The following is a 458607-nucleotide window of genomic DNA, read 5'->3' as shown; positions in this document are numbered from 1 at the left end:
CTGATGCGGTTCGGGGTGATCTCCCGCGAGGGCCCCTGCGGTCCGGTGCCTGCACGCCCCGGGACCTCGTCGCCGCGTCCGTCATCCGGAGTCGGTGCCCGCGCCGAGTCCGACGCCGCGGCCGGGGCCGACTCCGGGGCCGCGGCCGACTGTTCGGGCGTCGGCCCGGTCCGCAGCCACGGGGGGACGGTCACCTCGGAGGGCGTCGCCTCGTCGTCGTCGCCCCGTCTCGGTTGGTCGGCCACGCCGGCCACACCCCCTCCGCCACACGTCCGGCCGGCGACCCGGTGGTCGCCCGAGGGGATACTAGAGGCCTCCGGGCCCGGTCGGGGGCCGGTGCCGGGTCAGCGCAGGGTGACCTGACGTGCCCGGAGGCCGTCACGCGACGCGCGCTCGTCGGAGGTGAGCGGACCGTCCTTCGCCAGCGCCTCGTCCAGTCGTGCGTCGAGCTCCAGCAGTCCCGGTGCCCACTCCTGGTGGTGCATCTCCGGGTCCAGGTCGAACACCGGCACGAGCAGCCCGTGGGTACGGAAGGACCCGGCGAACCGGGACCCGTCGCCCAGATGGAGGCCGCCGGCGGAGTGCACGCGCGCGAGGGCCTCGAACAGCGCGTCCTCGTCCTCCGGGCGCACCCAGCGGACGTGGGCCTTCTCGCCCGCGTCGACCCACCAGGCCGCTTCGATGCCGTCGGCCGCGACCCGGGCAGAGGGCATCATGACCTCGTTGGCGTTCTTGATGGCCTGGGCGATCTCCGGCCTGACCTGGGCGCCCTCGGCGAGCCACCAGGAGAAGTCGCCGTGCACCGCGATCTCGAGCGGGGCGTCGGCGACCACGACGTCCTCCAACGCCGGGGTGGACTCGTCCGGGTGGGAGGACGTCAGGGTCTCCCCTCCCCCGGCACGCGAGGCCCAGTCCACCGCGTAGGCGAGGTCGGCCGCCGGGTCGGGTCCGTGGACCTGCACCTGGAGGCCCACCATGGCCTCACCGCCCAGCTCGTCGTCGCGCACGAGGCCGGCGATGGCCCCGGGCAGGACAGTGGCCAGGGTGATCTCGCGCCTCTCGGCGGTGGTGGTGAGTCGCGCGGTCGCCGACGGCACGAACTCGCGCATCGCGACCATGTCGCACTCACCGGCGAACCCGGCGAACGGCCGGGGTTCCGTGCTCAGTTCCTCACGCTCGGCCGCGCGAGCGGCGATCTTGGCCTGGCGGTTGCCGCCGGACTTGGGCTCATTATGGCGCTGACGTCTACCCACGGGCACCACGATACGGTGCGCCCGCGCGGCCCGTCCGCCGGACATCGGACTCGGGCCCCGTCGTCACACGGGAGCGCCGGATCGGGCCGGGCGCGGCCGGGTCAGCTGTGACGCGTGGGCCCGTCCAGGACGCCCCGCGCCCGTGACGGGACATTGGTGGCCACCCACTCCACGCCCAGGTCGCGGCACAGCAGCATGTCCGCCGGGTCGTCGACGGTCCAGCAGTAGGTGCCCATCCCCCTGGACCTCCAGTACTCGACCAACCACGGCCGCGCCCGGAGCGCGCCGATGCTCGGACCCATCAACTGGGCGCCGAATCCCTCGGCCGGCCACGACTTGAGGACGTTGCCGCGCTCGCGGAGTTGCACGGTCGGCACCTGCGGTGCCAGCTGCCTGAACCGTCGCACCGCCATCACGGAGAAACTCATCATGAGCGCGCGGGACTCGGCGTGCGAGGCGGGCCGGTCCAGTCCGAAGTACCTCAGCTCGTCCCTGAGCGCGACCTCGACGCGGCCGCCGGTCGGCACCGGGTGCTTGGTCTCCAGGAACAACTTCACGTGCGGGTACGCCTCGGCCATCACCAGGAGACTGCGCAGCGTGAGAAGCGGTTCGGGCCGGCGGTGCACCGGATGCCAGGTGCCCAGGTCGAGCGCGGACAGCTCGTCCAGGGTGCTGGAGTGGACCCAGACGTCGCGGTCCGCCACGCGCGCGGTCCGGGGATCGTGCAGGAGCACCGGGACACCGTCGGAGGTGAGCCGTACATCCACCTCGAGCGCCTCTGCGCCCTGCTCGAGGGCCTTCTCGTAGGCGACGAGCGTGAGTTCGGGGAACTCGGCCGAGGCCCCTCGATGGGCGACGACCCCGCTCCCGGTGGACACCGTGGACCGCAGATGTGTGGTCGCGGGGACCGTCACGTCTCACTCCTCTCGAGCCGGGGACGTGTTCACGATCCCCTGTGGGAGAAGCCGCCGGGTGAACCGCGGGGAAGGCTCATCGAAACTCCGCATGACGGTCCGGGTCTCACGCGCCGCCCACACCGCGGCGGCCGCCGCCAGTGCGGTGAGGAGAACCGTGTCCGCCGCCGCCTGCGAACCCTCACCCGTGCCCCGCCACAGCGCGAGCGCGACCATGATCCCGTTCACGGCGACGGCCACCCACCACCGGAGGAGCTCGGACCTGGAGGGGGCGCGGGGCGAGGCCAGCCGGAGTTCGGCGAGGTACACGGGGATCCGGAACCAGTTGACGACGGGGAGGAGGCATCCCGCCCAGAGACCCGCCCGTCTCCGCGGGTCCGGGGCGGGCGAGTAGACGGCGCGACGGGTCTCGACGAGCCACGCGGTCGCCGCGACCGCCGCAGCCACCCCGACGGCGATCGCGACCACTCCCGCCACCCACACCAACGCGGTGGTGGTGGCCTCCACCCACCACGGGGCGAGGCGCTCGACGTACCAGGCGAGCACCGCGTATCGCAGTCCGTGGACCACGGCGGTCGCCGCGAACCACGTCCCCGCCACCCCGACGATCCCGGGTGCGGCCGCCGCCAGCCGTGGGCGCGACGGCGGCTCGTGGTACTCGAGCCGACGAGGGATCGCGACCAGCGGGAGTCCCCACCTCGGGGTCGCGGGGTAGGCCGGGGTCCGGTCCCCCCACGCCGGTCCCGAGCGGTACCTGGGTGCCGGAGGCCTCGTCCCCTCCACGGGCGGACGCCACGGCGGATGCGCGACCCAGCGCCACTGGCCGGTCCGCCGCGGTGAGGTCATGCCGACCATGCTGGCACAGCACGTGTGGCTCGCGACCGCAGTGGCGGTCGCGGCCTGGCGTGGCGGTGGGGTGGGGTGGCGTGGCGTGGCGTGGCGGTGGTGGCGGAGTTCAGTCCCAACTGTCGACGTGGCGCATCAACGGCAACGCCTTGCGCTGGATCCGGCCCATCCGCGAGTGGATCGCGTCGAGGGTCTCGATCGCCTCCGCCACGTAGGGCCCCTTGTTGAGCATCACGCACTCGGACCGCTGCGCCGAGCCCGCGTCGGAGATCTCCGCGCGCGACGGCATGCCGGTCTTCGCGAGCGACTCCAGCACCTGCGTCGCCAGCACGACCGGAACCCGGGCCGCCTGGCACATCAGCGTGATGTTGCGCGGGATCTCCGAGAGCGACTCGAAACCCATCTCGACGGCGAGGTCACCGCGCGCGATCATCACCCCGATCCGGTCGTGTCGCATCGCCTCCAGCACCAGGTCCGGCAGCGCGCGGTAGGCCTGCCTGGTCTCGACCTTGAGCAGCAACCCCAGTTCCCGCCCCGATTCCCTGACCTCCGCCCGTAGCGCCTCCACCGCGTCGGTGACGTCTCCCCTCGTCCGCACGAAGGACAGCGCCACGATGTCCGCGTGCCGGGACGCGAAGCGCAGGCACTGCCGGTCCTCGTCGGTCAGTGCGGGGGTGTCCACCTCAAGCCCGGGGACGTTGATGCCCTTCTCCGACCCCAGCCATCGACCGCCCTCGCGGCAGCGCACCACCTCCAGCCGGGCCCAGGGCCCGCCCTCCTGACCCGGGATCGAGGTCGCGACGACCTCCGCGGAGATGACCCCGTCGTCGAACAGGACGCGGTCCCCCACCGACAGGGCCTCCACGACCGCGGGGAGCGCACACCCCAGTCGGATCTCCTCGCCGGATCGCGGCGGCTCCACCGGTTCCATGTCCACGGTGAGCAGGATCGGGTCTCCGCGGTGGACGCGGATCCGGCGCGGCACAGCGGGGATGCCGCGGACCCGGGTGTGCTCGAAGTCGCAGTCGATCAGCGTCCCGTCGCGCACCCACGCGTTGCGGTCACCCTCCGCCAGCACGCCGTCCGCCCCCGCGGACACCACGGTGAACCGCCGCCTGAGCCGTCGCGCGTCGGGGACCTCGATCACGTCCCCCGGGGATCGCGCGGCGAGCCACCGAGGGTCCACCCGGACGCACAGCGGGGGGTGTCCACGCGTCGGGGGCGGCGACGGCGTGTCGTCCGGATCGGGACCCTGGCGGGTGAACCAGATCCGGGCCGGGTCGACCACCCCGCCTCCCGGGTCCCGGGTGACCCGCGCCCTGCCCACCGGCGCACCGAGGGTCACCGGCCCCGTCCGCAGTTTCGGTCCCGCCAGGTCCATGGAGACCGGGATCCTCCTGCCGACGGCCCGCTCCGCCGCGCGGACCCCGTCGATCATCGCCTCCCACCGTGCCGGGTCGTCGTGAGCACAGTTGATCCGCGCCAGCCCCATGCCCCGCGCGGCAAGGTCCAGGACCAGGCGGGGGTCGTCGGCGGCCGACGACGGCAACGTCACCATCACCCGGCCCGACCGGCCGGGGCGGGGAGTTCCCAGCAGGGCGTCCGCGTGGGCCGCCAACGCCGCGTCGCCGGCAGCACGCGCGGCTGCCGTGGTGTGACGGTCCGCGAAGTGCGTCGGGTCCTGCCCCTCGAGCGCGGCCAGCGCGGCGCGGGCGGCCCGGAGAGCCGCCTCCACGTCGTCCTCACAGCCGACGAGCGGGGACACGCCGGCGTCGAGAAGTCGGTCCTGCAGGTCCCGGAGGTCGTGCCGGCGCAGGGTCGCGTAGTCGACGAGGTTCAGGGCGCCCCCACGGTGGGTCGGGTCCACCCCCTCCATGTCCCGCGCCCGCCCGGCGCGGCCGGGGCCGAGGTCTCCCAGGATGGAGTCGAGTTCGCGGGTCAGGTCGGAGTACACCCGCCCAGTCTCACCGCACCCGGCCCGTCCGGGCGGCCGGGCACCGAGGTGGAACAGCGAATTCACCTGCCGGACACCCCGTGGGGGTGACGGACTGGCTCTGAGACTGTAGGGTTCTGCTCAGTAGTTGAAAACGTACGTTGTATTTCTGTAGATCCACCGTTCTTGAGAGAGAACGATGCGGCACCGCAGGGAAACACACAGCACGCTCTCTGCTGCATCATCTGGTACTCCGACAAGCGGAGTGCCGACTCTCGAAAGGACGCCAATATGGCTACCGGCACCGTGAAGTGGTTCAACGCTGACAAGGGCTTCGGCTTCATCGCCCCCGACGACGGCTCCGCCGACGTCTTCGCGCACTTCTCCGCCATCCAGGGCTCGGGCTACCGCTCGCTCGAGGAGAACCAGCAGGTCTCCTTCGACGTCGCGCAGGGCGCCAAGGGCCTGCAGGCGGAGAACATCACCCCGATGTGATCTGACGTCAGAGCGATCTGACGCCGCATCGACGTGAAGGGCCCGGCCAGGGAGTGATCCCGGCCGGGCCCTTCCGCATGTCCGGGGCAGCCGCCGATGGAGGGCCGGGGGAGCGGACTCCCCCGGGACCTCAGATCGGGCAGGCCACACCACTGCGCACGTGGCAGTCGTACCCGCCGGGGTTCTTCACCAGGTACTGCTGGTGGTAGTCCTCGGCGTAGGCGAACTCACCGGACCGGACCTCCCCGAGCAACCCGAACTCGGTGGTCAGGGGCCCGCGACCGGCCGCGTCCAGTTCCTTCTCATAGGCGGCCCCCAGTCGACGGGCCGTCTCGAGTTGCGCGGTCGTGGTGGCGAACACCGCGGACCTGTACTGCGTCCCCATGTCGTTGCCCTGCCTCATGCCCTGGGTCGGGTCGTGCCACTCGAAGAACGTGGCGAGCAGCCGCTCGACAGGCAGCACCTCGGGGTCGAACACCACCAGGACGGCCTCGGTGTGGCCCGTCGCACCCGTACAGGTCTCCTCGTAGGTGGGGTTGGGAGTCCATCCGCCCGCGTAGCCGACGGCCGTGGTCCACACCCCCTCGAGCTGCCAGAGGATCTTCTCAGCACCCCAGAAACAGCCCATCCCCAGCACGATCGTCTCGTACCCCTCGGGGAACGGCGGCACCATCGGGTTGCCGGTGACGATGTTGGTCGGCGCCACGGCGACCGGTTGGGACCTGCCCGGCAGAGCCGAGTCTGCGTCGATCACCTCGGTCGCGGTGCGCATCGTCGATTGTCTGATCGCGTCCTGTAGCCAGCCCATGCAGCCAGGGTAACCCCGCGGCGGCGGCGTGATCCGGACGTGATGTGACGAACACCATAGTTCGCGATAGGGTGAGCCGCAGATCGACCAGTGGGGAGCTCGACGTGACCGCTTCAAAGCCCGCCGCGCAGCAGCTGCGCGACATTCTCGACCGCGGCTCGTCCCAGCCCTTCGAGGGGTCGGGGTGCAGTGACCACGTCAGTCACCGGAACCTCGCCGTCAGCGTCCTCACCGCCGCCCTGCTGCTCCTCGCACTGATCGCGGTCCTCGCCGTCTGATCGGCGCCCGCCCCGTCACGCCAAGCTCTCACGAGCCACCCTGACCAGTAGGGGGGCCCACGGCGCGCACTCGCCTTCCGGGAGTTCCGCGACGCTGCGGACCTCGGTGGGCGTCAGCCAGCGGGCCTCGGCGATCTCCGCCCGGGGTTCCATGGCCTGCTCCGTCTCCGCGGCGAACACCTCGGAGACCAGCCTGAACCCGGGCTCGTTCGCCGTCGCGGTGTCGAACCGCCCGAGGGGGGTCAGCTTTTCCGGGGCGATCGTCACCCCGAGTTCCTCCCCGAGTTCGCGCACCGCGCAGGCCAGCGGGGACTCCCCCGGCTCCCACTTGCCTCCGGGGAGCATGAAGCGGTCCGTGCCCGCCTTGCGCACGGTCACCACGGCCCCGTCCGGTCGGCTCAGGACCACCGCGGAGACGGAGATGACGCGGACAGGGGTCGAATCGGAGAGATCCACGCCTCCGATCATGGCAGGTCGGACGGGTACCCGGAGAGCCGCTGTTCCGGTGGCCGACACCGCCGGTGTGCGATCACTATGGTGGGAACCGGACGTCGTGACGGGCGCCATGGGCAGGACCCACGCGCAGCCCGTCACCCAACAGAGAGGACTCACCACTATGGCCGAGTACGTTCTTCCCGACCTCGCCTACGACTACGGCGCGCTGGAGCCGCACATCTCCGCCGAGATCATGGAGCTCCACCACTCCAAGCACCACGCCACCTACGTCAAGGGCGCCAACGACGCGCTCGAGCAGCTCGCCGCGGCGCGCGAGGACGGCAGCATCTCCACCAAGGCCCCGCTGCTCAGCAAGAACCTGGCCTTCCACCTCGGTGGCCACACCAACCACTCGGTGTTCTGGCAGAACATGTCGCCCGACGGTGGCGACAAGCCCGAGGGCGAGCTGGCCTCCGCGATCGACGCCGAGTTCGGTTCGTTCGACAAGTTCCAGGCCCACTTCAACGCCGCCGCCACGACCCTGCAGGGGTCCGGCTGGGCGGTTCTGGGTTGGGACCACATCGGGCAGCGTCTGATCATCCAGCAGCTGACCGACCAGCAGGGCAACATCTGGATCAACATGACCCCGCTGCTCATGCTGGACATGTGGGAGCACGCCTTCTACCTCCAGTACAAGAACGTCAAGCCGGACTACGTCAAGGCCTGGTGGAACGTCGTGAACTGGGCGGACGTCGCCGAGCGCTACACCGCCGCCAAGGGCTGAACACCCCCAGCCGACGAACGGGCCCCCGCGCAGCTGCGCGGGGGCCCGTCCTCGTCCACCCGGGGGCCTCCCCGGTCAAGCGTCCAGTTGGGTACTCTGTCGTCCCATGAGGTGACCAAGGTCACCGGCCGCCGCGCACTCTGGGAGCCCTATGCCGATGTCTCACCACGTCACCGACCGCCACGGAGCCGGTCGTCGCGGCATCCGGCGCCGCACCGTCCTGGGCGGGGCCGCCGCCCTCGGCGGTGTGGTCGCGCTGCACTCCGTCTTGCCCGCGGTCGCGCCGGCGCAGGCCACCCGGATGTATGTGGGGCGGGGCATCGGCGACATGACCGGGGAGTCCCTCGGGGCCGGGATGAACGGGTATGCCGACACCGAACAGCACTCCGTGGGTCTGCATCTGCGGCAGCGGGCCCGGGCGTTCGTCTTCGCCGACTCGCCGTCGTCACCCAGGTTCGTCCACGTGACCGCCGAGATCGGGCTGGTCTTCCAGTCCATCCAGCAGGAGGTCCTGCGACGCCTGGCCGCGGAGTTCGGCGAGACCTATCACGAGGGAAACGTGGTCATCACGGCCACGCACACCCACGCCGCACCCGGCGGGACGTCCGGTCACCCGATGGTCGACCTCTCGATGCTCGGGTTCCGGCCCGTCACCTTCGACGCCAACTGCGCCGGGATCGTCGACGCCGTCCGGATGGCGCACCACGACCTCGCGCCGTCGAGCGTCGGGGTCACCATGGGCCACCTGTACGACGCCGGGGTCAACCGCTCCCGCGGTTCGTTCGACCGGGACTCCGCCGACGAACGCGCGCACTTCCCCACCGGCATCGACCCCCGGTCACAGTCCCTGCAGATCACGAGGGGTGAACGGCTGGTCGGCGTGATCAACTGGTTCGCCTCGCACGCCACGTCCATGACCGCCGCCAACGCACTGTCCTCCTCGGACAACAAGGGGTACGCCGCCTGGTACTGGGAGCGCGAGGCCGCCGGCCAGGACTACCTGGCCGGCGGGACCCCGGCGCTGGTGACCGCCTTCGCGCAGACCAACCCCGGTGACGTCAGCCCCAATCTCGACCTCGAACCCGGGCAGGGGCCGACGCCGGACGAGTGGCTCAACACCCGTATCAACGGCGAGCGGCAGTTCGCCGCAGCCCGCGACCAGGTCGGCCGGAACGTCCGCCCGCTCGGCGGCGGGATCGACGTCCGCCACCGCTGGGTCGACATGTCGGCGGTCGACGTGCGGCCGGAGTTCACCGGCGACGGCCGCACGCACCGGACCGCGGTGGCGGCCCTCGGCGCGGCGTTCGCCGCCGGCAGCCAGGAGGACGGCGGGGGCGCCGAGGAGCTGCCCTTCAACGAGGGCGACAGGGGCGGGAACCCCGAGGTCAGAGCCATCTCCGAGGTCGTGATCCCCGCCTGGCTGCGAGAGGCCCACGGCGCCAAGGACGTCCTGCTGCCCGTCGGTCTGGTGCCGCACGCCATCCAACGGGTGTATCCGTTCCACCTCGTCCGGCTCGGCGGGCACTACCTGTTCAGCCTGGGTTTCGAGCCGACCGTCGTGGCGGGACTGCGCCTGCGCCGCACTCTGGCGGCCGAACTCTCCGTCCCCGAGGACCACATCACGGTGCAGGGGTACTCCAACGCCTACGGGCACTACGTCACGACCCCGGAGGAGTACTCGGCCCAGAACTACGAGGGCGGAGCCACCGCGTTCGGGCCCTGGACACTACCCGCCATCCAACAGGTGGCCGCCGACCTGGCGCGCTCGATGCGGTCGGGCACCCCCCTGGACCCGGGGACCTCCGAACGGGACCTCACCGGGCAGATCCCGGTCTCCCCCCTGGGCAACCCGCTCGTGGACACCCCGGCGCCGCTGCGGAACTTCGGCGACGTCCTGGACCCGCCGCTGCCCGGGTACCGGGTGGGCCAGCGGGTCGCGGTCCGGTTCTGCGGCACCAACCCCAATTCCGACCTGCGGCGGGGTGACACCTACCTCGCAGTGGAGCGCCGGGACGCCGGCCGGTGGGTCCGGGTCCACGACGACGGCGACTGGTCCACGATGATCGTGTTCGAGGGACTGCTCACGGTGACCAACGCCCTCATCACCTGGGACATCCCCCCGGGGACACCGGCCGGCGAGTACCGGGTGGTGTACACCGCCTCCGGGCGGGGTATCGACGGCCGACTGTTCCCCGTGCGGGGGGAGAGCCCGGCCTTCGACGTGCGCTGAACACGGTTCTGGAACACTGGGCCGGTAAGTGCTTGCACGTCCTAGTGCTCGCCTCCTAGAGAGAAAGGACATCGCCCGTGGACATCAAGGGTGCTTCCGTCATCGTCACCGGCGCCGCCTCCGGTCTGGGCAACGCCACCGCGCGCTCGTTCGCAGAGAAGGGCGCGATCGTCTTCGGCCTCGACCTCCAGCAGTCCATCGACAAGGCCGTCGAGCAGGGCATCGACGAGGGGATCACCCTCCTCCCCGCCGATGTGACCAGCGAGGACGACGTAAAGGCCGCCATCGCCAAGGCGACCGAGGCCGCCCCGCTGCGCGTCGTGGTCAACTGCGCGGGCATCGCCCCGGCCGCCCGCATCGTCTCCAAGAAGGGCGTGCACGCCCTGGACCTGTTCCAGACCTGCATCTCGGTCAACCTGGTCGGCACGTTCAACGTGCTGCGGCTCGCCGCCGAGGCCATGTCCACCCAGGACACCGTCGACTCCGACGGCCAGCGCGGCGTCATCATCAACACCGCCTCCGTGGCCGCCTACGAGGGCCAGGTCGGCCAGATCGCCTACGCCGCCTCCAAGGGCGGCGTGTACTCGATGGGCATCTGCGCCGCGCGCGACCTCGCGCAGTTCGGGATCCGGGTCAACACCATCGCCCCGGGCACCATCGAGACGCCGATGCTCAAGGGCCTGACCGAGGAGTTCCAGAAGTCGCTGGAGGCCGCGATCCCGTTCCCGTCGCGCCTCGGCCGCCCGTCCGACTACGCGCAGCTGGCAAACGCCATCGTCGAGCAGGACTACCTCAACGGCGAGAGCTTCCGCATGGACGGCGCCCTCCGCATGGCCCCGCGCTGATCTGAGCAGACGCGCGGAAGGCCCGCCCCCGGCGGGGGCGGGCCTTCTGCGTGCAGCTACGCGTGGTGAACGCGCGAGGCTCAGCCGCGACCGTTCGGGGTGTCCGGGCCCGGAGCCTGCGGAGCCGGAGCGGGAGCCGGAGCGGGCTGCTGAGCCGGCATGCCCGGGAGCGGCGGCAGCATGATGCCGGCGTCCATGAGTCCCTGCTGGATCTGCGGCCAGAAGTAGATCCCGGCGCCGATGGCCGCGGCGGACCCGCCCACCAGGACCAGCGGGCCGAGCGAACCCGCACCCGGCAGGGAACCCGCGTCCGAACCGAGGACCAGGGTGGCGCCGTCGCCGACCCCGAGCGAGCCGGCGACCGATGCCGCGGCCGGCTCGACCGAACCGACGAGCGACTCGTCCAGGAGGGAGCCGCTGGCGTCGACGGAGCCGGTACCCGGTGCCGGGTCGGTCAGGGTGATGGACCCGGCGGCGTCGACGACGGAACCCGCGAGGGGCGCCAGCGAGCCGGTGGACGGCTCACCGAAGATGGCGGAGCCCGAGGTGTCGAGGGACCCCTCGCCGGTGGCGTTGGCCTCGAGGATGAGCGAGCCGAGGTCCTGCGGGAGCGAGCCCTCCCCTGCCGAGTCGCTGCTCAGCGCGCCCAGGCTGTCGGCTCCGAGACTGTCGGCGGACAGGCTTCCGGTGCCGCCATCCTGGGCGGAGGCGACGGCGGTCGCCCCGGAGATGGCGAGGGCGGTGGCGGCTGCGACGGCAGCGGCCCTACGGATCGAGAACGTCATGGGTTCGTCTCCTTGTATGGCGCGGCATCCGACGTGGGTTCGCGACGGGACACTCGAGGGGCTGGTCTATAGCTTTCGGGTTCCGGCCGCGACGATCGGGTAGCGTCGTAAACTTTCGCCCTTATCCCCACCATATCCCTGAATTTAAGGGAAGCAACAGCTCTCTCTCAGTGAGAACTCAATTAGAAAGCGCGTGAAATCCACTCCCGCACAGCCCGGGTCGCGCGGACGTCGTCCTCGTTGTACGCGAGGATGCGCTCCCTGCCCGAATCCCGCTCGACCCCCCTCGAGGCCTGCGCATCGCGGTACCACCCGATCGACTGCTCGCCCCCGGCGTCCGGGTCGCGCCAGCGGAATCCGGCCACCGGCGCCACCACCTTGAGCCCGAGCCCGGAGGTGGAGACGAACTGGGTGGCCACCGCTTCGTGGACGTCGACCCACCGCGGCGAGGAGATGAATTCTCGCACCTCGGATACCGAGGGGACGCCCCTGACCACGGCCACCGTGCCCTCCGGCCCGAACCTGGTGGCGGTCGAGAGCATCCAGCCGTTCTCCGCGGACCTCGAGTAGCAGTACGCGCGGAAGGTGCGCCCCTGTCCCTCGGCCCTGTCCCGGATGCCGGTGAGCCAGCGCCAGAACTCGGCGAACGAGCGACCCTCGCCCGGGTCCGGCAACCGTGCCCAGGTGGCGAACGGCCGGTAACCCTCGGTCTCGAGGCGACGCCCGTCCCGCAGGGTGAGCAGGGTCCCCCACAGGTAGGCGCCGTCGTCCAGGTGACTCTCCAGGTCCACGTCCACCTCGACGTCCGCGCGCGGGATGGCGGGGCGGGCCACCTTGGGGACGACGACATCGCCGTCCCGGTGCGCACGGGCCCTCAGCACGGCGTCGGAGAACGGTTCGCCGTTCCAGTCCGGCGGGCGCTCGGGCCCCGCCTCGGCGAGGTCCGCCACCGTGCGGATGCCCGCCGCACGCACGGGCCCCACCTGTCCGCCGCCCACCACGAGGCTCACGTCGTCGGCGATGACCAGGCGGTCGCGGCACCCGGTCACAGGTGTCCCCCGGTCGTCCCAGCCCTCCCACCACGGGCAGGTGCGGCACTCGCCCACCCGGCTGGGCACCGTGTCGAGCTCGCCGCGGAGTACCGCCAGCCGCGTGGCGTGGTTCCGGTCGGCCGCGGCCAGGACCGGCTCGAGCTCGTGGACCACCGCGCGCGCGGACCCCAGTCCCAGCACCGCCCCGACCGGGTGCGGGGCCGCGTACCCCAGCACGTCGAGGAGATGCCACGCGTGGACGAGGCGGTCCAGGTCCGCGGGATGACGACGGAGCCGCAGCGTCGGATCGGGGGCCGGCTCCCAGTCGAGCAGACGTGTCACCAGCGCCCCCGCCGACCGCCGGCTCCGCCGCGGGTCCACGACCTTGTGGTTCACCACCAGTACAGGGGCGTAACCGCCCTCCGGCACCGCGGCGAGCGTGCAGCGCAGACCCGCCCTTCCGGTGTCGGGGTCGGCGGGCAGGGCGGCGCCCCACACCAGGGTCGCCCCCTCGGACAGGGCCCGACGGGTCACCGCGTCGTCGTCGTCGCCCGGGACGTCACCCGGCAGATCCGTCCAGTGGTCCCCCACCACGTCCACCACCAGCGCATCGGGCCGTGCGCTGCGCAGCGCGCGCTCACGGAGGCCGGCGCGGCGATCGGCCGCGGCCATCGCCCGCAGCCGCACCCCCTCGTCGAGCGGAGCCGTCCGCCACCACGTGGGACCGGCGTCCCGTTCCCGGGCCACGCGGTGTAGACACCTGGACCCCGACGCCGGTCCCGCCACCGCACCGCCGGGGTCCCCACTCGATCCGTTCCGGGCACCGTCCATCGACGTCCATCATGGCGCACACCGCGCCCGGACACCGGTCCGGTGCTCACCGGCGGACTGTTCGCCTAGGCTGGGACCCTGATGTTCGCGACGAGAGAAGGATCGACGCCCATGGGCAAGCTGACGACCTACCGCGACAAGCGCGCCGAACTCCGCGCCCACGCCTCCGCGCTCAAGGCCACGGCGATGACCGAGGCCAAGCTCGCCGCCAAGGAGACCCGGCACAAGGCCAAGGAGGCGCATCGCGTCGAACTGGCCGAGGCCAGGAAGCGCGCGAAACTGGAGGGAAAGAACGCCGACCGGAAGGCCAAGCGGGAGGCCAAGCGCGCCAAGCGGCAGGACGCTCTGGCCCAGAAGGCGTCCAGGCGGGACCGCAAGGCCGAGAAGACGATGTCCAAGCAGGAACGCGCCACTCTCAAGCGAGAGGCCAAGTTCATGGCGAAGGACCGTAAGGCGGCCGAGAAGATCGAGGCGGCGGGCCGGAAGCACGAGTACCAGCTCGCCGAGATGGAGCTGAAGAAGCTCGAGGGCACCAAACTCGGCAAGGAGGACGTGCAGCGGTGGCTGAGCCTGGCCAAGGTCGCCACCCCGGTCCTGCTGCCGATGGTCTACAAGCTCGTGTCCAACGCGCAGGGTTCCGCCGACAAGTCCGCCGGGGCCGGAGCCGTGGATCTCAAGGCCGCGGGCATCGACGCCACCGGCCCGGGCGCGGCCCTGGGTGCCCGCATCGTCCGGCTGGAACAGACCCTCGACCAGCTCGAGGTCGGGCGCCGTGGGGATCGCCAGGTCGAGGACTTCATCGCGTCCACGCGGTCCCGCCTCAAGGATCTGCGCACGGCCGTCGAGACCGCCGAGACCACCCCGACCTCCCAGCGCCGCGAGGTGCACTCCGCCATCTCCGGGGAACTCGACCGGGTCAACAAGGACGTGCTCGCCCGCCTCGGCGTCACCCCGTGACCGCGGTCCGGGCCCGGCTGGCCTCCACCGCGCTCGCCGTCACCATGATCGTGGGGGCGGCGGCGCCGGCCACCGTCCTCGCCCCGGTCGCCGCGGCGCACTCGGTCCTCGTCTCGGTGGAACCGCAGGACGGGGCGACCCTCGAGACCTCGCCCGACCGGGTCTCACTGACATTCAACGAGGAGATCAACCAGAACTTCGCCTCGGTGGCCGTCACCACCGGCGACGACCGCACCAATCTCGTCGTCGGAGAGCCGACGGTGGAGGGCGAGACGGTCACCGTGACGGTCGACGACCTCGCGGACGGCGCGTACACCGTCGGCTACCGGGTGACCTCGGCCGACGGGCACGTCGTGAGCGGATCCTCGGTCTTCACCGTGCAGTCCGCGGCCGGCGCCACCGGCGTCCCGGCCGAGGACCCCGTGGGCGACCGGTCGGACCCGGCCGAGAACCAGGTCGCCGACGAGACCTCGGGGGAGGCGTCCTCCGGCGTCGACCCGGCACTGTGGGTGGTGGGTGGCCTGGCCGTCCTGCTGATCGGCGGCGCGTTCGTGCTGCTGCGCCGCGGCAACTGACGGCGGCCGGCACCCGACACTGCGGTCAGCGGCGGCGCCCCGGACCCCGGGACGCCGCCGCTCGCCGTGAGGCGCGACCGACCTAGCGGCCGGGCAGGAAACGCATCGCGTCCGTCGCGGGCGCGAGCATCTTGTGCCACCGCGTGCGGGGCAGGAACGACGGCCCACCCAGGTGCATGACGCGCTGCGTGGCGATGGTCTGCGCCTCGGTGTACTTGAGCAGGCCCTCGTCGCCGTGCCGGCGGCCGACGCCGGAGGCGCCCATACCGCCCATCGGGCCCGCGACCGATCCCCAGCCGGCCACGTAGCCCTCCCCGACGTTGACGGTGCCGGTCCGCAGCCGCGCGGCGATCTCCTCACCCTCCGAGTCCGACGCGGCGAACACCGAGGAGTTGAGCCCGTACTCGGTGTCGTTGGCCTTGGCCACGGCCTCGTCCACCGAGTCGACCGGGTAGATCGACACGACCGGGCCGAACGTCTCCTCGCCGAAGCAGGTGGCGTCCTCCGGGACGTCGGCCAGCAGTGTCGGCTCGTAGAACAGGGGGCCGAGGTCCGGGCGGGGGCGCCCGCCGGCCAGGACGCGGGCACCCTTGGCCACGGCGTCGTCGACGTGCGCGGTCACGGTGTCCAGTTGGTCCCGGGAGATCAGGCTGCCCATCTCCGCCTCGAAGTCGTAGCCCGGGCCCACGCTCATGGACCGGACGCGGGCGGTGAGCTTCTCGATGAGCTGAGGAGCCACCGACCTCTCCACGTACACGCGCTCCACCGAGATGCAGAGCTGGCCGGAGTTGGAGAAGAACGCGCGTGTGGCCACCTCGGCGACCTCGTCGAGGTCGGCGCCCGCCGCGACGATCATGGCGTTCTTGCCGCCGAGCTCGGCGGAGAACCCGATGAGCCGCTCGCCGCACTGGCGACCGAGCGTGCGGCCGGTGGCAGTGGAACCGGTGAACATGAGGTAGTCCACGTTCTCCACGATCGCCCCGCCGACGGTCCGGCCGGAACCGGGGACCACCTGGAACAGGTCGCGGGGCAGCCCCGCGCGGTACAGCATGTCGGCTGCGGCGAGGGCGCAGAACGGCGTGATGGAGGCGGGCTTGATCACCACGGCGTTACCGGCGGCCAGGGCTGCCAGCGCGTCCGTGGCGGCGAGGTTGAGCGGGTAGTTCCACGGCGCGATCACGCCCACGACACCCTTGGGATGGCGTCGGACCACGGCCTTGGTCAGCCCCGGGAGCATGCCCTGGACCCGCTTGGGGGCGAGCAACCCCGGGGCCGTCTTGGCGTAGTGACGTGCGGTGATCAGGCAGTCCAGGACCTCTTCCTGGGCCGAGGCCCGGCTCTTGCCGGTCTCCGCCTGGACGATGTCCATGAGCTGCTCGCGATTGCGCATGACCAGGGATGCGAACCGCTTGAGCACGGCGACGCGGTCCGCGGGCTCGCGGTCGGCCCACGCGACCTGGGCGGCGCGGGCCCGCTCGACGGCCGCCACCGCGTCGTCGGCGGTGCCCACGGGGATCTCGGCGAGCGGATGGCCGGTGAAGACCTCTTCGATGACGGCTGACTCCCGACTCGAGGGATCGGAGCGGAATTCGGGGATCGCGACGAGGTCGCGGAGTCGGTCGTAGACACGGGGTGTGGGTCGGCTCATACCCCGATGTTACCGACGGGTAAGCCGACGCGGTACCGACTCGCCCTTGACCCTGACGTCGCGTCAGGGCCCAGGGTGGTCGATGTGAGAGATGCTGGAGGAATGACGAGGAGTGACGGGCTCACCGTGGGCGCGGTCGCCGACCTCGTCGGCGTCAGCGTCCGGACCCTGCACCACTGGGACCGGATCGGGCTGGCGCCGGCGAGCGGGCGGACGTGGTCGGACTACCGGGTGTACGACGACGACGACGTCGCGCGCATCCACCGGATCCTGGTCTACCGCGAGCTGGGCCTTCCGCTGGCGCAGATCGGTGTGCTGCTCGACGACCCCGACGTCGACGAGGGCGCCCACCTGTCCCGGCAGCGCGAGCTGCTCCTCGACCGCATCTCACACCTGCAGGAGATGGTCTCCGCAGTAGACCGCCTGAAGGAGGCGATCGCCGTGAACACACCACTGACGCCCGAGGACCGCGCCGAGATCTTCGGCACCGACTGGAACGAGGACTGGCAGGCAGAGGCGCAGCAGCAGTGGGGCGACACCCCGCAGTGGGAGCAGTCGCAGCAGCGCACGAGGGACATGTCCAAGGAGGACTGGCGCCGGGTCAAGGCCGAGACGGATTCGCTCAACACCGACCTGGCCGCCGCCAAGCGGGCCGGGGTGGACCCCGCCTCGGCCCGTGCCACCGAGCTGGTCGAGCGGCATCGTGAGTCGATCTCGACGTTCTACGACTGCACGCGCTCGATGCAGGTACTGCTGGCGCGCATGTACCGGCAGGACCCTCGTTTCAGCGAGACGTACGACTCGCTCGAGCCGGGACTGACCGGGTGGATCGAGGCCGCTGTCGAGGCCGACGCCCGCGCGCACGGCGTGGACCCCGACACCGCCACCTGGGACTGATCCCGGTGGTCCCTCCCCGATCCGCTCCGGGTTGCGCTGCATGTTCGTCCGGATCGCGGCCGGTCGTGCGTACCCTGGACGCATGACCAGTCGATGGACCACAGCCGACATCCCCGACCAGACGGGCCGGACCTTCATCGTCACCGGCGCCAACGCCGGCCTCGGACTCGAGTCCACCCGGGCGCTCACCGCGGCGGGCGCCCGGGTTCTGATGGCGTGCCGGGACACCACCCGCGCCGAGGCGGCCCGGGCCGGCCTGGCGCATCCGGAGCGGGCCGAGGTCGTGGAACTGGATCTGGCCGATCTGGACTCGGTCCGCTCCGCCGGCCGGGTGCTGGCCGACCAGCGACCCGATGTGCTGATCAACAACGCTGGACTGATGAACATCCCGCAGTCGCGCACGGCCCAGGGCCACGAGATGCAGTTCGGGGTGAACGTGCTCGGCCACTTCGCGCTCACCGAGCAGCTCGTCCCCGTGCTCACCGACCGGGTGGTGTGGCTCGGCTCGATGATGCACAAGAGGGGCACCGTCGACCCGGACAATCTCGACTGGACGCGCCGCAAGTACTCGCCGATGGGAGTCTACGCGGCCACCAAGCTCGCCTGCGTGATGCTGGCCTACGAGCAGCAGCGTCGGTTCGACGCGGCGGGGTCACCTCTGAAGGCCGTGGCCGCGCACCCCGGGTACTCGGCCACCAATCTCCAGTACCGCAGCGGCAGCCGGGTCCAGGACCTGATGATGCGGGTCGCGGAGAAGATCCCGTTCCTCGTCCAGCCGGCCGAGCGCGGGGCCCTGCCCCAGCTCTACGCCGCCACCGTCGACTCCGTCCCCGGCGGCGCGTACGTAGGCCCCGACGGGTTCGGTGAGCTCAGCGGGTACCCGACGATCGTGGATTCCACCCGCGCCTCTCACGACCGCGAGGTCGCGGCGGCCCTGTGGGAGCGGTGCGCGGAGATGACAGGGAGTCGATGACGACGGGCTGAGCCCCGCCCGCGGCTCAGCCGCGGCGCCTGGACCCCGCGAGCAACAGGGCCCCCACCAGCAGGCTCACCGTGGCCAGACCGGCGATCGCGGTGGTCTCCACGCCGGTGGCGGCCAGGGTCGCGGGGCCCGATGCCTGGGCCTGCGCACCCGTGGCCTGGTCGCCCCGAACCGGGGCGGCCTGCACCGCCTGGACCTGCACCGGCTGCACCTGCACCGCGGGCGAATCCGTGCCCGCGGCGTCCGTCAGCATGGGCATCTCGTCGCGCGACTCGTCGCCGGCACCGTCGGCGCCCTCGGCACCGACCGCGTCATCGGTCCCGTCGGTCTCGGCCCCCGCTTCGCCCGCGGCCTCCGCCTCAGCCGCGGCCTCCGCGACGGCCCTGCGGCGCTCGTTCTCCTCGAACGGGTCCTGCAGCGCGGAACGCTGCACCGCGTCGATGCTCCCGGCCAGTGCGCCGGGGAGCTCGGTGCCGGCCTCGGCGGCGGCGTCCTCGAGGAACCCGCCGGCCTCGGCCGAGCCCACCACCACGTCGTTCCAGAACGTCAGCTCGTGCGGGTAGAGCTCCCCGGCCTCCTGGCGTTCGGCCAGGGCGGCGAAGAACCCGCCGGCGAACTGCACGCTGAGGACCGGGAAGATGTACTCGGGGATCGAGAGCGAGCCGAGTCCGATGGTGCCCGACCCGATCGAACCGGTCGGGTTGACGTAGACGGACCCGGGCAGGCTGCCGGAGGAGGCCACGGAGGCCACCGCGGATCCACCCGCCGACCCCAGCGCCTCGAGCGGCGCCACCGAGCCGAGGACCTGACCGACGGACAGCGCGGCGTCCGGCACCACTCCGCTACCGATGTCCCGCAACCCCTCGGATCCCGCGCCGAAGCCGGGGTTGCCGACCACGATCTCCTCGGGGATCAGTCCGGTCAGGCCGTCGACGCTGGTGTTGCCGGTCTGGGTGGGCACCGAGGAGTCGGAGCCCGAGGTCTCCTGGCCGTGCGCCACGGCCGGGGTCGCGACCGCCGCGAGGGCGGTCGCGGCGACGACGGCGCCGATGCGCCTGGTCCGGAGTCCGGAACCACGGTTCTGGGGCATCTGTACTGGCCTCTCGTCATGAGCAGGGCCCTGCCGACCCGCGCACGCAAAGCGTACTACTACAGGGCCGATCCGGACTGCCGGGCCGGGTCCCGCCGCAGGGCCGTCCCCTACTGGAGTGCCGAACTCAGCCGCGCGACGTTGTCGACGTACCGCCCCGGCCACGGACGGCGCTGCCAGGTCCCCAGACCGAGAGACGTGCTCTCCTCGAGGTAGGCGTCCACCGCGTCGTTCATCTCGGTCAGCGCCTCCCCACCGAGGACCAGCAGGCTGATCTCGAAGTTCAGGTTGAAGGACCGCTGGTCCATGTTGCTCGACCCCACCACCCCGCCGTAGTCGTCGATCAACATCATCTTGGTGTGCAGTACCGCCGGCGAGCGGAACCTGTTGATCCGCACCCCGGCCTCGAGGAGTGCACGGTAGTAGGACCGCTGGGCGTGGTGGACCATGAACTGGTCCGCGTGTTCGGGGACGAACAACTCCACGTCGACACCCCTGTAGGACGCGGAGGTGATCGAGTGGAGCAAGGCCTCGTCCGGGACGAAGTACGGGCTGACGATCCTGATCCGGTGCTCGGCCTGGCCGATGAGCTGGGTGAACATGCGCAGGTTCGGCTGCGTGCGGTATCCGGGCCCCGACGGGACGAGCTGGAAGGCGCTGACCGGGTCGCCGGCGGTGGGGTCGCCTCCCGCGCCTCCGGCGCTGACCGACGTGCCGCGGGAGAGTTCCTCGAAGGTCTCGATGACCTCACCGCTCTCGGAGTACCAGTCCACCGCGAACACCCCGTTCATCGCCTGGACGATCTCGCCCCGGACCTCCATCATGAGGTCCACCCACTCCCGGCCGAGCCGCGTGTTCCGGGGGCTGCCGTAGTTCCGGGCGATGAGGTTCTGCGAGCCGATGAACCCGTGGTCGCCGTCGACGATGAGCATCTTGCGGTGGTTGCGCAGGTCGGGCCGGCGGAACCGACCGACGAACGGGTTGATCGGCAGCATGAGGTGCAGTTCGACCGGCGAGTGGCGCAACCGTCGTCGTAGCACCTTGAAGCCCCGGTACCGCAGGGACCCGAGGTGGTCGACCAGCACCCGGACCGTCACTCCCCTCTCCGCCGCCTCGACCGCGGCGGTGAAGAACTCGTCGGTCTCGTCGTCCCAGGACTGGGCGTAGAACTCGATGTGCACGTGGTCCCGGGCGGACCTCACCGCGTCCGTCATCGTGGCGAGAGAGGCCGCATAGTCCGAGTAGAGCCCCACGAACTCACCGGACATGCACGGGATCGCGGTGAGGTTTCGGTTCATCTCGAGAACCGTGCGCACCCCGGGCGGGATCCGCACGCCGTCGGGGACCGTGGGCCACTTCTCCAGCGCCTCCTCGTAGAGCCGGTTGGCCTCGGCCTGGATGACGTGCCGTCGGCCGGTGATGTACGGGTTTCCCAGCAGCAGGAACAGCGGCACCCCGACGATGGGGATGAACAGGATCGCCAGCAACCAGGCCTGAGAGGAGGAGGGCTGCCGATTCTCCGGCACCATGCCCAGGGCGAGGATCTTGATGGCGTACTCGGTGATGAGCAGGGCCGAGGTCACGCCCGCCGGAAAGGGGAGGAACGCCAGTCGGTCGACGGCGGGGTTCATGTGGCGGAGCGGGACAGGACGGCACCCCGGGGGAGGGAGCGGGGATCGACGAACCGGCCGTCGGTCATGGTCCAGCGGACCACTCCCGCCAGGGCCCTCTGCGCGTACACCGAATCGGCGGAACCGAGCTCCCGGGCACCGGGGAGGACGACGAACGCCTCGTCGTCGGCGACGGCGGTGAAGTCGGCCCTCAGGCCCGTCCGGATCTCCCCCCGGTCCTCGAGACCGACGATCGCGGCCGTCGTCCCGGACATCCACCTGGCCACGTCCGAGAGGTTACATCCCCTCCGGCGCGCCTCCGTCCACACCACCGAGAGACCGAGTCGGGCGGAGGCGATCGCGTCGATGGTGCCGTCGCGGAGGGCGTCCCAGAGGAGTTCGCGCGTGGCGGCGTCCCGGATCGGGGGATCCAGGTCGGCGGCGGCCGCGCCCCCGTGCGTGACCTCCGAGACCAGGGCGAGCAGGTGAGGGTTGGTGGAGGCGGTCACGCGCAGTCCCTCGGCCTTGGCCCCGCGCAGCAAGGGCAACTCCTCGGCGTCGGCGACCGCCCGCAGGTGCAGCCGACCACCGGTCCGGCGGCAGACGTCCAGCAGTATCGGGAGGTCCTCGACGCCGGCGTCCGCGGCGAAGAGCCCGCCGCGGCCGGCGACCTCCTCCGCCGCCGCCGCCAGGTCACCGCTGTTCAGGGTGGGGGTTCCCGCGACGCCCTTCCCGTCCGCCACGGCGGAGACGCCGAACACGCCCCGGTCCAGCAACGCGCCGAGCCGTCCGGGGTTGCCCGGCACCGCGGCGCCCCACAGGCCCACGTCGACGAAGGACTCGCCGGTCACGCCTTCACGCCATCGGTCGACCTGCTCCGGGTCGGTGGCCGACGGGTCGCCGTTCGTCCCGTAGTCGACCACGGTGGTGATCCCCCCGAGGGCGGCAGAACGGGTGCCCACCGCGACGTCCTCGGTGCTCACGTGCGGATCCACCAGACCGGGCATCAGAACGACGTCGTCACCCAGATCGATCGTGTGGTCACCTGCCAACCCGATGTCCCGCGCCTCGGACCCGGTACGCACGGAGGAGATCACACCGCCGTCCACCGCCACCGCGGCCTGCTGGATACGACCGTCGACCACGGCGCGGCGGGCGTGGATCAGGAGCTCGTACCTGGCCACGGATCGGTCCTCCTACGTCTAGACGGATTTCGGTGACACCCTCGGACGTCATTGTCCCCCACGGCCGAGGTCTTCCGGGGCAGCGTCGCCGGATAGCGTGGAGGGAGACCGAACTCAGACCAGGAGGGCCCGCCATGACCGACACCCCCACCGGATTCGTCCCCACCGCTGACCTCGTCGACGAGATCGGCGAGGGCGTCCGGAGTTGCGACACCCAGTTCCGCGACCTCGGCGGCCGCCCCGAGTTCTTCGGCCCGATCTCCACGGTCCGGTGCTTTCAGGACAACGCGCTGCTCAAGAGCGTCCTGGGTGAGCCCGGAGAGGGCCGGGTCCTGGTGATCGACGGGGACGCGAGCGTGCACACGGCGCTCGTCGGCGACCTCATCGCGGAACTCGGTCGATCCAACGGCTGGGCCGGCGTGGTGGTCCACGGCGCGATCCGCGACTCCGCGGTGATCGGCACGATGGACTTCGGATGCAAGGCCCTCGGGACCAACCCCCGCAAGTCGTCCAAGACGGGCGCCGGGGAGCGGGATGTCACCGTGAGTTTCGGCGGGGTCGACTTCGTCCCCGGCGACATGCTCTACGCGGACTCCGACGGGATCGTGGTGCGCTGACCCTGGCGCCCGCAACACCCCCGGGTGTGACGGCCGACGGGGTCGCCGAGCGGTCAGCTGATCAGGACGCGCCCGCGAAAGTGCCGACCGAGCCGACCGACAGCTCGCCGATCGAGGCCTCCGGCCCGTAGCTGCCCAGCGACCCGGGCGCGTACGACCCGGTCGAATTGGGCACGTCGACGGAGAGGACGACGGAACCGGTGTTGATGAGCGTCGTCAGCAGGTTCATCAGCGAGCCGGTGCCGAGGGAGCCGTAGCCGAGACTGCCGAGCGCGTCGATGGTCGCGGGATCAACCGACATGCAGCGGGCGCCGTTCATCGTCTGGATCCACACGCAGAACGGGTCCGTCGGCTCCTCGGGCGCCGCCGACGCCGAACCGGCCCCGACCAGCAGGGCGGTGGCCATCAGAGCGGTCGACGCCGCGGCGAGCATGGTGGTGCGCATGTCAGGGAACCTCCGGGTAGGCACCCCACCCGGGCGTGGGGCAGTCCACACGAAGTGTAACGGGTATCACACCCTCCGCGACCGGCGCCCCGGCCGGATCATGCCTCGCGTCTGATCCACCGCAGGAGGGGACCGAGGGACACCCTGTCGGTGAGATCCAGCCCGCCCAGTTCGAGCATCGACTCCTCCTCCGGGGTGAGGTCCGGCTTCCGGCGCAGAGCCGCCAGCGCGGTCTTGATGCCCAGCCGCTGCCGGAACCCGAGTTGGTCGGGGGTCACCACGCCGCGCAACTGGAAAAGCTTGAGGTCCCGGAGCTGGTCGGCGGAGAACTCGCTCGACATCAGGTCGATCCGGGCGTCGTCGGTGACCGGGGTGGGGCCCACCATGACGACGGCGACCCGGCGACCGGCCTCCACGAGCGCCTCCCAGTTGTCCTTGATGAACCCCGAGCCACCCAGACCGCCTCCCGGACGCATGCCCGTCACCAGGACCACCGTCCCGGCCACCACGAGTTCGGCGGGATCCACGGAGTCGTGGTGGGAGCTGCGGGTGTCGAACTCCTCCGCCAACCACTCCGCGTAGCGGCGGGCCCCCGGGTCGTCGTCGTGCAGCACCACCGGGGCCTGCACGGAGCCGGACGTCATCTCGTTCATTCAGGCCTCCCCTGCCCGTCACGGGCGACCACTCGGGCCGCGCGGCCACCGAACGCCACCACGTCTCCGTCGGCCAGTCCGCGACCACGCCGCACGTCGACCTCCCCGTTGACGCTGACCGAGCCCGCCGCGACGGCGTCTTTGGCCTCCGCCCCGGAGTCGAGCAACGAGGACAGCTTGAGGAACTGGCCGAGTGTCAGCTTGCTGCCCAGATCACATTCGACGTCGTCCACTGGTGGACCGGCCGGCGGTGTCACCCGCGCGACCCGTCCGCGTCCTGCGATATGGCGGCTCATACCTCCGAGCCTATCGGCCCCGCCGTCAGGGGGCGGGACCAGAGGGTGGGGCCTGCTCCTCCGGTAGCGCCGCACGGCCGCGCCTCGTGACCAGGGCCAGGCCCATCCCGCCGGCGACGAGGACCGCGGCGGCCAGACCGAGAGCGACGGTCTGCACCCCGGAGATCCCCAGCGAGGACGAGTCCGCCCCGTCCCCCTCCTCCGGCGAGTCCCCCTCCACCGGGAGCGGGGGGAGTTCGCTGAGCACGGGGAGATCGGTCACCTCGACCCTCGCCCCGGAACCGGTCTGCTGGGCTGAGGCGGCGGGCCCGCCGATCATCGCGATCGACAGGCACAGCGCGACCACGAGTGCGGCGACAAGTCCGACGAACACGGCACCGGACACGGCGGCAGGGCGACGGCGGACCATGTATGCCTTCCGTGACGGCGGCCGGGGTGGCCTGGATCGAATTGCCTCACATCTTAGGTTCTATTAAGGCGAAACGATACCCCGCCGTGCTCCCCCGACCGCGCGTCGCCTGGTCAGCGCTGTGCGACGTCCGTGGGTCGAACGGGCGACGGGAGGGCCGTCTCCCCCATCAGGAAGCGGTCGACCGAGGCCGCGGCCGCGCGTCCCTCGGCGATAGCCCACACGATCAGGGACTGGCCACGTCCCATGTCCCCGGCGACGAACACACCGTCGACGTTGGTGGAGTAGGTGTCGTCCCGGTCCACGTTGCCCCGGTCGCTGAAGTCCACGCCCAGGTCGGAACACAATCCGGACTTCTGCGCGCCCGTGAACCCCATGGCCAGCAGGACCAGGTCCGCCGGATACTCGAAGTCGGTGCCGGGCACCGCTTCGAAGCGACCGTCGACCATCTTGACCTCGGAACCCTTGAGCGCGGTCACGTGGCCGCCCTCGCCGAGGAACTCGGCGGTGGAGACGCTGTAGACCCGCTCGCCGTTCTCCTCGTGCGCCGACGCCGTACGGAACATCAGCGGGTACACGGGCCACGGGGTCGAGGCGGCACGGGTGGCCGGCGGCCTGGGCATGATCTCGAAGCTCTTGACGGACTTCGCACCCTGGCGGGTGGCCGTCCCAAGGCAGTCGGCGCCGGTGTCACCGCCGCCGATGATGATCACGTGCTTATCCCGTGCGTGGATCTCGGGCAGTCCGTCGGAGTCCACCACCGGATCACCGACCGCGGCCTTGTTGGCCAGCGGCAGGTAGTCCATCGCCTGGTGGATCCCGTCGAGCTCGCGACCCGGGACCGGGAGATCCCGTCGCATGGTCGCGCCGCCACAGAGGACGACCGCATCGAACTCGCCGCGCAGCTGCGAGGCGGTGATGTCCTTGCCCACGTTGACGCCGGTACGGAACACCGTGCCCTCCGCCTCCATCTGGGCGAGGCGCCGGTCGATGATCTCCTTCTCCATCTTGAACTCGGGGATGCCGTAGCGCATCAGACCACCGATACGGTCATCGCGCTCGAAGACCGTCACCGAGTGCCCGGCACGCGTGAGCTGCTGCGCGGCAGCCAGCCCGGCGGGACCGGAACCCACGATCGCCACAGACTGGCCGGTGCGGAACGAGGGGATCACCGGATCCATGGGACCGTCCTCCCATGCCTTCTCGGCGATCTCCACCTCGATCTGCTTGATCGTCACCGCGGGCTGGTTGATGCCCAGGACGCAGGAGCCCTCACACGGAGCCGGGCAGAGACGTCCCGTGAACTCGGGGAAGTTGTTGGTGGCGTGCAGACGATCCACCGCCGCGTCCCACCGCCCGCGGTGCACGAGGTCGTTCCACTCCGGGATGATGTTGCCGAGCGGGCAACCCTGGTGACAGAACGGGATGCCGCAGCCCATGCAGCGACTGGCCTGGGTCTTGAGGTGATCCTCCGGGAGGGTCGTCGACTCGTAGACCTCCTTCCAGTCCATGATCCGCAGATCCACCGGACGACGCTCGGGGAGCTCCCGGTCGGTGTGCTTGAGAAAGCCCTTCGGGTCAGCCATTTGCGGCCTCCATGATCGCCTCGTCCACGTTGCGTCCGTCCTTCTCCGCCTGCTCGATGGCGAGCAGCACGCGCTTGTAGTCGCGCGGCATGATCTTGGCGAAGTGATTCACGTTCTGCGCCCAACCGGACAGGATCTCCCGGGCCCTCGCCGAATCGGTCTCGGCGGCGTGCCGCTCGACGATCCGGTGCAGGAACTCGACGTCCTCCGTCAACAGTTCCTCGATCTCGACGAGCTCGTCGTTGAGATTCACGGGCAACTGCCCGTCCGGGTCGTAGAAGTACGCGACACCGCCCGACATGCCGGCTGCCACGTTGCGCCCGGTCGACCCGAGCACCACGACCTGGCCACCCGTCATGTACTCGCACGCGTGGTCACCCACGCCCTCGACCACCGCGGTGACGCCGGAGTTGCGGACGCAGAAGCGCTCGCCCACGATTCCCCGCAGATAGATCTCACCGCTGGTCGCGCCGTAACAGATCACGTTCCCGGCGATGATGTTGTCCTCCGCCACGAAGTCCGGGGCCGCGTCCAGGGCGGGCCGGACCACGATCCGACCACCCGACAGTCCCTTGCCCACGTAGTCGTTGGCGTCACCGAAGACACGCTGGGTCACGCCGGAGGCGAGGAACGCCCCGAACGAGTTGCCCGCCGAACCGGTGAAGGTCAGGTCGATGGACCCGTCCGGCAGGCCGGCGGCCCCGTACGCCTTGGAGATCTCGTGGCTGAGCATGGTGCCAACCGAGCGGTTGACGTTGCAGATCGGGTACCGACCGATGCCCGGGCCGGACGACGGGTCGACGACCACCGAGCGGAAGTCCTCGATGAGCGTGCGGTCGAGCACGCCCTCCAACTTGTGGTCCTGCTGCTTGGTGCAGCGAAGGTCCTGGTGCATGAAGGGGGAGTCCGCCTGCGCGAAGACGGGCTCGAGGTCCAGCTTGGCCGCCCGCTTGTTGTGGGCGAACGCACGGGACTTGTCAAGGCACTCGGAGTGCCCGATCGCCTCGTCGAGGGATCGGAAGCCCAGCTCGGCGAGGTACTCGCGGACCTCCTCCGCGACGAACTCCATGAAGTTCACCACGTACTCGGCCTTGCCGTTGAACCGCTCGCGCAGCACCGGGTTCTGGGTGGCCACACCCACCGGGCACGTGTCGAGGTGGCAGACGCGCATCATGACGCAGCCGGCCACGACGAGCGGCGCGGTGGCGAACCCGAACTCCTCGCCACCGAGCAGCGCAGCCACGATCACGTCGCGCCCCGTCTTGAGCTGACCGTCGACCTGGACGACGATGCGGTCGCGGAGCCCGTTGACCAGCAGAGTCTGCTGGGTCTCGGCCAGGCCCAGCTCCCACGGGCCACCGGCGTGCTTGAGCGAGGTCAGCGGCGAGGCGCCCGTGCCACCGTCGTGGCCCGAGATCAGCACCACGTCGGCGTGCGTCTTGGACACACCCGTCGCGACGGTCCCCACGCCCTGCTCGGCGACGAGCTTGACGTGGATCCGCGCCTCGGGATTGGCGTTCTTCAGGTCGTAGATGAGCTGCGCCAGGTCCTCGATCGAGTAGATGTCGTGGTGCGGCGGGGGCGAGATCAACCCGACGCCCGGCGTGGAGCCACGGACCTCGGCCACCCAGGGGTACACCTTGCCCGGCGGCAGCTGGCCGCCCTCGCCCGGCTTGGCGCCCTGGGCCATCTTGATCTGGATGTCGGTGCAGTTGGCCAGGTAGTTGCTGGTCACGCCGAACCGTCCGGAGGCGACCTGCTTGATGGCCGACCGGCGCCAGTCCCCATTGGGGTCGGGGCTGAACCTGGCGATCGACTCGCCGCCCTCACCCGAGTTGGACCGGGCGTGCAGGCGGTTCATCGCGATCGCGAGGGTCTCGTGCGCCTCCGCGGAGATGGAACCGTAGCTCATCGCGCCGGTGGAGAACCGCTTGACGATCTCCGACACCGGCTCGACCTCGTCGATCGACACCGGCGGGCGGGTGCTCTTGAGCTCGAACAGGCCGCGGAGCGTGGCCAGACGCTCCGACTGGTCGTCGACGAGCCGCGAGTACTCCTTGAAGATCTCGTATCGGCCGGAGCGCGTGGAGTGCTGGAGCTTGAACACCGTGTCCGGGTTGAACAGGTGGTACTCGCCCTCGCGCCGCCACTGGTACTCGCCACCGATCTCGAGCTCGCGGTGGGCGGCCTCCTCGGGACGCGGCAGGAAGGCGAAGCGGTGCCGACTGGCCACGTCCTCGGCGATCTCGTCGAGGCCGATCCCGTCGATCGGGCTGACCGAGCCGGTGAAGTACTCGTCGCACAGTTCCTGCGACAGCCCGGTGATGTCGAACAGCTGGGCGCCCGTGTAGGAGGCGAGCGTGGAGATACCCATCTTGGACATCACCTTGAGCACGCCCTTGGCGGCCGCCTTGCGGTAGTTGGCGCAGGCCTCGACCGTGTCGATCCCGGTGAGATCGCCCGTCTTGACGAGCTCGTCGATCGACTCGAAGGCCATGTAGGGGTTGATGGCGTTGGCGCCGTAGCCGAACAGCACCGCCATGTGGTGCACCTCGCGGGCGTCGCCCGACTCCACCACCAGGCTGACCCGGGTGCGGGTCTTCTCGCGGACGAGGTGGTGATGCACGGCGGAGGTCAACAGCAGGGACGGGATGGGGGCGTTGCGCTCGTCGGACTCACGGTCCGAGAGCACGATGACGGCGGCACCGTCCTCGATCGCGTCCGAGACCTCGCGGCGGATGCGGTCCAGCGCGATGCGCAGGCCCCGCCCGCCGTGGGCGACGTTGTACAGACCACGGACGGTCACCGCGCGGAGCGCCGGGCGGGAGTCCCCCGCCGCCCGCAGCGTGGCGAGCTCGGAGTTGCCCAGGATCGGGTTGTCGAGCTTGATCTGCCGACAGGAGTCCGGGCCGGGGTTGATGAGGTCACCCTCGGGCCCGAGCGTCACCCCGTAGCTGGTGACGAGTTCTTCGCGGATGGCGTCGAGCGGCGGGTTGGTGACCTGCGCGAACCGCTGGGCGAAGTAGTCGAACAGCATCCGGGCCCGCTGGGACAGCACGGGAAGCGGGGTGTCGGTGCCCATCGACCCGGTCGCCTCTGCCCCGATGCCGGCCATCGGGGAGACCAGGATGCGGAGCTCCTCCTCGGTGTAGCCGAACACCCGCTGCCGCAGTACCACGCGCTCGTGGCTCATGATCTCCTGGCTGACCTGGGGCAGGTCACCGAGACGGACCATGCCCTCGTCGAGCCATTGCTGATACGGGTGTTCGGCGGCGAGCTGCTCCTTGATCTCCTGGTCGTCGATGATCCGCCCCGCGGCGGTGTCGACCAGGAACATGCGGCCGGGCCGCAGGCGCGTCTTGGTGACCACCTTGTCCTGCGGGATGTCCAGGACACCGACCTCGGAGGCCATGACGACGAGACCGTCGTCGGTGACCCAGATCCGGGAGGGGCGCAGGCCGTTGCGGTCGAGGACGGCTCCGATCACGGTGCCGTCGGTGAAGGTGATCGACGCCGGACCGTCCCAGGCCTCCATGAGCGAGGCGTGGTACTCGTAGAACGCCCGCTTGGCGGGATCCATGGTCTCGTGGCGCTCCCACGCCTCGGGCACCATCATGAGCACGGCGTGCGGAAGGGTCCGCCCGGCCAGGGTCAGCAACTCGAGCGCCTCGTCGAACCGCGCGGTGTCCGATCCACCGGGTGTGCAGATGGGCAGGGCCGCCGACAGATCCTCGATGTGCTCGCTCGACATGAGCGACTCACGGGCGCGCATCCAGTTCTCGTTACCGCGGGCGGTGTTGATCTCACCGTTGTGCGCGACGTAGCGGAACGGATGCGCGAGCGGCCAGGCCGGGAAGGTGTTGGTGGAGAAGCGGGAGTGGACGATGCCCAGGGCGGACTCGACGCGCTCGTCCTGCAGGTCGAGATAGAACTCGGGGAGCTGCTTCTCCGTGAGCATGCCCTTGTAGACGAATGTCCGGGGGCTCAGGGACGGGAAGTACACGGTCTCCGAGCCCAGGTCGCCCTTGCCGGGCCCCTTGGATCCGAGCTCGTGCTCGCACCGCTTGCGGACCACGAAGCACTTGCGCTCGAGTGCGAGCTCGGTGAGCAGGGCACCGTCGGCACCCGCGGCCTTGACGAAGATCTGGTGGATGGTGGGCTGGGCGTCGCGGGAGATCGCGCCGACCGTCGAGTCGTCGACCGGGACCTCACGCCATCCGATGACCGTGACGCCCTGCTCGGCGGCGATCCTCTCCACGAGGCGCTTGGCGTCCATCGCGAGCATCCGTGACTGGGGGAGAAAACAGAGGCCGGTCGCGTACGCACCGGCCTCGGGCAGTTCCAGGTCCTGCTCCTCGCGCATCACCTCGCGGAAGAACCGGTCCGGTACCTGGATCATCAGGCCCGTGCCGTCACCGGTGTTGTGCTCGGCGCCGACAGCGCCCCGGTGCTCGAGGTTGACGAGCGCGGCGATCGCCTTCTCGACGATGTCCCGGGACTGACGTCCGTACATGTCCACGACGAACGCGACACCGCAGGAATCGTGTTCATATTCAGGGCGGTACAGGCCTCTGGGGCCGGGAGTCGTCATCATCTGCTCGCCTTCGTTTGTCGACGGGCGGACTCCGTGGTGGCTGGAGCACCCGCACTCAGATCACCGTGGTGCTCTGGCCCGCAAATAATATGGGGAAAAGGGGGTAGCCGCACAATTGGGTTTCGTCAATCGACGCGGACTGACATGGGACACGGATTCCACCCTGTGAGATTTCTCTCAGGTCACGGGCCCTCTCGGTCCCGAAATGGCAACCGCCCCGCTCCGAGTGGACCACTCGGAGCGGGGCGGTTGGGGTGTCAGATCACCGGATGAAGGGCAACGGGGGCAGGGTGACGCCGTCCGGCAGCCCCACCTCGTAGTCGCCGAGCGAACCCGTGGTGACGATGGCCGCGTTGGCGGCGACCGCGACCCCACCCTGGGCGCCCGGCTCACCACCGCGACCGTTGGGCGTGACCGGACCCGGAGCAGGCGGAGCCTCGGGGACAGCCACCGGCGCGGGCGGCATCATCCCGGGCAGCGGCGGCAGGGCCAGTCCGAGATCCATGACGGACTGCCCGATCATCGGGGCGGCGGCGATCGAACCGCCGATGAGGACCACCGGGAGCAGGATGGGCAGCGAACCGACCGCTGAACCGACCGTCGAGCCCAGCGGGGCGAGTGACGCCGTCAGGGAACCGATCGGTGCGAGGGAGCCCTCCACCGAACCCGGCTCCAGGGAGCCCATCGGGAGCGACCCCTCCAACGACCCCTCGTCGAGGGAACCGGGCTCCAGCGAACCCTCCAGGGAGCCGTCCAACGACCCGGCCTCGGACCCCGCTGAAAGCGGAGCGAGCGACCCGGCGACCGACGCGAGGGGAAGGGCCAGTGAGCCCTCGAGGGAGCCCTCATCCGACCCGGCGTCCGAGCCCGCGGACAGCGGCTCCAACGACCCGGGCTCCAGCGAGCCCTCCAACGAACCCTCCTCCAGCGAACCGGGCTCCAGCGAGCCCTCCAGGGAGCCCTCATCCGACCCGGCGTCCGAGCCCGCGGACAGCGGCGCGAGCGAACCGGGCTCGAGCGAGCCCTCACCCGCCTCGGACCCCGCCGAGCCGACCTCCAACAGCAGGGTGAGCGCGGCGAGCGAGCCGCCCTCCCCGGAACCCGCGGACAGCGGCTCCAGCGAACCGGGCTCGAGTGAACCGGGCTCGAGCGAGCCCTCCAACGAACCCTCGTCCAGTGAACCGGGCTCGAGGGAGCCCTCCAGCGAGCCCTCGTCGGACCCGGCATCCGACCCCGCCGACAGCGGGGCGAGCGAACCGGGATTCAGCGAACCCTCCGCCGAACCCTCGTCCAGTGAACCGGGATCCAGCGAACCGGGCTCCAATGATCCGGGCTCCAACGAACCGGGATTCAGGGACCCGGGATCCAATGAGCCGTCCGCTGACCCGCCCTCTCCGGAGCCCGCGGAGCCGAGCAGCAGTTCGAGATTCAACCCGAGCCCGGCCTCGAGAGAACCGTCCTGGGCGTGGGCGACCGCCGGAGCGCCGGCCGCGGTGAGAAGAGCCGCGCCGGCAACGGCCGCAGCACGGATGTGTAGTGCTCGTTTCGATGTCATGTTCGGTCCTCAATCTGGTGGGTGTCGCCACACGGGATCGCTAGCACCGATCCCCCTGCCTGGTATGCACATCGTGAAATCTCAGGATAGTGTTACTTCCATCACAGATCCACCGGTGTGGCTGTTTTCTCTCGTCGACGTCGTCGCATGTTCGCCATGGCCACCTAGGCTCGCCGGGTGACCACCGCTCCAGACGCCCCGTCGCCCCTGAACGGGCCGCTCCGAAGCCGGCCGCTCCGCCGGATGGCGGACGGGACGGTCAAGCAGATCAACCCCTTCACCGGAACCGAGGTCTGGACGGTCCCGGGCCGCAGCCACCGCCCGGTCGACCACTCCCCCGGCGAGGTCCGCCCGGTGGACCCGGCCGAACCGGAGGCGCACTGCGCGTTCTGCGTGTCCCGCCTGCGCGAGACCACTCCGGAGAAATCACGGCTGGTGCGCGCCGGCGACTCGTGGAAGACGCTCGACCGGGTGGCCGCGCACGAGCTCGACCTCACGACGCCCGAGTTCCGGCTCTTCGGCAACCTCTTCGAGATCGTCTCGCTGGATTACTGGAGAACGGTCCACGGGTACCGGATCACGTCCCGGGCCGCCGCGCACCAGACCGCCTATCTCGGAACCGAGGAGGGCGCCGACCACGTCCGCGCTCTGGTCCGCACCAGGATCGCCGCCGCGCAGGGGGATCCGGCGGACGTCGAGGCCATGACGCCCGCGGAGCTGGCCGCCCACTCCGAGAGCTTCTTCGGCGGCTGCCACGACGTCGTGGTGGCCCGCCGCCACCTCACCGAGGGCGCCACCACCACGGACCGCCACGCCTCCTCCGGTTGCCTCGACCCGGACGAGCACCGGCAGTTCATCGCCTTCACCGTCCGCGCCATGCGGAACCTGTACAGCGACAACCCCCATGCCCGCTACGTGTCGGTGTTCCAGAACTGGCTGCAGCCCGCGGGCGCGTCGTTCGCACACCTGCACAAGCAGCTCGTGGCGATCGACGAGGTCCCGGCGAAGACCGGTCGCGAGGTGGCCGCCCTCGCCTCGGAGCCGGACCTCTACAACACCTTCGGGGTCGACCACGCGGCCTCGGAGGGGCTGGTACTGGCGGCCAACGAGCACGCGGTGGCCGTGGTCGGGGTGGGGCACCGCTATCCCGCCCTCGTCATCTATTCGCGCTCCGCCGCGAGCGAGCCCTGGGAGCACTCCCCGGACGAGCTCCGCGGGGTCGCCGATCTTCTGCACGCCTGCCACGCGGCAACGGGCCCACTCGTGCCCACCAACGAGGAATGGCACACCCGGCCGCCGGGGGTCGTCGCGGCGATGCCGTGGCGCATCGTGCTCAAGTGGCGGATCTCGACCCCCGCCGGGTTCGAGGGGGCGACCGGGATCTACGTCAACACGATCGACCCGTGGGCCCTGCGCGATCGGGTCGCGCCGCGGTTGGTCGAACTGCGTGACTCGGGTCGCATCGCCGACATCGCGCTCGGGCCGGAGTGCGGGGACCTGCGGGGGTCGCTGCGCTACCGGTGAGGCCGGGCGGGGAACGGGACCGGATCGACGACGACGAGGTGGTGACGACGAGGTGGTGACGACAAGGTGGTCAGGCGAGCACCGGGGGCGCCCAGCCTAGATCGCGCGTCGCGCCCGACCCCGGGGGAGTCTGGCGGCGGTGGCCTCACGGATGCCCGGTACGGAGGCGGGGATCACGACGGGCCCGGAGAGCGACGGATCGAGCAGCATAGCCGTGGGGGTCTCCTCCGAGCCCATGTTGATGCGGCGGCAGAGCTCGTAGGCGTCCTCGTCCCGCCAGATGTTGACCCAGTGCACCTCGAGCCCCTCACGGGCGGCCCGCCGCCGCAGCGCGGAGGAGTACGGGCACCCGGGACGCCACAGCACCACCACGGCGTGCTCCACGCAGGAGCTGCGTACCGACTGCAGGGGCTCGTGACCGGTGACCCTGAGCGGCGAGTTCCACAGGGCCACCACCGCGGTCACCGCCAACACCAGCAGCGCCGGTGCCGCGCCATGACCGAACCCCACGAGGGTCCAGGCGAGCGCGCACCCCACGGCCACGACGGCCGCAGGGCCGAACCAGTGGCCGGGGACGATCTCGCGCCCCGCCCGGGCGAAGGGGTGTGTCACGCGGACGACCATACGCGTCCGGGATCCCGGTCCGCCCATGCATTGACCGAATTGTGATGCGTCCACGATCAGCTCTCCGCCTGTCGTCCGTGGCGGTAGCGTCGGAGCGATGACGGACTCGCGCCCGCCGACCCCGGCCCCGCCGACCAGCACCCGGAAGATCCGCGACCTCACGGGACCAGGGATCACCACCGCGTTCGGCATGGAGGGGACCGATCTGGGAATCACCGCCAGGACGCCCTCCGGACGCCTGCTGGCCGTGTTCGGCGACACCTTCGCGGGTGCGGGGATGGGCGCCCCCCATGTGGGGCGTCCCCACCCAGGGATCGCCGAGTGCTCCCCCACCACCGACGAGCGGCCGGGGCCGGGCAACCCCGACTGGCGGTCCCCCGTCGGCCTGTTCGCCGACGACGCCGACCCGGGCGGGGGCCTGGTGTGGACCGGTGCGGCCGGTCCCGGCCCCCCGGACTACGCGGGGCAACTCATCGACTACGTCCACGGCCGGGGCTGTTCCACCGTTCTCCCCGGCGACGTCCTGACTCTCGGCGACACGATGTATCTCCACGTCATGGTCAACGAGGGGCTGGGGACGGTCACCCGGACGGAGATCCACCGCTCGGTCGACGACGGGAGCACCTGGGAGCCGACCGGTGTCACGTTCTCCCCCCGGCTCGAGGGCGGTCACCGCCAGCTGTGGACGTGGGAGACCGGCGGGGACGGATTCGTCGACGTCATGTCGACCGGGTTCCAGCGGGACAAGGGGGTCATCCTCATGCGGGTCCGCGAGGAGCACCTGGCGGACCCGGGCGTCAACGGGTGGCAGACGTGGGGTTACCGCGAGGGCGCCTGGGACTGGGGCAACCCCACGACCATCGTGCTGCCGGGCCGCATCGGCGAGATGTACCTGCGGCGGTGCGAGGACTTCTGGACCCTCACCTACTTCGACGCCGAGCACTATCGGATCGACTGCCTCACCTTCCCGCACATCGGCGCCGACCTGCTGGACAGGTCGGTGACCACCCACACCACTCTCCTGCACGGCTGCGCCTGGGGCGACGAGTCCGACGGTTCCGATCCGGCCGCGGGCCCGGCACGCGTCGCCCAGCTCTACTGCGGCTGCCCGGTACCGGGGTCCACCCCCGAGGAGTGGCACGTCGTCGTGAGCCAGTGGAACACCCACGACTCGGCCGCGGGCCCCGCCGGATGGCCGTACCGCTCCATGCAGTTCGTGGGTTCCATCCCGCGCCCGCCGGGGACACGGGCCCGGGACCGACCCGCCGGGGGCGCGTAGGTCTCCGTTCGCTCAGGCCCAGGGCAGTGGCCCGAGGTTCCGTTCCGCCCAGCCCCGCACGGCGTCGGCGGAGCGGGGATCCAGTTCTGTGGTGTCCACCTCGATCGCGTCGGGCCAGGGCGCCAGATCCGCGAGTTGACTCCCGAGGACCTCCACGGTCGCCTCCGACGGGTCCGCGCCGGTGCGACCCCGCGCCTCGATCCGCCGGACCAGTTCCCCGTGGGGAGCCGTGCACGAGACCTCCACGAGCTCGGCGTGGGCGTCGGCGGCAACGGTCTCGGCCTCGGCGCGGCGGCGAGGGACCAGCCAGGTGGCGTCCAGGACCACACTGCGCCCGAGCGCGAGCAGTTCCCCGGCCCGGTCCAGCATCCGGGCATAGACGGCGGAGACCGCCTCCTCCGAGTACCGTCCGACCGGGCCCGCGCTGGCGTCGGAGAGGAGCACATCGGAGCGGAGCACATCGGAGCGGAGCAACTCGGCCCCCAGTGACTCGGCCAGCGGCGCGGCCAGCGTCGACTTGCCCGACCCCGACACCCCTCCCACCAGGACCAACCGGACGCGGGCGCGCAGGAGGGCGTCGACGGCCCGGTCCGCCAGCTCCAGGGCGTGCCGCGCGTCCGCCCCACCGCTCCCGGACTGCTCGGCGCGGATCGCGGTGACCTTGGACCGGACCAGCGCGCGGTACCCGATGTAGTGGTGCACGAGAGACGACGGTGCGTCATCCCCCGAGAAGCTCCGATACGCCCCGAGGAAGGCCTCGGCGAGGTCCCGCGCCCCCACCCTGTCGAGATCCATGGCCAGGAACCCGGCGTCGAGCATGGCGTCCCCGAACCTGAGCCGGTCGTCGAACTCGAGGCAGTCGATGACCCGGGGTCCGTCGTCCTCCAGGTAGATGTCGGCCGCGAGCAGGTCCCCGTGGCCGTCGACCACCCGGCCCGCATCGACGCGTGCCCGCAGGAGTCGCTCCCTCCCGCGGAGGTACTCCCCCGCGAGCCATTCCACGTCGTCGACGATCTCCGGTGCGTCCTCGCCCACGCTGAGACGCCGCAGGTGTCCGATCGACTCCCGCCACAACCCGGCCACGGCGTCCGCGGTGCCCACCGCGTCGATCTCCTTCGAGCGGGGACTCGCGGCGTGGAGGTGATCGAGCTGCCGGGCCACCTCCCGCACGCCCGCCAGGAGGTCGGGATCGTCGGGGCGGCCGGTCCCCGAGGCCCGCGACCGCACCAGCGAGTCCAGGCTCCGTCCGGCGGGGAGTCGGCGCATCCGGACCACGTGGTCGATCACCTCGCCGTCGGGACCACGCACCTCGAGGACACCGTCGTACACGTCCGGCGCCAGGCGACTGTTGAGCTCGACCTCCCGCCGGCTCTGTTCGGCGCGGGCCCCGACCGTCGAGTTGTCGAGGAACCCCAGATCGATGTGCTTGCGCACTTTGTGAGCCTCGTCACCATAAAGCACGATGAGAGCGCTGTGCGTCTCGACGACGGCCGGCCCTCCGTCCGTCACCGGGTCGGCATCCGCGGGGGTGTCCATAACCCCAGCCTAGGCAGGCACGACAGTGTTCGCGGCCGTCCCGCGGAGTCGGCCGGATACGCCCCCCTCGCGTCCGGTGACCGGAGTGTTACCTCAAGGAACACTAAGCTTTTCGCCCCCCTGACAGCGCCGGAGTTCGCTTGTAGGGTCGCCGACGCACCTCGCTCCGATCGAGGTGTCCGCGATGAGAGACATCGGGGTCAATGAAGATGGGAGCTGTTCAGAACATGACGAACACCCACCGGAAGACCACCAACCGCACCTCCGCCAAGATTGCCGCCGTCGGCGCGTTCGGCATCGGTGCCGCCATCGCGTTCCCCGGCCTCGCCGCCGCCCAGGAGGCCCCCAGCGGCAGCCTCGAGGGCCTCGCGGGTGACACGGGCAGCCTCACGGAGATCGCGGGCGAGGACGGCAGCCTGGCCGACCTCGACCTCGGCACCGACCTCGCCGTCGACCTGGGCAGCCTCGCCTTCAACCTGAACCTCGGCGCCGAGGCGTCCAACCCGGGCTCGGTCGAGCTCGGTAGCCTCGGCGTCTCGCCGAACACCGGCAGCGACATCCTCGACAGCGGCTCGGCCGGGGCGACCGATGCCGGCACCGGCTCGCTGGACACCGGCTCGCTCGGCGGGGACACCGACACCGGCTCCGTCTCCGGCTCCGCCGACGAGGGCACCGACACCGGCTCCGTCTCCGGCTCCGCCGACGAGGGCACCGACACCGGCTCGCTGAGCGGCTCGCTCGCCGGGCTGAGCTCCGGCGCCGAGGCCGGGGCGGAGGTCGGCGTCGACGCGGGCCTGTTCGCCGGTTCGCTGGGCTGACACGCCCGCATCCCCTCACCCCGGATGCACTTCCACGGCCCGGGGTCGTGACTCCACAGGAGCCACGACCCCGGGCCGTCGTGTGTCCGCCGACACGATGGGGAATGATGCAGGGGTGACGATCGTCGTGGCATGCGGGGCCTTCAAGGGCTCTCTCACCGCTATCGAGGCATGCCATCACGCTGCCGAAGGGGCTCGCCGTGCCCACCCGGACACCGATGTGGTGGTCAGGCCGGTCGCTGACGGGGGCGGCGGCAGCCTCGAGGTGATGGTGGCCGGTGGCGCCCGCGAGGTCCGCGTGACCGCTTCCGGCCCCACCGGCGAGGCGGTCGAGACCTCGTTCGCCGCCATCGACCCGGACACCGCCTTCGTGGAGATGGCGGACGCCTGCGGGCTGCTCCGACTCCCCGGGGGCCGGATGCGGCCCCTCGAGTCCTCGAGCCGCGGCGTGGGCGAGGTCCTCCTGGCCGCGCTCCGTTCGGGTCGCGGCAACATCCACCTCGGCATCGGGGGCAGCGCCTCCACCGACGGCGGAACGGGGATGCTCTCCGCGTTGGGCGCCCGTTTCCTCGACTCCTCCGGAACAGAACTCCCCGACGGTGGCGGCGCGCTGGTCAACCTCGACCGCGTCGACCTGGACGGGATCGACCCCGCGGTCCGCGCCTCACGCATCCTCGTCGCCTGCGACGTCGACAACCCCCTGCTCGGGCCGCTGGGAGCGGCACGCGTATACGGCCCGCAGAAGGGGGCCTCCGCCGATCAGATCGAGGCCCTCGAGGCGGGACTGGCCCGCTTGGTCGAGGTATTGCGCGGCCAGGGACTCCAGGTGGATCCCGATGCACCGGGCTCCGGGGCGGCAGGGGGCGTGGGCTTCGCGGCCCGCGAACTGCTCGACGCGTCCCTGGATCCGGGATTCGAGGTCCTGGGCACCCTCACCGGCCTCGAGGACGTGGTGTCCGCCGCCGACCTGGTGGTGACCGGTGAGGGCCGGCTCGACGACCAGACCATGCACGGCAAGACCCCCATGGGAGTGGCGGCACTGTGTCGCTCACACGCAGTGCCCGTGGTGGCCGTGTGCGGACGTCTGGACCTGGGGGCCGACCGCGTGGCGGAGGCCGGGTTCGCGGCCGCGGCCGCTCTCACCGAGCGGGAGCCGGACCTCGCCAGGTCGATGGCCAACGCGGGCGCGCTGTTGGAGGACGTCGCCGCGGAGGTCGTCTCGCGCATCCTGCCCTGACGATGGTCCGCTCGCCTAGCGCTCCTACCGGGTGTCCGGCTGACCCGTGACGGTCACCGTGGCCGCGACGCGGTCGTCCACCGTCATCCACATCTGCAACCGGTGTCCGGACCGCCGACGCCGGATCGTCATCGTCGAACCCGGGACCACGGGGTGCGAGTACTCGATCACGACGCGGTGGCGCTGCCCCAGCAGGTCCGGGTGATCCATGAGTTCGTCCTCGACGGCGTCGAGGTAGGCGGCGTTGTTGACATGTTGGAGAAGGTCGAAATCCGTGCTGCGGAGGATGTGGGGTCGGTCCTCCGGCAGAGCCGGCCCGGGGATCCGGCGGGCGGGGGCGTGGTCATGGCGGCCCACCGCAGGCGGTGGGTCTCCGTGGTCGCCGAGAGGGTGGCGAAGCCCTCGTCACTGATGCGGGCGGGCACGCCGTGGGAGTTGACGTTGATCCAGAACGCCTCGGTCTCCACCAGTCCGCCGGGTCGCGGCCCGTCGTCGTCCGGGCCGGCCCGGTGCTCCGCCGTCAGGCGCACCCGCATGTTCGCCCACCGCGTGGACAGTCCGGAGCACCAGCGCTGGAGGTGAACGGTGGCCGGCCAGGAGATCGGCTCGATCACGTCGATCACGGTCCGCCGGACGATCCAGTACGGGTCGGTCCGCGCGTGACCGGTGGCCTCGAGATCGTCGCCCGCGACATCCTGGAGGTACCGGGCGATGCTGTCCAACCTCAGCCGGCGCAGGGGATCGACCTCGCCCGTGCGCACCGTACGGGAGGTGGAGTAGCCCGATTCGGCCGAGGGCGGAGGGGGAAGCGGCTGAAGGCCGTCATCCTGTACTGGGTCGTTCATGGGTGTGGTCCTCTCGCGTGTCCGGTCCGGGTGGGCGCGTCGCGCCCTTCCTGCGTCCCGCGACGGCTCGGCCACTGTAGACGTACTCCCACTGCGCCGCGGTCCCGGGCACGCCAGGCGGCGGGTGGTCCATGATGGGGACACCGACAGACCCCGGAGGTCGACATGCGCAAGTGGCTCCTCGGCGCCCCCGTCGCCGCCCTGGCCGCCGTCGCGGCCTCGGACCTGCGACAGACCAGGTACCCGATCCTGCGGAACTTCCCCGTCCTCGGGCACGCGCGGATGGCCCTGAGCTCCATCGGTCCCGAACTGCGCCAGTACATCGTGGCGGGCAACAACGAGGAGCGGCCGTTCACCCGGGATCAACGTGCCTGGATCCACGAGTCGGCGGAGGGACGGGCCACCACGTTCGGGTTCGGCACGGACAACAACGTCGAGTTCCTCGCGGGTTACCCGATCGTCAAACCGCGCACGTTCGCCGGGGTGACGGTGTCCGCCCACGCGCACTCCGCCGAGCAACTGCAACTCCCACCGGCCAAGGTCCTCGGCGTGGCCCGCGGACGGGCCCGCGCGTTCCGCCCCGAGTCCCTGGTGTCGATCTCCGGGATGAGCTACGGCGCGCTGTCAGCACCCGCTGTCGAGGCCCTCAACCGCGGCGCCGCTCTCGCGGGCGCTCTGCACAACACGGGCGAGGGTGGGCTGAGCCCGTACCACCAGAAGGGCGGCGACCTGGTCTTCCAGATCGGCACCGCCTATTTCGGGGTCCGCGACGCCGAAGGCCGACTCGACGTCGGCGCGCTCGTCGCCCTCACCGAGAAGCACCCGATCAGGGCGATCGAGATCAAGCTCAGCCAGGGCGCCAAACCCGGACTGGGCGGTCTGCTGCCCGCGGCCAAGGTCACGGCGGAGATCGGGCGGATCCGCGGCATCCCCACCGACCGCGAGTGTGCGAGCCCCTCCCGGCACACCGCCTTCCACGACGTGGACTCCATGCTCGACCTGGTGGAGGAGATCGCCGAGCGCACCGGCCTGCCGGTGGGCATCAAATCCGCCGTCGGCGAGCTGGACTTCTGGGAACAGCTGGCCTCCGCGATGGTCTCGCGGGAGCGCGGCGTCGACTTCATCACCATCGACGGTGGCGAGGGTGGCACCGGCGCCGCTCCACTCGTCTTCACCGACGCGGTGGCGCTGCCGTTCCGGTTGGGCTTCTCCCGCGTCTACCGGGTCTTCGCCGAGGCCGGACTCACCGACGACGTGGTGTTCGTGGGCTCGGGCAAGCTGGGCATCCCCGAGAACGCGGCGGTCGCGTTCGCGCTCGGTGTGGACATGATCGCCGTCGGCCGCGAGGCCATGCTCTCCATCGGCTGCATCCAGGCCCAGAAGTGCCACACCGACCGCTGCCCCACCGGGGTGGCCACGCAGAACCCGTGGCTGGTCCGCGGAGTCGACCCCACGAACAAGGCCGTGCGGTGCGCGGCCTACATCCGGTCGCTGCGGCGCGACCTCGTCAAGATCTCCGGTGCTGTCGGCGTGCCCCATCCGTCACTGATCGGCCCCGAGGACGTGGAGCTGGCCAACGGCACCCGGGACTCGACGACGCTCGCGGAGGTCTACGGATACCGCCCGGGGTGGGGACTGCCCGGCCCCGCCGACATCCGCCGGGTCACCGACCTCATGACCGCGAGCGGCGCCGCCGAGCACACCGCCGCCTATACGCCCCCCGGGCTCTGACCCACCCTTCCCCGCCCCTGCCCGCCATCGAAAAGAGCGTTCCGCGCAAATCTACTCGGCCGATGTGTGCGGAACGCTCTTCCCGACGGCTGCGGGCGGGGGCCCGGCGACTACGCCGACGGCTGCGGGCGCGGCCCGGCGACTACGCCGACGCGCCGGCCCTGAGCAGGCCGAGTTCGCGGTTGAGGTTGGCGTGCGCCTGCTTCTCCCAGGCGTCGCGGCCGGCCCGCGTCAGGAAGACCGATCTCCGCTCGAGCAGCGCCTCCAGGGAGGCGATCCGCCCGGCCACGAACCGCTCGCCCGGCACGTGCGCGAACTCGTGGCGGACGTCCTGCGTGTAGGTGTCGTACGTCTCCGGGTCGGCCCCCAGTACCGCGAGATCGGCATCGGAGAGCACCGCGCCGTTGAGGTCCCCGGCCTCGACCCGGTGCCCGCCCATGAGCCGCACGAGGCGCGCCACCTCGTCGACGGGGGCGGCCGGGTCGAGCGCCTTCTCGGTGAACGCCGCCGACTTGTCGTTGTTCTCCGACTCCGTGGGGTCGAACACCGCGGTGTGGAACCACGCGGCCAGCCGGACGGCGGTCCCGTCGAACGCCTCGCCGTCCGACTCCAGAGCGTCGACCGCACGCAGCACCGCGCGCAGGTGCGTCTCGTTGTGGTAGCGGCGCCGCGGTTCATTCCACCGCTCGAGCAGATCCGAGCGCAGCCCGGGTGTGAGGAACTCGACCTCGGCGTCGAGGGGATCAACGGCTGCCGGACGGTCGGTATCCATGTCCCGATGCTACCGCCGGACCCCGTCTCATCTGCGCGAATCACCAACTGCGGCACCACGACCGGCCCCCGCCGCGCCTACTCCTCCAGGTCCGCACCCGTGCGCGGCGGGAACGCCGCCAACGCCTCCTGCTCGGCCGCGTCGAACATCCGGGCGCGCGACAGGAACCGCTTGCCGGTCGGGTTCTCGAGACTGAACCCCGAGCCCCGGCCCGGGATGGCGTCCAACACCAACTGCGTGTGCTTCCAGGTCTCGAACTGTGTGCCGGAGATCCACACGCGCACCTGTGTCGCGCCGAGGTCGACCTCCCCGACGAGCACGTCGCGCTGTCCCACCCGGAACTCACCGTCGGGGTAACACATGGGTGCCGACCCGTCGCAGCACCCGCCCGACTGGTGGAACATCACCGGGCCGTGCCGGCCGACGAGCTCACGGATGAGTTCGGCGGCCGGCTCGGTGACCACGACGCGCGGCGGGAGACCGGGCGGCGCCCCCTCCGGCGGGAGGGCCCGCGCCGCGATGGGCACGCTCCCGCCGGAGGGGAGTCCGCAGACGTCGTCCATGGCCGGTCCTTCCTCCACTGATCCGTCGCGGCTCAGAAGAAGCCCTGCGGCTTGCCCGAGTAGCTCACCAGCAGGCACTTGGTCTGCTGGTAGTGGTCGAGCATCATGCGGTGGTTCTCGCGCCCGATGCCGGACTGCTTGTAACCGCCGAACGCCGCGTGAGCCGGGTACTGGTGGTAGGTGTTGGTCCACACCCGGCCGGCCTGGATGGTGCGCCCCGCCCGGTAGGCGGTGGTGCCGTTGCGCGACCACACGCCGGCGCCCAGGCCGTAGAGCGTGTCGTTGGCGATCATCATGGCGTCGTCGAAGTCGGTGAAGGAGCTCAGGGAGAGCACCGGCCCGAAGATCTCCTCCTGGAACAGCCGCATCTTGTTGTGGCCGCGGAACACGGTCGGCTGCACGTAGAAGCCGCCCGCGAGGTCGCCCTCGAGCTCCGCCCGCCCGCCGCCGGTGAGGACGTCCGCGCCCTCCTGCTTGCCGATGTCGATGTAGGACAGGATCTTCTCCAACTGGTCGTTGGACGCCTGCGCACCGAGCATCGTGTCGGTGTCGAGCGGATTGCCCTGCGTGATCTTGTTGGTCCGCTCGATCGCGAGCTCGCTGAACTCGTCGAAGACCGACCTCTGCACGAGCGCGCGCGAGGGGCACGTGCACACCTCGCCCTGGTTGAGGCCGAACATCGCGAAGCCCTCCAGCGCGGCCTGCCGGAAGTCGTCGTCGGCGTCCATGACGTCCTCGAAGAAGATGTTGGGGCTCTTGCCGCCCAGCTCGAGGGTCACCGGGATGAGGTTCTCCGACGCGTACTGCATGATCAGGCGCCCGGTGGTGGTCTCACCGGTGAAGGCGACCTTGCGGATCCGGGGGTTGGAGGCCAGCGGCTTGCCGGCCTCGGTGCCGAATCCGTTGACCACGTTCACGACGCCCGGCGGGAGCAGGTCGCCGATCACGGACATGAGGAACAGGATCGACGCCGGGGTCTGCTCGGCGGGCTTGAGCACCACGCAGTTGCCCGCGGCCAGGGCCGGGGCGAGCTTCCACACCGCCATGAGGACCGGGAAGTTCCACGGGATGATCTGGCCGACCACGCCGAGCGGCTCGTGGAAGTGGTACGCCACGGTGTCCTCGTCGATCTGCGAGATCCCGCCCTCCTGGGCGCGGATGCATCCGGCGAAGTAGCGGAAGTGATCGATCGCCAGCGGGATGTCGGCGGCCAGGCACTCACGGATCGGCTTGCCGTTGTCCCACGACTCGGCCAGCGCGATGGCCTCGAGGTTCTCCTCCATCCGGTCGGCGATCCGGAGCAGGACCAGCGACCGCTCGGCGGCGGAGGTGGCGTTCCAGCCGGGGGCCGCGGCCCACGCGGCGTCCAGGGCCGCCTCGATGTCCTCGGAGGTGCCGCGGCCGACCTCGCAGAAGACCTGGCCGGTGATCGGGGTGAGGTTCTCGAAGTACTCGCCCTTGACGGGTGCCACCCACTCGCCGCCGATGAAGTGCTCGTAGCGGCTCTCGTAGGACATCACCGAACCATCGGCGCCGGGCTGTGCGAAAACGGGCATCGTGCCCCTCCTTCTCCTCCGCGCGACCCCCGTGGTCGTCGCTGTGATGCAGAACACTATGCGCGGCGGGGTTGCAGCAACGTTGCACGACGAGCGGCGCCGGCCGATCGCGTGCGGCCACTACCCGACCGGGCAGGGTCCCGCCCGTTCGACCTGCCGGAATCCACCGGATCCTCTCGCCGCGGACCTCCTGCCCGCCCTACCGTCTGCCCCCATGGAGACCACAGCGACACGAGGGACGAGCCGGGCGATCTCGGCGATCCGGGGCGGGTCGGGCCGGCGCTTCGGGGCGTTCACCGTGATCGCCGACGACCGTCGGGTGCGGATCGGTCACGACCTCGACGACGACGAGGTCAGCGAGGCTCTGATCCCGGCCATGTCCCGCGATCTGCTCGCAACCAGGGTCCTGCACACCGTCGACGAGTTCCACCGGGCCGTGACCGCGCTCGTGACCTGCCGGGACGCGACCTGGGAGGAGTGCTGGTCCGCCTACTACCGGTCATCGATCGCGGCGCTGGCCGGCGGAGACTGCCCGTTCTCCCCCGTCCACGACCGGGCGGTGGCGGAGATGGTCGGCGACTCCGCGGTGGAGATCGGGTGTTGCTTCGGGTTCCTGTCCCTGCGGCTCGCCCGCGAGGGTGCCAGGACCATCGCCGTGGACCTCGACCCCGCCGTCCTCGGGTTGCTCCGGACCTGCGCACCCGTCGGCGCCGCCCTGCCCACGACCGTCTGCCTCGACGCCCGGACGACCCCCCTGGCCCCGGACGCCGCGGACACCGTCTACCTCGTCCACGTCCTCGAGCACCTGGACGAGGACGCCGGCTGGGACATGGTCCGCGACGCGCTCCGTCTGGCGCGGCGACGCCTGGTGATCGCCGTGCCCTTCGAGGCCGTCGCCGTGGCGCAGTACGGCCATGTCCGGACCTTCGACGTCCCCACGCTGACGGCACTCGCCGCCCGGATCGAGGCTGTCGGAGACGGCTGGGCTTCCGGTGTGCGGACCCGGGTCGACCAGCACCACGGCGGGTGGCTCGTGGTCGACAAGTGACGCGCCGACGTCGCCCCGTCGCCCCGTCGCCCCGTCGCCAAGAGCGTTCCGCACACGTTTGCCGAGAATAGGGTGCGCGGAACGCTCTTCTCGTTGGGCTGCCCGGTCCGTGGCGGGCCGCCGGGTTGGCGACTGGCGGAGCGGGGCGCCGACGACGGGCGGAGCGGGGGCGGTCAGAGCAGGCCCTGCCTACTGGCCACGTACACCGCCTCAGCGCGCCGTGAGACCTTGAGCTTGCGCAGGATGTTGCTGATGTGGAATTTGGCGGTGGTGGCCGAGATGAACAGCGCCTGACCGATCTCCTTGTTGGACATCCCCTCCGCCAGCAGTTTCAGGACCTCGATCTCCCGGGCCGACAGGGCCTCGGACGCCGAGCCCACGCCCTTGAGCGCGTCGAGCACCATGGACGCGGTCCGGGCGTCGAATGCGCTCTGCCCCGCCGAGACCGACCGGACGGTGGTCACCAGCTCGGTCACGTCCACGTTCTTGACCACGTATCCCCGGGCCCCCGCCCGGACCGCCCGCACGACGATCGCCTTGTCGAGGAACGTCGTGAGCACCAGGGGGGCCACGTCGGGGAACAGGTCGCGGACCGCCGCACAGACCCGCAACCCGTCGAGCTCGGAACCGCTGCCGAGTTTGAGGTCGATCACCGCGACGTCCGGACGGGTGGAGCGGATGACCTCCAGCGCCGCGTCCGCGGTCGACGCCTCACCGACCACCTCGAGGTCGGGCTCCCGCTCCAGCATCAACCGCAGGCCCTCACGCAGGACGGCGTGGTCGTCCACCAGGACCGTGCGGATCGTCGCCGGTGGGGTCGTGGGGCCGGTCGCCGGCGGGGTCATCGGGCGAGGGGTCATCGGGCCGGCCGCAGGTCGAGGCCGTTGACGCGGGGCGCCACCACCGTGATCGCCACCCCGCCCAGGTCGGACTCCGCGATGCCCAGTTCTCCTCCCACCAGCTCCGCCCTCTCCCTCATGTTGACCAGTCCCTGGCGCTCCGCGGGGGAACCGGTCCGCTCGCGCTCGAGCATGGCCCGCAGGTCCTCCGGCCGTCCCCCGCCGTCGTCCTCCACGGTCAGCACCACGGCTTCGTCACCGAAGTCCAGGGTCACCACCACGCCGTGCCCCCTCGAATGCCGCGCGGCGTTCGCGAGCGCCTCGCCGGCGATCCGGAGCAGTTCGTGCTCGATCCCGGGGGTCGTCGGGACCTCGCTGCCGAGCACCCGGACCTCGGTGGTCATGCTCGACGGGACGTGGAGGCGGCACAGGTCCTCGATCAGGCGGCTCAGCCGCCCGTCCCCGTCATCGATGGTGCGCAGGGCGTAAATAACGGACCGGAGCTGGTCGACGGCCTGGTCGGTCAGGTGCACCGCCTTCTCCAGCAGCGGTCGCTGCTGGTCGGCCCGCCCCACCGCGTCGAGTCCGAGTTGCAGGTGCATCCCCGCGCCGAGGACGAGCTGCGAGACGCTGTCGTGGAGTTCCCGGGCCATCCGCGACCGTTCCACGTCGAGGATCCGCTGGCGGTGCGCGGCGTCGAGTTCCCGGTGCGCCAATTCCAGTTCGGAGTTCCGCCGGGACAGCTCCACCACGTGCCCCCGGGCCTCCTCGTACGCCTCCTCCGCCCGCGCGAGCAACGTCTCCTGGTCCCGGAACAGGACGGAGTTGTGCAGTGCCACGGCCGCCTGCGCGGCGAGGATCCGCAGGACCACCGTGTCGATGTCGTCGGCCGGGCGGCCGGGGTGGCGCCAGGACGCCAGTCCCCCGATCACCCCGCCGTGCAGGATCAGCGGCACGGTCACCGCGTCGGGACCCCCGGCCTCCGCGACCTCGGTGGACCGGCCGCCGCGGAGGACCGCGAGCAGCACGTTGACCACACCCTTGGGCAGCCCCTCCGGCACCGGCGCCAGATCCCGCCCCTCGAACGCGACGAACCGCCCCTCGGGATCCACGATGACGTGCCGAGGCTCCACGGACGGGAGCTGACCGTCCCGGAGTGCGACCAGCGCCCACTCGGCGTCGAGCTGGTCGTAGGCGACCCTGAGGACGGACAGCATCAGCTCCTCGGGCCCCTCGGCGGTGCGCACCAGCGCGCCGGAGACCCGATCGAGCGCGTGCATGGAGCGGCGCAACCGCGACTCCGCCGCCCGGTACTGGTCGAAGAAGCTCCTCTTGACCGACCGCAGGCCCAGGAGGGAGTCCAGGTCAGTGGGTCCCTCGGTCATGACGCCTCCCGGTAGAGTCGCTCGACGTCCTCGAGGGTGACGGGACGCGGATTCGTGGCCATGCACAGATCGTCGAGCGCGTGCGCGGCCAACGTGGGGATGTCCTCGGCACGGACCCCCAGCTGCGCGAGCCCCGCCGGTATCCCGACCGCCTCCGCGAGGTCCCGGAAGCGATCCGCGACCCGGTCCGTGATCTGGCCGCCCCGGGACCCGACGACGACCCCGGCGGCGCGCGCCAGGTCCGCAATGCGGTCCGCGGGCATGACCATCCCGTTGTGCCGGACGACGTGGGACAGCAGGACCCCGTTGATCTGACCGTGGGAGGAGTCGTACCGGCCGCCCACCGGATGGCTCATCGCATGGACCGCCCCCAGGACGGCGTTGCTGAACGCCATCCCCGCCTCGAGCGACGCGAGCGCCATGTCCTCCAACTGCCCGTCGCCGTGCCTCTCGCCGCCCCCGAGCCTGTCGAGCGACCGCGCGCACAGCTCGACGGACCGCAGGGCGTGTGAGTCCGTCAACGGACCCGCCGCGCGCGAGAAGTACGCCTCCACCCCGTGCGAGAGCACGTCGATCGCCGTGGCCGCCCGCACGTCCTCGGGGACGGTGGCGTGGGTGGCGGGGTCGATGACCGTCACGTCCGGCACCAGCGAGCGACTGACGATGGTCACCTTGGTCCGTCGGTCCGAGTCGTTGACCACGCAGAACTGGGAGACGTCGGCACCGCTGCCGGCCGTCGTCGGCACGGCCACCACCGGGGGCAGCGGCAGCCGGACCCGGTCGACCCCCTCGTACTCGAGGACGTGCCCCCCGTTCGAGACGACCAGAGCCACCCCTTTGGCGGCGTCGATCACCGAGCCGCCGCCCACAGCCACGATGACGTCGCACCCCGAGGAGTGATAGGTCTGCGCGCCCTCGAGGATCTGGGACGCCCGCGGGTTCGGCCGGACGTCGGACCACACGACCGGCTCGGCACCCCGCGCCCTCAGCGCGTCGACGACCGTGCCCGGCCACGGGGTGAGTTCGAGCCACGGATCGGTGACGACGAGGGGACGCCGTGCGCCCAACCCCATGGCGGCGGTCGCGGCCTCGGGCAGGGCACCGAAGCCGAAGAGGATCTCCGGCGCGTGGAACTTGGCCACCCGGCCTTCCGACGACATGCCCACACGATAGGCCCGGGTCATGTCAGGCGAGCGAGCTTCCCAGCAGACCTGCCCGTTCGGACAGTTCCGCGGGATCGCGCGCGGTCACCACCCCGTCCAGGTGCCGGGCGTACTCGCTCAACCCACACGTGGGCCGGTTCCAGTACCTCCGGGCCTCCGGGGTGATCCACGCCATCCGGTGGGCCCGCCTGCTGATCCGTCCGACCAGGTCCTCCCGCGGATCCAGGCCGTTGCTCCGCCCGTCACCCACGACGAGGACCGAGGTCCGTGCGTCGATCAGGTCGCCGTGTCGGTCCAGCAGCTCGGCGAACATCCTCCCGTAGTCACTACTGGCCTCGAGGTCCAGACCGGGTGCGGCCAGCACGGTCGCCAACGCGTCCGGACCCGACGACGACAGGAGGTGGTCGGTCACGTCGACGGGTCGGTCGACGAAGGCGACCACGGAACACCTGTTGACCTTGCGGTGCAGGCTCTGGGCCAGGCGCAGCACGAATCCGGTGACGGGACGGACCGAGAGCGACACGTCGACGAGGATCAGGAGCTTGAGCGGCCCGGGGACCCGGGTCCGGTTCATGATGGTGAACGCCTCACCGTCCGTCGCCCAGGCCCGTCGCAGGGTGGAGCGCGAATCGAGCAGCCCGCGGGCGAACGGCCGGGAGCGCCGCCGGGGGGCGCCCCGGATCCGGCGCATCACCTCGTGTGACGCGCGCTCGAGGTCCCCGCCGTCGGACGCCTCCGGGCCCCCGTGGACCTCGTCGTCGTCGACACGACCGTCGGTGACGTCCTCCGCGAGGTTCCTCAGGAACTCCACGACCGCGTCGACGAACATCCCCACCTGCTCGCCCGCCGGGGCCCCGCCGTCGTCGGCGTGCCCCGCGTACACCTGTCGGGCGTCGTACCCGTCGAGGGTCCGCAGGACGTCGAGCGCGTCCGCCCAGTCCAACGACTCACCACTGGAGACCGAGATGGCGGAGGACCCCATCTCCCCCACCCGGTCCGACGACGCGCGGTCCACCTCGATCTCGTAGGTGACCGAGGACTGCCACCGCTCCGCCTCCTCCTCGACCGCGAACTCCTCCTCGCCCGTCGCGGTGGAGAAGTCGGAGTCGTCGTAGTGGATGTCCTCGTCGCGGCGGGCCGTCTCGTCGCCCTCGACCAGATCACCGATCTCGGCCGGGTCCAGGTCCGACGGGGTGAACGGCGAGGACCCGTCCGAGTCCAGTTCCAGCTCGTCGGGCAGTGCCCCCACCTGCGGGGCGTCGCCCCGGGCACCTCCGGAGTCCTCGGCCCGGGCCGCCAGCACACCGAGGAAGAAGCGGTCGAAGACCGCGTCGAAGCCCCGGTTCTCCCGCTGGTATTTGACCGTCACCGCACGGAGCGCCGGCCGCAGGACCTCGGGCCGGGAGGTCCCCACCAGTGCGAGGACCGTCCGCAGTTCGACCACCTCGGCCGGGGAGACCGCCACCCCTCGTTCTCTGAGCAGCCGCCCGAACGCCACGGAGACGATGTCGAGCACCTGCGGGGGCGAGACGTGGGACCTGTTCCCGGCCGTCATCGTCGTCCGGTCCCGCGCCCGGCCACGCCGCGGGCCCGGCCGGCCCCGAACGCGGCGGCGGTGGACGCCCCGGTCGCGTCGGCGGCCGCCCGCATGTCCCGACCGCCCCCCGCCGACTCCTCGCCCGGGGCCGCCCCACCGCCGAGCACGCCGCGCGCGACATCGTCGTCGGACCGGTACTTCAGGAGAGCGGCGGACAGGACCCAGCCCAGCTCCGGGCCGTCTCCACCCCACACCGACGCCGCGCGCGCCGCGTCCACCACCTCGGAGATCGACGGGGCCTTGCGCAGGGGCAGCTCGCGCAGTCGGCGGGCCCTTTCCACCACGTCGGCCGCCACCGACTCCGGCACCTCCGGTGCGCGGGACCGGACGATCTCCGTCTCCCGCGAGGCGTCCGGGAAGTCCACGTGGAAGTGCAGGCACCGGCGCTTGAGCGCACTGGACAGCTCCCGGGTGTCGTTCGAGGTGAGGACCACCCAGGGCGTCGTGCGTGCGCGGTAGGTGCCGAGCTCCGGGATCGTCACCTGCTTCTCCGCGAGCACCTCGAGCAGCATCGCCTCGAGCGACTCCTCCGTGCGGTCGATCTCGTCGATGAGCAGGACCACCGGGTCCTCGGACGTGATCGCCTCGAGCAACGGCCTGGCCACCAGGAAGTCCTCGCCGTGGATCCCCACCTCCATCTCCGCCAGCGCGGCCGAGGCGGCAGCGAGATCCTCGTGCACCTGCAGTTCCGCCGTGATCCGGTCCCGGAGCATCTGGACGTGGAGCAACTGCTTGGCGTAGTCCCACTCGTACAGCGCCCGGGCGTCGTCGAGCCCCTCGTAACACTGCAGACGGACCAACCGACGGCCGAACGCGGAGGCGAGCGACTTGGCCAGCTCGGTCTTCCCCACGCCGGCCGGCCCCTCCAGCAGCAGCGGCCTGTCGAGGACCGTCGCGAGGTGCACGACCGTCGCCAGCTCCCGGTCCACGATGTACCCCGTCCCGCGGAGGGCCTCCTGCAGGAGGTCGACGTCGATCACCGCGTCCGCGGGACCCACCTCGTCGGGGTGCTCCTCGATGACATCCATGGTCGGGCCCTTTCCTCACTGGGGATGGTGGTGTCCCCCGGGGGCGGGCGGGACGGATCCGCTCACCCGCCCCCGGGGACGTCCTGGTGGTGTGTCCCGCCGACCGGTCAGTACGACCCGGTCATGGCGTGCTCGACCATCGGGATCAGCGACTCGACCGTGGACTCACGCGGGTTGCCCGGGGTGCACGCGTCCCCCATCATGTGCTCGGCGATCCTGCGGACGTTCTCCGGCGAGGTGTCGATCCTGTCGCCCTTGCCCTTGTACTTGCCCGTGTCCATCTGGTTCTTCTCGTACAACCCGGGCGTGATCTGGCTGAAGTTGTCCGGGATACCGACGTCCTTCGACAACCGGATGGCGGCCTCCACCGCCGCGTCGGCGGCCTGGACGGTCGTCATGTTGCGGGTGTCCACGCCCATCTGCGGCGCGAGCTCGGCGTAGCGCTGGTAGCGGGACGGCAGGTTGTACTCCCACACCCGGGGCAGCGCGATGGCGTTGTTCAGACCGTGGTGCGTGTCGTAGTACGCGCTGATCGCGTGGGACATCGAGTGGATCATGCCCAGGCCTCCCGAGTTGAACGCCTGCGTCGCGATGTACTGCGCGTTCATCATGCCGGTCCGGGCCTCGAGGTTGCGGGGGTCGTACACGGCCGTCGTGAGGTTGTCCGCCACGAGCTTGGTCGCGTACAACGCGTTGCCCAGCGAGGGGGCGAAGTCGAGCCGGGACACGTACGGCTCCGAACAGTGCGCGAGGACGTCGAAGCCGCAGTACGCGGTGAAGTGCTGGGGGCAGGAGTAGTAGAGGAGCGGGTCGTCCATCGCCAGCGAGACCAGGCTGGCGTCGTCGAAGGCGACCCATTTGTGCGGGTGGTCCATGTCCGAGGTGTCCGTGATCACGTACGCCCACGAGGTCTCCGCGCCGGTGCCCGCCGTGGTGGACACCGCGATGTGCGGCGGGTTCTCGAAGTTGGTGGACTTGGAGAAGCCCTGGAACTCGTTGATGTCGCGGCCGTCGTGGGCGATGACCACGCGGGCGCCCTTGGCGGCGTCGTGGCTGGAGCCGCCGCCCACCGAGATGATGCCGTCGCACTTCTCCGAGTTGTAGAGCGCCGCGGCGTCCATGACGTTGTAGTCCTTGGGGTTCGACTCGACCTTGTCGAAGACCACGACGTCGAGTCCCTGGTACTCGATCTTGCCCTTGAGCTCCTCGATGATGCCCGAGCCGCGCAGTCCGGTGGTCATGATGAGGACCCGGGTCATCCCCAGCTTCTTGGCCTCCACACCGAGGATGTCGTGCGCACCCACCCCCAGCAGTGCCTTGGGGAGAGGGTGGAACTCCTTGATCGGCATGTCCCAGATCTGATTCAGTTCGATCGCCATCGTGCGCCTCCTGCTCGAGCGACCCCCACCATCGGCGGGGCGGTGAATGTGACACCGATCACTCTTGCCCGGCGGCCGCCCCGTCCGGAACAGCTACCGCGGGGTTCTGCCCACCCGGCGCACCGGGGACAGTCCGGATGGCACCGACCCACCTACCCGAGCGGACGGGTGGGGCCCGGTTCGGCGCCGACTGTCGCCTCCGCGCCCCTCACGCCCCGAAGCGCTGATCGAGGACACGACACCGCGCCTCCGCCGCCGCCACCGTGGAGGCGTCCGCGTACCGCGACCGGGCCAGGCTCCGCCACGCGGCGAGATCCTCACGCCCGGCGCCGCCGACCCAGGCCCTGAGCACGGGGAGACGGTCGGCGGACAGCACCGCGGCCCGCACCATCGAATGGACCTCGAGCCGCAGATCGGCCACCCCGGGCGCGTCCGACGCCGGCAGGAGCGGTCCCGGGTAGGAGGCGACCGCCCTCATGACGTCGCCGGCCCCGAGCGCGTCCGTGACCTCGCGGACGTCGGTGACCAGTGCACCCGGGGCCAGACGGTAGGGCCTCGACGCCACCACGTCCGGCCCGAACACGCGCCGGAGACGGGAGACCTCGGCGCGGACGCTGACCTCGTCCAGGCGGTCGTCGGCGAGGAGCTCGGCGAGCGCGCCGCCCGTCAGCCCCTCCGGATGCGCGTCGAGCAGCACGCAGATCTCCGCGTGCCTGCCGGTCAGGACCCGCCCGCCGACCCCGGAGCCCTCTCCGTCGATCACGCCGGCCCCCGCACCGAGAACGCGCAGCCTGAACCGCCCGCCCCCGGACCGGTCGACCCCGCCGCGACGGGGTACGACCAGGCCTGCGGCTGTGCGCAACTCCCCCTCCGCGAGCATCACCGTCGCCCGGATCAGCGCGAGCATCTGATCCGAGGCGGCACTGCTCGGGCCGGTCACGTCGATGAGCCCGATCAGCTCACCCGTCCCGGGGTCGTGGACCGGTGCCGCCGCGCAACTCCACTCGTGGGCCATCTCGAGATAGTGCTCGGACCCGCGGACCCGCACCTCCGTGTCGTGCCTGAGCGCGAGTCCCGGCGCGTTGGCCCCGACCGCCTCGTCCGTCCAGACCGCACCGGGGATGAACGCCATCGACTCCGCGCGGGACCTCACGCCCCGGTCACCGATCACCCGCAGCAACCGTCCCCGCTCGTCCGCGACGGCGACGATGTGCCCGCTGGAGACCACGCCCGGGACGAGGACCGACTCGACCACCGGGAGGACCGACGCCATCCGGTGCTCCGCCACGTGGCGGGAGAGGTCCGGGCCCTCCAACTCGACCGACGGCGCGACCACGGTGGGGTCGATACCCCGATGCCTGCTGCGCTCCCACGACTCGGCCACCAGCAGGCTCGCCGCGGGTCCCGTGCCCCCGAACATGACGCCAGTGTAACCCGTATCACAGTAACCGGGATCACGAACCTGACGGGGCCCTCATAAACGGATCTAAATAGACCGTGCTGAACACGGACGGCGGCCGACCCTCTACACTTGCCAGTGATACAGGCCACACATGACCTAAGGATCGCAATGACGACCGAGTTCGCCACCCCTCCCGTAACCAAGCCCTTCCCTGTCGAGAACCTCGGCCGGCTCGTGTTCAAGAACGCGGAGGAGGCCCCGAACGACGTCGCGGTACTGCGGCTCGTCGGGACCGACTGGAAAGAGGTCACCTGCGCCCAGTACCTCGAGGAGGTCAAGGGCGTGGCCAAGGGCCTCATCGCCCGGGGCGTCAAGCCCGGCGACCGCCTGGCCATCATGAGCCACACCCGCTACGAGTGGTCGCTCATCGCGTGGGCCTCCTGGGCCGTCGGCGCCGTCACCGTGCCGATCTACGAGACCTCCTCGTCGGGCCAGTGCGACTGGATCCTCACCGACTCCGGCGCGACCTTCGCCGTGGTCGAGAACCTCGAACTCCGCGAGGTGCTGACGTCCGGCACCGAGTGGAACGGCGACATCATGGTCATCGACAACGACCTGGTCGCCCAGCTCACCGCCGCGGGAGCGGACGTCACCGACGAGCAGCTCGAGCAGGCCTCGATGGCGACGGGCCACGAGGACCGGTGCGCCATCATCTACACCTCCGGCACCACGGGCAACCCCAAGGGCTGCGAGATCCTCCACGGCGGATTCGCCGGCGTCGTGATGTCGGTCGAAGAGCAGCTCAAGGACGCGTTCGTCCCCAACAGCCGCACCCTGATCTTCCTGCCGCTGGCCCACGTGCTGGCCCGCATCCTCGAGGTGGCCTGCTTCTACAAGCGCGTCGCCGTGGCCCACGAGCCCGACACGACCAAGGTCGTCGAGCGACTCGCGGAGATCCACCCGACCTTCCTCGTGTCGGTCCCGCGCGTGCTCGAGAAGGTCTACAACTCCGCCGCCGGCAAGGCCGAGGCCGCCGGTGGCGCCAAGGCCAAGATCTTCAAGGCCGCGGTGCAGACCGCGATCGACTACTCCACGGCCCTCGAGGGCGGCGGGAAGCCGTCCACGGGCCTGGCGCTCAAGCAGAAGCTGTTCTCCAAGCTCGTCTACTCGAAGCTGCACGACGCCCTGGGCGGCGAGTGCAACCGCATCATCTCCGGCGGCGGCCCCCTGGGCGCCCGTCTCGGCCACTTCTACCGTGGCGCGGGCTTCGACCTCCTCGAGGGCTACGGTCTCACCGAGTCCTCGGGAGTGCTCACCGTCAACCCGATCGGCCAGGCCAAGATCGGCACCGTCGGTCGTCCGATCCCGGGCGTGACCATCCAGATCGCCGACGACGGCGAGATCCTGGCCAAGGCCAAGACCCTGTTCAAGGGCTACTGGCAGAACCCGAAGGCCAACGAGGAGTCCTGGACCGGCGAGTGGTACCACACCGGCGACATCGGCGAGCTCGACTCGGACGGCTACCTCTCGATCACCGGCCGCAAGAAGGACCTCATCGTCACCGCGGGCGGCAAGAACGTCTCGCCGTCCCAGATGGAGGACCTCCTCTCGGCCGATCCCCTGATCAGCCAGGCAGTCGTAGTGGGCGACAACCGCAACTACATCGCCGCGCTGATCACCGTCGACCAGGAGACCTTCCCGGCGTGGCGGGACAAGCACGGCAAGACCGGAGAGGTGTCGGACCTGCTCCAGGACGGCGACCTGGTCGGCGCCATCCAGGACGCGGTGGACCAGGCCAACAAGTCCGTCTCCCGCGCCGAGTCCATCCGCAAGTTCAAGATCCTCGCGGCGGAGTTCTCGGTGGAGAGCGGTGAGCTCACCCCGACGCTCAAGCTCAAGCGCAACGTCGTGCACGACCGCTTCGGCAGCGAGATCGAGGCGCTCTACAGCGACAACTGAGCCCTCGACCGGGAGCGCCCGGGCCCCACGGGGTCCGGGCGCTCCCGTGTCCGCCCGATTCGGACGTTGCCCGATCCGGACGCAGCCCGGCCAGTCCGTGGCCGACGGGGCGGAACCCGATCAGGCGTACATACCCTCGATCTGCCCCGCGTAGTGCTCTGCGATCACGTGCCGCTTGACCTTGAGGGTCGCGGTCAGCTCACCCGAGTCCTCGGTGAAGTCGCGGGGCAGGACGACGAACTTCTTGACGCCCTCGGCGTGCGAGACCTGCCGATTGGCCTCGTCCACGGCGGCCTGGATCTCGGCGCGCAGCGCGGGGTCGGTGACCAGGTCCCCGGTCGGCCTGCCACCGTGTCCGTTCTCCGCCGCCCAGTTCTCGAGCTCGACCTCGTCCACGGTGACCAACGCGGAGACGAACCTCCGGGCCTCCCCGATGAGGACCGCGTGGCCGACGAGGCGATGCGCCCGGATCGCGTCCTCGACCTGCCCCGGCGAGACGTTCTTTCCGCCGGCGGTGACGATGATCTCCTTGGCGCGACCGGTGATCGTCAGGTAGCCGTCCGGGTCGAGCGAGCCGATGTCACCGGTGGCGAACCAGCCGTCGCGGATGGCCTCGGCGGTGGCCTCCTCGTTGTTCCAGTAGCGGTCGAAGACCAGCTCGCCGGCCAGCTCCACCTCACCGCTGTCCGCGATCCGGACGCTTGTCCCGGCCACGGGCCGGCCGACGGTGCCGATGCGCTGGCAGCCGGGGCCGTTCACGGTGGCGGCGGCGGTGCTCTCGGTGAGACCGTATCCCTCGTAGAGGGGCACGCCGACTCCGCGGAAGAAGTGCGAGATCCGGTCGGGCAGAGCGCCGCCGCCGGAGATGGCGTACTCGCAGCGGCCGCCGAGCGCCTCGCGTATGGCCTTGTAGACGACCAGGTCGAGAGCTTTGTACTGGACGGTGTGCAGGAGCGAGGGTCGGCGGGCGTCGTCCAGCCCGTCATCGCCGCGCAGCCGGCTGTGCTCGATCGCGATCGCCTCGGCGCGCTCGAAGATCCCGCTCTGCACCGCGCCCTTGGCGGCGGCCTTCGTGGCGATCCCGTCGCGTACCTTCTCGAAGACGCGTGGGACCCCGAGGATCATGTGCGGCCGGAAATCGGCGAAGCGCGGGAGGATGGTGGAGGTGTCGTCCCAGAAGCCGACGGTCGCATCACCCAGGTAGACGGTGTAGGTCACGGCGCGGGCGAGCACGTGGGCCAGGGGCAGGAACATGAGGACCTTCTTGCCCTGCTGCGCCATCGACCCGATGGGGTGGTCGAGCAGCCCGTGGCACTCCGACAGGAGGTTGCGGTGGGTGATCACGCAGCCCTTGGGCCGTCCGGTGGTGCCGGAGGTGTAGATGATCGAGGCGGGGGTGTCGGGTTCGACCGTGGCCACCGCCGCGTCGAGGGTCTCGGCCTCGACGGCCTCGCCGTCGGCCTCGAGGGCCTCGAGGGCGCCGTCGTCGAGGTAGAGGATCCGGGTGCAGGTGTCGGGGACGTCGGTCTCTCCGACGACGACGACGTGCTCGTCGTTCTCCGCCACGAGGACCTTCGCAGCGGAGTCGGCGAGGATCCATTCGAGCTGCCCCGCCGAGGATGACGGGTAGATCGGCACGGTGATGGCTCCGGCGGTCCACACGGCGAGGTCGACCAGCACCCATTCGACGCGGGTTCCGGCCATGAGCGCCACCCGGTCTCCGGGCTCGACGCCGGCCGCGATGAGTCCGGCCGCGATCGCGTCCACGCGCGCGACGAGCTCAGCGTTGGAGACGGAACGCCACCGGCCGTCGCCGTGGTGTTCGAAGGGGACCGCCCGCGGCTCCGAGGTGGCACGCCGTCGCGCCACCACCGGTATCAGGTCGGAACGGGTGAAAGTCCGCTGGGTGGGGACGGTGATCTCGCGCATGCAGGATGCGACCTTTCGGACGACGATGAAAATGGAGCGCGGTCCATTGTCGGCCCGTCGGACGGCTGCGGCAATCGGGGGACCGTTCCCTTGCGCACCCTCGTGCCGTGTCGCCCCATCACGTACACTCGCGGATAGACAGACCTGTTCATTCTTCAGAACGGAACCCACAAATGGCGAAGATCTACTCCGACATCACCGAGACCATCGGCCACACGCCCCTGGTCCGCCTCAACTCCCTCACCGACGGCCTCCAGGCCACCGTGCTCGCCAAGCTGGAGTCCGCCAACCCGGCCGCCAGCGTCAAGGACCGTATCGGCGCCGCGATCATCGACGACGCGGTCGCCTCCGGCGCCCTCAAGCCCGGCGGCACCATCGTGGAGGGCACGTCCGGCAACACCGGCATCGCGCTCGCCATGGTCGCGTCCGCGCGCGGGTTCAAGTCCGTCCTGGTCATGCCCGACACCATGTCGGTCGAGCGCCGCGCGGTCATGCGGGCCTACGGTGCCGAGCTCATCCTCACCCCGGGCTCCGAGGGCATGAAGGGCGCCGTGGCCAAGGCCGAGGAGGTCGCCTCCACCCGCGAGAACGCGGTCCTCGCCCGGCAGTTCGCCAACCCGGCCAACCCCGACGTCCATCGCCGGACCAGCGGCCCCGAGGTCTGGGAGGACACCGACGGCGAGGTCGACATCTTCATCGCCGGCATCGGCACCGGCGGCACTATCACCGGCGCCGGAGGCTACCTGCGCGAGCAGAAGTCGGACATCCAGATCGTTGCCGTGGAGCCCAAGGACTCGCCGCTGCTCACCGAGGGCAAAGCCGGACCGCACAAGATCCAGGGGCTGGGCGCCAACTTCGTCCCCGAGATCCTCAACCGGGACATATACGACGAGGTCATCGACGTCACCCTCGACGACTCGCTGCGGATCGCCAAGCGTCTCGGCACCGAGGAGGGCATCCTCGCCGGCATCTCCTCCGGCGCCAACGTGTGGGCCGCGCTCGAGGTGGCCAAGCGCCCCGAGAACGCCGGCAAGACCATCGTGGTGATCGTGTGCGACTACGGCGAGCGCTACGTGTCCACCATGCTGTTCGAGGACTACCGCGACTGATGAGCGACCCGACTCCGTCGACCGCGGACGCGCCCGCGGCGGGGATCCTGCGCACCCTGCGTGAGGATCTCGCCGCGGCGCGCGCCCACGACCCGGCGGCCCGGGGAGATGTCGAGAACGCGATCGTCTACTCCGGCCTGCACGCGATCTGGTCCCACCGGCTCTCCCACCGACTGTGGGTGGCCGGCGGGGCCGGCCGGTTCGCGGCCCGCGTCCTGAGCCAGTTCACCCGGTTCCTCACTGGGATCGAGATCCACCCCGGCGCCACCATCGGTCGACGGTTCTTCATCGACCACGGCATGGGCGTGGTCATCGGGGAGACCGCGGAGATCGGTGACGACTGCATGCTGTACCACGGGGTCACCCTGGGCGGCGTCTCGCTCAAGCACGTCAAGCGACACCCCACCCTGGGCGACCGCGTGACCGTCGGCGCCGGTGCCAAGATCCTGGGCCCCGTCGAGATCGGTTCGGACTCCTCGGTCGGCGCCAACGCCGTGGTGGTCAAAGACGCCCCCGCCAACTCGATCGTCGTGGGCATCCCGGGCGTCGCCAAGCCCGCCAAGGAGTCGAAGGAGGAGCTGCGCGACGCGCAGTTCTACATCGACCCCGCCATCTACATCTGAGCCCTCGCGGTCCGGGCCTGGCCCGGGCCGCGCGGCCGGGGATAGGATCGCCGATACCGCACCGCGGGATCGAGGTGACCTTGACCATGACGACGACGATGCGAGCGTGGGTGGTCCGCGAACCGGGACCACTCGCACAGGCGCCACTGGACCTGGTCGAGCTCCCCGTGCCCGAGCCCGGGCCGGGGGAGGTCCTGCTCCGCGTCCTCACGTGCGGGGTCTGCCGGACCGACCTGCACGTCGCCACCGGTGATCTCCCGGTCCGCCGACCGCGGGTGGTCCCCGGCCACGAGATCGTCGGAGAGGTCGTGGGTTCGGGGCCCGGATGCGTCCGCTTCGTCACCGGTGACCGGGTGGGCGTCCCCTGGCTGCGGGGCACCTGCGGGAGGTGCGGCGCCTGCCGGTCCGGACGGGAGAACCTGTGCGCCCGGTCCAGCTACACCGGATGGGATGCCGACGGCGGCTACGCGGAGTTCACCACCGTCCCCGAGGCCTTCGCATACGCCCTGCCCGACGGGATCGACGACGTCTCGGCCGCGCCGCTGCTGTGCGCGGGCATCATCGGCTACCGCGCTCTGAAGCGGGCGGCGCTCCCGCCGGGCGGCAGGCTGGGCGTCTACGGCTTCGGCGGTTCGGCCCATCTCACCGCGCAACTCGCCCTCGCGCAGGGGGCGGAGGTCCACGTGCTCACCCGGGGCGAGGGCGCGCGCCGGTTGGCGCTCGACCTCGGCGCGGCCTCGGCCGGGGACGCCCGCGAGCACCCCCGGTCCCGCTCGACGCCGCGATCCTCTTCGCTCCGGCGGGGGAGATCGTGCCGGCGGCCCTGGCGGCACTCGCCCCCGGCGCGACCCTGGCCGTGGCCGGCATCCACCTCTCCGACATCCCCCGGCTCGATTACCAGCGGCACCTGTTCCACGAGCGGACCGTGACCAGTGTGGAGAGCAACACCCGTTCCGACGGCGAGGAGTTCCTCGCCCTCGCCGAGCGCCTCGCCCTCCTCCCCACCACCCACGAGTACCGCCTCGACGAGGCCGACGACGCGCTGGCCTACCTGGACGCCGGGGACGTCCGCGGTGCCGGCGTCCTGCGCGTGGCCCACCGATCCACCGAACGGGGCGGCCTCCGGACTGCCGGGCCTACGGCTGACCGCGGCGGCGGCTGAACCCGGCACCGGCTAGCCTCTGCACCATGGGACGACGGACGAGTCGTCACCCCGCGCGGAGGATCATCGCCGGCAGTGACGTCAGACGTGAGGTGGCGACCCTCGCGGTGGAGGAGCCGCTGGAGGTCCGGCTCGGCGGGCGCCCCTACCTCGTCACGATGCGCACCCCGGGCGATGACATGGACCTGGCCGCCGGGTACCTGGTGTCGGAGGGGGCGATCTGGCACCGCGATCACCTCCCGGAGATCTGCTACTGCACCACGGTGAGCGGCCGCACCGAGCAGGACTACAACACCCTCACCGTGACCCTGTCCCCCGATGTCCCGGAGCCCCGATCCGTCCGTGCGACCGCCATGACCAGCTCCTGCGGGGTGTGCGGGGTCGACTCGGTCGCGGAGGTGCGCAAGGCGACCCACTTCCCCGCCGAGCCGGCCACCCCCCTGGTCGGGGCTGCGGTCCTGCTCTCCCTCCCCGACCGACTCCGCGAGGGCCAGATCGTCTTCGGCCGCACCGGCGGGGTCCACGCGGCGGCACTGTTCTCCCCCGACGGGGACCTGCTCTGTCTGCGCGAGGACGTCGGTCGGCACAACGCGGTGGACAAGGTGGTGGGCTGGGCACTGCGCGAGGGCCGGCTCCCGCTGCGCGAGACGATCCTGCAGGTCTCCGGGCGTGCCTCGTTCGAACTCGTACAGAAGACGTCGATGGCGGGGATACCGGTGATCTCCGCGGTCAGCGCCCCCTCGTCGTTGGCGGTGGACCTGGCCGCCGAGACCGGGGTGACGCTGGTCGGGTTCAGCAGGGGCGATCGCGCGACCGTCTACTCCCATCCGGAGCGCATCGGCAACTGATCCAGCACCGCGCGAACTCCCGGGCCGCGGCTGCGGAGCGCTGTGTTCGGGCGCACAATGGGGCGATGAGCCTTGTCCCTCGCATCCGGCGGTCCGCGCCCGTCGCCGACATCGACGAGACACGGATCCGGGTCGGCGAACCCGAGACCAGCGCGGCGGGCCTCAAGGCCGTCTCGGTGGCGCTCGAGCGGGGGATCTCGCAGGCCGGTGTGACCCGGACGGCGCGGGCGTTGGCCCGCCTCAACCACCGCGGTGGCACGGACTGCCCCGGGTGCGCCTGGCCGGAGTCCATCACCGGGCCGCGCAAGCCGGCGGAGTTCTGCGAGAACGGCGCCAAGGCCGTGGCCGAGGAGTCCACCACCCGGACCGTGACCCCCGAGTGGTGGGCCGCCCACCCGATCCGCGAGCTCCGCGACAAGACCGAGTACTGGCTGGGCAACCAGGGCCGGATCACCGAGCCGGTGGTGCTCAGGCCCGGCGATGAGCATTACTCGCCGATCGGGTGGCGGGAGGCGTTCGCCCTCATGGCAGAGCACGTCACCGCCACCTCGCCGGACCGCTGCGTGTTCTACACCTCCGGCCGGACGGCCAACGAGACCGCGTTCATGTACCAACTGCTCGCGCGGTCCATCGGCACCAACAACCTGCCCGACTGCTCCAACATGTGCCACGAGTCCTCCGGGTCGGCCATGACGCCCACGATCGGCATCGGCAAGGGGACGGTCTCGCTCGAGGACTTCGATCACGCGGACGTCATCCTCGTCGTCGGACAGAATCCCGGCACCAACCACCCCCGGATGCTCTCCACCCTCACCGACGCCCGGCGACGCGGGGCCCACGTGGTGGCGGTCAACCCGTTGCCCGAGGCCGGCCTGCTCGGGTTCGCCGACCCCCAGTCGCCCACCGGAATCGCCAAGAGCCTGGTCGAGGGCGGAGGCGAGACCGTCTCGGATGACTTCCTCCAGATCAAGGTGGGCGGCGACCTCGCGCTGTTCCAGGCCCTGGGGCACCTGCTGCTCCGGGCCGAGGAGGCCGCGCCCGGCACGGTGGTGGACCGCGACTTCATCGACACGTGCACCGAGGGCTTCCGGGACTACGCCGCCGCGCGTGCCGAGCTGGACTGGGAGACCACCGAGCGGGCCACGGGACTGCGCCGCGACCAGATCGAACGCCTGGCCACCCTGCTCGTCCACTCGCGGGGCACGATCATCTGCTGGGCACTGGGCCTCACGCAGCAGCCACACTCGGTGGACACCCTGCGCGAGATCGTCAACGTGCTGCTGCTGCAGGGCAACTTCGGCAAGCCCGGCGCCGGCGCCTGCCCGGTCCGCGGCCACTCCAACGTCCAGGGCGACCGGACCATGGGGATCTGGGAGAAGCCGGGCGCGATGTTGCTGGACGGGCTCGACGACGAGTTCGGCATCACCTCGCCGCGTGAGCACGGCTACGACTCGACGGAGACGCTCGAGGCGTTCGAGCGCGGTGACGTGGACGTGTTCGTCTCCATGGGCGGCAACTTCGCCAAGGCGTGCTCGGACACCGACGTCCTCGAGAAGGGGATGCAGCGCACCGGGCTGACCGTCCACGTGTCGACCAAACCCAATCGCTCCCACGTGGTCCACGGGCAGACGTCGCTCATCCTCCCGACGCTCGGACGCACGGACCGCGACGACCGCCATCCCGGGGGCGCGCAGTTCGTCTCGGTGGAGGACTCGATGTCGGTGATCCGCTCGTCCCAGGGGCGGCTGGAGCCGGTGTCGGAGCAGTTGCTCAGCGAACCGCAGATCGTCGCGGGCATGGCGGAGGCGATCCTCGGTCACGACCACCCGGTGGGGTGGCGCGCGATGGCGGAGGACTACGACGTGATCCGGGACCACATCGAGCGGGTGATCCCCGGGTTCACCGACTACAACCGGCGGGTGCGGCAGAAGTCCGGGTTCGTGCTGCCCAATCCGCCGCGCGACACCCGGTCCTTCGCCACCCCGTCCGGGCGCGCGCACTTCACGGTGTCACCGCTCGAGTGGCTGGAGGCGCCGGACGGGCACCTGATCCTGCAGACCATGCGGTCCCACGACCAGTACAACACCACCTTCTACGGTCTCGACGACCGCTACCGGGGCATCTCCGAGGGGCGTCGGGTGATCCTCGTGAACCCCGACGACCTGACCGCCCTGGGGCTCGAGGATCGCCAGCTGGTGGACGTGGTGAGCGTGTTCACCGGCTCGGACGGCGTGACCACCGAGCGCCGGGCGGAGAGGTTCCGCCTGGTGTCCTACCCGACGGCCCGCGGCTGCTGCGCGGCCTACTTCCCCGAGGCCAACAACCTGGTCCACCGTCAGAACGTGGCGCGGGAGTCCAACACTCCCGGTTTCAAGGCGGTGACCGTCCGGTTCGAGCCGCTCAGCGAGCGCTAGCGAGCGTAGCGGCGAGCAACCGGCGCAGAGGCGGAGCCCGGTTCGAGCCGCAGCGGCGCGCGCCGGTCCTCGGTCACCGTGCTGGCCGGAGTACGCCGTGCGGATCGTAGGCGGATCTGATCGCCGCCAACCGTGCTCGTTCGTCGTCGGGCCACAGCTGGTTTCGTTGCGCGGCGCCAAGCCGTCCGGCGAAATTGAGGAGCGCGCCGTCGGACCAGGGCGCGACCGCGTCCACCACCGCGGAGGTGTGGACCGCGGCGAGTTCGCCCAGCGGTCCGGCGCACACGCCGGCGGTGAACACGTTGAACGCGCTACCGCGACCGATGACAGAGTCGCTCGGGCCCTGCGGACAATCGAGCCTGCCACCCAGAAGGCGGATCTCGACAGTGGCCAGGGGACTGTCGACTTCCGGTCCCGCGACAGCGAGCACGGCGTCGACGGCGTCGGCCGGGAGCGATTCGGTGGTGGCGGAGGCGTCCAGAACCGCCATCGGCCCGACCGGATCCATGTGCACCCCATCGAGGGCGGGAATCGGCGTCCTTCCGACGGTATCCAGCAGGGTCGGCCCGGCGGCGCGCATGGGTGCCAGCAACGCGTCGCCGGTGGAGTCGTCGCCGAGGAAGGTGAAGCGCAGATGCACCACCGTCCTGCCCTGGAGCACCGGGGGCAGGTGAGGGTCCGGAGGGAGTCGCAGCAGTGCGATGGACGTTCCGGCGTCGTCGGGAAGGGTCGGAGCCCACTGTCTCCACAGGTGCAGGACGACGTGGGCGAGCGCACTGTCGAAGAACATCCCTCCACCGTGGAAGCTGCCGATGTCGAACAGGTCGAACTCCATCGAGGTCACGATCCCCAGACCGTCGCGTCCGCCACGCAGTGCCCAGAACAGGTCCGGTTCGTCAAGGCGGTCGACGCGTCTGAGCAGACCGTCAGCCGTCACCACATCGAGCGACCGGACGTGATCGGCGGCGTAACCCACCGTGCGACCGAACGGGCTGAGCCCCCCGCCGAGGGTGTACCCGACGACGCCGACGGCAGACGACGAGCCCACGGCACCGGTCAGTCCGTGCGGCGCGGTCGCAGCCAGCACGTCCCGCCACCGTGCCCCGGCCTCGACACGGGCGCGGCGACGGGCCGGGTCGACGTCGACTCGCGTCATCCGGTGCGTGGTGACGGTGAGGTACTGGTCGTCTCCCCCGCTGGGGCCGTGGCCGGTCGCGCGGACACCGACGCGGAGCTCGGCGTTCTGCGCGTGGCGGATCGCCGTGGCCACGTCGCCCGACGAACTCGCTCCGACGACGGCGACCGGTGCCGGTGCGACCGTCAGGTTGAACCCGGCGACCTCGTCGACGAAACCGGCGTCGGCAGGGGTGAGGACTGGACCGGCGAGGGCCCGCGCGAGCTCGGGTATCCCGAGGCGGGCTGACACGCGTGGTGGGGGTGGGGCGGTCGACATGGGGACTCCATGGTGAGTCATGACGGCTGGTGGGGTGTGGGTGCGAACAGTTCGTTGACCTTGGTCTGGTCGTAGAAGCCGATTACTTCGGTGATCCGGTCGTTCTCCACGTGCACGATCCAGCAGTAGTCGAGGGTGTAATCGGATCCGTTGACACCGAGTCCACCGACCCCGCGGAATTGCACTGTCGCCCAGTCGCCGTCGCCGAGGATTCGGACAACCTCCGCTCGTGGCCATCGTGCGAGGTGCTGATCGAGCGGCGTCCAGACGTTGTCGATGTACTGCTGTCTGCCGTGGAACGTCCCCGACACCGGGGACTGGCCCGTGGCCGTCCACACGAGGTCGTCGGCCAGTGCGTCGAGGAAGACCGAACCGTCGAAGCCTGACGCGGAGAGCCGATCGAACCAGTCGGCGAGGAAGTGTCGTGCGAGATTCATGTGCGCCACCACTTTCGGGTCAGCTGCCCCAACGCGAGGCCAGTGCATCGCGCTCGAGTCGGGTTTGAACGGGCGGGTCGCCGCGCTCGCGGAGCAGTTCGCCCGGGAGGGTGAACCGTGGAGCGTTGGCGGGGTCCCGGGCAGCCTGTCGACAGATCGCCTCAACCAGAGAGCTCGCCATGTCGAACCGCGGGTAGGCGCCGTGGATGACTCGAGCCTGCTCGTCGGACACTGCGGTGGGTGCCAGGCCCGGCCCGATGGCTCCGCCGAAGTCGGCGCTGACGCCTTCGCGGACGAGCACACACAGGGGACCTCTGCGCTCGGAGATCTGTGCGGAGGAATGGAGCGCTATTGCTTCCCACACGGCGTCCACCTCGGCCGCCGGCCAGCACTGCCCGGTGAGAAACTCGGCGGCGCGGTCGGCGCCGACGACCTCGAAACGTCCGGTGCGCTCGTCGTTTGAGGCGAGCCCGAGGTCGTGCAGGACACAGGCCATGAACAGCAGCCGGTCGTCATAGTCCGAGCCCTCGATGACGCCGAGATGCGCGGCGGCGATGCGCGCGAACAGGTAGGTCCGCACACTGTGGTTGGCGATCGATCTCGATTCGAGCCTGCTCATCAGGTCCAGGGCAGCGCGGAACTGCGGGATGTCCGCGATGGCGACGACATCCTCCGCGGTGCCGGCAGCGTACGGGGCGCGGTGCTCGGTCATCGTTCGAGAGTGGCGTAGTAATCGGCGATGCCGGCCTCGTCGCCCAGCGCGAGAACAGCACCGATGTAACCGTCGGGCCGGCAGAGGACATGGCCGCCGGAGGTCAGGCCCAGGCGCCGACCGACGGAATGGTGCGGATCGGCGACGACGGCGTCATATCCATCGACCGGCGAGGCGCCGTCCGCAACGAGGACGTGTCTGCGTCCGCCGACCGGGGGCGCAGGTGCTGCTGCGACACCGGCGACCGTCAACATCGTGTGTCCGGCAGCGTCCGCGAACAGGCTCCGGGTGATGTCCTGATTGACGTAGGGGAAGCGGTGACCGGCGGTGACGACGGCGCCGCGCGGGGCCTGGCGCCTGATGATCGGGCTGTGCGGGTATGCGACCGTCAGTTCTGCGAGGGTGTCGGCGAACCTCTCGGTGAGGAAGTGTGACCGCCCAACTACCGCGGCCGCAGTATTGCGGACCTTCCGCACCGGGCCGCGCAGGGTGCCGGCCCTGGTCAGTGCGCTGGTGAAGGAGATGACCTTCTTCGCGATCGGGTGGCGTTCGGTGTGGTAGCTGTCGAGTAGTGACTGCCCGCCGTCGCCGGAGACGGCGGCCGCCAACTTCCAGGAGAGGTTCGCCGCGTCCTGCATCCCGGTGTTCATGCCCTGTCCTCCGACGGGACTGTGGATGTGGGCGGCGTCGCCGGCCAGAAAGACCCGGCCGTGGCGGTACCGGGGGACCTGACCGTGCTTGACCTCGAAACCCGTCAGCCAGTGCGACCGGGTGATGATCACTCCCCCGATGCGGCGGTCGAGTATCTCCTGCAGTTCGGCACGCTCCGGCACGGCGCCGGGCGGGGTCACAGGTGCGTTGTGCAGTTGGGCGACGAGCCGCAGCCGGCCTCCCACCATCGGCAGGGCGATCACCGGCCCATCGGGGTGCAGGAAGGTGTGCATGTGCACGTCGCCGAGGTGATGGTGGGCGTCGACGTCGCCGAGCAGGAAGTGGTGTCCGTGGAAATCACCATCGGCGAGCTTGGTTCCCAGAAAGTGCCTGGTCGCGCTGCGGGCCCCGTCGGCGGCGACCACCCATCCGGCGTCGACGGTCTCCGTGTCGCCGCTGTCGGTGCGCACGGTCACCTGGACGCGGTCGGCGTCCTGTGTGAGGTCGACAACCTCCCGGCCACGTTCGACGCTCGCCCCCAGAGCCTCCAACCGGGTGGTGAGTACGCGCTCGGTTTCGGTCTGGGCGGTGATGAGGGTGAACGGGTAGACGCTGTCGATGCTGTCGAGCGGGACGGTGACCAGAGTCGATCCTCCGCTGACGATCTTCATCCCGGCGGACGTCACGCCGGTGGCGATGAGTTCCTCCGCGACGCCGAGTCGGTCGAGCATCTCGAGGCTCGCGGCGTGGACGGCGACTGCTCGTGACTGGTTGGTCGGTGCCATCAGTTTGTCGACGACGCGCACGGTGACCCCGCGCCTGGCGAGTTCGCACGCGGCCACCAGGCCGACCGGCCCGGCGCCGACCACGAGGACGGAGTCAGGGGTCGGGGGCGAGACACTCATGACGTGGTTCCATCAGGCTTGTCCGGCAGGGAATACATGACTCTCACGACGGTCCTTGATCGATGGCGCCCCGCCGAAGCCCGTGGTGTGGGGTACGGCGAGCTGTGTCGGTTGGGACAAGTCTGCGACCGAAAGGAGGCGCGATCATCGGTGCGGTGACGTACCTTTTCGTGCCACGCCTGATGGCATACGTGAGACAGGCGCGCGGGAGACAGGCGTGAGGGAGCTGTCTGATCAGCGCCCCGGGAGGGAGGTGCGTCCGCCGGCAACGTAGGCAGCCAGTTCGACACGGGTACGCAGGTTCAGCTTGGTGAGGGCACGCGAGATGTGGGTCTGCACGGTACGGGTGGAGATGAACAGGCGATCCGCGATCTCAGGGCCCGACAACCCAGATGCCACCAGCTCGACCACGGTGACCTCGGTTCGGGTGAGAGAACCCCACCCTTCCCGGGGCCGCTCGCGGACGGTGGCGGGATCCAGCCGCACCCCGTGGGGTCGCAGCCGGGAGATCACACGGGCACTGAGGGCGGGCGCGTGCATCACCTGATAGATCAGGAGCGCCGACCTCGCGTACCGACGAGCCGAGGCCCTGTCGCCCAGTGCGCCTGCTGCGCAAGCGGCCTCCTCCCAACCCGACGCCTCGGTGACGGCGTCTCCGCGGGTGCGGGCATCGGTGGCGCAGTGTGTCGCCGCGGCGACCACCTCCCCGCCGTCGCCGTTCTGACACATCACCGCGGCGAGGGCTACCTTCCCAGCACCCGCCTCGGGCACGTCGAAAGGCATCACGCCGAGAACCTCGACCACGTCGCGGGCGAGGTCAGCGTTTCCCGCACGCGCAGCGATCCGAGCGCAGTCCACCGCGAAGGTGGGGAGCCAGCCGTAGCATCCGCGTTCCGCCGATCGGTCCCAGCACCGGTGGGCGGCTTCCGAGGCAGGCCGCAGTTTCCGCCGCGCCTCGAGCAGCAGTGCGTGCGTCCGTGCGATCTCGGGCAGGCCCAGGAGGTCGGGGCGGCCACTGGCGGCGAACACTTCCAGTCGCAGGGCCGCCGAGGCGAAGTCGGAGCGATACACGTCGATGAGGGCACGTGTCCCTTCCCCGAGGGAGGTCCACCGTAGCTGTGAGGCCAGTGCCGGCTCGAGGGCGCTGTCCAACGTCGCGGCCGCGTCGTCGAGGCGTCCGCGAGCCAACTCGATCGAGCCTCTGACGAACTCGAGATACGAGGAGAGCCAGGGGATGTCTCGGTCGGATCGCTGTTGTAGCGCCCGGGTCAACAGTGCTTCCGCGGCGGACGGCCCGTGAAGGTACAGCTCGATCATCGGTGGCCATACCTCCACCGCCCTGTTCAGCTCGACGTCCGCGTCGACGTCTCCACCGAGTCGCGACGCTGTGAGCGCGGTATCGAGTGCCCCGGAGATGTCACCGGACACGAACCTACGCAGGGCCTCGGCCTCCATACCGATGGCGGATCCGCCGGCTCCCGACCTCTGCCGCGCCGGGACGGTCTCGACCCCCTCCATGAGATCGACGTAGAACCCGATGTCGTGCATCTGCGCGCGCGTCGCTTCGTCGACGGGGAGCTGAAGGGTCCGCTCGATCAGCTCGTGAACCGCAGCGGCGTCGGCGCGGTTGATCAACGTGAAGATCAAGATGCTGTGGAGCTTCTCCGCGGTCGCCGAGTCCACCGCCTCGCGGAGGCCCTCGGCCGCGACCTGCGCCGCCCGGTCCAGTTGCCCGGAACGAGCCAGTGCCGTCGCCAGCTGCAAAGCGATTGGTCTGGCGGAGGAATCGGCCGTGGACAGGCGTGAGGCGGTGTTGAGCAGATCGGCGGCCACCGCCGGGGCGTGCGCGAGTTCTCCGGTGGCGGCGTCGACAGCGGCGACCATCTCCGGGCCACGGGCCCCGGCCGCCATGTGGTGGTGCGCCGCCAGTTGACGGTCTCCGGCTGCGGTGTGATACCCCGCGATCGCCGAGTGGAGCACCGCCCGCAACGGCCGCGCCAGCTCGGAATACGCGACGTCGGCGTACATGTCATGGGTGAACGAGAGGGCACCGGTCACCGCCAGATCGACGACGCCCGCGTCGACAGCGGTGCGCACGGCCCCCACCAGTTCCGCTGGCGACTCCTCGCCTAGTGCGGCAAGGTCGCTCACCAAGGCAGTACCACCCCACACCGCCAACCTGTCCACCAGATCCCGGGACTTCTGGTCGAGCAGGGCCAGTTGGCTGCGAACGGACCGGTGAAGTGATGTATCCACCGTCGCCGTCTCGCCGAGCCCTCCACAGGGGTCGTGTTCCAGGTGGCCCCTGATTAGGGCGAGCGCGTGCATGGGATTTCCCGCCGAACGATCGGCGATCGCTCGTCGCAACCGGTCATCCCCGATCTCGCCCAGCTCCGCTCGGATGAGGTCGTCCATCTCTGCCGCATCCATTCGGGGCAACACCCATTCCCTGACCAGAGGTTGGACCGTCAACCTCCGGAGCAGCTCCCGCTCCGGCAGATGCCGTCGTGCGACGAGAATCGTCAACGGGAGGTCCCGTGCCGCCGCCGCGGCGCGGGCCAAAACCTCTAGACTGGCGGAATCGGCGTTGTGCGCGTCGTCCACGACCAGCAGCTGCGGTGCGTCCGCACACAGCGCATCGACCGCCGCGAACACACGATCGCCGAAGTCCGCCGGAGCGGGTGTGGGTGCGGCCATTTCCACCAGATCCGAGATGACCGAATACGGCTGACGCCACGACAACTCGTCAGCGGTGGACCAGCGGCCGGTGGTGTGCGCTTCCGCCACCAGCTCCCTCAGAGTGTGCGACTTTCCGCTGCCGGGACCCGCGGTCAGCACCAGGGTGCGGGGGCCCGTGCCGGTGGCGGCAGACCTCAGCGCGGCGCCCACCTCGTCGACCACCAGGCGGCGCGCCCCCGGCCGGCGCGACTGCATGGGCACGACAATAGGTCACGGGACCGGGCTGTCCGCCGCGATTAACACGAGTGACCGGGAACCGACGACCACGCGCCGTGCGGTTCGGGGCCTCGGACCCGGCACCCCTGGTTCAGCGGATGATGTGGTGTGGGACCAGGTCGCCGATGTTCAACGGGGGCAGGACCCGGACGCCGACCATGATCACGTCGCACAGCAACGCGGTGGGGGCGGCGGTGGTGCACACGTAGTTGTCCAGCTTGTCCCAGTTGTCGCAGTACCCTTCGAAGCACCAGGTCAAGCCGTCAGCAGACGGGCTCCACGGCGGGCCGGTCGGCTTGGGGTTGTTCACCGGGTCTGCGGATGCCATCCCGGTGGCGCCCAGTACCGTTCCCACGGCGAGTGCGGTGGCGGCCATCGTGCGCAGTGCGATCGTGTTCATGCTCGGACTCCGTTCCGACGGGCGAAGCGCTTCGGCTTCCGTAACTGAAACGATCCTTCGGCATCCATCGCGACACATCGTCGGTCACCAGACGTAGATATCCCTGCCATCCGGTCACGGGCGGTCGGGGCGGCGATCCGCCGGGCGCATGGTCAGAGCCGGTTTCGAGCATCACACGGGGGTAACCGCACACAGTTCAGGCGGGCATCAGCGCGTGCGCGCGCCGTCGCGCCCGCCATCCGCCCATGTGCCTGAACACCGGCGTGCACCGCCGCGCACGCGTGAGTTCAGGTTGAGGGGCGGGTTCTCCCGGGGCTGGCATCTACTGGAGCGCCTGCCGTCGAGGCGGGTTCGGGACCGGAGACGACCTCAGTATCCTCCGCAACAGCAGCAGCCGCAGCAGCAGCCGCAGCAGCAGCCGCATCGGCGGTCTCCGACTCACCGTGCGGGACGTAGCCCCGCCCGGGCGCCACGAACAGCAGCACCACCGCAGCGCCGGCCGCGACCAGCCCCAGCGCGAACAGTGCGTCGGAGATCCCGGTCACGAAGACGTCGGCGGCGGCATCGACTATCCCCTGGAGTGCCGGGCCGGCCACGGCGACGAACTCCACCGCTCCGGCGAAGGAGCTCTCGACCGCCTGCCGCCCGGACTCGGGCACGCCGGGCAGGACGTCGACGATCCCGGTGGCGTAGCGGCCGGCCAGGATGCTGCCCGAGAGCGCGATGCCGATAGCGGCGCCCACCTCGCGCATCGCGTCGTTGACGGCGGCGGCCACACCCTGTTCGTCGACGGAGATGTCGGAGACGATCGCCGAGGTCGCCGGCGCCGTCGATAGCCCCAGGCCCACGCCCGCCGCGAGCATCGGCCACATGATGTCCCAGTACGTGGAGTCGACGCCCAGCCGGGAGAGCAGGATCATCCCGGCCGCGATCGCGCCGACGCCCACCACGGAGACGACCCGCAGTCCGACCACGGCGGTGATTCGGGGCGAGATCAGCGAGAAGAGTAGAACCGGCAGGGCCATCGGGGCCAACGCCAGGGAGGCCGCGATCGGGTCGTACCCCTTGACCAACTGCAGGTACTGCACGATCAGCAGGAAGAACCCGAAGATCGTCAGGAACTGCATCCCGACGGAGATGGACCCCGTGGCGAAGCCCCGCCGGCGGAAGTACCGCACGTCGAGGAGGGGGTCGGTGGCACGGAGTTCGACCAGGACGAAGGCCAGCAGGCTCACCGCGGCCACGATGAGGGTGGCGACGACGAGGGGGTCGGAGAAGCTCGTGTGCGCGCCCTCGATGAGCCCGAAGACGACGCCACCGACCGCCAGCGCCGAGAACACGGACCCCAGCACATCCGGCCGACCGTGCCTGGAGGCCACCGATTCACCGATCGTGAGGGCGGCCAGGAGAACCAGCAGACCGATGCCGGAGTAGACCACGAAGATCGCCTTCCATGACCACACCTCCAGCATGACCCCCGAGCTGAGCAGGCCGACGATCCCGCCGATGCCCGCGAACCCGGCCCACATGCCCACCGCGGAGCCGCGACGCTCGGAGGGGAAACTGGCGGTGAGCAGCGAGAGAGTGGAGGGCATGACGAACGCCGCGCCCACTCCGGCCACCGCACGCAGGACGATCACCCACAGCGGCGAGTCCAGCCAGATGGGCAGGGCCGAGGACACGGTGAACAGGGCCAGCCCCACGATGAGGGTGGCCCGGCGGCCGAAGCGGTCGCCCAGCGCGCCTGCGGTGAGCACGAGCGCGGCGAGGGCCAGCGTGTAGGAGTCGACGATCCAGGTGAGCTGGGCCTGGGTGGCCCCGGTGGCCACGGCGATGTCCGGCAGGGAGGTGTACAGCGCGGACATCGTGGCGACGACCAGCGACACCGCCACGATGTTGACGAACAGGAGCCAGCGGCGCCGTCCGGTGGTCAGTTCCAGCACTTCGGCTCCCTGGGGTCGGAGGTGGCGACATCTCGAGAAACGATACCGCCGGTATCGGTCGGGTCACCACACCGTATCCCACCCGGGGCCGTCACAATGGACCCATGCAGTCTCCGACCGATCCGCGCCGCGCCCGCTCGCGGGGAAAACTCCTGGACGCCGCGGTGGACCTGCTCCTGTCAGGTGGCGCCGCGGCGGTGACGGTGGACGCGGTCACCCGCGTGTCCGGCGTCGCCCGGACCACGCTGTACCGCAACTTCCCCTCCACCGACTCACTGATCGCCGCGGCTTTCCGACGCCTGCTGCCGGCACCGGAGCCGCCTCCGAGCGACGCCCCGGTGCGCGACCAACTCCTCCAGTTGTGCACGTCCATGACGCGCCTGATCCAGGACGCTCCGCTGCAGCAGTCGATGTGGGGATGGCTGGCCATGGGCAGAGGGGCCGGGAACGACGACGAGGTGGGCGAGCTGCGCCGCGGCATAGTGGACTCCTACGCCGCCCCACTGCACGCGGTCCTGTCCGCCGCCGAGTCCGCCGGAACCCTGATCCCCGGGGACCGCGACCTGGCGGTGGCCCAGCTCGCCGGGCCGGTGGTCCTCGCGCGCATGATCGGGTTGCGACCGTTCAGCGCCACGGACATCGAGATGCTCGTCGATGACTTCCTGCGCAGCCGCCTGGCAGGAGAGGCGGCCCGGCACCGCACGGTGGCCGACTCGTGACCGACGCCGTCGGCGCGATCGTCCTGACCGGAGGCCGCGGAAGCCGCCTCGGCGGCGCCGACAAGGCGGGGATCGCGGTGGCGGGCCGACCGATGCTCCAGGCCGTGGTGGACGCCGCCGCGGCGGTGGCGGGCCCGGTCGTCACAGTCGGCCCCGGAGGTGACACCTGCGAGGAGCCGCCCTATTCCGGTCCCGTCGCCGGGATCGCGGCGGGGCTGGCGGCGCTCCCGGAGCGGGTGGACCTCGTCGTCGTCGTCGCCTGTGACCTCCCGGACCTCGACGCCGTCACCCTCAGCGTCCTCGTCGCCGCGCTGGGGCGGCCCGCCGCCGCGTCTACCCGGCGGCCCGCCGCCGCCCTCGCCGTGGACGCGGGGGGTCGTGACCAGTACCTGCTCGCCGTGTGGCACCGCCCCGCCCTCGCCGCTCGGCTGGACGCCCTTCGGCGGTCCGGCGGCCTCGGCGGGCGACCGGTCCGGGCCCTGTACGACGGCGAGGTGCTCACCCGCGTGGGAGTCGGCGCGCCCGCGCGGGACGTCGACACCTGGGCCGAGGTGGTCGCCTCCGGGCCGATCACACTGGCTCACGTGGGGGCCGTCCTGCGGGCGGGGCTCGCGCCGCTGCCGCCGACCGCCCTCCCTCCCCTCGGCGCGATCGGGGGCGTCCTCGCCGCACCGCTGGTCGCGGCCGACCCGATGCCGCGCCAACCGGTCTCGGCTATGGACGGGTACGCCCTCGCCGGTCCGGGCCCGTGGCGCTTGACGGGGCCCGCGCTCCGGGCCGGGACGAGTACGCCCGGCGGGCTGATCTCCGGCACCGCCGCGCCCATCGCGACCGGCGCGCTCGTCCCGGCCGGCGGTGACAGGGTGCTCCGCCACGAGCTCGTCGAGGTGACGCGGGACGGATCCGGGCCCGCGGTCGTGACGGCCCTGCCCGAGGCCACCGGCCAGGATGACCTGCGGCCGGCCGGCGAGGACTGGACCGCCGGCCACGAGCTCACGGAGGCGGGAGTCACGCTGGACCCGGCGCTCGCCTCGGCGGCCCTGTCGGCGGGCCTGACCTCGGTGACGGTCCGCGGGCCGGTGCGCGCGACCGTGGTGACGACGGGCGACGAGGTCATGCCCGCCGACAGCCCGTCGCCGTTGCCGCCGGGCCGGATCCGCGACACCGTGGGCCCGCTGCTCGTCGGGGCGCTCGGACGGGCGGGGTTCGCTGGCACCGGGCCGCCCGGTCACTGCCCGGACACCGCGGATGCCATGGACTCGGTGCTCTTCGGCGGGGCCGGGCAGCCTGCCGTGCACGTCGTCGTCCTGGTCGGCGCGACCGGCCGCGGGGTGGCCGACCACCTCCGCCCCGCCCTCGAGCGAGCGGGCGCGACCATCGTGCTCGACGGGGTCCGCGTCCGACCCGGGGGGTCGCAACTGGTGGCGGCGCTGCCCGACGGCCGCGTACTGCTGGGACTTCCCGGCAACCCCCTGGCGGCGGTGAGCGCGGCCGCCACCACGGGCCGCGCGCTGGTCGACGCACTCACCGGCAGGACGCGACCTGCGGTCCTGGCCCGGGTGACCGGTCTCGACCGGCTCTCCGCCCCGGGCCGTGCGCGGATCCTGCCGGCCCGCCCCGACGGGGCCGGCGGATGGACGCTCTCCAGCCGGGTACGCACCGCCCACCTGGCCGACCTCGCGGGCGCTCCCGCGCTCGCTGTGATCCCGGAGGGAGCCGGGGCCGACGACCTCGTGGAGATCGTCGACTGGATCTGAAGGCCGCGGTCGAACCGGCCCTCCACCGCATCCGACCCTGAGGAGCGTTAAGTCCCTATACGGCAGCCACTGTGAGAACAAGAAGGAGCAGGCGGTCGCCGCGGTCGCCGCGTTCATCATCAGTTACATCCGGTGACCCGGGCTGAGGAGGGATGAGGTGGGATACACGATCATCGCCACGGCGTTCGGCCTCGCCGCGGCCGCCTCGGCGCTCGCCGCATACACCGGACACCGCGGGTGGGTTGCCGATCCCCGCAAGGGCTACCGCGTACCCGCGCGGGTACGCAGCGATCCCGAGCTGACCCACAGGGCGAACCAGCTCGTGGGAACGTGGTGCCTGCTCGCCGCCGGCCTGGCGCTGGCGCCTGTGGTCGCGGTGATCCCCGCAGTGATGTCCGAGTTCCGACTGGACGCCTCGACCGGGCTTCTCGCGGCCACCGCCGCTTACGCCCTGCTCGTCGGGGCGGTCGCGCGGTACCCCTTCGCACGGATACAGCGGCTGTAGGCTCGCACGGCGGGAAACGCCCAGGCGGGCTGGCGTGTCCGGTTGTGTTAACGTCTGATCGCCAGCATGACCCCGGAGGGGTCGCGGGAACCCGGTGTGAGTCCGGGACTGACGCGCAGCGGTATGGGTGATGGCGGGGCACGATGCCACTGGATCGCAGGATCTGGGAAGGCGCCCCGTCCAGAGGATCCCGAGTCCGAATACCGGCTGGCCCTCGCGGTCCCCACCGCCTGGTCATGATCGGGCTTCGCGTTCCAGGCCCGCGACCTCGGAGTACACCCATGCGTAAGTCAGGCCTGCTCGCCCTCGTCGGCGCCGCCGCCCTCGTCCTCACCTCCTGCGCAGCCGATGACCCGGCTGCCACCGCCGGCCCGGCGGTCGGCCCGATAGAGAACTGCGGTCAGGAGGTGACCGTCGACTCGATCCCCGAGCGGATCGTCTCGCTCAACCAGGGCTCGACGGAGATCCTGCTCGCTCTGGGCCTCGCCGACCGGATGGTCGGTACCGCCACCTGGACCGACCCCGTGCTCGAGGAGTTCGCCGAGGCGAACGCCGCCATCCCGCGGTTGGCCGACAACGCGCCGTCGATGGAGGCGGTCCTCGACGTGGAGCCGGACTTCGTCACGGCCTCCTTCGGCGGCACCCTCGGGGACGGCGGAGTCGCGACCCGCGAGCAGTTCCACGAGTTGGGTGTGGGCACTTACCTCTCCCCCGCCGACTGCGTGGGCAAGATCTCCGACTCCGGTGACGGAGAGCGCGAGACGCCGTTCACCACGGACCTGCTCTACCGGGAGATCACCGAGCTCGCGCAGATCTTCCAGGTGGAGCAGGCCGGCGAGGAGCTGGTCACGGACCTGCAGCTCAGGCTCGACAGGGCGCAGGAGACCGTGGACGCGACCGGGGTGTCGGCGATGTTCTGGTTCGCCAACTCGGAGTCCCCGTACCTGGCCGGCTGCTGTGGCGCCCCGGGGCTCATCTCGCGCACCCTCGGCGTGGAGAACGTCTTCGACGACACCACGCAGGAATGGCCGCAGATCAACTGGGAGGTCGTGGCCGAGCGCGACCCCGATGTCATCGTCCTCGGCGACCTGACCCGCCGGAGCCAGACGGCCGAGACCGGAGCGGCCAAGATCGCCTACCTGGAGTCGAACCCGGTGACCAGGGAGATGTCGGCGGTCCGCGGGAAGCGGTTCATCGAGCTCACCGGCGCCGAGATGAACCCCTCCCTGCGCACTGTCTACGGGGTGGAGACCGTCGCGGCGGGACTCAAGGAACTCGGGCTGGCCGGTGAGCCGAATCCGACGAACTGATCTGATGCCCGGTGCTCGACCACGGTCTGGGCCGGCACACACCCGCCCTCGTCAGGACGACGCCGGCCACACCGTCATCGTGGGCAGGCCGGACCCGGCGGACCGGCAGGCACCGCTGCGGCGGCCAGTCGCCCTGGCCGTTCTGTGGCTCGCCGGACTGGGCGTGCTCGGCGTGTCGATCGCACTCGTACTGACGATCGGCCCCTCGGGCCTGACGGCAGGGGACGTGGCGCAGTCGGCCCTGGCGCGACTCGCCGGTACCGAGTCGGGGTTGACGCGCATCCAGGAGGGGATCATCTGGAACCTGCGCCTGCCCAGGACGATGATGGCGGCTCTGGCCGGCGCCGGGCTCGCCCTGTGCGGGGTGATCCTGCAGTCGCTGCTCCGCAACCCCCTGGCCGACCCGTACATCCTCGGCATCTCCTCCGGCGCATCCACGGGCGCGGTGCTCGTCGTGGTCCTGGGCGTCGGAGCGGGGGCGGTCGGACTCACCACGGGCGCTTTCGTCGGGGCGCTGACCGCCTTCGGGTTCGTCCTGCTACTGGCCTTCGCCTCCGGCGGAACGACCGACCGGGTGGTGCTCGCCGGTGTCGCCGCCACCCAGCTGTTCTCGGCCGTGACCTCGTTCGTCGTCTTCATCGCGGCCGACGCCGAACAGACCCGGGGTGTGTTGTTCTGGCTGCTCGGCTCGTTGGCTTCCGTCCGGTGGTCGGACGTGGCGGTGTGCGGCGTCGTCGTGCTCGTCGGGCTGCTGGTGTGCCTGCTGCACACCTCCAGCCTGGACGCCTTCACCTTCGGTCAGGACGCGGCGGCCGCCCTCGGTGTGAACGTGGCCCGCACCCGGCTCGTGCTCATGGTGGTCACCGCACTCATCACCGCCGTCATCGTCAGCACCTGTGGCGCGATCGGGTTCGTCGGACTGGTGTTGCCGCACGCCGCCCGGGCCGTCGTCGGCATGCGTCATCGGGTCCTGGTACCCACTGCGGCGCTGCTGGGGGCGATCTTCGTGGTCTGGATCGACGCCGCCGCCCGGACGGTCATCGCGCCGCAGGACCTGCCGATCGGTGTGGCCACGGCGCTCATCGGCGTGCCGGCGTTCGTGGTCCTGCTGCTCCGCAGAGGGAGACACAGATGACGGGAGAACCACCGACGGGGCGGATTCCGTCGACACTCGAGGCGAGGGACGTGTCGTGGTCCGTCCGTGGTCGGCCGATCATCACCGATCTCTCCCTGGCTCCGGAGCCCGGGTCGATGGTGGGGGTCCTGGGCCCCAACGGCTCGGGCAAGTCCACTCTGCTGCGCGTCATGACGGGCCTGCTGCGGCCCTCGACCGGCCGCGTCCTGCTCGACGGCACCGATATCCGGGTGTTGCCACGCAGGCAGTTCTCACGGCGCGTGGCCCTTGTCGAGCAGGAGGTGTCCACCGACCAGAACCCGACGGTGCGGGACGTGATCGAGCTCGGACGCATCCCCCACCGCGCCGCGTGGTCCGGCCCACGCGCAGCGGACGATGCGGCCGTACTCCGCGCCGCCGCCACCACCGCGCTCACCGACCGTCTAGACCAGCGGTATTCCACCCTGTCCGGCGGCGAGCGGCAGCGGACGCAGATCGCGCGGGCCCTGGCCCAGGAACCGGACGTGCTCGTGCTAGACGAGCCGACCAACCACCTGGACATCCGCCATCAACTCGACCTGCTGACGCTGGTGCGGGGAACCGGGGCGACGGTGGTGGCGGCTCTGCACGACCTCACTCTCGCGGCCACGTTCTGCGACCGGCTCGAGGTCCTGTCCTGGGGGCGCCTCGTCGCCGGGGGCCGCCCGTCCGAGGTCCTCACGCCGGAACTGATACAGGACGTGTACGGCGTCCGGGCCGAGGTCACCCACGATGGACGAGGGGTACACGTGCGGTATCTCGCACGCTGATCACCGGCGCCGGAGACCCCGGCCGTCAACGCCGGCGGTCAGCGCCGGCGGTCAGCGCCGGCGGTTGCGCAGCTTGTCCGCGAACTCGCGGGCCTTACGCTGGTTCTCCGGCTTGGACGCCTCACGCTTGACCACCTCGGCGGCCTTGAGCGCGACTCCGGTCCGCAGGGCATTTCTCAGGAAAGCCATCGTGCACCTCTGTTCTCGGGGGAGCGCCAGTGTAGGCACAGCATCAGCCCGCCGCGACCGGGCGGCGCAGCAGGTACACGTCCATCACCCAGCCGTGCTCTGCGCGAAGCCGCTCACGGAGGTCCCGCAGCTCCGGCAGAACATCGCCGACCCTGCCCGAGACCAGGCATTCCCCCTGGTCGCCGAGGTTGCCGCCCCACCAAATGTGCCAGTCGTGCAGGTCCTCCAGCGGCAGGTCCGCGTTGAGCATCACCACCACGTTGTCCGCGCCGCCGGCGACGACCTCCGCCAGACGCCGGCCGGTGGTCACGGTGACCGTCCCGCCGATCTCATGTAGGACCAGCCGGTGACGCGCCGCCAACACCTGTAGAGCGGAGATGCCGGGGATCACCTCGACGGCGAAGTCGAGCCGGCCACGGGCGAGGATCCGGTCGACGATCCGCAGCGTGGAGTCGTAGAAGGCGGGGTCGCCCCACACGGGCACCGCCACGTCGCCAGGGCGGTCCGTCAGCACTCGCTCCCACGCCAGGGACCGGGCCTCGTGCCAGTCCAGGACCACACCGCGGTACCCGAGGTGGGAGGAGGTCGACGACGACGAGCGGTCCCGCTCCGGATCAACGACTCCCACCAACTCGACGCCCGGCGCGTGCCGGGCGAGCAGCTGCCTACGGAGGTCGACCAGCGGGTCTGAGGCCCCCTTGACCGCGGCCAGAGCGTAGGCGGACTCCCGCAGGGCCGTGATCGCCTCCACCGTGATCTGGTCCGGTCCCCCGGAGCCGATCCCCACCACCCGCACCCGGCGGCGCGGCGTGCCTCCCGCCTCCCCGGTCGGGAGGCGGGACACGCGGTCAGTCACCGTGGGTGTCCTCGAGGTCGCCCTCGACGTCCAGGTATACCTGCCGCATCCGGTCCATGATCTCGGCGTCCGGCTCGGCCCACAGCCCGCGGTCGGCGGCCTCGGAGAGCCGCTCGATCATCCCGCGCAGGGCCCACGGGTTGGAGCGACGTAGGAACTCCTGGTTGGTCTGATCCAGCACGTACTCCCTGGCCAACGTGTCGTACATCCAGTCGTGCACGACCCCGGCGGTGGCATCGAAGCCGAAGAGGTAGTCCACCGTCGCAGCCAGCTCGAAGGCCCCCTTGTAGCCGTGCCGCTGCATGGCCGCGATCCACCGGGGGTTGACCACGCGCGCCCGGAAGACCCGGACCGTCTCCTCCGCGAGCGACCGGGTGCGGATGGCGTCCGGCGTGGTGGAATCCCCCACGTAGGCGCGGGGTTCGGCGCCGGTCAGCGCGCGCACGGTCGCGATCATCCCGCCGTGGTACTGGAAGTAGTCGTCCGAGTCTGCGATGTCGTGCTCGCGGGTGTCGATGTTCTTGGCGGCCACCGCGATGCGCCGGTAGTTGGTGCGCATGTCGTCCGCGGCCGGGACGCCGTCCAGGTCGCGGCCGTAGGCGAAGCCTCCCCACCGGGTGTAGACCTCGGCCAGGTCGCGGTCGTCCCGCCAGTTGCCGGCCTCGATGGTCTGCAGGATCCCGGCGCCGTACGACCCCGGCGCGGAGCCGAAGATGCGGGTGGTCGCGCGCCGGTGGTCTGAGTGCTCGGCCAGGTCCGCGCGGGTGTGAGCGGCGACGTAGTTGTGCTCGGCCGGCTCGTCGAGGTCCGCCACCATCCGGACGGCGTCGTCGAGCATGGTGATGACGTGCGGGAAGGCGTCCCGGAAGAACCCCGAGATGCGCACGGTCACGTCGACGCGCGGGCGTCCGAGCTCGGCGGCCGGGACCACCTCGAGCCCGTTGACCCGGCGGGAGGCCTCGTCCCATTCCGGACGGACGCCGAGCAGGGCCAGGACCTCAGCCACGTCGTCACCCGAGGTCCGCATGGCCGAGGTGCCCCAGATCGACAATCCCACCGAGCTCGGGTACTCGCCGGTCTCCGCCACATGGCGGTCCAGCAGAGAGTCGGCCATCGCCTGGCCCGTGTCCCAGGCCAGCCGGGACGGAATGGCGCGCGGGTCCACGGTGTAGAAGTTGCGGCCGGTCGGCAGCACGTTGACCAGGCCGCGCAGGGGCGAGCCCGACGGACCGGCCGGCACGAATCCGCCGTCCAGGGCGTGCATCACCGCGTCGAGCTCATCGACGGTGGCGGCCAGGCGCGGAACCACCTCGCGGGCGGCGAACTCCAGCACGCGGCCGACCTCGTCGTCGTCTATCTTGACCTCGTCGATCCCGACCTCGTCGATCCCGACCTCGTCGCCCGCGGACTCACCGCCGGTTCCGGTCCCACCGGACCCGAGCCCCGCGGCGGCCAGGACCTCCGGCACCGCCGCGAGGTCCCACCCCCGGGCGTCCATGTCCTCGACCAGCGCCCGGGCCAGGGCCTCCACGCGGTCGACCTCCGGGGTCGGGGCGTCCTCCCCCAGCCCGAGCGCGCGGCGCAGACCGGGGACCGCGCCGAACTCACCACCCCACACCTGGGAGGCCCGCAGGATCGCCAGCACCAGGTTCACCCGGGCCTCGCCGTCCGGCGCCTGACCCAGCACGTGCAGGCCGTCGCGGATCTGGACGTCCTTGATCTCGCACAGCCAGCCGTCGACGTGGAGCAGGAAGTCGTCGAACTCCTCGTCCCCCGGCTGCTGCTCCAGGCCCAGGTCCTCGTGCATGTGTGCCGACCGCATGAGGGTCCAGATCTGCGCGCGGATGGCCGGCAGCTTGGCCGGGTCCATGGAGGCGATGTTGCCGTACTCGTCCAGCAGCTGCTCGAGGCGGGCGATGTCACCGTAGGACTCGGCGCGGGCCATCGGCGGCACCAGGTGGTCGACGATCGTGGCGTGGGCGCGACGCTTGGCCTGGGCCCCCTCCCCCGGGTCGTTGACCAGGAACGGGTAGATCAACGGCATGTCCGCGATCGCCGCGTCGGTCGCGCACGACGCCGACAGCGCGGCGTTCTTGCCCGGCAGCCACTCCAGCGAACCGTGCTTGCCGATGTGGACCAGCGCGTGGGCGCCGAAACCCCGCGCCAGCCACCGGTAGGCGGCCAGGTAGTGGTGGGAGGGCGCCAACTCGGGATCGTGGTAGATCGCGACCGGGTTCTCGCCGAACCCGCGGGGCGGCTGGATCAACAGGACGACATTGCCGGCCTGGATGGTGGCCAGGACGATCTCGCCGGCGTCGTTGACGAACAGCTGACCGGGCGCCTGCCCCCAGGCCTCGACCATCTCGGAGCGCAGCGACTCGGGCAGGTCCGCCGTCCACGCGAGGTAGTCGTCGGTCGAGATCCGCACGTGACTGTCGGTGAGCTGGGCGTTCGTGAGCCACTCCTCGTCCTGACCGCCCGCGGCGATCAGGGCGTGGATCAGCGCGTCTCCGGCGGCGGTGTCGTCGGCGTAGTCCCCCGCGGTGTCGAGGAACCGGGCGACCGGCCCGTCCGCCGGCCCCAGGTCGTACCCCTCGTCGCGCATGCGGCGCAGGAGTCGGATGGTCGACACCGGGGTGTCCAGACCGACCGCGTTTCCGATCCGCGAGTGCTTGGTCGGGTAGGCCGAGAGCACCAGCGCGACGCGTCGCTCGGCCGCGGGCACGTGACGCAGCCGCGCGTGCGAGACCGCGATCCCCGCGACGCGGGCGCAGCGTTCGGGGTCGGCCACGTACCGGGGCAACCCGTCGGCGTCGATCTCCTTGAACGAGAACGGCGCGGTGATGATTCGGCCGTCGAACTCGGGGATCGCGATCTGGTTGGCCGAGTCCAGCGGGTTGACGCCGTCGTCGGAGGCCTCCCAGTCCTCCCGACTCCACGTCAGGCACAGCCCCTGCAGCACCGGGATGTCGAGCGTCGCGATCCGTTCGACGTCCCACGTCTCGTCCTCGCCGCCCGCGCTCACCGCGCCTGGCGTGGTGCCGCCGGCGGCCAGGACCGTGACGATCAGCGCGTCGAGCGTCCCGAGCGCCTCGAACAGCTCGTCGGGGGCCGAGCGGAGCGACCCGGCGAACACGGGGACGCCCACGGCCTGCCCGGTGGCGTCGATGGCATCGGCGAGCGCATGCGCGAACTCCGAGTTCCCGCTGACCTCGTGCGCCCGGTAGTAGAGCACTCCCACGCGGGGGACGCCCCGCGACTGGTCGGTTCCGATCGGGGAGGCCACAGACTCCGGCCGCGGTGGCATCCCCCACACCGGGACGCTCTCCGGGGGTGCGAATCCGGTGCCGGTGAGCAGCACGGTGTCCGAGAGGAAGGCGTGGAGCTGGGCGAGGTTCCGCTCTCCCCCCTCGGCGAGGTAGCGGTGTGCCTCGGCCGCGATACCGATCGGGACGGTGGACAACTCCATCAGGTCGGCGTCCGGGGCCTGCTCGCCGCCCAGGACGACCACCGGCCGGCCGGAGGCCATGACCGCGGCGAACCCGGGCTCCCACGACCGGCGGGACCCGAGGATCCGGACCACGACCAGGTCGGCGCCGGCGAGCAGGCCGGGCAGGTCCGAGTCCACGTCGACCCGGGACGGGTTGCCGAGCGTCCACTGCGCGCGAGAGGCCCGCGCGGAGAGCAGATCCGTGTCCGAGGTGGACAGCAGGGTGATGCGTGGTGGCTGGCCCGAGCGCCGTGGTGATGCCGTGTCAGTCGATGGTGCGGTGTCGTCCGATGGTGCGGTGTCGTCCGATGGTGCCGAGGCGTCCTCAGGGGACGCCGAACGCCGGTCATGGCGCATGTTCTTCTCCAAACCCTCGTGGAACATGACGCCGTGGCCGGTCTCCTGGCTTTCGCATCGACGCCGCGCGACCGACCTTCCCGGGCCTGGGCCCAGTGGTCTCCGCCCCACTCGGGGACGGACGAGGGTGCGCGACTCCGCGACTACAGTGGCGAGGGCCGCGCCGGCTTTTCCTCCGGCTTCCCGAGCACCACGGCACCGGCGAGCCTATCCGGCGCCGCTCCCCAACGGGTGTCCGGCCGCCGGCTACCCGCTCGCCGCGCCACACCCCCGGGTGCCACACTGAGCCCCGTGAGCGTTTCCGGACCGACCCGCCGCACCCGCACCGACATGTGCCCCGGCGTCCTGCGCCCGTGGCCCGCCGAGGACGGCGCCCTTGTCCGGCTCCGCGTCCCGGGCGGACGGGTGTCGCCGGAGTCCCTCGCCGCGCTGCATAGGGTCGCAGCGAAATACGGCGACGACGACGTGCACGTGACCACACGAGCCAACCTGCAGTTGCGGGCCCTGCCGATGAGCCGCGACGGACGGCTCGCGGACGAGGTCGTGGCGGCCCTCGCCGCGACCGGGCTGCTGCCCGCCCCGTCGCACGAGCTCGTCCGCAACGTGCTCGTCTCCCCGCTCACCGGCCTGGTCGGCGGGAGGGCCGACCTCCGCCGCGTGACCGACCGGCTCGACGCCGGTCTCCGGGCGGATCCCGGGCTGGCCGGGTTGTCCGGGCGGTTCCTGTTCGTCCTCGACGACGGCCGCGGCGACCTGGTGGACCGCCCCGGGGACCTGGGGCTGGCGGCCCTCGACGCCGACACCGTGCAGCTGCGGGCGGGTGCGGACTGGTCGGCGGTGGTGCCCCTCGAGGAGGCGGCCGATCGCCTGCTCGACCTGGCCCGCGATTTCGCCGCCGCCCGCGGTACCGGCCCCGACGCGCCCTGGCACGTGCGTGAACTCCCGGTGCCGCTGACCGCCGCCTGCCCGGGCGACGGTCGTCTCCCCACCCCGGCCCCCGCGCTGCCGTACGGCCCGGTCCCGGGCTCCTCGGGACGGATCGAGCACGTCGGGGCCCCGGACGGCGTCCTCACCCGTGCCGTGATCGATCGCCTCACCGGCGAGGACGTCACCGAGCTCATCGTCACCCCGTGGCGCGGCGTGCTCACCGTGCGCACGTAGACTCGCCGCTGTCCCACGGCGAGGAACCCGGTGCGAGTCCGGGGCGGTTCCGCCACTGTGAGGCCCGGTCGACGGGCCGCCAAGCCAGATACTGGCCGAGGGATCGACGCGCTTCCTGGCGCGTCGCCTGAGACTTCTGACCGGGGCGAGAACCCCGAGGAGGACCCATGCCTGCTGTCCCCAGGCCGCCACGCCGCTACGATTATGTCGACGACGGGCCTGCGATCTACGTCGACTCGTTCGCCACCATCCGGCGGGAGACCGATCTGTCGCGCGTCCCCCAGGACGCCGAGCGGCTCGCCGTCCGGATGGTGCACGGCACCGGGCAGACCGACCTCGTCGATGACCTGCAGGTCCATCCGGGACTGGTGGGGTCCGCGCGATCCGCGCTCGAGGCCGGGGCGCCGATCCTCTGCGACGCCCACATGGTGGCCTCCGGGATCACCAGGTCCCGGCTCCCCCGGAACAACGACGTGGTGTGCCTGTTGTCCGATCCCCGCGTGCCCGAGCTGGCCCGGCAGATGGGCACCACCCGCTCCGCCGCCGCCCTCTCGCTGTGGGGCGAGCGGCTCGACGGTGCCGTGGTGGCGATCGGCAACGCCCCCACCGCGCTGTTCCACCTGCTGGAGTTGCTGTTGGACGGCGCCCCCCATCCGGCGGCGATCGTCGGGTGCCCCGTGGGCTTCATCGGCGCCGCCGAGTCCAAGGCCGCGCTGGCCTGCCTGGCGGACGACCACGGTATCGACATCCCCTTCGTCACCGTCCACGGGCGACGCGGCGGGTCCGCGATGACGGTCTCCGCCGTCAACGCCCTCGCGCAGGTGGCCGAGTGAGCGCCGGTCAGGCGGGCGAGGCGGGGCGCCTGTACGGGGTCGGCGTGGGCCCCGGGGACCCCGAGCTGATCACCCTCAAGGCCGCCCGATTGATCGGTGCCGCCGACGTGGTGGCCTACCACGCCGGCCGCGGCAAGGAGTCCAACGCCAGGCGCATCGCCGCAGGTCTCATCCCCGCCGGTGCCATCGAGGAGGTACTGGAGTACCCGGTGACCACGGGCGCCACCGACCACCCCGGCGGGTACGCGGGGGCTATCGCGGACTTCTACGACCGCAGTGCGCAGCGCCTGGCCGACCATCTCGCGGCCCGGCGGGACGTGGTCCTGCTGGCCGAGGGGGACCCGCTGTTCTACGGGTCGTTCATGTACATGCACGACAAACTCTCGAGCCGGTTCGTCACCGAGATCGTGCCCGGCATCCCGGCGTTCGCCGCCGCGACCGCCGCCGCGGCCACCCCCCTGGTCCGGCAGACGGACGTGCTCACCGTGTTGCCCGGAACCCTCCCCGAGCCCGAGCTCGCCCGCCGCCTCGCGGACACCGACGGGGCGATCATCATGAAGCTCGGGCGGAACTTCCCGGCGGTGCGTCGTGCGCTGGAGGCCGCCGGACGGCTCGAGGGCGCGGTGTACGTCGAACGCGCCTCGACCGCGGCCGAGGTGCACCACCCGGTGCGGGACGTCGATCCGGCGACCGTGCCGTACTTCTCCCTCATCGTTGTCCCCGGCGACGCCCAGCACGTCGACCCGTTCGGGAGGCGCCCCTCGCCACTGGGTGAGGGGACCGTGCGCGACGCCGCCCCGGACGGGGAGCTGCACGTGGTCGGACTGGGACCGGGCCCGGACCATTGGCTCACCGCCGAGGCCCAGCGCGTGTTGGCCGAGGTCGACCACGTGGTCGGGTACGCGCCCTACGTCGACCGCGTCCCCCAGCGCGCCGGGCTCACCCGTCACTGCTCGGGCAACACCGTCGAGGTGGACAGGGCCAGGCTCGCCCTGGACCTCGCGCGCTCCGGCGAACGCGTGGCGGTGGTCTCCGGGGGCGACGCGGGCGTCTTCGGCATGGCCGCCGCGGTCTTCGAGGCCGCCGAGGACCCGATCTACTCCCGCATCGACGTGCGGGTCGCACCCGGGGTGTCCGCCGTGCAGGCGGTCGCCGCACGGGCCGGGGCACCGATCGGCGCGGACTTCGCCGTGATGAGCCTGTCCGACCGGCTCAAACCCTGGGAGGTGATCTCCCGGCGCCTCGACGCGATCGCCGCAGTGGACCTGGTCCTGGCTGTCTACAACCCCGCCTCGCGTTCGCGGACCCGCCAGGTCGCCGACGCCCGCGACGTCCTCCTCCGGCACCGGGACCCGGCCACCCCGGTGGTGGTGGGACGCGACGTGGGCCGGGCCGAGGAATCTCTGACGATCACCACTCTCGCCGAGCTCGACTGCGACTCGGTGGACATGAAGTGCCTGCTCATCGTGGGCGCGTCCGGGACCCGCGTCACCGAGTCGGGGCGGGTGTGGAGTCCGCGGTTCGTGCGGACATGAGCGCGGCTCCCGACCGCGACGCGCTGTGGCGGATCCTCGCCACCCGCCGCGACCACCGCCACTTCCATCCCACCCCGGTGCCGCGCGAGACCGTCGAGCGGCTCCTCGAGGTCTTCGCCGTGGCCCCGAGTGTCGGGCTGAGCCAACCCTGGCACGTGACCGTGATCGAGGACCGCGGCGTGCGCGAGGCCGTCCACGAGGGATTCCGAACCGTGCGCCGCGCCGAATCCGAGCGCTTCGACGGCCAGAGACGCGAACTCTACGACTCCCTGCGCCTCGAGGGCATCCTCCAGGCGCCGGTCGGGCTGATCGTCAGCCACAGGCCGCCCGCCGGCCCGGTCCTGGGCACCACCAGCGTGCCCGCTGCCTCCGAGTACAGCGTCGTGGCCGCCATCACCCTGCTGTGGCTGGCGGTGACGGCCGAGGGCCTGGGCATGGGCTGGGTGAGCCTCGTCGACCCCGACCACCTCTCCGAGGCAGTGCCTGTTCCGGAGGGGGCCCGGCCCCTGGCCTATCTGTGCCTGGGTCATCCCCAGTTGGAGCTCGAGGAGCCGCTCCTCCAGACCGTCGGCTGGGGACATCGGTCGCCACTGTCGGTCGACTGGGTGTAGGTCCCGAACCAGGCCCGGTCCGTTCCGAGTCGCTCAGAATCCGTACCTGACCGCCCATGCCGCCGTCTGCGCCCGACTCCTGGTCCCGGTCTTTCGCATCAGATGATCGACGTGCGTGGCCACGGTTCGCCGCGAGATGTACAGGCGCTCCGCGATCTCTGGGTTGCTCAGCCCGTCCCGCAGAAGGGCGAGGATCTCGCGTTCGCGGTCGGTGAGTCCCGACGTCATCCGTACGTGAACCGCCCAGGCCGTGTGCGCCAACCGGTCCACCGTTTCCCGGAACATCTCCTGCGTACGACTGTCGAAACTCGGTTGAGCGATATTCGTGTGGATAAATCCGAAGATTGATCCATCCTTCGCGGTGAGCGGCCGGGTGATTCCGTTCCTATATCCCGCAGGCTTCAGGGTGTCGTTGACATATTCGGTGTCAATGAATTCCGAACGTTCCCACGGATAAATTCCACCCGGATCACTCACGTGCCGGGAAATTCTGCGCCGGGTCGCGCCAAACCATTCTTTCTCGTAAACACCCGCGACTCCCGGTTCATAACCGATATTCGTCACCAGATGAGGTGTCCTGTCCGAGGACGACAGGATCGTCAGCGCGATGGCATCGACCTTGAGGACATACTGTGACAACTGCAGTGCGCCCTCCACGCGGCGCACGGGGTGCTGGTCCGTGGCATCGGCGATGGACTGCGCCATTGCCTCGATCGTCGCCTTCATCATGCTCACCACCCTGTGCCTACTCGACTCCGTCGACTCGGACCACGCGGAGGTCCCCTCACCGGACCACGCGTGCGTGATCCCATTATGAGCGCCATTGTTTCGGGCTTGTGAACCGTGCGGGTTATCCGCGTAAAGTCTCCAAGTTCTATCTCACAATATCCGTCAGCTGACGGATGGCCCACCGGCCTTTTCTCTCCATATTCTGGTGGGGCGACTTCTACACGAGAAGCTCACGACCGCACTCATTTATTCTGGGAGAATCAGTGTTCAGATCACGCACGCTCACACGAATGGCCCTCATTTCCACAGCGTCGATCGGACTGTTGTCTCTCACTGCCTGCGGTGGGAACAGCGGCAGCGGGACGGCCGTCTCCGAGGACTGCGAGGAAGTCCGGACGATCGGCTTCAGTCATCCGATCGGTGAGGTCGACTTCGTCAACACCCTCAAGAACTACGCCGCCGAATACGGCGCGACCTCCGAGTGCGTCGAGGTCCTTCTGGACAGCACCATCGAGTCCAACCTCGAGTCCCAACGGGAGACGGTGGAGAGCTGGGTCAACCAGCAGATCGACGCGATCGTCATCTGGCCGACCGACCCCGGCGCCTTCGCTGGGCTCCAGCAACAGGCCCAGGCCAACGGGACGGCCTGGCTCACGTACTCCTCACACATGGACGGCCAGGACGGCAGCGTCGGTTTCGACAACGAGTACTCCGGCAACATGGTCGCCGAGCACCTCGACGGCTGGCTCGACGAGAACTACCCGGACGGTACCGACGGCATCACCGCGGCGATCACGGAGATCCCCTCGCTCCCACCACTCGCCGGCCGCTGGCAGCCGGTGGCCGCGATGCTCGAGGAGCGTGGCATCGAGATTGTCTCACTCCAGGACTGCGGTGACACCACCTGTGGTCGCCAGGTCGCCGACGACGCGATCGCGGAGAACGACGACCTCCGGATCTTCATCGGCACCAACGACGACGCCGCGCTCGGCGCCCTGGGCGCGTTCCTCGCGTCGGACATCCCGCCGGAGGAGACCTACATCGTCGGGAACGACGGTCTGCCGGAGGCGTTCGAGGCGATCGAGAACGGCACCCACTACAAGGCCAGCGCCGCCATTGATATCCAGCACCTCGCCCGCTCGATCGTCGACAACTCGCTCGCGGCGATCACCGGAGAGGGCGATCCGAATAACGAATCGCCGTACCACATGGTCACGCTCTCCGATCCCGAGCTCCTCGCCGAGATGAAGGCGCAATTCCAATGAGCGGCCCCTCCCAGACCACGGAACGACCCCCGGGCGCCGATCTCGGGACGCGGAGCGACGGCGATCCCCGCGGGTCCGGACCGGTGACCCCTCCGGAGCGGAGCACGGGACCCGGACTCGACGTCCGCAACCTCACCAAGCGCTTCGGATCGACCACCGTCCTCAAGGGTGTCGATCTGGAATTCCGCACCGGCGAGGTCCACGCGTTCCTCGGTGCGAACGGCGCCGGGAAGTCGACGCTGCTGAGCTGCCTGAGCGGTGCGCACCGCCCGAGCAGCGGCGAGATCGTGGTGGGTGGGACGTCGTACGACGGCTTCACCCCCACCTCCGCCTTCGACGCCGGAATCGCGGTGATCTACCAGCACTTCCAGCTGGCCGGGTCGCTCACGGTCGCGGACAACGTCTTCCTCGGCGACGAGCTCACGAGGACCGGCGTACTCAGCCGACAGAAGCAGGAACAGATCACCCGTGAACTGCTCGACAGCCTGGGCGTGGACATCGACCCGCGAACGCCGGTGGAGAAGCTCTCGATCGGCCAGCAACAGATCGTCGAGATCACCCGCGCTCTGCGGCGCGACCCCTCGGTCCTCATCCTGGATGAGCCCACGGCAGCCCTCGGCCGGGCCGAGGCGGCGTCGCTGCTGCGGACCATCCGCAGACTCGCCTACGAGCGGCGCATCGCCGTCGTTTTTGTGACCCACCTACTGGGTGAGGTCATGGCCGTCGCCGACCGGGTCTCGGTCCTGCGGGACGGCCGCGTGTTGTGGACCCGGGACAGGGGGGACGTGACCATGGACGCGCTGGTCAGCGGCATCTCCCCCTCGGTCACCGCCACGGACGAGCGCACCGAGCGGGCCACCGGACCGACTTTCGTCGAGTTCTCGGGGTTCCGGACCTCGTACTGCGGCCCACTCGACCTCGAGATCGGCGAGGGGGAAATCGTCGGCCTGTACGCGATGATGGGCGGCGGCCGCACGAATCTCCTCGAGACCATCGCGGGCGCTCGACGCGCACGCGGTGGGACGCTCACCGTCGACGGTGCCGACGCCACCGCCGGCTCACCACGCCAGGCGTCCCGCAAGGGCATCGCCCTGGTGGCGTCCGACCGCCCGGCGCAGTCCCTGTTCGGCGATCTCTCCGCACTGGACAACCTGTTGATGCCCCACTTCCGCGGTTCACGGCTCGGGTTTCGGTTCCCCCGCCGCGAGAAGCCGGTCTTCGACCGGGTCGCGGAAAGAGTGCAGCTGCTGCCGCCTGACGCGGAGGCGACCGGCGGTTCGTTCTCCGGGGGCAACGCGCAGAAGATCATGGTCGGGCGCTGGCTGGCTGACCTCGGCGACTGCCGATTCCTGCTCCTCGACGAGCCGACGCAGGGCGTCGACATCGGATCCCGCGAGCAGATCTATCGGCTGGTCCGCGAGTTCGCGTCCCGGCCCGGTCGCTCGGTGATGTTCACGACTTCAGATCCCGAGGAGGCCGTGGCACTGGCGGATCGGATCGTGGTGCTCCACGAGGGCCGGATCAGTCAGGTATTCGGCCCCGACGTCGGGGAGGACACACTCCTGTCCCACGCACAGTCGGCGGCCGTCGAGTCACAAGAGGGAGTAACCGCATCATGACCGTTGCCACAATGACGGCCCCGCCCGACGGGGGTCCGGAGACCAACCGACGGGACCCGAGCCCTGTCATCACCCGAGACCTTCTACTCAAGGCGATCGGCGCTGTGATGCCGATCGCCGTGGTCCTGCTGATGGTGTACTTCTCCGTCAACACGACCGCGTTTCTCACGGTCAACAACCTGCTCACCGTCATCACCCAGAACGCCCCCCTGATCATCATCAGCATGGCCTTCGCGATGCTGCTGATGTCCGGGTACGTCGACCTCTCCGTGGGCTCCACGATGGCGGTCTCCGGCGTGGCGGGCGCCCTGGCCTTCGGTCCGCTCGGCTTCCTCGGCGGAGCCGCCGTGGCGGTCGGCGTCGGCGCGCTGGTCGGTGCCGTCAACGGCGGACTCATCGGGTACCTGGCGATCTCACCGATCGTCGTCACCCTGGGGATGCTGGCGGTGGGGCGCGGCGCCGCCATGACCCTGTCACCCGACCCCCTCTACGGTTTCAACGACACCGTCCGCGCCTTCGGCACCGGAAGTGCCCTCGGCATCTCCTACATCGCCTGGGTCGCCATCGCGGTGGCGGCGATCTGCATCCTCGTCATGAGCTTCACCGCCCTGGGCAAACACATCATGGCGATCGGCGTGAACACCCGCGCCGCGTTCCTCACCGGGATCAAGGTGAGGACCACGATCTTCTCGCTGTACGTCGCCGTCGGCGCAGCAGCCGGTGTCGCCGGCCTCGTCCTGGTCTCCCGCCTCGACTCCGCCCCGGCGGGGACGCTGGGGGCCGGGTTCGAGGTCACCGTCCTGTCCGCGGTGCTCCTCGGTGGAATCCCGTTCACCGGAGGCCGCGGGAGCCTGTGGCGAGTCCTGCTGGGCGTCTGGTTCATCTCCGTACTGCGCAACGGCCTCACGCTGATGAACGTCGGTTCCGAGATGGTCAACATCGTGTCGGGGATCGTGCTGATCATCGCCGCCGGTCTCGAGGCGCTCCGCATGTATCTGCGACGCAAGCTCTAACCCCACCCATCCAGACCCAGGAAGGAATCCGGTCATGGCCACACTTCAGGCCGCACCTCCGGGACCGCTGCAGTCCGACACGACGCTCGCCGGTCCCCCACCGACGATGGCCAGCCCGAACTGGTGGGGAGCGGACTCGTTCCGCTTCCGCGCGACCAGCCCCTCGGGCCACCCGGTGTTCGTCAAGACTCACACGCCCTCCGCCCGGAGCTTCATCGACGTGCCGTCGGCTGTCCGGGCCACCCGAGCCGCCGGTGACGCCGGGCTGGGCCCGGTACTCCTCGGTTTCGACCCCGACAGCGGGCAACTGGCACTCGAGGATCTCACCGACTCCCACAAGACGGCGACCCTCGCCGATCTCCAGGACCCGGGGCGGCGCGCCGACTACTTCGAGACCCGCAGCCGGTTCCGGGCGATCGACGACCCCGGACTCCGTCAGGCCACCGTCTTCGACGACATCCGGGCCCTCCACGACCGGATCGCACCCCTGGATGCCGTGCTCCCGGGCGACATCGGGTGGATGCACGCTCTGATCGTGGAGATCGGAGACCGGGTGTCGGCGCTCGGGTTCGACGCAGTACCCGTCCACGGCGACGCCAACTGTTCGAACGTCGCACTCGGATCGGACGGTCAGCCCACCCTGCTCCTTGACTTCGACTGGGCCGCGCTCACCGACCCGCTCCAGGACATCGGCTCCGTCCTCCTCGAGTTCTCGTACTCCGAGTACGACGGCCGGGAGCTCTTCGAGGAGGCCTGGGGAACATTCGACGAGGGCCTCTACGCTCGGGCCCGTCTCTACAGCGTGGCCGAGGCCTACCGCGCGGCCCTCGTGGGCGTACTGGCCGACAGCCTCGACCCGGGCACCCAGGAGTACTCCAAGTTCTCGGACTGGATGTTCCTGCGCGCCCGCGCCGCACTGACCTCCCGCACGACCGACGACCACGTGAGGATGGCGCGATGACCACGACGACCCTCGGAGACGCCAGTACGCCCGCCGAGCACGAAGCGGAGAGGCACATCCGCCACGTGGCCGAGTGGACGGGCCGCGACGTCTCTTACGAACCGGTGGTGGGCGGCCTGCAGAACAGCAACTGGCTGGTCCACGTCGGAGGTGACGACGTCCGGTACTTCCTCAAAGTGCCCGGCGACGGCACCGACGCCTTCATCGACCGGCAGGTCGCGAACGTCGCCGCCGAGCGGGCCGGCGCGATGGGCATCAGCCCCCGGGTGGCGCATTTCGACAGCGGCACCGGAACCGAGATCTCGGAGTTCCTCGATGGCTACCGGGCCTGCACGAACGGTGACATGAAGAGCTGGGACACCACCAGGGACGTCCTGGGGCTCTACGACAGGTTCCACACCATCCCGGCACTGCCGTTGACCAAGACGATGTTCGACCTCGTCGACGAGCACCTCGAGCAGGCCCGGAGCCTGCAGGTGCGGCTTCCCGACTTCGCCCACACACTCGTCCGCGAGTACACGCGTGCCAGGGCCGCTCTCCACGCGTCCGGGTTGGACATCGTCCCCTGCCACAACGATCCGATGCCCGGCAACTTTCTCGTCGCCGAGGGCGGGCCGATGAAGCTCGTCGACTTCGAGTTCGCCTCGAACAACGACCGTGCCTACGACCTCGCGCTGATCCTCGCCGAGTTCTTCTACGACGAGCCGACGTCACTGAGGTGCATCGAGGAGGCCTACGGGCACACCGGGTGGAGCACGGTCGCGCGCGTACAGGTGTGCCGGTTCATCGCGGACCTCAAGTGGGGACTCTGGGGCTGCGTCAATCACCAGCTGAACAGCACCTGGGATTTCGACTACCACAAATACGGGGTACTGAAGCTGTTCCGGGCGCGGGGCCAGATGAACGATCCCCGGTGGTCCCAGTGGCTCGGGGCACTGTGATGGCGTCGGACCGCGGCGCCACGGCAGGGGGCGCGATCGCCGCGCGGAGTGTCCCGGCGACACGATTCCTCGACCCCCGGGGATTCCTCGCCGACTTCCACGCGAGCACCGCCTTCGGCGCGACCCCCGGCGGGGGGCTCGATCGCCAGGCCGGTACACCCGATCACGGTCGGGTCCGCGACTGGTTCCAGGAGCTCGCCGAGAGCGCCGGATTCACCGTCCGCACCGACCGCATCGGCAACATCTTCGCTTTGCTCGAGCTGGTGCCGGGCGCCCCCTTCGTGCTCGTCGGATCGCACACCGACAGCCAACCCCGAGGGGGCCGGTTCGACGGTCCGTACGGGGTCGTCGCCGCTCTCCACGCCGCGAGCGCGGTGAGGTCCGCCGTGGATCGCGGCGAACTCCACCCCGCCTTCAACCTCGCGGTAGTGGACTGGTTCAACGAGGAGGGGTCACGGTTCGGTCCGTCGATCATGGGCTCGTCGGTATTCACCGGAGCGATCGACGTCCACACGGCCCTGTCAACGACCGATCAGGACGGAGTCAGCGTCGCCGACGCACTCGAGGCCACCGGACGCCTCGGCGAGGCCCTGGACCTGGACGTCGCGGCCTACGGTGAGATCCACATCGAGCAGGGCCGTCGCCTCGAGGAGTCCGGGATCGACATCGGTGTGGTCCGCGGCAACTGGACAGCCCAGAAGCTGCGCATCCGGGTGATCGGCGAACAGTCCCACGCCGGCACGCTGCTGGCCTATCGCAAGGACGCACTGCTGCCGGCCGCGAAGATCGTCTCCCTGGTCAACGACCTCGCGGGGGACTACGCGGCCTCGGACTTCCTCTCGTCGGTCGCGCAATTCGACGTGACCCCCAACACCCCGAGCGTCATAGCCAGTCGAGTGGATCTGATCCTCGACATCCGCGGCAGACACCACTCCGACGTCGCGAACGCGCGAGCGGAGATCACCCGCCGGCTCACCGAGCTCGCGGCCGAGCATGCCGCCGACATCGAGATCGACGAGTTCGTGCTCCGTCCGCGCAGGGAGTTCTCGGCCGCGGGTGTCCGGTTGGCGCGGGAAGCAGCCGAATCCGAGGGCCTCAGCGTGTTGCTCATGGACACCCTCATCGGCCATGACTCGGTCGCGATGAACCAGCGGCATCCCACGGTCATGCTGTTCCTCCCCTCCAAGGACGGCGCCTCGCACTGCGAACGGGAGTTCTCCAGCGACGCCGACATGGTCAAGGGCCTGCGCGCGTTGACCGCTGTCCTCTCCCGGCTCGTCCGGCACGACCTCCGCTGAGCCCACCCCGCAGGCGGCGGACCCACTCGAAGACAGGACCTACCCGATGTCGCACGAAGTGCTCATGCACGAGAAATCGCTGACCACACGAACATCCGCCGAACTACGACGGGGATTCATGGACGGCGCGATCACTCCACTGGATGTCCTGGAGCACACCCTGGAGAGGATTGCCGAGGTCAACGGAAGCATCAACGGAATCGCCCATCTGAACGGAGCGGAGGCCGAGAGGCAGGCCGCGGCCTCCGGCGAGCGCTGGCGAGCGGGACGACCGCTGAGCCTGATCGACGGGCTCCCCGTCTCGATCAAGGACAGCATCAACGCGGTCGGCACCCCGTGGCGGCACGGATCGCGCGGGCACGTCGACGTCCCGGTCGCGACCACCGACTCCCCGCCGGCAGCGCGGCTCAAGGAGAGCGGCGCGGTGGTCTTCGCCAAGACGACAATGCCCGATTTCGGTATGTCCGCCTCGGGTGTGAGCTCCCTGTACGGGATCGTCCGGAACCCCTGGAACCTCTCGACCAGCCCCGGGGGTTCCAGCTCGGGGGCCGGGGCCACACTCGCCGCCGGCATAGGAGTGGCCGGGATCGGCACCGACATCGCCGGGTCCGTGAGAATCCCCGCCAGTCACTGCGGCCTGTTCGCACTGAAACCGACTCAGGGACGGATCGCCCACCTCGCCCCGAGTACGGTGCGCTCTCCCGGTCCGATGGCCCGCTCGGCGAAAGAGGGAGCGGAGCTGTACACCGTGATCGCCAGACCGGATCCGCGCGACAGCTCGAGTCTTCCCGGGTCGCCCGTCGGCGTGCCTCCCCTACCGGGCGATACCGATCTGCGTGATCTGCGGGTCGGTCTCCTGCTCGACCTCGGTTACGGAGAGGCCCTCCATCCGGACGTCGCGGCGGTAGTGCTGGACGCCGCCGCGGCCCTCCGCGACGCCGGGGCAGTCGTGACCGAGGTCCCGCCGGTGTTCGACGAGGATCCGTACGCGCCACTGGACAGGATCTTCCAGGTCCGCGCCCGCACGGAATGGGAGGGGATCCCGGGGCATCTGCGCGAGGCGGTGCTCCCCGCGATCGCCGACTGGTGTGCCGATGCCGGTTCCCTGGGCGCGACGCAATACGCCCGGGACCTCCACCACGTCCAGGCCAGCGCGACCCGGGTGTACGACCGTCTCTCCGATTTCGACATCGTCGTCTCGCCCACGCTTCCCGGAGTGGGCTACAGCGCGGAGATGGTCGGTCTCGACGAGGGCCGTCCGCTCGCCCACTGCTCGTGGACCTGTTGGGGAAACCAGACCGGACAACCGTGTGCCACCGTGGCGTTCGGGGCCGCCGACGGCCATCCGATAGGCGTGCAGATCTGGGGTCGCCGGTTCGACGACGAGCGGGTGCTCGCCCTGGCGCAGTGGCTCGAGGCCCGCCGGCCGATGGAGATGCGCTGGCCGACCTTCCCGTTTCCCGACAGACCACTCGACACCGGCTACTACCGGGGACGTCGATCGGCCGGGGTCTCCGGAGCAGCCGCCCCCCGTACAGGCGGGATCGCCTCATGAGCATGAGTCACGCAGTACGCGCCGTCGTCTTTGACCTCGACGGGACGTTGATCGACTCCGAACCGTACTACCACGACGCGTGTCGGAACATCGCCCGGGAGGCCGGTCGACACTGGACCGAGGCCGAGGACACGGCGTCGGTGGGAATGTCCCTCACCGATCAGGCGGCGCTGTTACAGCGGCTCGGTGTCGGGGTACCGGCGCACACGCTCACCGCCCGGATCGCAGCAGAGGTGACCGCACGACTCGGATCCGATGTGCCATGGCTCCCGGGGGCGGTGGAGTTCATCTCGTCGTTGCGGGCTGCTGACTACCGTATCGGGCTCGCCACGATGGCCTTCCGCGAGTCCGTGGAGCAACTCCGCGCGACGCCCGGGGCGCCGGTTTTCGACGCCACCGTGTGCGGCGACGAGGTGGCCGCCGGCAAACCGGCGCCCGACGTCTATCTGGAGGCCTGCCGTCTGCTGGGGGTCGACCCGTCCGACGCCGTGGGTGTCGAGGACTCGCGGCGGGGCCTGACTGCCGCCCGGTCCGCGGGACTCCGGACCATCGGGGTCCGGTGCCACGAGCAGATCAGCCCCGACCTGACCGACGAGAGCTGGAGTTCGCTCGACGGCAAGACGGCCCATGACATCGCGCCACCGTCGATCTCAGGACCGTCACCAGCGAGAATCCGTCAGTTGGCGGATAGAGAACGCTGAGTGGCCCTGCAACCATCACACACGACATCCCCACTCGAGATGAGGCACTCGCAATGGCAGCACGATCGACGATCATGGACGCCAACTCGTTCCGCTCGGAACACGCCGATCGGCTCGATATGGACACCCGCAAACTGACCGATCGACGCGATGAGTTGCTGGGAGGGTCCTATCGACTCTTCTACCGCAACCCCGTCCACCTGGTCCGGGGCGAGGGCCAGTACCTCTGGGACGCCAACGGCACGAAGTACCTGGACATGTACAACAACGTGGCCAGCATCGGTCACGCACACCCCGCGGTGGTGGAGGCCGTCCACACCCAGATGAAGCAGCTCAACACGCACACTCGGTACATCCATGAGCGGATCCTCGATTACACCGACAGCTTCCGGAACACGCTTCCGGACTACATGGATCCGATGGCGTACAAGGCGATGTACGTGTGCACGGGGTCGGAGGCCAATGACCTCGCGCTGAGGGTCGCCAAGTCGTTCTCCGGTGGGACCGGGTTGATCGCCACCACCGAGGCCTACCACGGCAATTCCGAGCTCTCCTCCGGTGTCTCCCCCGCACTCGGCGCAGGCCAGCCGGTCGGCAGCGACGTATGGCTCATCGAGGCACCGGACGCGTACCGCACGGGGGAAGCCGATATCGGGGCGTGGTTCGCGCGTCGAATCCGCGAGACCATCGCCGACATGACCGAGGCCGGGGTCACGTTCGCCGGGTTCATCGCGGACTCCATCTTCTCGTCCGACGGGGTGCTGCCCGGCGACTACCTGGCCGAGGCCATCGATGTGGTCCACGGTGCCGGCGGGATCTTCATCGCCGACGAGGTCCAACCGGGGTTCGCGCGGACCGGCGACCACTTCTGGGGATTCGCCAACCACGGGGTCACCCCGGACATCATCACCACGGGCAAACCGATGGGCAACGGGATCCCGGTGGCCGGTGTCCTCGCGAGGTCCGAGGTGCTCGAGGCGTTCAGCGGATCGCTGCCGTACTTCAACACGTTCGGAGGGAACCCGGTCTCCATGGCCGCCGCGCAGGCCGTCCTCGACGTCATCGAGCGCGAGGGGCTGCAGGAGCACGCCAGGACTGTCGGCGCCGAGGCGCTCGACGCCTTCCGGCAGGTCGGCGAGCGTCACCACCAGGTCGGCGACGTCCGCGGCGCAGGCCTGTTCATCGGTTTCGAACTGGTCATTGACCCCGCCACGCGCGAGCCGGACCACGCCCTGGCACTTGACATGCTTGAGGAACTCAAGGCCCGCGGGGTCCTGACCTCGGTCGCGGGCCCCTACGGCAACGTGCTCAAATTACGCCCGCCGTTGCCTTTCACCCGCTCTGACATTCCGTGGGCCGCGGACGCGCTCGACGAGTCCCTCCACGTCCTCACGGCGAGGAGGTGAACCCCTGAACCTCGACCGGTGTCGTCCTGGTGGTGGTCGATCCGTCTCCCAGTTGCCCGAGGTCGTTGTACCCCCAGCATCGGACCGCGGTGTTCTCCACCGCGGCGCACGTGAAGTTGGATCGCGTGCTGATACCGGTCGCACCCGCCAGACCGACAACACTCACCGGAACCGGGCTGTCGTTGGTCGTGCCGTCGCCCAGGTGCCCCAGGAAGTTTGCACCCCAGCACCGGGCCGTACCGCCCTTCAGGACAGCGCACGAGTGACTCGAACCACCGGTCACCTCGACCGCGTCGGTCAGCCCTGCGACGATCACGGGCACCCTGCCGTCGGTGAAGCTCCCGTCACCCAGCTGTCCGTTCCAGTTGTATCCCCAGCACCGGGCGGTGCCGTCCGTCAGCACCGCGCACGTGTGATTGACCCCGGCGCCGATCGTGGCCACATCACTCAGACCGACCACGGGCACCGGACTGAACCGGTTCTCGTTCGTCCCGTCGCCCAGCTGTCTCTCCCCGTTGCGACCCCAGCAGCTGACGGTCCCGCTCTCCATGCGCGCGCAGGTGTGGAGGGCGCCGGAGCTGAGGGCTGTGACATCGCGCAGCCCCTCCACGGGCACCGGACCGAGCCGGTTCACGGTGGTGCCGTCGCCCAGCTGACCCTGGTTGTTCACGCCCCAGCACGAGACGGTCCGACTGGCCAGGAGAGCGCAGCTGTGGCCGTGGCCCGTACTGATCGCGGTCACCCTCCCCAACCCCTGCACGGGAACGGGACTCACCCGGGTGTCAGTGGTGCCGTCGCCGAGTTGACCGTGGAAGTTGGCGCCCCAGCACGTGACGCCACCCGCCCGCGTCAACGCGCACGTGAAGTCCGTGCCCGCACTGACGGCAGTCACGTCCGTGAGCCCGTCCACCTGCACGGAGGTGCCGGGGGGGACGTTGTATCCGCCCCCGAGTAGCCCGTATGAATTCTTCCCCCAGCACCTCACGGTGTCATCGGGCGTCACCGCGCACGCGTGGGAGTCTCCCGCGCTCACCCTCAACGGGGTCACCTCGTCCGGGGCGCCCGGGGACGACCCGCTCCCGGCGGACGCGCTCGACCCCAGGCTCCCCGTGACGCTCTGCGCCTCGGCCGAGCCCGCGGTGTACGCCGCGATGGAGAACACGACGGCGAGTACAGCGACGAGAGCTCCCAGTGCCCTCCCGATGTGGAACCCCTGTGCTGACATTCCTGATTCCGCTCTCTGAGGGTGTGGCCCCGGGGCCGATGATGAAAGAAAGTTAGCACCCGGTCGCCGTGCTGCGGTGATCAATGCCCTCAGTCGCCGGCGGCGTCATATCCGGGGTCCACCTGGCCGGATCCGAGGCCACGGCTGACCCCACGGCTGAGCCACGGCCCAGTCACTTGTCGAAGGCCTCCCGTAGCGCATCGCACTGCGCCCGGAAGAAGTCCTTACTGACCCCGGCGCGGGTGACGACCAGGTCGAAACCGTGGAACGCGCCCGGAACCGGGAGGAACTCGCAGGGCACTCCCGCTCGCTCGAGTCGATCCGCGTACACCTTGTCCTCCTCGAAGAACAGATCCACCGTGCCGACGCCGATCCACGCCGGAGCAACCCCGGTCAGATCAGGGTGGCGGGCCGGAGAGGCCGTGGACGGGTCGGCCCCGCCCAGGTAGCTCGTCCAGCCGAACCGGTTCGATCGTGCGTCCCACAGTCGGTGTCGCCGGTCGCGGGTGTCGGTCCGGTCGTCCAACATCGGGTACGCGAGCAGTTGCAGTACCGGGACGACGGGGCCCTCATCCCGGGCCCGGATCGCCAGCGCGGCTGCGAGCCCACCGCCGGCGCTCGCGCCGCCGACGGCGATCCGGCGTGTGTCGATACCGGGTTGAGCGGCAAGCCATCCGAGTGCCGCGTGACAGTCGTCGAGCGCCGCCGGGAATGGGTGTTGCGGCGCCAATCGATAGTCGACCGACACGACGGTCGCACCGGTTCTCCGCGCGAAAGCCCGGCAGAGCACGTCATCCTGCGCCGCAGAGCCGACGAGGTATCCACCGCCGTGGATCCATACAAGGCCTGCCGAGGATGACGACTGGCCACCTGTGGGACGGAAGACCCGCACCGTCGCGCCCGAGTCGAGTTCGTGGATCTCCGTTCCCCGCAGTCCTGGGAGCAGTGTCCCGATCCTCTGCACCGCCGGCAGGGTCCGCGGTCCCACGAGGCGCGGGGGCAGCACCACTGAGGCGAGGCGGAGATCGGGGTGATACCGGCGGCGATCGCGGATGCGACCGAGAATCGGGATGCGCATGGTCGTCCTCTGTGGCGGAGAGATCGCCGTGGGGTTGTGGAAGTCGGATCGGCGGTCGGGCGCAGTGCACCACGAGCCATCAGCGATCGTAGCCACTACCAGTGTCGAGGGCGGATCAACTCCGGCCTCAGGTCAGCGCGAACTGATCAGCCGTGCCGTCTCGTTCTCCACTAGCAGCGCCTGATCGTCGTTCACCAGAGTCAGCGGGTAGGTGCTCCCGTAGGTCTCCACGAGCCGCGCGATGAGCTCGGGCGGGTAGGGCGGGAGCGCGCCGTCCGCGTGGGGTATCACCACGGTGTCGACCAGACCGAGGCCGCCGTGGTCGGTGAGCTCGGGCGCGGCGGAGGGGTCGTCCATCAGGCTGACCGGTTCGATGCTGGGTCCGGTGATGACCGATCCGGCGCTCGACCCGATGTAGGGCAGTCCCGCCCGTACCCGCTCGACGAGGACCGCATCCGCACCGTGACGACGCAGTGCCGCCAGGAGGACGAAAGTGTTGCCGCCAGCGACGTACAACGCGTCGACACCGTCGAGGAGGCCGGTGAACTCGCCCGCATCGTCGATCCCTGCAACGGTGATGTCGGTCAGCACGTAACCCAGACTCGAGAGCTGATCGCGCTCTGCCGCCACGAACCCGGCTCCCGCGTAGGGGCTGGCGGCGTCGTTCAGGTAACCGATGCGCACCGCGGGTGCGGGCCGGTTGACGTGCTCGGCGATGAAGTCGGGGACGGCGCCCACGCCGAGGGACAGCAGGAGCAGGTTCATGGCGTCACCATACGGGGGCCCGGGTGCCCCACGCGGCGTGTCGACGACGGCTGCCCCGACACGTCCCCCACCGCCACGGCTCGGCCAATTTCTCAGCCTTTGACGCCCACGTAACAGCGTCGCAACGCAACGCCGTTTGACTAATTCCGATCGAATGATCGATTTGAAGGAGTCATATGGAACCCGCACTGCGCCCCGCTCCTGCGGCCTACCGGCGTCGCCTGTTCCACTCCCGCGACGCCGCCCCCGACCAGTGCTCCGACGTCGTCTGGATCCAGGGGAACCGGCTGTTCTGCGATGCCAGGTTCTCCACCGAGGCCTCGGGCGCGAAGCACTTCCATATGGGTTTCGCCGGCCAGCTCGACTGCACGGACGCCGCCACCGGTGAGTTCGAGTGGGTCCACGCCATCGCCGCAGGGGAGGCCTTCGGGTCCGCCGATATCGGCCGACTCTTCGACGTGCCGGGGTGGGGCCTGCTCGAGGCGGGTCGGGATCTCGACTACGTCGAACTCTGGCAGCGGTGCCCCGACGAGCCCGGCCCGGTGTGGGAGGCCAGGGGGGTCGACGCGCAGGGCACCGAGGCGCTCGTCGTCTGCGTCGGCGACCGCTTCGGGCTCGCGCTCGGCGCCGACGCGGCGGGGGGCCGGCCGTCGTCGGTGCACATCGGGTCACGGACCGCTCAGGGCTGGCTCGCGCGGTACTCGTCGTGGTCGGGGCCCGAGCCTCCTCTCTTCTCTCTCTCGCCCGAATCGGACGGCCGCTTCGTCCTCTCCTGGCGGGCCGGCGAGCACTCCGGTCCACCCACGAACTTCGACCCCGTCCACCCGACCCGCGCGTCCCGCCCGACCCACCCAGGAGCAGAGAATGACTGACCCCCACCGTCCCACGACCGACTTCGAGTCGATCCCGGTCATCGATGTGTCCACGCTCGCCGATCCCGGCGGGCCCTCAGCGGAGTGCGTCGACCGACTCGGCGAGGCCGCCCGAGGCGTCGGCTTCCTCCTCATCGTCAACCACGGCGTGGCCGACGAGACGTTCGGTGCCATGCACGAGGCCGCGCAGCGCTTCTTCGCCCAGCCCGACCCCGTCAAGCACGAGGTGTACATCGGCAATTCCACCAACCACCGCGGGTACGTCCCGGTCGGGGAGGAGGTCTTCGCCGGCGCCACCCCCGACCTCAAGGAGGCCTTCGACCTGTCCATCGATCTGCCGGCCGACCACCCGGAGTATGTGGCCGGAAACCCGCTGCTCGGACCGAACCAGTGGCCCGACCTGCCGGGGTTCAGAGAGGCGGTGACGACCTACTACGACGAGGTGTTCACCCTCGGGTCGCGGCTCCTCGCGGCATTCGCCCGGTACCTCGACCTCGACCCCGACACGTTCCTGGGGTCGGTGACCCAGCCGCCCTCGCAGTTGCGGCTGATCCACTACCCGTACAACCCCGACGCCGAGGACCGCCCCGGGATCGGAGCGCACACCGACTACGAGGCGTTGACCCTGCTCAAGCCCACCGCTCCCGGGTTGGAGGTGATGAACGGCCGGGGAGAGTGGATCGAGGTCCCCTACCGCGAGGACGCGATCGTCGTGAACATCGGGGACCTGCTGGAGGTCTGGACCAATGGCGCGTTCGTCGCCACGTCCCACCGGGTCAGGAAGGTCTCGCGGGAGCGGTACTCGTACCCGCTGTTCTTCACCGTCGACTACGACACCGTGGTCGCTCCCCTGGCTTTCCCCGGTTCGGACGACTCCGCATACGAGCCGATGCACTCCGGCGAGCACCTGTTCGCCCAGACCGCGCAGAGCTTCGCCTACCTGCGGAGGCGGATCGCGGACGGTGAGGTCGCCCTCCCCGAGGGTGCCCGCCCCCTGTACTCCCTCGGTCGCGAGCGCGCACTGGTGGGTGAGTCACGATGATCAATCTCGCCATCGGCGGCACCGTCGCCCTCCTCGTCGTCCTCGGTCTGTTGTCCTCGACGAGGGTGCGGGGTGAGAACCGCAACTTCGCCGTCGCGGGGCGCACACTGACCGTTCCCCTCGTCGCAGTTCTCCTGATGTCCCAGGTGGTCGATTCCAACGCGACCGTCGGCGCGGCCGATCTCGCGGGCGGCTTCGGATTCTGGGCCGGCGCCGCATTGCCGTTGGGCCTCGCCGCCTCGTTCCTGCTGATGGGGCTCTTCGTGGCCGAGAAGGTCCGGGAGCGCGAGCTGTACTCCCTGCCCGAGTATTTCCGACAGACCTTCGGACGCACCGGTGAGATCCTGACGGCGGTCCTGACGGTCACGAGCTTCGGCATCCTCATGGCGGGCAATCTCGTCGCCCTGGGGCACATGATGGACCACTTCATCGGGGTGCCCTACTGGGCCGCGATCGTGTTCGTCACCGTGGCGATCCTCGCCTACACCATGGTCGGCGGGATGTTCGCGTCCGTCTACACGGGCCTGTTCCTCATGGGCGTCATGACCGTCGGGTTCGTGGGGCTGACACTCTGGCTGTTCCTCGGCCCGGGTTACGCGGCGCCGGAGGGGCTCGGCATCTCGGATCTCGAGCAACTGACCGCCCCGGCGGCGGGCGCGGCGATCAACTGGGCGACGCTCTTCGCCCTGGGCTTCGGCAATCTGGTGGCCATCGACCTCATCCAGCGGGTGTCCTCGGCGCGGACCGCCCGGGGCGCCAGGCGCGCGAGCCTGATCGCTGCCGGCGGAACAGTGGTCCTCTGTGTCCCCCTGGCCGCGGTCGCCGTGGCCGGGGCGGGCCTGCTCGGGGACAGCGCCAGCGAGTCGCCGATCCTGTTCCAGCTCCTCACCGAACTGGTACCGACCCCGATCGCGATGCTCGTCATCGCGGCCCTGTTGGCGGCCTCGCTCACCACGGTGAGTGGAATTCTCCTCGCGACCTCGTCCATCGTGGTCGGTACCGTGATCGACACGCGCAAGCTCCGCCTGACCGCGCTCCAGGCCTCACGGTGGGCGATGGTCCCCGTCGCCGCCATCGGGGTCGTGGTCGCACTCCGGGTCAACCACACCGGGATCCTCCTCACCCTGACCTTCGATCTCCTGTGCGCGAGCATCGTGGTGCCGTTCCTGCTCTCCCTGTGGACCCGGCTGGTCAGCACGAGGGCGCTGGTGATCTCGGCGGCGCTGGGACTGGGCGTGCGGCTCGTGTTCTTCGTCCTCACCCCGACGATCTACGGCGTGGACAACACTCTGCTGTACATCCCGAACGACATGGTCAGCACGAGTGTCGACGGCTGGACCACGTTCCTCGCCGCGGCCGTGTCACTGGTGGTCTACGTGGCGGTGGCCGCCACCGACACCCGGGCCACCACCCGCAAGGACATGTCGTCGCCCGCGGTCGACGAACCGGCAGCTGACCGGGAAGTCGAGGTACCCGCCAGGGCATGACCCCGCCCGGGGGCGTCCGTCGCCGGCGGCGTCAGTCGTCAGACCCCGGGCCCGGGGAATCGAGAGCAGCGAGAATCTCGATTCCCCGGGCCCGCGTCTCGTCGGTGAGGAGGTCGGGGACCCGTGCCAGCGTGAGCGCCGCATCAGCGACGCGGGCCGGGGTGTCGTCCGGGATCGGCGACCGGGTCCGGCGCCGGTAGGTGATGACGTTCTCCACCAGCCCGACGAGCATCGCCACGTCGACGTCGGTGGCGGCCTCCCCTGTCGTGCGCTCCAGCAGGACCCGGTAGGCCTCGTGCAGTGAGTCCCTGACCTCGTGGAACTCGCTGAACTGGTCGCCGTCGAGCTCCGGATCGAAGTACAGGACCCCCAGGTTCTGCGGATCCTCGTGCAGCAACCCCGCATCGGCGTACGCCAGCGCCCACAACAGGACGTGCCCCGGGGCGTCGCTGGCCAACAGCCGGTCGGCGATCCGGTGGGACGGGATGACCGTGCCGAGCACCAGCCGCAGAAGAATGTCGTCCTTGGACCCGAACCAGTGATAGACGCTCGCCTGCTGCAACCCCGCGCCCTCCGCGATGGCCCGGGTGCTGGTCCGGCCGAAGCCTCTGGTGACGAACAGCTCTCCCGCGGCGTGGAGGATGTCCTGCTCACTGCCGAGTCCGGTAGGCGACCCGGGGTTGCGCCGCGGCCGTCCACGAGTCCTGGTCACCTCGCAGAGGCTATCAATGACCGGTTCGGTCGCGGTCAGCCCGAGACCTGCCGACGCCTGAACCCCACCAGCGGGTCCCCGCCCACTGGCGACGACGCCGTACGCAAGCAGCGAACTGGGAACTACCCGCGGGCGGCCACTGCGTGCTTGGCAGCCTCGACCAGGTGCTCCGCCGCGCGGCTCATCTTCTTCAGCTCTGCGGCGTTCAGGTCCTGATGCGTATAGGCAACCTTGTTCTTCAAGTTGAGCAGGGTGTTCAGATGTCGCTCGGATCCGCTGTCCGCCCGCTTCAGTAAGGCGACGGCCTCACTGTGGTTGCCGGTGTTGGAATGCACGCCCAGCCGCACGCAGCACATGACATCCGAGGCGGCAATGCCCGCGTCAACGTACAGGTCCCCGGCGGCGTTGGGCATCTCCTCCCCGAGATGATCCGCGGCGTCGAGAAACTCGGATGCCTTGGACATGCGCCCCGCGGTGACCACCGCATCGCAGTTCCGCTGCCCCGCCATCACGATCTCCTTGCCGAGCGCAGCTGCGAGATGAGCCAGGCCCGTGTCCCCGCGACGGTCAGGCCCTGCTGTTTTACGTCATCGAGCAGGGGCTCACCCGCGTCGACCGCAGCGCGGAACTCGTCCTCGGCGAACTCGACGATTCGGCCTTCGTTGCCGGTCCACGCGGTAACCAGCCGGGCGAGTTCAGTCACCCGCTGCTCCCAGACGTCGTTCTCGTAGTCGGTGGCGCGCACCAGGAACAGGTCGATGTCGCTACCCAGCGTCATGCGCCCCGTCGCCGCCGATCCGAACACCGCGCCGTACCGCAGTGCCGTCCCCCACTCGCCCAGGTGCTGTTCGAGGCGGCTGAGGAACGTGGAGTTCAGCCGTGACAGCTCCATAATCGGCCCGGTCGCGAGGTGCTCGGTGTTGAGGCGGTAGGTGTGGGTCCGGCCCACTTCGTCGTGGAGCACCACGCCCTGAGCAGTGAGGCGGTTGAGGACCTTGCGGATGCCCTCCCCTGACGCGGTGGAGAGGATCCGCTGGACCTGGCTGACCGTGAACGTGACGTCCGCGCTCGCCAGGACCGCCAGCACGTCGCCGTCCAGGGTCGGCGTCACCGTGGCGAACGGCTTGTTCAGCTGCATGGTCCACACCCCTCCTCTAACTAAAGTTAGAGTATCACAACTATAGTTGGAGAAATCCGGACGGCATCAGCGGCGGCGCGCCCTCGGGCCTCGCTGGCGTCATGGGGATGCGTGCTGTCGAACCCGATCGGGGAACTCAGTGTTCGTCACGGACACCCCTACCGCTCTGCGCCGTGCACTCAGCCCGAGACCTGCCGACGCCTGAACCCCACCAGTCCCGCGGCAACGAGCGCGCCGGCCATCACGAGGACCAGCACGAACGGCGACGGGGCGAACTCCTCCACCGGGACGGCGGCGAGATGGTGCAGGGGCGAGAGCGACCGCAGCCACTCGGGGAAGTCCAGCAGCTCCGCGAAGTTACTCACCAGGAACATCAGCGCGACCACCGCCCAGCCGACGGGCGCCGTCAACCGGGGCGCCCACCCGTAGAGCACCGCGCAGACCCCCAGCACCAGCAGGACCGCCGGGGTGGCACCGAGGTGCGCGCCGATGACCCCACCGACGAGCGAGGTGTCCCCGGTGACGACGGCGGCGGCGAGCGCCGTGCAGCCCCCGGTGGCCGCCAGGATGAGCACCGCACCGCAGGCCACCACGGTGAGGTGGGCGCCCACCCACGAGATCCGGCTGACGGGCGTGGCCAGGATCAGGTCGGCGCGACCCCTGCCCTCCTCGTCCCGGAGGGACTGCGTCGCGTAGACCGCGTAGGCGGCGGTGAGGACGGCGACGAACGTCCCGAGGAAGGCCACGTACCCGTCGACCAGGCCCCGGGCACCGAACATGTCCTGCATCGCCTGCGGCATGTCCCCGCTCGCACCGAGCATGGCGTCGGTGAACGCGCCGTTGACCGTTCCCAGGATGACGATGGCCGCGCCCCACCCGAGCAGGGCGCCGCGCTGGAGCCGCGCGGCCAGGCCCAGCGGCCGTCCGAGGAACCGGCCGGCATGGGCGGGACCGGGACGGGGGGCGAGGAGGCTCGCCCCGAAGTCGCGGCGTGACTGCAGGACGTAGGCGGCAGCAGAACCGGCCACGGCGACGACGACGAGGGGGAGCAGCGGCCACCAGCGGTCGTACACGTAGGGGGCCGTCTGGGCCGCCCACCCGAGGGGCGAGGCCCAGGACAGGGCGGTCCCCCCGACGGCCGCCATGTCGCCGAGGGCCCGGAGGATGAAGGAGACCCCGAGCACCAGCCCGGCCAGTCCCGCCGCCGCCCGCGAGTAGGCGCTGAGCTGCGCGGTCACCGCCGCGATCCCGGCGAACGCCATCCCCGTGAGCGCGGTGCCCAGCCCGATGAGCACCGAGCCGAGGGGGGCGAACCCTCCTGCGATCGCCAGTCCCGCGACCACCACGCACGCGAGGGCGTTGGTGATCGCGGCGACGATCAGCGTGGCGGTGAGGGCGGAGTGCCGGCCGGTGACGCTCGCGCGGATCAGCTCGGCGCGGCCGGTCTGCTCCTCGACGCGGGTGTGCCGGGTGACCAGCATGATGTTCATGAGCGCGGCGAGCAGGAACAGGTACGGGGCGTAGCCGGCGGCGAAGAACCGCTCGAAGGTGGGGGCGTCCATGCCGAAGGCCGGGCCGGTGAACATCCGGCCCACCGGCTGGGTGAACAGGGGCACCACCGCGGCCAGGTCGTCCTCCGTCGGCGCCAGCTGCGGGAGGGCCGCGCCGATGTAGACCACGAACAGCCCCAGGCCGCCGACCCAGGCCGGGAGCTTGATCCGGTCCCGCCTCAGGGAGAACCGGACGAGGGTACCGGTGCCGGCCAGCGGGGAACCGGACCCCGGGTTCGGGGGCTCGCGGGTGGCGGTGGCCGTTGTGGTCATCGCGCTGCCGGTCATCGGGCGGTCCCCCGCGCCGCGGGCCGGGTCTCCACTGTCTCGGCCTCCCTCGTTCCGGCCCCAGCACCGTCGCCGTAGTGGCGCATGAGCAGCTGCTCGAGGGTCGGCGGATGGGCGACCAGCGAGCGGACGCCCAGTGGGGCGAGTACACGGACGGCCTCGTCGACACTGTCCCCGTCGACCCGGAAGCGGACCTCGTCGTCGTCGATCTCCACATCGTGGACACCCTCGACCCGCCGCAGATCGTCCGCCGGTCGGTCCGTGCGGGCGTCCATCGTGGTGCGGGTCATGTGGCGCAACTCCTCCAGGCTCCCGGTCTCGACGGTGCGGCCCTGCCGCACGATGGAGATGCGGTCCGCCAGCGCCTCGACCTGCGCGAGGATGTGACTGGAGAGCAGGACCGTGCGGCCGGCGGCCTTGACCTCACCGATCGCCTCCTGGAACACGACCTCCATGAGGGGGTCCAGGCCCGCGGTGGGCTCGTCGAGCAGGAGCAGGTCCACCTCGGAGGTCAGGGCGGAGATCAGCGCCACCTTCTGCCGATTGCCCTTGGAGTAGGTGCGGGCCTTCTTGGTGGGGTCCAGGTCGAAGCGCTCGCACAGCGCGTCGCGACGGCGCCGGTCGAGCGGACCGCGCAGCCGGGCGAGCAGATCGATCGCCTCGCCGCCGGTGAGGGTGGGCCACAGTTCCACGTCCCCGGGCACGTACGCGAGTCTGCGGTGGAGCTCGACGGCGTCGGTCCACGGGTCGCCGCCGAGCAGCCTGACCGTGCCGCCGTCGGCCCGGAGCAGGCCCAGCAGGACGCGCATCGTGGTGGACTTGCCGGCGCCGTTGGGGCCGAGGAAGCCGTGCACCTCCCCCCGGGCCACCTCGAGGTCCAGACCGTCGAGGGCGCGCGTGGTGCCGAAGGTCTTGACCAGTCCTCTCGCCGAGATCACGACGTCGTCCATGGTGCTCACTGCTCCTTCCGGGGGTCGTCAGAGGTGTCGAAGGCGTCGGCGAACCGGTCGATGGTGCCGGGCTCGAACAGGCCCTGGGTGAACAGCTCCACGACCGGGAGCATGTAGGGGGCGAGATTCTCCGGCGGAGCCTCTGTGTCGAGGAAGTCCACGCCGAGCAGTCGGTTCATGTGCTCGTGCAGGACCAGCGACCCCAGTGACCAGAGCGTCAACACGACGACTCGTTCGCGCGGATGGGCGCTGGGCTTGATGAGACCGGCCTCGACGGCGGCCCCGGTGTAGGCCTCTGCGTCGGCGACCATCTCGTCGATGAGGTGAGCGATGTGATCGCCGCCCTCCGAGAGGGTGCGGGCCAGGTAGCGCAGCAGCGGGCGGCTGTCCTCGATCTGCCGCAGCGACTGGAGCGGGTCCAGCTGCGGGTCCTGACCCATCGCGGACTCCTTGCCCTGCCGCACCAGCCGCACCACGTGCTCGTCGCAGGCCCGGTGCAGTCGGTCCTTGCTCCCGAAGTGGTGGAGGATCAGTGCCTGCGACACCCCAGCCTCGGCGGCGATGGTCTTGAGGCTCGTCCCCGTGACGCCGTGCGCGCCGAACCTGGAGATCGCCGCGTCGAGGATGCGGTCGACTCCGCTTCGCTCGGTTCCACCCTGCTCGGTCCTGCCTTGATCGGCCCCACTACGGGCCGGGTCCTCGTGGGGCATGGCGGCCGCCTCCTGTGGCTGACTGAATGTTCAGTCAGCGTACGTCGACAGACGCGGCCGGTCAACGATCGACGAGCCGCACACGGCGCGGGTGCACGTCGCGGCGGTGACGGACGCTCCCCCGCCGACGAACTACCGGGGAGGCCGGACCCGGTCCCAGCCCGCCGTCTCCTCCGCCGCGCGATGGGTCTCCTCGAGGAACCTCAGGACCAGGGCGTCGGGATCCGGCGCCTGTCGCACGAGGTGGTACGGCAGCACGTATTCGCCCAACTCGGCGTCCCAGTACGCGGGGCCCTCGACCGCCGGATGGGTGTCGTACCCCACCGGGTGGGGATAGGCGTACGCGTAGAAGATGCCCTCCTCCGCGCCACCCGGCCAATACCCTGCGCTCGACACCTCGTCGCTGTAGGCCTCGTGCATGACCCGGTCAGGGCAGTTCGGGACGCCGCCGGGATGCTCGGGGGCGGAGCGTCCGGAGAACCGGGTGACGGCCAGATCGAACGCACCCCAGAAGAAGTGGACGGGCGAGCACTTCCCACGGAACCCACCGCGGAACGTCGAGAAGACTCCGTGCGCGCTGACCAGGGACCTCCAGAAGCGGGTCACGGCGTCGGCGTCGTACGACGCGTGCGTGGTGTCCTCGGCGAACGGGATCACCTCGGGCAGTTCGACCGGGGTCCCGACGATCGGCACGTCGAACCCGAGGGCACCGAGGTGGCCGGTGTACTCGGCGTAGAAATCGGCGACGGTCCGCGGTTCGAGCGCCATCCGGCGGGTGCTGCCGTCGGTGACGAGGATCAGCAGTTCGTGGTTGACGAAGTCGAAGCGGATCTCCAGGCCGCGGTGCCCGGCGACCATCAAAGACGTGGTGAGCCCCCGCGCGTCCACATACAGCGGGATGCCCCACCAGTGGTTGATCTCCGGCCCGAGGGCCATGCGTGTCTTCCCGACGATCTGGGTCCACAGGTGGAGGGTGTCCCTGGTGTCGATCCACGACTCCAGGGGCAGGGCCGGCCAGGGCTCGTCTCGCGTCTCCATCGACACATGATCCCCGATCTCGGGGCCGTCCGACACCCCCCGCGTCACCCGCGACGACGGCCGGGGGCCCGGTGCCGCTGGACGGCGTCGTGGTTACCGCACCGAGCGCTGCAGTAGCGCCGCCCGCCGTTCCGGCTGGTGTCGACGAACACCTCGGGACACCCCGCGCGGAGACAGGCCCCCAGACGGCCGCCCTCCGACTCGACGGCGAAGATCGCCAGACCGCCTGCGGTGATGGCCCTGACGCGCTCGACCACGTCGTCGCCGTCGGCCGCGAAGTGCAGGTGGGGCTTGTGCCCGTCGTGCGTGCTCAGGGACGGCCTCGACGCGGCCGATTCCAGCAGCTCGTTGATCGCGCCGCACGTGGAGTCCACGTCCGGCGCCGAGAACGGTGCCCTCAGCCGCGACGCCCACTCCCGTAGGCGCTTCGACTCCGCCTCGTCGAGATCGGGCCTGCGGACGCCGTGGGCGCGGAGCACGCCGACGGCCACATCGGCGTCCCACGACCGCGCGGCGAGCGAGGCCAACTCCGCCGCGAGGGTCGGGCCGACCATATTGCCATGGTTGAACTGCACTGACCCATTGCACCACAGTCAGCGCATGACCACATCAGCCTGTTCACCCACCGACCTCCACCGCGATCACGGCGTCCCCATTCCGCAGCCTGCGGACCCGGGCCGGCATCAGCACGACTGGCGTCGCCGCTCGTCCCACCCGACCAGCGAGGGCACCGTGGCCTACGAGTCCTGCCACTGCGGGGCGCATCGCATCCTGCGCGCCGGCGTGCCCGTCGCCCGGGTGTAGAACGGTCGGCGCTCAGGCGGTGGTCGAGATCGAGCGCTCCTTGACCTTGAACCAGATCGAGAAGTCCTCGGCGGCCCGACGGACGACGTCGTAGCTCGACCCGCCGGTGAGGTCGTTGAAGCTGTCCCGCACGCCGTCGACCCCGCTCGACCGCGTCTCCTTGGGGATGCCGAAGCCCATCTTCCAGTCGGCGAAGCTGCGTTCGGCCGCAGGTTCCGTCAGCAGGACCCGGACACGACTGTGCCTGTCATCAGCGGCGATGCGCGTCATCAACTCGTCGATCGCGGCCGGGGGGCCTTCGAGGAACTGGATGAAGCAGTTGTTCCTGAACAGGAGGACACCGGTGATCCCGGCGGCACGATTGCGTTCCCTGGAGGTGAAAAGAATGGACTCCAGGTCGCCCGGCAGCATCTTCCGCACAGGCACGCTCGTGTACACGAGATACTTCAGCTGTCCGGCACCGGGCGACGTGGGGGACTCAGCGTCCAGCGACATTCGGCTCTCCCTCGCTCGCATCGGAGAAGTACAGATCATTCAGGCTGGAGATCGCCTCGTCCAGCGAACCGGACTCGCCGTGCGGTCTCGACATCCTGTCGTAGCAGGTGAAACTGCCGTCAGAATTCTGGTCGATGTACCCCACGAAGTTCCCGCGGAAACTACCGACGAAGAAGCTGTCTTCCACCTGGGACCATCGTATTTCCTCGTATCCTTCGATTGCCGAAGTCACTCCCACCCCTTATTCCTCTCCAAGGTGTCTCACCCACTGCCGTACACGTCGAGAAGAACGTGGCCCGAGCCACGTCACCGGGAGACGCTGCCGCCGCGCGGCCGAACAAGGGAGGGATGCGCATCGACGTGTCACCCGACCCCGCACTACTCTTCGTTTCTGAGAACTCACATCCTGCTGACGCTGTCCGCCATAGCGGCACACGGTGCCATCATGGTGTGCGCCCGGGTCCTGCGCCACCGCTGGCACCGGCCACATCCGGAAGGCGGGCGAGTGCCCTGCTGGTCGCGGACGCGATCAGACCTCTCCCGGCCGCACCACAGTCCGGCCCAGCCGGCGTGACACGGCGGCCCCCCACGGAGTGGTGAGCCGGGCCGCGGCGAGGAGCCCCTCGTCCTGCAGCACGCCGTGGACGGGGCCGCGGGTCAGCGCTCCGCCCGAGAGCACCACCGCGTCGTCCGCCCAGGCCCAGGCGAGATCGACATCGTGCGTGGCCATGAGGATCGCGGCCCCCGCGGCGCGAAGTGACTCCAGCGCCGCCAGCAACTCCTCACAGGAGAGCGCGTCGAGCCCGGCCGTCGGCTCGTCGAGGAGCAGGACGCGGGGCCGCATCGCCAGCGCTCCCGCCAGGGCCACCCTCTTGCGCTGCCCGAAGGACAGGTGGTGGGGGACGCGGTCGGCGAGCTCGGTGATCGCCAGCGCCGACAAGGCCTCGTCGACCCGGCGGGCCACCTCGGCGCGATCCACTCCGAGGTTCACCGGGCCGAAGGAGACGTCGGCCCGCACGGTCGTGGCGAAGATCTGGTCGTCGGGTTCCTGGAGCACCATCTGCACCGACTGCCGCAGGCGGGTGCGGTCGGCGCGGCGGTCCCGGATCCGCTCGCCGTCGAGCTCCAGCTCCCCCGCCTCGAGGCGGTTCAGGCCCACGAGCAGCCGCATCAGCGTGGTCTTGCCACTGCCGTTACCGCCGAGGAGCGCCAGCTTCGCCCCGGCGGGGATCGTCAGGTCGGCGCCGTCGAGCACGGTGTGGGTGTGGCCGCCGTGGGCGTCGAGTCGCCGGTAGGAGAACCGGGCACCGCGCAGCGCGAGGACGGTCACGTGAGGACCCCCAGTATCGAGACGGACACGAGAACCAGACAGATGACGAGCAGGCGGGCCGCCGAGACCGGGGCCGCCTCGGCGAGCACCGCGGTCTGGCCGCGCTCGGCGCGCATGGACATGGCGTCGTCGATCGCCCGTGCCCGCCTGACGGACAGGACGAAGACCGAGGCGAACTGCGTCCCGACAGAGGTGATCGCGGCCCGGGCGGTGCGGTGTCCGAGCCTGAGGTCGTGGGAATGCCGCAGCGTACGGGCGGAGTCGATGAGCAGGCCGATGAGCCGGTAGGTGGTGTCCACGACGTGAGCCAGCGGGGCGGGCAGCCCGGCCCGCCGGCCGGCGGCCAGGAGGTCGGCGACGGGCGTGGTGCACGCCAAGGTGATGGTGGCGGCCGTCGCGGCGATCGCCCTGCTCACCGTCCGCCACGCGGTGTCGACCCCGCCCGGATCCACCACGAGTCGCCAGTCCACCAGGTCCAGGACGAGGGGTCCGGTTCCCAGGACCAGAAACGCGACGGGGGCGAGCAACGCCGCGAGGTAGATCCTGGCGGGGACGCGGGCCAGCGCAAGTGCGCAGTAGCAGCAGACGGCCAGGATCGCCACGTGGCCCCCCGGTGGCGGCACGAGCAGTGCCGCCACCAGCAGACCGCCGAAGAGCAGCAGCTTCTCGGCCACCGGGAGGTCCGACCAGCGGTTGTGGGAGGCCGCGAGTTCGAGTGGGTTCACCTGGTGCTCGGTCGGTCAGTGCCCGGTCGGACCCGTGGCCGCCGCCGACGTGGTCGCCGCACCCGCCGCGCTCTCCCGGCGCTGTCTGCTGCGCGTCCGTAGGACGCCGAGTCCGTATCCCACGATCCCGCCGCCGATCCCGGCCTGGAGGGCGAACACTCCTGATTCGACCTCCCCCGGCAGCTCGGGCAGGAGCGGCTCGAACCACGGCTCGTAGTCGGGAGAGACCTCGCTGATGGTCCCCTCGGCCTGACCGTCCGCACCCTCGAACTCGCCGCCCGCCCCGGCGCCGTAGACCAGGGAGAACACCGCGATCGCGAACGCCACGGCGACCAGTCCCACGAGCACCCATACGCTGACGTGCTTCCTCCCGTTCATCGCACCGGCTCCGTGGCCTCGACCCGATCGGTACGGTCCCCGGGATCCGCGAAGGTTCCCGCTCCGGCGAGTCGCGCCCTCCGGAAGAAGCCCACCAGGTCGAGCTCGCGGGAGGCGATACGCAGGAGCACGCTGACGATCACCACGACGATCAGGGCCTCGACGATCGCCAGCGGGATCTGGGTGATCGCGAAGACGGCGAGGAACTCGGCCATCGAGTGCCACAGGCCGTGCTCGGCGCTCGGGAACGCCAGTGCGAGCTGGGCGCTGGTGACGAGATACGTCACCAGGTCGGCGAGGAACGCGGCGACGAAGACCGCGCCGAGCAGCGGCACCGCGACCCGTCGACACAGGACGAACGCGCCGTAGGCGACCCACGGCCCGGCGACCCCCATGGAGAACACGTTCGCGCCGAGCGTGGTGAGGCCCCCGTGCGCGAGTAGCAACGCCTGGAAGATCAACACCACGGTGGCGACGAAGGCCATGACGGGGGGCCGGAAGATGATCGTCCCCAGGCCGGTCCCGGTGGGGTGCGAGCTGGAGCCCGTCACCGACGGGAGCTTGACGGCCGACATGACGAACGTGAACGCCCCGGCCACGCCGAGCAGGACGCCCGCCTCCGGTGTCCGCTGGACCGTCCTGATGACCTCGCGCGCGCCGTGGATCACGAACGGCGCCGCGACGACCGTCCATGCCACAGCGTGCACCGAGGGGAGGAAACCCTCTGCGATATGCATGTGCCTGAGACCTTTCTGCCCATCACCTCGCGGGCACTCGTGGTGGCAGCCACGGCCGGTCTCCTGGCTCACGGGTTCCCCCGGCCCACCCCGGAGGGATGGGCCGGATCGCCGCCGGTCCGCCTTCCCACCCACACAACGCGTGCGAGCAGTGGCACAGAGGACTGGCGACATCATCCGTTCACAGTGGCGAGGGCCGCCCCGGTCTCACACCGGGTTCCCGAACACCGCAGCTGAGCAGATCCTATCCCCCTCCCGGCTGCCGGCCCCGCGGTACCGACCCGGTGCGGCTCCGGCGCCGGCTCAGTACCGCACCGACTGGGCGTCCGAGACCAGACACATGCCACCGACTGACTGCAGAAGGGGTCGCAGTGACTGGAGGACCTCGTCGATCCTGTCGGGGTCGACCGCGACGAGCACGAAGGTGTTGTCGAACGTGGAGAAGGGGTCCCCGCCGCGCTCACCGTGCTGGCCCCGCCCGTAGATACCGGGGATCACGGTGCGGTGGGTCAGGCCCAGCGAGTCCAGCGCGCCGAGGAACCTCCCGGCGACCCCGGACTCCACCACCAGTTCGATCCTCTTGACGTCTCTCATGGGATCTCCTCGCCTCAGGCGCCCAGGTACTGGGCGACGGTGTAGTAGAGCGGAATGCCGACGACGATGTTGAACGGGAATGTCACGGCAAGGGCCATTGTGAAGTACCGGGACGGCCGCGCCTCGGGGATCGCGTAGCGCACGACGGCCGGCACGACGATGTAGGACCCGCTCGCCGCCAGCACGGCGAGCATGGTCAGGTCGCCGACCGGCAACCCGGCCAGGGCACCCAGGGACAGTGCCATCGATGCTCCGACCAGCGGCATCACGATGCCGAACCCGATGAGGAACGGCCCGACGTCACGGACCTCGCGCAGCTGACGAGCGACGAGCAGTCCCATCTCGAGCAGGAAGAAGGCCAGCAGGCCCTTGAACATGTCGTTGACGAACGGGGACATGGCCTCGCCGGCGTCGGCCCCCACCACGGTGCCGATCACGAGCGACCCGATCAGCAGCAGGTGCGCGCCGTCGGTGAACGCCTCGTGGAGGATCGCCCGCATCGACAGGGGTGCGCCCGACGCGGGACCGGAGGCTCCGGCCCCCGTCTCGCCCGCCATCTGGGCTGAGCGTTGACGTGACCGTGCCCAGGTGGCGAGAAGCACCGCCATGATGATCGCGGGCGATTCCATGAGCACCAGGGCGACCGTCATGTACCCGCCGGGCTCCTCCCCACGGGCGGTCACGAACTGCGTCGCGGCGATGAAGGTCACCGCGCTGACCGACCCGTAGGTCGCGGCGATGGCGGCCGCGTCGAACTCGTTCACCCTGCGCCGCAGGACCAGGAAGCCCAGTGCAGGGATCACCAGGGCCAGGAGGAGGGCGATGCCGACCACCGCCGCGGCACGACCGGTCAGGCCGGTCTCGCGCAGAGCCTGGCCACCCTTGAACCCGATCGCCATGAGCAGGTAGAGCGACAGGAACTTGGTGACGGGGGCCGGGATCTCCAGGTTGGAGCGCACCGCGGCGACGAACAGCCCCAGGAAGAAGAACAGGATCGGCGGGTCCGTGAGGCTGCCGAGAATGCTGAGGTCCATCGAGTCTCCCCTGATCTGACCGGAGTCCGTGCGCCGCCGAGTGGGACGAGCGGATCCCCGTGGTGGCGTGCGATCCGCCTGTTCCGAGCGAGTAACAGGAAGGACAATACACGATTCGCAAGACATGTTTTATAACAGGCTAAATTTGTGTCGTGCATTGCGGCGTGGCGGACGGAGCGGGGCCGCGGAAGGCCGGGGTCCGAGGACGCCCACATGCGTACCGTGATTCACGTCAGGCAAAATGGCACTCGGAAGTCGTCTGTGATGGGGTGATGTGGTGGCGGAGTGGACGTTTCTCACCAATCACGCGCACGTCCTGTTGTGCATCGCGCAGGACTCCGAGACGCGACTGCGCGACATCGCCGACGCGGTCGGGATCACCGAGCGCGCCACCCAGCGGATCGTGGCCGAGCTGGAGGAGGCCGGGTACCTCCAGCGGATCCGGGACGGGCGCCGCAACCGCTACAGCCTCAACCGGGACCTGCCCCTGCGTCACCCACTCGAGCGGGACCACATGGTCGGGGAGATCCTCAGCGTGCTGGGGGCACCGCGGAAGGGCGCTCGCGACCAGAGCGTGTGACCGCCGTGCCCCCAGGCCTGACACCGCAGGGGTCAGGTCCACCGCAGCCGCCCAGGAGTCCTAGCCGGTGGCCGTCTCCAACAGTTGCTGACCGATATAGGTCTGCCCGTCCCGCAAGCCTGGGGGAATCGCGAACACCGAGTTGGTCAGGTGCTGCAGGTACTCGGTGAGCAGGTCGAACTGCATGCGGGCGAGGAGCGGTGTGAAGTGTCGGCGCGGGTCGCGGACGAAGGCGATGAAGAACAGGCCGGCGTCCAGCCGTCCCAGTTCGTCCGAGCCGTCGGTGTAGTTGTAGCCGCGCCGGAGCATGTGCACCCCGGCGTTCCGGGTGGGGTGCATCAGCGCCAGGTGGCTGGCCTCGGGGATGGCGGGTGAGCCGCCCGTCGAGCGCGCGGTGAAGTCGGGGGCGCTGAACTCGTCGCCACCCGACAAAGGTGCGCCGGAGATCTTGTCCCGCCCGACCGCGTTCTCCTGATCTCGCAGTGGGAGTTCGTCCCACACCTCCATGGTCATCCGGATCTTGCGGGCGCAGAGGTAGGTCCCGCCGGCCATCCAGTCGGCGGCGTCGTCTCCGTCGCCCACCCAGACGAAGTCCCGGAGCAACTCGTCCTGGTCCCCGCGCAGCGACGCGGTCCCGTCTCGGAAGCCGAAGAGGTTTCGCGGGGTGGCCTGGCCGGGACCGGTGGACGAGGTCCGCCCGTAGCCGAGCTGGGTCCACCTGACGGTGGCCCAGCCGAAGGCGATCCGGGTGAGGTTGTGGATCGCGTGCAGCGCCACGAGCGGATCCTCGGCGCAGGCCTGGACCACGAGGTCTCCGCCGCTCCGGGCGGCGTCGATCTTCTCCGCCGCCATGCGCGGGATGTCCTCGGCCAGAGGGGCGGGCAGCCGGTCGGCGAGACCGAAGCGGTCGAGCCCTTGCGAATCCCGGAACAGGGTCTTGCCGAAGCCGATGGTGATGGTCAATCCGGAGGCACCCAGGTCGAACGCCTCGCCGGTGTCGTCGGGGGGCGCCGACTTGGACACCCGCATCGAGTCGACCGGCAGCCCGGCGGTGAGATTCTCGGCCGCGCGGGTCCACGCGGTGAGCAGGTCGATCAGGGAGCTCCGGTCGCGGGCCGTCACATCGAACGCCGTGAGGTGCATCTGTTGTTGGGCGGGGGTGGTGACACCCTGCTGGTGGTCGCCACGGAAGGGGTATGCCAGTCCGCCGGTCGCAGCTGCTCCGACGCCCTGGACTTCGCCACCCACCGTCGCCCGCCCGCCCACGAACCCGGCCGCCGCTCCCACACCCCCCGCGAGGCCGCCGGCCAGCACCGCGCGCCGGGTGAACCCGCGCGTCGCGGTGGCCCCCGTGGCGTGGTCGCCGTCGGGGGCGCGGTGGCCGGCGGCCTTCTCCTCTGCCCGCTCGCCCATGTCAGCCGACAACTACCTCGGTGAGCGTGGCCAGTGGTCGACGCAGGGCGTTGACGGCATCCGAGAGCTGCTTGCGCTCGGCGGCGTCGAGCTCGGTGAACGGCACGAACCCGTCCTCCCCGCTGCGATAGCCGTCGAGCGTGGAGGCGAGGGAGTCGATGCGCGAGTCGATCTCGGCGACCAGTTCGGCATCCTTCTGTTCGGCGAGCTCGCGGACGGTGCCGAAGGCCACCGCGGCTCCCTCGAGGTTGGCCTGGATGTCGTAGAGGTCCGTGTGCGAGAAGATCTCCTCCTCGCCCGTGATCTTGGTGGTCGCCACCTCCTCGAGCAACGCGATGGCTCCGTTGGAGATCTCGTCGAGGCTGATCGTGAAGTCGTCGGCGTGCACCAGGTCGTAGAGCATCCGGGTGTCGCGGTTCAGAGCATCCGCCATCTCCCGGCCCTGGTCCGGGGTGAGCGCCGGCTGGCCGGCGGGCAGCCACAGATCCTTCTCGATCACGTGCCACCCGGTCCACGCTCCGCCCGACTCCTGCGAGTCCGCCTCACGCAGGTCGAGTGCCGGGTCGATGTCGCCGAACGCCTCGGCAGTGGGCTCGATGCGCTCGTAGTGCATGCGCACCCGGGGATACAGGTAGCGCGCCCGGTCGACATCCCCGGTCGTGTACGCCGTCGTGAACTCCTCGGTCCGCGTGAGCAGGGCCCCCACCTGATCCCTGACGTAGGCGGTGTAACTCACCACTGCGTCATCGCGCAGTGCCTGCTCGTCCTCGGAGACCGCGATCTCCTCACCTGAGTCCGTCACGGTGAACTCGGCGACCCCCGTGACCTCGCCGACCATGTTGGGCTTGCAGGCGGTGTAGTAGGTGCCGGGCTCGAGCACGATGGTGAAATCGGTGGTCGTGCCGGGGCCGAGGTTCTCCCGCTCCCCCACGATCCGCAGTTTGTCGGCGGCGAGGATCTCGAACTCGTTGGGCTCGTCTCCCGCGTTGACCAGCGTGAATCGGGCCGTCCCCGACGGGGCCTCCGCGGCCGAGACCTGGCACTGCGCACCGTTGATCGTCACCTCGAGCGGCTCCGCACTTCCCGGCCCGGAGGGGTCTGTGTTGGCGACGCACCCGGAGAGTACAGCCATGGCGGCGCCGACACCCAGTGGGAGCGCGAGGATGGGATTGCGGAAAGCGGATCGGTTCACCGTGTGATGACTTCCTTGTCGGCGGGAACGGTGTGGTCTGCGTCGGGATCCGAGGGGTGGGCGGAACCTGTGGCGCCGCCCGCGGCCGGGCGCGGGCGGTGCCGCGAGGCACGGAGGAACAAGGGCAGGACGACGACGAGGTAGGCCACCCACCCGAGGACCTGGAGCCAGGTGGGCATGAGGTTGACGTTCACGATCGCCACCGCGAGCGTGTACGGCAGGAGGCCGATTCCGGAGGTGGGCGCCAGGTGCGAGAGGTCGTAGGCCCAGTTGCCCCACCCGGGCAGAACGGAGGCCTCCTGGAGGTCGCCGAGACCGTAGGAGACGATGCCTGCGGCCACGATGATGAGGAAGATCCCGCTCCACCGGAAGAAGGCACCGATGTCGATCCGCACGGCCCCGGCATAGATGGCCACCCCGAGCACAGCGGCGGTGGCGAGGCCGCACAGCACCGCGACGGCGGGGACCGCCGCCGAGGTCGCCATGGTCGAGCGGGCGGTGGCCCAGACGAACATCGCGGTCTCGAGTGACTCCCGGCCGACCGCGATCAGGGCGATCCACACGATGCCGCGGCCACTCCGGTCCACTGCGCGGGCGATCGACGACTCCAGACCGGCCTTCTGATCGGCGGCGTGCCTGCCCATCCAGAGGATCATCCAGGTGATCAACGCCACCGCGAGGAGGCTGAGGATGCCGCCGAGGACCTCCTGGGCGGCGAAGGTCAAGGTGTACGGGCCCCAGGTCATGAACGCGCCCGCCGCCAGAGGGACGAGGGCCGCCACTGCGACGCCCGCCCACAGCCGGGGAAGGAGGTCCCGGCGGCCGACCTTGACGAGATAGGCGACGAGGACGCCCACCACGAGGGCGGCCTCCAGCCCTTCGCGGAGGGCGATGAGGAAGTTGGCGAGGAACACGACTGACCTGGGTTCTGTGCGGGGTCCCCGGGTCGCACGGCGCGGTCCGGCTGCGAGGTCGATTCAGCAGCTTAGGAGAGGCTTACCTGTTCTTCCTGCGAGAGCAGTTCTACTCCTCGATCCGGCCCGGCGCAATAGGACTCCGCGGCCACCGAGCTGGGGCACACTGGCCCGCATGTTACTGACGATCACCGCCCGCCGTTCGGAGGCGCTCACCACGCCAGGTGATCTGGGATTCCTCCTGCACAAGCATCCCGACAAGGTGCAGTCCTTCGGGGTGTACGCGGGCACGGCGCACGTGTTCTACCCCGAGGTCAGCACAGAGTCATGCACTGCCGCGGTGCTTCTTGAAGTGGATGCGGTCGCTCTGGTCCGGGGACGCTCCGGGCGCAGTGACGCCTTCGCGCTGGGGCACTACGTCAACGACCGCCCGTACGTCGCATCCTCACTGCTGGCGGTGGCGATGGGAAAGGTGTTCAGGTCGGCGCTCAACGGTCAGTGTGTCGGCTACGAGGACCTGGTCGAGGCTCCCCTGGATCTGACGATCTCGCTGCCGGCGGTGCCCGGTGAGCCCGGCCTCGTACGCCGGTTGTTCGCGCCTCTGGGATGGGACGTCCAGGCCGAGCCGATCGCGTTCGATTCCACCAGGCCCCAGTGGGGCGCAGCGCCACTGGTGAGACTGACGTTGACCGGGTCGGTGCGCCTGACGGACGCGCTCAGTCACCTGTACGTCCTGCTCCCCGTCCTCGATGAGGCCAAGCATTATTGGGTGGGCCGGGACGAGGTCGACAAGTTGCTGCGTGCCGGTGACCAGTGGTTGCCCTGGCACCCCGAACGGGATCTGGTGGCACACCGCTACCTGGCCGGCCAACGAGCTCTGCGCGAGGATGCCCTGTCTCGTCTCGCCGAAGTCGATGACCGCATCGCGGAGAACGTCCGTGACGAGGCGGCCGGAACGGACGATGCCGCCACCCCTCGTCCCCTGGTCAGGCTGCGCCACGAGGCCGTTCTGGAGGTGGTCCGCGACCTGGCGCCGAGCACGATCGCCGATGTGGGCTGCGGCTCAGGCGCCCTGCTGGGCGGCCTGCTCAAGGTCCGGGGCGTGGCACGCGTGATCGGCACGGAGGTCTCGGACGTCGCCTTGTCCAAGGCTGCCACGCGATTGCACGTGGACTCGATGACCGAACGCCAGGCTGACCGCCTGTCGCTTCTGCGCTCCTCATTGATGTACGAGGACGAACGGTTGGCCGATCTCGACATGGCGATCCTCATGGAGGTGATCGAGCACGTCGACCCCGACCGGCTGCCGGCTGTGGTGCGCAACGTGTTCGGCGCGATGCATCCCCGGCACGTGGTGATCACCACGCCCAACGTCGAGTACAACGTGCACTACCCGGCGCTGGCCGCAGGAGGCTTCCGGCATCCTGACCATCGGTTCGAGTGGACGCGGGAGCAGTTCCAGTCCTGGGCCCGCTCCGTGGGCAGCGCCCACGGCTATCAGGTGGAATTCCGTCCCGTGGGCGAGCCCGACGGGCAGGTCGGGCCGCCGACGCAGATGGCCGTGTTCAGTCAGTCCGCCCCGGTGGAGGTGTCCGCATGAGTGAACTGTCCATCCCCGAGTTGTCCCTGGTCCTGCTCATCGGTGTGAGCGGTTCCGGCAAGTCGACCTTCGCGGCGACACACTTCGCCCCGACAGAGGTGATCTCCAGCGACGACTGCCGGGCGATGGTCTGCGATGACCCCAATGCCCAGGACGCCACCGCAGATGCGTTCGCGGTGTTGGAGTTCATCGCCGGCAAGCGCCTGGCACGCGGACTGCTGACCGTGATCGACGCGACCAATGTGCAGCCGGCGGCCCGCAAGTCCCTGCTTGCCCTGGCCAAGGAGCACGACGTGTTGGCCGCCGCCATCGTGCTCGACCTGCCCACCGCGGTGGCCGTGGAGCGCAACGAAGCCCGCGCGGATCGCGACTTCGGCGCCCGGGTGATCAAGCGCCAGCAGGGCCAACTGCGCCGCTCGCTGCGCGGGCTCAAGAAGGAGGGGTTTCGCTCCGTCCACGTGCTGGATTCGGAGCAGGCGGTGGCCGAGACCTCGATCGTCCGGACCCGGTTGTTCAACGACCGCCGCGACGATCACGGGCCGTTCGACGTGATCGGCGATGTCCACGGGTGCCGCGCCGAGCTGGAGGAGCTGCTCGGGACGCTCTCTCCGGGAGTCCTGAGGTTGGCGATGGGCATGGTCGAGTCCGGTAACGCCCTGTGCGTGTCGGGAAATCTTGAGGCAAAGCTCGCCAAGGCACTGGGGCGGGGGTCCGTCAAGGCCACCCATGGTCTGCAGCAGACCCTCGACCAGTTGGCGACAGAGGACGGCTCGTTCGTCGCCAGGACACGTGCGTTCTGTGACGGGCTCGTGGCGCACTACGTCCTGGACGACGGCAACCTGGTCGTGGCACACGCCGGTCTGAAGGAGAAGTACCACGGTCGCGCATCCGGGCGGGTACGCGCGTTTGCCCTGTACGGAGACACCAGCGGCGAGACAGATGAGTTCGGCCTACCCGTCCGATATCCGTGGGCCGAGGACTACCGCGGATCAGCGACGGTGCTGTACGGGCACACCCCGGTCACCGAGACCGAGTGGGTCAACAACACGCTGTGCCTGGACACCGGGTGCGTGTTCGGCGGGTCCCTGACCGCACTTCGCTACCCGGAACGCCAGATCGTCTCGGTGCCCGCCCAGGACACCTACTACGAGCCGATCCGGCCCCCGGCGCCGCCCGAACGGGATCCCGCGACGCTGAAGCTGACCGATGTACTCGGGCCCCGGGTGATCGAGACCCAGTACATGGGACGGGTGTCGATGCGCGACGACAACGCGGCCGGGGCGCTGGAGGTGATGAGCCGCTTCGCCGTCGACCCGGAGCAGCTCTTCTACCTCCCTCCGACGATGTCCCCGGTGGACAGCTCCCCACGCGAGAACCTCCTCGAACACCCTGATCAGGCGTTCGACTACTTCGCCGCGCACGGAGTCGATCGGGTGATCTGCCAGGAGAAGCACATGGGTTCCCGCGCCGTCGTGCGCGTGACCGACCAGGGCAGCGGGGTGATTCACACCCGCACCGGTCGCGCGTTCCTTCCGGACGATCAGCAGTCGGTCGTCCTGCAGCGGATCGCTCGAGCGGCCACAGTCGCCGGGGTGTGGGAGGACCTGGGTGCCACCTGGTTGCTTCTCGACACCGAGATCCTGCCGTGGACGCTCAAGGCCGAGCCGATGATCCGAGGCCAGTACGCCGCAGTGGGCGCCGCCGCTACCACCTCCCTCGCCTCCGCCCTCGACGTGCTCGACGCCGCCGCCGAACGCGGCATCGACGTCGAGGACGTGCTCTCCCGAACCCGCACTCGAGCGGGCAATGCCGTGAGGTTCGTCGAGGCCTACCGTCGCTATATCCAGCCGGTCGACAACGAGCTAGGCCTGCAGATCGCTCCGTTCCAGGTCGTGGCCAGCGACGCCGGCACCTACGAGAACCGCGACCATCACTGGCACCTGGACCTGGCGGACCGACTCGTCGTCGCCGACCCGGAACTGTTCCGCACCACCCGCCGCCTCGACGTCGATGTCGCCGACAACGACTCCCGCGCGGCGGGAGTGCGCTGGTGGGACGATCTCACCTCAGCTGGTGGTGAGGGCATGGTCGTCAAGCCGCTGTCCAACCTCACCCGAGGGAAGAAGGGCCTGGTCCAACCCGGACTCAAGGTCCGCGGACGTGAGTACCTGCGCATCATCTACGGCGCCGACTACACCACCCCGGGGACACTGGCCGGCCTCAAGAATCGCTCGCTCGGACAGAAGCGCTCCATGGCGCTACGGGAGTACGCGCTCGGACTCGAGGGCGCGCGCCGGGCCGCAACGGGCGAGCCGACCTGGCGGATCCACCAGTGCGTCTTCGGCGTCCTGGCCATGGAGTCCGAACCGGTCGATCCTCGGCTGTGACGGACTGCTCGGGGACCCCGGACAGGGATGCCGCTGCACGGTCTGCCTCGTCACGCCCGTCGTCGTCGCGCCGTCGACGGGTGCCCGCAGGTGTGCTGCTGGTGGCACTCGGCACGATCTGGGCAGCACTCGCCGTTCATGCGGCGTCCCAGCCGGCCAGCCTGGGAATGGAGGACGTCATCGGGGGGTTCCTGCTCGTGTTCCTCGCCGCGGCATGGCTCACGCGCAGTGCCCAGGTGTGGCTACGGCGTCAGGAGGTCGCGGGCGGATGGTGGCCGCTGGCAGTGGTCCCGGTCGTCGTTCTGGCAGGTGTGGTCCTGGCTGAAACCTCGATTCCGTTCGATGTGAGGTGGTCGGCCTCGCACGACGACTTCTCGGACGCGGTCACCGAGATCGAGAACGGCCGCCATCTCGAGTCCTTCGCTGACACCCGGCTCGGTCGCTACCGCGTCGTCTTTGTCGACCGCAGCCACGACGGCCACCTGCGCTTCATCACGCACACGAACTGGGTGACCTACGCCGGGTTCACGCACGCGACGTCGGTTCCCGACGAATCCCGCGGGTACTTCTCGTACCAGCCACTCGCCGATACGTCCTGGTATCGGATGAGCGGCAGCTAGTGAGTCATCCACTGTCGGGGACCGTCTACCTCCGCGGAGCGGTCCCGCAGCACGAGTCACAGGCGGAGCTCATCGAGGTGTGCCGTATCGGGAGCGGGAGCAGCGGACGGCACACACCATGAGGGCGGCGACCGCAATGCCGAGTAGTACACGTCGGTCTGCCAGCCACGTCAACGGCCACTCGGCGAGCGTGAGTGCGCGCGATCCAAGGGTTGCCTCGGGCGCGCTGGGAGGACCGTGGAACTCCGTGACGAGCTCACCTAGACTCGCTGACTCTCCGTCGAGAGATGCAGTATTGCGCACGCATCCCTCCGCCTCAGTCGCGCGGATGATGCCGTCCTGGCCTGTCCCCACGAACAGGTAAGTAGTTCCGCGAGGCGGAGTTCCCGGGCCGCAGCTCGTCTTATTGGCCGTCACAAGGACTCGTTGCGACACTTCGCCGCTGTAGACCTCGTCCACTGCGTAGACGACGGCTCCGGGGAGTGTTCGCACGACTGTGCCTTCAAGTACAACGTCGTATCTGGAGATCAGATCGGACGCTGCTTGCCGAGTCTCGGGTGGCACGCATGAGCAGGCCGAGGCGACGCCTGCCCCGACGATGACCGCAATCAGCACGACCGCCCACACCACGGGCGTAGGCATCGCGCAGCGCGTCGATGTCATGCCCACCGAGGTTGGAGATCGCGCCGATCAGCGCCTGATCGTCGAGGTGGCCGATGGTCTCGTTAATTGCCTCGGCTTCGGGTCCCGTACCGGGGATCCGGTCTCGGATCTCCTGCGCGGAACACCGCAGCAGCCTCTGGTATTCGGGTTTGGACATGTCACGAATGCGCCGTTGCAGTGCCTGGCCACCGGGACGGGCGAACAGTCCTTCCAGCGTTCGACCGAACGGGACGGTGAGGACCTGCCAGCCCGCGGCGGCGAACATCTTCTCCAGCCTGCGCGCGGCGATGTTCGGTACGACGCGGTCGAGCGACTGCCGGTTCATGTCGACGACCCACACCACCTCGCCGAGGTCGGCCACCGGGAGTCGAGCACCGCCTCCCACACCGCGCCCTCGTCGAGCTCGGCCTCGCCGACCAGCGAATATTGGCGACCGGGGCCGGTGGGGCCGAAGGTGGTGTCCACATAGCGCCGGGCCATCGCCCCCCACAGCGGTGCGGTCGCCCCGATCCCCACCGAGCCCGTGGAGTAGTCCACGCGATCCGGGTCCTTCGACCGACTGGGATAGGGCTGGAGCCCGCCGTACTCGCGCAGCGTCGTCATATAACGCTCGTCGAGGTCGCCGAGGAGATAGTTGATCGAGTGCAGCACCGGCGAGGCGTGGGGTTTGACTGACACGCGGTCGCCGGGACGCAGTTGCCCGAACCACAGCGACGTCATGATGTGCACCATGGACGCGCACGATGCCTGGTGCCCTCCGACCTTCAGACCGCTCGGATTGGGACGGACCCGGTTCGCGTGGTGAATCATCGCGGTGGAGGTCCACAGCACGCGCCGGGCGATCGAATCCAGTATCGCGCTGTCGGCCTCCGGGGCGGCGGCCTGCTGTGCGGTGTCGGCCTCCGGGGCGGCGGCCTGCTGTGCGGTGTCGGTCATAGCAGGGACTCCTTCTGACGGGGCGACGAGGCCGTCGACGCGCTGAAAACCGGCGCCCACCGCGCCTTGAGGAACGAGACGAGGGAGCCCGCGGACGACGCCGCCGAGGTCTCGGTGTTCCAGATGATGTGCCCGTCGCAGCGGACCGCGACCGCTCCACCTGCCTCGAGCCCCAGAAGACTCTCGGCGCGCGCGGGTTCGACGGACCGCTGGCGGACGTCGACCACGTCGATCGCCACCGGACCGGTTCCCTCGCCGTCGAGGTGGTAAAGCCACGCCCGGGGATCGGCGGTGATGAGCGTGACCGTCTGTGGCGAACGGTTGACCAGTTCCAGGATGGACCGCCGGCCATCCGCGATATCGACCAGCGACACATGTGGCAACCGCCCGCCCGGCACGACGGACGGTACGTAGTCCACGACCTCGTCCGGTGCGCTGGACTCACGCTCCCGACCGCCGCCGGCCACCAACGGGCTGTCGTAGCAGTATCCGAACTCGAGGCCGGTCGAGACGAAGTGCGGCAGTTGGAGCGGGATCGCGGCGGCGGCTCGCTCGCGGGCACGCAGCGCACGGGGGGATTCCCTGAGGAGCACGGCCGTCCGCGCGAGGCCGCCCCGCACCAGGTGCTCGGACAGCCACGCCGCCACCCCCGCCGGCAACCACGTCAGTGGCGCCCGACCCATCAGACGGGTCACCCGATACAACGCACGATTGGTCGCGCCGAAGTGTCGTGTGACCGCGTCGAGGTGGAAATGGTTGGCCACGCTGTGCTCGGCGAACCGCTCGACCACCGGCCGGCGTTCCAGCTCGAAGGTGTCGAGCAGGCTCTCCTCGGCACCGTGGTTGAGCACCGCGTCGAGTTTCCACGCGAGGTTGTGCGCGTCCTGGACCCCGCTGTTGAGTCCGTACCCCCCGGTGTGCGGGAAACGATGCGCTGCGTCGCCGACCAGGATGACCCTGCCCCGGCGGAATGTCGACGCGGTCTGAGAGGTCATCGTCCAGGCGCCGGTCGACTCGATGTCGTAGGTGACGCCCTCACCGAGCACCGCGGGGAGCGTCTCACGCCAGTACCGAATCGGATCGGCGGCGATCGGCTGACCGGGATGCAGGTAGGTCCCCATCAGGACGTAGTGGCGGTCGGCGTGCGCGATGAGCACGCCGGCGAACTCGGGGCGGTAGATCCAGGTGAGCAGTGGCCTCTCGCCCGGATGCAGGTCCGGGGAGCGGAAGAACGCACTGGCCATACGAGCCAGTACCGGGCCCCTCAGACTGATCCCGAGGCCCTCCCGGATCGGACTGTTGGCCCCGTCCGCCCCGATCACGAACGGCGTGGTGAACTCCCCGTCGTCCGTGCGCACCACCATGTGGTCCCCCACCTCGGAGACCTCGTACACGGTCACCCCTCGGCGGAACTCGACCAGCGGCTCGTCGTCGAGCCACTGCCAGAGCACGGGCATCAACAGGTGCTGTCCGACGTGCGAGATGAGGAAGTCGCTGAGGGAGCGGACGTGGTCCAGTTGCTCCGGGTCCGAGAGCAGATCGATCTCGCCCAGTGGGGGCGCGGTGGTCGAGGAGATCCACCGGATGAGGTTGATCTCGGATATCGGCGGCGACAGGGCCGCGATCTGGCCGGCGAGGTCGGGGTGGATCTCTCGCAAGATCTCGAGCGAACGGGCGTTGATGACGTGCGCGGCGGGGTGGGTCAGCGGATCGCGCCGTCGGTCCAGGACCAGAGAGGCGATCCCCCGCGATGCCAGCAGCAGGGCGAGGGTCGCCCCGGAGCTGCCCGCGCCGGAGATCACGACCGGGTCACGAGTCTCCGGGTTCATAGCGTGCGAAAGGTGATGGCGCGCTTGTTGGCCCGTGCCCTCGTGCCCGGACGAACGCCCGCCTGCCGGCTGGCGAGCGCGGACGTCGGCTCCCCGTTGCGGAGACGTTCGAGGAGGTACGACGGGTCGATCATGACACCGATGGGGTTGGCCGCGAACTCCTCGCTGTCGAAGTACGCGGCGGTCTCCTCGGGGGTCGGGAAATTCTCGACCTGGAACTCGAGACGGATACCGTCCGGGTCCTCGTAATACAACGAGGTGGTGGGCCCGTGGTTGATCGACCACACGGGCTCTATGCCGTGCGCGGCGAGGCGCTCGTGATTGAGCAACAACCGTTCGAGCGAGCCGTAGGTGAACGCCAGGTGGTCGACGCCGAGGACTTTGCGGCGGAGTCTGGCCAGCGGGAAGAGGTAGCGCATCACCCCGGGGATCTTGACGAGGGCCAACCGGTGGCTCTCCTCGTCCCAGGTGAGAAAAGCGATCTGCTTGTCCTCGTGGACGACCTTGGCGCCCAGGACTGTCCTGTACCACTCGATCATCTCCGACGCGCGCGGCGTCTTGACCACGTAGTGGGCGAGGATCTCTGGAGCCAGTGGGCTGTCAACCGGGTCCGCGGGTGTCATCGTGTCTCTCCGTTCGGTGTGTCTGCGGCGATGATGGGGGTGCGTTGCTTGCCCAGGTCGAGAGATCCGTCCCCGGAGCGGATGGAGGCGGTGACGAGGTCGCCCGGCCGCAGGAACGGGCCGTCCTCGTTGCGACGGATGAACAACCGCCACATCACGTGCTCGGGGAGCAGCGCGGTGGCCAGGCGTCGGATGAGCGGATGGGGCGACTTCGCGGCGGTGCCGTGCGGCGTACCGGTGAGGACCACGTCTCCGGGCGACAGATTGCAGAACGTGCTCAGTTCGCTCAGCGACTCGGCGGGGCGGTACAGCATGGTCGACGTCGAATCGGTCTGACGGACCTCGTCGTTGACCCGCAGCTCCAGGGTCAGGTCGTCGAGCAGCGGGTAGTCGGCCTCATCGAGTACGAGGAGCTCGGGGCCGAGTGGACAGAACCCGCGGTAGCTCTTGCCCTTGAAGTACTGCCCCTGCGGCAACTGGACGTCCCGGGCCGAGAGGTCGTTGCCGATCGTGATCGCGGCGACGTACCGGGGAAGCTGGTCGTCGGTGATGGTGACCGGCCCGTCGATGGTCGCTCCGATCACCAGGCCCAGCTCGATCTCGTAGTCGAGCAGACGGACGTGGCCGGGGCGCGTGACCGGATCGTAGGGCCCGGTCACCGAGGCGTCGGTCTTGTCGAAGAAGAGGTTGAACGCGCGGTTGTCTGGATCCATGCCCGATTCGATGGCGTGCTGGCGGTAGTTCGCGCCCTGGCAGACCACCCGGCACGGGACGGTCACCGGGGATACCACGGTCACGGCGGACAACCGATGAGTCGGCGGCCGGTCGACAGCGGCGCGCCACTCCTCCGCCCCGTGTTCCAGCACCTCACCGGTGGTCGGATAGTCGCCCTCCAGAGCAGTGACCTCGTCACCGTTGACGGTCCCCCAGTGCGTCGTCCCGTCGGCGACGAACCGGACCAGCCTGGTGGCCATGATGGCTCCTTCGTGTCGAACTCGATGCCGCGGACACTACCGACTTCATTGACTGCCAGTCAATGACTATCGGTCAACGATCTCAGAGAGCAGGCCCCTCTCGTACACTCGGGGGCGTGAAGAGGGATGCCAGTCCGCGCCCCGAGGACAGCTCCGACGCCACCAGCGCCCTGACGTCACGAGCCGAGCGCAAGGTCGCGACGCGCGGTCGCGTCCTCGATGCGGCCGCCGAGACATTCGCCGAACGCGAGTACAGCGCGGTCACGGTCTCGGAGATCGCGCGACGAGCCGGCGTGGCACACGGCCTCGTCTTCCACCATTTCGGTTCGAAGCAGGGGTTGTACCGGGCGGTCCTGGACAGATTCGTGGAGGACATGGACTCGGCTTTCGCCGCGGGCGTCGGCGACGACCCTGGTGACGCGATCCGGGCCGGCCTTCGTGCCCACCTGTGCCACGTCGCCGATCACCCCGCCCTCGCCCAGCGGCTGATCGCCGGCGGGCGATCGCCGGACTCGGATGTGCGGGAAGCGTCGCAGGCAGGACGCGACAGGGCACTCGAGATGATGGCCGAGTTGGTCGGGGTCGACGTCGATGACGCCACCGTCCAGTTCGTCGGGCGAACCCTCATCGCGGCCGCGGACGAGGCCTCGTTGAACTGGGTGCGCACCGGGTGCCGAGTGCCCGTCGACCACCTCGTGGAGTGGCTTGTCGAGGTGGGCTCCGCGGCCATCAGGGGCGCAGCAGTTCTGGACCCGGACCTCGACGTCGATACCGCCCTCGCGGTCGTGCACACCGGCCGGCGGCCGGAGACCGGCAGCACTGTGGTGTGAGGGGCAATCCCGGCAGGAACCTACGGCGCCACCCGCCGCCGCTTCGCCTCCCGCTCCGGGCTCGACGCGTACAACCACGACTCGGCCTCCCCCGGCCGGACCAACGCACGGCCCACCAGGATCACCGCAGCCTGCCGCAGGCCGGCCGACTCGACCGCGTCGGCGATGTCGCCGAGGGTGCCCCGCAGCTCGACGCGGTGCGGGCGGCTGGCGTTGGCCACCACCGCGACCGGACACTCCGCGCCGTGCGTGGGCACCAGCCGTTCGGCGAGCTCGCGGATCCGGGTGATCGCCAGGTGCAGGACCAGCGTCGCCCCGGTGGCGGCGAAGTTCTCGAGCGACTCCGTCGACGGCATCGCCGTCGACCGGGCCTGGACGCGGGTCAGCACGACCGACTGCACCACCTCGGGCACGGTGAGCTCCACCCCCAGCTCGGCGGCGGCGGCAGCGTAGGCCGGGACGCCGGGCACCACGTCCCAGGGCACGCCCGCTGCATCGAGGCGACGGGTCTGCTCGGCGAGCGCGGAGTACAGCGACGGGTCGCCCGAGCACAACCGCACCACCTCGAGCCCTTCGGCATGCGCTGCCGCGATCTCCCCGATGATCCCGTCCAGGTTTAGGTGCTGGGTGTCCACCAGCCGCGCGTCCGTTCGGCAGTGGTCGAGCACGCCGTCGTCCAGATAGGTGCCCGCGTACAGACAGACGTCGGCCGCTGCCAGCGCGGCGGCCGCGCGCAGCGTGAGCAGGTCGGCGGCGCCGGGTCCGGCCCCCACGAAGTGAACGGTCACGGCATCTCCTCGGTCGCTGACGAACGCGGCTTGACGGCGCACCACTGGACCACGGCCCGCGCCGGTGCCCAGCCGGTGAACGAGCCGATCGAGTCGGCGTGTTCCACGTGGAACCGTACGAGCTCGCCGCCGAACTCCGCGCGGGAATCGATCAGCACCCGCTCCGTCTCGATCGTCACCGCGTGCGCGACCAGCCTGCCGCCGGGACGCAGCGCCTCCCAGCACTGCCGCAGCAGCCCGGTCGCGGTGCCACCGCCGCCCACGAACACCGCGTCGGGGCGAGGGAGCCCCTCGAGGGCCTGCGGCGCGCGCCCATGAACAACCGCCAATGTCGGCACGCCCAACCGCGCGGCGTTCCGTTCCACCCGCGCCGCCCGCTCGGGATCGGCCTCTACAGACACAGTGCGGCACGACGGGTGCGCTCGCATCCACTCGATGCCCACCGATCCGGCGCCGGCGCCCACGTCCCACAACAGTCCTCCGGCCGACGGAGCGAGCCGCGAGAGGGCCGAGGCGCGCAGATCGCGGCGGGTGAGCTGGCCGTCGTTCTCGAAGGCGTCGTCGGGCAGACCCGGCGCCAGGCCGAGCGGGCGGGCGGAGGCGTCGGCCACGCACTCCACGGCCAGCACGTGCAGCTGGGGCGCCTCGCGTCCCGGGTCCCAGTCGCGCGCCACGCAACTCTGACGCGCCTCGTCCGGGCTGCCCAAGTCGGAGAGGACTGTCATCGTGCTCTCCCCGAAACCGGCACCAGCCAACACCCCCGCGACGCGAGACGGCGTGTGGCGATCCTCCGAGAGCACCAGCACCCGCCGCCCCGGCGCCACCTCGCGCACGAGGGTCCGGTGATCGCGCAGCACCGCCACCGACTCGGCGGGCCACCGCATCCGGGCGCGCGCCAGCGCAACCGACGACACCGCCGGCAGCACCTCCACCGACTTCGGGCCGAGCAGGTCGATCAACGTCGTGGCCACCCCGGCCACCAGCGGGTCGCCCGAGGCCAGGGCCACGATCGACCGGCCGTCGTAGCGCTCCAGCAGATCGGGCAGTCCCGAGCGCAGCGGCCGCGGCCATGCCACGCGCTCGCCCACCACCTCGCCCGGCATCATCGCCAGGTGCCGCTCCCCGCCCAGCAGGACGTCGGCGCCCAGGACGGCACGGCGACGGGACTCGTCGAGGCCGGCCCAACCGTCACCGCCGATGCCGACCACCACGACCACCCGTACGTTCATGACGCGGAACCCTACCGTCGAGCGCGGCCACCCGGCCCGACCGCCCGGAGCCCGAGGACGCTGGGTAGCCTCGGCCGGGAGAGACAACTACACCCCAACAGCACGAGGTGCCCCACGACCCGCCCCGGGCGGTGCGGAGGGGAGAATCAGGGAAGCCGGTGAGAATCCGGCACAGGGCCCGCTACGGTAACCCGGCCTCTCAGGCGATCGCGTCCAGCGCGAACGCCCGAGATGAGCCGGGAAGTCCGGAGACCGGCCTCGCGCTGACCAGTCTGGCAGACGAGAGCGGGAGCCCCCATGCCACTGCACTACCCCTTCAGCGCCGTCGTCGGTTCCGACGACATGGCGCTCGCCCTCCTACTGAACGCGGTCTCGCCGTCGGCCGGCGGCGTGTTGATCCGCGGCGAGAAGGGCACCGCCAAGTCCACGATGGTGCGCGCGCTGGCCGGGATCCTGCCGCAGATCGAGGTGGTGGCCGGTGACAGGTTCTCCAGCGCCCCGACCGACCGCGGCACCGAGACCCCCGACGGCCCGATCCCCCACGACGCGCCCACCGAGCACCGGCCGGTCCGTCTGGTGGAGCTGCCGATCGGTGCGACCGAGGACCGCATCGCCGGGTCGCTGCACCTGGAGAAGGCCCTGAGCGAGGGCGTCACCGCGTTCGAGCCCGGCCTGCTGGCCCGCGCGCACCGCGGACTGCTCTATGTGGACGAGGTCAACCTGCTCCACGACCACGTGGTGGACCAGCTCCTCGACGCCGCCGCCATGGGCCGGGTGACCGTCGAGCGGGACGGGGTGTCGGTGGAGCACGCCGCCCGCTTCGTCCTGATCGGCACCATGAACCCCGAGGAGGGCGAGCTTCGGCCCCAGCTGCTCGACCGCTTCGGCCTCACCGTCGAGGTGTCCGCACCGCGCGAGGCGGCGCTGCGGGCCGAGGTCATCCGCCGCCGGGTCGCCTTCGACTCCGACCCGGAGGGATTCTCCGCCACCTTCGCGGCGGACGAACTAACCCTGCGCGAGCGGATCGCCGCCGCCCGGGAGCGCGTGGGCGGCATCGAGCTCACCGACTGGGCGCTCACCACGATCGCGACCGTCTGCGCCGGATTCGACGTGGACGGTATGCGCGCCGACATCGTCACCGCGCGCACGGCCGCCGCCCACGCCGCCTGGGAGGGCCGGACCCGCATCACCCGCGCCGACATCCGCGTGGCCGCGCGCATGGCGCTCCCCCACCGCCGTCGCCGCGCACCGTTCGACGCCCCGGGGCTCGACGAGGACCTCCTCGACCGCCTCCTGGGGGACGACGACGAGCCCGATCCGCGAGACGACGGCCCGGACACGGACGGCCCGGGAGACGACACGAAGAACGACGACGACAACGCGGGCGACGCCACGACCGGTCAGCAGGATCCTGGGGCGAGCGCATCAGCCGAGGACACCGGCCACGCCGGACACGCGGAGTCGGATGCGGGCGACACCGAAGGCACCGAGTCGGGTGCGGCTGAGGACGGGCCGACGTCGGAGTCGAACGGCGGCGCCGACTCCGAGACCGACGCTGATGCTGACGCCAGCGACGAGACCGGTGCCCCGCAGCAGGGGGATCGCGACGCCGGTGAGAACGGCCGACCGGGCGCCGCGGCGGCCGAGCCGGGGACGGTCACGGCGGCCTCGGACCCGTATCGCACGCGGCTGCTGACCGTCGCTGGCACGGGCCACGGCGTCTCCGGCCGCCGGTCCCGCGCGATCACCTCCACCGGCCGGCGCACGGGCTCGGCCGGGTTCACCGGCTCCGACGTGCACCTGCCCGCCACCATCCGCGCCGCCGCGTCCCATCAGGCGGCGCGGGGCCGCGAGTCGGGAGCCGATGGCGGGCGACTGCTCCTGTCCGCCCGCGACCTGCGCTCGGCGGTCCGCGAGGGGCGGGAGGCCAACCTGGTGCTGTTCTGTGTGGACGCCTCCGGATCGATGGCCGCGCGCACCCGCATGGAGCAGGTCAAGACCGCCATTCTCTCCCTGCTCCTCGACGCCTATCGGCGACGCGACAAGGTGGGGCTGGTGACCTTCCGCGGGTCCGGCGCGCAGGTCGCGCTGCCGCCCACCTCCTCGGTGGACGTGGCCGCCGCCCGCCTGGCCGAACTGCCCGCCGGGGGCCGGACCCCACTGGCGGAGGGTCTGCTCACCGCCGCCCAGCTCCTCCGCGTCGAGGGGGTCCGCGATCCGCAGCGGCGACCCCTCGTCGTCGTCGTCACCGACGGCCGCGCCACCCACGGCCCGGACGCCCTCGCCCGGTCCCGCGCCGCGGCGGCCGGGCTGGCCTCCCACGGCGTGGCGTCGGTGGTGGTGGACTGCGAGAGCGGCCGGTTCCGCATGGGTCTGGCCTCCGAGCTCGCCACCCACCTGGGCGCCGAGCACATCCCGCTGGGGGAGGTGACGGCCGAGGGACTGACCCGCACCGTCCGCACCCACACCGCACCCACCCACACCGCACCCGCCCGCACCGCGGCCGGCGGCCCGGCACGACCCAGCCCCGCCCACCCCGAGGGAGAGGTGGCCTGATGCCGCAGGGACAACCGGCCCGGGTGCCCGACGACGGTCTGAGCACCCGGCAACGCCGCAACAAGCCCCTGATCATGGTCCACACCGGGCCCGGCAAGGGGAAGTCGACCGCAGCGTTCGGCCTGGCCATGCGCGCCTGGAACCAGGGGTGGGACATCGGGGTGTTCCAGTTCGTCAAGTCCGCCAAGTGGCGCATCGGCGAGCAGACGGTGATGGAACGGCTCGCGCGCCTGCACGCCGACACCGGTGAAGGCGGGCCGGTCGAGTGGCACAAGATGGGCTCCGGCTGGTCGTGGTCACGCAAGGACGGCACCGAGGAGGACCACGCCGCGGACGCCGCCGAGGGCTGGGCGGAGATCAAGCGCCGGCTCGCCGACGAGCGGCACGACCTCTACCTGCTCGACGAGTTCACCTACCCGATGAAGTGGGGCTGGGTGGACGTCGAGGACGTGGTCGAGACGCTGACCTCGCGGCCCGGTCGGCAGCACGTGGTGATCACCGGCCGCGACGCCGACCCCCGTCTGGTCGCCGCAGCCGACCTGGTGACCGAGATGACCAAGGTCAAACACCCCATGGACGCGGGTCAGAAGGGTCAGAGGGGGATCGAATGGTGACCGGATCGCCCACCGACCTGCCCCGGCTCGTGGTGGCCGCGCCGGCGTCGGGTCACGGCAAGACCACCGTCGCCACGGGGCTCATGGCGGCCCTGCGGCGCAGGGGCCTGACGGTCTCGGGCCACAAGGTGGGCCCCGACTACATCGACCCGGGTTACCACGAGCTCGCGACCGGGCGGCCGGGCCGCAACCTCGACCCGCACCTGGTCGGCGAGGACAGGATCGTCCCCCTGCTGCTGCACGGTGCGCAGGCCGCGCCGCGCCCGGCCGACGTCGCGGTGATCGAGGGAGTGATGGGCCTGTACGACGGCCAGATCGGGGGCGACGGCTTCTCCTCCACCGCCCACGTCGCCGGCCTCACCGGCACCCCGGTCCTGCTGGTGGTGGACATCTCGCACGCCTCGCGCAGCATCGCGGCCGTGGTGCTGGGGATGGCGACGTTCGATCCGTCGGTCCGGATCGGCGGGGTGATCCTCAACAAGGCCGGGTCCGTGCGGCACTCGGACGAGGTGCGCCGCGCCCTCGAGCCACTGGGGATCCCCGTGCTCGGGGTGCTGAGCCGGGACGACGAGGTCACCGCCCCGTCCCGCCACCTCGGCCTGGTCCCCGCGGCTGAGCGACCGGGGGCGGCCGGCAGCCTCGACCACCTCGCCGATCGCCTCGCCGCCTCGGTGGACCTGGACGCGGTGATGCGCCTGGCCCACACGGCGCCGCCGCTGTCGGGTCCGGCCTGGTCCGCGGAGGAGGCGCTGGTGGGGGGCCTGCCCGACTCGGGACCGCCCGCACTGGCGCTCTCCGGGCCCCGGCGTCCGGTCGTCGCCGTGGCGGGGGGCCGCGCCTTCACCTTCCGCTACGCCGAGACGGTCGAGTTGCTCGACGCCGCGGGGTGCGACGTGGCCGTCTTCGACCCCCTCGCCGACTCCGCTCTGCCCGAGGGCACCTCCGGCGTCTACCTCGGGGGCGGATTCCCGGAGGTGCACGCGGCGGGGCTGGCCGCCAACCGGCCGATGCTCACGGCGCTGCGGACCGCCCTCGGCGCCGGCGTACCCACCGTGGCCGAGTGCGCGGGACTGCTCTACCTCTGTCGCACCCTCGACGGCGCCCCGATGATCGGGGCGGTGCCGGCGGACGCGGCCATGTCCCCGCGCCTCACGCTGGGTTACCGTCGCGTCACCGCGGGGTCGACGAACCTCCTCACGGCGGCGGGCACCGAGGTCACCGGCCACGAGTTCCACCGCACCACGGTCACCCCGGGTTCCGGGGCGTCCGGGCCTGGCGCGGCGGGCGCGGCTGCGGCATGGACGTGGGGCGATCGCGTCGAGGGCTTCGCGACCCCCACCCTGCACGCCTCGTACCTCCACACCCACTGGGCCGGGCACCCCGCGCTGGCGGCGAGGTTCTCCGCCGAGGTCGCCCGCGCACACAGCAGGCCGCCCGCCGACAGTGGTCGACGGGCGGCCCGCATCAGTTGATCAGGACGCGCCGGGTCACATCAGGTAGCACGCCTCGGTGAACTCGAAGTCGGCCGCGGTCGGCCCCTCGTACCACTCCTCCTCCAGGACGAGTCCCGTCGGGCTGTCCGCCTCGATCCGGTTGAAAATGGTCGAGCGGGAGGCGTGCTCGTTGACGTCTCCCGAGTAGTCGCCGGCGCCCTCGGCGAACATCCCGTCGGTGTCCAGCCCGGTCAGGGAGTCGGCGGTCTCGAAGACCCCGGCGCGGGTGAGCTCATCGTTCTCGATCGCCTGCTGGAGCAGGCCGCGGATGACGGTCTGGGCCGCCCATCCCAGCGTGAACCAGTCGTTGGGCTCGGCCCCGATGGACTCGGCGAACTCGCGCATCTCGTTGTGGCCCTCGGAGTCGTAACCCCAGGGGGCGACGGTGGCGGCGCCCCGGTATCGGGCTTCGAGTGCCGGGGCGGCCTGGCTTCCCATCAGCCCCGCGCTCCAGGTGGGGGTGGCGCCGATGAACTGGCCCTCGTACCCCTGCGCGACGGTGGCGCCCACGATGGCGCCGGTCTCGATCGCGCTGGTCGCGAGCAGGACGACGTCCGGCCGGTCCGCCAGGATCCGCTGGATCACCGCGGTCTGCTCGTCGGTCCCGCCGGGGGCGGTGGTGTACCGGGTGAACTCGACGTCGCGCTCCTCGGCGGCGATCTCCGCGCCGTTCGCGGCGTCGTCACCGTAGTCACCGGGGAAGTGCACCATGCCGACGCTCGTGGCATCGAGCTCGTCGACCGCGTAGTCCACCATGTTCATGGCCTCCGCGCAGTAGCTGGTACCGAACTCCAGCACGCCGTCCTCGAACAGCCAGTTGGACCCCAGCGAGGCGGGGACGGCGAGGATGTTCTGTTGCCGCGTGTCGTCGAGGATGCCGTTGGTGTGGGCGGTGCCCAGCGAGTGCGCCAGCACCAGGATCTGGTCCCGGATCTCCCGGTACTCCTGGGAGTGGGTGGTCTCGTTGTACCCGCTGTCGCGCACGTGGGTCACCATGTCGACCTCGTAGCCGTCGATGCCACCGTTCTCGTTGACGTTCTGCCAGTAGGCCTGCGCACCCTCGATCATCGGCGCGCCGACCGGGGAGAACGGGCCCGTCAGGTCGGTGATCGCGCCGAGGTAGATGCAGCCGTTCGACTCGTCGACGGCGTTGGGACACGGTTCCTCGGTGATCCCGGCGACCTCGGTGTCGGAGGTGTCGTCGCGGCCACAGCCCGACAGGACCAGGGCGACGGCCGCCAGACCGGCCACCCCGCTGCGTAGTGTCTTCGACTTCATGGTGTTCTCCTCAGGTGTTCCAGTGGGTGAGATCAGTAGGTGAAGGGGAAGCTCTTCCAATACATCCGCATCCGCAGCCATATGCCGTACAGGCCCCGGGGCTCGAACAACAGGAAGGCCACGATGAGCCCGCCGTAGAGGATCGCCTCGACCTCGTAGATGTTCGGGCTGACGTTGGGTGCCGTGGAGATGAAGGGGATGAAGTGGGTCATCTCGGAGGAGATCCGGGGCAGCGACGCGATGAGCAGGGCGCCCATGATGGTCCCGGAGATGGTCGCGGCCCCGCCGATGAAGACGATGGCGACGAACTGGATCGACATGATCAACCCGAACTGTTCCGGACCGAAGTGCCGGTTCGCGACGAACAGCAGCGACCCGCACACGCCCGCGTAGAAGGACGAGACCGTGAACGCGATGAGCTTGTAGCGCGCCAGGTCGACGCCCATGACGCCGGCCGCGATGTCGCGGTCGCGGATCGCCCCGAAGGCGCGGCCGACCCGGGAGCGGGCGATGTTGCGGGCCGCGAGCGCGCCGATCAGCAGGAGCGCGAGGAAGAACCAGTACAACTTCTGGTCGGAGGTGAACGCGCTGTCGAGGGTGAGGTCGTCGCCGAACAGCACCGGGCGGGGCGCCTCACGTCCGACACCCTGACCACCGGTGACACTGCTCCACTCGGTGAAGATGTAGGTCCCGAGGAACACGAGACCCAGCGTCACCACCGCGAGGTACAGGCCCCGCAACCTGGTCGCGAGCGGCGCCACGATCACCCCGCAGAGCGCCGCCATCGCGCCGGCGGCGAGGATCCACGCCGGGATGAAGGTGATCCCCAGGCCCAGCGCGCGCCCCTCCGGGTCACCGGCCACCACCGACGCGGTGTACGCACCGACCCCCACGAAGAAGGCGTGCCCCAGGGAGATCTGACCCGCGTACCCGGTGATCAGGTTGAGCCCGATGCCACCGATGGCCAGGACGAGTCCTAGTCCCAGGATCCGCAGCAGGTCGTCGCTGACGTTGAACGGCAGCAGGATGGCGATGAGGACCAGCAACCCGGCGCCGAGTGCCTTGGCCCGCGTGTTGAACAGCGCCTGTTCCTGCCGGTAGCTGGAGTACAGCTCCGGTCGGCCGCGGGGCCGCCCGAAGAAGCCGGTCCGTTGTCCGGTCGGGCCGCTCGACGTCCCGGACGGCTCCGCCGTTGATACGAGTTGGCTCATACCCGTTCCACCTCCTTGGTGCCGAACAGTCCGTGGGGTCTGACCAGGAGTACGGCCAGCATGATGATCCAGGGCATCAGCGGCCCCAGGTTAGTGGTGAGGTCGGGAAACCACTGGTTGTGATAGGTCGACACGACGGCCTGGGCGATGCCGATGGTCAGGCCGCCGATGATCGCGCCGCCGATCGAGTCGAACCCACCGATCACGATCGCGGGTAGCGCGATGAGCGCCACCAGCCACAGGGTGTTACCGATCGGGCCGCCGGTCGCCGCGAAGATCCCCGCGATCGCCGCCAGTGCGCCGGCCATCGCCCAGGAGAGCGCGAAGATGGCGCTGGCGCTGACCCCCTGGGCCATCGCCGCCTCCTGGTCCGACGCGACCGCCCGCATTGCCAGGCCGACCGAGGAGTACCGGAAGAACAGCAGCAGCGCGATCACGATCACGGCGGCGGTGACGAACGCCGCCACGTGCCGGTGTTGGATGACGACCCCGCCGATCACCGAGACGTCGGTTCCCCACGGGTCCCCGACCGAACGCGGCTGGGTCCCGAGGAACATTCCTGCGATGGTGCGGATGACGATGTCCAACCCCACGGTGATGATCGCGACGATGAACACCGCCTTGCCGACCATCGGTCGGATCGCCGCACGCTCGACGAGCAGGGCCACGACGCCGATGGCGATCACCCCGAGGATCGCCCCGACGTAGAACCCCATCACCGGCGCGAGGAAGCTGACGATGATCGCACCGGACATGAGGAACGCGGGCTGCGCGAAGCTGATGACGCCGGTGGCCTTGAAGATCATCACGAAGCCGATCGCGACGAGTGCGTAGATGGCACCCGAACCCAGACCGACGCTCAGGGCACTGAGGAACTGGGTCATCGTGCCCCCTCGTAGAGCTCGTCGACGAGGTCCGCGAACATCCCCGTCACCGCGGAGCGCTTGACCTTCTGGGTGGCGGTGAGCTCACCCTCGTCGTGATCGAGTTCCTTGGGCAGCAGCGCGAACGCCTTGACCTGCTCCACGGCGTTGAACCTCTCGTTGGCGGTATCGACGACCCCCTGCACCAGCTCGCGGACCTCGGGTTTCTCCGTGAGGTCCCGGTAGGTGGTGTAGGCGATCCGTTTGCGCGTGGCCCAGTCACCGACTGTGTCGAGCTCGATCCCGATGAGCGCGGTGAGGTACCTGCGGCCGTCGCCGATCACCAGGGCCTCCTTGATGTAGGGGGACACCTTCAGGGCGTTCTCGACCTCCGACGGCGACACGTTCTTGCCGCCGGCGGTGATGATGATGTCCTTCATGCGGTCGGTGATCTTGACGTGGGTCCCGTCGACCCACTCGCCCACGTCCCCGGTGTGGAGCCACCCCTCGGCGTCGATGGTCTCGGCCGTCTTCTCGGGGTTTCGCCAGTACCCGGCGAACACCGCCGGGCTGCGGACCAGGATCTCGCCCGTCCTCTCGTCGATCTTGAGTTCGGTTCCCTCGTGGGGTTCACCGACGGTCCCGAGCTTGACCCGTCCGGGCTTGTTGGTCGTGGCGATCGCCGAGTTCTCCGTCATCCCGTAGAGCTCGTGCATCGGTACGCCGATCCCCATGAAGAACTTGAGCACCTCCGGGGCGATCGGCGCCGCTCCGGAGACCGCGTGGCGGGCGTACCGCAGGCCCGTCCGGACCCGCAGCGCCCGATACATGCAGATCCACCCCAGCACGTACCAGGCGCGGCTGGCCGGGGTGTGGCGTCCGCCGTTCGAGACCAGGGCATCGCCGATCCGCTCGGCGCGCGCCAGCCAGAACCCCGACCACTTCCGCTTGAGCCACGTGGCGTCCTCCAGACGGATCTGGGCCGAGGCCAGGAGCTTCTCCCAGATCCGCGGCACACCCATCACCAGGGTGGGCTGCACCTCCTGGAGGTTCTGCGGCACGGTGTCGATGGATTCGGCGAAGGTCACCTGAAGTCGGCTCGCGCAGCTCATCCACGTGGTGAAGAAGCGCTCGGCGACGTGCGACAGCGGGAGGTAGGTGAGCACGTAGTCGGAGGGTCCCGGGGGCGGATCGGAGGTCCCCCCGCGGGTCATGACGGTGTCGATCGCGAACTCGACGTTGGACGTGGTGAGCATGGCCCCCTTGGGCGGCCCCGTCGATCCCGAGGTGTAGACGAGGGTGATCAGGTCGTCGGGTCGGGCCTGCTCCATCCGCCGGTCCACCGCCCCGTCGTCCTTCTGTCGGTGTTCGCGACCGAGTGCCAGGAAGTCGTCCCAGTGGATGAGGCGCCCGTCGTCGTAGTGCCCCCGGATCCCGCGCGGCTCCAGGTACACGATGTGGGTGAGGTCGGGGCACTGGTCGGAGACCGCCAGTGCCTTGTCCACCTGCTCCTGGTCCTCGGCCACCAGCAGCTTCACCTGGCTGTTCTCCAGCAGGTACCCGACCTCGGCGGCCGGGTTGGTCGGATAGACACCCACACTGACGCCCCGGACGGCCACGGTCGCGATATCGCAGATCAGCCACTCGGGCCGGTTCTCGCTGTGGATGGCGACGCGGTCCTGGGTGTCGATCCCCAGCGCGATCAGCGCGTGCGCGACGTCCTGGATCTGGTCCCAGTACTGCGCCCAGGTCGTCGGCTGCCAGACACCCCGGGACTTCCGCCGCAGTGCCACGTCGCCGGGGTGGGCGGCGGCGTTGTCCCGGACCCGGGTGGCCAGAGTCGTGGTGCTCATCAGCTCCCCCCTCCGTCCGCGGGCACCGCGGCCTGGCCGCCCAGATAGGCCTCCACCACCGCCGGGTGGCTCTGTACCTCCGCCGGGGTGCCGAGGGCCAGCGGGGCGCCGAAGTCGATGGCCAGCACGCGGTCCGCGATGTCCATCACCAGGCTCATGTCGTGCTCGACGAGGATCATGGGGGTCTTGAACTCCTGTCGGATCGAGAGCAGGAAGCGCGCGGTGTCCTCGGTCTCCTCGAGGTTCATCCCGGCCACGGGTTCGTCCAGCAGGAGGATCTCGGGCTCCATGGCCAGTGCCCGCCCGAGCTCGATGCGCTTCTGGATGCCGTAGGGCAGCAGGCCCACCGGGAGCTTGCGCCACGCCTGGAGTTCCAGCAGGTCGATGATCTCCTCGACCGCGGCGCGGTTCAGTTCCTCCTGGCGCCTGGCCGGCCCCACCCAGGCGATCGCGGCCAGGGTGCCGTAGCGGAACTTCACGTGCCGGCCCAGCATGAGGTTGTCGACCAACGTCAGGTTGGCGAACAACTCGACGTTCTGGAACGTCCGGGCGACCCCCAGGCGGGCGATCCTGTGCGGGCGCATCCCCAGGAGCTGTTGTCCCTTGAGCTTCACCGACCCCTGCTGCGGCCGGTACACGCCCGAGAGGACGTTGAAGATGCTGGTCTTGCCGGCGCCGTTGGGGCCGATGATCGCGAACAGCTCGTCCGGGTTGACGGTGAAGTCGACGCCGTCGATCGCCTTGAGGTTCCCGAAGGACAGGCTCACCTGCGAGAATTCGACGACAGGGGTGGATGTGGACGGTGCAGTCATGACGCCCACCTCTTGCGTCGCCGGTACTGTTTGACGTTGCGATAGGACTTCGTCTCCTCGGAGTCCGAGCGCGCGCCCAGGTAGAACTCACGGATGTCGTCGTTGTCGAGCAGGTCCGCCGCGGGACCGTCCATGACCACGCGGCCGGTCTCCACCACGTACCCGTGTCGGGCGATCGACAGCGCCATCGCCGCGTTCTGCTCGACCAACAGCACCCCGGTCCCCTGCGAGTTGATCTCCACGATGATGTCGCGGATCTGCTCCACCATCTTGGGCGCGAGCCCGAGGCTCGGCTCGTCCAGCAGGAGGTATCGCGGTGCGGACATGAGCGCCCGGCCGATCGCCAGCATCTGCTGCTCGCCGCCGGACAGGTAGCCGGCGACTCGCGACCGGCGCTCGTGGAGCACCGGGAAGAGCCCGTAGACGCGCTCGAGTCCCTCACGGAGGTGCCGGCGCTTGACGTGCGCGCCGATGCGCAGATTCTCCTCGACTGAGAACTCCTTGAAGATGCGCCGGCCCTCGAGGACGTGCTTGACGCCGTGGCGCGCGATCGCGGGTGCGCTCAGCGAGCCCATGTCCTCCCCGTCGAGGGTCACCGAGCCCTTGGTGATGGCCCCGTTGTGAACATCGAGCAACCCGGAGAGGCTGCGCAACAGCGTCGATTTGCCGGCTCCGTTGGCGCCCAGCAGCGCGACGATGTGGCCGTCCGGCACGTCGAAACTCGCACCTCTGATGACGAGCATCGCGTCGTCGTAGACGACTTCGAGATTACGAACTGATAACACTCGACCTCCTGGTGTGATGGAGACCACACTATTCTCAGAGGCCTGAACTTGTCTGGCTTTGGGCCGATTTCTCTGATCATGTTCTCCGCACGGGCGGGCCGTCCAAAGTCCCTGCGGGTGGCGACGACGTCGTGGTAGGCGGAGCGCGCCCACGGTCGTCAACCGGTTTGACCTGCGTCGATACCGCCTGGAGCGAGATCACGTCCGGCATGGACGGACACGGCCACGCGAGGCGTCGACCGTCTCTACACGTGTGTTAACGCCGTGAGCAGGCCCTGAACCGGTGCCCCGAGTGGAGCGACCGGAGCGCCTTCAGGCCAGCGTCCTGACCCGGTCGACGGCGGCCACCGCGTCGGCCACCACCTCTACGCCCGGAGCGGCACCGGGGCGGCGCACCACGACCACCGGCACCCCGAGTTCGGTGGCCACCGCCATCTTCGGCCAGGTGTGTGAGCCGCCCGAGTCCTTGGTCACGAGCACGTCCGCCCGGTGCTCGGTGAACAGCGCCCGCTCGCCATCGGCCGAATAGGGGCCCCGGTCGAGCAGGAGGCGCCATCGGGCGGGGATCGGCCCCTCGGGCGGGTCGACCACCCTCACCAGCGCCTCGCGTGTGGCGAGCGGTCCGACGAACCGGGCCAGTGACTGCCGGCCGACGGTGAGGAACGGGCGGCCTCCGAGGTCCGCGGCGGTCGACGCCGCCTCGTCGTGCCCCGGTACCCAGTGCCACCGGTCGGCGCCGGGGGCCGCCGACCAGCCCGGGCGCTCGAGCCGGAGCAGGGGGACGCCGGCCTCCGAGCACGCGGCGGCGGCATTGGCGGAGATCCCCGCGGCGAACGGGTGCGTGGCGTCCACGACCACGCGGACATGGTGGGCCCACAGGTGGTCGCGGAGCCCCTCGACCCCGCCGAAGCCGCCGATTCGGACCCCGCCCACGGGCAGCCGTGGGCGCGCCACCCGCCCCGCCAGGGACGAGCAGAACTCGTGACCCGCGTCCTGCAGCAGTCTCGCCAGCTCCCGCGCCTCGGCGGTCCCACCCAGGACGAGGATCACCGCTCCGCCCCCGGCTGCAGGAACGGCATCTCCGGCGCGCCCTCGCGGGCCAGCTCCACCAGGGCGTCCAGATCGAGGTGCTCCTCCGCCAGATCGCCCAGCAGGTCCAGTCGCCTCTCCCGTGCGGCGGCGAAGTCCACCCCGGAGGGTTCGCGGATCCGGCCGACGCGGGCCGCGACCTCCGCCAGGTACGCCTGACGGAACCCGTCCGATTCCAGGCTGCCGTGCCACATGGTTCCCGCCACACCGTCGCGCCTCGCACCCCCGAGGAACTCGTCGTCCGCACCGAGGCCGATCCGGCCGTGGTGGATCTCGTAGCCTGCTGCCGCCTGACCGAGTGCAGACCCCACCGGCAGCCGGAGGACCTTCTCCGAATCGAACCGGGTCTCCACGTCCAGCAGCCCGAGCCCCTCGACCTCCGCCCCCTCGGGCCCCTCCACCCCCTCCGGGTCCAGGACGAGGCGGCCGAGCATCTGGAAGCCACCGCAGATCCCGAACACCGACCCCCCGGCGCGGGCGTGGTCGATCACCGCGCGGTCCAGACCGCGGGAGCGGAGCCAGGCCAGGTCGTCGATCGTCGCCCGCGTGCCGGGCAGGACCACCAGGTCCGCGCCCCGGACGGTCCGGGGGTCGGTGACGAACTCCACGTCGACGTCCGGTTCGAGCCCCAGGGCGTCGACATCGGTGAAGTTGCTGATCCGGGGCAGCCGGATCACGGCGACCCGCAACGGCCGGTCGGCGCCGGCGCGGCGACCGCCGATGTCGAGGGCGTCCTCGGAGTCCAACCACACATCGGGGCTCCAGGGCAGCACGCCGTGGACCCGCCGGCCGGTGAGCGCCTCGAGACGGTCCAGCCCCGGTCCCAGTAGCGAGGGGTCACCGCGGAACTTGTTGACGACGAAGCCTGCGACGAGCCGCTGGTCAGCCGGCTCCAGGAGTGCCACCGTGCCGTACATCGCAGCGAAGACCCCGCCGCGGTCGATGTCGCCCACCACGACCACCGGCATGTCGGCGTGACGGGCCAGGCCCATGTTGACGTAGTCGCCGGCACGGAGGTTGATCTCGGCGGGGCTCCCCGCGCCCTCGCACAACACCAGGTCGACCCGGTCGGCCAGGTCGTCGTATGCAGCATGGGCGGCGGTGGCCAGATGCGCGCGACCGTCGACGAAGTCTCGGGACGAGACCGTGCCGCCGGGGCGGCCCATCACCACCACGTGGCTGCGCCGGTCGCCGCCCGGCTTGAGCAGCACCGGGTTCATCGCCACCTCGGGCTCGGCGCGTGCCGCGAGGGCCTGGATCCACTGCGCGCGCCCGATCTCCCCGAAGCCCGCCGGGCCCCTGACGACCATCGAGTTGTTGGACATGTTCTGCGCCTTGAACGGCGCGACCCTGATGCCCCGCCGGGCGAACGCCCGGCACAGCGCCGTCACCACCACGCTCTTGCCGGCATCAGACGTGGTGCCGGCGACGAGGAGGGAGGCTGCCATGGGGATCGATCCTAGCCGCGTCCTCCCCCACCCCCACCGAGGTGCTCCGCCGAGGGGGCGACCGTCCGCGACGCCTCGATCACTCCGGCAGCGCGTCCAATCCGGTGCTCTCGAGCGCCCTGCGGCCACGGTCGGAGGTCACCAACTCGCGGAACCGGTCGGCCGCGACCCGTTCCACCTCGCCACCGGGACCGCTCTCCCCGCCGGGCACCCGGGCCAGGACGTATCGAGTCGTGCCGGCGGCCTGCATCAGGTCCCGTTCGCGGCCCTCCACCTCGACGGGCGCCACCCACCCGTTCGAACTCGCCACGTCTGTGCGGTAGATGATTCCCACGTCCATCTCACCGTCCGCGAGTCGGGCCGCGAGAGCGCGGGACCCGGCTTCCCACGTGACATCAGCAGGCTCCACCGACCAGGCTCCGAGCACCTTCTCGGTCGCCTTGCCGCACGGGGTGTCCGACGCGCACAGTCCCACCCGCAGCTCCGGACGGACCAGGTCACCCATGCCTCTGACGCCGCCGGGGTTTCCGGACGGGACCGCCACGACCACGTGGTTTCGGGCGAAGACCTGCGGCTCCACGGCCGTGCCCTGCTCCACGGCGATCTCCATCACCTCCTCACTGGCGGAGGCGAAGACGTTGAGGTCGGTGCGGTCGGGCAACCCCTCGGCGATCTCGTCCGACCGTCCCAGTTCGAGATGGACCCGGACCCCGGGGTTGTCCTCCTCGAACATCCGGATGATGTCGACGAACGCCTCGGACAACGACGGAGCGGCCGCGACCCCGAGCGAGACGACCGTGGTGGCCTCGGGCTCCTCGGTCGCGCACGCGAACCCGGAACACACCAGGGCGACGCCCAGCACCGCGATCCCCCGACGCCGCCCCACCGGTCACCCTCCGGCGAAGGGGGGCAGGACGTCGACCTCGGAGATCCCGTCGATCGACGCGAGGGGGTCGCGGGTGGTCTCCTCGCCGATGAGGAACGACGAGACCGTGACGATGCTGGCCAGTGGCTCACCGTGCCGCTCACAGACCTCGCGGGCCAGTTCACCGATGGTCGTGGCGTCCGTGTGGAGGCGCTCGCGGGCGGTGCCGGCCGCATCCTCGGCCGCCGCGTAGTACCCCACGGTGATCATTCTCGATGTCCTGCTCACGGTGTCGACTCTAACCGCTACCTGCGACGAGCAACCGTTCACTCGATGACAAGTTAGCCACCAATGTCACCCATCGGGGGAACCCGGGTCATCCGCCGATCGCACCCATCGACCTGCGCGGCCGATGGAACGCCGTCCCGCCGATCCCGTGACCGGCCTGCTTGCCCCACATCGCCCCGCGCCATACCTCGGCGACCTCCGCGTCCCCGGCACCCGAGCGCAGGACTCCCAGGACGTCGGTCTCGTCGTCGCTGAACAGGCACGACCGCACGGTCCCCTCGGCGGTCAGCCGCGTCCGGTCACAGGCCGCGCAGAAGTTCCGGGTGACGGTGGCGATCACCCCGACGTGGGCCGCGGACCCCGCCACCGATCGTCCGGCCACCTCCCACAGCTCGGCCGGGGCGGACGGGTCCTCGCGACCGGCGGGGACCAGGTCGAAGCGCGCGCCCAGCACGTCGAGCAGCTCCTGCGCCGTGACCATCTCGACCCTGGACCAGGTGTTGTCGGCGTCGAGCGGCATCTCCTCGATGAACCGCAGCTGCACGCCCTCCTCCAGTGCCCAGTCCAGCAGGTCGGGAGCCCCCGGCAGGGTGGCCCGCATCGGCACGGCGTTGACCTTGACCGGGGCGAGTCCCGCCTCGACCGCGGCCCGTACCCCGCGGAGCACCGACGGCAGCCGGTCGCGACGGGTGAGCTCGGCGAACTCGAGTCGGTTGACCGTGTCCAGGGAGATGTTGATCCGGTCGAGCCCGGCCTCGACCAGTGCGCCCACCCGGTGCTCGAGGCCCACCCCGTTGGTGGTCAGGGCGATCGGCAGGTCAGGGCACGCCGCCCGGGTCCCCGCGACGATCCTCTCGAGGTCCTGCCGCATCAGCGGTTCGCCGCCGGTGAAGCGCACCTCGCGGACCCCGAGGTCGTGATGCGCCAACGTGACCAGCCGGATCACCTCGTCGGTGGTCATGCGCGCGGCGTCCGGGATGGGCGGCAACCCCTCCTCCGGCATGCAGTACGTGCAGCGCAGAGAGCACTTCTCCGTCAGCGACACGCGCAGGTCTCGTCCGGTGCGACCGAAGGTGTCGATGAGCAACGGGGAGGCCGGCCGCGTGCCATCGGTGCGCGGCCGAGGGCTCGGGGTGTCGGGCGTGGTCACGCGCACCTCCGATCTGCCGGCCGTTCGGGTCGAGTGTAGGCGTGTGCGCGCCACCCTGCCGCCTACCGTTCCGGGACCTCCACCTCAGGGTTCGGTCCGAGCAAGGTGAGTTCGTGGATCTCGTCGCGCTCGGCCTGTGCCCTCAACTGCGGCGCGATCACCCGGGCGAGGTGGTACCCCAGCACCACCACGAGGGTGCCGAGCGCGATCCCGCCGAGCTGGAAGTCATCCGTCACGGTCAGGGTCGTGTCGCCCACGGCGATCACCACGCCCGCCGCCACCGGGACCAGGTTGAGCGGGTTGCCGAAGTCGACCCGGTTCTCCTTCCAGATCTTGGCGCCGAGCAGCCCGATCATCCCGTAGAGGACCACGGTGATCCCGCCCAGCACGCCACCGGGCGTCGCCGAGATGACGGCGCCGAGTTTGGGCGAGCAGCCCAGGAGGATCGCGGTCAGCGCCGCCACCACGTACGCGGCGGTGGAGTAGACCTTGGTCGCGGCCATCACCCCGATGTTCTCGGCGTACGTCGTCGTCGCCGATCCGCCGAACGAGGTGGCCAGGACGGTGCCGGCACCGTCGGCGGCCAGGGCGCGGCCCATCAGGCCGTCGGTCTCGGTGCGCGTGATCTCACCGATCGCCTTGACGTGGCCGGCGTTCTCGGCGATCAGGGCGATGATCCCGGGGACGATCAGCAGGACGAACGCCAGGGAGAAGTCCGGCGCGTGGATGCCCACCACGCCCGCGGCCTCGTCGGTCATGGGCGGCAACCCGAGCCACGGCGCGTCCCCGACGCCCGACCAGTCCACCCGCAGGTGCTCGGTCACCTCGCCGGCGGTGGCGCTGAACGAGGTGATGGGGCCGGTCACCAGGTCGAGCACCCAGGACAGGACGTAGCCGAAGATCAGTGCGAGGAAGATCGCGATGCGGCCGGCGAAGCCCTTCAGGCCCACCGTCATGAGGACCAGCGCGATCATCACCGTCAGCGCCACCCACTGGTCCTGCGGCCAGTAGGTCTCGGCCACCACGGGCGCCAGGTTGAAGCCCAGCAGCATCACCACGGCCCCGGTGACGACCGGGGGCAGCACGGCGGTGACCACGCGCCCGCCCACCACGTGCACGATGATGCCGACGACGGCGAGCACGGCGCCGGCCACCAGCATCGCCCCGGTGACCTCCGCACTCGTGCCACCCTGCGCGCGGATCGCCGCGACCGCCCCGACAAAGGCCACCGAGGTACCCAGGTAGCTGGGGACCTGCCCCTTGACGATCGCCAGGAACAGCAGCGTGCACACGCCGGAGAAGAGGATCGCGAGCTGGGGGTTGAGCCCCATGATGATCGGGAAGACGAACGTCGCGCCGAACATCGAGACCACGTGCTGGGCGCCGATGCCGATCGTCCGGGGCCAGCTCAGGCGCTCCATCGGGGCCACGACCTCGCCGGGCCTGATGTTCTTGCCGTCGCCGTGCACAGACCACAGCTTCCTCGAACCCCGCGCCCCGTCCGCCACCGTGTCCCCTTTGATTCGCCGCCTGCGCCCCGCGCGCGGACCGTAGGCACAGTACAACGCGATTACCGTGGGGACATGGCCTCCCACCCCGACCCCCCGACCCACCCCGCCTCCCGGCCGTCTCCCGCCGAGTACCGCGGGCTACTGCGCACCCATCTCGCACCGGTTCTGGAGCGGGCCGCGCAGAGCACGCGGTTGCCGGTCGTGGCGTGCGCGGACTCGGTGCTCGCGCAGGATCTGCTCGCGTCGGTGGACCTCCCCCTGTTCGTGAACTCCCAGATGGACGGCTACGCGGTGCGGTCGGCCGACATCGCCGGGGCCGGTGTGGACTCGCCGGTGCGGCTCCGGGTGGTGGGGACGACCCACGCCGGTGACGGACCGGGGCCGGAGGTCGACGACGACGAGGCCTGCAAGGTGATGACCGGAGCTCCCCTGCCCGGTGGTGCCGATTGTGTCGTCCCCGTGGAGGACACCTCCGTCGAGGGCTCCGCCGGCCCTGCCTCCGACTCTGCCGACGCACCGGGGTGGGTCCTGGTCCACGCCCCCCGGGCCGCCGGGGAGTTCATCCGGCGTCCCGGAGACGACGTCCGCGCGGGCGACCTCGTGCTCCCCGCCGGGGTCCGGCTCGAGGCCCGGCATCTCGCGGCGGCGGCCTCGCTCGGGGAATCCGGCCTCGACGTGCATCCACGCCCGCGGGTCGGGGTGGTGGCCACGGGCGCAGAGCTCGTCGCACCCGGGCGTCCCCTGGAGCCCGGCCAGATCTGGGAGTCCAACTCCATCACGCTCGCCGCGGCGCTCAAGGCCTGCGGGTGCGAGGTCACCGCGACCGTGATCAGCAGTGACGACCGCGACGACTTCACCGCGGCGCTCGACATCGCCGCCGGGGACGCAGACCTCGTGGTGACCGTCGGGGCCGTGTCGATGGGCGACGCCGAGGTGGTGCGTCAGGTCCTGGCGGACCGCGAGGGGTCCCGCTTCGCCCCGGTCGCCATGCAGCCCGGAGGTCCGCAGGGGCTGGCGACGTGGCGTGATGTTCCGGTGGTCTGCCTGCCGGGTAACCCCGTCAGCGCGCTGGTGTCGTTCGTGGTGTTGCTCCGCCCGGTCATCCTCGAGGCCGTGGGGCGGGCGCCGATCGGAACCCTCCGGGCCGTCCTCTCACGGGACCTCGACTCCCCCGCCGGGAAGACGCAGTATCTGCGGGGCGCGCTGGTATCCGAGCCGCCCGCCGCGCCCTCCGGCGGGGACCTGCCCGGCATCCCCACGGTCGACCCGGTCTCCGGCCCGGGATCACATCTCGTGGCGTCCATGGCCCGGGCCGACGTGCTCATCGAGGTCCCCACCGACGTGACCTCCCTGGCCGCGGGGGACGAGGTGGCCGTCATCCCGCTGTAGTGGGCCTTCAACGACAAGAGCGTCCCGCACTCTCATCACTCGCGCGATGTGTGCGGAACGCTCTTGTCGACGGGCCGGGACCCGGGGTCAGAACCAGTGTTTACGACCACCGACCGCGCGGCCGGCTGCGCCGAGGATGAAGAGGATCACGCCGATCGCCACGAGCACGAGACCGATCGTCCAGAGGATGGGGATGTCCAAGAGGAATCCGAGGATCAACAGAATTGCGCCAAGAATGATCATTGGGTCGTCCTTTCACTAGTCCGGTTCTGGAGTGGCCTGAGCGTACAACGGTTCAACATTCGCCACGACCGCTGTCAGGCGTTCCGCCGCCGAACGGGCCGGCGACTTCGCCTCACCTCGGCGAGATCGGCCCTCGGGCCCCACTCCCAGCGCTACCCTGAGAGAACTCTCATCATTGCGGGCGGGACGAGCCGCCCAGCTGTCGCGGCAATGCCGCGATCCGACACATCCGGCACCACCCCGATCGACCCCCGGAACCGCCCTCCCCGATCTCCGACGCGGTTCCCCGGTCGGCTCGGCCAGGTCAACCAGGGGTCCACCATGTCGCAATCGCCCACCTCGTCGTCGTCCCGTTCCCTCCCCACCGGTCCGCCCGCCGCGTCGATCCCCCGCCGCGCCTTCCTCGGTGGCACCGGGCTGCTCTTCGCCGCGGGTGCCGCGGGCGCCACGTTCGGCTCCTCCGCGATCCCGGGCACCACTCCCGCCGCCGGGGCCGCGGTCGGGGAGGGCCGGATCCGGAGGCGCCCCAACATCGTCATCATCATGACCGATCAGGAACGGCGGCCCATGTTCTGGCCGGAGGGATGGGCCGCGCAGAACCTGCCGCAGCGCCAGCGGTTGATCGACACCGGCCTGTCGTTCAACTACAACGCCTGCAACTCCACGATGTGCTCACCCAGCCGCAGCACCATGTTCACCGGCGTCTACCCCGCCCAGCACGGCGTCTACCGCACCCTCACCTCGGGCGGGAGCCTGTCGGACGCCGAACCCCAGTTGTCCCCGACCACGCCCAACATGGCCGGCCTGCTCGCCTCCGCCGGGTACGACGTCCACTATCGCGGGAAGTGGCACATGAGCAAGGGCGCCGACGGCCTGGACCCCACTCCCGCCGACGTCGAGAGCTTCGGCTTCCACGGGTGGAGCCCCCCGGAGGCCGGGCAGGACATCAAGCCGGAGAACTTCGGAGGCGGAACCGCGAACAACGACCAGCGCTACGCAGACGAGGCCGTGGCGTTCCTGAACTCGGTGCCGAACGACCCGGATCGGCCGTTCGCACTGGTCGCCAGCTTCGCGAACCCTCACGACATCCTGGCCTACCCCCAGACCTGGGACCTGGAGATGCCCGACGGTGGCACCAACTACCTCGATGCGGCGCCGGGCTGCTTCCAGATGGGCATCGAGCTGCCGCCCACGTTCACCGAGGTGCTGGCACTCAACCACAAGCCACGCGCCCAGACCCAGATCAACCTGGCCTCCCAGTTGGGGCTCGGCCCCCTGGTGGGCGAGGAGAAGGCCCGCAACTACGCCAACCTCTACGCCTACATGCAACAGGTCGTGGACCGACACATCGGCGCCGTCATCGACGCGGTGGAGAGCAACGACCTGCGGCAGGACACGATCATCATCCGGGTCTCCGACCACGGCGAGATGGCCATGTCCCACGGCGGGATGCGCCAGAAGGTGTTCAACGCCTACGAGGAGACGATGCTGGTGCCGCTGGTCATCAGCAACCCCGGACTGTTCCCGACCGGGGTGACGACCGATGCCCTGTCGACTCTCGTGGACCTCATGCCCACCCTCGCGACGATCGCCGAGGTGGCGCCCGAGGTGCGAGCGGGTTTCGACTTCCGCGGGACCGACCTGTCGCCGATCATCGCCGACGCCGTCGAGAACCCGGGGGCCCCGACCCGAGAGGTGCAGGACGTCATCCACTACGTCTTCGACGACGACAACATCGGCCAACCCGACGGGCAGACCTCGGTCACCCAGCCGAACCATCTGCGCACGGTCCGGGACCGCACCCGCAAGTTCACGATGTATTTCGACCCCCAGTGGGTAGAGCCCCCGGTCTTCGAGATGTACGACCTCGCAGCGGACCCCCTGGAGCTGCGCAATCTCGCGGACCCCTTCGCCCCACTGCAGTTCCGGGCCGACATGTTCGCCGAGATGCTGCCGGTCCTCCTGGCACAGATGGCGGAGAAGGGGACCACTCCCGTCGGGATGCCGGTCGACCTGCCGCTTCCGACGGGCCCGATGGGATCGCTCGGGTCGGTGGGGTCCTGAGGGGCCGTCAGCGCGTGGTCACTCCGTCCAGCGCCTGCTGCCAGAAGTCAGCCTCCAACCGGGTGGCCGTGCGGAACACCTCGGAGAGCTCGTCCAGGCGGCGGTCGGTCAGCCCTCCCTCGGACAGCACCTCGAGCTGCGCGATCGCGGCGCGGGACGCGGCGGTGAACTCCGCACCCGAGTACTCGGCGATCCACTCGCCGTACGGGTGCCCGACCCGCCCGCCTTCCGCTGTGTCGTCCTCCCCCGTGCCACCGTGCTCCGCGAGCCGAGGCTGCAGGTGTGCCCCGATCTCCGCGTAGCCGATGGTGCACGGCGCCAACGCCACGTGCAGGTCGAGCAGATCGCCCACCATGCCGCAGTCGAGCACGTAGCGCGTGTAGGCGACGGTGGCCTGCTTCTCGGCGGCGGCCTCGAGTTCGGTGCGTGGGATGCCCCAGCGCTCGGTCAGCCGCAGGTGCAGCTCGGTCTCCGCCAGGATCGCCCCCGTGGCATGGTGGGCCGCGGTGATCTCGGCCAGCGTGCGGCTCTTGAACGCGGCCAACGCGTTGGCGCGCGCGAACTGCACCAGGAAGTGGAAGTCCTGGATCAGGTAGTCGCGGAAGGCCTCGAGAGGCAACGTCCCGCGCCCGAGTTCCTCGACGAACTCGTGCCGGGTGTAGGCCTCCCACTCGGGACGGCAGCGGTTCTTGAGGGTCTCGAACAGGGTCAACTCAGGTCTCCTCGGTGATGGGATCGGACACGGCTGGGCGGAACGCCCTCCCACCGGGTGAACGTACGGGTGAAGGTGGCGGTCTCGGAATACCCGAGTTCGCGCGCCACCTCCGACACCGGGACACGCAGCGCCAGTAGTTCCAGAGCGCGGTGATGCCTCACCTCGTCGAGCACCCGCCGGAACGAGGTCCCCTCCGCGGCCAGGCGGCGACGCAGGGTGCGGACGTCGACGTGCAGCTCACCGGCCACCTCCGCCATCGCCGGCCAGCTCCCGCGTTCGTGCTGCAGCCGACTGCGGACCTGCCCCGCCACGCCCACCCGCGCCACCCGGTCGTCGAGCAGTTCGCGGCACTGCCTCTCGAACAGCTTCGCCGTGTTCTCGTCGCCCTGCGGCAGCCGCGTGTCCAGCCGCTCACGGGTGATCGCCAGACGGTTCCGCTCGGCATGCGGCCGGACCGCGCCGGCGGTCAGCCCCCATGCCTCACCCACCATCACGGCGCTCTCCGGGCCGAGGGTCGTCTCGAGGCCTGTGACGCCCACATCGATGTGGGCTCCACGGAGGGCCGCCGCCAACCCCGCCAGGTCGCGTTCCACCACGAAGGCGCGGACATCCGCGGGGATCTCGTCGTCCGCGGCGATCAGGAAGGCCGCCCCTGGGTCGGTCTCGGAAGCGGCATCCTCCTCGAGCGAGAACCGCAGGTGCGTGGGCGAGAGCGCGAGGTACGGGATGGCCCTGTCGAGCGCCGCCCGCACGGTGGGCCCCGCGAGCATCATGAAGCCGATGACGCCGGTCCGCCCGAGGGTCGAATGTGCCCCGATGCCGGCCCCCAGTCCCGGCCGGTCCCCGAGTCGGCCCAGCAGATTGCGGATCACCACGAACTCCTGGTGCGCCCAGATCTGCGCGATCTCGTCGTCGAGATCCAGGGGGTCGAGCCCGGTCCCGGCCAGGCACTCCCTCGTCGTCATCCCGCGTGCGACGCCACCGTCAACCATGATGCGGATCCCCTCGGTGCCGCGAGGCACCGCCCACACCGGCGAGGACGAGCCCGGACTCGACGGCGAGGTCATCGCCCGACCGTATCAACGCACACCGCGTCGTGACCGAAAATGCCAACTATGCGACCGCCGGTGCCCTATCCCCGCTCCCCGCCAGTGGCTACCGTCACATCCATGACTCTCGCCAGCGACACGACCACCGGTACCGAACCGGCAGGACCGACCGGGCTGGCCGAGGCGATCGGGCAGCTCTACGCACGGGCCAAGGCAGAGGTGGGCCAGGAGGACCTGGACCACATCCGCCACGTCACCGCCTACGGGCAGGCCATCGACGCCCGCCGCCGCGAGTTGTTGCGCGAGGGGGGTCCGCGCGCGATCCGCCGGGCCACCGCGCTGGAGATGATGTACCGGCTCATGCAGTTCTCCGAGCTGGGCCACAACATCGTCCACGGCAGTTACGACCACCTGCCGGGCAACGGCGACTACCACTCGGATCGCTACGACTGGGACTTCAACGTCGACGTCGACCACTGGAAGACGATGCACCACGCGGGCCACCACCCCAACACCAACATCGTGGGCAAGGACCACGACCTCGGCTACAGCGTCTTCCGCGGCAGCGCGGGCCAGGACTGGTACGGCCACCACCTCGGCCAGGTGGCGTTCATCTCCGCGCTCGCCGCCATGGCCCCGGTCGCGGCGCCGTTCTTCCTGGCCAACATCGCGCGCAAGGTCGAGGGCCGCCCGTTCTTCAGCTCGTACGCCCTGCGCTCACCCGCAAGGATCGCCCGGCGGGACGCGCGCCGCCGCTTCGTGGACGAGCCCTTCCGTTCCGGATGGAAGCCGCTGCCGACCCTGGTGGCCAACTACCTCGGCGGGGTCACCGGGTACATGTCCGTGTTGTTCCTGGTGCTCATCGAACACCACGCGGGTGAGCTGGAACTGTTCACCGATCCCGGCCCCGACGAGACCCCCGACCAGTACTACGAGCGGCAGATCCGGGCGACCCGCAACTTCCTGCCGAGCCCGCAGATGGACGAGGCGCTGACCCGCATCCTGGAGGAGGAGGTCCCGTTCGACGATCGCCCCGACCTGCGGATCTTCTACGGCGGCCTGGACACGCACGTCGAGCACCACCTGTTCCCCGACCTGCCCCCGTCCATGCAGCGCAAGATCGCGCCGGAGGTGCGCGCCATCGCCGCCCGGTACGGACTGCCCTATCACGAGACCCCGCTGCTGGAGACGGTGCCGCTCATCGCCAAGACGCTCACGGGCCTGTCCGTGCCGTTCGGCGAGCGGGAGTTCGGGCGGCCGGCCGAGTTGCTGCGGGACCCCCTCGCGCTCGGGCGCCGCGTGGTCTCGGGCTTCACGTATCGACCCCTGCCCGAGTCCCCGTACCTGGACAAACCGCGCTTCCACAACGTCCCGGCGAAGGTCCTGTCGGCCACGCCTGTCGCCGGCGGTGACGCGCTCTCCGTGCGCCTGGCCAGGCCGCGTGGCTGGGAGGACGTGGAGTGGGACGCCGGGGCGTACGTGTCGGTGCGGGTGGAGGTCGACGACGACGACCACGGCACCGGCACCAGCACCGCCAGCGGCCCCGTCGAGCTGGTCCGCCAGTACAGCCTCGTCCGCGACAGCACCGACTCGCGCCTCGACGGATCGGACGCCCTGGAGATCTGCGTCAAGCGAGTCGCAGGGGGTCGGGTCTCCGCCCGGCTGAACGACACGCTCAAGGCGGGGCGATACGTCACGCTGGTCGGCGTGCCGCAGTCGTCGGGCGACTTCGCGATGGAGTCCCCGGCCGCCCCGTCACTGCTCATCGCCGGCGGGGTGGGCATCACGCCGATCATCAGCCTGCTGCGCCGCATCGCCCGCGACGCCGGGGCCGGGGCCGGCACAGGGGCCGACGCGATCGTGCTCTACTTCAACCGCGACGAGCGCTCCGTGATCTACGAGGCCGAGCTCCGCCGGCTGGCCCGCGACTCGGGCATCACGCTGCACCTGTTCACCGACGCCCCGTCCGAGCGCGACGGCCTGACCACCGGCCGACCGGATCCCGAGCTACTGCGGCGCCTCGTTCCGGACGCCGCCGACCGCGAGACCTACGTGTGCGCGCCGGCAGCCGTGATCGATCTGGCCCGCGGCTGGCTGCGGGATCTCGGACAGCCGGCCGAGCGCTTCCACGCCGAGTCGTTCACCGCCCCCGAGCTCGAGCGTCCGGCGGACGACGGCAGTCGCTACACCGTGCGCTTCCGTCGCAGCGGGACGTCGGTCGAGATCGACGGGGCCACGACCCTCCTCGAGGCGGCGGGCCGGGCGGGCATCGCCGTCCCGACCGGATGTGAACGCGGACTGTGCAAGGCATGCGTGACCGGCAAGCTCAGCGGCACCACGAGCGCGGAGGCCCGCGCGGCCGCAGGTGCGACCGACGCCGTCGTCCAGGAGCGGATCACCGTGTGCACGTCCATGGCCAGCTCGGACATCGAGCTGGACCTCTAGCCCCCGCCCTGTCCGGTCCCGAGTTCCCTGGTGGGCCCGTCGCGTTCCGCGGTGGATCCATCGAGAAGGACGTTCCGCGCATTTCTACTCGGCGGATGTGCGTGGAACGCTCTTCCGGACTCTGGCGTCGGGTCTCTGGCGTCGGGGCTCTGGAGGTCGGGGCTCTGGAGGTCGGGGCTCACCACTTGCCGCGCGTGTACTGCGGCGGGTACGGCGCATCGCGCCAGTTCACACCGAGCTCGGCGGCCGCGCGCTGGGGCCAGGCGGGCTCGCGCAGTCCGGCGCGGCCCAGGAAGACGACGTCCGCACGCCCGTCCACCAGCACCTGCTCGGCGAACACCGGGTCGCTGATGAGACCCACCGCTCCGGCCAACACCGCGCCGGACGCCCGGACCTCCTCCGCCAGCGGGACCTGGTATCCCTGCTCGAGTGGCACCGGTGGAACCGCGGGGGTGTTGGCGGCGGACGAGACGTCCACGAGGTCGACGCCGTGCTCGGCGAGGTGGCCCGCCAGCCAGCGCGAATCCTCCGGGGACCAGCCGCCGGTCACCCAGTCCGTCGCCGAGATGCGGACGAACAACGGCTTGCCCTCGGGCCAGAACTGACGGACCGCATCGCAGATCTCCACCAGGAGTCGGGCGCGGTTCTCGCGGGAGCCGCCGTACTCGTCCGTCCGCTCGTTGGACAGGGGTGAGAGGAACTCGTGGACGAGGTACCCGTGCGCCGCATGGATCTCGACCACGTCGAACCCGGCCTGATCCGCGCGTCGGGCGGCGTCGGCGAAGGCGGTCACGACGTCCCGGATCCCCTCGAGGTCCAGCGCGACGGGGGTGGCCATGTCGCCGAACGGGATCGCCGAGGGGGCCACGGTGCTCCATCCACCCTCCTCCACCGGCAGCGACCCGGTGGGCTCTCCCGGAAAGGCCCTGTAGGTCGACGCCTTGCGACCGGCGTGCGCCAGCTGGATCCCGATCGCCGCGCCCTGCGAGTGCACGAAGTCCACGATCGGTGCCCACGCGTCCCGCTGCGCGTCGTTCCACAACCCGGCGTCGTGGGCGCTGATGCGACCCTCCGGTACCACCGCGGACGCCTCCGCGAGGATCAGCCCGAACCCGCCCTGCGCCCGCGCGCCGAGGTGCACCAGATGCCACGGGGTGGGGACACCGTCACGGGCGTCGCACGAGTACTGGCACATCGGCGACAGCCACGCGCGGTTCCGGATCTCGAGATCGCGGATGCGGATGGGGTCGAAGAGCAGTGGCATGCCACCGATTAAACCCGCGCCGGCCGGGTCCGGGTCGCCGGGGACCACCCCCGGGCGGGCACTCACGCACCCCGCCGCCGCCGACTAGCGTGGGCGCCATGACCGACGCCCAGACCGGACCGGGTTCCTCCTCGGAGCCGACGCCGACCCAGCCGCAGCTGACCCATCTCGACGCCGAGGGCCGGGTCCGGATGGTCGACGTGGGCGACAAGGCCGTCACCACCCGCACCGCCACCGCCGAGGGGGTCTTCCGCACCCGGCCGGAGGTGGTGACCATGGTCGCGGGCGACGACCTGGGCAAGGCCGACGTGCTGGCCACCGCCCGGTTGGCCGGGATCGGCGCCGCCAAGAAGACCTCCGAGCTGATCCCCCTGTGCCACCAGATCCCCCTGAACTCGGTCAAGGTCCGCTTCGACCTCGACGCGCCGGCCGGCGAGATCCGGGTGTCGGCCACCGCAAAGACGACCGGCCGCACGGGGGTGGAGATGGAGGTGCTCACCGCCGTATCGGTGGCCGGTCTGACGCTGCACGACATGGTCAAGGCCGTCGACCCCCTGGCCACCATGGACGGGGTCAGGCTGGCCGCCAAGACCGGCGGCAAGCGGGGCGACTGGACCAGGGAGTCCGACGACGAGTCGGCTCACGCGTCCACCGGGCGGGCCGCGGTGGAGACGGGCCGGAGCGCCGTCGTCGTCGTCTCCTCCACCGCCGCCGCGCACGGGCGACGGGAGGACACCACCGGCCCCGCCATCGAGGGCTGGCTCCTCGAGCGCGGTTTCTCCCCGGTCGAGGTCCACGTGGTCCCCGACGCCGAGATCGCCGCGGTGGTGACCGAACAGGTCCGCCGCTCCCCGGCCGTCCTGCTGACCACCGGCGGCACCGGGGTCGCCCCTGATGACCGCACCCCCGAGGCCACTGCGCCCCACCTGGAGCTCGAGCTGCCCGGCGTCGCCGAGGCGATGCGCGCCCGCGGCCTGGCCTCGACCCCCACCGCCGCCATGAGCCGCGGCCTGGCGGGCTTCGCCGGACGTACCCTGGTGGCGAACCTCCCGGGCTCTTCGGGCGGGGTACGCGACGGACTGGCGGTACTCGACGGACTGCTGGACCACCTGCTCGCCGTCCACGCCCACGGCGGTGGACACTGACCGTCCCCGCCCGCAGCCGCCCGGGACCGAATCGCGAGGAGGAACCGACCATGACCGTCCGCAGTCCACTCGTGCAGATCACCGAGACCACGATCGACCCCCGTGAGGTCGAGAAGGCCGTCTGGAGTACCGCCGACGGGGCCATGGTCACGTTCTCCGGTGTGGTACGCGACCACGATCACGGTCGCGACGTCCTCGACATCGAGTACTCGGCCCACCCCACGGCGCAGGACGTCCTGGAACGGCTCTGCGACGAGGTGGCGACCGAACACACCTCTCCCGACCTCGAGAAGGGCGGGCCGCTCGACCCGCGGCGCTCCGTCCGAATCGGTGCGGTGCACCGGGTGGGGGTGCTGTCGGTGGGCGAGGTCGCCGTGGTGGTGGTGGCCGTGGCGCCGCACCGGGCCGAGGCCTTCGCCGCCTGCTCGGAGCTGATCGAACGGCTCAAGCGGACAGTGCCCATCTGGAAGCGGCAGCGCTTCAGCGACGGGGTCTCCGAATGGGTGGGCGTCGGCGACTGCTGAGTCGGTCAGGCCGGCCGTCTGCGGGATCCGTGCCTGCCGCGACGAGGAGGGTTGACCAGCGTGCCGTCGTCGGCGATGGTGCGATCCGCGTAGGCGTTCCACTCGCGTTCCCGGATGGCGTCACGAGCACGGGCCAGGGGGCCCTTGGGTCTGGTGCGGTGTTCGTGTCCGGTGTCGGTGATGATGACGAGCTCACCCAACGGCCCGGACCGGTAGGCGTTGGTCCCGAACGTCTTCTCGCGGTGGTGTTTCCGACACAGGCAGACGAGGTTCCACTCGGTGGTCGGCCCGCCGAGTTGAGGGTCCTTCTTGTTGAACGCGAGCACATGATCCACATCGCAGTTCTTCGCGGGAACCGAGCACCCCGGGTGCCGGCAGGTGCCGTCGCGCAGACGGATGCGTTCGGCCATCGCCGGGGTGATCACGTAGCGCAGGGCGTGTTCCGGGGAGTCGAGCACGCCCGGGGCAGGGTCGATGAGCTCGAACCGCACGCTCGCGTCGTCGCCCTCGAGCAGCTCCGTGCAGAGCCACTCGAAGCTGCTGTACGTGCCGTGGACGAACTCGACACGGTTGGGCAGGCCCCGGGCCGCGGAGGCGATCACGCTGATGCGGATCGGCTGACCGGCCCGCGCGGCATTGCCCAGTGTGGGCCGGGGAAGGTCCGCCCCGACCCTGACGTCGCCGAGTTCGATGCCGTCGTGCTCGATGCCGTCGTGCACGGACTCGGGAGCAGCGGCGGAGCCGGTGTCAGCCGCGGACCGGCCGTCATCAGACGGGTAGACGGCGAGCGCGGCGAGGGCGTCGGCGCGGAGCTGGTCCATGGGACGATCCAGCCCGTCCGCCGATGCGGCCGACGCGTCGGTGTCGATGCGACGCCGAAGCAGTTCGGCATCGGCAGCGCTGAGCCTGGCCCACATCGTGGCCATGCCGTTGCGGGCGCCGAGGAATCGGACGGAGCGGGTAGCGGCCGCAGCGGCGGCGGCGTCCTCCGCGGCAGCCGGGTCGTGTCTCTCCACGGCATCATCGATCAGGGAGTCCACCGCGACGCGGCTCGGCCGGTCACCACCGTCGAGGTCCTCCATGACGCGCGCGACCACCTCGTCCTCCACGTCCGACACGATCGCGTCGGGCACCTCGGCCAGGCGGCACGCGATGTCGATCGCCAACTGTTCGGGCGTCAGCCCGCGGTCGACCGTGGACCGCAGACGAGGCAGTCGCCGGTGGATCTGCGTTCCGGCCGTCACCAACCGGGCAGCATGCCAACACGTGAGCTGACACGCCGCCACGAGGTGATCGCGGGCCCGCGCCTGCGGATCCAACCGCGCGTACGCGGGCCGGCGCGAACCGTCGGCTTCCTCGTCGGCCCGTGCCCGTTCGGACCGAGCGAACTGTTCGACAAGGACATGTGCCGCTGCCAGCCTCGTGGCCCCGGCGCGGTTCTGCGCCAGCGTCGCGGCACGGGCCGCCTCGCTGACGGCTTCCGCGTCGACCATGCCGAGGGGCTCGGGCACGGCGAACAACTCCCTCGTCGTCACCACGCTCCCACCTCCCGTCGTCGAACCTACATTCGATACTACCCAAGGGGGGCAAATAGCACAAGCGTTCGACCACTCACCCCAGCCGGGTGCCCACCCACTCGGCCAGCACCCGTGCGCAGGCGTCCACGCTCTCGACCCACGTGGCCCCTGCGGACTCGTCGGCCGGGTCGGACACGTACTTGACCAGACGCGTGGGAACGCCCAACATCGCCCCGGCCGCGGCGACCGCGTACCCCTCCATGTCCACCAGGTCCGCGATCGACGCGAGGTGATCGCGCAGCGGTCCGCCGGCTACGAAGCGGTCGCCGGACGCGAGCACCGGCGCGGCGCTCCCGCCGGGAGTGGACGGCACCGCGTGGGCCGGCTCCGGAGTCACCGCGAGCTCGGCCGAGAGGGCCAGGGGAGGCCCGTCGTGGCGGCCGGTGACCGCATGGAGCGCGAGGTTGTCGAAGTCGTGCTGGAACACTGTCGCGATCTCGTGCGTGCCCTCCATCCCGAGGTGCAATCCGCCGGCGGTGCCCACGTTGACGAGTTCGCGCGGTCGGACCCCGCCACCCAGCGCGTGCGCGACCGCCACGGCGGCCCGCACCTTGCCGACGCCCGTGACCAGGACGGGGAAGTCCGTGACGAAGTGCCGGGCCTCCTGTTCCAGGGCGACGACGACGAGAGGGTGTGCCGGGTCGACGGCTCCGAGGAGTTCCACGGCGTCCACGGTAGTCATGGGGGATCGGTTCACGGCATCCGCTCCCGCGCCTGCACCGCCGCTGCGCGGGGGCGATAGAGCTCTTCCGTTGCGCTTCCCGTGCATTCCGCGGCCCCCGCCTACGGTGGGACCAGATGGCCAGCCCTTCCAGCCCAGAGGTGAACCGCGATGTCGATCCACACCCCCCGAACCCCCGCCCGCCTGGCGATACTCCTGCCAGTGGTGGCGCTGCTCACGGCCGCCGGCTGCGCGAACGGCTCTGACGACGAACAGAACCCCGCCGAGCCGACGGTCACCGCCACCGTGACCGCGCCCGTGGAGACCTCCGAGCTGCCCACCGAGCGACCCGCGGCGGACGCGTTCGACAGCGGGAACTGCGCGACCGAGCTCTCGGGCCAGAACATCTCGGGCGACGTCCAGGTCCGCGACGGGCAGACCTGTGTGCTGTCCGATCTGACCGTCACCGGTGACATCGACGTCTACGGCGGTGGCCGACTCGAGGCCCGCAACGTCCGGGTCACCGAGGACATCGAGGCCGAGGGGCACGCGTTCGTCCTGGTCATCGGGGGCGAAGTTGCGGGGTCGATCGAGCTGGACAGGGGTGGCGAGGCGACGGTCGAGAACGTCCGGATCGGCGGCGACCTGGAATCCGAACAGAACTCCGGCCCCCAGCGCTTCGAGGGCAACACCATCGGCGGCGACCTGGAGTGCGAGGGCAACGCCGAGGCCCCGACCGGTGGCGGCAACCAGGTCAGCGGCGAGCGGGAGGGGCAGTGCGCGGGCCTGTGACCGGGGTGTTCATGCGACGCCTCTCATCCCGGCGACCGCTTTCTTCCCGGGAACGGCGCCCACCAGCGCGGCTCCGCCTCCCCCAGAGGTAGCCGGTCGACCACCTCGTGCCGGGCCCGCCCGCGAGGGCCCTCGCCGAGGAAGGAGTCGACCAACGCGATCTCGGTCACGGTCCAGGTGCTGCTGGTGAACGTGTCGAGCACCCGCAGCCACGCCGTGGCATCGTCGCGACCGCCGAGCCGGGCGAGCGTGAGGTGGGGGCGAAACCGCGCCCCGTCGGGGACGCAGCCGGCCGCGTTGGCAGCCGACCGGGCCCCCGCGGCCAGCGCGTCGAGCGGACGCTCGCGCCGATCATCACCGATCGCCGGGGACTGCTCGACGCCCGCCCACAGCACCTTGGCCCGCTCGACCGAGGGGAACGCCCCCGCCCCGGCCAACCGCAGGCGGAACGGCTCGTGCCTGCGGGCGACCGCACCGAGCCTCTCGGCGAGGTCGTCGATCCGCCACTCGTCGACATCCGGGCAGAAGGTCAGCGTGAGGTGCCACTGCGAGGGGGTGGTCCACGCCGGTCCCGGGCGTGGGTCGAGGAACCGCTCGAGTTCTCCGCGGACCTCGTCCGGCGGCATGACCGCGGCGAACATCCGATGACCCATTCGGGACGCACCCCCTCCGACTGAGCAGGCCGCGGTCTGCACGGTGTCGGCGGCTCGCGACAGGTTCATATCCACGATGGCCCACCACGCACCCGGAGACAAGGCCGCTCGCGCAGTCCGATGCAAGTGCGATGCCGTCGGGGCCCGCGTCGAGCTGGCGTCACGGTGCAGAAGCGATACGATGGGTGCCATCACGGCGGTGGGGCTCGCCTTCAACTACGGCATCGATGTCGTCAACGGTCCCTGGTTTCATTTCTTGAGGCTGGTTGCTGCCGTGAACACTCCTCGACAGCACCTCTCCGGTCATCCCGGCCGGGCCTCCCCGAACTGGGCGCCACTGGGCGGCCATGGATGGAGGGCGGCAACGATGAGCGGTGACTTCACTGTCAGGGACCTGCGAGCCCTGGAAGTCCTGGATTCTCGGCGAGATCCGAACCCTCGCGTGGAAGTGAGGCTCGGCTCGGGCGCGACCGGCTGGGCAGGTGTGCCTTCGGGAGTCCCCCTCAGGATCGCCGCCATTCAGCCGCACCTGCCGTACGGGCTTTCAGGGGCCGAGCGGTGAGCTCCGGCCCGGATCGACCCTGGCACGGAGACCCCACCGGCTCGTGCCTCGTCTTCGGCGCAATACCCGGCCAGGACCCGCACGTCGTTCGAGCTGCCGCGGCACTGGCCGCCCGGATGCAGTCCAGCCTGGTGTGCGTGTGGTCCGACCCGGCGAACATCATCGTCAGACGCAACCCGGACGGATCCGTCGACACCGTTCCCACGGATCCCGATGGCGTGGGCGATCCGGACCGCCCCACGGGAGAGGAGATGCTGTTCGCCCAGCTCGAGAAGACTCTCGCGGCCAGCCCCGCACCGTGGCGGTTCCACTACGCCACAGGGACGCCGGCGCGCGCGCTGCACGAGGCCGCCGAGGAGGTCGATGCCGTCGCGATCGCGATAGGCACCCGCCAGCCCGGGTTCGGGTCCTGGGCCGCGGAGAAGATCGACGGTTCCGTCGCCGCGCGCCTGGCCCACCATCAGCACCGACCCGTCATCCTGATCCCGCGCCCGGACGACGAACAGAGCGAGGAGCGCCCGTGAGCCGTTCACTCCACCTGCACCCCGGGATGATCGCCCTCGTCGCTCTCGGCGGAGCCGCCGGCACCCTGGCCCGATGGGCCATGACCACATCGTTTCCCGCCCACCATGCGTGGCCGATATCGACCCTCGCCGAAAACCTCATCGGAGCATTCCTCCTCGGACTGCTACTGGAGACCCTGGTTCGGGCCGGCGACGAGATCCCCTCGCGCCGGATGGTACGACTCGGGCTCGGCACGGGTGTCCTGGGTGGATTCACCACCTTCTCCACCTTCGCCCTCGAGGTGGAGAGGCTTCTCGGCGCCGGCGACGGCGTCCACGCGATCGGCTATTTCACGGTCTCGCTCGTCGGCGGATTCCTCACCTGCCTGCTCGGTGTCATCGTGGCCAGCCGACACCATCAATGGCGTACCAGTCGACTACCCGTTGACCCCGACCAGAGTGTCATCCCCGACCCCACCCGGCCCGGGAAGGACCGCCAGTGATCGTCGCACTCATCGCCCTCTTCGGCGGAGTCGGAGCCGCCACTCGATTCGTGGTAGACGGCCTGATCCGGACTCGCTGGTCCAGTGCATTTCCCATCGGTACGGTCACCATCAACATCACCGGATCACTACTGATGGGCTTCCTCACCGGCGCTGCTGCAGCGGGGGCGGTCGGAGGCCGAGGGCTGGAGGCAGCCACCATCGGCTTCTGCGCCGGTTACACCACCTTCTCCACCGCCATGGTGGAGACCGTGCGCCTGGTCCAGGGCGGGGACTACCGCAAGGCCGTCGTCAACGCGCTGGGAACAGGGGTCCTCGTCGTCGCGGCGGTCGCCGCCGGGCTCGCTCTCGCCGCGACGATCTTCTGAGCACACGCCGGTTCCACGAGCGCTACCAGCCCCGCCGCGACCGTAAGACTCCCGACGGGCGGCCTCACCCCGAGAGTCCGGCCTCCAGGGCGGCCTCGAGGCCCGCGCGGTCGCCGGAGATCTCCAGCCCCGCGTCGTCCGGGCCGACCCGGCCCCACAGCAGGAGCGCGAGCGACTCGGGCGAACCCGACACCTCGACCTCCCCGGTCCCCTCTGCACCGGGCAGTTCCCACTCGAGGGCGCCCGGGGACGTCGCACCCACCGGTTCGGCGCCCGTGGCCAGACCCTCGGGGGCGTGGAGCACAGCGCGAAGACGGATCGTCACGGGCAGCGGCCGGCTGGCGCTCTTGTGCGGGTACATCACGGCGCAGAACTCGTCGATCGTGTCCACGGCCACGTCCTCCGGGAGCGGCGTCGTGGCGGAGGGCCCGCCCAGCGCGTTCTCCAGATCCCACCGGTGTAGAGCCGTCTCGTGGAGCTGCCGCCGCAGCCAGAACGATGCGGGCCCCGGGCCACCGAAGGTCCACGTGGGGGCGTCGACGTCGGTCTCCGTGAAGGTCTCGAGCATTCCCGAGGCCTGGGACGCATACCAGTCGGCGAGCGCGGCAGCGCCCGCCACCGACGACGGGGCGGACTTCATCGCCTCGCCCAGACCCCGCGAGCGCTCGTGTGGGTTCCCGTCGCGCACGGTGGCACCGCCCCAGCGGTTGACGGCGCCGAGGTGGGTGACGAGGTCGTGCAGCGTCCAGTCCGGGCACGACGGCACAGGGGCGGCCGGTTCGACCGCATCCGAGTCGCCACCCCCGGCGAGCGCGAACCGCACCAGACCGACCTGGGCCTCGATCGCGTCGAGCATCCGCTCCCGCGTCAACCGGGCGCTCATACGCGCGTCGCCGCCTCGTTCGATCCGATCGATCCGCTGTCCTCCGTGCCCGCCCGACGGCGGGTGAAGTCGATCTGCCGTCCCGCGTTGGACACCGCCACCACGGTCCCGGTGCCGAACACGCCGTCGCGGTCGAAAAGCGAGGCGCTGCCCACCGCCACCCCCGCGTCGCTGAGGTGCTCGTCGGCCTCGATGCCGATGTCACCCGAACGGGGCAGGCGGGCCAGCGCCACGGTGAGATCGGCGTTGATGAAGCCGATGCCCTCGTCGCCCCAGTGGGACATGAGGCTGGTGGACTCGGCCAGGGTCACGGCCCGCTGGAACGGGGTCGCGTCCTCACCGGCCACCACGTCCAGCGGGTGCAGCCAGAACCGCTTGCGCTGGTCGTTCTGGTGCGCACTCATGTCGCGACTCCACGCCTCCCCCTCGTCGCCGCTGCCGAAGAACACGTTCGACCCCGGCCGGTTCTCATGTGGGTCCGCCTCCGGCGGGGCCCCCACCCGCCGGCCCGAGCGCCACACGTTGCCGGGCGGCTGTTCGCCGCGGCGCAACTGCACGAGGGTGCCCCGGGCGACCAGCTTCCCCTCCTGCAACATCCGGACGTCCGCGACCCGGATCCGGTTGCCGGCCCGGACCTCCTCCGTCACCGCGACCAGCGGCTCGGTCCGGACGGGCGCGAAGAGATCCACGGTGAGCCGGGCGGGCTGGAACCCCTCCGCCCCGTGCTCGGCCTCGAGCGCACGGGCCGAGGCCACCACCACCGCGGGCCCGTTGACCATGGTCTCCGACCAGGCGCTGCGCGCGTACCTGGTGGGGATGTACGCCCCCGACTCGTCGAGGGTGAAGAACGAACGCTCGCCCATGAGCTCAGCCCACCATTCCGATTGAAGAGGTTGCGGGTCCGGCAGCTGTCGCCGGGCGGGCTCCACCGGCGGCCCAGGACCGCAGGATCGCCGCGAGCTGCGTCTCGAAGTACTGCTCGGCGCTCGGCGACTCGCGCCACACGCTGAGTTCCAGCGACACGACCCCGTGCAGCGAGGCCCAGATCGCGGTGGCCGCCTCGTGCACGTCGGTGGCCCGGAAGACCCCCTCATCGACCAGCGCATCGACGATCTCCAGCAGCGGTTCCCTCCACTGCGGGTCACGCGACTGCGGGTCGCGGCGGTCGGCGTCGGCGCGGGGTGAACGGACGGGCTCCCCCACGACGAGCGCGTACAGGCCCTGGTTCTCCAGCGCCCACCGGCGGTAGGCGCGGCAGAGGGAGCGCATGTCGGTCTCGACACTGTCGTGACGCAGCGACTCGCGCAGAGCCTCGGCGAGCATGCGATCCGCCTCCTCCGCGACCGCGGCGAGCAGGCCGGACTTGCCCCCGAACATGGTGTAGATGGCCGTGGTGGAGGTGCCCTGCGAGGCGGCCAGCGGCCGCAGTCCGAGCTGCTCCGGCGCCGCTCCCCGGAGCCTGCGCGTGGCCTCCCTCAGGATCCCCAGCCGGAGGGCCTCGTCGTACTGGGCGTGGGGTGGGGCGCCGGTGGTGGCGCGGGAGAGGGAACGGGTCACCCGGGCAGGGTACGACGACGACGTGACCATCGCGTCACAACGCCGTGGCGTGTCCACCGGAACGGTGTCATCCCACCGCCATCACCGTTGCTGCCGGCCGCCACTCGGGGTGCGGAAGACGGGAGTGACAACGGTGTCCCACCTGCCGTGACGGCGTTGCCGGGGATCTACGCTGGAGCCCATGCCCACTCTGAGCCGTCACGAGTCCGTCTTCGTCCTCCGCTTCTCCGAACCGGAGGACCCGGCGGACGCCCCGGACAACGCCTTCTCCCCCGATTTCCTGGACTCCCTCGATGCCGCCTTAGACGAGATCGAGGCCTCCGAGGGGCCGGCGGCCCTGGTCACGACCGGGGCGGGGAAGTTCTACTCCAACGGACTCGACCTGTCGGTGATCGCCTCCGATCCCGCCGGGCTGCCCGCCTACGTCTCGCGGGCCCAGCGGGTGTTCGCCCGGGTCCTGCGGCTCGAGCTACCCACGGTGGCCGCGGTCAACGGGCACGCGTTCGGAGCCGGGGCGATGCTGGCCCTGTCCCACGACCACCGCGTCATGCGCGCCGACCGCGGATTCTGGAACCTGCCCGAATCGCAGTTGGGTATGCCGTTCCCTCCCGGGATGAACGCGCTCATCACCACCCGGCTGCCCCACACGGTGGCGAGCACGGCCATGCTCACCTCGAAGCGCTATGCGGCGGATGAGGCGATCGCGGCCGGGATAGCCCACGAGGCGGCAGAGGCGGACGCGGTGCTGGACCGCGCGGTGACCGTGGCGGCGGAGATGGCTCCGCTCCGGAGTGCCAATTACGCCGGAATCCGTGCGGGACTCGTCGTTGGCGCCCTCACGCACCTGGATGAGCCGATCACGCGGCTCTGAGGGTCCACGCCTCTCAGCCCCGGCACCGCCGCGGACCCGCGACCTCATCCGGCCGAGAGGTGCCGCATGCGAATAGACGGAAGGGCCCGCACCCCCTCTCCCGGGGATGCGGGCCCTCGCTCGTGCGATCAGTTGGCGGCGGCGTACGCCTCCATCACGTCGGCCGGGATACGGCCGCGATCGGAGACCTCGAAGCCGTTTTCCCGCGCCCATTCGCGAATGGCCTTGGTATCGCCCGAGCTGGACTTGGCGGCAGCCTTGCGCGCGGGCTTGTTCCTGCCCCCGGTCACGCGGTGACCTGCGTCGATGTACGGGGCCATCACCTCACGGAAGGCATCGGCATTCTCGTCGCTCAGGTCGATGGAGTATTCCTTGCCCTCGAAGGCGAACGAGATGGAATTGGCCTCCTCGCCCAGTTCCGTCCCGTCGATGTCATCGATGTACCTGACCTGGAATTGCTGAGCCATTGATTCTCCCTAGCTAGGTGCGACTTCTACTACACAACAGTATGCACCAGTACCGGGAAATTAGGCCTGGTCACATTTGCCGGCCATTATCGATAAGTGATTCGTTCCTTATCGGATCGAGAACAGCCGGGCCGGTCAGCGTATTAATTCCGTCGAATTCTCCAGGTATAACCGGACGATCAGATCGACTATCTCCGGGTTCGCACCGAGCGGCGGAGAGGTCACGTCCGCGCCGGCCGCCGCGATCCGGTCCGCGAAGAACCCGGGCGCCAGCAGATGGGTGGCCACGGCCACCCGGCGATGACCCCGCTCCCTGAACCCGGTGATCGCGTCGGCGACGGTCGGACTGGCCGCGGAGGCGAAACCGGCGGACACCGGCACCCCCAGCACCCTCTCGAGGGCCGAGGCCAGGGCCCGTGTCTCGGCCTGTGAGGACTCGTCACGGCTTCCCGCCGCCCCCAGGACCACGGCGTCGGGGCCGAAGGCCCCGACGGCCCCCGCCTCCGCCAACCGCTGGATCAGTGCCCGCACGATCTCCGGTTCACCACCCACGTGGGGCGCCAGCGCGACCGGGCCGGGGGCGCGACCGCACGCGCCGTCGACGTCCTCGGTGACGTGGAACCCGCGGGCCAGGAAGGCGGGGACCACGACCGTGGGGACACCGTCGGCGAGGATCCGGTCCGGGCCCGGAGCCTGGACGTCGACCCAGGCCAGCCGGCAGTCCACACCGTCGAGCTTCTTGCGCGTCTCCACCAGGACCCGGCCCAGTTCCCGACGGCCTGTCGACGACCGGGTCCCGTGTGCCACCAGGAGCAGGCGGGGCCGCTCGGCGACCGGTTCGGCGAGGGGCGCGTTCGTCGTCATCCCCCGAGCATGCCGGATTCCGGATGCGTCCCCCCGATCGCTGGACGAGACTGGGGGGATGGACGCAGGAGCCGGACGTATCGGGCGGGCCCTCCGACCGGGTCGTCGGAGCCGGGAACGGCCGGAGGTGACCCTGACCAACTTCGAGGCCGTCTACGACTTCTACGGCCCCGGCCGCCGGAGGGACGGCTTCACCCATCCCCTGCTGGCCTTCGTGGGGGCGTTGTACGCGCCCGAGGTGCGGATCCGGCCCGAGACGGAGGCCGAGCTGCACCGGCTGCACGACGCCGGCGTGGGGATCATCGTGGCCGCCAACCACCCGTCACACCACGACCCGTTCGTGCTGGCCTCGGCCGTGTACGACAGGCGGGTCCGGTTCCTCGCCTCCGGCACCGGCCTGACCAAGGACCCGCTCTTCCGCGGCCCGCTGCGACCGGTGTTCGAGTACACGGGAACGGTCCCGGTCTTCCGCGCCAAGAACTACGGGGGCACCGAGCGCGCGGTGCACGACGCGGCGGCTTCCCGCCTGATCGGCCTGTGCGTGGACCGCCTGACCGCCGGCGGGGTGGTGTTGACTTTCGTGGAGGGCACCAACTCCTCCGCGGACGATCTACGGACGCTGCGGCTGGACTCGGTCAAGAAGGGTGTGGGCCAGATGGTCCGCGGGGTCCGCGAGGGGGGCGGTCGGGTGGCGGTGCTGCCGATCGGGATCGTCTATCACGGACGGGAACACTCCAGGCTGCCCCCGCGCCGCCCGGTCGTGGCCGCCGGACCGCTGGCGCTCTGGGAGGACCCCGGGCCGGCACCGTCGGTCGACGAGGTGCGGCACGCGGTGCGCGAGGGCATCGACGACGCCCTCACCGACGCCTGGCGGTAGGGCTCAGGCCCCGCCGTCGACCACGCCGGGGACGATCTCGAACGTCACGCCGGCGGCCCGGAGGTCGCGGGCCCGATCCGCCAGGGTGTCCGCCGCGACGATCCGCACGACCCCGTGACCGGCAGCGCACCGGGCGGCCACCACTCGCGCGACCGCGTCGACGGGCAGGGTCGACCCGACCTCGATCACCTCGACGTCGTCGTCGATCTCCGCCAGCAGTCCCGGATCGGCCGCACCGTCCACCACCAGCACGTCCGCGGCGTGGACGAAGCGCCGGGCGCGGACGGTGAGGAGGTCGCCGTCACCGCACCCACCGACCAGCACGAGCCACCCCGCCTCGGGGCGACGCCGGGCGCGCAGTCCCGCCGGCGCGGTGGCCAGCGACCTCGCCACGTGCCGCCCCACCCGGACCGACCGGCGGGGGTCCGAGGAGTCCACCGCGATCCGGACGAGCCCTGCGGGCGTCGACACCGCGGTGCGCGCGGGCACCCGTGCCGACCCGAGCGCGGCGTCGCCTGCGGCCACGCACCAGATCCGCCGCTGCTCGCACAAATCGGCGACCTCGGCGTCGACCACCGGGTCCCCGGTGGCGACGTGCACCATCCAGGGAGTGTCCAGGTCTGAGGCGCGGAAGTTCCTGACGACGACGACGAGCTGGGCACCCGCCCGCGCCGCGAGGTCGGCCATCGCCGGGTCGACACGAGGGGCCACGACCCGGACCACCGCACCGGCCTCGAGAAAGGTCTCGGCGCGGCGGACCGACACCGGCCCCGCGCCCACCACCAGCACCTCGCGTGCGGACAGACCCACCGTCAGGGGGAGGCCGTCCAACGCGGGGACCGCCGGCCGCTCGGCCGCGGGAGCGGCGTCGGCGAACGCGATCGTCACAGGTGGATGCCGCACTCGGTCTTGGAGGAACCGGCCCAGCGACCGGAGCGCGGATCCGCTCCGGCTTCGACGCGGTGGGTGCACGGCTCACAGCCTATCGACGGGAAGCCGTCGTCGAGCAGTGGATTGAGCAGGCACCCGTGCTCCTCCGCGTAGGCGTGGACGCGATCCAGGGTCCACGCCACGAGCGGGTTGATCTTGATCATCGAGTGCTTGGCGTCCCACTCCACGATCGCCGCTCCGGCGCGGTGGTCGGTGTCCACCCGACGCAGACCGGTGATCCACGCCTCGTATCCGGACAGTGCCGCGTCGAGCGGCTCCACCTTGCGCAGGCGGCAGCACAGCTCCGGGTTCGTCTCGAACGGGCGCGGGCCGAGCGCGGCCTCGTGCTCCTCACGGCTCGCTGGGCTGTGCACGTCCACGACGTTCAGCCCCGGTGTGGACGCCAGGGCGTCCCGGACGCCGATGGTCTCCGAGAAGTGGTAGCCCGTGTCGAGGAAGAGCACGTCCACCCCCGGGGCGTACTGCGCGGTCATCTCCGGCACCACCGTGTTGGCCATCGAGCAGGCCACGGCGAGAGCGTCACCGAAGGTCTCGCCCGCCCAGGCCAGGACCTCGGCGGGGTCGACCTCGCCGTGGTGGCCGTAGAGCCCGCGGTCGTCGAATCGACGCGCCGCGTCCTCGGCGATGGCCTTGAGTTCCTCGGTGGTCCGGCGCCGGCCGGGGCCGGGGGTCAGGACGGTGCTGCGGGGCAGCAGATCGAGTGCGACTGCGGTCATACCAGGACCTCCTCCTCCACACGGTGGGCCCACTCGGCGAAGGTCTCGCCGTTGGCACCGGTCTCCATGTACTTGCGGATCACGCGCTCCACGTAGTCGGGCAGGTCCGCGGACGGCACGCGGAGGCCGCGGACCGTGCGGCCGAGCCCACCCGACTCCTGGTCCTGGGAGGCCAGGCCGCCACCGAGGTGGACCTGGAAGCCCGGGGTGTCGCCGTCGAGCAGCTGGCCCTTGAGGCCGATGTCGGCGGTCTGGATGCGCGCACAGCTGTTGGGGCAGCCGTTGAGGTGGATCGACAGCGGCGTGCGCAGGGGCGCGTCGTCGGCGAACCGGTTCTCGAGCTCGCCGATCAGCGCGGTGGCGGTGTCCTTGGTGTCGACGAAGGCGAGCTTGCAGAACTCGATACCGGTGCACGCCATGGTGGAGCGGCGGAAGGAACTGGGCCGCGCGTGCAGTCCGATCGCGGCCAGCCCCTCGACCAGCTGCTCGACCTTCTCCGGCTCGACGTCCAGCACGAGCAGCTTCTGGTGCGGGGTGAAGCGGACCCGGTGGGAGCCCGCGGCCTCGGCGAGGTCGGCGACCTGCGCCAGCTTCTCACCGCCCACGCGGCCGACGGTGGGGGCGGCGCCGACGTAGTACCGGCCGTCCTTCTGCTCGAAGATCCCGACGTGGTCGCTCGAACCGACGCCCCGCTCGGGCGCGGGCCCGTTCGGGAGCTCACGGCCCAGGTACTCGTCCTGGAGGACCTGGCGGAACTTCTCGGCTCCCCAGTCCTTGATGAGGAACTTGAGCCGGGCTTTGGTGCGCAAGCGGCGGTAGCCGTAGTCGCGGAAGATCCCCACCACGCCGGCCCACACCTCGGCCGCCTCCTCCTGGCGGACGAACACGCCGATGCGGGTGGCGAGCTGCGGGTTGGTGGACAGCCCGCCGCCCACCCAGAGGTCGTAACCCGGGCCGAGTTCGGGATGCTGGACGCCCACCAACGAGATGTCGTTGATCTCGTGGACCACGTCGAGGCTCGGATGCCCGGTGATGGCGGACTTGAACTTGCGCGGCAGGTTGGAGAACTCGGGCGTGCCGATGTACTTGGCCTTGATCTCCTCGATCACCGGGGTCGGGTCGAGGATCTCGGACTCGGCCACACCGGCGACCGGGCTGCCGAGGATCACGCGCGGGCAGTCGCCGCAGGCCTCGACCGTATCGATCCCCACGTCCTCGAGCCGCTGCCAGACCTCGGGCACGTCCTCGATCGCGATCCAGTGGTACTGGATGTTCTGCCGGTCGGAGATGTCCGCGGTGCCACGGGCGAAGTCGGTCGAGATGCCCGCCAGTACCCGCAGCTGGTCGGTGGTCACCGCGCCGCCGTCGGTCCGGACGCGCATCATGAAGTACTCGTCCTGCAGCTCGTCGGCCTCGAGCTTGGAGGTCCGCGAGCCGTCCAGCCCCTGCTTGCGCTGGGTGTACAGCCCCCACCAGCGCATCCGCCCCGAGAGGTCGTCGGACGGGATGGAGGCGAACCCCTCCTTGGAGTAGGTGTCGAGGATCCTCTGCCGCACGTTGAGTGCGTCGTCGGTGAGCTTGAACTCCTCGTTGTGGTTGAGCGTGAGCTTGCCGTCGATCTTCCACTGGCCCTGCGGCTTGGGGGCGCGTGCGGGACGAGCGGGGCGGGCGGCGGCGTCTGTACCGGTCATGTCCGCGAGGGTAGCCGTCGACAGACCGGTCTGTCTAATGTCGGACGGTAGGCTCCGCCCCCGTCAGCGCCCGCCCACCGGCGGCACCGGCCCCACCCACGAGATCAGCCGCCCCCCACGGAGGGAGGCGGCTGGGTATCAGACCTTCGTGCGGACCGTCAGACCGGCGGCATGATGGTCGAACCCAGATCCTCGGCGACGCCGAACACGGTCCACCAGAACACCTCCACGATGTGGACCGGGAGGAACGTGAGCGTGTCGACGAGCGTCGACCCCGTGTCGGTGGCCAGACTGCCGGCCGCGCCGACGGTCGACCCGGCGAATTCAAAGAGACTTCCCCACATGATGAACTCCTTCCAGGACGGCCCTGGTCAGCCCACCCCTTGGACTACATCTCGGTCGCCCTTTCCCGATCATATGACGATCCTCATCAAGTAGGAACCCCCCAGCAAGGGACTTACGAATATCCTGAGAAGCTTTACTCGAGAGGCAAGTTTGTGGAAACGCCCGTGGATCGTCAGTACCGTGAGTGACGTACCCCACCAACCCGTGGGGGACCACCTCTCGAAAGGACACCACATGTTCTCTGACTTCTGGTTCTCCCTCGCCAGCGGCTCCGCCGACCTCGTGCCGAACGTCGGCTCCGCCGCGATCGACGGCCTGCTCGGCCTGCCGTCCTACATCCTCGCGACCCTCGGTGGCGGCGCGGAGCTCTTCGGCTCCTAATCCTCAGCGACGAACGCCCCGGTGGTCCGCCACCGGGGCGCTTCGCATTTCACGGGGTGTGTCACAGCCCGCAGAACTCGAACCAGGTGTCGACTTCCCGCCGGGCCTGCTCCCTCCCGAGAACGTAGGCCTCGGCGAGACGGTCGACCCTGCGCTCGTAGCTCCGGATCAACACCCGCTCCGGACGGAACACCGCCGCATCGCCGGACTCCTCGAGAGCCTCGATCTCGTCGAGCGTCTCGTTGTAGAGCGCCCACCTGTGCAGGAGCGCCTCCCCCACCGCCGGGAACCTCCGGAAGTACGAGCGGTAGAACGGCGTCAGTCGCCGCGGCGGGATCTTCCGGTAGCCCCTCGGTTGGGTGAGCACCACGAGGAACCTCTCGTATCCGGCCTCCCGCGCCGCGGACAGCGGGATCCCGCCGTCATGGCCCAGGGCCCCGTCCACGTAGTACTCGCCGTCGATCAGCACCGGTGGCATCCACACCGGCATCGTCGAGGACGACCTGACCATCCGCATGAGCTCCGGCATGCTCGAGGCGTCCTCCTCGGTCCAGAAGACCGTGGCACCGTCCGAACACCGGAACGTCCCGATCCTCGCAGCCGTGCCGCTCCCCGAGAACGTGTCGAAGTCGTAGGGCAACACCTGGTCCGGGAGACCGGTCTGCTCGTAGATGTACTCGGCGTTGAACAGACCCTTCCCGCGGGCGAAACTGCGCCAGTCCCCGAAGTTGGGGTCCGCCGCGAGTTCGACGAAGCTCTTCCGCGCGCGGACGCCCTCGCGGGACAGATAGTTGGCCACGTGCGTGGCCCCCGCGGAGATCCCGGCGGCCATCCCCCCGTGGATGTCCGCGTCGATGAGTGTCTCCACGACCCCCGCCGTGTGGACCGCCCGCATTCCCCCGCCCTCGAACAGGACGGCGACATCCGGAGCGGTGGGCGATAAATCGGTCACGACACCAGGGTAAGTCGCATCGTCACATCTGCGATGATCGACTACCGTCACCTGAGTGAGCGCCATCGCCGACTTCATCGCATCCGTCAACGATGTCTACTGGTACGCGGTCATCGCGCTACTCGTCATCGCCGGCCTGTACTTCTCCTTCACCACCCTGATCGTCCAGATCCGGATGTTCCCGGAGATGTTCCGGACGATCGTCGAGAAGCCCTCGGACATCGAGCCGGACAAGAAGGGCATCTCCGCCTTCCGGGCCTTCACCGTCTCCGCCGCCTCCCGCGTGGGTACGGGGAACATCGCCGGCGTCGCGATCGCGATCACGGTCGGCGGACCCGGTGCGGTGTTCTGGATGTGGATGCTGGCGATCATCGGAGGCGCCACCGCCTTCGTCGAGTCAACGCTCGCCCAGCTTTACAAGGTCCGGGGCAAGGACTCCTACATCGGCGGCCCCGCCTACTACATCCGCGACGGCCTCGGGTGGAAGCCGGTGGCGGTCGCCTTCGCGGTGATCATCACCGTGACCTACGGCTTCGTCTTCAACGCCGTCCAGGCCAACTCGATCTCCGCCTCCGTGCGCAATCAGTTCGGCCTCGAGGGGCTCGGGTCCGGCCTGGTCATCGGCGTCGTGCTGGCACTGGTGGTGGGCGCGGTGATCTTCGGCGGTATCCGGCGACTGTCCGCGGTCACCGAGATCGTGGTCCCGCTCATGGCGATCGCCTACATCGTCGTCGCCCTCGTGGTGGTGGCGATCAACATCACCGAGGTCCCGGAGATGATCTCCCTGATCGTCGGCCACGCCCTGGGCTTCCGCGAGGTCGCGGGCGCCGCGATCGGCGCGGCCATCATGCAGGGCATGCGTCGTGGCCTGTTCTCCAACGAGGCCGGCATGGGCTCGGTGCCCAACGCGGCGGCCACCGCGTCCGTCTCCCACCCCGTCAAGCAGGGCCTGGTGCAGGCGCTCGGCGTCTACTTCGACACGCTGGTCGTGTGCTCGGCGACCGCGTTCATCATCCTGCTCGCCAACCCGGAGTTCGGCGGCGACCGCGAGGGCATCACCCTCACCCAGGACTCACTGGCCTCACAGGTCGGCGACTGGGGCGTGCCCTTCCTCATGGTGGTCATCTTCTTCCTCGCCTTCTCCTCGATCCTCGGCAACTCCTACTACGGCGAGGCCAACATCCGCTTCCTGCGCGAGAGCCCCGTGGCCCTGCGGGTCTTCCGCGTGCTGGTCATCCTGGCCGTGCTCGGTGGCTGCCTCGGTTCGGTCGACCTCATCTGGAACATGGCGGACCTGTTCATGGGCGTCATGGCCACCATCAACCTCATCGCGATCATCCCGCTCAGCGGTCTCGCGGTGGCCCTGCTGCAGCACTACCTGCGGCAGAAGGCCAAGGGCCACAACCCGGTGTTCCACCGTGACGACCTGCCGCAGGCCCGGAACGTCACGTCCTGGGACGGTTCCGATCCGATGACCCTGCAGCACGTCGCCGACGAGGCGCGCGACGTCGAACCGAAGGGATGAGCCACCCGGCACCGGCCGCGCACTCCCCCGTGTACGAGCGTTTCGCCGCCCTGCCCAAGGCGCACCTGCACGTCCACCTCGAGGCCGCGATGCGCGCCGCCACGATGCGCGAGTGGTGTGCCGAGGACGGCGTGGAGGTCCCGCCGCTCGTCGAGTTCCCCGACTTCACCCGCTTCCTCGACGCCTACGGCCTGCTCATCTCGCTCCTGCACACCCCGGAGCGGGTCGGTCGGCTGCTCGACGAGGTGGTGGCCGACGCCTCCGCACAGGGCGTCGTGGCACTCGAGTTCGCCTCCATCCCGGACAAGTCGGCCGCCTTCGACACGGCCGAGGACGCTCTGGGGTTCATCCTCCCCGCCGCCGCGGAGGCCGGCCGGCGCCACGGGGTGTGGACCGGCGCCATCGTGAGCATCGACCGCGGTGCCGGGCGCGCGCACGCGCTGGAGGCCGCCCGGCTTGCAGCGCGGTTCGCCGACCGTGGGGTCGTGGCCGTGGGCCTCGTGGCCGATGAACGTGGCAATCCCGTGGCCGGGGCGGCGGAAGCCTTTGCGATCGCCCGCGATGCCGGTCTGAGCGTGGTGCCCCACGCAGGGGAACTCGCCGGACCCGAGGAGGTGCGTTCCGCGCTGCGGCTGGGCGTCGACCGCATCCAGCACGGGGTCCGGGCCGCCGAGGACCCCCGGCTGGTCCAGACGCTCGCCGCGAGCGGGGTCTGCCTGGACGTGTGCCCGAGTTCGAACGTGATCCTGGGCGTCTACCCCACGCTCGAGGACCACCCGCTCCCCGCGCTGCTCGACGCCGGGGTCCGCTGCTCGATCGGCGCCGACGACCCGCTGCTGTTCGGCGTCGACGTGGTGGACGAATACGTGCTGGCGCACGAGCGGATGGGCATCCCGGAGGCGCGGTTGGCGGGGTGCGCCCGGGCCTCGATCGACTCGTCCTTCGCGCCCGCCGAGCTCACACGCGACGCCCTCGACCGGGTGGACGCATGGGAAGCCGGGACAGCCGACCCGGCCGGCTGAGCGCTCAGGCGCCGCGGCGGATACGGTCGGCTGAGCGCTCAGGCGCCGCGGCGGATACGGTCGGCCGCGAGGATCATCGGCACCTGCAGCGGCAGGCGGCCCCACGCGATCACCTGGTAGGGCCACACCGGCTTCCGCCGCCAGGCCCGCACCATCTGCACGTTCCCGGGTAGTACCCCCACGAACAGCGCCACGGCCGCCGCCCCGCCCAGGGCCCGGGTCCGCGGCACGGCCAGCAGTGCAGCCACGGCCATCTCGGCCACGCCGGACCCGTAGGTCCACGCCCTGGCACTCCCCGGCAGCTCCGGCGGGATGAGCCCGTCGAAGGGGCGGGGCGCCACGAAGTGCAGCGCACCCATCGCCCCCAGCGCGGCGGGCATTGACCAGTACCGGACGGCGTGTGCCGTGTCGTTTAGTGCCGTGTCGTCTCCCATTCGCCCGAGACTACGGCCCCTGATCCCGGCGTTCTCACCGAACGTGCGGCAGCACTCGCTCCCCGAGCAGTCGCAACGACTCCCACGCGGCGTCGATCGGCATCCCTCCGCACAACGGGTGGCCCGCGATCAGGCCCAGTTCGCGAGCCCGGACCCGCTCGACGAGCTCGTCCGGAGTGGCCACCAGGTACACCCCCTCGGCGCGCAGCTCCTCGACCGAGCGGGCGTCGGAGTGGACGAAGGAGTTGCGACCGGAGGCCGTCTGCCAGGCACGGTAGGCCTCCGCGTCAGCGAGCAGGTAGCCACCGTACCGCTCCCAGAACTCGTCGGGATCCTGCGCGCAGAATACCGCGGCGGGACCAGAGACCGGGGTCACCACGACGCCGGGCTCATGCCCGTTCGCGCGACACTCGGCTCGGTACAACTCGGCGAGCTCCGGATCGTTGACCTGCGGTTGGTAGTGCATGCCCAGGCGACCGGCCCGACGGGCGGCCGCGCCTGCGCCGCCGAGGAAGATCAGCGGGTGCGGGTCCGAGAATGGTCTCGGTGTCACGCGCGACCGGGGCGAACCGTCGACCGGATCGTCGCCGACCGGCTCCCCCGCCCACGCCGAGAGCATCGTCTCCAACTGCTGCTCCAGCCGTGCCCCACGCCCCTTCCAGTCCCGGGAGTGCATCGCGTACTCGACCGGCCGGTACCCGAGCCCGAAGGTGAAGCTCACCCGCCCGGACGCCACATGGTCGAGCACCGCGATGTCCTCGGCCAGGCGGACCGGGTCGTACAGCGGCGTGAGCAGGGCCCACACCGCGATCTGGATCCGCTCGGTCACCGCGGCGACCGCCGCGGCCGCGATGAGCGGAGACGGGAGGTAGCCGTCCTCCGACCCGTGGTGTTCGGAGAGGTTGACGGCGTCCTGGCCCGACTCCTCCGCGTACCGGGCCATGGCGAGTGCGGCGCGGTAGCGGTCCCGCCGCTCGGCCGCGTCCGCGCCGGGCGCCCGGAAGTCGAAGCGGGTGACGACGTAGACCATCAGTCGCGGTCCATCAGACCGCAGTACCCGCGCGGGGTCCGGTGAGGACCGAGTACGCCGTGCCGCGCTCCTCACGCTCCCACCAGGTGTCGGCGTCGCCGGCGGTGCCGCCCACGCCGTCCTTGATCAGATCTCTCTTGAGAATCTTGTTGGTCGCGGTGGTGGGGAGGGCATCGGAGACCCGCACCCATCGCGGCCACGCCTTGGGGGAGAGATCGGGCTGGGAGGCCAGGAACTCCTCGAGACCGGCGGGGTCGAGTTCGCTGTCGTGCCGGACCACCACGGCCGCGGCGAGCTGGTCGCCGACGCCGCGGGGGTCGGGCAGTCCGTAGACCGCCACCCGGGAGACCGCGGGATGCCGGAGGAGGATCTCCTCGACGATTCCGGCGGCCATGTTCTCCCCGTCGACCCGCAGCCAGTCCCCGCTGCGACCGGCCATGTACACGTTGCCGTCCGCGTCGCGGTAGGCCAGGTCGCCGGACCAGTACATTCCGTCCCGCATGCGATCGGACGTGGCCTGCTCGTTGTTGTAGTAACCGGCGAAGAAGCCGGCGCCCTCGGTGTTGACCAGCTCGCCCACGCACTCGGCGAGATTGGCCACCGCTCCGGTGTCGTCGAAGATCGCTCGGGGACATTCCGTCACCGTCACCGGGTCGTACACCGCGACACCCGGGAACGGCTCGCCGATGGACTCGAGTGGCGAGTTCTCGGTCCGGACCACGATGATCGCGAGTTCGGTGGAGCCGTAGGCGTCCCGCACGGTGCAGCCGAACCGCTCGGCGAACGCGGGGATGTCCTTGGCCGCGGCCTCGTTCCCGAAGGCCGCGCGGAGGGTGGTCTCCGCGTCGTCGGGGCGAACCGGGGTGTCGAGGATGTACGCGAGCGGTTTACCCACGTAGTTCATGTACGTGACGCCGTACCTGCGGATGTCCTCGCCGAAGCGGGTCGCACTGAAGCGTCGGGCGAGCACCATCGTGGCGCCCACGGCGATCGCGGGCGAGAAGCCGCTCATGATGGCGTTGGAGTGGAACAGCGGCATGGACAGGTACAGAACGTCCTCGGCGGTGAGCTCGAAGGACGGCGCGAGCGCCTCGCCCGACATGGTGACCGTGAAGTTGCCGACCCGCACCGCTTTCGGGTCGCCGGAGGTCCCCGAGGTGAAGATGAGCATGAACGGGTCCCCGGCATCGACCACCGGGGGATCGGCCGGGGGTTCCGACGCGGCGACCGTGGCCGCCCACTCGTCGGAGTCCGTGTCGATGACACTGACATCCCCCAGGTCCAGCCCGTCGAGCAGCGGCATGAGCTGGGAGTCGGTGAGCAGGACCTGGCAGTCCGCTCGCCTGATGTCGCGGGCCAGCCCCTCACCGCGACGAGTGGCGTTGATGCCGGCGATGACGACACCTCCGAGGGCGCCGGCGGCGAGCGCATAGAGCATCTCCGGAGTGTTCTCCAGGAGGGTGCCCACGTGTCGGGGCCGGGAGTCGTCGAGCAGCGCGTCGAGGGCTCCGGCGCGGCGGTCGGCGGCCGAGATGTACTCGCGCCAGGTGACGGTCAGGTCCTCGTAGCGGATCGCCGGGGTGTCGGAGTCGGCGTGACGGCGGAGTTGTTCGCGGACGGTGTCGGCCATGGGGGTCCTCGGGGACGCAGGGGCGGTGTGATCTGGATCATAGCCAGATCAGCTGACACTCGTCAGGAAAGCTCGATCGCGGTCCGGCCGACGACGCCCGGCCCCCTCCTGTCGGCCCTGAACTGCCTGGCCGTGACCCCCCACCAGCGGCGCGCATACTGACTGAACGTCGTCACATCGTCGAGAGCCAGGGCCGAGGCGATCTGATAGAGGGGGATCTCGGTGGTGGCCAGCAATCGGGCGGCCACATCGCGGCGCACCTCGTCCCGGATCGCGGAAAAGGACGTGCCCTCGCCGGTCAGCTGCCGCTGCAGGGTCCGCGGCGAGACCGACAGGAGCGCGGCGACGTCGCCGAGGGTCGAGGTTCCGGTGTCGAGGGAGCGCAGCAGCAGGGCCCTGGTCCGCTCGGCGTAGGTCTGGTCCCGTGCGGGACCGTGTTGTTCCAGATAGCTCAGAGCCAGCTCATGGGCCATCAGGTCGCCGCCCGTGATCTCCCGGCCGAGCAGTGCGGCGGGGACGCGGAGCATCGCGGCCGTCGCGAGTGGTCTCGCCGGGGCGGAGAACAGTTCCCGGTAGCGAGCGGGCCGCGTGTTGAGCGGGTTCGGGAGCTCGACCGACAGCAGTCCGTACTCCCCCCCGAGGAGGGCGAGCATGGACCGGTGCAGGAAGAGCAGGACCATGTCGACCGCCTGGGGCGGCAGCGCGGCCGCGTCGTCGCGGTAGCCGAACCGCACCCCCAGCACACCGGGGTCCGCCTCCGGGTCCTGGACGACCGTGATCTCGAGCGACCGGGCATGGAAGAACAGATACTTGGAGGTCATCTCCAACGCCCGGGTGGTGGTCGGGGCGTGCCTGATGGCCGCGGCCACGGGGCCGAGCAGACCCAGGTCCTGACGCAACGCCACCCGCAGACCGAAGTCGGGACACCGCAGCTCGACGGCCGCTGTCTCGAGAAGGAACCCGATCGCGAGATCCTGCACCAGGATCTCGTCGCTGTCGAGAGCTCCGCCCGGCAGCCCGCTGCGCCGGGCCAGGTCGTCGGCATCGCCTCCGAGCGAATCGATCACCGCCCGGACGCCCCTCAGGCCTGCCGATCTCACGTATGCCACGTCGGAACTCTCCGCCAGATGGCGCGATAGAGCAAGCTCTTGGCGCGTTCCGGCAACTTAGTCGCCGAGATCGGGACTATCGTCCTCCCTATGACAGCCTCTGCTGACCGCCGCCCACCGGCCGGCGCACCCGAGAACCCGCTGGACCTCCTGATCGTCGGCGCCGGCATCTCCGGGATCGACCTGGCCCACCACGTCTCCACCACGTTCCCCCACTGGTCGTGGGAGGTCCACGACGCGCAGGACGACCTGGGCGGCACCTGGAACACCTTCCGCTACCCGGGGATCCGGTCGGACTCGGACATGGCCACGTTCGGTTTCCCGTTCCGCCCCTGGCCGCACTCCTCGACCCTCGGGCAGGGCGAGGAGATCAAGGAGTACATCCGGGACACCGCCCGTGACTGCGGAGTCCTCGACCGCCTGCACCTGGGGTCCTGGATCCGGAACGCCGATTGGCGCAGCGAGAAGGGCCTGTGGAAGGTCACGAGCGTCCGGGCCGAGGGCGGGAGCTCCACCGAGCGCACCGTGTGGGCCCGCCGCGTCCACTTCGGCTCCGGCTACTACTCGCACACACAGGGTTTCCGACCCGACTTCCCGGGCGAGCAGGTTTTCGCCGGCGACATCATCCACCCTCAGCAGTGGCCCGAGGGCGTCGACTACGCGGGGCGGAAGTTCATCGTGATCGGGTCCGGGGCCACCGCCGTCACCCTCGTCCCGGCCCTGGAGAACCTCGGTGCCGACGTCACGATGCTCCAGCGGACCCCGAGCTACGTCGCCCCGCTTCCCGAGAAGGACATCATCAGCGCAGTGTGGCAACGCGTGCTGCCGGCCCAACCGGCGTACCGCGCCGCCCGTTTCACCCACGGCGCTCGCGACATGGTCCAGTATCTCGTCGCTCAGCGGTTCCCCTGGGCCTTCACCCAGGGGTTGCGGCTCCTGCAACGCCGCTACATCTCCAGCGAGCAGATCGCCGAGCACTTCACGCCGTCGTACAAGCCCTGGGACCAGCGGGTGTGCAAGGCCCCCGACGGGGACATCTTCCGGGCGATGCAGCGGGGCGCGCGCGTGGTGACCGGACACATCGACACCTTCACCGAGCGCGGTATCCGCCTGCGATCGGGAGTGGAGCTCGAGGCGGACGTCATCGTCTCCGCCACCGGCCTGGAACTCGAGGCGTTCGGCGGCGGAACCCTGAGCATCGACGGTCGCGAGCTCGAGCCCGCCGACCTGACCACGTACCGCGGCATGATGCTGGCCGGCGTGCCCAACTTCAGCTTCACCGTGGGATACGTCAACGCCTCCTGGACCCTGCGGGCGGACATGGTCTCCCGCTACATGGTCAAGTTGTGGCGGGCCGGGGAGAAGAACGGGGAGAAGATCTACGCGCCGATCCCTCCCGAGGTGAAGGGCGATCGCCCCCTTCTGGACCTCGATGCCGGGTATGTCCAGCGCGGCGTACACCGCTTCCCGAGGCAGGGAACCGACCGTCCCTGGACATACGTACAGAACTACCTCGCCGAGATCCCGGAGCTGACCTTCGGTGACCAGCGCCGCGGCATGGCGTTCGACGCGCAGATCCCACAGGAGGCCGTCCGATGACCCGCCGCGTCTTCATCACCGGCGCCGCCTCGGGGCTGGGCCTGGCGCTCGCCCGCGAGTACCTCGCGGCCGGCGACGAGGTCATCCTGACCGACCTCCATGCCGAGGCCCCACCCGCCGTGAGTGACCTCTCCGGCCGGTGGAGCTACCTCAAACTCGACGTGACCGACGACGACGACTGGGCCGCCGCCGCCCGGTCGGTCGAGTCGCTCGACATCCTCATCAACAACGCTGGCATCGCGGTCGGCGGCCGGTTGGATTCCACCTCGATGGAGACGTGGAAGCGCATCGTCGACATCAATCTGCTCGGCGTGGTCCGCGGCTGCAAGGCACTGGTCCCGACGCTCGGACGAGGCGGTCGGGTCGTCATCACCGCCTCCGCCGCAGGTCTGGTGCACGCGCCTCATATGGGCGCCTACAACGCGACCAAGGCCGCGGCCGTCGCGCTGGCGGAGACCCTCGACGCCGAACTGCGCCCCCGCGGCATCAGCGCGTCCGTCATCTGCCCGCTCTTCTTCCGGTCCGGACTCGCCGATTCACTTTCCGGAGACGACCCGAAGGCCGACGAGGCGGCACGCATGCTCCTCTCCAGGACCCCCTTGACCTCCGAGAAGGTCGCCGCGCGATCGGTCCGGGCCATCCAGGCCCGGCGGTTGGTCATCACTCCGGACGCGCTGAGCACCGCCACCTGGTACTCCAAGCGGTTCACCCGGGTCCCCTTCCTGGCCGGGACACGTCTCATCGGCCGCGTGGTCGAGCGACGGGGTTGACCGCCACCATGTCGTGAGAGCCCTCTGCCATGCGGGCGTTCAATCGCCCGTGAATCATCTCGGTATAACCTTTCCTTTCCCACCTTTCGGCCCACCGTCGGGGTGATACCGAGCGCCCATTCCCCGCATTCGAAACCGAGACTGTAACCCGCTGACAAGCGACGATGCCCAGCCGGTCTGCCTTCCGTTATCAATTGGTGCATTGTAAATTCCTGAGATCAGGGCATACTGGACATAAGGAATTCGGCTTGAGCCCCCGCACCACGCTCGCCCCATTGAAGGTTCCTCCTGCACCACCCCTCTACTCCACCCTCTGCACGACCTCTCGCGAGAATCCTCGCGACTCCCCTCAGCAGGACCACACGTAAGTGGGAAATCATGACATCGGTGCACGCACCTACACACACCCGTTCTCTTCGACGCTGGCTGGTGGCGGGCATCGCACTGACGACCGTCGCCTCGATGACGATGCTCGGCACAGTCGCCTCGGCTCAGACCAGCATCAATCTCGGAACCGCAGGGTCCTATGCGGTGATCGCCGGCGCGCAGATCACCAATACCGGCCCCTCCACCATCAATGGAGATATCGGCCTGTCTCCGGGAACCGCCATCACCGGAATGGGTGCGGCGACGGTGACCGGGACGACGAACGCCACCAACGCGGCCGCCCAGCAGGCGCAGGCCGACCTGACCATCGCCTACAACCAGGCGGAGAGCCAACCGCCCAGCGACACTGCGAACTACTCCCAGATCGGCGACCTCCCCGCGCCCCTGACGAGTGGCACGTACAACGCGACCTCTTCGATGAACCTGACCGGAACCGTCACCCTCGACGGGGAGAACGACCCGAACGCGGTCTTCATCTTCCAGGCGGGCTCCACTCTGGTCACCGGGTCAGACAGTACGGTTTCGCTCATCAACGGAGCCAACCCGTGCAACGTGTTCTGGCAGGTGGGCAGCTCGGCGACTCTGGGTGTGGGCACCAACTTTGTGGGCACAGTGATGACCCTGGCCGATATCACTGCGAACACCGGCGCAACAGTGCAGGGTCGCTTGCTCGCACAAACCGCGGGAGCTGTCACCCTCGACACCAACACGATCAACATCACACCGTGCGGTGAACCCACCGTCCCGACGACGACGCCGACCACGACCGAGCCGACGGATACCACCGAGCCCACGACGCCCACCACCACCGAGACGACCGATCCGTCGACCTCCGTGCCTACGACTCCGACCACCACGGATACGACCGATCCCGACGACTCGACGACGACCACCACCACCACGGGGCCGTCCGACTCGACGACTCCGACCACCTCGGTGCCGGTTCCCACGACGACCGTCCCCAACGGCTCGTCCGTCACGCCCCTCCTCCCGATCCTGCTCCCGGCCATCCTGATCGGAGGCTCGGTCGCGGCCGCGCCGGTCGTCGGACCGATGATCGGTCAGTCGCTCGGGGATCTGGGCTTCCCATTGCCCGCCCTTCCGGACTTCCCGCCACTGGCAGGATCGGCCATGCCGGGACCGGCCCCGCTCCAGCCCGTCGCCCCCGCGCCGATGGCACCGGGCCCCGAGTCCCCCAACGGCCGCGGCGGAGAACCCGGTATCGCGGGCGGCGTCAACGGCGCGATGACCGCCAACACGGCCGTCCTCATGACCGGTTCGATGGGCGACTTCGAGCTGCCACTGCCCGCCGGAGTCAGGCTGCCCCCGTTGCCCTTGATCCGCTGATCTGACACGAGGCCGAGGCCCCGCACCGGGCGATCCGGTGCGGGGCCTCGGTCTGCTCCACGTCGACTGCGCACCCCGCTGGTGACTACCGCGCCGCCCGCGACCACCCCCTGCCCTAGGCAGACGAGGCGCGATCGCCTCTACTGTGGCGGGACACGGGATCAACAGTCAGTTCACACTGCACTCGACTCACACTGCACTCGACCACAGGGAGATCACATGGACGTCGCCGCCGTCGCCGCCACCGCACCGGACGCGCCTCTGGAGAAGACCACGATCCGGCGTCGGGAGACCGGCCCGGCCGATGTGCTGATCGAGATCGAGTACGCAGGAATCTGCCATTCCGATATCCACCACGTGCGCGGCGAGTGGGGCCAGACCGCCTACCCCGTGGCGCCCGGGCACGAGATCGTCGGCATCGTCCAGGAGGTCGGTTCCGAGGTCACCCGGCACGCGGTCGGCGACCGCGTCGGCGTCGGGTGCCTGGTGGGCGCCTGCCACGAGTGCTCGTCCTGCACCGCGGGCCAGGAGCAGGAATGCGAGCGCGGGGCTGTGGCGACCTACGGGTCCCCGCTGCCCGAGGACCATCCGGAGGGGCCCGTCACCCAGGGCGGGTACTCGACCCACATCGTGGTCGAGGAGCCCATGGTGGTGTCCGTCCCGGACGGGCTCGACCCGGCCGCGGCGGCGCCGCTCCTGTGCGCGGGGATCACCATGTTCTCGCCGCTGCGGCAGTGGAACGTCGGCCCGGGCACCAAGGTCGCCGTGCTCGGCATGGGCGGGCTCGGACACGTCGGTGTGAAGCTCGCGGTGGCGATGGGCGCCGAGGTGACGGTCCTGTCGCAGACCACCTCCAAGCGGGACGATTCGCTGCGGTACGGCGCCGTCGAGCACTACGCGACCGCCGGCGACGAGGGTAAGGCCAACCTCCGGGGACTCCGCGGCACCTTCGACGTCATCCTCAACACGGTGTCCGCGAACCTGCCACTGGACCGGTTCCTCGCCACTCTCAAGCCGCGCGGGGCGCTGGTGAACATCGGGATCCCGACCGAGCCGATGTCGGTGCGGGCCGGGTCCGTCGCCGCCGGGCGCAAGATCCTGACCGGGTCGATGATCGGCGGGATCCCCGAGACCCAGGAGATGCTCGACTTCTGCGCCGAGCACGGGATCACCGCCGAGATCGAGCTCATCTCGGCGGACAAGATCAACGAGGCCTACGACCGCGTGGTCCGGTCAGACGTGCACTACCGGTTCGTGATCGACGCCAAGACGTTCTGAGTCACCGGGACGGGGGCTCGCCGCGGTCTGACTCACCGCGGGGCGACCTGCGCGAGCAGGTCCGCGAAGTCCTCGTCCCGCGCCTGGAGGAACCGGTGCGCCTGCTCGGCGAAGTCCGCCAGCCCTGTCAGGCGCCCCGAGCTCCGGGTCGCGCACACCGCCGCGGCGCCGCACGCCCGGTCCAGGGCTGAGGCGATCGCCGACCCCCCGGGCAGCGCGGCCGCCACCCCCGCCGCGACGTGCGGGAACGCCACCTCCGCGACACGCTCACCGGACTCTCGGAACACCGCGACGGCGGCCCCGATCCTGTCCGCATCCGCTCTGATCGTCCCGTCGGGCATCTGCTCACCTCGTCGTCGTCGTGGTCATGAGGTACGACGTCCCCACCCCGCCGATCGGTTCCAGCGGACCCGGCACAGGCCGGGACCGACCCGGCCAGTCGTACCCGTGGTGTCTACTCGGGGTGTGGGAAGACCAGGCTTTCCGGCCGCCGGACCCCCGGCGACCCGCGCCCGTCCCACGACCCGGTGGCGTCGCCCGGCACCGGGACCCCTCCCGCAGAGGAGAGCACCATGTCACTCACCTGGACCCCCACCACCGACCGCGCCCTCGCGGTCGCAGCTCGCTGCCACGCCGGCCAGACCCGCAAGGACGACCCGACGCCCTACATCGCGCACCCCGTGGCGGTCGCGATGATCGTCTCCGACTTCACCGACGACCCGGACGTGGCGGTCGCCGCCCTGCTCCACGACGTCCTCGAGGACGTTCCCCCGTCGGTCTACTCGGCCGACGACATGACCGCGGAGTTCGGCGAGCGGGTCACCGAGCTCGTCCGCGGCGTCTCGGAGGAGAAGACCGCCGGAGAGCAGACCCCGCCGTGGCGCGTCCGCAAGGAGGGGTACCTCGCCGCGCTCGCGGAGGACTCCGAGGAATGCCTGCTCATCTCGGCCGCCGACAAGATCCACAACCTGCGCTCGATGGTCGCCGCCCACGAACGACTCGGTGACGACATGTGGGGGCTCTTCAACGCCGGGCCGCAGGAGAAGCTGTGGTTCTACCGATCGATCGCGGAGGCGGTCACACGACGGCTCGGTGACTGCGCGGCCTCGCGTGAGCTCCGCCGGGCGGTGGACGACCTCGCTGCCCTGGCGCCGGCGAACGGCGACTGAAGGGTCACACCGCCGGGAACTCCGCCTTGATCCGCAGCAGGGTCTTGGCCTGGGTCCGCCCCTCGAGGCCGAGTACCAGGCCGGAGGACTTGAGGCGCCGGGCGAGGTCCGAGTCCGCGGCGAACTCGGACTCCGACTCGATCGTGATCTCCACCCGGCGTCCGCCGTTGAGCAGCACCGACTGCTTGGCGGCGTCCAGGCCGGGGATGTTGGTCCACCGGATCGGCCCGGGGTCTCGAGGGGAGGCCCCCGAGCCCGAGAAGGAATAGTCGAAATCCGTGCTCTGGGTGCGGGTCACCTTGCCCCACCCGGCCATCGGTCCCACCCCCACCCGTGCGGCGACGGCGTTGCGGCGGGCACTGTAGGTGGCGCACTCGATCTCGCAGGCCCCCAGGGTGTTCATCACCCTCAGCGCCTCCTCGAACCGCTGCCGCAGGCTCCACGCGTCGTACTGGCCGAACGGCACGAGCAGCGGGCGGCCCTCGATCGGCGCCTGCACGTAGACCACCCGGGGGACGACCTCGCCCTCCACCACGTCATACCCCGACCGCACCTGCATGGGTCGTTGGATGACGTCGGTGAGCAGACCGCGCTTGTCGGTGACGGGCGCGGTCTCGTAGAAGGACACGAGCTGACTCACTGGCGCTCACCTCACTGTTCGATGCCGCGGCGGGTGCGGACCTGACGCCCAGCGTATCCGCCGCCGCGGGGTGGGCCCGCCCGTCCCCGGCTCACCCGAGGGGCCACTCCCCGAGTTCGGTGAGATCGTCGGCCTCGGCGGTGACGGCCGTGGGCTCGCAACCGAAGCCGACCATCTCCGTGCCGTCCTCGAGCGTCACCCGGCCGAGCTGCATCGGCCTGGGGAGCTGGTCGAGAAAGCTGCCGAGCGCCGCCGGGGAGACGGTCCACCTCTCGCCGAGCAACGCGGCGCCGTCCGGGTGACGCAGGACCCCCGGCTTCGGCGGCTCGGTGTCGAGTCGGTACATCCGGTAATCCGAGCTTGAGCGCACGTGGCCGCGCCATGCGGCGCCGCGCGAGGTGAGCTGGTGTTCGAGCGGGCCCCCACGCCGGTGTGCACCGAACACCACCAGGTCGACGGCCGGCGCCCCCGCGCTCAGCGGCCACGGCACGAGCGGTTCCGCACCGGACCCGCGTTCGCCGGCGAGGGCGGCCGCGATGTCGGCCACCGGCCCGTCGTGGAACGGCCGCCCGACCACGGTCACGCCGAACTGCGCTGTCCCGCGGTCCCCCTCGTCGATCTCGCCGGTCGGCACCGCCACGGCGCACAGGTCGAAGAGGTTGCAGAAGTTCGTGTACGTCCCCATCCGGCTGTTGAGGGCGATCGGGTCGGCCTCCACCTCGGCGAGCGTCGGGTGGAACGGCGCGGTGGGCACGAGCAGCGCCGTCGCGCCCAGCCGGTCGAGTTCGGCGAGGGCGTCGCTCCGCAGTGCCTCGACCTTCCGCCGGTCACGCAGCAGATCCACCGCGCCGATATCGCGAGCGGGGGCGATGATGTCGCGGACGGTCGGATCGACGCCCGCGTCCGGGTCGCGGACCGAGTCGAGGAAGTCCCCGACGGCCTCGTATCGCTCGGCCACGAGTGCGCCGTCGTAGAGCAGCCGGGCCGCGGCGAGGAACGGGTCGAGATCGATCTCCACCACCCGGTACCCGAGCGCACGGGCCTGCTCGACGGCGGAGGCGAACGCCTCGGCCCACCCCGGCGCCATCGCCACCAACTCACGCGGGACGGCGAGCGTGGCGCCCGGTCCCGCCTCCAGCGGAGCGTCGGCGGGCCAGTCCCGGGTGCCCTCACCGCCGGCCATCACCCCGGTCGCACGTGTGGCGGTCGGAACGTCGCGGGCGAGGATGGTCACGCAGTCGTAGCTCGCGCACGCCGGCACGACTCCGTCTGTGGAGACCACCCCGAGCGTGGGCTTGATCCCCACGATGCCGTTGAGCCCGGCCGGGATCCGGCCCGACCCGGCGGTGTCCGTGCCGATGGCCAGGTCGCAGATCCCCAGCGCCACCGCCACCGCCGACCCGGAGCTCGACCCCCCTGAGATGTGGTCAGGGCGGTGGGCGGCCCGCACGGCCCCATAAGGGCTGCGGGTGCCCACGAGTCCGGTCGCGAACTGGTCGAGGTTCGTCGCCCCCAGGACCACCGCCCCGGCCGCGCGCAAACGTGCGACGGCCACGGCGTCCTGATCGGGCGTGTACGCGTACCCCGGACAGGCGGCGGTGGTGGGCAGTCCCGCCACGTCGACGTTGTTCTTCACTGCCAGCGTCAGGCCGGCGAGCGGGCCCCCGGCCGCGAGGGAGGCGGCCATGTCGGATACCAGGTCCTCGCGGTCTCGGACCTGCAGGAACACCTCGGGACGGTCCGCCGCGGCCAGGCGCGCCAGCACGTCGTCGACCCTCGCCGCCGCGGTGTCCCTCAGCCCGGCGGATGTCACGGTGCCGCTCATGCGCTCAGCTCCCCACTGGCGGCCCAGCGCGAGAACTCCTCGGCGCGGGCGTGTTCCATGCGGCGTCTGGCGGAGGCGATCGAGTCGGCCTCCCGCTCGCAGAAGGCGTTGTGCTCGGCCAGGGAGAACGTGTCGTCGGTGATGTCGACGAGCCCCCGTCCGGCGGCGGTGTCGGCCCGGAGATCGGCCAGCTCCTCGGAGGAGACAGGGTCCCAGGAGATGCGGTCGAAGTGCCTGAGCAACCACGGGTGTTCGGCGTCGAAACCCGGTGCCGGTTCCGGGTGCCGGTGGTTCCACACCTGCGTGGTGCGGCCCACGAACTGGTAGCCGCCCGGTCCCTCCATTCCGTAGATGCACAGGTATGCGCCGCCGATGCCCACCGAGTTCTCGGCCGTCCACGTCCGGGCGGGGTTGTACTTGGTCGTCACCAGGCGGTGGCGCGGGTCCAGCGGGGTGGCCACCGGGGCGCCGAGGTAGACATCCCCGAGCCCCAGCACCATGTACTCGGCGTCGAAGACGGTGCGGTAGACGTCGTCGGCGGTCTCGAGGCCGTTCATCCGGCGAATGAACTCGATGTTCCAGGGGCACCAGGGGGCGTCGTCGCGCACTCCGTACATGTAGCGCTCGATCGCCTCCTTGGTGGCGGGGTCGTCCCAGCTCAGCGGGAGCCGGACCCGTCTGCTCGGCACCACCAGGGACTCGGCCGCGGGCATGGCGGTCTCGGCCTCGCGCAGTGCCGCGAGGGTCGAGGCGACGGTGCTGAGGCCCGGGGTGATCTTGACCTGGAGCGACCGGATGCCCGGGGTGAGGTCCTGCTGGCCGGGGACGGGGTTCGCCCGGAGGTGCAGGTAGAGGGCGTGGGCGCGGGCCCGCAGCTCGAGGTCGAGCTCCATGCGGCCGTACTCGACCAGCACGTTGTCGTCGCCACCGCGGCGATAGGTGACCTCGGTGACCCCGTCGGCGGTGTGGCCGCGGCCCAGCAAGCCGTCGTCGCGATCACCGCCGTCACCGAGGACGTACGGCCGGCCGGCCGACCGCGCCCCGCCGAGGGTGGCCCGAGCGGGCTCGGCGTCCACCCTCACCCGGACGAACTTCACGGTGTCCCCGGGGGCGAGCTGCCCGAGCTTCCACCGGTCGCTGCTGATCACCGTGACCGGGCAGACGAACCCACCCAGGCTCGGGCCGTCCGGGCCGAGGAGGATCGGGGTGTCACCGGTGAAGTCCAGGGCCCCCACCGAGTAGGCGTTGTCGTGCAGGTTGGACGGGTGCAGGCCGGCCTCCCCGCCGTCGGGCCGGGCCCACTTCGGGCGCGGCCCCTCCAGGCGCACTCCGGTGCGGTCCGAATTGAAGTGCACGGCGTAGGTGGCCGCGTACAACTCGTCCATTCCGGCGCGGGTGAGGAACTCCGGGGCGCCGTGCGGCCCCTCGGCCACGGCGAGGTGCCAGTGGTGGCCGATGGCCGGGACCTCCTCGGCGAGGATCCGGCGCGCCACGCCCGGTCCGGGTTCACCGACGGCGAGGGCGTCCCCCGCCACCAGGTTGCGTCCCTGGTGGCCGCCGAACCGTCCCAGGGTGAAGGTCGACGACGACCCGAGGTACTGCTCCACGTCGATCCCACCGGAGACCGCGACGTAGACGCGCATGCCCGGCCCGTCGATCACCGGGACGTCGAGCACGGATCCGGTGTCGAGCAGGACCGGCTTCCACTGGGCCACCGGGTGCCCGTCCACGGTGGGCCGCACGTGCGCGCCGCCCACGCACACCGTGACCGGGGCATCCGGTCGGATCCTCAGGCCACCCCGCGTGCACTCCAGGCCGGCAGCACCCTCCGGGTTGCCCACGGCGATGTTGACCAGGCGGAGCGAGTAGTCGTCCATCGCCCCGGACGGCGGGACGCCCACGCCCCAGTACCCGATGCGGCCGGGCCAGTCCTGGACGGTGGTGATGAGTCCCGGGTTGAGGATCTCGAGACGGGTCATGGCGGCTTCTCCTGTGGTGGCGGGTGGCTGGCTCAGGGCTCAGCGCTCAGGCGGTGACGATCATCCGCACCGGCGTCGGGTCGAAGCCGTTGCACGGGTTGTTGATCTGCGGGCAGTTGGAGACCAGGACGATCACGTCGCGGTCGGCGCGCACCGCCAGGCGCTTGCCGGGCGCCGAGAGCCCGTCGACGATGCCGAGGGTGCCGTCGGCGTCCACGGGCACGTTCATGAAGAAGTTGACGTTGGGGACCAGATCACGCTTGCCCAGCCCGTGCCGGGCGCCCTCCCGGAGGAAGTTCTCCACGCAGGCGTGCTGATGCCGGGTGTGGTGGCCGTACCGCAGGGTGTTGGACTCCTGCGAACACGCTCCCCCGAGGGTGTCGTGGTTGCCCACCTCGTCGGCCGAGATCGTCACCAGGGGCTCGCCGGCGTCGTCCCGCAGGACACTGCCGGTGGTGAGGAAGATCGACCCCTGGGCGGCGACGGTCGCCGGGGCGCTGTAGCGACGGGTGGGGTCGTGCGCGTCGTAGAACAGGGTGTCGACGGCCTGGTTGCCCTCGAGGTCCACGATGGTCAGGGTCTGGCCCGCGTGCAGGACGCGGGACCAGGCGGCTCTGGCGGCGACGATCTCGTCGGCGACCACGGCCCCGTCGGCGAGCGCAAGGTCCGCGGCGGGACGGTCTGCGGCGGCGCCGGACCGGGTGTTGGTGGTCGGGGGCTCGGTGGTGACGGTCGAACGTGTCATGGGGATCTCCTCAGGCGATCGGGGTGGAGGCGCGGTGGGCGACCTCGGAGTTGGCGACGGCACGTCGGTACTCGAGGTCGTGACCGAGGCCGGGGAAGGTCTCGTCGACGAGCGCGTCGAGGTCCCGCGGAGCGCTCCAGGCCAGGAACTCCACGGTCCCGGCGTGGTACTGCTCCGACGGATCCAGTGGATGGTCGGCGACCGCCACGGCCAGGACGACGGGCAGGTGGAGGACGAGGTCGATGGTCGACCCCGCGCGGGCGTTCCCGGTGGAGACGAGCGCCCCGTCGTCGTCGACCCGGACGCCGTGGAAGAACGACACCGTGTGGGGCAGGTCCCGCTCGGCCAGCCCGTGCTTGAGCCCCGCCAGCAGCAACAGTTCCCGACCTGCCGGCGAGTCGGATTCCGGCGCCCCGGCCCCGTAGCGGGCGACGTTCCCGGCCAGGGTCGAGGCACCGCACAGCGCGTCGTGGTGACCGGAGGTGTCCGCGACGATCGTCGCGAGCACGCGCCCCTGGTCCGACAGCAGCGGGTGGCCGGTCCCGAGGTAGGCCTGCCACGGGACCTTGACCGTGTCCGCGGTGTTGAGACGTTCCCAGGGGGCGTCGGCGCGCCACATCATCAGCGAGGCGCAGGCCGTGCCGTCCCGGTCGGTGAGTCGGATGCGTGTGCCCCGGGCCAGGGTCACCGCGGTGTACCGGCCACCGGGGATGGACTCCGCCCACGTCAGGCGGTCGGCCGGGACGTCCGCCGGCGGGCGGGGCCAGTCGGTGGCGGGGACGACCGGCATCGCGTCGGTGATCGCGCCGGCCTGGGCGCGGGCGTGCTCGCGGGCACCCGCGGTCGTGGACGTGCTGTCGGTGGTGGACGTGCTCTCGGTGGTGCTGGTCATGTCAGGTCACTCTCCGATCTTGACGGGCTTGGGATGGGTCTTACCGCGGGGGAAGCACAGGATGCCGAGGCCCACGACGGCGAGGACGGTGACGACACCGGCCCACCGCAGCCACGGGGTCTCGCCCGAGGGGTCGAAGATCTCGGACCGCGGCCAGGCGAGGTTGACCGTCATGAGCAGTCCGTACCCCACGGCCATGACGTTGACGGGGATCCCCCAGCGACCCAGCGAGAAGAGCGGCTTGCCCTCGGCGTCGGTGAGACGGGGGCCGCCCGGCCACCCCTTGAGTCGACGCAGGAGCAGCGGTGCGGTCACGCAGAGGTAGGCGAGGTAGATGAGGATGATGCACACCGAGGCGAGGGTGGCGAAGATCGCGTCGTTGCCCATGTTGACCAGCAGGATCGCGATGCACGACAGGCCGATGAACACGGCCGGGGCGATCGGGGTGCCGGTGCGGGGGTTCACGCGGGACAGGGTCGCCGAGAAGGGCAGGCGGCCGTCGCGGGCCATCGAGAACATCAACCGGGTGGCCGCGGTCTGGATGGCGAGCGTGCAGATGAAGATGGCCACCACGACCACCACGAGGAGCACCTTGCCCCAGAAGTTCCCGAGTACGGAGTTGAGGACGTACGGCAGGCCCTCGGTGGCCAGCCGGCCGTCGGTGAGGCTCGGCGCGGCCATGAGCGCGGAGAGGATCATGAGCCCACCGCCGAACGCCGAGACGGTCAGCGCCATCCGGATGGTCCGGGGGGCGACCCGGCGCGGGTTGACGGTCTCCTCGGCGAGCTCGCCGGCCGAGCCGAATCCCACCATCACGTAGGCGGCCATGAGCCCGGAGACGACCCACGCCCAGATGTAGCCGGGCTGATCCCCCATGCCCGCGGTGTCGAAGACGACCTGCGGCCCGCGGACGGCGTGGGTGAACAGCGCCAGGACAACGGCGACGACTCCGACGATCTCGCAGGTCACGCCGATGTTGTTGACGTAGGCCATCCACCTGATGCCGAGAGAGTTGATCGTGGTGGTGATGACGAGCAGCACCGATCCGAGCAGGACGGCGTTCGCGGCGCCGGACGACGAGGTGAGAGCCGGGTCGTCGCCGACGAACTGGAAACCGGACCAGATACTGGGCAGCACGACCTGCAGGGCGATGGCCGCGGCCGAGGCGGTGACGATCTGGGCGAGGATCATGAACCAGCCGCCGAACCACCCCACGATCTCCCCGCCCATCCGCCGGGACCACTGGTAGATCGCTCCCGAGATGGGATACCGGGCCGCGAGCTCCGCGAAGCACAACGCCACGAGGAACTGGCCGGCGAACACGATCGGCCAGGTCCAGAAGAAGGCCGGGCCGCCGAACCCGTACCCGAGGCCGAACAGCTGGAAGATCGTGGTGAGGATGGAGACGAACGAGAACCCGGCGGCGAACGAGGCGAACGTGCCGAGGCTGCGGTGGAGCTGTTGGTCGTAGCCGAGATCGGCGAGGTCGTCGTGATCACCCCGACGTTCGGGGGCCGGGGTGGTGAGTCCGGAGGGGTCACTCATGTCCGGCACTCCTCTCGGGGCGGGGGTCTGCGAACCCGGGTGGCGTCAGGACCATTTCCTGTCTTCCGATAGTTTTCCCATCGCGTGTGACCCTCGGGTTGCCTGATGTTTCGATCCGATTAACACGGCCTCACGCCCTCGTTCCCCGCTCGCCGGGCCGCCCGAGCGCGTGATCGAATGCCCTCATGGCGCCTTCCCGTGATCCACACGACGAGCGCGCGCGGGCCTGGTCCGACGGGCTGCGGCGTGAGCTGGCCGCGCGGCTCGGACCGGCGGTGGCACACGCGGTGTGGGTCACCGGATCGGTGGGCCGGGGGGAGGCCGTCCCGGGTAGCGACCTGGAATCCCTCGCCGTCGTCGGGGATTACGATGACCCCCGCGACCACGACGACCCCCGAGACCCCGACGCCCGTGCGGTGCGCCGCGCCGTCGCCTCCACCGACCTCTCGCGCGATCCCTGGTTCGCCGAGACCTCCCCCGCCTCGGCCGCCGATCCCCGGATGGTCCGGACCCTGGCCGGGTGGTCGACCGCCGCCGACGGCTGGGCCGGCGCCCCGGCCCGGGACCTGGGGGTCGTCCACCTGGGGCTGCTCGCCGACGCCCGGCCCCTGACGGACGGCCACGGCGACCCGGAACTCCTGCCCCGCCTCGCCGCACGAGCCGTGCGCACCCAGCCGGCGGTCCTCACCGACATCCTCGCCGATGCGCTCTCCACCCGCGCATCGGTGCCGTCCCGGCTCACCCGCACCCTGCGTTCGGACCCGGTCGTCGACCTGAAGGACTCGGTCCTCACCCCGGTCGTCAAGCTCGCCCGGTGGGCCGCGTTGCGCGCAGGGGTGACGTCGACCTCCACCGATGCACGCCTGGAGCTCGCCTCCGACCCCCGCGTGCTGCCGCCGGACCAGTGGGAATCCCTGCGCGTGGCCGCCGCCGTCACCGCACGTCTGCGGTGGGAGATCCGCCTCCGCGCCGGATCCGACGGGCCCGGAACCGACCGGGTCCCCCTGTCCGTCCTCACGACGGCCGAGCGTGCGGGGCTCCGGTCCGCCGCACGCGAGATCGCCGGCGCGCAACGCACCCTCGACTACCTCCGGTCCTCCGGCGAACTACGGGAGCCGGGGTGACCCGCCACCCGGCGACCGCCGCGATGCTCGCCGTCTCTGCGCTGGAGGGATGGAGACCGCAGGACGACGACGACGAGGTCCTCGATCTCGTCGACCGGGCCGCCCCCGGGCGGCTGATCCGCCTCCACATCCGGAACTCCCTCCCCCCGGAGGCCACGCGGCGCCCGCGGCCCGGGATCCTGTCCCGCCGGAGGCCCTACTACCTCCGCGGGACGCAGGTCCTGGAGAACTCACTCGGCATCACCTCGGCGGGAGCACTCGGCCACGCGGAGGCCCTCCTGGCCGTCGCCGCGGGGGCGCGTCTCCTCCGCGATCCCACCCACGCCCCCGCGACGGTGTCCGGTGTCCACGCGGCGCTGTTCGGCGAGGTGTACGCCTGGGCCGGCCTGCCGCGGATCGTCGGCCTCACCAAACAGGGGTCAGCGTTCGCGCCCGCGGCCCGTGTCCCCATGATGGCCGCTCCACTAGAGAACCCCACGGAACTCGTCGCCGACGCCCTGGCCACGTCATCAGGTGCCGCCGCCCGCACGACGACCGTGGCCGTCGCCCTGGCCAACTGGTACGCGCGGTTCAACTACGTCCACCCCTTCCGCGAGGGCAACGGCCGCGCCGCCGCCGTCACCGCGCTCCTCGCCGCGCGCTCCCACGGGGTCGATCTGGACTTCACCCGGACGGATCGCGAGTCGTGGGTCCAGGCCGCGGTCTCCTCCATGCCGGTTCCCCCTCGCCGCAGCGTCGATCCGACGGCGCACCGCTTCGAATTCCTCCGTGTCACGATGGACCCGCGCGGCACCACGCACGACACCTGACCACCCGGCACGACCCGCATCGCGGGCCACCACCCGAAGGGAGCACCGTGTCCTCACCCGGACGACCCCGCCTCGTGGGCCGGCGGCGTCCCGGGGCCACCCCGGCGGACGAGATCCTCGACGCGGCGGCGGAGTTGTTCACCACCCGCGGGTACACGGCCACCTCGACGCGGGCCATCGCCGATGCCGTGGGGATCCGCCAGGCCTCGCTCTACACGCACTTCCCCACCAAGGCCGCGATCCTCGTGTCCCTCCTCGACACGACGGTGCGGCCGACCCTCGAGACCGCCCGCGGGCTCCACGACAGGAGCCGGGACCCGGGGGAGATCCTCCTGGGACTGGCGACGATCGACGTCGAGGGGCTGCTGGCCTCGCGCTGGAACATCGGGATGCTGTACGTGCTCCCGGAGCTGGCCGGGGAGGACTTCGAGGGCTTCCGGGCCGCACGCTCGGAACTGAGGGGGATATACCGGCAGCTCGTCGCCCGGTGTCGCCCCGACCTCGATCCCGGTGATCCGTATCTGGACCTGCCCTTCCGGGTGGTCGAGTCGGTGATCCCGCACCGGCAGGACCACCCGGGGGTCGTCATCGACGCCGCGCGGTGGGCGGCGGCCGCGACGCGCGTGGTCGGCATCGGTTGAGTCGTCGTGTCGTATCCGTGGGGCACCATGACGGTGTGACCGGAACCCAGGCCTCGCTCGACCTCGACCTCCACCCCTCGGGCAGCGACCTACCCGGGTCCACCGTCGTCGCCGAGATCCGTCGCCTCCGCGCGCTCGACGCCCTCGGTCGCATCACCGTCATCGTCGCGTCGTTCGGCGCCGCGCGGGACCTCGTCCGCGCGCTGGCGCTGTCCGGGGGCGCGGCGGGCGTCGCCGTGCGGACGGCCGCACAGGTGGTGACCGACCTGTCCGCGCCGGCCCTGGCTCCCCGCGCCGCGCTGCCGTTCCCCCTGCTGGAGGCCGCGGTCGAGAAGGCCCTGGACTCCGACCCCGGTGACCTGCGCTCGGTGGCCTCAGAACCGGCCACCGGCCACGCGGTGGCCCAGGCCTGCCTGCGGTTGGGCACCGTCGAGGCGGGGTCGGTGACGCCGGTGACCCCGCTGCACACCGAGGTCCTGAGGTTGGCGGAACAGGCACGCTCGATGACGGGAAGCGCCTACTACACGCAGTTCGAGGCGGTGTCGGACGCGCTGGGGAGGTTGGACGGACTCGGCCGGATCGTCCTCGCGGCTCCTCTGAGGGGGACGGAGGCCGAACGCCGCCTGCGCGCCGCGTTGGACGCGCGCGGGGTCACGCCGGTCCCCGGGACGGGTGCCGACCACCTGGCCTCCGCGACGGAGCCGGACGGACCGGGTGCCGTCACGGGCACCCACGTGCTGCACGCGTCGGACTCCGATGACGAGATCCGCGCGGTCGTCCGATTCGTCCGCTCACGACTCGCGGCCGGGATCCCCGGCCACCGGATCGGCGTCTACTACCCGTCGGCGGACCCCTACCTCCGCCTGTTGCTCCGCGCGTTCGACGAGGCGGAGATCGTCGTCAACGCGCCCTCCGTCACCGATCTCGGCCGCACGCCCGCCGGTCGGTCCCTCACCCGGTTGCTCGGGATCGACCCGGACCTCATGCCTCGGGCCGAACTGCTCTCGATCGTGGCCGAGGGGGCCGTGACGCTCCTGGACGACCGTGGGGCCCCGGTCTCCTCGCGCCGCCTGGAGTTGCTCACCCGCACGCGCTTCCCCGTGATCGGCGCGGGTGACTGGGCCCGCCTGGCCGACCACCTCGGGGACCGGCCGGATCCGTCCGGGCCCCGGCCCGACGCCGGGTCCGGGCCCACCGGTGTGGAGTTCACCGACTCCGACCGGGCGGCAGCCGCGGCCCTGCTGCGCCTCGTCGATCACGTCCGGTCCGCCCTGGGGGCCCTCGAGTCCGCCCGGACCTGGTCCGAGGTCGCCGCGACGGTGGACTCCATGCTCACCTCCCTCTTCCGGCAGAGCCTCGACCGGGCGGCCGTGCAGGCCGCCGTGGGTTCACTCGCCGACCTCGACACCATCTCTCCCGCGATCACCCGCGAGCGGATCGTCGGCGCCGTGACCACGCGACTGGACTCCGTCACCGACCGGGTCGGCGAGGAGGGAGCGGGTGTGAGCCTGGGCCCGATCGACGACGCGGTCGGCCGGGATCTCGACACGGTGTGCGTGGTGGGCATGGCCGAGGGCCTGCTGCCCGTCGTCCACCGACCCGATCCGCTCCTGCCCGAGGGAGCGGTCGAGCCCGCGGCTTCCGAGCTGCTCGACGAGCGGTACCGGGTGCTCCAACTGGCACTGTCGGCGGGCTCGGCCCGACGCCTGTGCTCGTTCCCCCGCGGTTCGATGCGGGGTGGCGGACACCGCATCCCGTCGCGGTGGCTCCTGCCCACGCTGTCGCGCCTCGCCGGCGGGCGGGTCCACGCCACCAGGTGGCAGGAGGCCCTCGCGGGGTGCCCCACCGTCACCGCGGTCCCCTCCTTCGTCGACGGCGTACTCTCCCCGCCACCTCTCCTGGGCCCCGATCCGGCCACCACCACCGAGCTGCGCCTCCGCGAACTCGCGGCCGGCGGGTGGAGGGCGGGACCGGGGGCGCCGGAGCCGCTCCTCCGGGCCCACGAGATGCGCCGGGACCGGAGGCTCGGGGTCTTCTCACGGTTCACCGGGGACGTGTCCTCGGTGAACGACCTGGTGGAGGTGCTCGACACGCCGGTCTCACCCACCCGCCTGGAGGACTGGGCCCAGAGTCCCTACCTGTTCTTCCTGGGCACCGTCCTCCGCGTCCGTGTACTCGACGATCCGGCGGCGGACATCGAGATGGACCTGCGCGACTACGGCGACCTGGTCCACGCGATCCTGCAGCGATACGTGTCCGCCCGACTCGAGCTGGGGGCCGGTCCGGACCGGGACCTGCTCATGCGCGCGCTCCGGGATGAGTGCGAGAAGGCCGTCACCGGGGCCCCCGGGTTGCTCGCCCCGCTGTGGCGCCGGCGGCAGATGCTCCTGGCGGCCGAGCTCGGCCGATGGTTCGAGGAGGACAGCGCCGATGCCGATGCGGGTTGGCGGCCCACCGCCACCGAACTCGGATTCGGTCGCCAGGTCCCCGGGGAACAGACGGTCGAGATCCCGTTCGAGGTGACCACCTCCCGCGGACCGGAAACCCTGCTCCTCGCCGGATCGATCGACCGCCTCGACATCCGGGGCGGCACCCAACGCGTTACCGACTACAAGACCGGGAAGCCCCCCGGATCGGAGCAACGCCCGACCGAGGAGGACCCCACCGTGTCCGGCACCCGGTTCCAGCTCCCCCTCTACGCCGCGGCCGCCGCCACCGCACAGGACGTGCCGGTGAGCGAGGTCCGCTACTGGTACTGCACCGAGCGCGGCGAGTTCGAACAGATCTCCCTCGCCGTCTCGGACACCGTCATGGACCGGGTCCGCTCGGACGTCGGGAACCTGGTCGACGCCATCCAACGGGGATGGTTCCCCCTCAAGGGCGGACGCGGCTCCTCCCGGGACCTGGCGGACCTGCTCGGGGGAACGGACCTGGACCGCACGTGGGAGCGGCTGTCCGGGCGGGAGCCGCTGGCGTCCCACCCCGCGTTCGTCGGCATCGTCGCAGGCGACGCCGCCGAGACCGGATCGGAGTCGGCCTCATGAGCGTTCTCCACGACCAGCCCGCCCGGGACCGGGTCGAGCGTGACACCTCCGCCACACTGTTCGTCGAGGCCGGGGCCGGCACGGGTAAGACCCACGCCCTGGTCGGCCGGCTCAGCACCCTCCTGCTCACCGACGGTGTGCCCGTGGACCGGATCGCCGCGATCACCTTCACCGAGAAGGCGGCCGCCGAGTTACGTGACCGGCTGCGCGTCCACCTGGTGGACCGACGGGACGCCGGAGACCACCGCGCGGACGACGCGCTCGCCGGGCTCGACACCGCCGCGATCGGGACCCTGCACTCGTTCGCCCTGCGCCTGCTCTCGGAGAATCCGCTCGAGGCCGGGATCCCCCCGAGGGGGACCGCCCAGCAGGACACCGCCGAGGCCACGGCCGTGGACGCCATGTGGCAGGAATGCGCGACCGTCCTGTTCGGCGGCGACCGGGACGGTTCGCGCTCCGGCGTCCTGGCCCGGGCCGTCGACGACCTGCTCGACGCCGGCGTCGGCACTCCCGCCTTCCGCGAGATGGTCGAGGCGTTGCACCGCGACTGGGACCGGCTCCCGAGCGGCCCTCTCCGCTCCGGGGGGTCTCCCGACTCCGAGCTGCCCGACTCTCCCGATCTCGCCGAGATCGTCGCCGCGATCGGGTCGATCACCGGGTGGCGCGAGTCCTGCGTGGACGAGACGGACAAGCTCTACCAGACCCTCGCGACACACGAGTCGTGGCTGACGGACCTGCAGGCGGCAGCCACGGATCGGACGGCCTCACCGACCTGGGTCGAACTCCTCGCCAAGCCCCTGGGCCCCGGCAACGGAGGGAAGGGGTCCAACTGGGGAGGCGCCGACACCGTCAAGGAGATCAAGGAGGAGATCAAACGACTCCCCTCGATCTGCACCGAGGTCCTGTCCGCCCACTGGCGCCCACGCATCGCGATCGTCCTGGACGCTCTCATCCCGGTGATCCGCCGACATGCCGACGACCGGCGCAGACACGGCACGTTGCAGTTCCACGACCAGCTCGTCCTCGCCCGCGAGTTGCTGCAGGACCGGGCGGTCCGGGACCGGGTCAGGGCCCGGTACACACGGATCCTCATCGACGAGTTCCAGGACACCGACCCCATCCAGCTCGACCTCGCCACTCTCCTCACCGCCGAGGACCAGGCAGACGGCACCGGGCCGGTATCGGCGTCAGAGACCGGCAGGCTTTTCACCGTCGGTGACCCCAAGCAGTCCGTCTACCGATTCCGGCGGGCCGACATCTCCACCTACCTGCGAGCGCAGCGCGGGGACGGGGTCGAGGTCGAACGCCTGAGCACCAACTTCCGGTGTTCGCGGGCGGTGCTCGACTGGGTCAACGAGGTGTTCTCGGAAGTACTGATCGCCGCGGAGGGAGTGCAGCCCGACTACCGGGAACTGGAACCCGGCCCCGACCGGCCTCCGAACGACCCCGCGCACGGCCCCCGCCCGTTCGTGTTCCGCACCGAGGACGTCCCCGAGCTGCCCGACCACTGTCCACCGGACGCGACCGACGGCCAGAAACGCCACTGGACCGAGGCGTCCGATGTGGCCCGGGTGATCGCGACCGCCGTCCGCGAGCAGTGGACACACGAGTCCAAGGACGGCGGTCACACCCCGCTCCGCCTCGGGGACATCGCGATCCTGGTGCCCTCCCGGGGCTCTCTGCCCATGATCGAGAAATGCCTCGACCACGCCGGGATCGACTTCCGGACCGAGGCCTCGTCGATCGTCTACGGCACGCCGGAGATCCGCGACCTCCTCCTCGCCGTGCGGGCCGTGGCCAACAGCGCCGACGAGGCCTCGCTCGTCGGTGCACTCCGTTCCCCGCTGTTCGGCTGCGGCGACGACGACCTGCTCCGTTGGCGCGCCGCCGGTGGACCGTGGGCCCCCGGTGCGCCGGCTCCCGACCACCTCGAGGACTCCCCCGTCGCCGCGGGGATCGACTACCTCTCCGACCTGTCCCGGCGATGCCGCCGGCCGGGCGAGATCCTGGAGAAGCTCGTCCACGACCGCATGGTCTTCGAGTCGGTGGCCGAGTCTCCCCGCCGCCGCGACCTGTGGCGGCGCATCCGCTTCGTCATCGAGCACGCCTGGCAGTGGGAGGAGTCCGCCGCCGACCCCGCCCGCGCCGACCTGCGCGAATACGCGGACTGGGCGCTGGCCCTCACCGCAGAGGACGCCCGCGTCCCCGAGGCGGCGATCCCCGAGATCGGTGTCGACGCGGTACGGATCACCACCATCCACGCCGCCAAGGGTCTCGAGTACCCCATGGTCGTCCTGGCCGGGATGAGTCGCGGCTGGCCCGGCGACCGCGACAGGCTCCTGTGGACGGACGACGATCCGCCGCGCCCCGTCGCCTCCTTCTCCACGCAGGTCCGCGATCCCGGATTCGCGCGGGCCGCAGAGCGAGAGGCCGCGCACTCCCTGGCGGAGCGGATCCGGCTCCTGTACGTGGCCACCACGCGGGCCGAGAGCCGGCTCGCCGTCTCCGGTCACGGATATGTCCTGACAAAGGAGAAGAACCCGAAGCCCAAGAAGCTCTGGGGATCGCTCTTCGGCTCGGTGATGGAGGAACCCGACGCGCCGGAGCTCGTCCCCTACGGCGAGGGACTGCTCGAGCCAGCCACCGCGCCCCCGGTCGACCTTCCTGACAGGCGCGACTGGAGCGAGCGCAGCCGCGCGGTCTCCGCCCGTTCCGCGGAGCGGGCCGGGTGGTCGGCGACCCGCATCGCCCATCCCTCCCCGGGCGGGCCCGCCCTCTCACTGCCCGAGCAGCTGGCCGCCGCCCTGCGGGACCGGTTCGCGCCCGCACCCGCGCGTGAGGAGGAATTGCCGCCCGCACCGCGGAACGTCCCACTGGCCGCCGGCCCCGACGTCGGCACCGCGGTCCATCACCTCGCCGAACACACCGATCTCTCCGAACTCGCCACCGACTCCACGCACGCCACGGACCCGTCCGCCGCCACCCGGGAATGGGAGCGGTGGGCCGCCGCCCAACTCACCGCGCTCGGACTCGGCGGCGGGTTCCACGGCACCCGGACTCCCGAGGCCATCGAGGAGATGGTCGCCGTCGCCCGCACGGCCCTCACCTCGGAACCCGTCAGGCGGGCGGCCGCCCGCCCCCACTGGGCGGAGTTGCCGGTCGCGGGCACTCTGGCCACGGCCGACGGCACGCCGGTGGCGGTGGACGGGGTGGTCGACCTGGTCGTGGACGAACCCGACGGGTCGCTGTCCGTCATCGACTACAAGACCGACGTGGCGGTCACCACCGGGACGGTCGACGAGTACCTGCTCCAGTTGTGCGCGTACGCCGAACTGCTGGGCACGACAACCGGCCGGCCGGTCTCGCGCGTCGAGCTCGTGTTCTGCCGTGGCAGCCGGGCCACCGTCGTCGGACGGGACCTCAGCTGAGGTTCGTCCACACCACCCGGCCGGTCGTCGCGGCCGCGACCGCGGCGTCGCAGGGTTCGCCGGTGGTCAACGCCTGGTACAGCTCGATCAGCAGATCGACGACCGAATCCCACACCCGGTGGAGCGGTTCCTCCCCGCCGTACGCCCAGATGGACCCGGCGTCCGGCCCGTTCCGATAGGACACCGCGTACCCGTACCCGCGGCGCTCCGCGATCGGCCACAGGCGGCCGGTCCAGGCTCCCCCGGACCCCGGGTCCGAACCGAGTCCGCCGACCGCCATCGCGTGCTCGAACCTCTTCGCCTGGACCTCGAAACCCTCGGTGGCGCCGAGGGGTTCGGCGAACGGCAACAGACCCTCGACCGAATCCAGGCCCGTCCTGCGCAGATGCCACAGCAGGGTCCGGATCCCCACCGAATCGTCGACACCGCAGCTGTCGAGGAGGGCCCCGGTCCGGCTGTCGGACGCGCGGGGATCATCCAGCCATGCACCGGGGACGCTCTCCACCTGCAGGAGGGTCGCGATCGCGTCGCAGAGCTCCCCGACCTGCTCGTCGAGCACGACCGCGGCCTCGTCGTCACGACCAGAGCGTGATCGACGGGCCACCTGGTCGGAGGGGCCCGGGTCCTCGGTGATCATCGGCGGAGCGGTCGGTCCCCGGCCCTGCTCACCGTCCATCGCTCGTCGGATCCCGTCGAGGACTCCGTCGAACTCGGCGCCCCACTGCGCCCGCGCCGCAGTCGGCTCGGCCCCGGGGTCGGAGTCGGAGCCGGGCGCAGCCCCGGAGTCCTGAACCGCCGGAATCGCCCCGGTGACATCGGCGAAGAGGTCCAGCCGTGCACGTCGGCTGTCGCGCATCCGGTCACGCTCGGACCGCGTGAACGACAGCACCGGAAGGGTGAGGAGCAGCGCGGCCTGCCTACCCGAGAACCCGAATCCCAGCTTGAGGGCGCGTCGCGCCTCGACAGGGGAGTCCGCCTGCCGGATCGTCTCCATCACGGCGTCCAGGTCCTCGCACGCCAGGAGTACCGCCTCGGCCTCGTCCCACGCCCTCCCGGCGTCGTCCCCGGGCTCGAACCAGCCCCCGACCGCACCCGTAGAACCCATGCCAGCCCCCATCTTTCCCGCAACAGAACAGACCCGGCCCCCACCGGATCCGTCCCGAATCCTACGCCCGCCGACCCACCCGTGGTCATGCAGCCACACAGCCCCGGTCGGGACGATCCCGGTGCATTGTGACCGATCTCTCCGCCGTCTAAGGCTCGCTGACCAGCACTTTCCGATTTTCCAGCAGTTCCTCAGGGTCGGTAGGGAATTCCTTGGGAAACGGGACGTAGGGTCCTGGGCATGAACGGACAACTGATGCTGGAGGACGGGGGCCGGAGCCGCTCCACCCCGGTTCCTCCCGCGGAGGTCGCCCCTGCGCAGGCCGACCCCGGCCGAGACGCACCGGTGGATCGCGAGGCGACCCCGGCCGCGGTGTTCCCGGCGCCGTTGACCACTGTCTCGGCCGCGGCGACAGGGGGGATGATCGGCCTCGGGGCGGTCTACGGCGTCGCGGAGCGGCTCGCCGACACCCTGGTCGGGGTGGCGGTCCTCGTACTGGTCTTCGCGTTGACCATGGCCGGCCCCAGGGTCCACTCCGTGGCCCGGTCCGAGGTGGGCCGCACCATCGCGGTGATCCTCGAGGCGATCGCCTTCGGCGGTGTGCTCGGCGCCGTCATCGTCCTGTTCTGAGCCGGGCCCCCAACTCCTCCACCAGGTCCTCCTCCACCCCGGCGCCGTCCACGAGGTATCGACGGATGTCGCCGAACTCGTTGTCCAACGCGGTCAGCGAACGGCGGATGTTGCTCTCCTCGACCCCGATGAGCACGTCGATCGCGTCGAGACGCTCGGGCATCTCCGCCCGGACGTACGCCCGGATGGCGTCGACGAAGTCGACGGACAGCTCGCGGGTCAGCATGTAGTCGGCGATCACGTCCTCTTCCCGCACGCCGGCGAGCAGCTGGAGCACCGCGGAGGTCCAGCCCGTCCGGTCTTTACCGGCCGTGCAGTGCACGATCGCCGGACCCGTCGACCGCGCCACGGCGCTGACCGCGCGACCGAAACCGGTCCGCTCCTCGTCGCCGAGGACGAACCGCTCGTACATGACCGCCGTCTCGCGTCGGGCGTCCTCCACGCTGAACGTCCCGACCCCGGTGAAGGCGGCGGCGGAGGTGTTCCCGGCGAGGACGTCGATGGCCAGGTAGTCGGCACCGGCGGGGATCACATCGGGCTGCCTGGTGATCTCGTCGCCGGTCCGCAGGTCCACGATGGTGCTCACCCCGAGCCGCTCGAGTACCCCGAGGTCATCCTCACCCACGGACAGCGTGGTGGATCGGTAGACCAGACCGCGGGCCATGCTCCCGGTCGGATGGAGCGCGTAGCCCGGGCCCGCGACGTCACGGAAGTTGTGCACGCTCGTCAGTCGGACGTCACCGGACGCCGGTCCGGATGCGCCGACCGCGGCCCCCGCCTCCGCGACGACCTCGGCGTCGCCCCCGGTGGTCACGCGCGCGTCTGCGCCCATTCCGCGTCCCCTTCGGCTCCCGCGCGCCCGGATGACGCACCGCCCCTCCGTTCCTACCGGATCGGGGTTACCGGTGCGAGGCGGCCTCCGCGGAACCGCATCTCACCTCTACGCCGTACGCCCGTCACCCGGGTCCCGGTTCGACGTTCCCCGGTGGGGACGCGGCCGGCCAGGCCAGCGTGGTCGGGGTGGACCGGCCCCTGAGCTCGACCGTCCCGCCCGTGGTCCAGTGCTCGGCCTCGGGATCCGCGGCCGCCCGGAGCGTGGCCTCGGAGGCCAGCATCCGGGTGGGGTGCTCCTTGGCCATCTCGCACAGCCGCGCGGCCTCGTTGACCGCGTCCCCGATCACCGTGTACTCGAACCGGGTCGCGGACCCGACGTACCCGGCCACCACCTCCCCGTAGGAGACCCCGATGCCGGCCTGGCAGTCGGGGACCAGCTCGGGCAGCGCCCGGGCCAGGTCCCGCGCCGAGGCGAGGACCGCCGTCGCCGGGTCGGCGATGGGCGCGGGAGCCCCGAACACGGCCAGCGCCGCGTCGCCCTGGAACTTGTCGAGCAGGCCGCCGTGGGACTCGACGCGGTCCACGACCACCTCGAAGAAGGCGTTGAGGGTCTCGACGACCTCCCTGGCGGGGCGCGTGGAGGCCAGCCGGGTGGAGCCGATGAGGTCGACGAACAGCACGCCGACGTACGTGGTGTCGCCGCCGAGATGGGGTTCCTGGATCTCGGCGGCCTTCGCGACCTGACTGCCCACGTGGCGGACGAACAGCTCGCGCAGACGCTGACGCTCGCGGATCATCTCCGCCATCCGGTTGAAGCCCCGCTGCAACTGGCCGAGCTCGGTCCCGTCGAACACCTCCACGCGCGCGTCGAGGTCCCCGCCGGCGAGGTCCTCCATGGCCCAGCGGACGGAATACACCGGGGCGAGCAGGGCGGACACGAGCAGCCAGGTCGCGGCGAACCCGGCCGCCAGGGCCCCGAGGCCGAGGATCCCGACAATGGTCACGAGCCGTGAGACGGGGAACTGGTTGTTCGCCGCGGCATAGGCGCTGAGCAGCACGAGTCCGATGAGGGGCAGCCCGGAGCTCACCACCCAGAAAGCCTGCAACCGTCCACGCACGCCGATGACCGGGGAGTGCAGTGTCGGCCCGGCCTCCAGAGCGAGCGCGGCGAGGGGCCGCAGCGCGATCTCGGCGACGATGTACGCCGTTCCACAGCTCAGGGACCCGATCACCACGATCGCGCCCGCGACGACCCACAGGGCCTGCACGTCCTCCAGCGCGAACGCCACCGCGACGACCGTCCCGCCCGCCGCCCAGAGTGCCCCGGTCCGCAGGGTGATCCCCAGCGGCGCCGACAGGCACCGCGCCTGCTCGGCGGCGGTCGGCGGCCGACTCTCCTCGGCCCACCTCATCCAGTCGGTCACCACCCTCAGCAGCCACCACGACCCGAGGGTGATCCCGACGAGGGCGGTCACCGGGGTCACCACCAGGGCCGCCGGGCTGAACCGTCCGGAGACGACCTGCTCGAGTGGCAGCAGCAGACCGATCACGATCCAGACTCCCACCACCCCGAGCCCGTGCGTGACCACGAGCATCCGGGTGAGCACCCGCTGGACCCGCTGCTTCCGTCGCGGGGGTTCCTCCCGCTCGAGCCCGAGCATGCGGGTACCCCACGGTGGTCGGGAGGCGGGCGGGGAGGGGGAGGTCACGGGAAGGAGTCCTGCCGGGCGGGGGATGGGTGTCCATCGTCGCGCGAGTGTCGTCCGCACGCGCCGGGAATCGCACTCCGCATCGCCAGATGGATCACATCTAATGCGCTAACTTAACTCCATGACCACGCCTCGGTTCAACCCCGGCCACGAGATGCGACACGAGACCTTCGGCGACATCCTCCTCGAGCGCTCTACCGACGACCATCCCGGTCTCCTCTTCGAGGACTCGAGCTGGACGTGGCGGGAATTCGTGGCGGAGAGCGCGGTCCGCGCCGCGATCCTGGCCGACTGGTCCGTCGCGCACGCCGACGCGTACGCGGGCCGACCCGCGCGCTTCCGCCACCTGCACGTCGGCATCCTGCTGGAGAACGTCCCCGAGTACCTGTTCCTCCTGTCCGGGGCGTCCATGGCGGGTGTGACGATCATCGGCATCAACCCCACTCGCCGGGGAGCCGAGCTGGCCTCGGACATCCGCGGGGTGGACTGCGAGGTGATCGTCACCGACGCCCACGGCGCCGGGTTGCTCGACGGCCTCGCCCTGGCCGACGAGACGGGAGGAGTCGTGGCCGTGCACGAGGTGGACTCGGCCGGGTGGCAGGACCTGCTGGCCGCACATGCCGGGGCGGAGCCCCGACTCCACGACGCCGCCCGTGACCCCCACACCCTGCTCGCGCTGCTGTTCACCTCGGGCTCCACCGGGGCACCCAAGGCGGTCATGTGCTCGACCGGTCGGCTCGCGATGCTCGGCACGATCAACTACCGCAACCTGGTGAGGGACGACGTCGCCTACAGCGCGATGCCGATGTTCCACGGCAACGCGATGTTCGCCGCGTTCGCCCCCGCCGCGTTCGTCGGATGCACGTTCGCGATGCGTCGGAGGTTCTCCGCCTCGGGATTCCTGCCCGACGTGCTGCGATACGGCGCCACCTACGTCAACTACGTGGGCCGATCGCTGTCCTACATCCTCGCCCAGCCCGAACGACCGGAGGAGAAGCAGACCCGCCTGCGCACCGTCTTCGGGACCGAGGCCTCGAGCCACGACCGCGCCGAGTTCGCCCGCCGCTTCGGCGTCGAACCGGGCGAGTCCTACGGCTCCAGCGAGGGCGGGGTCGTGATCGGCCGTACCTCCGACACCCCGCCGGACGCCCTCGGCGTCGCGGGCGCCTACATGGACGTCGTGATCCTCGACGAGGACGGTCGCGAGTGCCCGCGTGCCGAGTTCGACGCCGACGGGGGCCTGGCCAACGCACGCGAGGCGATCGGGGAGATCTGCAACCTCACCGGCGCCGCCATGTTCGAGGGGTACTACCGCAACCCGGAGGCCACCGCCGAGCGCAACATCGGCGAGGTCTACCACTCCGGCGACCTCGGCTACCGGGACGCCGACGGGTTCTTCTACTTCGCCGGCCGCTCCGGGGACAAGATCCGCGTGGACAGCGAGAACTTCTCCGCCGGCCCGGTCGAGCGGATCCTCGACCGCTTCCCCGGCGTCCTGGTGGTGGCCGTCTACCCAGTGCCGGATCCTCGCACGGGCGACCAGGTCATGGCGGCCATCCAACTCGAGCCGGGCGTGGCGTTCGACCCGGCCGCGTTCTCCGAGTTCTGCCGGACCCGACCCGACATGGGGACCAAGTGGTCACCGCGCTTCGTGCGGATCATGGAGACGATGCCGGTCACCGCGACCCGCAAGATCGCCAAGCCCGACCTGCGCCGGCAGTCGTGGACCGAGCCCGGTGAGGTGTACGTCCGTGGCGGCGCCGCGTTGGTGGGAGGGGACGGCGACGACGAGTTCCAGCCGCTGACGAGCGAGGTCCGCGACTCGGTGCTCGAGCAGTACCGTCTCCACGGTCGGCAGCCGACCGGGGTGTGAGCGGCGAGGCGTCAGCTCAGGATGCGCAGCTGGAACGGGTAGTTGATGGTCCGGCCGCGGGTGGCCCGCACCGTACCGATCAGGTGGCCGACGATCTGGAGGACGAAGGAGACAGCCAACAGCACCAGCCCGATCGGGATGCCGATCACGGTGATGATGAAGATCCACCCGACGATGCTCATGATCCACAGGCCGACGTTGAAGTTGAAGGACCCCGCGGCGGCCTGCCGGACGAATGGACTGCGGTCCTTGTAGATCAGCCACATCACGAGTGGCCCGAGGAACGAGAGCCACCCGGCGGACAGCGCCATGGCGATGAGGCTGGACGCGTGCGCGAGGGCGGCGGGGGTGCGGTCGTCGGGCCCGGCCACGGGCTGGTCTCCGAACCGGGGGTCGCCGTACTGCGGGGATCCGGGCTGCTGTGTCATGCCTCCAGTGTGCGCCTCGCAGGGCCGCGGGACATCAGGGATGTCCCCCGTGTCGTCCTGTTCCGCGGCCGGGATTCACGGCCGGCCGGCAGCCCGGGTGTCCCGGTGCCCCGCGATCCCACGTTTCACCCGCCTGTCACATGCTCCGCCTACCCTGGCGGCCATGGCAGACACCCCACAGGATCACCCCGCGACCGACTCGGGAGCCGATCCCCTCGCCCGGGCGGTGGCCCCGCTGCGGGACGACGTCCGGTTCCTCGGTTCCCTGCTCGGCGAGACGATCCGGGAGCACGCCGGGGACCGGGTGTTCGATCTCGTCGAGACGGCCCGCCGGACAGCGTTCGCGGTCCGGCGCTCGGAGGCCGACAGGGACGAGGTGTCGGCCCTGTTCAAGGACATCAGCGCCGCCGACGCCATTCCGGTCATCCGTGCGTTCTCCCTGTTCGCGCTGCTGGCCAACGTGGCGGAGGACCTGCACCAGGAGCGCCGCAGGCGGATGCACCGGGCTGCCGGCGAGGCTCCCCCCGACGGGGACCTGGAGGTCACCTGGACCCGGCTGGCGGACCTGTTGGAGGGGGACGGCGACGAGCGACTGGCAGCCGTGCGGGCGACCGCCCGCGTGTCCCCGGTCCTCACCGCACACCCCACGGAGACCCGGCGCCGGATGGTGTTCGAGGCCACCCGTCGGGTGCACGTCCTCATGGGCCGTCGCGACGGCCTGCGGGCGGTGGAGCAGGACCCCGTGACGGAGGCGGAACTCGCCGAGCTCGAGCTCGAGCTGCGCAGGCTCGTCCTCGCGCTGTGGCAGACCGCCCTCATCCGCAACGAGCGTCCGCACATCGAGGACGAGGTGATGGCCGGGCTCCAGTATTACGAGGCCACCCTGCTCGAGGTCATCCCTCCGCTCAACGCCCAGATCGACGAGCGCCTCGGGTGCGGGGGCCGCGCGGTCGTGCGGCCCGGTTCGTGGATCGGTGGTGACCGCGACGGCAACCCGTACGTCACCGGTGACGTGGTGCAGTTCGCCACCGACCGGGCGGCCGAGTTGCTCCACGGCCACTACGCCGAGCAGTTGCGCCTCCTCGAGCGTGAATTGTCGATGTCGGCCCGGATCGTGGAGGTCGACCCCGGCATAGCGGCGTTGGCCGACTCGCTCACGGACACAGAGGTCGAGGGGAGCCCGGCGCGGGAGGACGTGCCGTTCCGCCAGGCGGTCCGGGTGGTCCGTCGTCGACTCGCCGCGCGGGCCCGCGCGACCGGGTCGTCGCTGCCCCGCTCGGTGCTGCTGTCCGCAGGGCGACTCATCGGACTGGACGACGACCCCCCGTACGCCGGCCCGGAGGAGATGGCGAAGGACCTCGAGACGATCGACGCCGGGCTCTCCGCGGTGGGCTCCGACCTGCTGCGCGCGCCGCGACTGCGGGACCTGCGGTGGGCGCTGAACTCGTTCGGGTTCCACCTTCAGTCCCTGGACATGCGCCAGAACTCGGAGTCGCACGAGGACCTGCTCACCGAGCTGTTCGCGCTCGCCGGGGTGTCCGAGGACTACGCCGCGCTCGACGAGGACGCCCGCGTCGAGCTTCTGCTCGGCGAACTCTCCCACGACCGGCCGCTGCTGGGCGTCCGGGCGGAGCTCTCGGAGTTCGCGGACAAGGAGATGGGCGTGCTGCGCGCCGCCGCGGAGGCGGTCGCCGGACTCGGACCCGACGTGGTGCCGCACTACATCGTGTCGATGTGTGGCTCGGTGTCCGACCTGCTCGAACCCGCCGTTCTCCTCAAGGAGGTCGGACTGTTCTCCGGCAGCCCGGACGAACCCCGGTCCACCGTGCGCCTCATCCCGTTGCTCGAGACCATCGACGACCTCGCCGGCGGGGCCCGGATGCTCGACGCGGCCCTGGCACTCCCCCAGTTCCGCGCTCTGGTGCGGTCCCAGGAGGACGTGCTCGAGATCATGCTGGGCTACTCGGACTCCAACAAGGACGGCGGGTACCTCGCCGCCAACTGGTCGCTCTACGAGGCCGAGCTCGCGCTCGTCGACGCGGCCGCGCGTGCGGGTGTGCACCTGCGCTTCTTCCACGGCCGCGGCGGCGCGGTGGGACGGGGCGGCGGCAACTCCTACGACGCGATCCTCGCGCAGCCACCGGGCGCGGTGCAGGGCGCGTTGCGGATCACCGAACAGGGCGAGATCATCTCCGCCAAGTACTCGGAGCCGGTCCGCGCACGCCGCAATCTCGAGGCACTGGTGGCGGCCACGCTCGAGGTCTCGCTGCTCGACGTCGAGGGCCTGGGTGACGACGCCGAGCAGGCCTACGCGGTGATGGCCGCGCTCGCCCGGCTCGGCCGCGAGGCCTACGCCGAACTGGTGCACGAGGATCCGGGCTTCATCGAGTACTTCACCACCTCCACGCCGCTCAGCGAGATCGGCGAGCTCAACATCGGCTCCCGCCCCACCTCCCGCAAGCAGACCTCCACGGTCGACGACCTGCGTGCGATCCCGTGGGTGCTGTCGTGGTCGCAGTCCCGCGTCATGCTTCCCGGCTGGTTCGGCGTGGGAAGCGCCCTCAAGCGCTGGATCGAGGACGGCGGGACTGCGACCGACGCGGATGCGACCGACGGTCACGCCGATGCCGGTCACGCGAATGCCGGCGACGGTGACAGCGCCGCCGCCGGTAACAGCGCCGCCGCCGGGGGCACGAACGCCGAGGAGCGGTTGGCCACGCTGCGACGCCTCTACCGGGACTGGCCGTTCCTGCGCACCACGCTGTCCAACATGGCGCAGGTCATGGCCAAGGCCGACATGGGCCTGGCCGCGCGCTACGCCGAGCTGGTCCCGGACGCCGAGGTGGGCAGGAGGATCCACGGGGTGATCTCCGACGAGTTCGACCTCACCCGAGAGATGCTGCTGGCCGTGACCGGGCAGGAGACATTGTTGGACGACAACCCGGCGCTCGCCCGCTCCGTCCGCAACCGGTTCCCGTACCTCGAGCCGCTCAACGTGCTGCAGGTGGAGTTGCTGCGGCGCTACCGCGCGGGCGACCGGGACCCGGACATCCGTACGGGCATCCAGCTGACGATGAACGGCCTGGCCACCGCTCTGCGGAACTCGGGCTGATCCCCCGTCGAGAAGAGCGTTCCGAACGCGTTTCCCGAGTGCGGATGCGCGGAACGCACTTTTCGATGCGGGGCCGGGGCCCGGCGAGGACGGCCGGGACCGGGCGAGGCCGGCCGGGACCGGGCGAGGCCGGCCGGGCCGGCTACCGCAGTTGCCGCTGCGCGAGCGGGATGAGCAGCACGCACACCACCGCCAGGGCCGCGATCCACGGCACCGGGCCGCCGAGACGGGAGAGCACCGCGAGCACGTACGGCGTCCCCATCCCGAGGTAGGCCAGTACGTAGAACACGGCCACGAGCCCGGCGTGGTCACGGGGACCGGACTGGAACTCCACCTCGACGAGCCCGGCCACCAGCAGGGTCGCGTACCCCGCGCCCAGCAGGACCGCGACGGGCAGGAGCCACAACGCCCGGCCGGGCAGGTCCGGGGACGCCGCCAGGACCGCACCGGCGGACATGCCCAGCGCGGCGGCGGTCAGGCCGATGACCGGGGGTCGGGACGGCGGGGAGGAGGCGGCAAGCCGGCGCACGGTGGGCTGGACCAGCACCCCGGCCCCGAGCGTGACGCCCACCATCACCCCGGCGTACGCGGTCGGCAGGCCCCCGGCGTCTCCGCCCAGAAGGTCCGCGAGCACCGCGAACGACATGCTGGCGCAGCCGAACACCAACGGCGCCCAGGGGGCGACCCCCAGGAGGAACCTGCGGGTGCCCGCGCTCGCGGGGACGAGCCCGGCCGGGTCGGCACCCCCGTGCGGGCGATAGGGGTCGGCGGCGTTCCAGGCCGCCACAAGGGCGATCGTCCCGAGCACCAGGTGGGGTAGGTAGGGCGACAGCATGGGCGCGGGAGCGAACTGGCCCACCAGTCCCCCGACCAGTCCGCCCAGCCCGAACCCGCCGGTCAGGGCCATCGCGGCCCGCCGCGCGCCGGTCCCGGGTGGGGCGCCCGCGGAAAGTTCTCGCACCCAGGCACTGCCCGCACCGAAAGCGGCGCCCGACGCGAGCCCGGCCAGGAATCGGCCGAGGTAGAGCCACAGCGGGTCCTGCGGGCCGAGCAGCATCAGCACGGTGGCGACCAGGGACAGGACGAGGACCGGTCGCATGAGCACGCGTCGACCGTGGGCGTCGGACCACCGGCCCGCCACGAGGAGGGTCGGCAGCAACCCGACGATGTACACGCTGAACATCGCGGTGACCTCGGTCTGTCCGAGGCCCTGCTCCTCGCGGTAGAGCAGCAACAGCGGCGCGAACTGGTTGGCGCCCCACCCCACGGCGAACACCGCGAGGGCGGCGCGCAGCCACGCGCGATCGGTAGGCGCACTTGTCATGTGGCAGAACCTATCGCCCGATCGTCAGGCGAGCGCCTCGATCACGAACGCCACCCCCACCGCCACGAACAGCACGCTGACGACCACGTCCACCGTCGGCAGGACCCGCCCGACCCGCTCGTTGACACGCCGGTGCGACGCCGCCACGGCGAGCGCGCAGAACCACACCAGCGCCACGGTGATCATCCCCGCCACCAGCACCACCGACTGCCCCGCCGGGACCTCGCCGCTGAGGAACGGCGTCAGGACCGCGCCGAAGAACACCAGCGCCTTGGGGTTGGCCAGATTGGTGGCCAGGCCGCGAGCGAAGTCGGTTCCGGGCAGGCGCGGGTCGGGTGGGCCGGTCGGGTCGGGGTCAGGTGATGCCGGGCCGGTGGGGTTCACGTCAGCGAGCCCGGCCCCCGACCGCGCGCGCCACCACCCTCGCAGCCCAAGTACCCCCAGGCTCGCCAGCAGCAGTCCGCCCGCCACCTGCAACCCCGTCATGATCTGCGGGTAGACGCGCACCAGTGCCGCCAGTCCGGCGAAGGCCGCGGCGAGCCAGATCGCGATCCCGCTGACCACCCCGACCGCCGTGGCGACACCGTGGCGTCGCCCGACGAGCGACCGGTGGAGGACGACGACGAGGTCGGGCCCCGGTGAGATCACCGCGATCACCCAGATGCCGTAGAGCGCGGCGACCTGTCCCCCGGTCACGCAGCGGACTCCATCGCCAGGAGACGCTTCTTGACCTCGAGCCCGCCCCGGTAGCCGCCGAGTCCGCCGTCCGAGCGCAGGATCCGGTGGCACGGCCACACCAGGGGAAGCGGGTTGGTGGCGCACGCCGTGCCCACCGCGCGGACCGCCCCGGGCTTGTCCAGAGCGGTGGCGATCTCCCGATAGGTCGCCGTGTGCCCGTACCTCACGTCGGGCAGTCGGCGCTGGACCAGACCGCGGAACCCGGAGGCCAGGACGGTGTCCAGCTGCAGGGAGAACTCCCGGCGACGCCCGGTGAGGTAGGCCTCGATCTGGGTCGTGGCGTCGTCGAGAACGCGTGCGATGTCCGCGTCGCCGGTGGCCCCGTCTGGCGCCCCGGTCGGCGCCCCGGGTGCGCCCGCGTGCACGACGCGGGGTCCGATCTTCTTCGCGAGCATCTCGAGGACCTCGTCCCGGGGTTCGCCCTCGAACGCCACGTAGGCCAGGCCGCGCGGGGTCGCCGCCAGGAGCAGCCCGCCGATCGGCGAGCCGACGGGCCGGACCAGCACGTCCACCAGACCCTCCCGCTGCGCCTCGTACGCCAGGCGCTCGCGCAGCCGGTCCGTGTCCGCGGGAGCGCCGCGGAGTGTGTCGATGACGTCGTCCCCGGTCATGTCTGCTCCCTCGTCAGTGTCGTCTCCATGGTCGGTGTCGTCTCCATGGTCGTTGTCGTCTCCATGGTCGTTGTCGTCTCCCTGGTCAATTCCGTCTCCATGGTCGGTGTCGTCCCCATGGCCTTTCTCAGGGCCGCCACCCCGTCGGCCGCGGCGCGCCTCGCGGCCGAGTCGCTGCCCCCGATGAGTGCGGCGATCTCGGCGTACGACAACCCGCCCAGATACCGGTAGGCCACACAGAGCCGCTGCCGGGTGGGCAGAGCGGCGACGGCATCCCAGATCGGGTGCCCGCGGAGCTCGTCGTCGCCCCCACCGCCGCCCCTCCACGCGGCTCCGTCGCGCCCGCGGCTCCTCGCCGCCCACTCCCCGAGCTCGGCGACATCGTCCGCTCCTCCCGCCGGGGCCGCAGACCGCGATGATCGGCGCACCACGTCCACCGCGCGGCGGTGGGCGACCCTGACGAGCCACGCCTCCACGTTGGTCTCCTCCGGGAGGTCCGGCCAGGCCCTCAGCGCGGACAGGAACGTCTCGGACCAGGCGTCGTCGGAATCGGGGCCGGACCCCAGGACCGCGCGGCACACGCGCAGGACGGTCGGCCCGTGCCGGACCACCGCACCGTCGAAGGCTGCCCTCATGTGTCAGATCCTCCCCTCGTCCCATCCGCCTCGTTCACACACCCCGGCCACCCACCTCGCCGACCGGCTCCAGCGGGTAGTCGCCCGGTGCCGCGGAAACGTGAGGTCCGTCCGGTAGGAGGCCAGAACGAGGGCCTTCACGCGACGTCGACCCCTCGGCGGGTGCTGTCGGCGGGTGTTACGGTCGGACCACCGACGCCACTGGTGAGTGGCTGTCCACGAAAGGCGAGTCGCGGTCATGGACCTTCCCCGCATCTTCACCATCCGCGAGAGCAGCCATCGGATCCACAATCCACTGACCGAGGTCAAGCTCGCCGCGCTCGGGGAAGCCCTCCGACTCGCCCCGGGAACGCGCGCCCTCGACCTGGCCAGTGGCTCGGGCGAGATGTTGGGCACCTGGGCGCGTGATCACGGGATCACGGGCACCGGTGTGGACATCAGCACGGTCTTCACCGAGCAGGCCCGAGCCCGCGCCGCCGAACTCGGCGTCGCCGACCGTGTCGAGTTCATCCACGGTGACGCCGCCGGCCATGTCGCGGACGAGCAGGTTGATCTGGCCGCATGTGTCGGTGCCACCTGGATCGGCGGCGGTGTCGCCGGGACGACAGAGTTGCTCGATCGCAGCCTGCGTCCCGGAGGCGTGATGCTGATCGGCGAGCCGTACTGGCGGCGGACCCCGCCGGACGAGGAGACGGCGGTCGCCTGCCAGGCCACCGCCATCGCCGACTTCCTCGAGCTCCCCGACCTGATGGGGACGTTTCACGATCTCGGGTACGACATCGTCGAGATGATGCTCGCCGACCAGGACAGCTGGGACCGGTACACAGCGGCCCAATGGCTCAACCTGCGCCTCTGGCTCGACCGGAACCCCGACGACGACCTGGCCCCGGAGGTGCGTGAGGAACTCGCCACCGCGCCCGCCCGCTACGCGCGTTTCACGCGTGAGTACCTCGGATGGGGCGTGTTCGCCCTCATGAAGCGCTGACACTCATCCCCACGCGGTGATCGCGAGCCGCGTCTCCTCGGATCGACACTGATACAGCTTTCCCTTTCCCGTTCAATGCTCGGTACTGTCGGCTATCGGATATCTCCGAGCGGCACGCCGCATCGGACTTGCGTGTGGAGGACAGCGAATGGCATCGATCTTCATCTCGGGCGGGGCGGCCGGGATCGGACTGGCAACGGCGGAGCGATTCAGCCGCGAGGGATGGACTGTCGGGGTGTACGACGTCGACAAGGACGCCCTGGCCGCGGTGCAGTCGAGTCATCCCGACTGGATCACGGGAGAGCTCGACGTCCGCGACATGCAGCAGTGGGAGAAGGCACTGGAGGAGTTCACCTCGCACACCGGTGGGACCCTCGACGTCCTGGACAACAACGCGGGCGTCCTGGTCGCCGGTGACCTGTCGGATATCTCGGCTGACGCGGTGAAGGCCCAGATCGACATCGATGTGTTGGGCGTGACGCTCGGCGCCAAGGCCGCGTTCCCGTACCTCAAGGCCACGCCGGGGTCGCACCTGGTCAACATCGCGTCCGCGTCGGCGATCTACGGTCAACCCGGGATCGCCACGTACAGCGCCGCCAAGTTCTACGTCGCCGGGCTGACCGAGGCGTTGGAGCTCGAGTGGGCACCGCACGGCGTGCGCGTGGTGGGGATCTGGCCGCTGTGGGCCAAAACCGCTCTCGCGGACCCCAAGGCCAAGACGACCAGGACGCTCGGCATCAAGATCACTCCCGAGCAGGTCGCGGACAAGGTCTGGCAGTCCGTCCACCCGACGACCCTTGACCGCCGCCTTCATCGCACGTCCTACAGCGTCGGTGAGCAGACGACCGTGCTCGCGAACATCTCCAAGTTCTCGCCCAACTTCGCGACGCGCCTGGTCAACAAGGTCCTGGCCCAGTAGGGCCGAACACTGGGGACGCGGTCGCCATTTCTTCAGTACCCGCGAGACGGATGAACGGTCTCGTCCGGTGCCCAGGCCACCGTCCCCTGGGAGGTGGCGGACAGGGCTCCTCGTGGGTACGGGTCGTCATGCGTCACGTGTCTTCAGCGTGATGTGCGCTGCGATCGCGGTCACGAGAGTGAAGGCGGCCATCACGGCGAGCCCGGCCAATGGCGTCAGGGGGCCGGTCGAGGTGACCGAGTAGGAGCTCTGTCCGGCGGTGGTGGGCCAGTAGGTCCCGGCGATCTCGCCGAGGATGCCGGGCATGCCGGGCGCGAGGGCGGGCACGAGGAGGGCGACGGTGACGATGATCGCCAGCGCACCGGTCGAACTGCGGGTGAGGGTGCCGAACGCCAGGCCCAGGATGGCGGTCAGGACGAGATAGGCCACGGCGCACAGGACAGCGCGGATGGTGTCGGGGGTGGAGAGACTCGCGGTCGGCAGCCCGGCGGCGGTGAGTGCCGCCTGGCCGGCGCCGAAGCTGCATGCCACGGTGACCACAGCGGTGGCGAGGGCCACCAGGGTGGCGACGGCGATCTTGGCCGTCAGGAAGACTCCGCGCCGGGGGGCGATGGTGAGGCTGGTGATGATCTGCCCGGTGGAGTACTCGCTGGTGATGGCCTGTGCGCCCAAGGTGGCGATGAGGATCTGGCCGACGAGGATTCCCTTGAGGCTGTTGCCGGTGGGGTCGAAGTCGGCGGGGAGGTCCGCCTGCCAGTCGGCCATGAGCCCGCTGATGCCGAGGAGGCTGACCACGACGGTGACCACCACGGTGGCGAGGGCGATCAGCCAGGTGCTGCGGACGCTGCGGGTCTTGATCCACTCGGCGGCGAGGAGATTCATCATCGGGCGGCCTCGTGCTCGGTGGCGGTCATGGTCAGGAAGGCGTCCTCGAGGGAGTCGCGGACAGCAGTGAGCTCGGAGAGCTCTATCCCCGACACGGCGGCGACGTGGCCGACACGGTCGGTGGTCGTGCCGGCGACGGCCAGCGCGTCGGCGCAGTCCGGGTCAGGGACTGCGCGGAGCCCGTCGCGGGAAAGCGCATCATCCAGCCCGTCCCGGTTCGGTGTGCGCGCGCGGACGCACTCGCTCGTGTGGTCGGCGATGAACGCCGACAATGGCTGATCGGCGAGGAGCTTTCCGTGGTGGATCACGACGAGATGGTCTGCGGTCAGTTCCATCTCGCCCATCAGGTGACTGGAGAACAACAGCGTTCGCCCCTCGGCCGCGAGATCACGCATGAGGGACCGGGCCCACCGGATGCCCTCGGGATCGAGCCCGTTGAGGGGTTCGTCGAAGATGAGGATGCCGGGGTCGCCGATCAGCGCCGTGGCGATCCCGAGGCGTTGCTTCATCCCGAGCGAGTAGTCGCCCGCGGGACGCTGCCCATCGTTTGCCAGGCCGACGAGTTCCAGAACCTCGGCGACCCGACGTCGCGGAACGCCACCGGCGCGCGCGACCGCGGCGAGGTGATCCGTGGCGGAACGACGCGGGTGGACGGTGTCGGCCGCGAGCATCGCGCCCACCACGCGCATGGGCTGCGGGAGGTCTGCCAGCGGGTGACCGTTGATGGTCGCCGCGCCGCTGGTCGGCCTGTCCAGGCCGAGGAACATCCGCAGGGTCGTGGACTTGCCGGCGCCATTGGGCCCGAGAAAGCCGGTGACGATTCCGGCGGTGACCTGGAACGAGAGGTGGTCCACGGCGGTGACGTCACCGTAGCGCTTGACGAGCGCATGGGCCTCGAGGGAGGCCTGAGAGGCGGTCTGCATGCTCGTACACTACACCGTGTGGTGTAGATCTACACTCCCCAGTGTAGACTCGGCTCCAGTCTCAGGAGGGCACGACCATGGGTGAAGCGATACCGAAGCCGGTACGACGAGGACAAGAGCACAAGCGCGCGGCGATCCTGGTCGCCGCGCGCGACCTGTTCGTGCAGTCCGGCGTCGAGCGCACCAGCATGGATGCGATCGCTGAGCGGGCCGCAGTGTCCAAGCGCACCGTCTACGACTACTACGGTGACAAGCGACGACTACTGCTCGGCGTCATCGAGGACGCAGGCGAAACGGCACTGGGGACGCTACGAGAGCTCATCGACACACACCTGTCCGATCGGCTCACCCCCGAGGAGGTCGCCGACCTCGAACACGCCGTGACCGGCTTCGCGATCGACCTCGGACGCTCCCAGCTCATCTCGTCCCATTACGCGGCCGCGGTGACACTCATCGCCGAGAACGAGACGCTCCTGCCCGAACTCGACGACCACCCCTTGGGCGACACACACACGCGGACCCTCGCCGAACGTCTCGCGCATTTCGCCGACCTCGGTCTGCTCGACGTGGATGACCCTGAACTGGCTGCCGAACACTTCCATGCCCTCACCACCCTCCGGGTGCTCAACGAGCCGCTCCGCCGACGTGCGGACGCCGAGCACGTGCAGCGGATCATGACCGATGGCGCGCACGCGTTCATGCGTGCCTACGCGGCCCGGGGAGACAATCGCCGGTGACCGCGCCCCGACCCGACACGGGCCGCGATGCCCTCACGCGGATGCACCGGGCTTCGGCCCTGAAGGAGCGCATCTACGTCGCCTTCACGACTCTCGCCGTCATCATCGCCCTCCGCGCCCACGACCACCATCCGACCGCGGGCCTCGCACTCGGCACGCTCGCCATCACGGTCACGGCCACCATCTGCGCCGTCTACGTCGCGGGCCTGCTCAGTCACATGGTGATCCACGGACAACTCCCCACTTCCGTCGAACACAAGCGCATGATCGTCGACACCTTCGGCGCGGGAACCGTCGCCGTCCCTCCCGTGATCTGCCTCATCCCCGCCCATTTCGGCGTCTACGGCACCGGGACCGGCCTCGTCGCCGCCATGCTGGTCACGACCTGCACACTCGCCGCGGTCGGCATCCTCGCCGTCCGCAGACTGACCGTCCCACGGGCCCAGCGACTCGCCATCCTCACCGCCCACTGCCTCCTCGCGCTGGCGGTCATCGCACTCGAACTGCTGTCTCACCGCTAGATTTCGGGGGGCGAGCCGGCAGCAGGTGCCGGAACGCGTCAGCTCGGGTTGCCGCCGCCGTCTCGCCGGACCAGTTCGACCGCGTCCCGGAGCCCGAGACACAGGCGCGCAGAACGGCCGGCCCGTGGCGGCCAACGGCGTCCGCGGTAGTCCCGCGCGACGAGAACGGGCTCCGTGCGGTACCCGAACCCGCTCGGCACTCGCATACTTGTGTGACCTCACACTCTTTGGGAGTCACCATGCTCGGTTCCCGGACCCCACGCCGCCTGCGTTCCCGATTTGCCGGCGCCCTCGTCGCTTGCGCGCTGGCCGTACCCGTCGCCGCGGCGGTCACGACCACCACCGCCGCGTCCGGGTTCACCCCGGTGGCCACGGCCGGCCCGGTGGAGGACGCGCTGACGGACCTCGTCGGGGACCTGGACCCCACCGGTGAGCTCGGACCGTACGTGACCGAGGCGATCAACGGCATCAACGGGCCCATCGGCGCCCCCGGCCCGCCGGCCGCGGTCGACGCCCCGGTCACCTGCCGACCGACCCCGGCCCACCCGAGACCCGTGATCCTGGTGCACGGGACGTTCGACAACGGCCCCAACACCGTGCCGCGACTGGGCGAGCCGCTGCGGAGGCAGGGATTCTGTGTGATCGCCCCGACCCTCGGCGCCTACGCGGGCAACCCGGCCCGGGGAGGTCTCGACTCGATCGTCGGCGCATCCGGTCCGCAGCTCGCCGGGGTGATCGACCACGTGCGCGCGGTCACCGGAGCGGCCCAGGTGGACCTGGTGGGTTATTCCCAGGGCGCCTCGATCGCGGGATACACCACCAAGGTGCTGCGCCCCGGCGCGGTGGGCCGGGTGGTCTCGGTGGGCGGGTACTGGGGCGCCGACAACAGTGGCCTGATCCCCCACCAGTTGCCACCGGGGCTCGCAGGCGCGGCGCTGTGGGCAGCCAACCTGCGGGGTCTGGCCGAGCTGTCACCCGGCAGCCCCATGCTCACCGCCTGGTACGGACTCGATCGCACCCCGTTCCTGCCCGGGGTCGCCTACACGCTCATCGCCACCGGCGGCGACCATCTCCTGCCACCGCAGCGGAGCTTCGTGCCGGGGCCCGGCGTCGGGTGGCGGGTTCCGGAGCAGGCGTGCGGCGGCGGACCGACCTCCCATGGCGGGATGGCGCTCGACCCGCGGACACACTCGATGGTCGCCCGGGCGCTCGGCGGCGCGGGCGCCTGCTGAGATCGGGACGGCCCCGAGAGGGGCTGGAGCCGGGTCAGACGTTGCCGCTGCTTTGCCCTTCCACGCTCCGGTCGTCGCCGCCGTGTCGCCGGACCAGTTCGACCGCGTCCCGGAGCCCGAGACCGGGGTGGGCGACCCGGAGTCGGCGGACCGCGTCGACCTCACCGGACGAGGCCTGCACCGCCTCGGCGACCTCGGCCGCCCCGAGCTCGGAGGCGACGCGCCGCGAGCGGTCCTCGCCGCTGGCCCCGAACCACCACCGGCGGGCAGCAGCGGCGAGGAGCAGGACGGCGAGCGCGCTCCACAGCAGGACGTCGAATGTGCCGGCCTCGGGGGAGAGCAGTTCCACCGTCGCCACCACGAGCGCGCCGATCCCACCGAGCACCGTGGCCACCACGTACGCGACTGTCTGCAGTCCGCGCGGGTCCGGGCCGTCCGCACCGTGCCGGCCGGCGGATCCGGAGTCGTTCACAGTGTGATCCGAGGGGGTGCGGGAAGTCACGGGGCGACCACCTCGTCGTCGCCCTTCTCCCCTCCCCCGGGGTCCGACGCCAGGCGGCGATCGACCCGGTCCACCTTCCCGCGAAGCTCACCGGAGCGCCCGGGCCGCAGGTCGGCCTTGAGCACCAGGCTCACCCGCGGCGAGACGGCCAGTACGGCGTCGGTGGCGGCGCGGATGACGGGCATGACCTCGTCCCAGTCGCCCTCGATGGTGGTGAACATCGAGGTGGTCTCGTGGGGCAGCCCGGACGCGCGGACCACCCGGACCGCCTCGGCGACGGCCTCGCTCATGGACGCCGACTCGTCCGCGGTCGTGGTGGGTGCGACGGAGAACGCGAAGAGCATGACCCCACGGTAAACCCCTCTCCCGCCCGGCGCAGATCGACGCCCGCCCGGGCCCGGCCGTCAGGCGCGGGAGACCTGCTGCGGCACTCCGGGTTCGTACCCCGCCCCGGTGAGCAACTCGCGCACGCGGGGGATGACCTTGCGGCCGTAGAGGTCGATCGAGTTCATGAGGTGCTCGTGCGGGGTGGGGCCGCTGGCGTATTTGAGGTCGAAGCGGTCCAGCCCCAGGGTGCCCACGGTCGCGGCGATCTTCTGCGCGACGGTCTCTGGCGAGCCGACGTACATCGCCCCGGACCTCACCTCGCGGTGGAAGTCGGCCTCCACCGCGTCCCCCCATCCGCGCTCGCGGCCGATCTGGTTGCGGTTGACCAGCCAGTGCGGCAGGGCCAGGGCGGCGGCCTTCTCGTCGGTCTCCGCAACGAAGCCCGGCGAGTGCACGGCGATCGGTAACTGCGGCGCGTCGGTGCCCGAGAGCTGCGCGTTGGCCTGGCGGTACAGGTCGGCGAAGGGGGCGAACCGGCCGGCGGCCCCGCCGATGATCGCGAGCATCAGCGGCATCCGGTAGCGGGCCGCGCGCACCACGGATTCGGGACTGCCGCCCACCGCGATCCACGCTGAGAGCCCGCCCTCGGTCTCCGGGTACACGCGCTGGTCGACCAGGGGGCGACGAAGCTCCCCGGACCACGTGACCGGCTTCTCGGGCAGCAGCGCGGAGAACAGGTCCAGCTTCTCGCTGAACAGCTGCTCGTACTGCTGGAGGTCGAGCCCGAACAGCGGGAACGACTCGGTGAAGGACCCGCGCCCCAGCACGACCTCGGCGCGCCCGTTCGACAGGGCGTCGATCGTGGAGAAGCGCTGGAACACCCGGACCGGGTCGTCGCTGGACAGTACGGTGACCGCCGAACCGAGGATGATGCGCTGCGTCCGGGTCGCGATGCCGGCGAGCACCACATCCGGGGCGGAGACGGCGTAGTCCGGCCGGTGGTGCTCCCCGACCCCGAAGGCGTCGACGCCCACCTGGTCGGCCAGCACCGCCTGCTCGACGACGTCCCGGATCACCTGGGCGTGGTGGACCCGCGCGCCGCGGTCATCGACCGTGGTGTCGCCGAAGGTGTCGAGGCCGAAGGCGACGGCCTGCGACGCTGGAGATACGGAGGGGGCGGGCGTGGCGGAGGTGGTGTGCTGAGTCATGCCCCCACTTTAGTTGACTTGTCAACCATAGGGTCTGCGGAGGTCCCTTTCGCGTCGGCCGGGCGGGTCTACAGTTCGTTCATGACGTTCACAGAGGCCGTGGAACTGGTGGGCAAGACGATGGACGCGGCCGGAGTGGCCGCCATCGTGGTGGGGGCGTTGGTGGCGGCCCTGTTCGCCCTCGACCCGCGTCGCCGGTCCGGCCCCGAGGGCGACGTCTATACCGCGTTCCGCCGTCGGCTCGGCCGCGCGATCCTGCTGGGCCTGGAACTCCTGGTGGCCGCGGACATCATCCGGACCGTCGCGATCTCGCCGAGTTACAACTCGGTGGGACTGCTCGCACTGGTCGTGCTCATCAGGACGTTCCTCAGCTGGTCGCTGGAGCTCGAGATCTCCGGCCGGTGGCCGTGGCAGAAGGGAGCCGGATCGCGAGCCGAGCGCGCCCGGCATGATGGAGGCGACCGGGCGCGAGCCGATGTGCACGAGAGCGAGAGGACCACACCATGACCGCCACCGATCACGGACCCAACCCCTACGTCGTCAACATCGAGGACGCGACCCTGGCCAACTCCAACTACCGGACCACGCTGTGGACCGGTAAGCACCTGCAGATGACGGTCATGGCGATCGCCCCCGGGGACGACATCGGGCTCGAGGTGCACGAGGACCACGACCAGTTCCTGCGGGTCGAGCAGGGTCGCGGCCGCGTCCAGATGGGGCCGGCCTCAGACCGCCTGGAGTTCGACGAGGAGGTCGGCGACGACTGGGTGATCCTCGTGCCCGCCGGGTCGTGGCACAACGTCACCAACATCGGCGACGAGCCCCTCAAGGTCTACTCGATCTACGCCCCGCCGGAGCACGAGCACGGCACCGTCCACGTGACCAAGGCCGAGTCGGACGCCGCCGAGCACTGAGACACCTCGGGCCCGGGGGCACGTCCCCGGTGTCAGGCGCCGGCGGGCCCCTCGTCCCGCCGGCGCCTCGTCGCGCGCACGTATCTGGTGAGCATCCGGTCCATCAACGCCGGTGACAGGCGCTGCAGCCGCCACGTCGCCCGGGCCCGCGCGGGTTCGATCACGAGAGCCCGGTTCCCCCGGACCCCACGCAGGACGCTCTGGGCCAGCAGGTCCGGGTCCAGCGGCTGCCGTACGCCCTGACCCTCGAGGTAGTAGTGGCGGCCGTCGAACCCGTCGAGCTCACCCTTGTCCAGGATCGCGGTGTCCACCGCGGCCGGGCACACCACCGTCACCCCGACGCCGTGGCCGGCCGCCTCCGCGCGCAGCGAGAGCCCGAGCCCCACCACGGCGTGCTTGGTCATGGCGTAGCTGGTGATCAGCCCCGCCGGGCACAACCCGCCCATCGAGGCGGTGAGCACGAGCGACCCCGCCCCCCGGCGGATCATCTCCGGGTACGCGGCGTGGACGCAGTGCACGACCCCGCGGACGTTCACGTCGATGATCGCGTCCCACTGCCCCAGGGTGAGCTGCTCGGTGTCCCCGCCCCACGTGATGCCGGCGTTGGCGAACATCAGGTCCAGGCCACCGTGCTCGGCGACCACCTCACCGACCAGGTCGCACACTGCCCGGGCGTCGGTGACGTCGAGCGCCGCCGACCGGGCGGTCCCGGTGCCCGTCGCGCCCGGGGCCCCGCCCTCGGCGCCGCCGGCCCCCGCGGCGACCTCCTCCGCCACCCGCCGGGCGGCCACCGGGTCGATGTCCGTCACCACGACATGGGCGCCGGCCGCCACCAGGGCGCGGGCCAGCGCGGCGCCGATCCCCGAGCCGCCGCCGGTGACGATCGCGGATCTCCCGGCGAATCCCGGGGCACCGCGACCGCCATTCCTGCGGCCGTCCCGGCGGCGGGCGAGACCCGGCCTCACGAGAACGCCTCGGTGGCCAGGCCGAGCACGTCCGGATAGCGGCGCAACTGGGCGCCGCCGTCGACCGCCAGGTCCTCCCCCGTCATCCAGGGCGAGTCGGCGAGGTAGAGCACCGCCCGGGCGACGTCCTCCGCAGTGCCCCGGTGCGGGACCGCCGCGTTCTCGGCGTACTCCTCGGCGAGACCGGGGATCTGGAGGACCGGTTCGGTGAGCGGGGTGACGAGGAACCCGGGCGAGACCGTGTTCACGCGGATCCCCCGCTCCCCGAGCTCGAGCGCGGCCACCTGGGCGAGCATCACCAGGCCCGCCTTGGCAGCGCAGTAGGCGGCCATCCCCCGGCCGGGTTGCCGCGCGTTCAGCGAGGCGATGGCGACGATCGAACCGCCCTCTACGACGACCCGACCCGCGTGCTTGAGGACGAGGAACGAGCCCGTGAGGCACACGTCCACCACCCGCCTGAACTCCGCGGTGTCGTGGTCGGTGACCAACCCGAGCGTGCTCACCCCGGCCGTGGTGACGACCAGCTCGGGGGCGATGTCGGAGAACAGCGCCTCCACCGACGACTCGTCCGCCACGTCGACGACCCTGTGGTCGTGGCCCCGGTCCGGGGCGTCGGCCGGGCCGGCCAACCCGGCTGCGCCCCCCAACCCGCCACCGCCCTGAAGCTCGGCCACACGCGCCTCAGCGAGGCCTCCGTTGATGTCGGCCACCGTCACCCGCCACCCGTCGGAGGCCAGCTGCCGCGCGGTGGCCCATCCGATCCCGGATGCGCCACCGACCACCACCGCGTGCCGCCTACCGGTCGTCTCGTCCGCCATGTCCGCCTCCGTCCGGGATGGGGCCCGGGGCGGGGTGCCCCGTCAGCGCGCGCGGGACGCTGTTGACGCCCGTCAATCCCTGGCCATAATCTAGGACCGCAATGTGATTCGCGCCATAGCTTTGCGGCGCGGCGGTCCCCGGCCCGAAGAGGTTTCCATGACACCCACCCCCACTGTCGCCGTCATCGGCGCGGGCATCAGCGGTCTCACCACCCTCAAGATGCTCGACGACTACGGCATCGAGGCGGTGGGCTTCGAGGCCTCCGACCGGATCGGCGGGAACTGGGCGTTCGACAACCCCAACGGGAGCTCGAGCGCGTACCGGTCGCTGCACATCGACACCTCCAAGCACCAGCTGAGCTTCCGCGACTTCCCCATGCCCGAGGAGTTCCCGGACTTCCCGCACCACTCGCAGATCAAGCAGTACCTCGACGACTACGCCGAGGCCTTCGACCTGCTGCGTCTCATCGAGTTCGAGAACCGGGTCCTGCACGCCGAACGGCTCGAGGGCGGCGGCTGGGAGCTGACCACCGACCGCACCGGCACCCGCCGCTTCGACGCGTTGGTGGTGGGCAACGGGCACCACTGGGACCCGCGGTTCGGCGACTTCCCGGGCGAGTTCACCGGTGAGATGATCCACTCGCACGCCTACGTCGACCCGTGGGACCCGCTCGAGTTGCTGGACAAGCGCATCCTCGTGGTGGGCCTGGGCAACAGCGCCGCCGACATCGCGGTCGAGCTGTCCTCCAAGGTGATGCGGAACGAGGTGGTGATCTCCACCCGGTCGGGCGCGTGGATCGTCCCGAAGTACATCGCCGGCAAGCCGGCCGACAAGTACTTCGCCACGTTCCCGTTCCTGCCCTACTCGTGGCAGCGCAAAGCCATCCAGGCCATGCAACCGATGTCGGCGGGCCGGCCGGAGTCCTACGGACTGCCCAAGCCCAACCACAAGTTCTTCGAGGCGCACCCCACCCAGTCCGTCGAGTTGCCGCTGCGGCTCGGCTCGGGGGACCTCACGGCCAAGGGGAACATCGCCCGGTTCGAGGGCCGGACCGTGCACTTCGAGGACGGCACGTCGCAGGAATTCGACGTCGTCATCCAGGCCACCGGTTACAACACCTCGTTCCCCTTCTTCGACCCCGAGTTCCTCAGCGCCGACGCCCACAACCACGTGCCGCTCTACAAGCGCATGTTCTCCCCGGGCATCGACGACCTCGTGATGGTCGGCTTCGCCCAGTCCACGCCCACGCTGTTCCCGTTCGTCGAGGCCCAGGCCCGGCTGGCGGCCGCATGGGCGGCCGGCCTGTACCGGACGCCGGACCGGGCGGAGATGGAGCAGGTCATCGTGGCGGACGAGAAGAAGTACATCGGGCACATGCTCGACACCCCGCGGCACCAACAGCAGGTGGACTACTTCCTCTACGAGCACGACCTGCGGACCCGGGAGATCCCGGAGGGCCGCGAGCGCGCGGCCCGCTCGGGCAGGATGATCCGGACGGCGGCGCACGCATGAGCGGGAACGGCACCTCCGGCGAGGGCGCGAACGGTTCACCCCGCGGCGATCGACGCCGCGAGGCCCTGTTGGCCGAGCTCGACCGGCAGCTGCGCACCACCAAACTCGACGACATCTCGGTGGCCGACCTCACCGACGCAGCCGGCATCACCCGATCGGCGTTCTACTTCTACTTCGACTCCAAGGCGGCGGCGGTGACCGTGCTGCTCTCCTCCATCCAGGCGACAGCCGCCAAGTCGAACGACATGCTGGTGAACTCCGACGGCCGATTCCGGTCCCGCGTGCATGCCACGCTGAGCCGCCTCGCGGACCGGATGGTCGACAACGCGCACGTCTACCGTGCCCTGCTCACCGCGCGGACCACGCACGAGCCCATGCGCCGCCTCTGGGACGAGGGGCGGGCCGAGCTGGCGACGCCCATCGCCGAGTACATCCGCTCCGAGCGGGCGGCCGGCCGGGCCCCAGACGGGGCCGACCCGGACTCGCTCGCCACCGCCCTGATCCAGATCAACGAATCGGTTCTCGAACACCTCGTCTATGACCCCGGTGCGGATCGCGAGCCCATGATCGCCACCGCCTCGGACCTGTGGGTCCGGGCCATATACGGCCGCCCGGACCCCGCGGTCGACAACCCAGGAGAACCCTCGTGACCAGCCAGATCACCCCCCTCGACCTCGACTTCCGCTCCGGGGGGGACACCTGCCGCGGGTGGTTCCTGCCCGCGGCCGGGACGGATCGGGCACCGTGCGTCGTCCTGGCACACGGGCTGGGCGGAACGGCCGACTCGGGCCTGCTCCAGTTCGCCGAGGCCTTCGCCGCCGCCGGGTACGCGGCGTTCGCCTTCGACTACCGCGGCTTCGGACGATCCGACGGCGGGCCCCGACAGGTCGTCTCGCCGTCGCGGCAGCAGGACGACCTCCGGGCGGCGGTCGCCGCGGTCGCCGCGCGGCCGGACGTCGACGCCGACCGGATGGTCCTGTGGGGGTGCTCCCTGGGCGGTGGGCACGCGCTCGAGGTGGCCCGTGAGCCGGGCGGGGCCTCGCGCATCGCGGCGGTGATCTCGGTGGTCCCGCTCGTCGACGGGCGGGCCGCGGCGGTGGCCGCCGCCCGTCAGCACCGGCCGGCGGCCCTGCTCCGCTCCACCGGCACCACGGTCGCGGCCAAGGCCGCGACGGCACTGGGCCGCACGGAGCCGTTGGTCCCCCTGGTCGGCCCGCCGGGGTCGAGCGCCGTGCTCTCCCTGGAGGGGTATGAGGAGGCCTACGAGTCGATCGCGGGGCCGAGTTGGCGCAACGAGATCGGGGGCGGGGTCGGGGCGGTACTGGGGTCCTTCCGACCCGGTGCGAAGGCCGCGGAGCTCGCTGGGACCCCCGTACTGGTCCAGATCGCCGACCTGGACCGGAGCGCCCCACCGCACGCCGCGAGCACCGCGGCGTTCGCCGCCCGCGCCGAGGTGCGCCACTACCCGGGCGATCATTTCGACCTCTTCCCCGGCCGGCCCTGTCACGACCTCGCGGTCACCCACGCGCTGCACTTCCTGCGCCGCCACGTGGGGTGACCGACCGCTTTCGAACTCCGTCGAGATTCTTGTTGACGCATCACCATTGAGGCGCTACCGTAGGTGACACAACAACCAATCGCCCCGGCGTCCAGCCGGGGACCACCGAAGGAGTCACCATGACCGCGACGCTCACCGACCTCACCGGCACCTGGAACATCGACCCCACCCACACCCGCCTCGGCTTCGTCACCCGCCACGCCATGGTCACCAAGGTCCGCGGGTCGTTCAACGACTACACGGGCACGGTCACCGTCCCCGCGGAGGGAGTCGACGGCGCCACCGCCGAGGTCGTCATCACCGCCTCCTCGATCGACACCCGCAACGCCGACCGCGACGGCCACCTGAAGTCCAACGACTTCTTTGACATGGACAACCACCCGGAGATCACCTTCCACTCGACGAAAATCGCGGCCAACGGCTCCGGCGGCGTCGACGTGACCGGCGACCTCACCATCAAGGGCACCACCAAGTCCGTCACCATCCCGTTCGAGTACGAGGGCACCGCCACCGACCCGTTCGGCAACCTCCGCGCCGGCTTCGAGGGCACCACGGTCATCAACCGCAGCGACTTCGGCCTGACCTGGAACGCGGCGCTCGAGACCGGTGGCGTGCTCGTCTCCGAGAAGGTCACCCTCGAGATCGAGCTCTCGGCCATCAAGCAGGCCTGAGTCCCCGCCCGGCCCGGCAGGGAAGACCCCCGTCCGACCCCGTGACGCCCCCGGGGCGGGACGACGCCCGGCCGGACGACGCCGCCCCCACCTCCGACGAGGTGGGGGCGGCGTTATCCGCGCAGGGGGCGATACGGCGAGACCGTCGCCGACAGGCCCGTGTGCCTGGGGGCGTCAGGCGACGACGACGAAGACCGCGGAATGCGAGCCGTCGGCGTCCTCCCAGGTCCCGCTGAGCGTGCCCGGCGAGCCGATCAGGGGGCAGTCCGCCTCGGCGTCGTTCTCCTCCGAGATCACCCGGATCACCTGAGGTGCGGCATCGGCGTCGCCGTCACCCGTCGCACCGTCCCCACCGCCCCGGACGTTGACGGGCGACGGGGTGACCGTGCCGTCCTCCACCGCCAGATGGTCGGCGGCGGTGTCGCGGTGACTGACGACCCGCCGCACCTCGGCCACGTACACGGGGTCGGCCGGCGCGTCGTACACCCAGCGACGACCGAGAACGGAGTGCTCGAGGGTCCCGACCAGCGCGTCCTGCGCCCCCGGGAGCTCCGCCCCCCGGTAGGTCACAGGGACGTGGAACGTGCGCGCACCGTCCGAGACGAGGAAGGCCTCCATCCCCACCTCGCCGTCGGGGTCGACGAACCGGTAGGCGGTCACCTGCTCCAGCTGCGCCGGGTCGCCGTCGAACCACGACTGGTGGCGGATCCACGACCGGAGCAACTCGAGCTTGCCCGGACTGAGGACTGCGTCATAGATCTCGGCGGTTCCACTCATGGAACAAGCATCCCCGCAGATCGGCGACGCGGCAAACACTCGGAGAGATGAAGAAGAATTTGTCCGTGCGCCGTCGCTCCTGCGCATCACGGGAATCCACCGATCCCGCTCTGTTGCAGTGTGATCGCAGTCACAGCACGGTGACGACGCGGGCGTTACGGTGACCGCCGTGTCTCCGGGAGAACCCGGCGTCCGATCGAAAGGTGACCACCATGAAGAAGACCATCGCGATCATCGGTTCCGCTGCCGCCCTGTCCTTCTCCGGTGCGGGACTGGCCGCCGCCCAGAGCGACCTCCCCGGGCTCGACAGCGGGTCGGTGGGCGCTCCCGCGACCGGCGAGACGGCCATCGACGGCGTCGAGACCCCCGCCGAGGTGTCGGATATCGCACAGCAGCTCTGCGGCACCATCTCCGCCTACGACTTCCTCGGCTCCGTCGGCGGCGTCGCGCCCGGCCTGTCGGGTGACGAGTGCGAGGCGAACGCCGACCTGGCCATCTCCACCGCGATGACCGGCGACATCTCGGGTGCGATCGACATCCTCCGTGGCATCGACGCCGAGATCCCGGGGGACGGTGACACCGACGGCGACGACACCGCTGTCGACGACGCGACCGGCGATGACGTCACGGCGGGCGAGGACGCGGTCGAGGCCGACGCCGTCGCCTGATCGGCGCTCGCGGGCGATCAGCTGCTCGTCGCCCGATTCCGGCCCCGGTTCCCCGCGAGGGGAGCCGGGGCCGGTCGTCTATTCGACCCTGTCTATTCGTCCCTGTCGCCACCGGCGATCACGAGATCGCCGAGCGTCTCGTGATCGATGTGCCCGGGTCGGGTCTCGGTCATGAACTCCACGATGATCCGCTCGACAGCCGCCGGGTCCTCGACGTGTGGGTAGTGGCCGGTTCGCTCCACTATCGCCAGGCGACTGCCGGGGATCGCCTCGTGGGTGGCGTGCCCGTGGGAGACGGGGATGATCGGGTCGCGGTCGCCCCAGATCAACTGGAACGGCAACTGCCCGGCCAGGTACAGCCGGTTGGCCGCCGACACCGCCTGGCCCTTGTTGTCCACGACCGCGCGCAGCGTCTTGAAGAACGTCCTGCGATGACCGGGCCTACTGAGTGAGTCGTACGACATCCAGGATTCTGTGATCGCATCCGCCCGGATGCCCAGGCCGGAAAAGAAGCGCCCCACCGAGTTTCCGGCGTTCACCAGGAACGGGGCCGCGCCGACCGTGAGCAGGAGCTCGGCGCCGGGCACCGCCAGCATCCGGAGGATCCAGTTGACCTCCTTGCCCAGGCCGCCGCTGCCGATCAGGACGATCCGCTCGCAGAACTCGGGGTACTGGTAGACGAACTGCAGGGCGACGCCGCCGCCGAGCGACTGCCCGACGACCGTGCACCGCTTGATCCCCTTGACCACCAGCAGGTCGCGCAGTGTCGACGCCATCGCCCCGAGCGAGTAATCGTCGAAGTCGAGTGAGCTCTCCCCGTGACCGGGCAGGTCCGGAGCGATGACGTGGAAGTGGGCGTCCAGGCGCGGAATGAGTTCGCGCCACGTGGTCGAGCTGCCGGCCATACCGTGGATGAGCAGGATCGTCGGCTTACCCTCGCCGGCGCCCGCCTCGCGGTAGGACAGTTCTCGTCCGTGAAGTCTCGCAGTCTGCATGAAAATTCCCCCTCGGGGACGGCCTCCCGCGCGTATCTCGTCGCAGGGAGCTCCAACGCTCATTGTGCGCCCGCGGGGACGTGAACGCAGTTCCCAGCGTCACATCTGGGCCGAAAACTTACCGACCAGCCGATTGTGCCGGTGGCGGAACAGCAGGCTGACCACCATCCGCACCACCGGCCCCGGCAGCACCCCGCGGGGCTCGGCCCGCAGGGTGTCGGTCACTCGGGTGGAGCCGTCGGACAGGGCGTCGAGCTCCCGACGGTGCTCCCACACGCGACATGCACCCAGGCTCGAGCGCTCGTGGAAGTAGCGCGGCGCCTCCAGGTCGACCAGGACCAGGTCGTCGTACTCCACCGGGATGACCCCGCCGAGCAGGATCCACGCCCGCCCGACCGGCCTCCCCAGCGGCACGTCCGCGATGGTCGCGCCCACCAGAGCGGCCGGGAACCGCATGGTCAGCAGCGGGCCGAACTCGTCGGCCACGCCCTCGGCGGTGACGACGCGCGCCCATACCTGCGCCCTGGGGGCGGGCACGACGCTCGACCGCACCACCTCGACGGCCGTCACGGCAACCGCTGACCGGAGATCGCGCGGGCGATCACCAGCTGCTGGATCTGCTCGGTGCCCTCGAAAATGTCGAAGATCTTCGCGTCGCGGTGCATCCGCTCGACCGGGTACTCGCGGGTGTACCCCACCCCGCCGAGGATCTGGATGGCGCGCTCGGTGGCCCACACGGCGGTACGGCCGGCCTTGAGCTTGGACATCGAGCCCTCGGCCCGGGCCATGGGCTGCCGGGTCGCGCCCAACCACGCGGCCCTGCGCACCAGCAGCCGCGAGGCGTCGATCTCCACCGCCATGTCCGCGAGCAGGAACGAGATGGCCTGGTTCTCGATGATCGGTCGGCCGAACACCACCCGCCCCTTGGCGTACTCGAGCGCGTACTCGTGTGCCGCCCGCGCGATGCCCACGGCCATCGCGCCCACGGTGGGTCGGGTCCGTTCGAACGTGGCCATGGCAGCCTGGCCCCCGGTCCGCTCGCCCTCCCGTGCGCGCGCCAACTTCTCGTCGAGCTTCTCCTTGCCGCCCAGGAGCGCCGAGACCGGCACCCGGACGTCGTCGAAGAAGATGTCGGCGGTCGCCGACGCGCGCAGGCCGTGTTTCTTGAGTCGGGGTCCGGCCTCGATCCCGGGGGTCCCGGCCTCCATGACGAAGGCGGCCTGGCCGCGGGAGCCGAGCTCCGGGTCCACCACCGCCTGCACGACCAGGACCGAGGCCTCCCCACCGTTGGTCACCCAGGCCTTCTGCCCGGAGATCACCCACTCGTCCGTGGCCTCGTCGTAGCGGGCCCGGGTGCGCATGTTGCCCACGTCGCTCCCGGCCTCCGGCTCGGACGAGCAGAACCCACCGACCGCCGGTTCCGCTTCTGTGCCGTAGCAGCGGGGCACCCACTCGATGATCTGCTCCGTGGTCCCGGCCGAGGCGATGCCCGCGGCGGCGAGTCCGGTCCCCATGATGGACAAGCCGATCCCCGCGTCGCCCCAGAACAGCTCCTCGCACAGGATCGGGTAGGACTGCCCGGTGTCATCCTGCCGCAGCGTGGCCATGATCTCGTAGCCGTACAGCCCGATCTTGGCGGCCTCCTGGATGATCGGCCAGGGCGTCTCCTCGCGCTCGTCCCACTCGCGGGCGGCCGGCCGGATGACCTCCTCGGCGAAGGCGTGGGCCCAGTCCTGCAGCTCGCGCTGCTCGTCGGTCAGTTCCATGCTGAAGGTCATCGGTTCCTCACATCGTCCACATCGTTCCGGTCACTCTCGGCAGCGTCGTCCTCGGCAGCGTCGTTCTCCGCAGCGTCGTTCTCCGCAGCGTCGGCGCCCCCGGCGTCGGGCCCGGACACCTCGCCGCGGACGGGCACCAGACCCGGTTCCCCACCCGGGCCGCCACCCCGCTCGACGTCGCCACGGTCGTCGTCGCCACGGTCGTCGTCGCCACGATCGTCGTCGCCACGATTGTCGTCGCCACCGGCCAGGCTTCTCACCACGGCGTTGACCATCGCGGTGACGGGGACGGCGAACAGCGCGCCCACGATGCCGAACAGGTACGTCCCCGCGGCCACCACCACGATCACCGCCAGTGGGTGCAGCGACACCGCGTGTCCCATGAGGACGGGTTGCAACACATGGGACTCGAGCTGGTGGACCACCACGACGATCGCCAGCATCGCCACCGCGATCACCGGCCCCCTCTCCACCAGAGCGAGGACCGTGGGGATCGATCCGGCGACGAGGATGCCGATGATGGGCACGAAGGAGGCGAGGAACACCACCACGACGATCGGGATCACGAACGGCACCCGCAGCACCGCTGCACCGATGCCGACCCCGGCGGCGTTGATGGCCGCCACGATGAGCTGGGTCCGGGTGTACGCGCCCAGGCTGACCCAGCCCTGGCGGAACGCCCGGTCGGCCCGCTCCCGGCCCACCCGCGGGAACCACCGGACGAAGAACGCCCACAGCTTCTCGCCGTGGTAGAGGAAGAAGAACAGCGACACCAGGCAGATCAGCAGGCCGGCCACCGCGTCGACGGCGGTGTGGCCGAACTGGACCGCACCGGCGGCCACCGCCTCCGAATGCGACTCGATCCAGCCGCGGGCCTGGGTGACGGCGGCCTGCAGACGATCCGCGGTGAGGTGGAGGGGTCCCTCCTCCAGCCACTGCAGCGCGCTGTCGGTGGCGCTGCTGAGCTTCTCCCGCATCTCGGGGAACCCGGTGGCGAGCTGGCTGGCCACCGCGGTCAGCGCACCGATCACCAGGGCCAGGACCCCGAGGACGACGACGAGGGCGGCCCCGGCGCGCGGGACCCGCGAGGGGACGCGATCCACGACCGGCCTGAGCATGGCCGCGAGCAGCACAGCGATGGCGATCGGGGCGATGATCACCGAGAGCCGGCCGATCGCCTGGCCGAGGATCCACCCGCCGCCCGCGATGAGGAGCAGACACGCCGACCACGCTGCCGCCAGCACGATCGGGGCGGGCAGGAGAGCTCGGGTGATCGTGGCCGTCACGGCGTCGCCGCCGTGGGATCCCGGGGTCGTCATTCCCTCACCCTAAGCGCGCTGACCTCCGGTGCCGCCGACTTCGTCCGCGTGGAGGCCACCTGGTCGGGGAGAACCTGTCGCCCGCAGTGTCGACCGGGTCCAGTCCGTTGACCGCTGACCGCCGTCAGGGCCCGTAATCGATCCCCGGGGACCACGGGAGGCTACCCCTACCCGACGCTATCCGCGACAGGTTGCACGGTCCTCGTCGAGTGGGAGAGTCGGAGTGACACCCGTGAACTCACACCCAACCCATCGGAGGAGTCACATGTCCGACAAGAAGTCCGCCGCATCCAAGACCGCCGGCGCCGCGGCCAAGAAGGTCGCCGACGCCGCCGGCAAGCTCGCTGACGAGGTCATCGGTGGTGGAGACGTCGTGCCCGGCGTCCCGGCCCCCAAGCCCCCGTCGCTCGAGGAGCCCACCGACCCCACCGGACCCCTGCCCCCGAAGCCGGACCAGAAGGGCGCCACGCCGTTCAGTCCCACCGGGGACGAGTCCGCGGACACCGAGGACGCCGCCCGTCAGCAGGGTGAATTCCTCACCACCGCCCAGGGCGCCCGACTCTCCGAGACCGATCACTCGCAGAAGGCCGGCCGCCGCGGCCCGACCCTGCTGCAGGACCACCACCTGCGGGAGAAGATCACCCACTTCGACCACGAGCGGATCCCGGAGCGGGTCGTCCACGCCCGCGGCGCCGGCGCACACGGCGTCTTCGAGGCCAACGGCGCGGCGGCGAGTGTCTGCCGGGCGGGCATGTTCGCGGAAGGCGCGCAGACCGAGGTCTTTGTCCGCTTCTCCACCGTCCTCGGGTCGCGCGGTTCGGCCGACACCGTCCGCGACACCCGCGGGTTCGCCACCAAGTTCTACTCCGAGGAGGGGACCTGGGACCTGGTCGGCAACAACATCCCCGTGTTCTTCATCCAGGACGCCATCAAGTTCCCGGACGTCATCCACGCCGGCAAGCCGCACCCGGACCGTGAGATCCCGCAGGCCCAGAGCGCGCACGACACGTTCTGGGATTTCGTCTCACTCCACACCGAGGGTCAGGCGCACGCGATGTGGAACATGTCCGACCGCGGCATCCCCCGCTCCTACCGGATGATGGAGGGCTTCGGCGTCCACACGTTCCGGCTGGTCAACGCCGCCGGCGAGACGAACCTGGTCAAGTTCCACTGGAAGCCGCACCTCGGCGTGCACTCGCTGGTGTGGGAGGAGGCCCAGATCGCGGCCGGAATGGATCCGGACCTGCACCGCCGCGATCTGGCCGACGCCATCGAGGCGGGCGCGTTCCCCAAGTGGGACCTGGGCATCCAGGTGTTCCCGGACACGGTGGACTCTGACGGGGTGAGCGAGATGTTCCACGGCATCGACCTGCTCGACCCGACCAAGTTCGTCCCGGAGGAGCTCGCGCCGGTCCAGGTGATCGGCACCATGACGCTCAACGCCAACCCCAAGAACTACTTCGCGGAGACGGAGCAGATCGCGTTCCACCCGGGCCACCTCGTCCCCGGGATCGACGTGACCAACGACCCGCTCCTCCAGGGTCGGCTGTTCTCCTACCTCGACACCCAGATCTCGCGGCTGGGTGGACCGAATTTCGGGCAGCTGCCGATCAACCGCCCCCACGCCCCGGTCAACGACATGCTGCGGGACGGGATGCACCAGACCGCCGACCACGTGGGGGTCGCGCCGTACAAGCCGAACAGTCTCGACGGTGGCTGCCCGTTCCTCGCCGGTGCGGACGACGGTGCGCTCGTCGAGGTGGCGCAGCACATCGCCGACGCGCAGGTGGTCCGGGACGCCCCGGCCACCTTCGACGACCACTACTCGCAGGCGACCCTGTTCTACAACAGCATGACCGAGGTCGAGAAGGAGCACATCGCCGGCGCGTACACCTTCGAGCTGGGCAAGTGCTACGAGGAGAACATCAAGACCCGGCAGGTCGAGCAGCTGGCCCGGATCGACCACGACCTCGCCGTCACCGTCGCCACCGGTCTCGGTCTCCCCGCGCCCGCCAGGGTCCCCACGGCCGAGGTCGTCACCAGCCCCGCGCTGTCCCAGATCGGCCGCGAGTGGCCCTCCGACGGGCGCCTCATCGGGATCCTCGTCACCGAGGCCTCCGACGTCGCAGCGGTCAAGGCGCTGGAGCAGGCGGTGTTCGACGACGACATGGTCCCGCTGGTCATCGCGCCAACCGGGGGCCGACTGGGTGAAGGGGAGCCGGATGCGACCGTGGCCGTGTCCCGGACGTACCAGACCCAGCGCTCGATCGAGTTCGACGCCCTCGTGGTGGTGGACCTCCCCGCCAACCCGAGGACCGACGTCCTCATCAGCGAGATGTTCCGCCACAAGAAGGCGATCGCCTCGCTCGCGCCCGTCGACCAGTTCGTCGACTTCGGGCTCACCGCCGACACCCCCGGTGTCGTGGTGGTGGACGAGGCGGCGGGAGTCCTGCCCGCGCTCAAGCCGCTGCTGGCCACCCACCGTGCGTGGGACCGGCCGGATCCCGCACGGATCTGAGGCGGCACCGGGTCGATGCCCGGGGGTAGCGTCAACGGCATGACGGACAGCGAAGCGACCAGCTCGTCCGGGGCCGACGACGCCGCCCCCGGGACACGCCTCGAGGCAAGGCGGGTCATCGCGGCGCCGGCGGACCAGGTGTTCGCCGTGCTCTGCGATCCCGACGGTCACGTGGCCATCGACTCCTCGGGGATGCTCCAGTCCGCCGAGGGCTCGATGGTCACGGCCTCGGGTGACCGGTTCGTCGTGCACATGGACCGGGAGTCGCTGGGCGACTACGACCTCGGCCGGTACGACGTGACCGTCATCATCACGCGGTTCGTGCCGGGTGAGGAGATCGCCTGGACCATCGACGGCCAGATCACGCCACCGATCGGTCACACCTATGGGTATCGCCTGACGCAACTCGGCAGCGGGAACGCGGACGGAGGCGGAGGCGGCGCCGAGGACCTTGACGGGCCGCTGACGGAGGTCGTGAGCTACTACGACTGGTCCGACGCCCATCCCAAGTGGCGCGATTCCGGCATCCTGCCGGTGCTGGACGCGTCCGCACTCAAAGCAACCCTGGGCATCCTCGAGCGGGCGGTCCGGAGAGGATACGTCCGTGGCTGATCCGACCGTCCCGGGCCAGACTCCGCTGGGTTCCGAGCCGCCGGGTCCCGAGCCGTCGAGGTCCGAGCCGACGAGGTCCGGGGAGCTCACCTTCACCCGTGGCCGCCTCCGGTTCCGGGCCATCGACTCCGGCCCGGCCGACGGCGAGGTCGTGGTACTCCTCCACGGCTTCCCGCAGCGCACGAGCAGCTGGGACGCGGTGGCGCCCCGCCTGCACGCGGCCGGGTTCCGCACGCTGGTCCTGGACCAGCGTGGCTACTGCTCCACCGCCCGCCCCAGGGGTCGGCGGGCGTACCGACTGTCCGAGTTGGTGGGAGACGTCCTCGCCCTGCTCGACAGCGCCGACCTGCCCGCCGCCCACGTCGTCGGCCACGACTGGGGCGCGGCCGTGGCGTGGGGGGTGGCCGCCGCGCATCCCGACCGGGTCCTGTCGCTCACCGCGGTGTCGGTGCCCCACCTGGCGGCCTTCCGTCGCGCGATGATCGTCTCCGATCAGCTGTTGCGCTCCTGGTACATCGGGTTCTTCCAGTTGCCGTGGGTTCCCGAGCGGGTCCTCACCTCGGATGGAGGCCCGACGGAACGCGCTCTCGCCAGGATGGGGATGACGCCGGCGATGGTCTCCCGCTACCGCCGCGAGATGGTCGCCGACGGCGCCGTGCCCGGTGGACTGGGGTGGTACCGCGCGCTGCCCTTCGCCTCACCCGGGAAGGCGACCGCCCGCGTCCGCGTGCCCACGACCTTCGTCTGGAGCGATCACGACCCGGCCCTCGGCCGCGGTGGCGCCGAGCGGACCGCCCACTACGTGGACGCCGACTACCGCTTCGTGGAGATGACCGGCGCGAGCCACTGGATCCCGGAGGAGCGCCCAGCCGAGCTCGCCAAGGAGATCATCGCTCGCGCGCAGAGTTGAGCCGGCGGCAGAACCAATGGCAGAGAGAGCGCCCGGGGTCTGGGGTCCGGGGTCTGGTCCCCGTCAGAACGGGGGCGGGTCGTCTTCATGATCGCCACGCCGCCTGCTGCGCTCGGGGCCGCCTTCAGAGCTGGCGCCCGACGTCCTCCCGGATGGCCGGTTGGGACGTGGGGACCTCGGAGCGGTCACGAACCCACGGGCCCGCGCCAGCGGACCTGTAGGAGTTGTGGTCAGGACATGTCTGCCGAATCGAATCTTGATCCGCCCGCCGTCGAGGTACTCATAGTGGGCGTCGGAGAAGGTCTTGTACCGGTGATGTCGCCGACACATACTCATCAGGTTCTTCTCGATGGTCAGACCGCCACTCGAGGGATCGGAGTGATTGAAGGGGACAATATGATCTATGTCGCAGGATTCCGCCGGCACCGCGCAACCGGGATGCCGACAGGTCCCGTCTCTCATTCGGACCCGTCGCGCCAGGTCTGGAGGAATCCGATAGCGATAGGCACTCTCACCGCCATCGTGGGTTCCGGGTCGAGTGTCCACGAGCTCGAAGGTCGCGCCCTGTGCAGACTCGAGCAGACGGGTCAGGGTCTCAAGCGCTGCTTCTCCCGTTCTGGCGAACTCCAGACGCGGCGCTCCGACTCCGTGGGCGATCACGGTCACGCGCGGACGCAGTAGCGGCGAGACGTTCACCGGTGCGTGCACGGGTTCGTCCGCTCCATCGGCACCCCTTTGCCCCGCCGCCTCAGCAGCTGAGGCACCGTCACCGGCTCCGGCCCCGCTGCCAGCGACCTCGCCCGTGCGCGCGCCGTTTCCCTTGCCCCGAGCCGCGTACGAGCCGCGGGCTGAAGCTGACGTCGGGTCCGCAGATCCTGCGGCGGATGTGTCCCGATACCCGCCGTCGGGGTCCGCCACGACATGGTCACCGGTGGCCATCGCCACCAACGCGTCGGCGCGCCGCTGCGCGAGGGTTCGGCGATCACCTGGCGCCGCTTTTCCCGCGAAGGCGTCGATTCGCTCCGCGAGAACCGCCCCCGCAGCTGCGGGCAGACGGGCTGTCATGGTGCACATCCCGCGGTCTTCTCTGCGAAATCGCACACCCCGACCGAAGGCGGCGTCACGGCGGCGATCGGCCTCGCCCTCCGGGTCGATCTTCGCGACAACGTTGTCCGCGTGCCTAGAGATCGTCCTCCGGTTGGGCCGCTCCCCCCTACGGAGTCGCCCGAGATAATCCTCGACGACAGCGGCCTGTACCTCGTGGCTGAGGGAGGGGTCCACGTCCCTGATCCGGCTACACAGCAGCATCGCGATGCGCTCGCACAACAGCCCCGATTCCATCGCATCCAGTACCGCGGGGGCCCAGGCGTGCACGTCCACGGCCAACCCGACCACGTCACTCGCCCGCGAATACGTCACACCGGTCGTGGCCACCAGAGACTGGCAGGTGTGATCGATGGGGTCGAGCCTGGACCAGTCAGGCTCCCCCGGGCCCATCTCCTGCAACCGTGCCTCGAGCTGCCGTTCGTGGTGCTCGACGAGGGCATGGACACCCCGGCATCTCGCGGCGGCCGCGCGATTCTCGGCGAACAGCACCTCTGAGGCGAGGAGCTCGGCAGCCACGCCATCGGCCGAACCGCCACTGCCACCGCTGATCATCGCCCCTCCTCACCAGCATCGCTTCTGTGTTCGATTCTATCGAACACAGAAGCGATTTAGGTAACGATCCTGCAACGCCTCAGAGAGTGCGTCCCGAGGTGCCGTGGGTCAGTCCTCCGTCTCCCACGGGGGCGGGATCATGGCGGCGACCGCGGCGGCCGCCAGTGCGACCCCGCACCCGAGCAACAGGCCCACGCGGAAGCCGGTCTCGGTGGGCACGAACAGCCCCCCGAAGTCCACGGACATCTGCGTGAGGATCACCCCGAGTACCGCCGCGGCCGTGGTAGTGCCGATCGACCGCATGAGGGTGTTGACGCTGTTGGCGGACCCCATCTCGGAGTGCGGCACCGACGACATGATGAGGGCGGGCATGGCACCGTAGGCCAGACCCACGCCCGAACTGGTGATGACGGCCGCGAGCATGACACCCCACTTCGAGCCCATGAGGAACATGGCGGAGGCGTACCCCGACGCGATGACCAGCGATCCCAGGATGAGCGTGGGCTTGGGACCCCGGGTGGTGATGAGTCGTCCGCTGATGGGGGAGACGGCCATCATGGCCAGTCCGCCGGGCGCGATCCACAGCCCCATGGCGACCATCGACTGCCCCAGCCCGTGGCCGGTGGCCACCGGGAGCTGGAGTATCTGCGGGATGACGAGCAGCTGCGCATACAGACCCATGCCCACGAGGATCGAGGCGATGTTGGTCAGCAGGACCGGTCGGCGCGCCGCCACCCTCAGGTCGATGAGCGGGGACGGGTGGCGCAGCACCCACCAGCCCCACACCGGGAACGCCACGGCAGCGAGCGCGAACAACCCGAGGGTCAACGCGGAGAGCCAGCCCCAGTCCGCGCCCTTCGACACCGCCAACAGGAGCGAGATCAGGCCCACCGCGAGGCCCGCGGCTCCGATCGGGTCCAGGGTGCCGTCGGGTTTGGCGGCCGGCAGCGACCGGATGCGCAGGGCCATCATGGCGATGATCCCCAGTCCGAGAACGGCCGTACCCCAGAACATCCACTGCCAGGAGCCGTATTGGGCCAGCGCCGCCGCCGCCGGGAGCCCTAGCGCACCACCGACCCCCAACGAGGAGCTCATGAGGGCGATCGCCGGTCCGAGTCGCACGGCGGGCAGCACCTCGCGCATCGTCGCGATGCCGATCGGGATCACGCCGATCCCCACGCCCTGGAGCGCCCGACCGATGAGCATCGGCCACAGCGAGGTGGACAGGGCGCACAGGACGGACCCGGCGACCATCACCGCCGTGACGCCGATCAGGACGTTCTTCTTGGGATAGAGGTCGCCGAGGCGCCCCATCACGGGGCCGGCCACCGCTCCGGCGAGCAGCGTCACGGTGACGACCCACGCGGCGTTGGTCGCCGAGGTGCCGAGGATGGCGGGCAACATCCCCAGTAGCGGGATCACCAGGGTCTGGGTGAGGGACATGACGATCCCGCCGAAGGCCAGGACGACGATCAGCCCGTTCTGCTCCACCCGAACGGCGTCCCCGCCCCGCGTCCTGCCGCCCATTGATGTGTCCTCTCGGAAACCCTTTGGTCGGACACTACAGACAGGTGTCGAGCGCGTTCGCCGTTGACCCCGGACCCTTGTGGTCCACCTCACCCGGTGGAAGCATGGGAACGGTGAACACCATCGGCACGACCCGGCGGGCCACCCGCCGATCCCCCGCTACCGTGACCGCGACCCTCGCCGCCACGGCCGTCGCGCTGGCCGCCGCCCTCGCGGCCCCGGCCACCGCGAACGCGCAGGACTCTTCCGAGGCCCTCACACAACTCCTGCCCGCCCCGAACCGTCTGGTCGCCTGGGGCGGGTCTCCCACCGGTGCGTGCGCCGGAGCCGTGTCCACCTCGTTGCGAGGTGACGGATATCCCGGGACGGCCAGTGTGAGCTGGGCCTTCGCGGTCGTCGGCGTGGGTCCGTGCGATCTGACCGCCACGCTCTCGTGGCGCAACCTGGACACCGGCACGAGCGGGCAGAAGGTCGCGCAGATCCCCCACCCGCGGATCTCCCTGGGAGTCCCCGACCCGATCGCGCACCCGTACGACGCCATCATCTCCACCGGTTCCGGCCGGGTCGAGTACCGGCTCACCACCACCGGAGGAGCCGTGGCGGGACCGATCGTCGTCGACACCGTCGCCTACACCGGCTGACCCCGCCCCGGGTTCAGTCAGCAGTCAGCCCAGGAGCCCCTCGTACGCGTGCCGCCAGTCCTCGACCGGCGGGACCAGGATGTTCTCCCCGAGTACCTGCACGAGCACCGTCGAGGCGCCCGCGTCCAGGTGCTCCTGCACCCGCGCCCGGGTGGCCTCGACCCCCCGGGTCACCATGGCCGCCTGGAGACGGTCGCTGCCGCCTCGGACGTAGTCGGACTCATCGAAGCCCTGGCGGGTCCAGGAGTTCCGGTAGTTCGGCAGCCCGGTGTAGATGTTCAGGTGGTCCCGGGCCCGCGACCGCCACAGCTCGTCGTCGTCCTCCACGCCCGCGGCGACCACCGCGGCGTGTTCCACGACCAGGGCCGGTCCGTCCTCCCCGGTTCCGCCGAGGATCTCGCGCGCGCGAGCGGTGTGCTCGGGGAGGGTCAGATACGGGTGCGCGCCCGCGGTCCTGTCCCGGGACAGTTCGAGCATCTTGGGGCCGAGGGCGGCCAGTACCACCGGAGGCATGGTGTCCTCCCCCGCCGCCATGGGCTGGGTCCGGTCCAGCGCATCGAGGTACTCGCGCATCGCCGACAGCGGGCGCCCGTAGTTGTGCCCGCGGTGCCGTTCGACCAGCGGGGCGTGGGATACGCCAAGGCCCAGGACGAACCGGCCGGGGTACATGGCCTCGATGGTGCGCGCGGCCGCCCCCGCCGCCGAGGCGTCCCGGCCGTAGATGTTCGCGATGCCCGTACCGATGGCCATGCGGCGGGTGGCCCCCAGGTAGAGCTGCGCGGCGGTGAACGCCTCTCGGCCGACGGCCTCGCCGAACCACAGCGACCCCCAGCCCTGCTCCTCGAGCTCGCCGAGCAGATCCGGGATCCCGGCCGGCGGCACGCCCTCCAGGGAGCCCGTCCACAGACCGACCCTCCCGAGCTGGCCGCGACCCGCCTGAGTACCGGCGGCCTGGTTGTCGCCGGCCCGGTCGGACGCGTTGTCGAGGGAAGCACTCATGCATCCGAGTGTGCCCGACCTCGCGGGGGTTCCGCGCCCATTACCCGGCGGGAGGCGTTTCACGCCGAAACCCCGTCCCACGCCCCGGGGCGCGACAGACTGAACCGGAACATGTTCCAGCGGCGGCCTGGGCACCGAGGAGACGAGACACCGATGTACGAGTGGTCCGAGACCGATCTGATGATCCGGGAGGCCGTGCGGGGCTTCATCGCCAAGGAGATCCGCCCGAATCTGGACGCCCTCGAGAGCGGGGAGATGCCGCCCTATCCGATCATCCGAAAGCTGTTCGCGGAGTTCGGGATCGACACTATGGCCGCCGACGGGGTGGAGAAGATGCTCGCCCGGCAGCGGGCACGGGAGTCGGGCGCATCGGCGAGCTCGGGCGGGTCGGGCGGGTCGGGCGGTTCGGGCAAGTCGGGCAAGTCGGGCGGAGCCTTCGAGGGCCAGGACTCGTTGATGGCGGTGGTGATCAGCGAACTCGCGGGGGCCTGCATGGGCCTGGTGTCGGCGCTCGGGGTGAGCATCGGGCTGGGCGCCACGACCATCATGTCGCGCGGGACGTTGGCGCAGAAGGAACGCTGGCTGCCGGGAATCGTGACCATGGAGAAGGTCGCGTCGTGGGCCATCACGGAACCGGACTCGGGGTCCGACGCCTTCGGCGGGATGCGGACCTACGTGCGGAGGGACGGTGACGACTACATCCTCAACGGCCGCAAGACGTTCATCACCAACGGCCCGCACGCCGACGTGATGATCGTCTACGCCAAGCTCGACGAGGGCGCGCCGGCGGGTGCCGACGACCGCGACGCCGCGGCGACCAAGCGTGACCGCAGGGTCCTGACCTTCGTCCTGGACACGGGGATGGACGGCCTCACGCAGAGCGCTCCGTTCAAGAAGATGGGCCTGCACAGCTCCCCCACCGGCGAGCTGTTCTTCGATGACGTCCGGCTCGGCCGAGACCGCCTGCTGGGGGAGACCGAGGATCACCGCGGCGGCGACGGGCGAGAGTCCGCCAAGTCCAGTTTCACCGCCGAGCGCACCGGGGTGGCGATCATGGCGCTGGGGATCATCCAGGAATGTCACCGGCTCTGCGTGGACTACTCGCGCGAGCGCACCCTCTGGGGCCAGGAGATCGGGCGGTTCCAATTGATCCAGCTCAAGCTGGCCCGGATGGAGGTGGCGCGGATCAACGTGCAGAACATGGTGTTCCACTCCATCGAGCGGGCGCGGGCCGGAAAGCCCCTCACCCTGGCCGAGGCGTCTGCCATGAAGCTCTATTCGTCCGAGGCCGCCACCGAGGTCGCGATGGACGCGGTGCAGCTCTTCGGCGGAAACGGGTACATGGCGGAGTACCGGGTCGAGCAACTCGCCCGGGACGCCAAGTCGCTCATGATCTACGCCGGTAGTAACGAGATCCAGGTGACCCATATCGCCAAGGGGTTGCTGGGCCGCTGATCAACCGGATGACGTCCCCCGTGGCCCACCCGTACCGTGGCACTACGGAGTAACCGGAGGTGAAGTCACATCGAGTCGGAGAAGTTCACCAACTGGTCCGCGAGCGTCGAGTTCACGCCCCGGTCCCGGATTCGCGCGAAGGACAGCGCCGAGGTGGTGTCAGCCGTCCGCCAGGCGCGCGAGCACGGGCGGTCCGTCAGGCCGGTGGGGTCCGGCCACTCCTCGATGCCGCTGGTGGCCACGGACGACGTGCTCCTCTCGGTCGACGAACTGTCGGGGGTCGAGGCCACCGACCCCGCGCGCGGTCTCGCGACCGTGCTCCCCGGAACGCCACTGGCGGACCTGGGCGCGGCACTCCGTGAGTACGGACTGGGGCTGGAGAACCTCGGGGACGTCGACTACCAGTCCATCGCCGGCGCGATCGGCACCGGAACCCACGGGACCGGAGCGCGCCTGGGCAACCTCTCCTCCACCCTCGTCGGGGGAACACTGGTCACGGGAACGGGCGACGAGGTCTCGTTCGGGCAAGACGCCGGCGCCACCGAGGAGAACCGCGGGGATAGCGCTCACCGGCGACCCGGGGGCGTTGCCGACGACGACCTGGCGAGAGCGGCGCAGGTCTCGTTGGGGGCGTTGGGGGTGTTTACCCGCATGACGCTGCGCGTCCGTCCGTACTACGAACTGCATCGCCGGAACTGGATGACCCATATCGATTGGGTACTGGACAACTACGCCGAACTGGTCGACTCGCACCGCCACATGGACTTCTACTGGTATCCGCGGAGCGACCTTGCCCAGGTGCGACTGCTCGACGAGCCGGGGCGGGAGCCGGATCTCCGGCCGCCCCCCGGCACTCTCAAGACCGAGGAGACCGGACCCGCGTACGAGATCCTTCCCAACGACCGGCACCTGCTGTTCGAGGAGATGGAGTACGCGCTACCGCTGGACACCACGTTGGCGGCGTTTCGCCGGGCAAGGCAGCGGATCAAGGCACGACACCGGTCGATCGTGGGATGGCGCGTCCTGGTCCGGACGGTGGCTGCCGACCACGGATTCCTCAGCCCGTTCCACGGGCGCCCGTCGATGACCATCGCCCTCCTACAGAACGCCTCCCTGCCCCACGAGGAGTACTTCTCGGACATGGAGCCGCTGTTCCTCGAGCACGACGGCAGGCCCCACTGGGGTAAGAAGCACCACCTGGGCGCCGACGAGCTCGCGGCGAGGTATCCGGAGTGGGACGAGTTCTCCCGCGTCCGGCAGCGTCTCGACCCGGACGGTGTCTTCCTGAATGATCATCTGCGCGAACTACTGGTGACGGGGGCAGGCCCCGCTGCACCGGGAGGGCGGTGAGACCCATGACCGATAGGCGATCAGAAGCGACCGGGAGCACCCGGTGGTCGTTCTCCTCGGGATGGATCCCCGAACAGAGCACCGGCCACGAGCCCGAGTTCACGAGCCGGGTGGAACTACGTCTGCTCAACACCGCCGCCGAGGACGCCTGTGTCCGGGTGACCATCTTTCACGAGGACCGCGAGCCGGTGGGGCCGTACGAGATCCTCGTCTCTCGGCGCCGGGTGCGTCATCTCCGCGTCAACGACCTCATCGACCCGGAGGCGGTTCCGCTGGGGCGCCCCTTCGGGGTGGTGCTGGACAGCGATGTGCCCGTTGTGGCAGAGCTCGTCTACATCGACACCAGGAGAGACCACCTCGCCGTCACCTCGCTACCCGGATACTCCGGGCATCCCGGTGGCTCCGGTGGACCCGCGAGCTAGCGCGTCCCGCCTGTTCGAGGGCGCGCGCCGCCGTGCGTCCGAGTCCTGGGCGAGGATCGCCCGATACGCCCCGACCCTGCTCCTCGCCGCGACGGCCGCCGGCCTCGCCTTCCTCCTCGCCGAGCTGGTGTTCGGCCCGCAGAACGCGGTCTTCGCGCCGATCGCGGCCGTCGTCGCGACCGGACTGTCCGCCGGGCAGCGCCGGGTCCGTGCGCTCGAGATCTCGACGGGTGTGCTCCTGGGGATCGTGGCCGCCGAGGCCCTGGCCCGGTGGTTCGGGGTCGGTGCGTGGCAACTGGCCGTCGCGGTGTTGTTGGCGACCACGGCCGCGGTCGCGTTCCGGGCGAGTGGCCTGCTCAGTAACCAGGCGGCGGTGGCGGCGGTGGTCGTGATGGTCCTGGTTCCCGTTCTGGAGACCGGCCCGTGGGTCAGGCTCGGGGACGCGGTGATCGGCGGTGCGGTGGCGGTGGTGCTGACCTCGGTGGTCCCCCACAATCCCCGCCACAGGGTCACCGCGGTCGCCGGCCGTCATCTGAACCGCTTCAGCTCCATTCTCACCGCCCTGCGGGACGACCTCGAGACCGGTTCGCTCTCCGGGGCCGAGCGGCGGCTGGAGGAGATGGACACCCTCGCCGCCGCTCGTCAGGAACTCATCGATGCCGCATCCGCCACGCGGGAACGCCTTCCCCTCGGCCCCGGTCGCACGCGGACCGAGCGGCGGCGGGCCCTTCAGGCCTCCGGGAGACTCGGGGACCGGGTCGTGTTGCTGGTCACCTCCGGGCGGGCACTGTGTCGAGCGGCGGCGAACCTGGTCCGCCACGGCGATCCGGTCGACCAGGCCGTCCTGGACGCGCTCGATCACCTGGTGTCCGCCGTGGACGAGCTCCGCCGCTGGACAGCCGGCGTCGGTGATGCCGAGCTCGTCCGTCGACTGGCCCTGGACTCCGCGATCTCGGCGTCCTCCACCTATGCCGCGCCCAGCACCCCGGCGATCGCCGTGGCCGTGGGGCAGATCCGGTCGGCCGTGATCGACCTCCTGCGGATCGTTGGGATGGAACAGTCCGAGGCGGTGGCCGTACTCGAGGCGGCTGCCGGTCGGGCTACCCGGCCTCCCGTCGGCCCTGTCATCTCCGGCCGTGGCGACCCGATGGCCGGTGGCGGATACGACAGCTTTACGTACGTTGGAGATATGAACACCACGAGCGATATCACACGGCGCGCCGAGGAGATGACGAACGACAGCGGCGGGTTTCCGCCCCAGGAGCAGCGGCCCCCCGGGCTCAGTTCCGAGATGACCCCGGTGCCCGATCACGGGGAACAGACCTACCGCGGATCAGGCAAGCTCCAGGGAATGAAGGCCCTGATTACCGGCGGGGACTCGGGGATCGGGCGGGCCGCGGCCATCGCCTACGCCCGCGAGGGAGCCGATGTGGCGATCTCCTACATGCCGGAGGAGGAGCCCGACGCCCAGGACACCCGGGGCTGGATCGAGGACGCGGGTCGGCGGGCGGTGCTCCTCCCCTGCGACCTGCGCGACGAGGCCCAGTGCCGTCAGATGGTCCGGGATGCCGCGGAGCAGCTCGGCGGTCTGGACGTCCTCGTCAACAACGCCGGTTACCAACATGCCCGCGGCGAGGGTCTGGAGACCATCGACAGCGAGAACATGGACCGGGTGTTCAAGACCAACCTCTACGCCACGATCTGGGCGAGCCAGGAGGCGTTGACCCACCTCGGGCCCGGGTCGTCGATCATCACCACCACGTCGATCCAGGCCTACCAACCGGCCCCGCCGCTGCTCGACTATGCGGCCACCAAGTCGGCCCTGAACAACCTCACCGTCAATCTCGCCTCCGAGCTCGGGTCCCGGGGCATCCGCGTGAACGCGGTCGCCCCCGGCCCCATCTGGACGCCGCTGCAGCCGGCGACCCAGCCCGGCGAGAAGCTCGAGGAGTTCGGATCGGACACCCCGCTCGGTCGCGCGGGACAGCCCGCCGAATGTGCGGGCGCGTTCGTCTTCCTCGCCTCGCCCGCCGACGCCGGTTACGTCTCGGGCACCGTGCTCGGGGTCACCGGCGGCAAGCCCGTCTTCTAGAGATGGCGGGCTCGACGCACAGCACCCCCCTCGAGGACTACGCACTGCTGTCCGACCTGCGAACCGGAGCACTGGTGTCGCGGGACGGGAGCATCGACTGGCTCTGCCTCCCCAGATTCGACTCCCCTGCCGTGTTCTCGGCCCTCCTCGGCGGCCCAGAGGACGGCCGGTGGTGCCTCTCCGTGGTCGACGGCCAGGTGATCGATCGCCGATACATCCCGGAGACCTTCGTGCTGGAGACGACCTGGCGGTCGCCGACCGGCACCGCCCGGGTGACCGACTGCCTCCTGCGCAGCGAGTCGCAGGGAGACCTGATCCGCCGGGTCGAGTGCCTCGACGGTGAGGTGACGGTCGAGCACGACCTGCGCCTCAGGTTCGACTACGCACGGGCCACGCCGTGGACCCGGGAGATCGCCAGGGACGGCCAGGACCGCGCGCTACTGGCCCTGGCGGGACCCGACGGCATCCTGGTCACCGGGCCGATGCTGCGGTGGCCGGACGAGGACGACGACTCGTCGCCCAGCGACGACACCCATGCCCGCGCCGCCGTTCCCGGTGACGAACAGTCCCAGGAAGGTGGCCGCGCCCGTCGACTCGAGGGGCTGTTCGATGTCCGCGCCGGAGAGCGGCTGGACTGGGACCTGACCTGGTTCCCGTCGCACGAGGAGGTCCCGGACCCGCCCGACGCCGACGAGACGATCGCGGCGACCATCCGGGCCTGGACCGACTGGTCGTCCCAGCTGGAGGTCGAGTGCGATCCCCAGCCCGAGGTGACCCGATCGCTCCTGGTCCTGCGGGCACTGACCAATCTGGACACCGGCGCCATCGTGGCAGCGCCGACCACCTCGCTGCCCGAGTACTTCGGCGGCGAGAGGAACTGGGACTACCGCTACACCTGGCTCCGCGACGCCGCCTTCACGATCGAGGTCGTGGTGGCGCACGGCCTCACCGAGGGGGCCGCGCTCTGGCGGGACTGGCTCCTGCGTGCGGTCGCCGGTGACGTCGACGACGTCAAGATCATGTACGGCCTGGGCGGGGAACGCCAGTTGATCGAGATGGAACTTGACCACCTCGACGGCTACGAGGACTCCCGGCCGGTGCGCATCGGCAACGGCGCCGCGGACCAGTACCAGGCGGACGTCGTGGGAGAGGTCATGATCGCCCTCCACGACCTACGTGAGGCCGGAGTACACGAGGACGAGTACACCTGGGGCCTGCAGAAGGGCCTCCTGCGCTACGCGGAGAAGCACTTCGACCGCGAGGACCACGGGATCTGGGAGATGCGGGGGTCCACCCACCACTTCACCCACGGGCGGGCCATGATGTGGGCCGCCTTCGACCGGGGCGTCCGCGCGGTCGAGGAACACGGGCTCGACGGGCCCGTCGAACGGTGGCACGAGCTCCGCGCCCGACTGGCCGAGGAGATCGACGAGCACGGATTCGACGCCGAACTGGGCAGCTTCACCCAGACCTACGACAACTCCGAGGTCGACGCCTCCCTCCTGCAGCTGCCCCACACCGGATTCCTGGACTACGACGATCCCCGGATGCTCGGCACGGTGGCGTGTATCGAACGTGACCTCGTCACCGAGGAGGGTTTCGTCCACAGGTACCGGGTGGACAGCGGGATCGACGGCCTGGAGGGTGGCGAGTACCCGTTCGTCCTGTGCACCTTCTGGCTGGTCGAGCAGTATGCAGGGAGCGGCCGTATCGCCGATGCCCGGAGACTGATGGAGACCATGGTGTCCCGGGGCAGCGACCTCGGTCTGTTCTCCGAGGAGTTCGACCCGGCATCGGGCCGCCTGGCGGGGAACTTCCCCCAGGCGTTCAGCCACATCGGCTTGATCCGGGCGGCCGACGCCCTGCAGGCGGCCCGGAAGGGACGACAGGAAGGCGAATGATGACCACCTACGGATTCCACGCCTCGCACGAACAGATCTCCCCGGGCAGGTTGCTGCGCGACGTACAACAGGCCGAACGCGCGGGTTTCCGGATCGCGATGTGCTCCGACCACTTCTCACCCTGGTCGACGCGCCAGGGCCACTCGGGCTTCGCCTGGTCCTGGTTGGGCGCCGCGCTCGCCACCACCGACATGACGTTCGGCACCGTCTGCGCGCCCGGCCAGCGGTACCACCCCGCCGTCGTCGCCCAGTCGTCGGCGACGCTGGCCGAGATGTTCCCCGACCGCTTCTGGGTCGCCCTCGGCAGCGGCCAGAACATGAACGAGCACATCACCGGGGACAAGTGGCCCGACAAGGCCACCCGGCAGGCCCGCCTGGAGGAGAGCGTCGACGTCATCCGCCGCCTCCACCGCGGCGAGGAGGTCACCCACCACGGACTCGTCGACGTCGAGAACGCGCGGGTGTACTCGCTCCCGGAGACACCACCCCGGATCATGGGCCCGGCGCTCACCCCGGAGACCGCAGCGCGGGCGGCGCACTGGGCCGACGGGCTCATCACCATCAACGACGACCCCGACTCGGTCCGGCAGATCATCCGGTCCTACCGGACGGCCGGCGGCCGGGGGACACTCGCCCTGCAGGTCCACGTGGCGATCGAGGACACCATGAGCCGCGCGCGCGAGGTCGCCCGGGATCAGTGGCAGAACCACGCCGTGGACCCGCCGGTCGCCTACGATCTGCCCACCCCGGAGGAGTTCGACCTGGTCGCCCGGTACATCCCGGACGAGAAGATCGAGGAGACCGTGATCGTCACCGACTCGGTCGATCACCTCGTCGGTCGGCTCCGCGAGTTCGAGGAACTGGGGTTCGACGAGATCTACCTGCACCACGTCTCCCAGGACCAGGCCGGGTTCCTCGAGTTGGCCGAGCAGGAGCTGCTCCCGGCCCTCGCCCGCGGTTGACCTCCGGGACAGAAGACGTAACGTCGCCGGTATGGCCACTGAGTTGTTGCACACGTACATGCAAGACCACCACGCCGGAGCTGCCGCCGGGGTGGACCTGTTCAGGCGGGTGGCGAAGGACCACGAGGATCCTGAGATCCGTGCGGTCGTCTCCCGTATCGGCGACGAGACCGAGGACGACCTCCACACTCTCGAGGAGCTCATGACCCTGGCGGGGACGTCGCCGTCGGTCCTCAAGGACCTCCCGGCACGGGCCGGGGAGAAGCTCGGCCAGCTCAAGCCTAACCAGCGGTTCGCCCAGAGGTCGCCGCTCAGTGATCTCATCGAGCTGGAAGCGCTCACCATCGCGGTGCGGGGCAAGGAGCTGGGGTTCCGGGCACTGCTCGAGATCGGCGACCCGCGTCTGCCCCGGCCCACCCTGGAGGCACTGGTCGAGCGCGCGGTCGACCACGGCAAGGAGCTCGAGAAGCTGCGCCTGACGTGTACGGACGCGCTCCGCGAAAGCTGAACCCGGCTGCCTGCGCGGCGAGAGTCGACCCCCGCCGCGCGGGGGCCGACTCGTGCTTCGTGAGGCCGCCGGCCCGAAACGGGCCGTGAACTCGCGCTGCGGAGCGCCCGGGGTCAGACCAGCTCGGCGGAGCCGATGAGGCCCGCGGCACCGTTGACGGCGGTGCGGATCACGCCGACGACCGCCCCCAGGAAGTCCGTGCCGGCGTCGATGACACCGGAGCCGGTCGTGAAGGTGGTCGAGCCGAGCTGCAGGAGGCCGAGTCCTTGATCGATGCTGCCCATGATGTGATTCCTTTCGTCGTATGACGACGGCGGGCCCGTCGCCATCCGGGCTCGTCGTCCGGATGGGTTCGGAATCATCCGGACCGAGGGCCGACACCCACCGAGGGAGTGAGGGCTCCGCTCGATGTTGCCGGCACATACACCGTAACAAAGCTGCCGCACAAGTCCACCGCTCCAGGACGGCGCCCGTCCGTGAGGTGGCGCCCGGGCGCGCACGCTCTCCGATAGATCGCTCCGGCAGGTCGGGCGTACCGTCGGGGGATGAGGTTCTCGCAGGTCGACGTCTTCTCCCTCGTACCGTTCCGGGGCAATCCCCTCGCCGTGGTGCACGACGCGGACGGGTTGGCCGAAGCGGACATGGCGGCCATCGCCAACTGGACCAACCTGTCCGAGACGGCGTTCCTCCTCGAACCCACCTCGGCCGAGGCCGACTACCGGGTCCGGATCTTCACCCCGGCCGGGGAACTGCCGTTCGCCGGCCACCCCACCCTCGGTTCGTGCGCGGCGTGGCACCAGGCCGGAGGTCGGCCCCGGGTGCCCGGCAGGACCGTGCAGGAATGCGGGATCGGACTGGTCACCGTCCGCGACGAGGGGGCCGGGGACTGGTCATTCGTCGCTCCGGAGTTGCTCAGGTCGGGTCCCCTGGAGGAGTCGATGGTGGCGCGACTGGCGTCGGGGCTGGGGCTGAGCCGCGAGGACGTGGTGGACCATTCGTGGGTGGACAACGGTCCCGGTTCCTGCGCATTGCTCCTTCGCGACGCCGAGGCGGTTCTCGCTGTCAGGCCCGATGTTCAGGCCCTGGCCGGGGACCGCGTCGGGGTCGTCGGCCGCCACCCGACGGACCGGGAGGGTCCGGTCGAGGTCGAGGTCCGCTTCTTCCCCGTCTCGGCCGGCATCTCCGAAGACCCGGTGACCGGCAGTTTCCAGGCGGGGCTGGCGGTGTGGCTCACCGGCGACGGCACGCTGCCCCCGCGCTACACCGCCCGTCAGGGCACGGTGCTCGGACGGGAGGGGCGTGTGGGGATCGCCGCCGGATGTGACGACGCCCCCGGCACCGGGATCTGGGTGACCGGTCACGTGGCGCACCTCGTGGCCGGGGAGATCCGGGCGGGCTGACCGGAACGCGACAGCCTGCCAGGCGCACGCCTGGACCGGGACGGGACCGTTCAGCGCATCTCCCCCGCGCCCACATACGGGTTGAGGCTGGTGGTGGGCCTGCCCTCGGCGAATCGGGTGAAGCGGCAGTCCGCGGGGTCGACACCCGACATCGTCGTCGTCCCGTCGAGGAGCAACTCCGCGACCAGCCGACCGACCGCGGGCGCCATCTTGAACCCGTGCCCGGAGAAGCCGACCGCCAGGAACAGCCCGTCGAGCGGTGAGGGGCCGATCACCGGGTTGTAGTCGGGTGTGGTGTCGTACGCCCCGACGTAGCTGCCGGTGATCGTGGGGTCCGGCATGTCCGGCAGGCGGTGCATGAGCCGCTCCACGACCTTCTCGACGGTCGAGGTGTCCGCCCGGTTCGAGTAGTCGTCGGGGTCGATGTACTGAGGAGAGTGGTGGTCGGAGTTGCCGGCGAGGATCTCCCCGTTCGGCTCGCGGCACAGGTACTGCAGGCCCACCAGGTCCGACAGGGTGGGCACCTGATCCAGCGGTTCACCCTGATCCACCAGCACCAGTTGCGCACGCTGGGCCCGGACGGGGATGTCCAGACCGACGGTGGCGCCGAGCTGCGGCGCCCACACCCCGGTCGCGAGGATCACCTGCTCGGCGTACACCGTGGTGCCGTCGGCGAACTCGGCTCCGACCACCCGGTCACCGCGCCCCCGCACCAGCGCCGTGACCCGGGTGCTCTGCCGGACGCGGACCCCACGTCGGCGGGCGGCGGCGGCGAAGGCCATCCCGGTCATGTACGCCTCCCCGCGACCACCGCGCGGCTCCCACGCCGCCGCCGCCACGTCGTCGACGTTCAGCCCGGGCCACAACTCCGCCATCCGGTCCGGTGAGATGATCTCGGTCTCGATACCCAGGCTCTGCTGCATCGCGACGTTCGCCCGGAGCGGGATCACGTTCTCCTCTCCGACGATCACGGCGTACCCGCACTGGCGGAACGCCATGTCGTCGCCCAACAGCTCGGTGGCGTTCTCGAACACCGGGACGCTGTGCCAACTCAGGGCCGCCATGGTGGGCGAACCGTAGTGACAGCGGACGATGCCGCTGGACTTTCCCGTCATCCCGGAGCACAGGGTGTCCTTCTCCACCACGAGCACGTCGGTCTCGCCGCGCTCGGTCAGGTTCCAGGCGATCGACAGCCCCTCGAGGCCACCTCCGATGACGAGGAACTTCACTGTCTCGGTCCGTCGAGCTGTGTCGGTCGGGTGCGCTGTGTCGGTCGGGTGCGCTGTGTCTGTCATGGGGATCACTCTCTCGAGATGCGTGGTGGTCAGGTCGCGTCGGTCGCAGAGGGGTCATCGCAGGTGAGCAGGTCGGCGAGGACGTCGGCCAGGGCCTCGGCGCCCCGCTCGGCGTCGGCGTCCTCCACGTGCTCCTCCGGGGAGTGCGACACCCCGGAGGGGTTACGGACGAACAGCATGGCGGTGGGGACGTGCGCGGCCAGGACACCTGCGTCATGGCCGGCCCCCGTGGCCAGGACGGGGACGCCGGGCAGATCGTCGAGCAGTCGGTCGCGGAACGCCGGGTCGAAGGACACCGAACCGCTGAGCGACTCCTGCACGATCGTGCTCTCGCACCCCTCGTGTGCGGCGGCCATCGAGGCCGCCTCCGTGATCTCGTGGACGATCCGTGCGGTCACGGCGTCGTCGGGGTGCCGCACGTCCAGCCAGAGGTCGACCCGGGAGGCGATGACGTTGGTGCCGCCCGGGGTGGGAACGATCCGCCCGACGGTGGCCCGGGCGCCCCGGTACACGCGCGAGATCCGGCGGACGTCGAGGACGGTGCGGGAGGCCGGGATCATCGGGTCGCGGCGGTCCGCCAGCAGCGTGGTGCCGGCGTGGTTGCCCTGGCCGGTGAAGGTCAGCCGCCAGCGCCCGTGGCCGATGATCGACGAGGCCACCGCCACCGGGTTGCCCAGGTCGATCAGACCTCGACCCTGTTCCACGTGGAGTTCCACGAACCGTCCGATGCGCCGTAGCGCCTCCTCGTCACGCCCCAGGCGCGCCGGATCCAGCCCGTTGGCCGCGCACAGTTCGGCGTAGGTGGTGCCGTCGTCGTCGGTCAGTGCCGCGGCCGTGTCCGGGTCCATCGCCCCGGTGAGCAGCAGCGAACCCAGGCACGCGCGGCCGAACCTGGACCCCTCCTCCTCGGGGAAGACGGTCAGGGCCAGGGCCCGCCGAGGCCGCAGACCCCGGGCCCGGAGAAGGTCGACCGCCACCAGCGCCGAGGCCACGCCGAGAGGGCCGTCGAACGCCCCACCCCCGGGCACGGAGTCCAGGTGGCTGCCGGTGACGACCGCGTCCTCCAGCGGATGGCCGGCCGGATTCCACCAGGCCCAGATGATCCCGTTGCGATCGGTCTCGGTGTCCAGGCCTCGGGCGGCCGCCTCGGCCAGGAACCACTCGCGCAGCTCGACCTCGGCCACGGAGTAGACGGGGCGGCTGTATCCGCCCCTCGTCGGGTCGGTCCCGACACCCGCGATCGCGGACATCAGCGAGCTGACGGTGGTGGTGACCGATGTGGTCATGACGGGCTCCTCGGGGTGCGGGAGGGTGGGGACGATACGGGTGGGCCACGGCCCCGGTGGGGCGTCGTGAACAGGGCGTCGTGAACAGGGCGCCGTGAACGGGGCGCCGGGCGGGGTGGGCCGGACCAGGTGGTGCCGTGAGTGGTGGTGCCGCGGCTCCGCGGCACCGGGCGGGTCAGCCGTCGACGCCGTCGGGGTAGGCGGTCACCGAGAGGAACCGGATGGGCAGCTCGAGCATCGCCACCGGGCCGTGGACGCCCTCGCCGTCCAGGAGCAACGAATCCCCCGGGCGGAGGCGGTACTCGGACTCGGCATGGTGGTAGATCATGTCGCCGGAGAGCATGTAGAGCAGCTCGGTGCCCGGGTGCTGGAAGCGGGGATGCGCCTCCGACTCGGCGGTGAGCGTCACCAGCACCGGCTCGATGCGCTTGTTGGATCCCCGTAGCGCCCCGAGCAGCTCGTAGTCGTGACCCGCCGAGGTGCCGCGGCCGACGATCGTGGCGCCCTGCCCGTCAGGGGTGAACACCGCGTCACGCCTGGTGTCTGCGCCGCGGAGCAACGAGGTGACCGGGACGTCGAGGCCGGTGGCGAGTTTGGCGAGCATGTTCAGCGAGCACGAGGTCTGCGCGTTCTCGATCTTGGACAGCATCGCCTTGGAGATGCCGATCCGCTGGGACATCTCCGCCACCCCCATGCCCTCGGCCAGGCGCAGCCTGCGGACGTGGAAACCGATGATGCGCTCGAGATCGTTGCCGGTGGGCACATCCTCCGGGAGCTCACGCGGCGTCGCCTGGTGGACGACCCTCCGCGCGTCATCCCGGCCGACTCCCATGCCCTCGACGGTAGTCATCGTCTCGTCCCGGTGGAAGTGGGCACCCGCCGCCGGCGCGAGCCCGGTCGCGGTCCGGTCGTCCGACACGACGGTCACCTACAGTTCCCGTCCCGCGCGGCCGGGGATCCAGTCGGTCCCGGCCAACGGCACCCGCGCCATCGCGGCGGCCTCCATGGTCAACGCCACCAGGTCGTCCGGCTCCAGGTGGGTCAGGTGGGACTTTCCGCAGGCCCGGGCGATGGTCTGCGCCTCCATCGTGAGCACGTGCAGGTAGTTGGCGAGTCGTCGACCGGCGGCCTCCGGGTCCAGCCGGCGCGCCAGCTCGGGGTCCTGGGTGGAGATCCCGGCCGGGTCGCGGCCGTCCTGGAAATCGTCGTAGAACCCCGCCGCCGAGCCGAGCGTGCGGTACTCCTGCTCGTACCGGGGATCGTTGTCCCCCAATGCGATCAGTGCCGCCGTCCCGATCGCCACCGCGTCAGCCCCCAGGGCCATGGCCTTGGCCACGTCCGCGCCCGAGCGGATCCCGCCTGAGACGATCAGTTGAACCTTCCGGTGCAGGTCCATCTCCTGGAGGGCCTGCACGGCCTGCGGGATCGCGGCGAGGGTGGGGATGCCCACGTGCTCGATGAACACGTCCTGCGTGGCCGCGGTGCCGCCCTGCATGCCGTCCACGACCACCACGTCCGCACCCGCCTTCACCGCGAGCTTGACGTCGTAGTACGTGCGGGTGGCGCCGACCTTGACGTACACCGGCTTCTCCCAGCCGGTGATCTCGCGCAGCTCGAGGATCTTGATGGCGAGGTCGTCGGGGCCCGTCCAGTCCGGGTGTCGGCAGGCCGAACGCTGGTCGATCCCCTTGGGCAGGGTCCGCATCTGCGCCACCCGGTCGGAGATCTTCTGTCCGAGGAGCATGCCGCCGCCACCGGGCTTGGCGCCCTGGCCCAGGACCACCTCGATGGCGTCGGCCTTGCGGAGGTCGACGGGGTTCATCCCGTAACGCGAGGGGAGGTACTGGTAGACGAGCCTCGAGCTCTGGCCGCGCTCCTCCGCCGTCATGCCGCCGTCGCCGGTGGTCGTGGAGGTGCCCGCCGCGCTGGCCCCGCGACCGAGGGCCTCCTTTGCCTGCGCTGACAGGGCCCCGAAGCTCATCCCGGCGATGGTCACGGGGATGTCCAGGTGAAGAGGCGTCGAGGCGTGCCTGGTGCCCAGGGTGATGTCGGTGCCGCAGCGTTCGCGGTAGCCCTCGAGCGGATACCGGGACATCGAGGCGCCCAGGAACAGCAGGTCGTCGAAGTGCGGGACCTTGCGCTTGGCGCCCCATCCGCGGATGTCGTAGATCCCGGTCGCGGCGGCGCGCTGGATCTCGTGGATCACCGAACGGGGGAACGTGGCGGACTCGCGCAGGGTCGGGTCGACGGTTCCTGTGGGGATCTGCGGTGGGGAGGCCTGGTCGGATCGGGTGTGTCCGTCGAAGGGCATGTCTGGCTCCTGTGGGGGATGGCGGCGGGGCGGTCAGTAGGCGGAGGCGTTGTCCACGTCGAAGCTGTAGAGGGTGCGGGCGGAGCCGTAGCGCCGGAACTCCGTGGTCGAGACCCCGGTGACGCCCGCCCGGTCGAGCAGCTCCCCGAGTTCGGTGTGGTGCTCGGGCCGCATCTCCTTCTCGACGCAGTCGGCGCCGAGGGACTCGACCCGGCCCCGCACGTAGATGTGGACCTCGTAGAGGGAGTCACCGAGGGCGTCACCGGCGTCGCCCAGGACGACCAGGCGCCCGGCCTGGCCCATGAAGCAACTCATGTGGCCGATCGAGCCGCCGACGACGATGTCCACCCCTTTCATCGAGATCCCGCACCGGGCGCCGGCGTCTCCCTCGATCACCAGCAGCCCGCCGTGGGCCGTCGCCCCGGCGGACTGGGAGGCCGACCCGGTGACCCGCACCGTCCCGGACATCATGTTCTCGGCCACCCCGACCCCCACGTTCCCGTTGACCGTGATGTGGGCGCCGTCGTTCATCCCCGCGGTGTAGTACCCGGTGGGACCGTCGATCACGACCTCGTCCGGCTCCTCCAGGCCCACGGCGAGCGCGTGCGCCCCCCTGGGACCGGTGAGCAGGTACCTGCCGGTGCCGTCGGAGGCCTGGAGGATCCTGTTGGTCTCACGCAACCCGGTCTCCCGGACGTCGATCACGTGCGGGGCGGTGGTCGGTGCGTCGCCGAGGGGTCCGAGATCCTGCGGTGCGAAGGCCTGTGCCGGCGTGATGGTCATCGTTCTTCCTTCCTGGTGGGCGGTTCAGCGGGCAGAGTCAGCGGCGCCAGTGGTACACGCGGCCCGGCTCGGGCTCGTAGAGGTGTGCCTGGTCGATGCCCGGCAGGTGCGCCATCGCCCGGTACTCCGAGGCCATGGCCACGTAGCGGTCGGTCTCGGCGATCACCGCGGGCTTGCAGGCGATCGGGTCACGTACCACCGCGAACTCCTCGGCCGTGGACACCAACAGGGTGTAGAAACCGTCGAGCACGCCGGCCATCTCCGCCAGTGCCTGGTCGATCTCCGCACCGCGGGCGATCTGCTCCGCCACGAAGCGCGCGGCCACCTCGGTGTCGTTGAGGGTGTCGCAGTGGATGTCGCGACGGGCCAGTTCGCGGCGCACCGAGGCGTGGTTGGAGAACGAGCCGTTGTGGACGATGCACTGGTCGGGACCCACGGAGAAGGGGTGCGAGCCGGCCGGGGTGACGGCGGACTCGGTGGCCATGCGGGTGTGCCCCACGCCCTGCCATCCCGAGGCCCCCGGTAGGCCGAAACCCGCGGCCAGTTCGAGTGGCAGGCCGACGCCCTTGAGCACGGCGAGCTCGCTGCCCAACCCGACCAGGACCGCCTCGGGTACCGCGGTGCGGACGGCGGAGGCCAGGGTCTCGGGGTCGGTCCCGGCGGACAGGAGCACGGTGGCACCCAGCTCGCGACCCGACACCTCGCACCCCAGGTGGGTGCCGACACGCGAGGCCACCGCCGGCGCGTCGACGCCGTCGGCCAGCACGGTGACGGTGGCCGATCCGGCCGGGGTCCAGTCGGGGTTGCCGTAGACGGCGACGCCGGCCGAGTCCGAACCGCGGTCGGTCATCTCACCGAGCATGGTGGTGAGCAGGTCGCCGAGCCGGGGTTCGAGCTCCGGGTCGCGCAGGTGGAGTCCGACGATGCCGCACATGGGGTTCTCCTGGTGAGGTCGGGGGAAGGGTGTGGAGGGAGTCGAGCCGGGCGCCGGCAGAGCCGCCGCCGCGCGTCACAGCGCGGTGAGGTACTCGTCGATCTCCCATTGGGTGACGGTGTTGTGCCAGGAGATGAACTCCTCGCGTTTGAGGTCGGCGTAGTACTCGGCCACCCCGTCGCCACCGATGTCCAGTGCGGCGCGGACGACCTCGTCCCGGCCCAACTCCTCCACGGCGTGCAGCAGGGTCGGCGGCAACGTGTGGGTGGCCTCGCCGACCGTGGCCGGCACGCCGGGGTCGAGATCCCGCCGCACTCCGTCGAGACCGGCGGCCAGCTGCACCGCCACGGCCAGGTAGGGGTTGGCCGAGCCGTCGCCTCCGCGGAGCTCGACGCGGTTCCCGTCGGGGACACGCAGGTAGTGCGTGCGGTCGTTCCCGCCGTAGGTCGCGTCCGTGGGCGACCACGTGGCCCCCGATGCGGTCGTGCGTGCACCTATACGTTTGTAGGAGTTGATGGTGGGGCACAGGACCGCGTGCATGCCGGCGGCGTGGGTGAGGACGCCGGCGATGAACGAGTACGCGGTGGGCGAGAGCCCCAGTCCGTACCGGTCGTCGCCGACGGCGGGGAACACCGGGTCGCCGTCGCGCCACAGGGACATGTGCAGGTGCATCCCCGACCCGGTGCGGTCGGAGAACGGCTTGGGCATGAAGGTGGCGATCATGTCGCGCTGTTCGGCCAGCATGGAGATGATGTAGCGCAGCGTCATGACCCGGTCGGCGGTGACCATCGCCTCGTCGTAGGCGAAGTTCTGCTCGAACTGCCCGTTGCCGTCCTCGTGGTCGTTGGCGTAGTTGGCCCAGCCGAGCACGTTCATCGCGTCCGAGACCCCGGCGAGGTGCTCGAACATGCGGGTCACTCCCCGGGCGTCGTAGCACGGGTGGGACTCGTCGTCCTTGGGATCGGCGGTGCACAGCGAACCGTCGGCGTTCTTCCGGACCAGGAAGTACTCGACCTCCGCCCCCACCTTGAGTTCGAGCCCGTCGGTGGCCGCGTCGGCGAGCATCCGTCCCAGGATGACGCGCGGCGCGAAGCGCCACGGCTCCCCGCTCACCCAGGGGTCGCAGTGCACCAGGGCCAGTCCGGGCTTGATGAAGTCGAGGGTGGTGAAAGAGCGGGCGTCGGGGACGACGAGGAGGTCGGGGTCCCTGGGCTGTTGGCCGATCGCGTCGGCGGCGTAACCGGCGAAGCCCAGCTCCCCGGCCTCCAGTTGGTCGACCGCGGAGGCCGGGACGAGCTTGGCGCACGGCTTCCCCCGGAGGTTGGTGAACACGGCCAGGACGAATCGCGTCCCGGAGTCCGCGACCATCCGGGCGAGGGCGCCGGGCGCGCTCTCGGTCTCCCGGGCGGCGCCGAGCGTCGGGAACGACGACTGTCTGGTCTCGCCGTTCGCACGGTCTACGACCCCGACGGAGGGGTCTGCGGTGACTGTCATGACGTCTCCTGATCCGAGGGTTTCTGCGTGGTGGTCACAATATACTGCGGTTAAACCCCCGGCTGGTTACCGCGATGTAACGGGATTCGGCAGGCGAAAAGTCTCGCCTAACTGCGTACTTCGCTCGACTCTCGCCGCAGGACACGGCGCGCCTCCGCGCCGGTAACCGAATGGAAACGATCGCGGCACCTTCCGGTAAGCAACACCGGATCACACTGTGAAACGCACGATCCCCACGTCGCCCCGCTCGGGAGTGGCCTCACAGAGAAGAGAGAGACATGGACGTAGCCATAGCGGCGGCCGACACCGCCTGGGTGCTCGCGGCCATGGTCGCGGTGGCCTTCATGGTCCCCGGCCTGGCCCTGTTCTACGGCGGCATGGTCAGCATCCGCAGCACGCTCAACATGATGATGATGACGATCGGCGCGGTCGCCGTGATGGCCGTGCTGTGGGTCCTCATCGGCTACTCGCTGACCTTCGGCGACTCGGTCGGGGGCGCCGGTGTGTTGGGCGATCCGCTCGAGTACCTGGGCCTCAGGGGCATCATGGCCGAGCCCGAGACCCCCGGCCTGCCGCCCGCCCTGTTCGCCGGGTTCCTCCTGCTCTTCGCGGGGATCACCGTCGCCCTCGTGGCCGGCGGGGTGGCGGACCGGATGCGCTTCTCCACCTGGTTGGTCTTCGCCATCGTGTGGCCGGTGCTGGTGTTCTTCCCCGTGGCCCACTGGGTGTTCGCCTTCGACTCCGACGACGGTTCGGTCACGGGCGGGTGGATCGCCAACAACCTGGGGGCCATCGACCTCGCGGGCGGCACCGCCATCCACATCAACGCAGGTGTGGCGACGCTGGCCCTGGTGCTGGTGCTCGGTCGACGAGCCGGCTTCCCGACGATCAGCAGACCGCACAGCGTCCCCCTGACCTTCCTCGGCGCCGGCATGCTCTTCGCCGGCTGGATCGGCTTCAACGCCGGCTCCGCCGTCGCCGCGGGCAACACGGCCGCAGTGGCCGCGCTCAACACCGTCGTCGCCGGCCTGTGTGGCGCCCTGGCCTGGATGATCACCGAGCAGGTCCGCGCCAAGCACCCCACGACCCTCGGCGTGGCCTCCGGGCTCGTGGCCGGGCTGGTGGGCATCACCCCGGCCGCCGCCGCGGTCAGCCCACTCGGCGCCATCGCGATCGGCCTGATCTGCGGCGTGGTCTGCCACTACGCGGTGGGCCTGAAGTACCGCCTCGGCTACGACGACTCCCTCGACGTGGCCGGGCTGCACATGGTCGCGGGCATCATCGGCACCCTGCTCATCGGTGTGATCGCCGACCCCGCCTCCCCCGTCGGCGAGGCCGGACTGCTGTTCGGCGGCGGGTTCGGTCAGCTCGGGGCCCAGGCCCTGGCCACGGCGGCGGTGCTCGCCTACTCCTTCACCGTCACGCTGCTCATCGCCTTCGTCCTGGACAAGACGATGGGCCTGCGGGTGACCGAGGAGGACGAGCGGGAGGGCCTGGACAAGGTCTACCACCGCGAGATGGCCTACTTCCAGGACGCGCTCGAGGGCGACGGACTCGGCACCGACGCCGTGGTCGCCACCGAGAACGAGGAGCCGGAGGCGGCCACCGCGTCCCCGCCCACGCCCTCGACCACGCCCTCGACCGCGCCCTCGACCGCGCCCTCGCCCACCTCCTCGACCTAGTCAGCCCGATCGATCGTTCATCCCGAACAGCGACGAGGAGGCGGTCCCGCGTGAGACCGCCTCCTCGTCGTCGTACCGGGTTCTCCGGCCGCTTCTAGCGGCCCACCCCCACCGGCTGCTCCTTGAGAGCGCCCAGGATGTCGTCGACCCGGTCCTTGGCGTCGCCGAACAGCATCTGGGTGTTGTCGCGGAAGAACAGCGGATTCTGCACGCCGGCGTACCCGGCGGCCATGGACCGCTTGAACACGATCACCTCGGCGGCGTCCCACACGTGGAGCACGGGCATGCCGGCGATAGGGCTGCCCGGGTCCTCGGCGGCATCCGGGTTGACGGTGTCGTTGGCGCCGATCACCAGGACCACGTCGGTGCCGGTGAAGTCGTCGTTGATCTCGTCGAGCTCGAACACGATGTCGTACGGCACCTTGGCCTCGGCCAGCAGCACGTTCATGTGCCCGGGCAGGCGACCGGCGACGGGGTGGACGGCGAAGCGGACGTCCACGCCCCGCTCGCGCAGGGTCCGGGTGAGATCGGCGACGGGGTACTGCGCCTGCGCGACGGCCATGCCGTAACCCGGGGCGATGATCACCTTCGAGGCCCCCGCCAGCAGCTCGGCGGCGCCGGCGACGTCGATCTCGCTGTGCTCACCGTGGTCCTTGCCCTCGCCCGAGGCGGCCTCGATGCCGAAGCCACCCAGGATGACCGAGAAGAACGACCGGTTCATCGCCTTGCACATGATGTAGGACAGGTAGGCACCCGACGAGCCGACCAGCGCACCGGTGACGATGAGCAGGTCGTTGCCGAGCAGGAAGCCCGTCGCGGCGGCGGCCCACCCGGAGTACGAGTTGAGCATCGAGACCACGACCGGCATGTCTCCGCCGCCGATGCTGGCCACCAGGTGCCAGCCCAGGGCCAGCGCCAGGACCGTGACCACGGCGAGCATCCACAGCGCCGGGGTGACGACGAACGCCGCGGTGAGCGCGATGAACGCCACCAGGATCCCGGCGTTGATGAGGTTCTTGCCCGGCAGCACCAGCGGCGCGGACTTCATCTTCCCCGAGAGCTTGAGGTAGGCCACGATCGAGCCGGTGAAGGTGATGGCGCCGATGAACACCCCGATGAACACCTCCGCGTGGTGGATGTCCAGCAGCGAGCCGGTGAGCTCGCCGTGCAGCTCGGGCTCGAGGTAGCCGTTCCAGCCCACCAGCACGGCGGCCAGGCCCACGAAGGAGTGCAGCAGGGCGATCAGCTCGGGCATCTCGGTCATCTGCACCCGGCGGGCGCGCAACAGCCCCAGGGTCGCGCCGATGAGCACCGCCACCACCATGAGGACGATGCCGATGGTGGCGGGCTGGTGGTCGATCACCAGCGCGACGGTGGCCAGAAGCGCCAGCGCCATGCCGGCGATGCCGAAGCTCAGGCCCCGACGGGCGGTCTCGTGCTTGGACAGGCCGGCCAGGGACATGATGAACAGCAGCGCGGCGACGAGGTAGGCCGCGTTGGCGGCGGTCACGAGTGACATCTCCTTCAGGCTCCCTTCGAGAACATGCCGAGCATGCGGCGCGTCACGGCGAAGCCGCCGAAGACGTTGATGGACGCGACGAGGATCGCGATGGTGGCCAGGACGAGGCCGGCGGTGTTGTCGATCCCGATCTGCAGTAGCGCGCCCACGACGATCACGCCGGAGATCGCGTTGGTCACCGACATCAGCGGTGTGTGCAGCGCGTGGTGGACGTTGCCGATCACGTAGTAGCCGATCACGATGGCCAGGACGAACACGGTGATGTGGCGCGGGATGTCACCCGGTGCGACGGCCGTGAGCAGGAGCAGCAGCGCCATTCCGGTGGCGATCAGCCCGAGCTTGGCGCCGGGAGACATCTTTTTCTTCTCCGCGGGGGGCTCGAGCGGGGAGGCGGCCGCCGCCGCGGGGGCGGCGCTGACCTGCACCGGCGGGGGCGGCCACATGATCTCGCCGCCCCTGGCCACGGTCACCCCGCGCTGGACCACGTCGTCCAGATCCAGTGCCCACCGGCCGTCCTTGTCCGGGGTGACGAGCTTGGTGAGGTTGACGAGGTTGGTGCCGTACAGCTGCGAGGCCTGCGCGGGCAGCCGCCCGGCGAGATCGGTGTACCCGATGATCGTCACGCCGTTCTCTGTCACCACAACCTCATCGGCGACGCTGCCCTCGACGTTGCCGCCCTGGGCGGCGGCCATGTCCACGATGACCGAGCCGCGCTTCATCGACGCCACATCCGCGGCGGTGAGCAGGCGCGGGGCCGCCCGGCCCGGGATCAGCGCGGTGGTGATGACGATGTCGACGTCGGCCGCCTGGGCCGAGTACAGGGCCGCAGCCGCGCGGTCGTAGGCCTCGCTGGTGGCCTTGGCGTAGCCGTCCGTGGAGACGACCTTCTCCTCATCCGGGACCTCGACGGGCAGGTACTCGCCGCCGATCGACTTGACCTGGTCGGCCACCTCGGGCCGCGGATCGGTGGCCCGGACGATCGCCCCGAGGCTGCTGGCCGCACCGACCGCCGCCAGACCGGCGACCCCGGCACCGGCCACCAGCACCTTGGCCGGTGGGACCTTGCCCGCCGCGGTGACCTGGCCGGTGAAGAACCGGCCGAAGTGGTGGGCGGCCTCGATCACGGCGCGGTAGCCGGCGATGTTGGCCATCGAGCTGAGCACGTCCATCGACTGAGCGCGGGAGATGCGCGGGACCGCGTCCATCGCCAGCGCGGTGACCCCGCGCTCGGCCAGGACGGACAGCAGCCGCTCGTTCTGTGCGGGCGCCAGCAGGCCGACGAGGGTCGCCCCGGACCGCATCCGGGCCACCTCGGACTCCGTGGGCACCGCGACCTTCAGCACCACGTCGCCCGACCAGGCCACGTCACCGGAGACCAGGTCGGCGCCGGACTCGGCGTAGGCGGAGTCGGAGAACTCGGCGCGGGCCCCGGCCCCGTTCTCCACCACCACCCGGTAGCCCAGGCCGATCAACTTGGCGACGGTCGCCGGCGTGGCGGCCACCCGCCTCTCCGCGGGATCGGACTCGGCGACCACGCCGATCACCGAGGGGGCGTCCGCGGGGTCCCGGATGTCGGTCTCCGGGGTCATATCGGGGATCTCTTCGAGGCTCGAGGCCATGTGGGGGTTCCTTCGACAGCGTTGTGGAGAGCCGACGCGCGTGCGCCGACCCAGACAATGTCCGTTCATTACATCGTGTTCGGGTCCCGGGGTGGGATCATCCGCTGATCGAGCCGGGCACCGATGGGGATCCGAGCTGTGGGATGCGGGCTCACCGGTGGCGCGGGCGAGAGGGTGATCTCCGCTCCGTCCACCATGAGGACATTGCTCTCCGGTCCGTCGGCATGGTGGCGCCGTCCTCCGGGAGAACTTCTGCGTGAGCCTACGTCACGACAATAATTGAACCCGATTCAGGTGGCGTGTGCAACGCCCGGCCTCATGCTCGGGCCCGAAATGCGAAGAGCCGGCCTCTCGGCCGGCTCACGGGTGCACCCTCGGCTGCACTCGGCTGGTGGGCGAAGGGGGACTTGAACCCCCACGTCCCGAAGGACACTGGCACCTGAAGCCAGCGCGTCTGCCATTCCGCCACTCGCCCGAGTAACGCCCGAATACGTTAACACGCGCCACACCGGCCGTACCAATCCGCTGGTGGAGCCTCACTCGACGAGCTCCGGGGATCCCGGACACGTGCTTCGGGCCGCCCCCGCCTCTATGATCGACCGGATGCCGCCGACTCGCGCGGCGACCGGACGTCCGGACACGTACCAGGGAAGAGGAGGCGCTCGTGGGAATCGTCGGCAAGTTCGAACGCACACTCCAGGGCGCGGTCGGGGACGCCTTCGCCCGTCTCTTCGGCGGCAAGGTGGTGGCGGCCGAGGTGGAGGCGCAGCTTCGGAAGCAGTCCGAGGCCTCTCTCAAGGTGGTCGACGGTCACCTGCTGGTCTCCAACAGCTACACCATCACCCTCGCCCGGTCGGACTACGCGTCCTTCACTGAGGACGAGGCCCTGGCCGTCAAGACCTTCTCCCGCCACCTCTCGGACCACATCGCGGAGCAGGGGTGGGAGACCTACGGCCCGGTCGCCGTCACCTTCGTCGAGCGCGACGACCTCCACACCGGGCAGATGCGGATCAACGGGGTCGTGGACCCCGACGCCGTCCCGTTCCACATCTCGGCCGCCGCGCCGGCACCGGCACCGGGCCATCCGGCTCCGTCGTCGCCGTCCCCCGCGTCGCCGAGCGCCAGTCAGGAGAAGAACCCCATGCAGGCACCCGCCTCCAACTACCCCGTCGCCACCCGCTCCGGGTCCGCAGGCCAGAACACCGGCTGGGGTGGCCCGTCCGACGCCCCCACGCAGATCACCCAGGGTCGCTCCTCGCTCACGGTGACGCTGCACCTCGAGGACGGTTCCGGGCGCACCTTCCGCCTCCAGCGCGGGTCCAACCTGCTCGGACGCGGCCAGGACGCGGCCTTCCGCCTCCCGGACACCGGGGTGTCCCGGCAGCACGCGGACATCCGGTTCGACGGCCGCGAGGCGGTCCTGACCGACCTGGGCTCCACCAACGGGACCACGGTCAACGAGGGTCCCGTTCAGGACTGGCAGCTGGCGGACGGCGACGTGATCCGCGTCGGACACTCGGAGATAACCGTCCGGTTCGACTAGCCTCGACAGGCATGGACCCCCGGGAACCTCCGGGGGCGATCACACGTTGCCCGAGGTGACCTGACCGGAGAGGGGAGGACCGAACTCGTGCAGGGACTCGTCCTACAACTCTCGCGTGGCCTCCTCCTGGTGCTGTTGTGGCTGTTCATCTACCTCGTCCTGCGGGCGCTGAAGACCGACGTCTTCGGCAACGTCGGGATGCGGTCGGGCGGCCAGGGTGAGCGCCGTGGCGGGTTCCTCGGCCGGGGCACCAGGGCGATCCGGCATCTCGTCGTCACCCAGGGCGCCCTCGCCGGGACCCGCATCACGCTGTCCGAACAGCCCGTCCTGCTCGGCCGGGCCGACTCGTGCACCCTGGTGATCGACGACGACTACGCATCCAACCAACACGCCAGGCTGTCGCCCCACGGGCCGGACTGGTTCCTCGAGGACCTCGGTTCGACCAACGGCACCTATCTGGACAGGACGCGGGTGACGACCCCGGTCAAGGTTGCCGCCGGCACGCCGATCCGGATCGGCAAGACCGTGATCGAGCTGCGCGCGTGACCCCCGCGCTCAGTTACGCCGCCCGCTCCCACACGGGGATGGTGCGGGACAACAACGAGGACTCCGCGTACGCCGCGCCCCGCGTCCTCGTGTTGGCCGACGGCATGGGTGGCCACGCCGCGGGCGAGTTGGCCAGCCAGATCATGGTCGCGACCCTGGCCAAGCTCGACGAGGACCAACCGGGGTCCGACCTCGCCGGCGCGCTCAGCCGGGCCATGCACGAGGGCAACCAGGCGATCGCCGCGCACGTCGAGGCGCATCCCGAGGCAGAGGGCATGGGCTGCACCCTCACCGCCCTGCTCTTCGACGGCCGGCGCATGGGACTGCTCCACGTGGGCGACTCGCGCGCCTACCTGCTCCGCGACGACGTCCTCACGCAGATCACCAAAGACGACACCTTCGTCCAGTCGCTCGTCGACCGCGGCGAGCTCACCGCCGAGGAAGCGCACGTGCACCCGCGGCGCTCGCTCATCCTGAAAGCGCTCACCGGAGATCCCGTCGAGCCCACCACCGCCGTCCGGGAGGCACGGGTCGGCGACCGCTACCTGCTCTGCTCGGACGGCCTGTCCGACCCGGTGAGCGCCGAGACCATCGCCGAGACCCTCGGGACCGGGTCCGCCGACGCCGCCGCCGAGCGGCTCGTCCAGCTCGCACTGCGGTCCGGGGGCCCCGACAACGTCACGGTCGTGGTGGCGGACGTCGTGGACTCCCCCCGCGGAGGCACGGTCGTGCCCGTGGTGGTGGGCGCGGCCTCCACCGACGAGCCGGGGGAGATCGCGGTGCACGCCGACACCGCCGCCGGCCGCGCCGCGGCGTTCTCCCGCTCCCGGGTCGCCTCACAGAACGGTGCCGGTGACGCGACCGGTGAGGGATCGGTGTCCGGGACCACAGGCGGGTCCGACGACGACGAGGTGGGCCGCCCCGCCCCGCGCGGCACCCGCTGGCGTTTCGCACTGAGCGTCGTCGGGGTGCTCGTGCTGATCGCGGGGATCGTCGGCGTCTCCGCGCTGCTCGTGCGGAGCAACTACTTCGTCACCGAAGAGGACAGCCAGGTGGTGGTCAAGCAGGGCATCTCCGGTGAGGTCTTCGGCATCTCCCTCGCCTCGGTCAGTCAGGTGGCGTGTCTGTCCGCGAACGGTGCCCTCACCCTCCACGACCCGGATGCGATCCCGTCCGGGTGCGACGTCTTCACCCTCGGTGACCTGCGCGAGCCGGCCCGCGAGTCGGTGCGGGCCGGGATGCCGTCCGGCAGCCTCGCCGATGCCAACGCCCAGGTCGCCCGCCTCGCGCAGGACAACCTGCTGCCGGCGTGCGAGCCCCGGCGAGAGGGCGGGGACCCGCGCGCGGAGCCGGCGGAGGCCACCACCTCGCCGTCGTCCCCCACCACGTCCCCCCGACCGGCCCCGGAACCATCCCCGGAACCGTCCCCGCAGCTCTCGCCCCGTCCCGCCCCGGCCCCCGTGCCGGGAGTCGACTGCCGGGCGGTGAGCTGACCGGTGACCGCCCCCGCACCCGGAACGCAGGCGGCCCCGGCCCCGCCCCGCCGCGGCAAGGAGCTCGTGCTGCTGGTCGCCGCGTCGGTGATCGTCGGCTTCGCGTTGCTCCTGGTCCAGTTGGCCCAGGAACAGGAGCTCAGCCTCACGCTGCTCTGGCTCACCCTCGCCTACCTCGGTCTGTGCGGCGGCGCCCATCTGCTGATCCGGTGGCTGGCGCCCTTCTCGGACCCCGTTCTCCTGCCGGCCGTCGCCCTGCTCAACGGCCTGGGCCTGGTCCTGATCTACCGCCTCGACCTGGCGTACGCGGCGCGCGCCGTCGCCAACGGCACCGACCCGCCGGGGATGGACGTCACCCGGCAGCTGCTGTGGACCCTGATCGGGTTGGCCTTCATGGCGGCCGTCCTGTACTTCCTCCGGGACCACCGGGTGCTGTCCCGGTACGGCTACACCATGGGTTTCGCCGGCCTGGTGTTGCTGGCCATCCCGGCGGTGCTGCCCGCCCGGTTCTCCGAGATCAACGGCGCCAAGAACTGGATCATCCTGCCCGGCTTCACCATCCAGCCCGGCGAGTTCGCCAAGATCCTGCTCATCATCTTCTTCGCCTCGATCCTGGTCGAGAAGCGGGAGTTGTTCACCAGCGCCGGTCGGCGGATCCTCGGTGTGGACCTGCCCCGCGGGCGTGACCTCGGGCCGATCATCGTGGCGTGGTTCCTGTCCCTGGGCGTGCTGGTGTTCAACACGGACCTCGGGATGGCGCTCCTGCTCTTCGCCACCGTGCTCACCATGCTCTACGTGGCCACCGAGAGGGTGAGCTGGTTGCTCATCGGCGTGGTGCTGGTGGGCATCGGTGGCGTGCTGGCCTACGCACTGTTCGGGCACGTGCGGGTGCGGTTCCAGATCTGGCAGGACCCGTTCGTCTACTTCGACACCGGCGGCTACCAGAGCTCGCAGGCCCTGTTCGGTCTCGCCTCCGGCGGCATGGGCGGCACCGGGCTCGGCAACGGGCGGCCGGACCAGGTGCCGTTCGCGGGCACCGACTTCATCACCTCCACGATCGGCGAGGAACTGGGCCTGATCGGCCTCGCCGCCGTGCTGATGATCTACACGATCATCGTGCTGCGCGGGATCCGCGTGGGTCTGACCATCAGGGACAGCTTCGGCAAACTCGTCGCCGTCGGCCTGGCCTTCACCGTGGCCATCCAGGTGTTCGTGGTGGTCGGCGGGGTCTCCACCCTCATCCCGCTCACCGGGCTCACCCTGCCGTTCATGGCCTACGGCGGGTCGAGCCTGCTCGCCAACTACGCCCTGCTGGCCATCCTGCTCCGGTTGTCGGACGACGCCCGGCGGCCGTTGCCGACCCCGCGCCAGGCACCCGCGCTGGCCGAGGCCGCCACGGGCATGATGCGGACCCCGCTGCTCTCCCGCGTCCGGAAGTCCGGGTGAGCGCCGCGTGAACGCCGCCATCCGCAGGATCGCGATCGCCGCCATCGTCATGGTCGTGGCGTTGCTCCTCCAGCTCACCTGGGTGCAGGTCTTCCGCGCCGACGACCTGCGTGCCGACCCCCGCAACACCCGGATGCTGCTCGACGAGTACTCCCGCCAGCGCGGGCAGATCACCGCCGGCGGCCGGGTGCTGGCCATGTCGGTCCCCTCGGAGGGCAGGTACGAGTTCGAGCGCACCTATCCCACCGGCCCGACCGCGTTCGGCCCGACGGTCGGGTACTACTCCCTGCAGTTCGCGACCTCGGGGATCGAACAGTCCCAGGACGCGTTCCTCAACGGGTCCGACCCGCGGCTGCTCTCCCAACGCATCTCCGGGCTCATCTCCGGTCGCACCCCCCAGGGCGGTTCGGTGGAGCTGACCCTCGACCCCGCCGCCCAGGAGGTCGCCTACGCGGCGCTGCAGCGGGGCGCGGGTCAGGGGCCCTTCGTGGGCTCCGTGGCGGCGGTCCGACCCTCCACCGGGGAGGTGCTGGCGCTGGCCTCCAGCCCGTCCTTCGATCCGAACGCCCTGTCCAGCCAGGAGCAGACCGTCCGCACGCAGGAGATGGGGCGGATCGAACAGAGCCCCGACCGGCCGCTGCTCAACCACGCCACCCAGCAGTCCCTGCCGCCCGGGTCCACCATGAAGGTCATCACCACGGCCGCCGCACTCGAGTCCGGGATGGGACCGGAGACCCCGGTGTCCGGCGCGGACCGCACCCTGCTGCCCGGAACCTCCACGTTCCTGCAGAACTACGCGGGCCAGACCTGCGGTGGCGGCACCGTCACCCTCCGCACCGCGTTCGAGCTGTCCTGCAACGTGCCCTTCGTGGAGCTCAGCCAGGAGATCGGTACCGACGCGTTCACCGAGATGGCGGAGCGCTTCGGTGTGGACGGCAGTGAGCCGGACGAGCTCGGGATCCCCGCGGCGCCGTCCGGGCTCGGCCAGATGGAGGACAGCGCCCAACTCGCCATGAGTTCGATCGGCCAGAGCGATGTCCGCATGACCACACTGCAGAACGCCATGGTGGCCGCCACCGTGTCCAACGGCGGGGTGCGTATGCAGCCTCAGCTGATCCGTTCACTCACGGCGCCGGACCTCTCCGTGGTGCAGGGGTTCACCCCCGAGGACGCCGGACGCGCCCTCACCGACGAGCAGGCCGGCACCCTCACCGAGCTCATGGAGGGCGCCGAGCGCAACGCCGGGGGCGGCCTGCCCGGGGTGACCATCGCCTCCAAGACCGGCACCGCGGAACACGGCGTGGACGCCGCGGAGTCCGTCCCCTACACCTGGTACATCGCGTTCGTGCCCGGGCAGGACGTGGCCGTGGCCGTGGCGATTGAATCCGGGCCGGGCGTCACCCGGGACACGGTGGGCTCCACCTACGCCGCCCCCATCGGGCGCGAGGTCCTCGGTGCCCTCCTCGGGGGCGCCGGATGAGCCTCAACTCCGGAGCGCTCCTGTCCGGCCGGTACCGCCTGTTGCGTCTGATCGCCACGGGCGGGATGGGCCAGGTCTGGGAGGCCGCCGACGCGGTGCTGGACCGGCACGTGGCGGTCAAGGTGCTCAAGGCCGAGTTCTCCTCCGACCAGGAGTTCGTGGAGCGGTTCCGGTCCGAGGCCAAGGTGACGGCACGGATCTCGCACCCGGGGATCGCGACGGTCTACGACTACGGGCAGATCGACGACCCGGCCTCGGGGAGCCCACTGTCCTACCTGGTCATGGAGCTCGTGGTGGGCGAGCCGCTGTCCGACGTCCTGTCCCGCGAGGGATCGCTCCCGCTGCGTCACACCCTCGACATGCTGGAGCAGACCGGTCGCGCGCTCAACGCCGCACACGCGATCGGGTTGGTGCACCGGGACGTCAAGCCGGGCAACATCCTCATCACGCCCTCCGGTCAGGTCAAACTCACCGATTTCGGCATCGCCAAGTCGATGGGGTCCGCGGCGGTCACCCAGGCCGGGATGGTCGTGGGCACCGCTCAGTACATCGCCCCCGAACAGGCCATGGGGCACGAGACCACCCCGGCCGGTGACGTGTACTCGCTCGGCGTGGTGGGGTACGAGTGCGTCTCCGGGCGCAGGCCGTTCGTGGCCGACTCGCCGGTGAGCGTGGCGATGATGCACGTCCGGGAGACGCCGCCACCGCTGCCCGACTCGGTGCCGACGCCGGTCCGCAGGCTCCTCGCCGACGCCATGGTCAAGGATCCGGCTCGCCGGTACCCGGACGGCGAGGCCTTCGCCGAGGCGGTGGCCGACGTGCGTGCCGGGCGCGATCCCCGACCGCCGGGGGCGTTCGTCGCCGGAGCCGCCGCCGGTGGGGTCCTCGGAGCAGCCGCGGGAGCCGCGGCCACGGCCGCCACCACCGTCCTGCCCGACGAGACCCCCCGGACGGGGAGCGGCGCGGGTCCGGACCCCACCAGGGCGTACACGAGGCTCCAGCACGGGCCGGCCGCCCAGACCGGGGCCCGGCCGCAGTACCGGACGGAGCGGGCGCCCGCGCAGACTGCCGCATCCTCGCCCGCGCGCCGCCACCCCGCCCCGCCGGTCACCACCCGGCCGCGTCGTCGACGCGGCGGGGCGGGGTGCGCCGGCTGGTTCCTCATCGGGGTGATCCTGCTCGCGGCACTCGCGGTCGCGGTCGCCGTCGCGCTGTCCAACGCCGGGCTCTTCGGGCCCGGCGGGCTGTTCGGCGGGACCACCCCGTCGACGCCCCCCACGACGTCGGCGCCGCAGACCCAGACCCAGACCACCCAGGCGCCGGCCCCCGCCCCGGCCCCCGAGCCCACTCCGCCGCCCCAGCCGGAGCCGTCGCCGACCGTCCTCCCGCCCGCGCCCGACCTGCAGGACATGCTCGATTCGCTGACATCCGAGTTCAACTCCTTCGTCCCGCCGGGCCAGGGCGGCCAGGGCGACGGGGGCGGCAACGCGGGTGGCAACGCGAACCCGAACGCGGCCGCGAACGACGGCAGGGGAGGTGACGGCGGATGACCACACCTCACCTGCTGGCGGGACGGTACGAGATCGGGGAGGTCCTCGGATTCGGCGGCATGTCCGAGGTCCACCGGGGGCGGGACACCGTCCTCGGCCGTGACGTGGCGGTCAAGATCATGCGGCCCGAGTTGGCCCGCGACGAGACCTTCTACCAGCGCTTCCGCCGCGAGGCGCAGAACTCGGCGTCGCTCAACCACCCCTCCATCGTGGCGATCTACGACACGGGCGAGGAGCGCACCGACGACGGCGCGTTGCCCTACATCGTCATGGAACTGGTCGAGGGCGACACGATCCGCGACATCGTCAAGATGGATGGTCCGTTGGAGGTGGAACGCGCACTCGGGGTGATGGCCGACGTCTGCGGCGCCCTCGACTTCTCCCACAAGAAGGGGATCATCCACCGCGACGTCAAACCGGCGAACATCATGATCTCGCGCGACGGGGCCGTCAAGGTCATGGACTTCGGCATCGCGCGCGCGGTCAGCGACGCCAGCTCGACCCTCACCAACACCTCGTCCGTGCTCGGCACCGCCCAGTACCTCAGCCCTGAGCAGGCCCGGGGCGAGACGGTGGACGCCCGATCGGACCTGTACTCGGCCGGCTGCGTCCTGTACGAGATGGTGGCCGGAGCCCCGCCGTTCACCGGGGAATCCCCCGTCGCCGTGGCGTACCAGCACGTCCGCGAGTCCCCGCGGCCGCCCTCCGCGATCAATCCGGAGGTCGGCCGGTACGTCGACGCCGTGGTCATGCAGGCGATGGCCAAGAACCCCGAGAACCGGTACGACACCGCCGGGGACATGCGCACCGACCTGCTCGCCGTCCTGAGCGGCGGCCGGCCGGCCGCCCCTCTCGTGCTCTCCGACGACGAGCTCGACGACGGACAACGGCCCGACGCACCCCACGGCTTCGCCGGGGCGGGCTTCGGCTCGGGCCGCGCCGACCGGATCCCGCCGTCCGAGGCCCCGACCGAGGCGCACGCGCTGCCCGGACTGGCCGCCGGTACCTCGCGGGAACCGGACCCCGCCGACCGCGGCCGGGACGGCAGGCGCCCCCGCGCGGTGACGATCGCCCTCGCGGTCCTGCTGGTCCTGGGTGTCGTGGCGGCGGTCTCCATCTGGGCGGCGTCCGACCGGAACGGCGGCGTGGTCCAGGTCCAGGAGGTCACCGTCCCCGAGGTCGCACAGCGGCCGGTGCAGGAGGTGATCGACGAGCTCACCGCCCTGGGGCTCCAGCCCGTCGAGAACCTGAAGCCGGACCTTCGGGTGCCCGAGGGCCTGGTGGTCGCCTCCGATCCGATCGCCGGCAAGCGCCTGCCCGTCGGGTCGGAGATCATCCTCGTGGTGTCCACGGGTAAGCCCATCCTCTCCGTGCCCAACGTCATGGGGATGTCCCCGGTGGACGCCCGGGTGGCCCTGGAGGAGGCCGGGTTCCAGGTGGTCCCGGAGAACGAGGCCCGCCCGTCCACCGCGGAGGACCAGGACAAGGTCGTGGACACCGATCCCGCGCCGGGCGCCCAGGTACCGTCCGATCGACCCGTCAGGTTGACGGTGGGGTCCGGTCCCGAGCAGCTCCAGGTGCCGGGGGTGGTGGGCCAGTCCATCGACTCGGCGCGGGCGACCCTCGAGGGCCTCGGATTCCGCGTGGACACCCGCAGGGTCGACGGCACCGCGCCGGAGGGCGAGGTGGTGGACCAGTCCACCCCGGCCGGGCAGACCCAGCTCAAGGGCGCCACGATCACGCTGCAGGTCTCCGCGGGGAACCGGTTCCTCATGCCGAATCTCGTGGGCGACACCGTGCCCGAGGCGCTGGGCGAGCTCGAGCGGGCCGGGTGGCGGGGAGGCCGCGGTCAGCTGGTCGAGCTGCCGCAGAACGATCCCGACCTCACCCGGGTGGGCCAGATCTTCTCCCAGCAGCCGCCGGTCGGTGAGGCCGGGGTCAACGACCAGGTCGTCGTCCGCGTGATCCGCTTCGGCCTCGTGCCCGGCCCCGGCTGAGCCCCGACGAGCAACCCGCTCCCCGCCCCGCGCACCGCCCCTTCATCGCGACCCCGCCCCCCATCGAGAAGACCGTTCCGAACGCATCGGCCGAAAAGATCTGCGCGGAACGCTCTTCTCGATGCGCGTCCCGGTCCGCCGGGCGCCGGGCCACCGGGCCGCCGGGCGCGGGGCCGCCGGCCGCCGGGCGCCGGGCGTGGGGCCGCGGGGCCGCGGGCCGCGGGGCGGTGCGGCCTGTCAGGCGAGCGCTGCGCCGCGGGCCCGGTCGAGTTCCTGCTCCAGACCCGCCACCAGGGTCTCCGCGGGCTGCTCGCCGCACATGCCCAGCCAGTTGGCCAGCATGCGGTGGCCGCCGTCGCTCATCACCGACTCGGGGTGGAACTGGACCCCGTGGACGGGCAGTTCGCGGTGCCGCATCGCCATGATCAAACCGGACCCGGTCCACGCGGTGGGCACGAGCTCCTCCGGGACGGTCTCCGGCAGCACCGTGAGCGAGTGGTAGCGGGTCGCCGTGAACGGGGTGGGGATCCCGGCGAGGACGCCCGAGTCGTCGTGGGTGACCCGGCTCGTCTTGCCGTGCATGAGTTCAGCGGCCCGGTCGACCGTGGCGCCGAAGGCCTCGCCGATCGCCTGGTGTCCCAGGCACACGCCCAGCACCGGGACACCCGCACGCCCACAGACCCCGATCAGCGGGATCGTCGCCCCCGCCCGGTCCGGCGTCCCCGGGCCCGGGCTGAGCAGGACGCCGTCGAACTCGGCGACCACGCCCGCCAGCGACGCCGGGTCGTAGCCACCGTCCGGGCCGGCGAGTCTCTCGTCGTCGTTCCGCCACACCTCACACGTCGCGCCGAGCTGCCCCAGGTACTGGACCAGGTTGTAGACGAAGCTGTCGTAGTTGTCGACGACGAGGATGCGCATAGATGCAGCGTACTGCTGTCGTTGAGATGAACGTCCCCGGCGGGGCTTGGTAGAGTGGCCTGGATCAGCCCCACCAGTGCGAGGACGTCATGCCCAAGTCAAAGGTCCGGTCGAAGACCGAGTACACCGACGCGGCCGTCAGCCGCACCCCCGTCAAGGTCAAGGGGACGCCCACCGCGCAGTGGTACCTGATCGTGATGTTCGGTCTCATGATCCTGGGGCTGGCGTGGCTGGTGACCTACTACATCGCCGGTGAGCGGATCCCGTTCATGCAGGCACTCGAGACCTGGCAGAACTTCGCCATCGGGTTCGGGCTGGCCGTGGTCGGGCTGCTCATGACCATGAACTGGCGCTGACACCCGTTCTACCGGAACGCCGTTCCGCGCATTCCACAGCTTAATTCACAGGTCACCCCCCGCACGTCGCGGGGGGTGACCTGCATTTTCTCATCGAATTGACATCCATGCAGGTCAAGGTGGTGTATTCGGCGAAGTGACCGGCGTTAGCGACGCCCGCGCCCGCGCACACAGGCTGTGGACAACTCCCTCCACACTGGGGACAAACCCTCTATGACGACGACGAGGACGACGCCGCAGGTCGGGGTGCTGCCCTCTCGAACGCCGATCGAACTCCACCAGTGTGATTCATCCACACTGTGGATTGCGCCTGTGGATAAGGGAGGATGGCGGAATGAGTGAGACAGCAGCGTCGACCGAGGGACACCGGGCCGCGTCGTGGGGCCCGGGGACCCTGTGGCCAGCCGCGCAGATCGCCCTCGGTGTCGGTGCGGTGGTGGTGGGACTGACCAACCGGGATCCCCTGGGGCTCATCCTCACCGGGCTGCTGGCGCTGCTCGTGGTCCCCGCGGGGGTGATGCAGTTGATGCGGCGTCCCCGGATCGAGGTGGTGGACGGGCAGCTCGCGATCAAGAAACTCGGTGGCGTGGTGTTCGTACCGCCGGCGCAGGTCGTCGAGGCGCGCGCGCTCGGGGTCGCGAGATGGGGCGCACGCCAGCACCTCATGCGACTGGAGTACGTGGACGACCGGGGGCGGGAGCAGCTCGACGTGTTCACCCGGGGAGACCTGGGGACCGATCCGCGTGAGGTGATGGAGAGACTGGTGGGCCTGGGATTCGGGGGGACCCGGGCGCCGGGGTCCGCCGGGCCGGGCTCCGCCGGGCCGGGCTCCGCCGGGCCGCATACCGGCGGGCCGGGCGAAACTAGCGCCTGAGGACGTAGCCCAACTGCATGGTGTCGGCCGCGTACCAGGCGGCCACCGCGACGAGCGCCACCAGTGCCAGGTAGGCGAGCCACGACACGGTCTCCCGCCCGCCCCGACCCACCCGTCCCGGCAGTCGACGGGGCAGGACCACCAGGACGAGCGCTCCGAGCGCGCCCACCACCAGGCCGCCCAGGTGAGCGGCGAGGGAGATGCCGGGGACGAGGAAGCTGACGCCGATGTTCAGCACCAGCAGTATCCCGATCCCCTTGACGTCCAGGCGCATCGACATCGCGACGATCGCGTACGCACCCATGAGGCCGAAGATGGCGCCGGACGCCCCCGCCGTGAGCGCGTTCTGGCCGTAGAACATCACGGCGACGGAACCGCCGAAGGCCGAGACCAGGTACAGCGCGAAGAAACGGGCGTGTCCGATGCTGCGCTCGATGCCCAGACCGAGGATCCACAGCATGTACATGTTGAGAAGGAGATGCATCGGCCCGAAGTGCTGGAAGGCCGAGGTCATCAGGCGCCACCACTCGTCCCGCGCCGCGACCAGCGGCGGATAGAGCGCCGTGGCCTCGAACAGCGCCGAGGTGTGGTTGCTCAGCATGCTCCGCGACTGGGCGACCGTGGCGGCGTAGACCGCGAGACTGGCGGTGATGAGCCACGCGGTCACAGGCTGGCGTCGGAAGAAGCGGGAGACGGCGCCGCCGCTGTGCGTCTGGGTGGTCATGAGCTGGAGTGCTGTCACCGTTCCTGGATCGTCGTGGATAGACCTCGCGGATAGACCTACGGCGCGGGACCGGTGTTCCGGTGCCCGCGCCGCTGGCCGGGCCGTGTCGCCACGACCCCGGGGGTCAGGAGTCAGGAGATCTCGATGGACTCGATCACGATGTCCTCGACCGGGCGGTCCATCGCCCCGGTCTTGGTGGTGGCGATGGCGTCGATGACCTTCTGCGAGTCGGCGTCCGCGACCTTCCCGAAGATGGTGTGCCGGTTGTTCAGGTGCGGCGTGGGGCCCACGGTGACGAAGAACTGCGAACCGTTGGTCCCCGGGCCTGCGTTGGCCATGGCCAGCAGGTACGGCTCGGTGAACTGGAGCTCCGGGTGGAACTCGTCCTTGAACTGGTAGCCCGGGCCGCCGCGGCCGGTTCCCGTGGGGTCGCCGCCCTGGATCATGAACCCGGAGATGACGCGGTGGAAGATCGAACCGTCGTAGAACGGGCCGGACTTCTCGCCCTTGGCGTTGGCCTGGGAGTAGTCCTTCGACCCGTCGGCCAGGCCGACGAAGTTCGCGACCGTCTCCGGGGCGTGGTTGCCGAACAGATCGACGACGATGTCGCCCTTGTTCGTGTGGATGGTTGCCTTCTGCGTTGCGATGCTCACGACGACCATCCTGCCACGCGGTCCCGGTGGATGTCGGCGAGGTGGTGGTCGCTGTCCGAGGGCTGTGCCACCATCTACCCATGAGCACACGAAGCGATCGCGCCGCCGAGCGCAAGGCCATCAAGTCCGCCGAGAAGGACCTGGAGAAGGCCGGCACCGCGGCCCGGAAGGCGTTCGACCTCAAGGACCCCCGCTTCCTCGGCGAGGCCGCCGTGGCCGCCACCCGTGGGCCCGCGGGCCTGGCCCTCTTCGGCGCGAGCCGCGGTATCCAGGTGCTGCGTGACCGCCGCGCGGAACAGGCGGAGATCCTGGGCAACCTGGCCGCGGACGCCAAGCAGCACGCCGAGGCCCTCCGGGAGCAGTCGTCCGTTCTCACGGCCCCCCAGGAGAAGCCCAAGACCCGGCGCCGCCTGGCCCCCTTGTGGATCGTCGGGCTCGCGGGCGGCGCGGCCGTCGCGGGTGCCGCCGCGTACTTCCTGCGCGACCAGGAGCGTTCCGGTGCCGCGCCCGTGACCACTCCGAGGACGACGGCCTCCACCGAGCCCGCGGGCGCGTCGCCCTCCGGCTCCCCGTCGGCGCCGCCCGCCGACACCACCTCCGGTTCCACCACCGCCGGTGAGTCCGAGACCGGTGAGGACCTCACCATCGACTCCCCCGATCCCGAGGGGCCCGCGGACCAGTCGAACGGCACCTCTCCCGCAGCCGGCAGCGCCACGCCGGGCGCGGCGGCCGGCTCCGCGCCGCAGCCCTCGGACGACGATCCGGCCGGGGATACCCCGGCCGACAAGCCCTGACCTGCAGACGATGAGTGAGCACGACTCTCCCTGGAGAGTCGTCGCCTCTCCGTTGGCCGGGCTGGGTCCGCTGGACGTCCACGCGCTGTACAAGCTGCGCGTGGACGTCTTCGTCGCGGAGCAGGACTGCCCGTACGCGGAGATCGACGAGGTCGACGCCGACCCCGGCACCACGCACCTGTTGGCCTGGGCTCCGGCCACCGACCCCGGTCCGGACGAGTTGGTGGCGACCCTGCGCGTGTTCGGGTCGGGGGTCCACGGTGGGGTCATGCACCTCGGCCGGGTGTGCACGGCACCCGGGTGGCGAGGGCGGGGGATCGCCGGTCTTCTGATCCGTCACGGCCTCGAGCTCTGCGGCGAGCTGCCCGTCGAGATAGGCGCCCAGTCCCACCTCGAGAGGTGGTACGAGCAGTTCGGGTTCCTCCGCTGCGGCCCGGACTACCTGGATGAACGGATCCCGCACCTCCCCATGCGGCGCGACCTCCTAAGATGAGGTGTGGCTCACCCCTCCCCACATCTTCCGAGGACCCCACATGACGTCTGACCCCGCATCCGGCTCGCTGGTCACGGCCCCTCTGGTCAAGGCACTGCTCCCCGAGAGCGAGATGCCGACCCACTGGTACAACATCCAGGCCGACCTGCCCGAGCAGATGGCGCCGCACCTGCACCCGGGGACGAAGGAGCCGCTCGGACCGGAGGACCTGGCGCCGCTGTTCCCGATGGCGCTCATCGAGCAGGAGGTCACCGGAGAGCGGTACGTCGAGATCCCGGAGGAGGTGCGGGAGATCTACCGGCTGTGGCGGCCCTCGCCCCTCATCCGGGCCCGCCGACTGGAGAAGGCTCTCGGCACCTCGGCGAGGATCTACTACAAGTACGAGGGCACCAGCCCGGTCGGCTCGCACAAGCCCAACACGGCCGTGGCCCAGGCGTATTACAACGCCGCGGAGGGCATCACCAAGCTCACCACCGAGACCGGCGCCGGGCAGTGGGGCGCGTCGCTGGCGTTCGCCGGTCAGGCCTTCGGCATCGAGGTCGAGGTCTGGCAGGTCAAGGCCTCCTTCGAGTCCAAGCCCTACCGCCGGATGCTCATGGAGACCTTCGGCGCGTCCGTGCACCCGAGTCCCTCCGACCTGACCGAGGCGGGCCGGTCCTTCCTCGCCAAGGACCCCGACACCCCGGGGTCGCTCGGCATGGCCGTGTCGGAGGCGGTCGAGGTGGCCGCGGGCGACCCCGAGGCCCGCTACTCCCTGGGGTCCGTCCTCAACCACGTGTGCCTGCACCAGACGATCATCGGCGAGGAGGCCCTCAAGCAGCTCGAGATGTTCGGGGAGACCGCGCCCGACTTCGTCTTCGGATGCGCCGGGGGCGGCTCCAACCTCGCTGGACTGGCGTTCCCGTTCATCCGCGAGAACCTGACCGGTGCGCAGACGAGGATCGTCGCCGTCGAGCCGACCGCCTGCCCGTCCATGACCGAGGGCGAGTTCCGCTACGACCACGGTGACGTGGCGGGTCTGACCCCGCTCATGAAGATGTACACGCTGGGCCAGGAGTTCGTCCCGGACCCCATCCACTCGGGCGGTCTCCGGTACCACGGGATGGCGCCCCTGGTCAGTCACGTCAAGCACCTCGGACTGCTCGACTCGATCGCGGTGGAGCAGAACGTCGCCTTTGCCGCCGGTGTCGAGTTCGCCAAGGCCGAGGGCATCGTGCCCGCGCCCGAGTCCACCCACGCCCTCGCGGGCGCGTTCGCCGAGGCCCGCAGGCACACCGGGGAGGCGGGCACGGGTCCGTCCATCGTGATCGGCCTGTCCGGTCACGGTTTCCTCGATCTCCCGGCCTACGAGTCGTACGTCCGCGGCGAGCTGGGCTGACCGGCGCCGACGCGGGGCGATCCGGACCACCGCGTCCCCCGCCGCGGGGCCGTGTCCGAGCAGAGCCCCGAGCCGGCAGCGTCCTCTCGCAGCAGGGCCTCGTCGCAGCAGGGCCTCGTCGCAGCACAGCCACCCACCAACTGAACCGACCCCCTCTCAACACCAGGAGTCACCCATGGTCAATCCCATCGATTTCACCGACCGCGTCGCGATCATCACCGGCGCCGGAGGCGGCCTCGGCCGCGCCTACGCGCTCGCCCTGGCCGAGCGCGGTGCTAAGGTCGTCGTCAACGACCTCGGTGGCGACGTCCACGGCGAGGGCGGCACCTCCTCCCCGGCCCAGCGCGTCGTCGACGAGATCGTCGCCACCGGCGGCGAGGCCATGGTCGACGGCAACGACATCACCGACGAGGCCGCGGTCGACGCCCTGGTCTCCTCGGTCATCGACAAGTGGGGACGCATCGACATCCTCATGAACAACGCCGGCATCCTGCGCGACAAGTCGTTCGGCAAGATGGACACCGACGACTTCCGCAAGGTCCTCGAGGTCCACCTCATGGGATCGGTCAACTGCACCAAGGCCGTCTGGCCCCACATGGTCGAGGCCGGATACGGCCGCATCCTCATGACCACCTCGTCCTCGGGCATCTACGGCAACTTCGGCCAGTCCAACTACGCCGCCGCCAAGTCCGGCCTGGTCGGCCTGATGAACGTGCTGGCCATCGAGGGCGCCAAGAAGAACATCAGGGTCAACTCGATCGCCCCCACGGCCGCCACCCGCATGACCGAGGACCTGCTCCCACAGCGCGTGCTGGACATCATGGGCCCGGAGACCATCGCTCCCGGCGCCCTGTTCATGGTCAGCGAGGAGGCCCCCACCAAGACCATCCTCGGTGCCGGCGCCGGCGTGTTCGCCGTCTCCCAGATGGTCGAGAGCCGCGGGATCTACCTCCCGGACAACGCCCGCACCCCCGAGGTCGTGGCCGAGCGGTGGAACGAGATCGCCGACGTCACCGACGCGAACCCCCTGGAGTCGGCTTTCGAGCAGACCTCCAAGTACGCCGCGCTCGCGGCGCGCGAACTGGGGCTCCACCTCGAGAGCTGAGCCGCCAGGGCGCGTGGGCGGGATAGACTCCGCTCACGCGCCTGGCGCTCCGCCACGGTCTTCTCACCCCTGGACCGGTCTTGACCACGACACCGTCGACGGAGACGATCCGCGGCTTCACCCGTTCCCTGCATCCGGTCGGACTGGCCGTGGCGCTGCTGTTCTTCGTGTGGTCCATGACGCCCTCCCTGCTGCCGCGGGTGTGGCCCCTCCAGGCCGTGGCGACCGGGATCAGCCTCGCGACCGGGTACGGTCTGGGTTGCCTGATCGCATGGGCGGTCCGCTCCTGCGGCATCTCCCCGGACCATCCCGCCCGCCTGCGCAGGATCGGCTGGTGGTCCCTGGCCGTCGTGGCCGCGGTGACCGTCCCGACGTTCCTGGTCCTGGGGTCCTGGTGGCAGCAGATCACCCGGGACCTGGCCGGCATCGAACGCATCGACCGCGCCAACTACCTGCTCGTCCTGGTCCTGTCACTACTGGTCGCGACGGTCATCCTCGCGGCGGCCAGGTCGATCCGGCGCGGCACGGCGGCGCTGACCCGGATCGCCGCACCCCATGTCCCGGCCCCCGTCGCCCGCATGGTGGCACTGGGTCTCGTGCTCCTCATCGCGGTGCTGTCGATCAACGGGTTCGTCTACCGCGGGGTGATCGGCCTGGCCGACAGGACGGCCTCCGCCGCGGACCACGGCACCGCCGACGGAGTGCGACAACCCCGCGCCGCCGAGAGGTCGGGGTCGCCGGTCTCCGCGCAGGCGTGGGAGAGCCTGGGCAGGGAGGGCCGGACCTTCGTCGCGGGCGGCCCCACCGCGGGTGAGATCGAGGAGGTGACGGGGCGGGCGGCGCGCACCCCGATCCGCGTCTACGCCGGGCATGACGCGGCCGGCACCGTCGAGGAGGCCGCCGACCTCGTGGTGGACGAGCTCCACCGCACGGGAGCATTCGACAGATCCGTGCTGGCCGTCGCCACCACCACCGGGCGCGGATGGGTCAACCCCCGCGTCGCCGGGGCCCTCGAGTACACCACCGGTGGGGACTCCGCGATCGCGGCCATGCAGTACTCTTTCCTGCCCAGTCCTCTGGCGTTCGTGGCCGATCGCGAGTCGCCACAGCGAGCGGGACGCGCCTTGTTCGAGGCGGTGGAGCGGGCCGTCGCGGAGGTGCCCGAGGCTCGTCGCCCCGCGCTCGTCGCCTTCGGGGAGAGCCTCGGCTCCTTCGGGGGCCAGACCGCCTTCGGTGGTGCCCAGGACATGGTGGCCCGGACCGACGGCGCCCTGTGGGTGGGCACGCCCAACTTCTCTCCGCAGTGGTCCTACCTCACCGACCGCCGCGATGCCGGTTCACCGGAGCGGCTACCGGTGATCGACGGCGGTGAACACGTGCGCTTCGCCGCGGGCGGACCGGACCTGGATCTCGACGGCACACCCTGGTCCTCTCCGCGGATCGTCTACTGGCAGCACGCGTCCGATCCCATCACCTGGTGGTCGCCCGACCTCCTGCTGCAGCGCCCGGACTGGCTGCGAGAACCGCTGGGCCCCGATCTCGACCCGGGGGTGCGGTGGACCCCCTTCGTGACGTTCTGGCAGGTCACCCTGGACATGGTGTTCTCCGCGGACGTCCCGGCCGGCCACGGTCACACCTTCGGGCCGGACGCCGCGCAGATGTGGGCCCGGATCCTGGACCCCCCGCGCCGGACCGACGCCGAGACAGACCGGGTCCACGACGCGATCGCCGAGGGACGCTACTGACAGGGGTGCTGTCGACGGTGCTGTCGACCGGTGGGAGTACTCCCGACCGGCCCCGCCGGCGCGGCTGCTACTCCTGGTCCGCGAACTGGGTCTCGTACAGCTCGCTGTAGCGCCCGCCCGCGGCCAACAGCTCGGTGTGGGTGCCCGACTCCACCACGCTGCCGCCCTCCAGCACGAGGATGCGGTCGGCGGCGCGGACGGTGGACAACCGGTGGGCGATCACCAGGGACGTCCGGTGGGACATCGCCTCGGTGAGGGCCTCCTGGACCGCGGACTCGTTGGTGGAGTCCAGTGCGCTGGTGGCCTCGTCCAGCACCACCACGGAGGGCTCCGCGATGAGCAGTCTCGCGATGGTCAGGCGCTGCCTCTCGCCGCCGGAGAGGCGGTACCCGCGGTCGCCGATGACGGTGTCCAGCCCGTCGGGCAACGACCGGACCAGGTCCTCGAGCCGCGCCCGGCGCAGGGCGTGCCACACGAGGTCGTCGGTCACCTCCGGGCGGGCGAAGGTGAGATTGGCCCGGATCGTGTCGTGGAAGAGGTGGCCGTCCTGGGTGACCATGCCCACCGTCCTGCGCAACGACGACGAGGTGACCTCGCGCACGTCGAGGCCCGCCACCCGCACCGCCCCCGAGTCCACGTCGTAGAGCCGCGGGAGCAGCGACGCGATGGTCGACTTGCCTGCACCTGACGACCCGACCAGCGCGATCATCTGTCCCGGCTCGGCGCGGAAGCTGACCCCGTGCAGGACCTCCTGCCCGCCGCGGGTGTCGAGCACGGCGACCTCCTCCAGCGAGGCCAGGGAGACCTTGTCGGCCGAGGGGTAGGAGAACCGGACGTCGTCGAACTCGATGGCGGCGGGGCCCTCGGGCACGTCGACCGCGTCGGGGGCGTCCTTGAGCAGCGGGTCCAGGTCCAGGACCTCGAAGACCCGCTCGAAGCTGACGATGGCGGTCACCACGTCCATCGGCGCGTTGGCGAGCGAGGTCAGCGGGCCGTACAGGCGGGTCAGCAGGAGGGCGAGGGCCACGACGGAGCCGGCGTCCATCCCACCGGTGAGCGCGAACCAGCCGCCGACGCCGTAGACCAACGCGAGAGCCAGGGTGGAGACCAGGGTCAGCGAGTTCATGAACACGCTCATGAGGAGCGCGGTGCGGACACCGATCCCCCGCACCCGACCCGCACGGGAGGCGAACTCCGCGGACTCGGCGTCGGGGCGGCCGAACAACTTGACGAGGGTCGCGCCGCCGGCGTTGAAGCGCTCGGTCATCTGGTCGTTCATCGACGCGTTGAGGTCGGAGGCCTCGCGACGGAGCCTGGCCAGGCGCCTGCCCACGTAGCGGGCGGGGAAGAGGAACACCGGGAGCAGCAGTACCGACATGAGGGTCAGCTGCCAGTTGATCCCGGCCATCACGACTAGGGTGAGGATCAGCTGGACGAGGTTGGACACGACCCCGGAGAGGGTGTCCGAGAAGGCCCGCTGGGCTCCCATCACGTCGTTGTTGAGCCGACTCACCAGCGCGCCGGTCCGGGTCCGCATGAAGAACGCGACCGGCATGGTCTGGACGTGGTCGAACACCGAACGGCGCAGGTCGAGGATCAGGCCTTCGCCGATACGCGCCGACCAGAACCTGGTGACGACATTGTTGATCGCCTCGACGATGCCGATCATCGCGATGGCGGCGGCGAGGAGGAAGACGACCCGCACCGCGGCGCCGTCCACGATCGCCGTGACCACCCGGCCGGCGAGCAGCGGGGTCACCACGGCGAGGGAGGCCCCGAACACGGACAGAATCAGGAACAGGACGATCAGCCGGGTGTGCGGTCGCGCGAACTGACCGATCCGTCGGAAGTTCTCGCGGGTGAAGACGCTGCGGTCCATCGAGATGTTGTTGTTCTCGGCCCGCATCAAGGTGCGCATGGCGGCCTGCTGCATCGTCACGTCCGCCACTCCTCCCGCGTCGGAGAGGATCCGACGGCCTGTGGGTACAACTGTGCGGACGGCCCCCTTATTCCTCGCCAGCCTCAGGGCCGGGTGGCCTCGTCGTCACCCTGCTTGGACAAAATCCGCCCGCATGTCTAGACAGCGGCTGTGAATTTGTCTAACCTGGTGTCCAGGCAGTGGCGTAGGCCACACAAAATGATCTTGGAGGTCGTTGACGATGTCCAGCACCGAGTACATCCGCCCCCGGGGCGCAGACGAGCGTCCCGACCGGGACCACACGACGGATCCCGCCGACCAGGTCACCTCCGCGCTGGGTGACGCCGCGCTGGGTGAGGCCGCAGTGGGTGACGCCACGGACGCCGCGGTCGAGCCCTACGCGTGGACCGACGCCAAGCGGTACCTGTGGCTGCTCGGCCTGATCCCGGCGATGGGGCTGTTCCTCTCGATGCCGTTCGTCATCGGGTTCAACGGGCTGGGTCTGGGCTGGGCCGCCACCGCCGCGTGGTTCCTGCTCCCCGTCCTGGTCTACGTCGCCATCCCCCTCGGCGACCTGGCGGTCGGAGCCGACGGCCAGAACCCGCCGGACGAGGTGATGGACCGGCTCGAGGCCGACCCCTTCTACCGCTGGTGCACCTACCTGTACATCCCTTTCCAGTACGCGTCCCTCATCGTCGCCTGCTACCTGTGGACCGCCCAGGACCTGTCGTGGCTCGGCTACGACGGCGGTCTCGGGATCGCCGCCTCGATCGGTGTGGCCTGGACCGTGGCCATCACGGGCGGCATCGGCATCAACACCGCTCACGAGCTCGGTCACAAGATCGCCGGGAGCGAGAAGTGGCTGTCCAAGGTCGCCCTGGCCACCACCGGGTACGGACACTTCTTCATCGAGCACAACCGTGGGCACCACGCCCGCGTCGCCACCCCCGAGGACCCGGCCAGCTCGCGCTTCGGCGAGTCTTTCTGGGCGTTCCTGCCGCGCAGCGTCGTGGGCTCCGCACGGTCGGCCTGGCACCTCGAGTCCGAGCGGCTCGGCCGCCTGGGCAAGAGCCCGTGGACGATCCGCAACGACAACCTCAACGCGTGGCTCATGACCGTCGTGCTCTTCGGCGGACTCATCGCGGTGTTCGGCTGGGAGGTCGCACCCTGGCTCCTCGTCCAGGCGGTCTTCGGCTTCTCCCTGCTGGAGGTGGTCAACTACCTGGAGCACTACGGCCTCAAGCGGCAGAAGACCTCCGCCGGCCGATACCAGCGCTGCCGCCCGGAGCACTCGTGGAACTCCGATCACCTGGTGACCAACATCTTCCTGTACCACCTGCAGCGTCATTCGGATCACCACGCCAACCCGATGCGGCGCTACCAGGTCCTGCGCAGCTTCGAGCAGGCCCCGCAGCTGCCGTCCGGGTACGCCACGATGATGGTCCTGGCATACGTGCCGCCGCTGTGGCGCAAGGTCATGGACAAGCGCGTGCTGGCCCACTACGACGGTGACATCACCCGGGCCAACATCCAGCCGTCCAAGCGCGAGAAGATCCTCGCCCGCCACGGGGTCGATGCGGCCGGCGCCGGCTCCACCGCGGTGGCGGAGAAGGTGGTCGTGGACACCGACATCGCCGCTGACCAGATCTCGCCGACCGGCGAGTACGTGTGCCCGAACTGCGGGCACCATTATTCCGAGGCGGCCGGCGAGCCCCGTGAGGGCTTCCCTCCCGGGACCCCCTGGTCGGCGATCCCCACCACGTGGCGTTGCTCGGACTGCGGCGTCCGCGACAAGGTCGACTTCCTGCCCGTGAAGTAGCCCTCCACACCCGCGGACGCCAGATCAGGAACAATGGACCTCATGCCGCGCCGCCCCTCCACCAGTGACCGACGCTCCTCCGGGGATTCCCAGGGGGAGCGTTGGTCGCCTCGCCTCACCGTCTTCGACGCGATGCACGAACTGTTGGAGTCCCGTGACTGGTCGGCGGTGACCATGTCCGACGTGGCCAAGGCCGCAGGACTGAGCCGGCAGACGCTCTACAGCACGTTCGGCAACCGTCAGGGCCTGGCCCAGGCGTACGCGCTCCAGCTGTCGGAGACCTTCGCCGGGGAGATCCGGGACTCCATCATCCGGCATCCGGGGCAGATCGAATTGGCCCTGAGTGAGGGGATCAACGGCTTCCTGCGGTCCAGCAGCCGTGACCCGCTCATCCGGGCGCTCGTGACCGGGGACATCAAGCCGGACCTGCTGCGGCTGATCACCACCGAGGCGGGGCCGCTCATCGAGCGCGCCACCGAGGTCCTCGTGCCGGCCCTGTCCGAGAGCTGGATGCGGATCGAGGCGAGCCAGGCCCGGCTAGCCGCCTCGATCATCGCCCGGATCGGCATCAGCTTCATCTCGCTCCCGCCCGAGGACCCGGACCAGTTGGCCTCGGGCCTGACCGAGGTGATCGCCCCCTACCTGCAGAAGGTCGTGCAGGTCGACCTCCAACACTAGAGGCGGCGACGCCCGAGACCGCTAACCCGAGGCCGGTGGCCCGGGGCCGGATGTCGAGTCCGGTCAGGCACCGTCTCCCACGGTCGACCGCTGGTCCGGGCGACCCGGTACCGCGACGCTCGCCTCGAGGAAGAGCCCGCGCGCCTCGACGCAGAGCCGGTCGCCCGCGTGGATGGTCGCCTTGGTCCAGGTCTTGCGGCCGTCCACCTCGTCCACCCACGAGCGGAACGTCAGCGGCCGTAGGAGCGGCGTGGGTGACCGGTAGTCGATCTCGTAGTGGGCGGTCATCCCGTAGCGGCCTCCCCAGTGGTTCGCGAAGCCCATCATGTGGTCGATGATCAGCGCGCTGATCCCACCGTGGACGCACCCGGGAGGGCCCTGGTAGGCCAGTCCGAGTGTGACCTCCGCCGTCACCGACCCGTCGTCACACCCGGAGAACCGCACCGGCGGGGCGATCGGGTTCTCCGGACCGCCCACGGGGTTGGCCCGGCGGGACCCGGCACCGGTCCACATCGCCTCCAGCCGGCGGGCGGGCTCCGGCACGCGGGGCTCGAGGAGGTCCGCGACCTCGGCCAACCGGTCCGCGATGTCCCCCAGCTCGACCTCCGAGTGGGCGAGCCCGGCTATCGCCTCCCGCAGTCTGCGCAGCTCCGCCACCGAACGATCGAGATCGGGATCCGGCGTGGGCAGGTCTGGGACCGCGATCGGATCGAAGGTGTCCCCCAGTCGCTCCCGCATGCTGCTCAACTGGAAGTCGTCCACGCCCTCGATCCTCGGGAGCGGACCTCGACCGATTTCGGGACTGTCGCTGTCGTTAGTCATACTCTGGAGACTATGTCGACACCCGTCAAAAAGAAGCAGATCGATCCGTCCACGTACGGCCCCTGGGCTCTGGTCGTGGGCGGCAGCGAGGGAGTGGGTGCCGAGATCGCCCTCCGCCTGGCCGACGCCGGCGTCTCGTCCGTGCTGGTCGCCCGCCGGAGCGGCCCCCTCGAGGAGACCGCCGAGGCCGTCCGCGCCCGGGGCGTGGAGTGCCGCGTGCTCTCCGTCGACCTGACCGAGCCCGGTGCCGCCGACGGGATAGCCGCCGCCTGCGACGGGCTGGACGTGGGGTTGGTGGTCCTCAACGCCGGGGCCAACACCTACGGCGCGGAGTTCGCCGAGTCGGACATGGAGCGGGTCCAGCAGCTGATCGACCTCAACATCACCTCGCCGCTGGCGGTCATCCGGAACTTCGCCCCCGCGCTCAAGGCCCGCGGCCGGGGCGGCATCGTGGTCATGGGGTCGATGGCCGGCTACCTCGGTCACGCGGACATGAGCATCTACTCGGCGGCCAAGGCCTTCAGCCGGGTGTTCGTGGAGGGCCTGTGGCTCGAGATGCGCGAGCACGGGGTCGACGTGGTCGAGGTGATCCTCGGCGTGACCCGCACCCCGGCGATGATCCGCGCCGGTCTGGACATGGATCTCCCGGGCATGACCGTGAGCGAGCCCGCCGACGTCGCCGACGAGGTGCTCGCGTCGATCGGCGAGGGCCCGGTCCACGTCTGCGGCGGGGAGGGCAATCTCAAGGGCGTCGAGTTCAGCTCCGGAGTGGATCGCGGCCGGATCGTGGCCGGGGCGCACAAGCGGATGAAGGCCCTGCGCGGCGAGGGCTGAGCGCCGCCACCGACGCGTCGCGCCCCCGCCCTGGTCAGCCCTCGATGGGGTGGTCCCGCTGCGCGTCCGAGATCCCCCTGGGCTCGATGAACAATGCCTCGGCGCGCGCGCACAGCGTCTCGCCGGTGTACACGGTGGCGCTGGCCCAGATCTTGCGGCCCTCCACGCGGTCCTGTCGCGCCTCGAACCGCAGCGGGGCGTACAGCGGGGTCGGCGAGGTGTAGCTCACCCGCAGGTCCGCGGTCAGGCCGACGCTCTTGGCGGCGGCGTTGGCCAGGCCGAGCATCTCGTCGAAGACCAGCGCGACGATCCCACCGTGGACGCACCCGGGAGGGCCCTGGTACTCGATGCCCAGCCGCAGATCCGCCCGAACGGTGGCGTCGGGGAGGACCACCGGCTCCAGCGGCGGGGAGACCGGATTGCGGCTGCCGATCGCGGGGTTGGAGGCGAGATGCTCCGGAACGCCCCAGGTCGCGTAGTCCGAGGGGCGCACCATGGTGCCGACGGCCTCGAGATGGTCGGCGAGCTCCCGGACGATCCCGACGGCGTCATGGACGTCGTCGAAGCGCGACCCGGCCACGAGACCCCGCACCCGGCGCAGTTCGCGGGCCAGGTCGGTGGAGCCGGAGGTGTCGTCGTCCTGACGCAGGAACGGGACGCCCTCCTCGCCGGCCGAGGCGGGATCGGTCGTTCCGAAGGGGCGGTCGTCGGTGGCGGAGGCATCGGTGGTCACGAAAACCGAATCTACTCCGCATTCACCCGGCCACCGCCGGTCACCCTCCCGCCAGGCGGCGCCGGTTCTCCACCAGCAGGCCGCCGGGCTCGACGAACATGCCCTCGGCGGTCGCGCACAGTCGATCACCCGCGTGGATGGCGCCCTGCGCCCAGATCTTGCGGCCCTCCACCCTCACCTGCCGGCCGGTCACCACGATCGGCTCGAGGACCGGTGTGGGGCTGCGGTAGTCGACGTCCAGGTAAACGGTCATCCCGGTGGTACCGGCGTGGAAGTTCGCCCGGCCCAGCACCACGTCGAACAGCAGCGAGACCACTCCGCCGTGCACGCACGCGGGCGGGCCCTGGTACTCCAGACCCAGCGTCACCTCGCCGCGGAGTGTCCCGTCGGCCAGGATGTCGAACTCGATCGGCGGCGCGAGGACGTTGGAGCGGCCCACCACCGGGCAGTTGGTGACGTAGTCCCCTGACGACCACGTGACCGCCTGCCTGCGCTCCGTGCTCGCCGAGGCGGCCTCCAGCCGGTCGGCCACCTCGCGCACCCGGTCGGTCAGCGGGGCCAGGTCGGCGTCGAACAACCCCCCGGTCGTCAGTGCGCGGATACGACGCACCTGGTCCACCAGCGCATAGAGGCCGGCCTCGTCGTCGTCGACCTCGTCGATCCGTTCCCCGCCACCGCGTGACGGGTGCAGCGGACCGGTCTCCACCACGGGTCGTGCCCGCCGCGGGACAGCCACCGGGTCCGTGGCCCCGCCACTCGGGTGATCGATCACTACCCGGTCCCCTGCGCCGCCCCGCGCCCGGCGCGGCGGCCGAAGAACGAGCCGTCGCCCAGGGACGTGCCGGAGATATAGCCCTCGCCGTGCAGGCCGTGGGTGCAACGGCCCGCGGCGAACAGCCCGGGGATCGCCTCACCCGCGCGGTCCAGCACTCTCGACTGCAGATCCGTGTGCAGCCCACCCAGGGTGAATCCCTGTGCTTTGAGTGGGAGTCCGTTGAAGGAGTCCGGGCCGCCCGCCCCGGTGGGGTAGGCGCCGAACGGCGGCTCGAGCGGGCGGACCCAGCGTGAGCTCTTCCCGAACTGGGGATCCTCGCCGTTCTCGGCACCCGCGTTGTAGCGGCGCAGCTGGTCGGCCAGGGCGTCGGCCGGCAACCCGCAGTCCGCGGCGAGTTCCTCGATGGTCTCCGCGGCGTGCATGGGCTGCATGCCCCACAGTTCGCTCTCCGGGACGTCCTCGATGCCCTTCTCGTCGATGATCACCCACACCGGCGGCCGGCGGTGGTGCACGGCGGCGTGGCAGTACAGGCCCGGGTAGACCTCCTCGTTGATGAATCGCTGGCCGTCACCGTCGACGAGCATCGCCCCCACCGCCAGGCGCGGGATGATGAGCATCGCCGTCTCGGTCTGGTGCATGCGGCGCACGGCGGCGCCGACATCCATGCCCATCTCGATCCCGGAGCCGTCGTCGCGGCCGTCGGAGACCTTGTCCTTGCCCACCTGCTGCGGAGCCCACTGCTCGAGCATGCGGTCGTTGTCGACGAACCCGCCGGTCGCCAGGACCACCCCGCGCGTGGCGTGGTACTCGCGCTCCTCGCCGAACTCGGTCGCCCGCACGCCCGCCACCCGGCCGTCGGCGACGATCAGCGATCGCGCCCTGACATCGCAGTGCAGCGTCACGCCGGCCTTCTGCGCGGTGGCCACCAGGGCGTCCATCAGAACGTTGCCGGCGAAGTTCGGGGCGGGCGGGCGATGCCCGCGGGCCGCGGGCCGCGCGATCGAGGCGTAGGGCTCGGCCCGCTCACCCATCCACATCAGTCCCGAGTCGTCCCCCGGCATCCAGGTGGGGGTGTCCCACAGCTTGTGGTTGAACTCCGCACCGTGCGCCACCAGCCAGTCGTGGTGCTCGACCGCGCCCGCGCAGTAGTCGGCGATCTTGGCCTCGTCCGCGTTCGGCCCCAGTGCCGCGGTGAGGAAGGCGCGCATGTCCTCCTCGGTGTCCTCCACCCCGAGCGCCCGCTGGGTCGCGGTGCCCCCGCCCAGGTAGACCTCGCCGCCCGACTGCGAGGACGAGCCCCCGGGCCCGGACGCGCCCTCCAGGACGACGACCGACGCCCCGGCCTCGGCCGCCTCGATCGCCGCGCACGCCCCCGCGATGCCCATGCCGACCACCACCACGTCTGCGGTGTGTAGCGATGGACGAGTGTCTGGCCTGGTGTCCGTCATGGCCAGAACTATAACGTGTTCATCCCCTGAGACGGCGCATTAACATAGGCCTCATGACGTCCCCTCCCGCTGCCTCCCGACTTGATGCCCTCGAAGCCCGGCTCGCGTCGGCCGAGACCCGGATCACCGACACCCACGCCCGCCTCGACGCCACCCAGGACGAGTTGGCCGTCCTGCGGATCCTCGCCGCCTACTCCCCCAGGGTCGACTCCGGGGACGCCGAGGGCGTCGCCGAGCTCTGGACCGCCGACGGGGTCTACGACGTGGACACCGGTGCGCTCGAGGGCCACGGTGGTCTGGCGGGGATGGTGCGCGGCGAGGCCCACCAGCAACTCATCGCCCACGGGTGCGGTCACGTGCCCGGCCTCCCGGTTGTCCTGCTCGACGGCGACAGGGCCGTGGCCACGGGCTACACCCAACTGGTGGTCCGATCCTCCCGACCGGGGCGCTACACCGTGATGCGCGTGACGGCGAACCGGTGGGAGCTCGAGCGCCTCGGCCCGGTGGACGCGCCCGACCGCGGCTGGCGGGTCGTGCTGCGGACCGCCCGGGCGCTCACCGACGACGGCGAGGGCCGACACCTGCTCGGCAGGTCCCGCGAGGGGTAGCGTGAGCGCCATGCTCCGCCGACAGACCGCGGTCCCCGACCCCACCCTCCGCGCGGGACGGCTCGCGCTGCTCACCACGTGCGCGGCCCACCTGGGATTCCAGTCGATGGTCACCTCGGTCGTCTACCCGACCCTGTTCGAGGGTCCGACGATGGGGATCGGTGAACGCCAGGCCGAACACGCCCGCCGGATCGCCCCGGTGGCCCTGACCCTGTACGCCTCGGGTCTGGGTGCCGCCGCCTGGGCCACCTACGGATCCGTGCGGTCGCCCGACCGTGGTGGCCTGACCGCCACCGTAGTCGCGTGCCTCACCACCGTCGCGGTCCCGGCACTCACCGCCGGGGTCGTTCCGCTCCACATGGGCATCGCCCAGGAACAGGTCACCAGACACCGCATCCAGACACTGTTGGCCTCGGACCGGATCCGCACCGGCCTGGCCGCGATCGGGGTGGCGGCCGCCGCCCAATCACTCAGCGGCTGACGGTCACTCAGCAGCCGACGGTCACCCCGCAGCCGACGGTCCACTCCCCCGGCCCGGTGGACGCATCCGGGCCACCGCCAGCAGCGCACCGACCGCGATCACCGAGACCACCGCCGACATCAGATGGAAGGCGGTGCTGAGGCCGACGACCTCGGACAGCAGAGCCGCCACCACCGCGGGGATCCCCAGCGACAGGTAGGCGACGACGAAGAGGGCGGAGAAGACCTCCCCCCGGGCGTTGTCGGGAGCGTTCTGCGCGACGAGCGACGTGCCCATGAGGAACAGCAGGCCCATGCCCACGCCCGTGACCGCCGACCCCACCACGAGCCCGGGCACCGACCCGGCCTCGAGTGCCAGTGAGGCCGAGGCCAGACCCACCACCAGCGTCACGCCGCCGATCGCGACACCCCTGCGCCACTGTTCCTGACCCGCGCGCAGGTTCCACACCAACTGGGCCAGCGCGGCGGCGGCCTGGAGGCAGGCGACCACCAGGCCGGTCACCAGGTAGTCCGACCGGCCGACGAGGTCCTTGGCGATCGCCCCGCCGAGACCCAGGAAGACCCCGCCCACGGACCAGGAGGCGATCACGCACACCGCGGCGAGGGCGAAGGCGGAACGGGCCGCGGCGGGCACCGCGATCCGCTGGACGCGTACGGCGTCCCGGAGCGTCTGGGGGCCGGCGCCCGAGGTCTCGGGCACCAGGACGACCACGCCCGCGAGCAGTGCGGCCAGGACCACGCCCATCACCACGTACGGGTGGACGAGGGGCGACGACGACGAGGTGGCCACCACTCCCGCCAGGAGCACTCCGGCCGCGATGCCGAAATTGGTCGTGGAGCTACTGGTGAGCGCGCCGACACGGGCGTTCCGGGTGGGGTGCAGCTCGATGATCGCCGCCGCCGCGGATCCGGTGACGAGTCCGACGCCCAGACCCTGCACCACCCGCGCGGCGATCAGCCAGGCCACCGAGGGCGCCGCCGCGAGCGCGGCCATGCTCAGCACCAGCAGCACCAGGCCGGTGATCACCACCGGCCTGCGGCCGATCGCGTCCGAGAGTCGTCCCAACAGCAGTAGTGGGACCAGGACCGCCAACGCGTACACCGCGTAGACGACCGTGATCATGGCGCCGCTGGTCCCCCAGGCCTCCTGGTAGTCCACGTACAGGGGGGACGGTGTCGCGCTCGACATCAGCGCCGCCGTCACGACGAGCGCCATCAGGACGAACGGTGTCCACGAGCGGGAAGTGCTGTCCACGGGCGGTCCTGGGGAGAGGAGTGGAGCCTAGGGGATTCGAACCCCTGACATCTGCCTTGCAAAGGCAGCGCTCTACCAACTGAGCTAAGGCCCCGTTCCACAAAGCGTGAACGCCGGACCGCGGCTAGCGATCCGGCGTCTGCCATGCGGGGGTGGGCCTAGGAGGACTTGAACCTCCGACCTCCAAATTATCAGTTTGGCGCTCTAACCACCTGAGCTATAGGCCCTCGTACCGAAGCGTTAATCTACCCGACGCCCGCACCGCCACCCAAATCGGGAGGCCCGCGGCGACGGCGGGACCCCCCACCCGGGCGCCTCAGTTCCGGCGATCGCTCAGCGTGACCTGCACACCGCCACCGGTCAGCCCGGCGGCGAGGTTGTAGATGAACACCGCGAGGGTGGCCAGGATGGACAGCAGCAGAACGTTGAGGAGTCCCACGCCGCCGCTGTAGAGGAAGATCGTCGACGGCCCGATCGCGGCTGCCGACTCGTCACCCGCCACTCCGGAGAGCAACCCCCCGAGCCGGTCCCACACCCCCATGCCGGAGAGCAGGAGGTAGGTGACACCGATCGCCACCATCCACACCAGGTACAGGGCGAACATCAGCCCGAGCACGGTGGTGAACGCCGACCACGGGTCGATGCGTCGCAATACGAGCACCGACTCCATCGGCCCCCGTCGCTCCGTCGGCGGCACCATGGGGGCCGCGCGCCCGGCCGCGCCACCCGAGTGGGCGGTCGCGACACCGCCGGGCAGTCCCTCGGCGCGGTGCTGGGTCGCCGCGGGGAACGACGCGGTCGCGGTCGCGTCGTCGTCGGTGGTCTCCACGGCGGGGGACTCCGCCCCCGTCGTGGAGCTGGCCGACCCGCCGAAACCCGGCGCAGGGGTGGAACCCTTGGGTGCCGGGCCGCTCTCGGGTCCGTCGCTCGGCTCGGTCATCGCCTTCTACTCCTTGTCGGACCCGGCGTCGAGCCGGTCGTCGTCGTCGGGCTCGTCGGCGTTGCGGGCGATCGCCAGCAGCGAGTCGCCCTCGGCGAGGTTCATCAGGCGCACGCCCTTGGTCTGCCGGCCCGCCTTGCGCACCTGCTTGGCGAACGTGCGGATCACACCACCGCTGGACGTGATGGCGTAGAGCTCGTCCTGCAACTCCACGATCGTCGCACCCACGAGCTTGCCGCGCTTGGGATCGAACATGAGCGTGAGCACGCCCTTGCCGCCCCGGCCCTGGGCCGTGTACTCGGCCAGCGCGGTGCGCTTGGAGTACCCGCGCTCGGTCGCCACCAGCAGGAAGAGCTGGTTCTCGTCCATCTCCGAACGGACCACCGACATGCTGAGCAGGGCGTCGCCGTCGTTGAACCGCATCCCCATGACACCGGACGTCGCACGGCCCATCGGGCGGAGCGTGTCGTCGTTGGCGTGGAAACGGATCGACTGTCCCTTCTCGGAGACCAGGAGGAGGTCGTCCTCGGGGCCGGCGAGGGCGGCGCCCACGAGCTCGTCGCCGTCGCGGAGGTTGACGGCGATGAGACCGCCCGACCGCGGGGAGTCGTAGTCCTCGAGACGAGACTTCTTGACCAGGCCGTTGCTCGTGGCCAGGACCAGGTACGGGGCGTCCTGGTAGCCCTTGATCCGGATGACCCCGGCGATCCGCTCCTCCGGCTGGAACGCGAGGAGGTTGGCCACGTGCTGGCCCCGCGCGGTGCGGCTGGCCTCGGGCAACTCGTAGGCCTTGACGCGGTAGACCCGGCCCTTGGTGGTGAAGAACAGCAGCCAGTCGTGCGTGGAGGAGACGAAGAAGTGCCGGACGATGTCGTCCTGCTTGAGCTCCGCGCCCCGCACACCCTTGCCGCCGCGCTTCTGGGCGCGGTAGAGATCCGTGCGGGTCCGCTTGGCGTACCCGGTCTCCGTGATGGTGACGACGACGTCTTCGCGGGCGATCAGGTCCTCGTCGGTGACGTCGCCGTCGGCCGGGATGATCACGGTGCGCCGGTCGTCGCCGTACTTCTCGACGATCTCGCGGAGCTCGTCTCCGACGATCGCCCGCTGCCGCTCGGGCTTGGCCAGGATGTCCTTGTAGTCGGCGATCTCGAGCTCGATCGAGGCGAGCTGGTCCACGATCTTCTGCCGCTCCAGGGCCGCGAGGCGGCGGAGCTGCATGTCGAGGATGGCCTGGGCCTGGTCGTCGTCGATGTCGAGGAGGTCCTTGAGACCCTCGCGGGCGATGTCGACGGTCTGCGAGCGACGGATGAGCGCGATGACCTCGTCGAGGGCGTCGAGCGCCTTGACCAGCCCTCGCAGGATGTGGGCCCGCCGCTCGGCCTCGTCCAGCAGGTACTGGGTGCGCCGGACGATGACCTCGATCTGATGCGTGACGTACAGCCGCACCAGCTGGTGGATCGGGAGCGTGCGCGGCACGCCGTCGACGATCGACAGCATGTTGGCGCCGAACGACGTCTGCAGCTGTGAGTGCTTGTAGAGGTTGTTGAGGACGACCTTGGCCACGGCGTCACGCTTGAGCGTGATGACGATCCGCAGGCCCACCCGGTCGGACGACTCGTCGTCGATCTTGGAGATGCCGGCGATCTTGCCGTCGCGCAGCTGCTCGGCGATCGACAGGATCATGTTGTCCGGGTTGACCTCGTAGGGCAGCTCGGTGATCACGATGACGGTGCGGTTACCGTCCTCCTCGATGGAGGTCTTGCCGCGCATCCGGATCGAGCCGCGCCCGGTGGTGTAGGCGTCCTTGATGCCCTGGTCCCCGACGATGAACCCGTGGGTCGGGAAGTCCGGCCCCTTGATGAAGCCCATGCAGGCGTCGAGCGCCTCCTCGTCCCCTGCGTCCGGGTTCTCCAGAACCCAGTAGACGGCCTCGGCGACCTCGCGGAGGTTGTGCGGCGGCATCTTGGTGGCCATCCCCACCGCGATGCCACTGGAGCCGTTGATCAGCAGGTTCGGCACCCGGGACGGCAGAACGACCGGTTCGGACGTCTTGCCGTCGTAGTTGGGCTGGAAGTCGACGGTGTTCTTGTCGATGTCCCGCACCATCTCCATGGCGAGCGGGGTCATCTTGCACTCGGTGTACCGCATCGCGGCCGCACCGTCGTTGCCGCGGGAACCGAAGTTCCCCTGACCGTCGACCATCGGGTAGCGCATCGCCCACGGCTGGGCCAGACGGACCAGGGTGTCGTAGATCGCCGAGTCACCGTGCGGGTGGTAGTTGCCCATGGTGTCGGCGACGGGCTTCGCGGACTTCACGTAGCTACGGTCGGGCCGGTAGCCGTTGTCCCACATCGCGTAGAGAATGCGACGGTGGACGGGTTTGAGACCGTCCCGGACGTCCGGGAGTGCCCGCCCGACGATGACGCTCATCGAGTAGTCGATGTAGCTTCTCTGCATCTCCGCCTGGATGTCGACCGGTTCGATGCGGTCGTGTCCCCCGGCGTCGGGCGGCAACGTCGTGTCCGTCATGGGCTCCTCTTCGGTTCCTCGTCGCGCTGGCTTCTCTCGCAGACGATGTCGCGGGCACGCGCGTGCTCTGACGGCGGCCGTAGGACCCACCCAGTCTATAGGTCCTGCGGAAACGGGTTCGAGGGCACGCCTCGGGCGTCCCCATTAGCTCCTCGGGGACGGGACGTCTCCAGGCTGCGCCGCCGGTGCCTTCCGGACGTTCCCGCTCCCGGGCCCACGCCCCGGCCGACCCTCTCCGCTCGTCTGGTTTCCGGTCGTCTCGACGGATTCCCGTGCTCAGCCGATGTGACGCCCGTAACATTTCCGTCATGTCGCGACTCCGCAGTGAACCCGGACACCGAAATCGTCGTCTCGTGGCCGTGGCGGGAGCGGCGGTCTTTGCGCTCGTCAGCGGCCTTCCCGCGACCGTCGGCGCGCAACCGTCGCCGCCGGCGACCGCGAACCGGGACGCCGTCCAGTTCGACCAGCCGGGCGGCTTCTACGACACCCGGGGCCTCCCGGTCGGCGCTCCCGGAGAGGTCCTGCGGTCCGAACCTTCCGGGCTCCCCCTGGCCGTGACCCTCCCGGGGCTCCCCGAGGTGCCCTCCCCGCTGCCCGCTCGCGCCCAACGGGTCGTATACCAGTCCGCAGATGTCGACGGACTCCCGGTCGCCACCTCGGGTGCGCTGTACGACTCGACCGCACCGTGGAACGGTCCCGGCCCACGCCCCACCATCGTGATCGGGCCCGGTACGCAGGGTCAGGGCGATGCGTGTGCCCCGTCCCGGCATCTCGAGACCGCGCTCGGCGTGAACCCGCAGACCGGGGGCGCGGTCCCCTCGTACGAGCAGGCGTTCGCGCTGGTCTTGGCCGCCCAGGGATTCCGGGTGATGGTGGTCGACTACATAGGCCTCGGCACGCCGGGCGTCCACACCTATTCCGACCGGGTGGAGCAGGCCCACGCCATGCTGGACGGTGCCCGGGCCGCGCGCGCTCTCACCGGGGACGCTCCGGTGGTGTTCTGGGGTCACTCCCAGGGTGGAGGTGCCTCGGCGGCCGCCACCGAGCTCGCCCCCGCGTACGCCCCGGACGTCGACCTGCGGGCGGCCTACGCGTCCGCTCCCCCGGCGGATCTGCTGGCTGTGCTCGACCACATCGACGGCTCCACGCTCACCGGTGCGATCGGCTACGCCATCAACGGCATGTCCCAGCGCTTTCCCGCCGTCCGGCAGGTGGTCGACCGCCAGGTCAACGACGCCGGGCGGGCCGCGCTCGCCGACATCGCCGGCCTGTGCACCCTCGACCTGCGCTCTGCGTACGGGAGGCGCACCACTCACGAGTGGACCCATTCGGGCCGGAGCCTCGGCGAGCTGATCCGCTCCGAACCCGAGGCGCTGCGGGTTCTCGATCACCAGCGGATCGGCCGCCTCCGACCCGAGGTGCCGGTGATGGTGGCCGGGGGGATCCACGACGACATCATCCCGCTCGGTCAGGTCGAGCAGCTCGGCCGGGACTGGTGCGCGCAGGGGACCTCCGTGCACTTCCGGTACGAGACGACCCCGCCCGTCGCCGGGGTGACGCACGCCGCGGCGGCCGTGACCAACTTCCCGGCGGCCCTGGACTTCGTCACCCGCCGGCTCGCGGGCGAGCCCGCCCCGAACGACTGCGGCAGCCTCTGACACACGGGTAGGCGGGCATCTCGCAGGGACGGTGGTGACGTTCCTGCGAGATGCCCGCCGATCGTGGGCGCGGGTCAGACGTCGAGGAAGCGGACGTCTCGCGCGTTGCGGGTGATGAAGTTGCGGCGCGCGTCGACGTCCTCGCCCATGAGGATCGAGAACAGTTCGTCGGCGGCCGCGGCGTCGTCGAGCGTGACCAACCGGAGGGTGCGCACCGTCGGATCCATGGTTGTCTCCCACAGCTCCTTGGGGTTCATCTCACCGAGACCCTTGTAGCGCTGGATCCCGTCCTCGACGTTGATCTTGCGCTTCTTCTCCAGACCGATCTTGAGGAGCTCGTCGCGCTCACGGTCCGAGTACGCGAAGTCGGGCTCGCCCTTGCCCCACTTGAGCTTGTACAGCGGCGGCTGCGCCAGGTAGACGTTCCCGTTCTCCACCAGCGGCTTCATGAACCGGAACAGCAGGGTGAGCAGGAGCGTCGAGATGTGCTGACCGTCGACGTCGGCGTCGGCCATCAACACGATCTTGTGGTAGCGCAGCTTATCGAGATCGAACTCCTCGTGGATACCCGTGCCGAGGGCGGTGATGATCGCCTGGACCTCGGTGTTCTTGAGGACCTTGTCGATACGTGACTTCTCGACGTTGATGATCTTGCCGCGCAGCGGCAGGATCGCCTGGAACATCGAGTCCCGACCGGACTTGGCCGAGCCGCCGGCGGAGTCGCCCTCCACGATGTACAACTCGGACTTGGCCGGGTCCTTGGAGCGACAGTCGGCCAGCTTCCCGGGGAGCCCGCCGATGTCGGTCGCCGACTTGCGGCGGACCATCTCGCGGGCCTTGCGGGCGGCGACGCGGGCCTGGCTTGAGGCGATGCCCTTGTTCACGATCACCCTGGCCTCGGCCGGGTTGGCCTCGAACCAGTGACCGACGTGCTCCGAGACCTGACGCTGGATGAAGCCCTTGACCTCGGTGTTCCCCAGCTTGGTCTTGGTCTGACCCTCGAACTGGGGGTCCGAGATCTTGGCCGAGATCACCGCGGCGAGGCCCTCTCGGATGTCATCCCCCGTGAGGTTGGGGTCCTTCTCCTTGAGCAACTTCTTGTCGCGGGCGTACTTGTTCACCAGGGAGGTCAGCGCGGCGCGGAAGCCCTCCTCGTGGGTGCCGCCCTCATGGGTGTTGATCGTGTTGGCGAACGTGTGGACCGATTCCGAGTAACCCGAGTTCCACTGCATGGCGACCTCGACCTCGTGGCCGGTGCCCTTGCCCTCGAAGTAGAGGATCGTCTGATGGATCGCCGTCTTGGACTTGTTGATCGCGGTGACGTAGTCCTTGAGGCCGTCCGGGTAGTGGAAGGTGCGCTTGCGCTCGCGGACCTTGACCGGCTCGGCGGGCTCGGTCGTCTCGACGGCGCCCTCGACGAAGGCCTGCTCCGCGTCCACGGCGTGCTCGATGTCCGACCCCTCATCGGAACCCGGTGCGGAGTCGGACCCGCGACCCTCGCTGTCCGCGATCGCGTCGAGCTCCGCGGCCTGCTCGGCCCGGGACCGTCGATCGGTCAAAGTGATGGTCAGGCCCTTGTTGAGGAACGCCATCTCCTGGAGGCGACGGGCCACCACGTCGAAGTCGTACTCGGTGGACTCGAAGATCGACCCGTCAGCCCAGAAGCGGACCCTGGTGCCGGTGCCCTCGGCGGGCCCGGCGTCGACGAGCTCCTCCGGCACGGCCATGTTGAAGTTCTGCTGCCACAGGCGTCCGTCCCGCTTGATCTGCACCTCGACCCGCGTCGACAGCGCGTTGACCACCGAGATGCCCACGCCGTGGAGACCGCCGGAGACCGCGTAGGAGTCGGAGTCGAACTTGCCGCCCGCGTGCAACTGGGTCATGACGACCTGCACGGTGGGCATGCCCTGTTCGTGCATCTCGACGGGGATGCCCCGGCCGTCGTCGATCACCTCGACGCCGCCGTCCTCCAGCAACGTGACCTTGACACCGGTCGCGTGGCCGGCCATGGCCTCGTCGATCGAGTTGTCCACCACCTCCCAGATCAGGTGGTGCAGTCCGCGCGTCCCTGTGGAGCCGATATACATACCCGGACGCAGCCGGACGGCCTCGAGTCCTTCGAGAACGGTGATCGATGACGCACCGTAGTCGTTCGTGCCCTTCTTGCTGGCCTTGCTCTTGGCGTCCGCCACGTGCGAACTCCTCGCGTCTCGGGGGTCTGGGACCGGCCCAGTCTACCTGCGACAACCCGCGCGCGGCCCCCGGGCTCGCCAGGACGGGCCCGATGGCCACCGGGGTGGCTCCGACCCTCAGCCGTACGTGTCCCGCGGCCCACGACCGGACACGTGCAACGGGCCCTTCCGCCAACTGGGTTTCTCGGGGCCCTCGATCTTGAGACGACGCACGTGACCCGGCCCCATGGCCGCGGCGATCTTGCGGAGGATGTCGGCGGCCACGAGCCGGAGTTGGGTCGCCCACGCGGTGCTGGAGGCACGGACGTAGAGCACGCCCTCCTCGAGTCGCTCCGGGGTGGCGTGCGCGGACATGTCCTCGCCGACGATGCGGTCCCACTCCGCGAACAACCGACCGGTGGTGACCTTGTCGTCCCAGCCCCGTCTCTTGGCGACCTGGCCGACGAGTCGCCCGAGAGGTTGCGGATCCCAGGGGTCGGCACCCGACCCTGTCCAGCCACGTTTGCGCAGCCGCTTCCCGCCTCCCACCGGACCGGTCCGGCCGCGACCGACCTGTTTGCCGTCCGCTCGAGCCCGTGTACGTGCCTCCTCGAGCGCCTGCCTCGCGATGTCATAACCACGTTGTGGCGGGTCAGACGGTGTTATCGGATTCTTCCGCTGATCGTCGTTCACCTGTGGACCTCCCTGGTCGACGTCGCGATGTCGTCGTCGCCGTCGTTCTGGTCGCCATCGTTCTGGTCGCCGTCCATAACCTCGTCGTGACCTCCGGTCGCGCCGCGCGACACCGTGATGTCCGAGTGACGACCCGCGCCCTCCCCCGTCATCACCACGTCATGACGGACGCCCCGCAAACCGTCCGGCACGTCCTCACCGACCGCCGCGGTCACCAGGACCTGTTCGACGCCGGCCGCCACCGCCGCGAGGGCGGCACGGCGGTGACGGTCGAGTTCGGCGAACACGTCGTCCAGGAGCAGGACGGGCTCGATGCCGTCCGCACGGAAGAGTTCGAGTGACCCGAGGCGCAGGGCGAGGGCGAACGACCACGTCTCGCCGTGGCTCGCGAACCCCTTGGCGGGCTCGTCACCGAGCGACAGGACCACGTCGTCCCGGTGCGGTCCGACCAGCGACATCCCCCTGTCGATCTCGTCCTGCCGTCTCCTCCCGAGCTCGGCGAGCAGGACCGCCTCGACGAGCTCGGGATCGGCCAACTCGGACTCGTCCGGTGCGGCCGCGACCCGGAACCGGTACGCGAGGTCGGCCGGACGGGACTCCGGCGCCAGACCGCGATAGGCGTCGACGACCAGTGGTCGCAACTCCTCGAGCAGGACGACGCGCCCCGCGACGATCCTCGCCCCGAGTTGGGCCAGACGGCCGTCCCACACGTCGAGTGTGTCCAGGGCCGCCTCCGACTCCTCCCCCCTCCCGCGCCGCAGCACGCCGGAGGCGGACTTGAGGAGAGCGGACCGCTGTCGGAGAACAGAGGAGTACTCCGCGAGGTCGCCCCCGTGGGCGGGCCGACGTTGGACCAGGAGCTCGTCGAGCAGTCTGCGGCGCTCGGCCGGCTCCCCCCGGACCAGGGCCAGGTCCTCGGGTGCGAAGAGCACGGACTGCACAACTCCGAGGATGTCGCCGAGCCGGCGGCAGGGCGAGGTGTTGAGCCGTGCCCGGTTGGGCCTGCCCGAATTGAGGGCCAGCTCCACTGTGAGTTCGCGCCCGGCGTTGTGCGCGAGGGCGGCGATCATGGCCGTCTCCGCACCGGTCCGGATCATCGGCGCCTCGGTGGCCACCCGGTGGGATCTCAGGGTGGCCAGCACCCCGACGGCCTCGAGGACGTTCGTCTTTCCGTGACCGTTGCGCCCCACCAATGTGGTGACCCCGGGCTGAAGCTCCAACTCGAGCAGAGGCCAGGATCGGAAATCCAGGAGCCTGAGGTGACGCAGGTGCATGCCGGGCGGCTTCGGGAGAGCCGGGTCAGCCCGGCAGGCGGACCGGCATGAGCAGGTAGGTGTGGTTCGAGTCGACGGGGGCGATCGCGCCGTCCGCGTCGGGGGAGGGCAGTTCCTCTGGAGCGGGTCGCAGGACCGCGGGCCGGCTGGCCTGGGTGAAACCGAACGCGACGCGCGCCGAGTGCATGCTGCCGAGCCCGTCCAGCAGATAGCCGGGGTTGAACGCGATGGTCAGGGGCTCACCGAGGAAGTCGACGGGGAGGGTCTCCGAGGCCTGGGCCGCGTCGTCGCCGCCCGCGGAGAGCGCCAACTCGCCGTCGGAGAACGTCATCCGGACCTGCACACCCCGGTCCGCGACCAGTGCGACGCGCTTGATGGCCTGCACCAGCGCGTCGACCTGGACGACCGCCATCGACGTGTGCTGGGTCGGCAGGAGCTGGCGGACCTTGGGGAACTCGGCGTCGAGCAGCCGCGTCGTGGTGCGCTGCCCGGAGACCAGTACGCCCATGATGCCGTCCGCCCCGACCTCCGAGCCCGCGCCCAGGCTGAGGTCGACACGCCCACCCTGCCCTGCCGACCGGGTCACGTCGGACAACGTCTTGGCCGGGATCAGGACCTCCACGGCCACGTCGTCGCGAGCGGGTTCCCATTCCAGATCGCGGATGGCCAGGCGGAACCGGTCGGTCGCGATGAGGGTGACCCGGGGTCCCTCGATCTCCATCCGGATGCCGGTGAGCATCGGGAGCGTGTCGTCCTTGCCGGCCGCCACGGCGACCTGGGCCACCGCCTCGGAGAACGCGTCGACCGCGGCCGATCCGGTGACACCGGGCATCGCCGGCAGCTGCGGATAGTCCTCGACCGGCATCGTCGGCAGGGTGAACTTGGCCGTGCCGCAGTTGATGTACATCTTCTGGGCGCTCACCGTGACCTCGACCGGACGGTCCGGGAGCGCGCGGGCGATGTCAGCGAGCAACCGTCCGGACACGAGCGTGCTACCCGGCTCGGAGACCTCGGCCGGGACGGAGACCTGCGCGGAGGTCTCGTAGTCGAAACCCGAGATGGTCAGACCGGAGTCCGCCTCCAGGAGAACCCCGCCGAGGATCGGAACCGACGGTCGTGACGGCAGGGTCCGCGCCACCCAGGCCACCGAATCGGCGAAGTCCTCGCGGGTGACGCGGAACGTCGGATCCGTGATCTCCATCGGTGACCTCTTTCTGGGCGGGGCGCACACCGCCGATATCTGGACGAGTGGTCTGTTCGCGGCTGTGTTCTCAGGCGTTCTCAGGCGTTCTCTGGTGTCCGACGGGGTCCGACGGATCATCTCCATGAGAGTAACCGCTCCCGCCGACAGCGGGAACACGGACACCTGTAACCCGGTCAAGCAGGCTCGCCGTTCCACATACCTACTTCTTACAAGAACTCTCTAGAGAAATAAGTAGTAGTAGTAGGTCCTGTGAAATTGTGAGCCGACACCTGTCTGCCCAGTTCAGCGTGCGATTGTGCCTGTGGACCGAATCGGCTCATCTTGTGACTTGCGAGCGGCGCGGGTGGAATCACAGATTTCGGTCCACCGTCTGTCCACCGTCGGTCCACAGCAACCCACAGAGTTGTCCACAGGTGTGAAGGGTGTGACCTGTGGTGTGAGGGGGATCACATTTACGTGTCGGAACGGTCACACGGGTCCGAAATCCGAGGACGCGAGTGGTCCCGGTGGGGCGAGCGTGTGTGGCGCCGAGCCACTCGATAGGCGGCCCCACGAGGAGCCCCGCGTGAGCGAGCGGCCCGGCGGAACCAGGGCACCGACGAGCCACCAGGGGCAGCAGAGGGCCACGTGGAAGTGAGACCGAGTGGACGGGTCGACAGGACCGTCAGAGAGACCGGGAGCGTTCCTTGATCCGGGCGGTGAGCTCCTGGATCTGGTCGTACATGCGCCGATCGTCCTTGATCTCCTTGAGGATCTTGCGCTGCGCGTACATGACCGTGGTGTGGTCCTTGCCGCCGAAGGTGACGCCGATCTTGGGTAGCGAGAGATCCGTGAGCTCTCGGCAGAGGTACATCGCGATCTGCCGGGCGCGGGAGAGTGACCGCGTCTTCGACGTCCCGCAGAGCTCGTCGATACTGGTGGAGAAGAACTCCGCGGTCACCGCCATGATCGTCGCGGCCGAGATCTGGAGGGAATCGTCGTCCGAGACCACGTCACGCAGGACCACCTCGGCCAACGGGACGTCGATCTCGTGTCCGTTGAGGGAGGCGAACGCGACGACCCTGATCAGCGCACCCTCGAGCTCGCGGATGTTGCGCTGCACGCGGGTGGCGATGAGCTCGAGGACATCGCGGGGTACCACGTAGTTCTCCGACTTGGCCTTCTTGTCGATGATCGCGATACGCGTCTCGAGCTCGGGCGGCTGGATGTCCGTGATCAGTCCCCACTCGAAGCGGGTACGCAGCCTGTCCTCGAGGGGTTGGAGCTGCTTGGGGGGCCGATCGGAGGAGATGACGATCTGCTTCTGGGCGTTGTGGATCGTGTTGAAGGTGTGGAAGAACTCCTCCTGCACCTGCTCCTTGCCGATGAGGAACTGGATGTCGTCGACGAGGAGGATGTCGGCCTCGCGGTACCGCTTCTTGAACATGTTCTGGCGGCCGTCGCGGACGGAGTTGATGAAGTCGTTGGTGAACTCCTCGGTCGAGACGTACTTGACCTTCTGTTCGGAGTACATCCGCAGGGAGTAGTGCCCGATCGCGTGGAGCAGGTGTGTCTTGCCGAGCCCTGACTCACCCCAGATGAACAACGGGTTGTAGGCACGAGCCGGGGCCTCGGCGACGGCGAGCGCTGCCGCACGGGCGAACCGGTTGGAGTTCCCCTGGACGAACGCGCTGAACGTGTACCGCTCGTTGAGTCCCGGCGCGGTCGCCGCCGACAGGGCCTCGTCGCGGTCGCTGCCGTGCAGCAGTCGTTCGGCCGCGATCTGTTCCTCGGTCATGCGGACCGGGCGTGAGGTGGCCGGTGGGTGGGAGGGCTCCGGTTCGGGTCGGTGGATCTCGTCGACGTCGATCCGGGGATCGTCGGCGTCGGTGTGGTGGTGCCGGCCGGCGAGGGAGGTGTCGACCTTGACGGCCAGATCGACGGGCTCCCCGAGTTGGGAACTGAGCGCGCGGGTGATCGGCCCGCGCAGGATCGATTCGATGTTGTCCCGGGCGAATGCGGACGGCGCGGCGAGCATCGCGAACCCGTTGACCACGGCGATGGGTTGGACGAGACGCAACCAGGCCTGCTGCTGGCGGGACAATGCCGGATTGTCATCGCTGGCCAGCGACGGGTCGGTCAGCTTGTCGAGGACCGCGCTCCACACGTGTTCGAGGTCAGGAGACACGGTGGGCGGTCTCCTCTCGTCGGTGTGAAGCGGTTCCGGGTGGCCGACCCTCTCGGCCCGGCCGGGCACCACACTCTATCCACAGGCTCCGACCCAGGTCCAACGCGGTATCCACATGGTTGTCCACAGCTGTGGAAGATAGACCGGCCCCGCGGTGGCGGGTTCGGTCTCCGGTGCGTGAGGGTGGGGTCTGCTGCGTCGTGATTACGTTAGGCGGCCCGGGTGGGGCTCGATGATGAATGACCGTAACAACACCGTGAACTCGTGGGCAACCCTCAAGATCAACTGGAGGGCGGATGTCAAGCATCCGGTGTCCCGGCGTGTTGCCGTGGCCTGCAGGGTGGTACCGATGGTGCGGATGTGATTACACGGTTTGGTGGCGGGGCCTTGGTGCGCGTAATCTTGAGCAGTCTGTCGCGCGCCCGTGAGGCGTGCGGCGCGTCGTGGTACCGCCCGTCAGTGGTGTTTCGACGACATCTGGAACTCGATCGGGCGCACGAGTGGCGCCTACTTCACGTGAGGAGCCAATCATGGCCAAGGGCAAGCGGACTTTCCAGCCGAACAACCGTCGTCGTGCCAAGGTGCACGGTTTCCGTCTCCGGATGCGCACGCGCGCCGGACGCGGCATCGTCGGCGCTCGTCGCCGTAAGGGCCGCGCCTCCTTGACGGCCTGACCCGGGCCGGGGTGGCGGGTGCTTCCCAGGACCCACCGGCTCCACCGTTCCGCTGACTTCGCGGCGGTGGTGCGCAGGGGTGCGAGGAAGGGCCGCCGGACGATGGTCGTACACGCCCACGTGGACTCTTCGGACGTCCGCGTGGGCGGTCCTCGTTTCGGCCTGGTCGTGAGCAAAGCCGTCGGTGACTCGGTGACCCGCCACCGTGTCAGCCGGCGGCTTCGTCATATCGCCGGCGAGCTGCTCGCAGAGCTCGATCCCGACCTCCTGGTCGTCGTCAGGGCCAATCCGGCCTCTGCATCGGCGTCCCACGACGATCTGGTGCGCGACATGCGTTCCGGTCTCTCCTCCGCGGTGCCGCGTGCTCGGCAGGAGCGGTCATGAGCGAGGGCCGCCACGGCCCCGTGGCCCGGGTCCTTCTGTGGATGCTCGACTTCTACCAGAAGGGGATCTCGCCCCTGACACCGCCGAGCTGCCGGTTCGAACCCACCTGCAGCAGTTACGCGGTCGAGGCCGTTCGGGTGCACGGCGCCTGGTACGGGACGTGGCTCTCGGTGTGGCGGTTGCTGAGGTGTGGTCCCTGGACTCCCGGCGGGTGGGATCCGGTCCCGGAAGCCCGTTCCTCCGAACCCCGGGCCCCCGACCATCACGCGGATCATCCTCACGAGCATCCCGACAACTCCGAACGAAGCTAGGACTCCACCACCGATGTCGTTCATCACCGACCCTCTGGTCTACTACCCGATCTCCGGGATCCTCTGGTTCTGGCACAAGATCTTCGCGTTCCTCGGGGGCTTTCTGCCCTGGGTGGAGTCACCCGACTCCAACGGAGCGATCTGGGCGCTCTCCGTGATCTTCCTCGTGGTCACCCTCCGCATCCTGCTGTTCTGGCCGGCGGCCAAGCAGATCCGCTTCTCCCGGAAGATGCAGGAGATGCAGCCGCGGATGAAGGAGCTGCAGAAGCGGTACAAGAACGATCGCGAGAAGCTCGCCACCGAGACCCGCAAGCTGCAGAAGTCCGAGGGGTTCAATCCGGTCCTCGGTTGTCTGCCGATGTTCATCCAGATCCCCGTCTTCCTGGGTCTGTTCCATGTGCTCCGCTCCTTCAACCGGATGGGCAACAACTTCGGTGCGCTCGGTATGTCGGCAGAGGAGACGCGGAACACCGGCAACTACGTCTTCAACGCGGACGAGGTCCAGAGCTTCCTCGACGCCCGGTTGTTCGGCGCTCCCCTGTCGTCGTTCATCTCCCAGCCGATCGAGCAGTTCCAGGCGTTCGTCGATCCCGGCGCGGCGCTCGACTTCGAGCGCTGGAACATCATCATCGTGGCCATCCCGCTGATGATCGTCTCGGCGGTCACCACGCATCTCAACGCCAGGATCTCCCTGTCACGCCAGTCGCCCGAGGCGGCGGCCAACCCTCAGGCCAAGATCATGAATCAGTTGATGCTGTGGGCCTTCCCGATCGGCATCCTGGTCACCGGCGCGTTCTGGCCGATGGCGATCCTCGTCTACATGGTGACGAACAACCTGTGGACCCTCGGCCAGCAGTACTACCTCTTCGAGAAGATGGCCAAGGAGGACGACGTGGCCGCCCTCAAGCGTCGTGAGGAGCAGAAGTCCCTCGCGCCGCGGGTCGGCGTGAAGCCCGTCAACCCCAAGAGGGGTCGGGGTGCGCCGACGGATACGGCCGTGGCCTCCCAGGCGACGGTTGCGGGTGTGACGTCGGATGACGACGACGACGCCGACGCCGCGCCGGCGGTCGCTCCTCCGCCCTCCCCGGGGGCGGCTCCTCGGCCGGGTCAGAGACCAAAGCAGCCGGGAGGTCAACGAACTCGCCCCGCACAGAAGAGCGGCGGGGGAAGCGGTAAAGGCAAGAAGAAGAAGCGCAAACGCTGACCGCAGGTAGGTCAGGGCACCGACAAGGTCCCCGATGCCCCGGCATCGGGGACCTTGTCCCATACTTGGGGTGAGTACTCGCCGGCCAGGACGGGCGCGGCGATCGGCGGTGATGACGGAGGCAGATCCATGTCGAAGAAGAACATCGAGGTCTCGGAGGAGCGTCTTGTCGAGGAGGGCGAGGTGGCTGGTGACTACCTCGAGCAGCTCTTGGACATCCTGGACTTCGACGGGGATATCGATCTGGATGTCGAAGGGGATCGTGCGATCGTCAGCATCGACGGGAGTGAGGATCTGGATCGACTCGTGGGTTCCGACGGTGCGGTTCTCGACGCCGTGCAGGAGTTGACCCGGTTGGCCGTTCAGCAGGAGCTGGGTGATCGCAGCCGGTTGATGCTGGACATTTCCGGGTGGCGCGCAGCCAAACGCGAGGCGTTGACCGAGGCCGGTCGGGTGGCAGCACTACGAGTGCTCGAGTCCGGTGAATCCGAAGAGCTCGAGCCGATGACCCCGTTCGAGCGGAAGGTCATCCACGATGCGATAGCCGAGATCGAGGGAGTGTCCTCGGACTCGACCGGGTCCGAGCCCAATCGGCGGGTCGTGGTCCTGCCGGCCTGAACGAGCCGGTTCGAGTGTCGGACGGTGAGACGGACGGGGGCGCGGGCATGCAGCCCGCGCCCCCGACGTCATGCACGGGTTGGGTGTGGGTTGGTACGGCGACTTACAGCGATGTTATTCGGGTGATGTTTCACGTGAAACCAGAGGCGATTCGCCCCGGAATAGGACGACGGTGACATGAACGAGGACACAGGGAACGAAACGACACGTGACGTGGCCGATGAGCGCCCAGGGGACCACGTCCGTGACGATGCGAGTGAGACGTCAGTGGTCGAGACTCCCCCGGACCCTCCCTCCGGCGCGAGCGCAGTGTTCGGTGATCGTCTGCCGCTCGCGATCAGGTACGTGGAGATCCTGGCGACGGCCGGTCTGGAGCGGGGGCTGATGGGACCACGCGAGCGCCCGCGACTGTGGGATCGACACGTGCTCAACAGCGCGGCCGCCGCCGCAGGGTTCCTGGAGAACGAGACGGTGGTGGACATCGGTAGCGGTGCCGGTCTACCGGGAATCCCGCTTGCCTTGGCTCGACCTGATTTGCACGTCACACTGGTCGAGCCGCTCCTCCGTCGGTCGACTTTTCTTCTCGAGGTCGTCGACCAGCTGGGCCTGGATGTTCGTGTCGTGCGCGGCCGCGCCGAGGACAAGGGCGTGATCGCTGACGCCGGCAGAGCTGACGTGGTGACCTCGCGGGCAGTAGCCCCGCTGTCACGGCTGGCCGGGTGGTCTGCTCCATTGCTCAGACCGGGCGGTCGGATGGTGGCGTTGAAGGGCGCCTCTGCCGCGGAGGAGATCGAACGTGACGACCGGTCGATCCGGAAGCTGGGTTTCGATGGTGCGCGGGTCGAGGTCGTGTCAGCTCCGGATGCGGAGGAGACGAGGCTGGTCATTGCGACGCTCGCGACTAGAGTGGGTAGACGTGGCTCCCGCTCTCGCGCAGGCGGTTCACGGAATCGGTGATGTCCGTCGGAACCGCACCGGGCGATGTCGGTTTCACGTGAAACACTGACGGCAGGGGCATCGGGACGATGCGCTGAATTGCTCTGACAGGTAGTTGAAAGGTGACGGATGTCCGAAGACGAGACCCCGATCTTCGCCGCCGCACGGCAGGCGAACGAGGTGCTCCACGGCGACGCTCCCGCGTTACCGAGGCCTCCGCATCCGCGGATCATCACCATCGCCAATCAGAAGGGCGGGGTCGGAAAGACCACCTCAACGGTGAATCTGGCGGCGTCGCTCGCCCTCGGTGGTCTCGGTGTCCTGGTGATCGACATGGACCCGCAGGGCAACGCGAGTACCGCCCTCGGGGTGGACCACCGCGAGGGAACGCCATCGAGCTATGAGTTGCTCATGTGGGAGCACGCCCTCGAAGATCTGATGCAGAGCAGTCCACACGCCGAGCGTCTGTTCTGTATCCCCGCGACGATCGACCTCGCGGGATCCGAGATCGAGTTGGTGGGCCTCGACCACCGGGAGCACAGACTCGCCGAGGTGCTCAACAGCGAGGATCTCGTGTCGCTGGGAATCGACTATGTCCTGATCGATTGTCCCCCCTCGTTGGGACTGCTCACGGTGAACGCGATGGTGGCCGCGAGTGAGGTGCTGATCCCGATCCAGTGCGAGTACTACGCCCTCGAAGGGGTCGGGCAGTTGCTGCGCAATGTCGAGTTGATCCAGCAACACCTCAACCGGTCGCTGGAGATCTCCACCATCATGCTGACGATGTACGACGGACGGACCAAGCTCGCCGAGCAGGTCGCGGGTGAGGTCCGTACCCACTTCGGTGACACCGTGCTCCGCACGGTCATCCCCAGGAGCGTCAAGGTGTCCGAGGCCCCCGGGTACGGGATGACCATCCTGCAGTACGACGCCGGATCCCGCGGTGCTCTCGCGTACCTGGACGCGGCGAAGGAGCTCAACAGCCGGGCGGATCGTCTGGAATCACACGTGGAGGACGATCGCGTGTCCACCGGCACGGAGGAGAGTCGATGAGTCAGCAACGCAGGGGTGGTCTCGGTCGTGGGCTCGCGGCACTGATCCCCACGGGGCCGGATGAGGGGCCACGTCTGGGCAGTGATGCTGCCGACGTGATCCTGGGGCCGAGGGGTGGCGGGCCGAGAACGACTCCCCCCAGGCCGAGGTCCAGTGGAACGGGGACATCTGCGGCCAGCAACGGCCCCGTCCGCGATGTCGATCGGCCGCCCCGCCGCGACGGTGCGAGCGAAGACGATGTTTCACGTGAAACCGACGAGTTGGTGGATCCCGGGGCGGTGTACCGCGAGATACCTCCGTCGGCGATCGAACCGAACCCGAAACAGCCCCGCACCCACTTCGACGAGGAGGCGCTGGCTGAGCTGGCTCACTCCGTCAAGGAGTTCGGTCTCCTCCAGCCGATCGTCGTCCGTGAGATCGGGGCGGGCCGCTACCAGCTCATCATGGGCGAGCGACGCTGGCGCGCGAGCCAGAGGGCGGAGCTCCAGACGGTGCCGGCGATCGTGCGTCAGACCGACGACGAGGATCTCCTCCGGGACGCGCTGCTCGAGAACATCCATCGGGTCCAGCTGAACCCCCTCGAGGAGGCGGCGGCGTATCAACAGCTCCTCGAGGAGTTCGACGTGACGCAGGCCGAGCTCGCGACCCGGATCGGCCGGTCGCGTCCGGCCATCACCAACAGCATCCGCCTGCTGCAGCTGCCGACCGCGGTTCAGCGCCGAGTGGCGGCCGGCGTACTGTCTGCCGGCCATGCACGAGCACTACTGGGCCTCGAGGCCGGGGCGCCCGCCCAGGACGAACTCGCCGCGAGGATCGTGGCGGAGGGCCTGTCGGTCCGGGCGACGGAGGAGATCGTCACACTGCAGAACCGGGAGGGCGACGATACGGCGACGAAGCCCTCCCCCGCGCCTAAGGGACGCCGACGGGATCCCGAGCTGGAGGCTGTGGCAGGTCGACTGTCCGATCGCTTCGAGACGTCGGTGTCGGTCACCATGGGGCGGCGCAAGGGTCGCATCACGATCGACGTGGGCGACGCCGACGACCTGAACCGGGTCCTGACCCTACTCGAGGGCGGGACGCCCGGATCGCCGCGATGAATTCGATCCGGCCGCTTGACCTCTCCGCCGTGGACCAGCTCGGGCCGCGGGCTCGCAAGTGTGTGTACTGGCAGACCGACGGGCAGATCGGCCAGGACGAGCCAGGGGATCCCGAATTCGAGAAGGAGGCCTGGATCTCCCACGTGTCCCTGGAATGGGGTGTGTGTGGTCAGATAGCCAGCTACGGTGACCGCTCGACCGGCGCGGCGTTCTATGCGCCCCCCGGGATGGTGCCTCGTGCGGCGTGCTTCCCGACCTCGCCCGTGGGCTCGGACGCCATCCTCCTGGCAGGGATGAGTATCGAGCACGGGGCGCCCGGCGGTGCTCTCACCTCGCTCCTGGATGCGGTGGTGGTGGACCTGCGCCGACGCGGAATCAAGGCGATCGAGGCCTTCGGAGTCACGTCCGGGGACACCGGGGACGTACTGTCACGTGACACGTGTGGTTCGGACTCCTGCATTGCTCCGACCGGCTTCCTCGTCGAACACGGGTTCACCGTCGTGGCCGAACACGAGACCCATCCGAGACTCCGACTCGATATCGAGAGTGAGCACCTCTGGAAGGCCGACGTCGAGAGGGCGCTCGATCAGCTCTTCGCGGAGCGGGGATTCGCCACCAGGAGACTGGGTGTGTTGTCCGGTGCGACTGCCCGGCACACGGTGGACCTTCCGCGGGCGGGACGTCAGTCCCGCTGACGCTGTTCGTAGTCGATCAACTCGTTCACGGACATCGAACCGGTGGGGTGATCGTCCTCGTCGAGTAGGTAGAGGCGCTTCACCCCCACGAGGATGGAGTCGATGATGGTGTCCTGTGCGGTGCGGTTTCCGAGGATGGAGAGATCGCGGGGATTGTAGGCGTACCCCAGGACGATTTGGATGGACGGCATCCGGGTCATCCGGAGAAGTGGCCAGCTCCGCCCGTGGGTACGACAATCGCGGAGATCGGTGCGACTGACGATCTCGCGCTGGATGAACCCGGACAGCGCCTCCCCGAGCATCGACTCGGCACCGAGGGAGTTGCCGAAGTAGAAGGTGGCGACACCGTTGCCCACCGGGTTGGGATGCCGGTCCAGGCGGAGCGAGATCATGAGATCGGCGTTGAAGGCGTTCGCGATCTCGGCGCGCTCGGGGTCGGTCGGGATCATCGCCTCCGGTCGGGAGAGGAAGACCTCGACCCCCGCCTGGTTCATCCGCTCGGACAGCCGCCGGGTGATATCCCAGAGCAGCTCGGCATCCGTGATGGTTCCGTGCGGGGTGTCCATGCGGATCGGGTTCTCCGAACCACTGGGACCGGGGTCCAGGACGATCCGTTTACCGGCGAGCATCGGGCCGGAGGTCCGTGCCCGCTCGCGCTCGACCAGTGAGGAGACGTCCCCACCCTTGAACAGGGTGGAGAACTTGTTCAGGGTGTCCAGGGTCTCGGCTCCCACGACGCCGTCGGCGGGGAGGCCGCAGTCCCGCTGGAAGTCCGTCGCCGCGGCATGGGTGAGGGGACCGAAGGTGCCGTCGACCAGTCCCGCGTAGAACCCGAGTTCCCCGAGCCGGCGCTGGAACTGCGCCACGTCGTCCCCGGCCATGGGCCTGGAGACGATGTAGCTGAGATCGCGGGTCCCGAGGACGTGGGTGGCGTCATGGAGCGCCGCCTGGGTCGACGGACCCACGATGCCGTCCGAGATGAGCCCACGGGCCTGCTGGAAGGCCAGGACGGCCGTCTCCAGGTCGGCGTCGAAGACGGCGTCGGTCCGGGCCAGGATCGATCCGGTCTGGGGTTCGGTGACCCCGACGGACTCGATGTTGTGCAACAGGCCCATTCCCGCGAGGGTCGCCCGGATCGAGGCCACCTCGGGCCCACGGTCACCGCGTCGCCACGCCATGGTTCTCCTCCGCTCCACTCGACTGGTACCCGGATGAACTTACCGCCTCCGGCGCGGGCGTGCCCGGAGCGCACCCGAGTGGGCGGTGGGTCTAGAGGACGTCCCCGAGCTCGGTGCGCAGCGCCGACTTGGACTTCGCCCCGGTGATCCGCTTGACCGGCTTGCCCTCGGAGAACAGCAGCATCGCCGGGATGGCGGTGATCTGGTACTCGGCGGCGAGTTCCTGGTTGGCCTCCACGTCGACCTTCGCGACCGTGAGCTTGTCGGACTCGGCTCCGGCGAGCTCGTCCAGGACGGGGGCCATCATGGTGCAGGGGCGGCACCACGTGGCCCAGAAGTCCACCAGGACGGGCTTGGACCCGCTGGCGGCGAGCACGGCCTCGGCGAAGTCGTCCTCGGTCACGTCGATGATGTTAGGGGTGTTCACGGCCATTGTGGTGGGTCCTTTCGGGGGGAGGGTGTGGGAGTCCCGGGTAGTTCGCCCGCGCGGATCGGGTGCGCCCGGTGGGTGTCAGGCCTGCTCGGCGAGCCAACGCTCGGAGTCGATCGAGGCGGCGCACCCCGAACCGGCGGCCGTGATGGCCTGCCGGTAGCGGTGGTCCACCAGGTCACCGCAGGCGAAGACCCCCGGGATCGAGGTCGCGGTGGTCTGGCCGGTGAGAACGTACCCGTCCTCGTCGACCTCCACCTGGTCGCGGACCAACTCGGAGCGCGGGTCGTGACCGATCGCCACGAACATCGCGGCCGTCTCGAGCTCGCTCGTCTCACCGGTGACCGTGTTGCGCAGCTTGAGGCGCTCGACCGATCCACTGGCACCCGAGAGCACCTCGTCGACCGTGGTGTTGAGCACGAACGAGATCTTCTCGTTCTCCTTGGCCCGCTCGAGCATGATCTTGGAGGCGCGGAAATCCTCCCGGCGGTGCACGATGGTCACGGAGGATCCGAACTTGGTGAGGAAGGTGGCCTCCTCCATGGCGGAGTCACCGCCACCCACCACGACGATCGGCTTGTCGCGGAAGAAGAAGCCGTCGCAGGTCGCGCAGGAACTCACGCCGCGGCCGAGGTACTCCTGCTCGCCGGGGACGCCGAGGTAGCGTGCGGCGGCGCCCATGGCGAGGATCACGGCGCGGGCGCGGTGCTCCTCCTCCCCCACCCGGACGACCTTGACCTCGCCGGACAGATCCATCGAGGTGACGTCCTCCATGTGGAGGTCGGCACCGAAGCGCTCGGCCTGCTCCCGCATCTGCATCATCAGGTCGGGGCCCATCATCCCCTCGGCGAAGCCCGGGAAGTTCTCGACCTCCGTGGTGGTCATGAGCGCGCCGCCGAACTGCGAACCCTCGAACACCACCGGCTTGAGCTCGGCCCGAGCGGAGTAGATGGCGGCGGTGTACCCGGCCGGGCCGGATCCGACGATGATGACGTCGTGGAGGGTGTCGCTCATGGGTTCTTCGGGCTCCTTGGCGGGGGGGGGGACGTGGACCGGTGAAGATCTGCGGATCTACTAAGGCGACAACACCCGGCGGGGCAGTGTTGTTCCCTCAGTCGGTGAGAGTGACCCCCGCGAGGAGCACGCTGAGCTTGGCCCGCCCGCGCGAACACCGGCTCTTGATGGTGCCGGGGCGGGCGTTGAGCAGGTGGCACGCCTCGGCCACCGTGCAGCGCAGCATGTCGACGACGACGACCGCGTCCCGCTGGTCGGTGGGCAGCTCCGCCAGGGCCTCGGCGACGATGATCGCGTACGCGGGGTCCTGGTAGAAGTGGTTCCGCAGCGAGATCTCCTCGTGCAGTCTGGGAGTGAGCTCGGAGTGGGTGCGCAGGCGTTGTGCCCGCATCTTGTCCAGGCAGGCGTTGACCACGATGCGATAGAGCCACCCCTGGACGGGGCAGGCGTGGCGGAAGGAGTCGGCCTTCCGATAGGCCGAGATCAGGGCGTCCTGGAGCGCCTCGGCGGCGTCCTCGCGGTTGAAGGAGGTCCGTATGGCCAGCCGCCACAGGTAGTCGTAGTGACGCCGGACGAGGGCGGAGAACGCGTCCGGGTCGCCGGCGATGTGTGCGTCGAGGAGCTCGACGTCCGAGAGCGCGGACCCGGCCGTGAGGGGCGACCCGGCGTTGAGCGGGGAGCGTCCCGTGACCGTGGAGAGAACGTCGACGGCGCTGGTGTTCACGGCCGTGACGTTAACGCGGCGGGGACCGCCGTGGGGCTGTCACCTCGGGTCCGGGAGCAGGGCGGCGGCTCGACGTCGATGCGACCGGGCGGACTCAGACGCGGCCCTGTGGGCTCACCGGGTGAGCAGGATCTCGCTGATCGACGCCGCGTACGACTCGGGCCCGGAGGTGCCGAGCCGGGTGAACCACACGATCAGGTAGCGGGACTCCTCGGGCTCGTCGATCGTCACGGTCCCCGAGCCGTCCCGGATCGTCCCCTCGCCGAGCAGGGTGGTGTCGTCGAGTGAGTCCGGGGACGCACTGTCGGCGACCCGGACCTCGAAGCGCACACCGTCGTCGTCCGAGTGGACCACCACGCGTCGGGTCTCCTGCTCGCCGTCGAGGGTCAACAGAAGTCCCACCCCGGGTTTGTACGCGGCTCCGCTGTCGCCGAGTTGGTTGCGGTAGGTGTCGGTGGACCACGAGGTCGACCTGTCACCGTCCGCGACGTTCGGGGCGCTCGAGGAGTTCTCGGCGACCCCCGCCGACCCGGCGGGCTGCCACGAGGTGACGTCCGAGACCGTGACGGGCGTGGACGGTGCCTCACGGGTGGGCTCGGTCTCCCCCGGGCCCGACTCGTCCGATGCGGGCTCGGTGGTCGCGGCGGACCTGCTGGCCTGGGCGGCCCGTTCTATCGCGTCGAGCTGCTGGGACAGGGGGGTCTCGTCGCCGCCACCGGCCAGCGCCCCGAGCAGCCACGCGGACAGCAGCGCGATCACCACGACGGCCGCCGCACTGGTGCCCGCCATGATCTGCCAGCGGCGTTTCTGGGTGGCCTCGTCCGGCTGGGAGTAGGCCTCGTCGTATCTGTCCGCGTCGTATCGGTCCGCGCCGTACCGGTCTGCCTCGGACCCACCGGGGGACTGCCGGTCCGGAGTGACGCCGCGCGCCCGGCCCCCCGTCCCGTCCCCCAGCCGGTCGCGCGGGCCGGCCACGGGGTCACCGTGTCCGGGTGCCGTGGAGACGGCGGATCCGGACGAGGACGCGGCGCGGACCGGCCCGCCGGCGCGGTCGGCGCGGTCGGCGATCATCGACCGCACCGTGGCGGCCGAGCTCACCGACGACCCGTCGAGGGAGCGCATGGCCAGCACGGCGGACTCGGGCGGGACGCCGGTACCGACCACGGTGGGATCGAGCGGCTCGTCGTCGTCGTCGACAGGGGCGGCCCCGGGGCGCCCGTCCCGGGGCTCGTGGAGCTCCGACCCCTCGGGCAGGGGTCCCGGCCACCGGCCGGTGAGCAGCGTGTAGAGCACCATGCCCATCCCCCGCACGTCACTCCGGGTGTCGCTGTCGCGGGAGACGCCGGGGAACGCCAGCAGGGCGCGTCCGTCCTCGGTGACCCGGATGCGGTCCGGGGAGTCCACGCCGAGGGTCAGGCCGTGTTCGGCCGCGCGCGTGGCGGCGTCGGCCAGACCCCACATGGCCGCCACGGCCGAGTCCGGGTCGGGGTCACCGACGGCGGCGGCGAGGCTGAGCCCGGGGACCCATTCGCTCACCACGATGCCGCCGGCGCGGCCGCGGATCACGTCGAGCACACGGGCGAGGCCGTCCGAGTAGACGCGGGTCAGGGCCACGGTCCGGTCCAGGACGCCCGTCGCCGAACCCGGGGGCTGTTCACCGGGCAGCGGATCGACGAAGGTCAGCGCGACCTCGCGACCGAGTCGCTTGTCGCGGGCTCGCCAGAACGCCTGACCGGCGATCCCGCCGTGGGGTTCGAGGAGTTCGTACCGCCCACCCGAGACCAGCCCCCCGGCGGTCAGGCGCGGTGGACCCGAGGGCGAGACCTGTGACGGAACACCGTTGACATCGCCCACCCGTCGACCTCCTCGAAGACGCGGCCGTCCAGCCGATCTGACCGCTCCTGACCCCCCGAGTGTACGTTCCGCACGTCCCGGGACACGACTATCGCCTCAGACGCCCCACCAGGCCCCGCAGGACGGGCGTGACGGCGTCCAACTCCGGTAGACGTGACCGGGACAGGATCAGTCCGGTGACCACGAGGGTGATGACCGCCGCGAGCCCGGCCCGGAAAACGTACCCGATGCTGCCGACCGAATCCGTCAGCACGTCCAGGGGCAGGAGGGTGTCGACGGCGAGGGCGACGAGCGCGCCGGCAGCCGACGCCCCGAGGGTCCAGACCGCCGACCTCGCGGTCTCACGCCCGCGCAGGGAGCCGAGCCTGCGGCGCAGCAGGATGTATCCGGCCACCGCTCCCACCACCCAGCCGATCCCGTTGGCCAGGGCGAGGCCGATCACCACGTGGGATCGTTCGTTCGCGACCAGCGGGACGATGAGCGACAGGACCACGCGGACGATGGTGATCGCGAGGATCATGACGGTCGGGGTCCAGTAGTCCTCGCGCGCGTAGAACACCCGCTGCTGGAGCAGGACCACCGCGTACGGCACCAGGGTGAACGCCCCGAAGGCCAGCGTGAGGCCGAGGATGTCGGCGTTCTGGGCATCGAAATTGCCGTACCGGAACAGGCCGGTCGCGATCGTCGGGCCGAAGGCGGTCATGAAGGCGATGATCGGCAACAGGCCGAAGAGGGACAGCCGGGTGCCGAGCGAGATGTCGCGCACGACCGCGTCCGTCCGCCCGGCGACGCCGTTGTCGGCCAACCGCGGGTTGATGGCCGTCAGGAGGGTCACGCCGATGATCCCGTACGGCACCTGGAGCAGCAGCCAGTACGTGCCGTAGATGGCGATGGCCGCCTCGTCGGCGGCGGAGCCGATGCGGTTGGTCATGACCAGACCGACCTGCGAGATGAAGACGTAGGACAACCCGGCGAGGGCGTTGCCCCCGAACTGGCGGATCCGGGGGTCCAGCCCCCACTGGGGTCGCAGGACCACGCCGGCACGGCGCAGCGCGGGCAACAGGACCGCGGCCTGCACCACCACGCCGAGGGTCGTGCCCAGGCCGAGCAACAGGATCGGGGCGCTGAGGAGGTTGACCGGGGCCGCCGGGTCGATGCCGCTCCCGACGACGGCGAACAGTGCGAGGGTCGCGATGGCCACCAGGTTGTTCCACACCGGGGCCCACGCACCGGGTCGGAAGATCCCGTTGTAGTTGAGCACGGCGAGCATGACCGAGAAGACGCCGTAGAAGAAGATCTGCGGCAACAGCAGGAAGGCGAACGCGGTGGCGAGGTCCGTGTTGACCTCACCGTCCCCGAGGTTGAGCTCGGTGAGCAGGGGCGCACAGGCCACCGCCACCACCGTCGCGACCAGTGCCAACAGGGCGGTGGCCGTGAGCAGGCGCCGGATGAACGAGACCCCCCCGTCCGGGTCCTCCTGGGCCGCCCTGGCGAGCAGGGGCATGAACATGGCGGTGAGGACCGACCCCAGGACGAGCTCGGTGATCATGTTGGGCAGCGTGTTGGCGGTGTTGAACGCCGAGGCCACGGCGGGGCCGAGAATGGTGAGGATGAGGATCATCCGGACGAAGCCGGTGATCCGGCTGGCGAGGTTGGCCACGGCCATCGACCCCGTGGACCGCATCACCGAGGCGTCGGAGGAGTCCCGCGTGGTGGTGCCGGTCCCCCCTCCCCGGGTCGCCGGACCCGATGGGATCGGGACCACGGGGTCCACGGGCACCGAGTCCGGCGCGAACGAGTCGGCGACCGGTGGCGGCGAGACGGGGCCTGGCGAGACGCAGCTCCCGGATTCGCGGCGGCGGCCCCGCAGCCCGGGATCCGGCCTACGCAGCCCGGGTTCGGGGGAACCCTGCTCGTCGTTCACGGTCGATGCCCTTCGTCCGCGGGGTCGAGGATCCCCCGACGGTAGCGCAGGTACCGGCGGCCTCCCAGGACGAGGGCGAGTGCGGCCGCGGCGATGGCGAAGCCCTGCGCGACGGGATACCCACCGGACTGGACCGAGAGTTCGACCGGGTCGGACAGTCGCGTCCCGTCCGGTCCGTGGAGGGAGAAGACCACGGTGTGGCGGACCCCGCCCTCGGAGTCGGACTGGGTGGGGACCTGGAGGGTGCGGGAGCCCGCGGCCGGGATCTGGATGAGGCCGACCGGGTCGACCGTGATGTCCTCGGGCGCGGTGACGGTCACGTCCACGCGCACGGGGAACGGCAGCGCGTTGCGGGTCACCAGCATGAGCGGGCTGTTGGGACTCGCCATGGTGAACACGCTCCCCGGGGTCAGGAGATCGACGCGTGCGAGCGATGCGGTAACAGTCTCCCCGAGCCGGGTCAGTCGGGTCGCACCACGGTCCCGGGCGGCAGCACCGGTCCCCGTCTCGAGGGTGAGACCGTCCCCGCCGGCGCGTCGACCGGTCTCCGAGATCGCCCGGAGGGCGTCGCCCACCAGCGGGTCGAGGTGCGCGGACGCATCCGCCGAGGTCGGATCGGAGGTGTCCACCAGCGATCGCAGGGTCGCCGTTCCCGAGAGCGCCCCCGCCAGTCGCCGGACGGTGTCCCGTCCGGGGTCGTCCGCGAAGGGGTCGGTGAGGCCGGGGTCCGCCGCTCCGGTGGGGTCCTCGGCGAGGCTCCCCTCGGGGATCGTGACGGGACCGGTCAGCCGTTCGGTCAGCGGCACCGCGCGCATCCGGCCTGTGGAGAGCTGGTCACCGAGGGTCTCGAGCAGTGAGTTCGCGGACTCCTCGTCGACGTCCCAGACCTGGGGTGGAACCGCGAGAACCCCCTGGCCGGCCACGGCGGCGCCGTCTCCCACGTCGGCGCCGTCTCCCGCGGTGGAGTCGGTGGCGGCGTCGATCACCGGGGCCAGCAGGGCCGCCCGGGCGTCCTGCAGCCGGGCGACCGGGGAGTCGACGGCGAGCCAGTACCGGGTGGCCGGGTCCGAGTAGCGGGGGTTCTCCGGCATCTCGCCGGTCGCGGCGAGCGAGGCCCCCACGGTGGCCGAGTAGGTGAGCGCCCGCCCGCCGTCGGGCCCGGCCAACCCGACCACCCCGGTCGGCGGGACCAGCCCGGTGTCGGTGCGGGTCGACGGGGCGGCGACGACCGCCGTCCCCCCGGCGGCGGCCAGCCCCTGCGCGGTCCCGGGAGCCAGCGTTCCCGAGGCGGGGATCAGTACATCCGGGACCGGGGCCACGTCGAGGATCCGTTCCACCGAGTCCGACCGGTCGAGCGCGGCCGACGTCAGGGCGGTGGACCCGACGGCGGAGACCATGTCGAGATCGGCCTGCGCGGCCGGCAGGGTCACCACGCAGCCGCCCTCGGCCAGTGCCCGCAGCTCGTCCAACCACCGGGAGGCGTCCCCCGCCGCGGCCTCGTCGACGGTGGCGGACCCGTCCTCGCCGTCGACCGGGTAGCCGCCCCCGGGATCGCGGGATCCGTTCCCCTCATCGATCACGACAGCACGACCCTCCGCGATCTCGGCCACGGTTCCGAGTAGATCGGGGTCGACCGCGAGACAGGTCGCCCGGCGCAGGTCCCCACCTCCGGGTGCGTCGAAGGCGGTCGACGCCGCCCGGACCAGCCCGCTGAGCCGTCCGTCCTCTGAGAGGTCGCGGAGCAGCGATCCGTCGGTGAGGGCCACCACCGGTTCGGGACCCGCCTCGCCGGGGACGAGGGCGATCCGGGAGGGCGAGGCGGCCAGCGGCCAGAGCACGGTCAGCGGGACGGGTGCCGGGTCCGGCACGTCCGCCGGCGCGGCGGCGCCCACCTCGTCGTCGTCGACGCCGGGGAGCGGCGCGGGAGGTGGTGCCTCCAGGACGGGGAGCAGCGTGCGGGCGTCGTCGAGACGCGCCGGCGATCCGCCCTCCGGGGTGCCGTTGACGTTGACCAGGAGGGGGTAGACGCCCGGCTCCGTGAGCTGCAGGTCCGGACCGGGGTTGCCGGGGATCTCGCGCGCGGGCATGGAGACCCGGTACGGCACCGACTCCCCCGGGGCGAGGGTCACCGCCGCCCTCAGGAACTCCCCCTGGACGGGGAACGACGGTTCCGACCACACCAGGGGCTCGCGGACGGACTCCGCGTCGGGAGCGCGGGGGCCTCGCTGGAGACGGACGTCCACCGACTCGAGCGGGACGTCGCCGACGTTGATGATCGTGCCCGACACGGTCACGGTGGGCACCCCGGCCACCGTGCCGACGGCCACCTGCCCGCCGGCCCCGGCGCCGTCGAGGACCCGGGGCGTGACGTCGTCGATGGTGATCCGTGCGAGCGCCGGAGCCGGGTTGGGGATGTATCCCGCGTCGATCGCCTGCTCGGGGGTGACGGCTCGGACCGGTGGCACACCCCACAGCGGGGCCGATGCCAGCGCCGCGCACAGCGACACGGGGACGACCGCCCTGAGGAGCCGTCCACCCGGCCGCCGGTTCACGGCCGTGACTCCTCCGGATCGTCCCCGCGGGGCCGGCCGCCGCGCCCGCGGCCCGACCCGGGCCGGATCTCGGCTGCCTCCGCCGGTGTCCCGGCGGTCGCGGATCGGCGGACCGGTTCGGGGCCGCCCGCGCGTCGCGACGGGTCCACGACCTGGGAGTTCTGCGCTACGGGGGACTCCCCCGCGAGCTCGGCGCGGGCGAGCTCCGGCAGCAGCGACCGCGCGGACTCCACCAGCCGCCGTTCGTCCGGATAGGCGAGCCGCCTGGGAAGATGGTCGAAGGCCACCCACGCGACCTCGGTGATCTCCGGGTCCTCGTCGCACAGCTCGCCGTGGTCGTAGCGGATGAGGTGGTGATGGACGGTCTTGTGGATCCGGCGGCCCTCGGCGACGAACCAGTAGTCGATGGTGCCGAGCGGGGCGAGCACCGTCCCGTCCACGCCGGTCTCCTCGAGAACCTCGCGACGGGCGGTCTCCTCCACGGTCTCCCCCGGCTCGATGTGCCCCTTGGGCATCGACCACAGCATGCGCCCGCGCCGGTCCAGGCGTCCGATCAGCGCGACCTCGAGACGGGAGAGGTCGGGTTCCGCACCCGCCGCCGCGGCCTGTCCGAGCCCGCGGACGACGAGTCCGCCCGCCGAGGTCTCGAGCACCGTCCGCAGGCGTTGACCGTTCCGCGGGTGCCGCCCGCCCCCGCGACCGCCGCGGGGGTTCTTGGTGCCGGTGCCCTTCGCACCGGGCACCTTCGACCCGGGCTTCCCGCCCGGCTTGGACCCGGACTTGGCCGAGTTCTTGGTCCCCGACTTGGCCGGAGCGGCGGCGCGGGAGGGGGTCGAGGTCGCGGACTGGGCGGGTCCGGACCTGGGTCGGTTCTGGGTGCGGGGGTGGCGCGGGGACGGGCGGGCCGAGGTGGCGCCGGCGGTGCCGTCGCCGGACCTGACCGTCTGGATCGACTGCGCGGAGGTGTCGTCGCCCTGACCGGGGTTGTTCTGCTGGGCCTCGGGGGTCCTGCCCTGGCCGCCCCGCCGGCCCCGGCCACCACGGCGCCGGCGCCGACCCTGACGGGCCTGACCGCCACCGGACTGGCCGGACTGCCCGGGTTGGCGCGACTGGCCGGACTGTGCGGGTTGACCGGACTGCGCGGGTTGACCGGACTGATCGGGTTGGCCGGATCTGCCGGGCTTCTGGCTCTTACCGGCCTGGCCGCCGTGGCTGTTCCGGCTGTGCTGGGTCTTGTCGCGCCCCTGCGCGGTCCGCTGACCGTCGGAGCGCTGGCCGGAGCTGCGTTCAGAACCCTGACCAGCGGAATTGGAGACGGGCGTCCCGGATCCGGCGGCCCGCCGTGCACGACGCCGCCGCGGCGGGTTAGCGCGCGGTTCGACGGGGCGTTCGGCTTCGGACACCCATCGATGCTACCGGCCGGTGTCGCGTGTTCCGTAAATCGTCGGCGTGCCGCCCGCGGATACGGTCAGGTCGGGTGTCGGCGGGCGAGCCACCGCTAGAGTCCGCGGCATGAGCTCAGGATCCGCAGGCCACGCCCTGGTCCTCCGCCACCGGGCCAAGCCGGGGCGGCGGGACGAGCTGGTCGAGGTGTGGCTCAGGCACATGCCGGAGGCGGTGCAGGCGAACGACGGGCACCGGGCGTACGTGTTCTGCGCGTCGCACGCGGACCCCGATGTCCTGCTGGTGTTCCAGCAGTACCGCGACGCCGCCGCGGCACAGGAGTTCCTCGGCAACCCCGCGTACCTGGCGTACCTGGAGGAATCGGGTGACCTGCTGACCGGCCCCCCGGAGGTCGAGGCCGTGGAGCCGCTGTGGTCCAAGGCGGCCGGACCGACTCGGTAAGGTCTCCGCTGTGACAGCCCGCAACCCCCACCCTGACCCGCGCGCCTCATCGGACCGACACGACGCGGCGGTGTTCTCCGGACTGCAGGACGGGCCGGGGACGCCGCCCGACCCGGCGGAGTCCGAGGCACGGCGGGTGCGGCTCCTCGCGGGCGCCCAGACCACCCTCAACGACCACGCGGACGTGCTGGCCCCGCTCGCGGCCGCGTTCGGCGAGGCCGGCCACGAGCTCTACCTGGTCGGCGGAAGTGTGCGCGACGCCCTCCTCGGCCGACTCGGCACGGATCTGGACTTCACCACCGACGCGCGACCCGACACGGTCCGCGAGATCCTCGAGTCCTACGCGGACACCGTGTGGGACACCGGGATCGAGTTCGGCACCCTGTCGGCGGTCAAGCACGATGCCTCCGGTATCGAGCAGCAGATCGAGATCACCACGTATCGCGCGGACTCCTACGACGGGGTGACCCGGAACCCAGAGGTGGTCTTCGGCGACACCCTCGACGGTGACCTGGTCCGCCGTGACTTCACGGTCAACGCCATGGCGGTGCGCCTGCACCCCGACGGGCGCCACGAGTTCTGCGACCCGCTCGGCGGGATGGACGCTCTGCTCGCCGGGGTACTGGACACCCCCGCCGCCCCGGAGCAGTCGTTCTCGGATGATCCGTTGCGCATGCTGCGCGCCTGCCGGTTCGTCTCCCAGCTGGGCTTCTCCCTCGCGCCGCGGGTGTTCCGGGCGATGACGGAGATGACCGCCGAGATCGACAGGATCACCGTCGAACGGGTCCGCGCCGAGTTGGACAAGACCATCCTCGGCGACTACCCGATCGACGGGATCAACATGCTGTGTGAGGCCGGACTGGCGGACCGCGTGCTCCCCGAGGTACCGGGGATGAAGCTGGAGCGCGACGAGCACATGCAGCACAAGGACGTGTACTGGCATTCGCTCACCGTGCTCAAGCAGGCCATCGACCTGGAGCCCGAGGGGCCGGACCTGGTGCTGCGCTGGGCGGCGCTGCTGCACGACGTCGGCAAGCCGGCCACACGCGCGGCCAAACCCGGCGGCGGTGTGACGTTCCACCATCACGAGGTGGTGGGTGCCAAGATGGTGCGCAAGCGGATGCGCGCCCTCAAGTACTCCAAACAGATGATCGAGGACGTCTCGGGACTGGTGTTCCTCCATCTGCGATTCCACGGGTACGGCGAGGGGCAGTGGTCCGACTCGGCCGTGCGCCGGTACGTCTCCGACGCGGGCCATCTGCTCCCCCGCCTCCACCGGCTGGTCCGGGCGGACTGCACCACGAGGAACAAGCGACGCGCGGCCAGGCTCCAGGCCAGCTACGACTCCCTGGAGCACCGCATCGCCGAGATCGAGGAGAAGGAGGACCTGGCCCGGGTCCGGCCGGATCTCGACGGCAACGAGATCATGACGTTGCTCGACCTTAAGCCCGGGCCCGACGTCGGCCGCGCGTGGGCGTTCCTCAAGGAGTTGCGCCTGGATCGCGGACCGTTGGACCGTGACGAGGCGGAGGCCGAACTCCTCCGCTGGTGGGCCGGGCAGAGGGACCGCCCGGAGAACGGCGACCCGGCGTGATCGGCGGCGCGGTCGACCGCTATCTCGCCTCGACCGCGGGCAGGGCCGTGGCCGCCGTCCTGGCGCTGCTCGGCACGCTGCTCCACACGATCGGCATACCGGGTCTCCAGCAGATCCCCCCGTACCGCATCGACCTGGACGTGTACCGGGTCGGCGGGCAGGTCTTCCGCGACGGAGGCGAGCTCTACGGTCAGCTCCCCCGGCTGGCGGAGGGGGCCGAGCTCCCCTTCACCTACCCCCCACTGGCGGCCCAGATCTTCTCGCTGTTCACCCTGGTCCCGCTGGGGGCGGCATCGGTCATCATCACCCTGGCGACCGTCGCGGTGCTCGCCTACGTGGTGCAGCTCGTCCTCACGCGCACCTGTGACCGCCCGACCGGTGAGCTGTGGTGGATCACGGTCGCCGTGATGGCGGTGGCGCTGTGGTTCGGGCCGGTGCGCGAGACGATCGGGTTCGGGCAGGTCAACGTGTTCCTCATGGCGTTGGTGCTCGTGGACGTGATCCGCGGCCGGGGCCGCTGGTGGGGTGGGACTCTCACCGGTCTGGCGATGGCGATCAAGCTCACCCCCGCCGTGTTCCTTCTGTACTTCGCGCTGCGTCGCGACTGGCGGGGCCTGGGGACGGCGGTCCTCGCCGCGCTGGCCTTCACCGGCATCGGACACCTGTTGACCCCGGACGATTCGGCCCGCTACTGGTCGTTCGCCATCCGGGATCCCGCCCGCATCGGCGGGTTGTCCTTCTCCTCCAACCAGTCGGTCAACGGGCTCGTTCACCGACTCGGTCTCGAGGACACGGCGGCGACGGTGGTGTGGTTCGTGGTGTCCGCACTGGTGGGACTCGGTATCGCCTGGGTGGCGTGGCGGTTGCTGCGTCGCGGCCACGAGGTCGCCGCCGCGGTCGCGGTGGGGTTCGTCGCCCTGTTCTGCTCGCCGGTGTCCTGGGGACACCACTGGGTGTGGTCGGTGCCGGCCGTCGTGCTCACGGTGGTGTGGGCGGCACGTGCCGCCGAGAGCGACGACGACGAGCGCGGCTGGCTCGTCCTGGCCGGGTCCGGCATCGTGGTCTTCCTGACCACACCGCAGTGGTGGTTCCCCCACGACGAGGGGCGTGAGCTCGCGTGGGGGCCGATCCAGCACCTCGTGGGTGACGCCTACCTCCTCTGGGCGGTGGCCTTCCTCGTCGTCGTCGGCGTGCGGGCCGCCCGGCTCGGCGATCCCGACCGGGACGGCGATCCGGACACTCCGGCGCTCCTCGTGCGCACCAGTTCCCGCTGAGCGAGGCCGTCAAGGGTCGGGGGCGGCGCTGTGGAGAGCGGATCGGTTGTCCACAGATCGTCGCTCCGCTCTGGCCCGGCCCGGCCGTCCGCGACACCATTCCGGGCATGGACTACTTCTTCGGAGACGGCGTCGGTGAGCCGACGCAATGGCAGGGTGCGCCAGAACTCACCCTCGGGACCGGTGCCGCGGACGCGCTGTGGCTGGACTTCGACGGCGACGGGTACGTCGACGACGCACTGTGGGACTCGGACCTCGACGGGGTCGCGGACCGAGTGGTGACCGACGTGGGGACCGGTGCCCAGGAGGTCTACTCGGACGCCGGTGGCCGCGGGGTGTGGAACGTGTTCGCAGGTGGGGCCGGTGCATTGGCGGCGGGGTCCGTGGGGGCGGGTTCGATCGGCGCAGGGTCGATCGGGGCGGGCTCTGTCGGTGGTGGCTCTGTCGGTGCCGGCTCTGTCGGCGGGGGCTCTGTGGGCGCCGGCTCTGTCGGCGGGGGTTCCGTCGGTGGGGGTTCAGTCAGCGGGGGTTCCCTGGCGGCGGGGTCGCTCGTTGCCGGTGCTGCGGGAGCGGGTGGGCTCGTGGACGGCGCGGTGACGGCCGGTTCGGAGGCGCTCGGCGCGCTCCCGGACTGGGGAGCACTGCTCGCGGACACCGTCGGATCCCTCGATCACGGTTCGCTCGAGTCGGAGTGGGCCAGGTGGACCGCTCCCCCGGTCGTCGAGCCGGCGCCGGGACCGCCGGCTCCACCCGCCGATCACGTTCCGCCGCCCGCGCCCGGGCCGTCAGGTCCCGTGCAGGGGGGAACGGCCCCCGATCCCGCTCCCCCGGTAGTCGAGGTGGACGGCTCGCTCACCGTGGACACCGGCAGTGGGTTGATGTCCGTCATGGACGCGAACGGTGACGGCCACCTCGACATGGCGCTCCCCCACGGTTCGGTCGACGTGGGCACCATCGACGCCGGCGCCCTGGGCGCGGGGTCCGCCGCCGCCGGCTCGGCGGCAGCCGGGTCCGCAGCGGCGGGCTCGGTGGGTGGCGGGTCGGTCGGCGGAGGCTCGGTGGGAGCCGGCTCCGCCGGAGCGGGTTCTGTGGGAGTCGGTTCCGTCGGGATGGGCTCGGTGGGTGCCGGCTCGGTCGGTGCCGGGTCAGTCGGCGGCGGTTCCGTGGCCGCCGGCTCGCTCGGGCTCGGGTCCTGACCGGAGGCCCACCGCGGCGGCGATCGCGGCCGCGACGGCGTACAGGGCGACCGGCACCAGCATGAGGGGGACGGAGCGGCCGTCGGCGGGGACGAACGGCAGGACGGCGACCATCCCCACGACGAACGCCGAGTTGAACAGGGCGTCCTGCAGTGCGAACACCCCGCCGCGGCGGGCGTCCGGGACGTCGGTCTGCATGGCGTTGTCGGCGACCAACTTGACCACCTGCGCGCCGAGCCCCAGCGCCAGGGCACCGGCCACCAGCGCGGTGGGGTCGAGGGTCGGCCCCACCGCCGACTGGGCCACCGCGGACACGGCGGCGCCGGCCGCCACGACCAGGATCCGGCGGGTCCGCGAGATGGCCCACGGGGTGACCACCGCGGCCAGGCCCATCCCGGCGGCGACGGCGGCGGAGAGCAGGCCGAACCCGCCCATCCCGGCCACCACCGGGCCACCTCCCCCGTCGGACTCCGCGTCGCGCAACAGCAGGACCGCGAGCATGGTGGTGATGCCGAACGCGGCCCGGCCGAGCGTGACCCCGGCCAGCGCGACCCAGACCAGGGCTGTGGAGCGGGCGGCCCGCACGCCCTCGGCCAGTCCCCCGGCGAACAGCGCCACCGCATCCCGCGTCACGCCGACTCCGGTCCCGGTGCCGGATTCGTCGTCGTCGGGCCCGAGGTGCCGTGGGGGAAGCGCGAGTATGGCCCACACCCCCAGGACGGCGGTGAGGACGGCGGGCACGAGGGTCCACGAGACGGCGGCGTCGCCGGCGCCGAGCACCGCCAACACCGCGAACGCCGCGACCGCACCGACCGCCGTCACCACCGACCCGACAGTGACGAGGACCGAGTTGGTCGCGGCGAGGATCCGATCGGGCACCACCCGCGGCATGGCCGCGGTCATGCCGGTGTTGATGAGCCGGCCGAGGCCGATCGCGACCAGGGACAGCCCGAACAGCGCGGCCAATCCCGCTCCCGAATGGACGGCACCCACGGCGATGAGAGCGATCGTGGCGACGATCGCCAGTGTTCTGACGAGTGCCGCCACCGCCACCACGACCCGCCTGTCCCAGCGGTCCAGGGCGGCGGCGGCGAAAGGGCCCACGATCGAGTACGGCAGCAGCATCACGGCGAACCCGCCCGCGATCGCCGCCGGTGTGGTGGCGGTCTCGGGGCTGAACAGAACGATTCCGCCGAGCGCGGCCTGGTGGATCCCCTCGCTGAGCAGGGCGGCCAGGCGCGCGGTGGACAGGCGGCCGAGACCGTCGGACTCGCGCAACGCCGTGGCCAGGCGCCCGCGCGTCGAATCGGCCGGTCCTGCGGACAAGGAGGTCACGGGAGCCACCGTAGCGAGACCCGATGGAGGGGACGCGGATGTGGGCGCGCGGTGGCGCGGGCATCATGGGGACATGGACACGGGACCGGACGATCTGAGTGGCGGGGGCCTCTTCGGCGACCGCCTCTACGACGCGATGGACAAGCGGGATCCCGTCGCCGGTTCATTGCTCATCGCGGCGCCGGACATGCCGGACCCCAATTTCCGGCGCGCCATCATCTATGTGATCGAACACGACCATTCCGGTTCTCTCGGCGTGGTGATCACCCGCCGGAGCGAGACGCCGGTCGAGACGATCCTGCCCGGCTGGGCCGAGATGTGCGCGCCACCGACCGTCTTCCACATCGGAGGCCCGGTCAAGCCGGACACCGGGATCGCGCTGGTCGTGCTCGGGTCGGGCGTCGACGGCGAGATGCACCCGGGGCTGCAGCAGATCGAGGGCCGGGTCCACGTGGTGGACCTCGACAGCGAACCCGACCTGCTCCGCGACACCGTGGAGGGGATGCGCGTCTTCGTCGGCTACACCGGCTGGGCGCCAGGGCAGCTACAGGGAGAACTCGACCGCGGCGACTGGTACGTGGCCCCCAGCCTGCCGAGTGATCTGCTCGCGCCGGCGCACGTGGACGTCTGGGGAACAGTTCTGCGTCGGCAGGAGATGCCTCTCCCCCTCTACGCGACCTTCGTGAACGACGGGGACGTGAACTGATCGGTCAGCCGTCAGACGGCGGAGTGCTCCTCCTGCTCAACCGCTCGCGCGCGGTGGTGCCACGCCGGCGGAGTGGGACGGTCCCCGTCGCGGTGGCGAGCCCCACCCGGGCGCCATTGCCGTAGAAAGTCTCGACGCCCCCCTCGTCCACGACGTAGGTCTCGTGCCAGATCCCCACGGCGCCGGGGTTTCTCCGCGCCTTGGCGTTGAAATCGCGCCACGCGGGCAGGTGCGCTCGGTCGGTGTCTCGTGCGTACGCGTAGAGCTGATCGACGGAGTTCCAGTACTGGACGACCCAGGGGCCCTTCGCGCCGAGCAGGGTCTGGGCACCGAGGAATCCCAGGTCCTCGGCCTCTCCCCGGTCGGCCGCCGCTCGGTTGCGCCCCAGTTCGGCGAGCATCACGGGCATCGCGCGGAACACGGGTAGCCACAGGTCGGGGCGGAAGGGGCGATGGATGGTCATGCCGATGTGAAAGACGACGAGGCCGCCGTCGCGGGCGTGGGTGACGGGCATGGAGCGCTTCCGGGTCGGTTCGGTGGGCGTGTTCGTGGTCATGTCGACTCCTCTGGATGCTGTCGGCATGTCCTGTCGACGGCAATTGGATACTTCGAGTATCCAGTATTGGATACTGCTACTCTCTAGATGTCAAGGATCGATGTGCGAGGTGATGCGTGAGGATCTCGGAACTCGCCGAGGTCACGGGGACGACCGTGGCGACCCTGAAGTTCTATCTGCGACGGGGACTGCTCCAGCCTGGGCGGACGGTGACCCGCACCCAGGCTGAGTACGGCGCCGAGCACGTCGACCGGGTCCGGTTGGTCAGGGCGTTGTCCGAGGTGGGCGGCCTGGACCTTGCCGCGGTGGGTCGCGTGTTGGAGGCGATCGAGGGCCCGGGTCTCGGTCGGCTGGACGTGATGGCCACCGCCCAGCACGCGCTGTCGGGGGGGCGGGAATGCGATGGGCGGGATTGCGAATCCGAGGGCGAGAGCGAGGACCTGTTACGCGGCGATGCACGCACTCGCGACTGGATCGCCGCCCGTGGGTGGCAGGTCGACCTGCGAGACGTCGCCCTCGATCGACTCGCCGCGGCATGGAGTGCCTGTGAGGGCGCCGGTCTCGGCCTGGACGAGGGCCGTCTCGACGCCTATGCCGACGCCGTCGAGCGGATCGCCACCATCGACGTCGCCTCGGTTCCCCCGGACCCGGCGGCAGCGGTCCGTCAGGTGGTGCTCGGAACAGTGCTCGTCGAGCCCGTTCTCGCAGCGCTGCGCCTGCTCGCCCAGCAGCACACGGCGATCTCCCAGGACACCAGATCCCACTAATTGGAACAATGTAGTCAAATTGTAGGATCACGACTACTCTCCCGCTGGTGAGAGCACGAGCGCACGGTGAGACGCGGGTCGCCCCACGACAGTGGGCCATCCTGGGCGTCGGCACACTCGCCGCGTCCTCCGCCTCGGCGTTCGTGGCGGGCGTGGCCTTCCTGCTCCCCTACCTCCACTCGGAGACCGGTCTGTCGCTCCCCGCCGCGGGCGCGCTCGTGGCCCTGCCCTCGGTGGGGACCGCATTCACTCTCGTGGCCTGGGGCTGGCTCGTCGACCGCGCCGGAGAGCGACTCGTGCTCGTGAGCGGATCCGTTCTCACCACGGCCGCCCTAGTCGGCGCGCTCGTCACCCCGTCACTGATGCTGCTCGCCGTGTGTTTCCTGCTCGCGGGCGCGGCCTCCGCCTCGGCGGCCTCGGCGAGCGGTCGACTGGTGGTGGGATGGTTCCCCGCGGAACGACGCGGGATGGCGATGGGCGTCCGCCAGATGTCGCAACCCCTCGGAGCAGCGATCGCGGCGATGTCCATGCCGGCGCTGGCTGCCTCGCAAGGTCTCCGGGCAGCGCTGGCGGTCCCTCTGGCGATGGCTGCCGTCTCGGCGGTTGCGGCGCTCGTCGTCGTCACCGATCCTCCCCGGCCGGACCGCCACGACCCCGCGTCAGCCACCCTCGCCAGGTCGCCGTACAGGGCCTCCCGCTACCTGCACCGGATCCACGGCGTCTCGGTGCTGCTCGTACTCCCCCAGGCGCTCATGCAGTCGTTCATGCTCGCGTGGTTGGTCCTCGGGCACGGCTGGTCGCCCGTCTCGGCGGGCGCGGTGGTGACGGTCGCGCAGCTGCTGGGGGCGGCCGGACGCATCGTCGTCGGGGTGATCTCCGACCGCGTGGGCTCGCGGCTGACACCGCTTCGCGCCGTGGCCGTGTCGGTCTCCGTGGGCCTGGTGGCCCTGGCGGCCGCAGAGGTCTTCGGTGCTCCCGGAGCACTTGCCGTGGCCCTCGCCGTGATCGCGACGGTCCTGTCCGTGGCGGACAACGGCCTCGCCTTCACGGCGGTCGCCGAACACGCCGGTCCCCATTGGAGCGGGCGCGCGCTCGGCGTCCAGAACACCGCGCAGTTCCTCGCGATCTCGGCGATCACCCCGGTGTTCGCGGCGGGGATCGACCGGTGGGGTTACGGCCCGGTCTTCGCCGGAGCCGCGGTGGTGGCCGCACTGGCCGTGCCTGTCGTGCCGCGCGCCGACCGGGGTCGGTGAACCCGACCGGTGTGCCCGGCCGTCACCCGGTGACCGCGCCGGGTGCAGGTTGTCCCCGGTACTGCCCCACCGACCACACGTTCCCCTCGGGGTCCCGCACCGAGAACCCGTGGTCGCCGTAGTCGGTGTCGCGCATCTCCATGACGATCTCGGCCCCCGCCGCCCGGGCGCGCTGGTAGACAGCGTCGGAGTCGGCCGTCACCACGTAGGCGAGACCGGAGCCCACCGGTGTGGCGTGTGGGTCGTCTGGATCGCGTTGGTTGTCGCCGAGCATGACCCCGCCGCCCTCGGGCCAGAGCAGCTCGGCGTGGACGATCTGGCCCTCGTCGTCGGTATGAGAGGCGGTCTCGATGAAGCCCAGGGCCTCGACGAGCCAGTCGATCACAGTGCGGGCATCTGTGCACTGCAGGCAGTGCCAGACGGTCGGGGCGGGTGCGGCGCCGGGTTCGTGTGTACTCATGCGGGTGAGTCTCCTCCGGGATCGGGTGGCCAGGCTTGGATGTTTCGGAACTCTTCCGCGATCCAGTTCGTGGGTGAGGTGCCCGCGTACCGCCGGTAGGCGGCGTCGAGGTGGGCGTGGTCGGCGTACCCGTGGTCGTGGGCGAGGTCGGCCAATCGGAGCCCGTCGGGCCGTGGCCCCGAGGCCACGCGCACGGCCTCCCGCAGGGCCGAGTGAGCTGCCTCGAAGCGCAGTAGGTCGGCGAGCGCCTTGGTCCCGATTCCCAGTTCGGCCCTGCAGAGCGTCGACAGATGGCGGGCCGTCACCCCGACCTCCGATGCCACCCGGGACACCCGCATCCGGCCCCCGGAGGCCTCGAGCAGTCGCCACGCGCCCACCACCTCCCGGCGCGGCCCGGGTACGCGCTCGTACCTGTCCGCCGCCGAGGCCAGGCCCGTGGCCACGAGGTCAGCGCGGTCACGGGGAGGCGCCGACGCCACCCGCGAGTGAAGCGCCCGGACGCGGGAACCGAGAACGTCCTCACCCTCGTGCGTGAGCTCGGAGAGAGCGGCCGCCGGCATCCCGAACAGGCGCCGCGCGGCGAGGGGGTGCACCGCGACCTGGACGCCCTCCTCGCGGTCGGGCCGTTGCAGGTAGACGGGCCGGGTGTGGAACCCGCCGAGGCACACGTCGTGGCGCACTCCCTCCTGCCGGGCCCACTCCGCCAGAGAGTACGAGCACAGCAGCGGAGAGTCCGTGGCAACGACGAGGGTCAGGGTGGAGGAGGGCAGCCCCCGGTGTGGTGGCCGCTGCGCCCGCGGGCCGGTCCCCTCCACGGCATACGAGATGAGCCGCCTCACCCCGGGCGGCGGAGTGGCCTCGCGCACGCTCACGCCACCAAGTGTGCCCCGTCCCGTCGGGGGTGGCCAGACCCTCGCTGTCGCTACACTGCTCCGCGTGCCGTCCACCCCCTCTACCAGCGCAGAGATCCGCAAGGGTCTGGCCGACTGCTCGACAGTCGGACTCGGTCTGGTCCCCCTGGGACTGGCGTTCGGGGTCCTGCTCACCCAGGCGGGATTCGCGTGGTGGTGGGCCCCGGTGTTCTCCGTGGTGATCTACGCCGGGTCCATGGAGTTCCTGGCGATCGGTCTGCTCACCGCGGTCACTCCCCTGTACTCGCTGGCCGCGGCGGCCTTCCTGGTCAACTTCCGCCACGTCTTCTACGGGCTGAGTTTCCCGTTGGACGCCATCCGCTCGCGGCTCGGCCGCCTCTACGCCGTCTACGCGCTCACCGACGAGGTCTACGCGATCACCGCCACCAAGCGGCGCACGGAGATGACGGGGGCGCGGACGTTGACCATCTCCCTCACCTGTCAGACGTTGTGGGTGGTCCCCGGCGTCGTCGGCGCGCTGGTCGGGGCCGCTCTGCCCGCCGGACTGGACGGTCTCCAGTTCGCGCTCACCGCGCTGTTCGCCGTCCTCGCGGTAGACGCGTGGCGTGCCTCGGGAGACCTGCCGGCACCCGTGATCGGCCTGGTGTGCGGTCTGGTGGCGGCGTGGCTGGCGCCGGAGCAGATGCTGATCGTGGGGCTGTGCGCGTTCGTGGCCGTCCTGATCGCGCGGTACGCGTGGGCGACCCGCGAGGATCGCGAACCGGTATGAGCCCGCCGTTGACCGGTGCCCCGGTGCCGGGAGCCGGCTATCTGCTCGCCGGGCTGGGAGTGATGTTCGTCGTGACGATGGCGCTGCGCGCTGCCCCGTTCGTCGCGCTCACCCGGCTCCGCGACTCGCGGGTCGTGCGCTACCTGGGTCGCACGATGCCGGCCGGGGTGATGGTGGTGCTGGTGGTCTACACCCTGCGCGACACCACCGCCGAGATCGACTCCTGGCTGCCCGCCGCCGCGGCACTGGCGCTCACTCTGGCTGTGCACCTGGTGTTTCGGCGGGCGGCGGCCAGCATAGTCCTGGGAACGGCGACCTACATGGTTTTGCAGGCCTGGCTCGGGTGACACCGGCCCCGCGGCAGCCGGGTGGCCCCCCGAGCCGCCCCGGTCCGGTCGTTCCCGGCAGGTCAGTGGGCCACGGGACAGGTGCCCAGGTCGACCTTCCACTCGGTGAGGCCGTTGAGCCAGCCGGACCGCAGTCGCGTGGGTTCGCCCAGCGCGGTGAGGTCGGGGAAATAGTCGGCGACGGCGTTGAAGATGATCTCGAGCTGCATCTTCGCCAGGTTGGCGCCGAGGCAGTAGTGCGGGCCCTGACCGCCGAAGGTCACGTGCGGGTTCGGGTCGCGGAGGATGTCGAACGTGAACGGGTCGTCGAAGACCTCCTCGTCGAAGTTCGCCGATCCGTAGCAGATCAGCACACGATCCCCCTTGGCGATGGACACGCCCCCGATCTCGACGTCCTCCATGGCGGTCCGCTGGAACTGGGTGATCGGTGAGGCCCACCGCAGGATCTCGTCGTAGGCGCTCTCGGGGCGCTCGCGCTTGAACAGCTCCCACTGGTCGGGGTGCTCGAGCATCGCGACCATGCCGTGGGTGGTGGCGTTGCGGGTGGTCTCGTTGCCGGCCACGGACAGCAGGGTGACGAACCAGCCGAACTCCTCGGGCGACAGGTGCTCTCCGTCGACGTCGGCCTGGACGAGCTTGGTCACGATGTCGTCCCGCGGGTTGGCGGCACGGTCCTCGGCCATGGTGTTCGCGTACCCGATGAGCTCCATGGACGCGATGGCGGGAGCGTCGGGGTCGCCGCCGGCGTCGTAGCTGGTCATGATGTTGGACCACTCGAAGATCTTGTGGCGGTCCTCCTGCGGCACGCCGAGCAGATCCGCGATCGCCTGCAGCGGGAGTTCGGAGGCGATCGCGGTGACGAAGTCGTCGGCGTTCGACTCGGCGGCGGCGGTGACGATCTTGCGTGCGCGGTCGGCGAGCTCGTCGCGCATGCCGGCCACGCCGCGCGGGGTGAACCCGCGGGAGATGATCCGGCGGTGCTTCTTGTGGATCTCGCCGTCCTCGTTGACCAGCATCGACCGCTGGGCCTCGATGATCGAGCGGTCGGTTCCCTCGGAGAACCGCGGGATCATCGTGTTCTCCCCCGCGGAGAACAGCTCGCCGGTGAGGCGGGAGATCTCCTTGACGTCGGCGTGCCTGGTGACGAGCCAGTAGTGGTCGTCGTCGAAGCCGTCGGACCCGGGACGCTTGTCGACACGGCGGATCGGTTCGGTCTGCCGCAACTGGCGCCACTCCTCGTGCGGGAGTCGTTTCTCGAACAGGTCCGGGTCGGTGAAGTCGAATCCTGCTGGGATGGTCACGTTCACGATGTCTCCTGCGCCTCGTCCACCGCCGGTCGGCAGGTGTGGGAAAGGTGAATAGTGGTAACTATATACACGTGGCACTGTCTGGGAGTGAGATTCTCGATCGCGCGTTGATGCTGGCCGAGGAGATGTCGGGTTCGATCGAGCGCGCTGCGGCGAACTACGGCCTCACCGTGCCGCGGCTGGAGTTGCTGTTCGTCCTGGGGCTCGAGGGCGAGTGCAAGCAGGTGGAGCTGGCGACCTTCCTGGACTGCTCACCGCGCCAGGTCACCGCACTCGTCGACGGACTGGTCGCCAGTGGGCACGTGGTCCGGACCATGCCGCCGGACGACCGGCGGGTCCGTCTGGTCAACCTCACCGACGAGTCGCGGCGGATCGTGGAGGAGGTCGTGTCGGCGCGTGTCGCGCTGGCGGAGTGGTTGTTCGACGGGCTCGACGACGACGAGCTGCAGGCATTCGGGGCCGTCTCGGAGAAGCTGGTCTCGCGAATGGGTGGACGGTCACTGAGCCGGCTGACCCAGCAGTGAGTCGGGAGGAACAGTGAGTCAGGCCGTGCAGGCCGCGCAGCCGGTGTCCTCCCGCGCGTACTCGACGAACCCGCGGGACAGGTAGTTGGGGATCGCGGCCGGGGAGTCGTCCCCGCACGTGTGCAGCCAGACCCTGCGGCACCCCGGGACCAGCCAGGCGATCCGGACGGTCTCGGAGAGGAACCATCCGCCGAGTCCCAGGCCGGCGAAGCGGGGGAGCAGGCCGAAGTAGACGATCTCGACATCGACCCCGTCAGCCGGGTCCTCCTGGCCCGGGCCCGGCTCGTCCCCGCACGGGCTCATGCGTAGCTCGGCGAACCCGGCGGCCTCGCCGCCCCGGGTCGCCCGGAAGGTGGTGACGCAGGGGTCCGCGCAGTAGGAGGCCCATCGTCCGTCCGACCAGTCGAGGCGGTCGGTCCACTTCCAGTCGGCGCCGATCTCGCGGTACATCTGTGAGTTGAAGGCGGGCTCGGCCGGGAAGACCCGAGAGATGGTCAGGTCCGCGCGGCGAGCCGGGCGCAGCCATGACGCGTCGGTCTGCTGCAGATAGGTCACGCTGGTCATCGCGCTATTCAAGCACCGAAGCCCTGCGGCGTCCCAACCGGAGCCGGGACGTAGCAGGGCGCGGTGGACGCCTGGCGTCAGTTGACGGTGAGGTGCACTCCCGGAATGTTCAGTCCGTTGACGGCTCCCGCAACAGCGGCCGCGCCGTTGTTGAAGCCATCCGCACTCGCACTCTGTAGACCCGCGCCGGTGAACGGATTGGCCGCGGCGGCTCCACCCAGTCCGAGAGCGGAGACGGCGCTGCCGGTGCCGAGTCCGGCGGCGCCGATACCGGCGGCGAGTGGAGAGATGCCGAGTGCAGCGGCGGGACCGAGGTACGGCAGGATCGCCGCGCCGAGGCCGATGAGCAGGGTGATGGGGTCCATGGTGGGTCCTTTCCTTGATTCTCTGGAACGTCAGCCGATGGTCACGTGCTTCGGCTGCACGACTGGTGGTGGCTGCACCGGGATCAACGGGATGGTGATGGCCGGCGGTGCGGGCGGTGGCGGAGGAGCGGGTTCGGGTGGCGGCGCTGGAACGGGCGCAGGCGCCGGCCGGTAGGCCTGCCTGTGTGGTGTTGGTGGCGGTGCCGGGGCGACTCCAACGGTCGCGGCGGCCTCTGCCGGGACGGCACGAACGGCGGGCACCTCGGAGGTGGCCGATGCCAAGGGCTCCCTCGCAACCGAGGCGGTCGACGTGGCCGGCCTGGGCGGCGGCGGAGTCGTCGTCGAGGACCGGGCAGTGGTGGCTGTGGTGGTGGTCAACCCTGCCTGGGCGACCGGAGCCCCGGACGACGCTTCATCCACGACTTCGGTCTGCCCAGCTGTGAGAGCAGCGGCAGCGGCCCCCGCGGTGGCGCCGAGGAGCGCCAGTCCGACGAGCGCAAGCGATGCTGTCCTCGGACTCCTCGCGTTATCGCCGCTCATTCCGCCCTCCCGGTCACTCGAACGGAGCACTGTGCTCGCTCGCACACGAGCCACTCAGCTCGTGCGGCGAGAACGTTAAGGGGAAGCTTTCGGAGCCGACAATTGCTTCGTCGACTAAGAATGAGAGGGTGGATGCAGGCCGTTGAACTGCTGATACATCGTCAACATCGCTGTTATTCGAATTGCTGCTGGTGGAGAGCGCGAAAGCCTCTGGGGTCGCTCGGTCGGAGGGTTGGAGAGTATTTGCTTATGGAAAGCACTCTGTGACGGGGAACACCGCAGACGCGTTCAGTTGCGGTTCAGCGTGTCCTCCGTAGGGTCGCGGCCATGACCAGCGTTCTCATGATCCTGTCCGCCGCCGACCACTGGACGCTCAAGGACGGCTCCGCGCACCCCACCGGTTTCTGGGCCGAGGAGTTCGTGACCCCCTACGAGGTCTTCACCGGAGCCGGCTGGTCCGTCACCCTGGCCACGCCCGGGGGCCGCGCCCCCACTGTCGACCAGGCGAGCCTCGGCGAGGGGGCCGGGGATCCGGAGACCCTCGAGAAGGTCAAGGCCTCGCTCGACGAGCTCGCCCCCGTTCTGAACTCGCCCGTCGACCTGGCGTCCGTGGACCACTCGGAGTACGACCTGGTCTTCTACCCCGGTGGCCACGGCCCGCTCGAGGACCTGGCCCGCGACCAGACGTCCGGGGCGATCCTGACCGAGCGCGTGAGCGCCGGAAAGCCCGTGGCACTGCTCTGCCACGCCCCCGCCGCGGTTCTGGCCGCGTCGGCGGACCCGGCCTCCTCGCCGTTCGCCGGCTACCGGATGACCGGTTTCTCCAATGTCGAGGAGGAGCAGGTCGGTCTGGCGGCCAACGCCCCGTGGCTACTCGAGGACAAGCTCGTCGAACTCGGCGCGGACTACTCGTCGGCCGCCGAGCCGTGGGGTTCGTACGTCGTGGTGGACCGTAACGTCTACACCGGCCAGAACCCGCAGTCGTCCGCAGAACTGGCCGAGCGGCTCGTCGCTGACTTCGCAGGCTGAGCCGGGGCGACGCGCCCAGGGGTCCGTAGGGGAACCGTAACGGGGGATCGAGATGCCTCATATCGTCGACAGCAACGCCCTCATCGGCGGCCACCGCGTCGCCTACGGCGTTCACGGGGCCGGGGAGCCTGTGGTGCTTGTGCACGGCACCCCCTCGTCGTCATACATCTGGCGGAACGTCGTTCCCCGGCTCGTCGACGCCGGGTACCGCGTGCACGTGTTCGACCTGTTGGGGTACGGCCTGTCGGAGCGCCCGCGGGACCCGGCCGTGGACACATCGATCACCGGCAACGTCGCGGTCCTGGACGGGCTGCTCGACCTGTGGGGACTGGACTCGTTCCACCTGGTCGCCCACGACATCGGCGGCGGCGTCGCCCAGCGATTCGGGGTCCGTTCGATCGAGCGCCTGCGCACTCTGACCCTGATCGACGTGGTCAGCTTCGACACCTACCCTTCCGAGCGGACCCGGCAGCAGATGGCAGACGGGCTGGAGGTGTTGGCGAAGAAGCCCGACGGCGAGCACCGCGAGCACTTTCGCGAGTGGCTGCTGTCCACGCACAGCGATCCCACGGGCTTCGACCCGGAGGCCCTGGACGTGTACGTGGACTTCATCAGCGGACCGGTCGGTCAACCGAGCCTGTTCCAGCACCAGGTAGCGCACTACGACCCCGTGCACACCATGGAGATCAGCGACAGGCTGCACACACTGGGGCAGATCCCGGTCCAACTGATCTGGGGTGCGGACGACACCTGGCAGGTGATCGATCACGCCCACCGGCTCCACCGGACGATCCCGGGCAGCGACCTCCACGTGATCGACGACTGCGGTCACTTCGCGCCGGAGGAACGCCCCGCGGAGGTGGCGGCGGCGGTGCTGGGGTTCCTGGACCAGAACCGCTCCTAGCGGTATCAGGCCCGCCTCACGCGGCGGTTGCCTCGGTTCCCTCCGCCCGGCCGTAGTGCCCCGCCAGCCACGCACACACGATCAGCTGGACCTGGTGGAACAGCATCAGGGGGAGCACCAGGAGTCCGACGGGCTGGCCGACGAACAGCACTGCGGCCATGGGCAGCCCCGTGGCCAGGGACTTCTTGGAACCGCAGAACTGCACGACCCTTTTGTCGCGGTCGGCGAACCCGAGCGCGCGGGAGATCAGCCCGGTCAGACCCAGCACCACCGCGAGCAGGACGCAGCACGCGGCGATCAGCCACGCCAGCTGGGCCGGCCCGACCCTCGACCAGATGCCGTCGGCGACCCCGTCGGAGAACGCCGCGTAGACGATCAGGACGATCACCGACTTGTCGAACAGCGCCAGGCGCTTGATCCTCGTGGTGACCGGCAGGACCCACCGCCTCAGCAGCTGGCCCAGAACGAACGGCAGCAGCAACTGCAGGGCGATCTTCCCGACCGAGTCCCACGTGATGACGACCGATCCGTCCCTGGTCATGAGCGCGAGGACCAACAGGGGAGTGATGATCACACCGAGCAGATTGGACACGGACGCGGAGACCACGGCAGCGCTCACGTGGCCGCGGGCGATCGCGACGAACGTGATCGAGGACTGCACGGTCGACGGCACGAGCGTGAGGAAGAGGAAACCGGCGGCCAGAGGCTCACCGAGAACCGGCGTGAGCGCCCACCTGCCCAGGAGCCCCAGGGCCGGGAACAGCAGGAACGTCGCGGCCAGCACCACCGAGTGCAACCTCCAGTGCTTCACACCGGCCAGCAGTTCACGGGGTTCCAACCGGGCACCGTAGAGGAAGAACAGGACGGCGATCCCCACGGTGGTGACCCAACCGAGCGCCGTCGCCGCGCCTCCGGTGGCCGGCAGCACCGCCGCCACCACGACCGCGGCGAGGATCGCCACGATGAACGGCTCGATCCGGAGGCGACGCAGAAAGCTCATCAGCCCATTTGATCACCCCGGTGCGCAGCAGGTCCGCACGAGGCCCGCAGGGGCGGCCGATAGGCTCAGGGAATGACAGAGCAAGTCGGACAGGGGTGGCGGCCCAAGTCGCTGCGGGACGGTGAGGAACCGGACCCGCGGTTCACGCTCGCCAATGAGCGCACCTTCCTGGCGTGGATCCGGACGAGCCTCGGCCTGATGGCAGGCGCCGTGGCGATGGAGGCCTTCGCCGGCGACGAGATCCCCGAGATCATCCGGACCCCGCTGGCCTGCGTCCTCCTCGTGATGGCGGCACTGCTGGCGACCGTGTCGTTCCGACGCTGGATCCGGATCGAGGCGTCCATGCGCCACAACAGGCCGCTACCGGTCCCGCAGGCGTCGATCCTCCTGGTTCTGGGCATCGCGACCGGTGCGATCCTGCTGGTCGTCGCGATCCTCGGCGGCACCATCGCATGAGCGCAGGCGCCCCGCGGCGGCGGATCGGCGTGCGACCGGAGGCCGTCCCGCCCGATGCCGGGCTCCAGGCCGAGCGCACCAGCCTGTCATGGGCGCGGACCTGGGCTGTGGTGACCGTCAACATCATCCTCGTGGCCAAGCTGATCGCCGAGACCTCGTGGGTGTGGGCGGCCGTCTTCGCGACCCTCATCGTGGTGCCGCTGCTCGCGCTGCTCAGGGTGCAGCTGCACCACGAACAGCGGGTGGGGCGGTTCGTCCGGGGCGGCGAGGTCCAGCAGACCCAGGCCCGATACAACATCGGCCTGGTGGCGATGGTGCTGGTGATGGCCGGGTGCGGCCTCACCGCCGTCCTGATCCGGGTGCTGTAGGACGGCGGCGCGGCCGTGGACACGGTGTTCCGGCGCCCGGCCACCGCCTAGTCTGAGCTGCCAGAGATCACGATCTCAGATGTCGGGTGAGGAGTACACGCGTGGATGACCACCACTGTCACAGCAGACGGAGCGATTCCGTCCGAGCCGGGGCGGTTCGTCAGTGGGTTGTGGTGGTCGCGCTCGCCGGGCTGGGCGTAGTCCTCGTGGTCGCCTCGTCCTTCGCCGCACTGCGGCCGATGGACGGGGTCACGTTTCTCAGTGGCGCGACGGTCCCGTGTGGCTCTGTGGTGGACCCGGTGGAGAACCCGGGCTCCGACGCGCACGGTTCGGGTCCCCTGGTCCCGGGCGAATTCCCCACCACGCCGGAATCGCTGGCTCTCTACGCGGAACGGTGTGACAGCGAACGCGAGAAAGGAACGCTGACGGCGGTGTTACTCCTGATCCTCGGCTGCGTATCCCTGGGCGGGGCCTCCTACCTGTTCATCCGCATGATGAGGGCCCGGTAGCCGCCGGTCAGGTGTTCTTGAGGCGACCGCTCAGGGCGTCGCGGAGTCGATCGACCATTCCGACACCGGGCCCCAGCGTCATGTGGAACAGCTCGGAGTGCGGGGAACCGGGGTGCGGGCGGGTGGGGGCGATCTTCTTGGCCGCCTCGACCTTCCGGCCCAGGTCGAGCAGGTCCTCGGCGGAGACGGCTGCCCGCAGCTTGGGGAACTGGTCGCTCTCCTCGTCGTCCGCGTGATGATCGAGGAGTTCCTTGAAGCGCTTCACGGTGGCGATGAACTCGGCGCTCTCGGAGTCCAGGCCCTCGAGCTCCTTCATCACCTCTTCGATCTCCTGGTGCTCTTCCTTGTCGTGCTCGACCTCGTCGCCGCCGTCCGGGACCGCACGCTCGTAGACGGGGTAGACGAACAACTCCTCGGCCACCGAGTGCCGGGTCACCTCGGCGATCACGGAGTCGGCCAGCGAACGGCGCTCCTTGGGATCGGTGGTCTCCTCGATCATCTCGATCAGCCCGATCATCTCGCGATGGTCGGCGGTGAGGATGTCGACGACGTCCTGGTCGGACTCGGTCGTGGACTTCTGGGCCATGGCGAGCTCCTTCACGGTGTGGGTCGGGTGGACCTCTGACCGTAGGCAGCGTGCCGGGAGCGGGCCACCGGTCGGGCCGGGACGCGGGCCCCCGGACGGGCCCCCACGCGGGCGCCACGGGGGCCCCACACAGGCCTCCCCGCGGTGCGTTACCGGGTGGTGGCGTTCTCCGATTCGCACATGCCCTGCAGGGCGCAGGATCCGCAGCCGCCGGTCACGCCGCAGTCGGCGGCCGGGTCCGCGGGGTCGGCAGGGGAGTCGCCGCAGGTACCCGCGCCGGGTGCGTCGGAGCTGCCGGGGTCGCCGGCGGAGTGGCCGCCGCAGCCGCCCCCGGATCCGCAGCCGCACCCGCCCCCGTCTTTGTCCTCGTCCTGCGCGGCCTCCCAGAGCGCCGCGGCGCGGGAGCCGGCGAGGCCGGCGACGCTGAGCAGGGCGAGCGCACCCAGAAGTGCGACGACGACGACGAGGCCACCCACCCAACCCCCGATCAGCCCCACGCCCAGCGCACCGAGCAGGAGCATGAGGCCGGAGCCGAGCAGGGCGGGCCCGGCCGCGCGGTTGGCGAGCGTCCAGGCCTCGGGGGAGCGGCGGGTCTCGGGTGTGCGGACGCCCAGGACGCCGTTGCCCGGCAGTCGGCCGAGCAGTCCCAGCAGGCCGGTGACCCCGACCACCAGGGCGAGACACGCCAGGAGCACCACGACCACCACGAGCACTGCGTTCACGCCCTTGAGGGTACGCCCGCGACGGGGGATTTCCGATTCGCCTCATCCCCCGTCGGGCCCTCCCCGGTGGAACCCTCGACCAGCGCGAGAAGTCGCGCGAGTTCGCGCTTGTCCTGTGCGCTGAGCCGGTCCAGGAACTCCCGGCGCACGGTGGCGACGTGATCGGGTGCGGCCTCCCCGATCTCCCTCATGCCCTCCTCGGTGGCGGAGACGAACGCGCCCCGGCCGTCGGTGGGGCAGCTCGTCCGCACGACGAGTCCACGCCGGACCATGCGGGTCACCTGATGGGAGAGTCGGCTGCGTTCCCACTGCAGGACGTCGGACAGCGCGGTCATCCGTAGCGGGCCGTCGGCCTCGCTGAGGTACACGAGCACCTCGAATTCCGGCTCCGTCAGGCTCGACGTGGCCTTGAGGTCGCGCTGGATCGCCAGGTGAAGGCGCCCCTGGATCGCGAGGTAGTCGCGCCAGAGCGCCTTCTCCTCGACGGTCAGCCATCTCACGTGGTCGCTCGGCAGGGGATCGGTCATCACTCCACCCTACTCTCATAGTTGACACGACATCTAGTGCGGGGATAGAAGTATGTGACGCATCATCCGGATGTGTGACCCGAAAGGACCACAGACATGAGCACCACGACGACCGTCCCCTCTTCCCGTACCTCCGGGGCCGAGACCCGCCTGTTCCCCGTGTCCGGGATCGTCCGCGACATCGGCCTGCTCCTCGCCCGGGTCCTTCTCGGCGTGGTCTTGATCGCGCACGGCTGGGAGAAGCTCGTCACCAACGGCGCCGGGGCGACCGGCCAGTTCTTCGACTCCGTCGGGATCCCTGCCGCGCAGGCCGCCGCGGTGTTCGCGGGCGTCGTCGAGCTGGCCGGGGGGATCCTGCTGGTGGCGGGGCTGCTCACCCAGGTCGTCGCGGTCCTCGTCGTCGTCGTGATGTCCGGCGCCTACCTGTTCGTCCACCAGGGCGCGGGGATCTACGCCACCGACGGCGGATGGGAGCTCGTCGCCGTGATCGGGCTGGCCGTCGCGGTTTTCGGACTGGTCGGAACCGGTCGGTACAGCCTCGACGCTCTGATCGCCGGCCGTCGCGCCGCCGGGGCCCGGAGGGCGACGGCCTGACCCGGAGCGGGCCGGCGAGCGCGCATCGATAAGGCCGTTCCGCACTCACCGCACCCGCGAAACGCGTTCGGAACGCTCTTCCGGACGGGTGGGTGTCCCGGTTCCCGACGGGTTGATGCGCCGGTCCTCGTCGAGAGCCGCCCTGGTGCCCGAGGGGCGGTGCCCACACGCTGACGAGGCCGTACCCGCTCCAGGGTTTAGGCTTGAGACCGCCTGCGTGTGGGCATCGGCGAGGATCCAGGGAGAGCAGACAACCGTGAGCAGCAGCGACGAGACCGTCACCGCAGATCAGTCCGTCACCGGGACGCAGGCGGACACCGGCGCGCAGACCGAACAGGCCGGGCCCGCCCACCGCTACGGCTCCGACCTCGCCGGCCGGATCGAGTCCCGCTGGCAGCGCGAGTGGTCCGAGCACGGGACGTTCGAGGCCCCCAACCCCGTCGGCCCCCTCGCGGCCGCCGACGGGTCGCCTCCGCCCGACGACAAGCTCTTCGTGCAGGACATGTTCCCGTATCCGTCCGGCGCCGGCCTGCACGTGGGTCACCCGCTGGGGTACATCGCCACCGACGTCTTCGCGCGCTACCACCGCATGCTCGGGACCAACGTCCTGCACACCCTGGGCTATGACGCGTTCGGACTGCCCGCCGAGCAGTACGCCGTGCAGACCGGCCAGCACCCGCGGGTCACCACCGAGGCCAACATCGTCAACATGGAGCGCCAGCTCGGGCGCCTGGGCCTGGGCCACGACCGCAGGCGCGTGGTGGCCACCACCGACACTGAGTTCTACCGCTGGACGCAGTGGATCTTCCTGCAGATTCACGGCGCCTGGTATGACCCGGACGCCCCCGCCCGTACCACCGACGGCGGCGAGCACCCGACCCGCACCGGCCGCGCCCGGCCCATCTCCGAGCTGCGTGAGCAGTTCGTCTCCGGTGCCCGCCCGCTGCCGGCCGGGTTCGCCGGACGGGAGTGGTCCGACCTGACCGCGGGCGAGCAGGAGAAGGTCCTCGACTCGCACCGGTTGGTGTATCTGTCCGACTCCCAGGTCAACTGGTGCCCCGGGCTGGGCACCGTGCTGGCCAACGAGGAGGTCACCGCCGAGGGCCGCTCCGAGCGCGGCAACTTCCCCGTGTTCCGCAAGAACCTCTCGCAGTGGATGATGCGGATCACCGCCTACGCCGACCGGCTGGTCGACGACCTGGACCGTCTGGACTGGACCGACAAGGTCAAGTCCATGCAGCGCAACTGGATAGGCCGCTCGCAGGGCGCGCGCGTGCGCTTCGCCGTGGCGGAGAAGTCCATCGAGGTGTTCACCACCCGCCCCGACACCCTGTTCGGTGCCACCTACATGGTGCTCTCGCCCGAGCATCCGCTGGTCGACGAGCTGGCCGGGCCGTTCTGGCCGGAAACCGGGGAGCGCGGCCAGCTGGACGAGCGCTGGACCGGCGGACACCCGTCGCCGGCCGAGGCCGTGCGGGAGTACCGCCGCCGGGCCGCCACCAAGTCCGATCTGGAGCGCCAGGAGAACAAGGACAAGACCGGCGTCTTCACCGGCGCCTACGCCGTCAACCCGGTCAACGGCGAGCAGGTCCCGGTGTTCGTGGCCGACTACGTGCTCATGGGTTACGGAACCGGCGCGATCATGGCCGTGCCCGCCCACGACTCCCGCGACCACGAGTTCGCCACGGCCTTCGGTCTGCCGATCGTGCAGGTGGTCGCGCCGGCCGACGGGCGCGAACTGGACGTGCGTACCGAGGCGTACGCGGGCGACGGCGTGGCGGTGAACTCGACCAACGAGCGCGGGCTGTCGCTCGACGGTCTGGGCGTGGAGGAGGCCAAGGCCGCGACCATCGCCTGGCTGGAGGGCGAGGGCACCGGTGAGGGGACCGTCCAGTACAAGCTGCGGGACTGGCTCTTTGCCCGCCAGCGCTACTGGGGCGAGCCGTTCCCCGTGGTCTACGACTCCGACGGCGTCCCGCACGCGCTGCCCGACGAGATGCTGCCCGTCGAGTTGCCCGAGGTCGAGGACTACAAGCCCGTGTCCTTCGACCCCGACGACGCCGACTCGATGCCCTCCCCGCCGCTGGCCAAGGCCACCGAGTGGATGACCGTCGAGCTGGATCTCGGCGACGGCGTGCAGACCTACACCCGCGACGCCAACGTGATGCCCAACTGGGCCGGCTCCAGCTGGTACCAGCTGCGCTACATCGACCCCACGAACCCGGACGAGCTGTGCGCGCTCGAGAACGAGCGCTACTGGACCGGCCCGCGGCCCGAGATCCACGGCGAGGGCGACCCCGGGGGAGTGGACCTCTACGTCGGCGGAGTCGAACACGCCGTGCTGCACCTGCTGTACTCGCGGTTCTGGCACAAGGTCCTGTTCGACCTCGGTCACGTGACCAGCGAGGAGCCCTACCGCAGGCTGTTCAACCAGGGGTACATCCAGGCGTTCGCGTACACCGATGCACGCGGGGTCTACGTGCCCGCTGCAGACGTAGAGGAGCGGGACGGGAAGTTCTACCTGGACGGTTCCCCCGACGCCCCCGAGGTGTTCCAGGAGTACGGCAAGATGGGCAAGTCGCTCAAGAACTCCGTCTCACCCGACGAGATCTGCGACGAATACGGCGCCGACACGTTGCGCGTGTACGAGATGTCCATGGGCCCGCTCGACACCTCACGGCCCTGGGCCACCAAGGACGTCGTCGGGGCGCACCGCTTCCTGCAGCGGCTGTGGCGCGTGGTGATCGAGGAGTCGACCGGACAGGCCCGGGTGACCGAGGAGGAGCCGCCGCAGGATGTGCTCAAGGCGCTGCACAAGGCCATCGCCGGGGTCCGCGACGACTACGCGGGGCTGCGCGACAACACCGCGATCGCCAAGCTCATCGAGTACGTCAACCACCTCACCAAGGCCTACCCGACCGAGGGTCCGGGAGCGCCGCGGTCGGTCGTCGAACCTCTGGTGCTGATGGTCGCCCCCGTCGCCCCGCACGTGGCCGAGGAGCTGTGGTCGCGGCTCGGGCACACCGGGTCGCTCGCGCACGGCCCGTTCCCCGAGCACGACGAGTCCTACCTGGCCGAGGACTCGGTGGAGTACCCGGTGCAGATCAAGGGGAAGGTGCGCTCGCGCATCACCGTCGCGGCGGACGCCTCACCGGCCGAGGTCGAGGCCGCGGCCCTGGCCGACGAGAAGGTCCAGGCCAACCTCGCGGGCGCAACCCCGAAGAAGGTCATCGTGGTGCCGGGCAAGATGGTCAACATCGTCCCCTGACGCGGACCGGCCGGGGTGAGTTCCCTGCCGGGATGAGACGTCAGCCCACCTGCACGAACACCGCGGAGGACGAGCCGATCAGGTAGGTGGTGGTGATCATCCACATGGCGTAGCTGGCGAAGAGCCACGGGCGCCACCGGATGTGCTGCTGCCATCGCCGGTAGGTCTTGACGCCCGCCGTCACGGACAATGCCACCGACAGCAGTAACGGCAGGAGCACCACCTCGACGCGGTCCTGGGTCAGGCACGTGCCGCCGGGCTCCGTGCACTCCTCGCCGATGCCCCCGCCCAGCGCGACGAGCGCCACCGCGAAGATGACGACGGCCGAGGCGGAGAGCAGGACGTAGCGGATGGCCTCGTTGGCCTGGCGCTCGTTGCGCTCGAGGCGCTCGATCGGGTCGTCGAACTCTGGTGCAGACATCGCTAGCTCCCCACGAATCCGTTGTGTCCGCCGGCCGCGGCGACCTCGTCGACCGTCGTGATCCCCAGCTCCTCGTCCGTCACAGGTGGGAAGAGCGGGCCTCCGCCGAAGGCGCCCCGGTGCGACAGCGGAACCTCGCCGTCGTCGTTCGTCACCCCGTGCTCGCGACCGTACTCGGCGGTGATGATCGTGGACCCGCTCAGCGTCGGCAGCGCCGGATCCTCGGCAAGGGCCGCGATCACGCGGCCGACGAAGGTCGGGTCCTCGGCACGGTCCAGGGGGAAGCCGTTGAAGTCATCCATCCCCAGCGACAGGATGAGCTCGGTGCGGATGAGGCCGAGCCACAGCGACAGGGTGGACACGCCGGTCCCGGCGAGCTCGTGCGCCATGTCCGAGGCCATCTTGTCCAGGGCGGTCTTGCTCATCCCGTAGAGCACGGTGTGGAACGGCGAGCGCGACCCGAAGGACGAGATGTTGACCATCAGGCCCGACCCCTGCGGGACCATCACCTTGGCGGCCTCGCAACTGGCGACGTAGTGCGCGCGCAGCCCGATCCCCATCAGTGCGTCCCAGTCGCCGGCGGGCCGCTCCCAGAACTTCCCGGTGAAGCCCATGAAGCCCTTAGGGTTGGTCCACACGTTGTTGACCAGCAGGTCCAGGCGCCCGGTGTCGGCGACGATGCGGGCGACGACGGCGACGATCTCGTCGTCCCGGCCGTGGTCGCACTCGAGGGGGAGTACCCGGCCGGAGGCGCCGGACGCGGCGTCGACCGTGGCCTGCAGTCGCTCGGCCGAGCGTCCGGTGACGTACACGGTCCATCCGGCGTCGGCGAGCGCGGTGGCCACACCCTTGCCGACGCCGCGGCTGGCGCCGGTGACCAGGGCGACGCGCGCGGTCACGAGTCGGCCCCGGCGGTCGCGGCCGCCGTCTGGTCGGGGTGGACGGTGTGGACCTCGGGAAAGGTCACGGTCGCGCTGTCGAGAGAGCGCGTGACCGACCACCCCGGGGAGAACAGACACTCGGCCATCACCCAGCGACCGCTCTCCACCACGTAGACATCCGAGTACTCGCCCGTGGAGAGGGACTCGGTGCCGTTCTCCCGATCCACCTGACGGAACTGCAGCGTCCAGGTGCCGGTGGCGCGCCGCGGTGCGCCACCGTCGGCCGGGTCCTCGACAGAGATGGAGGGCATGAGGCCGTGGTGCATGTCGAGGATGCGGGGGCCGCCGTCGGAGGCGGTGGCCAGTGCGATCTGGCGGAAGATCCCGACCATCGTGTCCGGGTCGGTGCGGCCGAGCGGGCCGAAGTCCAGGAGGCCGCCCTCGGCGACGAAGCACGCCCGGAATCCCTCCGGGTCCTTGGCGTCGCAGGCCCGCCAGTACCGGTACTTGAGCTGCTCTATCGCCTGGCGGGCGCGGGATTCCTGCTCGAACTGCATGCGGGCCACGTTAGCCTAGTGGGCATGAGTCGAACACTGGTCGAGCTGTCCGATCGCTGGGACCTCCAGGACCTGGTGACCAGGTACGCGACCTGTATCGACGCCCGTGACTTCGACGGACTGGACAGGGTGTTCACCCCGGACGCCACGGTGAGCTACGAGGCCTCGGGCGGCCCCGCGGACGACTATCCGGCGGTGCGCACCTGGCTGGCGGAGATGCTGCCGATCTTCGCGTCCACCCAGCACCTCATGGGCAATCTCGCGGTGACCCTGGACGGCGACACCGCGACCGGACGCTGCATGTGTTTCAACCCGATGGCCCTGGGGCCCGTGGAGGAGAAGGACCAGCAGGTGTTCTTCTACGGGCTCTGGTACGTGCTCGGGTTCGTCCGGACCGCAGAGGGCTGGCGGATCGACCGCCTCGCGCAGGAGCAGGCCTTCCACCACAACCTGCCCTGACGGACGACGGAGGGGCCCGCCACCCGGCGGGCCCCTCGCGTGGGCCGGTGTCAGACGGTGCCGCAGGAGTTCGGGGCCGGTAGGCCGTGCACCCGGTCCATGAGGTACCGCGCGTTGGTGCCGCGCTCGGCCAGCATCGGCAGGGCGTGGTCGACCACCAACCCCGGCGCCAGAGCCGGTAGCTCGGCCGTGCGTAGCTCGACCGTGGCGCCCTGGGCGCACCACTCGCGGACCAGGTCGACCGCTGTGTCGTGGGGGACCACGTCGTCGTTCCGACCGATCAGGACCAGCGCGGGGACCGTGGGGGCCACCGCGCCGAGGTTGTAGCTCTCCAGCACCCTCAGGATCTCGGGCTCGGACCGGGCGGCATCGGCCAGCGAGTTGCCGTGCGCGGTGAACTCGCTGGTCCGGCGCAGGCCGTAGGCGAACGCGGTCTCGGCGACGCACTGCGTCGAGGTCACCTCGAGCATGCGCCGACCCTCGTCGTTGAGCTGGCGGTCGAACGCGGGACGCAGCTCGGGGTGCACCTGCAGGATCCCGTTGATGGCGTACCCGACGGCCCCGGTGAGGACGCCGCCGTCGACGCGGTCGAGGGTGCCGAGCATGTCCGACGGCGGGGCGCCGGCGGCGACGCCCACCAGGTTGAGGTCCGGTGCGTACTGCGGCTGCATCTCGGCGGCGGCTGCAGCCGCGCCTCCGCCCTGGGAGTATCCGCTCACGACCGTGGGCGAGTCGGGCGCGAGGTCGGTCCCGGCCAAGCGCACCGCGGCGCGGGCGGCGTCGAGGGCCGAGCGGCCCTGGGAGTCACGGTTGACATAGGGGTGGTGGCCGGGCGTGCCCAGGCCCTCGTAGTCGGTGACGACGACGGCGAAGCCCTCGGCGAGCATGGAGTACGCGTCGATCAGCGAGTACCCCGCCGCCATCGAGAGCGGGGCCGTCTGGGCGCTGAGCCCGACCTCCATGGACTTCGAGGGCGCGCACTGGTCGCCCTGACCCTGCGTGCCGGGCGTGACCACGGCGAGCGGACGCGGGCCGGGGCCGGTCCACGGGGCCTTGGGCTGCAGGTACGTGCCGGTCACGGCGATGGGCCCGCCCGCCGCGCCGGTCGAGCGGTACATGATCCGCTGGGCGTCGGCGGACAGCGCACCGCCCGCGACGAGGTCCGGCACGCTCGGCGTGATGCCCATGGGCTCGCTGCGGATCACCGTGCCGGGGACCGCGGGCAGCTCCGCCGGCGGGATGTAGAACTCCGTCCGGTCCGGGGCGTTGGACGAACCCTGGTCGGACGAACCCTGCGCGGCGGCCACCGGGGCCGCGCCGGTCACGAGACCCGGCGCCAGGGCCACGACCAGGCCGAGCGCGAGGGCCCCGGCGAGAGGGGACAGGCCGCGGGCGGCGGCCCGGTCCGATGACGGTGTTCTCACGTGTACTCCCATTTCGGTGCTGCCGGAACGGCTCAGCGTGCATGCCGCGCTGGACAAAACTATAACGTGTGTCCGTCTTGCTGGTGGTGCACGTCACGTCGGGGCCGCACCCCAGGGTTCGGTGCACCGAGATCGGATCGGTGGCCCCTGTCGGAGGCCGCTGTTACCGTGACGCCGTGCAGAACGACGTGCTCATGTGTTGGCGATGCGAACCCCTGTGGATCCGCGCCGCCCACTCCGCCCACGCCACCTCGGCGTAGTACGCGCGTCACGGACCCACCGGGAACGGGTGGGCCGATCATCAGTCGGGAGCACGGTCCACACCGGACCACGGTTCGGCCCCGGAAGACCACGGCCGAGACCGGCTCAACCCGACCTGATCGAGGAGAACGTCCAGGTGACCGCAAGTCCCCGAACCATCCACCTACCGCTGTCGGAATCGGACGTCCTGGTGAGCGCCCGCTCGCTGGGGGAGTACACCGACATGTTCGATCTGGACGACGCGGACCTGGGTGGGCGGATCGTCGACTGCCCGGGCGGGGCGGCCAGCGCCGTGGCGGAGATCTGCGCCGCGGGCGGGGACGCGATCGCGGTGGACCCGCAGTACGCGCTCGGTGGCGGCGACCTGAGGGAACGCGTGCTCGCGGACCTGGATCGATCGCTCGCCCACTTCCACTCCCGGGACCTCGACTACGACTGGGACGTCCGCGGTGGCGTGGTCGGACACGAATCCGTCCGCCGGACCGCGGCCGAGTCGATGCTCGCCGACCTCGACGCGGCCCCCGGCAGGTACGTCGCCGGCGCCCTCCCGGATCTGCCGCTGGCCTCCGACTCGGCCGACCTCGTCCTGTGCTCCCACCTGCTGTTCACCTACGCGGACCGGATGAGCACGGCCGATCATGTCGACGCGATCGTCGAGATGGCGCGGGTGGCCCCGGAGGTCCGCATCTACCCGCTGGTCGACCATTCGGGCACTCCCCTGCCCGAGCTGGTCCGCAGCGTGATCGCCAGGCTCAAGAAGGAACGGCTGACCAGCCGCATCGAGCCCGTCGTCCGGCCGTTCCAGCTCGCGGCCACCACGCGGTTGGTGGTGGAGCGGACCACCAACCGGCGACCCTGACGCCGGGTTCGCGCTCAGCCGGGCGTGAGGCGCAGGACCTGCTGCCCGGTGAACGGGGAGGTCTCGACGCTGGTGAGCAGAGGCTGTGGCCCGCCCACCTCGAGGGCCTGGCCGGGCTGGAACACGGTGCCCGAGCCCAGCGAGTACGCGACCAGGTCGCACATCTGTCCGTAGAGGGCGCCCGGGGGCCCGGCGACGTCGAGCCGTTCCATGTCCAGTCGGCCGAAGCGACCGAGCCCGCTGGTGTAGACGCACGAGGTGGTCTCGGACTGCATGCCCGCCCGCACCCCGACGAGGGCGGGCACCGGGAGCGGGTTGCCGGCGACCAGATCGCGGTAGGGGCCGGCCGGCAGGGTGGTGGCCGCGCCGCCGACGCTCACCGCGATCGCGCCGGGCAGGGCGGTCAAGGCGGCGGTGACCGTGGCCACCGCGAGTTCGCACCGGAGCGTCTCGAGTCTGGGGTCCAGGTACTCGGGCTCGCCCGGCTCGCCGTCGTCGCCTGTCGGGCCGAGGCGGAAGGCGGCCACGACGACCTGGGACCGATGGGTGTCCACCACACCCTCCCCGCCGTTCCAGATGGCCAGGTTCTCGGTGTACCGGGACGCCTCGCCGTCGGCCACGGGGAGGTCGAGCGGGGTGGCGACGACCGTGACGTCCTCGACCGACACGCCGGTCGCGGGATCATCATCCGTCCCGGGATCGACCTCGTAGGAGCCCTCGAAGATCTCGGCGAGGAGGTCGCCGACCTCGCGGTGGCCCGGTGCGGGACGGTCGAGCAGGACGATCGCGACCGGGGTGCTCTTCCAGGACAGGACCTCGCCGGTCCGAGGGTCCACGGTCGCGTGCGCGTCGGGCCCGGTCCGGTCCACGGCGGGCTGGTCGGGCTGCGGCGACTCGCTCATGCCCCGAGGCTAGCGGGTCAGTTGAGCAGGAAGTCGATCACCAGGCGCTCGAACTTGTCCTTCTGCTCGATCATCGCCCAGTGGCCGCAGCGCGAGAAGGCGTGGAGCTCGGCGCGGGGGAGCTGCCGGAACGCGAAGTGCGCCTGCTCGTAGGGCAGCATGCGGTCGTCGCGACCCCAGATGAGCAGCGTCTCCTGGCGGATCTGGGAGGCCCGCGCATAGAGCGGCGTGTAGGCGTTCTCGGGCTTGAGGATCGATCCGAAGATCGCGTACATCCGCTCGACGGCACCGGGGGCGGTGGCGGCCTCGGTCCGCGCGCGGATCAGTTCGTCGGAGACGACCTTCTTGTTGCCGACCATCGTGTCGACCCAGGCGGCCATGGACTCGTCGGAGGGTGAGGCCAGGAAGTCGAACAGGCGGCGCGAGCCCTCGCTGGGTTCGGGGGTGAACAGCGGTGCCGCCAGGCCTCCGGGGCCCATGAGCGCCATCTTGCGGACGCGGCCGGGGTAGGCCAGGGCGGTCTCGCAGGCGACGTTCCCACCCATCGAGTTGCCGATGATGTCGACCTTCTCGATGCCCTTGGCCTCACAGAACGCGTCGATCGCCTCGGCGGCGATCAGCGGGTAGGCCTTCTCCCACTCGAGGTCCGAGCTCCTGCCGAAGCCCGGCATGTCCAGCAGGATCGTGTGGAAGCGCTCGGCGAAGACGGGGAAGTTGCCGGAGAAGTTGGACCACGCGGTGACGCCCGGGCCGGAGCCGTGGAGGAACAGGACCGGGACCGTGCTCTCCGGCTCCGTCACGCTCTGCTCCCCCGCCTCGTGGAAGTGCAGCTCGAAGCGGCCGGCGGTGAGGGTCCTGCTGGTGGACTCGAAGTCGAGAGAGCTCATGGGTCCCACGATACTAGAACACGTTCTAGAGTCGGTCGCCTCGGCCGAAATGCGGGCGGCCTCGAAATTAAGTCAGCCGCGCGGGGAGTCCCTGAACATCCCCGCGCGGCGATGGCGTGGACTCTACTCGGAAATTCTCATGTGACAAGTAGATAACGATTGTGGAATCCGTCACATCGTTGATGTGGCTCCGACCGGTCCCTGCCGCGCCCGATGCAGAACGGCATGTTGACGGCGTGTCCAACTGCGGAATGGTGATCAGTCCATGACCCGGTCCAGGAACGCGGTGGCGTCCGGCGTCGCCGCATAGACCGTTCCGCTGTGGTCCCTGTCCGGATACACCTGCAACTCGAGTGGTTGGCGGTTCAGGGTCATCTCCGCCGCGAGCGACAGGGCGGAGGGTGCGGGCACGTCCAGATCGAGCAGGCCCTGGCCCAGGAACACCGGTCGGTCGTATCCGGTGGCCGGGGTCCCCATGTACCGCCGGAGATGGCCGAAGACGTCCGGGATGTCCGTGACCGGCCGCGTGAGCGCCTGGGAGATCTGGAAATCGCCCACCGCCGCCCGCATGTCCTCGTAACAGAGGTGCTCGGCGGCGTCGACCATCTGGCGGCCTCGCGGGGTGAGGAACTGGTCGAGCTCGAACTCGGGGTGCTGTTCACGCAGGCCGGCGAGGATGTAGAAGGCGTAGAGGTTGAGGCCGGTGGGCAGGGGCACCGGAGGGAAGCCCGGTCCGCCCCACTGGAAGAGGTGCTCGAGGTTGGCCGGCGCACCGGTGGCCACGACGCCGCGGAAGTCCAGTCCCGAGGGCGCCCCCAGCTCGGTGGCCCGGGTGGCGGTGACCAGCGCGGCCCCCGCTCCCTGCGACTGCCCCACCAGGGCCCACGTGGGGGAGAGGGGGAGCCCGTCGGCCCGGGCGGCACTGACGGAGTCGATGATCCCCCGGGCGGCGACCTGCCCGTTGAGATAGCTGAGCAGGCCCGGCGTCCCGAGCCCGACGTAGTCCGCGGCCACCACCGCGTACCCCTGCCGCAGCCAGTGCCCCAGGTACTCGGCGTCGCGATCGGAGCGCGGGTGGGTCGACGGTGCGCAGTCGTCGCCGAGCCCGGTGGTCCCGTGTGCCCAGGCCACCACCGGCCAGCCGCCCGGCGGGGGAGTGCCGTGGGGGAGGAACACCGCCGACGTCGCGATCGCGGGGCCCCCGTGCTGGTCGATCGTGCCGTATGCCGAGCGCACCGCCCGCCCGGCCTCCGGCAGCGAGAGCGAGGGATCCAGCGGCACGGTCGCCGCCGTGACGCCGGGCGCCGGGATCGGGCGATCCCACTGGCGGGTGTCCAGTCCGGACCACCGCGGTGCCGGTTGGGCGGAGGCGGTGGCCGGCGCGAGGACCGCGGAGGAGACGACGACGAGGGCCGCGATCGCCGCGGCCAGCGGACGACGGGAGCGGGTGGCGAAGGAGCGCATGAGCGGAGGATAAACCGGGCCGTGTCGACGCCACGGCGGATCGGGTCGGCTCGCCATGCCGCTCGAGAGCGCCACTGACGGGCGCCTCGCGGCACGTAGCCTGTGACCCGTGGCACACACGAGCATCGAGATCCCGGACCTCACCGGCCAGACCTGGCTCATTACGGGGGCGACCAGCGGCGTCGGTCTGGAGACCGCCCGCTCCGCCTCGGGCCGCGGCGCCCGGGTGGTCCTCGCGGTGCGCGACACCGTGCGGGGTCGCGAGGTCGCGGACTCGCTCCCGGGCCCGTCGCGGGTCGTCGAGCTGGACCTGGCGTCGCTCGAGAGCGTGCGACGAGCTGCCGACGAGCTGCGCGGCGGGGAGCCCGAGCCGATCGACGTGCTGGTCAACAACGCCGGGGCCATCACGCCGCGACGCCGCGAGACCGCCGACGGAGTCGAGATGCTGTTGGGCGTCAACGTTCTCGGACCGTTCCTCTTCACGAACCTCGTCCTCCCGGGTGTGCGCCGCCGCGTGGTGATCGTCGGGTCCAACGCGCACAAGGCCGCGAGCTTCGACTTCGACGACCCCCATTTCCGCCGACGCCGGTGGACCCCCGCGGCGGCCTACGCCCAGTCCAAACTCGGCGACATGCTGTGGGGGCTCGCGCTGGACCGGCGGTTGCGGGACGGACGAGCCGAGGCCGCGGTGGCGGGGGTCGACGTTCAGCTCACGCACCCCGGGTGGGCGGCGACCGGGATCACCAACTCCAGCGGGAACGCCGTGGTCGACACGGTGATCACCCGTGTCTGCTCGGTGTTCGCCCAGCCTGCGTCCCAGGCGGCGCTCACCACGATGTTCGCCGCCACCCGGCCGCTACCGCCGTGCAGCTACACCGGTCCGGACGGGCTGCGGAACCTCAGGGGTATGCCCACGCTCATCGGCCGGAGCGCCGAGGCCTCGGACCCCGAGATCGCCGAGCGACTGTGGCGGATCGCGGAGACCGCCGTCGCGGACGCCTGACCTCCGGACACCGCGCACTCCTCAGGCCCGGCTACCGACCCGGGAGTCAGTCGCGGTGCGGGCCCGGCTCGGACCCCGATCCGGCGGACCGCGCGGCCGCGATGCCTGACGCCCACCCGGGCGCCAGGCCGTGGTCCGGCGGACCCAACCCCGCCGCGTCGATCCCGGACGTCTGGAGGAGCCAGGAGACCAGCGAGTTCGAATTCCACATCTCGCCCGTTCCCGTCGCATCGCGTCCCCACGTGTGCCGCGGGACCTCGGCCACACGCCTCAGCAACCCGTCCGCCTGAGGAGCAGCGAGCGGCAACACGGTCGGTGGCGCGGGCGCCCACGCGCGATCGGGGATCTCGCCCCCGAGCAGGCAGCGGACCTCGTAGCGGAACAGGCGCGATCGGCCCAGCCAGGGCAGACCCACCGGACCGGTGGCCACGACCCCGCTCGATCCGCTGAGCGGTCCCCAGGCCGGCGCCATCTCGATGACATGGCGGCCGCGCTCGGTGAAGACCTCCAGCGCGGCGTGGAACAGCGGCCGTCCGGGGCGGTGTTCTCGACGTGCGCGATACAGCTCCCACCAGCGGCTCGTATGGATCGCCACGTGCCCCCCGGCGCCGACCGGTAGCCACCACAACTCCACCCCCGTGTCGCTCACACGGCCTCCCGCACAGCCCGCGCCGCACTCAGGGAGACCGGGAGATGGCCCACGGCGAGTACGACGGCAGCCGCCGCGATCCACGGACTGCTCAGCCAGCCCGCGGCGGCGAGGAACACCACGACCGGCAGGATCGCCATCGGGGCGGGAACGCGGCGCCACCAGTACAGGGACACGGCGCGGCGACCCGTCGCCAGGTACCGCGCCCACAGGGCGTAGTAGGCGATCAGCGCGGAGATCGCGGGAACGCCCCACCACCAGACGACCGTGCCCGAGGCCCCCACCGCCGGAACCACCAGGCACAGGGCCTGGCCGGCGCGCTCGATCCAGCGCACCGGGCCGGGCACCGATGACCGCGGGAGCGGCTCCCGAGGCGGGAAACGCGCCAACAGCAGAGACGGGGCGAGCACCGCGAGGCTGAGGATCAGGCCTTCCGGGTGGAACTCCACGATGAGATGCTAGCGCCGCGCCCCGACACACTCCGGCGGTCGTGGCGTCGTCGGAGCCGCCGACGTGCTGTTCAGGTCAGGTGGTCGTACTCGCCGTCGACCCACCTGGCGTACCGCTCGGCCGACCGTTGGACGGCGGCGCCGGCGTCGCGGGGGACGCATCCGCCGAAGTTCGCGTAGATCCGGTCGACGTCGTAGCGCGAGACGTGGTCGGCGATGCGCCGGACCACCGCGCCGGACAGGGGCATCCAGTTGGGGAACGAGCGCATGAACGTGACCCAACGCGGATCGGCGACGGTGCCGATGGTGTCGCCCGTGAACAGCACCCCCCGGCCGTCGCGCGCAGTCCAGTGGACCACCGCGCTGCCAGGGAAGTGGCCGCCGGGCTGTGAGGCACGGACCCCGGGCAGGATCTCGATCTCCTCGCCCCGGTGGCCGCCGCCCCACACCACGGTGTTGCGGGGGCGCAGGCCGAGCCAGTGCTCGTCCGGTGCGGAGATGTAGACGGGGGCGTCGTCGAACGCGGCCGACCACAGCGACTGGACTCCGTACATGTGTGGGTGGGAGGCGATGAGGGCGGAGATGCCACCCCATCCGCGCACCGCCGCGACGGCCTCCTCGTTGATGTGGTTCGGCGCCTCGACCATCACGTTCCCGTGGTCGGTTCGGATGAGCGCCGGCTTCTGACCGATCCCGGGACAGTCCCGGTGGACCAGGGTGATCACGTCCGCCTCACGCTCGATGAATTCGATGCGCGCGCCGCGCGCCGCCGAGGCCTCGGGGTCGGTCCACCGCTGGCCCCCGGCGGGGACGAACTGGCGCTCATCGGCGCAGATCGGACACACCTCCGGCAGCGGCTCGGCCCGTTCGACCCCGCAGGTGGCGCACTGGGTGACCGATCCGGAGCCGGCCGGGGTCACGAGATGTCCCCCTCCGTGGCCACCTCGTGCCATTCGTCGCCGACCAACACCTGGAGGTCGCCGTTGACAGGCCGGGCGTCGGGCTGCAGCGTCACGGCGTGCTCGAGCGCCTCCTGGGCGTTGTCGAACTCGCCCAGATCGAGGGTGCGGTCCGGGGTGCGGAGGCGAAATGTCGACATGCCCTCATTGTCCCCGCGCGGCTGCGCGGGTGCACTCCTCGTGACCACCACCACGCCCCCGGGTCCGCTATGTCGCCGGGCCCTCGACTCCACCGCGCCCGCCACCGTGGCTGACCGGAACCCCTTCCCGGGCGCCGGGGACAGGAGCACAATGTGCAGCAGCATCGCCGCCCGAGGAGGACTCACCATGTCGTCGTCATCCCCGGTCCCGCCCCGGGACCAGCCGCACGGTCCGCCCCCCGGATACCCCGACCTCGGCCCGGAGCCCGCGGACGGAGTCCGCCTGTTCACGGTGCCCGCGGTACCCACGGCGGTCGTCCGGGCGACGGACGTGCCCATGGCCACCATCAGCGAGTTCTTCGACTCGGCGTTCGGCGCGGCGTTCCCGGCGCTGTTCGCCGCGGGGGTGACGCCGGCTGCCGCCGCGTTCGCGCTGTACACGAGGATCACCGAGGAGCCGGAACCCATGGCGGACCTGGAGATCGGCTTCCCGCTGGCCGAGCCGTTGCCCGAGGGGGTCGGCGGGGAGGCGGAGGACTCCGGCGGGATGCGCGTGGTGGCCTCCGAGCTCCCGGCCGGCCAGGTCGCCGTGACGAGCCACCTCGGCTCCTACGACGGGCTGGGCGAGGCGTGGCAGGAGTTCATGGGCGAGATCGGATCCCTGGGGCGCGCTCCGGCGAGTCCGTTCTGGGAGTCGTACGTCACCGAACCCTCGCCGGACATCGATCCCGCGACCCTGCGCACCGACCTGTTCTGCCCGGTGCGGACGCCCGACGACGCGGCCTGATCGGCCCGTGCCGGGCCATTCGCCCCGCTGCCCGCCCCACATCGAGAAGAGCGTTCCGCGCACCCCTTTCTCGGCCGATGTGTGCGGAACGCTCTTGGCGACGGGCCTGGCTGGGCGGGGGGCGGCGGAGAGGGCGCGGGGGCCGGATTACTCCATGTCCTCGAGCGAGCGGCCGGTGGTCTCGGGGATGAACTTGGCCACGAACAGCAAGGACAGCAGCGCCGACACCGCGTAGAAACCGTAGGTGAACGTCAGGCTGAACTCGGCCATCGGCGGGAACGCGGTGGAGACCGCGAAGTTCGCCAGCCACTGGGCGGCCGCGGCCAGGCCGAGCGCCGCCGTGCGGATGCGGTTGTTGAACATCTCGCCGAGCAGCACCCACACCGCCGGTCCCCAGGACATGCCGAAGAACACGACGAAACCGTTGGCGGCGATCAGCGCGACCAGCCCCTGGGTATCAGCGAGTTGGGGAGCCATTTCGCCGTCGGGCCCCGGACCCATCGTGGCGGTGCTGAACATCAGGGCCATCACCGCGAGCGAGACGGTCATGCCCACTGATCCCGTCATGAGCAGCCTGCGACGCCCGATCTTGTCGATCAGCGCGATGGCCACGATCGTCACGACGATGTTCGTGACCGAGGTGATGACGGTCTGGGTGAGCGCATCCGCCTCGGTGAAGCCGACCGACTGCCAGAGGGAGGTCGAGTAGTAGAAGATCACGTTGATGCCCACGGCCTGCTGGAAGACGGACAGCACGATGCCGATCCACACGATCGGCAGGAGGTTCCTGCCGCTCGGGGTGAGCATGTCCTGCCACGACCGCTTCCTGTCCTCGCGGACCGTCGCTCGGATCTCCTTGATGCGGTTGTCGACGCCGCTGGACTGGATGGTGCGCAGGACGTCTCTCGCCTCGCCGACCAGCCCCTTGGCCAGCAGGTAGCGGGGCGACTCGGGGATCATGAGCGCCAGCACGCCGTAGGTGATGGCGGGGACCAGCTCGGTGAGGAACATCCAGCGCCAGGCCTGGATCCCCAACCACAGTTCCTCGATCGCGCCACCGGCCACGGCTGCCAGCCAGGCGTCGGAGAGCAGGGCGACGAAGATGCCGGAGACGATCGCGAGCTGCTGGAGGGACCCGAGGCGGCCGCGGATCGAGGGCGGGGCCACCTCGGCGATGTACGCCGGCGCGATGACGGAGGCCGCACCGACGCCCAGGCCACCGACCACCCGCCACAGGATGAGATCCCAGGGGCCGAAGGCGAGCCCGGATCCGATCGCGCTGACGGTGAACAGCGCCGAGGCCAGGACCATGACGCGCGTGCGCCCCCAGCGGTCGGCGAGGCGGCCCGCGAGATACGCGCCGGCGATGCACCCGAGCAGGGCAGAGGAGACGACGAACCCGGTGAGGCCGGCGTTCATCCCGAAGGTCTCCTGGACGGCGTCCACGGCGCCGTTGATGACGGCGGTGTCGAAGCCGAAGAGGAAGCCGCCGAGCGCGGCGACCAGGGAGATGATCACCACCCGGCCGGTGTGGAAGGACTCCTCGTCCGAACCCTTGGCCGAGACGTTCCGTGTGGACATGGCGTACCCCGTTCCCGGGCCGGATGGACGTCCTGATGTCTGGTGAACGGAGCGTAGGCCCACTACGGGTGTGGCGCAAGTCACATATTTCTTTTCGATTCCGAGGTACGAGCGCCCTATTCGAGAACACGTTCTAGGCTCGAGGTGTCTCGCCGTCATACCGAAAGGGCCACCGTCGTGAGTGCCTCCCCCGAGCAGATCCGTGCCACCGCAGACTCCTACATCGCCGGGCTGGTCGCCGGCGATCTCGAGGCCGTGATGGACCTCTACGCCGAGAACGCGACGGTCGAGGACCCGGTCGGGGGCGGCACCGTCCACGAGGGCAAGGCGGCGATCCGGGAGTTCTACTCGTCCGTGGTGGCCATGAAGATCGACGGCGAGGTGATCGAGGCGCGGGTGTGCGGCGACGACCTGCTGTTCAACTTCGAGATCACCACCCACTTCGACGCCGACTCCAAGGCCACCATCAACGTGTGGGACCTGATGACCCACGACGAACAGGGCAAGATCCGTTCGATGCGCGCGTACTGGACCCCGGAGAACATGCGCTGAGCCGGGGTCGCGCGACTGGACTACCCTTCAGGCCATGATCACCGCCATCGTCTTCGTCCACGCCGAGACGGCGCGCATCCCCGAGGTCGCCGAGGCGATCGCCGAGATCGACGGGGTCTCCGAGGTGTACTCGGTGACGGGCACCATCGACCTCATCGTGCTCGTGCGGGCCCGCCGCAACGAGGAGGTGGCCGACATCGTCTCCGACCGCCTGAACAAGGTCCCGGGCGTGGTGGACACAGAGACGCACATCGCGTTCCGTGCGTTGTCCAAGCACGACCTCGAGGCGGCGTTCTCCCTCGGGTACGACGAGTAGACCCCCTCCCCGTGCGCACAGTTGCCGGGAGGTGCCCTCACCATTCCCGCTACGACTGTGCATACTGACATCACGACTTGCTGATCTCCGGATACGCAGGGGAAGACCGGTGAGAATCCGGCGCTGACCCGCAACGGTGTGTCGTCACCTCGGTGACGACGAGCCCGATTACCTGCCCGGAGGTTCGCGACTTCCGTCCATCGCCGAGGTCTGCGATCCGGAGTCCTGCACGGTCGGCCGCCGGCGTCGACGGCTGCCCACCTGCGGGTCTCGTGTGTTCGTGGGCAACACGACACGATCCGAGGTCTGATCATGTTCCGTCGCCAGTCCAGGTCCACCATCACGCTCGCCGCGCTGCTCGTCACGGGGGTCACCCTCGCGGGCTGCTCCCGCGGCGAGGCGCAGGAGGGCACCGCCTCCGGGGCGGTGTTCGCCGAGCCGGTGACCATCACCAACTGTGAGCGTGAATCCACGTTCGACGCCCCGCCCGAGCGGATCATCACGATGAACGCCCACGTCACGGAGACCCTCATCCAGATGGGTGCGGGGGACCGGATCGTCGGCCGCGGGTACGGGAACCGCGAGGACGTCCTGCCCGAGGTGGCCGAGGAGATGGAGCGGATACCCGGGCTCGCCGAGGAGTACCCCAGTTGGGAGCAGATCATCGATCTGGAGCCGGACCTGGTGGTGGCCGGCATGCGCAGCGCGTTCGACGAGAAGGAGGGCCGCAGCCGGGACGCCCTCGACGCGGCGGGTATCGACACCTTCCTGTTCTCCGAGTACTGCGGCGACGGGTTCCCGGACGTCTCCATGCTCGAGACCGACTTCTCCCAGCTGGGTCGGGTCCTCGGGCTGGAGGAGGGCGCGCAGGAGCTCACCGAGGGCATCGTCGACCGGATCGAGTCGGTCCGCGCCACCCTGGACGAGGCCGGCATCTCGGGGACCCCGACGTTCTTCTACGACAGCGGCGAGGCGGAGCCGATGACGATCGGCGGCGTCGGCATCGGCCAGCTGATCGGTGAGTACGCGGGAGCCGACAACATCTTCATCGAGGGCGACCGGCCCTACCTCAAGACCACGTGGGAGATCCTCGGCGAGCGCCGGCCGGAGGCGATCGTGGTGCTCGACTACGGCGCCACCAGCGCCGAGGACAAGATCGCCTACCTGCGCAACCAGCCCATCATGTCCACGACGCCGGCGATCCGCGACGACCGCATCGTGGTGGTCCCCCTCGCCGACTTCTTCGAGAGCTCCCGGATGGCGACGTCGGTGGAGACCATCGCCCGCGAGCTCCACCCCGACGCCTTCGGGCGCTGAGGTGGCGACAGTCGTCCACGACGGGGGCCGCAGCGCACGTGGCACGGGGGCAACGGTTCCGGACCCCCCGTCGGCTCCGAACCGCCGCGCGGAAGCATCCCGCCCCCCGTCGCAGCCCCGCCCCCCGTCACAGGCCCGCACCACGGAACCGCGCCGCGACAGGCGGCCGCTGGGGTTGGTCCTCGCTCCGCTACTGGGCCTCCTCGCCCTGTCCGTGGCGGTGGGGGTCTCCCTGGGGTCGGTGTCCATCCCACTCGGCGACGTCTGGGCGATCGTCGCCCACCGTGTGGCCCCGGGTTCCTTCACCCCGTGGTGGTCCGAGGCCCGCGAGGCGATCGTGATCGAGTCCCGGCTGCCGAGGTCGCTGATGGCGGCGGCGGTCGGCGCGTCCCTCGCGGTGGCGGGAGGCGTCGCCCAGGCGGTCACGCGCAACCCGCTGGCCGATCCGTACCTGCTGGGGGTGTCGTCCGGGGCCGGCTTCGGCGTCGTGGTCCTGACCGTCCTGGGTGTGGGGGCCGGGATGTGGGGTGTCTTCACGCTCCCGATGGCCGCCTTTCTCGGCGCCCTGCTGCCGCTGGCCGGGGTGGTCCTGGTGGCTCGTCGCGCGCACGACACCACGGCGATCGTTCTGGTGGGGGCGGCCCTGACGATGATGTTCGGCGCGCTCAACACGTTCACGCTGTTGGTGTTGGGCGACGACCACCAACTGGGCACCGTCATGCGCTGGCTGGCCGGCGGGTTCGGTGACGCCGGGTGGACCATGCTCCTGGCCCCGGCTGCGATTCTCGCCGTCGCGGGCGTCCTGGTGATGCTGTCGAGCCGCCACCTGGATCTCCTCCTGACCGGCGACGACGGGGCCACGGCCATGGGCATGAACGTCCCGCGGTTCCGGTTGCTCATGTTGCTGCTGGTCTCGATGCTCACCGCCGGGGCGGTGGCGGTGTCCGGGACCATCGGGTTCATCGGACTGCTCATCCCGCATCTCGCCGGATACCTCACCGGGCGCACGTCGGCCCGGCTCCTGCCGACGGCCGCGGTGCTCGGCGCGGTGGCCCTGGTGCTGGCCGACATCGCGGCCCGATCCGTCAGCGACGGTGCCGAACTCCCGGTGGGCGTGGTCACGGGGATCGTGGGCGGGCCGGTGTTCCTGGTCATGCTGTGGCGGCGCTACGGGAAGTCGGCGACATGACCACGCTGACCGCGGCCGACGTCTCCACCGAGCTCGGGGGACGCCGGATCCTCGACGGGGTGGACCTGACCATCGCGCCCGGACGGGTCACGGCGCTGGTGGGCCCCAACGGCAGTGGCAAGACGACCCTGCTGCGCACCTGCTACCGGGCACTGCCCACGACGGCCGGACTGGTGCGCCTCGACGGCGACGACATCACCTCACTCCGCCGGCGGACCCTGGCGCGCACGGTGGGTGTGAGCACCCAGGAGCCGGTCTCGCTGGGGGGCATCATGGTCCGGGAGTCGGTGCGGCTCGGACGAACCGTGACGCGCGGGCTGTTCGAGCCGTTCGGGACCGACGACGCCGACGTGGTGGACACCGTGCTCGACCGTGTGGGGTTGGCCGGGTTGGCCACCCGCGACGTCCTGGCCCTGTCGGGGGGCGAACGGCAGCGGGTGTCGATCGCCCGGGCGTTGGCGCAGCAGCCGGAGGTGCTCCTGCTGGACGAACCCACCAACCACCTCGACCTGCACCAGCAGTTGTCGGTCCTGGCGTTGCTGCGGGAGCTGGCCGCAGGCGGGTTGGCGGTGCTGCTCACGCTTCACGACCTGCGGATGGCCACCGAGTACTGCGACGCGATGGTGGTCCTGAACGAGGGCCGGGTGGTGGCGACCGGTGCGCCCGAGGAGGTGCTCGATCCCGCCCTTCTGGCCGAGGTGTTCAGGGTCCGCGGGCAGGTGCGGCCGGGGCCGGGCGGCGGCCGCACACTGGACGTCTGGGGGCTCGCCGATGACTGACCCCGCCGGGGCGTACGCCCGGATCGCGGCACCGCTCGGAGAGTTCGCCCGGACCGTCGAGCACGGCCCCGAGGTCCTTCCCGGTTCGATGCTGACCGACCCTCGCTGGCTCGCGGCGCGCGTGGCGGACACCGGGCGACGGTGGGCGCACGACGATCCGAGGGTGAACGCCACCCTCTGGTGGTACTCGGCCAGCTCGTCGCTGGTCGCCGCGCCACTGACGATGCTCCTCACCTCTGGTGTCGCTCCCGACCCCCGGCCGGACCGACTGACGGTGTCCCTGCAGGCGAACGGGTATATCCGGGCCGCGCGCTCGGACCGCCTGCTGACGTCCGTGACCGCGTTCGCACAGGGCCTGCGGGAGGCGCACGAGGCGGTGATCGCCCCACTCGCGGAGGTCTCCGGGGCGGCGCCCCGCGCGCTGTGGGCGATCGCCTCGGACTCGATCGCCGGCAGGGCGCTCGATGCCGGCCGCGCCGTCGGCGACCCCGCCCGTGGCTGCGAGCTGGCCCGGGACGTCGTCCGCCCGCCGCTGCTGCCGGTCCGCTACGTCGACGTCGAGGGGCCGGGCGGCACCCGGCGGTTCGTGCGTCGAGGGTCCTGCTGCCTGATCTACGTGGCGACCGCGGGAGACAAGTGCGCCGGATGCCCGCGCCGCACCCCGGCGGACCGGCACGCCGAGCTCCTGCGGCGCACGTCGCCCTGACGTGCCGACCCTGGTCGCCCCTTGTCCTAGAGTTGCAACCGGGCCAGCCGTCGAGCGCGTCGCCGCGCCCGCTGGAGTTCCGCGAGGAGTGCCTTGCCGGTCCACCGGCGGCGGTCGGGCCCGGCCCGTTCGGCCTCGTGCACCAACTCGACCATGTGCGCACACACGGGCGTCTCGACCCCGAGGTACCTGCCCATCCGCACCACCTCCCCCTGGAGGATGTCGATCTCGGTCGGTCGGCCCCGGACCAGGTCGTCGTGCATCGACGACGTCCCGTCGGCGTCGACCCGCATGACCGCCCTGGCGAGCCTGCGGAACACCGGGGTGGGCAGCCGCATGACGGCCGGCAGCATGCCGGCGGGTACCGCGATGGGTACCCGGGACACCACTCCGGCGGCGGTGAAGACCCGGTTGGCCTCGGCCTGGCAGAGCGCGACGCATCTGCGCAGGTCCCGGTCGAGCAGTTCTGTCCGCAGCGGGAGGCCGGACAGTGCCTGGACCGCGTTGTTCATGTTCAGCAGGACCTTGCCGTGCAGCACAGCCTGGATGTCGTCGGTCGCGCGGACCCGGAGATCGGCCTCCTCCATCACGCGGAGGAGCGGGGTGGCGAGGGGATGTTCGGCGATCCGGATCTCCCCGGTGCTGGTCCGGCGGTAGGTGGCGGGTCCGGTCCGCGCGACGTTGAAGGGGATCACCCCGGCGATCACCTGTGTCGAGTCCACGCCCTCGCGGATCAGATCGGCCGAGTGCAGCCCGTTCTGCAGGCCCACCACCAGGGATCCCGGACGCAGGAAGGGGACGAACTCGGCGGTGGCGGAGGCGGTGGAGCCCGCCTTGGTGCACACGAGCACCACGTCCGAGCGTCGCACGGCTCCCGGCGTCTCGGTCAGGGTGAGCGCCTCGGCGGGCACGTGGAGGCGGTCCTCCACACCCTCACCGGACTCCACGGTGAGTCCGACCGCGCGGATCGGGTCGAGGACATGGGGGCGCCCGACCAGGGTCACGTCGGCGTGGCGGGCGAGCCTGCCGCCCAGATAACACCCGACCACGCCCGCACCGATGACGGTGATGCGCAGCGGGGTGTCGGTGCCGACCATGGTGCTGGACGTTACGACATGCGCAGCAGTCCGGCGGTGGGATCGCGCGCGTGCCCACCGGGTCGAGGGGAACTCAGCGACGCCGAGGTCGCAGAACCACCTCGGTCGGGTGGGCGTCGGGTCCCGAGTCGAGGGCGTGGCGCACCGCGGTGGCCACGGAGTCCGGGCTGAGGTGGGCCGACGGGTCGTACTCCCCGCCCTCGGCGGTGACGATCGCCCGCTGCATGTCGGTGGCCACCCGCCCCGGATGGATCGAGGTGACGCGCAGTGCCGGTTCCTCGCCGCGGAGCGTGTCGGTGACGGCGCGGAGCGCGAACTTGGAGGCGCTGTAGGAGCCCCAGCCCGGCTTGGCGGTGGTCCCGGCACCGGAGTTGATGACGACGACGTGGCCGCGGGCCGCGCGGAGCGCCGGGAGCAACACCCGGGTGAGCTCGACCACCGCGAGGACGTTGACCTCGAACGCGCGACGCCACTCGGCGGCGTCCGACTCATCGATCCGCCCGAGCTCGGCCACCCCGGCGCAGTGGACCACCCCGTCGAGGGTGGCGACCCCCTCGGTGACCGACGACACCCCGTCGACCGTCGTGAGATCCGCGGTCACCATCCGGGCGGACCTGCAGGAGCGTGCCACCGACGCCAGCGCGTCGGTGTCGCGGCCCACCAGGATCAGTTCGTGACCGGCCTCGAGTGCCCTGGCCGTGGACGCGCCGATCCCGCGGGAGGCGCCGGTGATCATGACTGTGCCCATGTCCGGTGAGGCTAGACGCCGCGCCGGCTCAGTGGGCGGTCGCGGTCCCGTCGAAGGCGTCCAGGAGTGCGTTGAGGGCGGGGACCGCCGCCGACAGCGTCTCCCGGTGCTCCGGGGACAGGCGGGACAGGTGATCGGCGAAGTCCTGGTCGCGGGCCTCGAGCACCTGGTCGATCCGAGCCCGCCCGAGGTCGGTGAGCTCCACACAGACGCCCCGCCCGTCCGAGTGGTCCCGCACCCGCTCCACGTAGCCCATGCTCTCCACCACGGTCACGGAATTGCTCGTCGTCGGGACCCGGACGTTCTCCAGCCGGGCCAGGTCGCTCATCCGCAACCGTCCGTGGCAGGCGAGCGTGTAGAGGATCGAGGTCTGGGCACGGCTGAGGGCGTACTGGGTGTTCTGCCGCCGGACCAGCAGGTCGAGCCTGAGGAGGATGGGCCGGAACTCTGTCGCCAGTCCGCTCGTCACAGTGTCCACGCCGTGCCCCCTGACCCGTTAGTCCCCTCGGTCGCATGGGAGATGTAAGCACGTTCCGGCTCGGTTATGGGGCGTCATCCCGGGCCGTGAGGGATACTCTCGGCATGGATTTGTATCACCAGATCACCGGTTCCGGTCCCACGGTCATCCTCATGCACGGTGTCTGCCACCGTGCGCACGCGTGGGACTCGGTCGTCCCGCTCCTGGCGGACCGGTTCCGGCTGGTGGTGGTGGACCTGCCCGGACACGGGAAGTCGGCGGACCTCCCCGACGCGGGTGACGTGCTCGAGTACATGTTCGACCAGTTGGGCGAGCTCATCGCGGAGGTCGTGCCGGCCGGGGAGCGCCCCCACGTCGTCGGGAACTCGCTCGGCGGCTTCCTCGCGCTGGAACTGGGGGCCCGTGGCCTGGCGAGCAGTGTCACCGCGCTCTCGCCCGCAGGGTTCTTCCGGTCCGACGCCGAGTGGCGCTACACGATGACCGTGTTCCACAGCCTGCGCCGGGCGGCCGCGAAACTGGGCCGACACATCCCCGTGGTGACCGAGAGGGCGGCGGGCCGTGCGGTGATGATGGCCGCGTTCTGCGCCCGGCCGTGGCGGTACCCCGCCGAGGCGGCGGCGATCGACGGTGAGGCGATCATCAGCAACACCGTGCTGGACCGGGCGGACCGCAGCACGTTCCTGTTCTCCGCGCCGGTGGACGAGGAGCTCCCGATCACCATCCGGTGGGGCCGGTTCGACCTGGTGCTGCCGGTCCGGCAGGTCTCGCTCGCGTCACGATTGTTCCCGCAGGCCCGGGTGGAGATCTCGGCCGACGGGCACGTTCCGATGTCGGACGATCCGGAGGGCGTCGCCGCGTCGATCGCCGCGACCGTCGAGCGCGGGTTGGCGTATGCGGGGTCGGCGAGCCGGGTCTGACGGCCCGGGTCGGGCGGCCCGGGTCCGACGACCCTGACCCGCCCGACCCCGCACACCGACGATCAGGAACCCAGCGAGCCCGTCGGGAGTGACCCCGCGGACAGTGACCCGGTCCCGCCGGTGAACCCGTCCCTCCACGCCACGACCGTCGACGGTCGCGGCTGGGACGTCCCGCCGTCGGGCCAGTGGGACGCGGGGTTCTCGACCGAGGCCCCGTCCTTCTCCCCTGGATGTTGGACGTTGACGATCGCGCGGTCGGCAAAGATCAGCGGACCGCAGGTCTCCGCACCGATCGGCACCGTGAGGAACAGCTTGGTCTCGCCCCGGTTCGGCCCCTCGGTGGCCACCGAGTAGAGCCCGTCGTTGAACCCGAGCGCGTTGCCGTCGGTGGACACCCACAGCCCACCGGAGGGGTCGAAGGCCACGTTGTCCGGGCAGGAGATCGGGCTGACCTTGGACTTGTCGAAGCCGCCGAAGTAGGTGTCGGCGGCCGCGGGGTCGCCGCACACCAGGAGCAGGTTCCAGCCGAAGGTCGTCCCGGCGTGGTCGTCGGTGATCTCGACGACCTGCCCGTGCTTGTTGTCGTGCCGGGGGTTGGCCTCGTCGACCTGGCCGACGGTACGGCGGGTGTTGTTGGTCAGCGCCATGTACACCTTGCCGGTCGTGGGGCTGGGTTCGACGTCCTCCGGCCGGTCCATCCTGGTGGCCCCGACCGCGTCGCCCGCCATGCGGGTGTACACGGCGACCTGCTCCGCGGTCATGCCGGTGACGTGGGAGACGGCGTTGCCGGCCGAGTCGACGGTCATGAGGGGGATCCAGTCGCCCGTCCCGTCGAACGCGCCGTCCGAGGGGAGCGTGCCCGACCCGTCGATCTCCGACTCCGGGGAGTTGCCGGTGAAGGTGGCCACGTAGAGCGTCCCCTCGTCGAGGATCCTCATGTTCTGGGTGCGCGCCGCCGCGGTCCGCCCCGGCACCATCTTCCGGCTCGAGACGAACTTGTAGAGGTAGTCGAACCGCTCGTCGTCGCCCGAATAGATGACGACGGTCCCGTCGGCGGTCACGTGGACGGTCCCGCCCTCGTGCTTGAACCGCCCGAGCGCCGAGTGCTTGACCGGCGTGGAGTCCGGGTTCCAGGGATCGACCTCGACGATGTAGCCGAAGCGGTTGACCTCGTTCGGCTCGGCGGCCAGGTCGAAGCGGCTGTCGAAGCGCTCCCATTTGCGACCGGACTCGGCGACTGACACGCCGTAGCGCCGGAGGGCCTCCACCCGCGCCGGGTCGGTCACGGAACCGGTGGTGCCGAAGTACTGGTTGAAGTTCTCCTCGCCGGACAGGACGGTCCCCCAGGGGGTGTGGCCGCCGGCGCAGTTGTTCAGTGTTCCCAGCACGCGGGTCCCGGTGGGGTCGGCGGTGGTCCGGGTGAGGGGGCCGACGGCCGGGCCCCGCAGTTCGAAGGGCGTCGTCGCGGTGATCCGGCGGTTGTAGGAACCCATCACGGGATCGAGTCCGCCGTCGGACGGCCTGCTGGAGACCTCCACCACCGTCATACCGTGTGCGGCCCAGGCGATCTCGACCTGCTCGCGGGTCGGGGCGGAGGAGTCGTACCCCCGGAACATCATCGGCTCGGTGGTGTACTCGTGGTTGACGGTGAGCAGGAACCGCCCGTCGCGGTCGTCCATGGGGAACAGGACCGCGAGATCGCAGTTGAAGCCGTACTGCACCGCCTGCGCGGCGGGCGTCTGGTTCTCGAAGTCGAATGCGGGAGCGCCCGGGATCACCGGGTCGCCCCAGCGGATCACGACGTCGCTCGAGTGGCCGGCCGGGACCACGACGGCATCCGCGGTGTTGGGCTCGACCGGGATGAAGCCGGTGTCGAGCGTCCCCCCTCCCGTCGACCCGAGAGCGCCTGTCGAGCCGGCGCCGAGCGACCCCTGCGCGGCGACGGTGGCGGGTAGGACCTGGGTGGCCCCCACCGCGAGCGCGACCACGCCCGCCGCCTTGAGCGCCCCGCGGCGGCTGATCTCGGTGGCGACGTCCCCGAAGTACGGATTGCCACTGGTGTTGGGGACCGGTGCCGCACACTGGTCACCGCACTTGTACTCACAGGTCAGGTGCTGACGGTTGGAGATGCCGGGGGTGGCGATCGGAAGCAGGCGACGGACTGACAACGGTTCTCCCTGAGGACGTGTGCGCCCCACACGGGCGCACGAGGACCCTGTGACCCTAGGGAGCGCGGGCGACGGCGCGGGCGTGCTGAGGACACGTGCGGATGAACTGTGGGCGCAGTGCCGGTGAACACCGGTCCCGTGGCGCTACAGTCGTCGTGACAACCCTCAACCTCGGATCGTCCGGCACGTTCCTGCCGGTGAAGGGAAGAACTTCTCCATGGCTACGGTGACCTTCGAGAACGTGTCCATCATCTACCCGGGCGCCGCACGGCGCAGCGTGGACCGACTCGATCTGGAGATCGCCGACGGCGAGTTCCTGGTCCTGGTGGGACCGTCGGGCTGCGGGAAGTCCACCACTCTCCGCGCGCTCGCCGGGCTCGAGGACGTCTCGGCCGGACGCATCCTCATCGGCGACAGGGACGTCACCGGGACGGAGCCCAAGGACCGCGACATCGCGATGGTGTTCCAGAACTACGCGCTCTACCCGCACTACACCGTGCGCGAGAACATGGGTTTCGCGCTCAAGCTGGCCAAGGCCTCCAAGAAGGAGATCGCGGAGCGGGTGGACCGCGCCGCGGAGATGCTCGACCTCACGGACTACCTCGACCGCAAGCCCAAGGAACTCTCGGGCGGCCAGCGCCAGCGGGTCGCCATGGGTCGGGCGATCGTGCGCAACCCGCAGGTGTTCCTCATGGACGAGCCGCTGTCGAACCTGGACGCCAAGCTCCGGGTGGCCACCCGCGCCCAGATCGCCAAATTGCAGCGCGACCTGCGCACCACCATGATCTACGTGACCCACGACCAGGTCGAGGCCATGACGATGGGGGATCGGGTGGCGGTGCTCAAGGACGGCATCCTGCAGCAGGTCGACACCCCGCGGGAGCTGTACCACAACCCGGTCAACGCCTTCGTCGCCGGCTTCATCGGATCGCCCTCGATGAACCTCTTCGACGCGCCCGTCGCCGACGGCAGGGTCGACGTGGAGGGCTTCGGCGAGGAGGTCCCGCCGGGGTCCGGACCGAGGGTCACCGTGGGCGTGCGACCTGAGCACCTGCGGATCGCCGGGGACGGTCACGGGTTGGAGGTGACCGTGGATCTGGTCGAGGAACTGGGGGCGGACAGCTACCTCCATTGCTCCACCGGTGACGGCCACCCCGTGGTCTACCGGGCCGAATCGGGTGACCACCCGGGCAAGGGCGAGACCATGTTCCTTGCCGCGCTCGACGGCGAGGTCCGCTTCTTCGACGTGGAGACCGGCCTGCGACTGCGGTGACCGGGGGCGCCGGGGTCGGTGACGCCGGGTCGGATGCGGCACCCCGGGCGACCGGGCCGCGATAAGGGCGGTAGCGGAAGAGCGCAACATCTGTTGTTGCTAGAGTGTCGCATGTGATCTGAGTCTCGCCGCCTACGGGCGGCGGAACGGCGGGGAGTCGGCGATGGGACCGCTCGTGGTCCGACGCCACAGGCCCTGTGTGGGTTACGCTCAGCGGGACCTCAGAGAGACCCGCGTCACAGTGAACCCGGGATCACCCGACCGCCGGCAGACGTCAGCGGTAGGCGAGACACGACAGTAGGAGAGAGCGCATGGCCGTTCACGGCAGGTTCCTCAAGGCGGCGGCGGCCGCATCCATGGTCGCGGTGCTCACCGCGGCCTGTGGCAACGGTGGAGGTGGCGAATCCGACGAGCAGGCGGAGGCCGGCACCTCGGGCGTCGGCCCGATCACCTTCGCGATGGGCAGCAACGACACGGACAAGCTCCGTCCCGTCATCGAGCAGTGGAACGCGGAGAACCCCGACCAGGAGGTCACCCTCCGCGAGCTCCCCGCCGAGCAGGACGGTCAGCGGGACACCCTCACGCAGTCCCTCCAGACCGAGAGCGGCGAGTACGACGTGTTCGCGCTCGACGTCACGGACACCGCGTACTTCGCGGCCAACGGGTGGCTGCAGCCGATCGAGGGCGACACCGAGGTCGACACGTCCGGCCTGATCGAGGCCGCCGTGGACTCCGCGACCTACAACGGCACGCTCTACGGCATCCCGCAGAACACCAACGCCCAGCTGCTGTACTACCGCACGGACCTCCAGCCGGAGGCGCCCGCCAACTGGGACGCGCTGGTCGCGTCCTGCGAGGCCGCGGAAGGCGCCGACGTCGACTGCCTGCAGACGCAGCTCAGCCTCTACGAGGGCCTCACCGTCGCCGCCACCCAGTTCATCCACAGCTGGGGCGGTCAGGTCGTGGGCGACGACGGGCAGACCCCGGAGCTCGACACCGATCAGGCACGCGCGGGCCTCACCGCCCTGGTCGACGCGTACCAGAACGGCGTGATCCCCCCGCAGACCGACGCCTTCACCGAGGAGGAGACCGCGCAGGCCTTCCTCGCCGGTGAGACCATGTACTCCTACAACTGGCCGTACATGTACGAGTCGGGCCAGTCCGATCCCACGTCCCAGGTCCAGGGCCGGTTCGAGGTCGCGCCCATCGTCGGCCAGGACGGCGCGGGCCGGTCCACCCTCGGTGGCTACAACAACGCCATCAACGTGTTCTCCGAGAACAAGGCCACGGCCCAGGCGTTCCTCGAGTTCATCATCTCCGAGGACGTCCAGATGGGCTTCGCCGAGCAGTCGTTCCCGCCGGTGCTGTCCTCGATCTACGACGACGAGGCGCTGCAGCAGGAGTTCCCGTACATGCCGGCCCTCAAGGCGGCCCTCGAGAACGCCGAGCCGCGCCCGGTCACGCCGTACTACCCGGCCGTGTCCAAGGCGATCCAGGACAACACGTTCGCCGCGCTGCGTGGCGAGAAGAACGTCGAGCAGGCGCTCACCGACATGAGCGCCGCGATCGACCAAGCGGCTCAGTGACACCAGAGTCCGAACAGCAGGTATGACGTCACCGCGCTGATGGGCCCCGGGTAACATTTCCGGGGCCCATCGGCCGTCGTGGTGAGGGCGGGTGCGATCCGATGAGGAGCTGCAGCGATGACGACGAGTGAGAAGTCCCCGGCGCCACTGGTCGAGAAGAGATTCGACTGGCGTCCGGTGTGGATGGTGGGCCCCGCGCTCGCGATCCTCGCGGTGGTGATCGGCTATCCGGTCGTCCGTGCGGTGTACCTGTCCTTCCAGGCCGACCGCGGCCTCGATCCCGCCACAGGGATGTTCTCGGACGGTGGGTTCGCGGGCTTCCAGCACTACCTCTACTGGCTCACCCAGGCGTGCCCGGCGCGGGGCGGCGACGGCACCATCCCCTGCCCGCCGGGTGTCTCGGCAGTCGACTTCTGGCCCGCCATGGGCAACACGCTGTTCTTCACCGTCACCACCGTCTCGCTCGAGACCGTGCTCGGCTTCGCCATGGCCGTGGTCATGGGCAAGAGCATCTGGGGTCGTTCTCTCCTGCGCGCGGCGGTCCTCGTCCCGTGGGCGATCCCCACCGCCGTCACGGCCAAGCTCTGGGCGTTCATCTTCGCCCCCAACGGGATCGCCAACACGATGCTGGGCACCAACATCGCCTGGACCACCGACCCGTTCTACGCCCGTATGGCCATCATCATCGCGGACGTCTGGAAGACCGCGCCTTTCATGGCGCTGCTGATCCTCGCCGGGCTCCAGATGATCCCCGGGGACGTCTACGAGGCGGCCCGCGTGGACGGCGCCTCACGGTGGCAACAGTTCACCAGGATCACGCTGCCGCTGGTCCGGCCGGCCCTGATGGTGGCGATCCTCTTCCGCACCCTCGACGCGCTGCGCATGTACGACCTGCCCGTGATCCTCGTGTCGGCCAACTCCGGCTCGCCCACCGCGACGGTGTCCATGCTGGTCGTCAACGAGATGCGGATGGGCAACTTCAACAGCGCGTCCGCCATATCGACACTGGTGTTCCTGCTGATCTTCGCCGTGGCGTTCGTCATGGTGAAGTTCCTCGGCGCGAACGTCGTCGATGACCGCACCGGCAAGAAGGAGGAGATCCGGTGAGTCACCGAGCGCCTGAACCGTCCACGTCGTCCACCACGCGGCCGACCACCTCGTCGTCGTCACACCCCGGTTCCCACGATCGGGACAACAACGACGACCTCCGCGCACCCCGCAAGCCACTCGGCCCGAGGATCGGCACCTACGTCGGGGCCCTGCTCATCCTGATCTGGGGGCTCGCGCCGTTCTACTGGATGCTCGTCACCGCGTTCCGAGACAACCGGTTCGTGTTCTCCGCCAGTCCCGTGCCCTCGCACCTCACCCTCGACAACTTCCGTGAGGCGCTGGCCACGGACGCGGGCAACAACTTCTTCGGTGCGATCATCAACTCGGTGATCATCAGCTCCATCACCACCGCGCTGGCGCTGCTCTTCGGCGTGTTCACCGCCTACGCGCTCGCGCGGGTGGACTTCCGCGGGAAGTTCCTCGTCACCGGCGTCATCCTGGCCGCGTCGATGTTCCCCGGCGTCGCGCTGGTCACGCCGCTGTTCCAGCTGTTCACCGACATCGGCTGGATCGGCACCTACCAGGCGCTCATCATCCCCAACATCTCGTTCGCGCTGCCCCTGACCATCTACACCCTGACCTCGTTCTTCAACGACCTGCCCTGGGAGCTGGAGGAGGCGGCGCGCGTCGACGGCGCCACCCGCGGCCAGGCGTTCATCAAGATCATCCTGCCGCTCGCCGCGCCGGCGTTGTTCACCACCGCGATCCTGGCGTTCATCATCACGTGGAACGAGTTCCTGCTGTCGCAGCAGCTGTCCAACTCCTCGACCGAGCCGGTCACCGTGGCGATCGCCCGGTTCTCGGGGGTCAATCCCTACATCCCGCCGCACGCGGCGATCATGGCGGCGGGTGCGCTCGTCACCGTCCCGCTCGTGATCATGGTCCTGATATTCCAGCGACGGATCATCTCCGGCCTCACCGCCGGCGGTCTGAAGAGCTGACCCGGTCGTGGCTCGGAGCGGCGGGGACGCGCTCGGGACCCGGCAGCGGCTGGAGGTCCTGGGCGGGTTCGTCGGGTTCTTCACCGTGCTCGCGCTGGTCAACGCGGTCGGACTGATCGTGGTCGGGCGCCCGTCGATCCTCGCCTCGTTCGTGCTGGTGCTCATGCTCGCGGCGTCCGGCTACACCTTTCGCGTCTGGCGTCGCGCCGACCGCGCCGTGGGCCGCGGCTGAGTCCGTCCTTCAGCGGCCGTCGCGCCAGGCCACCAGCGACTCCACCAGGTCCAGGGGATAGTCGGGCCCGTTCAGTCCCACGGTGAACAGCGTGACACCCTCGGCCAACAGTGCGTCCGCCGAGCGCCGCGCGTCGTCGGCGGAGGCGGCGCCGCCGACCTCGGTGGAGCGCTCGATCTCACCGGGGTCCCGACCGACGTCGGCGCAGTGCCGGGCCAGCACGGCGGACTTGTGCCGGTAGGTCTCCACGTCCACGAACGAGTGCCAGATGTCGGCGTGGCGGGCCACGTGCTTCAGTGTCTTGCGCTCGCCCCCGCCGCCCAGGAGCACAGGGATGTGCCGGGTCGGGGGAGGGGTGAGCCTGGCGAAGCGCTTCTCGATCCGCTCGAGAGAGTCCCCGAGGTCGTCGAGCCGTGATCCCTTGGTCCCGAAGTCGTACCCGTACTCGGCGTAGTCCCGCTCGAACCACCCGCTGCCCAGCCCCAGGATGAGGCGGCCGCCCGAGATGTGGTCGACGGTGCGGGCCATGTCCGCGAGCAGATCGGGATTGCGGTAGGTGTTGCAGGTGACCAGCGCGCCGATCTCGACCCGCTCGGTCTGCTCGGCCCAGGCGGCGAGCATGGTCCAGCACTCGAAGTGCGCGCCGTCGGGGTCGCCGTAGAGCGGATAGAAGTGGTCCCAGTTGAACACCACGTCGACGCCCGCGTCCTCGGACCGTCGGACGGCATCGCGCAGGAGACCGTAGTCGGGCGAGTGTTGCGGTTGGAGCTGGACGGCGATGCGGACCGGACGTTCGGTATTCGGGGTCATGCGCCCAGTCTGGTCCGTATCGCCGCCGGGCGCACCCGGGTCGCGTTACCGCTCGCGTTCGAGGACAAACCAGAAGTGCTCGCCCTCGTGGAGGGTCCCCCGGCCGTTCATCACGGCCAGGAGGGTGTCGGGATCGACGACGGCGAAGTGGTCGATCACCGGCAGCCGGTCGTACACCATGGACGCGCACGGGCGGCCGCGGAAGGAGACCTCCCAGAGCGAGGCGCCGCCCCCGCCGGTCGCGGAGGTGTCCGGGACGACCTCCCCGGACTCGTCGGTGACCAGGATCGGGTCCACCTTCCACGGGTCGGTGAAGTCCTTTCCCCACCAGCGAATCTGCCCGAGCATCCCGAACATCGGGTGTCCGGTGTCGAGGCCGGTGCCCTTCCACCGGCTCCCGGCGATCCCGTCGATTCCGGCGGGCTCGAGCGAGTCCCACAGCGCCGTCACCCGGTCGGTGGGGACGGTCTCCAGGGCCCGGATCGCGGCCAGCTCGTCCGCGTGCGGCGCGCTCACAGCCCGTACGTCTTCCCGATGATGTCGCGCTGGACCTCGTTGGTGCCGCCGTAGATAGTGGACACCACGGCCTGGCGGACGAGCCGCTCCATGCCGTACTCGGTGGCGTAGCCGTAGCCGCCCATGGACTGCATGCACTCGAGGGTGACCCGCTTGCTCAGCTCGGAGGCCTTGAGCTTGGCCATGGAGGCCTCGCGGGGGAAGAGTGCCTGGGGGTCGGACTCGTCGATCTTCCTGGCCACGGCGTAGACCAGCAGACGGGTGGCCTCGATCTCGGTGGCCAGGTCGGCCATCCGGTGGCGGATGACCTGGAACGTGCCGACGGGGCGGCCGAACTGCTCCCGCTCGCGGATGAACGTCAGGCAGTCGTCGAAGGCGCGCTGGGCCACGCCGAGCTGCATGGCGGCCAGGATGAGCCGCTCGATGTTCAGGCCGGTCATGAGCTGCTTCCAGCCGCCGCCGACCTCACCGATCACCGAGTCGGCGGGCAGACGGACGTCCGTGAAGTACAGGTCGTTGACCTCCTTGCCGCCCATGGTCTCGATGCCGGTGATCTGCAGGCCCGGGGCGTCGGCCGGCACGTCGAACATGGTGATGCCCTCGTGCTTGGCGCCCGACGAGTCGGTCCGCGCGACAAGGAGGATCCGGTCGGCGAAGTGGGCGTTGGAGCACCAGGTCTTCTGGCCGGTGATCACCCAGTCGTCGCCGTCTCGGACGGCCTTGCAGCGCAGCGCGGCGACGTCGGACCCGGCGCCGGGCTCGGACATGGAGATGGACAGGGTCCCGCCCTTCACGACCAGGTCGAGCGCACGCCTGCGCTGCTCTTCGGAACCGAATTTCTGGTAGGCGGCGCCGGTGATGAGGGTCGGGCCGATGCCACCGATGGGGGCGAGGCCACGCAGCGAGTGCTCGAGCAGCAGACACAGCTCCACGGCTCCGGCGGCGGCGCCGCCGTACTCCTCCGGGACGGTCAGCCCCAGCCAGCCCAGTTCGGCCATCTTGGCGTAGATCTCGGGCGAGTGGGTGCCGCCCTCGGTGGTGAGCTCCCGCCGTTTCTCGGCGCTTCCGATCTCGCGCGCGCAGAAGTCGTCGATGGACTTGGCGAAGTCCCGCTGTTCTTCGGTGAGGATGTCGAACACGTCTGGCCTCGGTTTTCTGTCAGGGGGTGACGGTGGCGGTCACAGTCGACTACTGTGGCCCGTATCACGGACGGTACATCAAATATATGTGATCGAAAACTGGAGGGAACCCGAATGACGACCACCGAACCCAACAAGACCGGTCCCACTCTCGCGAGCCTGGACCCCCGCGACGGCACCGTCCTGGCGGAGTACCCGATAGCCGGACCCGAGGAGGTGGCGCTCGCCGTCGAGCGTGCGCGCGCCGCCGCCCGCTGGTGGGCCGCCCAGGGTCCGCGCGGCCGCCGCGAGTGGTTGCTCGAGTACAAGCGTGCGATCGCCTCCCGCGCCGACGAGCTGGCCTCACTCATCTCCGCCGAGACCGGCAAGCCGGACGAGGACGCGACCCTCGAGGTCATGCTCACGGTGAGCCACCTCGAGTGGGCGGCCAAGAACGCCGACAAGGTGCTGCGCCGCCGCTCGGTGTCCGCCGGACTGCTCATGAGCAATCAGGCGGCCTACGTCGAGTACCAGCCCTACGGCGTCGTCGGCGCGATCGGCCCCTGGAACTATCCCGCGTTCACCCCGATGGGCACGCTCTCCTACGCCATGGCCGCCGGCAACGCGGTGGTCTTCAAGCCCAGTGAGCTCACGCCCGGCGTCGGGGTCTGGCTCGCCGAGGTGTGGAACTCGCTCGGCGCCTCCCAGCCGCTTTTCCAGACCATCACGGGCGACGGCTCGACCGGCGCCGCGCTGTGCAGGGCGGGCGTGGACAAACTGGCGTTCACCGGGTCGGCCGCGACGGGCCGCAAGGTCATGGCCGCCTGCGCGGAGACGCTCACCCCCGTCGTCATCGAGGGCGGCGGCAAGGACGCGTTCCTGGTGGACGCCGACGCCGACCTGGACTCGGCCGTCGACCAGGCGGTCTTCGGCGCCATGGGCAACGCGGGGCAGACGTGCGCCGGCGTCGAACGGATCTACGTCCACCGGGATGTCCGGGACGCCTTCGTCCACAAGTTCACCGCGAAGGTCCGGGCGCTGACCCCCGGCACCTCGGTGACCTCCAGCTACGGTCCCATGACGCTGCCGGCCCAGATCGACATCGTCCGCAGGCACGTCGAGGACGCGCTGGCCCGGGGTGGTAAGGCCGTCATCGGGGGCGAGGAGTCGGTGGGGGAGCGGGTCGTCGAGCCGGTCGTGCTGGTCGACGTCCCCGAGGACTCCACGGCGATCACCGAGGAGACGTTCGGGCCGACCGTCGTCATCAACTCGGTCACGGACCTCGAGGAGGCGGTCGAGAAGGCCAACGCCAGCAGTTACGGCCTCGGCGGTGCGATCTTCACCGGCAACCGCAAGCGTGGTCTGGCGCTGGCGGAGAAGCTCGACGTGGGCATGGTGTCGGTCAACTCGTTCCTGGCCTTCGCCGGGATCCCCTCGCTCCCGTTCGGCGGGTCGGGCGACTCGGGCTTCGGCCGCATCCACGGCGCCGACGGGCTCCGGGAGTTCTCCCGGCCCAAGGCCATCACGGCACAGAAGTTCGCCGCCCCGCTCAACCTCATGACCATGACCCGCAAGCCGAGGGACATCAAGGTGGTCAAGTGGATGCTGGCCAACGTGCAGGGAAAGCTGTGATCGCCGGATGACCGCCACCGCCTCGAGTAGACGCACGCCGGAGGAACTCCGGGAGACGACGACGACGAGCTCCGCCGCCGCGGGACGGCGCACCCTCCCCGGGGTGTTCGGGCCGATCCCGTCCGAACTGGTGGCCGACGCCGCCGTCGACCACCCGCTGACGGCGACGCTGCCCCTCAAGCCCGGCCGCTGGTACTGGCGGGATCTCATCGCGTCCCTCGACCCGGTCGGCGACGCGGCGGAGATCCACCGCATCACCACGTCGTACGAGTTCCCCTGGGACTACCAGCGGGCACTCGAGCTGGCCTTGTACCGCACGTACTGTGTGCCCTCGGTGTCGGCGGTCCTGGAGCAGGCCGGCCAGTTCCGCGACAACCCCCAGAAGCGGTACGACGACACGGCGTTGCTGATGGTGGAGTTGGTCGAGCACGGGTACGACTCGCCGCGCGGCAAAGAGGCGCTGCGGGTGATCAACCGCCAGCACGCGCGGTACGAGATCACGAACGACGACATGCTGTACGTGTTGTCGACGTTCATCTACGAGCCGCTGGAGTGGATCGACGCGATCGGGTGGCGGCGGCTGCACCCCCACGAGCGACTCGCCGCGTTCCACTTCTACCGCGGGGTGGGCCAGCGGATGAAGATCGCCGACATCCCGGACGACATCGGGGAGTTCCGCCGGTGGCGTGACGACTACGAGGCCCGCACCTTCCGCTACGACCGGAACAACGAGCTCATCGGTACGTACACGCTCGATCTCATGTGCTCCTGGTACCCGGAGGCGGTCCGCCCCGCGGTCCGGAAGGTCGTCCTGTCGCTCGTGGACGACGACATGACCCGGGCCTTCGGCTTCCCGTGGCAGCCGCCGGGCAGACGCAAGGCCGCGTACGCCGCGCTGCGGGCCCGGTCCGCAGTCGTCCGGTGGCTCCCGGTGCGTCGCCGAGCGTTGGGTTCCAGCGCGACCGAGAACCGGACCTACCCGGGGTACCCGAACGGCTACCGACCCGCGGACCTGGGGGCCTGCCCCATCCAGCCGCGGGACCGGATCGAGGGATGCCCGGTGATGCACGACGGCGGGGAGGGACGGGGAGAGGACGACGCGTGACCGTCGCCTCAACTCCGCCGAGGCCCCCCGGGGCTCCCGCCCGCTTCGCCGCCGACGAGCGGTGGGGGCGCCGGGCCGCACGCCTGCTGCGGCCGTTCGCGGACGTGCGCTCGGGCCCCACGCCCGCTGAACGCACGCGGATCTCCGAGGCGTTGATGGCCGGTGACCCGCGTGCCGACGCGGTCCTGGAGGCGATCGAGAGGGGTGAGACCTCCATGGCGCGGGTCCGCGAGGCGCTGGGGGCGGCGGTGGCCGGTGAGTCCTCGCCCCCGGGGGAGCCGGCCGAGGTGGGCGACTTCGTCAGGTCCGTCACCGAGATCCCCGAATGGCTGGACCACGACCTCGCCGACCGCGGCGCCAGGGTGTGCCTGCGGGCCGGGCTGACCGGGCAGGATGTGCTGGGTGATCTCGCTCTCCTCGGCGGCTACCGGCCGGCCGCCACGACCGAGGTCCTCACCTCGACCGGTCGCCTGACCGGGGAGGGGACCGCCACGCGGGTCGCGGAGACCATGGCCTGGTGGCACGCGGTCGCCGCCCCTGACGGCTGGCGCCCGGGAAGTGCCGGCTGGGAGACCACCGTGCACGTGCGGCTCATGCACGCCCGGGTCAACCGCGCGATGCTCGCACAGGGGTGGAACACCTCGGCCAAGGGACTGCCCATCAACCAGGCGGACATGGCCGCCACCAACGGTCTGTTCTCCGCGACGTTCCTGTTGGGCACTCTCGTGCTGGGGATTCCGCACTCACGCGCCGACGGGCGGGCCGTCATGCACCTGTGGCGCTGGATCGGTCACGTGATGGGCGTGGACTCCGACTTCCTCCATGACCGCCCGCGTCGAGGCCTGCGGGACATGTACCACTTCCTGCGCACCTCCCCGCCGCCCGACGCCAACTCGGCGGTACTCGCCGAGTCGCTGCTGGCGTCGTACGGACTGACCGACTTCCCCCGGTTCGCCCCGGTCCGTCGCCGCCTGGACGCGGCCAGACACCGCAGCATCGCGACCTACCTCAACGGCGTCGCCGGGATGCGCGAGTTGGGCCAGCGGCCCGCGGTGCCGTGGTACCCGGCCCTGGTGTTCCCGACCAACCTCGTGACCCACGGGGCGGCCGCGGTGAGCCCGAGGCTGCGCACCGCACTCGAGGCCCGCGGCTACCGGCGCATCCGTCGGCAGATCACCCGCTACTCCCGCGGGACCGTCGACCCGCTGGCCTGAGGCGATGACGGCCGGCCACGGGCGATGAGGGCTGCGGGTATCAGTGGGACAGCAGGGTGAGCCCCGCGAGTTCGCCGAGTCGGGCGGTGGCCGAGGGGTGGAAGCCCGAGCCCTGCCCGCCGTCCAGCACCACCGCGAGGGCGGCGTGGACCCGGATCCGGGCCGTCGCGTCGCCCACGGCGGACCCCGCCGGCGCCGCCTCGCGGACCAGCCCGGCCCAGCGCTCTAGCTGTTGCAGTTGGGACCGGCGGATCCGCCGCCTGTCGTCGGGGTCGAGGGTGCCGAGTTCCGAGTGGTAGAGCATGAGCTCGGGTCCGTGGGAGAAGGAGATGGAGACGTACTGGTCGAGCAGGTCGACCAGGGCCCGGGCGGGATCGTCCCCTGAGCCGTGCAGGGCGGCGTGGCGGTCGAGTAGTTCGGAGACCAGGGTCGCGGTCCGGTCGACGGCGGCGGTGAGCAAGGCGGATTTCCCGGGGAAGTGCCGGTACAACGCCGACGCGGCGACGCCCACATCGGCGCCGATCGCCTCCATCGTCACCTCGTCGTAGCCGGAGGAGTGGAACCGGGCTATGGCTGCGGTGATCGCGCCCTCCCGGGTGGCGGCCCCGCCACGGAGCCGGCCCGGCGCCGTGGGGCCGGGCGCGGGCGGGTGCTCCGCTCGTGGAGTGGGCGTCGACCTGACCCCCGGGGTGGATCCGGCCAGGTCCGCCGCGATCGACTGCATCAGCGCCACCGCGCCCGCTTCCGTGACCTCGATGCGGTGGTGGCCGAGCGACGCGATGCAGGCGAGGATGGCGCCGGCCGCGCCCCGGGTCCCGGTCCGGGCGGCAGGACCGGCCCCTGGGCCTGACGCCGCGCCGTCGCGGCGGATCGCGTCGGAGAACCGCTGGCGGATCCGGATGTCGGCAGCCACGACCGCCGCCCGGTCCTCCGGCGTGAGATAGCGGATCTGCCAGCGGTACAGCGCAGCGCGGGAGCGGTGGGTCAGGGTGGCCCGGGTGACCGAGGCGACCAGGTGCGCGAGGTCGTCGGAACCGGATGTGGCGTCGTCGAGTTCCCCGACGAGCGTGGCGACCGCGTCCCGGAACATCGCGTACTTGCCGGGGACGTACCGATACAGCGCACCGGGGGTCACCGCGAGTCGGTCCGCGATGTGCTCCACGCGGGTCGCGTGGTACCCGCGCCGCGTGAACTCCTCGGCCGCGACCAGTGCGATCTCCGCACGTCGAGACCCCGGTGGCGGGGCGTCCGGGAACCTCGTGGGCAGTACTGGTGACGACGTCATGGCCTCTCGGATCTCGTGAGGGCGGATCGGGGTGTGATCTTGACAACAGCGGATACAGTGGACATAGTAAACCCGAATTCACAGATATATGTGATCGAATCCATGTGAGTGTCTCGAGTCCGTCGTCACGGACCGGCTCGGACGGAAGGGACCACCCACCCATGTCAGTGCCCGAGGCCTACATCTACGACGCGGTGCGCACGCCACGCGGTAGGGGCAAATCCAGCGGTTCGCTGTACAGCGTCGCCCCGATCGACCTCGCCGTCGGCGTCCTGCGCTCGATCGTCGAGCGCAACGCCGGACTCGACCCCGCGCAGATCGAGGACGTCGTCATGGGCATCGTCGGCCCCGTCGGTGAGCAGGGCGCGGTGCTGCCGCGGGTCGCGGCGATCGCGGCGGGACTGCCCGAGACGGTGGCCGGGGTGCAGCAGAACCGCTTCTGTGCCTCCGGGCTCGAGGCGGTGAACCTGGCCGCGCAAAAGGTCCGCGCGGGGTGGGAGGACCTCGTCGTCGCAGGTGGTGTCGAGTCGATGTCGCGGGTCCCGATGGGTTCCGACGGCGGCGCCTGGGCGCAGAACCCCCGGGTCAACTACTCCACCTCGTTCGTCCCGCAGGGCATCGGCGCGGACCTCATCGCCACGATGGAGGGCTTCTCCCGTCGGGACGTCGACGAGTTCGCGCAGCGTTCCCAGGAGCTCGCCTCCGCCGCCTGGGACGACGGCCGGTTCGCCGGATCGGTCGTCCCGGTGGTCGACTCCGCCGGTCGGGTCGTGCTCGACCATGACGAGCACATCCGCCGAGGCACCACCGCCGACGACCTCGCCGGGCTGAAGCCCTCCTTCGCCGCTCTCGGTGAGCAGGCCGGCTTCGACGCCGTGGCCCTGCAGAAGTACCACTGGGTGGAGAAGATCGACCACGTCCACCACGCCGGCAACTCCTCCGGCATCGTCGACGGCGCCACCGCGATGCTCATCGGCAGCGCCGAGGCCGGCGCGCGAAACGGCCTGGCGCCGCGCGCCAGGATCGTCTCGGCGGCGGTGGTCGGGTCCGAACCCACGATCATGCTCACCGGCCCCACCCCCGCCGCACGCAAGGCACTGGCCAAGGCGGGCCTGACGATCGACGACATCGACCTGTTCGAGGTCAACGAGGCGTTCGCCGCGGTGCCGATGAAGTTCGCAGGAGACCTGGGCGTGCCGATGGAGAAGATCAACGTCAACGGCGGCGCGATCGCCATGGGGCACCCACTGGGCGCCACCGGCGCGATGATCCTCGGCACCGCCCTGGACGAGCTGGAACGCCGCGACGCCCGCTACGCCCTGGCAACCCTCTGCGTGGGTGCCGGCATGGGCATCGCCACCATCATCGAACGCCTGTAGACGACCCGGCCCCCAGCTTGACAAGGACGAGAAAACCCCCAATGAGCAGCGAATTCACCAACACCATCACCTACGAGCGCGACTCCGACGGCGTCGTCGTCCTCACCATGGACGACCCCAATCAGAGCGCCAACACCATGAACGCCGACTACCTGGCGTCCATGGAGGCGGCCGTCGACCGGCTCGAGTCCGAGGCCGACGACATCACCGGCGTGATCCTGACCTCCGCCAAGAAGACCTTCTTCGCCGGCGGCGACCTTGGCGACATCCTGTCGATCCCCGCTGACGGAGCGGACCTGGCCGTGGCCACCGTCGAGCGGGCCAAGGCTCCACTGCGGCGACTGGAGACCCTGGGCAAGCCCGTCGTGGCCGCCATCGCGGGGGCCGCGCTCGGCGGCGGCCTCGAGATCGCGCTGGCCACCCACCACCGCATCGTGGTGGACTCGCCCGCGATCCAGCTGGGCCTCCCCGAGGTGAGCCTCGGTCTGCTGCCCGGTGGCGGCGGGATCGTCCGCACCGTGCGCATGCTCGGTGTGGCCACGGCGCTGATGGAGGTGCTGCTCGAGGGCAAGCGCCTGCGACCCGGTAAGGCCCACGAGCTCGGGCTCGTCGACGAGCTGGTCGCGAGCCCCGACGACCTGGTGCCCGCGGCGAAGGCGTGGATCGCCGCCACCACCGACGACCCCGAGGCGGCGACCCAGCCGTGGGACCGCAAGGGCTACCGCATGCCCGGGGGGACGCCGTCGACTCCCGCGCTCGCCGCCACCCTCCCCGCGTTCCCCGCGATGCTGCGCAAACAGCTCAAGGGAGCGCCCTACCCCGCGCCGGTCGCCATCATGGCCGCGGCCGTCGAGGGCGCCGGGGTCGACTTCGCCGCGGCCTCGACGATCGAGGCCCGCTACTTCGCCGGTCTGGCCACCGGCCAGACCGCCAAGAACATGATCCGGGCGTTCTTCTTCGACCTGCAGAAGGCCAACGGCCTCGCCAGGGCACACGGGTCCGCCGAGCGCGAGCCGATCACCAAGGTGGTCGTCCTGGGCGCCGGGATGATGGGCGCGGCGATCGCCTACGTCTGCGCCAAGGCGGGCATGGAGGTCGTCCTGAAGGACATCGACCAGTCGGCAGCCGAACGGGGCAAGGGCTATTCGGAGAAGTTGGTCGCCAAGACCGTCGCCCGCGCCGCCGAGGGCGAGGCCCGGGACGCCGCGCAGGCCAAGGGGGAGGCGCTCCTGTCGCGCATCACCCCCACCACCGACGCGGCGGCCGCCTCCGGTGCGCAGGCCGTCATCGAGGCCGTGTTCGAGGACCCCGAGGTCAAATCGCAGGTCTTCGCCGAGATCGCCCCGCACATCGCCCCGGATGCGCTGCTGTGCTCCAACACCTCGACCCTGCCCATCACCCTGCTCGCGGGCGGCGTGGACCGGCCGGCCGACTTCATCGGCCTGCACTTCTTCTCGCCCGTCGACAAGATGCCGCTGGTCGAGATCATCAAGGGCGCCGAGACCTCGGAGGACGCCCTCGGGCGCGCCCTGGCTCTGGTCGCGCAGATCGGCAAGACCCCGATCGTTGTCAACGACTCCCGCGGGTTCTTCACCTCCCGCGTCATCGGGACCTTCACCAGCGAGGGCATGGCCATGCTCGCCGGGGGAGTGCCCGCCCCCACCATCGAGCAGGCGTCCTCCCAGGCCGGGTACCCGGCCCCGGTGCTCGCGCTCATGGACGAGCTCACGTTGACCCTGCCCCGCAAGATCCGCGACGAGACGCGCGAGGCCGCCAGGGCGGAGGGCCGCGACCTGCCCGACCACCCGGGCAACGCCGTGCTCGACCGCATGATCGACGAGTACGACCGTAAGGGCCGCTCGACCGGTTCCGGGTTCTACGAGTACTCCGACGGTAAGCGGGCCGGGCTCTGGCCGGGGCTGACCGACGCCTTCGGCCCCGCCACCGAGATACCGCTGCAGGACGCGATCGACCGGATGCTCTTCGCGGAGGCGATCGAGACCGTCAAATGCCTGGACGAGGGCGTGCTGGAGACCACCACCGACGCCAACGTCGGCTCCATCCTCGGCATCGGCTTCCCGGGCTGGACCGGCGGCGTCGCCCGCTACATGGACCAGTACCCGGGCGGCCTGCCCGGCTTCGTGGCACGCGCCGAAGAACTCGCCGAGCGCTACGGGGACCGATTCACCCCGCCGGAGTCCCTGCGGTCCAAGGCCGCCTCCGGCGGCACCTACGAGGAGGTCCAGCCGTGATCCGTACCCGTTTCACCGAGGAGTTCGGGGTCCGCCACCCCATCGTCCAGGGCGGCATGATGTGGGTCGGTCGCGCCGAACTCGCCGCCGCCGTGTCCGAGGCCGGGGCGCTGGGCATCATCACCGGGCTCACCCAGCCGACGCCCGAGGACCTGGTCCGCGAGATCGCCCGGTGCCGGGAGATGACCGATCAGCCGTTCGGGGTCAATCTCACTATCCTCCCCAGCATCACGCCGCCGCCGTACGCCGAATACCGGGAGGCGATCGTCGAGTCCGGGGTCAAGATCGTCGAGACCGCCGGATCCAACCCCAAGGAACACCTGCCGGTGTTCCACGCCGCGGGCGTCAAGGTGATCCACAAGTGCACCTCCGTGCGGCACGCGATCAAGGCGGAGAAGCTCGGCGTGGACGCCGTCTCCATCGACGGCTTCGAGTGCGCCGGACACCCGGGGGAGGACGACGTACCCGGTCTGGTGCTCATCCCCGCCGCGGCGGCCCGGCTGACGATCCCGATGCTGGCGTCCGGAGGCATCGCCGACGCCCGCGGCCTCGTGGCCGCGCTCGCCCTGGGGGCGGACGGGGCCAACATGGGCACCCGCTTCATGTGCACGGCCGAGTCGCCCGTGGCGGAGTCGGTCAAGCAGCAGATCGTCGCCAGTTCCGAGCTCGACACCACGCTCATCTTCCGCACGCTCCACAACACCGCCCGGGTCGCCGCCAACGCGATCTCGGCGGAGGTGGTGGCCAAGGAGGCCGAGGGCGCGGAGTTCTCCGACATCCAGCACCTGGTCGCCGGCGCCAGGGGCCGCAAGGTCTTCGAGGACGGCGACCTGGACGCGGGGATCTGGTCCGCCGGCCAGTGCCAGGGACTGATCGACGACGTGCCCACCGCGGCCGAACTGGTCGATCGCATGATGGCCGAGGCCGAGTCGATCATCACCGACCGCCTGTCCGGCATGGTCGCCGCCGCGGAGACGGTCCGATGACCGCCACCGGACGCGACGCCGTCAAGGTCGAGACCGACGACCTCGGCGTGACGACCATCAGCATCAACCGACCCGACCGGATGAACGCCCTCGACCACCACACGGTCGGCGCGCTGATCGGGCTCATCACCCAGCACGGTGCGGATCCGGGGACCCGTGTCATCGTGCTCGCCGGGGAGGGCGGGGCGTTCACCACCGGGGCGGACCTGCAGGCCATCAGGGAGGGAGCCGACGACGCTCCGAGTCCCGACGTCACCATGGACAATGCCGCGGCTCTGGTCCGCGCGGTGCTGAGCGCCCCGGTTCCGGTGATCGCCGCGGTCAACGGTCCGGCGGCGGGGGTGGGCGTCTCGCTGGCCCTGGCCTCCGACCTCGTTCTCATGGCCGACGACGCGTACCTGCTGTTCGCGTTCACCAACATCGGGCTCATGCCGGACGGCGGCGCCAGCGTGCTCCTGCCCGCGGCGGTCGGCCGCTCGGTCGCCTCGCGGATGCTGCTGCGCGGGGACGCCGTGGCGGCCGCGGAAGCCCAGCAGGTCGGTCTGGCCCTCGACGTCCTGGCCGCCGCGGACCTGCGCCCCGCTGCCGCCAAGCTGGCGCGTCGGCTGGCCCGGGGCCCGCGCCGCGCACTGGAACTGACCAAGCGCGCCGTCACCGGCGCCACGCTCGCCGAGCTGGACGCCGCGCTGGCCCGCGAGCACGAGGGACAGTGCGAGCTCCTGGTGTCCGACGACTTCGCCGAAGGGGTCGCCTCGATTCTCGAGAAAAGACGCCCCGACTTCTCCTGACCTGGTTCTCCACCCTCACCGCCCACGAAAGGCCGAATCATGACCACCGCCGCCATGGACCCAGTCGCGGAACTCCACGCCGCCCGTCGCAACCACTGGAACACGTGGGTGGCCACCCACGCCGAGATGAACCCCGACGGCGAGGCGCTGCGCTACCTCGGCCAGACCACCACCTGGTCGCAACTACACGAGCGCAGCGGTCTCTTCGCCGATGCGCTGGCCCGTCGTGGGGTCGCCAAAGGTGACCGGGTCATGCTGATCACCCTCAACAACCCGGAGTTCGTCGAGGCGGTGCTCGGCATCAACGAGTTGGGTGCCATCGCGGTGCCGGTGAACTTCCGCCTCACCCCGGCCGAGCTGGCCTACCTGGTGAGTGACTGTGCGCCGAAGGTCGTCGTCACCGACGCCCTGCTCGCCCCGCTCGTCGGGGCGATCCGTGCCCAGGGTGAGGAGCCGGGAGATCACATCGTCATCGGCGGCGAGCCCGGCGCCGAGGACCAGACCACCTACGCCGACGCGCTCGCCGAGGAGGGCCAGCCCCATCAGCCGGTCGACGTCCCGGAGGACTCGACGGCCCTCATCATGTACACCTCGGGCACCACCGGTCGGCCCAAGGGCGCGATGCTCTCCTACGAGAACCTCACCGCCCAGTCCCTGACCTGCATCCGGGTCTTCCGGCTCTTCGATGAGGAGGGGCGCGCACTGTGCGCGGCCCCGATGTTCCACATCGCAGCGCTCGGCTCGATCGCGCCGAGCCTCCAGCTCGGCGGGGTCACGGTGGTCCATCCACTGCAGGCCTTCGACCCGTCCGCCCTCCTCGACACCCTCGAGTCGGAGCAGATCACCAGCGTCTTCCTCGTTCCCGTGCAGTGGCAGGCCGTCTGCGCCGAGCAGAAGGCCCGCCCGCGGAAGCTGGTGCTGCGCAACATCTCGTGGGGTGCGGCCCCGTCGACGGATACGATCCTGCGCGCCATGTCCGAGACGTTCCCGGACGCCCTCAACTGCGCGGTGTTCGGCCAGACCGAGATGAGCCCCATCACCTGTGCGCTCGACGGTGACGACGCGATCCGCAAGCTCGGGTCGGTCGGCAAGGTCATCCCCACCCTGCAGGCCCGTGTGATCGACGCGTTCGGGGAGCCGGTCGGTCCCGGCGAGGTGGGAGAGATCGTCTATCGCGGACCCACCACGATGTCGGGGTACTGGAACAAGCCCGCGGAGACCGCGGAGGCCTTCGAGGGCGGCTGGTTCCACTCCGGTGACCTGGTCCGGATGGACGACGAGGGCTTCGTCTACGTCGTGGACCGCAAGAAGGACATGATCATCTCCGGCGGCGAGAACATCTACTGCGCCGAGGTGGAGAACGTCATCGCCGGCCACCCCCGGATCCGTGAGGTCGCGGTGATCGGCCGCAAGGACGACACCTGGGGCGAGGTGCCCGTCGCGGTGGTCGCGCAGCACGAGGAGGAGGGCCGCGCGGACATCACCCTCGACGAGCTGACCGGGTGGCTGCGCGACAAGCTGGCCGGCTTCAAATTGCCCAAGCACCTCGTGCACGTGGAGGAGTTGCCGCGCAACGCCAGCGGCAAGGTGGTCAAGGGCGCGCTCCGTTCGGAGCACGGCTCCACGGGTGTCTGACCCGGCGGCCGAGGCGACTTCGGAACCCGGACACCACTGACATGGTCTTCCAACTCCCCGCGGGCCGCGGCCCGGTGGTCGATCTGGCGGGACAGGTCGGATCGCTGGTCGGCTACTCGGTGTTCACCCTGCTGAGCTGCGTGCGCACGGTCGCCACGGGGCGGCTCTCGCTCGCCGAGACCCGCGACCAGGCCCTGTTCGTCGCCCGGGTGTGCTCGGTGCCGGCGCTGCTGCTGATGCTGCCGGTCGGCGTGCTCGTCGCCGTGTCGGTGGGGGAGTTGGCGGGCCGACTGGGGGCGGCCGGCTACGCGGGCGCCGTGGTGGCCTTTGTCGTGGTGGGGCAGGCGTCGGCGCTGGTCTGCGCGCTCATGCTGGCCGGGGTGGGAGGCTCGGCCATCTGCGCTGACCTGGGATCCCGCACCATCCGCGAGGAGGTCGAGGCCATGGAGGTCATGGGGCTCGACGTGATCGAGCGACTCGTGGTGCCCCGCGTCATCGCGACCGTGCTGGTCTCGGTGGTGTTGTGCGCCCTGGTCACCGCGATGGGTGTGACCGCGTGTCTGATCTATCAGGTGTACGGCCAGGGCGAATCGGCCGGGGCGTTCCTGTCCACGCTCAGCGCGTACGGCCGCCCGTCCGACCTGTGGATGGCGATGGCCAAGTCGGTCGCGTTCGCGGTGGTCTCGGCCCTGATCGCGACGTTCAAGGGACTGCACGCCAGCGGCGGGTCGAGCGGTGTCGCGGACGCGGTCAACGAGACGGTGGTCCTGGCCTTCGTCACCGTGTTCGTGATCAACACCGTCCTGTCGGCGGTCTACGGGCTCGTCGTGCCGTCGGTCGGGAAGTACTGACATGACCTCGCTCCGGGTGACCGACACCAGCGCCGTGCAGAAGGTCCGGGCGTCCCGGCCCGCCGCGGTCCTGGCACGGGCCTCGTCGGGGATGGCGGAGGTCGGCCGCCACGTGAGCTTCGCCGGTCGGGTGATCCTCACGCTGCCCACCGCGCTGGTGCGGTACCGCAAGCAGGTCGTCAAAGAGGTCGTCGACGTGGGCTTCGGCTCCAACTCGTTGATCGCCGGCGGCGGGACCATCGGGATCGTGCTGGCGATGTCGGCGGTCGCGGCGATCATGGTGGGCGTCGAGACCTACCGCGGGCTCGATCTGATCGGCATGACGAGCCTGTCCGGGATGCTCTCGGCGATGGCCAACACGCGCGAACTCGCGCCCGTCGTGGCCTCCATCGCGCTGGCCGCCAAGGTGGGCACCGGCTTCACCGCCCGACTGGGCTCGATGCGGATCTCGGACGAGATCGACGCCCTCGACGCGATGTCCGTACCCACTGTCCCCTATCTGGCAGGGACCCGGGTCATCGCCACGATGATCTGCATCGTGCCGCTGTACGCCGTCGGGCTGGTGGCGACCTACATCGCCACGCGGGTCGTGGTGGTGCACGTCAACGGCGGCTCGGCGGGCACCTACGACTACTTCTTCCACATCACCCTGGGGCCCGAGGACGTCCTCTACTCGCTGATCAAAGCCGTGGTGTTCGCCCTGGTGATCGTGCTCGTGCACTGCAGCTACGGGTACCACGCGACGGGCGGCCCCGAGGGTGTCGGGCGGGCCGCAGGCCGTGCGCTGCGGACCAGCATCCTGCTCATCGGGTTCATCGACATCGTGCTCACCTTCGCCCTCTGGGGCCTGGTGCCCGAGGTCCCGGCGTTGGGGATCACGTGAGGCGGCGTGTGGCGGGACCGACACCCGAGCGGACGCTGGCGGTCCGCGGGCTGGTCGCGAGCGTCGTGGCCGTGGCGCTCGCGGGCGTCCTCATCGCCCGCGGTGCGGGAGCCCTCGACACGGGGGCGACGGTGACGGCGGTGCTGCCGTCGGAGGCGGGTCGGGTCCCGGTCCACGCCCCCGTCCATCATCTCGGGGTGAAGGTGGGTGACGTGCGGTCGTCCCTGGGCGACGTCTCGGGCGACGACGACGAACCCGGCACCAGGATAGAGATGTTGATCGCCCCGGAGCACGCCGAGCGCATCCCCTCCGACGTCGTCGTCCGTGCGGTCCCGCGGACTCTGTTCGGGGACGTGCGACTGGACCTGGTGACCCCGGGCGAGCCGGGGACGACGCGCACCGCCGGAGGGCTGGACAGCGGTGACGTGCTGACCGCCGACCGCTCCGAGGAGGCCGTGCTCCTCTACGACGTGTTCACCCGCGCGAGCGACCTGCTGGTCTCCATCGAGCCCGGACGTCTGCAGGTCACGCTCACCGCACTCGATCGGGCCCTCGACGGCCGGGGCGAGATGCTGGGGAGGGTCATCGGGGACGTGGACCGAGCGGGCGAGCACCTGTCGCCCGCGTGGGAGGAGACCGCCGGTGCCTCCTCCGCCATCGCCTACCTCGCCGAGGACCTGGCCGCGGCCGGCCCGGTCATCCTCGAGACCCTGCAGGAGGCGACGCGGCTCTCGCAGATCGTGGTGGACCGACCCGATTCGCTCGCTCGGCTGCTCGACGCGGGCCTGGCGGTCACCGGGTCGGGAGCGCACATGGCGGACCGGACCGTGACGGGCGCGATCCGACTGGTCGACGACACCGGGGTGGTGTTCGACCGGACCGCCCGGAACCCGCACGGGGTCATCCGGACCCTCTACGCCATGCGCCCCATGGGGGAGGCCGGGGAGGCGGCGTTCTCCACCGGCCGGTTCACCATCACCGCGGTCCCCTCGTTCTCCGACCCCATGCCGTACGGACCCGAGGACTGCCCCCGCTACCCGGACCTGGCCGGGTCGACGTGTTCGGGTGCCGCGTCCCCCGATCGCGGCGCCGGTCGCGGGCCGGGCCGCACGGTGGCGGCCGCATCCGAACGGGACCTGATCAGGGAACTCCAGGCGGCCGCCGCGTCCGAACCCGGGTCGCCCGTGCCGCCCCCGGCCGATCCCGCGGCCGCGCCCGACGCCGCCGCGTGGACCATGCTCGGTCCGCTCGTGCGGGGCACCGAGGTGACGATCCGATGACGAGTCATCGCGGTCTGCGACCGGCCCTGGGACTCTTCGTCTACTGCCTGGTCGGGGTCCTGTGCACGGTGCTGGTGGTCAACACGCTCCGGGTGCCGATCGGCTGGGGGGCACGGGCGTACGGCGCCGAGTTCACCGACGTCGGCGGGCTCGGCCCGGGCTCCGAGGTCACGGTCGCCGGCGTCCGCGTGGGCAGGGTGCTCGGCGTCGAGCGGGCGGTCGGACCCCTGGGCCGGACGATCGCCGTCGTCGACTTCGAGGTCGAGCGCTCGACGCCGGTCGCGAGGGGCGCGCGCGCGTCGGTCCGCTACGGGGACATGCTGGGCATCCGCTATCTCTCCCTCGATCCCCCACAGGACGGCGGACCGGCCGTCGGGGGCCCCGATCCCCTGCCGGAGGGCACGCGTATCCCGCTGGAGGCCACCACCGATCCCGTGGACCTCACCGCGCTCGTCAACGGGTTCAAGCCGCTGTTCGAGGCGGTGCGGCCGGAGGAGGTCAACACCCTCTCGCGCACCGTGGTCGCCGCGTTCCAGGGCGAACCGGGTGCCATGGACGTCCTGCTCGCCCGCCTGGCGCTGCTGAGCCGGGACATCGTCGGCAGACAGGACGTATACGCCCGGCTCGCGGACAACATCGTGGCGCTCAACACCACGCTCACCGACCGGGAGGAGGACCTCCAGCGGCTGGTCAGGGGACTCGACACCGTCTCCGGGGCGCTCGCGGACGGTGGCGGGAACGACCTCGCGCTGCTCATCGAGCGCGGGGACTCGGCCACCGCGACACTGGCCTCGATGCTCCGCGAGACCGAGCCGGATCTCCGCGCGAGCGTGGACTCCGCCCGTCACACGACCGACGGGTGGATCCCCAACACCCCGGCGTTCGACACCGCCATGGGCAAGGCGCCGCTGTTCGCCCGGGAGGTCAACGCCCAGGCCCAGAAGGGTGGCTTCCTGGCCCTCTACATGTGCAACTTCACGGTCAAGTGGGATGACTGGGAGACCAGCCTGTTCGGCTACCGGAACTCGGGGGCGTGCAGATGAGTCCGATCACGATGATGAGGGAGAGTCTGATCGACCTCGTCCGCGACCCGAGGCACGCCCGTCGCGGCAACACCGTCTTCGTGGGAGCCGCGTCGATCCTGCTGGTCATCGCGGTCTTCGCGGCGAGCATGGCCCTTCCCCGTCTGTGGTACGTCCTGCGCACCGACCACTACGCGGCCGAGTTCGCCAACGCCGGGGGACTCCGGACGGGGGACCCGGTCCTGGTGGCCGGCGTGCCCAGTGGCCGCGTGGACTCCCTGACGTTGGAGGACGGGCTCGCGGTGGTGGGGTTCCGGCTCGACCGGGGCCAGCACCTGGGTGAGGCGAGCACCGCCACGATCGGTCTAAAGTCGATTCTCGGCAACAGGTTCCTCGAGGTCACGCCGGCGGGCGGCGGGGACCTGGGCCCGCGACAGCGGATCGGGGTGGAGCGCACCACGTCGCCCTACATGATCGACGACATCGGGGGAGCGGTCACGGACCTGGCCGAGGGACTCGACACGAGGGCCGTCAGCGCGATGATCGACAGCCTGGACAGCATCCTGCCGCAGGACGCCGAGGCCACCGGACAGTCGATCGACGACGTCTCCGCGGCCCTGGGTCTCCTCGCCCGCGAGGACGCGCGGATGTCCGGCGTGGTCACCACGACCCGTGAACTGACCGGGGTCCTCGTCTCGCAGGAGGCGAGTATCCGGGCGCTCACCGACCAGTCACTCGTCCTGGTCACCGTGCTCACCCAGCGTCGTGAGGCGCTCAGTTCGCTCGTGTCGTCCCTGGAGGAGCTCGCGACCCGGGTGCGGGTGCTGCTCGACGAGGAGGCCGAGGACGTGGACCGGTTGCTGAGAAACATGCGCTCGATCAGCGCGACCTACCAACGGAACATCGACGCGATGGACGAGGTGCTCACCCGGATGCCACCCGGACTCCGCGCGGTCACGGACGCGACCGGTAACGGCCCGTGGACGGACGTCGCCACACCGACCGGCCCGATCCCGGATTCGGCGCTCTGCGCGTTGGGGGTGATGGACGGATGCAACTGAGACGCGTGAGCCGGGCCAGGGTCGTCGCGATCCTCGCCGTCGCCCTCGCCGCCGTCCTGGCACTGACCTATCTGCTCTCCGGCGCCAGGGGAGACGGCGGCCGCCAGGTGATCACGGCCGAGTTCACCTCCGCCGAGGGCGTGTACGTCGGTTCGCAGGTCCGGATCGTGGGGGTCGAGGTGGGGATCGTCGAGAAGGTCGAACCGACGGGGGACGTCGCACGGGTGCAGCTCTCGCTGGATCCCGGCACGCGGCTGCCCGCGGATGTGGGCGCGGTGGTGATGAACCCGGCCGTCATCGCCGACCGGTTCGTCGAGCTCACCCCCGCCTACGTGGGCGGTCCGACGTTCCCGGACGACGGGGTGATCCCGGCCGAGCGGACGCGGGCACCCCTGGACTTCGACGAGTTCGTCTCCAGCCTGGACACCCTGAGCTCGGCGTTCTCGCCCGGAGCCGACGAGGTGGCGCGGGGTCTCGACCGGGGCGCCGAGGCCCTCGACGGCCGGGGGGAGACGCTGAGCCGGGCCATCAGGGACCTGTCCACGGTCTCGGCGGTGGGCGGGGACCGGGCCCGGGATCTCGACGCGATCGTCACCGAGCTCGCGGTGCTGATGGACGCGGCGGGCGGTCGCGACAAGACCATGCGCGACCTCGTACTGGGACTCGACGACCTGGGCCGGCAGCTCCGGGACGACCAGATCGACGTGGCGGCCCCGGCGGAGGACCTCCGTGTGATCCTCGACGAGCTCGACGCGATCGTCGCCGCGCGCGGGGACGACATCACCGCGACGACCGCGGCGACCCGCGAGGTGACGGCGCTGTACGCCCGCCACCGTGCGGACTTCGCCGAGTTCCTGGATCTGTACCCGGTGATGATGGAGAACCTCGCGGCCGGGATCGGACCCGACGGCCGGGCGCGCATCCGCCTCAACGTCTCGTCCAACATCACCCACTTCGCCCGTGGCCGCGAACTCTGCCGACGCGAGCCGCTCCCACTGTGCACGGGCGCCGGCCTGACCAACCCGCTCATGTTCCCGGTCGAACAGAGTGACCCGATCGGCCTCCTCGGGGCGTTCGACCGGGTCGCGGGGGGTGGGTGAGCGCCATGCGTGAGACCAGAACCCGTCCGCACCTGGTGCGCGGACTCGTGGCCCTCCTCGGGGTGGTGTTGCTCGGGGGTGCGGCGATGGTGGCCGTGAACACCCCGCAACTCGCACTCCAGTCCGTTCCCCTGGGGATGGACACCGGTGAGGGTTCGGCGGACGTGGAGATGCGATTCGAGCGCGCCGACCGGCTCGCTCCCGGTGCGGAGGTCCGCTACGGCGGACGCCTCGTCGGCCGGGTCCGCAGTGTCGGCACCGACGGCATCGAGGCCGTGATCGGTGTCCGCCTGGAGGGCGACTCCGGCGTCCCGGCGGGCGTGTTCGCCGAGATCCGCCTTCCCACCGCCCTCGGCAGCCCGTTCATCGCGCTCACCCCGCCCCGGGTGCCCGGGACCGGCGCGCTGCTCGAGGACACGGGGCTCGTTCCACGGGCGCACACCGGCGTCGGTCCGGATCTCGAGTCCAGCCTCGCCTCGCTGGGCCTGTTGCTCAACGGGAGCGGGATCGCGCAGCTCGGCTCGGTGATGGAGGAACTCACCGTGGCCCTGGACGGGCGCGGTGAGGAGATCGGGCGAATCCGGGAACGTGGGGATCGCGCCCTGGAGCTGTACGAGGCGAACCGTGACGACATCGACCGGACGATCTTCGCCCTGGACCGGGTCAACGCCTCGCTCGCCGGTCGCCGCGAGCTCATCGACCGCGGCATGCGGGTGTCCGCTGACCTCGTCTCGGAGGCGGCGGCCAGTCGGGAGACGATCACCGCACTCATGGACACCACCACAGCCCTGACCGTGCAGGTCGAGCAGTTCACCTCGGCCACGGACGGGCGCCTGACTCCGTCACTGCGCACACTGACCGTCCTGCTCGAGGACATGGAGGGCTTCGGGGACGAGGTCGCCCCGACCCTGGACGCCCTGCAGCGCTTCGTCACGAACTTCGACGTCGCGATCCGCGGGGACCACATGATGTTCGACGGCGCGCTCGACCTCCCCGGGTCGCTGGATGCCCTGGGCACCGGCGGCGAGGCGCGCGCCGGCCGACCTCTGCCGCCCGGTGCCACCGGTCCCCCCGACGCCCAACCTCCCGTGGGGGGTGCGAGGTGAACCGGCACATCGTCACGCAGGCCCTGCTCTTCGCCCTCATCTCGGTGGTGGCCATCGGCTACGGCATCAGGTACATCGGGGAGGACGCCGACGTGGCGAGTGGTTTCCGGGTGGTGGCCCACGTCGAGGACGCGCGGGGCGTCGGACCCGGGGTGCGCGTGACCTACCGCGGAGTAGACGTGGGCGAGGTCCAGGACGCCGTGCTCGACGGGGTCGGCGGGGTCCAGCTCCGCCTGAGGATCATCGACGGCACCCGGATCCCCGTCAACGCCCACGCCCGGGTGGTGACCAGCACGGCCCTGGGAGACAACCGGCTCGATGTCCGACCGGCGAGCGGCGGCGGCCCCTACCTGGGAGAAGGTGGTGAGTTGCTGGTACCCGAGGACGAGCAGCCCGCGTCGATCGAGCACCTCATCGCGGACATCGACACCTCCCTTCGGGCGCTCGACCCGGAGTCACTGGCCTCGTTCGGGGACAGCGTGGCCACCGCGCTCGAGGGCAACGGGCCGCGGCTGGGCGCGATCCTCGAGGACACCGCGCTGCTCACGGCGGTGTTGTCCGAGCGGGCACCCACGTTCCGCGGACTCGTCGGCGACGGGCTCGTGACCGTACGCGCCCTGGCGGCCCGCCCGGCTCCCCTGAGCGGCTCGGCCTCGGCGGCCCGCGACGTCACCGGCCAGCTGGCCCGCCGGGAGGACACGCTCGTGTACCTCCTCGACCGCTCACCCGACGCGATGATCCGCGCGCAGCAACTCCTCGACGCCAACCGGGAGGACGCCGCCGGTCTGCTCGCCAACACCCTCGTCGTCACACCCGTGTTCCGCGATCGGGGACCCGCCTGGGAGGCCGGCCTCACGCAGGGCGAGCGGGGACTGCGGGCCCTGGCTGGCACCGTGCGGAACGGGCGCGCGGACTTCCAACTGGTCGCCACCCAGGGGCCGGTGTGCGTCTACCCGTACGAGCCCCGCGACGTCGTGGACCACTCCCCGCGGGAGCCGAACCTGCGGTTGTACTGCCCGCCGGGCGAGGACCTGGAGCAGCGGGGATCGCGGGCGGCTCCCCGACCGAACGACGAGGGACTGGTGGGCGCGACCGAACCCGGCACCAGGATCGGCCCGGACATGGCCGTCGACCCCCTGCTCGTCCCGACCGGCAAGGAGATCGCCGCGTACTGGGCGACGATGATGGAAGGACTGCGACATGGCGGCTGAGGCCTCCCCGGAAGACAACGCCCCGGAAGACAACGCCCAGGGAGACAGCGCCCCGGAAGACAACGCCCGGGAGGACGCCTCCACGGTCGACGACGACCCCGTGGAGGGACCGATCCCCCCTCGGAGGAGCGCCGCGCTCATCGTGGGCGCCCTGGTCGTGGTGGCACTGGTGGCCGCGTGTGCCTGGTTGGGCTACCTCGTGTGGTCGGACCACCGGGAGGACGAGCTCCGGCGCAGCGCGACCGAGGACGCCACCCGTCTTGTCGCGCAACTCGCGTCCTACGACCACACCGACGTGGACGCCAACATCGAGGCGGTCGTGGCGGAGGCCACCCCCGAGTTCGCCGAACGCTATCGCGAGGTGTCCGAGGGGCTGCGCGAGTTGCTCACCAGCGGACAGGGCACCTCGACCGGAACCGTCACCCACGCGGGGGTCCAGAGCGTGGACACCAATAGCGCCGTGGTGCTGGTCTTCCTGGACCAGGAGATCACCAACGTCACCGTCCCCGAGGGCCGGGTCGACGCGAGCCGCATGGTCGTGACCCTGGTCCGCGACGGAAACCGCTGGTTGCTCGACTCCGCCGAACTGGCCTGATCCGTCACCGCCGCCCGCCCGAACGTCACCGATACCCGAGGAGAACCGTCACGTGATCACAGAACTGCACCGTAATCCCGCCCCGCCCACCCCGCGCCGTCGACCGCCCGTCCTCCCCGACGCCCTCGATTCGATCGGTGCTGCCGGCGGGGTCGCCAACGTCATCATGCAGTTGTCCTGGCCCGAGGTGGGTTGGGGTGTGCGCGAGAGCCGCGTGGACACCGGCAACGTCTACAAGCGGCCGTTGAAGCGGGCCCGGACGACGTTCCAGTATCTGGCGGTGGCCACGTTGGGCAGCGACGACGACAAGCGGGTCTATCGCGAGGAGGTCACCCGCATCCACCGCCGGGTGCACTCGACACCCGACAGCCCGGTGAAGTACAGCGCCGTGGACCCGAAGCTGCAGATGTGGGTGGCCGCGTGTCTGTACGTGGGATTCGAGGACGTCTTCGAGTGGCTGAACGGCCCCATGACCGAGTCCGACCGTGAGGCCTTCTACCGCTCCGCCCCGTCTCTGGGGACGACGCTCCAGGTGCGCGCCGACCAGTGGCCGGCGACGCGGGCGGAGTTCGACGACTACTGGCGCGAGGGCAAGTCCCGGATCCGTTTCGACGACTCGGTACGCGAGCACCTGGTGGGTCTGACGGAGCTCCGGATGCTGCCGCAGCCCACGACGTTTCTGTTCGGGCGCCTGAACAAGTGGGTGACGACCGGATTCCTCCACCGCGAGTTCCGCGACGCGCTGGGACTGGCATGGGACCCGCGGGACCAGCGGCGCTTCGAGCGGTTCCTGGCGGTCACCGCGGCGGCCAACCGACGGCTCCCGTACCCGGTCCGGACGCTCACCTACCGGGTGCTGCTCCTGGACCTGAAGTGGCGTCTGCGGACCGGGCGGCCGCTGATGTGACTTCCGACCCTCACGTCAGCGAGGAGATGGCGGAGGCCGGGGCGGTATCGCCCCGGTCCTCGTCGCGATCCTCGTCGCGCTCGTCGTCCCACACGCCGGCGCGCTGAAGATGCGCGACGAGCAGGTCGGCACCGTTGGTGTACTCCCTGTCGACCACGGCGTGGGCCGTTTCCACGTCGCCGGTGCGCAGCGCGTCGAGCATCCGCCTGTTGTCCTCGAGCGCGGTGGACCGCCAGCCGGGGTCCTCGGCGTAGAGCCGGTAGGGCATGTAGCGCGCCGCGTTGTTAAGGAATCGGGAGAGCTTGTCCGACCGCGACGCCCGGTTGATCGAGCGGTGGATGGCGTACTGCGAGCTCACCACACGGTCCGGATCGCCCATCACGGCCGCCGCCTCGAAGTCCTCCACCAGGCGGGCGTGGTGGTCGAGGGCCGCCTCGTCGAACCGGGTGATGGCACGGTCGACGATCCGCTTGGACAGCTGTGCCTGCAGCCAGAAAATGTCCTCGACGTCCTGCCTGCTCATCGGCGAGACCAGGTAGCCGCGTCTCGGGACCAGATCGACCAGCCCCTCCCCGCGCAGGGTCAGCAGGGCCTCGCGCACCGGGGTCACGCTCACCCCGAGAGCGGCCGCGGTCTCGTCCAGACGGATGAAGTCCCCGGGGCGTACCTCACCGCTCATGATCCGGGTCCGGACGTGGTCCGCGACCTCCTCGGAGAGCTGCGGACGCTGCGCGAGTCGTGTTGCGGCCATATCCGCCACCTCATCTCCGGGGATCACGAACGACCGAGGGGCCCCGGCCGAGATTTGAAATCAAATATATCCGAGGTGTGGGCGATTGCCCAGCAGGGGTGAGCGCGTCTCCCCCGCTTGCATGAGCTCGGTGGAGAGTCGCGCGCATCGCACGAGACCGGGGGAGGTGGGCGTTTCGCCCGCGGGGGTCGGTGGGCCGCGCGAGACTGAGGGCATGACCTCATCCGAGACCCGACCAGCCGTCCGCACCGAGCGCCGCGATCACATCCTGCTCGTCACCCTCGACCGCCCCGAGGCCCGCAACGCCGTCAACGGCGAGGTGAGCACCCTGCTCGGCCGGGCCCTTCACGAGGCGGACACGGACCCGGAGATCCGGGTGGTCGTACTCACCGGGTCGGGAGAGCAGTCGTTCTGCGCGGGCGCGGACCTCAAGGCGATCTCCCGGGGCGAGGACATCTTCCCGGCCGAGAACCGCCAGTGGGGATTCGCGGGAATGATGCAGCATCACGTCTCCGTGCCCGTGATCGCCGCGGTCAACGGCACCGCGCTGGGCGGGGGCTGCGAGATCGCGCTGGCGTGCGATCTCGTGGTGGCCGCCGATCACGCGATCTTCGGACTGCCGGAGGTCAGGCGGGGTCTCATCGCGGCGGCGGGCGGTGCGTTCCGGCTGCCGGCCCAGCTGCCCCACCGGGTGGCGATGGAGATGATCCTCACCGGCGAGCCGGTCACGGCAGAGCGCGCCCTGGAGCTGCATCTGATCAACCGGGTCGTCCCCGCAGGCGAACTCCTCGACGCGGCGCTCGAGCTGGCCGGCGTGATCGCCGCCAACGCCCCGTTGGCCGTCCAGGCCAGCAAGCGCGTCGCGCTGGGGATCAGCGACGGGACCCGCGCGGCGGAGGACGACCGCTGGAAGGTCAGTGACACGGAGATGATCACCGTCATGACGTCGGAGGACGCCATGGAGGGCCCGCGTGCGTTCTCGGAGAAGCGGGCTCCGGTCTGGAAGGCGCGGTGAGACCCATCCCACATCCCGACCGGATGTGCACCCCGCCCGCCCGAACTACATTTCCTTCATGGAAGCCCAGTTCAGGTCAGCGGTGATCGAGGAGGACCTCCAGGTCCTCGACTCCGAGAGTCGGGAGCTCACGCCCAGGGCGTCTGAGCTGCTGGCCCACCGGTCCGGGGACGTCGCGGCCGAGGAGGTCCGCAACTGTGTGATCCGGACGCGCACCCGTCCGGCCCACACGGCGTCGGGCCTGCGCTCCGGGATCCACGAGGTGCGCGAGGAGATGCGCCGGGTGGGCGAGAGCCGCGGCCTCACGGTGGCGGCCGCGGGAGCGGTCCCGCTGGTCCCCCCGGGATCGGCGCTGGTCGACGAGAGCCTGCGGATGCGCCGGCTGCTGGCGGACTACGAATTCCTGGCCCGGGGTCAGATCTACTGCGGTACCCGGATCCGGGTGGACGCCGTGGACACCGACGAGGCGGTCGCCCTGGCGTGCCGGATCGCCCCACACCTCCCGGTCTTCCTGGCGCTCACCGCGAGCTCGCCGTTCCTCCGCGACGGATCGGACTCCGGGTACGCCAGCTGCCGCTCGGTCGCCGCGTCCCAGTGGCCGACCACCGCGCCGGTGGCGGGCGTGTGCTCGGCGCAGGACTACCACGCACTCGTCGACGACCTCGTCGGCAGCGGGGTGATCGCCGACGCCTCGATGGTGGGCTTCGGGATCCAACCCGGCGCGGACGGGCGGTCGGTGGAGATCCTGGTGTGCGACGCGTGCCCCTCCGCCGATGCAACGGCGCTGGTGGCCACCCTGTTCCGCGCGCTGGTCGAGCGCGAGGCCGCGGCCCTGGCGCGGGGTGCGGAACCGTCCGCACCCGTGGAGACCAGGCTCCGGGCCGCGTTGTGGCGAGCCGCCCGGTCCGGTCTCGAGGGCGCCCTGGTGGACCCGGTCACCTTCCGGCCCCGTCCGGCGGCCGACGTCATCACCGACCTGGTCGACTCCCTGGCCGAGCAGTTGTCGGGCACGGGGGACCTGGACACGGTGCGCGCGCTGGTCGACGACGCGCTCTACAACGGCAGCAGCTCGTTCCGTCAGCGGCAGACCCTGCGCCGCCGGGCCCACGTCCAGGACGTCGTGGACCTGCTGGTGGTGGAGACCGGCGGCACCAGCGGCTCCCGTTCGCCCGTGCCGGACGCGCACTCGCGACTGTTCGGTGTCTACCTGCCGATCGAGGGCCTGGAAGAGGACCCGAGTTGGGACGAGGCGGTCGAGGCCGGTGGGCGGCCGCGGGCGCAGTACGACCCCGTCCTGACGGCGCTGCAGCAGATCGGGACCGTCAGGCTCCGGGCGCGGCAGGTGCGGGCCGAGCAGGAGGCCTCGGTCGCCGGGGTCACGTTCCGGGTCACGGGTCAGGAACGACCCCACGCGTTCCCGATGGACTTCGTCCCCCGGATCATCACCTCGGAGACCTGGGGGAGGCTCGCGGCGGGGATCGAGCAGCGCGCCCGCGCCCTCGACGCGTTCCTGGACGACGTCTACGGCGAGCAGGAGTTCCTCGCCTCCGGGCACCTCGCCCCCGAGGCCCTCGATCGGGCACCGGGGTTCCGCGGGAGCACCGGGCGCGCGCTGGGCGCGGACCGGATCCGGGCGCACATCTGCGGGATCGACCTGGTGTGCGCGGACGACGGTCGGTGGTTGGTCCTCGAGGACAACGTCCGCGTGCCGTCCGGTGTCGCCTTCTCCTCCGCCCACCGCGAGATGACATCGGCGTTGTTCGGCGACCTGGTCGACGAGTTCGACCTCCACTCGCCCGACCAGGCCTTCCCCATGATCCGGGAGACCCTCGTGGCCGCGGCGCCGCCGGCGGCGGGCGACACCCCGAACGTCGTGGTGATGTCCTCCGGTTCGGCGGACTCGGCGTGGTTCGAGCACCGCCTCATCGCCGACCGGACCGGTCTGCCACTCGTCACTCCCGACGAGGTTGTCTTCCGGGACGGGATCCTGCACCGCAGGACCCGCGACGGGCTCCAGCGCGTCGACGTGGTGTACGCGCGGATCGACGAGGACATGCTGCTCAGCTCCCCCGGGCTCGACGGCGAGCCGCTGCGGGACGGGCTGCTGGACGCCCTCGCCGGGGGGCGGCTGACGGTGGCCAACGCCCTCGGGAACGGGGTGGCGGACGACAAGGCCGTGTACGCCTCCGTGCCCGCGATGATCGACTTCTACCTGGGGGAGGCCCCGGTCCTCGAGCAGGTGCCGACCTACCTGTGCGCGGACCGCACCCAGCGTGACCTCGTGCTTGACCGGCTGGGGGAGCTGGTGGTCAAGCCGATCGACGGGTACGGCGGCCTGGGGATCACCATCGGGCCCGAGTGCTCCGAGGCCGAGTTGGCCGCACGACGCGAGGAGCTGCTCACCCGTCCCGAGGGCTTCATCGCCCAGGAGGTGGTGGCCCTGTCGACGCTCCCGACCTTCGACGGCACCCGCATGCAGAGGCGGCACGTCGACCTGCGCGCGTTCGCCCACCTGAGGCGCGAGGGGGGCCGGACGACGGCCCACGCGGTCCCGGCCGGCCTCACCCGGGTGGCCCCCGCCGGGTCGCTGATCGTCAACTCCTCCCGCGGGGGCGGCGGCAAGGACACGTGGATCATGCGCTGACCCCGGGCGCCCCCCGCCGCGGGTGCGGACCCCGACCGGTTCCCCTACCGTGTCTCCGATGACCGATGGACAGCGATGGATCAGGATCGAAGAGGAACTCCACCTCGTCGATCTGCGGACCCGACGACCGGTACGGCGTGCCCCCCAGGTGCTCGAGGCCGCCGGTGGGGAGAGCGGTGGCGCGGCCGGCGACGCCACCGACGCCCACGCGGCCTCCGCCCGCCACGGTGCGATCGTGGTCTCGGACGTCGGCGCCCACACCGGACTCGCCGAGCTCGCCGAGGCACTCCGACTGACCCGGTCGCAGCTGGCCAGGGCCGGTGGCGGGATCCGCACCGGGGTGGTCGCGGCGGGTTCGCTCGCGTCCCCGGGGGTCGAGTTCGACCCCACCCCCGAGGAACCCCACCCCGCGCCCGGTCGCGAGTCCCAGACCCGGGCGGCGGCGAGGTTCCGCGTGGTGGTGGAGGTCGCCGACGCCGACGAGGCGCAGTACGTCGCGCGGCGCGCGGTCGCCGTGGCCCCCGTGCTGCTGGCCATGGCCGCCAGCTCCCCCTACTGGGCCGACGGCGGGGACTCCGGGTACGCCTCCACGCGGACGTTCGAGGCGAGGTGGTCTCCCGCGCACTTCACGGTGATCCCCACCGACACGGCGGACGGGGTGCAGTCGGCGGAGGACGAACTACTCGGCACCGGCGTGGTGGTGGACCGGGAGTCGATCGACATCGACCTCCGCCCGACCCGGGACGGCAGAGGGGTGGAACTGGGGGTCTGTGACTCGTGTAGCACTGTGGACACCCTCGTCGTCGTCGCCGCCCTGTTCCGCGCCACGGTCGACCGCATCCTCTCCGGGCGGGACGCCGACGGCGACTGGGTGGACCCCTCGCCCACCGTCCTCGACGCGGCGTTCTGGCGGGCGGCCCGATCCGGGATGGAAGGCGATCTGGTGGACATGACCAACGGACGCCCGCGACCCGCGTCCGAGCTGGTGAACGACATGGTGGAGGGGCTGACCGATCAGCTCCGCGCCAGCGGCGAACTCGAGCTGGTCCACGATCTCCTCGACGGCATCCGCGGGGCGGGCACCTCGGCGGCCCGCCAACGCGCGGCCCACCGCCGTCGCGGGAGGCGCGGGGACGTCGTGTCCGTGCTGCTGGCGGAGACCGTCGACCGGATCCGGCCCCGCGACGTGGCGGACGACCGCGACATGCGGTCGATGCTCGCCTCCTACTCGCCGCTGGGTGAGGCCGTCACCGAGGAGGTGCACGACGAGGCGATCACCGAGGACGGTGTGCCGCGGCCGGAGTACGTGGACGTGCTCAAGGCCGTCTCTGACCTGGGCCCCGACACGCTGTGCGAGCGCAAGGGCGAGGTCGACGACAGTCTCCGCGACCTCGGGGTGACGCTCAAGGTCTACGGCAGGGACGAGCCGCAGGTGTTCCCCCTCGACGCGGTCCCGCGGATCATCCCGGCAGACCAGTGGGCGCGGATCTCGGCGGGGATCGAACAGCGTGCACGCGCGATGGAGCTGTTCCTCCGGGACATCTACGGCCCCGGCGAGATCACCCGCGCCGGCGTGGTCCCCGCCGAGGCCCTCGAGCGGGCACCGGGTTTCCGCCCCACCGGCCGGTCGGTCCCGGCGGGGGCGCTGCACGCCCCGGTGTGCGGGGTCGACCTCGTCTCCACCGCGCCGGGCGAGTGGGTCGTCCTTGAGGACAACCTGCGGATGGCGGGCGGGCTGGCCATGGCGGTCGCGTTGCGCGACCGGATCAGCGAGGGCTTCCCCGAGTTCGGCGCACGTTCGGAGATCCACGATCCCCGGGTCGGCCTGGACATGCTGACGCAGACGCTGCACGCCGCCGCCCCGGACGGCGTCGACGATCCCGCGATCGCGGTGGTGATCGCCGAGGACGAGCGGGAGGCCTTTGACCTCAACCAGGCCGCCGAGGCGATCGGCGGCCCGATCGTCACCCCCGATCACCTGGTGGTCGAGGACAGTCGACTGTGGCGTGTCGACGGCGGCGAGCGCGTCCCGGTCGACGTGCTCTACGTCCGTATGGACGAGGAGATGCTGCTGTCCTCCGAGGGGGCCGACGGATCCGTTCTGCGGCGTGGTCTGCTCGGCGCGATGGCGGAGGGCGGGGTGGCCGTGGTCAACGCGCCCGGCAACGGCGCGGCGGACGACAAGGCGATCTACGCGCGAGTGCCGCAGATCATCGACTTCTACCTCGGCGAGAAGCCCCTCATCGGCCAGGTGGACACCTACCTCTGCTCCGACCCCGAGCAGCGGAAGCAGGTCCTCGACCGGCTCGGGGAACTCGTGGTCAAGCCGATCGACGGGTACGGCGGCTCCGGCATCACCGTCGGCCCCGAGTGCTCACCCCGCGAGCTCGACGAGCGCCGCGACGAGTTGCGGCGGCACGGGGAGCGATTCGTCGCCCAGGAGGTCCAGGCCCTGTCCACCCTGCCGACGTTCGACGGGCACGAACTGCAGCGCCGGCACGTCGACATGCGGGCGTTCGTCATGCTCCGACCCGGGGCCTCGGGCGAGATCCTCGCCTCCGCCCCGCCCGTCGCACTGACACGAGTGGCTCCGGCGGGCACGATGGTCGTCAACGCCTCGAGCGGGGGCGGGGGAAAGGACACCTGGATCCACCGTGCATGACACGACCGAGATCACCGAGGAGGCCGAGTCCCTGGACGTCGCCGGCCCGCCCGACGACGCCGCTGGGGGGCCGGGGGAGATCAGGCACACCACCTCGCCGTGCCTGTCCCCTGACGGGTCGATGCTGGCCTGCGTGGTCACCGAGCGCACCGGATACCCGCGCGCGGTGCAGCGGCCACTGGGGCTGGGGGGCCTCGACGGCGCCGGGCCCGAGCGCGATGTCGTGCTGCCCGTCAACGGCCCCGTCCGTCGAGTCGCCTACTCGCCCAACGGCAGGTGGCTGGCCTGCGAGGTGGCACCCGACGGTGGTGAGCGCGAGAGGATCTGGCTGGTCACGACCGACCCCGCGGACAGGGACGTCTATCCGATCGACACCCACCACGACGCCACCGAGCAGATCGTCTGCTGGGACGGCGACCTGCTGGCCCTGACCGCCTTCGACTCCGAGGGACTCGCCGAGGGGAGGCTGGTGGACCCGGAGACGGGCGAGAGCACGGTGGTCGACCGCCGGATGGGCGGCGCGCTCGTCCACGCCCGCGACGGGGCCGCCCTGTTCCGGGTGGGCGCACGCGGTCACCGCGAGTTGCTCCGCATCGTCCCGGACGGCCGGTGGTGGCCGCTGCTGCCGGTCGACACCGGGTCCACCACGGATGCCGGCGTGATCCTCGACGCCGGGGGTGAGAACCGGCCGATGAAGATGCTCGTGCGCAGCGACCACTCCGCGGAGCGCATGGGCCTGCTCGCCGTGGAGGCGGACGAGGAGAGCACCGAGTCCTGGACGGTGGCCTACCGGGAGGATGCCGACCTCGACCGGGTGGAGGTGAGCCTGGACCGTTCGACGGCGGTACTGCTGTGGAACGTGCGGGGCGGACTGTCCGAGATCGAGGTGCTGGATCTGCGGAAGAGTCGTCCCCGGACCATCGCCCGTCCCCCGCTGCCGGAGGTGGTCGCGTCCGCCCCCACTCTCACGGCAGACGGCCGGTTGCTCGCACTCACCGTGCAGAGCCTCGACCAGCCGCCGCGCATCGTCATGTACGACGTCGAGCGACGGAGGTGGACGGGAGAGCCGCCGCGGCAACCGGATCCGGCCCCGGTGCTGGTCCACTTCACTGCCCGTGACGGGCTGGAGCTGTCGGGGTGGCTGTACCGCGCAGACCCCGCCGAGGAACCGACGCCCACGGTCGTGCACCTCCACGGTGGTCCCGAGGGGCAGTCCCGGCCGGGGTACAACGACCTCGCCCGCCGGTACCTCGACATCGGCGTGACCTACTTCGCGCCCAACGTGCGCGGTTCGACGGGGTCCGGCCGCTTCTTCAGCCACGCCGACGATCGCTACGGGCGCTTCGCGGGGATCGACGACGTCGAGGACGCGCTGTTGCACCTGGTCGAGGAGGGGATCGCCGACCCCGACCGGGCCGTGGTCTCTGGCCGCTCGTACGGCGGGTACCTGGTCAACGCGACCCTGGTCCGTCATCCCGGGAGGTGGCGCGGGGGCATCGCCGCGTGCGGGATGAGCGATCTCCAGACCTTCTATCGCACCACCGAGCCGTGGATCGCCGCCGCCGCGTACCCCAAGTACGGGAACCCGCTGCAGGAGCGTGAGCTGCTCAGGGAGGCCTCGCCGCTACATCTGTATCACCATGTCGACGTCCCCGTGCTCTTCGTCCACGGGGCACACGACACCAATGTGCCGCTCAGCGAGACGGAGCAGGCCGTGGAGGCGTTGCGTCGCCGCGGTGTACCGGTGGACGTGCTGCTCTTCGAGGACGAGGGTCACGAGTTCGTGAAACTGGCCAACAGGCAGCTGCTCGGAGACCGGGTGGTCGAATTCTGTCAGGAGGTGTTCGGTGTTCGGACGCAAGAAGAGTGAACCCGGCGACGCGAACGGGTTCGAGGGACGACTGATCGGGTGGCGGCGCCATATCCACGCCCACCCCGAGTTGTCCTACGAGGAGACCGAGACCACCGACTACATCGAGGGTGAGCTCCGTTCGATGGGGCTGGAGCCGACGCGGTTCCGGATCGGCACCGGCCTGTGGTGCGACGTCCCGGCCGCCGACGGCGCCACCGCCACGGACGTCGTGGCCCTGCGCGCGGACATCGACGCGCTGGCCATGGGCGAGGACTCCGGCGAGTCCTTCGCCTCGGAGGTCGACGGAGTCGCCCACACGTGCGGCCACGACGGCCACACCGCCATGCTCCTGGGCGCGGCCGAGCTGCTGGTCGCCGACCCGCCGCCGCGCCCCGTGCGCCTGATCTTCCAGCCGGCGGAGGAGACCATGCCGGGCGGCGCCAAGGACTGCGTCGAGGAGGGCGTGGTGGAGGGCGTGGACCGCATCCTCGCGTTGCACTGCGACCCGCACCGCCGCGTCGGCGAGGTGGGCGTCACCGGTGGCGCCATCACGTCGTCCAACGCCAAGATCGGCATCACGGTCCACTCGGACGGCGGGCACACCGCCCGGCCGCACGAGACCCAGGACACGGTCTTCGCCCTGGCGCAGATCGTCACGGGGGTGACCGCCGTGGTGGACCGGACGATCGACCCGCGCTCGGGCACCGTCCTGACCTGGGCCTCGGTCAGGGCCGGGGGGACCGCACCTAACGTCATCCCCGACTCGGGCCAGCTGTGGGGCACGCTGCGCAGCGCCGACCGCGACGTCTGGGCCACGGCGGAGCCCGTCGTCCGCGAGGCCGTCGAGTCGATCGCCGCGACGTACGGGGTCCGCGCCGAGGTGGACTACGTCCAGGGCGTGCCGCCGGTCGTCAACGACGACACCTGTGCGGACCTGGCCGCGTCGGCCGTCGAGCAGGTGCTCGGCCCGGACGGGGTGGGCACCGCCGTTCAGTCCAGCGGCGGCGAGGACTTCGCCTGGTACACCGAGGAGATCCCCGGCGTCTACCTTCGGCTGGGGGTGTGGGACGGCGAGTCCGAGGAGACCGACCTGCACCACCCCGGGTTCGTCCTGGACGAGGCCGCGCTGCCCCACGGCGCCCGGATCTTCGACGCCTTCGCGAGGACGGGCCGACCCGCGGGGTGAGCGGCCGAACGGGGTGAGCGGCCGAACGGGGTGAGCCGCCCCTCGCGCCGGTGGAGGACCTCCGCGATCGCGGGTAGACAGAAGGGCATGACTGCCGTCCCGACCGAGATCGCCCCGACCGAGATCGCCCCGACCGTGTCCGCTCCGAGCCTGCCCGCCGCGAGCGGGCCGATCTCGGAGGCTGTGGTCACGGCGCTGGCGACGGGTCGGACCACTGGTCTCCCGAGCGTGCCGGAGGACACCGATCCGCTGGGCCGCGATCTGCAGCTCGCGTTGTACACGCTCTACGAGCTCCACTACCGGGGCTTCGCCGGGGTCGACGCCGACCTGGAGTGGGACCCCGAGCTCCTGCGGCTCCGGCGCGCACTGGAGTCGGTGTTCCTCGATCACCTCCGGGGAGCCGTCGAGCCCGGCGACGATCCGGTGGCGGAGATGGACGCCCTGTCCGTGGAGGCGACCTCCGGCACCGGCCCGTCCTGGTACTTCAAGGACGAGGGGACCTGGGACCAGCTGCGCGAGTACTTCGCCCACCGGTCGCTCTACCACCTCAAGGAGGGCGACCCCCACGCGTTCGCCATCCCCCGACTGCAGGGGCAGGCCAAGGCCTCGTTCGTCGCCGTGGAGTTCGACGAGTTCGGCGGTGGCCGCGGCGAGCGGGTGCACCAGCAGCTGTGGGCCGACCTCATGAGGGCCGCCGAGTTGGACCCCACCTACCTGGGATACCTGGACCGGGTGTCGGCGGCGACGCTGTCGACGGTCAACCTGATGTCGCTGTTCGGGCTGCACCGGTCCCTGCGCGGCGCCGCGATCGGGCACTTCGCCGCCATCGAGATCACCTCGTCCCCAGGATCGGCGCGGCTCGTCGCAGGTCTACGGCGGATGGGGGCCCCGGAGGAGTGTGTGCATTTCTACGCCGAGCACGTGGAGGCCGATGCCGTGCACGAGCAGGTGATGCGCCACGACGTCGTGGGAGATCTGGTGAACCGGGAGCCGCAGCTGGCGGCCGACGTGGTGTTCGGGATGCGCACGCTGGACTACCTCGACGAGCTGGCGGCGGGCGAGATGCTCGCCGCGTGGGGTCGAGGGGACTCCTCGCTGCTGAGCTGACGCCCGATCCGCTACCGGATTCCCGCAGAAGTGCAGTAGGGGTATCGAATTCCGGGGGATCGGGGTCAGTGTGTGGGGTCAGTCCGAATCGGTGGCCCGGATCTTGCGCCGGTGGCTGGTGTCGCACAGCGGGTAGTTCTTGCTGCGCCGGCACGTGCATACGGCCACCATGAACCGGTCGGAGCACACGCGGGCGCCGTCGTCGGTCACTAGGTCGACAGGCCCCTCCACCAGCATCGGGCCGCCGGGAACTATGCGGACGACCCGCGCCTGGCGGTCACCCGCGGTCGACACGGACCACCACCAGTTCCTCCACCCGTCGACCGGGCTCGAGCAGGCCCGCCGCCTCGAGTCGCTCGGCGTACGCGAGCATCACGGGGCCGAACTCGACCACCCGGCTGGCGACCTGCCGGGCGTCGAACCCGGCGCTCTGGAGTCTGCTGATGGTCTGCGGCGGGTCGGAGAACTCCGAGTGGACGATGAGCATGCTGCCGCCGGGGGCCACCAGGTCCGGGGCCAGATCGCACAGCTCGTCCAGGACCACCCTCCCGTTGGCGCCGGCGTCCCAGGCCCGGTTGGGGCCGGTTCCGCGCAGGGGCGCGTCGGAGGGGACGTAGGGCGGGTTCGACACCACCACGTCGAACGGCCCGGCCCGGCGGGCGTCGGCGAGAGTCCCCACGCGGGCGTCCACCCGCACCCCTGCGCGCTCGGCGTTGCGGGTGGCGCAGGCGACGGCGGCCGGGGAGATGTCGAAGGCGAGGACCTCCCGCGCACCCTTCAGTGCCGTCTCGATGGCGAGGATCCCGCTACCTGTACAGATGTCGAGGACCCGCTTGCCGGAGACCAGATCGAGCTGGTCCAGGGTCTCACAGAGGAGCCACGAGTCGTCCTGCGGCGCGTAGACACCGTCGTCGACCTCGATATGGGCGAACCGTGTCTGGGTCATCGGGGCCTCCGGTGAGGGGTCGGGCGGACGGAGACCAGTCAATCCACGGACCCGGCACCCTGCAACCGCTAGCGCTCGGACCCGGTCGGAACCGGGGATCCTAACGCTGCCAGTACAGTCCGCCGGGGACGTCGCCGCCACCGGTCAGACGGCAGGTCAGGATGGTGCCGTCCGGGGCGGTGACCGCGATGTCCTGCTGCATACAGGGCTTGCCCAGCAGGGCCGGGCCGGTGCCGTCCGGCCCCGATCCCTCCGGCTGCGGCAGCCACAGCGGGCCGGCCCCACCCGGGTCCTCCATGCAGAACAGCGGCGACCCGTCCTCGGCCTGGGCCAGCTCGCCGACAAGGTGGCAGGGTCCGCCGGCGCCCACGACGTTGGCGGGAAGCTGGGTGGATGCCGGCGGAGCCGGTGCGGCGGGGGCCGCGGACGCCGTGGGTGCGGAGACGGGATCGGCGGTCTCGGCCACGGGCGAGGGGGACGGGGGAGTCGACGACGACGACGAGGTGGCCGCCTGCGTCGTCGGCGAGGCGGGGGCTGCGGACTCCTCCGTCCCCGAACACGCGGCGAGCGCGACCCCGGCCGCCATCGCGAGTGCGATGACGGCCGGGACACGGCGACGCCCGGTGGGGGAGAGCGGGTGGTTCGTCGCGGTGTGGGTCATGCGTTCCTGTTCTTCCGGCGGGGGTCAGGCTCCGATGATGAAGGCCTCGAGCTCGGCGCGGGCCTTGTCGTCGGCCATCTGCTCCGGCGGGGACTTCATGAGGTACGCCGACGCAGGCAGGATCGGCCCGCCGATGCCGCGGTCCTTGGCGATCTTGGCCGCCCGGACGGCGTCGATGATGATGCCGGCCGAGTTGGGCGAGTCCCACACCTCGAGCTTGTACTCGAGGTTGATCGGAGCATCGCCGAACGCGCGTCCCTCGAGGCGAACGTACGCCCACTTGCGGTCGTCGAGCCACTCCACGTAGTCGGAGGGGCCGATGTGCACGTTGCGGTCGTGGATCTTGCCGGCGAGGGAGCCCTCCAGGTTGGAGGTCACGGCCTGGGTCTTGGAGACCTTCTTGGACTCCAGGCGTTCGCGCTCGAGCATGTTCTTGAAGTCCATGTTGCCGCCCACGTTGAGCTGGTACGTGCGGTCCAGGGCGACACCGCGGTCCTCGAACAGCTTGGCCATCACGCGGTGCGTGATGGTGGCGCCGACCTGCGACTTGATGTCGTCACCGACGATCGGGACGCCGGCGGAGCGGAACTTCTCGGCCCACTCGGGATCGGAGGCGATGAAGACGGGCAGGGCGTTGACAAAGGCGACGCCGGCGTCGATGCAGCACTGGGCGTAGAACTTGTCCGCCTCCTCGGATCCCACCGGCAGGTAGCTGACAAGCACGTCGACCTCGGCGTCCCGAAGAGCCCGGACCATGTCCACGGGCTCGGCGTCGGACTCCTCGATGGTCTGGCGGTAGTACTTGCCCAGCCCGTCGAGGGTGGGTCCGCGCTGGACGCTGATGCCGGTCGGCGGCACGTCGCAGAGCTTGAGGGTGTTGTTCTCCGAAGCGTTGATCGCCTCGGCGAGGTCCATGCCGACCTTCTTGCCGTCGACGTCGAACGCGGCGACGAACTCGACGTCGCGGACGTGGTAGTCGCCGAACTTGACGTGCATGAGGCCGGGGACGGTCTGGTCGATCGCCGCGTCCTTGTAGAACTCGACGCCCTGCACGAGCGAGGACGCGCAGTTGCCGACGCCGACGATCGCGACGCGCACCTTCTTGTCGGTCATGGGGATTCTCCTTGTGATGGGTTCTCTGTCTGGATGAGCTCGTTGATCCAGCGCAGCTCGCGCTCACTGGTCTCGAGGCCGAGCAGGGTGAGCTGCCGGGCGTAGCGCAGTTCGGTCGGGCCGGTCCGTGTGGCCGCGTCCCGTTGGCCCTCGCGCCGCTCCTCGAGGACCCGCCGCCGGCCCTCCAGGAGCCGCACCCGGGCGGGCCCGGGGGTGCGGTCGAAGAAGGCCAGGTGGACGCCGAAACCGTCGTCGTTGAACGACGCGGCCCCGGGCTCGTCGAGCAGGGCGGCCAACGTCTCCTTGCCCCCGGCGGTGATGCGGTAGGTCTTGCGTCCGCGTCGCGCGGTGGCCGGCGGACGCGTGGCGGTGGCCGCGGTGGCGTCCTCGACGATGTCTCCCTGTTGCCGGAGGCGACGCAGGGTGGGGTAGAGCGAACCGAAGGACACGGTCCGGACGGTGCCCAGCATCTCGGACAGGCGCTTGCGCAGCTCGTAGCCGTGCATGGGCCGCTCGTCGAGCAGTCCCAGGATCGCCAGTTCGAGCACTAACACCCCCTCCCCTCGACGTCTCATGCCAGCGGGTTTCCGCGACGGTCACCGAGAGTACACCTTCGGATGTATCGCGCCGATATACCCGTCCGTGACATCGGTCGGACGGGTCGACACAGACACGCTCCCCGGACCCCCCGGTACTCGTGCTCCGTGCTCGTGCCCCGGAGTCGCACAGGCGTCCGGCGCGGGTCGTAGGCTGATCCCGTGGACCACGCCGACTTCCGCCCCCGGCGACCCGGCCCCCCGCCGGGACCGGAGGATCCCACCGGCCGCGACGCTCTCAGGCGTCGACGGGTGGTGGACTTCGCCCTGCGGCGTCGTGGGGTGTTGGCCGATCTCCGTGAGGGTGTCTCGGCACTTCGCGAGGTGTGCGACGCGGACGTCTATCTCCTGCGTGCGGCGAGTTTCCACGGCGTGGAGACCGGGACGGTGTGTCCCGTGTGTCGCAAGGAGAACCTCACCGAGGTGTCCTGGGTGTTCGGCGACGACCTGGGCGCGGCGTCCGGATCGGCGCGGAGCGCGGACGAGATCGAGCAGCTGGCACTGACCCATGACGCGTTCACCGTGCACGTGGTGGAGGTGTGTCGCAGCTGCTCGTGGAACCACCTGGTGGAGTCCTACGAGGTGGGCCTCGCCTCCGGTGAGGGCAGGCGCGTGCGCCGGGCGGCGCGGGAGCTCCGCAGGCACCGCTGAGCGCCCTCGCCGGGTGCGCCGACTTCCGAGTGGAGCGCGATTTCGTACACAATGGACGGCATTGCACCGTCAGCGGGGGTCGCCCGTACCGGTCGGAGCTGCTCGCAGGAGGGTAGAAGATGTCGCAAAGTGACAGGACGCGTGGGAGATCTGACGGGGATCGGGACGACTCCTCGCACCGGCGCGGCTGGTTCCGACGTCACCCGGCCTGGACGACGCTGATCCTCGTCGTCGTCGTCCTGTTGGTGATCCCGCTGGTGATCGTCGGGGTGACCTACAACCGCACCGAGGTCCCCCGCCCCGGCAGCGTGGCCACCAACCAGATCTCCGAGATCTACACCAACGACGGTACGACCATGATCGGGCGCATCGTCCCACCGGAGGGCAACCGCACGCTGGTTGAGGTCGACGCGATCCCCGTGCACGTGCGCAACGCCGTCATCGCCGCGGAGGACCGCAGCTTCTACACCAACGAGGGCTACGACCCCACGGGAATCGGTCGCGCGGTGATCGGGCAGGTCACCGGCGAGTCGAGCGCCGGCGGCGGGTCCACGATCACGCAGCAGTACGTCAAGAACACCATGGTCGGCGACGCTCCCACCTATGAGCGCAAGGCCAAAGAGATCATCATCGCGGCCAAGATGACCAACGAGTGGTCCAAGGACCAGATCCTCGGGGCCTACCTCAACACCATCTACTTCGGCCGCGGCGCCTACGGCATCGCCGCCGCCTCGACCGCCTACTTCAACAAGCCGGTGGAGAGCCTCACCGTGGAGGAGGGCGCGCTGCTCGCGGGCGTCATCCAGTCGCCGTCCGCGCTGGACCCGCTCACCAACGCCGCCGCCTCCGAGGGCCGCTGGAACTACGTGATGGACGGCATGCGGGACATGGGCGCCATCGACGCCCAGCAGCGTGGCATGGCGGTGTTCCCCCAGGTCGTGGAGGACCCCCAGGCGGTGGACCAGAACGTCGGCGACCCCACCAACGGGGCGATCCGTCGGCAGGTGCTGGCGGAGCTGGCGATGGCCGGCCTGGACGAGCAGATGCTCAACACCCGCGGGCTCAAGATCACCACGACGATCGACCCGTCCACCCAGGAGGCGGTGGTCGAGGCCGCCCGCAGCAACATGCAGGGGGAGAGGCCGGAGAACCGGACCGCGGTGGTCTCCATCAACCCGCGCACGGGCGGCGTGATCGGCTACTACGGCGGCGAGGACGCAGAGGGCTGGGACTACGCCAACGCCCCGCTGCAGACCGGCTCCACCTTCAAGATCTTCGGCGTGGCCGCCGCCCTCGAGCAGGGGATCGGGTTGGGTACCCAGATCTCCTCGTCGCCCGTGACCACCGGAAACGTCACCGTCACCAACGTCGACGGCCAGTCCTGCGGGTCGTGCTCGGTCGCGATGGCGCTCAAGATGTCCCTCAACACCTCGTTCATCCGCCTGCAGCGGATGTTGGACAACGGGGCGAACGACGTCCGGGACATGGCGCACCGCGCGGGCGTCGCCAAGGAGATCCCCGGCCTGCCGTGGGAGACCCTCACCGAGCAGGGCGAGGACCCCTACGACGGCCTGATCCTGGGTCAGTACCCGATCCGGGTGCGCGACATGGCCACGGGCCTGGCCACCTTCGCCGCCGAGGGCGTCCACCGGCCGACCCACTTCATCGAGAAGGTCGAGACGGCCGACGGCGAGGTCCTGCTGGACAACTCGGCCCCCGAGGGCGAGCGGGTGGTCGAGGCGGACGTGGCCAACAACCTCACCTCCGCGATGGAGCCGATCGCCGCCTACTCCAACGGCCACTCGCTGGCGGGCGGCCGCCCCTCGGCCGCCAAGTCCGGCACCACCCAGCTCGGTGACACCGGATACAACAAGGACGCCTGGTTCGTGGGTTACACCCCGTCCATCGCCACGGCGGTGTGGGTGGGGACCGACGACAACCAGCCTCTGCTCAACGCGTGGGGCGGGACGATGTACGGATCCGGGCTCCCCGCGGACATCTGGAAGTCGGCGATGGACGGCGCGCTGTCCGGCACCGACTGGGAGAGCTTCCCGTCCCCCGGGTACATCGGTGGACAGGCCGGCGTGTCCCAGTGGGAGTCCTCCGGAACGGGGACCGGCACCACCGGTGGGACCGGGGGTGCCCAGCAGGCGGTTCCCCAGCCCAGCGTCGCCCCCGCCCCGGCGGAGCCCGCTCCGGCTCCCGGGGCGCCGGGTCCGCTCACGCTCAACGTCCCGGGCCTGCCCGAGATCGTGATCCCGGGAGCCGGTGCGCCCGCGCCCGCTCCTGCACCGGCCCCCGCTCCCGCTCCCGCGCCGGCCCCGGCACCCGGTGGGGGCGGGAACGGCGGAGGCACCGGTGGAGGCGACGGGGGAGGCACGGGAGGCGGCGGCGACGCCGGAGACGGCGGGGCCTGACCCGGATACGGTGCACTAGGGTGTGGTCGTGCAGAGCAACGGCCACCTCTCCCCGCTGCCGCTCGACAGGGATCTCCGATCGCTCGGCCCGCAGGACCGGGTGCGACCCGGGGACGGGGCCGCCAGGACGGTGCTGGACGCCTGGGGCGGGCCGGTGGGCCGGCACGCGGTCGTAGGGCGGCAGCGGTTCTGGACGCCGCTGCGCGTGATCATGATGTTCGCGGTGCTGTTCCTGGCCCTCGGGTTCTTCTCCAAGGCCGCGTGCCTGGTCACCACCAGCCCCACCGACGGCTCCGCGCCGGGGCTCAACTGGACCGGCCAGCAGTACTACAAGGCCTGCTACGCCGACCCGCTCCCGCTCTACGCGGTGCAGGGTCTGGACGCCGGTGAGCTGCCGTACCGGTACATGTGGGTGGGCGACGACGGCGGTGCCCGCTACATGGAGTACCCGGTGGTGTCCGGGATGTTCCAGTACGTCACCGCGCAGGCCGCCCAGGCCTGGCACGCGGTGGCCCCCGGCGGTCCCATCGAGGTGGTCAAGTACTTCGTCCTGGGCTGCGTGATCCTGGCGTTCCTCTGGATGATCGCCGTGTGGGCCACCTACCTGTCGGCCGGGCGTCGGCCGTGGGACACGCTGCTCATGGCGGCCAGTCCGCTGATCATCTTCCAGGCCTTCACCAACTACGACCTGATGGCGGTCGCGTTCGCGTCCGTGGCGCTCCTGCTGTGGGCGCGCAGCAGGCCGGTCTGGGCGGGGGTCGTCCTGGGGATCGGCGTGGCGGCCAAGCTGTACCCGCTGTTCCTGTTCGGCGCCCTGCTCGTGGTGGCCCTCCGCCGCAGGCGCTTCGTGGACCTGGGCAAGGCGGCCGCGGCCGCGGTGGCGGCGTGGTTGGCGGTCAACCTGCCGATCATGATCCCGTTCCCGGAGGGCTGGCGGGAGTTCTTCCGGCTCAACTCGGACCGCCCCGCCAACCCGGAGAGCATCTACGCCGTCATGCAGACCCTGACGGGCTGGCAGGGCTTCGACGCCGGCCGCGCCGCGGGCGAGGCCCCGGCCACGCTCAACATGGTGTCCCTGGTCCTGTTCGCCCTCGGCTGCGTGGCCGTGCTGGTCATCGGTCTCACCGCCGCCACCACCCCGCGGATCGCCCAGCTGGCGTTCCTCATCGTGGCGGTGTTCCTGCTCACCAACAAGGTGTGGAGCCCGCAGTACTCGCTGTGGCTGGTCCCGCTGGCGGTGCTCGCGGTGCCCCGGGCCAGACTGCTGGTGCCGTGGATGGTCTTCGACGCCCTGCTGTGGGTGGCCCACATGTCGTACTTCCACGGGGTGGCCAACAAGGGCATCGGGCCGGAGACGTTCCATCCGCTCGTCCTGGTGCGCGACCTGATGGTCGTGGCCATCTGCGTGGTGGTGATCCGCGAGATCTACCGGCCGCACCTGGACCTGGTCCGGATGGCGCACCAGGGCACACCCGAGGGGCCGGACCCCCTGGCCGGGGTCCTCGCCGACCCCGGGGAACCGCTGGTCGGACCGCCGACCGTCCGGGGGAACGGCGACCACGGCCACGACGACGACCACGACCACGACGACGACGAGGCCCGCGGGCTCCGACAGAGGGAGGGCACCACCGGATGAGCACCAGTGCGATGATCTGGATGTTCCTGTGCATCCTCGTCGGATTCGTCTGCATGGTCACCGCCGCCGGCGGGCACCGCGCGGGGTGGCGCCAGCCCGTGTGGATCTCCTGGACCGTGGCGGCGTTCCTCTTCCTCACCGTGGTGCCCGTGGTCCTGGCGCTGACGATCGGTCTGCGGCACGGCTGAGGCGGCCCGATCCGGTTTGAGGGATTTCGTCCACCGAGCTCAAGCGGGGTAGCCTTACCGGGTTGCTGACGCAACGACCCTCCTGCCACGGAAATTCCGTGGCCGAATCTGTAGTCCACAGGAGGTGATGAGGTCCCATGCGTCAATACGAAGTGATGGTCATCCTCGATCCGAGTCTCGACGAGCGCACCGTGGCGCCGTCGCTGGACACGTTCCTCAACGTGATCCGGCAAGAGGGCGGTTCGGTCGACAAGGTCGATGTCTGGGGAAAGCGCCGCTTTGCCTACGAGATCAACAAGCAGACCGAGGGCATCTACGCCGTCGTGCAGATCAAGTCCGAGCCGGACGCGGTCAAGGAGCTGGATCGTCAGCTCGGTCTGAACGAGAACGTGCTCCGCACCAAGGTGCTCCGCGCCGACAAGTGACCCGGGCCCGCCGGCTCGCCCGCTAATCTGGGCGTGGTCGGTCGAGCTCCGATCACAACCACCTGAGCGTCAACACGGAGGACAAGCGCATGGCACAGGGCGACACCCCCATCACCGTGGTCGGGAACATCGTCGCGGACCCCGAGCTGCGGTTCACGCCGTCGGGTGCCGCGGTGGCGAATTTCCGGATCGCCTCGACGCCGCGCCGCTTCAACTCCCAGACCAACCAGTGGGAGGACGGCGAAGGCCTGTTCCTCACCTGCAACGTGTGGCGCCAGGCCGCCGAGAACGTGGCGGAGTCCCTGCAGAAGGGGATGCGCGTCGTCGTCACCGGTCGCCTGCGCCAACGGTCGTACGAAACCCGTGAGGGCGAGAAGCGCACGGTGTACGAGGTGGAGGTCGACGAGGTCGGCCCGTCGCTCAAGTACGCCACGGCCAAGGTGACCCGCACCAACCGCGAGGGCGGCGGGGGCGGTTTCCAGGGTGGTGGCCAGCAGGGCGGCGGTCAACAGGGCGGCGGATTCCAGTCCGGCGGCCAGCCGCAGGGCGGTTTCGGTGGCGGCCAGGGCGGCGGCCAGCAGAACGACGATCCGTGGGGCAGCGCTCCCCGGGCCGGCGGTTCCGGTGGTTTCGGCGGCATGGACGACGAGCCCCCGTTCTGATCCCAGGGTCTTTTCCCTCGGGGCGCGCGAAGCGCCCCACCCCATAAGCATGAGACATGACCTCGCGAGAGTCCGGCCCCGGTCGGCTCGTCGGAGGAAAGAAAGGTAGACGGATCATGAAGCTGATCCTCACCGCCGACGTCGACAAGCTCGGTGCGCCGGGCGACATCGTCGAGGTCAAGGGCGGATACGGTCGTAACTTCCTGCTCCCGCGCGGGCTGGCCATCGTGGCCACCCCGGGCGCCGAGCGCCAGATCGAGTCGATCAAGCGGGTCCAGGAGGCCCGTGAGGTGCGCGACTCGGACCACGCCAACGAGCTCAAGCAGAAGCTCGAGTCGCTCGCCGACGTCAAGGTCGCGGTCAAGACCTCCGACACCGGCAAGCTGTTCGGCTCGGTCACCGCGGGCGACGTCGCCTCCGCGATCAAGTCCGCCGGGGGGCCGGCGCTCGACAAGCGCGCCGTCCACATGCCCAAGGACCACATCAAGTCGACCGGCGCCCAGAGCGTCGTCGTCGAACTGGGGCATGACACGACCGCCAAGGTCGAGTTCGAGGTCGTTCCCGCCTGATCTCCCACGTAGGGCCCCGGTCGTCGTCCGCGACGGCCGGGGCCCTCGTCGTGGGCACGACGGGGTTGTGGATCGCCTGTGGATAAACGCCACTGCGAAATACAACGATGTCGGTTCCGATATCGAAACTGTTCATCTTTCGTTATCTATTGCGTCGTCGAACCGAGCGTGCTACGAGAGGTTCTCCACCGACGGGATGATGGACAAAGAGGCTGATGACCAGCGCTTTTGTTCAGAAACGACCAAGTAGTCCACTGGTTGTCCACAGCGGGTCCGGCATCGGCCCTGCGAATCGGGGATTCATCCACAGTTGTCCACAGGTGGCCACCAACGATTGTGGATAACCCTGTGGATAACTTGAAAGGTAGTTGCCGGGCGTGTCGCTCCGGTGGCCTACAGTGAACTGGTTACGCGGCGCAGGCGAGGCGACTCGGGAGTGCCGAACGCGTGAGGCGGAGAGGAGAGGTCATGGCGCAGGGGGGATTCGACGGATCCGACGAGATGCCGCCTCCGCCTGACGAAGGCGGACGCTCCGAGTTCGGCCGTACACCTCCGCAGGACCTCACCGCGGAACAGTCGGTGCTCGGCGGCATGCTCCTCAGCAAGGACGCGATCGCGGACGTGGTGGAGGAGATCCAGCCGGGTGACTTCTACAAGCCGTCGCACCAGGCCGTCTATGACGTGATCCTTGACCTGTACGCCCGTGGCGAGCCCGCGGACGCCGTCACCGTCGCCGCCGAGCTGGACCGCCGTGGTGACCTCCGGCGCGCCGGCGGGGCCACGTACCTCCACACCCTCATCTCGACGGTGCCCACGGCGGCCAACGCGGGGTACTACGCGCAGATCGTCTCGGAGAAGGCGATCCTGCGCCGCCTGGTCGACGCGGGGACGCGGATCGTGCAGTTCGGTTATTCGGGCTCCGAGGGGGCCGACGTGGCCGAGGTAGTGGACCGGGCGCAGGCCGAGATCTTCGAGGTGACCGAGCGCCGGACCACCGAGGACTACGTGATCATCGAGGAGCTCCTGCAGCCCACGATGGACGAGATCGACGCCATCCACACGGCCGGCGGGCTGAGCAATGGCGTCCCCACGGGCTTCGCCGACCTCGACGCCGTGACCAACGGGCTCCACGGCGGCCAGATGATCATCATCGCCGCCCGACCCGGCGTCGGTAAGGCGCTGGCCCTGGACACCGTGCTCCCGACCCCGGGCGGCGTGACCACCATGGGCAAGGTGCGCGTCGGCGACAGGGTGCTCGGCGCCGACGGGCAGCCGACCGAGGTCGTGGCCGTGACCGAGGTATGGGAGGACCGTCCCTGCTACACCCTGCGGTTCAACGACGGCGCGGAGATCGTGGCGGACGCCGAGCACGAGTGGCGGATCGAGATGGGCGGCACCCACCAGACCGTCACCACCAAGTCGCTCGAGACACTGATGCTGGTGAGCGACTTCGGGATCCTGGTGCCCGAGAACGCCGGTTCGGGGCGCCCCGACCGCCTGATCATCGACGTCCGCGGCGCGCAGAGCGTCCCGGTCCGGTGCATCGAGGTCGCCGCCGACGATCACCTGTACCTGGCCGGCCCCACCGGGATCCCCACGCACAACTCCACCATCGGCCTGGACATCATGCGTTCGTGCTCGATCAAGAACGGCCTCTCCTCCGTGCTGTTCTCCCTGGAGATGAGCAAGACCGAGATCGTCATGCGCCTGATGAGCGCCGAGGCACGCGTCAAGCTCTCCGACATGAAGTCCGGAAAGATGAGCGACGAGGACTGGACCCGCATGGCCCGGCGGATGGGTGAGATCTCCGAGGCCCCGCTGTTCATCGACGACTCGCCCAACCTCACCATGATGGAGATCCGGGCCAAGGCCCGCCGGCTCAAGCAGAAGCACGACCTCCGGCTGATCGTGGTGGACTACCTGCAGCTGATGTCCAGCGGTAAGAAGGTCGAGTCCCGTCAGCAGGAGGTCTCCGAGTTCTCCCGCCAGCTCAAGCTGCTGGCCAAGGAGCTCGACGTACCGTTGATCGCCATCTCCCAGCTGAACCGTGGCCCCGAGCAGCGCACCGACAAGCGCCCCCAGGTCTCCGACCTCCGCGAGTCCGGCTCACTCGAGCAGGACGCCGACATCGTCATGCTGCTTCACCGCCCCGACTCCACCGAGCGCGACGACCCCCGCGCCGGCGAGGCCGACCTGATCCTGGGCAAGCACCGCGGTGGTCCGACCTCCACCATCACCGTGGCGCACCAGCTGCACTACTCGCGGTTCGTCGATATGGCGCGGGGGTTGTAGGTGCCGCGCAAGGCGAAACTTGGGATTCTGGGCCGAAATCTTGGGATTCTGGGATTTCGGGCCGGTTTTGATGGGATCAGTTGGGACTGCTGAGAATCGTCTGAAAGTGCAAGATTCCTACCTCTGTTGCGGTATGCGTTTGGTCCCGGCACTTATCCGAGCAGGGCATCGTGTACCCACCGGTGCAGGGGCGCATCCGTGGCGCAGCACCTGGTTTCCGACCAGCGGGGGGTTGGCCTCAAGGCCCCATCGGCTTCCGTATCGCAGCCGGCGAAACAAGCCCTGCGACACAGCGGGAATGCTGTGCCATTAGCCGTGCCGTACGGGTGTTCCCCAACCACACCTATCTAGTTCATCGGCCACCTTGTCGATTCACACGTCGTTTAACCCGGTCCAGTCTGTGTATCGGATACACTTGACATATCGGAGTCAGTTCAATAAGTTCAATGCCATGACCCGGACACGATCCCCGCGCTTCCACGCCACCACCGGAACCCCCGCCTCCGAGAACCACGACACAATGCGCCCTCCGTCACTGAGTGGAAGGCGGCTCATTCTGATCGACATCGAGAACATCTCTGGAGGAGCGATCCGGACACTCGCCGAAGCGAGATGGGCACAGAGGATGCTCAACTCCGCACTCAAACTCGGACACTATGAGCAGGTGATCGTCGGAGCGAGCAGGGCGGGCGCCGTCAACACCGGGCCCGTGTGGCCGGCCGCCCGCCTCGTCGTCGGAAGCGGAGTCGACGGCGCAGACCAAGCCCTCCTGGACGTCCTCCACAACGAGAACATCGTCGACCGATTCGAAGAGGTCGTCCTCGTCTCCGGAGATGGGATTTTCGCAGACACAGTCGCCGCCCTCGGCGGCCACGGCGTGAAGGTCACCGTCGTGGCACACCAGCGATCTCTAGCCAAGAGTCTTCAGATGGCCGCCTCCCGCACCGTGACCTTTACCCCCAGCCAGATCAACATCGAAGGTGCGGCATGAGCAGCCCGTCCATGTCCCTCGTCGCCGCAAGCGACATCGCCGAGCTCGCCGGAGTGTCCCGCGCAGCAGTGAGCAACTGGCGTCAACGCCACGACGACTTCCCCCCGCAGGTCGCCGGCACCAAGACCAAGCCGCTATACGCCGTTCCCGACGTGACGACCTGGCTCGCCAAGCAGGGCTACACCGTGAACCAGGTGCCAGCCGGAGCGAAGGTCTGGGCCGCACTCAACACCCTTCGTGGCCGCTACACGCCCGACCAGGCAGCCACCATCGTCATCGCGCTCATTAGCGAGCGGGCGATGGGAGACAACGCCCCAGCGACACTCGCGCTGTCGCGTCAGATGTCCTCCCCAAACACCGACCAGAACCTGACTGACCAGGTCCGGGCAGAGATCGATTCGGTCGACGAGTCCGAGTTGGCATCGGTCGTGGACTTCGTTCTCGAGCGGACCGCACGCGCCAATGGACGAATGGGCGCCGAGCACGGATTCATCGGATCACGCACCAGTCACATCCTCGCCTCCGTGGCCGCGAATCGTCCCGGTGGCGTGGTGTACGACCCCGCGTGCGGAATCGCAACCGCCTTACTAAAACTTGCCAAGACCGGCGGGTTCGACAGCTACATCGGCCACGAAATGAACGAGTACGCCCTCGCCGTCGCCGAGGTTCGAGCCGCACTGCACGGGGTGCCGCTCCACTTGGAGGAAGCTGACGTCGTTCGCGCTGACCCGGATCCATACCTCCGAGCCGATGTCATCATCGCCGAACCACCGTTCGGTGTGCACATGGACTTCGACACGCGGCTGACTGACCCGAGGTTCATCTTCGGCGTGCCGCCAAAAGGCTCCACCGAAACAGCCTGGATTCAACACGCCATCGCGCACCTCACCGAAAACGGACGTGCATTCGTCATCACGTCCCAAGGTCAGCTCTTCAGCGGTGGGGCTGCAGAGCGGATCCGTGCAGAACTCCTGCGCCAGGGCTGCGTCGAAACCGTCGTCGGTCTGCCGGGCCGTATGCTTCCCCACACTGCAATTCCGCTGGCACTGTGGGTGCTTCGCAGGCCGAACGACGAGCACTCTGACGTGCTGCTCATCGACGCGTCGAAAGACGAGGCCGCGGAAAAGCACGTCGCACGATGGCTGTCGGATGCCTCTGCACTGGCAACCGTTCCGCATGTTCGAGTTTCGGTGAACGACCTGGTCAACGATGAGTCCAAGCTGAACCCGCAGCGCTGGCTCGCCACTGATGAGCCTTCTGCCGACGAGGTGCACGCCGACTTCGCCAGCGCCACCACCGCGATCAGAGAGGCCATCCAGACCTTGGGAGGGGCTTCCGGGCGCATCGCGTTCACGACGAACGCACCCTCGCGCACCCTCACCGTCGGGGAACTCATCCGCGAGGGCGTCCTCCAGCGGGGTAGAAGCCGCGCGTCGCGCAATGCCAGCGACGAACTCAAAGCAGCAATGGTGGGCGCAAGGGCAATCACCTCCAAGACGCTTCCCGACCCGCTCGCTGCAGACCTGATCGAAGACGGCATGGAACTGACCAGACCGTCAGACATCCTGGTCCTCGCACAGACCGGCATCCGCGCCCTGGTCGACGATGACGGTGGGCATCTCCTGTCACCGGTCGTCGAGCAGATCAGAGTGCTCAAGCCCGAGGTCGTGGATCCCCACTACCTGGCAGCGGTGATCAGTGGCACCTGGAACACCCGGTTCCTCGTCGGCACCACGATCCAGCGTGCCAAGCTCACCGACCTCGAGATCCCCCTGGTCCCGATGGACGATCAGCAACGCCTGGTCGCAGCACTCACCGAAGTCGAGCACCTCAGACACACCGCGCAAACAATAGCCGAAGCGGGCGAGGCTCTCTCGGCCAGCCTCTTGGACGCCGTCCGCCTCAACATCACCCTCGACGCCGCCCTCAAGAGGTAAGGCGAATCCTGCTGTGGAGCAGACACAGTTCTTGGTCTGTCCCACAGCAGTTCGACCACTTTAATACACCTCCCACATCCGTTCTCTGATCAGCCAGAACACGCAGAATCTGCGTCCGAACTGCCCGTGTCTGACCCAGCCGGTAAAGATGCACACACGTAGGACAAGATTCTCTGCGATCCAGTGCCACTAACGCAGCGCAGCCGCGGTAGGTGAGTACAAGGCCGAGTGAACGGCCCTAATTTCAACTCTGAGTACGCCTCGCAAGGAGCGACATGAGCACCCTCGGTAGTTTCATCTGGTCCATAGCCGACCAACTTCGTGGCCCCTACCGCCCGAACCAGTACGGAAACGTGATCCTCCCGCTCACGATCCTGCGTCGCCTCGACTGCATCCTCGAGCCTGACCGGGAAACAATGCGCAATCTCGCGGCGAAGTACGACAACCCGAACCGGCTCAAGGTCGAGGTCAAGAAGGCCACTGGGCGGCCGTTCTACAACACGTCGAACTACTCGTTCGCCAACCTCCTCCAAGACGCCGATGGATTGGCGGACAACCTGGCCGACTACATCGACCGGTTCTCACCCGACGTTGACGTGTTCGAGTACTTCGACTTCAAGAAGGAGATCCTCGCCCTTGAGAAGGCAGAGCTGCTGCGCGAGGTCATCTCATCATTCAAGGCTGTTGACCTGCATCCCGACGTCGTTTCTAACGCCGACATGGGGGATGCGTTCGAGTACATCATCCGCAAGTTTAACGAGGCCGCGAACGAGACGTCCGGTGACCACTACACCCCGCGGGATGCGATCCGGCTGCTGGTCGACCTGCTGTTCGCTGAGAAGGGTGCCGATCTGAGCGACGCCGGCATCATCCGAACGATCTACGATCCCACTGCAGGCACCGGTGGCATGCTCTCCCTAGCTGAGGAACACCTCCTCGAACAGAACCCCGACGCAAAGCTAAGCCTGTACGGGCAGGAGTACAACGGGCAGTCGTACGCGATCTGTAAGTCTGACCTGCTCGCCAAGGGCCATGACGCCACCAATATCGCGTTCGGCAACACCCTCACCGACGACGCATTCGCAGGTCGCCACTTCGACTTTTGCATGTCAAACCCACCGTACGGCGTTGACTGGAAGCAGTACGCTAAGGCGATTAAGAATGAGCGCGAGGAAGCAGGCCCGTACGGCCGGTTCGCCGCGGGGCTGCCGTCGACCTCCGATGGCCAGATGCTGTTCCTGCTCCACTTGGCTCACAAAATGCGTGCCCCGGAGGACGGTGGCGGTCGCGTCGGCATCGTCATGAATGGCTCGCCACTGTTTAACGGCGCCGCCGAGTCCGGCCCCTCGAACATCCGTAGGTGGCTCCTGGAGAACGATCTGGTCGACGCTATCGTCGCGCTGCCGACCAACATGTTCTTCAATACCGGCATCGCCACTTACATTTGGATCCTCGACAACACCAAGCACGCCGACCGCAAGGGGCTAGTCCAGCTCATCGACGGCACCTCGTTCTGGACGAAGATGCGTAAGAACCTTGGAGACAAGGGCCGTGAGATCAGCGACACCGACCGCGCCGAGGTGGTCAAGCTTTATGCCGACTTCACCGACGCCGACCCGGACTACTCCAAGGTGCTGCGCGCCGATGAGTTCGGTTACTGGACCATCACCGTCGAGCGTCCTCTCCTCGACGTGGCTGGCAACCCTGTCGTTGACCGCAAAGGCAAGCCCAAGCCGGACCCTAAGAAGCGGGATACCGAGAACGTGCCCTTCACCTACGGCGGCTCGACCGCCGGCGCTGCAGGCAAGGTCGAGGTCATTGCCGCCTACTTCGACACCGAAGTGAAGCCGTATGTTCCAGACGGATGGATCGACTGGGCCAAAGTCAAGACCGGTTACGAGATCCCGTTCAGCCGCCATTTCTACAAGTACGTTCGGCCCCGCCCCCTTGTGGAGATCGACGCAGACTTGGAGAAGCAGGTTGCCAAGATCCTCGAATTGCTGCGAGAGGTCGAAGGATGACCCGTGTGGAGGATGTCACCACTACTCCGTGGTTCCGCGGCGTGCCTCTTGATTGGGAGGCCGTGGCTCTCGGCCGACTGGCATCGCCTGTGAAGCGAACGAACATTTCGGACGCTCCGCTGCTATCTCTCTACCTTGGAGAGGGCGTCGTACCTTATAAGACAGACCGGGTAGTTCATGCGACCAGTGAGGACACCTCTGCCTACCAGTTGGTCCTTCCTGGCGATTTGGTGATGAATAACCAGCAGGCATGGCGGGGATCCGTCGCAGTTTCTGAATTGCGGGGAATTATCAGCCCTGCCTACGTTGTCTGCCAGTTGTCGTGCCGACTGGATCGGCGCTTCGCTGGCTACCTGTTTGCATCGACTGGCGCCCGATTTCCATACGTGAACTCTTCTCGTGGCGTCGGAGATATCCAGCGCGGCTTGTCGTGGCCACTTCTTAAGACACGGAAGTTCCCGGTTCCTCCGATCGAGGTGCAGCGGCAGCTTGCCGACTACCTCGACGGTGAGACTGCCCGCCTTGACACGCTTATCAAGGAGCAGCAACACCTGATCGAGATGCTCCGCGAGCGTCTGGACGCAGAGGTCGATTCGCTTCTAGGGGATCCTGCTGATGCACGAAGTACCACGATTAAGCGGGTTATTCAACCGCTCACGCGTCCTGCCCGCCCTGGTCTTGGCGTCGTAACAGCATTCCGAGATGGCGTCGTTACACTCCGAAGCAACAGGCGGGAAGGGGGTTACACGTTCTCCGATACCGAGAGCGGGTATCAGGAGATCCGTCCTGGCGATCTCGTGTTTCACGCACTCGACGGCTTCGCTGGTGCTGTCGGGGTATCCGACAGCCATGGAAATGCAACGCCGGCCTACCACGTCTGTGAAGCGATCGCGGGCGATGACCTAGCCTACGTCGCGGCGCTGCTCCGCTACCTTGGCCGCAGTGGCTTTCTTGCAACGCAGGCGCCGAATGTGCGTCAGCGCAGTGTCGACTTCCGAAATTGGTCCACGTTCGGTCGTCTGCCACTGAAGTTGCCGCCAGTGAAAGAGCAACACCGGGTCGCAACCCGCATTGCCGAGCAATCAGCCAAAGTTGACAGGTTGATCAGGGAGAGTGAGCGCTTCGTCGAGTTGTCTCGTGAGAGGCGGTCGGCGCTAATCACAGCTTCGGTGACGGGCCAGATCGACGTGCGAGGAATGGTGTAATGGCTGACCACAATGAGGTCGTCTTTGAGTCCGAGATTTGCACGTACCTGGAGTCTCATGGGTGGCTGTACTCGGCGAACGACACCGGCTACGACCGGGAGCGGGCATTGTTCCCCGAAGACCTGTTCGCCTGGCTGCAGGAAACTCAGCAGAGGGCGTACGAGAAGGCGTTGAAAGCCGCGGGGACGCCCGCGAAGTTTCTCGACGTGCTGACCACTGCTCTCGGCAAGCCTCTCGAGCACGGTGGCGGGACGCTGAATATCCTCCGCAATGGAGTTCAGTACATCGGCGGTGGCCGGTTGAAGATGGCGCAGTTCCGCCCCGAAACCAGCCTAAACTCGACCACCAATGAGCAATACGCGGCGATGCGGGTCCGGGTGATGCGGCAAGTGCATTTCTCCACCGCCGACCAGCGCTGCATCGACCTAGTCTTCTTCGTCAACGGGCTCCCGGTCGCCACGGTTGAGCTCAAGACCGACTTCACCCAGTCTCTCGATGAGGCGATCAACCAGTACCGCAAGGACCGCAATCCGCTGACCAATGGGCGCCCGGAGCCGCTGCTGTCGTTCGGACACCGGGCACTGGTGCACTTCGCGGTCTCCAACGATCTGGCCGCGATGACCACTCGGTTGGAGGGCGAGAAGACCCACTTCCTGCCATTCAACACCGGCTACGAGGGCGGCGCGGGAAATCCGCCGGCCGAGGGCGGGCGATCGGCCACCGCGTACCTGTGGGAGCGGGTCTGGGACAAGGAATCCTGGTTGACCATCATCGGCCGGCTGATGATCGTGGAGACCAAGGAGGAGTGGGACGTCACCACCGGGACGTCGGTATCCCGGACGAGCATGCTGTTCCCTCGGTTCCACCAGTGGGAGGCCATGACGAACGTCGTCGCTGCCATTCGCGAAGAAGGGGTCGGCCACCGATACCTGATCGAGCACTCGGCCGGGTCGGGAAAGACGAACACCATCGCCTGGACCGCGCACCGGCTCGCCCGTATGCACATCGACGACAAGAAGGTCTTCGACTCGGTGCTTGTGGTCGTGGACCGCACCGTGCTCGACGGGCAGCTCCAAGACGCGATCCGGCAAATCGACGGATCCGGGAAAATCGTCGCCACGATCAGTGCCGAAGACGTCCGCAAAGCGGGCGCGATGTCGAAATCCGATCTGCTGGCGACCACGCTGAAGGACGGGGCGCTGATCATCGCGGTGACGGTCCAGACCTTCCCCTTCGCCCTCGACGCAATCCGGGCAGACTCGTCGATGAAGGGCCGACGGTTCGCAGTGATCGCCGACGAAGCTCACTCCTCGCAGTCCGGTCAGATCTCCTCCAAGCTCAAAGCCGTTCTGACCGCCGAAGAGGTCAAAGAGATCGAGGAGGGCGGCACCCTCGACGTCGAGTCGATCCTGGCCTCGGAGATGGCCGAGCGGGCCGAATCGGAGAACATCTCCTACCTCGCCTTCACCGCAACGCCGAAGAACAAGACCCTCGATTTGTTCGGTCGCGAGGGCATCGACGGGAAGCCGACCTCATTCCATCTCTACTCGATGCGGCAGGCGATCGAGGAGGGTTACATCCTCGACGTTCTCACCGGGTACCAGACCTACGACACTGCGTTGAAGATCGCCGGCAATGCCACGAACGGCAGCGGCAGTGAGGTGGAGGAGTCCGCGGCGCACAAGGGGTTGATGCGCTGGGTAAAGCTGCATCCAACGAACATCAGCCAGAAGGTACGGATCATCGTGGAGCACTTCCACATCAACGTCGCTCACCTGCTCGAGAGCAAAGCGAAGGCAATGGTCGTGACCGACTCGCGTAAGGCCGCGGTGAAGTACAAGAAGGCGATCGATGCCTACATCACCAAACGAGCGGCGCTGGATGCCTCGTACAACTACCGCACCCTAGTCGCCTTCTCTGGATCGGTGACGATGGACGAACACGAGCAATGGGCATCGGAGTGGGGTCCACAGCCGAGCAAGGACGACGAGTTCACAGAGGCCAACATGAACCCGGGGGCCGGCTCAGACCTTGCCGCAGCGTTCAAGGGCACCACGTACACGATCATGCTGGTCGCCAATAAGTTCCAGACCGGGTTCGACCAACCGCTGTTGTCGGCGATGTATGTCGACAAGAAGCTCTCCGGGGTCACCGCCGTGCAAACGCTCTCCAGACTGAACCGCACCCACCGCACCGCAAGCGGGGAGCGCAAGCGCAAGACGTTCGTCATCGACTTCGTCAACAAGCCCGAGGACATCCGAGCCGCGTTCGAGCCGTACTTCACCGGTGCCACCATCGAAACCGAAACCGACCCGTATGTTGTCGCCCACCTGGCGACCAAGCTCGCCCAGCCTGGGATTTACACCCCAGAGCAGGTGCGCGATGTCGCCGAGTTGTGGGTCTCCCGCAAGGGCAATAACGCGCTTTCGGCCGCGATTAGCCCGGCCAAGCACGAGTTCGCCCGCCGGTATGCCGCCGCGCTCGAGGCCGACGACAAGGTCACGCTCAACTCGCTCGATCTGTTCCGCAAGGATGTGTCCACCTACGTCCGACTGTATGACTTCATGAGCCAGATAGTTGATTACGGCGACCCATACATGGAGATGCTGTCGATCTTCCTGCGGCTTCTGGACAGGGTCATCGCGGACTCTGCCTGGGCCGCGGAGGTAGATCTCTCTGACGTGGTCCTGGTCGGGGTCAAACACACCAAGGGCGATGCCGTCGACATCTCACTCACCGGTGACGGCCAGCTCAAGGGAATCAGCGCTGCCGGCACCGGCACCAGGAAAGAGCCAAAATTCGTTGCCCTGCAAGTCGTCATCGACAAAATGAACGATCTGTTCGGCGCCGAAGCGTTCACTCAGTCCCAGGTCCGCGAGTTCGTCCAAGGACTAGTGCAACGCTTGCTCGCGTACCCTGACCTGATCAAACAGACCACGGTCAACTCCAAGAAGCAGTTCATGGAGTCGCAGGACTTCCAGTCAGCGGTCATCGAAGCCGTGGTCGAAAACCAGGAAGCCCACAACACCATGGCCGACTACTTCTTCAGCGACGGCCCCGCCATTAACGCCGTCATCACAACACTCGCAGACGCCTTCTATGAAGCAGCACTCGACCAATAGGTGCTGTTGATGACGCCTGATAGTAGTGCCGAATGGGCCACGTGCGACGACTGTGGCCAGCACTCACCACTTGGAACAAACGGCAAGCTGGTGCCTCACTTCGACCGGCCCAACAAGCGCCGCCAGTGCGTGGGGTCTGTGCAGCGTGTGCGGAAATCACAGCTGTTGGAGCGGCCCCCCTCTGACAACATCGCCCCAGCGGTTGCCGTCCCTCCGCCTCGCCCCAAACCCGTCAGCGTCGAGTATCCCGACACCCCAAGTGGAAGTTCGATACGAACAATCAGCGGCGGCGCGATTGAGTCCAAGCGTCGATAGCTTCCAAGTGGCTCCCCCATCACAGGTCGCATACCGTCGGGCTACCCGATTCGGGGTCGCCAAAGGCGCCTGCAACAGGCTCTGCATCCGGTGGCGACCGAGAGGCACCGGACTACGAAAAGACGAACTCGCTCAATCTGATCAGGAACGGGAAGACCTCAAGTGCCGATAATGTGCGCTCCGGCAACCTGCCGCAGGACTTTCTTCCACCCCGCGCCAAGCGCCGGTGAGAGCAATTGCCTCCCGAGTCTTGATCATCAACAACGGGCAGCCCCACTGCTAACATCACGATTCACTCGCTAGCGGCGCTTGACCGGGGGCGGGTCGAGAAGCGACAAATCGGGTGGCAAAGCAGCGGGACCAGCGACGCGTTGCAGGTCCGCCAGGTAGGGACGTGCGATCGCAGCGAGTTCGCGACCTGCAGGTGTGAGCTGACGGGGTCGACGAGGCTGGCGGAAGAACAGCTCCTCGCCGAGTGCGGATTCGATTCGTGTGGTTTCTCGGCTTATCTGAGCTATCGAGAGCCCGAGAGCGATTCGGGCTTCTTTTGCTGGCAGATTGTGGGTGAGAACGAATCGATAAATCCGCAGGGCGAGATGGTGTTCGCCTGCCAAAGCTAGGTGGATTAGTTCTTCGGGATCACCGGCTGTTGAGGCGGCGATTTGAACAGACAGGCTGGAGCGTCGTAGATCGGTGCGGCCTGTGTCCTGCAGGAAGTGGGTCGGTTCGCCGCTTTCCGACCATGTGCCAACCGCATCGTTCCAGACCAGGTCGTAGGCGACGGGTTCTCCGATGCGGTGACGCAGTAGCAGCTGTTCGGCGACCTCACCGGCCGCTTGCTGAAGATCTGGGGGCATGCTCTGGACGAACTTGCGGTACTCGTAGGCTGCGGGCCCATGGAGGAGCTGCGCTCCTTGGGTGACGAACGGGTCGTAGCCGGTAAGCACCTGCCACACGTAGCGGTTGATCTTCCAGATGAAAGCCTCGGTCTTGTAGTAGCCTCCGGCCCGAGCGAGCCGGCGTAGTCGCGTGGATCCGAGCTCGCTCTCGTTGCGATCGAGGTGTGCGGGTGCGGGGAAGAGTCTTCGGCGTCGCCGGTAGTCAATTGGTGGCGGACACTCGCGGAGGTGGTCGTGTAGGTTCGCGAGGTATTCGACAGCTTCCACACCGGCCTCGTTGGAAACGAGATGGTTCAGCGCGGTTCGTATCGAGTCTTCGTCGGCTTCGATTCCGAACTGAATGGCGAGGTTTTCGAGATCCGGTTTTCGGCCCATTGCCGCCAATGCGATGGGGGCGAGGTAGGGGTAGCCGCGGGCGACGCGTGCGGGCATCTCGGGTGCGCGTCGCACGGCCTCTGGCCAGAGGCAAGATGGTAGGGACATGGCGTCGATCGAGTGCGAACGTGCCTTGGTGAGCGCGATGGCCGAGTGCGCTGCCTTTCGATGCCCGTGAGAATCAGATATCGAGGAGCCACCTTTGGCTTTGCGTGGGTGCCTGCTTTCGAGCAGCCGCTCTAGGTATCGACTGTGAAGAGAGGCGCCGATTCTGCGCATTTTGTCGACGATGACCTTGCTTCGTTGCTCCGTTAGCCAGTGGCCATCCGGCAGAGCGAAGTTGTTTTCGCGGGTGCGGGGGTCGGCCAGGACCTCCAGTGCCATTGTGGCGGCCAGTGCCATCGGGGCTGGCCTTGGTTGATCGTCAAGCCGAAGGTTGCCACGGTACGGCGGTGCGAAGGCGTCACTGACGTCAACTGAGAACGAGAGTCTCGACAAACCTGAGTCTTCAACAGTTCGAGAGTTGATTTCATTCGCCTTGATCGCGGTGAGCGCGGACCGCGTCAGTAGCGTCATATCGGAGAAGAAGTGTCTGGCCGGGAGTGGTGCCCCATCGGTGTACTGGAGTTCGGCCTGCCCCGTCCCTAGAACCTGGGACAGGGTCCGTTCTGTGCGCAGAAGGGAGGAGGCGGCAGGCAGAATCTCGGGCACGCACGATGAGAGAAATTCTGTGGCGCAGGCCCACGTGCATTTTGTGCCGCGTGCGGTGCCGGTGGAATCGGTGAGAGTGCGTGGGTGTGGGTGGGCGGAATCTCGTGGAGGGGTTCCGCACGCGGGGCAGTGAGCCATTAGGATGCAGTTGTGCGCGAGGCACACGTTTCTCCAGCTCAGGTGCCACGAAAGGGTCCATCTCAACCCCCTTTCTTTGAGGCACTCTGGACAGAACTTCGTTCCCGGATAGTTTGCCCACGTGCCCTCTGCGACACGCCGACCGTGGGTGGGTTGCAGGCCTGCAACTTGGTAGCGATTGAGAGTCGCCCGCATGATTTCCGCGTGATGGACGCCTGTAGTCGTCTCGAGCGCTTGGGCAGTCTCTATCCGAAGCGATCGGGTCAGCGGGGCCGCATTGCCGCCGTTGTTGAGAGTTGATTGGGTCGCGATGTCGCGAGGCGCGCATCCATTCAGACTCGCGAGTGTCTCGATCCAACTGTCGACTGATTCGTCGGGCCACAGCGGGATGGTGAGGGGGAGAGTCACGGCGCTATCCCTCTCGCGACCGCCAAGAGATGATCTGCTGTTGGGGTTTCTCCTTTGCTGATGGCGGTGGTCATTGTTTCTTTGACGAGGTAGAACGTCAGGCCGGTAGAGCCTTTGCTAATTGTAAAGAGGTTCTGACGAAACGTGTGATCACGTAGGACTGACCAGTCCCAGCTGGGAACCTTTTCAATTTCGGTAACGAGATTGTTGACTCGATTGTTCCAGGCCGGTTGTTGCTTTTCTGTGGTCAGCGGAGTGAGCTGAATATTCTTGATGCGTCGTGCGAGCTGTGTCGCCGCCGAGTATTCGCCTGGTTCTCCACTGGTCTTGAACAGTGCAGACTTCTGCAATCCGGCTCCAACGAATACGAAGCTGACGGGGAGCCGGTCCACGGCTCGTTTTAGATTGTCGGTGAGGTCTCTGCCTGCCCCGATTCGGCGGAGCATGTGAGCGTCATCGATGACGATGAGCTTGGTGCCTAAGTTGGGAAGCAAGCGGGCGAGGTGCTCAAGGACTTCATCGGCGCTAGTCGATGATTTGAGTGGCAATGCCGACTGCACGAACCGAGCGATCGCCTTAACTAGTCTTGGAAAGCTCGCCCCTTGATCGGCGATGTAGACCACCGGGCAATGGCGCACCTGCGCCTCGGGCAGCGCGGGGATCGGGGCGTCTTGGATCAAGACGTCGTGAACGCGCAGGAGTGCGGTGGTGACTGCCTCAGTTTTGCCGAGCGCGGCTTCGCCGTCGACGGCCAGGATCTGCCGGCCCCCTTGGTACTGGTGGCCGTTGCGCTTGAGCTGGTGCCACATCGAGTCCTCGATGGTCTTGATGTCCGACGTCTCGATGGGTTTGAGCTGGTTTATCCAGGCGCAGACAGTGTCGCGATCGTGATGATCAAATGCCGACGGCAGAGTGGGGCAGCGTCGAGGGAGGAATGGCCAATCTTCTGGCTCTTGAACGGAAAGTGGCCGGGCGAAGAGGGGAGCGTTCACCACAGGTCCCCTTCCTCGATCGGGTAGTTGACGCAGTCGTCGAGCCGGAGAACTAGGGGATCGACCACGTCGTCCGCCTCGTCTTCGTCGTCGAGGACACTGGGCACGCCGACCGGGTCGGGGACGGTGTCAAGGATCCGCATCCGGTCAACATCGAGATTGTGGGAATGGGTTCGAGCTAGCTTGTCGATGACCTCTACGAAGGCGGTGCGATTACGCACGTCCGCCTCATCGGAGGGCAGTTTTCGTGCGTCCATCGCGGCGATCTCGGAAGCGATCGAGTCGCTGAATGGCGGAAAAGTACTGCCGTTTCGGTCAATGGCATGCAGCACATGCCACCTACCCTCATCGTCGCGGAAGAACACCCGTGAGCGGTCATTGGGGTCGAATCTCACGGTCTTCCGGCGACTCAGCGACATCTGTGGGGAGACCTTCCCGCTCTTGATGCTGCTCAGCGCGGGCCCGTCGTAGCGCAGCCCTCTACAACGGACGCCGTCGGAGGAGACGGTGACTCTGGCGCTATCGAGGACGGTGTAGATGTCGTCGGCAGTCAGGGGGCAGTCCAGCACTGCGCCGCGTCGTATCGCCAGCGCGTATGCCTGGGCCGGCGAGAAGTATGACTTTCCATCGCCACTTCGAGCAGGCAGGCCAGAGTGTGGACGATGCATGTACACGCTCATCAGCCACGCCTTCAAAATCGCATCTAACGCTCGGAACGACAGTGCTCCGTCGATACTTTCGCCGCGGTGCTCAGGTCCCTGACCGACATAGCCTTCTAAGTCCTGCTGGAACAGGTCCAACGTCCGGTTCATCGATTCGACGTACGGCTTGTCAGAGCCAGTGCGCGTGCGGGCGTAAGCGATGTCGCATCCCCAACGCCCGAGTAACTCGACTACCGAGGTGTTCTCGAACTCTTTTCCGTGGTCCATGACCACGGTGCCGATGTTCATTCGGAACGGATGCCCTGAGACGGTCACTGATTCGGGGACGCCCAGCGGCAGCGCCCCGTCTTCGGGACCGTGTTCGGTGACGGTGGGCCCGTAGATGTCCCACAGCAGCATCCGTACATCGCGGCTGGTGGGAGGTTGCGGTGTGATCCGCATGAACACCACGCGGGTCAGGATGCAGATTGCCACGATGACCCAAGGGCGAAGCGGTTTTCCGCCTGACGGCGATTCGACCATCACATTGAGCTGGGTGGAGTCGATCTCGATCTGCTCGCCCGGATACGACGGAGGCGGCCGCCGCCGACCCCTGGTTGAACGCGATTGGAGACTGCGGCGACTGCGTGCCGTGTGGCGGAGTTTGAGCTGCTGGTGGATCTGCTCCACGATGGACTTGATGCGGTGGTGAGTCAGGTCCGAGACGTCGAGCCCCGCCTTGCCCAGATCGGTACGGACACGCACCAGACAGGCTTTAAGGGTCATAGTCGAACGGTTGCGGGCTATCTCGTTCAGCGTTTTGTAGATCTGGTCGAGTACCTCGTCATCCACACCGTCGGTGGGTCGCGCCGGCTCGGACGCGTTCCGGGAGTGCGGAGCGAGCCCTCGCGTGCCGTGTACTTCGTACGTCGACACCATGCGATGCAGGGAACTTCTCGAGTAGCCCCGCGCGCCAGCCAACTGTTCGGCTTTGAGGGCGATCCGCGTCATCAGTGGCGAGCGGGCCGGGTCAAACAGTGCGTCAGAATCAGCGCTGATCATGCCGCTGGGATCGCCGTAGAGGATCTCGCGGACATGGCCGGCCCGCTCACACGCGGTCTTCTGCTGCTTCTGGGTTAATCCCTCCAGCGAATCAGCCAGGTGCGACTTCGAATCGTCAAGCGCCGGACCGTTGTGGACGGCTTCCTCATTAAAGAGTCGTATCGCCTCGTACAGTGGCACTTCGTGACGCTCGCCGGTCTCGTCGATGAGTATCGCGATCGGTGGCGAGGCGTCGGTGTTGATCGAGTGCACCGAGACGCGCAAGGCCCCGTAGGTGAACTCGGAGGACAGTCCGAACCAGTTGCGCTCACTCATCGCCACACCCCGATCGTCGAAGTGCGAATCGGCTGATCGAGGTCTATATCCAGGTGGTTCTGCGCCAGCGCCAGCAGTGCCCGACCCCGTCCGAGTTCTGCGCCGCCGAGCTGGCGGGCCAAGCGTGCCACCGAAATGGTGGCGCCCGGCGTTCCCGGACGCCACCATTCCTCGCGTTCAACCGGCTGCTTCCAGCGCCATGCCGCTAGCGCACGCAGATTGACGCGACACTGGTCAGAGAGAGATCCCAGCAACTCGTAACCGACCCCATGCGCACGGCACGAGTCGGGGAGGAGCTCCTCAAGCACGAGCCCGTTGAAACCGGTCAGCAGATGGCCGGGCTTGACCGACAGCAGGGTCATCCCATCGTCGGTATCGGCCAGGATGTCGATGAAATGATGGAGGTAGCCGAGATCGCTAATTGGCCAGGTCACCGCACATCCCTGACCCAGATAGCCGTGCACATCATCTCGACGATCCAAGACCGACATCCAGGCACCCTCGAGCAGGGACTCTGCAAACACGAGATGAGTGCGGCCATCGAGGCGGGTGGAGTGAGTAGCCAACGTCGATCGTGCGCCGTGGTGCGAACCCAGCCGGCGCACCCCGACTAGTTGACGCACCGAGATCGTCGACAACCAACGCAGTGAATTGACCTGGACCTTCTTCCCGTCGACCGAGGTGATCACACGGCACCCAGCGATCGCGCGCGCCAGAACTTCTGGATCGTCAAGCAGCTCCATCGCAAGGCCCCGATCAACCGTGGGCTGCAACAGGCTCTGCAACTGCGCGGGGCTTCGCCGCACACCGCGCCGCGCGGTGACTACTGACACGGGAGTGGGTCGAATCTGCGCCGACTGATTCGCGGCAAGCCCAGCGCTACGGCTTCGGGGCTTGACGGATAACAGGGGTAGGGGTGATGATGACATGCGAAAGCTCCATATCGCTCGGTAAGCGGTGGGGTAGGACGGCGACTGCAATCGCCGAACAAAATCTCTGAGTGTGGGCCGAGTTAGCGCTCGGCCCACAGTCATGTCCGGGGTGTGTCTGTCGTTCTAGGGACCTCCGTTCTCAAAAAAAAAGGAACCATGCCCCCGCATTGGGAGGCAATGATTCCGATGTCGGTGATTCTTGCCTACTTTTCCCGAACCGGCAAGGCGGAGATGCCGATTTCCTCGCTGCGAATCTTGCGGTAAGCCGAACGGGAGCGCTACCAAAGAGGGCCACTGACGTGCACGCACGCTCCCAGGTGGGGCGGTCTGGTCCGCGCAACGAGAGCTGGGCAAAGATGTGTGATTCGCCCTGGGGCTCGTGGAGCCCGGGGACACACCATTTGTTCCAAGGGGTGTTCCAGTGGCGCGATGCGCAGGACAATGTCGGTATGGACCCTTCGCCGGCGCGAACCATCTCCGGCGCCGCCGCCGACACGCAGTTGGACGCTGCGGTGGGCCCCTTCTACACACCCGCCTCAGTGGCGGAAGTTCTCGGCGAATCGCGGTCCTCGATCTATCGCCGAATAGCCGCGGGCACCGTGCTCGCTGCCCGCTTGCAGAACGAGCGATGGGTCTGTCCGACCTGGCAGGTCGTAGGCGACGACGTGCACCCGGCCCTCGTTGCCCTTTGGCGAAAACTCACCGAATCCGCAGACGAGTGGACAGCGCTGTTGTGGTTGAGCTCCCCCAATGAGGACCTGCGTGGACTCTCGCCCGTTCAATGGTGCACCCGCGGCCACGACGCTGCTGCCGCACTGGAATCCGCTTCGCGGACGGCATCACGCTGGGCGTAACGAGCTGAACACTCACGCTGGAAGCAGCCTAGATTTCCCAGCTGCAGCGAGGGGTGACAATCCCGACGCGCAGTCTTTTCGTAGTTCTCGATCGATGAGTGTCTCGCCGGATGGAACCTTCGTTGGCGGCGTGAGTCGCGCTAGGTCTATCGGTTGCTGGCGAGTTCCAGGTCCTATCCGCCGTGCTCGTCGGCTACGCGCACGGCACGCCCCATCCACGCATCGACGTCGCCTGTGTCCGGGCCGAAGACCGCGCCGTACGCCAGACGCACCTGCTCGGTGTGGATCATGGTGTCGTTGGTGGCGTGGTCGAAGATGGCCATGGTCCCGTGGCTGGTGTTGTCGGGGTGGCGGGTGACTTCGACCTGGTAGCGGCCATCGAGACGGGCCCACCAGACGACCCAGTCGCCGTCGGATTCCTGGTTGCTGTCCCAATCCATGACAGGTCCAACCGGAGCTGCCCGGACGGGTTGTGGGAGACCCACAACAGCCCCGTCGAGGCTGATTAGCCCTGCTTCGACTGCAGCTGCGGCTAGCTGCCACGGCATCGGCACATCAAGCACCGCGGATACTGTTTGCAGATACAGGTTCGAGCCCCACAGTCGATCGCCACTGCGTTGCCCAAGCCACTGGCCGGCCAGGGCGGCATCGACCATCTCCCGCAACGCGGCTGGAGTCCTCTCGGGATAGTCCCGCTGGCAGGACAGTGCCCGCAGGTAGGCCGCGGCGGTCCGGTACACGCAGGTTTCGTCGTTGCCGAAGCGGGTCCTTTGGCCCCGAGAATCGATCACGTACTGCAGGGCGCACTCACACAACAGGAACGGCATGCTGGCATCGCCGAGGTCCTGACCGATCCAGGCGACGCGATGCCAGCCGTCGCCCGGTGGGACGTGCTGAACAAGACGCGCCCCAGCATCGTCGACCAAGTACCGGTTCACGGTCTCTGCCGGTGTTCCGCCGAAGTCAGCTGGCCACCCCGGCTCCCGCGGCACCTCGTTTCTAGACGGGAATGGAAACCGCTCGGCTTTGACCTCGCGCAGCGAGGGGTAGCGGGGTGCGGTGCGAACCCTCACCCACACCAGGGGCGTCAGAGTCGACTCCGACTCGGCATCAGCGATTGCCCTGAAGAACGCCGCGTCCTCGCTAGGCCATTGGCTGCGATCCGCCGTGGGATCATCGATAAACACCGCTGATGCTGAGGTCAAACCCGCTCGGTGCAACGCGGTCACCTGATCCAGCGGTGCGAAATGACGGGGGTCGGGCAGCGGTAGCGAGACGGTGACCTGAGTGGCGGCCCCGAGAGGATCACTGATCGGTTGGAGTTCCATTGTTGGCCTTTCATCATGGTGGGCCCTCGTGCCGCTGCACCGCCGGTTACAGCGGGTCTCTTGCTTCGCGGCGGCAGTCCGCCCTGATGCCAGCTGTGGATGAATCCAATCAGACGACTACGACATCAATGGATCCCTGAGGTCAAGCGTGGACCCGCACCAACGGCGCTGCAAGAACCGGCCGCGAGGGACCAGAGCGGGCATTGGGATGGCGACGTCCGCAACTCTGCTGTTATGCAGCTGGTGTGGCTTCTCTGCGGGTAGCAAAAGACCCTCCGGTGGGGAGGGTCAACTTTCCAGCTCCCGGTGAACGCTGCCATGGAGCTTCCGCTGCGGTGTGTTTCCTAGGAGGTCGAGTCCGGAGATAAACTCCCCAATTCTCAAAGTGACGCTGTGAGACGCTGCAGTGTTGTCGCAAGGTTCCCTGGCGTGACTCGAACATCTGGGCTACCGGGAGTCCGGCGCTTTGTATCAGCGATTCGCGCTCTGACTTCAATCGCGCGCGGGTCGATCTGGGTACAGCAGACTTCGGGACTGCTGCACCCATAGGTGACATCTGATCTGCGTCGATATGTGTCGACGCTGGAAGGATGTGCACCATGCCGAAGGCGTTTCCTAAGGAGTT

Annotated in this window: 415 protein-coding genes, 3 tRNA genes, 4 pseudogenes and 6 riboswitches (1 of these 428 only partly in view); of the genes and pseudogenes, 205 read left to right on the top strand and 217 right to left on the bottom strand. The window is 70.2% G+C overall.

Annotated elements, in window-relative coordinates:
• From ABIE38_RS09000 to ABIE38_RS08980, 5 genes are all read right to left on the bottom strand, one after another.
• Positions 1 to 245, bottom strand: partial view of a DUF8176 domain-containing protein gene (locus ABIE38_RS09000; RefSeq protein WP_354055518.1) — the start only. 667 nt of this gene lie to the left of the window's left edge; only the first 245 of its 912 coding nucleotides appear in the window; the start codon lies at positions 243 to 245; the stop codon falls past the left edge of the window.
• A 99-nt stretch (positions 246 to 344) separates the two neighbouring features.
• On the bottom strand, positions 345 to 1298 hold the full coding sequence (locus ABIE38_RS08995; RefSeq protein ID WP_354055516.1) for a DUF5926 family protein: 954 nt from the start codon (positions 1296 to 1298) through the stop codon (positions 345 to 347).
• Positions 1299 to 1354: 56 nt separating this feature from the next.
• Positions 1355 to 2167: a glycerophosphodiester phosphodiesterase gene (locus ABIE38_RS08990; protein ID WP_354055515.1), complete on the bottom strand. Its 813-nt coding sequence runs from the start codon at positions 2165 to 2167 to the stop codon at positions 1355 to 1357.
• A gap of 3 nt (positions 2168 to 2170) precedes the next feature.
• Positions 2171 to 3013, bottom strand: coding sequence for a DUF4328 domain-containing protein (locus tag ABIE38_RS08985; protein ID WP_354055513.1), 843 nt, complete (start codon positions 3011 to 3013; stop codon positions 2171 to 2173).
• A gap of 109 nt (positions 3014 to 3122) precedes the next feature.
• Positions 3123 to 4967, bottom strand: coding sequence for a pyruvate kinase (locus tag ABIE38_RS08980; RefSeq protein WP_354055511.1), 1845 nt, complete (start codon positions 4965 to 4967; stop codon positions 3123 to 3125).
• Between the two features lie 270 nt (positions 4968 to 5237).
• Between ABIE38_RS08980 and ABIE38_RS08975 the strand changes: the two genes are divergently transcribed.
• A complete protein-coding gene (locus tag ABIE38_RS08975; RefSeq protein ID WP_007629661.1) occupies positions 5238 to 5441 on the top strand; it encodes a cold-shock protein in 204 nt (67 codons plus the stop codon).
• Positions 5442 to 5571: 130 nt separating this feature from the next.
• Here ABIE38_RS08975 and msrA read toward each other — a convergent pair whose 3' ends face one another.
• A complete protein-coding gene (gene msrA, locus ABIE38_RS08970; protein ID WP_354055508.1) occupies positions 5572 to 6249 on the bottom strand; it encodes a peptide-methionine (S)-S-oxide reductase MsrA in 678 nt (225 codons plus the stop codon).
• Between the two features lie 104 nt (positions 6250 to 6353).
• Between msrA and ABIE38_RS08965 the strand changes: the two genes are divergently transcribed.
• A complete protein-coding gene (locus ABIE38_RS08965; protein ID WP_354055506.1) occupies positions 6354 to 6527 on the top strand; it encodes a hypothetical protein in 174 nt (57 codons plus the stop codon).
• Positions 6528 to 6542: 15 nt separating this feature from the next.
• Here ABIE38_RS08965 and ABIE38_RS08960 read toward each other — a convergent pair whose 3' ends face one another.
• On the bottom strand, positions 6543 to 6983 hold the full coding sequence (locus tag ABIE38_RS08960) for an NUDIX hydrolase (RefSeq protein ID WP_354055504.1): 441 nt from the start codon (positions 6981 to 6983) through the stop codon (positions 6543 to 6545).
• A gap of 160 nt (positions 6984 to 7143) precedes the next feature.
• On the opposite strand from ABIE38_RS08960, the gene ABIE38_RS08955 reads away from it, so the two are divergent.
• The 3 genes from ABIE38_RS08955 (at position 7144) to ABIE38_RS08945 (ending at position 10821) form a co-directional block, all read left to right on the top strand.
• Positions 7144 to 7746 (top strand): superoxide dismutase, encoded by a 603-nt coding sequence (locus ABIE38_RS08955; protein ID WP_354055502.1) that lies wholly within the window; start codon positions 7144 to 7146, stop codon positions 7744 to 7746.
• A gap of 157 nt (positions 7747 to 7903) precedes the next feature.
• The gene (locus tag ABIE38_RS08950; RefSeq protein ID WP_354055500.1) at positions 7904 to 9976 is read left to right on the top strand and encodes a neutral/alkaline non-lysosomal ceramidase N-terminal domain-containing protein; all 2073 of its coding nucleotides are present in this window, start codon (positions 7904 to 7906) and stop codon (positions 9974 to 9976) included.
• Between the two features lie 77 nt (positions 9977 to 10053).
• The gene (locus ABIE38_RS08945; protein ID WP_354055498.1) at positions 10054 to 10821 is read left to right on the top strand and encodes an SDR family NAD(P)-dependent oxidoreductase; all 768 of its coding nucleotides are present in this window, start codon (positions 10054 to 10056) and stop codon (positions 10819 to 10821) included.
• Between the two features lie 80 nt (positions 10822 to 10901).
• On the opposite strand, the gene ABIE38_RS08940 is transcribed toward ABIE38_RS08945, so the two are convergent.
• Together ABIE38_RS08940 and ABIE38_RS08935 are read right to left on the bottom strand one after the other, a co-directional pair.
• Positions 10902 to 11606, bottom strand: a complete 705-nt coding sequence (locus tag ABIE38_RS08940; RefSeq protein WP_354055496.1) for a hypothetical protein — start codon at positions 11604 to 11606, stop codon at positions 10902 to 10904.
• A gap of 182 nt (positions 11607 to 11788) precedes the next feature.
• Positions 11789 to 13384 (bottom strand): TM0106 family RecB-like putative nuclease, encoded by a 1596-nt coding sequence (locus ABIE38_RS08935; protein WP_354055494.1) that lies wholly within the window; start codon positions 13382 to 13384, stop codon positions 11789 to 11791.
• Between the two features lie 195 nt (positions 13385 to 13579).
• On the opposite strand from ABIE38_RS08935, the gene ABIE38_RS08930 reads away from it, so the two are divergent.
• Positions 13580 to 14425 (top strand): DUF6474 family protein, encoded by an 846-nt coding sequence (locus ABIE38_RS08930; RefSeq protein ID WP_354055492.1) that lies wholly within the window; start codon positions 13580 to 13582, stop codon positions 14423 to 14425.
• A complete protein-coding gene (locus ABIE38_RS08925) occupies positions 14422 to 15000 on the top strand; it encodes a copper resistance CopC family protein (RefSeq protein WP_354055490.1) in 579 nt (192 codons plus the stop codon). Before ABIE38_RS08930 ends, ABIE38_RS08925 begins: the two co-directional genes overlap by 4 nt.
• A gap of 82 nt (positions 15001 to 15082) precedes the next feature.
• Here ABIE38_RS08925 and ABIE38_RS08920 read toward each other — a convergent pair whose 3' ends face one another.
• Positions 15083 to 16648 (bottom strand): succinic semialdehyde dehydrogenase, encoded by a 1566-nt coding sequence (locus ABIE38_RS08920; protein WP_354055488.1) that lies wholly within the window; start codon positions 16646 to 16648, stop codon positions 15083 to 15085.
• A 102-nt stretch (positions 16649 to 16750) separates the two neighbouring features.
• On the opposite strand from ABIE38_RS08920, the gene ABIE38_RS08915 reads away from it, so the two are divergent.
• A complete protein-coding gene (locus ABIE38_RS08915) occupies positions 16751 to 17545 on the top strand; it encodes a MerR family transcriptional regulator (RefSeq protein WP_354055487.1) in 795 nt (264 codons plus the stop codon).
• 82 nt (positions 17546 to 17627) lie between these two features.
• Positions 17628 to 18518: an oxidoreductase gene (locus ABIE38_RS08910; RefSeq protein ID WP_354055485.1), complete on the top strand. Its 891-nt coding sequence runs from the start codon at positions 17628 to 17630 to the stop codon at positions 18516 to 18518.
• A gap of 25 nt (positions 18519 to 18543) precedes the next feature.
• Here ABIE38_RS08910 and ABIE38_RS08905 read toward each other — a convergent pair whose 3' ends face one another.
• The 3 genes from ABIE38_RS08905 to ABIE38_RS08895 form a co-directional block, all read right to left on the bottom strand.
• Positions 18544 to 19617 (bottom strand): hypothetical protein, encoded by a 1074-nt coding sequence (locus ABIE38_RS08905; RefSeq protein WP_354055483.1) that lies wholly within the window; start codon positions 19615 to 19617, stop codon positions 18544 to 18546.
• Positions 19618 to 19727: 110 nt separating this feature from the next.
• A complete protein-coding gene (locus ABIE38_RS08900) occupies positions 19728 to 21248 on the bottom strand; it encodes a phospholipase D-like domain-containing protein (protein ID WP_354055481.1) in 1521 nt (506 codons plus the stop codon).
• On the bottom strand, positions 21245 to 22411 hold the full coding sequence (locus ABIE38_RS08895) for an amidohydrolase family protein (RefSeq protein ID WP_354055479.1): 1167 nt from the start codon (positions 22409 to 22411) through the stop codon (positions 21245 to 21247). The genes ABIE38_RS08900 and ABIE38_RS08895 overlap by 4 nt, the downstream gene beginning before the upstream one ends.
• Before the next feature lie 134 nt (positions 22412 to 22545).
• On the opposite strand from ABIE38_RS08895, the gene rraA reads away from it, so the two are divergent.
• Positions 22546 to 23028 carry a ribonuclease E activity regulator RraA gene (gene rraA / locus ABIE38_RS08890; RefSeq protein ID WP_354055477.1) on the top strand — a complete coding sequence of 161 codons (483 nt, stop codon included), beginning with the start codon at positions 22546 to 22548 and terminating at the stop codon, positions 23026 to 23028.
• 61 nt (positions 23029 to 23089) lie between these two features.
• Here the strand turns inward: rraA and ABIE38_RS08885 are convergent, their stop codons facing one another.
• The 7 genes from ABIE38_RS08885 to ABIE38_RS08855 all read right to left on the bottom strand — a co-directional run bounded on the left by ABIE38_RS08885 (position 23090) and on the right by ABIE38_RS08855 (position 32566).
• Positions 23090 to 23473, bottom strand: a complete 384-nt coding sequence (locus ABIE38_RS08885; protein ID WP_354055476.1) for a hypothetical protein — start codon at positions 23471 to 23473, stop codon at positions 23090 to 23092.
• Positions 23474 to 23571: 98 nt separating this feature from the next.
• Positions 23572 to 24126: a hypothetical protein gene (locus tag ABIE38_RS08880; RefSeq protein ID WP_354055474.1), complete on the bottom strand. Its 555-nt coding sequence runs from the start codon at positions 24124 to 24126 to the stop codon at positions 23572 to 23574.
• Positions 24123 to 24422, bottom strand: coding sequence for an RNA-binding S4 domain-containing protein (locus ABIE38_RS08875; protein ID WP_502914747.1), 300 nt, complete (start codon positions 24420 to 24422; stop codon positions 24123 to 24125). The genes ABIE38_RS08880 and ABIE38_RS08875 overlap by 4 nt, the downstream gene beginning before the upstream one ends.
• A 25-nt stretch (positions 24423 to 24447) precedes the next feature.
• Positions 24448 to 24831 carry a hypothetical protein gene (locus tag ABIE38_RS08870; protein ID WP_354055472.1) on the bottom strand — a complete coding sequence of 128 codons (384 nt, stop codon included), beginning with the start codon at positions 24829 to 24831 and terminating at the stop codon, positions 24448 to 24450.
• Positions 24832 to 24944: 113 nt separating this feature from the next.
• On the bottom strand, positions 24945 to 26417 hold the full coding sequence (locus tag ABIE38_RS08865; protein WP_354055470.1) for a glutamate synthase subunit beta: 1473 nt from the start codon (positions 26415 to 26417) through the stop codon (positions 24945 to 24947).
• Entirely contained in the window at positions 26410 to 31011 is a 4602-nt protein-coding gene (gene gltB / locus ABIE38_RS08860; protein WP_354055468.1) for a glutamate synthase large subunit, read from the bottom strand. Before gltB ends, ABIE38_RS08865 begins: the two co-directional genes overlap by 8 nt.
• Before the next feature lie 262 nt (positions 31012 to 31273).
• Positions 31274 to 32566 carry a hypothetical protein gene (locus tag ABIE38_RS08855; RefSeq protein ID WP_354055467.1) on the bottom strand — a complete coding sequence of 431 codons (1293 nt, stop codon included), beginning with the start codon at positions 32564 to 32566 and terminating at the stop codon, positions 31274 to 31276.
• A gap of 207 nt (positions 32567 to 32773) precedes the next feature.
• Here ABIE38_RS08855 and ABIE38_RS08850 point away from each other — a divergent pair, with 207 nt between their 5' ends.
• The gene (locus ABIE38_RS08850; RefSeq protein ID WP_502914754.1) at positions 32774 to 34090 is read left to right on the top strand and encodes a DUF4921 family protein; all 1317 of its coding nucleotides are present in this window, start codon (positions 32774 to 32776) and stop codon (positions 34088 to 34090) included.
• 96 nt (positions 34091 to 34186) lie between these two features.
• Here the strand turns inward: ABIE38_RS08850 and ABIE38_RS08845 are convergent, their stop codons facing one another.
• Positions 34187 to 34702 (bottom strand): thioredoxin domain-containing protein, encoded by a 516-nt coding sequence (locus ABIE38_RS08845; protein WP_354055463.1) that lies wholly within the window; start codon positions 34700 to 34702, stop codon positions 34187 to 34189.
• Between the two features lie 109 nt (positions 34703 to 34811).
• On the opposite strand from ABIE38_RS08845, the gene ABIE38_RS08840 reads away from it, so the two are divergent.
• Entirely contained in the window at positions 34812 to 35993 is a 1182-nt protein-coding gene (locus tag ABIE38_RS08840) for a DUF4185 domain-containing protein (protein WP_354055462.1), read from the top strand.
• Between the two features lie 12 nt (positions 35994 to 36005).
• Here the strand turns inward: ABIE38_RS08840 and ABIE38_RS08835 are convergent, their stop codons facing one another.
• Complete coding sequence (locus tag ABIE38_RS08835) at positions 36006 to 37529, bottom strand: bifunctional aminoglycoside phosphotransferase/ATP-binding protein (protein ID WP_354055460.1); 1524 nt, start codon at positions 37527 to 37529, stop codon at positions 36006 to 36008.
• A gap of 227 nt (positions 37530 to 37756) precedes the next feature.
• On the opposite strand from ABIE38_RS08835, the gene ABIE38_RS08830 reads away from it, so the two are divergent.
• A complete protein-coding gene (locus ABIE38_RS08830) occupies positions 37757 to 38347 on the top strand; it encodes a hypothetical protein (RefSeq protein ID WP_354055458.1) in 591 nt (196 codons plus the stop codon).
• A 115-nt stretch (positions 38348 to 38462) separates the two neighbouring features.
• Complete coding sequence (locus tag ABIE38_RS08825) at positions 38463 to 39584, top strand: glycerate kinase (RefSeq protein WP_354055456.1); 1122 nt, start codon at positions 38463 to 38465, stop codon at positions 39582 to 39584.
• A gap of 24 nt (positions 39585 to 39608) precedes the next feature.
• Here the strand turns inward: ABIE38_RS08825 and ABIE38_RS18110 are convergent, their stop codons facing one another.
• Together ABIE38_RS18110 and ABIE38_RS18105 are read right to left on the bottom strand one after the other, a co-directional pair.
• Positions 39609 to 39941: a hypothetical protein gene (locus ABIE38_RS18110; protein WP_502914746.1), complete on the bottom strand. Its 333-nt coding sequence runs from the start codon at positions 39939 to 39941 to the stop codon at positions 39609 to 39611.
• Between the two features lie 215 nt (positions 39942 to 40156).
• Positions 40157 to 40429, bottom strand: a pseudogene (locus ABIE38_RS18105) (acyl-ACP thioesterase domain-containing protein); the annotation flags it as partial.
• Between the two features lie 165 nt (positions 40430 to 40594).
• On the opposite strand from ABIE38_RS18105, the gene ABIE38_RS08815 reads away from it, so the two are divergent.
• The gene (locus tag ABIE38_RS08815; protein WP_354055455.1) at positions 40595 to 42160 is read left to right on the top strand and encodes a glutamate synthase-related protein; all 1566 of its coding nucleotides are present in this window, start codon (positions 40595 to 40597) and stop codon (positions 42158 to 42160) included.
• A gap of 142 nt (positions 42161 to 42302) precedes the next feature.
• Here the strand turns inward: ABIE38_RS08815 and ABIE38_RS08810 are convergent, their stop codons facing one another.
• The 3 genes from ABIE38_RS08810 to exaC all read right to left on the bottom strand — a co-directional run bounded on the left by ABIE38_RS08810 (position 42303) and on the right by exaC (position 45051).
• The gene (locus ABIE38_RS08810; protein ID WP_354055453.1) at positions 42303 to 42932 is read right to left on the bottom strand and encodes an HD domain-containing protein; all 630 of its coding nucleotides are present in this window, start codon (positions 42930 to 42932) and stop codon (positions 42303 to 42305) included.
• Positions 42933 to 43009: 77 nt separating this feature from the next.
• Complete coding sequence (locus ABIE38_RS08805; protein WP_502914753.1) at positions 43010 to 43453, bottom strand: DUF779 domain-containing protein; 444 nt, start codon at positions 43451 to 43453, stop codon at positions 43010 to 43012.
• 74 nt (positions 43454 to 43527) lie between these two features.
• The gene (exaC, locus tag ABIE38_RS08800) at positions 43528 to 45051 is read right to left on the bottom strand and encodes an acetaldehyde dehydrogenase ExaC (RefSeq protein ID WP_354055450.1); all 1524 of its coding nucleotides are present in this window, start codon (positions 45049 to 45051) and stop codon (positions 43528 to 43530) included.
• Between the two features lie 214 nt (positions 45052 to 45265).
• Between exaC and mftM the strand changes: the two genes are divergently transcribed.
• On the top strand, positions 45266 to 46099 hold the full coding sequence (gene mftM, locus ABIE38_RS08795) for a mycofactocin oligosaccharide methyltransferase MftM (protein ID WP_354055448.1): 834 nt from the start codon (positions 45266 to 45268) through the stop codon (positions 46097 to 46099).
• 173 nt (positions 46100 to 46272) lie between these two features.
• Here mftM and ABIE38_RS08790 read toward each other — a convergent pair whose 3' ends face one another.
• From ABIE38_RS08790 to ABIE38_RS08760, 7 genes are all read right to left on the bottom strand, one after another.
• Positions 46273 to 46944 (bottom strand): MadR family response regulator transcription factor, encoded by a 672-nt coding sequence (locus ABIE38_RS08790; protein WP_354055446.1) that lies wholly within the window; start codon positions 46942 to 46944, stop codon positions 46273 to 46275.
• Between the two features lie 11 nt (positions 46945 to 46955).
• On the bottom strand, positions 46956 to 48323 hold the full coding sequence (locus ABIE38_RS08785) for a GAF domain-containing sensor histidine kinase (protein WP_354055444.1): 1368 nt from the start codon (positions 48321 to 48323) through the stop codon (positions 46956 to 46958).
• Positions 48320 to 49483, bottom strand: coding sequence for an iron-containing alcohol dehydrogenase (locus ABIE38_RS08780; RefSeq protein ID WP_354055443.1), 1164 nt, complete (start codon positions 49481 to 49483; stop codon positions 48320 to 48322). The genes ABIE38_RS08785 and ABIE38_RS08780 overlap by 4 nt, the downstream gene beginning before the upstream one ends.
• A gap of 25 nt (positions 49484 to 49508) precedes the next feature.
• The gene (locus tag ABIE38_RS08775; RefSeq protein ID WP_354055441.1) at positions 49509 to 51041 is read right to left on the bottom strand and encodes a VWA domain-containing protein; all 1533 of its coding nucleotides are present in this window, start codon (positions 51039 to 51041) and stop codon (positions 49509 to 49511) included.
• Entirely contained in the window at positions 51038 to 52111 is a 1074-nt protein-coding gene (locus ABIE38_RS08770) for a MadB family AAA-type ATPase (protein WP_354055439.1), read from the bottom strand. Before ABIE38_RS08770 ends, ABIE38_RS08775 begins: the two co-directional genes overlap by 4 nt.
• Before the next feature lie 107 nt (positions 52112 to 52218).
• Positions 52219 to 53490 (bottom strand): NDMA-dependent methanol dehydrogenase, encoded by a 1272-nt coding sequence (gene mdo, locus ABIE38_RS08765; protein ID WP_354055437.1) that lies wholly within the window; start codon positions 53488 to 53490, stop codon positions 52219 to 52221.
• A 208-nt stretch (positions 53491 to 53698) separates the two neighbouring features.
• Positions 53699 to 54910 (bottom strand): GAF domain-containing protein, encoded by a 1212-nt coding sequence (locus ABIE38_RS08760; RefSeq protein ID WP_354055436.1) that lies wholly within the window; start codon positions 54908 to 54910, stop codon positions 53699 to 53701.
• 150 nt (positions 54911 to 55060) lie between these two features.
• On the opposite strand from ABIE38_RS08760, the gene ABIE38_RS08755 reads away from it, so the two are divergent.
• Positions 55061 to 56851: an AMP-dependent synthetase/ligase gene (locus ABIE38_RS08755; protein ID WP_354055434.1), complete on the top strand. Its 1791-nt coding sequence runs from the start codon at positions 55061 to 55063 to the stop codon at positions 56849 to 56851.
• 120 nt (positions 56852 to 56971) lie between these two features.
• On the opposite strand, the gene ABIE38_RS08750 is transcribed toward ABIE38_RS08755, so the two are convergent.
• A complete protein-coding gene (locus tag ABIE38_RS08750; protein WP_354055432.1) occupies positions 56972 to 58780 on the bottom strand; it encodes an AMP-dependent synthetase/ligase in 1809 nt (602 codons plus the stop codon).
• A 173-nt stretch (positions 58781 to 58953) separates the two neighbouring features.
• Between ABIE38_RS08750 and cysK the strand changes: the two genes are divergently transcribed.
• From cysK to ABIE38_RS08725, 5 genes and pseudogenes are all read left to right on the top strand, one after another.
• A complete protein-coding gene (gene cysK / locus ABIE38_RS08745) occupies positions 58954 to 59889 on the top strand; it encodes a cysteine synthase A (protein ID WP_179524173.1) in 936 nt (311 codons plus the stop codon).
• Positions 59889 to 60512: a serine O-acetyltransferase EpsC gene (epsC, locus tag ABIE38_RS08740; RefSeq protein WP_354055430.1), complete on the top strand. Its 624-nt coding sequence runs from the start codon at positions 59889 to 59891 to the stop codon at positions 60510 to 60512. The genes cysK and epsC overlap by 1 nt, the downstream gene beginning before the upstream one ends.
• Before the next feature lie 98 nt (positions 60513 to 60610).
• Positions 60611 to 61605 (top strand): annotated as a pseudogene (locus ABIE38_RS08735) (zinc-dependent alcohol dehydrogenase family protein); the annotation flags it as partial.
• A gap of 95 nt (positions 61606 to 61700) precedes the next feature.
• A complete protein-coding gene (gene fdhD, locus ABIE38_RS08730; RefSeq protein ID WP_354055428.1) occupies positions 61701 to 62522 on the top strand; it encodes a formate dehydrogenase accessory sulfurtransferase FdhD in 822 nt (273 codons plus the stop codon).
• Positions 62523 to 62587: 65 nt separating this feature from the next.
• Complete coding sequence (locus tag ABIE38_RS08725) at positions 62588 to 64936, top strand: FdhF/YdeP family oxidoreductase (protein ID WP_354055426.1); 2349 nt, start codon at positions 62588 to 62590, stop codon at positions 64934 to 64936.
• A 73-nt stretch (positions 64937 to 65009) separates the two neighbouring features.
• Here the strand turns inward: ABIE38_RS08725 and ABIE38_RS08720 are convergent, their stop codons facing one another.
• The 7 genes from ABIE38_RS08720 to ABIE38_RS08690 all read right to left on the bottom strand — a co-directional run bounded on the left by ABIE38_RS08720 (position 65010) and on the right by ABIE38_RS08690 (position 74392).
• Entirely contained in the window at positions 65010 to 66389 is a 1380-nt protein-coding gene (locus tag ABIE38_RS08720) for an FAD-binding oxidoreductase (protein WP_354055424.1), read from the bottom strand.
• 17 nt (positions 66390 to 66406) lie between these two features.
• A complete protein-coding gene (locus tag ABIE38_RS08715; RefSeq protein ID WP_354055422.1) occupies positions 66407 to 66826 on the bottom strand; it encodes a nuclear transport factor 2 family protein in 420 nt (139 codons plus the stop codon).
• Between the two features lie 19 nt (positions 66827 to 66845).
• Positions 66846 to 67538, bottom strand: coding sequence for an HD domain-containing protein (locus ABIE38_RS08710; protein ID WP_354055420.1), 693 nt, complete (start codon positions 67536 to 67538; stop codon positions 66846 to 66848).
• Complete coding sequence (locus ABIE38_RS08705) at positions 67535 to 69094, bottom strand: FAD-dependent monooxygenase (protein WP_354055418.1); 1560 nt, start codon at positions 69092 to 69094, stop codon at positions 67535 to 67537. The genes ABIE38_RS08710 and ABIE38_RS08705 overlap by 4 nt, the downstream gene beginning before the upstream one ends.
• A 234-nt stretch (positions 69095 to 69328) precedes the next feature.
• Entirely contained in the window at positions 69329 to 72028 is a 2700-nt protein-coding gene (locus tag ABIE38_RS08700) for a helix-turn-helix transcriptional regulator (RefSeq protein WP_354055416.1), read from the bottom strand.
• A 112-nt stretch (positions 72029 to 72140) separates the two neighbouring features.
• Positions 72141 to 72449: a hypothetical protein gene (locus ABIE38_RS08695; RefSeq protein WP_354055414.1), complete on the bottom strand. Its 309-nt coding sequence runs from the start codon at positions 72447 to 72449 to the stop codon at positions 72141 to 72143.
• Positions 72450 to 72736: 287 nt separating this feature from the next.
• A complete protein-coding gene (locus ABIE38_RS08690) occupies positions 72737 to 74392 on the bottom strand; it encodes an MFS transporter (RefSeq protein ID WP_354055412.1) in 1656 nt (551 codons plus the stop codon).
• A 104-nt stretch (positions 74393 to 74496) separates the two neighbouring features.
• Here ABIE38_RS08690 and ABIE38_RS08685 point away from each other — a divergent pair, with 104 nt between their 5' ends.
• The 6 genes from ABIE38_RS08685 to ABIE38_RS08660 all read left to right on the top strand — a co-directional run bounded on the left by ABIE38_RS08685 (position 74497) and on the right by ABIE38_RS08660 (position 80606).
• Positions 74497 to 75111 carry a TetR/AcrR family transcriptional regulator gene (locus ABIE38_RS08685; protein WP_354055410.1) on the top strand — a complete coding sequence of 205 codons (615 nt, stop codon included), beginning with the start codon at positions 74497 to 74499 and terminating at the stop codon, positions 75109 to 75111.
• Positions 75108 to 76868: an NTP transferase domain-containing protein gene (locus tag ABIE38_RS08680; RefSeq protein WP_354055408.1), complete on the top strand. Its 1761-nt coding sequence runs from the start codon at positions 75108 to 75110 to the stop codon at positions 76866 to 76868. Before ABIE38_RS08685 ends, ABIE38_RS08680 begins: the two co-directional genes overlap by 4 nt.
• A 157-nt stretch (positions 76869 to 77025) precedes the next feature.
• The gene (locus ABIE38_RS08675; RefSeq protein ID WP_354055406.1) at positions 77026 to 77373 is read left to right on the top strand and encodes a hypothetical protein; all 348 of its coding nucleotides are present in this window, start codon (positions 77026 to 77028) and stop codon (positions 77371 to 77373) included.
• A gap of 45 nt (positions 77374 to 77418) precedes the next feature.
• Positions 77419 to 77599: riboswitch (cobalamin riboswitch) on the top strand.
• A 55-nt stretch (positions 77600 to 77654) separates the two neighbouring features.
• Complete coding sequence (locus ABIE38_RS08670) at positions 77655 to 78683, top strand: ABC transporter substrate-binding protein (RefSeq protein WP_354055404.1); 1029 nt, start codon at positions 77655 to 77657, stop codon at positions 78681 to 78683.
• 79 nt (positions 78684 to 78762) lie between these two features.
• On the top strand, positions 78763 to 79818 hold the full coding sequence (locus tag ABIE38_RS08665; RefSeq protein ID WP_354055402.1) for a FecCD family ABC transporter permease: 1056 nt from the start codon (positions 78763 to 78765) through the stop codon (positions 79816 to 79818).
• On the top strand, positions 79815 to 80606 hold the full coding sequence (locus ABIE38_RS08660) for an ABC transporter ATP-binding protein (RefSeq protein ID WP_354055400.1): 792 nt from the start codon (positions 79815 to 79817) through the stop codon (positions 80604 to 80606). Before ABIE38_RS08665 ends, ABIE38_RS08660 begins: the two co-directional genes overlap by 4 nt.
• 51 nt (positions 80607 to 80657) lie before the next feature.
• On the opposite strand, the gene ABIE38_RS08655 is transcribed toward ABIE38_RS08660, so the two are convergent.
• From ABIE38_RS08655 to cobN, 3 genes are all read right to left on the bottom strand, one after another.
• A complete protein-coding gene (locus ABIE38_RS08655; RefSeq protein ID WP_354055398.1) occupies positions 80658 to 80795 on the bottom strand; it encodes a hypothetical protein in 138 nt (45 codons plus the stop codon).
• A 43-nt stretch (positions 80796 to 80838) separates the two neighbouring features.
• A complete protein-coding gene (cobF, locus tag ABIE38_RS08650; RefSeq protein WP_354055396.1) occupies positions 80839 to 81651 on the bottom strand; it encodes a precorrin-6A synthase (deacetylating) in 813 nt (270 codons plus the stop codon).
• Positions 81644 to 85525, bottom strand: a complete 3882-nt coding sequence (gene cobN / locus ABIE38_RS08645) for a cobaltochelatase subunit CobN (protein ID WP_354055394.1) — start codon at positions 85523 to 85525, stop codon at positions 81644 to 81646. The genes cobF and cobN overlap by 8 nt, the downstream gene beginning before the upstream one ends.
• A riboswitch (cobalamin riboswitch) is annotated at positions 85517 to 85708 on the bottom strand. It overlaps the preceding gene by 9 nt.
• 81 nt (positions 85709 to 85789) lie before the next feature.
• Here cobN and ABIE38_RS08640 point away from each other — a divergent pair.
• The 4 genes from ABIE38_RS08640 (at position 85790) to bluB (ending at position 89638) form a co-directional block, all read left to right on the top strand.
• Positions 85790 to 86659, top strand: coding sequence for a ferredoxin-like domain-containing protein (locus ABIE38_RS08640; protein ID WP_354055392.1), 870 nt, complete (start codon positions 85790 to 85792; stop codon positions 86657 to 86659).
• Positions 86659 to 86773, top strand: a riboswitch (cobalamin riboswitch). It overlaps the preceding gene by 1 nt.
• A gap of 53 nt (positions 86774 to 86826) precedes the next feature.
• Positions 86827 to 87492 carry a precorrin-8X methylmutase gene (locus ABIE38_RS08635; RefSeq protein ID WP_354055390.1) on the top strand — a complete coding sequence of 222 codons (666 nt, stop codon included), beginning with the start codon at positions 86827 to 86829 and terminating at the stop codon, positions 87490 to 87492.
• Entirely contained in the window at positions 87489 to 89027 is a 1539-nt protein-coding gene (locus ABIE38_RS08630) for a precorrin-2 C(20)-methyltransferase (protein ID WP_354055388.1), read from the top strand. The genes ABIE38_RS08635 and ABIE38_RS08630 overlap by 4 nt, the downstream gene beginning before the upstream one ends.
• On the top strand, positions 89024 to 89638 hold the full coding sequence (gene bluB / locus ABIE38_RS08625) for a 5,6-dimethylbenzimidazole synthase (RefSeq protein ID WP_354055386.1): 615 nt from the start codon (positions 89024 to 89026) through the stop codon (positions 89636 to 89638). Before ABIE38_RS08630 ends, bluB begins: the two co-directional genes overlap by 4 nt.
• Positions 89639 to 89671: 33 nt before the next feature.
• Here the strand turns inward: bluB and ABIE38_RS08620 are convergent, their stop codons facing one another.
• Complete coding sequence (locus ABIE38_RS08620; protein WP_354055576.1) at positions 89672 to 90367, bottom strand: helix-turn-helix transcriptional regulator; 696 nt, start codon at positions 90365 to 90367, stop codon at positions 89672 to 89674.
• Between the two features lie 290 nt (positions 90368 to 90657).
• Here ABIE38_RS08620 and ABIE38_RS08615 point away from each other — a divergent pair, with 290 nt between their 5' ends.
• Genes ABIE38_RS08615 through ABIE38_RS08575 form a run of 9 tightly spaced genes read left to right on the top strand, consistent with a single transcriptional unit; the run spans position 90658 to position 101126 of the window.
• Positions 90658 to 91632, top strand: coding sequence for a sugar ABC transporter substrate-binding protein (locus ABIE38_RS08615; RefSeq protein ID WP_354055384.1), 975 nt, complete (start codon positions 90658 to 90660; stop codon positions 91630 to 91632).
• A complete protein-coding gene (locus ABIE38_RS08610; protein WP_354055383.1) occupies positions 91629 to 93251 on the top strand; it encodes a sugar ABC transporter ATP-binding protein in 1623 nt (540 codons plus the stop codon). Before ABIE38_RS08615 ends, ABIE38_RS08610 begins: the two co-directional genes overlap by 4 nt.
• Positions 93248 to 94264, top strand: a complete 1017-nt coding sequence (locus ABIE38_RS08605) for an ABC transporter permease (protein ID WP_354055381.1) — start codon at positions 93248 to 93250, stop codon at positions 94262 to 94264. Before ABIE38_RS08610 ends, ABIE38_RS08605 begins: the two co-directional genes overlap by 4 nt.
• Before the next feature lie 34 nt (positions 94265 to 94298).
• On the top strand, positions 94299 to 95225 hold the full coding sequence (locus ABIE38_RS08600; protein ID WP_354055379.1) for a phosphotransferase: 927 nt from the start codon (positions 94299 to 94301) through the stop codon (positions 95223 to 95225).
• Positions 95222 to 96166 carry a phosphotransferase gene (locus ABIE38_RS08595; protein ID WP_354055377.1) on the top strand — a complete coding sequence of 315 codons (945 nt, stop codon included), beginning with the start codon at positions 95222 to 95224 and terminating at the stop codon, positions 96164 to 96166. Before ABIE38_RS08600 ends, ABIE38_RS08595 begins: the two co-directional genes overlap by 4 nt.
• Positions 96148 to 97464, top strand: coding sequence for a M20 family metallo-hydrolase (locus ABIE38_RS08590; protein ID WP_354055376.1), 1317 nt, complete (start codon positions 96148 to 96150; stop codon positions 97462 to 97464). The genes ABIE38_RS08595 and ABIE38_RS08590 overlap by 19 nt, the downstream gene beginning before the upstream one ends.
• Before the next feature lie 46 nt (positions 97465 to 97510).
• A complete protein-coding gene (locus ABIE38_RS08585; RefSeq protein WP_354055374.1) occupies positions 97511 to 99019 on the top strand; it encodes an amidase family protein in 1509 nt (502 codons plus the stop codon).
• 2 nt (positions 99020 to 99021) lie between these two features.
• Entirely contained in the window at positions 99022 to 99720 is a 699-nt protein-coding gene (locus ABIE38_RS08580; protein ID WP_354055373.1) for an HAD family hydrolase, read from the top strand.
• A gap of 53 nt (positions 99721 to 99773) precedes the next feature.
• Complete coding sequence (locus ABIE38_RS08575) at positions 99774 to 101126, top strand: aspartate aminotransferase family protein (protein ID WP_354055371.1); 1353 nt, start codon at positions 99774 to 99776, stop codon at positions 101124 to 101126.
• Here the strand turns inward: ABIE38_RS08575 and ABIE38_RS08570 are convergent.
• From ABIE38_RS08570 to ABIE38_RS08560, 3 genes are all read right to left on the bottom strand, one after another.
• A complete protein-coding gene (locus ABIE38_RS08570; protein WP_354055369.1) occupies positions 101110 to 102351 on the bottom strand; it encodes an RCC1 domain-containing protein in 1242 nt (413 codons plus the stop codon). The two genes, ABIE38_RS08575 and ABIE38_RS08570, sit on opposite strands and share 17 nt — an antisense overlap.
• A gap of 172 nt (positions 102352 to 102523) precedes the next feature.
• Positions 102524 to 103429, bottom strand: a complete 906-nt coding sequence (locus tag ABIE38_RS08565) for an alpha/beta hydrolase (RefSeq protein WP_354055367.1) — start codon at positions 103427 to 103429, stop codon at positions 102524 to 102526.
• 132 nt (positions 103430 to 103561) lie between these two features.
• Complete coding sequence (locus ABIE38_RS08560) at positions 103562 to 104194, bottom strand: Type 1 glutamine amidotransferase-like domain-containing protein (RefSeq protein ID WP_354055365.1); 633 nt, start codon at positions 104192 to 104194, stop codon at positions 103562 to 103564.
• 176 nt (positions 104195 to 104370) lie between these two features.
• On the opposite strand from ABIE38_RS08560, the gene ABIE38_RS08555 reads away from it, so the two are divergent.
• The 3 genes from ABIE38_RS08555 to ABIE38_RS08545 are packed head-to-tail and all read left to right on the top strand — an operon-like array spanning position 104371 to position 107595.
• A complete protein-coding gene (locus ABIE38_RS08555; protein WP_354055363.1) occupies positions 104371 to 105066 on the top strand; it encodes a hypothetical protein in 696 nt (231 codons plus the stop codon).
• Positions 105059 to 106108, top strand: coding sequence for an isopenicillin N synthase family dioxygenase (locus tag ABIE38_RS08550; RefSeq protein WP_354055361.1), 1050 nt, complete (start codon positions 105059 to 105061; stop codon positions 106106 to 106108). Before ABIE38_RS08555 ends, ABIE38_RS08550 begins: the two co-directional genes overlap by 8 nt.
• Entirely contained in the window at positions 106105 to 107595 is a 1491-nt protein-coding gene (locus ABIE38_RS08545; protein ID WP_354055359.1) for a sodium:solute symporter family transporter, read from the top strand. Before ABIE38_RS08550 ends, ABIE38_RS08545 begins: the two co-directional genes overlap by 4 nt.
• 31 nt (positions 107596 to 107626) lie before the next feature.
• On the opposite strand, the gene ABIE38_RS08540 is transcribed toward ABIE38_RS08545, so the two are convergent.
• The 8 genes from ABIE38_RS08540 to ABIE38_RS08505 all read right to left on the bottom strand — a co-directional run bounded on the left by ABIE38_RS08540 (position 107627) and on the right by ABIE38_RS08505 (position 114535).
• Positions 107627 to 108307 (bottom strand): TetR/AcrR family transcriptional regulator, encoded by a 681-nt coding sequence (locus ABIE38_RS08540; protein WP_354055357.1) that lies wholly within the window; start codon positions 108305 to 108307, stop codon positions 107627 to 107629.
• A gap of 122 nt (positions 108308 to 108429) precedes the next feature.
• Entirely contained in the window at positions 108430 to 108816 is a 387-nt protein-coding gene (locus ABIE38_RS08535) for a hypothetical protein (protein WP_354055355.1), read from the bottom strand.
• The gene (locus ABIE38_RS08530; RefSeq protein WP_354055353.1) at positions 108816 to 109445 is read right to left on the bottom strand and encodes a nucleotidyltransferase domain-containing protein; all 630 of its coding nucleotides are present in this window, start codon (positions 109443 to 109445) and stop codon (positions 108816 to 108818) included. Before ABIE38_RS08530 ends, ABIE38_RS08535 begins: the two co-directional genes overlap by 1 nt.
• A 179-nt stretch (positions 109446 to 109624) precedes the next feature.
• Positions 109625 to 111283 (bottom strand): ABC transporter permease, encoded by a 1659-nt coding sequence (locus ABIE38_RS08525; RefSeq protein WP_354055351.1) that lies wholly within the window; start codon positions 111281 to 111283, stop codon positions 109625 to 109627.
• A complete protein-coding gene (locus ABIE38_RS08520) occupies positions 111280 to 112233 on the bottom strand; it encodes an ABC transporter ATP-binding protein (RefSeq protein ID WP_354055574.1) in 954 nt (317 codons plus the stop codon). The genes ABIE38_RS08525 and ABIE38_RS08520 overlap by 4 nt, the downstream gene beginning before the upstream one ends.
• Before the next feature lie 5 nt (positions 112234 to 112238).
• Positions 112239 to 112943 (bottom strand): TetR/AcrR family transcriptional regulator, encoded by a 705-nt coding sequence (locus tag ABIE38_RS08515; protein ID WP_354055349.1) that lies wholly within the window; start codon positions 112941 to 112943, stop codon positions 112239 to 112241.
• 132 nt (positions 112944 to 113075) lie between these two features.
• Positions 113076 to 113981 (bottom strand): DUF5996 family protein, encoded by a 906-nt coding sequence (locus tag ABIE38_RS08510; protein ID WP_354055347.1) that lies wholly within the window; start codon positions 113979 to 113981, stop codon positions 113076 to 113078.
• A 44-nt stretch (positions 113982 to 114025) separates the two neighbouring features.
• Positions 114026 to 114535 (bottom strand): CGNR zinc finger domain-containing protein, encoded by a 510-nt coding sequence (locus tag ABIE38_RS08505; RefSeq protein WP_354055345.1) that lies wholly within the window; start codon positions 114533 to 114535, stop codon positions 114026 to 114028.
• A 46-nt stretch (positions 114536 to 114581) separates the two neighbouring features.
• Here ABIE38_RS08505 and ABIE38_RS08500 point away from each other — a divergent pair, with 46 nt between their 5' ends.
• Positions 114582 to 114785 (top strand): hypothetical protein, encoded by a 204-nt coding sequence (locus ABIE38_RS08500; RefSeq protein WP_354055343.1) that lies wholly within the window; start codon positions 114582 to 114584, stop codon positions 114783 to 114785.
• Between the two features lie 12 nt (positions 114786 to 114797).
• On the opposite strand, the gene ABIE38_RS08495 is transcribed toward ABIE38_RS08500, so the two are convergent.
• From ABIE38_RS08495 to ABIE38_RS08460, 8 genes are all read right to left on the bottom strand, one after another.
• Entirely contained in the window at positions 114798 to 115280 is a 483-nt protein-coding gene (locus ABIE38_RS08495) for a BLUF domain-containing protein (RefSeq protein WP_354055341.1), read from the bottom strand.
• A complete protein-coding gene (locus ABIE38_RS08490) occupies positions 115264 to 115467 on the bottom strand; it encodes a hypothetical protein (RefSeq protein WP_354055339.1) in 204 nt (67 codons plus the stop codon). The genes ABIE38_RS08495 and ABIE38_RS08490 overlap by 17 nt, the downstream gene beginning before the upstream one ends.
• A 342-nt stretch (positions 115468 to 115809) precedes the next feature.
• Positions 115810 to 116610 carry an energy-coupling factor ABC transporter ATP-binding protein gene (locus tag ABIE38_RS08485; RefSeq protein ID WP_354055337.1) on the bottom strand — a complete coding sequence of 267 codons (801 nt, stop codon included), beginning with the start codon at positions 116608 to 116610 and terminating at the stop codon, positions 115810 to 115812.
• Positions 116607 to 117335 carry a cobalt ECF transporter T component CbiQ gene (gene cbiQ, locus ABIE38_RS08480; RefSeq protein WP_354055335.1) on the bottom strand — a complete coding sequence of 243 codons (729 nt, stop codon included), beginning with the start codon at positions 117333 to 117335 and terminating at the stop codon, positions 116607 to 116609. The genes ABIE38_RS08485 and cbiQ overlap by 4 nt, the downstream gene beginning before the upstream one ends.
• Before the next feature lie 15 nt (positions 117336 to 117350).
• Positions 117351 to 117713 (bottom strand): energy-coupling factor ABC transporter substrate-binding protein, encoded by a 363-nt coding sequence (locus ABIE38_RS08475; protein ID WP_354055333.1) that lies wholly within the window; start codon positions 117711 to 117713, stop codon positions 117351 to 117353.
• On the bottom strand, positions 117710 to 118450 hold the full coding sequence (locus tag ABIE38_RS08470) for an energy-coupling factor ABC transporter permease (RefSeq protein WP_354055331.1): 741 nt from the start codon (positions 118448 to 118450) through the stop codon (positions 117710 to 117712). Before ABIE38_RS08470 ends, ABIE38_RS08475 begins: the two co-directional genes overlap by 4 nt.
• Positions 118451 to 118486: 36 nt before the next feature.
• A riboswitch (cobalamin riboswitch) is annotated at positions 118487 to 118697 on the bottom strand.
• Between the two features lie 56 nt (positions 118698 to 118753).
• Positions 118754 to 119044 (bottom strand): P-II family nitrogen regulator, encoded by a 291-nt coding sequence (locus ABIE38_RS08465; RefSeq protein WP_354055329.1) that lies wholly within the window; start codon positions 119042 to 119044, stop codon positions 118754 to 118756.
• Positions 119045 to 119058: 14 nt separating this feature from the next.
• Complete coding sequence (locus ABIE38_RS08460) at positions 119059 to 120078, bottom strand: sodium-dependent bicarbonate transport family permease (protein ID WP_354055327.1); 1020 nt, start codon at positions 120076 to 120078, stop codon at positions 119059 to 119061.
• Between the two features lie 277 nt (positions 120079 to 120355).
• Between ABIE38_RS08460 and ABIE38_RS08455 the strand changes: the two genes are divergently transcribed.
• Positions 120356 to 120658, top strand: coding sequence for a helix-turn-helix transcriptional regulator (locus ABIE38_RS08455; protein WP_354055325.1), 303 nt, complete (start codon positions 120356 to 120358; stop codon positions 120656 to 120658).
• A gap of 60 nt (positions 120659 to 120718) precedes the next feature.
• Here the strand turns inward: ABIE38_RS08455 and efeB are convergent, their stop codons facing one another.
• The 3 genes from efeB to efeU are packed head-to-tail and all read right to left on the bottom strand — an operon-like array spanning position 120719 to position 124177.
• Positions 120719 to 122071: an iron uptake transporter deferrochelatase/peroxidase subunit gene (gene efeB / locus ABIE38_RS08450; protein ID WP_354055323.1), complete on the bottom strand. Its 1353-nt coding sequence runs from the start codon at positions 122069 to 122071 to the stop codon at positions 120719 to 120721.
• A 1-nt stretch (position 122072) separates the two neighbouring features.
• Positions 122073 to 123263: an iron uptake system protein EfeO gene (efeO, locus tag ABIE38_RS08445; protein WP_354055321.1), complete on the bottom strand. Its 1191-nt coding sequence runs from the start codon at positions 123261 to 123263 to the stop codon at positions 122073 to 122075.
• Positions 123260 to 124177, bottom strand: a complete 918-nt coding sequence (efeU, locus tag ABIE38_RS08440) for an iron uptake transporter permease EfeU (RefSeq protein WP_354055319.1) — start codon at positions 124175 to 124177, stop codon at positions 123260 to 123262. The genes efeO and efeU overlap by 4 nt, the downstream gene beginning before the upstream one ends.
• 175 nt (positions 124178 to 124352) lie before the next feature.
• Between efeU and ABIE38_RS08435 the strand changes: the two genes are divergently transcribed.
• The 3 genes from ABIE38_RS08435 (at position 124353) to ABIE38_RS08425 (ending at position 128784) form a co-directional block, all read left to right on the top strand.
• Entirely contained in the window at positions 124353 to 125777 is a 1425-nt protein-coding gene (locus tag ABIE38_RS08435; RefSeq protein ID WP_354055317.1) for a 3' terminal RNA ribose 2'-O-methyltransferase Hen1, read from the top strand.
• Positions 125774 to 128164: a polynucleotide kinase-phosphatase gene (locus ABIE38_RS08430; protein ID WP_354055315.1), complete on the top strand. Its 2391-nt coding sequence runs from the start codon at positions 125774 to 125776 to the stop codon at positions 128162 to 128164. Before ABIE38_RS08435 ends, ABIE38_RS08430 begins: the two co-directional genes overlap by 4 nt.
• Before the next feature lie 80 nt (positions 128165 to 128244).
• Positions 128245 to 128784, top strand: a complete 540-nt coding sequence (locus ABIE38_RS08425; RefSeq protein WP_354055313.1) for a hypothetical protein — start codon at positions 128245 to 128247, stop codon at positions 128782 to 128784.
• Between the two features lie 628 nt (positions 128785 to 129412).
• Here ABIE38_RS08425 and ABIE38_RS08420 read toward each other — a convergent pair.
• The 4 genes and pseudogenes from ABIE38_RS08420 to ABIE38_RS08405 form a co-directional block, all read right to left on the bottom strand.
• Positions 129413 to 130383 (bottom strand): annotated as a pseudogene (locus tag ABIE38_RS08420) (thiamine pyrophosphate-binding protein); the annotation flags it as partial.
• Positions 130380 to 132212 (bottom strand): FAD-dependent monooxygenase, encoded by a 1833-nt coding sequence (locus ABIE38_RS08415; protein WP_354055311.1) that lies wholly within the window; start codon positions 132210 to 132212, stop codon positions 130380 to 130382. The gene ABIE38_RS08415 and the pseudogene ABIE38_RS08420, both read right to left, overlap by 4 nt.
• The gene (locus ABIE38_RS08410) at positions 132209 to 132835 is read right to left on the bottom strand and encodes a VOC family protein (RefSeq protein WP_354055309.1); all 627 of its coding nucleotides are present in this window, start codon (positions 132833 to 132835) and stop codon (positions 132209 to 132211) included. Before ABIE38_RS08410 ends, ABIE38_RS08415 begins: the two co-directional genes overlap by 4 nt.
• Positions 132832 to 133809 (bottom strand): fumarylacetoacetate hydrolase family protein, encoded by a 978-nt coding sequence (locus ABIE38_RS08405; protein WP_354055307.1) that lies wholly within the window; start codon positions 133807 to 133809, stop codon positions 132832 to 132834. The genes ABIE38_RS08410 and ABIE38_RS08405 overlap by 4 nt, the downstream gene beginning before the upstream one ends.
• A gap of 116 nt (positions 133810 to 133925) precedes the next feature.
• Here ABIE38_RS08405 and ABIE38_RS08400 point away from each other — a divergent pair, with 116 nt between their 5' ends.
• Positions 133926 to 134639, top strand: coding sequence for a TetR/AcrR family transcriptional regulator (locus tag ABIE38_RS08400; RefSeq protein ID WP_354055306.1), 714 nt, complete (start codon positions 133926 to 133928; stop codon positions 134637 to 134639).
• A 20-nt stretch (positions 134640 to 134659) separates the two neighbouring features.
• On the opposite strand, the gene ABIE38_RS08395 is transcribed toward ABIE38_RS08400, so the two are convergent.
• Together ABIE38_RS08395 and cbiE are read right to left on the bottom strand one after the other, a co-directional pair.
• Positions 134660 to 135427: a cobalt-precorrin-4/precorrin-4 C(11)-methyltransferase gene (locus tag ABIE38_RS08395; protein ID WP_354055304.1), complete on the bottom strand. Its 768-nt coding sequence runs from the start codon at positions 135425 to 135427 to the stop codon at positions 134660 to 134662.
• On the bottom strand, positions 135424 to 136656 hold the full coding sequence (cbiE, locus tag ABIE38_RS08390) for a precorrin-6y C5,15-methyltransferase (decarboxylating) subunit CbiE (protein WP_354055302.1): 1233 nt from the start codon (positions 136654 to 136656) through the stop codon (positions 135424 to 135426). The genes ABIE38_RS08395 and cbiE overlap by 4 nt, the downstream gene beginning before the upstream one ends.
• An 88-nt stretch (positions 136657 to 136744) precedes the next feature.
• A riboswitch (cobalamin riboswitch) is annotated at positions 136745 to 136931 on the top strand.
• A 22-nt stretch (positions 136932 to 136953) separates the two neighbouring features.
• Between cbiE and ABIE38_RS08385 the strand changes: the two genes are divergently transcribed.
• From ABIE38_RS08385 to ABIE38_RS08375, 3 genes are read left to right on the top strand one after another with little or no spacing between them, the layout of a single operon-like run.
• A complete protein-coding gene (locus ABIE38_RS08385) occupies positions 136954 to 139212 on the top strand; it encodes a magnesium chelatase subunit D family protein (protein ID WP_354055300.1) in 2259 nt (752 codons plus the stop codon).
• The gene (gene cobO, locus ABIE38_RS08380; RefSeq protein WP_354055298.1) at positions 139212 to 139826 is read left to right on the top strand and encodes a cob(I)yrinic acid a,c-diamide adenosyltransferase; all 615 of its coding nucleotides are present in this window, start codon (positions 139212 to 139214) and stop codon (positions 139824 to 139826) included. The genes ABIE38_RS08385 and cobO overlap by 1 nt, the downstream gene beginning before the upstream one ends.
• Positions 139820 to 141298: a cobyrinic acid a,c-diamide synthase CobB gene (locus ABIE38_RS08375; protein ID WP_502914745.1), complete on the top strand. Its 1479-nt coding sequence runs from the start codon at positions 139820 to 139822 to the stop codon at positions 141296 to 141298. Before cobO ends, ABIE38_RS08375 begins: the two co-directional genes overlap by 7 nt.
• A 15-nt stretch (positions 141299 to 141313) precedes the next feature.
• Here the strand turns inward: ABIE38_RS08375 and ABIE38_RS08370 are convergent, their stop codons facing one another.
• From ABIE38_RS08370 to ABIE38_RS08315, 12 genes are all read right to left on the bottom strand, one after another.
• The gene (locus ABIE38_RS08370; protein ID WP_354055294.1) at positions 141314 to 142597 is read right to left on the bottom strand and encodes an ABC transporter substrate-binding protein; all 1284 of its coding nucleotides are present in this window, start codon (positions 142595 to 142597) and stop codon (positions 141314 to 141316) included.
• A gap of 32 nt (positions 142598 to 142629) precedes the next feature.
• Positions 142630 to 143808: a branched-chain amino acid ABC transporter permease gene (locus tag ABIE38_RS08365; protein ID WP_354055292.1), complete on the bottom strand. Its 1179-nt coding sequence runs from the start codon at positions 143806 to 143808 to the stop codon at positions 142630 to 142632.
• The gene (locus ABIE38_RS08360) at positions 143805 to 144692 is read right to left on the bottom strand and encodes a branched-chain amino acid ABC transporter permease (RefSeq protein ID WP_354055290.1); all 888 of its coding nucleotides are present in this window, start codon (positions 144690 to 144692) and stop codon (positions 143805 to 143807) included. Before ABIE38_RS08360 ends, ABIE38_RS08365 begins: the two co-directional genes overlap by 4 nt.
• A complete protein-coding gene (locus ABIE38_RS08355; RefSeq protein ID WP_354055288.1) occupies positions 144689 to 146524 on the bottom strand; it encodes an AMP-dependent synthetase/ligase in 1836 nt (611 codons plus the stop codon). Before ABIE38_RS08355 ends, ABIE38_RS08360 begins: the two co-directional genes overlap by 4 nt.
• The gene (locus tag ABIE38_RS08350) at positions 146524 to 147336 is read right to left on the bottom strand and encodes an ABC transporter ATP-binding protein (RefSeq protein ID WP_354055286.1); all 813 of its coding nucleotides are present in this window, start codon (positions 147334 to 147336) and stop codon (positions 146524 to 146526) included. The genes ABIE38_RS08355 and ABIE38_RS08350 overlap by 1 nt, the downstream gene beginning before the upstream one ends.
• Positions 147333 to 148121, bottom strand: a complete 789-nt coding sequence (locus tag ABIE38_RS08345; protein WP_502914744.1) for an ABC transporter ATP-binding protein — start codon at positions 148119 to 148121, stop codon at positions 147333 to 147335. The genes ABIE38_RS08350 and ABIE38_RS08345 overlap by 4 nt, the downstream gene beginning before the upstream one ends.
• A gap of 312 nt (positions 148122 to 148433) precedes the next feature.
• Positions 148434 to 149171, bottom strand: coding sequence for a cobalt-precorrin-6A reductase (locus ABIE38_RS08340; protein WP_354055284.1), 738 nt, complete (start codon positions 149169 to 149171; stop codon positions 148434 to 148436).
• Entirely contained in the window at positions 149168 to 150658 is a 1491-nt protein-coding gene (locus ABIE38_RS08335) for a cobyric acid synthase (RefSeq protein WP_354055282.1), read from the bottom strand. Before ABIE38_RS08335 ends, ABIE38_RS08340 begins: the two co-directional genes overlap by 4 nt.
• 79 nt (positions 150659 to 150737) lie before the next feature.
• On the bottom strand, positions 150738 to 151544 hold the full coding sequence (locus ABIE38_RS08330; RefSeq protein ID WP_354055280.1) for a molybdate ABC transporter substrate-binding protein: 807 nt from the start codon (positions 151542 to 151544) through the stop codon (positions 150738 to 150740).
• 3 nt (positions 151545 to 151547) lie between these two features.
• Entirely contained in the window at positions 151548 to 151811 is a 264-nt protein-coding gene (locus ABIE38_RS08325) for a hypothetical protein (protein ID WP_354055278.1), read from the bottom strand.
• Positions 151812 to 151899: 88 nt separating this feature from the next.
• Entirely contained in the window at positions 151900 to 152961 is a 1062-nt protein-coding gene (gene moaA, locus ABIE38_RS08320) for a GTP 3',8-cyclase MoaA (protein ID WP_354055276.1), read from the bottom strand.
• Between the two features lie 62 nt (positions 152962 to 153023).
• Entirely contained in the window at positions 153024 to 154382 is a 1359-nt protein-coding gene (locus ABIE38_RS08315; protein ID WP_354055570.1) for a uracil-xanthine permease family protein, read from the bottom strand.
• Between the two features lie 162 nt (positions 154383 to 154544).
• Here ABIE38_RS08315 and ABIE38_RS08310 point away from each other — a divergent pair, with 162 nt between their 5' ends.
• On the top strand, positions 154545 to 155861 hold the full coding sequence (locus tag ABIE38_RS08310) for a molybdopterin molybdotransferase MoeA (RefSeq protein ID WP_354055274.1): 1317 nt from the start codon (positions 154545 to 154547) through the stop codon (positions 155859 to 155861).
• A gap of 87 nt (positions 155862 to 155948) precedes the next feature.
• Here the strand turns inward: ABIE38_RS08310 and ABIE38_RS08305 are convergent, their stop codons facing one another.
• Positions 155949 to 156104 (bottom strand): DUF6131 family protein, encoded by a 156-nt coding sequence (locus ABIE38_RS08305; RefSeq protein ID WP_179524124.1) that lies wholly within the window; start codon positions 156102 to 156104, stop codon positions 155949 to 155951.
• Between the two features lie 321 nt (positions 156105 to 156425).
• On the opposite strand from ABIE38_RS08305, the gene ABIE38_RS08300 reads away from it, so the two are divergent.
• Positions 156426 to 158168 carry a sulfatase family protein gene (locus tag ABIE38_RS08300; protein ID WP_354055272.1) on the top strand — a complete coding sequence of 581 codons (1743 nt, stop codon included), beginning with the start codon at positions 156426 to 156428 and terminating at the stop codon, positions 158166 to 158168.
• Positions 158169 to 158175: 7 nt separating this feature from the next.
• Here ABIE38_RS08300 and ABIE38_RS08295 read toward each other — a convergent pair whose 3' ends face one another.
• Together ABIE38_RS08295 and ABIE38_RS08290 are read right to left on the bottom strand one after the other, a co-directional pair.
• A complete protein-coding gene (locus ABIE38_RS08295) occupies positions 158176 to 158880 on the bottom strand; it encodes a TenA family protein (protein ID WP_354055270.1) in 705 nt (234 codons plus the stop codon).
• Positions 158877 to 159950: an AraC family transcriptional regulator ligand-binding domain-containing protein gene (locus tag ABIE38_RS08290; RefSeq protein WP_354055268.1), complete on the bottom strand. Its 1074-nt coding sequence runs from the start codon at positions 159948 to 159950 to the stop codon at positions 158877 to 158879. The genes ABIE38_RS08295 and ABIE38_RS08290 overlap by 4 nt, the downstream gene beginning before the upstream one ends.
• Before the next feature lie 102 nt (positions 159951 to 160052).
• Here ABIE38_RS08290 and ABIE38_RS08285 point away from each other — a divergent pair, with 102 nt between their 5' ends.
• Complete coding sequence (locus tag ABIE38_RS08285) at positions 160053 to 162377, top strand: fatty acid desaturase (RefSeq protein WP_354055266.1); 2325 nt, start codon at positions 160053 to 160055, stop codon at positions 162375 to 162377.
• Between the two features lie 178 nt (positions 162378 to 162555).
• On the opposite strand, the gene ABIE38_RS08280 is transcribed toward ABIE38_RS08285, so the two are convergent.
• Positions 162556 to 163641, bottom strand: a complete 1086-nt coding sequence (locus ABIE38_RS08280) for an NADH:flavin oxidoreductase/NADH oxidase (RefSeq protein ID WP_354055264.1) — start codon at positions 163639 to 163641, stop codon at positions 162556 to 162558.
• A gap of 98 nt (positions 163642 to 163739) precedes the next feature.
• Here ABIE38_RS08280 and moaCB point away from each other — a divergent pair, with 98 nt between their 5' ends.
• Together moaCB and ABIE38_RS08270 are read left to right on the top strand one after the other, a co-directional pair.
• Positions 163740 to 164786 carry a bifunctional molybdenum cofactor biosynthesis protein MoaC/MoaB gene (moaCB, locus tag ABIE38_RS08275; protein ID WP_354055262.1) on the top strand — a complete coding sequence of 349 codons (1047 nt, stop codon included), beginning with the start codon at positions 163740 to 163742 and terminating at the stop codon, positions 164784 to 164786.
• Between the two features lie 50 nt (positions 164787 to 164836).
• Complete coding sequence (locus tag ABIE38_RS08270; protein ID WP_354055260.1) at positions 164837 to 165310, top strand: molybdenum cofactor biosynthesis protein MoaE; 474 nt, start codon at positions 164837 to 164839, stop codon at positions 165308 to 165310.
• 5 nt (positions 165311 to 165315) lie between these two features.
• Here the strand turns inward: ABIE38_RS08270 and ABIE38_RS08265 are convergent, their stop codons facing one another.
• Together ABIE38_RS08265 and ABIE38_RS08260 are read right to left on the bottom strand one after the other, a co-directional pair.
• The gene (locus tag ABIE38_RS08265) at positions 165316 to 166803 is read right to left on the bottom strand and encodes an HNH endonuclease signature motif containing protein (protein WP_354055568.1); all 1488 of its coding nucleotides are present in this window, start codon (positions 166801 to 166803) and stop codon (positions 165316 to 165318) included.
• 118 nt (positions 166804 to 166921) lie between these two features.
• A complete protein-coding gene (locus tag ABIE38_RS08260) occupies positions 166922 to 167551 on the bottom strand; it encodes a nucleosidase (protein ID WP_354055258.1) in 630 nt (209 codons plus the stop codon).
• 168 nt (positions 167552 to 167719) lie between these two features.
• On the opposite strand from ABIE38_RS08260, the gene ABIE38_RS08255 reads away from it, so the two are divergent.
• Entirely contained in the window at positions 167720 to 168340 is a 621-nt protein-coding gene (locus ABIE38_RS08255; protein WP_354055256.1) for a hypothetical protein, read from the top strand.
• Between the two features lie 23 nt (positions 168341 to 168363).
• Here the strand turns inward: ABIE38_RS08255 and thpR are convergent, their stop codons facing one another.
• Complete coding sequence (gene thpR / locus ABIE38_RS08250; protein WP_354055254.1) at positions 168364 to 168993, bottom strand: RNA 2',3'-cyclic phosphodiesterase; 630 nt, start codon at positions 168991 to 168993, stop codon at positions 168364 to 168366.
• A 181-nt stretch (positions 168994 to 169174) separates the two neighbouring features.
• Here thpR and ABIE38_RS08245 point away from each other — a divergent pair, with 181 nt between their 5' ends.
• Genes ABIE38_RS08245 through ABIE38_RS08230 form a run of 4 tightly spaced genes read left to right on the top strand, consistent with a single transcriptional unit; the run spans position 169175 to position 170929 of the window.
• On the top strand, positions 169175 to 169555 hold the full coding sequence (locus tag ABIE38_RS08245; protein ID WP_354055252.1) for a hypothetical protein: 381 nt from the start codon (positions 169175 to 169177) through the stop codon (positions 169553 to 169555).
• Positions 169552 to 170079: a universal stress protein gene (locus tag ABIE38_RS08240; RefSeq protein WP_354055250.1), complete on the top strand. Its 528-nt coding sequence runs from the start codon at positions 169552 to 169554 to the stop codon at positions 170077 to 170079. The genes ABIE38_RS08245 and ABIE38_RS08240 overlap by 4 nt, the downstream gene beginning before the upstream one ends.
• Positions 170076 to 170561, top strand: coding sequence for a fluoride efflux transporter FluC (locus ABIE38_RS08235; RefSeq protein WP_354055248.1), 486 nt, complete (start codon positions 170076 to 170078; stop codon positions 170559 to 170561). The genes ABIE38_RS08240 and ABIE38_RS08235 overlap by 4 nt, the downstream gene beginning before the upstream one ends.
• The gene (locus ABIE38_RS08230; RefSeq protein WP_354055246.1) at positions 170558 to 170929 is read left to right on the top strand and encodes a fluoride efflux transporter FluC; all 372 of its coding nucleotides are present in this window, start codon (positions 170558 to 170560) and stop codon (positions 170927 to 170929) included. Before ABIE38_RS08235 ends, ABIE38_RS08230 begins: the two co-directional genes overlap by 4 nt.
• Positions 170930 to 170993: 64 nt before the next feature.
• Here ABIE38_RS08230 and ABIE38_RS08225 read toward each other — a convergent pair whose 3' ends face one another.
• The 3 genes from ABIE38_RS08225 to ABIE38_RS08215 are packed head-to-tail and all read right to left on the bottom strand — an operon-like array spanning position 170994 to position 173369.
• The gene (locus ABIE38_RS08225) at positions 170994 to 171812 is read right to left on the bottom strand and encodes a maleylpyruvate isomerase family mycothiol-dependent enzyme (protein WP_354055244.1); all 819 of its coding nucleotides are present in this window, start codon (positions 171810 to 171812) and stop codon (positions 170994 to 170996) included.
• Positions 171809 to 172675, bottom strand: coding sequence for an acyl-CoA thioesterase domain-containing protein (locus tag ABIE38_RS08220; RefSeq protein ID WP_354055242.1), 867 nt, complete (start codon positions 172673 to 172675; stop codon positions 171809 to 171811). The genes ABIE38_RS08225 and ABIE38_RS08220 overlap by 4 nt, the downstream gene beginning before the upstream one ends.
• Before the next feature lie 4 nt (positions 172676 to 172679).
• A complete protein-coding gene (locus tag ABIE38_RS08215; RefSeq protein WP_354055240.1) occupies positions 172680 to 173369 on the bottom strand; it encodes a TetR-like C-terminal domain-containing protein in 690 nt (229 codons plus the stop codon).
• 181 nt (positions 173370 to 173550) lie between these two features.
• On the opposite strand from ABIE38_RS08215, the gene ABIE38_RS08210 reads away from it, so the two are divergent.
• A complete protein-coding gene (locus tag ABIE38_RS08210; RefSeq protein WP_354055238.1) occupies positions 173551 to 174240 on the top strand; it encodes an enoyl-CoA hydratase/isomerase family protein in 690 nt (229 codons plus the stop codon).
• 128 nt (positions 174241 to 174368) lie between these two features.
• Here ABIE38_RS08210 and ABIE38_RS08205 read toward each other — a convergent pair whose 3' ends face one another.
• The gene (locus ABIE38_RS08205; RefSeq protein WP_354055236.1) at positions 174369 to 174707 is read right to left on the bottom strand and encodes a histone-like nucleoid-structuring protein Lsr2; all 339 of its coding nucleotides are present in this window, start codon (positions 174705 to 174707) and stop codon (positions 174369 to 174371) included.
• A 135-nt stretch (positions 174708 to 174842) separates the two neighbouring features.
• Positions 174843 to 175571: a sirohydrochlorin chelatase gene (locus ABIE38_RS08200; protein ID WP_354055234.1), complete on the bottom strand. Its 729-nt coding sequence runs from the start codon at positions 175569 to 175571 to the stop codon at positions 174843 to 174845.
• Between the two features lie 58 nt (positions 175572 to 175629).
• Here ABIE38_RS08200 and ABIE38_RS08195 point away from each other — a divergent pair, with 58 nt between their 5' ends.
• Entirely contained in the window at positions 175630 to 176448 is an 819-nt protein-coding gene (locus ABIE38_RS08195) for a lysophospholipid acyltransferase family protein (protein ID WP_354055232.1), read from the top strand.
• A gap of 3 nt (positions 176449 to 176451) precedes the next feature.
• On the opposite strand, the gene ABIE38_RS08190 is transcribed toward ABIE38_RS08195, so the two are convergent.
• The 4 genes from ABIE38_RS08190 to ABIE38_RS08175 all read right to left on the bottom strand — a co-directional run bounded on the left by ABIE38_RS08190 (position 176452) and on the right by ABIE38_RS08175 (position 180150).
• Positions 176452 to 177336 (bottom strand): NAD(P)-dependent oxidoreductase, encoded by an 885-nt coding sequence (locus tag ABIE38_RS08190; RefSeq protein ID WP_354055230.1) that lies wholly within the window; start codon positions 177334 to 177336, stop codon positions 176452 to 176454.
• Positions 177333 to 178115, bottom strand: a complete 783-nt coding sequence (locus tag ABIE38_RS08185; RefSeq protein ID WP_354055228.1) for a phosphoadenylyl-sulfate reductase — start codon at positions 178113 to 178115, stop codon at positions 177333 to 177335. The genes ABIE38_RS08190 and ABIE38_RS08185 overlap by 4 nt, the downstream gene beginning before the upstream one ends.
• The gene (locus tag ABIE38_RS08180; protein ID WP_354055226.1) at positions 178112 to 179806 is read right to left on the bottom strand and encodes a nitrite/sulfite reductase; all 1695 of its coding nucleotides are present in this window, start codon (positions 179804 to 179806) and stop codon (positions 178112 to 178114) included. The genes ABIE38_RS08185 and ABIE38_RS08180 overlap by 4 nt, the downstream gene beginning before the upstream one ends.
• A gap of 158 nt (positions 179807 to 179964) precedes the next feature.
• Positions 179965 to 180150: a hypothetical protein gene (locus tag ABIE38_RS08175; protein ID WP_095717709.1), complete on the bottom strand. Its 186-nt coding sequence runs from the start codon at positions 180148 to 180150 to the stop codon at positions 179965 to 179967.
• A 235-nt stretch (positions 180151 to 180385) separates the two neighbouring features.
• Here ABIE38_RS08175 and ABIE38_RS08170 point away from each other — a divergent pair, with 235 nt between their 5' ends.
• Complete coding sequence (locus tag ABIE38_RS08170; RefSeq protein WP_354055224.1) at positions 180386 to 180532, top strand: hypothetical protein; 147 nt, start codon at positions 180386 to 180388, stop codon at positions 180530 to 180532.
• A 61-nt stretch (positions 180533 to 180593) separates the two neighbouring features.
• Here the strand turns inward: ABIE38_RS08170 and ABIE38_RS08165 are convergent, their stop codons facing one another.
• Positions 180594 to 181484: a patatin-like phospholipase family protein gene (locus ABIE38_RS08165; RefSeq protein WP_354055223.1), complete on the bottom strand. Its 891-nt coding sequence runs from the start codon at positions 181482 to 181484 to the stop codon at positions 180594 to 180596.
• 55 nt (positions 181485 to 181539) lie between these two features.
• On the opposite strand from ABIE38_RS08165, the gene ABIE38_RS08160 reads away from it, so the two are divergent.
• The gene (locus ABIE38_RS08160; RefSeq protein WP_354055221.1) at positions 181540 to 183009 is read left to right on the top strand and encodes an alanine/glycine:cation symporter family protein; all 1470 of its coding nucleotides are present in this window, start codon (positions 181540 to 181542) and stop codon (positions 183007 to 183009) included.
• The gene (add, locus tag ABIE38_RS08155; protein ID WP_354055220.1) at positions 183006 to 184031 is read left to right on the top strand and encodes an adenosine deaminase; all 1026 of its coding nucleotides are present in this window, start codon (positions 183006 to 183008) and stop codon (positions 184029 to 184031) included. The genes ABIE38_RS08160 and add overlap by 4 nt, the downstream gene beginning before the upstream one ends.
• Positions 184032 to 184069: 38 nt before the next feature.
• On the opposite strand, the gene ABIE38_RS08150 is transcribed toward add, so the two are convergent.
• The 4 genes from ABIE38_RS08150 to ABIE38_RS08135 form a co-directional block, all read right to left on the bottom strand.
• Positions 184070 to 184465: a DoxX family protein gene (locus ABIE38_RS08150; RefSeq protein ID WP_354055218.1), complete on the bottom strand. Its 396-nt coding sequence runs from the start codon at positions 184463 to 184465 to the stop codon at positions 184070 to 184072.
• Positions 184466 to 184499: 34 nt separating this feature from the next.
• Positions 184500 to 185495, bottom strand: a complete 996-nt coding sequence (locus tag ABIE38_RS08145; RefSeq protein ID WP_354055216.1) for an LLM class flavin-dependent oxidoreductase — start codon at positions 185493 to 185495, stop codon at positions 184500 to 184502.
• Positions 185496 to 185508: 13 nt separating this feature from the next.
• Entirely contained in the window at positions 185509 to 187125 is a 1617-nt protein-coding gene (locus ABIE38_RS08140; RefSeq protein WP_354055214.1) for an AMP-binding protein, read from the bottom strand.
• A 62-nt stretch (positions 187126 to 187187) separates the two neighbouring features.
• Positions 187188 to 188234, bottom strand: coding sequence for an AraC family transcriptional regulator (locus ABIE38_RS08135; protein ID WP_354055212.1), 1047 nt, complete (start codon positions 188232 to 188234; stop codon positions 187188 to 187190).
• A gap of 90 nt (positions 188235 to 188324) precedes the next feature.
• Between ABIE38_RS08135 and ABIE38_RS08130 the strand changes: the two genes are divergently transcribed.
• The 4 genes from ABIE38_RS08130 (at position 188325) to ABIE38_RS08115 (ending at position 193615) form a co-directional block, all read left to right on the top strand.
• Entirely contained in the window at positions 188325 to 189833 is a 1509-nt protein-coding gene (locus ABIE38_RS08130; RefSeq protein WP_354055210.1) for a flavin-containing monooxygenase, read from the top strand.
• Positions 189830 to 190603, top strand: coding sequence for an SDR family NAD(P)-dependent oxidoreductase (locus tag ABIE38_RS08125; RefSeq protein ID WP_354055208.1), 774 nt, complete (start codon positions 189830 to 189832; stop codon positions 190601 to 190603). Before ABIE38_RS08130 ends, ABIE38_RS08125 begins: the two co-directional genes overlap by 4 nt.
• A gap of 387 nt (positions 190604 to 190990) precedes the next feature.
• Positions 190991 to 192337 (top strand): ice-binding family protein, encoded by a 1347-nt coding sequence (locus tag ABIE38_RS08120; RefSeq protein ID WP_354055207.1) that lies wholly within the window; start codon positions 190991 to 190993, stop codon positions 192335 to 192337.
• A gap of 219 nt (positions 192338 to 192556) precedes the next feature.
• Positions 192557 to 193615: an NAD(P)-dependent alcohol dehydrogenase gene (locus tag ABIE38_RS08115; protein WP_354055205.1), complete on the top strand. Its 1059-nt coding sequence runs from the start codon at positions 192557 to 192559 to the stop codon at positions 193613 to 193615.
• Between the two features lie 32 nt (positions 193616 to 193647).
• Here the strand turns inward: ABIE38_RS08115 and ABIE38_RS08110 are convergent, their stop codons facing one another.
• Entirely contained in the window at positions 193648 to 193956 is a 309-nt protein-coding gene (locus tag ABIE38_RS08110; protein WP_354055203.1) for a hypothetical protein, read from the bottom strand.
• 231 nt (positions 193957 to 194187) lie between these two features.
• Between ABIE38_RS08110 and ABIE38_RS08105 the strand changes: the two genes are divergently transcribed.
• The gene (locus tag ABIE38_RS08105; RefSeq protein WP_354055202.1) at positions 194188 to 194784 is read left to right on the top strand and encodes an HD domain-containing protein; all 597 of its coding nucleotides are present in this window, start codon (positions 194188 to 194190) and stop codon (positions 194782 to 194784) included.
• A 4-nt stretch (positions 194785 to 194788) separates the two neighbouring features.
• Here the strand turns inward: ABIE38_RS08105 and ABIE38_RS08100 are convergent, their stop codons facing one another.
• The 6 genes from ABIE38_RS08100 to ABIE38_RS08075 form a co-directional block, all read right to left on the bottom strand.
• Positions 194789 to 195424, bottom strand: coding sequence for a hypothetical protein (locus tag ABIE38_RS08100; protein ID WP_182636773.1), 636 nt, complete (start codon positions 195422 to 195424; stop codon positions 194789 to 194791).
• Between the two features lie 91 nt (positions 195425 to 195515).
• Complete coding sequence (atzF, locus tag ABIE38_RS08095) at positions 195516 to 197249, bottom strand: allophanate hydrolase (RefSeq protein ID WP_354055200.1); 1734 nt, start codon at positions 197247 to 197249, stop codon at positions 195516 to 195518.
• Positions 197246 to 199228: a 5-oxoprolinase/urea amidolyase family protein gene (locus tag ABIE38_RS08090; RefSeq protein WP_354055198.1), complete on the bottom strand. Its 1983-nt coding sequence runs from the start codon at positions 199226 to 199228 to the stop codon at positions 197246 to 197248. The genes atzF and ABIE38_RS08090 overlap by 4 nt, the downstream gene beginning before the upstream one ends.
• Positions 199229 to 199274: 46 nt before the next feature.
• A complete protein-coding gene (locus ABIE38_RS08085; RefSeq protein ID WP_354055196.1) occupies positions 199275 to 199973 on the bottom strand; it encodes an urea amidolyase associated protein UAAP2 in 699 nt (232 codons plus the stop codon).
• Between the two features lie 10 nt (positions 199974 to 199983).
• A complete protein-coding gene (locus tag ABIE38_RS08080; protein WP_354055195.1) occupies positions 199984 to 200865 on the bottom strand; it encodes an urea amidolyase associated protein UAAP1 in 882 nt (293 codons plus the stop codon).
• Between the two features lie 6 nt (positions 200866 to 200871).
• On the bottom strand, positions 200872 to 202410 hold the full coding sequence (locus ABIE38_RS08075) for an amino acid permease (protein WP_354055193.1): 1539 nt from the start codon (positions 202408 to 202410) through the stop codon (positions 200872 to 200874).
• A gap of 185 nt (positions 202411 to 202595) precedes the next feature.
• On the opposite strand from ABIE38_RS08075, the gene ABIE38_RS08070 reads away from it, so the two are divergent.
• From ABIE38_RS08070 to ABIE38_RS08050, 5 genes are read left to right on the top strand one after another with little or no spacing between them, the layout of a single operon-like run.
• Positions 202596 to 203534, top strand: coding sequence for a putative nucleotidyltransferase substrate binding domain-containing protein (locus ABIE38_RS08070; RefSeq protein WP_354055192.1), 939 nt, complete (start codon positions 202596 to 202598; stop codon positions 203532 to 203534).
• Positions 203531 to 204343 (top strand): Fic family protein, encoded by an 813-nt coding sequence (locus tag ABIE38_RS08065; protein WP_354055190.1) that lies wholly within the window; start codon positions 203531 to 203533, stop codon positions 204341 to 204343. Before ABIE38_RS08070 ends, ABIE38_RS08065 begins: the two co-directional genes overlap by 4 nt.
• 47 nt (positions 204344 to 204390) lie before the next feature.
• Positions 204391 to 204984 (top strand): TetR/AcrR family transcriptional regulator, encoded by a 594-nt coding sequence (locus tag ABIE38_RS08060; protein WP_354055188.1) that lies wholly within the window; start codon positions 204391 to 204393, stop codon positions 204982 to 204984.
• 35 nt (positions 204985 to 205019) lie between these two features.
• Positions 205020 to 208028, top strand: coding sequence for a PD-(D/E)XK nuclease family protein (locus tag ABIE38_RS08055; RefSeq protein ID WP_354055186.1), 3009 nt, complete (start codon positions 205020 to 205022; stop codon positions 208026 to 208028).
• On the top strand, positions 208025 to 211456 hold the full coding sequence (locus ABIE38_RS08050; protein WP_354055184.1) for a UvrD-helicase domain-containing protein: 3432 nt from the start codon (positions 208025 to 208027) through the stop codon (positions 211454 to 211456). The genes ABIE38_RS08055 and ABIE38_RS08050 overlap by 4 nt, the downstream gene beginning before the upstream one ends.
• On the opposite strand, the gene ABIE38_RS08045 is transcribed toward ABIE38_RS08050, so the two are convergent.
• Positions 211449 to 212561, bottom strand: a complete 1113-nt coding sequence (locus tag ABIE38_RS08045) for a DNA gyrase subunit A (protein ID WP_354055182.1) — start codon at positions 212559 to 212561, stop codon at positions 211449 to 211451. The two genes, ABIE38_RS08050 and ABIE38_RS08045, sit on opposite strands and share 8 nt — an antisense overlap.
• Positions 212562 to 212801: 240 nt before the next feature.
• Here ABIE38_RS08045 and ABIE38_RS08040 point away from each other — a divergent pair, with 240 nt between their 5' ends.
• Positions 212802 to 213191 (top strand): hypothetical protein, encoded by a 390-nt coding sequence (locus ABIE38_RS08040; RefSeq protein WP_354055180.1) that lies wholly within the window; start codon positions 212802 to 212804, stop codon positions 213189 to 213191.
• Here ABIE38_RS08040 and ABIE38_RS08035 read toward each other — a convergent pair.
• Complete coding sequence (locus ABIE38_RS08035) at positions 213175 to 214023, bottom strand: tyrosine-protein phosphatase (protein WP_354055178.1); 849 nt, start codon at positions 214021 to 214023, stop codon at positions 213175 to 213177. The two genes, ABIE38_RS08040 and ABIE38_RS08035, sit on opposite strands and share 17 nt — an antisense overlap.
• Positions 214024 to 214147: 124 nt before the next feature.
• Positions 214148 to 215734 (bottom strand): adenylate/guanylate cyclase domain-containing protein, encoded by a 1587-nt coding sequence (locus ABIE38_RS08030; RefSeq protein WP_354055176.1) that lies wholly within the window; start codon positions 215732 to 215734, stop codon positions 214148 to 214150.
• Positions 215735 to 215855: 121 nt separating this feature from the next.
• On the opposite strand from ABIE38_RS08030, the gene ABIE38_RS08025 reads away from it, so the two are divergent.
• Positions 215856 to 217607, top strand: a complete 1752-nt coding sequence (locus ABIE38_RS08025) for an AMP-binding protein (RefSeq protein ID WP_354055175.1) — start codon at positions 215856 to 215858, stop codon at positions 217605 to 217607.
• Positions 217608 to 217618: 11 nt separating this feature from the next.
• Here the strand turns inward: ABIE38_RS08025 and ABIE38_RS08020 are convergent, their stop codons facing one another.
• Entirely contained in the window at positions 217619 to 218035 is a 417-nt protein-coding gene (locus tag ABIE38_RS08020) for a DUF4870 domain-containing protein (RefSeq protein ID WP_354055173.1), read from the bottom strand.
• A 163-nt stretch (positions 218036 to 218198) separates the two neighbouring features.
• On the opposite strand from ABIE38_RS08020, the gene ppc reads away from it, so the two are divergent.
• A complete protein-coding gene (gene ppc / locus ABIE38_RS08015; protein ID WP_354055171.1) occupies positions 218199 to 221147 on the top strand; it encodes a phosphoenolpyruvate carboxylase in 2949 nt (982 codons plus the stop codon).
• A 142-nt stretch (positions 221148 to 221289) separates the two neighbouring features.
• Here ppc and ABIE38_RS08010 read toward each other — a convergent pair whose 3' ends face one another.
• From ABIE38_RS08010 to ABIE38_RS07995, 4 genes are read right to left on the bottom strand one after another with little or no spacing between them, the layout of a single operon-like run.
• Entirely contained in the window at positions 221290 to 222471 is a 1182-nt protein-coding gene (locus tag ABIE38_RS08010) for an MFS transporter (protein ID WP_354055170.1), read from the bottom strand.
• Positions 222472 to 222495: 24 nt separating this feature from the next.
• A complete protein-coding gene (locus ABIE38_RS08005) occupies positions 222496 to 223167 on the bottom strand; it encodes a LysE family transporter (protein ID WP_354055169.1) in 672 nt (223 codons plus the stop codon).
• Positions 223164 to 223820: a methylated-DNA--[protein]-cysteine S-methyltransferase gene (locus ABIE38_RS08000; RefSeq protein WP_354055167.1), complete on the bottom strand. Its 657-nt coding sequence runs from the start codon at positions 223818 to 223820 to the stop codon at positions 223164 to 223166. The genes ABIE38_RS08005 and ABIE38_RS08000 overlap by 4 nt, the downstream gene beginning before the upstream one ends.
• On the bottom strand, positions 223817 to 224455 hold the full coding sequence (locus tag ABIE38_RS07995) for an RNA polymerase sigma factor (protein ID WP_354055165.1): 639 nt from the start codon (positions 224453 to 224455) through the stop codon (positions 223817 to 223819). Before ABIE38_RS07995 ends, ABIE38_RS08000 begins: the two co-directional genes overlap by 4 nt.
• 238 nt (positions 224456 to 224693) lie before the next feature.
• Here ABIE38_RS07995 and ABIE38_RS07990 point away from each other — a divergent pair, with 238 nt between their 5' ends.
• Together ABIE38_RS07990 and ABIE38_RS07985 are read left to right on the top strand one after the other, a co-directional pair.
• Positions 224694 to 225440, top strand: coding sequence for an SAM-dependent methyltransferase (locus tag ABIE38_RS07990; RefSeq protein WP_354055164.1), 747 nt, complete (start codon positions 224694 to 224696; stop codon positions 225438 to 225440).
• A gap of 148 nt (positions 225441 to 225588) precedes the next feature.
• On the top strand, positions 225589 to 226359 hold the full coding sequence (locus ABIE38_RS07985) for an SDR family oxidoreductase (RefSeq protein WP_354055162.1): 771 nt from the start codon (positions 225589 to 225591) through the stop codon (positions 226357 to 226359).
• Between the two features lie 126 nt (positions 226360 to 226485).
• Here the strand turns inward: ABIE38_RS07985 and ABIE38_RS07980 are convergent, their stop codons facing one another.
• Together ABIE38_RS07980 and ABIE38_RS07975 are read right to left on the bottom strand one after the other, a co-directional pair.
• Positions 226486 to 227244, bottom strand: coding sequence for an ABC transporter permease (locus ABIE38_RS07980; RefSeq protein ID WP_354055160.1), 759 nt, complete (start codon positions 227242 to 227244; stop codon positions 226486 to 226488).
• Positions 227241 to 228167, bottom strand: coding sequence for an ABC transporter ATP-binding protein (locus tag ABIE38_RS07975; RefSeq protein ID WP_354055159.1), 927 nt, complete (start codon positions 228165 to 228167; stop codon positions 227241 to 227243). Before ABIE38_RS07975 ends, ABIE38_RS07980 begins: the two co-directional genes overlap by 4 nt.
• Before the next feature lie 77 nt (positions 228168 to 228244).
• Here ABIE38_RS07975 and ABIE38_RS07970 point away from each other — a divergent pair, with 77 nt between their 5' ends.
• The 3 genes from ABIE38_RS07970 (at position 228245) to ABIE38_RS07960 (ending at position 230657) form a co-directional block, all read left to right on the top strand.
• Positions 228245 to 228904: a TetR/AcrR family transcriptional regulator gene (locus ABIE38_RS07970; protein ID WP_354055157.1), complete on the top strand. Its 660-nt coding sequence runs from the start codon at positions 228245 to 228247 to the stop codon at positions 228902 to 228904.
• A 41-nt stretch (positions 228905 to 228945) separates the two neighbouring features.
• Positions 228946 to 229425 carry a hypothetical protein gene (locus ABIE38_RS07965; RefSeq protein WP_354055155.1) on the top strand — a complete coding sequence of 160 codons (480 nt, stop codon included), beginning with the start codon at positions 228946 to 228948 and terminating at the stop codon, positions 229423 to 229425.
• Between the two features lie 212 nt (positions 229426 to 229637).
• Complete coding sequence (locus tag ABIE38_RS07960) at positions 229638 to 230657, top strand: esterase/lipase family protein (RefSeq protein ID WP_354055153.1); 1020 nt, start codon at positions 229638 to 229640, stop codon at positions 230655 to 230657.
• A 34-nt stretch (positions 230658 to 230691) separates the two neighbouring features.
• On the opposite strand, the gene ABIE38_RS07955 is transcribed toward ABIE38_RS07960, so the two are convergent.
• The 3 genes from ABIE38_RS07955 to ABIE38_RS07945 are packed head-to-tail and all read right to left on the bottom strand — an operon-like array spanning position 230692 to position 232694.
• Positions 230692 to 231129: a hypothetical protein gene (locus ABIE38_RS07955; protein ID WP_354055152.1), complete on the bottom strand. Its 438-nt coding sequence runs from the start codon at positions 231127 to 231129 to the stop codon at positions 230692 to 230694.
• 26 nt (positions 231130 to 231155) lie between these two features.
• Positions 231156 to 231503: an MTH1187 family thiamine-binding protein gene (locus ABIE38_RS07950; protein ID WP_354055150.1), complete on the bottom strand. Its 348-nt coding sequence runs from the start codon at positions 231501 to 231503 to the stop codon at positions 231156 to 231158.
• A 60-nt stretch (positions 231504 to 231563) separates the two neighbouring features.
• On the bottom strand, positions 231564 to 232694 hold the full coding sequence (locus ABIE38_RS07945) for an LLM class flavin-dependent oxidoreductase (RefSeq protein ID WP_354055148.1): 1131 nt from the start codon (positions 232692 to 232694) through the stop codon (positions 231564 to 231566).
• A gap of 81 nt (positions 232695 to 232775) precedes the next feature.
• Between ABIE38_RS07945 and ABIE38_RS07940 the strand changes: the two genes are divergently transcribed.
• Entirely contained in the window at positions 232776 to 233201 is a 426-nt protein-coding gene (locus ABIE38_RS07940) for a DUF1622 domain-containing protein (RefSeq protein ID WP_354055146.1), read from the top strand.
• Entirely contained in the window at positions 233198 to 233608 is a 411-nt protein-coding gene (locus ABIE38_RS07935) for a cupin domain-containing protein (RefSeq protein WP_354055144.1), read from the top strand. The genes ABIE38_RS07940 and ABIE38_RS07935 overlap by 4 nt, the downstream gene beginning before the upstream one ends.
• A gap of 32 nt (positions 233609 to 233640) precedes the next feature.
• Here ABIE38_RS07935 and ABIE38_RS07930 read toward each other — a convergent pair whose 3' ends face one another.
• Both ABIE38_RS07930 and ABIE38_RS07925 read right to left on the bottom strand, forming a co-directional pair.
• The gene (locus ABIE38_RS07930; protein WP_354055566.1) at positions 233641 to 234492 is read right to left on the bottom strand and encodes an SDR family NAD(P)-dependent oxidoreductase; all 852 of its coding nucleotides are present in this window, start codon (positions 234490 to 234492) and stop codon (positions 233641 to 233643) included.
• Between the two features lie 77 nt (positions 234493 to 234569).
• Positions 234570 to 235391, bottom strand: coding sequence for an SDR family NAD(P)-dependent oxidoreductase (locus tag ABIE38_RS07925; RefSeq protein WP_354055142.1), 822 nt, complete (start codon positions 235389 to 235391; stop codon positions 234570 to 234572).
• Between the two features lie 157 nt (positions 235392 to 235548).
• Here ABIE38_RS07925 and ABIE38_RS07920 point away from each other — a divergent pair, with 157 nt between their 5' ends.
• From ABIE38_RS07920 to ABIE38_RS07905, 4 genes are all read left to right on the top strand, one after another.
• Complete coding sequence (locus ABIE38_RS07920) at positions 235549 to 236904, top strand: flavin-containing monooxygenase (protein WP_354055140.1); 1356 nt, start codon at positions 235549 to 235551, stop codon at positions 236902 to 236904.
• A complete protein-coding gene (locus ABIE38_RS07915; RefSeq protein ID WP_354055138.1) occupies positions 236901 to 237554 on the top strand; it encodes a TetR/AcrR family transcriptional regulator in 654 nt (217 codons plus the stop codon). The genes ABIE38_RS07920 and ABIE38_RS07915 overlap by 4 nt, the downstream gene beginning before the upstream one ends.
• Positions 237551 to 238462 (top strand): alpha/beta hydrolase, encoded by a 912-nt coding sequence (locus ABIE38_RS07910; protein ID WP_354055136.1) that lies wholly within the window; start codon positions 237551 to 237553, stop codon positions 238460 to 238462. Before ABIE38_RS07915 ends, ABIE38_RS07910 begins: the two co-directional genes overlap by 4 nt.
• A 119-nt stretch (positions 238463 to 238581) precedes the next feature.
• Entirely contained in the window at positions 238582 to 239133 is a 552-nt protein-coding gene (locus ABIE38_RS07905; protein WP_354055134.1) for a YceI family protein, read from the top strand.
• Between the two features lie 174 nt (positions 239134 to 239307).
• Here ABIE38_RS07905 and ABIE38_RS07900 read toward each other — a convergent pair whose 3' ends face one another.
• On the bottom strand, positions 239308 to 239910 hold the full coding sequence (locus ABIE38_RS07900) for a CG0192-related protein (RefSeq protein WP_354055132.1): 603 nt from the start codon (positions 239908 to 239910) through the stop codon (positions 239308 to 239310).
• Between the two features lie 212 nt (positions 239911 to 240122).
• Between ABIE38_RS07900 and ABIE38_RS07895 the strand changes: the two genes are divergently transcribed.
• On the top strand, positions 240123 to 240578 hold the full coding sequence (locus tag ABIE38_RS07895) for a hypothetical protein (RefSeq protein WP_354055130.1): 456 nt from the start codon (positions 240123 to 240125) through the stop codon (positions 240576 to 240578).
• Positions 240579 to 240670: 92 nt separating this feature from the next.
• On the opposite strand, the gene ABIE38_RS07890 is transcribed toward ABIE38_RS07895, so the two are convergent.
• The 4 genes from ABIE38_RS07890 to ABIE38_RS07875 all read right to left on the bottom strand — a co-directional run bounded on the left by ABIE38_RS07890 (position 240671) and on the right by ABIE38_RS07875 (position 244670).
• Positions 240671 to 241573 carry an alpha/beta fold hydrolase gene (locus tag ABIE38_RS07890; RefSeq protein ID WP_354055128.1) on the bottom strand — a complete coding sequence of 301 codons (903 nt, stop codon included), beginning with the start codon at positions 241571 to 241573 and terminating at the stop codon, positions 240671 to 240673.
• A 99-nt stretch (positions 241574 to 241672) separates the two neighbouring features.
• Complete coding sequence (locus ABIE38_RS07885; protein WP_354055126.1) at positions 241673 to 242143, bottom strand: Rv1443c family protein; 471 nt, start codon at positions 242141 to 242143, stop codon at positions 241673 to 241675.
• Entirely contained in the window at positions 242140 to 243351 is a 1212-nt protein-coding gene (locus ABIE38_RS07880) for an acyl-CoA dehydrogenase family protein (protein WP_354055124.1), read from the bottom strand. The genes ABIE38_RS07885 and ABIE38_RS07880 overlap by 4 nt, the downstream gene beginning before the upstream one ends.
• Positions 243348 to 244670 (bottom strand): AI-2E family transporter, encoded by a 1323-nt coding sequence (locus ABIE38_RS07875; protein ID WP_354055122.1) that lies wholly within the window; start codon positions 244668 to 244670, stop codon positions 243348 to 243350. Before ABIE38_RS07875 ends, ABIE38_RS07880 begins: the two co-directional genes overlap by 4 nt.
• Before the next feature lie 265 nt (positions 244671 to 244935).
• Here ABIE38_RS07875 and ABIE38_RS07870 point away from each other — a divergent pair, with 265 nt between their 5' ends.
• The 3 genes from ABIE38_RS07870 to ABIE38_RS07860 all read left to right on the top strand — a co-directional run bounded on the left by ABIE38_RS07870 (position 244936) and on the right by ABIE38_RS07860 (position 248710).
• The gene (locus ABIE38_RS07870) at positions 244936 to 247188 is read left to right on the top strand and encodes a catalase (RefSeq protein WP_354055120.1); all 2253 of its coding nucleotides are present in this window, start codon (positions 244936 to 244938) and stop codon (positions 247186 to 247188) included.
• Between the two features lie 39 nt (positions 247189 to 247227).
• Positions 247228 to 247800 carry an SRPBCC family protein gene (locus ABIE38_RS07865; protein WP_354055118.1) on the top strand — a complete coding sequence of 191 codons (573 nt, stop codon included), beginning with the start codon at positions 247228 to 247230 and terminating at the stop codon, positions 247798 to 247800.
• A gap of 121 nt (positions 247801 to 247921) precedes the next feature.
• Positions 247922 to 248710 carry an alpha/beta fold hydrolase gene (locus tag ABIE38_RS07860; protein ID WP_354055564.1) on the top strand — a complete coding sequence of 263 codons (789 nt, stop codon included), beginning with the start codon at positions 247922 to 247924 and terminating at the stop codon, positions 248708 to 248710.
• A 63-nt stretch (positions 248711 to 248773) separates the two neighbouring features.
• Here the strand turns inward: ABIE38_RS07860 and ABIE38_RS07855 are convergent, their stop codons facing one another.
• Both ABIE38_RS07855 and ABIE38_RS07850 read right to left on the bottom strand, forming a co-directional pair.
• Positions 248774 to 250369 (bottom strand): HNH endonuclease signature motif containing protein, encoded by a 1596-nt coding sequence (locus ABIE38_RS07855; protein ID WP_354055116.1) that lies wholly within the window; start codon positions 250367 to 250369, stop codon positions 248774 to 248776.
• Positions 250370 to 250477: 108 nt separating this feature from the next.
• Positions 250478 to 251896 (bottom strand): MFS transporter, encoded by a 1419-nt coding sequence (locus tag ABIE38_RS07850; RefSeq protein ID WP_354055114.1) that lies wholly within the window; start codon positions 251894 to 251896, stop codon positions 250478 to 250480.
• 104 nt (positions 251897 to 252000) lie between these two features.
• On the opposite strand from ABIE38_RS07850, the gene ABIE38_RS07845 reads away from it, so the two are divergent.
• Complete coding sequence (locus ABIE38_RS07845; RefSeq protein ID WP_354055112.1) at positions 252001 to 252537, top strand: hypothetical protein; 537 nt, start codon at positions 252001 to 252003, stop codon at positions 252535 to 252537.
• Between the two features lie 24 nt (positions 252538 to 252561).
• Here the strand turns inward: ABIE38_RS07845 and ABIE38_RS07840 are convergent, their stop codons facing one another.
• The gene (locus ABIE38_RS07840) at positions 252562 to 253536 is read right to left on the bottom strand and encodes a TIGR03620 family F420-dependent LLM class oxidoreductase (RefSeq protein ID WP_354055110.1); all 975 of its coding nucleotides are present in this window, start codon (positions 253534 to 253536) and stop codon (positions 252562 to 252564) included.
• Between the two features lie 153 nt (positions 253537 to 253689).
• Here ABIE38_RS07840 and ABIE38_RS07835 point away from each other — a divergent pair, with 153 nt between their 5' ends.
• The 7 genes from ABIE38_RS07835 to ABIE38_RS07805 all read left to right on the top strand — a co-directional run bounded on the left by ABIE38_RS07835 (position 253690) and on the right by ABIE38_RS07805 (position 262226).
• Positions 253690 to 254991 carry an acyl-CoA dehydrogenase family protein gene (locus ABIE38_RS07835; protein WP_354055108.1) on the top strand — a complete coding sequence of 434 codons (1302 nt, stop codon included), beginning with the start codon at positions 253690 to 253692 and terminating at the stop codon, positions 254989 to 254991.
• A 69-nt stretch (positions 254992 to 255060) separates the two neighbouring features.
• Positions 255061 to 256341, top strand: coding sequence for a D-arabinono-1,4-lactone oxidase (locus tag ABIE38_RS07830; protein WP_354055562.1), 1281 nt, complete (start codon positions 255061 to 255063; stop codon positions 256339 to 256341).
• A gap of 5 nt (positions 256342 to 256346) precedes the next feature.
• A complete protein-coding gene (locus ABIE38_RS07825) occupies positions 256347 to 256763 on the top strand; it encodes a sensory rhodopsin transducer (protein ID WP_354055106.1) in 417 nt (138 codons plus the stop codon).
• Positions 256747 to 258855 (top strand): SDR family oxidoreductase, encoded by a 2109-nt coding sequence (locus tag ABIE38_RS07820; protein WP_354055104.1) that lies wholly within the window; start codon positions 256747 to 256749, stop codon positions 258853 to 258855. Before ABIE38_RS07825 ends, ABIE38_RS07820 begins: the two co-directional genes overlap by 17 nt.
• Before the next feature lie 2 nt (positions 258856 to 258857).
• A complete protein-coding gene (locus ABIE38_RS07815) occupies positions 258858 to 260756 on the top strand; it encodes a glycoside hydrolase family 15 protein (protein ID WP_354055102.1) in 1899 nt (632 codons plus the stop codon).
• Positions 260756 to 261718 (top strand): TIGR03885 family FMN-dependent LLM class oxidoreductase, encoded by a 963-nt coding sequence (locus ABIE38_RS07810; RefSeq protein WP_354055100.1) that lies wholly within the window; start codon positions 260756 to 260758, stop codon positions 261716 to 261718. The genes ABIE38_RS07815 and ABIE38_RS07810 overlap by 1 nt, the downstream gene beginning before the upstream one ends.
• 31 nt (positions 261719 to 261749) lie before the next feature.
• Positions 261750 to 262226, top strand: coding sequence for a hypothetical protein (locus tag ABIE38_RS07805; RefSeq protein WP_354055098.1), 477 nt, complete (start codon positions 261750 to 261752; stop codon positions 262224 to 262226).
• Positions 262227 to 262339: 113 nt separating this feature from the next.
• On the opposite strand, the gene ABIE38_RS07800 is transcribed toward ABIE38_RS07805, so the two are convergent.
• The gene (locus ABIE38_RS07800; RefSeq protein WP_182610057.1) at positions 262340 to 262510 is read right to left on the bottom strand and encodes a hypothetical protein; all 171 of its coding nucleotides are present in this window, start codon (positions 262508 to 262510) and stop codon (positions 262340 to 262342) included.
• Positions 262511 to 262771: 261 nt separating this feature from the next.
• Here ABIE38_RS07800 and ABIE38_RS07795 point away from each other — a divergent pair, with 261 nt between their 5' ends.
• A complete protein-coding gene (locus ABIE38_RS07795; protein WP_354055096.1) occupies positions 262772 to 263626 on the top strand; it encodes a PhzF family phenazine biosynthesis protein in 855 nt (284 codons plus the stop codon).
• A gap of 50 nt (positions 263627 to 263676) precedes the next feature.
• On the opposite strand, the gene ABIE38_RS07790 is transcribed toward ABIE38_RS07795, so the two are convergent.
• The 7 genes from ABIE38_RS07790 to glnT all read right to left on the bottom strand — a co-directional run bounded on the left by ABIE38_RS07790 (position 263677) and on the right by glnT (position 271603).
• On the bottom strand, positions 263677 to 264921 hold the full coding sequence (locus tag ABIE38_RS07790; RefSeq protein WP_354055094.1) for an NAD(P)/FAD-dependent oxidoreductase: 1245 nt from the start codon (positions 264919 to 264921) through the stop codon (positions 263677 to 263679).
• A 29-nt stretch (positions 264922 to 264950) separates the two neighbouring features.
• Positions 264951 to 266207: an allantoate amidohydrolase gene (locus ABIE38_RS07785; RefSeq protein WP_354055092.1), complete on the bottom strand. Its 1257-nt coding sequence runs from the start codon at positions 266205 to 266207 to the stop codon at positions 264951 to 264953.
• 175 nt (positions 266208 to 266382) lie between these two features.
• A complete protein-coding gene (locus ABIE38_RS07780) occupies positions 266383 to 267039 on the bottom strand; it encodes a helix-turn-helix domain-containing protein (protein ID WP_354055560.1) in 657 nt (218 codons plus the stop codon).
• A 96-nt stretch (positions 267040 to 267135) separates the two neighbouring features.
• On the bottom strand, positions 267136 to 268518 hold the full coding sequence (locus ABIE38_RS07775) for an FMN-binding glutamate synthase family protein (RefSeq protein ID WP_354055090.1): 1383 nt from the start codon (positions 268516 to 268518) through the stop codon (positions 267136 to 267138).
• Between the two features lie 33 nt (positions 268519 to 268551).
• Positions 268552 to 269301, bottom strand: a complete 750-nt coding sequence (locus ABIE38_RS07770) for a GltB/FmdC/FwdC-like GXGXG domain-containing protein (RefSeq protein WP_354055088.1) — start codon at positions 269299 to 269301, stop codon at positions 268552 to 268554.
• Between the two features lie 37 nt (positions 269302 to 269338).
• Entirely contained in the window at positions 269339 to 270235 is an 897-nt protein-coding gene (locus ABIE38_RS07765) for a class II glutamine amidotransferase domain-containing protein (protein ID WP_354055086.1), read from the bottom strand.
• A 75-nt stretch (positions 270236 to 270310) separates the two neighbouring features.
• Positions 270311 to 271603 carry a type III glutamate--ammonia ligase gene (gene glnT, locus ABIE38_RS07760; RefSeq protein WP_354055558.1) on the bottom strand — a complete coding sequence of 431 codons (1293 nt, stop codon included), beginning with the start codon at positions 271601 to 271603 and terminating at the stop codon, positions 270311 to 270313.
• Positions 271604 to 272007: 404 nt separating this feature from the next.
• On the opposite strand from glnT, the gene ABIE38_RS07755 reads away from it, so the two are divergent.
• Positions 272008 to 273411 carry an ammonium transporter gene (locus ABIE38_RS07755; RefSeq protein ID WP_354055084.1) on the top strand — a complete coding sequence of 468 codons (1404 nt, stop codon included), beginning with the start codon at positions 272008 to 272010 and terminating at the stop codon, positions 273409 to 273411.
• A 94-nt stretch (positions 273412 to 273505) separates the two neighbouring features.
• Here ABIE38_RS07755 and pntB read toward each other — a convergent pair whose 3' ends face one another.
• The 3 genes from pntB to ABIE38_RS07740 form a co-directional block, all read right to left on the bottom strand.
• Complete coding sequence (gene pntB, locus ABIE38_RS07750) at positions 273506 to 274930, bottom strand: Re/Si-specific NAD(P)(+) transhydrogenase subunit beta (protein ID WP_354055083.1); 1425 nt, start codon at positions 274928 to 274930, stop codon at positions 273506 to 273508.
• Positions 274931 to 274935: 5 nt separating this feature from the next.
• Positions 274936 to 276519, bottom strand: coding sequence for a Re/Si-specific NAD(P)(+) transhydrogenase subunit alpha (locus tag ABIE38_RS07745; protein WP_354055556.1), 1584 nt, complete (start codon positions 276517 to 276519; stop codon positions 274936 to 274938).
• Positions 276520 to 276938: 419 nt separating this feature from the next.
• A tRNA-Leu gene (locus tag ABIE38_RS07740) sits at positions 276939 to 277024 on the bottom strand.
• A 189-nt stretch (positions 277025 to 277213) separates the two neighbouring features.
• On the opposite strand from ABIE38_RS07740, the gene ABIE38_RS07735 reads away from it, so the two are divergent.
• From ABIE38_RS07735 to pknB, 7 genes are all read left to right on the top strand, one after another.
• On the top strand, positions 277214 to 278092 hold the full coding sequence (locus ABIE38_RS07735) for an FHA domain-containing protein (protein ID WP_354055081.1): 879 nt from the start codon (positions 277214 to 277216) through the stop codon (positions 278090 to 278092).
• Positions 278093 to 278179: 87 nt separating this feature from the next.
• Positions 278180 to 278638 (top strand): FHA domain-containing protein FhaB/FipA, encoded by a 459-nt coding sequence (locus ABIE38_RS07730; protein WP_354055080.1) that lies wholly within the window; start codon positions 278180 to 278182, stop codon positions 278636 to 278638.
• A complete protein-coding gene (locus ABIE38_RS07725; RefSeq protein WP_354055078.1) occupies positions 278635 to 280131 on the top strand; it encodes a PP2C family protein-serine/threonine phosphatase in 1497 nt (498 codons plus the stop codon). The genes ABIE38_RS07730 and ABIE38_RS07725 overlap by 4 nt, the downstream gene beginning before the upstream one ends.
• Before the next feature lie 3 nt (positions 280132 to 280134).
• Positions 280135 to 281577, top strand: coding sequence for an FtsW/RodA/SpoVE family cell cycle protein (locus ABIE38_RS07720; RefSeq protein ID WP_354055076.1), 1443 nt, complete (start codon positions 280135 to 280137; stop codon positions 281575 to 281577).
• Positions 281578 to 281584: 7 nt separating this feature from the next.
• Entirely contained in the window at positions 281585 to 283057 is a 1473-nt protein-coding gene (locus ABIE38_RS07715; RefSeq protein ID WP_354055074.1) for a penicillin-binding transpeptidase domain-containing protein, read from the top strand.
• Positions 283054 to 284607 carry a serine/threonine-protein kinase gene (locus ABIE38_RS07710; protein ID WP_354055072.1) on the top strand — a complete coding sequence of 518 codons (1554 nt, stop codon included), beginning with the start codon at positions 283054 to 283056 and terminating at the stop codon, positions 284605 to 284607. Before ABIE38_RS07715 ends, ABIE38_RS07710 begins: the two co-directional genes overlap by 4 nt.
• Entirely contained in the window at positions 284604 to 286604 is a 2001-nt protein-coding gene (pknB, locus tag ABIE38_RS07705) for a Stk1 family PASTA domain-containing Ser/Thr kinase (RefSeq protein WP_354055070.1), read from the top strand. Before ABIE38_RS07710 ends, pknB begins: the two co-directional genes overlap by 4 nt.
• Positions 286605 to 286841: 237 nt before the next feature.
• On the opposite strand, the gene ABIE38_RS07700 is transcribed toward pknB, so the two are convergent.
• Positions 286842 to 287522 (bottom strand): aminodeoxychorismate/anthranilate synthase component II, encoded by a 681-nt coding sequence (locus ABIE38_RS07700; RefSeq protein WP_354055068.1) that lies wholly within the window; start codon positions 287520 to 287522, stop codon positions 286842 to 286844.
• 89 nt (positions 287523 to 287611) lie between these two features.
• On the opposite strand from ABIE38_RS07700, the gene crgA reads away from it, so the two are divergent.
• Both crgA and ABIE38_RS07690 read left to right on the top strand, forming a co-directional pair.
• A complete protein-coding gene (gene crgA, locus ABIE38_RS07695; RefSeq protein WP_354055067.1) occupies positions 287612 to 287878 on the top strand; it encodes a cell division protein CrgA in 267 nt (88 codons plus the stop codon).
• 334 nt (positions 287879 to 288212) lie between these two features.
• Positions 288213 to 288752 carry a ParB/RepB/Spo0J family partition protein gene (locus ABIE38_RS07690; RefSeq protein ID WP_354055065.1) on the top strand — a complete coding sequence of 180 codons (540 nt, stop codon included), beginning with the start codon at positions 288213 to 288215 and terminating at the stop codon, positions 288750 to 288752.
• Here the strand turns inward: ABIE38_RS07690 and ABIE38_RS07685 are convergent.
• Together ABIE38_RS07685 and ABIE38_RS07680 are read right to left on the bottom strand one after the other, a co-directional pair.
• Positions 288742 to 289494 (bottom strand): rhomboid family intramembrane serine protease, encoded by a 753-nt coding sequence (locus tag ABIE38_RS07685; RefSeq protein ID WP_354055063.1) that lies wholly within the window; start codon positions 289492 to 289494, stop codon positions 288742 to 288744. The two genes, ABIE38_RS07690 and ABIE38_RS07685, sit on opposite strands and share 11 nt — an antisense overlap.
• 113 nt (positions 289495 to 289607) lie before the next feature.
• Positions 289608 to 290138: a peptidylprolyl isomerase gene (locus ABIE38_RS07680; RefSeq protein WP_179524029.1), complete on the bottom strand. Its 531-nt coding sequence runs from the start codon at positions 290136 to 290138 to the stop codon at positions 289608 to 289610.
• A 71-nt stretch (positions 290139 to 290209) separates the two neighbouring features.
• Between ABIE38_RS07680 and ABIE38_RS07675 the strand changes: the two genes are divergently transcribed.
• From ABIE38_RS07675 to ABIE38_RS07655, 5 genes are all read left to right on the top strand, one after another.
• Complete coding sequence (locus tag ABIE38_RS07675; protein ID WP_354055061.1) at positions 290210 to 290923, top strand: hypothetical protein; 714 nt, start codon at positions 290210 to 290212, stop codon at positions 290921 to 290923.
• A gap of 10 nt (positions 290924 to 290933) precedes the next feature.
• Positions 290934 to 291416, top strand: a complete 483-nt coding sequence (locus tag ABIE38_RS07670) for a GNAT family N-acetyltransferase (protein ID WP_354055059.1) — start codon at positions 290934 to 290936, stop codon at positions 291414 to 291416.
• Positions 291417 to 291456: 40 nt separating this feature from the next.
• Positions 291457 to 292794, top strand: coding sequence for a TrpB-like pyridoxal phosphate-dependent enzyme (locus ABIE38_RS07665; RefSeq protein WP_354055057.1), 1338 nt, complete (start codon positions 291457 to 291459; stop codon positions 292792 to 292794).
• 175 nt (positions 292795 to 292969) lie between these two features.
• Entirely contained in the window at positions 292970 to 293899 is a 930-nt protein-coding gene (locus ABIE38_RS07660) for an SDR family oxidoreductase (protein WP_354055056.1), read from the top strand.
• A gap of 80 nt (positions 293900 to 293979) precedes the next feature.
• Positions 293980 to 295644 carry an alpha/beta hydrolase gene (locus ABIE38_RS07655; protein ID WP_354055054.1) on the top strand — a complete coding sequence of 555 codons (1665 nt, stop codon included), beginning with the start codon at positions 293980 to 293982 and terminating at the stop codon, positions 295642 to 295644.
• Between the two features lie 67 nt (positions 295645 to 295711).
• Here ABIE38_RS07655 and ABIE38_RS07650 read toward each other — a convergent pair whose 3' ends face one another.
• Positions 295712 to 297577 carry an ABC transporter ATP-binding protein gene (locus ABIE38_RS07650; RefSeq protein ID WP_502914751.1) on the bottom strand — a complete coding sequence of 622 codons (1866 nt, stop codon included), beginning with the start codon at positions 297575 to 297577 and terminating at the stop codon, positions 295712 to 295714.
• Positions 297578 to 297803: 226 nt separating this feature from the next.
• On the opposite strand from ABIE38_RS07650, the gene ABIE38_RS07645 reads away from it, so the two are divergent.
• Complete coding sequence (locus ABIE38_RS07645; RefSeq protein WP_354055053.1) at positions 297804 to 299381, top strand: fatty acid desaturase; 1578 nt, start codon at positions 297804 to 297806, stop codon at positions 299379 to 299381.
• A gap of 42 nt (positions 299382 to 299423) precedes the next feature.
• Complete coding sequence (locus ABIE38_RS07640) at positions 299424 to 300059, top strand: TetR/AcrR family transcriptional regulator (protein ID WP_241730643.1); 636 nt, start codon at positions 299424 to 299426, stop codon at positions 300057 to 300059.
• A 63-nt stretch (positions 300060 to 300122) separates the two neighbouring features.
• Here the strand turns inward: ABIE38_RS07640 and ABIE38_RS07635 are convergent, their stop codons facing one another.
• Positions 300123 to 300881 (bottom strand): PaaI family thioesterase, encoded by a 759-nt coding sequence (locus ABIE38_RS07635; RefSeq protein WP_179524022.1) that lies wholly within the window; start codon positions 300879 to 300881, stop codon positions 300123 to 300125.
• Positions 300882 to 300893: 12 nt separating this feature from the next.
• Between ABIE38_RS07635 and ABIE38_RS07630 the strand changes: the two genes are divergently transcribed.
• Complete coding sequence (locus tag ABIE38_RS07630) at positions 300894 to 301715, top strand: SDR family NAD(P)-dependent oxidoreductase (RefSeq protein ID WP_354055051.1); 822 nt, start codon at positions 300894 to 300896, stop codon at positions 301713 to 301715.
• A 34-nt stretch (positions 301716 to 301749) separates the two neighbouring features.
• On the opposite strand, the gene ABIE38_RS07625 is transcribed toward ABIE38_RS07630, so the two are convergent.
• From ABIE38_RS07625 to ABIE38_RS07615, 3 genes are read right to left on the bottom strand one after another with little or no spacing between them, the layout of a single operon-like run.
• Complete coding sequence (locus ABIE38_RS07625) at positions 301750 to 302448, bottom strand: PaaI family thioesterase (protein ID WP_354055049.1); 699 nt, start codon at positions 302446 to 302448, stop codon at positions 301750 to 301752.
• 40 nt (positions 302449 to 302488) lie between these two features.
• Positions 302489 to 303220 carry a PaaI family thioesterase gene (locus ABIE38_RS07620; RefSeq protein ID WP_354055047.1) on the bottom strand — a complete coding sequence of 244 codons (732 nt, stop codon included), beginning with the start codon at positions 303218 to 303220 and terminating at the stop codon, positions 302489 to 302491.
• Entirely contained in the window at positions 303220 to 304671 is a 1452-nt protein-coding gene (locus ABIE38_RS07615) for an FAD-dependent oxidoreductase (protein ID WP_354055045.1), read from the bottom strand. The genes ABIE38_RS07620 and ABIE38_RS07615 overlap by 1 nt, the downstream gene beginning before the upstream one ends.
• 53 nt (positions 304672 to 304724) lie before the next feature.
• Between ABIE38_RS07615 and ABIE38_RS07610 the strand changes: the two genes are divergently transcribed.
• Both ABIE38_RS07610 and ABIE38_RS07605 read left to right on the top strand, forming a co-directional pair.
• Positions 304725 to 305279 (top strand): nuclear transport factor 2 family protein, encoded by a 555-nt coding sequence (locus ABIE38_RS07610; protein WP_354055043.1) that lies wholly within the window; start codon positions 304725 to 304727, stop codon positions 305277 to 305279.
• A gap of 10 nt (positions 305280 to 305289) precedes the next feature.
• The gene (locus ABIE38_RS07605) at positions 305290 to 305760 is read left to right on the top strand and encodes a hypothetical protein (RefSeq protein ID WP_354055042.1); all 471 of its coding nucleotides are present in this window, start codon (positions 305290 to 305292) and stop codon (positions 305758 to 305760) included.
• Positions 305761 to 305781: 21 nt separating this feature from the next.
• On the opposite strand, the gene ABIE38_RS07600 is transcribed toward ABIE38_RS07605, so the two are convergent.
• From ABIE38_RS07600 to gyrA, 5 genes are all read right to left on the bottom strand, one after another.
• Positions 305782 to 307014, bottom strand: a complete 1233-nt coding sequence (locus ABIE38_RS07600) for an MFS transporter (protein WP_354055041.1) — start codon at positions 307012 to 307014, stop codon at positions 305782 to 305784.
• A gap of 21 nt (positions 307015 to 307035) precedes the next feature.
• Positions 307036 to 307108 (bottom strand) — tRNA-Ala (locus ABIE38_RS07595).
• Positions 307109 to 307167: 59 nt separating this feature from the next.
• Positions 307168 to 307241 (bottom strand) — tRNA-Ile (locus ABIE38_RS07590).
• An 89-nt stretch (positions 307242 to 307330) separates the two neighbouring features.
• Positions 307331 to 307954 carry a DUF3566 domain-containing protein gene (locus ABIE38_RS07585; RefSeq protein ID WP_354055039.1) on the bottom strand — a complete coding sequence of 208 codons (624 nt, stop codon included), beginning with the start codon at positions 307952 to 307954 and terminating at the stop codon, positions 307331 to 307333.
• A gap of 6 nt (positions 307955 to 307960) precedes the next feature.
• A complete protein-coding gene (gene gyrA, locus ABIE38_RS07580; RefSeq protein WP_354055037.1) occupies positions 307961 to 310483 on the bottom strand; it encodes a DNA gyrase subunit A in 2523 nt (840 codons plus the stop codon).
• Between the two features lie 308 nt (positions 310484 to 310791).
• On the opposite strand from gyrA, the gene ABIE38_RS07575 reads away from it, so the two are divergent.
• The gene (locus ABIE38_RS07575; RefSeq protein ID WP_354055035.1) at positions 310792 to 312141 is read left to right on the top strand and encodes an alpha/beta fold hydrolase; all 1350 of its coding nucleotides are present in this window, start codon (positions 310792 to 310794) and stop codon (positions 312139 to 312141) included.
• A gap of 74 nt (positions 312142 to 312215) precedes the next feature.
• On the opposite strand, the gene gyrB is transcribed toward ABIE38_RS07575, so the two are convergent.
• From gyrB to dnaA, 5 genes are all read right to left on the bottom strand, one after another.
• The gene (gene gyrB, locus ABIE38_RS07570; protein ID WP_354055034.1) at positions 312216 to 314333 is read right to left on the bottom strand and encodes a DNA topoisomerase (ATP-hydrolyzing) subunit B; all 2118 of its coding nucleotides are present in this window, start codon (positions 314331 to 314333) and stop codon (positions 312216 to 312218) included.
• 117 nt (positions 314334 to 314450) lie between these two features.
• Positions 314451 to 314978 (bottom strand): DciA family protein, encoded by a 528-nt coding sequence (locus ABIE38_RS07565; protein WP_502914750.1) that lies wholly within the window; start codon positions 314976 to 314978, stop codon positions 314451 to 314453.
• Between the two features lie 23 nt (positions 314979 to 315001).
• Positions 315002 to 316279: a DNA replication/repair protein RecF gene (recF, locus tag ABIE38_RS07560; protein ID WP_354055030.1), complete on the bottom strand. Its 1278-nt coding sequence runs from the start codon at positions 316277 to 316279 to the stop codon at positions 315002 to 315004.
• A gap of 25 nt (positions 316280 to 316304) precedes the next feature.
• On the bottom strand, positions 316305 to 317480 hold the full coding sequence (gene dnaN / locus ABIE38_RS07555) for a DNA polymerase III subunit beta (RefSeq protein ID WP_354055028.1): 1176 nt from the start codon (positions 317478 to 317480) through the stop codon (positions 316305 to 316307).
• A 667-nt stretch (positions 317481 to 318147) separates the two neighbouring features.
• Positions 318148 to 319650, bottom strand: a complete 1503-nt coding sequence (gene dnaA, locus ABIE38_RS07550) for a chromosomal replication initiator protein DnaA (RefSeq protein WP_502914742.1) — start codon at positions 319648 to 319650, stop codon at positions 318148 to 318150.
• A gap of 530 nt (positions 319651 to 320180) precedes the next feature.
• On the opposite strand from dnaA, the gene rpmH reads away from it, so the two are divergent.
• From rpmH to ABIE38_RS07505, 9 genes are all read left to right on the top strand, one after another.
• Positions 320181 to 320324 (top strand): 50S ribosomal protein L34, encoded by a 144-nt coding sequence (gene rpmH / locus ABIE38_RS07545; protein ID WP_007629603.1) that lies wholly within the window; start codon positions 320181 to 320183, stop codon positions 320322 to 320324.
• 18 nt (positions 320325 to 320342) lie between these two features.
• Entirely contained in the window at positions 320343 to 320708 is a 366-nt protein-coding gene (gene rnpA, locus ABIE38_RS07540; protein ID WP_354055026.1) for a ribonuclease P protein component, read from the top strand.
• Entirely contained in the window at positions 320705 to 321019 is a 315-nt protein-coding gene (gene yidD, locus ABIE38_RS07535) for a membrane protein insertion efficiency factor YidD (RefSeq protein ID WP_354055024.1), read from the top strand. Before rnpA ends, yidD begins: the two co-directional genes overlap by 4 nt.
• Positions 321020 to 321032: 13 nt before the next feature.
• The gene (yidC, locus tag ABIE38_RS07530) at positions 321033 to 322223 is read left to right on the top strand and encodes a membrane protein insertase YidC (protein WP_354055022.1); all 1191 of its coding nucleotides are present in this window, start codon (positions 321033 to 321035) and stop codon (positions 322221 to 322223) included.
• A gap of 129 nt (positions 322224 to 322352) precedes the next feature.
• Positions 322353 to 322841 carry a Jag family protein gene (locus tag ABIE38_RS07525; RefSeq protein ID WP_354055020.1) on the top strand — a complete coding sequence of 163 codons (489 nt, stop codon included), beginning with the start codon at positions 322353 to 322355 and terminating at the stop codon, positions 322839 to 322841.
• 177 nt (positions 322842 to 323018) lie between these two features.
• Positions 323019 to 323798, top strand: a complete 780-nt coding sequence (gene rsmG / locus ABIE38_RS07520) for a 16S rRNA (guanine(527)-N(7))-methyltransferase RsmG (RefSeq protein WP_354055018.1) — start codon at positions 323019 to 323021, stop codon at positions 323796 to 323798.
• Positions 323799 to 323906: 108 nt separating this feature from the next.
• Positions 323907 to 324830 (top strand): ParA family protein, encoded by a 924-nt coding sequence (locus tag ABIE38_RS07515; RefSeq protein ID WP_354055016.1) that lies wholly within the window; start codon positions 323907 to 323909, stop codon positions 324828 to 324830.
• Positions 324827 to 325927, top strand: coding sequence for a ParB/RepB/Spo0J family partition protein (locus ABIE38_RS07510; RefSeq protein WP_354055014.1), 1101 nt, complete (start codon positions 324827 to 324829; stop codon positions 325925 to 325927). Before ABIE38_RS07515 ends, ABIE38_RS07510 begins: the two co-directional genes overlap by 4 nt.
• Positions 325924 to 326622 carry a hypothetical protein gene (locus ABIE38_RS07505; RefSeq protein ID WP_354055012.1) on the top strand — a complete coding sequence of 233 codons (699 nt, stop codon included), beginning with the start codon at positions 325924 to 325926 and terminating at the stop codon, positions 326620 to 326622. The genes ABIE38_RS07510 and ABIE38_RS07505 overlap by 4 nt, the downstream gene beginning before the upstream one ends.
• On the opposite strand, the gene ABIE38_RS07500 is transcribed toward ABIE38_RS07505, so the two are convergent.
• The 8 genes from ABIE38_RS07500 to ABIE38_RS07465 all read right to left on the bottom strand — a co-directional run bounded on the left by ABIE38_RS07500 (position 326610) and on the right by ABIE38_RS07465 (position 337701).
• Entirely contained in the window at positions 326610 to 327800 is a 1191-nt protein-coding gene (locus ABIE38_RS07500) for an N-acetylmuramoyl-L-alanine amidase (RefSeq protein ID WP_354055010.1), read from the bottom strand. The two genes, ABIE38_RS07505 and ABIE38_RS07500, sit on opposite strands and share 13 nt — an antisense overlap.
• 91 nt (positions 327801 to 327891) lie before the next feature.
• On the bottom strand, positions 327892 to 328233 hold the full coding sequence (gene trxA, locus ABIE38_RS07495; protein ID WP_179524000.1) for a thioredoxin: 342 nt from the start codon (positions 328231 to 328233) through the stop codon (positions 327892 to 327894).
• 78 nt (positions 328234 to 328311) lie between these two features.
• Positions 328312 to 329244, bottom strand: a complete 933-nt coding sequence (trxB, locus tag ABIE38_RS07490) for a thioredoxin-disulfide reductase (protein WP_354055008.1) — start codon at positions 329242 to 329244, stop codon at positions 328312 to 328314.
• Positions 329245 to 329341: 97 nt separating this feature from the next.
• The gene (sigM, locus tag ABIE38_RS07485) at positions 329342 to 329968 is read right to left on the bottom strand and encodes an RNA polymerase sigma factor SigM (protein ID WP_354055006.1); all 627 of its coding nucleotides are present in this window, start codon (positions 329966 to 329968) and stop codon (positions 329342 to 329344) included.
• A gap of 114 nt (positions 329969 to 330082) precedes the next feature.
• Positions 330083 to 331822: a protein kinase family protein gene (locus tag ABIE38_RS07480; RefSeq protein WP_354055004.1), complete on the bottom strand. Its 1740-nt coding sequence runs from the start codon at positions 331820 to 331822 to the stop codon at positions 330083 to 330085.
• A gap of 88 nt (positions 331823 to 331910) precedes the next feature.
• The gene (gene murJ / locus ABIE38_RS07475; protein ID WP_354055003.1) at positions 331911 to 333746 is read right to left on the bottom strand and encodes a murein biosynthesis integral membrane protein MurJ; all 1836 of its coding nucleotides are present in this window, start codon (positions 333744 to 333746) and stop codon (positions 331911 to 331913) included.
• Complete coding sequence (locus ABIE38_RS07470) at positions 333743 to 336298, bottom strand: hypothetical protein (RefSeq protein WP_354055001.1); 2556 nt, start codon at positions 336296 to 336298, stop codon at positions 333743 to 333745. The genes murJ and ABIE38_RS07470 overlap by 4 nt, the downstream gene beginning before the upstream one ends.
• Positions 336295 to 337701 (bottom strand): NUDIX hydrolase, encoded by a 1407-nt coding sequence (locus ABIE38_RS07465; RefSeq protein WP_354055000.1) that lies wholly within the window; start codon positions 337699 to 337701, stop codon positions 336295 to 336297. The genes ABIE38_RS07470 and ABIE38_RS07465 overlap by 4 nt, the downstream gene beginning before the upstream one ends.
• A 109-nt stretch (positions 337702 to 337810) precedes the next feature.
• On the opposite strand from ABIE38_RS07465, the gene ABIE38_RS07460 reads away from it, so the two are divergent.
• The 4 genes from ABIE38_RS07460 to ABIE38_RS07445 all read left to right on the top strand — a co-directional run bounded on the left by ABIE38_RS07460 (position 337811) and on the right by ABIE38_RS07445 (position 342207).
• Positions 337811 to 338143 carry a putative quinol monooxygenase gene (locus ABIE38_RS07460; RefSeq protein WP_354054998.1) on the top strand — a complete coding sequence of 111 codons (333 nt, stop codon included), beginning with the start codon at positions 337811 to 337813 and terminating at the stop codon, positions 338141 to 338143.
• Positions 338144 to 338213: 70 nt separating this feature from the next.
• Positions 338214 to 339737, top strand: a complete 1524-nt coding sequence (locus tag ABIE38_RS07455; RefSeq protein ID WP_354055550.1) for a CCA tRNA nucleotidyltransferase — start codon at positions 338214 to 338216, stop codon at positions 339735 to 339737.
• Positions 339734 to 341011 carry a glycosyltransferase 87 family protein gene (locus ABIE38_RS07450; RefSeq protein ID WP_354054997.1) on the top strand — a complete coding sequence of 426 codons (1278 nt, stop codon included), beginning with the start codon at positions 339734 to 339736 and terminating at the stop codon, positions 341009 to 341011. The genes ABIE38_RS07455 and ABIE38_RS07450 overlap by 4 nt, the downstream gene beginning before the upstream one ends.
• Positions 341012 to 341118: 107 nt before the next feature.
• The gene (locus tag ABIE38_RS07445; RefSeq protein ID WP_354054995.1) at positions 341119 to 342207 is read left to right on the top strand and encodes a hypothetical protein; all 1089 of its coding nucleotides are present in this window, start codon (positions 341119 to 341121) and stop codon (positions 342205 to 342207) included.
• Here the strand turns inward: ABIE38_RS07445 and ABIE38_RS07440 are convergent.
• The gene (locus ABIE38_RS07440; protein ID WP_354054993.1) at positions 342157 to 343542 is read right to left on the bottom strand and encodes an MFS transporter; all 1386 of its coding nucleotides are present in this window, start codon (positions 343540 to 343542) and stop codon (positions 342157 to 342159) included. The genes ABIE38_RS07445 and ABIE38_RS07440 overlap by 51 nt on opposite strands.
• 73 nt (positions 343543 to 343615) lie before the next feature.
• On the opposite strand from ABIE38_RS07440, the gene ABIE38_RS07435 reads away from it, so the two are divergent.
• A complete protein-coding gene (locus ABIE38_RS07435; RefSeq protein ID WP_354054991.1) occupies positions 343616 to 344248 on the top strand; it encodes a YqgE/AlgH family protein in 633 nt (210 codons plus the stop codon).
• A 4-nt stretch (positions 344249 to 344252) separates the two neighbouring features.
• Here ABIE38_RS07435 and ABIE38_RS07430 read toward each other — a convergent pair whose 3' ends face one another.
• Complete coding sequence (locus ABIE38_RS07430) at positions 344253 to 344804, bottom strand: DUF4188 domain-containing protein (protein ID WP_354054989.1); 552 nt, start codon at positions 344802 to 344804, stop codon at positions 344253 to 344255.
• A 116-nt stretch (positions 344805 to 344920) separates the two neighbouring features.
• On the opposite strand from ABIE38_RS07430, the gene ABIE38_RS07425 reads away from it, so the two are divergent.
• Both ABIE38_RS07425 and ABIE38_RS07420 read left to right on the top strand, forming a co-directional pair.
• Positions 344921 to 345571, top strand: a complete 651-nt coding sequence (locus ABIE38_RS07425; protein WP_354054987.1) for a MerR family transcriptional regulator — start codon at positions 344921 to 344923, stop codon at positions 345569 to 345571.
• A 47-nt stretch (positions 345572 to 345618) separates the two neighbouring features.
• Complete coding sequence (locus ABIE38_RS07420) at positions 345619 to 346824, top strand: MFS transporter (protein ID WP_354054985.1); 1206 nt, start codon at positions 345619 to 345621, stop codon at positions 346822 to 346824.
• Positions 346825 to 346846: 22 nt separating this feature from the next.
• On the opposite strand, the gene ABIE38_RS07415 is transcribed toward ABIE38_RS07420, so the two are convergent.
• Together ABIE38_RS07415 and ABIE38_RS07410 are read right to left on the bottom strand one after the other, a co-directional pair.
• Positions 346847 to 347284, bottom strand: a complete 438-nt coding sequence (locus ABIE38_RS07415; protein ID WP_354054983.1) for a VOC family protein — start codon at positions 347282 to 347284, stop codon at positions 346847 to 346849.
• Positions 347281 to 348156 carry a helix-turn-helix domain-containing protein gene (locus ABIE38_RS07410; RefSeq protein ID WP_354054981.1) on the bottom strand — a complete coding sequence of 292 codons (876 nt, stop codon included), beginning with the start codon at positions 348154 to 348156 and terminating at the stop codon, positions 347281 to 347283. Before ABIE38_RS07410 ends, ABIE38_RS07415 begins: the two co-directional genes overlap by 4 nt.
• Before the next feature lie 64 nt (positions 348157 to 348220).
• On the opposite strand from ABIE38_RS07410, the gene ABIE38_RS07405 reads away from it, so the two are divergent.
• Both ABIE38_RS07405 and ABIE38_RS07400 read left to right on the top strand, forming a co-directional pair.
• On the top strand, positions 348221 to 348925 hold the full coding sequence (locus tag ABIE38_RS07405) for an AzlC family ABC transporter permease (protein ID WP_354054979.1): 705 nt from the start codon (positions 348221 to 348223) through the stop codon (positions 348923 to 348925).
• The gene (locus ABIE38_RS07400; protein WP_354054977.1) at positions 348922 to 349272 is read left to right on the top strand and encodes a branched-chain amino acid transporter permease; all 351 of its coding nucleotides are present in this window, start codon (positions 348922 to 348924) and stop codon (positions 349270 to 349272) included. The genes ABIE38_RS07405 and ABIE38_RS07400 overlap by 4 nt, the downstream gene beginning before the upstream one ends.
• A 62-nt stretch (positions 349273 to 349334) precedes the next feature.
• Here ABIE38_RS07400 and ABIE38_RS07395 read toward each other — a convergent pair whose 3' ends face one another.
• Positions 349335 to 350582 carry a cytochrome P450 gene (locus tag ABIE38_RS07395; protein ID WP_502914749.1) on the bottom strand — a complete coding sequence of 416 codons (1248 nt, stop codon included), beginning with the start codon at positions 350580 to 350582 and terminating at the stop codon, positions 349335 to 349337.
• 68 nt (positions 350583 to 350650) lie between these two features.
• Between ABIE38_RS07395 and ABIE38_RS07390 the strand changes: the two genes are divergently transcribed.
• On the top strand, positions 350651 to 351103 hold the full coding sequence (locus tag ABIE38_RS07390; RefSeq protein WP_304816738.1) for a MarR family winged helix-turn-helix transcriptional regulator: 453 nt from the start codon (positions 350651 to 350653) through the stop codon (positions 351101 to 351103).
• 18 nt (positions 351104 to 351121) lie between these two features.
• On the opposite strand, the gene ABIE38_RS07385 is transcribed toward ABIE38_RS07390, so the two are convergent.
• Both ABIE38_RS07385 and ABIE38_RS07380 read right to left on the bottom strand, forming a co-directional pair.
• Positions 351122 to 351667 (bottom strand): GNAT family N-acetyltransferase, encoded by a 546-nt coding sequence (locus ABIE38_RS07385; RefSeq protein WP_354054973.1) that lies wholly within the window; start codon positions 351665 to 351667, stop codon positions 351122 to 351124.
• Positions 351668 to 351744: 77 nt separating this feature from the next.
• Positions 351745 to 352032, bottom strand: a complete 288-nt coding sequence (locus ABIE38_RS07380) for a hypothetical protein (RefSeq protein WP_182615412.1) — start codon at positions 352030 to 352032, stop codon at positions 351745 to 351747.
• 867 nt (positions 352033 to 352899) lie between these two features.
• Between ABIE38_RS07380 and ABIE38_RS07375 the strand changes: the two genes are divergently transcribed.
• Positions 352900 to 353601, top strand: coding sequence for a type 1 glutamine amidotransferase domain-containing protein (locus ABIE38_RS07375; RefSeq protein ID WP_354054971.1), 702 nt, complete (start codon positions 352900 to 352902; stop codon positions 353599 to 353601).
• A 52-nt stretch (positions 353602 to 353653) separates the two neighbouring features.
• On the top strand, positions 353654 to 354505 hold the full coding sequence (locus ABIE38_RS07370; RefSeq protein WP_354054969.1) for an alpha/beta fold hydrolase: 852 nt from the start codon (positions 353654 to 353656) through the stop codon (positions 354503 to 354505).
• 16 nt (positions 354506 to 354521) lie between these two features.
• Here the strand turns inward: ABIE38_RS07370 and ABIE38_RS07365 are convergent, their stop codons facing one another.
• Positions 354522 to 355505 carry a bile acid:sodium symporter family protein gene (locus tag ABIE38_RS07365; protein ID WP_354054967.1) on the bottom strand — a complete coding sequence of 328 codons (984 nt, stop codon included), beginning with the start codon at positions 355503 to 355505 and terminating at the stop codon, positions 354522 to 354524.
• Between the two features lie 72 nt (positions 355506 to 355577).
• On the opposite strand from ABIE38_RS07365, the gene ABIE38_RS07360 reads away from it, so the two are divergent.
• From ABIE38_RS07360 to ABIE38_RS07350, 3 genes are all read left to right on the top strand, one after another.
• Complete coding sequence (locus ABIE38_RS07360; protein WP_354054965.1) at positions 355578 to 355961, top strand: YidH family protein; 384 nt, start codon at positions 355578 to 355580, stop codon at positions 355959 to 355961.
• Positions 355958 to 356329: a DUF202 domain-containing protein gene (locus tag ABIE38_RS07355; RefSeq protein ID WP_354054964.1), complete on the top strand. Its 372-nt coding sequence runs from the start codon at positions 355958 to 355960 to the stop codon at positions 356327 to 356329. Before ABIE38_RS07360 ends, ABIE38_RS07355 begins: the two co-directional genes overlap by 4 nt.
• A 101-nt stretch (positions 356330 to 356430) precedes the next feature.
• Positions 356431 to 356838: a hypothetical protein gene (locus ABIE38_RS07350; RefSeq protein ID WP_354054962.1), complete on the top strand. Its 408-nt coding sequence runs from the start codon at positions 356431 to 356433 to the stop codon at positions 356836 to 356838.
• A 7-nt stretch (positions 356839 to 356845) separates the two neighbouring features.
• Here the strand turns inward: ABIE38_RS07350 and ABIE38_RS07345 are convergent, their stop codons facing one another.
• The 3 genes from ABIE38_RS07345 to ABIE38_RS07335 form a co-directional block, all read right to left on the bottom strand.
• Entirely contained in the window at positions 356846 to 357424 is a 579-nt protein-coding gene (locus ABIE38_RS07345) for a hemerythrin domain-containing protein (RefSeq protein ID WP_354054960.1), read from the bottom strand.
• A gap of 149 nt (positions 357425 to 357573) precedes the next feature.
• A complete protein-coding gene (locus ABIE38_RS07340) occupies positions 357574 to 358146 on the bottom strand; it encodes an SdpI family protein (RefSeq protein ID WP_354054958.1) in 573 nt (190 codons plus the stop codon).
• Positions 358143 to 358673, bottom strand: a complete 531-nt coding sequence (locus ABIE38_RS07335) for a MarR family winged helix-turn-helix transcriptional regulator (protein WP_354054956.1) — start codon at positions 358671 to 358673, stop codon at positions 358143 to 358145. The genes ABIE38_RS07340 and ABIE38_RS07335 overlap by 4 nt, the downstream gene beginning before the upstream one ends.
• 96 nt (positions 358674 to 358769) lie before the next feature.
• Here ABIE38_RS07335 and ABIE38_RS07330 point away from each other — a divergent pair, with 96 nt between their 5' ends.
• Both ABIE38_RS07330 and leuS read left to right on the top strand, forming a co-directional pair.
• On the top strand, positions 358770 to 359267 hold the full coding sequence (locus ABIE38_RS07330; protein ID WP_354054954.1) for a DoxX family protein: 498 nt from the start codon (positions 358770 to 358772) through the stop codon (positions 359265 to 359267).
• Positions 359268 to 359523: 256 nt separating this feature from the next.
• Positions 359524 to 362535, top strand: a complete 3012-nt coding sequence (leuS, locus tag ABIE38_RS07325) for a leucine--tRNA ligase (RefSeq protein ID WP_354054952.1) — start codon at positions 359524 to 359526, stop codon at positions 362533 to 362535.
• Between the two features lie 40 nt (positions 362536 to 362575).
• Here leuS and ABIE38_RS07320 read toward each other — a convergent pair whose 3' ends face one another.
• From ABIE38_RS07320 to ABIE38_RS07310, 3 genes are read right to left on the bottom strand one after another with little or no spacing between them, the layout of a single operon-like run.
• On the bottom strand, positions 362576 to 362956 hold the full coding sequence (locus ABIE38_RS07320; protein WP_354054950.1) for a hypothetical protein: 381 nt from the start codon (positions 362954 to 362956) through the stop codon (positions 362576 to 362578).
• 2 nt (positions 362957 to 362958) lie between these two features.
• Entirely contained in the window at positions 362959 to 363855 is an 897-nt protein-coding gene (locus ABIE38_RS07315) for an SDR family NAD(P)-dependent oxidoreductase (protein WP_354054948.1), read from the bottom strand.
• Positions 363852 to 364394, bottom strand: coding sequence for a nuclear transport factor 2 family protein (locus ABIE38_RS07310; protein WP_354054947.1), 543 nt, complete (start codon positions 364392 to 364394; stop codon positions 363852 to 363854). Before ABIE38_RS07310 ends, ABIE38_RS07315 begins: the two co-directional genes overlap by 4 nt.
• A 24-nt stretch (positions 364395 to 364418) precedes the next feature.
• Between ABIE38_RS07310 and ABIE38_RS07305 the strand changes: the two genes are divergently transcribed.
• Complete coding sequence (locus tag ABIE38_RS07305) at positions 364419 to 364853, top strand: nuclear transport factor 2 family protein (protein WP_354054945.1); 435 nt, start codon at positions 364419 to 364421, stop codon at positions 364851 to 364853.
• 50 nt (positions 364854 to 364903) lie between these two features.
• Here the strand turns inward: ABIE38_RS07305 and ABIE38_RS07300 are convergent, their stop codons facing one another.
• Positions 364904 to 366277: a lipase family protein gene (locus ABIE38_RS07300; RefSeq protein ID WP_354054944.1), complete on the bottom strand. Its 1374-nt coding sequence runs from the start codon at positions 366275 to 366277 to the stop codon at positions 364904 to 364906.
• 397 nt (positions 366278 to 366674) lie between these two features.
• Here ABIE38_RS07300 and ABIE38_RS07295 point away from each other — a divergent pair, with 397 nt between their 5' ends.
• Positions 366675 to 367397, top strand: a complete 723-nt coding sequence (locus ABIE38_RS07295; protein ID WP_354054942.1) for a hypothetical protein — start codon at positions 366675 to 366677, stop codon at positions 367395 to 367397.
• A 14-nt stretch (positions 367398 to 367411) separates the two neighbouring features.
• On the opposite strand, the gene ABIE38_RS07290 is transcribed toward ABIE38_RS07295, so the two are convergent.
• The 3 genes from ABIE38_RS07290 to ABIE38_RS07280 form a co-directional block, all read right to left on the bottom strand.
• A complete protein-coding gene (locus tag ABIE38_RS07290; RefSeq protein ID WP_354054941.1) occupies positions 367412 to 368299 on the bottom strand; it encodes a hypothetical protein in 888 nt (295 codons plus the stop codon).
• Positions 368300 to 368316: 17 nt separating this feature from the next.
• Positions 368317 to 369186, bottom strand: coding sequence for an alpha/beta fold hydrolase (locus ABIE38_RS07285; protein ID WP_179523966.1), 870 nt, complete (start codon positions 369184 to 369186; stop codon positions 368317 to 368319).
• Positions 369187 to 369444: 258 nt separating this feature from the next.
• Positions 369445 to 370650 (bottom strand): alpha/beta hydrolase family protein, encoded by a 1206-nt coding sequence (locus ABIE38_RS07280; protein ID WP_354054939.1) that lies wholly within the window; start codon positions 370648 to 370650, stop codon positions 369445 to 369447.
• 109 nt (positions 370651 to 370759) lie between these two features.
• Here ABIE38_RS07280 and ABIE38_RS07275 point away from each other — a divergent pair, with 109 nt between their 5' ends.
• Positions 370760 to 371653, top strand: coding sequence for an SDR family NAD(P)-dependent oxidoreductase (locus ABIE38_RS07275; RefSeq protein ID WP_354054937.1), 894 nt, complete (start codon positions 370760 to 370762; stop codon positions 371651 to 371653).
• A 46-nt stretch (positions 371654 to 371699) separates the two neighbouring features.
• Here ABIE38_RS07275 and ABIE38_RS07270 read toward each other — a convergent pair whose 3' ends face one another.
• The 4 genes from ABIE38_RS07270 to ABIE38_RS07255 all read right to left on the bottom strand — a co-directional run bounded on the left by ABIE38_RS07270 (position 371700) and on the right by ABIE38_RS07255 (position 373850).
• Complete coding sequence (locus tag ABIE38_RS07270) at positions 371700 to 372302, bottom strand: hypothetical protein (RefSeq protein ID WP_354054935.1); 603 nt, start codon at positions 372300 to 372302, stop codon at positions 371700 to 371702.
• Positions 372299 to 372751 carry a hypothetical protein gene (locus ABIE38_RS07265; protein WP_354054933.1) on the bottom strand — a complete coding sequence of 151 codons (453 nt, stop codon included), beginning with the start codon at positions 372749 to 372751 and terminating at the stop codon, positions 372299 to 372301. Before ABIE38_RS07265 ends, ABIE38_RS07270 begins: the two co-directional genes overlap by 4 nt.
• Before the next feature lie 71 nt (positions 372752 to 372822).
• Positions 372823 to 373671, bottom strand: coding sequence for an MBL fold metallo-hydrolase (locus ABIE38_RS07260; RefSeq protein ID WP_354054931.1), 849 nt, complete (start codon positions 373669 to 373671; stop codon positions 372823 to 372825).
• Entirely contained in the window at positions 373668 to 373850 is a 183-nt protein-coding gene (locus tag ABIE38_RS07255; RefSeq protein WP_354054930.1) for a tetratricopeptide repeat protein, read from the bottom strand. The genes ABIE38_RS07260 and ABIE38_RS07255 overlap by 4 nt, the downstream gene beginning before the upstream one ends.
• Before the next feature lie 187 nt (positions 373851 to 374037).
• On the opposite strand from ABIE38_RS07255, the gene ABIE38_RS07250 reads away from it, so the two are divergent.
• Positions 374038 to 374637, top strand: a complete 600-nt coding sequence (locus tag ABIE38_RS07250; RefSeq protein ID WP_354054928.1) for a GyrI-like domain-containing protein — start codon at positions 374038 to 374040, stop codon at positions 374635 to 374637.
• A gap of 147 nt (positions 374638 to 374784) precedes the next feature.
• Here the strand turns inward: ABIE38_RS07250 and ABIE38_RS07245 are convergent, their stop codons facing one another.
• Complete coding sequence (locus ABIE38_RS07245) at positions 374785 to 376218, bottom strand: sugar porter family MFS transporter (RefSeq protein ID WP_354054926.1); 1434 nt, start codon at positions 376216 to 376218, stop codon at positions 374785 to 374787.
• A gap of 177 nt (positions 376219 to 376395) precedes the next feature.
• On the opposite strand from ABIE38_RS07245, the gene ABIE38_RS07240 reads away from it, so the two are divergent.
• The 6 genes from ABIE38_RS07240 to ABIE38_RS07215 all read left to right on the top strand — a co-directional run bounded on the left by ABIE38_RS07240 (position 376396) and on the right by ABIE38_RS07215 (position 381077).
• Positions 376396 to 376770 (top strand): SgcJ/EcaC family oxidoreductase, encoded by a 375-nt coding sequence (locus ABIE38_RS07240; protein ID WP_354054925.1) that lies wholly within the window; start codon positions 376396 to 376398, stop codon positions 376768 to 376770.
• A gap of 34 nt (positions 376771 to 376804) precedes the next feature.
• Positions 376805 to 377086, top strand: a complete 282-nt coding sequence (locus tag ABIE38_RS07235) for an Lrp/AsnC family transcriptional regulator (RefSeq protein ID WP_179523957.1) — start codon at positions 376805 to 376807, stop codon at positions 377084 to 377086.
• Between the two features lie 72 nt (positions 377087 to 377158).
• Positions 377159 to 377280: riboswitch (cobalamin riboswitch) on the top strand.
• A 118-nt stretch (positions 377281 to 377398) separates the two neighbouring features.
• Positions 377399 to 378403: an ABC transporter substrate-binding protein gene (locus ABIE38_RS07230; RefSeq protein WP_354054923.1), complete on the top strand. Its 1005-nt coding sequence runs from the start codon at positions 377399 to 377401 to the stop codon at positions 378401 to 378403.
• Positions 378404 to 378578: 175 nt separating this feature from the next.
• Complete coding sequence (locus ABIE38_RS07225; protein WP_502914741.1) at positions 378579 to 379592, top strand: FecCD family ABC transporter permease; 1014 nt, start codon at positions 378579 to 378581, stop codon at positions 379590 to 379592.
• Positions 379589 to 380371, top strand: coding sequence for an ABC transporter ATP-binding protein (locus ABIE38_RS07220; protein WP_354054921.1), 783 nt, complete (start codon positions 379589 to 379591; stop codon positions 380369 to 380371). The genes ABIE38_RS07225 and ABIE38_RS07220 overlap by 4 nt, the downstream gene beginning before the upstream one ends.
• The gene (locus ABIE38_RS07215; protein ID WP_354054919.1) at positions 380364 to 381077 is read left to right on the top strand and encodes a hypothetical protein; all 714 of its coding nucleotides are present in this window, start codon (positions 380364 to 380366) and stop codon (positions 381075 to 381077) included. Before ABIE38_RS07220 ends, ABIE38_RS07215 begins: the two co-directional genes overlap by 8 nt.
• A 26-nt stretch (positions 381078 to 381103) precedes the next feature.
• Here ABIE38_RS07215 and ABIE38_RS07210 read toward each other — a convergent pair whose 3' ends face one another.
• The 3 genes from ABIE38_RS07210 to ABIE38_RS07200 form a co-directional block, all read right to left on the bottom strand.
• The gene (locus ABIE38_RS07210) at positions 381104 to 382174 is read right to left on the bottom strand and encodes a 2-dehydropantoate 2-reductase (RefSeq protein WP_354054917.1); all 1071 of its coding nucleotides are present in this window, start codon (positions 382172 to 382174) and stop codon (positions 381104 to 381106) included.
• A 73-nt stretch (positions 382175 to 382247) separates the two neighbouring features.
• Positions 382248 to 382922, bottom strand: a complete 675-nt coding sequence (locus tag ABIE38_RS07205; protein ID WP_354054915.1) for an SDR family oxidoreductase — start codon at positions 382920 to 382922, stop codon at positions 382248 to 382250.
• Positions 382923 to 382950: 28 nt separating this feature from the next.
• Complete coding sequence (locus ABIE38_RS07200; protein ID WP_354054914.1) at positions 382951 to 383400, bottom strand: MarR family transcriptional regulator; 450 nt, start codon at positions 383398 to 383400, stop codon at positions 382951 to 382953.
• Positions 383401 to 383504: 104 nt separating this feature from the next.
• On the opposite strand from ABIE38_RS07200, the gene ABIE38_RS07195 reads away from it, so the two are divergent.
• Positions 383505 to 384317: an alpha/beta fold hydrolase gene (locus ABIE38_RS07195; protein ID WP_354054912.1), complete on the top strand. Its 813-nt coding sequence runs from the start codon at positions 383505 to 383507 to the stop codon at positions 384315 to 384317.
• A gap of 62 nt (positions 384318 to 384379) precedes the next feature.
• Here ABIE38_RS07195 and ABIE38_RS07190 read toward each other — a convergent pair whose 3' ends face one another.
• The gene (locus ABIE38_RS07190) at positions 384380 to 386485 is read right to left on the bottom strand and encodes a PhoX family protein (RefSeq protein WP_354054910.1); all 2106 of its coding nucleotides are present in this window, start codon (positions 386483 to 386485) and stop codon (positions 384380 to 384382) included.
• Between the two features lie 217 nt (positions 386486 to 386702).
• On the opposite strand from ABIE38_RS07190, the gene ABIE38_RS07185 reads away from it, so the two are divergent.
• The 5 genes from ABIE38_RS07185 to ABIE38_RS07165 all read left to right on the top strand — a co-directional run bounded on the left by ABIE38_RS07185 (position 386703) and on the right by ABIE38_RS07165 (position 391627).
• Positions 386703 to 387758, top strand: coding sequence for an ABC transporter ATP-binding protein (locus ABIE38_RS07185; protein WP_354054908.1), 1056 nt, complete (start codon positions 386703 to 386705; stop codon positions 387756 to 387758).
• Positions 387759 to 388069: 311 nt separating this feature from the next.
• A complete protein-coding gene (locus ABIE38_RS07180) occupies positions 388070 to 389344 on the top strand; it encodes an ABC transporter substrate-binding protein (protein ID WP_354054906.1) in 1275 nt (424 codons plus the stop codon).
• A gap of 117 nt (positions 389345 to 389461) precedes the next feature.
• The gene (locus ABIE38_RS07175) at positions 389462 to 390451 is read left to right on the top strand and encodes a carbohydrate ABC transporter permease (RefSeq protein WP_095718899.1); all 990 of its coding nucleotides are present in this window, start codon (positions 389462 to 389464) and stop codon (positions 390449 to 390451) included.
• Positions 390448 to 391395, top strand: a complete 948-nt coding sequence (locus ABIE38_RS07170; protein ID WP_354054904.1) for a carbohydrate ABC transporter permease — start codon at positions 390448 to 390450, stop codon at positions 391393 to 391395. The genes ABIE38_RS07175 and ABIE38_RS07170 overlap by 4 nt, the downstream gene beginning before the upstream one ends.
• 7 nt (positions 391396 to 391402) lie before the next feature.
• Positions 391403 to 391627: a hypothetical protein gene (locus ABIE38_RS07165; protein WP_354054902.1), complete on the top strand. Its 225-nt coding sequence runs from the start codon at positions 391403 to 391405 to the stop codon at positions 391625 to 391627.
• A gap of 9 nt (positions 391628 to 391636) precedes the next feature.
• Here the strand turns inward: ABIE38_RS07165 and ABIE38_RS07160 are convergent, their stop codons facing one another.
• From ABIE38_RS07160 to ABIE38_RS07150, 3 genes are read right to left on the bottom strand one after another with little or no spacing between them, the layout of a single operon-like run.
• Positions 391637 to 392437 (bottom strand): LLM class F420-dependent oxidoreductase, encoded by an 801-nt coding sequence (locus tag ABIE38_RS07160; protein ID WP_354054900.1) that lies wholly within the window; start codon positions 392435 to 392437, stop codon positions 391637 to 391639.
• A gap of 45 nt (positions 392438 to 392482) precedes the next feature.
• Complete coding sequence (locus tag ABIE38_RS07155) at positions 392483 to 392953, bottom strand: DUF4334 domain-containing protein (RefSeq protein ID WP_354054898.1); 471 nt, start codon at positions 392951 to 392953, stop codon at positions 392483 to 392485.
• Positions 392950 to 394092 carry an acyl-CoA dehydrogenase family protein gene (locus ABIE38_RS07150; RefSeq protein WP_354054896.1) on the bottom strand — a complete coding sequence of 381 codons (1143 nt, stop codon included), beginning with the start codon at positions 394090 to 394092 and terminating at the stop codon, positions 392950 to 392952. Before ABIE38_RS07150 ends, ABIE38_RS07155 begins: the two co-directional genes overlap by 4 nt.
• Before the next feature lie 114 nt (positions 394093 to 394206).
• Here ABIE38_RS07150 and ABIE38_RS07145 point away from each other — a divergent pair, with 114 nt between their 5' ends.
• From ABIE38_RS07145 to ABIE38_RS07135, 3 genes are read left to right on the top strand one after another with little or no spacing between them, the layout of a single operon-like run.
• Entirely contained in the window at positions 394207 to 395703 is a 1497-nt protein-coding gene (locus ABIE38_RS07145) for an aldehyde dehydrogenase family protein (RefSeq protein WP_354054895.1), read from the top strand.
• Positions 395704 to 395710: 7 nt separating this feature from the next.
• Positions 395711 to 396808: an oxygenase MpaB family protein gene (locus tag ABIE38_RS07140; RefSeq protein WP_354054893.1), complete on the top strand. Its 1098-nt coding sequence runs from the start codon at positions 395711 to 395713 to the stop codon at positions 396806 to 396808.
• Positions 396805 to 398022, top strand: a complete 1218-nt coding sequence (locus tag ABIE38_RS07135; protein WP_354054891.1) for an oxygenase MpaB family protein — start codon at positions 396805 to 396807, stop codon at positions 398020 to 398022. The genes ABIE38_RS07140 and ABIE38_RS07135 overlap by 4 nt, the downstream gene beginning before the upstream one ends.
• A gap of 40 nt (positions 398023 to 398062) precedes the next feature.
• Here ABIE38_RS07135 and ABIE38_RS07130 read toward each other — a convergent pair whose 3' ends face one another.
• Positions 398063 to 399307 (bottom strand): TetR/AcrR family transcriptional regulator, encoded by a 1245-nt coding sequence (locus tag ABIE38_RS07130; RefSeq protein WP_354054889.1) that lies wholly within the window; start codon positions 399305 to 399307, stop codon positions 398063 to 398065.
• 161 nt (positions 399308 to 399468) lie between these two features.
• Between ABIE38_RS07130 and ABIE38_RS07125 the strand changes: the two genes are divergently transcribed.
• The 15 genes from ABIE38_RS07125 to ABIE38_RS07055 are packed head-to-tail and all read left to right on the top strand — an operon-like array spanning position 399469 to position 416363.
• The gene (locus tag ABIE38_RS07125; protein WP_354054887.1) at positions 399469 to 400686 is read left to right on the top strand and encodes an acetyl-CoA C-acetyltransferase; all 1218 of its coding nucleotides are present in this window, start codon (positions 399469 to 399471) and stop codon (positions 400684 to 400686) included.
• 41 nt (positions 400687 to 400727) lie between these two features.
• On the top strand, positions 400728 to 402938 hold the full coding sequence (locus tag ABIE38_RS07120; RefSeq protein WP_354054885.1) for a 3-hydroxyacyl-CoA dehydrogenase NAD-binding domain-containing protein: 2211 nt from the start codon (positions 400728 to 400730) through the stop codon (positions 402936 to 402938).
• Positions 402938 to 403924 (top strand): NAD(P)H-dependent flavin oxidoreductase, encoded by a 987-nt coding sequence (locus tag ABIE38_RS07115; protein ID WP_354055548.1) that lies wholly within the window; start codon positions 402938 to 402940, stop codon positions 403922 to 403924. The genes ABIE38_RS07120 and ABIE38_RS07115 overlap by 1 nt, the downstream gene beginning before the upstream one ends.
• Entirely contained in the window at positions 403921 to 404712 is a 792-nt protein-coding gene (locus ABIE38_RS07110; RefSeq protein WP_354054883.1) for an enoyl-CoA hydratase-related protein, read from the top strand. Before ABIE38_RS07115 ends, ABIE38_RS07110 begins: the two co-directional genes overlap by 4 nt.
• A gap of 39 nt (positions 404713 to 404751) precedes the next feature.
• Positions 404752 to 406347, top strand: a complete 1596-nt coding sequence (fadD5, locus tag ABIE38_RS07105; RefSeq protein ID WP_354054881.1) for a fatty-acid--CoA ligase FadD5 — start codon at positions 404752 to 404754, stop codon at positions 406345 to 406347.
• Positions 406348 to 406388: 41 nt separating this feature from the next.
• The gene (locus ABIE38_RS07100; RefSeq protein WP_354054879.1) at positions 406389 to 407198 is read left to right on the top strand and encodes an MlaE family ABC transporter permease; all 810 of its coding nucleotides are present in this window, start codon (positions 406389 to 406391) and stop codon (positions 407196 to 407198) included.
• A 1-nt stretch (position 407199) separates the two neighbouring features.
• Complete coding sequence (locus ABIE38_RS07095; protein ID WP_502914740.1) at positions 407200 to 408081, top strand: MlaE family ABC transporter permease; 882 nt, start codon at positions 407200 to 407202, stop codon at positions 408079 to 408081.
• An 8-nt stretch (positions 408082 to 408089) separates the two neighbouring features.
• The gene (locus ABIE38_RS07090) at positions 408090 to 409361 is read left to right on the top strand and encodes an MlaD family protein (protein ID WP_354054877.1); all 1272 of its coding nucleotides are present in this window, start codon (positions 408090 to 408092) and stop codon (positions 409359 to 409361) included.
• A complete protein-coding gene (locus ABIE38_RS07085; RefSeq protein ID WP_354054875.1) occupies positions 409358 to 410404 on the top strand; it encodes an MCE family protein in 1047 nt (348 codons plus the stop codon). The genes ABIE38_RS07090 and ABIE38_RS07085 overlap by 4 nt, the downstream gene beginning before the upstream one ends.
• A gap of 14 nt (positions 410405 to 410418) precedes the next feature.
• The gene (locus ABIE38_RS07080) at positions 410419 to 411444 is read left to right on the top strand and encodes an MCE family protein (protein WP_354054873.1); all 1026 of its coding nucleotides are present in this window, start codon (positions 410419 to 410421) and stop codon (positions 411442 to 411444) included.
• A complete protein-coding gene (locus ABIE38_RS07075; RefSeq protein WP_354054871.1) occupies positions 411435 to 412544 on the top strand; it encodes an MCE family protein in 1110 nt (369 codons plus the stop codon). Before ABIE38_RS07080 ends, ABIE38_RS07075 begins: the two co-directional genes overlap by 10 nt.
• 5 nt (positions 412545 to 412549) lie before the next feature.
• On the top strand, positions 412550 to 413650 hold the full coding sequence (locus tag ABIE38_RS07070) for an MlaD family protein (RefSeq protein WP_354054869.1): 1101 nt from the start codon (positions 412550 to 412552) through the stop codon (positions 413648 to 413650).
• Complete coding sequence (locus tag ABIE38_RS07065) at positions 413647 to 414861, top strand: MlaD family protein (RefSeq protein WP_354054867.1); 1215 nt, start codon at positions 413647 to 413649, stop codon at positions 414859 to 414861. The genes ABIE38_RS07070 and ABIE38_RS07065 overlap by 4 nt, the downstream gene beginning before the upstream one ends.
• Complete coding sequence (locus tag ABIE38_RS07060; protein ID WP_354054865.1) at positions 414851 to 415456, top strand: Rv1363c family protein; 606 nt, start codon at positions 414851 to 414853, stop codon at positions 415454 to 415456. Before ABIE38_RS07065 ends, ABIE38_RS07060 begins: the two co-directional genes overlap by 11 nt.
• A 52-nt stretch (positions 415457 to 415508) precedes the next feature.
• Complete coding sequence (locus tag ABIE38_RS07055; protein WP_354054863.1) at positions 415509 to 416363, top strand: oxygenase MpaB family protein; 855 nt, start codon at positions 415509 to 415511, stop codon at positions 416361 to 416363.
• Positions 416364 to 416373: 10 nt separating this feature from the next.
• Here the strand turns inward: ABIE38_RS07055 and ABIE38_RS07050 are convergent, their stop codons facing one another.
• Positions 416374 to 417114: a GntR family transcriptional regulator gene (locus ABIE38_RS07050; protein ID WP_354054861.1), complete on the bottom strand. Its 741-nt coding sequence runs from the start codon at positions 417112 to 417114 to the stop codon at positions 416374 to 416376.
• 214 nt (positions 417115 to 417328) lie between these two features.
• Here ABIE38_RS07050 and ABIE38_RS07045 point away from each other — a divergent pair, with 214 nt between their 5' ends.
• The 6 genes from ABIE38_RS07045 (at position 417329) to ABIE38_RS07020 (ending at position 427580) form a co-directional block, all read left to right on the top strand.
• Positions 417329 to 418129 carry a crotonase/enoyl-CoA hydratase family protein gene (locus tag ABIE38_RS07045; protein ID WP_354054859.1) on the top strand — a complete coding sequence of 267 codons (801 nt, stop codon included), beginning with the start codon at positions 417329 to 417331 and terminating at the stop codon, positions 418127 to 418129.
• Positions 418130 to 418187: 58 nt separating this feature from the next.
• Positions 418188 to 420773, top strand: a complete 2586-nt coding sequence (locus tag ABIE38_RS07040) for a glutamate-cysteine ligase family protein (protein ID WP_354054857.1) — start codon at positions 418188 to 418190, stop codon at positions 420771 to 420773.
• Positions 420774 to 420831: 58 nt separating this feature from the next.
• Positions 420832 to 423435 (top strand): glutamate-cysteine ligase family protein, encoded by a 2604-nt coding sequence (locus tag ABIE38_RS07035; RefSeq protein WP_354054855.1) that lies wholly within the window; start codon positions 420832 to 420834, stop codon positions 423433 to 423435.
• Positions 423428 to 425305 (top strand): alpha/beta hydrolase family protein, encoded by a 1878-nt coding sequence (locus ABIE38_RS07030; RefSeq protein ID WP_354054853.1) that lies wholly within the window; start codon positions 423428 to 423430, stop codon positions 425303 to 425305. The genes ABIE38_RS07035 and ABIE38_RS07030 overlap by 8 nt, the downstream gene beginning before the upstream one ends.
• Complete coding sequence (locus ABIE38_RS07025; protein ID WP_354054851.1) at positions 425283 to 426473, top strand: M20 family metallopeptidase; 1191 nt, start codon at positions 425283 to 425285, stop codon at positions 426471 to 426473. Before ABIE38_RS07030 ends, ABIE38_RS07025 begins: the two co-directional genes overlap by 23 nt.
• A gap of 87 nt (positions 426474 to 426560) precedes the next feature.
• Positions 426561 to 427580: an iron-containing redox enzyme family protein gene (locus tag ABIE38_RS07020; RefSeq protein WP_354054850.1), complete on the top strand. Its 1020-nt coding sequence runs from the start codon at positions 426561 to 426563 to the stop codon at positions 427578 to 427580.
• Between the two features lie 78 nt (positions 427581 to 427658).
• On the opposite strand, the gene ABIE38_RS07015 is transcribed toward ABIE38_RS07020, so the two are convergent.
• From ABIE38_RS07015 to ABIE38_RS06995, 5 genes are all read right to left on the bottom strand, one after another.
• Complete coding sequence (locus tag ABIE38_RS07015) at positions 427659 to 427817, bottom strand: CDGSH iron-sulfur domain-containing protein (protein WP_502914748.1); 159 nt, start codon at positions 427815 to 427817, stop codon at positions 427659 to 427661.
• A gap of 40 nt (positions 427818 to 427857) precedes the next feature.
• A complete protein-coding gene (locus tag ABIE38_RS07010) occupies positions 427858 to 428526 on the bottom strand; it encodes a HemK2/MTQ2 family protein methyltransferase (RefSeq protein WP_354054847.1) in 669 nt (222 codons plus the stop codon).
• A gap of 100 nt (positions 428527 to 428626) precedes the next feature.
• Complete coding sequence (locus ABIE38_RS07005; protein WP_354054845.1) at positions 428627 to 429187, bottom strand: hypothetical protein; 561 nt, start codon at positions 429185 to 429187, stop codon at positions 428627 to 428629.
• Between the two features lie 24 nt (positions 429188 to 429211).
• On the bottom strand, positions 429212 to 430300 hold the full coding sequence (locus tag ABIE38_RS07000) for an inositol-3-phosphate synthase (RefSeq protein ID WP_354054843.1): 1089 nt from the start codon (positions 430298 to 430300) through the stop codon (positions 429212 to 429214).
• Positions 430297 to 430848: a PadR family transcriptional regulator gene (locus ABIE38_RS06995; protein WP_179526060.1), complete on the bottom strand. Its 552-nt coding sequence runs from the start codon at positions 430846 to 430848 to the stop codon at positions 430297 to 430299. The genes ABIE38_RS07000 and ABIE38_RS06995 overlap by 4 nt, the downstream gene beginning before the upstream one ends.
• Positions 430849 to 431148: 300 nt before the next feature.
• On the opposite strand from ABIE38_RS06995, the gene ABIE38_RS06990 reads away from it, so the two are divergent.
• The 13 genes from ABIE38_RS06990 to ABIE38_RS06930 all read left to right on the top strand — a co-directional run bounded on the left by ABIE38_RS06990 (position 431149) and on the right by ABIE38_RS06930 (position 449012).
• Complete coding sequence (locus ABIE38_RS06990) at positions 431149 to 431547, top strand: DUF5318 family protein (RefSeq protein ID WP_179526059.1); 399 nt, start codon at positions 431149 to 431151, stop codon at positions 431545 to 431547.
• A 119-nt stretch (positions 431548 to 431666) separates the two neighbouring features.
• The gene (locus ABIE38_RS06985; RefSeq protein ID WP_354054841.1) at positions 431667 to 433964 is read left to right on the top strand and encodes a transglycosylase domain-containing protein; all 2298 of its coding nucleotides are present in this window, start codon (positions 431667 to 431669) and stop codon (positions 433962 to 433964) included.
• Positions 433965 to 433992: 28 nt separating this feature from the next.
• Positions 433993 to 435600: a glycosyltransferase family 87 protein gene (locus ABIE38_RS06980; RefSeq protein ID WP_354054839.1), complete on the top strand. Its 1608-nt coding sequence runs from the start codon at positions 433993 to 433995 to the stop codon at positions 435598 to 435600.
• Complete coding sequence (locus ABIE38_RS06975; protein WP_182609865.1) at positions 435597 to 435788, top strand: hypothetical protein; 192 nt, start codon at positions 435597 to 435599, stop codon at positions 435786 to 435788. Before ABIE38_RS06980 ends, ABIE38_RS06975 begins: the two co-directional genes overlap by 4 nt.
• A gap of 137 nt (positions 435789 to 435925) precedes the next feature.
• Positions 435926 to 436213: a 30S ribosomal protein S6 gene (rpsF, locus tag ABIE38_RS06970; protein WP_107747067.1), complete on the top strand. Its 288-nt coding sequence runs from the start codon at positions 435926 to 435928 to the stop codon at positions 436211 to 436213.
• A gap of 89 nt (positions 436214 to 436302) precedes the next feature.
• Positions 436303 to 436875: a single-stranded DNA-binding protein gene (locus ABIE38_RS06965; RefSeq protein ID WP_179523917.1), complete on the top strand. Its 573-nt coding sequence runs from the start codon at positions 436303 to 436305 to the stop codon at positions 436873 to 436875.
• 116 nt (positions 436876 to 436991) lie between these two features.
• Positions 436992 to 437444, top strand: coding sequence for a 50S ribosomal protein L9 (gene rplI / locus ABIE38_RS06960; protein WP_354054837.1), 453 nt, complete (start codon positions 436992 to 436994; stop codon positions 437442 to 437444).
• A 468-nt stretch (positions 437445 to 437912) separates the two neighbouring features.
• Positions 437913 to 439736 (top strand): replicative DNA helicase, encoded by a 1824-nt coding sequence (gene dnaB, locus ABIE38_RS06955; protein ID WP_502914739.1) that lies wholly within the window; start codon positions 437913 to 437915, stop codon positions 439734 to 439736.
• Between the two features lie 451 nt (positions 439737 to 440187).
• A complete protein-coding gene (locus tag ABIE38_RS06950; protein ID WP_354054835.1) occupies positions 440188 to 440727 on the top strand; it encodes an NYN domain-containing protein in 540 nt (179 codons plus the stop codon).
• The gene (locus ABIE38_RS06945; RefSeq protein ID WP_354054833.1) at positions 440724 to 442664 is read left to right on the top strand and encodes an N-6 DNA methylase; all 1941 of its coding nucleotides are present in this window, start codon (positions 440724 to 440726) and stop codon (positions 442662 to 442664) included. Before ABIE38_RS06950 ends, ABIE38_RS06945 begins: the two co-directional genes overlap by 4 nt.
• Before the next feature lie 275 nt (positions 442665 to 442939).
• Complete coding sequence (locus ABIE38_RS06940) at positions 442940 to 444685, top strand: type I restriction-modification system subunit M (RefSeq protein ID WP_354054831.1); 1746 nt, start codon at positions 442940 to 442942, stop codon at positions 444683 to 444685.
• Entirely contained in the window at positions 444682 to 445890 is a 1209-nt protein-coding gene (locus ABIE38_RS06935) for a restriction endonuclease subunit S domain-containing protein (protein WP_354054829.1), read from the top strand. The genes ABIE38_RS06940 and ABIE38_RS06935 overlap by 4 nt, the downstream gene beginning before the upstream one ends.
• Positions 445890 to 449012 carry a type I restriction endonuclease subunit R gene (locus ABIE38_RS06930; RefSeq protein WP_354054827.1) on the top strand — a complete coding sequence of 1041 codons (3123 nt, stop codon included), beginning with the start codon at positions 445890 to 445892 and terminating at the stop codon, positions 449010 to 449012. The genes ABIE38_RS06935 and ABIE38_RS06930 overlap by 1 nt, the downstream gene beginning before the upstream one ends.
• Positions 449013 to 449626: 614 nt before the next feature.
• Here the strand turns inward: ABIE38_RS06930 and ABIE38_RS06925 are convergent.
• From ABIE38_RS06925 to ABIE38_RS06900, 6 genes and pseudogenes are all read right to left on the bottom strand, one after another.
• Positions 449627 to 451312 carry a LysR family transcriptional regulator gene (locus tag ABIE38_RS06925; RefSeq protein ID WP_354055582.1) on the bottom strand — a complete coding sequence of 562 codons (1686 nt, stop codon included), beginning with the start codon at positions 451310 to 451312 and terminating at the stop codon, positions 449627 to 449629.
• A gap of 150 nt (positions 451313 to 451462) precedes the next feature.
• Positions 451463 to 451858, bottom strand: a pseudogene (locus ABIE38_RS06920) (TniQ family protein); the annotation flags it as partial.
• A complete protein-coding gene (locus ABIE38_RS06915) occupies positions 451855 to 452850 on the bottom strand; it encodes an ATP-binding protein (protein WP_354054825.1) in 996 nt (331 codons plus the stop codon). The pseudogene ABIE38_RS06920 and the gene ABIE38_RS06915, both read right to left, overlap by 4 nt.
• A complete protein-coding gene (locus ABIE38_RS06910) occupies positions 452847 to 454868 on the bottom strand; it encodes a TnsB C-terminal domain-containing protein (RefSeq protein WP_354054823.1) in 2022 nt (673 codons plus the stop codon). The genes ABIE38_RS06915 and ABIE38_RS06910 overlap by 4 nt, the downstream gene beginning before the upstream one ends.
• Complete coding sequence (locus ABIE38_RS06905; RefSeq protein ID WP_354054821.1) at positions 454865 to 455701, bottom strand: hypothetical protein; 837 nt, start codon at positions 455699 to 455701, stop codon at positions 454865 to 454867. The genes ABIE38_RS06910 and ABIE38_RS06905 overlap by 4 nt, the downstream gene beginning before the upstream one ends.
• A gap of 1126 nt (positions 455702 to 456827) precedes the next feature.
• On the bottom strand, positions 456828 to 457982 hold the full coding sequence (locus ABIE38_RS06900; protein ID WP_354054819.1) for a hypothetical protein: 1155 nt from the start codon (positions 457980 to 457982) through the stop codon (positions 456828 to 456830).
• Positions 457983 to 458607: the final 625 nt, after the last annotated feature.

The organism is Dietzia sp. 2505 (genome assembly GCF_040546785.1).
Classification (GTDB): Bacteria; Actinomycetota; Actinomycetes; order Mycobacteriales; family Mycobacteriaceae; genus Dietzia.
This window is presented reverse-complemented; position numbering and strand designations above follow the sequence as displayed.

Coding starts and splice junctions, on each gene's coding strand:
- ABIE38_RS08360 (WP_354055290.1), bottom strand. CDS start 144,692: ATGACCCAGTTCCTCAGTGCCCTGAGCGTCGGTCTGGGTTCGGGTGCC.
- ABIE38_RS08815 (WP_354055455.1), top strand. CDS start 40,595: ATGCGCAAGTGGCTCCTCGGCGCCCCCGTCGCCGCCCTGGCCGCCGTC.
- ABIE38_RS07645 (WP_354055053.1), top strand. CDS start 297,804: ATGTCCAGCACCGAGTACATCCGCCCCCGGGGCGCAGACGAGCGTCCC.
- ABIE38_RS07285 (WP_179523966.1), bottom strand. CDS start 369,186: ATGAGCTCTCTCGACTTCGAGTCCACCAGCAGGACCCTCACCGCCGGC.
- ABIE38_RS08710 (WP_354055420.1), bottom strand. CDS start 67,538: ATGACCGAGCACCGCGCCCCGTACGCTGCCGGCACCGCGGAGGATGTC.
- ABIE38_RS08580 (WP_354055373.1), top strand. CDS start 99,022: ATGAGTCACGCAGTACGCGCCGTCGTCTTTGACCTCGACGGGACGTTG.
- ABIE38_RS07585 (WP_354055039.1), bottom strand. CDS start 307,954: ATGACCGAGCCGAGCGACGGACCCGAGAGCGGCCCGGCACCCAAGGGT.
- cbiE (WP_354055302.1), bottom strand. CDS start 136,656: ATGAACGTACGGGTGGTCGTGGTGGTCGGCATCGGCGGTGACGGTTGG.
- ABIE38_RS07880 (WP_354055124.1), bottom strand. CDS start 243,351: ATGACCTTCAGCATGGAACTGACCGACGAGCAGCGCGAGCTGCAGGAC.
- ABIE38_RS07435 (WP_354054991.1), top strand. CDS start 343,616: ATGGACACGGGACCGGACGATCTGAGTGGCGGGGGCCTCTTCGGCGAC.
- ABIE38_RS07010 (WP_354054847.1), bottom strand. CDS start 428,526: ATGACCCAGACACGGTTCGCCCATATCGAGGTCGACGACGGTGTCTAC.
- ABIE38_RS07675 (WP_354055061.1), top strand. CDS start 290,210: ATGAGCACACGAAGCGATCGCGCCGCCGAGCGCAAGGCCATCAAGTCC.
- ABIE38_RS08335 (WP_354055282.1), bottom strand. CDS start 150,658: ATGGCAGCCTCCCTCCTCGTCGCCGGCACCACGTCTGATGCCGGCAAG.
- ABIE38_RS07100 (WP_354054879.1), top strand. CDS start 406,389: ATGGTCTTCCAACTCCCCGCGGGCCGCGGCCCGGTGGTCGATCTGGCG.
- ABIE38_RS08220 (WP_354055242.1), bottom strand. CDS start 172,675: ATGGGCGAGCGTTCGTTCTTCACCCTCGACGAGTCGGGGGCGTACATC.
- ABIE38_RS08770 (WP_354055439.1), bottom strand. CDS start 52,111: ATGGATGTCATCGAGGAGCACCCCGACGAGGTGGGTCCCGCGGACGCG.
- ABIE38_RS07140 (WP_354054893.1), top strand. CDS start 395,711: ATGACCGCCACCGCCTCGAGTAGACGCACGCCGGAGGAACTCCGGGAG.
- ABIE38_RS08720 (WP_354055424.1), bottom strand. CDS start 66,389: ATGTCGACCGCCCCACCCCCACCACGCGTGTCAGCCCGCCTCGGGATA.
- ABIE38_RS07870 (WP_354055120.1), top strand. CDS start 244,936: ATGTCCGACAAGAAGTCCGCCGCATCCAAGACCGCCGGCGCCGCGGCC.
- ABIE38_RS08000 (WP_354055167.1), bottom strand. CDS start 223,820: ATGACCGGGGACGACGTCATCGACACACTCCGCGGCGCTCCCGCGGAC.
- ABIE38_RS08370 (WP_354055294.1), bottom strand. CDS start 142,597: ATGAAGTCGAAGACACTACGCAGCGGGGTGGCCGGTCTGGCGGCCGTC.
- ABIE38_RS08225 (WP_354055244.1), bottom strand. CDS start 171,812: ATGAGCGCCCGGTTGACGCGGGAGCGGATGCTCGACGCGATCGAGGCC.
- ABIE38_RS08910 (WP_354055485.1), top strand. CDS start 17,628: ATGACCAGTCGATGGACCACAGCCGACATCCCCGACCAGACGGGCCGG.
- ABIE38_RS08985 (WP_354055513.1), bottom strand. CDS start 3,013: ATGACCTCACCGCGGCGGACCGGCCAGTGGCGCTGGGTCGCGCATCCG.
- ABIE38_RS07680 (WP_179524029.1), bottom strand. CDS start 290,138: ATGGTCGTCGTGAGCATCGCAACGCAGAAGGCAACCATCCACACGAAC.
- ABIE38_RS08505 (WP_354055345.1), bottom strand. CDS start 114,535: ATGGTCGGCCCGACCCTCGCGGCGGAGTTGGCCTCGCTCGCCGCGCGG.
- ABIE38_RS07950 (WP_354055150.1), bottom strand. CDS start 231,503: ATGCTCTTCGCGTTCTCCGTCGCACCCACCACGACCGCGGACGAGTCG.
- ABIE38_RS07175 (WP_095718899.1), top strand. CDS start 389,462: ATGACGACGAGTGAGAAGTCCCCGGCGCCACTGGTCGAGAAGAGATTC.
- ABIE38_RS08300 (WP_354055272.1), top strand. CDS start 156,426: ATGTCGCAATCGCCCACCTCGTCGTCGTCCCGTTCCCTCCCCACCGGT.
- rraA (WP_354055477.1), top strand. CDS start 22,546: ATGACCGACACCCCCACCGGATTCGTCCCCACCGCTGACCTCGTCGAC.
- ABIE38_RS08020 (WP_354055173.1), bottom strand. CDS start 218,035: ATGACACAGCAGCCCGGATCCCCGCAGTACGGCGACCCCCGGTTCGGA.
- ABIE38_RS08410 (WP_354055309.1), bottom strand. CDS start 132,835: ATGACACCCGCGGACCCGGTTGACAGCCCACTGGCTCCAGAGATCCTC.
- ABIE38_RS07445 (WP_354054995.1), top strand. CDS start 341,119: ATGGACTACTTCTTCGGAGACGGCGTCGGTGAGCCGACGCAATGGCAG.
- yidD (WP_354055024.1), top strand. CDS start 320,705: ATGAGCGAGGGCCGCCACGGCCCCGTGGCCCGGGTCCTTCTGTGGATG.
- ABIE38_RS07380 (WP_182615412.1), bottom strand. CDS start 352,032: ATGGACCCCATCACCCTGCTCATCGGCCTCGGCGCGGCGATCCTGCCG.
- msrA (WP_354055508.1), bottom strand. CDS start 6,249: ATGGGCTGGCTACAGGACGCGATCAGACAATCGACGATGCGCACCGCG.
- gltB (WP_354055468.1), bottom strand. CDS start 31,011: ATGATGACGACTCCCGGCCCCAGAGGCCTGTACCGCCCTGAATATGAA.
- ABIE38_RS07825 (WP_354055106.1), top strand. CDS start 256,347: ATGACCGATAGGCGATCAGAAGCGACCGGGAGCACCCGGTGGTCGTTC.
- ABIE38_RS08855 (WP_354055467.1), bottom strand. CDS start 32,566: ATGACATCGAAACGAGCACTACACATCCGTGCTGCGGCCGTTGCCGGC.
- ABIE38_RS07975 (WP_354055159.1), bottom strand. CDS start 228,167: ATGCAGACCGCCTCTCAGGCCTCCCTCGAGGCCCATGCGCTCGTCAAG.
- ABIE38_RS06945 (WP_354054833.1), top strand. CDS start 440,724: ATGAGCAGCCCGTCCATGTCCCTCGTCGCCGCAAGCGACATCGCCGAG.
- ABIE38_RS08465 (WP_354055329.1), bottom strand. CDS start 119,044: ATGAGAGACGTCAAGAGGATCGAACTGGTGGTGGAGTCCGGGGTCGCC.
- cysK (WP_179524173.1), top strand. CDS start 58,954: ATGGCGAAGATCTACTCCGACATCACCGAGACCATCGGCCACACGCCC.
- rpsF (WP_107747067.1), top strand. CDS start 435,926: ATGCGTCAATACGAAGTGATGGTCATCCTCGATCCGAGTCTCGACGAG.
- ABIE38_RS07415 (WP_354054983.1), bottom strand. CDS start 347,284: ATGAGTACACACGAACCCGGCGCCGCACCCGCCCCGACCGTCTGGCAC.
- ABIE38_RS07785 (WP_354055092.1), bottom strand. CDS start 266,207: ATGACCACATCGGTCACCACCACCGTCAGCTCGCTGATGTCCGCGATC.
- ABIE38_RS08905 (WP_354055483.1), bottom strand. CDS start 19,617: ATGCCCCAGAACCGTGGTTCCGGACTCCGGACCAGGCGCATCGGCGCC.
- ABIE38_RS07905 (WP_354055134.1), top strand. CDS start 238,582: ATGACCGCGACGCTCACCGACCTCACCGGCACCTGGAACATCGACCCC.
- ABIE38_RS07990 (WP_354055164.1), top strand. CDS start 224,694: ATGGACCTTCCCCGCATCTTCACCATCCGCGAGAGCAGCCATCGGATC.
- ABIE38_RS08180 (WP_354055226.1), bottom strand. CDS start 179,806: ATGACCGGTACAGACGCCGCCGCCCGCCCCGCTCGTCCCGCACGCGCC.
- ABIE38_RS08285 (WP_354055266.1), top strand. CDS start 160,053: ATGACTCTCGCCAGCGACACGACCACCGGTACCGAACCGGCAGGACCG.
- ABIE38_RS07310 (WP_354054947.1), bottom strand. CDS start 364,394: ATGCAGTTCGAGCAGGAATCCCGCGCCCGCCAGGCGATAGAGCAGCTC.
- ABIE38_RS08270 (WP_354055260.1), top strand. CDS start 164,837: ATGACCGTCCGCAGTCCACTCGTGCAGATCACCGAGACCACGATCGAC.
- ABIE38_RS08615 (WP_354055384.1), top strand. CDS start 90,658: ATGGCCCTCATTTCCACAGCGTCGATCGGACTGTTGTCTCTCACTGCC.
- ABIE38_RS07855 (WP_354055116.1), bottom strand. CDS start 250,369: ATGATCAGCGGTGGCAGTGGCGGTTCGGCCGATGGCGTGGCTGCCGAG.
- ABIE38_RS07045 (WP_354054859.1), top strand. CDS start 417,329: ATGACCTCATCCGAGACCCGACCAGCCGTCCGCACCGAGCGCCGCGAT.
- ABIE38_RS07510 (WP_354055014.1), top strand. CDS start 324,827: ATGAGTCAGCAACGCAGGGGTGGTCTCGGTCGTGGGCTCGCGGCACTG.
- moaCB (WP_354055262.1), top strand. CDS start 163,740: ATGACCGACGCCCAGACCGGACCGGGTTCCTCCTCGGAGCCGACGCCG.
- ABIE38_RS08565 (WP_354055367.1), bottom strand. CDS start 103,429: ATGCGCATCCCGATTCTCGGTCGCATCCGCGATCGCCGCCGGTATCAC.
- ABIE38_RS07500 (WP_354055010.1), bottom strand. CDS start 327,800: ATGGCGTGGCGACGCGGTGACCGTGGGCCCGAGGTGGCCTCGATCCGG.
- ABIE38_RS08760 (WP_354055436.1), bottom strand. CDS start 54,910: ATGTTCGGGGGCACGGGACCCGCGGCGAGCCTGCTGGTGGCCGAGTCG.
- ABIE38_RS08045 (WP_354055182.1), bottom strand. CDS start 212,561: ATGGGTTCTACGGGTGCGGTCGGGGGCTGGTTCGAGCCCGGGGACGAC.
- ABIE38_RS08050 (WP_354055184.1), top strand. CDS start 208,025: ATGAGCGTTCTCCACGACCAGCCCGCCCGGGACCGGGTCGAGCGTGAC.
- ABIE38_RS08570 (WP_354055369.1), bottom strand. CDS start 102,351: ATGTCAGCACAGGGGTTCCACATCGGGAGGGCACTGGGAGCTCTCGTC.
- ABIE38_RS07375 (WP_354054971.1), top strand. CDS start 352,900: ATGACCAGCGTTCTCATGATCCTGTCCGCCGCCGACCACTGGACGCTC.
- ABIE38_RS08775 (WP_354055441.1), bottom strand. CDS start 51,041: ATGACGGCCGGGAACAGGTCCCACGTCTCGCCCCCGCAGGTGCTCGAC.
- ABIE38_RS06930 (WP_354054827.1), top strand. CDS start 445,890: ATGGCTGACCACAATGAGGTCGTCTTTGAGTCCGAGATTTGCACGTAC.
- ABIE38_RS07280 (WP_354054939.1), bottom strand. CDS start 370,650: ATGCGCTCCTTCGCCACCCGCTCCCGTCGTCCGCTGGCCGCGGCGATC.
- ABIE38_RS07900 (WP_354055132.1), bottom strand. CDS start 239,910: ATGAGTGGAACCGCCGAGATCTATGACGCAGTCCTCAGTCCGGGCAAG.
- ABIE38_RS07250 (WP_354054928.1), top strand. CDS start 374,038: ATGTCGTCGTCATCCCCGGTCCCGCCCCGGGACCAGCCGCACGGTCCG.
- ABIE38_RS07400 (WP_354054977.1), top strand. CDS start 348,922: ATGAGCCCGCCGTTGACCGGTGCCCCGGTGCCGGGAGCCGGCTATCTG.
- ABIE38_RS08210 (WP_354055238.1), top strand. CDS start 173,551: ATGCCCACTCTGAGCCGTCACGAGTCCGTCTTCGTCCTCCGCTTCTCC.
- dnaB (WP_502914739.1), top strand. CDS start 437,913: ATGGCGCAGGGGGGATTCGACGGATCCGACGAGATGCCGCCTCCGCCT.
- ABIE38_RS07160 (WP_354054900.1), bottom strand. CDS start 392,437: ATGACCCCGAATACCGAACGTCCGGTCCGCATCGCCGTCCAGCTCCAA.
- pntB (WP_354055083.1), bottom strand. CDS start 274,930: ATGTCACTCGTGACCGCCGCCAACGCGGCCTACCTCGTCGCCGCGCTG.
- ABIE38_RS08920 (WP_354055488.1), bottom strand. CDS start 16,648: ATGAGCCGACCCACACCCCGTGTCTACGACCGACTCCGCGACCTCGTC.
- ABIE38_RS07895 (WP_354055130.1), top strand. CDS start 240,123: ATGAAGAAGACCATCGCGATCATCGGTTCCGCTGCCGCCCTGTCCTTC.
- mdo (WP_354055437.1), bottom strand. CDS start 53,490: ATGGCGATCGAACTGAATCAGATCTGGGACATGCCGATCAAGGAGTTC.
- ABIE38_RS08715 (WP_354055422.1), bottom strand. CDS start 66,826: ATGAATCTCGCACGACACTTCCTCGCCGACTGGTTCGATCGGCTCTCC.
- ABIE38_RS07230 (WP_354054923.1), top strand. CDS start 377,399: ATGTTCCGTCGCCAGTCCAGGTCCACCATCACGCTCGCCGCGCTGCTC.
- ABIE38_RS08205 (WP_354055236.1), bottom strand. CDS start 174,707: ATGGCTCAGCAATTCCAGGTCAGGTACATCGATGACATCGACGGGACG.
- ABIE38_RS08405 (WP_354055307.1), bottom strand. CDS start 133,809: ATGGCCACCAGGCTGGTCCGGTTCGTCGCCGACGGGACGACGCACTGG.
- ABIE38_RS08545 (WP_354055359.1), top strand. CDS start 106,105: ATGATCAATCTCGCCATCGGCGGCACCGTCGCCCTCCTCGTCGTCCTC.
- ABIE38_RS07790 (WP_354055094.1), bottom strand. CDS start 264,921: ATGACAGACACAGCGCACCCGACCGACACAGCGCACCCGACCGACACA.
- ABIE38_RS07985 (WP_354055162.1), top strand. CDS start 225,589: ATGGCATCGATCTTCATCTCGGGCGGGGCGGCCGGGATCGGACTGGCA.
- ABIE38_RS07330 (WP_354054954.1), top strand. CDS start 358,770: ATGAGCACCACGACGACCGTCCCCTCTTCCCGTACCTCCGGGGCCGAG.
- ABIE38_RS08495 (WP_354055341.1), bottom strand. CDS start 115,280: ATGTCGCTGGACGCTGAGTCCCCCACGTCGCCCGGTGCCGGACAGCTG.
- ABIE38_RS06965 (WP_179523917.1), top strand. CDS start 436,303: ATGGCACAGGGCGACACCCCCATCACCGTGGTCGGGAACATCGTCGCG.
- pknB (WP_354055070.1), top strand. CDS start 284,604: ATGACCACACCTCACCTGCTGGCGGGACGGTACGAGATCGGGGAGGTC.
- ABIE38_RS07940 (WP_354055146.1), top strand. CDS start 232,776: ATGACGTTCACAGAGGCCGTGGAACTGGTGGGCAAGACGATGGACGCG.
- ABIE38_RS08605 (WP_354055381.1), top strand. CDS start 93,248: ATGACCGTTGCCACAATGACGGCCCCGCCCGACGGGGGTCCGGAGACC.
- ABIE38_RS07345 (WP_354054960.1), bottom strand. CDS start 357,424: ATGGCCCAGAAGTCCACGACCGAGTCCGACCAGGACGTCGTCGACATC.
- ABIE38_RS08195 (WP_354055232.1), top strand. CDS start 175,630: ATGGACGCAGGAGCCGGACGTATCGGGCGGGCCCTCCGACCGGGTCGT.
- ABIE38_RS08130 (WP_354055210.1), top strand. CDS start 188,325: ATGACAGCCTCTGCTGACCGCCGCCCACCGGCCGGCGCACCCGAGAAC.
- ABIE38_RS08660 (WP_354055400.1), top strand. CDS start 79,815: ATGACGGGAGAACCACCGACGGGGCGGATTCCGTCGACACTCGAGGCG.
- ABIE38_RS07110 (WP_354054883.1), top strand. CDS start 403,921: ATGACCGCCACCGGACGCGACGCCGTCAAGGTCGAGACCGACGACCTC.
- ABIE38_RS08145 (WP_354055216.1), bottom strand. CDS start 185,495: ATGGTCTACGTCGTCACCCGCTTCGACTTCCGGGCGCCCGGCGCGGAC.
- ABIE38_RS08620 (WP_354055576.1), bottom strand. CDS start 90,367: ATGATGAAGGCGACGATCGAGGCAATGGCGCAGTCCATCGCCGATGCC.
- ABIE38_RS07640 (WP_241730643.1), top strand. CDS start 299,424: ATGCCGCGCCGCCCCTCCACCAGTGACCGACGCTCCTCCGGGGATTCC.
- ABIE38_RS07080 (WP_354054873.1), top strand. CDS start 410,419: ATGAGGGAGAGTCTGATCGACCTCGTCCGCGACCCGAGGCACGCCCGT.
- ABIE38_RS08790 (WP_354055446.1), bottom strand. CDS start 46,944: ATGACCCCGCCGGCGACCGGCCCCACGACCCCACCGGCGACGATCCGC.
- ABIE38_RS07835 (WP_354055108.1), top strand. CDS start 253,690: ATGTACGAGTGGTCCGAGACCGATCTGATGATCCGGGAGGCCGTGCGG.
- ABIE38_RS08940 (WP_354055496.1), bottom strand. CDS start 11,606: ATGACGTTCTCGATCCGTAGGGCCGCTGCCGTCGCAGCCGCCACCGCC.
- ABIE38_RS07005 (WP_354054845.1), bottom strand. CDS start 429,187: ATGACCCACACCGCGACGAACCACCCGCTCTCCCCCACCGGGCGTCGC.
- ABIE38_RS07965 (WP_354055155.1), top strand. CDS start 228,946: ATGCACCGGGCTTCGGCCCTGAAGGAGCGCATCTACGTCGCCTTCACG.
- ABIE38_RS08750 (WP_354055432.1), bottom strand. CDS start 58,780: ATGCGCGAGATCACCGTCCCCACCCAGCGGACTTTCACCCGTTCCGAC.
- ABIE38_RS08955 (WP_354055502.1), top strand. CDS start 7,144: ATGGCCGAGTACGTTCTTCCCGACCTCGCCTACGACTACGGCGCGCTG.
- ABIE38_RS07305 (WP_354054945.1), top strand. CDS start 364,419: ATGAGTCGAACACTGGTCGAGCTGTCCGATCGCTGGGACCTCCAGGAC.
- ABIE38_RS07210 (WP_354054917.1), bottom strand. CDS start 382,174: ATGGTCGGCACCGACACCCCGCTGCGCATCACCGTCATCGGTGCGGGC.
- ABIE38_RS08835 (WP_354055460.1), bottom strand. CDS start 37,529: ATGGACACCCCCGCGGATGCCGACCCGGTGACGGACGGAGGGCCGGCC.
- ABIE38_RS08575 (WP_354055371.1), top strand. CDS start 99,774: ATGGCAGCACGATCGACGATCATGGACGCCAACTCGTTCCGCTCGGAA.
- rsmG (WP_354055018.1), top strand. CDS start 323,019: ATGAACGAGGACACAGGGAACGAAACGACACGTGACGTGGCCGATGAG.
- ABIE38_RS06975 (WP_182609865.1), top strand. CDS start 435,597: ATGAGCACCAGTGCGATGATCTGGATGTTCCTGTGCATCCTCGTCGGA.
- ABIE38_RS08470 (WP_354055331.1), bottom strand. CDS start 118,450: ATGCATATCGCAGAGGGTTTCCTCCCCTCGGTGCACGCTGTGGCATGG.
- ABIE38_RS08430 (WP_354055315.1), top strand. CDS start 125,774: ATGAGTGAACTGTCCATCCCCGAGTTGTCCCTGGTCCTGCTCATCGGT.
- ABIE38_RS08170 (WP_354055224.1), top strand. CDS start 180,386: ATGTTCTCTGACTTCTGGTTCTCCCTCGCCAGCGGCTCCGCCGACCTC.
- ABIE38_RS08530 (WP_354055353.1), bottom strand. CDS start 109,445: ATGCAGCTGAACAAGCCGTTCGCCACGGTGACGCCGACCCTGGACGGC.
- ABIE38_RS08535 (WP_354055355.1), bottom strand. CDS start 108,816: ATGGCGGGGCAGCGGAACTGCGATGCGGTGGTCACCGCGGGGCGCATG.
- ABIE38_RS08510 (WP_354055347.1), bottom strand. CDS start 113,981: ATGGAGACGCGAGACGAGCCCTGGCCGGCCCTGCCCCTGGAGTCGTGG.
- ABIE38_RS07145 (WP_354054895.1), top strand. CDS start 394,207: ATGACGACCACCGAACCCAACAAGACCGGTCCCACTCTCGCGAGCCTG.
- ABIE38_RS08140 (WP_354055214.1), bottom strand. CDS start 187,125: ATGGCCGACACCGTCCGCGAACAACTCCGCCGTCACGCCGACTCCGAC.
- ABIE38_RS07815 (WP_354055102.1), top strand. CDS start 258,858: ATGGCGGGCTCGACGCACAGCACCCCCCTCGAGGACTACGCACTGCTG.
- ABIE38_RS07605 (WP_354055042.1), top strand. CDS start 305,290: ATGCTCCGCCGACAGACCGCGGTCCCCGACCCCACCCTCCGCGCGGGA.
- ABIE38_RS06950 (WP_354054835.1), top strand. CDS start 440,188: ATGACCCGGACACGATCCCCGCGCTTCCACGCCACCACCGGAACCCCC.
- bluB (WP_354055386.1), top strand. CDS start 89,024: ATGAGCGCGGCTCCCGACCGCGACGCGCTGTGGCGGATCCTCGCCACC.
- ABIE38_RS08995 (WP_354055516.1), bottom strand. CDS start 1,298: ATGTCCGGCGGACGGGCCGCGCGGGCGCACCGTATCGTGGTGCCCGTG.
- ABIE38_RS08310 (WP_354055274.1), top strand. CDS start 154,545: ATGGCCTCCCACCCCGACCCCCCGACCCACCCCGCCTCCCGGCCGTCT.
- ABIE38_RS07075 (WP_354054871.1), top strand. CDS start 411,435: ATGCAACTGAGACGCGTGAGCCGGGCCAGGGTCGTCGCGATCCTCGCC.
- ABIE38_RS07780 (WP_354055560.1), bottom strand. CDS start 267,039: ATGGGAGTCGGCCGGGATGACGCGCGGAGGGTCGTCCACCAGGCGACG.
- ABIE38_RS08115 (WP_354055205.1), top strand. CDS start 192,557: ATGGACGTCGCCGCCGTCGCCGCCACCGCACCGGACGCGCCTCTGGAG.
- cobO (WP_354055298.1), top strand. CDS start 139,212: ATGCCGCAGGGACAACCGGCCCGGGTGCCCGACGACGGTCTGAGCACC.
- efeB (WP_354055323.1), bottom strand. CDS start 122,071: ATGGGCGAGCGGGCAGAGGAGAAGGCCGCCGGCCACCGCGCCCCCGAC.
- ABIE38_RS07365 (WP_354054967.1), bottom strand. CDS start 355,505: ATGAGCTTTCTGCGTCGCCTCCGGATCGAGCCGTTCATCGTGGCGATC.
- ABIE38_RS08075 (WP_354055193.1), bottom strand. CDS start 202,410: ATGAGTGACCCCTCCGGACTCACCACCCCGGCCCCCGAACGTCGGGGT.
- recF (WP_354055030.1), bottom strand. CDS start 316,279: ATGCACCTGCGTCACCTCAGGCTCCTGGATTTCCGATCCTGGCCTCTG.
- ABIE38_RS08830 (WP_354055458.1), top strand. CDS start 37,757: ATGACGAACACCCACCGGAAGACCACCAACCGCACCTCCGCCAAGATT.
- ABIE38_RS08245 (WP_354055252.1), top strand. CDS start 169,175: ATGGGTGCCATCACGGCGGTGGGGCTCGCCTTCAACTACGGCATCGAT.
- add (WP_354055220.1), top strand. CDS start 183,006: ATGAGCCACCCGGCACCGGCCGCGCACTCCCCCGTGTACGAGCGTTTC.
- ABIE38_RS08150 (WP_354055218.1), bottom strand. CDS start 184,465: ATGGGAGACGACACGGCACTAAACGACACGGCACACGCCGTCCGGTAC.
- ABIE38_RS07385 (WP_354054973.1), bottom strand. CDS start 351,667: ATGACCAGCGTGACCTATCTGCAGCAGACCGACGCGTCATGGCTGCGC.
- ABIE38_RS07845 (WP_354055112.1), top strand. CDS start 252,001: ATGGGAACGGTGAACACCATCGGCACGACCCGGCGGGCCACCCGCCGA.
- ppc (WP_354055171.1), top strand. CDS start 218,199: ATGGCAGACACCCCACAGGATCACCCCGCGACCGACTCGGGAGCCGAT.
- ABIE38_RS07195 (WP_354054912.1), top strand. CDS start 383,505: ATGGATTTGTATCACCAGATCACCGGTTCCGGTCCCACGGTCATCCTC.
- ABIE38_RS07875 (WP_354055122.1), bottom strand. CDS start 244,670: ATGACGACCCCGGGATCCCACGGCGGCGACGCCGTGACGGCCACGATC.
- ABIE38_RS07800 (WP_182610057.1), bottom strand. CDS start 262,510: ATGGGCAGCATCGATCAAGGACTCGGCCTCCTGCAGCTCGGCTCGACC.
- ABIE38_RS07865 (WP_354055118.1), top strand. CDS start 247,228: ATGACGGACAGCGAAGCGACCAGCTCGTCCGGGGCCGACGACGCCGCC.
- ABIE38_RS08520 (WP_354055574.1), bottom strand. CDS start 112,233: ATGGACGACGTCGTGATCTCGGCGAGAGGACTGGTCAAGACCTTCGGC.
- gyrA (WP_354055037.1), bottom strand. CDS start 310,483: ATGACGGACACGACGTTGCCGCCCGACGCCGGGGGACACGACCGCATC.
- ABIE38_RS07935 (WP_354055144.1), top strand. CDS start 233,198: ATGACCGCCACCGATCACGGACCCAACCCCTACGTCGTCAACATCGAG.
- ABIE38_RS08035 (WP_354055178.1), bottom strand. CDS start 214,023: ATGGGCGCAGACGCGCGCGTGACCACCGGGGGCGACGCCGAGGTCGTC.
- ABIE38_RS07460 (WP_354054998.1), top strand. CDS start 337,811: ATGAGCTCAGGATCCGCAGGCCACGCCCTGGTCCTCCGCCACCGGGCC.
- epsC (WP_354055430.1), top strand. CDS start 59,889: ATGAGCGACCCGACTCCGTCGACCGCGGACGCGCCCGCGGCGGGGATC.
- ABIE38_RS07370 (WP_354054969.1), top strand. CDS start 353,654: ATGCCTCATATCGTCGACAGCAACGCCCTCATCGGCGGCCACCGCGTC.
- ABIE38_RS08070 (WP_354055192.1), top strand. CDS start 202,596: ATGGCGCCTTCCCGTGATCCACACGACGAGCGCGCGCGGGCCTGGTCC.
- ABIE38_RS07630 (WP_354055051.1), top strand. CDS start 300,894: ATGTCGACACCCGTCAAAAAGAAGCAGATCGATCCGTCCACGTACGGC.
- ABIE38_RS07125 (WP_354054887.1), top strand. CDS start 399,469: ATGTCAGTGCCCGAGGCCTACATCTACGACGCGGTGCGCACGCCACGC.
- ABIE38_RS07840 (WP_354055110.1), bottom strand. CDS start 253,536: ATGAGTGCTTCCCTCGACAACGCGTCCGACCGGGCCGGCGACAACCAG.
- ABIE38_RS08265 (WP_354055568.1), bottom strand. CDS start 166,803: ATGGTCGACGCGGAAGCCGTCAGCGAGGCGGCCCGTGCCGCGACGCTG.
- glnT (WP_354055558.1), bottom strand. CDS start 271,603: ATGGTCGCGGACTCCGGGACGCGATTCGTCCTGGCCGTGTTCACCAAC.
- fdhD (WP_354055428.1), top strand. CDS start 61,701: ATGGGACGACGGACGAGTCGTCACCCCGCGCGGAGGATCATCGCCGGC.
- ABIE38_RS07795 (WP_354055096.1), top strand. CDS start 262,772: ATGAGGTTCTCGCAGGTCGACGTCTTCTCCCTCGTACCGTTCCGGGGC.
- ABIE38_RS07700 (WP_354055068.1), bottom strand. CDS start 287,522: ATGCGCATCCTCGTCGTCGACAACTACGACAGCTTCGTCTACAACCTG.
- ABIE38_RS07060 (WP_354054865.1), top strand. CDS start 414,851: ATGGCGGCTGAGGCCTCCCCGGAAGACAACGCCCCGGAAGACAACGCC.
- ABIE38_RS08785 (WP_354055444.1), bottom strand. CDS start 48,323: ATGACCGAGGGACCCACTGACCTGGACTCCCTCCTGGGCCTGCGGTCG.
- ABIE38_RS08700 (WP_354055416.1), bottom strand. CDS start 72,028: ATGCAGTCGCGCCGGCCGGGGGCGCGCCGCCTGGTGGTCGACGAGGTG.
- ABIE38_RS08880 (WP_354055474.1), bottom strand. CDS start 24,126: ATGAACGAGATGACGTCCGGCTCCGTGCAGGCCCCGGTGGTGCTGCAC.
- ABIE38_RS07850 (WP_354055114.1), bottom strand. CDS start 251,896: ATGGGCGGCAGGACGCGGGGCGGGGACGCCGTTCGGGTGGAGCAGAAC.
- ABIE38_RS08385 (WP_354055300.1), top strand. CDS start 136,954: ATGCCACTGCACTACCCCTTCAGCGCCGTCGTCGGTTCCGACGACATG.
- thpR (WP_354055254.1), bottom strand. CDS start 168,993: ATGGGTCATCGGATGTTCGCCGCGGTCATGCCGCCGGACGAGGTCCGC.
- ABIE38_RS08280 (WP_354055264.1), bottom strand. CDS start 163,641: ATGCCACTGCTCTTCGACCCCATCCGCATCCGCGATCTCGAGATCCGG.
- ABIE38_RS08525 (WP_354055351.1), bottom strand. CDS start 111,283: ATGACCGGCAGCGCGATGACCACAACGGCCACCGCCACCCGCGAGCCC.
- ABIE38_RS08930 (WP_354055492.1), top strand. CDS start 13,580: ATGGGCAAGCTGACGACCTACCGCGACAAGCGCGCCGAACTCCGCGCC.
- ABIE38_RS07120 (WP_354054885.1), top strand. CDS start 400,728: ATGAGCAGCGAATTCACCAACACCATCACCTACGAGCGCGACTCCGAC.
- ABIE38_RS08255 (WP_354055256.1), top strand. CDS start 167,720: ATGTCGATCCACACCCCCCGAACCCCCGCCCGCCTGGCGATACTCCTG.
- ABIE38_RS08010 (WP_354055170.1), bottom strand. CDS start 222,471: ATGACAAGTGCGCCTACCGATCGCGCGTGGCTGCGCGCCGCCCTCGCG.
- ABIE38_RS07660 (WP_354055056.1), top strand. CDS start 292,970: ATGGTCAATCCCATCGATTTCACCGACCGCGTCGCGATCATCACCGGC.
- ABIE38_RS08080 (WP_354055195.1), bottom strand. CDS start 200,865: ATGACCAGCACCACCGAGAGCACGTCCACCACCGACAGCACGTCCACG.
- ABIE38_RS08125 (WP_354055208.1), top strand. CDS start 189,830: ATGACCCGCCGCGTCTTCATCACCGGCGCCGCCTCGGGGCTGGGCCTG.
- ABIE38_RS07000 (WP_354054843.1), bottom strand. CDS start 430,300: ATGACCGACAAGAAGGTGCGCGTCGCGATCGTCGGCGTCGGCAACTGC.
- ABIE38_RS07915 (WP_354055138.1), top strand. CDS start 236,901: ATGAGCGGGAACGGCACCTCCGGCGAGGGCGCGAACGGTTCACCCCGC.
- ABIE38_RS06985 (WP_354054841.1), top strand. CDS start 431,667: ATGTCGCAAAGTGACAGGACGCGTGGGAGATCTGACGGGGATCGGGAC.
- ABIE38_RS08610 (WP_354055383.1), top strand. CDS start 91,629: ATGAGCGGCCCCTCCCAGACCACGGAACGACCCCCGGGCGCCGATCTC.
- ABIE38_RS08365 (WP_354055292.1), bottom strand. CDS start 143,808: ATGAGCCAACTCGTATCAACGGCGGAGCCGTCCGGGACGTCGAGCGGC.
- ABIE38_RS07665 (WP_354055057.1), top strand. CDS start 291,457: ATGACGTCTGACCCCGCATCCGGCTCGCTGGTCACGGCCCCTCTGGTC.
- ABIE38_RS07335 (WP_354054956.1), bottom strand. CDS start 358,673: ATGACCGATCCCCTGCCGAGCGACCACGTGAGATGGCTGACCGTCGAG.
- ABIE38_RS08550 (WP_354055361.1), top strand. CDS start 105,059: ATGACTGACCCCCACCGTCCCACGACCGACTTCGAGTCGATCCCGGTC.
- ABIE38_RS08870 (WP_354055472.1), bottom strand. CDS start 24,831: ATGGTCCGCCGTCGCCCTGCCGCCGTGTCCGGTGCCGTGTTCGTCGGA.
- ABIE38_RS06940 (WP_354054831.1), top strand. CDS start 442,940: ATGAGCACCCTCGGTAGTTTCATCTGGTCCATAGCCGACCAACTTCGT.
- ABIE38_RS08105 (WP_354055202.1), top strand. CDS start 194,188: ATGTCACTCACCTGGACCCCCACCACCGACCGCGCCCTCGCGGTCGCA.
- ABIE38_RS08595 (WP_354055377.1), top strand. CDS start 95,222: ATGACCACGACGACCCTCGGAGACGCCAGTACGCCCGCCGAGCACGAA.
- rpmH (WP_007629603.1), top strand. CDS start 320,181: ATGGCCAAGGGCAAGCGGACTTTCCAGCCGAACAACCGTCGTCGTGCC.
- ABIE38_RS07505 (WP_354055012.1), top strand. CDS start 325,924: ATGAATTCGATCCGGCCGCTTGACCTCTCCGCCGTGGACCAGCTCGGG.
- ABIE38_RS07070 (WP_354054869.1), top strand. CDS start 412,550: ATGCGTGAGACCAGAACCCGTCCGCACCTGGTGCGCGGACTCGTGGCC.
- ABIE38_RS06910 (WP_354054823.1), bottom strand. CDS start 454,868: ATGAGTGAGCGCAACTGGTTCGGACTGTCCTCCGAGTTCACCTACGGG.
- atzF (WP_354055200.1), bottom strand. CDS start 197,249: ATGAGCGGCACCGTGACATCCGCCGGGCTGAGGGACACCGCGGCGGCG.
- ABIE38_RS07690 (WP_354055065.1), top strand. CDS start 288,213: ATGAGTGAGACAGCAGCGTCGACCGAGGGACACCGGGCCGCGTCGTGG.
- ABIE38_RS08175 (WP_095717709.1), bottom strand. CDS start 180,150: ATGTGGGGAAGTCTCTTTGAATTCGCCGGGTCGACCGTCGGCGCGGCC.
- ABIE38_RS07635 (WP_179524022.1), bottom strand. CDS start 300,881: ATGACTAACGACAGCGACAGTCCCGAAATCGGTCGAGGTCCGCTCCCG.
- ABIE38_RS08475 (WP_354055333.1), bottom strand. CDS start 117,713: ATGAACGGGAGGAAGCACGTCAGCGTATGGGTGCTCGTGGGACTGGTC.
- ABIE38_RS08810 (WP_354055453.1), bottom strand. CDS start 42,932: ATGGATACCGACCGTCCGGCAGCCGTTGATCCCCTCGACGCCGAGGTC.
- ABIE38_RS07805 (WP_354055098.1), top strand. CDS start 261,750: ATGGCCACTGAGTTGTTGCACACGTACATGCAAGACCACCACGCCGGA.
- ABIE38_RS07235 (WP_179523957.1), top strand. CDS start 376,805: ATGATCACCGCCATCGTCTTCGTCCACGCCGAGACGGCGCGCATCCCC.
- ABIE38_RS08585 (WP_354055374.1), top strand. CDS start 97,511: ATGTCGCACGAAGTGCTCATGCACGAGAAATCGCTGACCACACGAACA.
- ABIE38_RS08975 (WP_007629661.1), top strand. CDS start 5,238: ATGGCTACCGGCACCGTGAAGTGGTTCAACGCTGACAAGGGCTTCGGC.
- ABIE38_RS08900 (WP_354055481.1), bottom strand. CDS start 21,248: ATGAACCCCGCCGTCGACCGACTGGCGTTCCTCCCCTTTCCGGCGGGC.
- ABIE38_RS08875 (WP_502914747.1), bottom strand. CDS start 24,422: ATGAGCCGCCATATCGCAGGACGCGGACGGGTCGCGCGGGTGACACCG.
- cobN (WP_354055394.1), bottom strand. CDS start 85,525: ATGTTCCACGAGGGTTTGGAGAAGAACATGCGCCATGACCGGCGTTCG.
- ABIE38_RS07085 (WP_354054875.1), top strand. CDS start 409,358: ATGACGAGTCATCGCGGTCTGCGACCGGCCCTGGGACTCTTCGTCTAC.
- ABIE38_RS08315 (WP_354055570.1), bottom strand. CDS start 154,382: ATGGAGCGCCTGAGCTGGCCCCGGACGATCGGCATCGGCGCCCAGCAC.
- ABIE38_RS08950 (WP_354055500.1), top strand. CDS start 7,904: ATGTCTCACCACGTCACCGACCGCCACGGAGCCGGTCGTCGCGGCATC.
- ABIE38_RS07360 (WP_354054965.1), top strand. CDS start 355,578: ATGACAGAGCAAGTCGGACAGGGGTGGCGGCCCAAGTCGCTGCGGGAC.
- ABIE38_RS08500 (WP_354055343.1), top strand. CDS start 114,582: ATGACCACATCAGCCTGTTCACCCACCGACCTCCACCGCGATCACGGC.
- rplI (WP_354054837.1), top strand. CDS start 436,992: ATGAAGCTGATCCTCACCGCCGACGTCGACAAGCTCGGTGCGCCGGGC.
- ABIE38_RS08185 (WP_354055228.1), bottom strand. CDS start 178,115: ATGACCGCAGTCGCACTCGATCTGCTGCCCCGCAGCACCGTCCTGACC.
- mftM (WP_354055448.1), top strand. CDS start 45,266: ATGGAGACCACAGCGACACGAGGGACGAGCCGGGCGATCTCGGCGATC.
- ABIE38_RS07890 (WP_354055128.1), bottom strand. CDS start 241,573: ATGCAGACTGCGAGACTTCACGGACGAGAACTGTCCTACCGCGAGGCG.
- ABIE38_RS07050 (WP_354054861.1), bottom strand. CDS start 417,114: ATGGCCGCAACACGACTCGCGCAGCGTCCGCAGCTCTCCGAGGAGGTC.
- ABIE38_RS08350 (WP_354055286.1), bottom strand. CDS start 147,336: ATGACTGCACCGTCCACATCCACCCCTGTCGTCGAATTCTCGCAGGTG.
- exaC (WP_354055450.1), bottom strand. CDS start 45,051: ATGCCCGTTTTCGCACAGCCCGGCGCCGATGGTTCGGTGATGTCCTAC.
- ABIE38_RS07245 (WP_354054926.1), bottom strand. CDS start 376,218: ATGTCCACACGGAACGTCTCGGCCAAGGGTTCGGACGAGGAGTCCTTC.
- ABIE38_RS08725 (WP_354055426.1), top strand. CDS start 62,588: ATGAGCCTTGTCCCTCGCATCCGGCGGTCCGCGCCCGTCGCCGACATC.
- trxB (WP_354055008.1), bottom strand. CDS start 329,244: ATGAGCGACACCCTCCACGACGTCATCATCGTCGGATCCGGCCCGGCC.
- ABIE38_RS07920 (WP_354055140.1), top strand. CDS start 235,549: ATGACACCCACCCCCACTGTCGCCGTCATCGGCGCGGGCATCAGCGGT.
- ABIE38_RS07995 (WP_354055165.1), bottom strand. CDS start 224,455: ATGAGGGCAGCCTTCGACGGTGCGGTGGTCCGGCACGGGCCGACCGTC.
- ABIE38_RS07095 (WP_502914740.1), top strand. CDS start 407,200: ATGACCTCGCTCCGGGTGACCGACACCAGCGCCGTGCAGAAGGTCCGG.
- ABIE38_RS07430 (WP_354054989.1), bottom strand. CDS start 344,804: ATGACCACGAACACGCCCACCGAACCGACCCGGAAGCGCTCCATGCCC.
- ABIE38_RS07650 (WP_502914751.1), bottom strand. CDS start 297,577: ATGCAGCAGGCCGCCATGCGCACCTTGATGCGGGCCGAGAACAACAAC.
- yidC (WP_354055022.1), top strand. CDS start 321,033: ATGTCGTTCATCACCGACCCTCTGGTCTACTACCCGATCTCCGGGATC.
- ABIE38_RS08415 (WP_354055311.1), bottom strand. CDS start 132,212: ATGAACCCGGAGACTCGTGACCCGGTCGTGATCTCCGGCGCGGGCAGC.
- ABIE38_RS08025 (WP_354055175.1), top strand. CDS start 215,856: ATGACCACGCCTCGGTTCAACCCCGGCCACGAGATGCGACACGAGACC.
- ABIE38_RS08290 (WP_354055268.1), bottom strand. CDS start 159,950: ATGACCTCGCCGTCGAGTCCGGGCTCGTCCTCGCCGGTGTGGGCGGTG.
- ABIE38_RS08355 (WP_354055288.1), bottom strand. CDS start 146,524: ATGAGCACCACGACTCTGGCCACCCGGGTCCGGGACAACGCCGCCGCC.
- ABIE38_RS07745 (WP_354055556.1), bottom strand. CDS start 276,519: ATGACCCCGGAGACCGACATCCGGGACCCCGCGGACGCCCCCTCGGTG.
- ABIE38_RS07180 (WP_354054906.1), top strand. CDS start 388,070: ATGGCCGTTCACGGCAGGTTCCTCAAGGCGGCGGCGGCCGCATCCATG.
- ABIE38_RS07320 (WP_354054950.1), bottom strand. CDS start 362,956: ATGTCTGCACCAGAGTTCGACGACCCGATCGAGCGCCTCGAGCGCAAC.
- ABIE38_RS08110 (WP_354055203.1), bottom strand. CDS start 193,956: ATGCCCGACGGGACGATCAGAGCGGATGCGGACAGGATCGGGGCCGCC.
- crgA (WP_354055067.1), top strand. CDS start 287,612: ATGCCCAAGTCAAAGGTCCGGTCGAAGACCGAGTACACCGACGCGGCC.
- ABIE38_RS08200 (WP_354055234.1), bottom strand. CDS start 175,571: ATGACGACGAACGCGCCCCTCGCCGAACCGGTCGCCGAGCGGCCCCGC.
- ABIE38_RS08460 (WP_354055327.1), bottom strand. CDS start 120,078: ATGGACCTCAGCATTCTCGGCAGCCTCACGGACCCGCCGATCCTGTTC.
- ABIE38_RS08305 (WP_179524124.1), bottom strand. CDS start 156,104: ATGATCATTCTTGGCGCAATTCTGTTGATCCTCGGATTCCTCTTGGAC.
- ABIE38_RS08515 (WP_354055349.1), bottom strand. CDS start 112,943: ATGCCCCACGAGGACCCGGCCCGTAGTGGGGCCGATCAAGGCAGGACC.
- dnaN (WP_354055028.1), bottom strand. CDS start 317,480: ATGGAGATCACGGATCCGACGTTCCGCGTCACCCGCGAGGACTTCGCC.
- ABIE38_RS08435 (WP_354055317.1), top strand. CDS start 124,353: ATGTTACTGACGATCACCGCCCGCCGTTCGGAGGCGCTCACCACGCCA.
- ABIE38_RS07290 (WP_354054941.1), bottom strand. CDS start 368,299: ATGAGCGAGTCGCCGCAGCCCGACCAGCCCGCCGTGGACCGGACCGGG.
- ABIE38_RS07945 (WP_354055148.1), bottom strand. CDS start 232,694: ATGACTCAGCACACCACCTCCGCCACGCCCGCCCCCTCCGTATCTCCA.
- ABIE38_RS07775 (WP_354055090.1), bottom strand. CDS start 268,518: ATGCCCTTCGACGGACACACCCGATCCGACCAGGCCTCCCCACCGCAG.
- ABIE38_RS08755 (WP_354055434.1), top strand. CDS start 55,061: ATGACGACCGAGTTCGCCACCCCTCCCGTAACCAAGCCCTTCCCTGTC.
- ABIE38_RS08635 (WP_354055390.1), top strand. CDS start 86,827: ATGCCTGCTGTCCCCAGGCCGCCACGCCGCTACGATTATGTCGACGAC.
- fadD5 (WP_354054881.1), top strand. CDS start 404,752: ATGACCACCGCCGCCATGGACCCAGTCGCGGAACTCCACGCCGCCCGT.
- ABIE38_RS07755 (WP_354055084.1), top strand. CDS start 272,008: ATGGACGTAGCCATAGCGGCGGCCGACACCGCCTGGGTGCTCGCGGCC.
- ABIE38_RS07130 (WP_354054889.1), bottom strand. CDS start 399,307: ATGACGTCGTCACCAGTACTGCCCACGAGGTTCCCGGACGCCCCGCCA.
- ABIE38_RS07525 (WP_354055020.1), top strand. CDS start 322,353: ATGTCGAAGAAGAACATCGAGGTCTCGGAGGAGCGTCTTGTCGAGGAG.
- ABIE38_RS08040 (WP_354055180.1), top strand. CDS start 212,802: ATGAACGGACAACTGATGCTGGAGGACGGGGGCCGGAGCCGCTCCACC.
- ABIE38_RS08085 (WP_354055196.1), bottom strand. CDS start 199,973: ATGACACGTTCGACCGTCACCACCGAGCCCCCGACCACCAACACCCGG.
- ABIE38_RS07970 (WP_354055157.1), top strand. CDS start 228,245: ATGGGTGAAGCGATACCGAAGCCGGTACGACGAGGACAAGAGCACAAG.
- ABIE38_RS08375 (WP_502914745.1), top strand. CDS start 139,820: ATGGTGACCGGATCGCCCACCGACCTGCCCCGGCTCGTGGTGGCCGCG.
- ABIE38_RS07220 (WP_354054921.1), top strand. CDS start 379,589: ATGACCACGCTGACCGCGGCCGACGTCTCCACCGAGCTCGGGGGACGC.
- ABIE38_RS06935 (WP_354054829.1), top strand. CDS start 444,682: ATGACCCGTGTGGAGGATGTCACCACTACTCCGTGGTTCCGCGGCGTG.
- ABIE38_RS08705 (WP_354055418.1), bottom strand. CDS start 69,094: ATGAGTGTCTCGCCCCCGACCCCTGACTCCGTCCTCGTGGTCGGCGCC.
- ABIE38_RS08670 (WP_354055404.1), top strand. CDS start 77,655: ATGCGTAAGTCAGGCCTGCTCGCCCTCGTCGGCGCCGCCGCCCTCGTC.
- ABIE38_RS07205 (WP_354054915.1), bottom strand. CDS start 382,922: ATGGGCACAGTCATGATCACCGGCGCCTCCCGCGGGATCGGCGCGTCC.
- ABIE38_RS08655 (WP_354055398.1), bottom strand. CDS start 80,795: ATGGCTTTCCTGAGAAATGCCCTGCGGACCGGAGTCGCGCTCAAGGCC.
- ABIE38_RS07925 (WP_354055142.1), bottom strand. CDS start 235,391: ATGGCGGACGAGACGACCGGTAGGCGGCACGCGGTGGTGGTCGGTGGC.
- ABIE38_RS07515 (WP_354055016.1), top strand. CDS start 323,907: ATGTCCGAAGACGAGACCCCGATCTTCGCCGCCGCACGGCAGGCGAAC.
- ABIE38_RS08885 (WP_354055476.1), bottom strand. CDS start 23,473: ATGCGCACCACCATGCTCGCCGCGGCGTCGACCGCTCTGATGGCCACC.
- ABIE38_RS07215 (WP_354054919.1), top strand. CDS start 380,364: ATGACTGACCCCGCCGGGGCGTACGCCCGGATCGCGGCACCGCTCGGA.
- ABIE38_RS08560 (WP_354055365.1), bottom strand. CDS start 104,194: ATGAACCTGCTCCTGCTGTCCCTCGGCGTGGGCGCCGTCCCCGACTTC.
- ABIE38_RS07770 (WP_354055088.1), bottom strand. CDS start 269,301: ATGACCATCACGCCGGCACAGGCCTTCGCACCGCAGGATCTCGGACCC.
- ABIE38_RS07810 (WP_354055100.1), top strand. CDS start 260,756: ATGACCACCTACGGATTCCACGCCTCGCACGAACAGATCTCCCCGGGC.
- ABIE38_RS07035 (WP_354054855.1), top strand. CDS start 420,832: ATGACCGATGGACAGCGATGGATCAGGATCGAAGAGGAACTCCACCTC.
- ABIE38_RS07980 (WP_354055160.1), bottom strand. CDS start 227,244: ATGATGAATCTCCTCGCCGCCGAGTGGATCAAGACCCGCAGCGTCCGC.
- ABIE38_RS07040 (WP_354054857.1), top strand. CDS start 418,188: ATGGAAGCCCAGTTCAGGTCAGCGGTGATCGAGGAGGACCTCCAGGTC.
- ABIE38_RS08555 (WP_354055363.1), top strand. CDS start 104,371: ATGGAACCCGCACTGCGCCCCGCTCCTGCGGCCTACCGGCGTCGCCTG.
- ABIE38_RS08090 (WP_354055198.1), bottom strand. CDS start 199,228: ATGACCCGTCTCGAGATCCTCAACCCGGGACTCATCACCACCGTCCAG.
- ABIE38_RS07255 (WP_354054930.1), bottom strand. CDS start 373,850: ATGTCGACATTTCGCCTCCGCACCCCGGACCGCACCCTCGATCTGGGC.
- ABIE38_RS08840 (WP_354055462.1), top strand. CDS start 34,812: ATGACGGACTCGCGCCCGCCGACCCCGGCCCCGCCGACCAGCACCCGG.
- ABIE38_RS07355 (WP_354054964.1), top strand. CDS start 355,958: ATGAGCGCAGGCGCCCCGCGGCGGCGGATCGGCGTGCGACCGGAGGCC.
- ABIE38_RS07020 (WP_354054850.1), top strand. CDS start 426,561: ATGACTGCCGTCCCGACCGAGATCGCCCCGACCGAGATCGCCCCGACC.
- ABIE38_RS07670 (WP_354055059.1), top strand. CDS start 290,934: ATGAGTGAGCACGACTCTCCCTGGAGAGTCGTCGCCTCTCCGTTGGCC.
- ABIE38_RS07710 (WP_354055072.1), top strand. CDS start 283,054: ATGAGCCTCAACTCCGGAGCGCTCCTGTCCGGCCGGTACCGCCTGTTG.
- ABIE38_RS07765 (WP_354055086.1), bottom strand. CDS start 270,235: ATGTGCGGCATCGTCGGACTCCACCTGCGCGACCCGGAGCTCGAACCC.
- ABIE38_RS08865 (WP_354055470.1), bottom strand. CDS start 26,417: ATGGCTGACCCGAAGGGCTTTCTCAAGCACACCGACCGGGAGCTCCCC.
- ABIE38_RS07575 (WP_354055035.1), top strand. CDS start 310,792: ATGTCGCGACTCCGCAGTGAACCCGGACACCGAAATCGTCGTCTCGTG.
- ABIE38_RS07185 (WP_354054908.1), top strand. CDS start 386,703: ATGGCTACGGTGACCTTCGAGAACGTGTCCATCATCTACCCGGGCGCC.
- ABIE38_RS07015 (WP_502914748.1), bottom strand. CDS start 427,817: ATGCTGGTGGAGGGGCCTGTCGACCTAGTGACCGACGACGGCGCCCGC.
- ABIE38_RS08915 (WP_354055487.1), top strand. CDS start 16,751: ATGACGAGGAGTGACGGGCTCACCGTGGGCGCGGTCGCCGACCTCGTC.
- ABIE38_RS06900 (WP_354054819.1), bottom strand. CDS start 457,982: ATGGAACTCCAACCGATCAGTGATCCTCTCGGGGCCGCCACTCAGGTC.
- ABIE38_RS08685 (WP_354055410.1), top strand. CDS start 74,497: ATGCAGTCTCCGACCGATCCGCGCCGCGCCCGCTCGCGGGGAAAACTC.
- ABIE38_RS07610 (WP_354055043.1), top strand. CDS start 304,725: ATGACGTCCCCTCCCGCTGCCTCCCGACTTGATGCCCTCGAAGCCCGG.
- ABIE38_RS08600 (WP_354055379.1), top strand. CDS start 94,299: ATGGCCACACTTCAGGCCGCACCTCCGGGACCGCTGCAGTCCGACACG.
- ABIE38_RS08695 (WP_354055414.1), bottom strand. CDS start 72,449: ATGAACACGATCGCACTGCGCACGATGGCCGCCACCGCACTCGCCGTG.
- ABIE38_RS08780 (WP_354055443.1), bottom strand. CDS start 49,483: ATGTCGTCGGAAGGCCGGGTGGCCAAGTTCCACGCGCCGGAGATCCTC.
- ABIE38_RS07615 (WP_354055045.1), bottom strand. CDS start 304,671: ATGACGGACACCAGGCCAGACACTCGTCCATCGCTACACACCGCAGAC.
- trxA (WP_179524000.1), bottom strand. CDS start 328,233: ATGGCCGTGAACACCCCTAACATCATCGACGTGACCGAGGACGACTTC.